The 461,373-nt window shown below is 40.6% G+C and carries 309 protein-coding genes, 6 tRNA genes, 3 pseudogenes and 2 riboswitches (2 of these 320 running past the window's edge); of the genes and pseudogenes, 232 read left to right on the forward strand and 86 right to left on the reverse strand.

Annotated elements, in window-relative coordinates; genetic code table 11:
* On the reverse strand, positions 1–437 hold the 5' portion of the coding sequence (gene rnhA, locus G7074_RS19795; protein WP_166210786.1) for a ribonuclease HI. 31 nt of this gene lie to the left of the window's left edge; only the first 437 of its 468 coding nucleotides appear in the window; the start codon lies at positions 435–437; the stop codon falls past the left edge of the window.
* A 174-nt stretch (positions 438–611) separates the two neighbouring features.
* Between rnhA and G7074_RS19800 the strand changes: the two genes are divergently transcribed.
* Positions 612–685: transfer RNA gene (locus tag G7074_RS19800), tRNA-His, on the forward strand.
* A 106-nt stretch (positions 686–791) separates the two neighbouring features.
* Here the strand turns inward: G7074_RS19800 and G7074_RS19805 are convergent.
* Positions 792–959 (reverse strand): annotated as a pseudogene (locus G7074_RS19805) (transposase); the annotation flags it as partial.
* 239 nt (positions 960–1,198) lie between these two features.
* On the opposite strand from G7074_RS19805, the gene G7074_RS19810 reads away from it, so the two are divergent.
* Positions 1,199–1,453 carry a hypothetical protein gene (locus tag G7074_RS19810; RefSeq protein ID WP_166210788.1) on the forward strand — a complete coding sequence of 85 codons (255 nt, stop codon included), beginning with the start codon at positions 1,199–1,201 and terminating at the stop codon, positions 1,451–1,453.
* Positions 1,454–1,751: 298 nt separating this feature from the next.
* Here the strand turns inward: G7074_RS19810 and G7074_RS19815 are convergent, their stop codons facing one another.
* From G7074_RS19815 to G7074_RS19830, 4 genes are all read right to left on the reverse strand, one after another.
* Positions 1,752–3,047, reverse strand: a complete 1,296-nt coding sequence (locus tag G7074_RS19815) for a metallophosphoesterase family protein (protein WP_166210791.1) — start codon at positions 3,045–3,047, stop codon at positions 1,752–1,754.
* A gap of 7 nt (positions 3,048–3,054) precedes the next feature.
* Positions 3,055–6,114, reverse strand: a complete 3,060-nt coding sequence (locus G7074_RS19820; RefSeq protein WP_166210794.1) for a TonB-dependent receptor — start codon at positions 6,112–6,114, stop codon at positions 3,055–3,057.
* Between the two features lie 110 nt (positions 6,115–6,224).
* Positions 6,225–7,220, reverse strand: a complete 996-nt coding sequence (locus tag G7074_RS19825) for a FecR family protein (RefSeq protein ID WP_166210797.1) — start codon at positions 7,218–7,220, stop codon at positions 6,225–6,227.
* A 60-nt stretch (positions 7,221–7,280) separates the two neighbouring features.
* Positions 7,281–7,841, reverse strand: coding sequence for a sigma-70 family RNA polymerase sigma factor (locus tag G7074_RS19830; RefSeq protein ID WP_166210800.1), 561 nt, complete (start codon positions 7,839–7,841; stop codon positions 7,281–7,283).
* Positions 7,842–8,034: 193 nt separating this feature from the next.
* On the opposite strand from G7074_RS19830, the gene G7074_RS19835 reads away from it, so the two are divergent.
* The 18 genes from G7074_RS19835 (at position 8,035) to G7074_RS19920 (ending at position 33,280) form a co-directional block, all read left to right on the forward strand.
* On the forward strand, positions 8,035–8,646 hold the full coding sequence (locus G7074_RS19835) for an RNA polymerase sigma-70 factor (RefSeq protein WP_166210803.1): 612 nt from the start codon (positions 8,035–8,037) through the stop codon (positions 8,644–8,646).
* A gap of 76 nt (positions 8,647–8,722) precedes the next feature.
* Positions 8,723–9,748, forward strand: a complete 1,026-nt coding sequence (locus tag G7074_RS19840; protein ID WP_166210806.1) for a FecR family protein — start codon at positions 8,723–8,725, stop codon at positions 9,746–9,748.
* A 298-nt stretch (positions 9,749–10,046) separates the two neighbouring features.
* The gene (locus G7074_RS19845; protein WP_166210809.1) at positions 10,047–13,478 is read left to right on the forward strand and encodes a TonB-dependent receptor; all 3,432 of its coding nucleotides are present in this window, start codon (positions 10,047–10,049) and stop codon (positions 13,476–13,478) included.
* Positions 13,478–14,722: a DUF4397 domain-containing protein gene (locus tag G7074_RS19850; RefSeq protein ID WP_166210812.1), complete on the forward strand. Its 1,245-nt coding sequence runs from the start codon at positions 13,478–13,480 to the stop codon at positions 14,720–14,722. The genes G7074_RS19845 and G7074_RS19850 overlap by 1 nt, the downstream gene beginning before the upstream one ends.
* Complete coding sequence (locus G7074_RS19855) at positions 14,677–15,210, forward strand: hypothetical protein (RefSeq protein WP_166210815.1); 534 nt, start codon at positions 14,677–14,679, stop codon at positions 15,208–15,210. The genes G7074_RS19850 and G7074_RS19855 overlap by 46 nt, the downstream gene beginning before the upstream one ends.
* Entirely contained in the window at positions 15,210–16,445 is a 1,236-nt protein-coding gene (locus tag G7074_RS19860) for a hypothetical protein (RefSeq protein WP_166210818.1), read from the forward strand. Before G7074_RS19855 ends, G7074_RS19860 begins: the two co-directional genes overlap by 1 nt.
* Positions 16,446–16,458: 13 nt before the next feature.
* On the forward strand, positions 16,459–17,562 hold the full coding sequence (locus G7074_RS19865) for a fasciclin domain-containing protein (RefSeq protein WP_166210821.1): 1,104 nt from the start codon (positions 16,459–16,461) through the stop codon (positions 17,560–17,562).
* A gap of 15 nt (positions 17,563–17,577) precedes the next feature.
* Positions 17,578–18,912 (forward strand): fasciclin domain-containing protein, encoded by a 1,335-nt coding sequence (locus tag G7074_RS19870; protein WP_166210824.1) that lies wholly within the window; start codon positions 17,578–17,580, stop codon positions 18,910–18,912.
* A 3-nt stretch (positions 18,913–18,915) separates the two neighbouring features.
* Positions 18,916–19,920, forward strand: coding sequence for a fasciclin domain-containing protein (locus G7074_RS19875; protein ID WP_166210827.1), 1,005 nt, complete (start codon positions 18,916–18,918; stop codon positions 19,918–19,920).
* 28 nt (positions 19,921–19,948) lie between these two features.
* Positions 19,949–23,260 carry a carboxypeptidase regulatory-like domain-containing protein gene (locus tag G7074_RS19880; RefSeq protein ID WP_240916362.1) on the forward strand — a complete coding sequence of 1,104 codons (3,312 nt, stop codon included), beginning with the start codon at positions 19,949–19,951 and terminating at the stop codon, positions 23,258–23,260.
* Positions 23,261–23,275: 15 nt separating this feature from the next.
* Positions 23,276–25,450 (forward strand): IPT/TIG domain-containing protein, encoded by a 2,175-nt coding sequence (locus G7074_RS19885; RefSeq protein WP_166210830.1) that lies wholly within the window; start codon positions 23,276–23,278, stop codon positions 25,448–25,450.
* 50 nt (positions 25,451–25,500) lie between these two features.
* Positions 25,501–25,854 (forward strand): hypothetical protein, encoded by a 354-nt coding sequence (locus tag G7074_RS19890; protein ID WP_166210833.1) that lies wholly within the window; start codon positions 25,501–25,503, stop codon positions 25,852–25,854.
* A 259-nt stretch (positions 25,855–26,113) separates the two neighbouring features.
* Positions 26,114–26,644, forward strand: a complete 531-nt coding sequence (locus tag G7074_RS19895; RefSeq protein ID WP_166210836.1) for an RNA polymerase sigma factor — start codon at positions 26,114–26,116, stop codon at positions 26,642–26,644.
* A gap of 59 nt (positions 26,645–26,703) precedes the next feature.
* Positions 26,704–27,714, forward strand: coding sequence for a FecR family protein (locus tag G7074_RS19900; protein WP_166210839.1), 1,011 nt, complete (start codon positions 26,704–26,706; stop codon positions 27,712–27,714).
* Between the two features lie 51 nt (positions 27,715–27,765).
* Positions 27,766–30,735 carry a SusC/RagA family TonB-linked outer membrane protein gene (locus G7074_RS19905; RefSeq protein ID WP_240916363.1) on the forward strand — a complete coding sequence of 990 codons (2,970 nt, stop codon included), beginning with the start codon at positions 27,766–27,768 and terminating at the stop codon, positions 30,733–30,735.
* 19 nt (positions 30,736–30,754) lie between these two features.
* The gene (locus G7074_RS19910) at positions 30,755–31,090 is read left to right on the forward strand and encodes a hypothetical protein (protein ID WP_166210841.1); all 336 of its coding nucleotides are present in this window, start codon (positions 30,755–30,757) and stop codon (positions 31,088–31,090) included.
* Positions 31,091–31,115: 25 nt separating this feature from the next.
* Positions 31,116–32,273, forward strand: a complete 1,158-nt coding sequence (locus tag G7074_RS19915; RefSeq protein ID WP_240916364.1) for a RagB/SusD family nutrient uptake outer membrane protein — start codon at positions 31,116–31,118, stop codon at positions 32,271–32,273.
* 2 nt (positions 32,274–32,275) lie between these two features.
* The gene (locus G7074_RS19920) at positions 32,276–33,280 is read left to right on the forward strand and encodes a metallophosphoesterase (RefSeq protein ID WP_166210847.1); all 1,005 of its coding nucleotides are present in this window, start codon (positions 32,276–32,278) and stop codon (positions 33,278–33,280) included.
* Between the two features lie 143 nt (positions 33,281–33,423).
* Here the strand turns inward: G7074_RS19920 and G7074_RS19925 are convergent, their stop codons facing one another.
* The 3 genes from G7074_RS19925 to G7074_RS19935 all read right to left on the reverse strand — a co-directional run bounded on the left by G7074_RS19925 (position 33,424) and on the right by G7074_RS19935 (position 37,405).
* Positions 33,424–34,962 (reverse strand): glycosyltransferase family 39 protein, encoded by a 1,539-nt coding sequence (locus G7074_RS19925; protein WP_166210850.1) that lies wholly within the window; start codon positions 34,960–34,962, stop codon positions 33,424–33,426.
* The gene (locus G7074_RS19930; protein ID WP_166210853.1) at positions 34,959–35,633 is read right to left on the reverse strand and encodes a phosphatase PAP2 family protein; all 675 of its coding nucleotides are present in this window, start codon (positions 35,631–35,633) and stop codon (positions 34,959–34,961) included. Before G7074_RS19930 ends, G7074_RS19925 begins: the two co-directional genes overlap by 4 nt.
* A 230-nt stretch (positions 35,634–35,863) precedes the next feature.
* On the reverse strand, positions 35,864–37,405 hold the full coding sequence (locus G7074_RS19935; RefSeq protein WP_166210856.1) for a sulfatase: 1,542 nt from the start codon (positions 37,403–37,405) through the stop codon (positions 35,864–35,866).
* Positions 37,406–37,676: 271 nt separating this feature from the next.
* Here G7074_RS19935 and G7074_RS19940 point away from each other — a divergent pair, with 271 nt between their 5' ends.
* From G7074_RS19940 to G7074_RS20005, 15 genes are all read left to right on the forward strand, one after another.
* Entirely contained in the window at positions 37,677–38,717 is a 1,041-nt protein-coding gene (locus tag G7074_RS19940) for a glycoside hydrolase family 105 protein (RefSeq protein ID WP_240916365.1), read from the forward strand.
* Between the two features lie 462 nt (positions 38,718–39,179).
* Positions 39,180–40,331 carry a kynureninase gene (gene kynU / locus G7074_RS19945; RefSeq protein WP_240916366.1) on the forward strand — a complete coding sequence of 384 codons (1,152 nt, stop codon included), beginning with the start codon at positions 39,180–39,182 and terminating at the stop codon, positions 40,329–40,331.
* The gene (locus G7074_RS27680) at positions 40,331–40,465 is read left to right on the forward strand and encodes a hypothetical protein (protein WP_255456747.1); all 135 of its coding nucleotides are present in this window, start codon (positions 40,331–40,333) and stop codon (positions 40,463–40,465) included. The genes kynU and G7074_RS27680 overlap by 1 nt, the downstream gene beginning before the upstream one ends.
* A gap of 36 nt (positions 40,466–40,501) precedes the next feature.
* Positions 40,502–41,470 carry a tryptophan 2,3-dioxygenase family protein gene (locus G7074_RS19950; protein WP_124559430.1) on the forward strand — a complete coding sequence of 323 codons (969 nt, stop codon included), beginning with the start codon at positions 40,502–40,504 and terminating at the stop codon, positions 41,468–41,470.
* A gap of 294 nt (positions 41,471–41,764) precedes the next feature.
* Entirely contained in the window at positions 41,765–44,035 is a 2,271-nt protein-coding gene (locus G7074_RS19955) for a hypothetical protein (protein ID WP_166210859.1), read from the forward strand.
* A gap of 129 nt (positions 44,036–44,164) precedes the next feature.
* Positions 44,165–44,680 carry a hypothetical protein gene (locus G7074_RS19960; protein WP_124559428.1) on the forward strand — a complete coding sequence of 172 codons (516 nt, stop codon included), beginning with the start codon at positions 44,165–44,167 and terminating at the stop codon, positions 44,678–44,680.
* 3 nt (positions 44,681–44,683) lie between these two features.
* Positions 44,684–45,406 (forward strand): hypothetical protein, encoded by a 723-nt coding sequence (locus G7074_RS19965; protein WP_166210862.1) that lies wholly within the window; start codon positions 44,684–44,686, stop codon positions 45,404–45,406.
* Positions 45,370–47,412, forward strand: a complete 2,043-nt coding sequence (locus G7074_RS19970; RefSeq protein ID WP_166210865.1) for a hypothetical protein — start codon at positions 45,370–45,372, stop codon at positions 47,410–47,412. The genes G7074_RS19965 and G7074_RS19970 overlap by 37 nt, the downstream gene beginning before the upstream one ends.
* Positions 47,413–47,854: 442 nt before the next feature.
* Entirely contained in the window at positions 47,855–50,977 is a 3,123-nt protein-coding gene (locus G7074_RS19975; protein WP_124559426.1) for a SusC/RagA family TonB-linked outer membrane protein, read from the forward strand.
* Between the two features lie 15 nt (positions 50,978–50,992).
* Positions 50,993–52,795 carry a RagB/SusD family nutrient uptake outer membrane protein gene (locus G7074_RS19980; protein WP_166210868.1) on the forward strand — a complete coding sequence of 601 codons (1,803 nt, stop codon included), beginning with the start codon at positions 50,993–50,995 and terminating at the stop codon, positions 52,793–52,795.
* Positions 52,796–52,960: 165 nt separating this feature from the next.
* On the forward strand, positions 52,961–55,309 hold the full coding sequence (locus G7074_RS19985) for a hypothetical protein (protein WP_166210871.1): 2,349 nt from the start codon (positions 52,961–52,963) through the stop codon (positions 55,307–55,309).
* A 153-nt stretch (positions 55,310–55,462) separates the two neighbouring features.
* Positions 55,463–56,341, forward strand: a complete 879-nt coding sequence (locus tag G7074_RS19990) for an aldo/keto reductase (RefSeq protein ID WP_158674020.1) — start codon at positions 55,463–55,465, stop codon at positions 56,339–56,341.
* 10 nt (positions 56,342–56,351) lie between these two features.
* The gene (locus tag G7074_RS19995; RefSeq protein ID WP_124559422.1) at positions 56,352–57,524 is read left to right on the forward strand and encodes an enolase C-terminal domain-like protein; all 1,173 of its coding nucleotides are present in this window, start codon (positions 56,352–56,354) and stop codon (positions 57,522–57,524) included.
* Positions 57,525–57,535: 11 nt separating this feature from the next.
* Complete coding sequence (locus G7074_RS20000; protein ID WP_166210874.1) at positions 57,536–59,095, forward strand: sodium/solute symporter; 1,560 nt, start codon at positions 57,536–57,538, stop codon at positions 59,093–59,095.
* 10 nt (positions 59,096–59,105) lie between these two features.
* Positions 59,106–59,585 (forward strand): L-rhamnose mutarotase, encoded by a 480-nt coding sequence (locus G7074_RS20005; RefSeq protein ID WP_124559420.1) that lies wholly within the window; start codon positions 59,106–59,108, stop codon positions 59,583–59,585.
* Positions 59,586–59,606: 21 nt separating this feature from the next.
* Here G7074_RS20005 and G7074_RS20010 read toward each other — a convergent pair whose 3' ends face one another.
* A complete protein-coding gene (locus G7074_RS20010; RefSeq protein ID WP_124559419.1) occupies positions 59,607–60,467 on the reverse strand; it encodes an AraC family transcriptional regulator in 861 nt (286 codons plus the stop codon).
* Between the two features lie 214 nt (positions 60,468–60,681).
* Here G7074_RS20010 and G7074_RS20015 point away from each other — a divergent pair, with 214 nt between their 5' ends.
* From G7074_RS20015 to G7074_RS20025, 3 genes are all read left to right on the forward strand, one after another.
* The gene (locus tag G7074_RS20015) at positions 60,682–62,595 is read left to right on the forward strand and encodes a glycoside hydrolase family 97 protein (RefSeq protein ID WP_124559418.1); all 1,914 of its coding nucleotides are present in this window, start codon (positions 60,682–60,684) and stop codon (positions 62,593–62,595) included.
* Positions 62,596–62,993: 398 nt separating this feature from the next.
* Positions 62,994–65,351 (forward strand): hypothetical protein, encoded by a 2,358-nt coding sequence (locus G7074_RS20020; RefSeq protein WP_166210877.1) that lies wholly within the window; start codon positions 62,994–62,996, stop codon positions 65,349–65,351.
* Positions 65,352–65,630: 279 nt separating this feature from the next.
* Positions 65,631–66,674, forward strand: a complete 1,044-nt coding sequence (locus tag G7074_RS20025; protein ID WP_199748305.1) for an alpha/beta fold hydrolase — start codon at positions 65,631–65,633, stop codon at positions 66,672–66,674.
* 18 nt (positions 66,675–66,692) lie between these two features.
* Here the strand turns inward: G7074_RS20025 and G7074_RS20030 are convergent, their stop codons facing one another.
* The gene (locus tag G7074_RS20030) at positions 66,693–67,289 is read right to left on the reverse strand and encodes a TetR/AcrR family transcriptional regulator (protein WP_124559416.1); all 597 of its coding nucleotides are present in this window, start codon (positions 67,287–67,289) and stop codon (positions 66,693–66,695) included.
* An 18-nt stretch (positions 67,290–67,307) separates the two neighbouring features.
* Entirely contained in the window at positions 67,308–68,897 is a 1,590-nt protein-coding gene (locus G7074_RS20035) for an ABC-F family ATP-binding cassette domain-containing protein (RefSeq protein WP_166210880.1), read from the reverse strand.
* 577 nt (positions 68,898–69,474) lie between these two features.
* Positions 69,475–69,580: riboswitch (SAM riboswitch) on the forward strand.
* A gap of 32 nt (positions 69,581–69,612) precedes the next feature.
* Positions 69,613–69,723: riboswitch (SAM riboswitch) on the forward strand.
* 173 nt (positions 69,724–69,896) lie between these two features.
* Here G7074_RS20035 and G7074_RS20040 point away from each other — a divergent pair.
* The 7 genes from G7074_RS20040 (at position 69,897) to G7074_RS20070 (ending at position 78,911) form a co-directional block, all read left to right on the forward strand.
* Complete coding sequence (locus G7074_RS20040; RefSeq protein WP_166210883.1) at positions 69,897–71,213, forward strand: peroxiredoxin; 1,317 nt, start codon at positions 69,897–69,899, stop codon at positions 71,211–71,213.
* A 21-nt stretch (positions 71,214–71,234) separates the two neighbouring features.
* Positions 71,235–72,557 (forward strand): peroxiredoxin, encoded by a 1,323-nt coding sequence (locus G7074_RS20045; protein ID WP_166210886.1) that lies wholly within the window; start codon positions 71,235–71,237, stop codon positions 72,555–72,557.
* A 64-nt stretch (positions 72,558–72,621) separates the two neighbouring features.
* A complete protein-coding gene (locus G7074_RS20050; protein ID WP_124559369.1) occupies positions 72,622–73,287 on the forward strand; it encodes a YceI family protein in 666 nt (221 codons plus the stop codon).
* Positions 73,288–73,457: 170 nt separating this feature from the next.
* The gene (locus G7074_RS20055) at positions 73,458–74,432 is read left to right on the forward strand and encodes a cytochrome-c peroxidase (protein ID WP_124559368.1); all 975 of its coding nucleotides are present in this window, start codon (positions 73,458–73,460) and stop codon (positions 74,430–74,432) included.
* 212 nt (positions 74,433–74,644) lie between these two features.
* Positions 74,645–77,278, forward strand: a complete 2,634-nt coding sequence (locus tag G7074_RS20060; RefSeq protein WP_166210889.1) for a TonB-dependent receptor domain-containing protein — start codon at positions 74,645–74,647, stop codon at positions 77,276–77,278.
* Between the two features lie 16 nt (positions 77,279–77,294).
* Complete coding sequence (locus G7074_RS20065) at positions 77,295–78,200, forward strand: DUF4397 domain-containing protein (RefSeq protein ID WP_124559366.1); 906 nt, start codon at positions 77,295–77,297, stop codon at positions 78,198–78,200.
* Positions 78,201–78,209: 9 nt separating this feature from the next.
* Positions 78,210–78,911, forward strand: coding sequence for a superoxide dismutase (locus tag G7074_RS20070; protein ID WP_166210892.1), 702 nt, complete (start codon positions 78,210–78,212; stop codon positions 78,909–78,911).
* 109 nt (positions 78,912–79,020) lie between these two features.
* Here the strand turns inward: G7074_RS20070 and G7074_RS20075 are convergent, their stop codons facing one another.
* Positions 79,021–79,611, reverse strand: coding sequence for a hypothetical protein (locus G7074_RS20075; RefSeq protein ID WP_124559364.1), 591 nt, complete (start codon positions 79,609–79,611; stop codon positions 79,021–79,023).
* Positions 79,612–79,755: 144 nt separating this feature from the next.
* Between G7074_RS20075 and G7074_RS20080 the strand changes: the two genes are divergently transcribed.
* The 15 genes from G7074_RS20080 to G7074_RS20150 all read left to right on the forward strand — a co-directional run bounded on the left by G7074_RS20080 (position 79,756) and on the right by G7074_RS20150 (position 99,982).
* Entirely contained in the window at positions 79,756–80,628 is an 873-nt protein-coding gene (locus G7074_RS20080; RefSeq protein ID WP_166210895.1) for a sugar phosphate isomerase/epimerase, read from the forward strand.
* Between the two features lie 230 nt (positions 80,629–80,858).
* A complete protein-coding gene (locus G7074_RS20085) occupies positions 80,859–81,458 on the forward strand; it encodes an RNA polymerase sigma-70 factor (protein WP_240916367.1) in 600 nt (199 codons plus the stop codon).
* Positions 81,459–81,644: 186 nt separating this feature from the next.
* Complete coding sequence (locus G7074_RS20090) at positions 81,645–82,781, forward strand: FecR family protein (RefSeq protein ID WP_166210898.1); 1,137 nt, start codon at positions 81,645–81,647, stop codon at positions 82,779–82,781.
* Positions 82,782–83,054: 273 nt separating this feature from the next.
* Positions 83,055–86,387 carry a SusC/RagA family TonB-linked outer membrane protein gene (locus tag G7074_RS20095; protein WP_166210901.1) on the forward strand — a complete coding sequence of 1,111 codons (3,333 nt, stop codon included), beginning with the start codon at positions 83,055–83,057 and terminating at the stop codon, positions 86,385–86,387.
* 31 nt (positions 86,388–86,418) lie between these two features.
* Positions 86,419–87,909: a RagB/SusD family nutrient uptake outer membrane protein gene (locus G7074_RS20100; protein ID WP_124559359.1), complete on the forward strand. Its 1,491-nt coding sequence runs from the start codon at positions 86,419–86,421 to the stop codon at positions 87,907–87,909.
* Between the two features lie 28 nt (positions 87,910–87,937).
* Positions 87,938–88,747 (forward strand): DUF4843 domain-containing protein, encoded by an 810-nt coding sequence (locus G7074_RS20105; protein ID WP_124559358.1) that lies wholly within the window; start codon positions 87,938–87,940, stop codon positions 88,745–88,747.
* Between the two features lie 10 nt (positions 88,748–88,757).
* Positions 88,758–90,179 carry a PKD-like family lipoprotein gene (locus G7074_RS20110; RefSeq protein ID WP_166210904.1) on the forward strand — a complete coding sequence of 474 codons (1,422 nt, stop codon included), beginning with the start codon at positions 88,758–88,760 and terminating at the stop codon, positions 90,177–90,179.
* Positions 90,180–90,244: 65 nt separating this feature from the next.
* Positions 90,245–91,381 carry a TlpA disulfide reductase family protein gene (locus G7074_RS20115; protein WP_166210907.1) on the forward strand — a complete coding sequence of 379 codons (1,137 nt, stop codon included), beginning with the start codon at positions 90,245–90,247 and terminating at the stop codon, positions 91,379–91,381.
* Positions 91,382–91,468: 87 nt separating this feature from the next.
* Positions 91,469–93,136 carry a S1C family serine protease gene (locus tag G7074_RS20120; RefSeq protein WP_166210910.1) on the forward strand — a complete coding sequence of 556 codons (1,668 nt, stop codon included), beginning with the start codon at positions 91,469–91,471 and terminating at the stop codon, positions 93,134–93,136.
* Positions 93,137–93,224: 88 nt separating this feature from the next.
* Entirely contained in the window at positions 93,225–94,520 is a 1,296-nt protein-coding gene (locus tag G7074_RS20125) for an esterase-like activity of phytase family protein (RefSeq protein WP_124559354.1), read from the forward strand.
* 208 nt (positions 94,521–94,728) lie between these two features.
* A complete protein-coding gene (locus tag G7074_RS20130; RefSeq protein ID WP_124559353.1) occupies positions 94,729–95,109 on the forward strand; it encodes a LytTR family DNA-binding domain-containing protein in 381 nt (126 codons plus the stop codon).
* Between the two features lie 10 nt (positions 95,110–95,119).
* The gene (locus tag G7074_RS20135) at positions 95,120–95,590 is read left to right on the forward strand and encodes a hypothetical protein (RefSeq protein ID WP_124559352.1); all 471 of its coding nucleotides are present in this window, start codon (positions 95,120–95,122) and stop codon (positions 95,588–95,590) included.
* Between the two features lie 180 nt (positions 95,591–95,770).
* Positions 95,771–97,279 carry an ankyrin repeat domain-containing protein gene (locus tag G7074_RS20140; protein WP_124559351.1) on the forward strand — a complete coding sequence of 503 codons (1,509 nt, stop codon included), beginning with the start codon at positions 95,771–95,773 and terminating at the stop codon, positions 97,277–97,279.
* A 3-nt stretch (positions 97,280–97,282) separates the two neighbouring features.
* Entirely contained in the window at positions 97,283–97,771 is a 489-nt protein-coding gene (locus G7074_RS20145) for a DUF2271 domain-containing protein (protein ID WP_124559350.1), read from the forward strand.
* Between the two features lie 15 nt (positions 97,772–97,786).
* On the forward strand, positions 97,787–99,982 hold the full coding sequence (locus G7074_RS20150) for a PepSY domain-containing protein (protein WP_166210913.1): 2,196 nt from the start codon (positions 97,787–97,789) through the stop codon (positions 99,980–99,982).
* A gap of 139 nt (positions 99,983–100,121) precedes the next feature.
* Here the strand turns inward: G7074_RS20150 and G7074_RS20155 are convergent, their stop codons facing one another.
* Entirely contained in the window at positions 100,122–101,114 is a 993-nt protein-coding gene (locus tag G7074_RS20155; protein ID WP_124559348.1) for an FAD:protein FMN transferase, read from the reverse strand.
* A gap of 54 nt (positions 101,115–101,168) precedes the next feature.
* Positions 101,169–103,355, reverse strand: coding sequence for an alpha-galactosidase (locus G7074_RS20160; protein ID WP_166210916.1), 2,187 nt, complete (start codon positions 103,353–103,355; stop codon positions 101,169–101,171).
* Between the two features lie 690 nt (positions 103,356–104,045).
* On the opposite strand from G7074_RS20160, the gene G7074_RS27330 reads away from it, so the two are divergent.
* From G7074_RS27330 to G7074_RS20225, 14 genes are all read left to right on the forward strand, one after another.
* Complete coding sequence (locus tag G7074_RS27330; RefSeq protein WP_240916368.1) at positions 104,046–104,345, forward strand: aminopeptidase P family N-terminal domain-containing protein; 300 nt, start codon at positions 104,046–104,048, stop codon at positions 104,343–104,345.
* Between the two features lie 8 nt (positions 104,346–104,353).
* Positions 104,354–105,820, forward strand: coding sequence for an aminopeptidase family protein P (locus G7074_RS20165; protein ID WP_240916369.1), 1,467 nt, complete (start codon positions 104,354–104,356; stop codon positions 105,818–105,820).
* 233 nt (positions 105,821–106,053) lie between these two features.
* Entirely contained in the window at positions 106,054–108,816 is a 2,763-nt protein-coding gene (locus G7074_RS20170) for a DUF5695 domain-containing protein (protein ID WP_205944095.1), read from the forward strand.
* 517 nt (positions 108,817–109,333) lie between these two features.
* Entirely contained in the window at positions 109,334–110,731 is a 1,398-nt protein-coding gene (locus tag G7074_RS20175; protein WP_166210919.1) for an aminopeptidase P family protein, read from the forward strand.
* Between the two features lie 87 nt (positions 110,732–110,818).
* A complete protein-coding gene (locus G7074_RS20180; protein WP_166210922.1) occupies positions 110,819–112,495 on the forward strand; it encodes a M1 family metallopeptidase in 1,677 nt (558 codons plus the stop codon).
* Positions 112,496–112,798: 303 nt separating this feature from the next.
* Positions 112,799–113,716, forward strand: a complete 918-nt coding sequence (locus G7074_RS20185; RefSeq protein WP_124559344.1) for a dihydrodipicolinate synthase family protein — start codon at positions 112,799–112,801, stop codon at positions 113,714–113,716.
* A gap of 15 nt (positions 113,717–113,731) precedes the next feature.
* Positions 113,732–115,318 (forward strand): aldehyde dehydrogenase (NADP(+)), encoded by a 1,587-nt coding sequence (locus G7074_RS20190; RefSeq protein WP_166210925.1) that lies wholly within the window; start codon positions 113,732–113,734, stop codon positions 115,316–115,318.
* Positions 115,311–116,312 (forward strand): 4-hydroxyproline epimerase, encoded by a 1,002-nt coding sequence (locus G7074_RS20195; RefSeq protein ID WP_124559342.1) that lies wholly within the window; start codon positions 115,311–115,313, stop codon positions 116,310–116,312. Before G7074_RS20190 ends, G7074_RS20195 begins: the two co-directional genes overlap by 8 nt.
* Positions 116,313–116,330: 18 nt before the next feature.
* Positions 116,331–117,572 carry an FAD-binding oxidoreductase gene (locus tag G7074_RS20200; protein ID WP_166210928.1) on the forward strand — a complete coding sequence of 414 codons (1,242 nt, stop codon included), beginning with the start codon at positions 116,331–116,333 and terminating at the stop codon, positions 117,570–117,572.
* 452 nt (positions 117,573–118,024) lie between these two features.
* Entirely contained in the window at positions 118,025–118,927 is a 903-nt protein-coding gene (locus G7074_RS20205; protein WP_166210931.1) for an AraC family transcriptional regulator, read from the forward strand.
* Between the two features lie 87 nt (positions 118,928–119,014).
* The gene (locus G7074_RS20210; RefSeq protein ID WP_166210934.1) at positions 119,015–120,790 is read left to right on the forward strand and encodes a DUF885 family protein; all 1,776 of its coding nucleotides are present in this window, start codon (positions 119,015–119,017) and stop codon (positions 120,788–120,790) included.
* Between the two features lie 39 nt (positions 120,791–120,829).
* Complete coding sequence (locus G7074_RS20215; RefSeq protein WP_124559338.1) at positions 120,830–122,269, forward strand: APC family permease; 1,440 nt, start codon at positions 120,830–120,832, stop codon at positions 122,267–122,269.
* 82 nt (positions 122,270–122,351) lie between these two features.
* Entirely contained in the window at positions 122,352–124,646 is a 2,295-nt protein-coding gene (locus G7074_RS20220) for a S9 family peptidase (RefSeq protein WP_166210937.1), read from the forward strand.
* A gap of 59 nt (positions 124,647–124,705) precedes the next feature.
* The gene (locus G7074_RS20225; protein ID WP_124559336.1) at positions 124,706–125,494 is read left to right on the forward strand and encodes an NIPSNAP family protein; all 789 of its coding nucleotides are present in this window, start codon (positions 124,706–124,708) and stop codon (positions 125,492–125,494) included.
* A gap of 1 nt (position 125,495) precedes the next feature.
* On the opposite strand, the gene G7074_RS20230 is transcribed toward G7074_RS20225, so the two are convergent.
* A complete protein-coding gene (locus tag G7074_RS20230; protein WP_166210940.1) occupies positions 125,496–125,894 on the reverse strand; it encodes a LytTR family DNA-binding domain-containing protein in 399 nt (132 codons plus the stop codon).
* A gap of 445 nt (positions 125,895–126,339) precedes the next feature.
* On the opposite strand from G7074_RS20230, the gene G7074_RS20235 reads away from it, so the two are divergent.
* Both G7074_RS20235 and G7074_RS20240 read left to right on the forward strand, forming a co-directional pair.
* Positions 126,340–130,248 carry a TIM-barrel domain-containing protein gene (locus G7074_RS20235; RefSeq protein ID WP_205944096.1) on the forward strand — a complete coding sequence of 1,303 codons (3,909 nt, stop codon included), beginning with the start codon at positions 126,340–126,342 and terminating at the stop codon, positions 130,246–130,248.
* 117 nt (positions 130,249–130,365) lie between these two features.
* Positions 130,366–131,886, forward strand: a complete 1,521-nt coding sequence (locus G7074_RS20240; protein ID WP_166210943.1) for a glycoside hydrolase — start codon at positions 130,366–130,368, stop codon at positions 131,884–131,886.
* Between the two features lie 69 nt (positions 131,887–131,955).
* Here G7074_RS20240 and G7074_RS20245 read toward each other — a convergent pair whose 3' ends face one another.
* The 5 genes from G7074_RS20245 to G7074_RS20265 are packed head-to-tail and all read right to left on the reverse strand — an operon-like array spanning position 131,956 to position 137,848.
* Positions 131,956–132,651, reverse strand: coding sequence for an ABC transporter ATP-binding protein (locus tag G7074_RS20245; RefSeq protein ID WP_166210946.1), 696 nt, complete (start codon positions 132,649–132,651; stop codon positions 131,956–131,958).
* Positions 132,652–132,705: 54 nt separating this feature from the next.
* On the reverse strand, positions 132,706–134,961 hold the full coding sequence (locus tag G7074_RS20250) for a TonB-dependent siderophore receptor (RefSeq protein ID WP_166210949.1): 2,256 nt from the start codon (positions 134,959–134,961) through the stop codon (positions 132,706–132,708).
* A gap of 31 nt (positions 134,962–134,992) precedes the next feature.
* Entirely contained in the window at positions 134,993–136,417 is a 1,425-nt protein-coding gene (locus G7074_RS20255; protein WP_255456748.1) for an ABC transporter permease subunit, read from the reverse strand.
* Positions 136,404–137,093, reverse strand: coding sequence for a DUF3526 domain-containing protein (locus tag G7074_RS20260; protein ID WP_166210954.1), 690 nt, complete (start codon positions 137,091–137,093; stop codon positions 136,404–136,406). The genes G7074_RS20255 and G7074_RS20260 overlap by 14 nt, the downstream gene beginning before the upstream one ends.
* Positions 137,054–137,848: an ABC transporter permease gene (locus G7074_RS20265; protein WP_166210957.1), complete on the reverse strand. Its 795-nt coding sequence runs from the start codon at positions 137,846–137,848 to the stop codon at positions 137,054–137,056. The genes G7074_RS20260 and G7074_RS20265 overlap by 40 nt, the downstream gene beginning before the upstream one ends.
* A gap of 90 nt (positions 137,849–137,938) precedes the next feature.
* Here G7074_RS20265 and G7074_RS20270 point away from each other — a divergent pair, with 90 nt between their 5' ends.
* From G7074_RS20270 to G7074_RS20290, 5 genes are all read left to right on the forward strand, one after another.
* Positions 137,939–140,140: a peptidase domain-containing ABC transporter gene (locus G7074_RS20270; protein WP_166210960.1), complete on the forward strand. Its 2,202-nt coding sequence runs from the start codon at positions 137,939–137,941 to the stop codon at positions 140,138–140,140.
* Between the two features lie 19 nt (positions 140,141–140,159).
* Entirely contained in the window at positions 140,160–142,814 is a 2,655-nt protein-coding gene (locus G7074_RS20275) for a lantibiotic dehydratase (protein ID WP_166210963.1), read from the forward strand.
* 9 nt (positions 142,815–142,823) lie between these two features.
* Positions 142,824–143,669 (forward strand): thiopeptide-type bacteriocin biosynthesis protein, encoded by an 846-nt coding sequence (locus tag G7074_RS20280; protein WP_166210966.1) that lies wholly within the window; start codon positions 142,824–142,826, stop codon positions 143,667–143,669.
* 2 nt (positions 143,670–143,671) lie between these two features.
* The gene (locus G7074_RS27685) at positions 143,672–144,070 is read left to right on the forward strand and encodes a lanthionine synthetase LanC family protein (RefSeq protein WP_166210969.1); all 399 of its coding nucleotides are present in this window, start codon (positions 143,672–143,674) and stop codon (positions 144,068–144,070) included.
* A gap of 68 nt (positions 144,071–144,138) precedes the next feature.
* On the forward strand, positions 144,139–145,575 hold the full coding sequence (locus tag G7074_RS20290; protein WP_255456817.1) for a lanthionine synthetase LanC family protein: 1,437 nt from the start codon (positions 144,139–144,141) through the stop codon (positions 145,573–145,575).
* A 93-nt stretch (positions 145,576–145,668) separates the two neighbouring features.
* On the opposite strand, the gene G7074_RS20295 is transcribed toward G7074_RS20290, so the two are convergent.
* Positions 145,669–145,860: a pinensin family lanthipeptide gene (locus tag G7074_RS20295; protein ID WP_088302624.1), complete on the reverse strand. Its 192-nt coding sequence runs from the start codon at positions 145,858–145,860 to the stop codon at positions 145,669–145,671.
* A 378-nt stretch (positions 145,861–146,238) separates the two neighbouring features.
* Between G7074_RS20295 and G7074_RS20300 the strand changes: the two genes are divergently transcribed.
* The 6 genes from G7074_RS20300 to G7074_RS20325 all read left to right on the forward strand — a co-directional run bounded on the left by G7074_RS20300 (position 146,239) and on the right by G7074_RS20325 (position 157,890).
* A tRNA-Lys gene (locus G7074_RS20300) sits at positions 146,239–146,311 on the forward strand.
* A gap of 195 nt (positions 146,312–146,506) precedes the next feature.
* Positions 146,507–148,072, forward strand: a complete 1,566-nt coding sequence (locus G7074_RS20305; RefSeq protein WP_166210971.1) for a hypothetical protein — start codon at positions 146,507–146,509, stop codon at positions 148,070–148,072.
* 670 nt (positions 148,073–148,742) lie between these two features.
* Positions 148,743–149,864, forward strand: a complete 1,122-nt coding sequence (locus G7074_RS20310; protein WP_124559323.1) for a hypothetical protein — start codon at positions 148,743–148,745, stop codon at positions 149,862–149,864.
* 426 nt (positions 149,865–150,290) lie between these two features.
* Positions 150,291–151,415 (forward strand): hypothetical protein, encoded by a 1,125-nt coding sequence (locus G7074_RS20315; protein ID WP_166210974.1) that lies wholly within the window; start codon positions 150,291–150,293, stop codon positions 151,413–151,415.
* 44 nt (positions 151,416–151,459) lie between these two features.
* On the forward strand, positions 151,460–157,207 hold the full coding sequence (locus tag G7074_RS20320; protein WP_166210977.1) for an IPT/TIG domain-containing protein: 5,748 nt from the start codon (positions 151,460–151,462) through the stop codon (positions 157,205–157,207).
* Entirely contained in the window at positions 157,204–157,890 is a 687-nt protein-coding gene (locus G7074_RS20325) for a hypothetical protein (protein WP_166210980.1), read from the forward strand. The genes G7074_RS20320 and G7074_RS20325 overlap by 4 nt, the downstream gene beginning before the upstream one ends.
* 247 nt (positions 157,891–158,137) lie before the next feature.
* Here G7074_RS20325 and G7074_RS20330 read toward each other — a convergent pair whose 3' ends face one another.
* Positions 158,138–158,584 carry a VOC family protein gene (locus G7074_RS20330; RefSeq protein WP_124559320.1) on the reverse strand — a complete coding sequence of 149 codons (447 nt, stop codon included), beginning with the start codon at positions 158,582–158,584 and terminating at the stop codon, positions 158,138–158,140.
* A 118-nt stretch (positions 158,585–158,702) separates the two neighbouring features.
* A complete protein-coding gene (locus G7074_RS20335) occupies positions 158,703–160,109 on the reverse strand; it encodes a sulfatase (protein WP_166210983.1) in 1,407 nt (468 codons plus the stop codon).
* 167 nt (positions 160,110–160,276) lie between these two features.
* Here G7074_RS20335 and G7074_RS20340 point away from each other — a divergent pair, with 167 nt between their 5' ends.
* On the forward strand, positions 160,277–161,455 hold the full coding sequence (locus tag G7074_RS20340; RefSeq protein ID WP_233603836.1) for a glycoside hydrolase family 27 protein: 1,179 nt from the start codon (positions 160,277–160,279) through the stop codon (positions 161,453–161,455).
* Here G7074_RS20340 and G7074_RS20345 read toward each other — a convergent pair.
* On the reverse strand, positions 161,452–162,432 hold the full coding sequence (locus tag G7074_RS20345) for a GlxA family transcriptional regulator (RefSeq protein ID WP_166210986.1): 981 nt from the start codon (positions 162,430–162,432) through the stop codon (positions 161,452–161,454). The genes G7074_RS20340 and G7074_RS20345 overlap by 4 nt on opposite strands.
* 160 nt (positions 162,433–162,592) lie before the next feature.
* Here G7074_RS20345 and G7074_RS20350 point away from each other — a divergent pair, with 160 nt between their 5' ends.
* The gene (locus G7074_RS20350) at positions 162,593–163,087 is read left to right on the forward strand and encodes an SRPBCC domain-containing protein (protein ID WP_124559317.1); all 495 of its coding nucleotides are present in this window, start codon (positions 162,593–162,595) and stop codon (positions 163,085–163,087) included.
* A gap of 115 nt (positions 163,088–163,202) precedes the next feature.
* Here G7074_RS20350 and G7074_RS20355 read toward each other — a convergent pair whose 3' ends face one another.
* The 4 genes and pseudogenes from G7074_RS20355 to G7074_RS20370 form a co-directional block, all read right to left on the reverse strand.
* Positions 163,203–163,568 (reverse strand): helix-turn-helix domain-containing protein, encoded by a 366-nt coding sequence (locus G7074_RS20355; RefSeq protein ID WP_166210989.1) that lies wholly within the window; start codon positions 163,566–163,568, stop codon positions 163,203–163,205.
* Positions 163,569–163,602: 34 nt separating this feature from the next.
* Positions 163,603–165,537, reverse strand: coding sequence for an LTA synthase family protein (locus G7074_RS20360; protein WP_166210992.1), 1,935 nt, complete (start codon positions 165,535–165,537; stop codon positions 163,603–163,605).
* Between the two features lie 172 nt (positions 165,538–165,709).
* Positions 165,710–166,420, reverse strand: coding sequence for a hypothetical protein (locus G7074_RS20365; RefSeq protein WP_124559315.1), 711 nt, complete (start codon positions 166,418–166,420; stop codon positions 165,710–165,712).
* Between the two features lie 117 nt (positions 166,421–166,537).
* Positions 166,538–168,960 (reverse strand): annotated as a pseudogene (locus G7074_RS20370) (TonB-dependent receptor domain-containing protein).
* A gap of 125 nt (positions 168,961–169,085) precedes the next feature.
* Between G7074_RS20370 and G7074_RS20375 the strand changes: the two are divergent.
* The 10 genes from G7074_RS20375 to G7074_RS20420 all read left to right on the forward strand — a co-directional run bounded on the left by G7074_RS20375 (position 169,086) and on the right by G7074_RS20420 (position 181,965).
* Positions 169,086–171,485 carry a TonB-dependent receptor domain-containing protein gene (locus tag G7074_RS20375; RefSeq protein WP_166210995.1) on the forward strand — a complete coding sequence of 800 codons (2,400 nt, stop codon included), beginning with the start codon at positions 169,086–169,088 and terminating at the stop codon, positions 171,483–171,485.
* A 66-nt stretch (positions 171,486–171,551) separates the two neighbouring features.
* Positions 171,552–172,151: an HD domain-containing protein gene (locus G7074_RS20380; protein ID WP_124559312.1), complete on the forward strand. Its 600-nt coding sequence runs from the start codon at positions 171,552–171,554 to the stop codon at positions 172,149–172,151.
* A gap of 74 nt (positions 172,152–172,225) precedes the next feature.
* Entirely contained in the window at positions 172,226–172,903 is a 678-nt protein-coding gene (locus G7074_RS20385; RefSeq protein WP_124559311.1) for a response regulator transcription factor, read from the forward strand.
* Complete coding sequence (locus G7074_RS20390) at positions 172,900–174,150, forward strand: HAMP domain-containing sensor histidine kinase (protein WP_124559310.1); 1,251 nt, start codon at positions 172,900–172,902, stop codon at positions 174,148–174,150. Before G7074_RS20385 ends, G7074_RS20390 begins: the two co-directional genes overlap by 4 nt.
* A 184-nt stretch (positions 174,151–174,334) precedes the next feature.
* Entirely contained in the window at positions 174,335–174,739 is a 405-nt protein-coding gene (locus G7074_RS20395) for a hypothetical protein (protein ID WP_124559309.1), read from the forward strand.
* A 5-nt stretch (positions 174,740–174,744) separates the two neighbouring features.
* Positions 174,745–175,536, forward strand: a complete 792-nt coding sequence (locus G7074_RS20400; protein ID WP_166210998.1) for a phosphatase PAP2 family protein — start codon at positions 174,745–174,747, stop codon at positions 175,534–175,536.
* A gap of 143 nt (positions 175,537–175,679) precedes the next feature.
* Positions 175,680–176,927: a TolC family protein gene (locus G7074_RS20405; RefSeq protein WP_124559307.1), complete on the forward strand. Its 1,248-nt coding sequence runs from the start codon at positions 175,680–175,682 to the stop codon at positions 176,925–176,927.
* Positions 176,928–176,929: 2 nt separating this feature from the next.
* Positions 176,930–177,856 carry an efflux RND transporter periplasmic adaptor subunit gene (locus tag G7074_RS20410; protein WP_124559306.1) on the forward strand — a complete coding sequence of 309 codons (927 nt, stop codon included), beginning with the start codon at positions 176,930–176,932 and terminating at the stop codon, positions 177,854–177,856.
* A gap of 2 nt (positions 177,857–177,858) precedes the next feature.
* Complete coding sequence (locus G7074_RS20415) at positions 177,859–180,915, forward strand: efflux RND transporter permease subunit (RefSeq protein ID WP_166211001.1); 3,057 nt, start codon at positions 177,859–177,861, stop codon at positions 180,913–180,915.
* A 42-nt stretch (positions 180,916–180,957) separates the two neighbouring features.
* On the forward strand, positions 180,958–181,965 hold the full coding sequence (locus G7074_RS20420; RefSeq protein ID WP_166211004.1) for a YncE family protein: 1,008 nt from the start codon (positions 180,958–180,960) through the stop codon (positions 181,963–181,965).
* 772 nt (positions 181,966–182,737) lie between these two features.
* Here the strand turns inward: G7074_RS20420 and G7074_RS20425 are convergent.
* A complete protein-coding gene (locus tag G7074_RS20425) occupies positions 182,738–183,484 on the reverse strand; it encodes a hypothetical protein (protein WP_166211007.1) in 747 nt (248 codons plus the stop codon).
* Between the two features lie 619 nt (positions 183,485–184,103).
* Here G7074_RS20425 and G7074_RS20430 point away from each other — a divergent pair.
* The 3 genes from G7074_RS20430 (at position 184,104) to G7074_RS20440 (ending at position 189,117) form a co-directional block, all read left to right on the forward strand.
* On the forward strand, positions 184,104–186,431 hold the full coding sequence (locus tag G7074_RS20430; protein WP_166211010.1) for a beta-galactosidase: 2,328 nt from the start codon (positions 184,104–184,106) through the stop codon (positions 186,429–186,431).
* Between the two features lie 134 nt (positions 186,432–186,565).
* Complete coding sequence (locus tag G7074_RS20435) at positions 186,566–187,915, forward strand: Gfo/Idh/MocA family protein (protein ID WP_124559299.1); 1,350 nt, start codon at positions 186,566–186,568, stop codon at positions 187,913–187,915.
* A 113-nt stretch (positions 187,916–188,028) separates the two neighbouring features.
* Positions 188,029–189,117 (forward strand): phosphotransferase enzyme family protein, encoded by a 1,089-nt coding sequence (locus G7074_RS20440; RefSeq protein WP_124559298.1) that lies wholly within the window; start codon positions 188,029–188,031, stop codon positions 189,115–189,117.
* A gap of 167 nt (positions 189,118–189,284) precedes the next feature.
* Here the strand turns inward: G7074_RS20440 and G7074_RS20445 are convergent, their stop codons facing one another.
* The 4 genes from G7074_RS20445 to G7074_RS20460 all read right to left on the reverse strand — a co-directional run bounded on the left by G7074_RS20445 (position 189,285) and on the right by G7074_RS20460 (position 192,602).
* Positions 189,285–189,728, reverse strand: a complete 444-nt coding sequence (locus G7074_RS20445) for a GtrA family protein (RefSeq protein ID WP_166211012.1) — start codon at positions 189,726–189,728, stop codon at positions 189,285–189,287.
* Positions 189,725–190,420 carry a CDP-alcohol phosphatidyltransferase family protein gene (locus G7074_RS20450; RefSeq protein WP_166211015.1) on the reverse strand — a complete coding sequence of 232 codons (696 nt, stop codon included), beginning with the start codon at positions 190,418–190,420 and terminating at the stop codon, positions 189,725–189,727. The genes G7074_RS20445 and G7074_RS20450 overlap by 4 nt, the downstream gene beginning before the upstream one ends.
* Positions 190,421–190,576: 156 nt before the next feature.
* A complete protein-coding gene (locus tag G7074_RS20455) occupies positions 190,577–191,383 on the reverse strand; it encodes a phytanoyl-CoA dioxygenase family protein (protein ID WP_124559295.1) in 807 nt (268 codons plus the stop codon).
* Positions 191,384–191,813: 430 nt separating this feature from the next.
* On the reverse strand, positions 191,814–192,602 hold the full coding sequence (locus G7074_RS20460; protein ID WP_166211018.1) for an SDR family oxidoreductase: 789 nt from the start codon (positions 192,600–192,602) through the stop codon (positions 191,814–191,816).
* Positions 192,603–192,731: 129 nt separating this feature from the next.
* Between G7074_RS20460 and G7074_RS20465 the strand changes: the two genes are divergently transcribed.
* The 22 genes from G7074_RS20465 to G7074_RS20565 all read left to right on the forward strand — a co-directional run bounded on the left by G7074_RS20465 (position 192,732) and on the right by G7074_RS20565 (position 232,507).
* Complete coding sequence (locus tag G7074_RS20465) at positions 192,732–195,083, forward strand: TonB-dependent receptor (RefSeq protein WP_166211021.1); 2,352 nt, start codon at positions 192,732–192,734, stop codon at positions 195,081–195,083.
* Between the two features lie 3 nt (positions 195,084–195,086).
* A complete protein-coding gene (locus G7074_RS20470) occupies positions 195,087–196,190 on the forward strand; it encodes a PepSY domain-containing protein (protein WP_166211024.1) in 1,104 nt (367 codons plus the stop codon).
* An 814-nt stretch (positions 196,191–197,004) separates the two neighbouring features.
* A complete protein-coding gene (locus G7074_RS20475) occupies positions 197,005–197,286 on the forward strand; it encodes a SelT/SelW/SelH family protein (RefSeq protein ID WP_124559291.1) in 282 nt (93 codons plus the stop codon).
* 184 nt (positions 197,287–197,470) lie between these two features.
* A tRNA-Cys gene (locus G7074_RS20480) sits at positions 197,471–197,541 on the forward strand.
* A gap of 167 nt (positions 197,542–197,708) precedes the next feature.
* Positions 197,709–199,361, forward strand: a complete 1,653-nt coding sequence (locus G7074_RS20485) for an arylsulfatase (protein WP_166211027.1) — start codon at positions 197,709–197,711, stop codon at positions 199,359–199,361.
* Between the two features lie 229 nt (positions 199,362–199,590).
* Positions 199,591–203,538, forward strand: a complete 3,948-nt coding sequence (locus G7074_RS20490; protein ID WP_158674012.1) for a two-component regulator propeller domain-containing protein — start codon at positions 199,591–199,593, stop codon at positions 203,536–203,538.
* A 222-nt stretch (positions 203,539–203,760) separates the two neighbouring features.
* Positions 203,761–205,002 carry a BNR repeat-containing protein gene (locus tag G7074_RS20495; protein ID WP_240916371.1) on the forward strand — a complete coding sequence of 414 codons (1,242 nt, stop codon included), beginning with the start codon at positions 203,761–203,763 and terminating at the stop codon, positions 205,000–205,002.
* Between the two features lie 16 nt (positions 205,003–205,018).
* A complete protein-coding gene (locus G7074_RS20500; RefSeq protein ID WP_166211033.1) occupies positions 205,019–207,187 on the forward strand; it encodes a family 43 glycosylhydrolase in 2,169 nt (722 codons plus the stop codon).
* Positions 207,187–208,320, forward strand: a complete 1,134-nt coding sequence (locus tag G7074_RS20505) for a glycoside hydrolase family 88 protein (protein WP_166211036.1) — start codon at positions 207,187–207,189, stop codon at positions 208,318–208,320. The genes G7074_RS20500 and G7074_RS20505 overlap by 1 nt, the downstream gene beginning before the upstream one ends.
* 12 nt (positions 208,321–208,332) lie before the next feature.
* Entirely contained in the window at positions 208,333–209,580 is a 1,248-nt protein-coding gene (locus G7074_RS20510) for a DUF2264 domain-containing protein (RefSeq protein ID WP_166211039.1), read from the forward strand.
* 93 nt (positions 209,581–209,673) lie between these two features.
* Positions 209,674–210,792, forward strand: a complete 1,119-nt coding sequence (locus tag G7074_RS20515; protein ID WP_166211042.1) for a glycoside hydrolase family 43 protein — start codon at positions 209,674–209,676, stop codon at positions 210,790–210,792.
* A gap of 289 nt (positions 210,793–211,081) precedes the next feature.
* Complete coding sequence (locus G7074_RS20520; protein WP_240916372.1) at positions 211,082–212,743, forward strand: beta-galactosidase; 1,662 nt, start codon at positions 211,082–211,084, stop codon at positions 212,741–212,743.
* Between the two features lie 269 nt (positions 212,744–213,012).
* On the forward strand, positions 213,013–216,081 hold the full coding sequence (locus G7074_RS20525) for a SusC/RagA family TonB-linked outer membrane protein (RefSeq protein WP_166211045.1): 3,069 nt from the start codon (positions 213,013–213,015) through the stop codon (positions 216,079–216,081).
* Between the two features lie 4 nt (positions 216,082–216,085).
* The gene (locus tag G7074_RS20530; protein WP_124559281.1) at positions 216,086–217,789 is read left to right on the forward strand and encodes a RagB/SusD family nutrient uptake outer membrane protein; all 1,704 of its coding nucleotides are present in this window, start codon (positions 216,086–216,088) and stop codon (positions 217,787–217,789) included.
* A 26-nt stretch (positions 217,790–217,815) separates the two neighbouring features.
* On the forward strand, positions 217,816–220,905 hold the full coding sequence (locus G7074_RS20535; protein ID WP_166211048.1) for a TonB-dependent receptor: 3,090 nt from the start codon (positions 217,816–217,818) through the stop codon (positions 220,903–220,905).
* Between the two features lie 11 nt (positions 220,906–220,916).
* A complete protein-coding gene (locus G7074_RS20540) occupies positions 220,917–222,662 on the forward strand; it encodes a RagB/SusD family nutrient uptake outer membrane protein (protein WP_166211051.1) in 1,746 nt (581 codons plus the stop codon).
* A 1,163-nt stretch (positions 222,663–223,825) separates the two neighbouring features.
* The gene (locus G7074_RS27690) at positions 223,826–225,211 is read left to right on the forward strand and encodes a SusC/RagA family TonB-linked outer membrane protein (protein WP_205944097.1); all 1,386 of its coding nucleotides are present in this window, start codon (positions 223,826–223,828) and stop codon (positions 225,209–225,211) included.
* Positions 225,208–227,058, forward strand: coding sequence for a SusC/RagA family TonB-linked outer membrane protein (locus tag G7074_RS27695; RefSeq protein WP_370526545.1), 1,851 nt, complete (start codon positions 225,208–225,210; stop codon positions 227,056–227,058). The genes G7074_RS27690 and G7074_RS27695 overlap by 4 nt, the downstream gene beginning before the upstream one ends.
* 23 nt (positions 227,059–227,081) lie before the next feature.
* Positions 227,082–229,085, forward strand: coding sequence for a RagB/SusD family nutrient uptake outer membrane protein (locus G7074_RS20550; protein WP_233603834.1), 2,004 nt, complete (start codon positions 227,082–227,084; stop codon positions 229,083–229,085).
* A gap of 28 nt (positions 229,086–229,113) precedes the next feature.
* A complete protein-coding gene (locus G7074_RS20555) occupies positions 229,114–230,313 on the forward strand; it encodes a DUF5000 domain-containing lipoprotein (protein ID WP_124559277.1) in 1,200 nt (399 codons plus the stop codon).
* A gap of 21 nt (positions 230,314–230,334) precedes the next feature.
* Complete coding sequence (locus G7074_RS20560) at positions 230,335–231,528, forward strand: DUF4998 domain-containing protein (RefSeq protein WP_124559276.1); 1,194 nt, start codon at positions 230,335–230,337, stop codon at positions 231,526–231,528.
* A 121-nt stretch (positions 231,529–231,649) separates the two neighbouring features.
* On the forward strand, positions 231,650–232,507 hold the full coding sequence (locus tag G7074_RS20565; RefSeq protein WP_166211054.1) for a family 16 glycosylhydrolase: 858 nt from the start codon (positions 231,650–231,652) through the stop codon (positions 232,505–232,507).
* 108 nt (positions 232,508–232,615) lie between these two features.
* Here G7074_RS20565 and G7074_RS20570 read toward each other — a convergent pair whose 3' ends face one another.
* On the reverse strand, positions 232,616–233,146 hold the full coding sequence (locus G7074_RS20570) for an OmpA family protein (RefSeq protein WP_166211057.1): 531 nt from the start codon (positions 233,144–233,146) through the stop codon (positions 232,616–232,618).
* 127 nt (positions 233,147–233,273) lie between these two features.
* Positions 233,274–233,972, reverse strand: coding sequence for an NUDIX domain-containing protein (locus G7074_RS20575; RefSeq protein ID WP_124559273.1), 699 nt, complete (start codon positions 233,970–233,972; stop codon positions 233,274–233,276).
* A 161-nt stretch (positions 233,973–234,133) separates the two neighbouring features.
* Here G7074_RS20575 and G7074_RS20580 point away from each other — a divergent pair, with 161 nt between their 5' ends.
* Together G7074_RS20580 and G7074_RS20585 are read left to right on the forward strand one after the other, a co-directional pair.
* On the forward strand, positions 234,134–235,192 hold the full coding sequence (locus G7074_RS20580; protein WP_124559272.1) for a UDP-glucose--hexose-1-phosphate uridylyltransferase: 1,059 nt from the start codon (positions 234,134–234,136) through the stop codon (positions 235,190–235,192).
* Between the two features lie 11 nt (positions 235,193–235,203).
* A complete protein-coding gene (locus G7074_RS20585) occupies positions 235,204–236,355 on the forward strand; it encodes a galactokinase (protein ID WP_124559271.1) in 1,152 nt (383 codons plus the stop codon).
* 78 nt (positions 236,356–236,433) lie between these two features.
* Here the strand turns inward: G7074_RS20585 and G7074_RS20590 are convergent, their stop codons facing one another.
* Positions 236,434–237,687: a Na+/H+ antiporter gene (locus G7074_RS20590; protein ID WP_124559270.1), complete on the reverse strand. Its 1,254-nt coding sequence runs from the start codon at positions 237,685–237,687 to the stop codon at positions 236,434–236,436.
* Positions 237,688–237,926: 239 nt separating this feature from the next.
* Positions 237,927–238,241, reverse strand: a complete 315-nt coding sequence (locus G7074_RS20595; protein ID WP_233603833.1) for an RNA-binding protein — start codon at positions 238,239–238,241, stop codon at positions 237,927–237,929.
* Positions 238,242–238,457: 216 nt separating this feature from the next.
* Here G7074_RS20595 and G7074_RS20600 point away from each other — a divergent pair, with 216 nt between their 5' ends.
* The 5 genes from G7074_RS20600 to G7074_RS20620 all read left to right on the forward strand — a co-directional run bounded on the left by G7074_RS20600 (position 238,458) and on the right by G7074_RS20620 (position 245,464).
* Complete coding sequence (locus tag G7074_RS20600) at positions 238,458–240,443, forward strand: sialate O-acetylesterase (RefSeq protein WP_166211060.1); 1,986 nt, start codon at positions 238,458–238,460, stop codon at positions 240,441–240,443.
* A gap of 121 nt (positions 240,444–240,564) precedes the next feature.
* A complete protein-coding gene (locus G7074_RS20605; protein WP_124559267.1) occupies positions 240,565–240,957 on the forward strand; it encodes a nuclear transport factor 2 family protein in 393 nt (130 codons plus the stop codon).
* Positions 240,958–241,316: 359 nt separating this feature from the next.
* Positions 241,317–243,830, forward strand: coding sequence for a beta-L-arabinofuranosidase domain-containing protein (locus G7074_RS20610; RefSeq protein WP_166211063.1), 2,514 nt, complete (start codon positions 241,317–241,319; stop codon positions 243,828–243,830).
* Positions 243,831–243,902: 72 nt separating this feature from the next.
* On the forward strand, positions 243,903–244,766 hold the full coding sequence (locus tag G7074_RS20615) for an OmpA family protein (RefSeq protein ID WP_124559265.1): 864 nt from the start codon (positions 243,903–243,905) through the stop codon (positions 244,764–244,766).
* Positions 244,767–244,882: 116 nt separating this feature from the next.
* On the forward strand, positions 244,883–245,464 hold the full coding sequence (locus G7074_RS20620) for an HPP family protein (RefSeq protein WP_124559264.1): 582 nt from the start codon (positions 244,883–244,885) through the stop codon (positions 245,462–245,464).
* Positions 245,465–245,509: 45 nt separating this feature from the next.
* Here G7074_RS20620 and G7074_RS20625 read toward each other — a convergent pair whose 3' ends face one another.
* The gene (locus tag G7074_RS20625) at positions 245,510–245,716 is read right to left on the reverse strand and encodes a DUF3606 domain-containing protein (protein WP_124559263.1); all 207 of its coding nucleotides are present in this window, start codon (positions 245,714–245,716) and stop codon (positions 245,510–245,512) included.
* Positions 245,717–246,147: 431 nt separating this feature from the next.
* On the opposite strand from G7074_RS20625, the gene G7074_RS20630 reads away from it, so the two are divergent.
* On the forward strand, positions 246,148–246,417 hold the full coding sequence (locus G7074_RS20630; protein ID WP_124559262.1) for a hypothetical protein: 270 nt from the start codon (positions 246,148–246,150) through the stop codon (positions 246,415–246,417).
* Positions 246,418–246,421: 4 nt separating this feature from the next.
* On the opposite strand, the gene G7074_RS20635 is transcribed toward G7074_RS20630, so the two are convergent.
* Positions 246,422–248,293, reverse strand: a complete 1,872-nt coding sequence (locus G7074_RS20635) for an ATP-binding protein (RefSeq protein ID WP_124559261.1) — start codon at positions 248,291–248,293, stop codon at positions 246,422–246,424.
* 269 nt (positions 248,294–248,562) lie between these two features.
* Here G7074_RS20635 and G7074_RS20640 point away from each other — a divergent pair, with 269 nt between their 5' ends.
* The 6 genes from G7074_RS20640 (at position 248,563) to G7074_RS20665 (ending at position 254,613) form a co-directional block, all read left to right on the forward strand.
* Positions 248,563–249,204, forward strand: a complete 642-nt coding sequence (locus G7074_RS20640) for a Crp/Fnr family transcriptional regulator (protein ID WP_124559260.1) — start codon at positions 248,563–248,565, stop codon at positions 249,202–249,204.
* A gap of 422 nt (positions 249,205–249,626) precedes the next feature.
* On the forward strand, positions 249,627–250,196 hold the full coding sequence (locus G7074_RS20645) for a UbiX family flavin prenyltransferase (RefSeq protein ID WP_124559259.1): 570 nt from the start codon (positions 249,627–249,629) through the stop codon (positions 250,194–250,196).
* Between the two features lie 94 nt (positions 250,197–250,290).
* A complete protein-coding gene (locus G7074_RS20650) occupies positions 250,291–250,791 on the forward strand; it encodes a hypothetical protein (RefSeq protein WP_166211066.1) in 501 nt (166 codons plus the stop codon).
* A 236-nt stretch (positions 250,792–251,027) separates the two neighbouring features.
* Complete coding sequence (mtaB, locus tag G7074_RS20655) at positions 251,028–252,350, forward strand: tRNA (N(6)-L-threonylcarbamoyladenosine(37)-C(2))-methylthiotransferase MtaB (protein WP_124559257.1); 1,323 nt, start codon at positions 251,028–251,030, stop codon at positions 252,348–252,350.
* A 261-nt stretch (positions 252,351–252,611) separates the two neighbouring features.
* Positions 252,612–253,763: a prolipoprotein diacylglyceryl transferase gene (locus tag G7074_RS20660; protein ID WP_124559256.1), complete on the forward strand. Its 1,152-nt coding sequence runs from the start codon at positions 252,612–252,614 to the stop codon at positions 253,761–253,763.
* 61 nt (positions 253,764–253,824) lie between these two features.
* On the forward strand, positions 253,825–254,613 hold the full coding sequence (locus G7074_RS20665; RefSeq protein ID WP_124559255.1) for an inositol monophosphatase family protein: 789 nt from the start codon (positions 253,825–253,827) through the stop codon (positions 254,611–254,613).
* 232 nt (positions 254,614–254,845) lie between these two features.
* On the opposite strand, the gene G7074_RS20670 is transcribed toward G7074_RS20665, so the two are convergent.
* From G7074_RS20670 to G7074_RS20700, 7 genes are all read right to left on the reverse strand, one after another.
* Positions 254,846–255,397 (reverse strand): NifU family protein, encoded by a 552-nt coding sequence (locus tag G7074_RS20670; protein ID WP_124559254.1) that lies wholly within the window; start codon positions 255,395–255,397, stop codon positions 254,846–254,848.
* A gap of 87 nt (positions 255,398–255,484) precedes the next feature.
* Positions 255,485–256,831, reverse strand: a complete 1,347-nt coding sequence (gene purB / locus G7074_RS20675) for an adenylosuccinate lyase (protein WP_124559253.1) — start codon at positions 256,829–256,831, stop codon at positions 255,485–255,487.
* Positions 256,832–256,966: 135 nt separating this feature from the next.
* Complete coding sequence (locus G7074_RS20680) at positions 256,967–257,164, reverse strand: hypothetical protein (RefSeq protein ID WP_124559252.1); 198 nt, start codon at positions 257,162–257,164, stop codon at positions 256,967–256,969.
* A 139-nt stretch (positions 257,165–257,303) separates the two neighbouring features.
* Entirely contained in the window at positions 257,304–257,528 is a 225-nt protein-coding gene (locus G7074_RS20685; protein WP_124559251.1) for a hypothetical protein, read from the reverse strand.
* A 124-nt stretch (positions 257,529–257,652) separates the two neighbouring features.
* Positions 257,653–257,871, reverse strand: coding sequence for a hypothetical protein (locus G7074_RS20690; RefSeq protein ID WP_090770975.1), 219 nt, complete (start codon positions 257,869–257,871; stop codon positions 257,653–257,655).
* Positions 257,872–258,020: 149 nt separating this feature from the next.
* A complete protein-coding gene (locus tag G7074_RS20695) occupies positions 258,021–258,239 on the reverse strand; it encodes a hypothetical protein (protein WP_090770975.1) in 219 nt (72 codons plus the stop codon).
* 148 nt (positions 258,240–258,387) lie between these two features.
* Positions 258,388–258,606, reverse strand: coding sequence for a hypothetical protein (locus G7074_RS20700; RefSeq protein ID WP_039482470.1), 219 nt, complete (start codon positions 258,604–258,606; stop codon positions 258,388–258,390).
* Positions 258,607–258,810: 204 nt separating this feature from the next.
* Between G7074_RS20700 and G7074_RS20705 the strand changes: the two genes are divergently transcribed.
* The 4 genes from G7074_RS20705 (at position 258,811) to G7074_RS20720 (ending at position 261,688) form a co-directional block, all read left to right on the forward strand.
* A complete protein-coding gene (locus G7074_RS20705; protein WP_124559250.1) occupies positions 258,811–259,377 on the forward strand; it encodes an RNA polymerase sigma factor in 567 nt (188 codons plus the stop codon).
* A gap of 8 nt (positions 259,378–259,385) precedes the next feature.
* On the forward strand, positions 259,386–260,480 hold the full coding sequence (locus G7074_RS20710) for a S1C family serine protease (RefSeq protein ID WP_124559249.1): 1,095 nt from the start codon (positions 259,386–259,388) through the stop codon (positions 260,478–260,480).
* Between the two features lie 165 nt (positions 260,481–260,645).
* Entirely contained in the window at positions 260,646–261,281 is a 636-nt protein-coding gene (locus G7074_RS20715) for a peroxiredoxin (RefSeq protein ID WP_124559248.1), read from the forward strand.
* A gap of 209 nt (positions 261,282–261,490) precedes the next feature.
* Positions 261,491–261,688, forward strand: a complete 198-nt coding sequence (locus G7074_RS20720) for a cold-shock protein (protein ID WP_115401531.1) — start codon at positions 261,491–261,493, stop codon at positions 261,686–261,688.
* 271 nt (positions 261,689–261,959) lie between these two features.
* Here the strand turns inward: G7074_RS20720 and G7074_RS20725 are convergent, their stop codons facing one another.
* The 4 genes and pseudogenes from G7074_RS20725 to G7074_RS20740 all read right to left on the reverse strand — a co-directional run bounded on the left by G7074_RS20725 (position 261,960) and on the right by G7074_RS20740 (position 265,653).
* Positions 261,960–263,144, reverse strand: a complete 1,185-nt coding sequence (locus G7074_RS20725) for a class I SAM-dependent methyltransferase (RefSeq protein ID WP_124559247.1) — start codon at positions 263,142–263,144, stop codon at positions 261,960–261,962.
* Positions 263,145–263,219: 75 nt separating this feature from the next.
* Positions 263,220–264,482 carry an aspartate kinase gene (locus tag G7074_RS20730; protein WP_166211069.1) on the reverse strand — a complete coding sequence of 421 codons (1,263 nt, stop codon included), beginning with the start codon at positions 264,480–264,482 and terminating at the stop codon, positions 263,220–263,222.
* 1 nt (position 264,483) lies between these two features.
* A pseudogene (locus G7074_RS20735) lies at positions 264,484–264,950 on the reverse strand (N-acetyltransferase family protein).
* A gap of 1 nt (position 264,951) precedes the next feature.
* Positions 264,952–265,653, reverse strand: a complete 702-nt coding sequence (locus tag G7074_RS20740; RefSeq protein WP_166211072.1) for a YggS family pyridoxal phosphate-dependent enzyme — start codon at positions 265,651–265,653, stop codon at positions 264,952–264,954.
* A 69-nt stretch (positions 265,654–265,722) separates the two neighbouring features.
* On the opposite strand from G7074_RS20740, the gene G7074_RS20745 reads away from it, so the two are divergent.
* The 5 genes from G7074_RS20745 to G7074_RS20765 all read left to right on the forward strand — a co-directional run bounded on the left by G7074_RS20745 (position 265,723) and on the right by G7074_RS20765 (position 271,717).
* Positions 265,723–266,271: a DUF4296 domain-containing protein gene (locus G7074_RS20745; RefSeq protein WP_124559243.1), complete on the forward strand. Its 549-nt coding sequence runs from the start codon at positions 265,723–265,725 to the stop codon at positions 266,269–266,271.
* Between the two features lie 3 nt (positions 266,272–266,274).
* Positions 266,275–268,653, forward strand: coding sequence for an endonuclease MutS2 (locus G7074_RS20750; protein WP_124559242.1), 2,379 nt, complete (start codon positions 266,275–266,277; stop codon positions 268,651–268,653).
* Between the two features lie 220 nt (positions 268,654–268,873).
* The gene (locus G7074_RS20755) at positions 268,874–269,965 is read left to right on the forward strand and encodes a sorbosone dehydrogenase family protein (RefSeq protein WP_124559241.1); all 1,092 of its coding nucleotides are present in this window, start codon (positions 268,874–268,876) and stop codon (positions 269,963–269,965) included.
* A gap of 295 nt (positions 269,966–270,260) precedes the next feature.
* Positions 270,261–270,965 (forward strand): CoA transferase subunit A, encoded by a 705-nt coding sequence (locus G7074_RS20760; RefSeq protein WP_124559240.1) that lies wholly within the window; start codon positions 270,261–270,263, stop codon positions 270,963–270,965.
* Positions 270,966–271,057: 92 nt separating this feature from the next.
* Complete coding sequence (locus tag G7074_RS20765; protein ID WP_124559239.1) at positions 271,058–271,717, forward strand: CoA transferase subunit B; 660 nt, start codon at positions 271,058–271,060, stop codon at positions 271,715–271,717.
* 140 nt (positions 271,718–271,857) lie between these two features.
* On the opposite strand, the gene G7074_RS20770 is transcribed toward G7074_RS20765, so the two are convergent.
* Both G7074_RS20770 and G7074_RS20775 read right to left on the reverse strand, forming a co-directional pair.
* A complete protein-coding gene (locus G7074_RS20770) occupies positions 271,858–272,505 on the reverse strand; it encodes a uridine kinase (RefSeq protein WP_124559238.1) in 648 nt (215 codons plus the stop codon).
* Positions 272,502–274,022, reverse strand: a complete 1,521-nt coding sequence (locus tag G7074_RS20775; protein ID WP_124559237.1) for a LysM peptidoglycan-binding domain-containing protein — start codon at positions 274,020–274,022, stop codon at positions 272,502–272,504. Before G7074_RS20775 ends, G7074_RS20770 begins: the two co-directional genes overlap by 4 nt.
* Positions 274,023–274,307: 285 nt before the next feature.
* On the opposite strand from G7074_RS20775, the gene G7074_RS20780 reads away from it, so the two are divergent.
* The 7 genes from G7074_RS20780 (at position 274,308) to G7074_RS20810 (ending at position 284,530) form a co-directional block, all read left to right on the forward strand.
* Positions 274,308–274,787, forward strand: coding sequence for a Dps family protein (locus tag G7074_RS20780; protein ID WP_166211074.1), 480 nt, complete (start codon positions 274,308–274,310; stop codon positions 274,785–274,787).
* A gap of 125 nt (positions 274,788–274,912) precedes the next feature.
* Complete coding sequence (locus G7074_RS20785; RefSeq protein ID WP_166211077.1) at positions 274,913–276,754, forward strand: UbiD family decarboxylase; 1,842 nt, start codon at positions 274,913–274,915, stop codon at positions 276,752–276,754.
* 176 nt (positions 276,755–276,930) lie between these two features.
* A complete protein-coding gene (locus G7074_RS20790; RefSeq protein ID WP_199748301.1) occupies positions 276,931–277,326 on the forward strand; it encodes a response regulator transcription factor in 396 nt (131 codons plus the stop codon).
* Positions 277,327–277,422: 96 nt separating this feature from the next.
* Positions 277,423–279,855, forward strand: coding sequence for a hypothetical protein (locus G7074_RS20795; protein WP_166211080.1), 2,433 nt, complete (start codon positions 277,423–277,425; stop codon positions 279,853–279,855).
* A gap of 245 nt (positions 279,856–280,100) precedes the next feature.
* Entirely contained in the window at positions 280,101–280,994 is an 894-nt protein-coding gene (locus G7074_RS20800) for a TonB-dependent receptor plug domain-containing protein (protein ID WP_166211083.1), read from the forward strand.
* Positions 280,970–283,108, forward strand: coding sequence for a TonB-dependent receptor domain-containing protein (locus G7074_RS20805; RefSeq protein ID WP_166211086.1), 2,139 nt, complete (start codon positions 280,970–280,972; stop codon positions 283,106–283,108). The genes G7074_RS20800 and G7074_RS20805 overlap by 25 nt, the downstream gene beginning before the upstream one ends.
* A 24-nt stretch (positions 283,109–283,132) precedes the next feature.
* Positions 283,133–284,530 carry a SusD/RagB family nutrient-binding outer membrane lipoprotein gene (locus G7074_RS20810; RefSeq protein WP_166211089.1) on the forward strand — a complete coding sequence of 466 codons (1,398 nt, stop codon included), beginning with the start codon at positions 283,133–283,135 and terminating at the stop codon, positions 284,528–284,530.
* Positions 284,531–284,657: 127 nt separating this feature from the next.
* Here G7074_RS20810 and G7074_RS20815 read toward each other — a convergent pair whose 3' ends face one another.
* Positions 284,658–286,187 carry an OmpP1/FadL family transporter gene (locus tag G7074_RS20815; RefSeq protein ID WP_124559230.1) on the reverse strand — a complete coding sequence of 510 codons (1,530 nt, stop codon included), beginning with the start codon at positions 286,185–286,187 and terminating at the stop codon, positions 284,658–284,660.
* A 19-nt stretch (positions 286,188–286,206) separates the two neighbouring features.
* Positions 286,207–287,229: a hypothetical protein gene (locus G7074_RS20820; protein ID WP_166211092.1), complete on the reverse strand. Its 1,023-nt coding sequence runs from the start codon at positions 287,227–287,229 to the stop codon at positions 286,207–286,209.
* Between the two features lie 191 nt (positions 287,230–287,420).
* Here G7074_RS20820 and proS point away from each other — a divergent pair, with 191 nt between their 5' ends.
* The 7 genes from proS (at position 287,421) to G7074_RS20855 (ending at position 311,791) form a co-directional block, all read left to right on the forward strand.
* A complete protein-coding gene (proS, locus tag G7074_RS20825) occupies positions 287,421–288,893 on the forward strand; it encodes a proline--tRNA ligase (protein WP_124559228.1) in 1,473 nt (490 codons plus the stop codon).
* Positions 288,894–289,109: 216 nt separating this feature from the next.
* Positions 289,110–290,249 (forward strand): cystathionine gamma-synthase, encoded by a 1,140-nt coding sequence (locus G7074_RS20830; protein WP_124559227.1) that lies wholly within the window; start codon positions 289,110–289,112, stop codon positions 290,247–290,249.
* A gap of 180 nt (positions 290,250–290,429) precedes the next feature.
* Positions 290,430–291,281 carry a TIGR02757 family protein gene (locus G7074_RS20835; RefSeq protein ID WP_166211095.1) on the forward strand — a complete coding sequence of 284 codons (852 nt, stop codon included), beginning with the start codon at positions 290,430–290,432 and terminating at the stop codon, positions 291,279–291,281.
* A 113-nt stretch (positions 291,282–291,394) separates the two neighbouring features.
* The gene (locus G7074_RS20840; RefSeq protein ID WP_124559225.1) at positions 291,395–292,009 is read left to right on the forward strand and encodes a Crp/Fnr family transcriptional regulator; all 615 of its coding nucleotides are present in this window, start codon (positions 291,395–291,397) and stop codon (positions 292,007–292,009) included.
* Positions 292,010–292,478: 469 nt separating this feature from the next.
* Positions 292,479–310,046 carry a PKD-like domain-containing protein gene (locus tag G7074_RS20845; protein ID WP_166211098.1) on the forward strand — a complete coding sequence of 5,856 codons (17,568 nt, stop codon included), beginning with the start codon at positions 292,479–292,481 and terminating at the stop codon, positions 310,044–310,046.
* A gap of 11 nt (positions 310,047–310,057) precedes the next feature.
* Positions 310,058–311,032: a type IX secretion system membrane protein PorP/SprF gene (locus G7074_RS20850; protein WP_240916373.1), complete on the forward strand. Its 975-nt coding sequence runs from the start codon at positions 310,058–310,060 to the stop codon at positions 311,030–311,032.
* 111 nt (positions 311,033–311,143) lie between these two features.
* The gene (locus tag G7074_RS20855; RefSeq protein ID WP_039479279.1) at positions 311,144–311,791 is read left to right on the forward strand and encodes a response regulator transcription factor; all 648 of its coding nucleotides are present in this window, start codon (positions 311,144–311,146) and stop codon (positions 311,789–311,791) included.
* 19 nt (positions 311,792–311,810) lie between these two features.
* On the opposite strand, the gene G7074_RS20860 is transcribed toward G7074_RS20855, so the two are convergent.
* Both G7074_RS20860 and G7074_RS28005 read right to left on the reverse strand, forming a co-directional pair.
* The gene (locus tag G7074_RS20860) at positions 311,811–311,984 is read right to left on the reverse strand and encodes a hypothetical protein (RefSeq protein WP_158674009.1); all 174 of its coding nucleotides are present in this window, start codon (positions 311,982–311,984) and stop codon (positions 311,811–311,813) included.
* A gap of 331 nt (positions 311,985–312,315) precedes the next feature.
* Complete coding sequence (locus G7074_RS28005; protein ID WP_370526547.1) at positions 312,316–312,411, reverse strand: hypothetical protein; 96 nt, start codon at positions 312,409–312,411, stop codon at positions 312,316–312,318.
* A 221-nt stretch (positions 312,412–312,632) separates the two neighbouring features.
* On the opposite strand from G7074_RS28005, the gene G7074_RS20865 reads away from it, so the two are divergent.
* The 8 genes from G7074_RS20865 (at position 312,633) to G7074_RS20890 (ending at position 346,072) form a co-directional block, all read left to right on the forward strand.
* Positions 312,633–337,685, forward strand: coding sequence for a Calx-beta domain-containing protein (locus G7074_RS20865; protein ID WP_166211101.1), 25,053 nt, complete (start codon positions 312,633–312,635; stop codon positions 337,683–337,685).
* Positions 337,686–337,743: 58 nt separating this feature from the next.
* Complete coding sequence (locus G7074_RS20870; RefSeq protein WP_166211103.1) at positions 337,744–338,715, forward strand: type IX secretion system membrane protein PorP/SprF; 972 nt, start codon at positions 337,744–337,746, stop codon at positions 338,713–338,715.
* A gap of 45 nt (positions 338,716–338,760) precedes the next feature.
* Positions 338,761–340,722 (forward strand): OmpA family protein, encoded by a 1,962-nt coding sequence (locus tag G7074_RS20875; protein WP_124559221.1) that lies wholly within the window; start codon positions 338,761–338,763, stop codon positions 340,720–340,722.
* 372 nt (positions 340,723–341,094) lie between these two features.
* Positions 341,095–342,405 (forward strand): DNA polymerase IV, encoded by a 1,311-nt coding sequence (gene dinB / locus G7074_RS20880; RefSeq protein ID WP_124559220.1) that lies wholly within the window; start codon positions 341,095–341,097, stop codon positions 342,403–342,405.
* 2 nt (positions 342,406–342,407) lie between these two features.
* The gene (locus tag G7074_RS27345) at positions 342,408–343,808 is read left to right on the forward strand and encodes a PHP domain-containing protein (protein ID WP_240916374.1); all 1,401 of its coding nucleotides are present in this window, start codon (positions 342,408–342,410) and stop codon (positions 343,806–343,808) included.
* A gap of 38 nt (positions 343,809–343,846) precedes the next feature.
* Positions 343,847–344,176, forward strand: coding sequence for a hypothetical protein (locus G7074_RS27700; protein WP_255456749.1), 330 nt, complete (start codon positions 343,847–343,849; stop codon positions 344,174–344,176).
* Between the two features lie 11 nt (positions 344,177–344,187).
* The gene (locus G7074_RS27355; protein ID WP_255456750.1) at positions 344,188–345,423 is read left to right on the forward strand and encodes a hypothetical protein; all 1,236 of its coding nucleotides are present in this window, start codon (positions 344,188–344,190) and stop codon (positions 345,421–345,423) included.
* 145 nt (positions 345,424–345,568) lie between these two features.
* Positions 345,569–346,072 carry a YdeI/OmpD-associated family protein gene (locus G7074_RS20890; protein WP_124559218.1) on the forward strand — a complete coding sequence of 168 codons (504 nt, stop codon included), beginning with the start codon at positions 345,569–345,571 and terminating at the stop codon, positions 346,070–346,072.
* 78 nt (positions 346,073–346,150) lie between these two features.
* Here the strand turns inward: G7074_RS20890 and G7074_RS20895 are convergent, their stop codons facing one another.
* The 8 genes from G7074_RS20895 to G7074_RS20930 form a co-directional block, all read right to left on the reverse strand.
* The gene (locus tag G7074_RS20895; RefSeq protein ID WP_124559217.1) at positions 346,151–346,879 is read right to left on the reverse strand and encodes a polyprenol monophosphomannose synthase; all 729 of its coding nucleotides are present in this window, start codon (positions 346,877–346,879) and stop codon (positions 346,151–346,153) included.
* 249 nt (positions 346,880–347,128) lie between these two features.
* Positions 347,129–348,610 (reverse strand): peptide MFS transporter, encoded by a 1,482-nt coding sequence (locus G7074_RS20900; RefSeq protein ID WP_124559216.1) that lies wholly within the window; start codon positions 348,608–348,610, stop codon positions 347,129–347,131.
* 66 nt (positions 348,611–348,676) lie between these two features.
* Positions 348,677–350,266 carry a peptide MFS transporter gene (locus tag G7074_RS20905; RefSeq protein WP_124559215.1) on the reverse strand — a complete coding sequence of 530 codons (1,590 nt, stop codon included), beginning with the start codon at positions 350,264–350,266 and terminating at the stop codon, positions 348,677–348,679.
* 147 nt (positions 350,267–350,413) lie between these two features.
* Positions 350,414–351,313, reverse strand: coding sequence for a hypothetical protein (locus G7074_RS20910; protein WP_166211106.1), 900 nt, complete (start codon positions 351,311–351,313; stop codon positions 350,414–350,416).
* Positions 351,314–351,347: 34 nt separating this feature from the next.
* Positions 351,348–352,526: an acetyl-CoA C-acyltransferase gene (locus G7074_RS20915; RefSeq protein ID WP_124559214.1), complete on the reverse strand. Its 1,179-nt coding sequence runs from the start codon at positions 352,524–352,526 to the stop codon at positions 351,348–351,350.
* 500 nt (positions 352,527–353,026) lie between these two features.
* Positions 353,027–353,194: an Arc family DNA binding domain-containing protein gene (locus tag G7074_RS20920; protein ID WP_086545783.1), complete on the reverse strand. Its 168-nt coding sequence runs from the start codon at positions 353,192–353,194 to the stop codon at positions 353,027–353,029.
* A 2-nt stretch (positions 353,195–353,196) separates the two neighbouring features.
* Positions 353,197–353,718 carry a hypothetical protein gene (locus G7074_RS20925; protein ID WP_166211109.1) on the reverse strand — a complete coding sequence of 174 codons (522 nt, stop codon included), beginning with the start codon at positions 353,716–353,718 and terminating at the stop codon, positions 353,197–353,199.
* 5 nt (positions 353,719–353,723) lie between these two features.
* Positions 353,724–354,581, reverse strand: a complete 858-nt coding sequence (locus tag G7074_RS20930; RefSeq protein ID WP_124559212.1) for an SPFH domain-containing protein — start codon at positions 354,579–354,581, stop codon at positions 353,724–353,726.
* A gap of 191 nt (positions 354,582–354,772) precedes the next feature.
* On the opposite strand from G7074_RS20930, the gene G7074_RS20935 reads away from it, so the two are divergent.
* Both G7074_RS20935 and G7074_RS20940 read left to right on the forward strand, forming a co-directional pair.
* Positions 354,773–356,779 carry an HD family phosphohydrolase gene (locus G7074_RS20935; protein ID WP_124559451.1) on the forward strand — a complete coding sequence of 669 codons (2,007 nt, stop codon included), beginning with the start codon at positions 354,773–354,775 and terminating at the stop codon, positions 356,777–356,779.
* A gap of 81 nt (positions 356,780–356,860) precedes the next feature.
* Positions 356,861–356,947 (forward strand) — tRNA-Ser (locus G7074_RS20940).
* A gap of 384 nt (positions 356,948–357,331) precedes the next feature.
* Here the strand turns inward: G7074_RS20940 and G7074_RS20945 are convergent.
* Positions 357,332–358,228, reverse strand: coding sequence for an AraC family transcriptional regulator (locus tag G7074_RS20945; RefSeq protein ID WP_124559211.1), 897 nt, complete (start codon positions 358,226–358,228; stop codon positions 357,332–357,334).
* A 184-nt stretch (positions 358,229–358,412) separates the two neighbouring features.
* Between G7074_RS20945 and G7074_RS20950 the strand changes: the two genes are divergently transcribed.
* The 22 genes from G7074_RS20950 to G7074_RS21055 all read left to right on the forward strand — a co-directional run bounded on the left by G7074_RS20950 (position 358,413) and on the right by G7074_RS21055 (position 381,100).
* Positions 358,413–359,264, forward strand: coding sequence for an aldo/keto reductase (locus G7074_RS20950; RefSeq protein WP_166211112.1), 852 nt, complete (start codon positions 358,413–358,415; stop codon positions 359,262–359,264).
* 10 nt (positions 359,265–359,274) lie between these two features.
* Positions 359,275–360,258, forward strand: a complete 984-nt coding sequence (locus G7074_RS20955) for an aldo/keto reductase (RefSeq protein ID WP_166211115.1) — start codon at positions 359,275–359,277, stop codon at positions 360,256–360,258.
* Between the two features lie 44 nt (positions 360,259–360,302).
* Positions 360,303–360,776 carry a nuclear transport factor 2 family protein gene (locus G7074_RS20960; protein WP_166211118.1) on the forward strand — a complete coding sequence of 158 codons (474 nt, stop codon included), beginning with the start codon at positions 360,303–360,305 and terminating at the stop codon, positions 360,774–360,776.
* Between the two features lie 66 nt (positions 360,777–360,842).
* On the forward strand, positions 360,843–361,934 hold the full coding sequence (locus G7074_RS20965) for an alpha/beta fold hydrolase (RefSeq protein WP_233603831.1): 1,092 nt from the start codon (positions 360,843–360,845) through the stop codon (positions 361,932–361,934).
* A gap of 79 nt (positions 361,935–362,013) precedes the next feature.
* On the forward strand, positions 362,014–362,640 hold the full coding sequence (locus tag G7074_RS20970) for a flavodoxin (RefSeq protein WP_166211121.1): 627 nt from the start codon (positions 362,014–362,016) through the stop codon (positions 362,638–362,640).
* A 17-nt stretch (positions 362,641–362,657) separates the two neighbouring features.
* Positions 362,658–363,383 (forward strand): carboxymuconolactone decarboxylase family protein, encoded by a 726-nt coding sequence (locus G7074_RS20975; RefSeq protein WP_166211124.1) that lies wholly within the window; start codon positions 362,658–362,660, stop codon positions 363,381–363,383.
* Between the two features lie 16 nt (positions 363,384–363,399).
* Positions 363,400–364,461: an alpha/beta hydrolase gene (locus G7074_RS20980; RefSeq protein WP_166211127.1), complete on the forward strand. Its 1,062-nt coding sequence runs from the start codon at positions 363,400–363,402 to the stop codon at positions 364,459–364,461.
* 2 nt (positions 364,462–364,463) lie between these two features.
* Positions 364,464–364,955, forward strand: coding sequence for a cupin domain-containing protein (locus G7074_RS20985; RefSeq protein ID WP_166211130.1), 492 nt, complete (start codon positions 364,464–364,466; stop codon positions 364,953–364,955).
* Positions 364,956–365,466: 511 nt separating this feature from the next.
* Positions 365,467–365,540, forward strand: a tRNA-Pro gene (locus tag G7074_RS20990).
* A gap of 53 nt (positions 365,541–365,593) precedes the next feature.
* Positions 365,594–365,667, forward strand: a tRNA-Pro gene (locus G7074_RS20995).
* Between the two features lie 398 nt (positions 365,668–366,065).
* Positions 366,066–367,394, forward strand: a complete 1,329-nt coding sequence (locus G7074_RS21000) for a serine hydrolase (protein ID WP_166211133.1) — start codon at positions 366,066–366,068, stop codon at positions 367,392–367,394.
* 669 nt (positions 367,395–368,063) lie between these two features.
* On the forward strand, positions 368,064–368,891 hold the full coding sequence (locus G7074_RS21005) for a hypothetical protein (RefSeq protein WP_124559203.1): 828 nt from the start codon (positions 368,064–368,066) through the stop codon (positions 368,889–368,891).
* A gap of 3 nt (positions 368,892–368,894) precedes the next feature.
* Positions 368,895–370,136 (forward strand): hypothetical protein, encoded by a 1,242-nt coding sequence (locus tag G7074_RS21010; protein WP_166211136.1) that lies wholly within the window; start codon positions 368,895–368,897, stop codon positions 370,134–370,136.
* 2 nt (positions 370,137–370,138) lie between these two features.
* Positions 370,139–371,056 (forward strand): glycosyltransferase family 2 protein, encoded by a 918-nt coding sequence (locus tag G7074_RS21015; RefSeq protein ID WP_124559201.1) that lies wholly within the window; start codon positions 370,139–370,141, stop codon positions 371,054–371,056.
* 9 nt (positions 371,057–371,065) lie between these two features.
* Positions 371,066–372,235: an AMP-binding protein gene (locus tag G7074_RS21020; RefSeq protein ID WP_124559200.1), complete on the forward strand. Its 1,170-nt coding sequence runs from the start codon at positions 371,066–371,068 to the stop codon at positions 372,233–372,235.
* Between the two features lie 264 nt (positions 372,236–372,499).
* Entirely contained in the window at positions 372,500–372,943 is a 444-nt protein-coding gene (locus G7074_RS21025) for a pyridoxamine 5'-phosphate oxidase family protein (RefSeq protein ID WP_124559199.1), read from the forward strand.
* Positions 372,944–373,320: 377 nt separating this feature from the next.
* Positions 373,321–373,998 (forward strand): TolC family protein, encoded by a 678-nt coding sequence (locus G7074_RS21030; RefSeq protein WP_166211139.1) that lies wholly within the window; start codon positions 373,321–373,323, stop codon positions 373,996–373,998.
* A 6-nt stretch (positions 373,999–374,004) separates the two neighbouring features.
* Positions 374,005–376,158 carry a hypothetical protein gene (locus tag G7074_RS21035; protein ID WP_166211142.1) on the forward strand — a complete coding sequence of 718 codons (2,154 nt, stop codon included), beginning with the start codon at positions 374,005–374,007 and terminating at the stop codon, positions 376,156–376,158.
* Between the two features lie 9 nt (positions 376,159–376,167).
* A complete protein-coding gene (locus G7074_RS21040; RefSeq protein WP_166211145.1) occupies positions 376,168–377,625 on the forward strand; it encodes an O-antigen ligase family protein in 1,458 nt (485 codons plus the stop codon).
* On the forward strand, positions 377,609–378,829 hold the full coding sequence (locus G7074_RS21045) for a glycosyltransferase family 2 protein (protein ID WP_166211148.1): 1,221 nt from the start codon (positions 377,609–377,611) through the stop codon (positions 378,827–378,829). The genes G7074_RS21040 and G7074_RS21045 overlap by 17 nt, the downstream gene beginning before the upstream one ends.
* A 69-nt stretch (positions 378,830–378,898) precedes the next feature.
* Positions 378,899–380,122 carry a glycosyltransferase gene (locus G7074_RS21050; RefSeq protein ID WP_124559194.1) on the forward strand — a complete coding sequence of 408 codons (1,224 nt, stop codon included), beginning with the start codon at positions 378,899–378,901 and terminating at the stop codon, positions 380,120–380,122.
* 90 nt (positions 380,123–380,212) lie between these two features.
* The gene (locus G7074_RS21055; protein ID WP_240916375.1) at positions 380,213–381,100 is read left to right on the forward strand and encodes a glycosyltransferase family 2 protein; all 888 of its coding nucleotides are present in this window, start codon (positions 380,213–380,215) and stop codon (positions 381,098–381,100) included.
* On the opposite strand, the gene G7074_RS21060 is transcribed toward G7074_RS21055, so the two are convergent.
* Positions 381,092–381,841, reverse strand: a complete 750-nt coding sequence (locus G7074_RS21060) for a glycosyltransferase family 2 protein (protein ID WP_124559192.1) — start codon at positions 381,839–381,841, stop codon at positions 381,092–381,094. The genes G7074_RS21055 and G7074_RS21060 overlap by 9 nt on opposite strands.
* 110 nt (positions 381,842–381,951) lie before the next feature.
* Between G7074_RS21060 and G7074_RS21065 the strand changes: the two genes are divergently transcribed.
* The gene (locus G7074_RS21065; protein ID WP_124559191.1) at positions 381,952–383,478 is read left to right on the forward strand and encodes a lipopolysaccharide biosynthesis protein; all 1,527 of its coding nucleotides are present in this window, start codon (positions 381,952–381,954) and stop codon (positions 383,476–383,478) included.
* Complete coding sequence (locus G7074_RS21070; protein WP_166211154.1) at positions 383,475–384,209, forward strand: glycosyltransferase family 32 protein; 735 nt, start codon at positions 383,475–383,477, stop codon at positions 384,207–384,209. The genes G7074_RS21065 and G7074_RS21070 overlap by 4 nt, the downstream gene beginning before the upstream one ends.
* Before the next feature lie 51 nt (positions 384,210–384,260).
* Here G7074_RS21070 and G7074_RS21075 read toward each other — a convergent pair whose 3' ends face one another.
* A complete protein-coding gene (locus G7074_RS21075) occupies positions 384,261–386,525 on the reverse strand; it encodes an ATP-binding protein (RefSeq protein ID WP_166211159.1) in 2,265 nt (754 codons plus the stop codon).
* A gap of 446 nt (positions 386,526–386,971) precedes the next feature.
* Between G7074_RS21075 and G7074_RS21080 the strand changes: the two genes are divergently transcribed.
* The 8 genes from G7074_RS21080 (at position 386,972) to G7074_RS21115 (ending at position 400,802) form a co-directional block, all read left to right on the forward strand.
* Positions 386,972–387,376, forward strand: coding sequence for a response regulator transcription factor (locus G7074_RS21080; RefSeq protein WP_175634355.1), 405 nt, complete (start codon positions 386,972–386,974; stop codon positions 387,374–387,376).
* Positions 387,376–388,578, forward strand: a complete 1,203-nt coding sequence (locus G7074_RS21085) for a sugar transferase (protein ID WP_205944098.1) — start codon at positions 387,376–387,378, stop codon at positions 388,576–388,578. The genes G7074_RS21080 and G7074_RS21085 overlap by 1 nt, the downstream gene beginning before the upstream one ends.
* Before the next feature lie 249 nt (positions 388,579–388,827).
* Complete coding sequence (locus G7074_RS21090) at positions 388,828–389,904, forward strand: PAS domain S-box protein (RefSeq protein ID WP_166211162.1); 1,077 nt, start codon at positions 388,828–388,830, stop codon at positions 389,902–389,904.
* A complete protein-coding gene (locus G7074_RS21095; RefSeq protein WP_166211165.1) occupies positions 389,901–393,161 on the forward strand; it encodes a response regulator in 3,261 nt (1,086 codons plus the stop codon). The genes G7074_RS21090 and G7074_RS21095 overlap by 4 nt, the downstream gene beginning before the upstream one ends.
* An 84-nt stretch (positions 393,162–393,245) precedes the next feature.
* Positions 393,246–393,563, forward strand: coding sequence for a hypothetical protein (locus G7074_RS21100; RefSeq protein WP_166211168.1), 318 nt, complete (start codon positions 393,246–393,248; stop codon positions 393,561–393,563).
* A 38-nt stretch (positions 393,564–393,601) separates the two neighbouring features.
* On the forward strand, positions 393,602–395,560 hold the full coding sequence (locus G7074_RS21105) for a hypothetical protein (RefSeq protein ID WP_166211170.1): 1,959 nt from the start codon (positions 393,602–393,604) through the stop codon (positions 395,558–395,560).
* Between the two features lie 675 nt (positions 395,561–396,235).
* A complete protein-coding gene (locus tag G7074_RS21110; RefSeq protein WP_205944099.1) occupies positions 396,236–398,440 on the forward strand; it encodes an alpha-galactosidase in 2,205 nt (734 codons plus the stop codon).
* 7 nt (positions 398,441–398,447) lie between these two features.
* Positions 398,448–400,802, forward strand: a complete 2,355-nt coding sequence (locus G7074_RS21115; RefSeq protein ID WP_166211173.1) for a family 20 glycosylhydrolase — start codon at positions 398,448–398,450, stop codon at positions 400,800–400,802.
* Positions 400,803–400,895: 93 nt separating this feature from the next.
* On the opposite strand, the gene G7074_RS21120 is transcribed toward G7074_RS21115, so the two are convergent.
* Together G7074_RS21120 and G7074_RS21125 are read right to left on the reverse strand one after the other, a co-directional pair.
* Complete coding sequence (locus tag G7074_RS21120; protein WP_124559181.1) at positions 400,896–402,323, reverse strand: Gfo/Idh/MocA family protein; 1,428 nt, start codon at positions 402,321–402,323, stop codon at positions 400,896–400,898.
* A 332-nt stretch (positions 402,324–402,655) separates the two neighbouring features.
* Complete coding sequence (locus G7074_RS21125; protein WP_124559180.1) at positions 402,656–405,721, reverse strand: beta-L-arabinofuranosidase domain-containing protein; 3,066 nt, start codon at positions 405,719–405,721, stop codon at positions 402,656–402,658.
* A 310-nt stretch (positions 405,722–406,031) separates the two neighbouring features.
* Here G7074_RS21125 and G7074_RS21130 point away from each other — a divergent pair, with 310 nt between their 5' ends.
* The 3 genes from G7074_RS21130 (at position 406,032) to G7074_RS21140 (ending at position 410,537) form a co-directional block, all read left to right on the forward strand.
* Positions 406,032–407,609 carry a phage tail sheath family protein gene (locus G7074_RS21130; RefSeq protein WP_166211176.1) on the forward strand — a complete coding sequence of 526 codons (1,578 nt, stop codon included), beginning with the start codon at positions 406,032–406,034 and terminating at the stop codon, positions 407,607–407,609.
* Between the two features lie 29 nt (positions 407,610–407,638).
* Positions 407,639–408,103: a phage tail protein gene (locus G7074_RS21135; protein ID WP_124559179.1), complete on the forward strand. Its 465-nt coding sequence runs from the start codon at positions 407,639–407,641 to the stop codon at positions 408,101–408,103.
* A 265-nt stretch (positions 408,104–408,368) separates the two neighbouring features.
* Positions 408,369–410,537, forward strand: coding sequence for a family 43 glycosylhydrolase (locus G7074_RS21140; protein WP_166211179.1), 2,169 nt, complete (start codon positions 408,369–408,371; stop codon positions 410,535–410,537).
* Between the two features lie 35 nt (positions 410,538–410,572).
* On the opposite strand, the gene G7074_RS21145 is transcribed toward G7074_RS21140, so the two are convergent.
* A complete protein-coding gene (locus G7074_RS21145; protein ID WP_158674008.1) occupies positions 410,573–410,788 on the reverse strand; it encodes a cold-shock protein in 216 nt (71 codons plus the stop codon).
* Between the two features lie 429 nt (positions 410,789–411,217).
* Between G7074_RS21145 and G7074_RS21150 the strand changes: the two genes are divergently transcribed.
* The 3 genes from G7074_RS21150 to G7074_RS21160 all read left to right on the forward strand — a co-directional run bounded on the left by G7074_RS21150 (position 411,218) and on the right by G7074_RS21160 (position 414,329).
* Positions 411,218–412,069, forward strand: coding sequence for a DUF5694 domain-containing protein (locus G7074_RS21150; RefSeq protein ID WP_124559176.1), 852 nt, complete (start codon positions 411,218–411,220; stop codon positions 412,067–412,069).
* A gap of 154 nt (positions 412,070–412,223) precedes the next feature.
* Entirely contained in the window at positions 412,224–414,011 is a 1,788-nt protein-coding gene (gene vgrG / locus G7074_RS21155; protein WP_124559175.1) for a type VI secretion system tip protein VgrG, read from the forward strand.
* Positions 414,012–414,029: 18 nt separating this feature from the next.
* A complete protein-coding gene (locus tag G7074_RS21160; RefSeq protein ID WP_124559174.1) occupies positions 414,030–414,329 on the forward strand; it encodes a PAAR domain-containing protein in 300 nt (99 codons plus the stop codon).
* Positions 414,330–414,363: 34 nt separating this feature from the next.
* Here G7074_RS21160 and G7074_RS21165 read toward each other — a convergent pair whose 3' ends face one another.
* Together G7074_RS21165 and G7074_RS21170 are read right to left on the reverse strand one after the other, a co-directional pair.
* Complete coding sequence (locus G7074_RS21165; protein ID WP_124559173.1) at positions 414,364–415,896, reverse strand: FAD-dependent monooxygenase; 1,533 nt, start codon at positions 415,894–415,896, stop codon at positions 414,364–414,366.
* A gap of 41 nt (positions 415,897–415,937) precedes the next feature.
* Positions 415,938–416,753 (reverse strand): helix-turn-helix domain-containing protein, encoded by an 816-nt coding sequence (locus tag G7074_RS21170; RefSeq protein WP_166211182.1) that lies wholly within the window; start codon positions 416,751–416,753, stop codon positions 415,938–415,940.
* Positions 416,754–416,960: 207 nt separating this feature from the next.
* On the opposite strand from G7074_RS21170, the gene G7074_RS21175 reads away from it, so the two are divergent.
* From G7074_RS21175 to G7074_RS21225, 11 genes are all read left to right on the forward strand, one after another.
* On the forward strand, positions 416,961–417,524 hold the full coding sequence (locus tag G7074_RS21175; protein WP_124559171.1) for an RNA polymerase sigma-70 factor: 564 nt from the start codon (positions 416,961–416,963) through the stop codon (positions 417,522–417,524).
* A 75-nt stretch (positions 417,525–417,599) separates the two neighbouring features.
* The gene (locus G7074_RS21180) at positions 417,600–418,766 is read left to right on the forward strand and encodes a FecR family protein (protein ID WP_124559170.1); all 1,167 of its coding nucleotides are present in this window, start codon (positions 417,600–417,602) and stop codon (positions 418,764–418,766) included.
* Positions 418,767–419,064: 298 nt separating this feature from the next.
* Positions 419,065–422,475: a TonB-dependent receptor gene (locus G7074_RS21185; protein WP_166211185.1), complete on the forward strand. Its 3,411-nt coding sequence runs from the start codon at positions 419,065–419,067 to the stop codon at positions 422,473–422,475.
* 28 nt (positions 422,476–422,503) lie between these two features.
* A complete protein-coding gene (locus G7074_RS21190; RefSeq protein ID WP_166211188.1) occupies positions 422,504–424,261 on the forward strand; it encodes a RagB/SusD family nutrient uptake outer membrane protein in 1,758 nt (585 codons plus the stop codon).
* Between the two features lie 194 nt (positions 424,262–424,455).
* Positions 424,456–424,638 (forward strand): hypothetical protein, encoded by a 183-nt coding sequence (locus tag G7074_RS21195; RefSeq protein ID WP_124559167.1) that lies wholly within the window; start codon positions 424,456–424,458, stop codon positions 424,636–424,638.
* 31 nt (positions 424,639–424,669) lie between these two features.
* Complete coding sequence (locus G7074_RS21200; RefSeq protein WP_124559166.1) at positions 424,670–425,062, forward strand: VOC family protein; 393 nt, start codon at positions 424,670–424,672, stop codon at positions 425,060–425,062.
* Between the two features lie 732 nt (positions 425,063–425,794).
* Positions 425,795–426,877: an efflux RND transporter periplasmic adaptor subunit gene (locus G7074_RS21205; protein ID WP_124559165.1), complete on the forward strand. Its 1,083-nt coding sequence runs from the start codon at positions 425,795–425,797 to the stop codon at positions 426,875–426,877.
* Positions 426,878–426,900: 23 nt separating this feature from the next.
* Positions 426,901–430,071, forward strand: a complete 3,171-nt coding sequence (locus G7074_RS21210; protein ID WP_124559164.1) for an efflux RND transporter permease subunit — start codon at positions 426,901–426,903, stop codon at positions 430,069–430,071.
* Positions 430,064–431,500 carry a TolC family protein gene (locus G7074_RS21215; RefSeq protein ID WP_124559163.1) on the forward strand — a complete coding sequence of 479 codons (1,437 nt, stop codon included), beginning with the start codon at positions 430,064–430,066 and terminating at the stop codon, positions 431,498–431,500. The genes G7074_RS21210 and G7074_RS21215 overlap by 8 nt, the downstream gene beginning before the upstream one ends.
* Positions 431,501–431,834: 334 nt before the next feature.
* Complete coding sequence (locus tag G7074_RS21220) at positions 431,835–432,287, forward strand: VOC family protein (protein WP_233603829.1); 453 nt, start codon at positions 431,835–431,837, stop codon at positions 432,285–432,287.
* Between the two features lie 49 nt (positions 432,288–432,336).
* Positions 432,337–433,482: a serine hydrolase gene (locus G7074_RS21225; protein ID WP_166211191.1), complete on the forward strand. Its 1,146-nt coding sequence runs from the start codon at positions 432,337–432,339 to the stop codon at positions 433,480–433,482.
* Between the two features lie 28 nt (positions 433,483–433,510).
* Here G7074_RS21225 and G7074_RS21230 read toward each other — a convergent pair whose 3' ends face one another.
* Positions 433,511–434,131 (reverse strand): AraC family transcriptional regulator, encoded by a 621-nt coding sequence (locus G7074_RS21230; protein WP_240916376.1) that lies wholly within the window; start codon positions 434,129–434,131, stop codon positions 433,511–433,513.
* A gap of 65 nt (positions 434,132–434,196) precedes the next feature.
* Positions 434,197–434,397, reverse strand: a complete 201-nt coding sequence (locus tag G7074_RS28010; protein WP_370526550.1) for an AraC family ligand binding domain-containing protein — start codon at positions 434,395–434,397, stop codon at positions 434,197–434,199.
* A gap of 88 nt (positions 434,398–434,485) precedes the next feature.
* On the opposite strand from G7074_RS28010, the gene G7074_RS21235 reads away from it, so the two are divergent.
* On the forward strand, positions 434,486–435,427 hold the full coding sequence (locus tag G7074_RS21235; RefSeq protein ID WP_124559160.1) for an NADP-dependent oxidoreductase: 942 nt from the start codon (positions 434,486–434,488) through the stop codon (positions 435,425–435,427).
* Between the two features lie 249 nt (positions 435,428–435,676).
* Here the strand turns inward: G7074_RS21235 and G7074_RS21240 are convergent, their stop codons facing one another.
* Positions 435,677–435,889, reverse strand: coding sequence for a DUF3606 domain-containing protein (locus G7074_RS21240; RefSeq protein WP_039472099.1), 213 nt, complete (start codon positions 435,887–435,889; stop codon positions 435,677–435,679).
* Between the two features lie 230 nt (positions 435,890–436,119).
* Here G7074_RS21240 and G7074_RS21245 point away from each other — a divergent pair, with 230 nt between their 5' ends.
* The 5 genes from G7074_RS21245 (at position 436,120) to G7074_RS21265 (ending at position 438,990) form a co-directional block, all read left to right on the forward strand.
* On the forward strand, positions 436,120–437,331 hold the full coding sequence (locus G7074_RS21245; protein WP_166211194.1) for a glycosyltransferase family 87 protein: 1,212 nt from the start codon (positions 436,120–436,122) through the stop codon (positions 437,329–437,331).
* A gap of 73 nt (positions 437,332–437,404) precedes the next feature.
* Positions 437,405–437,701 carry a Dabb family protein gene (locus tag G7074_RS21250; RefSeq protein WP_124559158.1) on the forward strand — a complete coding sequence of 99 codons (297 nt, stop codon included), beginning with the start codon at positions 437,405–437,407 and terminating at the stop codon, positions 437,699–437,701.
* 130 nt (positions 437,702–437,831) lie between these two features.
* Positions 437,832–438,152 (forward strand): hypothetical protein, encoded by a 321-nt coding sequence (locus G7074_RS21255; protein WP_124559157.1) that lies wholly within the window; start codon positions 437,832–437,834, stop codon positions 438,150–438,152.
* Positions 438,153–438,257: 105 nt separating this feature from the next.
* The gene (locus G7074_RS21260; RefSeq protein ID WP_124559156.1) at positions 438,258–438,455 is read left to right on the forward strand and encodes a hypothetical protein; all 198 of its coding nucleotides are present in this window, start codon (positions 438,258–438,260) and stop codon (positions 438,453–438,455) included.
* 28 nt (positions 438,456–438,483) lie between these two features.
* The gene (locus G7074_RS21265; RefSeq protein WP_124559155.1) at positions 438,484–438,990 is read left to right on the forward strand and encodes an RICIN domain-containing protein; all 507 of its coding nucleotides are present in this window, start codon (positions 438,484–438,486) and stop codon (positions 438,988–438,990) included.
* Positions 438,991–439,050: 60 nt separating this feature from the next.
* Here G7074_RS21265 and G7074_RS21270 read toward each other — a convergent pair whose 3' ends face one another.
* The gene (locus tag G7074_RS21270; protein WP_124559154.1) at positions 439,051–441,453 is read right to left on the reverse strand and encodes a TonB-dependent receptor; all 2,403 of its coding nucleotides are present in this window, start codon (positions 441,451–441,453) and stop codon (positions 439,051–439,053) included.
* Between the two features lie 158 nt (positions 441,454–441,611).
* Here G7074_RS21270 and G7074_RS21275 point away from each other — a divergent pair, with 158 nt between their 5' ends.
* Both G7074_RS21275 and G7074_RS21280 read left to right on the forward strand, forming a co-directional pair.
* The gene (locus G7074_RS21275) at positions 441,612–442,787 is read left to right on the forward strand and encodes a DUF3095 domain-containing protein (protein WP_166211197.1); all 1,176 of its coding nucleotides are present in this window, start codon (positions 441,612–441,614) and stop codon (positions 442,785–442,787) included.
* Positions 442,788–442,866: 79 nt separating this feature from the next.
* Entirely contained in the window at positions 442,867–444,015 is a 1,149-nt protein-coding gene (locus tag G7074_RS21280; protein WP_166211200.1) for a cell wall metabolism sensor histidine kinase WalK, read from the forward strand.
* A 60-nt stretch (positions 444,016–444,075) separates the two neighbouring features.
* On the opposite strand, the gene mgrA is transcribed toward G7074_RS21280, so the two are convergent.
* The 3 genes from mgrA to G7074_RS27360 all read right to left on the reverse strand — a co-directional run bounded on the left by mgrA (position 444,076) and on the right by G7074_RS27360 (position 447,154).
* On the reverse strand, positions 444,076–445,065 hold the full coding sequence (mgrA, locus tag G7074_RS21285; RefSeq protein WP_166211203.1) for an L-glyceraldehyde 3-phosphate reductase: 990 nt from the start codon (positions 445,063–445,065) through the stop codon (positions 444,076–444,078).
* A 65-nt stretch (positions 445,066–445,130) separates the two neighbouring features.
* On the reverse strand, positions 445,131–446,984 hold the full coding sequence (locus G7074_RS21290; protein WP_240916377.1) for a beta-L-arabinofuranosidase domain-containing protein: 1,854 nt from the start codon (positions 446,982–446,984) through the stop codon (positions 445,131–445,133).
* Positions 446,985–446,989: 5 nt separating this feature from the next.
* The gene (locus G7074_RS27360) at positions 446,990–447,154 is read right to left on the reverse strand and encodes a hypothetical protein (RefSeq protein WP_240916378.1); all 165 of its coding nucleotides are present in this window, start codon (positions 447,152–447,154) and stop codon (positions 446,990–446,992) included.
* Between the two features lie 256 nt (positions 447,155–447,410).
* Between G7074_RS27360 and G7074_RS21295 the strand changes: the two genes are divergently transcribed.
* Positions 447,411–448,583 carry an aldose epimerase family protein gene (locus G7074_RS21295; protein WP_166211206.1) on the forward strand — a complete coding sequence of 391 codons (1,173 nt, stop codon included), beginning with the start codon at positions 447,411–447,413 and terminating at the stop codon, positions 448,581–448,583.
* Positions 448,584–448,712: 129 nt separating this feature from the next.
* On the opposite strand, the gene G7074_RS21300 is transcribed toward G7074_RS21295, so the two are convergent.
* The gene (locus G7074_RS21300; protein WP_124559149.1) at positions 448,713–449,378 is read right to left on the reverse strand and encodes an HAD family phosphatase; all 666 of its coding nucleotides are present in this window, start codon (positions 449,376–449,378) and stop codon (positions 448,713–448,715) included.
* Positions 449,379–449,704: 326 nt separating this feature from the next.
* Between G7074_RS21300 and G7074_RS21305 the strand changes: the two genes are divergently transcribed.
* Positions 449,705–450,211: a Crp/Fnr family transcriptional regulator gene (locus G7074_RS21305; RefSeq protein WP_166211209.1), complete on the forward strand. Its 507-nt coding sequence runs from the start codon at positions 449,705–449,707 to the stop codon at positions 450,209–450,211.
* Here G7074_RS21305 and G7074_RS21310 read toward each other — a convergent pair.
* On the reverse strand, positions 450,208–450,846 hold the full coding sequence (locus G7074_RS21310; RefSeq protein ID WP_124559147.1) for a phosphatase PAP2 family protein: 639 nt from the start codon (positions 450,844–450,846) through the stop codon (positions 450,208–450,210). The two genes, G7074_RS21305 and G7074_RS21310, sit on opposite strands and share 4 nt — an antisense overlap.
* Positions 450,847–451,393: 547 nt before the next feature.
* Positions 451,394–451,744, reverse strand: a complete 351-nt coding sequence (locus G7074_RS21315; RefSeq protein WP_124559146.1) for a hypothetical protein — start codon at positions 451,742–451,744, stop codon at positions 451,394–451,396.
* Between the two features lie 199 nt (positions 451,745–451,943).
* Between G7074_RS21315 and G7074_RS21320 the strand changes: the two genes are divergently transcribed.
* Both G7074_RS21320 and G7074_RS21325 read left to right on the forward strand, forming a co-directional pair.
* Positions 451,944–453,161, forward strand: a complete 1,218-nt coding sequence (locus tag G7074_RS21320; RefSeq protein ID WP_124559145.1) for a sterol desaturase family protein — start codon at positions 451,944–451,946, stop codon at positions 453,159–453,161.
* On the forward strand, positions 453,151–453,843 hold the full coding sequence (locus tag G7074_RS21325; protein ID WP_124559144.1) for a lysoplasmalogenase: 693 nt from the start codon (positions 453,151–453,153) through the stop codon (positions 453,841–453,843). Before G7074_RS21320 ends, G7074_RS21325 begins: the two co-directional genes overlap by 11 nt.
* A gap of 8 nt (positions 453,844–453,851) precedes the next feature.
* Here the strand turns inward: G7074_RS21325 and pbpC are convergent, their stop codons facing one another.
* From pbpC to G7074_RS21340, 3 genes are all read right to left on the reverse strand, one after another.
* Entirely contained in the window at positions 453,852–456,224 is a 2,373-nt protein-coding gene (gene pbpC, locus G7074_RS21330; RefSeq protein ID WP_166211212.1) for a penicillin-binding protein 1C, read from the reverse strand.
* Between the two features lie 156 nt (positions 456,225–456,380).
* A complete protein-coding gene (locus G7074_RS21335) occupies positions 456,381–457,016 on the reverse strand; it encodes a hypothetical protein (protein ID WP_124559142.1) in 636 nt (211 codons plus the stop codon).
* 171 nt (positions 457,017–457,187) lie between these two features.
* Positions 457,188–461,373 carry the 3' portion of an alpha-2-macroglobulin gene (locus tag G7074_RS21340; RefSeq protein ID WP_166211215.1) on the reverse strand. Its footprint extends 1,406 nt past the window's final position, so only the last 4,186 of its 5,592 coding nucleotides appear in the window; its start codon lies off the right edge, out of view; the stop codon is at positions 457,188–457,190.

Below are 461,373 nucleotides of genomic sequence, written 5' to 3' on the forward strand. Positions count from 1 at the left end.
ACGGTGTCGATAGCAAGATTTTGCTTGTCTTGTGAAGCAAAAACCGCTAAACGGTCGCAACGCTCATTCTCTGGGTGGTCGTTGTGACCTTTAATCCACACGAATTTCACTTTATGAAGTTTATAAAGTTCGAGAAAGCGAATCCAGAGGTCTTTGTTTTTCTTGTCTTTGAAATTTTTGGTTACCCAGCCAAATACCCATTTTTTTTCTACCGCATCTACCACATATTTAGAATCGGAGAAAACCGTAATCTGCTGGTTTAAGCTTTTAAGCGCTTCCAGACCCTTGATTACGGCAAGGAGTTCCATTCGGTTATTGGTGGTCATCCTGAAACCGCCGCTTAACTCTTTATAATGTTGCCCAGCCCTTAAAATAGTACCCCAGCCACCGGGTCCGGGGTTTCCGCTTGCTGCTCCGTCTGTGTAAATTTCGATCATAAACGCTGTAAAGTTATGTTTTTAGCATCAAAATAGCTTGTCTTATCTGTTGCTGAAATTTTTTTTTAAATTCAAATAATTGAATGTTAAGGAATTAAAAATTTGTTGTGAAAACTTTAGAAAAAATATTTGCAGGGAATGTTAAAAGTCGTACTTTTGTGACATCAAAAAACGGTGGCTGTAGCTCAGTTGGTTAGAGTATTGGTTTGTGGTGCCGAGGGTCGTGGGTTCGAGCCCCATCAGCCACCCCGATTTTTAAAAGCAGTTCTGAAAAGAGCTGCTTTTTTTGTTTAAAATGGTTTTCAATCTTTCAGGCAATTAATGGATCAAGCGGAAAAGTTGGGGGGATATCTTTTAGGCATATATTTTCGATAATCTGAATAAGAAGAATTTAACATCCCTTACACCTCTCGATGTTGCTCTAAAGGCTTTGACCTTGGCATTGAAAGATTCTGCAGCAGCATTCGTAGCCCTGTTAATAAAGAAATTAAGGATATGTAGGTAATGCGATTGAATTGATCTGGGATCAAGCGGTTTTAGGTAAATTATATTTCGGGCTTCCATTTTAACATTCTTCATATATAAATACATCAACTTAAGTGTTACGAAGTACATATAGTTGTTTTTTGTGCACTACAATCCCACTTTAAATAAATATAGAAAACCAGAGATCCTTTAAAGTTAAATACATGTTAAGATGACGTTTTATCTTGATGTAATGATAATTTAATATTAAATTTATCATATCTTAACTTTGCGCCATGAAATTCCCGCTATACCTTTATTACGAGTTAATCGTGCGGTTATCAGAGTACAGGCCAGATATCGGCGAATATCATTCCATATTTGCTGCAGAATCGACTGTTCTGCTTAAAACAGACCAAGGCACGCTGGAGGTCCCATGCGAGTTATTGTTCAGGCAATTCAATGATCCTGATAAGATATCAAAAGAAGAGATCCGTCAGCTGGCAAAACAATTTCAGATAGAAAATAAAATAAGAAATCTTGCCGGATAAGGCTTAAAATAATTACAAAGATCCGGAAACCACCCCGGATCTTTGCCACTAAACTAAGCTGTAACCAAATATATGATGTGCTAAAGTTAGTAAGGGCATGTTATGGTATTGTTATTTCGAGGTGATTTCTTTTATGCAACCGGTTTATGGCTATTAGAGTCTAAAGTCAGGTACAACCAGCAAATTACCTTGTTAAGCTTAGCGGAACTTTAGTTTCGCCAATAAGCCATTGACCTAAACGAAAATAGTCCTGTTGCATAAGGGCAACAAGACTATAATTTTCTAAAACAGCTTTTAGCTATTTTGTTTTTTTTAAGCTATTTTTTGCTCTGGTATCTGTGAAAACTGCAGCCTTGTTTTTCAATTTCTTTACTAATTTAAAACTGTCGAAAACTTCACCTGATGCTTTGTAAGCCGTATAATTCAGTTCATCACCATTTACAGAGATAATCTGGAATAGTTGAGTATCTTCTGCAAATACGTCCATCCATTTTGGTTCCACATCTATTTTATACATTTTTGGCCCAGCTACCGATACTACATACATTGGGCCACCTACCTTCCCGGATGTACCTGTTGGTAGATTTTGACCGCGACTGTAAGTGTGGTCGTGTCCCTGCATCAGTAAATCAACGTGGTATTTGTCAAAAAGTGGTTTAAATGCTGCTCTGAATTCCTTATTGTCGCGACCTTTTGCGGTAGAGTAAATAGGGTGGTGGTAGGTAATCATTGTCCATTTTTTCGGGTTGTTTTTAAGCACATCTTCTAGCCATTTCGCCTGAATTTTAAGGGAATTTGAGTCTAAGACAATCATTTGAGAGTTTAGTGAAATGATTCTTACGTTAGCATAATCTACATAATAAACGGATTCCTTTAATCCATCCGGGCCATTTTCAGGTAAAGTATACTGTGCGCGCCAGTGAGGATCGAGGGTTAATGTTTTCTCCTCATCCCGAAAATATTCGTGGTTACCTGAAGATGGAATACTTGGAATCATGCCATTGATAAAACCGCCACCAAAATGCCATTCTCCCCATTCGTTGTCGTTATTAGAACGATTAATCAGATCCCCGGCGTGCACAATAAAGCTGGCATCACCATGCGTAGCAAAGGCTCTTCTGATTACCCTCGACCATTTCGATCTGATGTCATTTTGCGCATCACCCAGGTAAATGAAAGAAAAAGGTTTATCCTGAGCAGGAGCAGTTTTGAATTGAAACCATTCGCTCCAGTTTTTGCCATCGCCAACCCGGTAAGTGTAAACTTTATCGGGCTGCAGGCCTGTAAATGTTATGCTGTGGTAGTGGGCAGATGCATATTCTTTGCCCTTTAATACCGAGGTCGTTGCTGTAAACTCGCTCGATTCTGGTTTTTCCAGTTTCGGTGAGCTACTTTCTACCAGAACTTGTCCATAAGCCTGGTTTACTGTAGAGTCTGTTCTCCAGGTAACCGATTGTGTAGTGGCTGGATCTGCTGACCAGGTTAAAATAATCCGATCGGGGATTGAAGTAGGCTGGAATGGTTGTGCAGAGCTGCTTTTATAGCCAATACAAAACAGCGCTACAAGACTTATCTTCAAGATAATTTTATTCATGATAATTTTAGTGAAAAGGGGTGTATTTGAAACCTAGATTAGCCCATGATGAGTAATATTTATGGTCATTTGGCCTTCCGTCGCCATAATCTAAAATAATTTGAGCATTGTTGATGTTACTGATCCCCATGAAAATAGAGAAACTTTTGCTGATTTTTTGCGAGGCAGAAAAATCCAGCTGAATACGGCCTTTTTCCATTAAATCATTAGCTTCTACATCTGCAAGTTCAGAAATGAAAGTGTCGTAAAAATTTAAGGAAATACGACCAGAGAATCCGTATTTTTCGTAGGAAAGTGAAGCATTACCGACTTTTGGACGCATAGAAGGCAATCTTACTGTACGTTCGCTAACTAAGCCCGGAACTCTAAATTTAGATTGGATTTGGGTGAAATTACCATAAATACCGAATCCGTTTAAGAAACCCGGTAAAAAGGTAAGCTGCTGTTGCCAGGCAATTTCGTAGCCGTAAACATGTGCATTTGCACCATTTACGGTTTGTGTAACCTGGTAGCCATTAAAATCGCCGCCAACTTGAGTGTAAATACTTTCGTAAATATAATTTTCGATGTTTTTGTAGAATACGCCACCAGAAATTAATCCTAAAGATTTTAAATAATGCTCAAATAACAAATCAACATTTGTGGACGTAGCCTGATCTAAATATGGATTTCCGATTTTCATGCGCTTACGTCTTGGCTCAACTTCCTGCCAGGGCACTAAACCGTAATAACCCGGACGAGAGAGTGATCTGGTAACTGCAGCCCTGAAATTGGTGCGCGTATTTAAGGCATATTTTAGGTTTAAACTGGGGAAGAAACCTTCAAATGCAGATTTTGTATTTACCTTATTGGTGCTTACGTAATTACCTGTATTATCAAAGTTTACAATATTTCCATCATAGCTAAAACCAGTACGCTCGTACCTTAAACCGGTAATAATATCCAGTTTGTTTAAAGTAAGCTTACCCATTCCATAAGCGGTCGTTAATGATTCGTTTCCACTGTAAGAATCCGGATCGGTATTCTGGCGGATGTAAGTCGTGTTATCAACAAAAAGAGATTTGTTATTTTGGTAATAAGCTTCCATTAAATATCCATCAGAAATAGCGCCTGATAAATTATAGTTTCCATCAAAATATTCTTTACGTTCGTAATTGCCTAAAAAGTTTGATAGGGATAACCGGCCGGTTTTCAAAGTGTATTGATAATAACTTCGGGTGTGATCATCTTCTTTATACTTATAGCGACCACCAAATTTAATCAGCAACTTATTTTTCTCACTCAAATCAAAACTACGTTCAATATTGGCTGATGCCTGTCCATCTTTATCGTGTGCAATCTGATGGCGGTTGGTATAGTAATTTGTAGTATAGTTTGCTGCATTATCAGGATCTATGTTCCCAAAGTTGAATTGTGGCGCGCGAGGATTAGAAACATCCAGTGTTGCAGCTAAGCCTGTGTTAGTGAAATAACCATCAAAGTAGAGTGGTTGATCGTATAATCCGGTTGAATAGGTGAAATCTACATTTGCTTTCCAGTTATTGAACTCTGTTTTGTAGCCCAATGAAACGGTTGTCAGATCGCGATTGTAGTTTCTTGGTGTTCCACTAGAACCAATACTTACGCCGGATACGGTGTTAATATCTGCGTAGTTTCCAATGCTGTAACTTTTTGTTCCTCTGGTTTGAAGTTCATAAAACTTATTGAATGAACCTCTTAAATAAATCTGGCTTTTCTCTGTAGGGAAGAAATCAAGTTCGCCCTGCAAGCCTAAATTTTCGCGTCTCAAATCAGTTCCTTCCAGTTCCAGGTTAGAAAGCAATATCCTGTCTGTACCATTAACTTTATAAGTGCCATAGTCTTTTTGAACCCGGTCTTCGCCCCTGAAACTTTTGCTGTAGTTTACGCCGAACAAATAGGCCCATTTGTTCTGGCGTTTTCCATAAGTAACAGATCCATCAATATTTTGCTTACCAACTAAAAAGTTATGTCCGAATGAGCCTTTAAGCTGCAATTGCTGTTGCCCCGGTTTTGGCGTCTTAGAAATGATATTAACTGAGCCTGAGGTACCATCGGCATCCATATCCGGTGTTAGCGTTTTATTTACCTCAATGGCCTCTACAGTCGAAGATAAAATTCCGTTCAAATCAATTTCACGCGAACTGGTGGAGGTAGAAGGAAGTCTGTTCCCGTTTAAAGTTACCGATCCCATTGATTGGTCTAAACCTCTGATAATGATATTTCTTGGAAGTCCATAGCTGTAATCCATCGCAATACCGGGTACACGTTGCATGGCTTCGCCAACTGTAGCATCAGGGAAACGCTCAATCTGCTCTTCAGAAAGTACATATTTGATATTATCGGCGTTGCGCATGTTGCTTAATGCTACGGCCTCACCGCGTCTTATACCATTAACGGTAATGCCTTTCATGTCGTTATTTAAACCCGAAATCTTAAAATCGACATTGGTAATTTTGCCATCTTCGACATCAACCATGTACTCGCTTGTGTTGTAACCAATATAGTTTACTAGAAGTATTACTTTACCAACCGGAACATTTTCTATAATGAAATAGCCATTAACATCAGTAATGAATTTACGATTGGCTCCCTTTAAAATTATCGTTGCATAGGGAAGGGTTTTGTTGTTTTCCTTGTCTTTAACATAACCAATAATGGAGCCTGGTTTAGCTTGTTTAATAGATGCAGGTTTATTTTTGATGATAATCAATCCGCTTTCTTCGATCATCATCAATTGATTTTGTTGTAGAAGTGGTGTTAAAATCATCCTCGCTGTTTTAGCGAAATCGTTAACAGAAACTTTTTTGTTCGTATTTTCTAGGTTGGTGTAAACGAAACCAACTCCGGTTTTTTGTTCAATTTGTTTCAATACTTCTTTTAGCGGAACGTTTTTAAGGTTCAAACTAATTTTAGTGTCTAAGCCTGTTTGTCCGTTTGCAACTGTTGCATGCAAAAGGTTGATAAACAAGATAGAAGTAATGGCATAAATCAGGCTTATTCGCATAATTATTTTCATAAGGCGGTTAGCCCCATTAAAATTTTTCATAAATTTGGGTGTGTTTAAATGTTCGTATTTATTCATATTTCCAGATCAATCGAAAGTTCGCAGCTAACGATTAATCCTATTAAGGCCGTTTCCGGATTGGGATCGGCTTTTTAGTTTTCCTTACATGTGTTTCCTCCTTTTAGATAAATAGTTTGATCAATTTGGTTTATCTTAATGTTCATCACGGTTTGTATTGTTTTTAATATTGCAGGTAAATCTTTATGCTCAAATCTGGCAGTTAGTTTACACGATGTATGCGGATAAGCAGAGGTGTCAAATTTGATAGCAAACCTTCTTGATAAGGTAGCCAGAACTTCTTGAATTGGGGTTTGTTCAAAAATGAGCGAACCGTTTTTCCAGCTATCGGCCGGATTTATAATGATGCGTGCTTTCGAAAAAGTACTGGCAAGAGTATCAAAAGTTAAACTGTTGTTAGGCAATAAGAAAATGGGTTTAGCTTTATGCTCATTTGTTAAAACACCTACTTTACCCGATTTCACTGCAACCTGAATATGACCTTCATTCTTATAAGCCCTTACATTAAAGCTGGTACCATAAACTACCGTTTTTATTTTGCCACTCTCTACTACAAAAGGCCATTTATTGTGATGCCTGATATCAAAGAAAGCTTCACCAGAGAGTTGAACCAATCGGGTATCCGTTTTTGCAAAACCTTTTTGATAGCTGATGCTACTTCCGTAATTTAACATCACTGTTGAACTATCAGGTAGCGTTACCGATAACATTTTTCCGTAACCGGCAGTTTGGGTTGTCCATTCGGTTGGTGTGTTGGTGTTCTTGCTGTTTATGAAATTGATTCCAAAAACCAGTAATGCAGCTACACAGGCAGCCGCAATCCCATATCGCCAGTAAACATTTAATTTTGGACGTGTGTGGTTTAATTTCAAACCAGCTTTCAGATCAGGAATTTCAACTGTTTCTTCTGGTTTTAACTTTCCTGTAAGTTTCCAAAGCATTTCGCTCTGATGATATTTTTTTACATTTTCGGTATTTTCTGCAAGCCATAAGTCCAGTTCTTCTTTCGAAGACCTGGTTTCTGTACCGCTAAGCCGCTTAATAATATTGTTCCAAATTTCTTCTTTCATGTAGCTGTAGTCTTCAAGGTTAAAGACAGATCTGAAAGCAAAAAATACGGGCTGTTGAAGTTAAGCTTCTGTTAAGGATTGATTAAAGAAATGTTGGCAGTTTTCGTGAATAAACTTCATGCTTTTTGCAAGATGATCTTCTACCGTTCGGGGCGATATTTGAAGTAATTCTGCTATCTCGCTATAATTGAAGCCTTCAATCCGGTGCATGCGGAAAACGAGCTGCCTTTTTTCCGGAAGTCTTAATATTAATTTCTGCAGATAAATTAATTGATCTGATTCTTCCGCTATAAATTCATTTTGTTGAAATAAATCGGAAAGTATAGTGAGTTCATTTGTGTCAAAATAGCTTACCGCTTTTTTACTCAGACTCGTTAGATAATTTAGAGAGGCATTTTTAACAGACCTAAAAAGGTAAGCTTTAATGTTTTCGATTTCATTATCATTATTCCAGAGTTTCATGAATATATCATTCACTATACTGGATGAAATATCATCATCGTTTAAGAAATAATTAGCATAGTTTTTTAGTATAGATGCCCATCTTTTATAAAGCAATTCTACGTTGCTGTAGCCTTGCGCTAAAACTTTCTCCTGTTCAATTTTGGTAAACCTTTTCAACTGATGATAATCTGCCCAAAGTATGGAAGAAAATGTTAATGCCGTATTAATACAATGTTATGCTATTTAAAGGCTGAATGGATTTCATGACATAAAGCCCCGGTTCGAGAATGTTTAATAACTTAATATTGCCTTAATACAGCGCGCGGGTATAGGTTTTATTTTTGCCGTACAGAGATTCTCTTCGCAAGGCATGTTTAATAAAATAAATGATTTATCGGATGCATTACTATTGGAAAAGTATAAAAACGGAAGTTCTGCTGCCTTTGACATTCTTTTTAAAAGGTATTATTCAATGCTTTACCGCTACGCCTTAAAAAATATAAAGGATGCTTTTGTTGCCGAAGAACTGGTGATGGATGTAATGCTTGGCCTGTGGAAAAAGCAAGGTAATATTTTAATCGAAACGAATCTTAGCCCGTACCTTTACCGTGCTGTTAAAAATGCACTGTATAACCATTACAGAAAAAAAATACTGGTCACTGTTGAACTCGATGAGCAATTTGATGCTGAGATTGTAACCTCAAGGCCGGCAGATGATGCCTTGGTATATGCGCAGCTCGAAGAAATTTACCGCGAAAAACTGGCCGAATTAAGCCCTGCCCGCAGAAAGGTATTTCAGATGAGCCGCGAAGAAAATAAAACCTATGCCGAAATTGCCAGCGACATGAATCTTTCGGTAAATACAGTCGAGAATTATATGGTTGCGGCACTCAGCTTTTTCCGTAAGCAAATAAAAGAACATGCCGATTTTACCCTTATCCTGTTTTTAGCGCCATATATAGCCTTGTTTTTTCCTTCCTAAAGAAAAAAACTATTTTTTCTTTTTGATAGGTGGTGTCGTTAGAAAACGGTGTTATATCTATTGAAGAACACCATCAATGGATTATATAACAGAAAAAAAGAACCTCATCAGAAAGTACATCAATGGCGAATGTACGGCGGAAGAAACCGCTGAGATAAAATTGCTGCTATCAAGAGATGATCTTTCTATACTTTTTGATGAAGTGATGGATGAAATCGCTACACCAACTGTTGGTGTGCAACATGAACCCGATGTGGAACAGGCACTGGCAAAATTCCACAAAAAACAATCAGCCGGAAATACTGAAGATAGCGAGGTCAATATGGTAACCTTTCCATCAAAAAATATAAAACTTCGCAGGTATTTATCCTATGCAGCTGCGGTGTTACTTGTTATAGGTTCCGTTTCACTTTTGATACCAAGGTTAAAAAAGCCAAAGCAAAGTGCTGAGCTCGTGTACCAGCATTTCGAAAACCCGAACGGTAAACGTTCAAAGATTCTTTTGCCGGATAGCTCTGTCGTGTATCTGGGCTCAGGAAGTACACTTTCTTTTCCCTCAAAATTTGCAGCAAATGTGCGCGCCATCACTTTAAATGGTGAGGCCTTTTTTGAAGTTACCAAAAATCCGAAAAGGCCATTTATCATTCACACGGATAATGTAGTAACCAGGGTTTTGGGCACTTCTTTTAAAGTTGACGCCTTTTCAAACCAGCCGGTAAGTGTTCTGGTGAGTACAGGAAAGGTGAGGGTAGATCGCGAAGTAAACAAGATACTACAACCCATCGCGGTGCTATTGCCCGGGCAAAGTGTAGTGTGGAATGGAAAAACCGCACAAGCAGAGCTGGGTACTATACCTGTTAGCGATATTCTGGCCTGGAAAACCGGAAAACTGATTTTTAGAAAAACGAAACTGGCCGATATAGCAGCCATTTTACAAAGAACATACAATGTTGCTATCCAGATTAACAGTCCGGCAATTGCAGAAAGGCAGATCAGGGTGAATTTAACTACAGATATCCCGTTGAGCAAGCTGATCAGGATACTCAGCGTTGCAGGCAATTTTAACTATAAAATCAATCAAAATCATGTTAATATTTTTTAGGAGAGAAAGGATGGGGATGTAATAAACAGACTAAAAATAAAAACGTCCCCCTTTGAGGGAGGACGCGTAAATCATCAATGGACTGGCTGTTTTCGAAGACCCGTCAGCCCACGATAAAGTATTCATAATATCCGCCCTAAGGCGAAAAATCATAATGATCAAAAATATGCAAAAAGTATTACATCTGCATGTTTCTTTTCAATATGTAAGGCAATGCTGTAGTATTGTGTACCATGTTAAAAAGAGACTGAGGCAGGTGGCTGATAACAATCTGTGCGCAGATAAAATTTATTTCTTTATGAAATGCTCTTTTCTCGTGATCCTTGCAAATCTTACCGGCTTAGGGGTGCTCTTCGCCAGTAATGTATCGGGTCAGGATCTTAACCGGAAAATCAAACTTAAACTCCAGGCTGCTACCATAGAGAATAGTTTGGCTGTTGTAGAAAAGCAGAGCAATATCCAGATTAATGTGGCCATAAACCTGCTGGAAAAAGTAAGCAAAAAGGTAAACCTCAGTACCGAAAACATTACCGTTGCCGATGCGCTGAACAATATTTTGGCCAATACCAATCTTAAATATAGTGTGGTTGAAGGTTACGTAGTCATTACCCGTAAACCGGTGCCCATACTAATCACCGGAACAGTTTTCGATGAAAAGAATAAAGAAACACTGATTGGTGTAAGCATAAAGGTTAAGGGAAGTACAGCTGCAGCCTCAACCGATGTGGATGGGAAATTCCGCTTGACTGTACCGGAAGGGGGCGCTGTACTTGTGGTTTCATACATGGGGTATATTACCCGTGAGATTAGGGTAGATGCCAGTACAAAAGTACTCAATATTGCTTTAAAGGCCTCTTCAACTCAGTTAAATGAGGTCATGGTGCAAGCCCGGAGAAAAGGTAATACGGATGTTGCCGTATTGGATGAGCGTAAAAACTCAGCCATTGTGCAGGATGCCATTTCGGCGCAGTTAATTGAACGTACAGGCAGTATTACCACTACGCAGGCTTTACAACGTGTTTCGGGCGTAACCGTAACCGATGATAAATATGTGGCCATCCGCGGTTTGGGCGATAGGAGTGTGATCGGTCAGTTAAACGGGGTGCGTTTGGCTTCTTCTGATCCGGATAGAAGTACCATTCCTTTAGATTTGGTACCGGCATCATTGCTCGATAACATTACCATTTATAAAACCGTAACACCCGATAAACCTGCCGATGCCGCCGCAGGTATTGTAGAGTTGAAAACCAAATCAGTTCCCGAAAAGGAAACTTTCGAGATCATTGCCCAATCGGGTGTAAATTCAAATGTGGGCGTTGGTGGAGCTTACAATAGCTTTTGGAATAGCGATATGGGGGCTTTCGGAAATAAAATCAGTCAGAAAAATTTAAGTGAAGATTTTAAAAACCTTGCCAAGCAATATCCAAACGGACTGGGGGCTATTCAAAGTATGATTGCCAATAGCAATTATAGTCCAACTGCTTATCAGGAAGTAAATCGCATCAACAACATCATGCAGTCTTTCGATCCGGTAATGACCACGCAATACAAAAGGGCATCTTTAAACCAATTGTATTCTGCCACTTACGGTAATAGCTTCAATATTTTTAAAAAGCACAAGCTGGGTTTAATATTGGGTGGCAACTATTACCGCCGTATTACCGATATCAGTGGTGGCGATTTAACCCAGTATAGTATTTATCAGGGGGTGGTTACCGGTAATCCCGATGTTTACAGCCCGCGGAATATACCCAACTACATTACCCCGAACAGTTTATTTATGGGTAAATACCAAACCTATAAAGAAAACACGGGGGTAGAAACCCTAAATTATGGTACTTTGGTTGGCGTTACCTATCAGTTTAACCGCCGTAACGAAATCAGCATGCAGTACCTGGGCAGTTGGGGGGGCGAAACCAAGGCGACTAATTTATCTGGCAGGTACGAGTATACCGGTTTGCCAGGAGAAGTAAAAACCACTACATATTCGTTAAAACAGACTTTCCGAAACCTCAATACCTTTAATTTACAGGGCGAGCATAAGTTTTTTGATAGAGAATTGTCTCCACGTTTAAGTTATAATGTAGCCAGTTCGAGGTCGAAACAGAACGACCCTGATTTCAGGTTCGCCAGTTTAGCCGATTATACCCCAAGGGGAGGTGGTTATTACACCGTAGGATCCGGGAGCAGTGCACCGGCAACGGTTTACAGCAAACATCTTTATGCCCTAACCTCGGGTTATGTAAACGGTTTTGGTCCTTACGGCATTATACAAGCTGAACCTAACGGAAGAAGATGGAGAAACCTCGACGAGAAAAACTACAATTACAAAGGCGATTTAAGCATCCCTTTTAAACTTTTAGGACAAAAACAAGAGTTAAAAACGGGTATCAATTACCTGTTCAGGGACCGTAGTTTTAATGAGAACCAGCTTTTCTTGCCCGGATCTAATTTTACCAGTAACAGGGCCTTGCCACTTTATGGTGCTGAAGGTAATTTGAATAGGTTGGTGAGCAGCGAATTTATCGGTGTAAAACTTCCTACCGGTAATCAGGGGGAAGGCATGATGCCCATTGGTGGGTTTTTATACAACAGCCAGAAATCGCCTAACAACTACACCGGCTATTTCGAAACCAATGCCTTTTATGGTATGCTCGATTTAAAACTGACCGAAAAACTGCGTATTGCAGGTGGTGTGCGCTTTGAGATGACCAATATAGGTTCGTCGGTTGATACTTCGGGTGTATTTTTAGATCCTTCGCTTACTGCAGGTGGCGCGAATGGAAGCAAAATCCCGTTAAACCCCATCAACCCAAATTCGGTGTATAAAACGGGTTATAAACCATTTTATTCGGTTAATGCCACGTATACACTCAATCAAAACATGAATTTCCGTGGTGCTTATAATACCACGCTGGCACGACCCGAATTAAGAGAAATTACCAACGTGTTCGAGTTTGATGCCTTTCAGATGGGTTTGGTAGTCGGTAATCCAAACCTGAAAAACCAGTTTACCCAAAACCTCGATTTCAGGTGGGAATGGTTTCCCGCAAAAGGAGAAGTGCTTGCTATTTCGGCATTTGGTAAACGCATCGAAAACCAGTTGGTAAAGGTTTTTAGTTTACAAACTGCTGGTTTAGCCGCAACCTACCCGGAGTTTCCAACCATCCAGTTTCAGAACGACCCGAACGTGGGTAGAGTATGGGGACTTGAACTGGAAGTGGTAAAAAGCCTCGGCAACGTGTGGGATCCTTTAAAGAATTTCTATTTCGGTTCTAACTTATTGCTGGCGCAGAGTGATATCAAAAAAACGCCACAGCGTTACGAGGCTATCCGGTCACTCGATCGTTATACGCCAAAAAATAGTCCGCTTTTTGAGCAGGCTCCATACTCCATCAATGCCTGGTTAAATTACGAAAATCCAAAATCTGGATCTGATTTTACCTTAACCTTCAACGTAGTAGGCGAGCGTTTGGTGCAGATTAACCTCACTGGCGAACCAGATTTATATACCCGTCCGGTGCCGGTGCTTGATTTTGTATTCAGTCAGCGGCTGAGTAAAAGTGTCAAATTCAAAGGCTACGCCAAAAACATCCTCAACCCTGACATTAAAACGGTCTATGCCAACCCACAAACGGGCGGCAAATGGTACGGCAACGAATACATTAACCGAAGTTATACCCGTGGTGCCGAAATTATGTTGGGCTTTACCTATAATCTATTTAAATAATGAATAAGATAAATTATACCTGCTTTGGCCTGCTTTTATTCAGCATGATGCTGCTATTCCAGGCCTGTAAGAAGGAGAAAGTTGATTTTGAAACCGATAACCGGATCATCACCCAAAACCGGATTAATTCAACCGTGCGAATTATCAATGCAGCTGGTTTTAATCAGGTAATTGCCAATGGCGACAGTCTTACCAATTTTGTGGTTCGGGTGCCCAATTCGCCCAATAGTCAGCAATATCCTGGTACCTCCTATTTTCCATCCAATGGGCAGTTGGGTAAAATCTGGTCGGTTCCGCAGGATCTGTTTAATGCACAGGAAACGGCAAAACTCGATTTTATGACGAAAAGTTATGTGCCTACCCTTGCCGGTAATGTAAAAATCGACGTAAAAAACGATTATAATAACCCAATCGATTACATTTTGTTGCCAGCTTTCGCAATGGAAGGGCAACCTGAAGTTGTTCCTGTTAAAAGAGGGATTACCGCACCAGCTAAGCCCGATCATTTTAAGATTAGGGTGATAAATCTTTCCGGAAGCATTAAAAACCCTGGTTTTAACAGCAGTGGCCGCCTGGAAGACCTAACCGGAAGCGTATCGCTGGCCTATGCCGATGGCACCCTGGTTGATAACAGAACCAGTAATATCAGTGTTGCAACCAGAACTTCAGATTATATCGAAATCCCTTACGGAACCTATCAGTTCAAAATACTGATGCAGGATGGCAGGCAGATGCCAGCATTAGGAAGCGGTCTGGATGCCATTACATTGATCGATCCGCCTACTTCGACCATTCCAATCGATCTGATGAATTCTACCAAACAAACTTACGCGCCCATTCAAGCCTATCAGCCCGGTGGCATTTATACCATTTTAATTGCGCCACAGCGCTTTGATTATAATATTAATGAACTTGCCGAAACATCAACCACTTATCAGAACTCTTTTCAGGTGATTACTGATAATAGCCCGGCAGCTAATAATACTTATTTCAGGGTACAGGGTGTGAACGGATTTGCAGGTCAAAATGTAAGCTTTAAGGTAGATGGAAAGACCATCGCCAGCAATTTAGCTTTTGGAACAGCGGGTACTTACGAAAATTTTATCCAGGGCAACCATACGGTTGAAGCCATTGATGCCTCGGGCAAAACCATTGCAAGCGCCAGTCAGGTGCTGCGCCCGGCACAAAATTACACGGCATGGTTGTATGCCGATCAGTCGGGGCAGCTAAAGTGCTTATTGTAGCCAACGATTTAAGCGGCAGCGTTTACCTTGGTGCTGAAGACGATGCCACTTATAGCCGGAACCAATATAGCTATTTTTTCTTTAAGCGGTTTTTAAACCTTTCTGCAGGCAATCCTTACATCACTTTTACCCAAAGTAACGGACAATCATCAGCAGGAGGCAATGACAATGCAAATGCAGGTGTTAACCTTCAGCCCGGATTTCCGCTGTTCGAACGTCCTTACGTAAGCAGTACCTATACGCAAAAAGCATTCGAAATTATGGCCTACCGCTCTAAACCAAACGTAGTGCCGGGCATATGGGCCAGCGATATCGAGGTGTTAAAAAGCGAAGCATTTATTGCGGATAAAACACTTTACCAGAAAGTTGGCCGGGCATTGCCTGTACAGGAGCCTGGCATTTATACGATTGGTTTAATCGGGCAGTCGGGTACAGGGAGCACGCCTGCAAATAAAGCAAGAATGATCATTATCAAACATAACAAATAATGAAAACAGAGAAATTTAATAACCTGATTACGGCAGGCGGATTTAAACAGTTAGCCTGGCTTTTTGCCAGCTTCCTGCTACTCCTTAGCTCGGGCTGTGTTAAAGTAGAATATTCTAAAATTGACGATCCGGCTTATTTAAGAGTATTTAATAACCTTAATTATGTGCAAACACTTGGCAGTAAGGATAATAAGGTGCCATTTTTTTGCATGCTCATTAACCCGGTTGTGGATGGAAGCGGAATGCCTACAAGCGCCGAAATTGTGGGCGATTTTTTAGATCAGCGCGATGCTTATGCGCCGCCTTATCCATCGCATATCGGTACCAGCACTTCTGTTAATAACCCTGAATATCCAGGCAAAGAAAATGTATTGGTAGGGCCTGTTTTAAACGGCTTCGATTTAAGCAGCTGGGCACAGGTGCCATCCGGCAGGATCCGCATTATGTTTGCCTATAGGCCCAAAAATACTGTGCCCTTTTTTCAGTTGGAAAACCAGCTCAAAAAGGATATCCTGATCGATACCACCCTTAACCTCACCAATAAGGAAGTATATACCCTGCATCTTTTACAAAAAGATTTTGAAACCAAAAGAGCCGGGATTTTATTGCGTGAAGAGATTTTTCAGAAACTACCATTATCCGATTCGCTCAGCTATGTAAACTTTTACAACATGAGTGCTAAAGGTTACTGGCAGGCCGACAAATCGCTTAAAGCAGAGGATTATTTAATGGCCAGTTTTCAGAGTGGAATGAAGGATGACATGAATGTTTTCCTGTCGCTTTACGAAAACCAGAATATTTTGAGTCAAACTGAGGCTACTGTACCCGGATTTAAAGGTAAATATATAGCCAACGTTAAACTGAATACGGCAACCGGAATGGTAAATCCTTATGTAAGTTTCCCAATCTGGGCTGGTAAAACAGCCAATGGCATTACCACCAACATGTGGCAGCGCTTCGATTTTTTTGTGCCGGGAATGGATATTACCAATAATCCATTTTATCCAAACTCTATCGATAATGGGGGAAACTGGGTTTCGGTTAACTGTTTGCAAAACGGAAAGGTAAAGATGGCGAGTAATGATAATGCGGCCATATTGCCCAATCTGCTGGTCAACATCCACTCCGGTGTAAACAACCCCAAAACCTTTGCCACAGTAAATACCATAGAAGTGGTTAACGGCAGGGTTTATCTAACCACCATCCAACGGAAATATGCACCGCCCATTTATTAAAAAGATGATTCTGATGAAAAAAATAAATAATCATAACAGACCGGTTATTTTGATAGGGAAAATGCTTTTTACCCTCATCATGGGATTACAGCTGCTGTTTTTTACTGGCTGCAAACACGATGACCTTTCGGTAGCACTACCCAACGAAAACATTCGCCAGGCCGGCGATTTTGTAAAGAACAATTACGAAATGACCCTTTTTTACGCGGCACTTAAAAAAACAGGATATGCCGAGCAGTTAAACGGGACTGGGCCTTTTACCGTATTGGCACCAACCGACGATGCTTTTAACCGCCTGGGTATTTATAGTACAGCCGATTTCGATAAAATGAATGCCGATACTTTAAAAAAGCTAATCGGTTACCACATTCTGCCACGCCGGCTCCTGCTTAACGATATCCCGAGTAATGGCGTAGATATCCGTTACGCTACCCTAACAGGACCCGAACTTTATGTTTCGCGTGCTGCGCTAAATCCCAATGGAGGTGCGGTAAATGAACTGTATATCGATGGGGTAGAGGTGATCAGGAAAGATGTGGTGGTAGCTAATGGCGTACTGCATCTACTCGATAACGTAATGAAACCGAATTTCAACAAAACGGTGCAACAGTGGCTTGCCGGGCATGCCGATTACAGCGTATTTGTTAAGGGCTTAAAAAAGTTCAAACTTTGGGATCAACTGGCTACTCCGGCAATCTTTACCATTTTTGCCCCAAATAATAAAGCGCTTGAAAATGTAGGGATCACCGAAGCTTCGCTAAATATCCTTGAAACAGAAAAATACTTGGGCGACCGGCTTTTTGGTGCCTATATTTTGTACGACCGGCACTTTTTTATCTCCGATTCGCAGGTGTTTTCATTAATTAATTCAAACGGCGCTTATAACTATTTCCTTAAAAACGACAGCCATTATATGAATTTTGGCGGCGGAAAATTATACCCCGAATTTAAACTCGGCTACAGTCTGACACTCCGCAGTGGAAATGTTTTTTCGGATGTGATCCTGAATTCGGTAACCAGCAACTTAACAGCAAAAAACGATAACCTGTGCAGCAACGGCATCATCCACCATTTGGTTGATGGATTGGTAAAGCCCGATCAGGCAATCAGAAAATAAGATATCATTATGAACATGAGAAATTTAAGAAACTTTTGGGTATTCTTTCTGCCTGCATGTATCCTTTTTTTGGGTGCCTGTTCCAAAACAGAATTCCTGCCTGATCCCGAAGGCGTGCAGGTTCCCTTTCAGAGCGATGCCACACAAACGGTAGATCAGTTGCTCAGTGCTTCAGCAGCAAAAATATTTTACACTGCTTGGCAAAAAAGCAATATCAAAAACATCCTTAAGCAACAGAGCAGTAAACTGGTATTTACCGTTTTCGCACCGAACGATGCCGCCATGCAGGCTGCAGGTTTAACCGCCGGCACCATTGGTCAGATGCCTGTAGAAGAACTGGATAGTTTGATGATGTTTTACACCAGCATCGGGCCGGTAACCAAAGATGAGCTAAAACTACGCACTGATAACTTTATGGTGAAAAGCCTGTTGCAACGCCCTGGGCTTTATGTAAAATATTACGAAAACACCCAAAGCAATAACCAGTACGATTTATACTACTACAGGCATTATGTAGGCGTAAAAGGTGATGATTTATTGATGAACGGCAAAAACGTAGGCAAAATCAATTACCTGCCTGCAACTAACGGATGCCTGTATATTATGGAGAAAGCCATAGAAAAACCTGCAAAAACCATACTGGAGGCTTTAAAAGCTGATGGACGGTTTAACATGTTTATCGAGTCGCAGCGTCTGGCTGATGAGTCCTACCTCAATAAAATTGGTTCGGATATAGAAATACTTTTTGGTTATCGTCCCGAAGACGAAGAAATTATGAGCAGTTATGCCTACAACCGCCTTTATTATCAGAAAGATTGGAGCATAAATGCACCTCCTTACCCAGGCTATGTGGGGCCAAACATCACGGTATCTACCTTATTTGCCCCTACTGATGAAGCTTTTCACCAGGCTGGTTTTCAGACCGTGGCGGATGTAGTTAAGTTTAACGAACGCAGCCAGGATGCTGTCCGCTTTGATGATAATACGTTCACCGCAGTGGGTGGTTTTCCAATGGATACCGTATACAATTTTCACCGCAACTGGGGTCGGATGTTTCAACCTTCAACCGCAGGAGGCGATAAAACAGCCGATAATGCCACTGTGTTCTACAGCAATGTGCTCAGCCCTTTATTGAACAGTTATCCGGTTAATGTCGGGGGAAACCCGTCGGTAGAATTTACTTACACTATGCCAATTGAATTTTCGCTTAATAACAACAGTGTGCAGCTTAAAGTAAAAGGTTCAGAATATCCGGCAGCAACTATTGTCGATGGTGATATCAACACCCTTAACGGACCAATACATGTGGTAAACCGTCTACTTTTCCCTAAAGGATTTAAACTCAGATAAAACATGGCGCAGCAATTTCATAGATACTATAGTAGCATATTTTCTTTATTGCTGATGGGCCTTGTGCTTTCATCATGTAAAAAAGACGAAAATAAGCTAAGCGACTACGACAGTAATAAAATCAACCTCGTTATCGCAGATAATTTTAACCTTTCTGCCTTTAGTGCAGCCTTAAAACGCAGCGGACTGGATAAAACCCTGCAGGAAGGAGCAGGTCCATACACTACTTTGGTGCCATCAGATGCCGCATTCTCAGTAGCCGGTTACAACAGCCCGGTAAGTGTACTCACCGCAAACCCTACCACCATTTCGCGTATTGCGCAATACCATACATTGGATGGAAGGTACGAGCTGAACAAACTGCCATACCTGTTTAACCAGGAGCTACGTTCGCGTGGTGGTAAATTGTATGCCACGCATTGGATAAAAGGAACTGATACAGTACTTACTTTAAATGGTTCGCGTGTGATATCACAGAACATCCCGGCTTCGAACGGTTTAATCCAGGTACTTAATCGTGTGCTCAGTCCCTACCTGCACGATCTGCTTGGCGATGCAGTTTCGGCCGAATCGAGCATAACTCTTTTTACACAGGCTTTAAAAAGTTCAGGTTTGCTTGAAACGATTAACGGGGCAGGACCTTACACCATTTTCGCACCCAATAACCAGGCCATGCAAGACCTTGGCTACGCCAGTGTAGAGCAGGTAAGTAGTACCGATTTAGAGGTGCTGAAACGCCTGGTAAATTACCACATCGTAAAAGACAGAAGATTTATTTACGATTATATACTCAGCACAGGTTCGTCTAACAGCAGCAGGCAAGCCATGTTGGATGGTAATTCGGTAACCATGACTTTAACGCCTGATCCTAACACACCTGGAAGTTTTAATGGCATTACCTTAAGCGGGATTGGAAATACCAGCCCTGTAAAATTGGTTAAACAGGATATCCTGGCAGGGAATGGTGTATTACATATTATAGATGGTGCTTTACGGATTACACAATAGGTAACCTGAAGCAATTAAAATTAAACTGATGAAGAAAATTATATATCCAACACCCGTCTTTTTGCAGGGGATTATTTCGCTGCAGCAGGTTGGGGTTAAAATAATCATGCTCTGCGCTTTCCTGTTTATATCATTAAATGGTATGGCGCAAGAAACAAGCGGTTCGTTAACTGGCCAGGTTAAAGATGCAAATGGCATGGCTATACCCGGCGCAACCATTGTGGCGGTGCATACGCCATCGGGAACACGTTATGCTATTTCTGCCGATGCAGATGGGCGTTACTTCTTAAATAATTTACGTATTGGCTCTCCATATACCCTTACGGTTTCTACCACGGGAATGAAAACAGAAGTACTTGATCATGTTGCTGTGCGCCTGGGTGCCAGTCAGCAAATTAATGTGGTGTTGCAGGAAAATGCACAGGAACTGAGTACTGTAATGGTTTCTGGAAGGGCGAAACCCAAACAAAAGGCCGATAATTACGGAACAGGTAAGAATATCAGTGCCGAACAGGTAAAAAATATGCCCACTATTAACAGAAGCATCACCGATATTACCCGTTTAACCCCACAGGGGAGCCGCGACAACAGTTTCGGTGGAACCAATTTCCGCTATAATAACGTAACCATTGATGGTGCGGTGAATAACGATGCCATTGGTTTTAGCCCTTCGTTAGGTGGACAAACCGGTACTTCAGGTATGAACGGAAGCAGTACCCGTACCAATCCGGTTTCTTTAGATGCCATCGAGGATATGCAGGTATACCTCGCTCCATTTGATGTGAAGATCGGGAACTTTACCGGAGGATCGGTAAATGCCGTAACCCGTAGCGGTACCAATAAAGTAAGTGGTTCGGTTTATGGTTTTGGCCGCAATGCAGCCATTACCGGTAACGATCGCGTTGGAAGTTTGGGTAAGATGAACAGCGATTTTCAGGATTATCAGGCAGGTGTACGCATCGGTTTCCCGATTATTAAAAACAAATTGTTCTTTTTTAGCAACGAGGAGATCACCCGCCGTAAAGATCCTACCCAGTTGTACGTGGGCACGGCAGAAACCAATCATATTTTAAGCGTGGCCGATGCCGACCTGATTAGTAATGCAGTGAAAAGCCGTTATGGAAATGTTTTCGATGCCGGTACCGCAGGCGTGTACACCAATTCGAACCAGTCGCAGAAATTTTTTAACCGTTTAGATTGGAACATTAACGACAAACACCAGTTGGCGATTCGTAACAATACCATTTTCAGTAAAGCCACGCATATGGACCGCGATCAACAGGATTTCCGTTTCAGCAGTATGGCCTTTGAGCAAAAAAATAACCAGACCAGTACTGTTGCCGAACTAAAAAGCCGTTTCAATAACGAGCTTTCGGGTAATTTATTGGTTGGTTTTACCCATGTAATCGATAGGCGCAATCCGTTGAGCGATCCTACCTTGCCACAGGTACAGATTATGGGCCGTACACCAGGTACCACCATTTATTTAGGCACCGATCGCGAGGCGAGCATCTTCGATATGAAACAGAAAACCTGGGAGTTTACCGCTAACTTAAACTGGACAAAAGGTCGCCACAAAATTTTATTGGGTACACATAACGAGCTTTACAACATCCAATACGGTTTTGTAAATGCCTGGAATGGTCGTGTAGATTACCAGCGTATCGAAGATTTTATCAGCAACAACCCTTACCGGGTTCGGGGCAGTTACAATTATACCAATAACAGCAGGGATTATCTGTTGGATAATCCGGCTGCTGATTTTAATGTTAACATGTACAGTTTATATGTACAGGATGAAATCAGGATCAGCGACAAATTGAGTATTACGCCCGGCTTACGTGCCGATCTGGTGAATTTACCAACTATGCCACAGCTGAGCGATAAAGTGCGTGATATCATGGCCGATCCGAATTTTGGCAATACTTACACTTATACGCCGCTTAACCGTATCGATAACAAGTTTTTAAACAAGGTGCAGTTATCGCCTCGTTTAGGTTTCAGATACGATGCGTTGGGTAATCAAAAACTGATTGTAAGAGGAGGTGCGGGCTTATTTACCGGCCGTATTCCTTTTGCCTGGTTGGCTTATGCCTATTACAATACAGGCAACAACTTTGGCGCTTTCGATCAAAGGGCCGATCAGCAGCCATTTGTACCCGGCAGTGATGCGATTAAACCAAGTCCCAACGGAATAGGCAATTTTATTGAGCAGAACGGTGCAGTAATCAATAACCCAAACAGTGGCCGTACACAGATCGATCTGGTCGACAATAATTTTGTAATGCCACAGGTATTCCGTTCAAGTTTAGGAATCGATTATGAAACCGATAACGACTGGCGTTTTACGGTTGAAGGAATGTACACCAAAAGTTTAAAAGATGTATTGTTCCAGCAATTAAACACCAAAGATAACCCGCTTTATTACGGTTATGATAAACAGAGACAACAACCTGTTTACAGCGGAACGGTTGATCCACGTTTTTCTAACATCTATCTGTTAAGTAATACCAGTCAGGGTTACCGCTACAGTTTAACCGGAACCATAACCAAAACATTTATAAAAGTACTCAATGTTACTACTTCTTATACCTATGGCGAATCGAAAGATTTAAGCAATGGTGTGCGTAACTCGATGGAGAGTAACTGGCAGTTAAACCAGGCGCTGGTCCCCAATAACCCGGCATTGAGCTATAGTAATTTTGATACCCGCCACCGGATTGTATCCAGCATTGGCTATAGCCATGTGTGGGAAAAAGCAGGAAAAACCAGTGTAAGTTTATTCTTTAGTGCACAATCGGGCAGTCCATTCAGTTATGGTATTGTAAACAGTAGTATTCAGGGTTTATCGCAACAGGTAAGTTTGGCCTATGTTCCGCAACGCGACGAGGCCATACGTTTTTTTAAAGATCTACCTAATCAAACTGCTGCACAACAGGCCGCTGCTTTTAATCAATTTATTGATGGTAACACTTACCTGAGCAGTCGCAGGGGCGATTTTACCGAGCGCAACAAAGGCCGTACCCCATGGAATGTACAGGCTGATTTGCATCTGGCGCACGAGTTGTTTGTAAATAGTGATAAATCACAGTCGTTGAGCTTAAATGTTGATATCATCAACCTGACCAACCTTATCAATAAAACATGGGGTGTACAGTATTTCTCGCCAAACACTTTTAACTCTACCAGCAGTGTAGGTTTAACGCCAACTTTGTTTCCGCCTCAGCAAAATGCGGGGAACTATCCGGTATTTACCTTCAATAATCCCGGACAGCCTTTTAGTATTGACTATTTCGGATCGCGGGTGCAAATGCAAATTGGTTTAAGGTATAGCTTTTAACAAGACCATCATCAAATGAAAATGACTATTTTAAATAAACAAAAATTAGGCCTTGGCCTGATGCTTATGCTGCTGTTTTTGGCTGGCAGCTGTAAAAAAGATGAACAACAGGAAATTGTAATTCCTTTTAAAATTGCAGGTTATTATCCCAATAGTGGAAACGCAGGTACCCTGGTGAATATTGAAGGAGAAGGGTTTGGTACAGATATTGGTCAATACAGCGCCACTGTATCTGGTAAAACTGTAACCGTAGTTAGTGCAACAGCTACCAGATTGGTACTTAGAATGCCCGAAGCCGGAATCAGTGGTGTATTATCGCTTAAATATAATGATCAGCAATATGACGTTGGTCAATATCTATATCAGGATTTAAGTGTTAAAACTGTTTTTCCGGCCAATGGGCCGGCAGGTTCACAGATCAGGATTACAGGAGAAGGTTTTAGTAGTACGCAGGGTCCGGTTCAGGTTTTAATTAATGGTAAAGTGGCTCAGGTGGTAAGTGTAAGTGAAACCATTATTGTTGCCGAAGTCCCTTCAGAAGCTGGTTTTGGGCCTGTAACAATAAAAGTTAATGGAAAAGAGGCACAAGGACAGAATTTTACCTACCAGGCAATTAGTAGCATTAAACCATTAACCGGGGGTAAGAACACCAGGGTTACTATTAGTGGGGTTGGTTTTGAAGAAACTATTGTGGGTAATACCGTAAATTTTAATGGGGTAGCAGCTACAGTAATTGAGGCCGGTAAAGAACGATTGGTGGTGGTTGCTCCTGACGGCGTAAGTACCGGACCTTTAACTGTTGATATCAATGGCCAAAAAACAATCGGACCTGTATTTAAAGTAGTTTCATCTCCGATTCTTCAATTTGTATCGCCTCTTAGTGGTCCAAAAGGTGTTGAAATGGTAATTACAGGTAGTGTATTCAGTACGATATTGGATGAAAACAAGGTGTTCATCAATAATGTTGAAGTACCACTGAAATCGGCATCAGCTACCGAATTGATACTGAATATCCCTGGTGGAACAGGAAGCGGTGTAGTACGTGTGGTGGTAAACGATCAAAGTACAAATGGACCACAGTTTAAAGATCAGACCCTTGGGATCAGCTCTATTAGTCCTGATAATGGATTGACTGGTACAGAAGTTACAATAAAAGGTTCGGGCTTTAGTGCTGTTGCGGAACAAAATAAGGTGTATTTTAACGGCGTTTTAGCTGGAGTAAGATCCGCTACAGAAAATACCATCACGATAAATGCACCTGCAAATGTAACAACAGGAGAGGTGAAAATTGCAGTGAATGGCCAGGAAGCAACCGCGCCAACAGAGTTTAGAAGAGCCGGAATGAGTACTTTAGCTGGTGGACCAAATAGTAATGTTTTTGGGTCATTTATGACCGCCATAGCCGTTGATGGCATCGGAAATGTATACGTTGTAGATCCGCAGAATAAGGCTGTGAAAAAAATTACCCCTGCAGGCATAGTTAGTACGTTGCAGGCTAATGGGACTAATGTGGAATTTGATAATCCGTATGGGCTGGTTATTGATAAAGACAATACAATTTATATCAGTGAACGAAATAGAAATCAGATTAAGAAAATCACCTCTTCCGGTCAAATTACAACCATAGCGTTAACGTTTTCTCCGGCGTTAATAAGTATTGATAATACCGGGAATCTATATGTGAACAACAACGCGCTTTTCGGAGGTGTTTATAAGGTTAACACAGCTGGTGCTATAACAAAAATGAATGGACCAAGCTGGGCAAATAGCCGTTCGGCCATTGATGTAGTAGGTAATTTTTATTATTCAGATCAAGGTACAAATAGTAATCACAGCGTAATCAAAGTACCTGCGGGCGGGCAAATGGAAATTAATTTTGCCGGAACATCCGATCCAGGTTATATGGATGCGGTTGGGCAGGTAGCAAGATTCAATACGATCTCTGGAGGTGTAATTTTCAAAGATAACAACACTTTATATGTTGGTGATGGCTCTAACTATGGTATCAGAGAGCTTAACATCAATACCAGAAGTGTTTCTACAGTCTTTAAAGCTTCTTCTGGTTTCGCTGATGGAACATTGAGTGCAGCCAGACTCGGCCGAATGGTAGATATTGCTGCTGATAAAGATGGTAATATTTATATCCTCGATGCAGGAAACAAGGCCGTCAGAAAAGTTTTTCTAAAATAGGTATATATTTTATCCCGGGGACTTAAAGCCCCGGGATATTTTGTTGGTAAATGAAAGGAATTAGCAAAAGCAGGCATAAGCAGCTCCTGGCACTCGCCATCGATCTTGAGGATGCATTGGAGTTGGAAATTAGCATTTACGCCAAAAATTGTAATCATTTGGTGGTACCCCTAAGTAAAGAACTTAATTACATCAGAGGGAAAAGAATAGGCATGCACGAACAGTTTAGGACTTATCTAAATCTCCTAAATGAATTAGATAAACAAATAGCTGCTTATGAAAACGGGATGTGCCAGATTAGGTTTGAGCTTAAAAAACATAAAAGATCTATAATGAAAAGACAGCAAAATATAGCTATTCAATCCCCTCAGGCTATCGTTTCCAGACCACAGCCAGAAAAATAATTATTCATAGATGCTAAATTTACAGATCCGGAAGATCTGAAAAAGTTAGGTGGTTACTGCCAGAGATGGATATCTCTGGCGTTTCCATTTTTAACCCCATAGTAGAAAATAGAAAAACTGAATAAAAAAATAAGCGAAGTTTTCAAACGCCCTGCTGATTTTACTGAAATATACACTACATCAGTATCATGAAAGTTTACATAACCATAATATTAAATTAAACTATTGGGGTTGCAAAGTGGATAATTTTGCCGCATTCATGGATAAAAACATCATTTTAGAAATAAAATCAGAAAATCTTGCTGCATTTAACGAGGCCTATGCCTGCTACCACAAGCAGATTTACGGTTTTGTGCTTAAGAAAACACAATCTGATTATATTGCTACCGAAGTAGTTCAACTCTGTTTTATCCGTTTGTGGGAGAAAAAAAGTAATCTGAACGAAACAATAAATTTAGATATTCAGCTTTTTGGGATGGCCAGGCAGGTGATGATTGATGAGCTGCGGAAAGAATCGACAAGGCTAAAATACAACAATAGATCTGCGCAATATCCATTTACCGATAACCTGATGAAGATGATTGAGAGTAAGGATCTGCTCAAAAGATTCGAGCAGGAAATTGAGACGATGCCCCCTATGCGCAAAATGGTTTTTAATTTAAGCCGGGAAAACGGGATGTCTTATGCCGAAATAGCCGAAATGCTTGGCATCTCTACCAGAACTGTTGAAAGTCATATCGGAAAAGTGCTCTCCCGGCTAAAACACTACATGTTTACCGTATTACTTTAGCGCATATTAAGTTATTGTTAAGTCGTAAGGGTAAAGCCTGCGGCGTACGTAATAACTATATGAAACCACAAAAGGGAGATAGGCGTAAGCTAAAAGCCAAAACATTCATTCGTGAAAAATTTAGTGATCAGGAATGGAAATCATTTAAAAGTAATGAAGAAGAACTGTCTGCAGCTAAATCTGAAGAGATGCGGAGCTTCATTCTTGGTCATATTGCCGAAAAACAGGAAAGAAAGCAGACGTTAAAAATTAAGATTGTTCAATTTACAAAGTATTTATCTGCAGCTTGTGTTATAGTATTGTTAGGTATTGCCTTGTTTATTGGTCTAAATACCAAACATGTTCAACCAGAACAGGTTTATGTTAATCGCAAGGTGAACACGCAGCTGATTGGCAACGCATGGAAAATAGTTAGTAATTCCGGCAGAACGATCATTGCATATAAAATGCCCGATTCTTCACTAATCAGTATCTATCCACATTCGACCATCAAATTTGAAAAGCTATTTAATCAAAAGTTTCGTGATGTTTATTTAAAAGGCAAAGCAAAGTTTAAGGTTAAAAGAAATACAGAAAGGCCTTTTAGTGTTTATTCGGGGGCTTTGAAAACTACAGCTTTGGGTACCTCATTTACCATTAGCACCATTGGGCATAATATCTCGGTTAAACTCCATACCGGTAAAATTGTGGTAGCCAATACCAGAACCAAAAAGCCACTTGCCTATATATCTGATGTGGGTACCACTTTACTTTACAATCCATCTGAAGCTTTAACCCGGTTAATCAAAGCACCTGCAACAGTTGCTCCTCCAACAGAAATATTGAAAAGAACGGGCAATTTCATTACCATGAAAAATATTCCACTTAGCAGGGTTTTTAACCTTTTGAATGAAGCATATGGAATTAAAATTAGCGCTAACCAAAAAGAAATTGGCAAAATTACTTTTACCGGAAGTGTTGATACAGAGAAAGAAGAGCCTGAGGCTATACTCAAAACGATCTGTCTGATCAATAATATGACCTTGAATAAGGTATCGCAACAAGAATTTATTATTCAAAAATCCAATTAATAAAACCAAACAGTATCAACACAATTTATGATGTACAGCAGAAGGTTAAAAATGCTCAAAACTATTTTATGCTCTGGCATAATCGGTTGGGCAAGTCAAAGTTTTGCACAGGAACAGCCTGTGAAAGGAATGGTATTGGATATCTCCGGACAGGGCATTCCGGGGGTTACCATAAAGGCCGAGCATGAAAAAACACTTAAATCAATGGTTACCACATCATCTGGTAGCGGACTATTCGGTTTTACAAAGCTTGCACAAGGCGGTCCGTACCGGTTTATTTTTAGTGCTGTTGGGTATAAAACAGATACGCTTTCGGGCTATACTGTTGCTGCAGGCCAGCAAATAGCGCTGAGTATAAAATTAAAAGAAGTAACTAACGATTTGCAGGAAGTGGTTATTGGCTACGGAAGAAGTAAGCGTAATCAGATTACAGGAGCCGTTACCTCGGTTAAACCTGAAGAATTTAATCGAGGTGTAGTTAGCTCTCCAGGACAGCTACTACAAGGGAAAGTTGCGGGTTTAAACATTACCAGAAGTGGCAATCCTACCGATAAACCAGCAGTAATTTTACGTGGTCCATCGAGTTTTAGGGAGGGTGCGCAAGAACCGTTCTATGTAATAGATGGTGTACCGGGTGCATCAATCGATTTGGTGGCACCAGATGATATCATGAGTATGGAAGTATTAAAAGATGCATCATCAACCGCTATTTATGGTTCGAGGGCTGCAAACGGCGTAATTATGGTAAACACTAAAAATGCAGGGAAAGGACTTGGAAAGCTATCGTACAGCGCTTATGCCGCAACAGAAACCATTTCTAACAGTATTAAAATGGCTAGCGGAGATGAGCTAAGGACCTACCTTAAAGATAATGGCAAAGTACTTGATAAAATTAGTGATGATGGAAGTAGTACAGATTGGTTAAAGGAAGTAACCAGAACAGGTATTTCACACAATCACAACTTAAATTTTAATGGTGGTGGCGAAAATTCATCTTACGGTGCAAGCCTTAATTATTTCGATAACCAGGGGATTATTAAAACCTCGGGCATGGAACGTTTTATTGCCAGGGCAAATATGGAACAAAGGTTGTTAAATAACCGGTTGAAATTAAATTTAAACCTAACCAATAGCAATACTACCAATGATAGGATTGCGAGCCAGGTTTACAACAATATGTTTACTTACCTGCCTACAGTGGGTGTAAGAAAAGCAGATGGCAGTTTTTACGAAGACCCATCAAGAACTACAGGTACAGGTGGGTATTATAACCCGGTTGCCTTGTTGGAAAACAATACCTTTCAAGGCAAAACGAATCTCTATCTGGTTAATGGCGCCGTTAAGGCCAATATTTTGGACGGATTGGATTTTAATGCTATGGTTTCGATGCAGAGCGAGCAGATTAATGAGAATCTTTACAATAATCGGTCGTCGATGCTAAAACAGGGTTTTAATGGTTATGCAGAACGCTCATCGATAAAAAACACACAAAAGGTTTTTGAAGGGTATTTTAACTACGATAAAAATTTTGGCGATCATGGCCTGAAGTTATTGGCTGGTTATTCCTGGCAGGAAAACCGTAATGGCGATGGATTTCAAACTTCAGGACAGAATTTCGTTTCCGACGATCTGCTTTGGAACAACATTGGCTTAAGTAATGGTAACGGCTCAACTGTTGTAAATTATGGTAGCATTTACATTTCTACTTTGCGCTTAATCTCCTTTTATGGAAGGGCCATTTACGATTATAAAGGAAAGTACCTGCTACAGGCCACCATTCGTAAAGATGGATCTTCGGCATTCGGTATAAACAATAGATGGGGAATGTTCCCGTCTGTATCGGCAGGTTGGAATATCGATCGCGAAACGTTCATGGAGAATGTATCTTTTGTTGATAACCTTAAACTACGTGCAGGTTATGGTGTTTCCGGAAACTCTGTAGGTTTTGATGCTTACACTGCAAGATTGGTTTATGGAGCACAAAGCGGATCTTACTTTTATTCAAATGGAAAATGGTTAACCGCAATCGGACCAACTCAAAATGATAATCCAAACCTAAAATGGGAGCGCACCGCCACTTTAAATATCGGTTTAGATTTTAGTCTCTTTAAAAATAAAGTATCGGGTTCAATAGATGTTTATAACAAAAAAACAACTGATCTAATTGCACCATATTCGGTATCTACTACGCAGTATCCATTTAATGTGTTAACTGCAAATGTGGGCGCCATGACCAACAAGGGGATCGAGTTTACATTGAACACCACCCCGGTAAAAACAAAAAACTTTAGCTGGAATACAGCCATTAACCTGTCGCACAACAAGAACGAGATTACTTCGATCTCTAATGATTTATTTCAGGCGAACGAGTTTTACACCGCCAACGTAGGTGGTAGAGGACAGTCGGGTGCATTGGGCTATCAGATTATTAGAGAGGGATTACCGCTGGGCTCGTTTTACACTTTGAGGTATGCAGGCAAAGATGCCAACGGAAAATCGATGTTTTATGATAAAGCCGGAAATGCCTCTACAGCAAACACAGGTTTTGAAAATTTTGAGGTTACAGGATCGGCACAGCCAAAACTGTTGTATGGATGGAACAATACTTTCAGGTATAAACAGTTTGATTTCAATTTCTTTATCCGCGGCGTTTATGGCAACAAAATACTAAATGCGACGCTAGCCGATATGACTGCACCGATTTATGCCTTTCAAACCAATATAGCGAAAGAAGCTTTAACCGAATCTATTAATGATGACAAGGCACAGTTTGTATCAGACCGTTATCTGGAAAGTGGTTCTTACCTGCGTTTAGATAATGCTACCCTTGGCTATACCTTTAAACTGACAGGTACCAAAAGCCTGCGTTTATATGCATCGGGTAATAACCTTTTCATTATTACCAAATATAAGGGGGTAGACCCAGAGATTAGTATGGCTGGTCAAACTCCAGGTATCGATTACCGAAATTTCTATCCAAAAACACGCTCTGCAATTTTTGGGCTAAACTTTAACCTATAAATTAATTCAAAAACGGATCATGAAAAAATATATAAAAGTAGCAGCCTTAGTGGCCTTAACCCTTGGTGGCTGCACTAAACTGGATGTGAATGTAGAATCGCAGCTTACCAGCGAAAACTTTCCGGTAACGCCAGATGCTTTCGTAGCGGCTACTGGTACGGTATATCAGAAATTTAATGCAGGCTTCGGTGTAGATATCTGGAGGATGTACGAATTAACCAGCGAGGAGGCCATTATTACCGCACGTAATGGAGGTTATTACGATCAGGGCAGGTACCAACTTTGCATAAACACAACTGGTTACCCGATCACCCTATCATTCAAGGGGCCTGGCAATGGGCTATGCAGGTATTAGCGATTGTAACAGGGTGCTTAACCTGTTGGAAAAGTCGGTAAACAGCCCAACCAAAACCCAATTCTTAAATGAGATCCGTACCATGCGTGCCTTGTATTATTTCTATGTGATGGATATGTTTGGTAATGTTCCAATTACCAGCTTTGGCACCTCAGAAAGTCCAAAACAAGCTAGCAGGGCAGAAGTGTTTAGCTATATTGAAAAAGAACTTTTAGCCGTTTCGGAAGGTTTATCGGCGCCTACAACGGTAACTGCAGAATATTACGGGCGCCCAACCAAATGGATGGCTTACGCTCTATTGCAGAAACTTTATATCAATGCCGAGCAATATATAGGTAAACCTATGTATGCCGAATCTATAACCTATGGCGATAAAATTATCAATGGTACAGCAATGGCCTTAGTGGGTGATTACAATACACTTTTTTCTCCAACCAATGGTGCCAATACCGAAACTATTTTTGCTGCCATTTACGATTCGAACTATTCTGCCGGAAATGCAATTACCCGTTACACTTTACACGCTACTTTGAGGGCAAAATATAATCTTCCATTCAGTCCGAGTAATGCACAATGTACTTTAAAAGAGTTTTATGATACTTTTAACTTACCCGGAGATATCCGCAATGCAACATGGCTGGCCGGCAAACAATTTCTTGCCGATGGTACTACACCAATTCTTAACGGTTCTACCCAATTGAACTTTACACCCGAAATTGTACTTACCAATACCGAAACAATGGATGTTGGTGCAGAGGTAAACGGGATTTCGAGGGGTGTGCGTTCCATTAAATTTTATCCTGATCCAAATACGAACAGCAGTACGCGTTTTCAAAACAACGATATGCCCATATTTAGGCTCGCCGATGTTTACCTTTTAAAAGCAGAGGCCCTGTTAAGAACAAGCGGTTCTACAACTGAGGCGCTTAAACTGGTAAATAAAGTGCGTGTACGTGCTAAAGCAGCTGAGGTTACCGCCATTACGCTGGATGGTATTTTGGAAGAAAGGGGACGTGAGCTGGCCTGGGAAGGGTGGAGACGTAATGATTTGATTCGCTTTGGGAAATACCAGGGTAAATGGGGCTTTAAAGCAGGCAATGAAGGTGCTTATCGCGATATTTTTCCTATACCCGCTACCGAAATTGTATTGAACAAGAACCTTAAACAAAACGCTGGTTACTAAAAATGAAAAGAAGAGATTTTGTAAAAGGGACTGCGCTGAGTGCAATTGGCGCAAGTGTACTTTCACCACTACAATCGCTTGCCGAAATGCAACAAACCCATTTGGAAAGTGATGATGTTGCACCTAGAAATGAGCTTAAAGATGATTATCCTCTTCATTTTATGGCGGTTGGAGATTGGGGTAGAAACGGTGCCGATCATCAAAAGCATGTGGCAGTACAGATGGGGAAATGGGCTACAGAAAATCCTAATGATTTTATTATCTCGCTTGGGGATAATTTTTATCCGAAGGGTGTAACAAGCGAACACGACCCACTTTGGCATTATTCTTTCGAAAATATATACACTGATTTTGCTTTGCAATGGGATTGGTATCCTATTTTGGGAAACCACGATTATATCTCAGATCCCGATGCACAGGTGAGGTATAGTAAAATTAGCAGACGGTGGAAAATGCCTGCGCGTTATTATTCAAAAGAAGTACCAATTAAAGGCGGAGGAAAAGTTTTGATGGTTTATATTGATACCTGCCCACTTATTCCGGAGTTCCATGAAAGTGAACAATACAAGCCCTGGGTTCAGGATCAACAGCCTGAAAAGCAACTTGCCTGGCTGGATGAAACTTTGAAGAATGCCGGCCCGGATGTGAAATGGAAAATGGTTATGGGGCATCACCCCATATATACAGTTGGCCCAAGAATTAAAAATTATGATACCCTGGCAGTAAGAAAAGTGCTTGCCGGTATTTTCGAACGCAATGAGGTAGATGTTTACCTATCGGGTCATGATCACTCTTTACAGCATCTAACAACTGGTGGTTACACCCATCAGTTTATTTCTGGCGCTGGATCTGAAGTCACCCCTGTAAGTTCGGGAATACATTACAGTAAATTTGAAGCCTCAACTTATGGTTTTATGTACTTTTCAATTGATCAGAACCGATTGAATGCAAAGATCATCGATCACACAGGCAAAAATATTTATGAAACAACATTACGGAAAACTTAATATTTAAGCATTGTAAAGGCCTTGGATGAAAATTCAGGGCCTTTGGTAATTCTTTTTTTTAGTGATTTTTTCAAAATTTCCAGGCCAAATAGAAAGGGATTAATCTTGTTTTTATGAAATCAATGCTTTCCTCGTTTTAACACTCAAAGTTTTCCTTGATAATTTTCGAGCCTAAAGATTAAAATATACTTACAAATAGCTCCGTTTCGGTAAATTGGAACAGCTATCGGTGGGTAGCAGTGTGCATAACCCTTTTTAATTTTTTCCAGTACAGCTTCATCAAAGAGATTGGATGGGAGGATATAGGCAGCATCTTCTCCATAACGGGGTTTGTGTTTATCCTGATTGGAAAAAACATATTGGTGTAGATCGCGCGTGTCCCCCATACCATAGGTTTCAAGCGCAGTCCCATGACATACATAGAAATCAAGGTGCGCTGCGGGGAACCATTTAGTAATGATAATGGTTTTTATCCTTTTCTTACCCGCCTGATTCTCATTTTGATAAACAGAATCGATGATTTTACCGGTTTCCTTCCAACCATAAAGATCCAGCGTGGGGTCGCCTTTTCCAAAACTTAGGTTATCCTTGTTTGCAGAAAAGATTCCCGGATAGTAATTGATCACTAGCAGCCCCGTGGTTATTACAATAAAGAAACAGCCGGCTGATATCCCGATCCAAAGGCGTATTCGTGCCTTAGACCATTGCTCTAGTTTTAGTGCTGCAAGTGGGATAAGACTGGCGTAAGCAGGGCCAGACCAGTGTGGCAGGGTATCTCTGAAAAGTGAAAGCACTATTAGCGTTAGCATGAGTGGTATTGCGCAAAATAGCAGTATCTGTTTCTCCTGTTGCTGAAGGCGATTCTGATTATAACCCGGACTTAAGACTGCAACCCAAACCAGGGCGAAGTTGATGGGATTGTTGTAAAAAATCTCTCCGCTAATCTCCCTTAAAAAGGATAAAACATTAATCCCGGTATGAAAGATATTTACCCTTTCGCTGTGATAGCTATAGGTGATAAACCCATGATGAAAGTTCCAGAGTAGTACGGGAAGGAAAAAGATACAGGCGATGGAAACGGCGATATAAATGCCAATGTAGCCGATTAACCTCGGGTGTTTAAATAGGATTAATAAAGCCATTGCCAGTAAAAGGAACACACTGTGTACCTTACAAAGCAGCGCTAAACCTACCATCATACCGAACCAGCACCAATCTCGAAGGTTTTTTTCTCCTGCAGCAATACTTCTGTTGATTTTTAGTAAGAGGTACACGGCCCATAACCAGAATACCATTTGAGGACTATCGGGAAGGATAAAGGTGCCTGCAATAATGCTGCAGTAAAACGAGCTAGAATATAACAGCGTTGCATACCAGCCTACGCGCTGGTTGTTGAGGAGTGTGCCTATACGGAAGATAATGAGTGTACAGATTGATGAGGAAATAATTGCACCCAGTCTAACTGTTAGTTCATAATGCTGACTGAGGTTTAGCGTTGAAGCCCTGATAAGCCAGGCTACAAGGGGAGGATGATCAAAATAATTCCATTGCAATTTTAGCGCATAGGTCCAATAGTAAACTTCATCATTACCCAGGTTGATTGATGTGGCCACTGCGATTTTTATGATGGCCATAAAAATAAGGAGCAGCCAAACCTTTAACGGGAATTTTGCCAGCTTCATTGCAGCCTGGGTTCAGCTGTTCTTAACCTCTTTAGTCGCCTGATGGCTTTGGCCGGCCGGAAAAGCTTTTGTATATAAACCTGGTTGTAGGCCAATAGTGCGCCAAACAAGCCTATCATGGCTCCACAGAGCACATCGAGCAGGAAGTGTTGCGCCAGGTAAATACGCGAATAACCAATTGCTGTGGCCAGCAGAAGGCAGGGGACAGAAATCTTACTTTTTTTATGCACGAGCACCAGCACGGTAGCCATTGCAAAGGCCGAAGTAGTATGGCCTGATGGAAAGGAGTGGTGATCGTGAAGGTTGATACCCGTTACGAAATTTGTATAATCCAGTTTCAATTGTTCCAGGTACAATCTGGGCCTGGGTTGGTCGAATATTTTTTTGAGAATTTGTGCCAACAGGCTCGAATAGGCGTAGGCCAGCAGTAATGTTATTGCTTTTTTACGCTTTTTAGTAATCAGGAGTACAATACCCAGCAAAATGCTCAATAATCCATCTCCAAAATTGGTTAACAAGCTAAAAAATAGGTCTAAAAAAGGACTGTGATAGCTGTTTAGGGCAAAAAAGCATTCGGCTTTTGTTAAGCTGCAGCAAATTATGGCAGCCAATAATAAGATTAGGGCGAGGCCGGTAAAATATAAAGGGAGCCGCTTAATCCGCTTGATCATCTGTTGAAAGGTTTTAGGCAAAATTACCTTGCGTAGTTAATCATAAAGTTAAGAAACCGTCATATTATTGTCATCGGAATGATTAGTGGATTCGATGTTTTTGCGGCATATTTATCCCGGCTTTGTTAATTAGTATAACAAAAGCTCCCATAAAGTATCTAACTTTTTGGGAGCACTGCATAACCAAAGGATGACTTTTTAATAAAAATAATACTAATGTTTGGTTAATATTAATGCGGTGCTAAAGGTGTAGCAAGGATCTTTCCGGCTTCTGTATCTTCGTATTTATCAATTTGTTTTTTTAATTGAACCATCAAATCAGCACTAATTTTTTCATATCCTTTCTTTCCGAAAATATTAGTGTTCTCGCCCGGATCTGATTGCAGATCGTACAGTTCCCAGTTGTTTACCCGTGTATAGAAACGGATAAGTTTATAGCGTTTGGTTTTGATACCAAAGTGAGGCGATACCGAATGTTCGCCATTTTCGTAATAGTGATAATAAATGGCATCGCGTCCTTTTGCTTTTTTTCCATTGAGCAATGGTAAAAAAGATTCGCCCTGAATATCTTTAGGAATGGTAACCCCTGCAGCTTCGAGTACGGTTGGGGCAATGTCCATATTCAATACATAATTGTTTGATTTGGTGCCAGGTTTAACCACGCCGGGGTAGCGCATAACCATAGGCGTTCTAAACGATTCTTCATAAATCCAGCGTTTATCAAACCAGCCATGTTCGCCGAGGTAGAAACCTTGATCTGAGAGGTAAATTACAATGGTGTTCTTAGTAAGGTTATGCTTATCGAGGTAATCAAGCGCGCGGCCAATGTTTCTGTCGAGGGAGGCTGCAGTGCTCAGGTAATCGCGCATGTAATGCTGGTACTTCCACTCGGTTAAGGCTTTGCCTGATAAGTTTCGGGATTGTAAATCGGCATCGATAGGTTTGTAGTAAGCATCAAATTTAGCCCTTTGATTGGCATTCATCCGGTCAACCGAGGGCTCTCGACCGTTTTTACTGTACGATAACATTTTCAGGTCGTAACTCATTTGCATGGTTTTACTGATGCTCATGTCTTGTATTTTGGCTGCTTCGCGATTGGTGTAGTCATCGTAAAAGTTGGCCGGCAAAGGGAAATCAACCTTATCGTACATGCCCATGTCACATGTATCGGGTATCCAGGTACGATGTGTAGCTTTATGGCCCACTACCAAACAAAAGGGTTTGCTTTGATCTCTGCCATCTAAATATTTTTCTACCTGATCTTCAATCACATTGCTGGCATAACCTTCTATATGTTCTGTTTTTCCATCCATGCCAATAAAATCAGGATTGTAATATTGTCCTTGTCCGGGTAAAATTTTATAGTAATCAAAGCCTTGTGGCGTACTTTCGAGGTGCCATTTTCCAATCCACCCGGTTTGATAACCTGCTTGTCGAAGGTCCTTTACAAATTCATTCTGACTTCCATCAAATTTGTAGTTTACATTATCCCTGAAACCATTTTTATGACTGTATTTTCCGGTTAATATCACCGCCCTGCTGGGGCCACAAATAGAATTGGTTACATAAGCTTTATTAAAAATTGCACCTTCTTTGGCTATTCTGTCAATATTGGGCGTTTTGGCTATTTTGGCTCCATATGCACCTATGGCCTGGTAGGCATGATCATCGGATATAATAATTAGAATATTTGGCTTTTGCTGGGCTACACTAATATTTAGCTGCAAAACCATAAAGCATAATATATAAAATATGCGGGTAAGTTTTTTCATTTTTGGTTAGTATGGATTTTGGTTTGATGGCTAAAGTTAATACTTGTTTAAAGGGATTCAAACCGGCTATCTAAATTAATACACGATTAAACTGGCAGAATAGCTTAGTTGGGAATGGTTATTTTAGAGTTAATATCTTTCATGTGCTTAAACAAACGTTTGTGCAGGTTTTGTTTATCGGGGTAAATAAATTACTTCATATTTTAGAAGAAACATAGCCTATAATTATTTCACGTAATAACAAAACCCAATATATTCAACAAACCAATTTATGCGTAAAATTTTATTCCTGTTCCTTTGTAGCTACGTAGTTTCGGTTCAGGCACAATCGTTAAAACCTGACAGCATTTTTGCCCAGATGAAAAATGTAGCCGACTGGCAATGGAAGACTTTGGAAACAAATGGCTGGAAAAACCCAAAAAAAGACTGGACTTCGGGAGCCATGTACACCGGTATGATGGCATTTGCAAAGTTAGCTAATACGGATACCTATTACCAGAAACTGATTCAAGTTGGCGAAGATAATAAATGGAAAATCGGCCACTACCGCCATTTTGCCGATGATTACTGCGTTGGCCAGCTCTATTCAGAACTCTATAGCATTTACAAGCGACCAGAATATATTGCCGATTTTAAAAGTCTGGCCGACTCGGTGGTTATTTTACCGCACACCGAATCGTTGGAATGGAAAAAGAGCATTCAATTAAGGGAATGGGCCTGGTGCGATGCCTTATTTATGGGACCTCCGGCACTAGCTTATTTAACTCAGGCTACTGGCGACGCGAAATACCTGGATAAAGCATCCGAATTGTGGTGGAAATCAACCGCTTATTTATATGATAAGGATGAGCGTTTGTTCTATCGCGATAGCCGCTATTTCGATAAAAAAGAAAAGAATGGAGCGAAAGTGTTCTGGGGGCGGGGAAACGGTTGGGTAATTGCCGGATTGGTGAGGTTACTCTCTACCATGCCGCAAAGTCACCGGGATTATAAGCGTTTTGTAAAGTTGTATAAAGCAATGTCGGGCCGATTGGCAAAACTGCAACAAGCCGATGGCACCTGGCACGCCAGCTTATTAGACCCAGAGAGCTACCCGAGTAAAGAAACCAGCGGAACAGGTTTTATTACCTACGCTATGGCCTGGGGGGTAAATAATAAACTGTTGCCTTACAGAAAATATAAAACCACACTGGATAAAGCCTGGGCGGCATTAAGTACTTCGGTACACCCTGATGGAAAGCTGGGTTATGTACAGGCGCAGGGGCAGCCCCTGATAAAGTGGGGTATGATGATACCGATGTGTACGGTGTAGGCGCTTTTCTGTTGGCAGGAACAGAGTTTTTTAAACTGAACCTAAACCAGGGAAGCAAAGTTTTGATTAAATAAGTGTTAACACCAAAGAGAAGTTAACCATTTTAGAACTTGTTATTACAGCCCCTTATACACAATTTTTCATCATCAAATAGTTAAATGTGGTTAGATTTTTTAATCGCTACTTGTAACATCATTAAGCCAGGATAAGAATAGCGCAAGCTTATCCTGGCTATTTTTTTTTGCTCCAATTCTAAATATTTGCTACAGTAATTTTTTTGCGGTACATTAGCTCCCGTATTTATGGTAAATATTCTAAAAAATATCATCAATAGACCTTCTTAATCAGGACCTCCCCTGAAAGACTGCCGTATGTGCAGTTTATTTTAATTATTTTTATTTCAACGTGCTGCCGGTAGTTTTCGAGCTATCGTTTAGTTTCATTATACGTAATTTTAAAAACATGATTTTTGAAAATAGTTTGGCATTTGCCCAAAGTACGGATCAGCAAGATCCGTTAAACCACTTGCGTGACGAGTTTTTCTTTCCTCAGCAAAATGGAAAGCCGTTTATTTATTTATGCGGAAATTCTCTAGGGCTTCAGCCTAAAACAGCAAAAAAATATATCGATCAGCAATTGGTTAACTGGCAAAACCTTGCCGTAGAGGGATGGTTTGAAGGCGATACGCCCTGGATGTTTTTCCACAAGGCCCTGAAAGAACTCATGGCGCCTATTGTGGGGGCGAGTAGTCAGGAGGTTTCGCCAATGAATACCTTAACTGTTAACCTGCACCTGCTGATGGTGAGTTTTTATAAGCCAAAGGGCAAAAGGTTTAAAATTATTATGGAGGCAGGTGCCTTTCCGTCAGACCAGTATGCCATTGAAAGCCAGGTTCGGTTTCATGGTTACGACCCTAAGGATGCTATTATCGAAGTGAGCCCAAGAGCTGGCGAATATACCCTAAGAACAGCAGATATTTTAGCCGAAATAGCTAAACATGGTGATGAAATTGCCCTAGTAATGTTTGGTGGAATTAATTACTTTACAGGTCAATGGTACAATATGCCTGCCATTACCAAAGCGGGCCACGAGGCAGGCGCTGTAGTTGGTTTTGATCTGGCCCATGCAGCGGGCAATGTGCCTCTGCAATTACACGATTGGGATGTAGATTTTGCCTGCTGGTGCTCGTACAAGTATCAAAACTCGGGTCCTGGAGGAATAAGCGGCATCTTTGTTCATGAAAAGCATTTTACCGATACCAGTCTGGATCGTTTTGCCGGTTGGTGGGGCTATCAGGAGCAGGAACGATTTAAAATGACCAAAGGTTTTGTGCCCGAGGTAGGAGCAGATGGCTGGCAGGTAAGCTGCACACAGGTAATACCCATGGCCTTATATTATGCATCATTACAGATTTTTGAAAAAGCAGGGTTTATCCAGCCATTAAGGGAAAAGAGCAAGCAGCTAACGGCTTACCTGAGTTATATCATTAAAGAGATAAATGGATTATTGGGCGAAGAACAATATCAGATTATTACCCCGAAACAGAGGACGACCGTGGCGCCCAGCTATCGATTATTGCCAAACACAATCCCAAAGCAATATTCAAGGCATTAATGGATCACAATATCCTTGGCGACTGGCGCGAACCGAATGTAATCAGGTTAAGCCCGGTTCCGCTTTACAATAGTTTTGAAGATATCTTTAAAACAGGCTCGGTGTTATTAAAGATAAGTAAAGAGCTGATCTGATTTTACCAACAAACTATTTATTAAAAAAACGAAATTATGGAACTGACTCCTGAAATTACCGACCGCCTGCTAAAGCTGGAAGAAAAATATACCGCAATGGGCCAGGATATGTGCTCGTACCTGGATGGATTGCTTTATGCCGATTTTTTAACTTACTGGGATTACATCCATCTGGATACACTTTTAAGCCTGCAAAATCCCAAAACACCATTTCCTGATGAAGAAATTTTCATCATGTACCACCAGATTACGGAGTTATATTTTAAATTAACACTCCACGAATGCAGGCAAATTGCCGAAAACGCCGAACTTACTGCTGCATTTTTTACCACGAGGGTGAAAAGGATTAATGCTTATTTTAATGCCTTAACCACTTCTTTTGAGGTAATGGTAGATGGAATGGATAAAGAACAATTTCTGAAATTCAGGATGTCGTTACTACCGGCCAGCGGTTTCCAGTCTGGTCAATACCGGATGATCGAAATTTGTGCAACTGATTTTAACCGCCTGGTTGATAAGAGCAAGCGCACAGAATTGGCAAATGCCAGTATTGAAGCACAATTTGAACACATTTACTGGAAATTCGGCGCGACAGAACTGGCCTCAGGAAAACAAACATTAACCTTAAAACAATTTATTAAGAAATACGCTGGTCAGTTTTTACAACTGGCCAATGAAAGGGTACAGACCAATTTTTCGGCATTGTATTTACAATTGCAAGCCAAAGGTGAAGATGTATCTGCACTGGCCGAAGAACTCAGGAAACTTGATCTATATGTAAATGTAGAGTGGCCGCTTTCGCATTACAAATCGGCGGTACGCTATCTGGAGAAAGATCCGGTTGATGTGGCCGCTACCGGCGGTACCAACTGGCAGAAGTATTTGCCTCCGCGTTTCCAAAAAAGAATTTTTTACCCCTTTTTGTGGACGGAAGATCAAATGGAAGAATGGGGGAAAGGCTGGGTGTTGGAGGTATTAAAAAGTCATCGCAAAGAAAAACCTTAATGTCGAATTAAGAGGCTGTCTCATAAACCTTAGTTTGTTACTTGAGCGGAGCTTCCGCACAGGATAATCTTCTAGTTTTTGAGACAGCCTCTTTTTTATAATCAGGTAAAGCTGAAAAACCAATAGCAAAAAAAACATCAGTTTTAATTAAAATAATGGTGGTTTAATTTTAGTTGAATTAAGAACTTTATTTATTCGCTATTTTGTTTAATAATCTAAAGCAAGATTGCGATAAACACACAAATGAAACCTTAATTAACCAAACTAATGTCATTACAGCATTGTCAAAAACTAATGAAGCCCATTTTTCTACTGCTGGCCATCGCAGGCTTGTGGGGAAATAAACTTTATGCCCAAACAGAATTTTCTACCGACTATCTTAAAATCAGGATTGACCAGAAAGGCTACATTACCAGCTTTAAAAATACCACCAAAAAGCCGACCAGCGAATTTAGTCCTGCCGATAAACCTTCTCCCTTGTTGAGTTTATACAGCAGTAGCCGTAAAAAGTATTACTTGCCAACAAAAGCAATTTACACCAAAGCCAAAACAACTCTCGCATTATTTTATCCTAATGGTTCTGTAGCTACCGTTAAATTTGAACCTCAGAAAATGTACTTCAGGTTAAGCCTGTTATCGCTTACCAACCGTAGTGAGATCGACGATATCCAGTGGGGGCCTTATCACACCACCATCGATAACCTGTTTGGCGATGTTATTGGTGTAGCCAGAGATACCAGTTTTGCTGTAAATTATGCCATTGGTGCCTTAGCGCTCAATGATGCCACAACAGGGGGCAAATCGACCAATATTGGCGATTGTGCACCTTTTCAATACATGATTCACAGTCCCGATAAAAAACGCTTCCCTTTACCTTCAGATTTAAAAGAAGGACAGTTGTTTGCCATTGGTGGCGACGGTAAAAACGATGTTGCTTTTTACTCACACCCGGAACCTTATTACAGGATTTTATATGGAAATTCGGCCGATATTGATGAAAAAGGCATGGTTTCTATAGTTTATCACGCATCAGACAGGCGCAAAGGCAAAACCATTTTATTCTCTCTTATTCCTTTTTTACCAACCAACAAACCTAACCATATTGAAGTAGAACCATTGGCAGATGTTGATTACATTGGTTCAAAAATAGCGCTTTGGGGAAGTCCGGATAGCATTGCTTTAATGACTGTAATTAAAAACATTGTTAAGGCCGAAGGCTTGCCGTACCCAACGGTAAATGGTAAGTGGATTAAAGATCCTGCCGCATATTTAAACGATGTAGCCACTGCAGGTAGCAATTGCGACAGCGTTATTGCCTATACCCAAAAGCTTGGTTTTAAAGCTGTGCAATGGGAGCATGAGCCTATGTTTGGTATTGATAGGGGCAATAAAGGATATATTAACGGATTTTCTTTTGAGAAAAAGCCACTGAAATACACCGAGGGTAACAAATCATATAAAGATTTTACAGATATTTCTAACCCGCTGGGCATATGGGCCGGATTTCATACCATTACTACAGCATTAAGACAGGGTACCAAAGATGTAAGCCCTATACCAAGCAAAGACCTGGCCTATCAGGTAAAAAGAATACTGGCAAAAGATATCAACCCTACAGATACCACTATTGAAGTTACAGACCCCACTTATTTAGATGAAATTGCCAGCTGGGAAGGCCATACTGAGCATTTGAATATGATTAAGATTGATAATGAAATTATTTACTACCAGGGCGTATCGAAAACGGCACCATACAGGTTGCACAAAGTGAAAAGGGGCTACTGGAAAACCATTCCGGGCAATCATACCAAGGGAGATACCATTTATAAACTACAGGTTTCAATTGGTTCGGGTTACGATGGCATTATTCCCAATATGAAACTTCAGGATTCGGTAGCCATGTATTATGCCGATATGAGTAAGATTAATGGGATTTATTACCACGATTGGGACGGGCAGGAATTCCTTTTTAATCAGGGGCACGGTTATTATGCCGTAAAACGCTTTCATCGTCAGTTATTTGATCGGGCAGCTCAACATAAACTACCCGATCTTCGAATTATGGGCGCCACACTTTCTGAAGGTTCGTGGCATTATCAATCTGTTTGGAATGTGGGTGGTGGCACCAACATGTACGATGTTAAACAACGTAAATGGGGAAGTTCAACCTCCGAAGGAAAAGATTTGCGAGATGTAGCTTATGCCAATTATTTTCCGGCAACCTTTGGAATGAATTTTCAGCTTACACCTACGTCGAAAGTGGTCGATTACGAGCATATTCAAGCTGTTTCTGTAGGTGCAGGGGCAACTTATCAGCTTCACATATCCAAAGCATCAATTGAAGGCTGTCCGCAGAAAGACGAAATTTTTGCGGCCATTCGTACCTGGGAAAATGCAAAGGCTGCCAATGCATTTCCGAATCACATTAAAACAACATTAGCCGATCCATTAAAAGACTGGCACCTGGAAGCAGTAGATCAAAATCATTGGAACCTGTACCCGATGCAAAATGGCGAAAAAGGCAAAGCCATTGTTTTAAGCAGGGATGTTAAAGGTGGTTATTAAACACTACTGCTGGCATAACAAAACGAATTTTTAACCAAATAGTATATTTTGCTGCGTGGAGTGTGTTCAGATCTGACTGGATACGCTCTGCAAAAGCAGTTTAGTGAGGCATTATTTTAGCTGGTTCCGATGAGATTGGCACCATTCCTTTATAAATGTTGCATTTTCGTTAATTCGGGCAATGCCAGCCAATACGCTAAGTCGCTGCTGCCGGCAACTTTTGAAGGTAATGTTTATACCAAAGGAACGATAAGGGCTGTTAATCTCAATAAGCCAATGCGTTTTGGCGAAATGGGAAAAGACGCACAAGACCAGTTAAAAAAATATAAAGAGCAGGCCGCTACTGAAAAAACAGCACTTGTTAAAGATGAATTTGATGCAGCTGCCATTTTAACTACTCAGAACGATAATTTTTACCTGGAAATTAACCTGGATAGAAATTGGAAGACTGTTCAGCCCAGGAAACTGGTAAGTACAAGCTCGTTGCGTATGGCTATTGTGCCTAACCTGCCATTCGAAAATACTGATGGTTCTGCTTTAAAAATCGATACCGATTATTTTGGAAAGAAACGCGATATTACAAATCCATTTCCCGGGCCATTTGAAATAACAGCAAGTAGCAAACAGAAAATAAAATTGTGGTAAAATATGAAACTTAGAAAGTTAAATATTAAGGATTCAGCAAAACAACTATTTGCAAGATGCATTTTAGCAGCCTTGCTTTTATTTGGGTTTATACATGCTTCGGCCCAAAATGCGACAGCGACTCAAAGTAAGGTACAGCAAAAAAACAGCTTAAAAGTAACCGATATATGGGTAGTATTTAAAACCCACTTCGATTTAGGTTTTACCGATTTGCCCGAAAACGTGTTTAAGCGCTATCGCGAAGAAATGATGGACAATGCCTTAAGCGTAATCGAAAAAAGTGAAAATGCACCCAAAGAAAAACGTTTTGCCTGGACGGTTTCTGGCTGGCCTTTACAGGCTCAGATATTAGGCCCATTACAAACACCGGAAAGAAAAGCGAGGATCGAAAAAGCCATTAAATCGGGTACTTTGGTGGTGCACGGATTGCCTTTTACCACCCATACCGAATCGCTAGATTACGAAGACCTGGTGCGGGGACTGGGCTTTTCTTCAGCCGTTGCCCGGAAATATGGTTTGCCATTGCCCATCAGCGCTAAAATGACCGATGTACCCAGTCACTCATGGATTATGCCTACTTTACTGAAACAGGCAGGTATTCAATTCTTACAATTAGGGTGTAACCCTGCAAGTCAGTATCCGCGTTTCCCGAGCTATTTTGGTGGGAAGGGGCCGATGGCTCTAAAGTATTGTGCAACTATACCGCCGATTACGGTTCAAGTATAAAACCTACTCCAAACTGGCCTTGTAAAAACTACCTGGCCATGCAAATGACAGGCGATAACCATGGACCGCCTTCGGCAGAGGAAATTGATAAACTGCTGGCCTACGCCGCAAAAGAATTGCCCGGGGTTAAAATACACTTTGGTACGCTGGATGATTTTGCCAAAGCTGTTTTAGCAGAAAAACCGCAGTTGCCTACCGTTAAAGGTGATTGCCCCGACACCTGGATTCACGGTTTACAATCTAATCCGGTAGAGACCAAAATGGCGCGCAATATTCGTCCGCTCGAATCGGCACTTGATGGCCTGAATACACAATTGAAAAGCTGGGGTATTCCGGTTGGTTCTGTTTCAGCCAAACTCCAAAAAGCTTATGAGCAAAGTTTGTTATATGCTGAGCATACCTGGGGAATGAATGCCGAGTACGGGCCCCGCTATAGTTATGGCGATGCCTGGAAAAAATGGATGGCGGAAGCAGAAGCTGAGCCACTTCCAGAAAATGGAAATTACGCGGCCTTAAAAAACAGCAATGCGCACAACACCGCCATAGGAAGTAAACGGAAATGGCTGCGTTCTTACGATGATAAACGTCAGTATATTCGCAATACAAATGATTTGGTTGGTAACGAGTTAAATATAGAACTCAATCTGCTGGCTCAATCTGTAAATAAAAATGGCAAAAGGGTAGTGGTATATAATCCGCTCCCCTGGAAACGATCGGGAATGATAGAAAACCCATGGGAAAAGGGTAAATACTTTTATGCAAAAGATGTAGCCGCATCTGGTTACAGTACTTATACATTTGATGAGCTGAAAGCACGTGTAGAGGGTAATGATGAGCAGACTACATTTAATACACCTTATTTTAAAGTGGTATTCGATTTAACCAAGGGTGGAATCAGTTCTTTAATTGAGCAATCAACCGGCCGCGAACTGGTCGATCAAACATCGAAATATGCCTTAGGGCAGTTTTTACACGAGCGCTTTAGTGCCAGTGAAGTTAACCAGTGGTTTAATGCCTATAGCCGCGTAAAGGATGGCTGGGGCTTAAACGATTTGGGTAAACCTGGTGTGCCAGATGCTACTCAGGTACCTTATCTGGCTTTTACACCACATGCCTGGAACATTCAGGTTGCGCATGGTGCTGTAGCCGATATTGCCACTTTAACAGCTGTAACTACCGATGGTTATGCAAAAGGCTACACCCTTAAATTTACTTTTCCGCGCCAGGCCGCCTATGTAGATGTAGCCTGGAGCGTGGATGCAAAAACTCCCGAAAAGCAGGCCGAAGGCGGCTGGCTATGTTTTCCGTTTAAAGTTAAGCAACCTAATTTTACCATTGGGCGTTTGGGCGGACCTGTTAATCCTGCCAAAGGTATTATTAAAGGTACCAACAGGTATTTAATGGCGGTAAATACCGGTGTAGCCCTTACGGAAAGCGATCAGTCGGGTGTTGCATTATCTTCGGTTGATGCGCCCCTGGTAAGTTTGGGCATGCCTGGCTTATGGAAATATGACCTGGATTACGTACCTACGCAGCCTGCAGTATTTGTGAATTTATACAACAACATGTGGAATACCAATTTTGCTTTGTGGCAGGCTGGCAGCTGGACGGAAAGTGTGCGCGTTTGGCCCATTAACAAAGGCTCGGAAACTACCCGTAACCTGGTTAAAAACGGTTGGGAAACCCGCTTACCTTTATTAACAGGGCTGGCGGATGGAACTCCAGGTAAATTACCATTAAATAAAAGTGGTATAGCGATTTCGAGGGCAGGTGTTTTAATTACTGCCTTTGGCGAAAATCCTGATGGCAAAGGAACTGTTTTGCGCCTTTGGGAGCAAGCCGGAAGTTCAGGTGTTTTAACCATTACCTTACCTCATAAACAATTTTTAAAAGCGCTCCCCGTAAACCTACGCGGTGAGGCGACAGGTAAGCCTATCCGTATAGCCAATGGGACCTTTAACTACAATGTTAAAGCATTCGGCCCGGCCAGTTTTATCTTACAATAAAGTTTTATATCCCTTTTACTTTTGCCACAGGTGCACAGATAAATAAAGTCTGTAATCTGTGGCTTTTTTGTGTGCGCTAATCACGATAAAGTTTCATACGGAGTTAGCGGTTACCGGCTGACTTTGGAGATTAACTCAAAGAAAATCACCTGTCAATATCTATTGGGTGAAATTAGAATCCAATCATTTCTTGTTAATTATTTTATGTGTTTAACTAGTTGTAATTGAGTGTGTAATGTAGTTGGTGTTGGTCTGTATGCTGAATGCTACAGCGGCAGTTTAACAGCAAAAAAAGCATCAGTAATTATCAAATCAATAGTGGTTTAGCGCTATAGATATCATCAATTTTACTAAGTCAAATAAATATTACCTAACCAAATTTTCTAACAAACCTTTATGAACAAAAACTAACCTAAATCTTTAAACCAAACCAAATGAATTTATGTATACACAACTAAAATTATTATTAGTAACCTTAAGTATCAGCTGTTTAATGCTGGTCTCGGTTAGCACACAGGCACAGGAAATAATCGCTGTGAAAGGAAAAGTGCAAGACTCAAAAGATGGCATACCATTGCCTGGTGTTACCGTTAAACCCGAAAAAGGTACCGGTGGAACGACCACCAATGAAGAGGGCTATTTTACCATTAATGTACCCAGGGGCAGCAAGCTCGTTTTTTCGCTGGTTGGCTATACTGCTAAAACTGTTAGCACTACCGGAGCGAGTTTAAACATTCAGCTCGATAATGCTCAGAACGATCTGGACGATGTAGTGGTACTGGGATATGGTACCCAAAAGAAAGAGTTATTGTCTGGTTCAGTAGTTACACTAAAAATGGACGATACACGCCGCAATACACCAACCACATCTTTGGGTAATCTCCTTGCTGGCCAAATGGCTGGCGTAACTGTAGGTACTCCGAATGGTATTCCGGGTACACAGCCCAGTATATCTGTACGTGTAGGAACCTCTTTTAATGCGCAGAACGTACTTTATGTAATTGACGGTAAAATCAGTGGTTCAGGCGATTTTAATAATTTGAGTCCCAATGATATTGATAACGTAACCGTATTAAAAGATGCTGCCTCGAAAGCAGTTTATGGTAGCCGGGCTGCTGGAGGGGTAATTTTGGTAACTACCCGTACCGGAAGAAAAAATTCAGCTGCAAAAATTGATTATTCGTTCAGTACAGGTTTTGACAGGCGTGGCAAAAATGCCCCGTTAACAAGCGCAGTTGAAACGGGCGAATTGTACAACCGCATTAACCCCACAAGCGACCCCGCAGGTTGGAAATGGACCGATAGCGACCTCGCATATTTTAAAAACATCAATGATGGCTGGGGTTATAATCAATTGGATGCAGTTTGGGAAAATCCTTATACCCGTACACATAATTTAAATGCATCGGGCGGTAGCGATAAGATTAGTTATTTCATTGGTGGTTCATACACTAAGCAAGGTGGATTTATGAAAAACCTAACCTTTGATAAGTACAACCTACGCGCCAATATTACCGCTGATATTACTAAAAACCTGAATTTGTTTACTGGTATTACCATTAATAATAACTTAATGTATTCTCCAACCAACACATCGGTAGGTGATGTATCAGGAATTTACAGAAAGCTGTTACTTTGGCAACCAGATCAGCCGGTATGGACCAACGGCGGCAATCCTATTGATTATGGTTGGATTGGAAACGTAGGGGCCGAAGTAAGGGGCGATGGTGGTTATATCAAAGGCAATAATATTAAACCGGTTTTAAATTTAAAGGCCACCTACAAAATTGCAGCAGTTGAAGGGCTAAGCGCTTCGGCACAGTTTAACAAATCGTACACCAATAACCGTAATAAAACCTTTGAAAAGCAGTATGATATGTGGGTAATGAAAAAAACAGGTTTTCATATCATTAGTACCGACGATAACGATTTGGTAACGCTAAAAAAATCATCGCAGATTGGAAAGAGTTTTATTCAGGAAAATTATAACTGGGGCAACGATTATCAATTAAACTTCCAGTTAAATTACGATCATTCATTTAAAAAGCACAATTTAAAAGGATGGCTGGTTTACGAAAAAGCCGAATCGAATAGTGGAGGGATATTTGCCGGACGTGAGACATTCCCGGTTTATCTTACCGACCAGTGGTGGGCTGCCAGTAACCAAAGAGCCGACGATTACGGAGGTGGAGATACAGAACTTTCTGATGGGAGGATTTCGTATGTAGGACAGGCATTTTATGATTACGATGGTAAATACCTGGCCAGTTTCTCTAGCCGTTACGATGGGTCTATGCGGTTTCCTGCCGACAAACGCTGGGGCTTTTTTCCGGCCGGATCAATTGGCTGGGTTGTTTCTAAAGAGAAGTTCATGAGCCAGGCAAAAGGTATTAATATGTTAAAAATCCGTGCCTCAGCTGGTTTAACCGGTAACGATGCCATTGGTGGCTGGCAGTGGCAGCAATCTTACCAAAACGGTAACGCTATATTTTTAGGTACAACACCGGTAAGTAACGTAGGAATAACTTATGGAGCTTTAACCAATCCAAATCTTACCTGGGAGAAAACATTAAATTATAACGTAGGGGTAGATGTAGAGTTTTTAAAACATTTTAGTGGTAGTGCCGAATATTATTACATCAAAACCTATGATATTTTAGGGTCACGAATTGCTTCTGTTCCTCCAACATTTAGCCGCACGTTACCGGCTTCTAATTACGGACAGATTAATGCGCAAGGAGTAGAAATCAATCTTGGCTATAAAAATAATACCGGTAAATTTAATTACTATGCCAATTTAAACGCTTCTTATGGTGCTGCCAAATATGTTATCCAGGATCAGAACGTAACTTATCCATGGCAAGCTAACCCGGATAAGTCTATGAGTCGTATTGTAACCTATCAGGCTACCGGAATGATCCGTACACAGGCTGACCTGGATGCATTTAAGACAGCTAATCCAAATTACAAGTTTAAAAGTGTTGCACCAGCTCTGGGACAACTTACCTATGCCGATTTAAGTGGACCAAATGGTACACCTGATGGAATTGTTGACGATTGGGATCAGGTTCAGGTTAAAAATAATAACAATCCCATTGTTTTAGGGCTTAATCTAGGATTTGAATGGAAAGGGTTTAGCGTAGATGCTACTTTTAACGGCAATTTGCATCAATCGCGTTTCGTAAACAGTTTGGCTGGCGGTGTTGAATGGAACCGTATGTGGAAACCATGGTACAACGATTCGTGGACACCTCAAAATCCAAACGCAACATTCCCTAACAGGCTTAGTGCAAACGACGGAACACAATCTGTTGTGACCAATAATAGTACTTTCTGGTTAAAAAATGCCAACTTTTTACGAATGAAGCTATTGAATGTGGGGTATAGTATCCCGGCCCGCTATATAAATAAAGTAGGAGTATCTGGTATGAAATTCTATTTCAGTGGTAGCAATCTGTTCGTAATAAGCAAATTTAATAAAGACTATTTCGATCCTGAAATTGGCGACGGATTCTCGGTTCCGATTATGAAGACCTTCAATTTTGGTGTAAATGTTTCACTTTAGTAATGGATAAATAGTATGAAATTATATCTCAAAAATATACGATATTTCGTGTGTAGCCTGGCAGTATTGCTAGTCGTAACATCCTGTAAAAAGGGATTAGATTATAAAAATAATGGGGCCATTAATCCCGAAAATGTATGGTCAGACCCAACCATGATCAAAGCATTCTTAAACGATATTTACGGTGCTTCTATGCCTGGCTGGTCGTTTGATGGAAACAGTACCGACGAAGGTTATAATGGCGCCAAAACATTGGGTAATTATCAGCGCGGTATAATTGCGGTCGATCAGACTACCAGTGCACTTAATTATTCGGTGATCGATAAGGCAAACTTTTTCTTAGATCAGCTAGATGCAGTTGCTGTCTTATCTGCAGATATTAAAGCGCAGTATACAGCAGAAGCCAAATTCTGGCGTGCCTGGAGCTATTGGAACATGGTAAACAACCTGGGTGGTGTGCCTTTAATTTTACATACACAAAATGCCGACGATGTTAATGCTTTGTTCAAAACACGTAATAAAACTTCAGAATGCATAACTCAAATTATTAAAGACCTTGATGATGCAATCGCCGTTTTACCAGGCAAGTATGCCAGCAATGCAGATTACGGACGCATTACTAAAGTAGCTGCAATGGCTGTAAAAGGGAAAGTATTAATGACTTATGCCAGCCCTTTATTTAACCCAACCAATGATGCGAGCCGTTGGCAGGCTGCTTACGATGCCAATAAAGCGGCTAAAGATTATGCTCTTACCCAGGGACATGATTTATTTCCGAATTATAAAAATATTTGGTACACCGAAAGAAATCAGGAAGTGATAATGGTTCGCCAATATACTTTTCCGGGTGCAGGTATAGCTTTTAATTCGATTAGGCCTACACCATTAACTAAAGATGCAACAGGAGTAAACCAGCCAACTCTTAACCTTTTACTGGCTTATCCTAAAAGAGATGGCAGCCCAATGCAGTTCGATAAAAATCAAATGTCAGATCCGGCCTATAACACGCAGTTTATGACCGATTTTTATACCAACCGCGATTCCAGGTTTTACGCTACAATCTTTTTCGGTGGAACACCATATCCAACTCCTGATGAAGTTTCGCCAGTTTATGTAAAGGGAAACAGTTTCTGGGAAGTTTGGAAATACGATGCCGCAACAGATAAGTACTCAAGCGCCATGAACGTTGTACATACTGGCATGACAGGTGGCGGACAAACTGGTTTCTGGGAAAGAAAAGGTTTAGATACCACTTTAGTTGCAGCATTATATGCCCAAGGTCAAACCGATTGGCCGGTAATCAGATATGCTGAGGTATTGATGAACTATGGTGAGTGTGCCAATGAGCTGGGCAAAAGTGGTGAGGCTTTACAAGTGTTAAAAGATATCCGCCGTCGTGCAGGCATTACTGCAGGAGCCGGAAGTAACTATGGCATTACTGCTTCGGCAACAAGCGATATCCGCGATGCCTATATGAACGAACGCCAGGTAGAATTTGCTTTTGAGAATAAGCGTTTTGGAGATTTAAGACGCTGGAAACGCTACGATTTGCTTAATGCCCAAACGTTTAAACATGGTTTATATGCCACTTTAAAAGATGGAGTTGTAATTAGCCCTTCAGAGACCATCATGAATGCTACAACACGGGCTAAACTAAGGGGCGTTTATATCGATAACCTCGATGGCGATCCGAATTTTAAATTCAATCTGGATTTAAACCACTGGTTTTATGCTATACCACCAGCGCAGATTTCTCAATCTAAAAACGTGATATTACAAAATAAAGAATGGGGCGGAACCTTCGATCCGCTACAATAAGGACTCAATTAGTTAGAAATAATTAGTTATGATTAGTTTGTTTTAAAAAAGAGGGGGCGAGCCCCCTCTTTTTGAGTATAAATGCAAAACAATTAGCCCTTACAAAAACAATAGAAAAATGTCGGAAATTAACAGCCGGCAATAAGTTTGAAAAGTGAAAAAGTGATGAGAAGTATAAAAAAAAATAAACAGATCAGTTGTTTATTATTGATCTTGGCATTTGCACAATTGCCGGCATATGCGCAGCTAAGCGATGAAGCGGAAGCACAGCAGCTGCTTAAAACTGTTAGTGGCCGTATGCGCTTAAGCATTCAGCAATATTCGGGTACCAACCTGGTTAACGAAGAACAGTTTAAGCAAAAACAACTTCAACGTAATGGTGCAAACTGGCAATTGAAAGTACAAACCGCAAAAGTAGCTGGTGAACCCGAAGCCATTGATGTAACTACAAGTTTTATTTTAGAAAAAGGAGTGGCAGCGTCAACGGCAGTATCAGCCTCATTTGATTTTAGCAATTGGAGCCGCGACAACTATGTATTGGTGCCGGCCAGTATTTATAACGGCAATCGTTACCATGCTATCGGCAATGGGTACAATCCACCTTACCCTGCAGAAATGTATTACAATCCCAATGTGCCTTTAACCATTTCCAATAATCCCAGATTGGCTATCGAAACTGGTAAGGCATCGCGCATTGAATTGCAAAGCACAAGCACGGCAACGCCGGCCATGTGTTTTTATTCGCCCAAGGTAAAAAAAGGATTTATTGTCCTTACCAGCCAGCAATCGACTTTCGGTAACAATGGGTTAAGCATTGCCGAAAATACAGCTCAGGATAGCTGTAACTTTAGCATTACGGCTCCTGCAATGCGTAAACTGGCAGCGGGTTTTGGCGATTACCATGCCAGTGGTGATAAAGCACCTGATTGGAAAAGTGGTGATGCACTTGCCCTTAGTTTCAGGGTTTATGTTTTTGCCGCCAATGGCATTCCCGATTTGCTTACTAAGTTTATGAAGGTGCGCAAGGCATTTACAGGTACTAACCACTCTCGCAATCAACTACCCATGAGCAAGGGACTTGAGTTAGCCAGAACCATTTGCGGCAATAATTTTATTACCGTACCGGCAGGAAGTTATTATACACCAGAGAACGGAAACGATTTTCAATTGGGATGGGTGAGTGGTATGATCAATACCTACCCCATGCTGGCCATGAATAACGAAAAGGAACGTAACCGTGTTGCAGCTGAACTCGATTTTGTGATGAACAAATTGCAAGGCAAAAGCGGGTATTTTTATGGAGGGATAACCGCAAAAGGGGAGATTCGTCCCGAAGAAATGAATGCCGCCTACCCTGAAATACAAGCCATGGTACGTAAAAATGGCGATGTACTGCTGTGGTTAATGAAACATTTAATGTTGTTTAAAGCACAGGGGTATGGCAATATGATTAAACCTGAGTGGGAAGATGGAGCCCGTAAACTTGCAGCAGCATTTACCAATACCTGGAAAAAAGATGGCGAATTTGGACAGTTTATTGCCCCAGCAACAGGAAAAATAGCCATATACAACTCAACTGCGGGTGCCATTGTTCCGGCCGGGCTGGCTGTGGCTTCGGCTTATTTTAAACAACCAGAGTGGTTGGCGGTGGCTAAGGCTTCGGCCAGTTTTTATTATAATCGCGATGTGGTAAGCCAGGGCCTTACCGGTGGTGCCTGTGGCGATATTTCGATGGATGCAGACAGTGAAACCGCTTTTGGCTTTATGGAATCGTTAATGGCACTCTACTATTACACGGGCGATAAAAGCTGGTTAAACAAGGCAGAAGTTCAGGCTGCACTTTGCGCTACATGGGCAATTTCTTACGATCAGGTTTTTCCGGTTAAAAGCCAGATCGGGCAATTAAAGTGCAACATGGCTGGGGCGGTTTGGGCCAGTATCCAGAACAAGCATGCCGCACCAGGCGTTTGCACCTCATCAGCCGATTATCTGTTTAAACTTTTCAGGGCAACAGGAAACAAACTGTATGCCGATTTAATAAGAGATATGCAGCACGCCTACGCAGAGGCAGTTAATGTACCACCTTACCACATCACCACCAATAACTTGCCTGGTTCGAGTATGGAACGCATACAGCCAAGCGATGCTGAAGGAAAGGGGAGTATTGGCAATTTTATTAATACCCGCAATTCCTGGACTGAAACCAACGGTATGCTTATGGCTTTGGAATTACCCGGTATTTATCTGCAAACCGATAAAAAGAAGCTCTACGTTTTCGATCATGTTTCAGCCCAGATAATAAAGCAAGATGCAAACGGAACAGTGCTTGAACTTAAAAATGAAACTATCCACGATGCCGAGGTTACCCTTTTTGCCGAAACCAGCGCTGCCGCAATAAAGCCACTGGGTTATAGCAATTTTATAAAATGGCCTAAAGCAAGCGTAAAAGCCGGAGAAACCATAAAAGTACAAATTGCAAAAAATGGAATGTTAAGTCCTTTGCGTTCCAGTTAAAATGGAGACTATACAAAAAGCATGGTTGAAGGGATTTAAAAATCAAGAAAGCATTGGTAATAGTCAAAATTGTAATAGTTATTTGCTGCCAGAAAAAATATTTTTGTTCATAGAGGTAAAGTGTAAATTAGATAGATGCAATCATCAAAATATTTGTCAAAGTGTGTTTTAGGTACCGCTGCCTTAGGTGGTATCTGGGGGGCAATCGATAAAGAAGAATCGGTTAGTGCCATACTATTGGCACTTGAATATGGCATAGAAGCCCTTGATACTGCACCAGCATATGCCGATGCTGAAGAAATTGTAGGAACTGCCCTGAAAAAATGGAGAGGAAGAATGCCGCAAATCAACACTAAAGTTGGGCGCTTAAAATGTTATGCTACCGATGAGGGGATTTATGATTATACCCCGTTGGGAATGGAGAGAAGTGTACAGGAAAGTTTAACAACCTTGGGAGTAGAAGCCATTGATGTTTTGTTTTTGCACGATCCGGATGCCATTGCACAGGATACAGATATAGAGTTGGTTTTTAAGCAAATGCAAAAATTTAAACAAGCAGGTTATGCCAAAAAAATAGGCATTGGGGGTAATCTGCCCGATTGGTTTAAGCAATACGATTTTGCATCAATATTTGATGTGGTGATGGAATTTAATCGTTTGGATGCCTGTTGTAAGGATGCACTGATTACCAGTATACCCTATTATAAGGCCAATAATATTCAGTTCTATTCAGCCAGCCCATTGCACATGGGGTTGTTAGGCAATAAGTATCAGGAATTTGTTGATACTCTACCCGTTTGGATGGATAAAAAAAGTATTGAAAAAGCCAAACAGATAAAAAAGATTGCCGATAAATATAAACTATCGTTGCCTAGCATGGCACACCGGTTTATCCTCTCCATACCAGAAGACTTTAAAATGGTAATCGGCCCTGGTAATTCCGAACAATTGTTAAAAACCTTATTTGATATCCAGGGAGGAGCTTTACCAGAGCAGGTTTTTAAAGAAATAATGAATTCAGATACAATTTAAACGAAATAAGATGAACGCTATCGATAATGAAATATTCCATATTCACTCAGTTCAAGTTAGGCGGTTAGCACCTGTACAGGCTGTTACCCCGTTTCAGGATGCAACGATGGGGCCATTCGGTACATTTAGTTTATCGGTAATTACGCTTACAGATGAAGACGGAAATATAGGCGAAGCACCGGTTTTTAGTGCGTATACCCATCTGCTAGAGGTGTGTATGTTGCCAATCTTATTTCACAGTCGCAATATTACATATAAAGAACTGTACCAAAAGCTCTATTGGTCTATTCGAAACGAGGGTTTTAGAGGCACAGCTGCGTCTATACTTGGAGAGATCGATTTAGCCTTGCATGATTTGGCTGCGCGGCGGAAAAGAAAGCCACTGCACCGTTATTTAAATGCCGATAGAGACGATGTATTGATGTATTGCAGCGGTGGGGGTACCAATTATTCGTATAAGGAACTCGAAAAAGAGATTGAATATTTCCTGCATTGCGGTACCGATTGCATCAAAATGAAAGTAGGGAAGAATTTCGGGACTGCCATGCAAGAGGATATTGCGCGGGTTAAGCATGTGCGTAAAATAATTGGCGATGATATTAAACTGGCAGTAGATGCCAATCAGATCTGGAATGTTGATCAGGCTTTGCAGTTTATTAATGGGGTAGAATCAGAAAATATCGAATGGTTTGAAGAGCCTGTACATTCGGCTTCAATAACAGATATTGCCTTGTTATGCGAAAAATCGGCCATTCCTATTTCTTTTGGCGAATCGGAACGGAGCGCAAAAGTATTTCCTGCATTAAAGAATGCTGGTGTGCAACATTTGCAACCCACTCCATATTACCTGAGCAGTATTGGAGAGTGGATGGAGGTACGCGATTTAGCCATAGAAGCAAATCTCGATTTTTCATCAGGAAGTTATTCTTTATTTACTGCTGCTATTTTAGCTGCTGCCCCCGATCATTTCAGGGTTGAATACCTATACACGTTAATGCAAGGGCTTGAAACATATTTTTCAGTGTGCCCTCAGTTAGTAAAAGGAAGATTTGTTTTGCCTAACATTGAAGGATTGCCAGTTAGAATTGACTGGGATTACTGGAACCGCAAAGGTAAAATAGATTTTGATAAAACCTGGACGGCAGAAAAATCAAATTCCTACAGTCCCATCGTTCTACTTTAAATCGCAGGTATATGGATGTTTCATTAGCCCTTATCGATTATGTTGTGCTGCTTGGATACCTCATTATACTCCTTTTTGTGGCCTTTTATCTAGGGCAGAAAAAGAAGAATGCCGCCGATATTTTTTTAGGCGGAAGAAGTCTTACCTGGTGGCAAATCGGCTTTTCTTTATTCAGTGCCAATGCAGGCCCAATGATGTTAATCGGCTTTGCCAGTATCGGCTTTACCAAAGGGGTTGTGGGTAGTAATTTCGAGTGGCTAGCCTGGATTTTCCTTTTGCTCCTGGCTATGGTTTTTGTACCCCACTATCTCACTACCAAAGTAAGCACCATGCCACAGTTCCTGATGGTGAGATATGGAAAACGGTCTTATAACTTTCTAACCATTTACAGCCTCGTATCCATTATGGTGGTTTGGTTAGGAAGTGGTTTGTATGCAGGCGGCTTGTTAATTTCGCAGATATTTAACTGGCCCCTATTTAAAGCAATGGTATTGGTAGCCATTATTGCCACTAGTTTTACCACTTTGGGCGGACTTAAGGCAGTGGTGCGAACTGGCGTTTTTCAGTCAATCATTATCATCCTGTCTTCCATCGTACTTACTGTATTGGCACTCAATAAAATTGGCGGAATATCAAAACTGTTAAGTGGAGCCCCATCCTCATACTGGCATTTATTTCAACCTGCTAAAGATCCCGAATATTCGTGGGTGGCCATTATTTTGGGCTATCCTGTTGTGGCTATTTATTATTGGTGTACTGATCAAACTATTGTTCAGAAAGTTCTGGCTGCAAAAGATATCAAAGAAGGCCAGTACGGTGCTGTTTTTATTTCGGCGCTTAAAATCATTATGCCCTTCATCTTTATATTTCCCGGCATAATGTGTTTTGTTTTATATAAAGATATCGCCAAACCCGATAACGCTTATATTACCCTGGTTAAGCAGCTCATGCCACCGGGTTTAATGGGTTTATGTATTGCAGCGTTAATTGCGGCTTTAATTGATACCATTTCTTCGGGTTTAAATTCGTTCAGTACTGTTTTTACTTTGGATGTGGTTAACCAGTATAAAAAGCTTAATGAAAAACAAAACCGGTTGGTTGGTCGCGTGGTAACGGTTCTGGCAGCGGTTTTGGCTTTGCTTATTGCCACATTATATTCCTATTCGGGTAAAGGCTTTTTTGATTTAAGTCAGGGTTTGGTATCTATTCTGGCACCACCGCTTTCAGTTGTTTTCTTAATGGGCGTTCTATGGAAAAAAGCCAACAATAAAGCAGCCGAAACTGTATTGTACGGAGGTGGTTTCCTTTGTGTTGTATTGGGGCTTTGTCATATCCTCAATTATCCATACAAAGGTTATTGGCCGCATTTTTTACTATTGTCTTTCTATATCTTTTTAGCCTTATCGGTTATCATGGTACTGGTTTCGGTTTTTACCAAAAACACCCATGAGCACCCGCTATTATCTATTGCCGAAACCAACAAACAGTTTAAATATAAATCAACGAGGGTTTGGCTCTTATGGGCTATACTTGCGGTTGTAATGGCAGGTATTTATATTATCTTTAATTAAAAACTATTTTATGGCCGAACAATTTCCAAACCAACTAATTTCGAGTAATACAAGTGTTTTAACTGCTAACTTTCGCCGCATTTTATTTGCAGCCTTTTTGCTTTGTTTTTCTATGTTGGGATGCCAAAAAACGCCCGATAAAACAAAAGACAAAGAACTGGTTTTTGTAGTAAACCTGGTTGATGATGAAAAAAAGGTTAAGGAATACCTGGATTACCATAAAAAAATCTGGCCAGAAGTTGAAGCCGGTTTTAAAAAGGCGGGATATAAGAAAATTACGCTTTACCGCTTTAATAAAACGATAGTGATGATGATTACCGTACCCGAAAATGCCGATTTAAACCATATGGGGCAGGTGGCAGAATCGTACAGCGAAAAATGTAAAGCCTGGAACCAGCTGATGAGTAAGTACCAGGTAGGAGTTGCGGGGGTAGCCCCTGGACAAAAATGGGCCCAAACTGAAGAGATCTATTCTTTTATTAATCCGTAATACAGTTTACGGATTAATCATTTAATCTGCATACTCTTTTACAAACGACCTTGGCGACTGACCTTTAATTTCTTTGAAGTGTTTATTAAAGTTCGATAGGTTATTGTGCCCGCTGCTATAACAGGCTTCGCTCACATTACAGGTGCCTTCAATTAGCAGTTTGGCGGCAAACCCAATCCGTACCTCTTTAATAAAATCAAGCAGGGTCCGGTTGGTTTTAGCTTTAAAGAACCGGCAAAAGGCAGCAGGGTTCATATTTACTAAGCCCGCTACATGCGAAAGTGAAATCGTTTCTTTGAAATTTTTGAAAATGTAATCGTAAATCAGGTTGATTTTATCGGCATCGGCAGAGTTATCAACGATATTAAAACCGGGTGTAGCCAAAATAGAATACTCGCCCGATTGCGCCAGTACATCGAGTAAGTGCAACATTAACGAAGCCCTGTGCAGGCCTTTGCTTACCAGCATTTCCTGTAATAAGCTTTTCGCCGTTTCTAAAGTATTGCCAGTAAAACGAATTCCTTTAGAAGCATTGTGGAATAACTCCTTTAAATGACGGGCTTCGGGTTTATCAAGTAAATCTTTACCCAAAAAATCAGGGAAAAAATGAACTACAGTAACACGGGGTTGCTGGTAGCTGTTTACGCTTCCATAATATTGCCAGCAATGTGGCAAATAACCGCCCATTAATATCAAATCAGATCCTTTAAAATCTCCGGTATGGTCACCAATAAATCGTTTGCCTTCGCAGTTCTCAATCAATGCAATTTCAAAGTTGAGGTGACACTTCATATGCGTGTACTTGATCAACTCAAGTGGCTCAGTGCGGATGGTAAATGATTGGTTAGGTGGAAAGTTAAAGTTCTCGTATCTGTATTCCATAAAATTGTATTTCTACTGTATAAATATCCTGTTTTTAGCTGAAATGTGCAAGTATATTTGGAATTAAGTTGCTGATTTTTGAAAATTTTATTTGATATTTTGTATGTTTTCAACTTTATGTACGTATTATTTTAAAATTATTTGAAATAATATTTTGTTTGATATCTATTTTTTTAGTGTATATAAATTGTTGTTTTATTAGTGAAAATAATCCATGAAAAAAATAATCCCCATAACTTTCTTCATGCTCCTGGTGCTTATTGTGGGTGCCAAAGACATGAAAATTTTAAGCCCTGATAAAAAAATTCAGTTAACCATAAGTACGGGCTCAGCCAATAGGCCAGGTTTAAACTATAGTGTAATGTTTAAAGGGCGGGTAGTGCTTGCAGCTTCGCCTATGGGGTTCGAATTTGAGCACGAAATTCCTTTATCTAATCACCTTGAGGTGGTTTCGGTTAACGAAAAATTAAATAATACTATGTGGAAACCTGTTTATGGCGAGCGGAGTAGTTATCCTGATTTTTACCGGGCTGTTACCATTCAGTTGAAAGAAACAACTAAACCTTTCCGCTCGTTTTCTATCGATTGCCGGGTGTACAATGAAGGACTTGCTTTCAGGTATAATATCAATACCAACAAACCGCTAACCATTACCCGCGAGCTTACCGGTTTTCAGTTTACTGACGATCACCCATCGTGGATTGCACAGCACTCACAGGCTAGCTATGTAGAAGGGAAGGTTAGTAAAACAATGAATGAATTGGAAAGGCCTTACGTAATTAAAACCCAACCCGATTGTTTTGTGGCTTTGGGCGAGGCCGCTTTAACCGATTATACACAGATGAGGTTTAGCCGTTCTGCTATCGACAGCTTATTATTGCTGGCCGCACTTAAAGGAAAAGTGCTTTTCGATCACAGTTTTTCTACTCCCTGGCGTTATGTGATGATCGCTGAGTCGGAAGCTAAGTTGTTGGAAAATAATTATCTGGTATTAAATTTAAATAAGCCTAATGCGCTGAAAGATGTGCCGTGGATAAAACCTGGCAAAGTCATTCGCGAGGTTACTTTAACCACTACCGGCGGGAAAGCATGTATCGATTTTGCCGCTAAACATAAACTCAGCTATGTAGAATTTGATGCGGGCTGGTATGGGCACGAATATGATAATGCCGCCAGTGCCCTGGCCGTAAATGTCGATACTTCCAGGTCTCCAGGACCTTTAAATCTGCACGAAATCATTGATTATGGTAAGCAAAAGGGGGTTGGTATTATTTTATATGTTAACCAAAGAGCCCTGTCAAAACAACTCGATACCATTCTTCCATTGTACAAATCGTGGGGAGTAAAAGGCATCAAATATGGTTTTGTGAATGTAAGCTCGCAAGCGCATATTACCTGGTTGCACGAAGCCATCCGGAAAGCCGCTGCCCATCAGCTGATGCTCGATATTCACGACGATTACCGCCCAACCGGTTACTCGCGTACTTACCCTAATTTAATCACCCAGGAAGGTGTAAGGGGAGATGAAGAAAGCCCTGATAACAGACAGGCCTTAATTACTATATTTACCCGTATGCTGGCTGGTGCTGCCGATGCTACCAATTGCTATTTTGCTCCGAGGGTTAATCAAATGGGCTCGCATGCCTCGCAGATGGCAAAGGCAATTTGTATTTACAGCCCATGGCAGTTCGTGTATTGGTACGATAGGCCCGTAGGTTCGCCCTTGGGTAAAGGCGGAGCGGGGACTAACACTTCGGCGGCAAAAACAGCAGTGCCGGTAATTGAAGAAATTCCCGATCTGGGTTTTTACGATGCCTTACCAACCGTATGGGACGATACTCGGGTACTGGAAGGCAAAATTGGCGCTTATGCAACCATCGCCCGAAGAAATGGCGATAACTGGTATGTAGGATCTTTAACCGATCAGGCCAGAAAGTTTAGTTTAGCTTTCAGTTTTTTAAAAAAGAATGTAAAATATGAAGCAACGCTTTATGCCGATGATGACAGCCTGCAAACTGATACTAAAATCTACATCAGGCGGATAAAAGTAGATTCGGCAACTGTTTTAGATCTAGATTTAAAAAACAAAAATGGAGTAGCGATAATTATAAAAGCCTTAAATCGATAAAAACGATTTCTAACTCAACGCTAATATGGTTTTACAATCATCAAAAAAGCATCAGTAAAAGTCAAAATCTGAGGAGTTTTTAAGGAGCGCTGTTCCTAATTTAGGCCAAACAAATCATCCCCTCTTTGCTCTTGGATTAAGTATACAAGCTCTTCCCTGCCATTTGGTTGGGAAGAGTTTTGGTAAATACTGCAGGGATTTTAAAATCTATTGGTAAAAAATAGAACGGCGAAATCAAAGCAAACACTATACAGTTTTAATACTTTTCAAGTATGCTGGTGCAAATAAAACATCAATATTGGTCAATTTGTCATCAGTTTTGAAGACTTTAAATTGGCTAATTTAGCAGTGATATGATCATCGATCATCTTTTTGATAAACAACACACAAACAAATTTATGAAGAAAACATTATTGATTAATTTTGTGTTGCTGCTATATTTTGTGAGCAGCCAGGCACAGTCTATTCAGCTAAAAACCGACGATCTGGGACTGAATATTTCCTCATCAGGGCAAATTACCGCCATGTTAAACCCTAAAACGGGCAAGAACTACCTGGCTGCCGGAGTAAAAGCACCTTTGTTAAAAATCCAAACCGGTGAGCAGTGGGAAGAACCTGAACAGGCTGCATTCAATCCTAAATCGGGTACCATTACACTGACTTTTGCAGCTTCAAAAGTTTCTGCCGATGTTAAAATTAGCCAAAAGAAAACCCACCTGGTTTTTGAATTGATACGTTTAAGTGCAAAAGATAAAGTAAACGCGGTGATTTGGGGGCCATATCCAACCGTTATTGCTAAAACCATTGGCGAAGTGGTTGGTGTAGTACGCGATGGTAGTTACGCGATTGGACTTCAAGCTTTAAATGTGAAAACACTGGGCGGTGTGCTAAATAATGCAGAAGGAGCCGATTATTCAAGAGGTTCGGTAGCAGTAAGTCAGCCTTATGGCAGTAGTTTGCAGGCTTTTAGTCTCGATCGGTCAAAAGATAGGAAGCATACTGTTTGGAACCAATATCCCAATATGCCCGTTAAGGCAATTGCAAACGAAACCACTGTAGGTTCGAAAATTGCACTTTTTGGATCTCCTGAAAATGAGGTGCTAACGCGTATTGGTGCAATCGAACTTGCCGAAGGCCTGCCACATCCCTTAATTAATGGCGTTTGGCACAAACAGTCGCCCGAAACCGGACGAGCCTACATGATTTCTGATTTTGATGAAAGCAATATCGATTCTATGTTGAACTATACGCAGCAGGCAGGACTAATGTCGCTCTATCAGGAAGGACCGTTTCAATCGTGGGGACATTTTATTTTAAACCCTACAGCCTTTCCTCATGGGAATGCAGGCATGAAAGCTTGTGTAGATAAGGCATCGAAAAAAGGTATCCGTATCGGTGTGCATACTCTTAGTAATTTTGTGAATACCAACGATCCTTATGTTACGCCAATGCCCGATAAGCGGCTTGCTTTAACTGGTAGCTCCATCTTAACCGAAGAAATAGCGCCCACAGCTACAGAAATTACAGTCGAATCCAACGAATATTTTAAAAATATAAAGCCAAGTACTTTACACGCAGTAGTTATTGGCGATGAAATTATCCGTTTTCGTGAAGTAACGGCTACAGCTCCTTACAAATTGCTCGATTGCCAGCGTGGAGCTTATGGTACAAAAGCTACTGCACATGTTAGAGGAACAGCGATCGGGATGATGATGGATTATCCTTACAATACACTCTTTACCAGTTTTAACCTTCAGCAAGAAATTGCCGGGAATTTAGGTCGTTTCTTTAACGAAACAGGCATTTCGCAAATGGATTTTGACGGACATGAAGGTTGTTTGTCGGCCGGAGAAGGTGATTATGGTATGCAGGCTTTTGCCGAAAAGGTTTTTAAAGATACTAAACACACTTTGGTTAATGGCACCAGCAGATCTAGCCATTACTACTGGCACATTTGTCATTACTGGAACTGGGGCGAGCCATGGTATGGTGGGTTCCGCGAATCACAGGGTGATTACAGATTAGAAAATCAGCCCTTTCTCGAAAGAAATTACATGCCTAATATGTTAGGCTGGTTTTTACTTTCCTCAACTACCACTGCTGAAGATATTGAATGGATGATGGCCAGGGCTGCCGGTTATCATGCCGGTTTTGCTTTGGTTGCGCGGTATAAAAGCCTGCAAAAAAATCCAAATACAAGCCAGTTACTCGCGCTCATTAAACTTTGGCAGGAGGCTTACAGAAAGAACATTTTTAGCGCAGACCAGCTTAGCCGGTTAAAAAATCCTGAAAACGACTTCCATCTCGAACAAAATAACCAGGGCTGGAAGTTGTATCCTTTTAAAAAAATCAAATTTGAACACACCAAACAACTACTACAGCCCGGGCAACCAACCTTTTCAGAATGGCAATTTACCAATAGCAATGCCGAGCAGCCTTTAAATTTTACGCTTACATTTACTGGTAAGGAAGGAGTAATTCGCAATCCCTGGCTCGAGCTGGACGGTTATTTTAAACTCGAACTACCAGGCGAATTTGAAGCCGGCACTTCAATTGTATGCAATGGTACAACAGTTAAAGTTTATAATAGTAAAGGTGGTTTTAAAAAGGAAATTACCTTAAAGCAACCTGTTCCAGCTTTAAAAACCGGTAAACATACCATCAAATTTGATTGCGGATTTACTGATGAGAGCGAAATAATCAACCGGTTTATCATTAAAACCATCAGTAATGCAGAGGTGATTCCGAACAAGTAATTATCAGATTTATGCCCGTTACACCTGTTATTGCCAGGCTGCGACAAATAAAATCAAAACCTCATTTTTCAGTGGTTTGTGTTAGCACAAACCACTGTTAAGCATAAAATCTTTTCCCAAGGGCAAGCTCCATTGCCAGTTTACCTCGCTAACTGTCCAAGTCAGCCGGCAATATGCCTGTTTCAATATTTTATTGCTGTTTTTTGCCCGTTAATGCAACTAGTTTTGGCTATACATTTAATAGGAAAGACTAAATAGACCATTAAAAGCAATAAAATCATGAACGAATTATCAATTAAAAAACAAATAGGCCTTTGGGGTAAAATAACAATGTATTTTGTTGTATTTCTGCTAAGCGGTTTGGGTGCTGCACAGGCTACTGAAATTAATTTAACCGATAGCAATACTTTAGTTAGCAAGCCATTGGTGGCGCTAAAGCATATAAAGGCAGGCGTACTGGATGTGGGTTACGCCGAGGCCGGCCTGGCTGATGGGGAAACAGTTATCCTGCTTCATGGCTGGCCTTACGATATAGACAGTTATAGTGAAGTAACAGGCATTCTTGTTGCAAAAGGCTATCATGTATTGGTGCCCTACCTAAGAGGTTACGGTACAACGAAGTTTCTTTCTGCAACTACTCCCCGCAACGGACAACAAGCAGCAGTTGCGGTAGATATTGTGGCCTTTATGGATGCTTTGAAAATTAAAAAAGCCATTTTGGGTGGTTACGACTGGGGAGCTCGTACAGCCGATATCATTGCAGCCATCTGGCCTGAACGTGTTAAAGGATTGGTTTCGGTAAGTGGTTATTTAATTGGTAGCCAGGCTGGAAATTTGGCTCCTTTGCCACCAAAAGCTGAGCTGGCCTGGTGGTATCAATTCTATTTTGCAACGGCACGAGGTGCGGCGGGTTATGCAGCCAATACCAAAGCCTTTAATAAACAAATCTGGCAGCTGGCCTCACCAAAATGGAGCTTTAGCGATGCAACCTATGCGGAATCGGCCAAAGGGTTCGATAATCCTGACCACGTACAGGTGGTGATCGATAACTACCGTTGGAGATTGGGCTTAAGTAAAGGAGAAACTAAATACGGTGTACTTGAAAAGAAACTGGCTACCTCACCTACTATTTCGGTCCCCACAGTAACCCTTGAGGGAGATGCCAACGGGGCGCCGCATCCAGATCCGGCACAATACGCTAGTAAATTTACAGGCAAATATGTGCACCATACCATTAGCGGTGGCATTGGGCATGTGCTTCCTCAGGAGGCGCCACAGGCTTTTGTCGATGCCATTATTGAGGTTGCAAATCTGGCCCGCTAAGCATCCCTTCATCCTTAATTATCCGCGATGGATAAAAATCAGATCCACAATCATTGCTTTTCGGGCAGTAATAAGTTCATCAAAAGCATTATCTGTGAGTTGAAATAACTGCTTGTACAAAGGAGCCATAATGAGGGGATAAGATAATAGCGAAAAAAGGTTCATCAGGAATTGGTAGGGAGGCATCGTTTTAACATTGCCCGAGTCCATTTCTTGTTGCACTTCGTTTAAAAAGCTTTCAACAGGACCTGAATCGATATTTCCAACCAGTTGCTTTCCGAGTGTGTTGATTTCGGTTACGAGAAAAGTTTCCTGATAGGGGAAAGCCATCATATCCTTTAAAAATACTTCAATCAGAAATTCAACCTTTTGCCTGAATGGTTTAGCAGAAGCCATACATGCGTTAAGGCGTTCGCTCAGCCCTTGCATCGCTTCCTGAAAAACAGCTGCAATGAGTAAATCCCTCGAGCGGAAATAGTAGTGCAGTGCGGTACGGTTTACTCCAGCCGCATCGGCAATTTCCTGAGTGGTGGCATGCAATTTACCTTCGGCAAAAATGAGCCTTTTGGCGGTGTCTTTAATTAATTGTTCGGTTCCGGTATTTTTAAGTGGCATGTTATTGTTTAATCGCTGTTAATTTAAATTAATGTAACTGTTTATACCAATCTCTTTGATAAAATATTCATCATGAGAGATCACCAACAGTGTGCCTGCATAATCTTTTATGGCCGCAGTAAGTACATCCAGGCTCTTCAGATCCAGATTATTAGTCGGCTCGTCCAAAATAAGCATGTCGGGTTTGAGGTTACTTACAGAAAGACAGCACAGCGCGAGCTTCATTTTTTCGCCTCCACTCAATCCCACACATTTGCGGTCAAAAGAGGCTGCATCAAATTGCGAATGCACTAAAAATGCTCTGATTTCGTGTTCCTGCAATCCAATCGAATTATATTCTTGTATCTGGTCGTAAATGCTTAGCTCTGGCTTAATCATCGCATAATCCTGATCGAGGTAAAGATAGGAAAAATCGGTAGCGCTGTAATTTCCCTGGATGGGTTGCAGCTCTCCAGTTACGATTTTTAGTAAGGTGCTTTTGCCCGAGCCATTTGCTCCTTTAATCTGCATCCTTTCGCCCGATCGAAGCTGGAAACTGATTCCTTCTTGCAGCAAAGGAATGGTATATCCGAAGTTAATTGCTTCGGCATCGATCAGTAATTTTCCATGGTGTATTTCGGATGCCATGATGTTGATTTTTAACACCTGATATTGTTGAATTTGCGACCGCGTTTCCTGCATGTTTTCCTGTAAGCCCGTTATTTTTTCATGCTGGGCATCAAGTACTTTAGCCGTACTCCGTTCCGATTTACTTTTCAATCCGCCGGCAATAATGCGGGGAAGCGAGTTGCTTTGTCCGGCGCTTTTACCACGCTGCTCTTGTTTTTGGCGCTGGTAGGCTACATCGCGTGCTTTCTTCTCTGTTTGTTTAAGTGTTTTGGCCTGTTCGTTAAGCTGTGCATGCAGGGCATTAACCTTTTCCAGCTTTTGCTGCTGATAAAATTCAAAATTGCCACCATAAACCTCAATGCCTTTTTTACTCAGCTCGAGGGTTTTATTCATCAGATTAAGCAAGCTTCTGTCATGACTCACCACCAAAATGGTTGCCTTGCTCTGCGCTATAAATTGATATAATTTTTTTCGGGTTTGGATATCCAAATGGTTGGAAGGTTCATCTAGCAAAATCAGCTCTGGTTGGTGCAGGTTTATGCTGGCCAGGAAAATTTTTGTTTTCTGTCCTCCACTCAGGCTGCCAAGTAACTGATCGGTTGATAAATGTTCTAGTCTCCATTTTTTTAATGCCTGACTTACTTTCTGCTCAATTTCCCAGTCATCATTCAGATCGGTAAAATGCTGCGGATCGGCATCACCAGCCAGAATAGCTTGCAGGGCTTTTAGCTTTTGATCGATGCCAAGTGTGCGGGCAACGGTATACTGGTCGTATTCTCCTAAATGCTGCGGAATGTACCACGGCTTTTCAGGGGTGATGATTTCGCCTGAACCGGGTTGCATAGCACCTGCAAGCATTTTGAGCAAGGTTGATTTGCCTACGCCATTAATGCCCACTAATGCCGCTTTATCGCCGCTGGCAATGTTTAGCGAGAGGTTATTGAAGAGTTGCTCGTTATCGGGATGGGTATAAGAAAGGGATCGGATGATTAAACTCATAGCTAAACATTAGGCAATTGAAAAATATTTACGGGTGTAAAGGTATTATTCTTTTTTGTTTAACAAAAATGTTTAATAAGAATAATTTAGAATCGTATTTACTAATAAGCAGAATATGAGTTGATTAAATCTTAATATACTTCATAACATAAGGTGCAACACTTCGTTGCTTTGTTTATTAAAATGAAAGAAGGTAGGTGGGGAGATATGCTTTTATAAGGCAAATTAAGCGTAAGCCTGATTATTTTTAATAAAGTATACTAAATTGGTAGACTTTTTATATATTTGGCCAATCACCAAATTCTCTTGCCGAATAGCCTGGTGATTTCAGCAATTCATAAAAATAACATCCTGGTTGTGCAATGTGTGGCGCTTTATGTAATGGTGGAAAATTCATTCAGCACAGATGGCGTACAATCCAGGATGTTATTTAAGCTTTTCACAAGATACGATTAAGCCCTCATTACTATCCGATTATCACAGAAAAAATAAATACTATAAAATCTATAGGTTTAATTGGTTTTTAATATTTTTTGTTTTACCTTTACAGCATCTAGTAATTCCACCAATAGTAGATAATTTATACAGAAGAAGGGAGAGGGAGCCTCATCGATCTTCTAGCAACTTTTCAGTAATGAAATAAGTGCTTTACTCATTCCGGAGGTATTCCGGAAAAATAAATTTACTGCATCTAATAATTCCACCACTAGTAGATGATTTATACAGAAGAAGGGAGAGGGAGCCTCGTCGATCTTCTAGCAACTTTTCAGCAATGAAATAAGTGCTTTACTCATTCGTCCGAAATTTTTCGGGGGAAAAATAAATTAACTAAGATATGAAAACACTTAAACTACAAAACTCCTGCTGTTGTAAATAGCATTTACAGTTTCAAACATGCTTTTCTTTTTTGATTAAGCGGCTGGTAATTTACCAGTCATGGAAATGGTATGTCTGCTCCACAGGGTTTTAAAACAGAATTACTAAACTAAAACCATAAACATGAACTTTAAAAACTATCTACCCACACTAAAAGGCCTCTCTTTGGGACTATTGATCAGTAGTTCGGCCTTTTCGGCAACAGTTAAACCACCCGCAGCCTTTATTAAAGAAGGAATATGGCGCGGTGTATTTACGGTGAGCGAATCGGCTGTTCCATTTAATTTCGAATTTAAGGGCAAAGATCCTGAACACGCTGTTTTTACTTTGATAAATGGCACCCGTCGCGATGATTTCCATGTGCAGCGTCTTGGAAAGGATTCGATTTTCGTTAAAATGAATACTTACGATGCAGCCCTGGTGGCCAAAATAGAACCCAATGGTACATTAAGTGGTGAGTATCGGAGTTTGGTACCAGGTTTCAGGGGGAACTCTCTGCCATTTACGGCCGAGCCTGGTAAAACCTACCGCTTTGTAGAGCCCGGTAAAGATGTAAAACCTACTGCCGACCTATCGGGCAAATGGGAACTTAAATTATACAGTAAAGAAGCTGTTCCTGCATCAATTGCGGTGCTGAAACAAAACGGGAATAAGCTTACGGGCGTAATTATGACGGTTGTAGGCGATAGCCGTGAAATTGAAGGCACCATACAAGGAAATGAGTTCGCTTTATCGGGCTTTACCGGTCCAAGTCCTTTTATTATTAAAGGAAAAGTAAATGAAGATGGCACGCTATCAGGAGATCAGGGTTTTGGTATCTATAAAAACATCAAGTTCGATGCCACTAAAAACAACGATGCCAACCTGCCTGATCCCTATAAATTAACCTTTTTAAAAGAAGGCTATAAAAAACTCGATTTCACTTTTCCTGATCTTAAGGGTAAAGCCGTTTCGCTGAGCGACGATAAATACAAAGGCAAAGTGGTAATTGTAGAAATTGTGGGTACCTGGTGTCCGAACTGTACCGACCAGACTGTTTTTCTTTCGCCCTGGTTTAACAAAAACCAAAAACGCGGAGTAGAAGCCATTGCCATTGGTTTTGAACAAAAAGACAGTCTGGCCTATGCCCAGTACACGCTCGGAAAGCTGAGAGATAAATACGATATCAAATACGATATCCTATTCGGTGGGCTGGCCGATAAGAAACTGGTAGCACAGAAACTGCCCGCACTCAACAAATTTATTGCTTTCCCAACTACCATTATCATCGATAGAAAAGGAGAGGTACGCGAAATTTACACCGGTTACACCGGCACGGTAACAGGTAAATATTACGACGATTACGAGAAGAAATTTAATCGCGTACTAGACGAACTGATTGCCGAACCAGCACCAGAAACTGCTGCAGTAAACAAGAATGAATCGATAAAAGGAAAATAATCATTAAAAAACCAAAATAAAATGAGCGTACATAAAATTTTTAAAGGAGCAGTTTTGCTCAGTTCACTGTTTATTGGTGGACAGGTTTTGGCCGATGGTGTAAAACCGGTAGCTGTAGAAAAAACAATAAAAGAAGGGGTTTGGCGCGGTGTATTTAATGTAAGCGAAACCCAGGTGCCTTTTAACTTCGAATTTAAAGGCAAGGATTTCGAACATGCTACTTTTACCCTGTTAAATGGCACCCGTCGCGATGATTTCCACGTAAAACGCATTGCACCCGATTCGGTATTTATTAAAATGAATACTTACGATGCAGCCCTGGTAGCCAAAATAAATGATGATGGTACATTATCAGGCGAGTATCGCAGTTTGGTGCCGGGTTTCAGGGGCAATTCGCTTCCTTTTACTGCCGAGCATGGCAAAAAGTACCGCTTTGTTGAGCCGGGTAAAGATGTGGCACCGGCGGCCAATATATCGGGCAAATGGGAGCTTAAGTTCTATTCAAAAGAACAGGTGCCTAACAAGGTGGCGATACTAAAACAAAACGGAAACAAGCTAACCGGGGTAATTATGCAGGTAACCGGCGATAGCCGCGAACTGGAAGGTACTGTACAAGGTGATGAGTTTGTGCTTTCGGGCTTTACGGGCCCAAGTCCTAAAATTTACAAAGGTAAAATCAATCCTGATGGTACCATCAGCGGCGTAATTTCGGCCGGAATTTACGATAATACCAAATTTGATGGTGCAAAAGACGATAAAGCCGAATTGCCCGATCCCTACAAAATTACATTCTTAAAAGAAGGTTATAAAAAGCTCGATTTTACCTTCCCTGATCTTGCCGGGAAATCGGTTTCGCTAAGCGACGATAAGTACAAAGGTAAAGTGGTAATTGTAGAAATTGTGGGTACCTGGTGCCCGAACTGTACCGATCAAACGGTATTTCTTTCGCCATGGTTTAACAAAAACCAGAAAAGAGGAGTAGAGGCCATTGCCATTGGCTTTGAACAAAAAGACGACCTGGAGTACGCCAAATACACACTGGGCAAACTGCGCGATAAATACGATGTAAAATACGATATCCTTTTTGGTGGCCTGGCCGATAAAAAACTGGTATCGCAGAAATTGCCGGCACTCAATAAATTTATTGCTTTTCCAACTACCATTATCATCGACAGAAAAGGCGAAGTACGCGAAATTTATACGGGTTATACCGGCACCGTTACCGGAAAATACTATAAAGAATACGAGAAAAAATTTAACGCTTTGTTAGATGAACTGATTGCAGAAGATGCTACGGCTACTGCCTCGGCAACAGGCGATAAAAACACGCAAAAAAGCAAATAATCATATCCTTACGCCGGTTAAGCTGATGGGTTAACCGGTATTATCTAAAAAATATAAATCCAAAATGAAACTAACATTAACCATTTCGCTATTAACCCTGGCCTCTTTAGGCGCTTTATCACAGTCGAACCGCTTTGCTGCGGCAAACCACAACGGATCTGCATCAAAGAAAATAATTGTTACACCTAATCATGCTTCAAAGGCGCAATCGTTCAAAGTAGATAATGCCAGCAGCAAACTAACCTGGTTGGCCAAAAAAGCTACTGGCGAACACAGTGGCAACGTAAAAGTGAGCGAAGGAACATTTGTAATTGATGGTACAACACTTAAATCAGGCAGTTTTACCATCGATACCAAATCGATTACCGTAACCGATGTTACCGACGCCACCACAAACGGAAAGTTGCTTGGGCACTTAAAAAGCGAAGATTTTTTCAGTACTGAGAAATTTCCGACTTCAACTTTTGTAATTACATCTGCCAAAAAAGGAAGTGGCAACCAGTATAGCTTAACCGGTAAACTAACAATTAAAGGCATTACCAACGAGGTAAGTTTTCCGGCGGCAATTGATGTTGCTGGTAAAAAGTTAACCGCCAAAGCTAAAATTACCATCGATCGTACGAAATATGATATCAAGTTCAGATCAAAAAACTTTTTCGAAAACCTTGGTGATAAAGTAATATACGATGATTTTGATATCGATGTAGCCTTAGTGGCGAATGCCGGATAATAAACCAACCTAAACTAAAACGCTTAATAAGAAAGGCTGTATTGTTGCCGGATCGTTATGGCGAAGCCGATGGCTCAAAGCAAGTTCACAATACAGCCTTTCCAATTTAAAACAAACTGCCAAACGATTTTATAAGCTTAATCAGGGCTAAAAGAAACAGAATTGAACCGATGAAAAAAAGAAGTGCTATCATCATACTGAGCTTTATTGCGCTGTTGCTTACCCAGGCAGCTTTTGTTGGAGGCGGCGTAAGCGAAATCCAAACCAAAGAAGAACTTGGGAGCAGTTTATTTTTCGATAACATCCTTTCGAAAGACAGAACCATTAACTGCTCATCGTGCCACAGGCCCGAATTTGCCTTTGCTGATACGGCCACTTTTAGCATTGGTATTGGCGGTAAACTAACCGCACGCAATTCGCCCGGTTTAACCAATTTATCTGGTCGCACACATTTTTTCTGGGATGGAAGGGCAGCTTCGCTCGAAGAGCAGGCTTTAGGCCCCATTACTTCACCCGATGAAATGGGATTGAGCATTGAAGAAGCTGTAGAAAGGCTGAACAAGGATAAGGCATACGTCGAGGCTTTTGCAAAAGTATTTAAATCGCCGGCTACCAAAGATAACCTGTTAAAAGCACTTGCTGCTTTTGAGCGGACCTTAGAAACCAATAACAGTGCTTACGATCGTTACATCAATGGCGATGATAATGCCCTTTCGGCTGCGGCAGCCCGCGGGCGGCTGTTGTTTATTGGTAAGGCCAACTGCAATAACTGCCACTCGGGAGAAGATTTTACCGCCGATCGTTTTAAAAATATTGGCCTTTATAATGGTAAAACCCTCAAAGATGCCGGACGTTTTACCATCACGAAAGACAGCACGGCCATTGGCGAATTTAAAATACCTGGCCTGCGCAATGTGGCCTTAACCGCTCCCTACATGCATAACGGACAGTTTAAAACGCTTAAAGAGGTGGTTACCTACTACAATAATCCATCAGCAGTGGTACACGATGGCCTTAACCGCGACTTATCACTCGATAAACCACTCAATCTATCCGACGGCGATATCAATGACCTGGTAGAATTTCTGAAAGCGCTTACTGATGAAAGATTTTTAACCGCCAAAAACAACCCGGCCAAAAACTAGATAATTAAAGGAACGGCACATCGTTTTTGCGCAGAAAAAAAGCGCAACAGCCCTTGTTATGCCCAAATTTTAACACATAAAATGAAAAAAAACATACTATTAATAACCACAATACTCTTTTTTGCAATCAATACCTTTGCGCAAAAAAGGCTCATAACCGGTGTGGTCACTTCGGCCGACGATCAAACACCCATCCCCGGGTATCGGTAAAAGTGAAAGGTCTTAATGAAGGTGCCTCTACTACCAAAAACGGTAGTTACCAGGTACCCATTCGCAATGGTAAAATTCTGCAGTTTTCTTTTGTGGGCTACATAACACAAGAGGTAGAAATTGGCCAGCAATCGGTCATCAATGTTAGTTTAGTACCCCTGGCCAGCAGTTTGGATGAAGTGAGTATTGTAGGTTCGCACAATGCCAACCGTACCAAATTAAACTCGGCCAACCCGGTTGATATTATTGACCTGAAGGCGCTGCAGGAGTCGGCACCACAGGTAAGCGTAACCCAGTTGCTGCAATATGTATCGCCCTCGTTCCATTCGTCGGTTTCGGGTGGAGGCGATGCAGCCTCGGCTACTTCAACCGCACAGTTGCGTGGTTTGGGTGTCGATCAGTTATTGGTGCTGATTAACGGAAAAAGACGTCATAAAAGTTCCAACATTAGCTGGGGAGGTCTGGGCAATGGTGCTACCGGTTACGATTTGAATGCCATTCCTACCGGAGCTATCGAACGCATCGAAATCCTGCGCGATGGCGCCGCTGCACAATATGGTTCTGATGCCATTGCAGGTGTAATTAACATTGTACTGAAGAAAAGTACAGAGGAACTTTCGCTTACTTCAACCGCGAGTGCGCGCAAACGTGGCGATGGCTTAACTACCCGCACCAGCAGTAATTACGGACTTAAACTGGGTAATAAGGGCGGTTATTTAAACATAACCGGCGAGTTTGCCACTCAGGCAGTTTCCTTACCTGTTGGTAATTCTGAGTCGGGATTGTACATTGGCCCTGCTTATGGTGGTGGTGCCAATACCAGAGGGTTCGACCAGATTTATACCAAAGAAATAGACGATGCCATTTTAGCCAGCAGGGGTATAGACCGCCATTATTTCGATCAGCGTGGAAGTACCAACAAATCCATTGACGGTTTATTATTTTTTAATGCTTCTGTTCCGTTAAAAGATGATGTAGAACTTTATTCATTCGGAGGCATCAGTCACCGCACCTCACAATTTACTGCAGTTTACCGTCTGCCAGGCTGGACTGAGCGTAACAATACGTTTATTTATCCCGATGGTTTTTTACCAGCTATGGATAACATTCTTTCCGATAAATCGTTGGCGATTGGTGTAAAAGCCAAAGTGAAAAACTGGAAGGTGGATATTTCCAACGTGTATGGCATCAACGATTTTTCGAATGTAGTCAGCAATTCGCTCAATGCCAGCCTGGGCCAGCGCAGTCCGCGTAAGTTCGATGCAGGAAGTTACAATGCCAGCCAGAATACTACCGGTTTAGATTTTAGCCGTTATTTCGACAAGGTATTGAGCGGCTTGAATGTTGCTTTTGGTGGCCAGTACCGGGTAGAAACCTATCAGATTATCGCTGGTGAGGACGGTTCGTATTCAAAAGCCGATCTTCGTACCATTTATGGCATCGATACTACTGCAACCGGTATTCCTTACACTACTTCGCTGGGTTTAACGCCTTTAAACGGGCTTTCTCCGGGTTCACAAATCCATGCCGGTTTTCGTCCTTCAAACGAAGTTAATGTAAGCCGGTCTATTTCTGCGGCTTATTTAGATGCCGAATTGAATATTACGCCTAAATGGCTGGTATCTGGTGCATTAAGGGTCGAAAATTATTCGGATTTTGGTAGTGTATTTACCTATAAAGCTGCTTCGCGCTTTGGCATTACCGATTGGTTAGGCGTAAGGGCTTCCATCAATTCGGGCTTCCGCGCGCCCGATCTGGCCCAGTTTTACTATACCGAAACCTCTACCACTTTTCAGAATGGGGTAGCTATCGATCAGGTTACCGCCAATAACGTAAATCCGGCCACTACAGCCTTGGGTATTCCTGCCTTAAAGGCCGAGAAATCGAAGGGTTACACCGCAGGTTTTACCGCTTCGCCATTGCCTAATGTAGAACTTACGGTCGATGCCTACCAGATTGATATTAATGACAGAGTGGGAAACACCGGGCGTTTTTCGGCAACTGATACCAATTTGCCGGCCGATGTACGGGCACTTTTTGTACAAACCGGAACCGTGCAGGCTAAGTTTTTCTATAATTCTTTCAGTACCCGAACCAGAGGGATAGAAGTAGCCGGCAGCTATAAATTTCTTTTCGAGAACGGTGGCAATGCCTCTTTTCTGGCCAGCGCCAACTTTTTAGATACCAAACTCACCAATGTAAATACCCCCAAAGGACTGGAAGCCTACCGTTACATCATATTCGACGAGTCGGAACAGGCACGTGTAACCAATAATATTCCTTCAACAAAAGTAAGTTTACAGGGCACCTACAGTTATAAAAAATTAAATATCTTACTGCGTACAGTATATTTTGGCTCGGTGGTGTCGGTTTCGCAACTCAACGCCAATTTCCCTAAACCCGATTACTACTATCAAACATTTAGCCCGATTTGGGTAACCGATATTTCGGTTGGTTATAAATTAACCAATAATTTGCTGGCCACTGTGGGCGCTAATAATTTATTTAACGTACTGGGCGATTATAGCGTTCCGGCACCGGGCAGCAACATTACCCGTAATCCTGGCCCTGGTGGCGCGCAGGCAGGTACCAATGCCGGCATTCAGCCATTTGTGAGATTATCGGCCAAATTTTAATTCTTAAAACAAACACATGAAATTTTTAAAGAACATAAATCAGTTAAAATATTTAACGTTTACGAATAAACTGGTACTGGCAGCCTCGATTTTAATTGCGGTTTTACCTTCGTGCAAGAAAACTGAATACCTCGATACCGATAATGCCGATCGCGAGCCGTTGAGCGCAAAAGTTAAGTTGGTAAATGCGCTAAGCATTACTGCGCCTGTTAATTTTCTGGATTTTACCCGGCAAATTAATACCACACTGGTTGCCCATAATGTGGCTACTACTTACCTCGATACCCAGTTTGGTAAAGTACAGTACAATACTACCGAAGGCAGCAATACCAGTTATAAATCTTCCTATATTTTTGGCGGCGCGGCTTCTTTTGCACAGGAAACAGATAAAGCATCCTTCGCAGGGCCAAATGGACCAATTGCCAGTTACTACCATACTTTGTTTACCGTTGCCAAGCGTAAACCAAGCAAGTTAAATCCGGGTAACCGCGATAGTTTGGTGCTGGTGTACGACGATTTAACTGCACCGGCTGCCGGCAAAGCCAAAATCAGGTTTGCCAATTTCTCACCCGATGCACCTAACCTTGATTTAAAAACTACCGGAGGCACTTCCTGGTTTGCCAATGTGGCCTACGGTAACTTTGGCGATCAGGTGCAGCTAAGCTACGATGCCAATGGAAAAGCACCAGCCACCATTTCGGGGCTGAGCTGGAAAACACTGGGACCATTTAAGGAAATTGCTGCAGGTGCTGCACAAAACCTCGAGCTTAGAAACAACAGCACAGGTACGCTAGTACCGGTAAAAACTGCGGCTTTGAGCAACCTTAATTTTGAAGAAGGTAAAATCTATACACTGTTTATCAATGGCAATCTCGCTACCGATGCAGCCTTGCAAGCTACACTGATTGTACACACTAAATAATGGATACTAATGAGAACAAATAACAGGAGGCATTTCATTAAAACATCCCTTACTCTTGCTGCAGGAGCAGCTTTAAGTCCGGCTTTATCGCATGCTTTTGCTAAACCAGCAGTTTTGCAATTTGTGCAGGAACCATTAAAATATCCCTTTAATGCGTTCGAGCCTTATATCGATGCGCTTACCACCGAGATCCATTATACCAGGCACCATACGGCTTACATTAAAAATGTAAACGAAGCCATTGTGGCCGAAAAAATACCTTACACTACTGTCGAAACTTTTTTCGAAAATGCAGCCAGTCTTTCGGCTAAAGCGCGCAACAACGGTGGCGGAGCATGGAACCATAATTTCTTTTTCGCTACGCTAAAGCCCGGTAGTGCATCAGTACCCGAAGGGAAATTAAAAACGGCCATTGATAAAGCTTTTGGCTCGGTTGATCGTTTTAAAGAACAATTTGCACAAGCAGCAGCCACCCGTTTTGGCTCCGGCTGGGCCTGGCTGGTTAATGATAAAGGGCAGCTTAAAATCACCTCTACGGCCAATCAGGATAATCCCTTGTTTAGTTCGGCAGAAGTGAAAGGCATTCCTTTACTCGCGCTCGACGTTTGGGAACATGCCTATTACCTCAAATACGAGAACAAAAGGGCCGATTATATTGCTAATTTCTGGAATGTGGTAGATTGGGATGTAGTAGCAGGCAGATTAACTTGATTACAAGGCCATTTGAATGGCTTAAAGAAGCCCTGCTTTCTGCAGGTTATATTTGGTTAGAAGAGCGGAACTCGCCTGGATAGGGAGTTCCGCTAATTTATAAAGGCAATTATCCTTTTTTGAAATGTTTGTTCAATGCATTTTGCACTTTAGCCACATCAGTTTCGATGGCTTTTTTTACGCCGGCATCAAGTGCTTTGGTAAAATTGGGTGCAACATGAATGGCTGTAGTATCGTTTACAATAATCAATTCGAGCGGATTAGCCCCAAATTTTAACGCTACTTTTAATTTAGAAACCTCTTTTTCAACGTTTTTGCTAAATTCATAGCTATCGCTCAATTCGTCAAAACAATCGCGTGCAGCCTGAAATACAAGTTCAGTTTCAATATCCAAGCCGTTTATAACGATTGTAGCAGCCTGCAATTCTTTTTTCAGGTCCTCGTTTCCTTTTACTGTTGTGTGGATGGTTTGCAAAGGTTCAAGTAAATCTTCGCTGATCACGATTAACTTTTTATCTGTGATTACAATTTTTGCATGGTTGCCGGTTTCATCAAACAATTGTTCTACGTGGATGATATCGTTACCATCTTTAACTACAGATACATTTTGTGATTGTTTTTCAACTTTCGAATCGGCGATGGCATTTTTCAATACGTTTACCAGATAATCGAGAACCGGATATTGATTAATTTCAGACATGTATTTAATTTTTTTTGCAAAGATAGGTTTGCAAACGGATCAAAGAAGTTTTAACAGATTTTTTTTTGGAAGCAGGACAATACAGGATGAAACTGAATAATTTAATCTTTAATTTTATCATTAACCATCCCTAACCAAATTGATATGAGAATTAGCTATTTAACTTTTCTTGCTTTTTTAACACTGCTAACCGTTTCCAGTTTTGCACCTGATAAACAGTATGCCCAACGTTTAGGTATTATGTCGGGCTTAGGGCAAGACAGCATTGCCCATGCCGGCGGTTTTACCATGATTGGCGAATCGGTAAGGAAAATGCTTGCCCCGGGCTTAACCGACGATGCTTTTAATGCCAACCTGAAACAGATAAAGGCTGCCAGATGTAAAGTAACTGTGTGTAACCTGTTTTTTCCGGGGAACATTAAAATAGCAGGTCCCGATGTGGTAGAAGCCAGGGTTTTATCGTATGCCGATTCGGTATTTTCGAGGGCAGGGCAGGCAGGTGTAAAGCTGATTGTTTTAGGCAGTGGAGGTTCGCGTAACATTCCGGTAGGTTACGATCTGGCTAAAGCTAAAACAGATTTTGTGGCACTCTGTAAAAAAATAGGGCAGCTTGGGGCAAAATATAAAGTAGTAATAGCGCTCGAAAATCTCGAAACTACTGAAACTACTTTTATTACTTCACTTAAATCGGCTGCCGAGATTGTAAAAAGGGTAAATCATCCCAATTTTAGGCTCAATGTAGATATTTTTCACATGATGCGCGAAGGAGAATCGCCTGATGAAATACGGGCTGCAAAAGGCTTGGTAGGGTACTGCGAAGTAGCCGAAAAAGAAAAACGTACACTACCTGGGGTAATGCGCGATGATTTTAAGCCGTATTTTCGTGCCTTGCGCGACATTAATTACAAAGGCCTTATTTTTATTGAAGGAAGCATTGGCAATGCTGCGGTAGAAATACCGGGTGCCTACAGATATTTATCGGCACAACTGGCCGAAGTTGATGCAGAAAAACGATAACATATTTGTAAATGGCAAGGTTTTGCTTCTTTTTAAGGGGTTTTTGTTGTTGAAAGATATTAAAGGTTTAAAAATACAACCAGTAAGGATTAATATTTAGAGATAATTGATTGTTGAAACTGATTTATTAAAGTTTTTAACCTTTTTTGTTTTAATTACTTGCCTATCAATATAAAACTACATTCGGTTTACTGTTAATTTCAGTACAAACTGGCCTAATAGTATTATCTTTGCAACCGATTGCGATGGACACTTACAGCTCATTTTCAGATAATGAACTAGCTTTCTTACTGACTAAGGATGATGAGCTGGCTTTTACCGAAATTTACAACCGTTTTTACGGCTTGTTGTTTATCCACGCCAGTAAACGCTTAAACAGCGAGGAAGAAGCCAAAGACCTGGTACAGCAGTTATTCGAAACTTTATGGATCAAAAGGGCAAAGGTAGCTCCCGATGGTAATTTGTCGGCCTATTTGTATGCGGCCACCCGAAATAGGGTGATTGATGTTTTTGCACATCAGAAAGTGGAGGATAAATATATTGGTTCCTTACAGGGCTATTTGGATCAGGAACATGTATTAACCGATTACCTGGTGCGTGAAAAAGAAATGGCTGCTTTAATAGAACGCGAAATAGATGCTTTACCCCCTAAAATGCGCGAAATCTTCTTAATGAGCCGCATGGAGAATAAAACCCATAAAGAAATTGCCGAATTACTCGAAATTTCCGAGTTAACGGTAAAAACGCAGGTGAAAAGAGCACTTAAAATTTTACGTTCGCGTTTGGGACTGGTTACCTATCTTATTTTTATGCTTAAAACCTATCATTAAAGCAAAAAACTGCTTTTAGGTCGGGTGAAGGTAGTAATTCGTAGATTTTGGGTGTAAGATTTGTGAAATGGGGCAATCAATTTTTGTGTCTGCTGAAAAAAATGTAAAAAAAAATATATTTCCGCGTACCCCCAGGCTATACCCTTCGCCGTATATACATTAATCAACCCTAAAAGATTGTTGTTAATGGAGAAAAATGCGAAAAGATTGTTGGATAAGTACTTGTCAGGTAATTGTACCGCCAATGAAAAAGCCATTGTAGAACAATGGTATCAGCAACTTCCTTTTGAGGGCGATACGCCAAAGCAACAACGCATTACCGCTACCCAGGCTGAGGTTTGGCAACAGCTGCAACAGGGCAGAAAAAAGGCAAAGCAGCTGGTGCTGTATAAACGCATTGCAGTGGCGGCCAGTATCTTGTTGTGCCTGAGTGTTGGTCTTTACCTGGTAACACGCATCAATGTGCAACAACAGCTTATAGTAAGTACTTTAAACGATGTTAAGCCAGGTCGCAATAAAGCCATTTTAACCCTGGCCGATGGTTCTGTTATTGATCTGGATAATGCCAAAACCGGTCAAATAGCCATGCAGAATGGTATTGTTGTACGTAAAACAGCCAATGGTAAACTCGAATATATCATTAAAGATGCTGCCGGTAACGCCAATCAAACTATTAGTAACAATTTAATTTCGACCCCAAGAGGAGGCGAATATCAGGTAACCTTACCCGATGGCACAAAAGTTTGGCTAAACGCAGCTTCCACTTTAAAATATCCTTCAACGTTTGCTAAGAACGAACGGAGGGTAACGCTTCAGGGCGAGGCTTATTTCGAAGTTTCAAAAGATAAAAACAGACCATTCAGGGTTGCTACGAATCAGCAAACAGTAGAAGTATTGGGTACACATTTTAACATCAATGCCTATAGTGATGAAGAATTGGTTAAAACCACGCTTTTAGAAGGAGCCGTGAATGTTTCGAATGGAACAAACAGCTTAAAACTAAAACCTGGCCAGCAGGCACTATTTAACCTTGCCGATGCAAAACTCCGCATAAACCCGGATGTGGATGTGGATAAAGAGCTGGCCTGGAAAAACGATCTTTTTGCTTTCGATAACGACGATTTGAAAACCATTATGCGGCAAATATCGCGCTGGTACGATCTTGATGTGGTATATCAGGGCAAAATAACCGACGAAAAATATGTGGGTGAAATCCCAAGAAACAGCAATTTATCCGAAGTATTCAAAATATTGGAACTTAACCACGTTCATATTGATGCCAAAGGTAAAGTGCTCACTGTATCTGGCAGTAAAAACAGATAGACTTTGCCCGTCGCTAAAAAGGCAGTAAACCAAACAATTAATCAACTAATTCAACTAAACTGTATGATGAAAAAATTACCTGAAATCTAATTTCGTACCGCAAAAAAAACCGAAAGCGCAGTAACGCTTCCGGTAGAAATTTTGGACACAGCAGCTTGCTTCGAAACCCAGCTGCTATTTATTAACCTCATTCAAAACAAAGGTATGAAATTAACAACCCTTTACAACCCCGTATGCGCTATACGGAGGGTAAGGATTAAATTTTTATTGGTCATGAAATTGACTGCTATATTACTATTGGTCGGCGCTTTGCATATTTCTGCCGCCACATTCTCGCAAACTGTAACCTTATCCCTTAGAACAGCTCCGTTAAAAACGATATTTAAGGAGATTAAAAAACAAACCGGTTACTTTTTCTTTTACAAAGGTCAGCTTTTAGAAGGCAAGCCCGAGGTTACTGTAGAGTTAAAAAATGCCAGTCTAACCGAGGCCTTAAATTTGTCGTTAAAAGGGCTAAATCTCAATTTTAATATTGTAAACAAAACCATTGTAATCAGCAATAAAGAGAACCAACCCCTGGAATCGCTTGCTGTAGCCAGCCAGATCGAAGTTAAAGGTAAAGTGGTAGATAAAGACAATGACGAAAGCTTGCCAGGTGTTAATATTTCCGTAAAAAACGGCGCTAGTATTGGCGTAACCAACGAGAAAGGCGAGTTTAAAGTAACGGTTGCCGAAGGCGCTACACTTGTTTTTAGCTATGTGGGCTACGAAATACAGGAAGCTAAAGCAAGCGCGGGCAAAACACTGAATATTAGGCTCACGGCTAAACAGACGCAGATGACCGATGTGGTGATTACCGGTTATCAGGCCATCAAGAAAGATAACTATACCGGTAATGCCATTACGATATCCGGAGATCAGCTGAAAAGGGTAAATCCGCAAAATTTGCTTCAAAGTATAGGCACATTCGACCCATCGTTTAAACTAATTGATAATAACCTTGCCGGCTCCAATCCAAATAGAATTCCGTCTATTAATGTCAGAGGCGCTTCAGCATTACCTAGTGGTGATGGTCAGGTACTTAGAAGAGATGAAATTCTTGGAACAGCCAATATGCCGGTTTTCATGCTTGACGGATATGAAGTAAGTGTGCAGAAAGTGTTTGACCTTGATGTTAACAGAATTGCCTCTGTTACCTCATTGAAAGACGCTGCTGCTACCGCTATCTATGGTTCGCGCGCAGCCAATGGCGTAATTGTGATCACTACTAAAACACCTTTGGAAGGCAAACTAAGGGTTGAATACAATTACGAATTGAATCTAACTGCGGCAGATCTAAGCGATTATCAGGTTTTAGATGCAGCTCAAAAACTGGATTATGAAGTTCTGGCAGGATTATATAATTCTGCTAAGCAACAGGTATCTCAGGATCAGCTGGATGAAATTTATTACCACAAAAAAGCCAATGTTGTGGGTGGTGTTAACAGTTACTGGCTTTCTCAACCCTTACGTAATACGATCGGGAATAAGCATGCTGTAAATCTTGATGGAGGTTCATCAGCCTTTCGGTACAATGTTAACCTACGCTACCAAACAAGACCTGGAGCAATGAAAGGATCTCAAAGAGACCAGTATTCAGGTGGAATGAGTTTCCAGTACAACGTTAAGAAAATTCAGTTTAGAAATGAATTATCTGTAACCCAGGTAGGGGCTACCGAATCGCCATACGGTGATTTTTCAAGTTATGTAAGGATGAATCCCTATTACCCTTTGCAAGATGCGAATGGCATGGTTATGCGAATTTCGGATGTCTACGAAAAACAGGACCGATCAAAAGAATATGTGTTTAATCCACTGTATGATGCCAGTTTAAGTAGTTTTAATAAATCAAAGTATACCGAAATCATTGATAACCTTTCTGCCGATCTGGAAGTTGCAAAGGATCTGAGGTTAAGGGCTCAGATGAGCGTAACCACGCGATCAAATGCCGATGATGTATTTACATCTCCCATGGCTAATAAATATTATCTGTACACTTCAGATAAAATTGACGAAAAGGGAGAGTACATGAATAGGGAGATGAAAGAAACCTATTGGGACAGTAATATCAGGCTAACCTGGTTAAAGCAGATAGGCGGCCATTATTTTAATGCACTGATCGGTGTAAACGCCAGGACAGAACTTCGTGATCAAAAAGAATTTACTGCAATCGGATTTGCGAACGATCGTTTTACCAGTATAGGATTTGCCAAAGGATATGCCGAAGATGGAAAACCATTGAGCAGGCTCGAAAAAGCACGGCTTTTCGGTTCTTTCGTCACCATGAACTACTCCTACAAAAACCGTTACCTGATGGATGGAACTGTTCGTGTGGATGGTTCTTCGAAGTTTGGTGTGAACAACAGATTGGCTCCGTTTTGGTCGTTCGGATTAGGCTGGAATGTACATCAGGAGGAATTCTTTAAGGATAATAAAGTAATCAGTCAATTGAGAATAAAGGCCTCTACAGGTCTCACTGGTTCTGTGGAATTTGATCCTTATTTATCCCGGACCATTTATAAATATAATACCGGAAACTGGTATTCATCAGGCATTGGTGCGAGTGTAAACAGTTATGGTAATGAAAACCTGGGTTGGCAAAAAACACGGATGACGGATATTGGTATAGATATCGGGCTGTTTAAAGACCGTATCATGATTACGCCAAGGGTATACAAGAAGTTTACCAAAGATATTCTGGCCGATATCACCTTACCTCCATCAACAGGCTTCTTATCTTATAAAGAAAACCTTGGAGATATGGAGAACAAAGGGGCGGAATTAGGGCTTACAATAGATGCGGTGAGGAGCAAAGATTGGTCGGTAAACCTGAATGCCAGTATGGTTTCTAACAGAAATAAGGTGGTAAGGATCTCGAATGCCTTAAAGAAATATAACGATAGGGCCGATGAACTGCAGTCGGTAAAACCTGGAGAAGGCGGCTACAGGGGTATTCCATTACTTCGTTTTAGCGAGGGACAACCTTTCAATGCTATTTATGGCGTACGTTCATTGGGTATCGATCCGGAAAACGGACGTGAGTTATACCTCAAAAAAGACGGCAGCATAACCTACGATTATGATAAGCGCGATTACGTTGTAATTGGCGATCCTAACCCTAAAGTGAGCGGTTACTTTGGCGGAACGGTTAACTACAAAAGATTTAGCCTTTATGTGCAGTTTCAAACCTTTTTCGGAGGCGACAAATATAATTTAACCCTGGTAGAGCGTGTTGAGAATGCAGATCCACGTTATAATGTAGACAGCCGCGTGTTTGAAGAAAAATGGAAGAAGTCTGGTGACCTCTCTTTTTACAAAAATATAGCTGATATCGGCGAGACCGATGTAAGTTCAAGATTTATACAGCCTGATAATCTGATCAACCTTCAATCAGTTAACCTTTCTTACGACATGAGTAAAAAAATAGCATCCAAACTATCAATGTCAAGTTTGATGTTTCAGGTAACTGCAAACGACCTTGTACGTTGGTCGTCGGTGAAAGAAGAAAGAGGTATTAATTACCCATTTACCAGGAGTTTAACCTTTTCTGTTAGAGCAGCTTTTTAAACTTTTTAATCACAGATTTAAAATAAAAAACATGAATATTAGATTATTAATCTGCCTTATTTTAGTAACAGGGTTATTCAGTTCCTGTAAGAAATGGCTGGAAATTGAGCCGGAATCAGAAATCGCCGCCCCAATTTTATTCAGTACCGAAAACGGTTTCATGGAAGCAATAAATGGCGTGTACAACCGCAGTACCGAATCAGATCTTTATGGTAAAGAACTTACCTTCGGTACAACCGAGGTATTGGCGCAAAATTTTTCGATGCGTGATGACGGACAGGATTACAGGCAGACCTCCTTGTACAATTATAAACATGGCGAGTTTATCAAAAGGAAGGATAAAATATGGGCTGGTTTATATAATTCCATTGTAAACTGTAATTTGATCCTTGAAAATGTTGATGCGAAAAGGAATGTTTTTACCGGTTCAAATTATGCCATTGTAAAAGGAGAAGCACTTGCATTAAGGGCCTACCTACATTTTGACCTGCTTCGTCTTTTTGCTCCATCGTATTTGCGAAACCCTGCTGCAAAAGGAATTCCGTATGCCAGCAAGTATACAAAGGAAATTACTCCTATGTCTACAGTGTCGCAAGCCATCGAGTTAATCATCAAAGATCTGGAAGAGTCAAAACAGCTTTTAACAGCAGATCCCATCCGGAGCGCCGGTTATATTGTAAACTACCCCTTGGTTAGCGATACACTGAAAAATACAGAGGAGAAAAACGCTAGTCTTTTTTTACAGAACAGAAGGCACCGTATGAATTATTACGCAGTATGCGGAACATTGGCCAGGGTTTACCTTTATAAAAATGATAAAGTGAAAGCCTTGTCAAATGCTAAGGAGGTAATCGATTCTAAAAAATTCCCATGGACAGCAAAAAGTGATTTTGAGGCTTTTGAAGATTCAAAAAAAGACCGTATCCTTTACAAGGAACTTGTTTTCGGATGGTATATACCTGGTGCTGCAAAAGAAATAAAAGACAATTGGTTTCAAAGTGGTACCAGAGGTTTTTATTTAATTGAGGATGCTGCTGATTATATCTATGAAAAGGCAACAGCTGGCGCGAGTGATTCGCGCTACAAATACTGGCTATCTGCTACTTCAAATCAATCGTCGAGATCTTATGATATTGTTAAATACCGCAGAAACCCCTTAAGTGCTGAGGTGAACGCAAATCTTCATTACCTGATGGCACCTGCAATCAGGCTGAGTGAGATGTATTACATTGCTGCTGAGTGTTCGTACTCCACCAATCCTGCAATCGCAGTCAATTACCTTACGCAGGTTCGTGAAGCCAGACAAATTGGCGATCCTTTATCCATAAACAGTGAAGAAGATTTATTAAAAGAGCTACTTAAAGATGCACGTAAAGAATGGCTGGCAGAAGGGCAGTTGTTTTATATGTACAAAAGGCTAAACAGGGGTATTGTAGGGCAAACCGGCATAATTATTCCTCCTTCCGATAATATTTTCGTACTTCCACTGCCTAACGATGAAATCGTTTATGGTGGCAGATAAAACATGTGAAATTTTTGAATAGCAAATTATGAAAAAATATATATTAATATTCGCGGTATTCTGCCTTGCTTCCTGCAAAAAAGCAGAAGAGATGCGTTTTGATCACAACGCCAATGTTTATTTCGATATTTATAATGGTGATAAAGACAGCATCGTAAGAACTTTTGCCTACAACCCTACATTAGCTCAGGATACTGTTTGGCTACCAGTGCGTTTATCAGGAATCAGGACCGTTGAAGAAAGGAAGTTTAGTGCACGGGTAGACGCTGATTCTTCTACAGCCACTGTTGGCGTTCATTATGAAACACTAAAACCCCAATATTCCATTCTTCCTAACAGGGGAATAGGATACATTCCATTGGTAATTTATAATAAGGATAAGGAGCTCGAAAACAGATCGGTTTCGATACTGATCAAATTAACTGGTACACCCGATCTGGGCATAGAAAATCCTTACCTGATTAGGGCAAAAGTCGTATTCTCGGCCAAACTCGAAAAACCAGGTTGGTGGGATACCTGGCCGCTTCCACCTTATTCGAGAACCAAACATGAATTGTTCATTCTGGTGACCGGACAAACCTCACTCTCAACCGACGGTTTGGACGCACCAAAAAACCTCTATTATATAGGCTTGTTAACCACGATGTTAAACAATCCTTTTAATTGGGTTACCAAAAATGAAGCAAAAGGATATGTGATTGAAGCAGTAACTATCGGTAATACAGATAGATACTATTTCTACAATAAAAAGAATCCGGCCAAAAAAACACTTTTGCGGAAAAATATGCAAAATGGTAAATACTATTTTATAGATGAAAACGGCAATGAGGTTATTTAAATATAGGAACATGGATATTAAAAAAATAATATTGCTAATTGTAGCAGTGGTTTCTATTGCCGCATGTCATAAAGACCTGGGTAATTACGAAATCAATATGCCTGTCGAGCCTAAGGTGATTAATCTCGATTCTGTTTATACAGCCAGTGTGGGCGATAGTCTGATCATCAAACCAAAAATAGAAGGCACCGATGCTGCCAATGTAGACCTTGAATGGCGAATCAGTGTAATTGAAGGAAACGATGTGCTTTATAAAGGACCCGCATTAAAAATCATATTTGGTTTGCAGGCTAAAAGATATGCTGCCCGCTTAACCGTATTCAACAAAGCCAACGGAATGAAATATTTCCATAAGTTTTACATAGATGGCGGGACAGAATTTGCCAGTGGTACAACAGTGTTGAGTATAGAAAACGGAACAACGCAGTTTTCATTTGTAAAACCTGACGGTAGTGTGCAGGCACGTTTATACAGGGCCATGCAAGGCAAGGATCTGCCTCCAAACCCTACAAATTTATTTCTGCTTAGAAATATATTTACCGGAGGTACCTTATTGGGCTATTGGATTATTACAAAAAATGGAGGTATCAGGCTGGAGCCAAATACCATGCAGGAGGATCCGAAATACCCCAATACACTAAAGAATAACTTTTTTACCACACCTGATAATCTTGAAGTCGGCTCCCTGATATCACACCCTCAGGGGGTAATGATGGGAGTGGTAAACGGCAAATTCTACGGAGGCACCACCAGTACCTGGGACCAGGCTGCTACATATGGCATGTTTGGTTTACCTGCTGATGGCGATTATGAATTGGCTTCTTCCTTTGTAATGAGCTTTACGCAATCAGCCACTTATTTTATTGGTTTCGACCGGAACAGGAAACAATTTGTCAGGATCAATCTATATGGAGCGCCTGTTTATTTTGGTACTCAATACTCGGTTAGCACAACAACTGCTTTCGATCCTACCAATGTAGGTATGGATCTTGTCCATTTAGAGCAGCTCAATAACGCAGATTGTTTTGCCTTTTGCAAGGGAACCGACGGAAAGATTTACGAACTTAAGTTTAATGTTCAGTTTAATGGTCCGTTTACTTTTACCCCTCAGCATAAACGCCTTTTTGTGCGCCAGGAGCTGATCAACGAAAATACAAAATGGAGCGGTGCTAAAAATGGAGTAATCTATATTGCCAATGGCAGTAAAGTTTATCGGTATAATCCTGTAAATGAAGAACTCAGAGAACTCGCCACAAGCTTTACCGGGAAAACGATTTCCATGCTAAAACTTAGCGATGACGAAGAAACGTTGATGGTAGGAACAGAGCAGACCGTTTCTTTTCTAAACATAGCTACCGGAATGAACGGCGTATTCATTAAAAAGATCGAAGGCATTCCAGGTGCTCCTGTAGACATCGCAATCAGAAAATAACCTCATTCCATGAGTGGCTTTTAAAAAGGTCGGGCATGGAAATTTTAACCATAAAGAACGTACAAATGAAAATCATAAAATTAGCCGTACTGGCCTTATTATTCCCGGTTTTAACCTGGGCACAAACACCAAACTTTAGCCTTTCCGGCAAAATAGGCACCCTGAATGCCCCGGCAAAAGCTTACATCGATTATATGGACAATGGTGTGAGCCACGAAGATTCGACTGTAGTGGTAAACGGAACTTTCCGCTTTACTGGCCATGTTTCAGGTATTTCTTATGCCCGTATGGCACTCGATCATACCGGTGGAGGCAAACAACGCGCGGTATATACTGGCGATGTAATCTATTTCTACTTTGGCAAAGAGCAGGTTTTAATCAGCTCAAAAGATTCGTTAGATAATGCAAGCTTTACCGGTTCGAAAGTATATAACGAATATGCTGCTTACAACAAAACCATTGGCGGCACCATTATGGCTTTAACCAAAGCAGTAAATGCAGATTTCAATAGCGGAACACCCGAGCAGCAAAAAGATCCTGCCTATATGAAAGCGGTTGATACCCGTTACCGCAACAACATCAAAGCCCGCGAGGAGAAACAGTTCCAATTTGCAAAAGATCATCCCAATTCATTTTTTGGTTTAGTGGCTTTATCCGAGTCGGCAGGGGCAAAAGTAGATGTAAAGAAAGTAGAACCCGTATTCAACGCCTTAAGTAAAGAATTACGTGCTACCGATCTGGGAAAAGAACTTGCGCAACGCATAGCAGCCAATGGCATAACGGCTATTGGAGCCAAAGCACCTTTGTTTACACAGAACGATGTGCTGGGAAAACCAGTTTCTTTAGAAAGTTTAAAAGGTAAAGTAGTATTGGTAGAGTTTTGGGCAAGCTGGTGCAGTCCATGCCGTGCCGAGAACCCCAATCTGGTTAAAGAGTACAACCTGTACAAAGATAAGGGCTTCCAGATTTTATCTGTTTCGTTGGATAATGTGAAAGAAAACTGGTTAAAAGCCATTGAAACTGATGGTTTGCCCTGGTTGCATGTTTCCGATTTAAAAGGTTGGAACAACGAAGTAGGCCGTTTATATGGTGTAAGGGCTGTGCCTGCCAGTTTCCTGGTTGATCGTGACGGAACAATTATTGGCAATGGCTTAAGGGGCGAACCTTTAAATAAAAAACTGGCCGAAATTTTCAATAACTAATTATTCATCCATTAATAACGCTCAGAGGCTGTCCGCAAGTTGGATGGCCTCTTTTTTTGAGGAACAATAAAAACTAACATACTATTTATGACGAGACATTTTAGGCTACTGGCCTTATGCGTGTTGCTGTTTTCTACAAACGTTTTTGCACAGCAAAAGGTAGAAAGCATCATTTCTGCTGCAGTTAAAAAGGCTTACCCCGCAAGCGTCAGGATGTGGGGCTTTGATACTACGCGTAACGAACGTACCTCTGCACAATTTAGTGGCGTAGTGGTAAGTGCCGATGGTTATATTTTAACGGCTGCACATACCGTACAGCCCGGCCGTAATTACAAAGTTTTTTTTACCGATGGCCGCGAAGCCATTGCCGAAGCTTTGGGCAAAATTGAAGTGAAAGAAACTCCGGGTGCACCCGATGTGGCCATGATGAAGATTTTAACCAAAGGCAACTGGCCTTACGCCGAAATGGGCTATTCGCAAAGCCTTGTTAAAAATGAAATGTGTCTCAGCATTGCCTATCCGGAAAGTTTAAACCAGAAATTGCCCACCTTAAGACTGGGGAAGATTGCCGAGGTGAAAAATACTTATGGTTTCATCCAGTCAACCTGTAAAATGGAGCCTGGCGATTCAGGCGGACCTTTGTTCGATTATTTAGGGCGGGTAATTGGTTTACACAGTGCCATTGATGTAGCTGAAGACATGAATTTCGAAATTCCTGTTGATTTGTACCGTAAATATTGGTCGGCTTTGCAACAGGAGAAAATTTATACCGCCTTTCCCGATCAAACCGATCTGGTTAAAGTTGATAACCTCGCCGAGCAGATTAAAAAAGATACCGAGAGCGGTAAGATTGATTTTGCTAAAGTAAAGTTTAGTCCAAAATTCAAAAATGCCAGTTTCGAGGTAAGCAGCAGGTTTAATGGTGAGGTGAAAACGATTGGTGCTACACTTTTTAACCTAACTGATGCTACAGGGACGCACAAACAAGTATTGGTTACCAAAAACAGCATGATTGGTGAAGCCATTAGCCTTAAATTTAACGATAAAACACTTAATCTGTCGGTAATTGCACGCGATAAAGAGAACGATTTGATATTGCTGGGCTTGAATGAGGCCGTTGAAGGTGGAATTGATTTGAAAGGGATAAAACCTGCAATTGGCGAAAACCCTGTCGGACAATTGCTCTTTACAGCGAAATACGATGCAACTTATTTACAGAGTGTATGGAGTAGTACAACTTTAAGCCTGCCCAAGGTGTCGGCCATGCCTTATTTTGGGGCAATGGTGGCTTACAATACCAGTCCGGCGGTATTTTCGCTTATTAAAGCCGAAAGCCCCGCCGAACTGGCTGGATTAAAAATGGGCGATGAATTGGTAAGCATAGATGGACAGGCGATTGCTAAATCAACAGATTTCGTACCTTTTATGGTAAAATACTGGCCTGATGATGAAATTACCCTGAAATGGACGAGAGAAGGAAAGCCTTTTGTTAAAACCGTAAAACTAGCCGGAATTGGGCAGGGAAGTTCAAACCATCCGGCCGAAAAATTTGCTGGAGGTAAATCGGCGCGGCGCGATGGCTTTAACGCAGTGCATGCAAACGATCTGGCACTCACACCCGATTTAAATGGTAGCCCGGTGTTTGATACCAAAGGCAATTTCTGTGGACTAAATATTGCCCGCTTTAGCAGAACGGCAGCTTTGTTTTTGCCAGCCATTGTGATTTATAATTTTGTAACTGAACATGTTAAATAAGACGTTTTGGCCAAAATTAGATTCTTGTTGCAGGCTTAACAGTAGTTTCATATTCACTTGGTTCATTTGTTTTTAAACAAACGATTAAATGAAAAAAGAATTACTTACTCTATTTACAGCAGCAGCCATTGGCATGGTATCCTGCAAAAAGAACCACGAAGAACCTGCCACTGACATTAGCTATCCCGATATGGCTGAAGCTTCAGATCCTTCGGTTTTGTTTACCACGGCTGCTGGTGTAAAAGTATACAATGGAGGTTTTGGCTCGGCTGTTGCCACCGACCCAAATGCACCCGATGTTTTTTACATGCTTACCGATAGGGGATCGAACGTTGCCGGACAACTGGCCAATTCCATCATTATCGGTAAACCCGATTTTGATCCACAGATTGGTAAATTCAGGCTTAAAGACGGTAAACTGGTATTGGAACAGGTAATCGAGTTGAAAAATGCTACGGGTGGTAAGTTAAACGGTCTTCCTAACCCTGCCGGTATGGGCGCTTCGGGTGAGGTTGCCTACGATTTAAACGGACAGGTAATTGCACCAAGCGCTGATGGAATTGATTCAGAAGGTTTGGTAAGGGCTGCTGATGGTTCATTTTGGATTAGCGATGAATACGGGCCACATATTGCCCACTTCGATGCTTCAGGTAAAACCATCGAGCGTATTAATCCTTTTGGAACAGGTACCGGCGGTCGTAAAATTCCGGCTGTGTTCACTAATAGGAGAGCCAATCGTGGCATGGAAGGACTAGCCATTACCCCTGATGGCAAAACTTTGGTAGGCATGATGCAGTCGCCAATGTACAATCCTACAAAAGCCGCCACTGCAAATTCGGTAGTGCTAAGGATTTTAACCTTCGATATTGCAACCGGAGCAACCAAACAATACGTTTACTTAATGGATAATGTATCCTTAACCGGGGTAAGCGATATTGTAGCAGTAAACAGCACCACATTCTTAACTATCGAACGTGATGGGCTTTTTGGCGGTGCTGCAACTAATCCGGCAGCCTTTAAAAAAGTGTTTAAAATTGATATCAGTAACGCAACCGATATTTCAGATGCCGCTGATGGTGCTACAGGTAAACTTTACGACGGAAAAACTGTCGAGGAACTTAACAATGCGGCTGGTTTAAGTGCTGCAGGTGTTGTACCTGTAACCAAAACACTGGTTTTAGATTTGTTGAAAGATTTGCCAGCAGTATATCCGCACGATAAAGCTGAAGGTTTGGCGTTACTTCCCGGCAATATTTTGGTGATTTCTAACGATGATGATTTTGGTGTGGTTGATAATGGTGCAAGCGGATTTGCACAGAAAATTTTGCCATTAACCAATGCCGTAGATCGAAACCGCCTGTATTTTGTGAAAATTAAACTTTAAAATATCTAGCCATATGCCCCTGGTATGTGGCTAAAACCTTCTTTTTTAAGGAGGTAATTACTTTTGAATAAGTGTTTACAACTATTAGGTGTAGGTTATTGGCGCTAAAAAGACGTTTAGCTACCGTACTTTTACCCTTTTTTGCTACAACTGTTGTAAATTAGACAGACATTGACAAGATTTGTATTGTCTATCTTAACTTATTCATATGTATTACACTTGTGCGATTGTTGATGACGAGCAACATGCTATTGATGTGTTGACGGATTACATTAACGACACCCGCTTTTTAAGAGTAACCAAAAATTTTAATAACCCGATTGATGCCCTCGAAAGTATCGGTACAGGCGATAAAGTTGATTTTCTTTTTCTGGATATTGATATGGACGGGATGCCAGGCACAGAACTCTCGGTACATCTCCGATCAAAAGCCAGGTTTATTATTTATGCTTCTTCAAATCTGGAGCATGACGTAAAGGAAACCAATTCGGATTTTGAATGTTATCTGGGGAAACCCATATCCATGAAACGCTTTTCGGGTACCATAGAAACATTGATGCGGCTGAATAATCTGCCCATAAAAAACTGAAATAAAAATTATGATTGAGCTCTCTTACTCCTTTGAACATGAATTTTTAGCCAATACTACCTATCAATTAATGCGTGTAAGCATGAATGATCCCTGGCTGGTACTTTCGGGCAGTGATGTGGTTGGTATAATAAATCAGGATGATAGCGAAAGCTGGAGGCAGATTGAAGGCGAGGAGATGCCTGCCGATGCTGTTAAAGGAATGGGAGAGCTGATTGACATGCAACAGTTTAGCTGGTTACCAAAGCTCATTAAAAAACAATGGCCCGAGTATGTACAGGAAGTTATTGTAGAGAGCGAAAAAAATTACGAAGTACTTTGCCATAAAGATGTATGTCCCGATCGCTTTAAACAACGTTTCACACCAGGTATTCATGCTTTGGCCAAACGTGAAACAGAACTTGTATTTAAGGTACGTCATTTCAAGGCTTCAACCCATTATCAGGTAGTTAAATCGCGTACCGCAGATAGGTATGCCTAAAGGTAATTATTGATTGAATGTTGGAATTTAGGATGAGTGAATTTAAAGCCATTCTATCATTCACTAATTTATTAATTCTCTCATTCTTTAATTTCCTACAAATAATTTATTGTTTGAGTTTTTATTTAGACTAATTCTTGTTAGTTTTGAGGCGTTAAATCTTATCAGTAGATCCCCAAAATGAAAAAACTCTTACTAGGCCTAACTTTATTATGGTCTGTTTCTGCACAGGCACAAAAAAACAGCTTGCTCGATCAGGCTTTCTGGCAAGGCAAACCAGATGTAAACAGTGTTAAAGCCGAAATCGAAAAAGGAGCAAAGCCTGCCCAGTTAAACGGTTCGAGCTTTGATCCGGTGGTGATGGCTATTAATGCCGATGCACCTAACGAAACCATTAAATTTTTATTGGTTCAGCCGGGAAACGAGGTAACCAAACTTACACACGATGGCCGTACTTACTTACACTGGGCTGCAAACAAAGGGAACGACGAAATATTAAGTTATTTATTATCAAAAGGCATTAACGTAGGCTTAAAAGATAGCCACGGTGTTACCGCATTAACTTTTGCCGCCGGTTCTGGTCAGCAAAATACCAAAATTTACGATTTACTTTTAGCCAATGGAGCTAATTTAAAAACCGATGTAAACGGTAGTGGTGCAAATGCTTTGTTACTTGCAATTGGCAGTGATAAAGATTTTAAACTGACCGATTATTTTGTTGGCAAAGGACTTGATTTAAAAAGTACCGATGCAGATGGTTTAAATGCTTTCGGTTATGTAGCCAGAAGTGGTAATATCGAAGTGCTTAAAGCTTTACTTGCAAAAGGCATCCCGGTTGATCAGTTTGCGTTGATTACTGCAAGCGAAGGCAGCCGCAGGGGCAGCAACGGCATTGAAGTTTACCAATATTTAGAAAGCCTGAAAATTAAGCCAGGCAATACGAATAAAGAAGGTCGTAATGTATTGCATGCATTGGTTCGTAAACCCAAACAAAACGATATTATTGCCCACTTCATTGCAGCGGGAGTTGATGTAAACAAAGCTGATAACGATGGCAACACACCTTTAATGTATGCTGCAGCCACTAATCGCGATACCGCAGTGCTGGCTTTATTATTGCCAAAAGTGAAAAACATTAACCAGATAAATACCAAAGGACTAAGTGCCCTGGCTATGGCGGTTAACAGTAACTCACCGGCAGTAGTAGCTTATTTGCTGGCTAAAGGTGCCGATTTAAAAACAACTGATAAGGATGGCAACAATCTGGCTTATTATTTAATTCAATCATATAGCAGTGCAGAGGCAGGCCGTGGTTTTAATCCTGGCGGACCTTCTAAAGCTGAAGAATTTGAAGGTAAACTTAAATTATTGCAAGCTAAAGGTTTCGATCTGGCTGCAGCGCAGAAAAACGGCAATACGCTATATCATTTAGCCGTTGCCAAAGGCGATTTAACTTTGGTTAAACGTTTGCAGGATTTCAAAATTGACGTAAACAGCCCAAATAAAGAAGGCATAACCCCTTTACATAAAGCTGCAATGATCTCTAAAGACGATGTGATGCTAAAATACCTTTTAACCATTGGTGCTAAAAAAGAAGCTAAAACCAGTTTCGATGAGAGTGCTTTTGACCTGGCCAGCGAAAATGAATCGCTAACCAAAGGAAATGTATCACTAAGCTTTTTAAAATAGAATATGAACAACTTAATTAAAATAACACTACTTTTTTGCGTACTTGCATTTTTTAAACCGACACAGGCCAGTGCACAAAATACCGCGAAATACAAATGTATGATCCAGATGAAGAGCTATATGGGCGAAGGTGCTTATATCGTTATTTCGCTGGTTGATGCCAAAGGACAATATAACAAAACGCTTTATGTGCTGGGTTCTGATAAGAAATGGTACAACAGCTTAAAAGAGTGGCATAAATTTTACGCTCAAAAACCAACCAATATCAGCGCTGTTACCGGTGCTTCATTAACAGGTGGCGACCGTGGTGTTTCTGTTATCGAAATCGAAAAAGCTAAAATCAATGCCGGTTACAAACTGCGTTTCGAAACTGCGGTTGAAGACAAAGAATATTTCGTTAAAGATCTCGAAATTCCATTAACTGCCGAGGCACTTTCTGCCAAAACAGATGGTACAGGATTTATCAGATACGTACGTTTTAGCGCGAATTAAAATTCAGTTAAAACTATGACTACTAAAGTTTGGAGATACAGTCACTTAACCCTGGCTGTATCTTCTTTTATTTTTCTATTACTTGCTTCTGTTACCGGCATTATCCTTTCAGCTGAGCCTATCAGCCAAAAAATGAAACCTTACGGGGTAGGTAACCTCCAAAGTACCGATGTAGCCACGGTTATCCCCATTCTTAAAACCAAATACAGCGAAATTACCAGCATCACGGTAGAGAACGGTCAATTTGTATTATTGCAGGCTATTGATAACAACGGAGATGATGTAAAAGCTTATATCGACCCTAAAACGGGCAATGTTTTAGGAACACCAGGAAAAAAGAATGAGTTTTTTCAATGGGTAACCACTTTGCACCGTTCGCTTTTTCTGCACGAAACCGGTCGTTTTTTTATTGGTTTAACTGCATTTTTACTTTCGCTCATTGCCATTTCGGGTATTTTGCTTACCATCCAAAGGCAAAGGGGTATCAGGCGCTTTTTCGCTAAAATACAAAAGGATGGTTTTTCGCAGTATTACCACGTAATTTTAGGGCGCATTTTACTCATTCCAATTCTGATTATTGCCATCAGTGGCACTTATCTTTCATTAAATACGCTGGGGATTTTAAAAACGGTTAAAACCAGTGTTGATGTTAATCTTGATAATCTTAAAGCTACTCCGGTAAAAAGCCTGAAAGATTTTACAGTTTTTAAAAGTATCAGCCTGGCCGAAGTACAATCCATTGAATTCCCTTTTTCAGAAGATGTGGAGGATTATTTTATCCTAACGCTTAAAGACCGCGAAATTGCCGTAAACCAGCTCACCGGCGAGGTGCTGGCCGAAAATAAGTATCCTTTTACTTTATTGCTTAGTAATTTAAGTCTCGATATCCACACCGGCAGAACCAATGTGCTTTGGGTGGTGGTATTGGGCATATCGTCGATCGGGATTTTGTTTTTTATCTATTCGGGTTTTGCCATTACTTTAAAAAGGATATCTAAACGCAGTAAGAATAAGTACAAGGTTGCTGATGCTACCTATATTATTTTAACCGGATCTGAAAACGGCAGCACCCAGGGTTATGCCGATGCCCTCCATAAACTGTTGTTTAAGCAGGGCAAAAAGTCGTACATCACTACTTTAAACAATTATACCGTTTTTCCGAAAGCAGAGCAGCTGATTATTTTTACCTCTACGTACGGATTGGGCGATGCACCTGCTAATGGTGGCAGGTTTTTGAAAAAGTTAGCTCAAACACCACAAATCCAAGCCGTGAATTATTCGGTTTTGGGATTTGGATCAAAAGCCTATCCCGATTTTTGTAAGTTCGCTTTTGATGTGCACAACAGTCTTGCTAAGGAGTCTTGGGCCACTCCGCTGATCGACATCCATACCGTGAACGATAAATCGCCTCAGGATTTACAATTATGGGAAGAAGCCTGGTCGCAAATGAGTGGTATCGAGGTGAATGTACTTTCAACTCAAAAAGCAGCGAAGCCTAAAAAGTTAAAAAAATTCACCGTTCAATCGAACACAGGTCAGGCCAAAAAGGAAGGTGTTTTTCAGGTTAAACTGAATGCTGTAGGTAAGCTGCAAGCAAAATCAGGCGATTTGCTGGCTATTTATCCTGCAAACGATCATCGTGAAAGACTGTATTCCATTGGCGTGATTGATAATGCAATACAACTAAGTGTGCGTTTGCATCCCGATGGTTTGGGATCTGGTTTTTTACATGATCTTAAACCTGAAGCTGTTTTGAAAGCCAAAGTGGTTAAAAACCCACATTTTCATTTCCCTACAAAGGCTGGTAAAGTAATTATGATCTCGAATGGTACAGGTATTGCCCCGTTTTTAGGGATGATTAACCAGAATGCTGCTAAAGTACGATGTCACTTGTTTTGTGGTTTCAGGGAGAATTCATCATTCGAACCCTTTAAGCAGTTTTTAGTAGAAATGAAGTCTGATACAAAGGTGAGCGATTTTAATATTGCTTTCTCGCGCGAAGGTGAAAAGCAGTATGTGAGCGATCTGATCCGTGCCGAAGCCGACTTTGTAGCCGAAAGCCTCATGCAATCAGCTGTGGTAATGATCTGCGGGTCGCTGGCCATGCAAAAAGATATTGTGCAGATACTGGAAGAAATTTGCCACGAAAAAACAGGGCATCCATTATCATTTTATCAATCGCGTAACCAGGTGTTAACCGATTGTTATTAGATGATTCGTCATTTCGAGGGAAACTCGACGTAATTGAGAACCACGCAGTGCTCAGCGAAGCTAAATCTGATTAAAGATCTCTCCGTTCCGCTACGCTTCAGTCGAGATGACGATCTTCTTTTGAGGATTTAATTTATTACTACCTGCCAATCGCATGGCCTGGCAATTTAATATCCTTCGAAGTCAGAATTTCGCCTTTGTCGGTAATGATAATGTAGCTGTACTGCTGGTATTTTTTGATCAGTTGGGAGCCGGCAATTTTACCTAAAACCATTGTTGAGGTACTTAAACCATTAGCCATTTCAGCACTAGGCCCAAATACCGTTACGCTGATTAAACCTGTAGCTGGGTAACCTGTAGCCGGATTAATGATATGAGCGTATCTTTTGCCGTTAAATACTACAAATTTGCGGTAACTGCCCGAGGTTACAACCGCATTTTTTTTAAGCGGAATTACAGCCAGTAAAGTATCTTCTTTCATAGGGTTGGTAATGCCAATGCTCCAGTCGTCGCCGTTGGGCTGTTTGCCCCAGGTGCTCATATCGCCCGATGCATTTACAATACCTGCTTTTATGCCTCTGGCCAGCATCATTTTACGGCACCTATCGGCAGCATAACCTTCGCCTAAAGCACCAAAACCTATCTTCATTCCTTTTAACCTTAAAAAGATGGTGGAGTTTTGTTTATTTAAGATGATGTTGCGGTAGCCTACTTTTTCTACCGATCGCTTAATTGCTTCGGGATCTGGCATTTTGGTCATAGAGCCATCAAACTTCCATATGCGGTCCATAGCTGCAAAACTAATGTCGAAAGCACCTTTGGTTACTTTAGAAAGGGCAATGGCACGCTCGGTTAAGGCAAATAGTTCTGCATCTACCTTTACCGGTGCAATGCCTGCATTTCGGTTTACTGCCGATACCTGAGAAGTACTTTTCCAGTCGGAAATGAGGTTTTCTATCCGGCTAATTTCAGCAATAACAGTATCAATGTTGTTTTCGGCCGAAAGAGCATCTCCGGCCGAAATGGTAATATCGAAGCGGCCACCCATTAAAAGTGTGGTCCTTTTTCTAATGATCTGTGCACTGGCATTTAAACACAACAGGATTAGGGCAGCTAGCAGTATTCTTTTCATTTACATCAACAATTCGCTGTAAATATAGCGCTAAATGCCGGTTTCTGGCTATTGTTATTGTGCCTGTACCTTTAAAACCACGCTGGTTCTGTTGCTGTTAACTTCCGGATTAAAACCAACTTTCATTAAAAAATCGCCAGAATATACTTTATCCTTATCAATAGGCGATTTGGTATTGGGATAAAGGTTAATTTCTTCGATTTTATATTTTTTGGCAGGGTCTAAACCCTTTAATTTAATGGGTAAAATAACACCATTGGTAAACAGGGTAGCCACATAATAGTTAAAAATTACCGCCTGGTTTTTTGCATCATCAACATAGGCAATTGAGGCGATTTTATTTTCGTACGGATCCTGCAGGCGGTATTGCTGTCCATGCCAAACAATGTCTTTAAAACCGTTGTAGGTTTGCACTGCGTTTTGACTGAAAAGCAGATCGTTTTTACTCAGTTCATTTACACGCACATCGTAACCCAGTTTACCCATCATGGCTACGTCGGTTTTAAATTTAATTGGCTGTTTACCCATATCGGTGATGTGATTATCAACTGCGATTGAAGGGAAATAATAAGAATATTCCCATTGGATAAAAATACGGTCGTAAGGGTTGGTGTTATCGCTAGGCCAAAATTCGGTAAAGTATTTCAGTGCAGCATAATCTACCCGCGAACCACCTCCGGCACAAAGCATCATTGGGGTTTTAGGATATTTTTTTCTGATCCGCTCTAATACACTGTTCAGCCCGCGGATATACTCCAGGTAAAAATGATCCTGGTTTTTTAAAGTTGGCGAATGGGCATTGTAGATGAGCGAATTGCAATCCCATTTAATAAAGGCCAGCTCGGGTACTTCTTTAAATAGATCTTCGACCGTTTGGTACACAAAATCCTGAACTTTTGGATTGCTTAAATCTAACACCAGCTGATTGCGCATGTAATATTCTTTGCGTTCGGGCTGCCTGATAACCCAGTCGGGATGTTTTTCGTAAAGCTCGCTTTTGGGGTTCACCATTTCGGGCTCAATCCAGATGCCGAATTTTACACCGTTTGCGGTAGCTTCTTTACCCAAAGTACTGATGCCATTTTTTAATTTTTGCTTGTTGTACTGCCAGTCGCCCAGGCCAGATGTTGAGCCGTTACGCGGATATTTGTTGCCAAACCAGCCATCATCAAGCAAGAAAACATCAACCCCAAGTTTTTTGGTGTCTTTGGTCAGGTCGTTTAATTTCTCGTCGTTAAAATCGAAGTAAGTGGTTTCCCAGTTGTTTAAGATGGTCGATCGTTCGCCTTTACCATCGGCCAGCTGGTAAGTGCGTGCCCAGTTTTGCAGGTTACGGCTGGCTTCGCCTTTCCCATTGTTAGCGTAGGTATAAACAAAACGTGGAGTAACGAAATTTTCGCCCGATTTAAGTGTGTAATTAGCAGAAAAGTTGTTGATCCCCGCTGTAACGCGAACATAATATTCGTCGAAAGTTTCATACTCGAGTTTAAAATTACCGGTCCATTCCAGCGATCCGGCTATTACCTCGCCCAGGTCTTCGGTAGCAGGCTGATCGATTGACAACATAAACGAAGAGGAGTGAAGTAAATTGGTGCGGGTTCCCAGCTTCGAATCGATGGTTTTAATACCATGTAAAAGCTGCTGCTCTTCCGATCGCATTTCGCGTGTGGCACCACTGTAGTGGCTTTTTAAGAAGAATTTTTTGCCGCTTAAGGTTAGGTTTGCCGAAGCATATTTATTTAACACCACACTGCCTTTCTCCTGATGGGTAATTTCGGTCCATTGCTCAATTACATTTTCGTTGTAGTAGGCCAGGTATTTTAAGGTAACCCTGAAATTGTATTTCGCATCTTTCAGTACCACACTCGTTAACTTTCGGTTTTGATCAAGCTGTTCTGTTTTTACCTCGCTAAAGGTTAATACAGTTGATTTATTGCCATCGGCATGGGTTACACTCAAAGCAGGTTCGAGTAAGTTAACTGAGCCCGATGCAATGTAGGCTTCGCGTTTATTGAAGAGGTCGTCAGATCCGGGTTTATACTTATCTAACTTTTGTATGCCGGGATATTCGTCGCTGTTGGCCAGTTTTTTGCCCAGGTAAGTCGATAATAATGATTGATCCTGATCTGTTTCTAAAATGAGTACGTTGTGCTTTGTAGCAATTTCGATTGTTTTTTGGGCATAAGTACTTGCGCAGAGTGTCATCGATAGTAAAAATAGGTGGAGTTGTTTTTTGCTCATAATTCTTTTAAATGAACCTGTTTTTTGGTAGGGTTCTGTAGCAGATATAAGCATTTGGGCAGGTTAAGCATCTACATACCTCAATGCGCCCGAAAAACTTAAATATCAGCTGGTAAAAATGTAAACAATGTACTTTTGTTTAGTAACCGAAATTAACCATTACTAAACATAATTTAACCCGATTATACAAAAGATCTTTGTTGCTTCGCTAAAATTTGGTACAGCATCATCAAAGTAGGACAATACCATCTGATAATCCCTTTATAACCTGATTAGCGCAACGTAGTGGCCCTATAGATTATTAGAGGAAAGAGGAGGATAGAGATCGATCTTTTGATTTAACAAAGGCACATTCAGGTCAGGGCTTGGGTTGGAGTGATAAAACTTGCGACAGGGTGAGAGAATATGTAATCAGGGAAACTCCGTTATTCCATCACCCTGAATTTATTTCAGGGACTCTTATTAGGGATGCTGAAACAAGTTCAGCATGACGATATGGGAAAGTGTGGACTCATTCAGGCCAGGGCTATGGCCTGATTCGAACTGCACCTTAAATTATAAATGATGCACCTTAATTTATAAAAGCTGTACCTCAATTTATCAGAACTGATTTAATAATCTGGAGCAGCTGTTTAAATAAACGGTGTCAAAAAGAATATTTAAATTTGGCCGATAAAATTCTTTCCCCTCATGACCTTCGTAGAAAAACTGCAGGCCTTACGTACCTTAATGGCCGAACAAAAAATAGATGCTTATATCATTACCGCTGCCGATCCGCACATCAGTGAATACCTGCCAGCACATTATAAGGCGATCCCTTTCGTGAGCGGTTTTACAGGCTCGGCCGGAACTTTGGTAATTACACAAGATTTTGCCGGTCTTTGGACTGATTCGAGGTATTTTACACAAGCCGAAACACAGTTATTGGGTTCTGGTTACGAATTGGTAAAGCTAAAAGTACCACATACCCCGAATACATTGAGTGGTTAACCGAAGTTATGCCCAAAAATTCAACAGTTGCTTTCAATTACCAGCTCATTTCAATATCGCTGGCCTTAGAAATACAGACTAACTTCGGGAAGCATCAAATCAACACCGTAAATGCCGATTTATTAAGCGCCATTTGGTTAAACAGGCCTGCTTTGCCAACCGAAAAAGCCTTTCTAATCGAAGAAAAAGACGCTGGTTTATCCATCTCAGCAAAACTTACAGAGGTAAAGGCACAGTTAGAAACAAATGGAGCCGATAGCCATTTGATTTCTTCGCTCGATGATATCGCCTGGCTTTTTAATATCAGGGGCAAAGATGTTGATTATAATCCTGTAGCCTTAAGCTTTGCTTTAATTACACCCAATGAAGTGAAACTCTTTATTGATGTTGAAAAGCTATCAGAAAGCGATATAAACACCTTAAAGCAGCAAAGTGTAGCACTTTATCCATACGCTGCTATCACTGAGGAACTAAAAGAGCTGTTGCCCAATACAGCTGTTTTTATCGATTTTAAACGCAACTGTTTTGGAATGTATCAACTGCTACCTGCTACCGTTAAAGTAATTTCGGGGACCAATCCAAGTACGCACCTAAAAAGTTTAAAGAACGAAACTGAGGTTAATCACATCCGCAAGGCTATGGTACAAGATGGGGTGGCCATGACCAGGTTTTTTAAATGGATGGAAGAACGGTTAGGGGAGGAGCAGATTACAGAATGGTCGGCAGCAGAGAAACTGGCGACTTTCAGGGCCGAGCAGCCTGGTTTCGCTGGCTTAAGTTTTAATACCATTGCCGGCTTTAATGCCAATGGTGCTTTGCCGCATTATAGTGTAAGTTTGGCAAGTAGTCTAGAAATACAGCCAGATGGTTTGTTCCTGGTCGATTCAGGAGGGCAATACTTATATGGTACAACCGATATTACCCGGGTAATGCCTATGGCAAATTATTCAGCACAGCAAGCCGATGATTATACCCTGGTACTAAAAGGATTGATTGAAGGATCGAAACTGATTTTTCCGGAGGGTACAAAAGGCTACCAAATCGATTCAATTTGCCGGAAACCTTTGTGGGAACATACCATTAACTTTGGTCATGGAACAGGCCACGGTATTGGCTTTTTTCTTAACGTACACGAAGGACCTCAGAATATTAGCCCCGCCAATGTTGATGTAGCCTTTAAACCGGGTATGGTAACCTCCATTGAGCCGGGGATTTATAGACCAGGCGAACATGGTGTAAGGATCGAAAATCTGGTGTTGTGTACTAACCACAGCAGTAGTGCGTTTGGCAATTTTCTAAGTTTTGAAACCCTTACTTTATGTTATATCGATACCCGGATTATAAATAAAGCACTTTTAGAGGCCGATCAGCTTCGCTGGTTAAATACTTATAATAGCAAGGTGTTTAATCAGCTTCAACCGCACCTTACAGCCGGAGAAGCAAATTGGCTAAAAGAGAAATGCCAGCCGATATAGTTATTCATAATCTTTTATATTCGAAAAGCAGCGCCCTATTTACCTTAGGGCGCTGCTTTTTTGCATTAGATGGTGTGCAGTTTGCTAGCTGACTTTAATAAAACACAGGCTTAGCCTAACTTGCCATAAATGCACCAATTCTTTACCGATTTTGCGCTATTTCTAAAGATGGTATGCGCTTTACTTTTTTAAATATATTTTTGAATAAAACGTCATAAATACGTTTTTTCATCATGATGAATATAAAACCAACAAAAACATCTGCTGTAATAGCTTTTAAAGCAATATTTTGCTTAGCCTTATCTCTACTACACATTCAGGTAACTTTAGCCCAATCTCCATGGATTGCATTAGGTAAAAAGCCATCCACACTGGGTTTAACAAAAGGTTTCTCGCAGTTTGATGCAGGGCCGTTTAAACTCAAACTGGTTAAAGCATCGCAAACGGTAGCGGGTTTACAGCCCAAAATGGTTGATGGTTTCGATTTTGTGCCCAGCGACAGTTTAAAAGTGCGCAGTTCGGATGGTTTGTACCATTTGGGCGATATTAACCTGAAATTGCGAAGCGCTGGTAATGAAGCCTGGACAAGCTATAGCACTGCAGCCAAAAGAGTTGAGGTTAAAAGTATCGCTGCAGGTAAAAATGTACTCTCAGCTGCCGATCTTGCCGCAACATTCCCTGCCGATATTCCCCTGCAAATTATCCGTAGCTGGGAAATGCAGCAGGGTAAATTAGTGCTTCGTTTCGAACTGAAAAACAAAAGCAGTAAAACCGTAGAAATTGGGGCATTGGGTATCCCGATGATTTTTGATAACATTTTAGAAGGCAGAACCCTGGAGCAAACCCATGCCAAAAATGTGTTTTACGATCCTTACATCGGCCAGGATGCCGGTTATTTACAGGTAACCCGCTTAAGTGGTCAGGCACCTTCGCTAATTGTGGCTCCGGTGGGGCATACCCCTTTCGAAGCATACAACCCACTAAACGATGACCGTACTCCCCGTGGAATTGCTTTTGAGGGCTTTTACGAGTGGATGGTACACAGTAAAGCCTATGCCGAAAACGAATGGAAAAATGCCGAACAATGGAATAAACCAAGCAGTGCGTTTTTAAAACCTGGTGAAAGTAAAAGTTATGCGCTTCAGTTTATTTTATCGGGTACCGCAAAAAATACAGAAAGCAAACTGATTGAAAATAAAAGGCCAGTGGCCATATCGGTACCGGGTTATGTACTACCGAAAGATGTAGACGCCAAATTATTTATCAATTACGCTAAAAAAATTAAATCGCTTAACGTACAACCAGAAAATGCTTTAACTGTAAAAGCTGTTGGCGTAACCAAAAATGGCTGGAAAAGCTATTCGGTAAAAGCGAATACCTGGGGAAGAGCGCGCTTATCGGTTGTTTACGAAGATGGCCTGGAGCAAACTATAAACTATAAAGTAATTGAACCCGAAAATGAGGTGATTGCCAGTTATGGTCATTTTTTAACCACCAAACAATGGTTCAATCAGCCCGATCCTATTTTTAAAAGAAGCCCTTCGGCCATTACCTACGATTATGAAAAACAAGAACAGGTAACGCAGGATAACCGTGCCTGGATTGCAGGTTTAAGTGATGAGGGTGGCGCAGGTTCGTGGCTGGGCGCCATGATGAAACAACTGGTGCATCCCGAAAAAGAAGAAGTAGCCAAACTGAAACAGTTTGTAGATACGGTAATGTTTGGCCATATACAGCTTAAAGATGGGCCTCAGAAATATGGGGTGAAAAAGAGTTTGTTTTATTACGCTCCCGATTCACTGCCCAAAGGCACCTATGCTGAAAATATAAACTTTAAAACCTGGTCGGCATGGCCTAAAAAAGAAGCCGATAACCTTGGCCGCTCTTACAACTATCCACATGTGGCTGCTGCGCATTGGGTAATGTACCGTTTGGCACGCAATTACACCGGACTGGTAGAAGAGGGGAGTTGGAAACAGCACCTCATTGATGCCGCCGAAACGGGCATGGCCATGGTTAATATTGCACCTTACTATGCACAGTTTGGACAAATGGAAGGTACTATCTTTTACCTCATCTTAACCGACCTTAAAAATGAGGGCTTAACAGAGGAGGCAAGCAAACTGGAAAACGAAATGAAAAAGCGTGCCAATCACTGGCGCTCGTTGCAATATCCCTTTGGTAGTGAAATGCCCTGGGACTCTACAGGTCAAGAAGAAGTTTACGTATGGTCTAACTATTTTGGCTATGCCGATAAGGCCAATGTAACGCTAAATGCCATACTGGCTTACATGCCTGTGTTGCCACATTGGGCCTACAATGGTAATGCCCGCCGTTACTGGGATTTCTTGTATGGCGGTAAACTTACGCGTGTAGAACGCATGATTCACCATTACGGATCGGGCCTGAATGCCATACCGGTACTGATGGATTACCGTAAAAATCCAGATGATTTTTACCTGCTCCGTGCTGGATACGGTGGTTTAATGGGTACCATTTCGAACATTACACAGGATGGTTTTGCACCAGCTGCCTTTCATGCTTATCCCTCTACCTTAAAGAACGATGGTATTACAGGCGATTATGGATCAGGATTTTTTGGTTATGCAGTTAATACTTCGGCTTATGTAATCAAACACCCCGAATTTGGCTGGCTGGCTTTCGGTGGAAACTTAAAGGAAACAGGTACAACGGTTAGCATTAAATTAACCATTGCTGCAAAATCGGCGGTGTACATTGCTGCTGCAGGCCTTTACATTACACTCGATGCGGGTACAATAGATGAAGTTACCTACAATAACCAGAATGGAGAGATTAAACTCAAACTGAATGCAGCCAATACCTATACACCTGCTGCATTGCTTAGGTTAGCGCAACAGGCCAAGTCTAAAGATAATACCGTTTATACCGTAAAAGATTATAAGGTTAATGAAAGAGGAGCTTATCAAATTCAGCTCAATAAAGATAAACCTACGGAAGTAACCATTAAAAAATAATACCAATTTCTCAACGCTTGGAGCCCTATAAATAATTGTTTACGGGGCTTTATTTTTTCATTTTGTTTTTATAATCAATATCTTGTTATGATTAATTGTAGTTTTAATTGACCTATCTTATTATATTCTTTTATTAAACAATATTATAAGAATTTAATTTTCAGCCATATTGTTGATATATCTGACCACGATCTGGGTAAAATATGCTTTTTATATGCTCAAATTACTTATATCAATACTTTAATTTTATGTGTTTAAATTTTTGATTATAACATAAATATTTATTCTTAGGATAATATTGTACAATAACTGCAGCCGCCCCCTTAATTAACAACCCAATAGTTTGTCATTGCTGTGCAGATTTTGCCGCAATTTTTCGCTTAAAAGAAATTAATTGTGATTTTTACATCCAAAATCTAGCTTATAATTTGCAGATACCGCCCATATTTTAGCCATTCAATTGTTAAGTTGTTTGAATGAAAATTGCATTTGGGATATTTGCCTAACAACAAAAAATATGTTTCAAAAGGAAGTTTACCTCCAACGGAGAGCAGCGCTAAAATCAAAAGTAAATTCGGGTATTTTACTCTTTATGGGTAACGAAGATAGCCCGATGAATTATAAAGACAATGCCTACCACTTTAGGCAAGACAGTACTTTTTTATATTATTTCGGTATAAACGAACCTTTACTGGCTGCGTTTATCGACCTCGATACCGATAAAACCATTTTGTTTGGCAACGAAATGGGTATTGATGATATTGTTTGGATGGGCAGGCAGAAAACCCTGAAAGAAAAAAGCATCGATTCGGGTTTAACAGAAGTGAAGCCACTCGATAAGCTAGATGATTATCTTCAAAAAGCAGTAGAAAAAAAACAGGAGGTACATTTCTTACCGCCTTACCGTGCCGAAAATAAAATTAAACTCAGCCATTGGTTAAATATTCCAATCGGTCAGTTAAAAGAAAAGGCATCATTAACTTTTATTAAAGCGGTTGTAGCCCAACGATCAATTAAAGGTCCTGAAGAAATAGCAGAGTTAAACCATGCGGCAGCTTTATCGGCCGATATTCATTTAATGGTGATGCAGCAAGCCAGACCTGGCATGTACGAACGCGAGCTTGCCGCAAAAATTGAAGGTGCTGCGTTAGCTACGGGTGGAAATATTGCCTATCCGGTTATTTTAACCGTACGTGGCGAAATTTTACACAATCATTTTCACGGTAACCAGTTGCAGGATGGCCAAATGGTTTTAAACGATTCGGGTGTGGAAACTGCTTTGGGTTATGCCGGCGATCTTACCCGTACCTTTCCAGTAGGTAAGAAATTTACCGCCGAGCAAAAAGATGTATATGATGTGGTATTAAAGGCCTACACCGATGCGAAAAACATGCTGGCTCCCGGTGTAAGGTACTTGGATGTGCATTTAACCTCGTGCAGAACACTGGCACAAGGCCTTAAAGATATAGGTTTGATGAAAGGAAATGTTGAAGATGCTGTAGCCGCTGGTGCACATGCGATGTTTTTTCAGTGCGGAACAGGTCACATGATGGGACTCGATGTACACGATATGGAAGACCTGGGCGAACAATATGTGGGATACACCGACGATTTGCTTAAAAACACCACACAATTTGGCTTAAAATCGCTAAGGTTAGGTAAAGCACTCGAAACCGGTTATGTATTAACGGTAGAGCCTGGTGTGTACATTATTCCAGAGTTGATAGATCGCTGGAAAGCCGAAAATCAGTTTAGTGAATACATTAATTACAATAAGTTGGAGCAGTTCAGACATTTTAGCGGGATTAGGGTTGAAGATGATTTCCTGATTACCGATAACGGGAGTAACATGCTGGGCAAACATCTGGCCATTACCACTGATGAAGTAGAAGCACTGAGAAGTGAAGCTTACTAACAAAGCAGGAGAGATAGCAGGGCCGGACTAACCGATGAAACACTGCAATCGCTTCTCAAAATAAATTGGCTGATGCCGGTAAATGATATGAAAAAAACAACATTTTGTTATTTGACAGTGCTTTTTGCCTGTTTTACTACCCTGCTTTTTGCACAAACGCCTAAAAAGGTTTACACACTGGCCGATACTTTACGGGGCAGTTTAAATGCAGAACGTACCTGGTGGGATGTGCAACGCTATGAGCTTTCGGTTACGCCCGATTATAACGACAAAAGCATTACCGGTTCGAATAAAATTGTGTACAAGGTAGTAGAGCCTAACAATGGTAAAACGCGTATGCAGATCGATTTGCAGGAGCCTTTAATTATTGACAGTGTTTTGTATAACGGAAAAGCACAGCTAAAATTTGAGCATACCGGAAGCGTTTGGTATGTACATGTTCCTGCGCAAAAATTATCGGTGCTCAACAATGTGGAGTTATTTTATCATGGCAAGGTACATCAGGCTAAACGGGCACCCTGGGATGGCGGTTTTATTTTTACAACCGATTCGCTTTCGCGGCCATGGATGACAGTCGCCTGCCAGGGCCTGGGCGCTTCGGTTTGGTACCCCAATAAAGACCACCAGAGCGATGAACCCGATCGCGGTGCTTCTTTAGCCATGACAGTGCCAGATACGCTTGTGGCAGTAGGGAATGGCCGTTTGGTATTTAAAAAGAATAATGGCAATGGTACTGCAACTTACAAGTATAACGTGCAGAATCCAATCAGCAATTATTGCATTATCCCCTACATTGGCAAGTATGTTAATTTTAAAGAAAAATATGCCGGCGAAAAAGGTGCGCTTGATGTAAATTACTGGGTGCTCGATTACAATTATCCCAAAGCCAAAACTTACATGCCCGATCAGGTACATAAAATGATGAAGAGTATGGAGCACTGGTTTGGCCCTTATCCCTTTTACGAAGATGGCTACCAGTTAATCGATGCTTCGCATACCGGAATGGAGCATCAATCGGCCGTTTCTTATGGCAACCGCTATAAATTTGGTTACATGGGACGCGATATGTCTGGCAATGGTTGGGGACTGAAATGGGACTTTATCATCATCCACGAAAGTGGTCACGAGTGGTTTGGCAACAACATTACCACCAACGATTTGGCTGATATGTGGGTACACGAAGGCTTTACGAACTACAGCGAAACCCTGTTTGTTGATTATATTTTTGGCAACAAAGCCGGTAACGAATACAATTTCGGAATTAGAAAAGGCATTCGCAACGATAGCCCAATCATTCCGGCTTATGGTGTAAACGCTCAGGGTAGTGGCGATATGTACCCTAAAGGAGGCAATATGCTGCACGCCATCAGACACAGTTTAAATAACGATGCCCTTTTCAGGTCGGTTTTGCGTGGACTTAACCAAACCTTTTACCATAAAACTGTTACTACTGCTCAAATAGAAAACTATATTTCCAAAAAAACAGGCTTTAACTATGCCAAGGTTTTTGATCAATACCTGCGCACTACACAAATACCAACCTTTGAGTATTATGTAGAAAATGGTAAGGCTTTTTACCGTTATAGTAATTGTGTAAAGGGCTTCAACCTGCCTTTATCGTTAAGCAAAGCAGGTGTGAAAACCTTAAAAATTATCCCTTCGCAAAGCTGGCAGCAGGTTGTGCTGGCTAAAAGCCAGGAGGAGTTGTTTACCAAAACCGGCATCGAATTTATGTATTACCTCGATGTAAAAAACACGAAGTAAAATTTAAAAACATCCGCAGTTAAGATTTAATGGTATCCTTAAAAAAGGATACCATTTTTTGTATCATCCGGTTTTGATGATACGCTTCCATTTGTTCCTGCTCCCTCGACTGATCCAAATTGCATATTTATAGCCAATATTGGTTAATATCCAATAATACGGGGGCAGCACGATCCAGTACCTTTGAATGTTGTTTAATGGGTTAATTATTAACGTTAACCAATGTTTAGCGATTTTAACCTATGAAGTTTACAGACAACCGCTAATTTTTTAAATCTTAATTATTAAAAACATAATAGTACAATGAGTATCAAATGGACAGGGGTTTTCCCAGCTGTAACTACAAAATTCACAGCAAACGACGAATTAGATTTTCCTGCCTTCGATTTAAATATTGAAGCACAATTAGAAGCAGGTGCTGAAGGAATTATTTTAGGCGGATCGCTTGGCGAAGCCAGTGTATTGAGCGATGAAGAGAAATTCGGATTGTTATCGCATACCTTAACATTGGTAAACGGTCGTGTGCCTGTTTTATTGAACATTGCCGAGGCTACCACTAAAAAAGCAATTGAAGTGGCTAAAAAAGCCGAATCGCTGGGTGCACAAGGTTTAATGTTGTTGCCGCCAATGCGCTACAATGCTGCTCCCGATGAAACTTTAGCTTTTTTTGGCGCCATAGCCGAAAGCACCAGCCTTCCAATTATGATTTATAACAACCCGGTTGATTATAAAATTGAAGTAACCCTGGATATGTTTGAGGTGTTAACCAAATACGATAATATCCAGGCGATTAAAGAATCGACCAGAGATGTATCTAACGTAACCCGTTTAATTAACCGTTTTGGTGATCGCTTTAAAATTTTTACCGGAGTAGATCCACTTGCAATGGAGAGTATTGTAATGGGGGCACACGGTTGGGTTGCTGGTTTGGTTGATGCTTTTCCGAGAGAAACAGTTGCAATTTTCAGGTTAATTAAAGAAAACCGCATTGCCGAAGCCTTAACCATTTACCGTTGGTTTTTACCTGTACTTGAGCTGGATATTCACGCTAAACTGGTACAATATATTAAACTGGCCGAAGTGGCTACCGGATTGGGAACTGAAGCCGTTAGGGCGCCACGTTTACCAATCAGCGGTGCAGAAAGAGAAAAAGTACTTAAAATTATTAACGACGCATTAGCTGTTCGTCCGGTATTACCTACAGGTAGCTGGGGCAAATAGTTTTAATAACCAGATATGAACGGAAAAAATATTGTAGCCGGTACTTATTCAGAAATTAATGAAAAAAGCCTTAAAGCCGTTAATCCTGCAACAGGATTAACGCTTGAAGGCGATTTTTTTAAAGCCAGCCAAAGCCTTGTTGATGATGCACTAACATCAGCAACCAGTGCTTTTCAGGGGTATAGAAACTTAAATAAAGACCTTAAAGCCGCTTTTCTAAATGCCATAGCCGATGAAATTACAGCTATTGGCGAAGAACTGGTAAACCGGGCTTCGGCCGAAAGTGGTTTACCTTTGGCGCGTTTACAGGGCGAATTGGGGCGTACTACAGGTCAGTTAAGGTTATTTGCCAATGTGGTAGCCGAAGGCTCATGGGTAGATGCCATTATTGATACAGCATTGCCCGAGCGCCAACCCTTACCACGACCAGATATCAGAAGAATGTTGATTCCAATTGGTCCGGTAGTGGTCTTTGGGGCGAGTAATTTTCCACTAGCCTTTTCTGTGGCCGGGGGCGATACAGCATCTGCATTGGCTGCCGGTTGTCCGGTAGTGGTAAAAGCACACCCTGCGCATTTGGGTACAAGCGCGTTGGTAGGTGGTGCAATTGTTAAAGCTGCCGAAAAAACGGGTATGCCTAAAGGTATTTTCTCTTTGCTGTACGATGATGCTTATACTGTTGGCGCAGCTTTAGTGCAGCATCCTTTAACCAAAGCGGTTACTTTTACCGGTTCGTTTAAAGGTGGTATGGCTTTGATTAACCTTGCGCAGCAGCGCGTGCAGCCTATTCCGGTTTTTGCCGAAATGGGCAGTATTAATCCGGTAATCTTTTTGCCAAAGGCGATCGAAAACCAGGCCGAAGAACTGGCTAAAAAATATGCTGCATCCATTACTTTGGGCGCTGGTCAGTTTTGTACCAACCCTGGTTTGCTGCTTGCTGTACAATCGCCCGAATTGGAAAATTTTAAAACCGTTTTAAAAGAAGCCATTACTGTTATTCCATCAGCTACCATGCTTACCGAAGGTATTGCCCAAAACTATAGTAAACTCTCGGCAGGTATTGTAAATGAAGGTGGTGTTGCACTTTTGTCGGCATCGACGGTGAAAAACAATGAACTTCAAAATCAATCGGAAGCTAAAATTGCGCAGGTAAGTGCCAGCGATTTTATCAGTAACCCGAAACTACGTGAGGAAATTTTTGGCCCGTATTCTTTACTGGTAGTGGCAGAAAATGTAGCAGAGCTTGAAAACGCTGTTGAGGTATTGGAAGGGCAACTTACCGCTACTTTGATGGCCGATAAGGAAGAACTTCAAAATTATCAGGCTTTGATTAATAAATTAACCGATAAAACCGGAAGGATCATCCTGAATGGAGTGCCAACAGGGGTAGAAGTTTGTGCAGCCATGCAACATGGTGGACCATTTCCGGCCACGAACGATAGCCGCTTTACTTCGGTAGGCTCGACCGCTATTAACCGTTTTGCCCGTCCGTTGGCTTACCAGGATTGGGAACAAGGTTTATTACCAGATGAACTGAAAAACGAGAATCCTTTAGGTATTTTCAGAACGGTGAACCAGAAATTAACGAAATCTTATGAGTAAAACATTTTTTTGTGTAGATGCACATACTTGCGGAAATCCGGTTAGGTTGGTTGCCGGTGGCGGCCCACAGCTTATTGGTGCCAACATGAGTGAGAAACGGCAACATTTTTTAAAAGAGTTTGATTGGATCAGGACAGGTTTAATGTTCGAGCCAAGAGGGCATGATATGATGTCGGGTAGTATTCTTTACCCGCCTCACGATCCGAAAAATGATGTTGCTGTGCTGTTTATAGAAACCAGCGGTTGTTTGCCCATGTGTGGCCATGGTACAATAGGCACCATTACCATTGCTGTTGAAGAAGGCTTGATTAAGCCCAAAGTACCGGGCGTAATCAGAATGGAGGCACCTGCAGGATTGGTTTTAATTGAATACAAACAAGAAGGCAAAAAAGTAAAATCGGTGAAGCTTAAAAATGTGGCTTCTTACCTTGCTGCAGAAAACCTGGAGGTAGAATGCCCCGATTTAGGATTGCTTACTTTTGACGTAGCTTACGGTGGAAATTTCTATGCCATTGTTGATCCGCAAAAGAACTTTCCCGGGCTCGAAAATTATACCGCTTCGCAACTGATTACCTGGAGCCAGACCATCAGAAAACGCATTAACGAAAAATATACTTTTGTACATCCTTTAGATCCGACCATTAACGGCTGTAGCCATGTATTGTGGACCGGAAAAACAATCGACCCTACATCAACTGCCAGAAATGCCGTTTTTTACGGCGATAAAGCGATAGACCGCTCGCCATGCGGAACAGGCACCTCGGCCCGTTTGGCACAATGGTTTGCAAAAGGAAAACTTAAACAGGGTGAAGATTTTATCCACGAAAGTTTTATTGGCAGCAAGTTTATTGGCCGTGTAGAAGAGGTAGTAGATTTAAACGGAATTAAAGCCATTATTCCGAGCGTAGAAGGCTGGGCAAAAGTGTATGGTTACAATACCATTAAAATCGATGCCGAGGATGATCCCTATGCACACGGATTTCAGGTGATTTAGTGTTTTAAAATTAAAAGAATGTCGAAAGTATTAATAATAGGTGGCGGAATTGTGGGTTTAACTTCTGCATACTATTTGCAGAAAAAGGGCTACGAAGTAACCGTTTTAGATAAGGGTGATATTACCGACAATTGCTCTTTTGGTAATGCGGGTATGATTGTGCCCAGTCATTTTGTGCCGCTGGCTGCGCCAGGCATGATAAAACAGGGGATCAGGTGGATGTTTGATAGCAAGAGCCCGTTTTATGTGCGGCCATCGTTAAATGGCAGCCTCATTAACTGGGGGCTGAAATTTATGAAACATGCCACGGCAAAACATGTTGAAGCCGCTGCAGTTCCGCTACGCGATTTATCTTTGCTTAGCAAAAAACTATACCAGGATTTAGCCAAAGAACCCGATTTTAATTTCGAGCTCGCCAACAACGGTATCCTCGCATTTTATAAAACCGAAAAAGCAGGCGAAGAAGAAGCCCATTTGGCCGCAAAAGCCATTGATCTGGGTTTAGATATGGCCGTTTTAAGCGCCGATGAATGCCGTGCATTGCAACCCGGCTTAGCACTCGATGTTTTAGGAGCTGTACACTACCGTGATGATGCGCATTTGTACCCAACTAAACTGATGAATGCCTTGCTGACTTATTTAACCAATAACGGGGTTAAAATTGAAAGAAACAAAGCGGTTGATAAAATTGAAGTTGCTGGTAATCGCATCATGAAGGTTTTTACAGGCAATCAGGCCTGGGAAGCCGATCAGTATGTGTTGGCTACAGGTTCGTGGTCGCCAGCGGTAGCTAAAATGGCCGATTTAAAAATTTCGCTAATGCCAGGTAAAGGCTATTCGTTTATGGAGCCAGAGCCCGAACATCGCTTAACTATCCCTGCGCTTTTATGCGAGGCAAGGGTAGCCATTACTCCAATGAACGGCCAGATCAGGTATGGCGGTACCATGGAGCTCGATAAAATTAATACCCGCGTAAATATGCAAAGGGTGAAGGGTATTGTAGAATCAGTTCCCAATTATTTCCCCGATTTAAAACCGGCATTACCTGCCGAAAAAGATATCTGGTACGGTTTCAGGCCTTCATCTCCAGATGGTTTGCCTTATATTGGCAGAAGTACCAAAAGAGAAAATTTAATTATTGCTACCGGTCATGGTATGATGGGCTTAAGTTTAGGGCCTGCAACTGGTTTACTGGTAAGCCAGATTGTGGCAGAAGAAGCCAAAGTGCTGAAATTGGAACCTTTCTCAGTTGAGCGTTAAGCATTTTAATCTCTCGTCTTGTGGTGTCAGATGTTTCCATCTGGCACTACTTCATTCATCCCCAACCCCCTTCGAAGGGGACGAGATTCCCTCGAAAGTAAACCACATTTGAGATTACTTCCCTCATCATACTTTTAAAGCAAATCATTTCCCCTTTGAAGGGGGCAGGGGGATGAAATTATACTACTTTTAATTTATAATTATTTCCGTGCAAATCTGAGCCTCCGTGCCAAACTATTAACTATCCTTTAAGTTTCTACTGCTATTATCCCTATTTACAATCTAACTAATTTTTAAGTAGCCTGTTACGCTGAGGGATTACCTTTATTTTGGTGTTATTTTATCAACTTGTAGCAGGATTTTAACCTTGTTATGCTTTTTATTGGTTTTTAAGAGTTAATATCCTTACATTCATTTCAGAATCAATAACCTAAACCAACCGGACTATCCTTATGAAAGTATTACCATTTACCATGCTTGTGCCCGACGACAAGAGTGTGATATCGGAGCATATTGAATCGCCTTATTTTTATCAATATTTGCATCGCCATGATGAATGGCAGATTACTTACGTAGAAAGGGGAGAAGGAACGCTAATTGCTGGGAACGACATGCATGCTTTCCGTTCGGGCGATATTTTTGTCATTGGAGCCAAACTTCCACACCTGTTCAAAAGTAATCCGGAATATTTTTTACCCAATTCAACCCGCACAATTAAGGCCTGTTCAATTTATTTCAATCCAAACGGAATTTTAGGAGCATTGTTCAACTTACCTGAAATGAAGATGGCCAGTTCTTTTTTGGCTAAAAACAAACACGGCTTTAAAATTCCAGAGCGTTACAATAAAGCCATTGTAAACAAACTTTTTGATGTGCACCATGCCACAGGCGTAGATGTATTGTTTAAGTTTTTGCAATTGGTTAACGGACTTCAGGATTTAAACGATGATGTAGAATCGTTGTGTTCAGATCTATACTCATCCAATGTAACCGAAAATGAAGGAATGCGTTTGAGTAAGATCATCAATTTTATTACCGAAAACTACAACAACCAGATTTCGCTGGAAGATGTAGCCAATGCGGCTTTTATGACCCCGCAGGCTTTCTGCAGGTATTTTAAAAAACATACCGGTCATACCTTTGTGTCATTTTTAAACGAAGTGCGCATTAACGATGCCTGCAAAAGCCTTATTTCCGGCGAAAAAGCAGATTGTATTTCAGGCGTAGCCTACAAAGCAGGTTTCAATAGCATTACCAACTTTAACCGCGTATTTAAAAGTATTATCGGTCAATCGCCACGCGCTTATATCGATACCTATAATAATGTAAGCAGGGTAAGCTACGTAGGCGCCTAAGCATTGTCAGAATTCATTTTACTATAAAAAGCTAGCCATTTTTCGGAATGGAGGCTAAAGCTATTGCTCATTTTTAAATCAATTGAAATGCTAAAAAGATTACTTTTTATTGCTTTTTTATTTGCTTGTAGCCTGTTATCCAGTAGCGCTACCTGGGCTCAGACCACAAACGAAAGTCTTTACGAACAAACCAGCGAAATGGGTACCTGGGTTGTGGGCTACCAGCGCGATGTAGATGCCATTAACGATTTTTATTATCCTTATTCGGCAGGGGGATATTATTCCAGTCCGCTAAATACGTTTAAAAGCCCCGAACAGCGCAAACGCCTGCAGGATATCAATAACGATTACCTTGCTAGACTCAAATCGGCTAAGTTCGAAACCTTTAGTGTTTACGGAAAAGTAGATTATATTTTGCTCAAAAAACAGATCGAATCGTCGAAATACCTGTTAAATAAAGAAGAAACCGAATATAAAGCCCTGGCGAGCTATTTTCCTTTTGCTGATGCCATTTATGCCCTCGAAAAGTTGAGAAGAAGGGGAAGCTATCAGGAAGGTTCGTTACTGGCCACGCAAATAGATGCTACAGCTAAACAAATTGAAACTTTAATTGGTAATACCCAGCCAAAAGACCTTAAAACCGATCAGCTTAAAATGGGGACGGCGATAACAACAAGCTTAAAGCAGCGCTTAAAAGGTTTTTACCAGTTTTACATGAATTACGAACCTGGTTTTACCTGGTGGGTTCCAAAACCTTACGAACGCCTGGATGCTGCGCTTACCGCTTATGCTAAATTGTTTGCGGAAAAAACAGATGCACCCGAACCCAAAAACAATAAACCACCTATTAAAGGTAATCCAATTGGCCGCGACGAACTCATCAGGCAATTAAATACTGAATTTATACCTTACACACCCGAGCAGTTGATTCAGCTGGCCGAAAAAGAATTTAAATACTGCGATGCCGAACTGTTAAAAGCATCGAACGAAATGGGTTTCGGAAACGATTGGAAAAAAGCCCAGGAAAAAGTAAAAAACAGTTATGTGCCTTTAGGTAAACAACCCGAACTCATTGTAAAACTGCAGGACGATGCTTTGGCTTTCATTAAAGCGAACGATCTGATCGAGATTCCGGCACTTGCCGAAGAAACCTGGGGCATGGTGATGATGTCTGCAGAGCGCCAGTTGGTAAATCCGTTTTTTACCGGTGGTCGCGAAATTAGTATTTCTTATCCTACAAACACCATGGAAGAAGACGATAAGCTAATGAGCATGCGGGGTAACAACCCTTATTTTTCGCGCGGAACGGTACAACACGAGCTTTTACCGGGCCACCATTACCAGTATTTTATGAACAGTCGTTACAAGGGTTACCGCGATCCTTTTCAAACCCCTTTTAGTGTAGAAGGCTGGCCGCTGTATTGGGAACTTTTATTGTATGATAAAGGCTTTGCCAAAACACCCGAAGAAAAAATAGGCATGCTTTTTTGGCGGATGCACCGCTGTGCCCGGATCCTGTTTTCGCTCAACTACCACCTGGGCAAATGGACACCACAACAATGTATCGATTTTCTGGTCGACCGTGTAGGGCATGAGCGCGCCAATGCCGAAGGCGAAGTACGCAGGTCGTTTCAGGGAGGTTACAGCCCTTTGTACCAGGTGGCTTACCTTACCGGCGGCTTACAGCTTTTTGCCTTGAAAAAGGAACTGGTAGATAGTGGTAAAATGAGCTTTAAGGCTTTTCACGATGCTGTAATTAAACAAAACCTGATTCCGGTAGAACTGATTCGCGCTACCTTGACCAATCAAAACCTTAACCGCGATTTTACCACCTCGTGGCATTTTTACGATCAATCACGCTAGCACAACCCTAAACCTTTTTTCGAACCACAAAACAAAACTATGAAAGCAGAAACCACCCAGTTTAAACCTTCGCTTAAATTGATGGATGCCACCATGCTCGTTGCAGGAAGCATGATTGGCTCAGGTATTTTTATTGTAAGTGCCGATATTACCCGCAATGTAGGCAGCTCGGGCTGGCTCCTTGTGGTTTGGCTCATCACGGGTTTTATGACCTTAACCGCGGCTTTAAGCTATGGTGAATTGAGTGCCATGTTTCCAAAAGCCGGCGGCCAGTATATTTATTTAAAGGAAGCCTATAATCCGCTCATCAGTTTCTTATACGGCTGGAGTTTTTTTACGGTAATCCAAACCGCTACCATTGCTGCAGTAGGGGTAGCTTTTGCCAAGTTTACGGCTTATCTTATTCCAGCTTTAAGCGAAGATTTGGTTGCAATAGATCTGGGCTTTTTAACCATTTCGCCTGCACAGCTACTGGCTATCGGCGTTATCGTTTTGCTTACCTATATCAATAACCGGGGCGTAAATGGAGGTAAGGTTATTCAAACCACATTTACGGTGGCTAAACTTTTAAGTTTATTTGGCTTAATTATGTTTGGATTATTCTTTTTAGATAAAGGAATCTGGAAAAGCAACTGGGAAAACATGTGGCAACTGGGTGCCTTGCCCACCAGCGGATCGGTTTCCTCGTACACCACTCTGGCAGCTTTTGGAGCCATTGCAGCGGCTATGGTGGGTTCAATATTCAGTAGCGACTCCTGGCACAATGTAACTTTTATTGCCGGCGAAATTAAAAATCCGGCACGTAACATTGGTTTGAGTTTAGCGCTGGGAACCATTATTGTTACTGTACTTTATATACTTACCAACGTAATGTACACCGGCGTACTTTCACTACACGATATTGCCTATGCCGATAAAGACAGGGTTGCCGTTTCGGCCGCCAACCATATTTTTGGTACTGCAGGGACTATTACCATTGCTGTGATGATTATGGTTTCGACTTTTGGTTGTAACAACGGCTTAATTATGGCTGGTGCCCGGGTGTATTATTCGATGGCAAAAGATGGTCTGTTCTTTAAAAAAGTTGGCACCCTGAACAAAAACGCCGTACCCGGTTTCGGTTTGTGGATTCAGTGTATTTTTGCTTCATTGTGGTGTATTAGCGGTAAATACGGCGATTTGCTCGATATGATTTCTTTTGTAGTGGTGATGTTTTACATGCTCACCATTTTCGGAATCTTTATTCTGCGCAAAAAGCGGCCCGATGCCGACAGGCCTTATAAAGCATTTGGCTATCCGGTACTTCCTGTTATTTATATTGTAATGGGGCTGGCTTTTTGTATTCTACTAATCATATTTAAACCCAAATTTACCTGGCCTGGCCTAATTATTACGCTAATTGGTATTCCGGTTTATTATTTAATTAAAGGGAGCATTAACCGTCAAAATGTAGTGGCAAAAGAAGCAGTTGAAGCATAAAGTTAAAATGTTCATATTATCGATTAATATCTTAGCTTAATCTTCCCCTTACTACAATTACATTTACAAAAAATCCCAAGTCATGATGTATTCTTCGGTCAGAAAACCGCTGGTTTCGGCGCTGTTCAGTTTTGCTTTTTTTCAGTCGCAGGCACAGCAAATGCCTTTACAACCTTATGCGCCAAGTCCGGCGGAGGTTGCCAATAGTTATCAGTTATCCAATAAGCTGGATACAGCCCTGCGCAATATTCCTACCAATAACGATATCATTCCGTTTTGGAAAAAAGATGGAACAGCATTCTGGTACCGGAAAAACCTGTCAAACAGAACCTGGGAATATTATTATGTAGAAACAGCCTCAGGAAAGCGTAAACTGGCTTTCGATTCGGAGAAACTGGCCAAAAGCCTCGAGCAAACAACCGGAAAGAAACAAAATGCAGCAAAATTACAGTTTGCCGATTTGTACTTCGCCGATGCCAATGCCGCTAAAATTAAAGTGGATGGTAAATGGTATGCCGTTAACTTAAATAATTATAATGTAACTGATTTAAAAGATACAACCATTTATAGGTACAATGCCAAAAGGCCTTTGCAACAAAAAAGATCGCGCTGGCAATGGAATCGCGTTGTACGCAAATCGCCGGATGGTAAATATGAAGCGGTGATTCGTGGCGGAAATATTTTTATAACAGATAATACTACCAATAAAGAAATACAGCTCAGTACTGATGGTACCGAAACAAAACCTTATGGCGATTATGTATGGGCTCCCGATGGGAAAAATATAATTGCCTATAAAACCGATCCCAAAGAAATTAAAAAAGTGCATTACGTGCTCAGCTCTGTTCCCGGTACTACCCGTGGCGAGTTAAAATCGAGAGAATATGCCCAGCCCGGCGATGATTTTACGTCTTACCAGCCTTACATTTTTAATATAGCTGCTAAAAGGGCTTTCAAAGTAGATGCCGACCCAATCGATTTTTTCGGACCGCCCGAATTGCATTGGCGCAACAACGACAACCGGTATTATACCTACGAAAAAGTTGACCGCGGCCACCAGCGCTTTAGGGTAATTGAAGTAGATGTGCAAACTGGTAAAACCAGAAACATCATCGACGAAAAAACAAATACCTTTATTTATGAAAGCCGCATTTATACACGTTACCTGCCCAAAACAAATGAAATGTTATGGACCAGCGAGCAGGATGGCTGGCAGCACCTTTACCTGATAAATACACTAACGGGAAAACAAGCCAAAATAACCAATGGTAATTGGGTAGTGCGCGATATTGATAGCGTTGATGTGGTTAAGCGGCAGGTATGGTTTAGGGCCAGTGGCATGCACGAAGGCGAAGATCCTTATTTTATCCATTACTACCGCATTGGTTTTGATGGTAAAGGACTGGTAAACCTTACACCCGAAAAAGGCAACCACAGTCTCAGCTTTTCGCCCGATCGTAAATATTATATCGATACCTATAGCCAGGTTAATGTACCGCCGGTTAGCGAATTAAGGTTAACAGCCAATGCCGGTAAGGTGACGGAGTTAGAGCATGGCACTGCCGAGGCCTATTTGGCCACCGGTGTTAAGCTGCCCGAAGTTTTTGTTGCCAAAGCGCGTGATGGGATAACTGATATTTGGGGAGTGGTATGTTTGCCTTCTAAAATGGACCCGAGCAAAAGCTACCCGGTTATCGAAAACATTTATGCCGGTCCGCAAGATAGTTTTGTACCTAAAAATTTCCTTCCTGCAAGCGAAATGCAAAGCATAGCCGAACTTGGTTTTATTGTGGTGCAGATTGATGGTATGGGAACGGCAAACCGTTCGAAAGCATTTCATGATGTATGCTGGAAAAACCTGGCCGATGCAGGTCTGCCTGATAGGATTTTGTGGATGAAAGCAATGGCCGTAAAATATCCCAATGCTAACATTAGCCGGGTAGGGGTTTATGGCACTTCGGCAGGCGGGCAGAATTCAACTGGCGCCTTATTGTTCCATCCCGAATTTTATAAAGCTGCGGTTTCGGCCTGTGGCTGCCACGATAACCGGATAGACAAACAATGGTGGAACGAACAATGGATGGGCTACCCTGTCGGGCCGCATTATGGCGAACAATCGAACATTACCAATGCTGCTAAATTGCAGGGTAATTTGTTTTTAATTGTAGGCGAAGCTGATGAAAACGTACCACCCGAATCTACTTACCGCCTGGCCGACGCTTTAATTAAGGCCAATAAAGATTTTGATATTTTAAGCATTCCGGGAATGGGGCATAGTGATGGAGGTACCTATGGCCGCAGGCGTAAACGCGACTTTTTTGTAAAGCATTTGCTTAATGCCGAACCACCCAATCCAAATATTCTTGTTACGAAATAAAAGCAGATTTCTTTTTGCATAGATTTACCGCTACATTAATTAGTCAGGGGCAAAATAAGATGTTAAAAAGAATCAGCTTTCCGTTTATAATATTATTGGTTTTAATAGCGAGTGTTGTGCAGGTTAATGCTGCACAAACAGAGTTTTATCAGCTTAAAATATACCATCTAAAAACAGAGGCTCAGGAAAAAACGGTTGATGCTTATTTGGAAAAAGCCTACTTACCTGCATTGCATCGCTGTGGAATAGCAAAAATAGGCGTTTTTAAGCCCATTGTTAACGAAATTACTGTGCTTGCCGAAAAACTGATTTATGTTTTTATTCCTTATAAATCGTTCAACAGTGTTTTGGCGCTCGAACAAAAACTGGCTAAAGATGAGCAGTATGCTACAGATGGAAAGGATTATTTAACTGCTTTGTACAATAACGCTGCTTACGAGCGCTTAGAGTCTGTTTTATTAAAAGCTTTTGATGATGCACCTCATTTTGTTTTGCCTAAGTTAAAGTCGCCAATGGCTCAACGGGTTTACGAATTGAGAAGCTACGAATCGCCAAGCGAACAATATTTTCAGAATAAAGTGGAGATGTTTAACAAAGGTGATGAGATTGGTTTATTTAAGCGCTTAAATTTTAATGCCGTTTTTTATGCTTCGGTAATTGCCGGTAGCCGCATGCCCAACCTCATGTATTTAACAACATTCGAAGACCGGGCAGACCGCGAAGCGCATTGGAAAGCTTTTTCTGCAGACGATTACTGGAAGAAACTCTCTACCATGCCACAGTATCAGCACAATGTATCTAAAAACGATACTAAATTTATATACCCAACCGATTATTCTGATATTTAAGTTACGAAAGCCATTCTTTTTGCAACCTTGTGCGGCCAATCAACTGTTCAATGGTAGCTGAAAAAGTAGGATAGCAAATTGGTTTTAGCAGGAAACTATCGCCATCACTTACGGCATGAATGGCGTGACGGCTATGTGCAGTAACAAAAACAATAAATTTAACCCTGTTCCTCAGCATTCTGGCCACATCAATTCCAGATATTTCCATTTGGATATCCAGCAAAAGAAAATCTATTTTACCGTATTGCCAAAAGGCAGCCATAGCTGCAATAGGATCGGTAAAGCTCCCATTTAACTTAAGTTTTGGGTTTTTGGATACATATTGTTCCAGGATTTTTATGCTCAGCGGATTATCGTCTACAATTACGCAGCTATGAGGTTGTGGTGCGGATGGATTCATATTTGGCTCATTTTAATTTAACCATGCAAAATGCCTGCCACTTAGAATTTTTTGCTCCCTGGTTAGTAAACTGATCAATTAAAACGCATTAAATGGGCAGGTGAACGTAAAACGTGTAGAATAAATTCCCCAATTTGGTGTTTAAACTGTAGAAAAATTTCCACAGTTTGTCTGCTAAAACTCATTCGTTACCGAAAGACTTAAACTTATAAATAAAAAGAAGATGGGATATTGGCGGCTTAGACATCGCGGGTTACAGCTGCCTGATTGTTTTTATTTGTGTTTTCTGTAAAAAAGCTGTTTGATCAAACGATTGCGCGGTTTTTGTCACCTTAACAACAAGGCTTCTGTTGAAGGGATTACTAACTTTATCCCACAGTGGTTTTTCAGGTATCATTTTGTTAAAGCCGCTTAACACATAAGTTTTAACCAAATCAAATTCTTAATGACCCCAAATTCCTTTTACAAGAAAAATAAAAAGAATACAAACCGAAACCGGCATAAGAAGGCTGCTTTTGCATCTGCACTTCTTTTGGCTGCAGCTCCGATGTTTATCTCAGCTGCATTGCCCACAAGTGTCAAAGCGATTGGTATTACTACAAAGCAGATCAAAACTGATGCGATAAAAGTAATTGCCGCCAAAAAAATTAACCCAACCACAATCGAATTGTCATTATCGGATGGGCAGCGTTTAACCTTCGATTTTTATGGCGAAAATATTTTCAGGCTTTTCGAAGATCATAATGGTGGCTTCATCAGAGATCCAGAGGCTAAGCCCGAAGCAAAAATTTTGGTTGAAAATCCCCGCCGGCCTGTAGCCAAATTAAATATTACTGATGAAAATAATCAGATCAGTATCTCAACCGATAAGATTACTGTTCAGGTAGATAAAAACACATCGCTGATTAAAATTATTAACCTGGCCACAAAAGCTGTTGTAATGGAAGAAACAGCACCGGTTCAGTTCGAAAAAGGCAAAGTAACTTTAACATTAAAAGAAAATACAGCCGAATATTTTTACGGTGGCGGTGTTCAAAACGGCCGTTTCTCACATAAAGGAAAAAGCATTGCTATCGAAAACCAAAACAGCTGGACAGATGGAGGTGTAGCTTCGCCAACGCCTTATTATTGGTCTACCAGTGGTTACGCTGTGCTTTGGCACACTTTTGCAAAAGGTCGTTACGATTTTGGTTCGAAAGTAAAAGGTACAGTAAAACTGGCGCACGAAACCGATTATTTAGATGCCTTTTTTATGGTGGGCGATGGTGCAGTGCCTTTGTTAAACAATTTTTACCAGTTAACCGGAAACCCTGTACTGTTACCAAAGTTTGGTTTTTACCAGGGCCACCTTAATGCTTATAACCGCGATTTTTGGAAAGAAGACGAAAAAGGGATCTTGTTTGAAGATGGTAAACGTTACAAAGAGAGCCAGAAAAACGATGGTGGTACAAAAGAATCGCTTAATGGAGAAAAAAATAATTATCAGTTTTCGGCCCGTGCGGTGATTGATCGTTATAAAAAGAACGATATGCCTTTAGGCTGGCTGCTACCAAACGATGGTTACGGTGCAGGTTATGGCCAAACCGAAACTTTAGATGGCAATATCCAGAACCTGAAAAGCTTTGGCGATTACGCCCGTAAAAACGGTGTGGAAATCGGCTTGTGGACGCAATCCGACCTTCACCCTAAATCCGAAATAAGCGCGCTGTTGCAACGTGATATTATTAAAGAAGCACGTGATGCTGGTGTTCGTGTATTAAAAACCGATGTAGCTTGGGTAGGGGCCGGTTATTCGTTCGGGCTTAATGGTGTGGCTGATGTAGCGCAGATTATGCCTTACTATGGCAACAACAGCAGGCCTTTTATCATCTCGTTAGATGGCTGGGCAGGTACACAACGTTATGCCGGTATTTGGTCAGGCGATCAAACCGGTGGTGTTTGGGAGTATATCCGTTTCCATATTCCAACTTATATTGGTTCGGGTTTATCAGGTCAGCCAAACATTTCTTCAGATATGGACGGTATTTTTGGAGGTAAAAACCAAACCATCAATACTCGCGATTTTCAATGGAAAACCTTTACCCCAATGCAGTTGAATATGGATGGCTGGGGTGCCAACGAGAAATATCCACATGCACTGGGCGAACCTGTAGCTTCTATTAACCGTAATTATCTGAAATTAAAATCGCAACTAATCCCTTATACCTACAGCATTGCTAAAGAAGCTTTAACAGGCTTACCGATTATCAGGGCTATGTTTTTAAATGCGCCTAACACTTACACTTTAGGCAGCGCTACGCAATACCAGTTTTTGTACGGGCCAAGCTTTTTGGTGGCTCCAATTTATCAGGAAACTAAAGCCGATGATAAGGGAAATGATATCCGTAACGGTATTTACCTGCCCGAGGGAACCTGGTTCGACTATTTTACAGGAGATAAATACACCGGAAACAGCATTGTAAACAGCTTCGATGCACCAATCTGGAAACTGCCGGTTTTTGTTAAAACGGGTGCTATTATTCCGATGGCAAATGCAAATAACAATGTTTCGGAAATTAATAAAGCCAGACGCATGTACGAGCTTTATCCTGCAGGCAAAACTACTTTTACCGAATATGATGATGATGGTACATCAGAAGCTTACAAATTAGGTAAAGGTGTTTCAGGTTTAATTGAATCTGAAGTTGATCAAAAAAGCAATGCGATTATTAGCATTCAACCTGTAAAAGGCGATTTTGATGGTTTTATTAAAGAGAAATCAACAGAATTGATCATTAATGTTACCGAAAAACCAAAACGCCTGACAGCAAAGATTGGAAACAATAAAACCAAACTGACAGAAGTTACTTCGATGGAAGAATTTTTGAAACAGGAGAATGTTTATTTCTATAATGCAACACCAAATTTAAACCAGTTTGCTACCAAAGGCAGCGAGTTTGAAAAAGTTGTGATGACTAAAAATCCTCAACTACTGGTTAAACTTGCATCGACTGATATCTCCGTAAATCCGGTAACAGTTAACGTAGAAGGATTTAAATTCGAGCCCGCAGATAAGCAGCGTACGTCAACCGGTAAACTAAATGCGCCGGTAAATGCACGCATTACCGATAAAAACACCGAAGCTTATACGCTTAAACCAACATGGAGCAAGGTAGATCATGCCGATTATTACGAAATCGATTTTAACGGGATGCATTACACCACCATTAAAGATACCACGCTGCTTTTTGACGGTTTACTGGCTGAAACGTCGTATGCTTTTAAACTGCGTGCTGTAAATAAAGATGGTGTTTCTGACTGGGCTGAAATTAAAGCTACTACTAAATCAAATCCACTCGAATTTGCCATTCAGGGCATAACGGCCGAAACTACAGCCGAGAACCAGGGTGGATCGGGTATTGCCGATTTGTTTGATTTTGATGAAGGCAATATGTGGCATACCAAATGGGGTGCTAAAGCAATTCCATTTGATATGCTTATCGACCTGAAAACCATTAATCAGCTCGATAAATTCCATTACCTGCCACGCAATGGAAGAGGAAACGGTAACTTACTTAAAGGAACCATATTTTACAGCAACAACAAAGAAAGCTGGACAACCGCCGGAACCTTTGAATGGGCTAACAATGGCGATGTGAAAATATTCAACTTCAATGGCCATCCAAGCGCCCGTTACATTAAAATTTCGGTTGCTGATGGTGTTGGCGGTTTCGGATCGGGTAGAGAGCTGTACGTGTTTAAAGTGCCAGGTACCGAAAGTTACCTTCCGGGCGATATTAACAACGACCGCTTAATTGATAAAAACGATTTGACTTCGTACATTAATTATACCGGATTGAAAAAAGGTGATGCCGATTTTGAAGGTTACATCAGCAATGGCGATATCAATAAGAACAACCTGATTGATGCTTACGACATTTCGGTAGTAGCAACGCAGCTTGAAGGTGGAGTAGGTAATGCCAAAATAGAAAAACTTGCAGGTAAACTACAAATTAGCACAACCAAGCAGGCTTACAATAAAGGCGATATTATCGAAGTTAAAGTAAAAGGAACAGACCTTAAATCGGTAAATGCTTTAAGTTTTGCTTTACCTTACCTGGCTCAGGATTACGATTTTGTTGGTGTAGAAGGCTTAAATGTAAAACAAATGGATAATTTAACTTACGATCGTTTACATACCAATGGCGATAAGGTGCTTTATCCAACATTTGTAAATCTGGGTAACAAAGAAGCCATAAACGGCAGCAGCGAATTGTTTACCATAAAATTAAAGGCCAAACGCAAAGTACAGTTTAACCTTAAACTAACTGACGGATTGTTGGTAGATAAACAATTGAATAGTGTTAAGTTCTAAACATAAATAAACACCGTATAAAAGCTCCATGTTAATTCATGGAGCTTTTGTTTTTTTGGGCTAAAATGGCTGGTAATAATTTAGTAAGTTGTAGGCGCAAATCATTCCGCCACACTAATGAAAAAATCTGCTATACTAAAGCCCTTATTCGTTAATATGATGCTATTTTTCGGCTATAATACTGCTTTTTCGCAACAAATGGTTGTAAAAGTAGAGATCGATCCAGCTATCACCTTTCAAACCATAGAAGGTTTTGGCGCATCAGATGCCTGGTCGTGCCAGTTTGCAGGCCTTTGGCCCGATGCTAAAAAGAATAAAATGGCCGATTTACTGTTTAGCACCGCTACTGATGATAACGATCAGCCCTTGGGGATCGGATTAAACATGTGGCGTTTTAGTATTGGGGCAGGAAGTGCAGCACAAGGTAAACTAAGCGATATTGGTGATGAGTGGCGCCGGCAGTATGCTTTTTTGCAACCCAATGGTACTTACGATTGGAATGCCATGCCCGGGCAAAGCTGGTTTTTGAAAGCGGCTAAGACGCGAGGTGTAAATCAGTTTATTGGTTTTGTAAATAGCCCTAATGTTTTGTTTACCAAAAATGGCAAGGCTTACTCTACGGATGGGAAATGTAACCTAGATTTTGAAAAATTACCGGCTTTTGCTGCCGATATGGTTGCTACAGTTAAAGGTTTACAGCAAACAGCGGGGATAACGTTGAATTATCTAAGTCCGGCAAATGAGCCGCAATGGAAGTGGAACGAGCACAACCAGGAAGGTTGCCCTTACAACAATACCGAACTGGCCAGGTTATACAAAGGCATTAATCAGGCATTTGAACAAAACAAAATTGCTACCAAAATACAGGTTGGCGAAGCTGGTCAACTCGATTACCTTTACCAGAATGGCGATACTTTAAAAGGGAATCAGGTTTATCAGTTTTTTAATGCCGCATCTCCAAACTATGTGGGCAATTTATCGCATATCGATCAATCGATATCGGCGCATAGCTATTTTACCACAAGTCCGTTAAATAAATTTATCAATACGCGTAAAAAAACAGCAGAAGGAGTAGCTAAGGTGCCGGGTTTAAGATATTGGATGTCTGAGTACTGCGTGCTGGGCGACGCTATACTTAAAGGCGAAAAACGCGATCTGGGCATGGTTACTGCTTTGTTTATTGCCCGCTTAATTCACCACGATCTGGTTATATCAAACGCTGCATCATGGCAATGGTGGCTGGCCATATCATCCGGCGATTATAAAGACGGGCTGGTGTATATCGATAAAAATAAAACCGATGGAGCAGTGTACGATAGTAAAATGCTGTGGGCATTGGGCAATTACAGCCGTTTCATTAAATCGGGTAGCCAGCGTGTTCAGGTAAATAACATTTCAACAGGCAATACCGAAGTTTATGTATCATCGTATAAGCAAAATCAGAAACTGGTAACAGTAGCAGTTAATCCTACTAAACAGGAAATTATGCTGGATATAGACATAAAAGGAAAGGGGCAAAATAGGGCACAAACCTATGTTACTTCCGATAATTATAATTTGTCTCCTTTTAAACAATACAACAGCACTAAGCAAATCTTGCTCCCTGCCGAATCTGTGACTACCATATTGAGCAAATAATTTGGAGAAGCCCATTAGAGCTGCATACCTGTAAATGAAGCAATATGTTTAAACAGTATAAAGTTAACTTTATATGGTTTCGAGGTATAACCTCTGCAGGTCAACCGCCGAAATATCTTTTGCATCGAGGGTATGGATAAGCGAACCCTGGCGCATAATTCCAATTCTTGTGCCCACATTTACAGCATTGAAAATATCGTGTGTAGCCATGAAAATGCTACGACCATCTTTTGAAAGTTGTTTTACAATTTCGCTAAACTCATCAGTAGCTTTAGGGTCCAGGCCGCTTGTGGGCTCATCCATTAAAATCACACTGGCATTTTTTGCAACAGCAATAGCAATTCCCACTTTTTGTCGCATTCCCTTACTGTAATGGCCTACTCTTTTATGAAAGGCATCTGGTTGTAAACCTGCCTGGAGCAGAAACTCTTCAAGTTCATTTATTTTATAGGTATACCCAGCAATGCGACTGAAAAAATCGAGGTTTTCTATACTGCTAAGATGGGCGTAAAGCATTACCACTTCAGGGATGTAGGCTAAAAATTGTTTGGTTTCCCCATTTTGATGATTTACAACCAAGCCATTTACCCTGGCTTGCCCACTGCTTGCCGTAGTAAACCCCAAAAATAAGTTTATTGTGGTTGTTTTTCCTGCACCATTTTGTCCGAGCAGGCAGAATACTTCTCCTGAACCTACTTTTAAATTCAGGTTGTTTAAGGCTGTATGGTTCCGGTATTTTTTGGTTAATCCGATTGCTTCAAGCATATTAAATAATAAAAAAGTTATTGCGGTTTGATTGCTAATCAAACCGCTTGAAAATTAAAATTTTACACCTAAGGAAAGCCTGATGGTAAATGGTTCGCCTTCTACAAAGAAATAATTGTTGCCTGTATAAGGAAAATCAGTAGTAATATCTCCCGAAGCCATATAGCGCTTATTGGTTAAATTATCAGCAATTAGCCTGAACATGTATTTAGGGTTGCTAAAACTCAGTCCCGCATCGAATTTGGTGTAATTTGGAAGATAGGTATCCTTTTGGCTTATAGCAGAAAGCCTGGTAATGGTGCTTTGCCCGGCACTGATCGAAATTTTATGATATCCTTTTAACGGAATACTATACTGTAACCAGGTGTTAAATACCTGTTGTGGTATATCGGGCATCTTTTGTCCCACAATTGAAGGGTTATCTGCTGTTGGATTAAGGTTATTATCTTTAGTTATTTTGGCATCTACGTAGGTATAGTTGGTAATGAGCGAGAAACGGTCGGTGATATTACCGATTACATCTACTTCAAATCCATTGCTCACAACCTCGCCAAGCTGGAGGTAATAAATAACTCCGCCTACAGCGGCCGCATAACTTCCGAAGTCTCTTGCAGCAACATTTCGCTTTACGGAATGAAAGCCATTTATTGTGGTTAACAACCTGCCTTTAAACCAGTTCTTCTTAAAACCGAGTTCAAAATTATTTCCCAGTTCGGGCGCTACAGCTTTCGATGCGGTTACGGTTTTTTGTCCCGCCTGTGGCCCATCTATTGTTTCAGTTACCACCTGTCCTGTTTTAGGCACAAAAGATTGATCGAACAGGAAATAAACAGAAGAGGTAGAATCGGGCATAAAAGTTAAAGCTGCCCTTGGCGAAAAAGCATTTTGTCTGTAATATTCGGGAGTGCGTGGGCCTCTGGTGGTGGTTAAAATATTCCGGTTGCGATAATCGGTATAGCGCGCACCAAGGGTTAGTAAAAATTTATCTAAAGTAATATTGTCGTAAACATAAGCTGCCGAATAATGGATCTTATTTTCCTGCCTGATCGATCTTTTGGTAATGGTTACCACATTGGGGTCTACATAAAAATCGGGACGATTGCGGTCAAAAGGAGTCGGATTGCTTCCGTAATAAGTAGCCAGTGAGTCTTTACCCGTGGTATAATCACTTCCAATTAATAAATTGTGTTTAAGAGCACCTGTTTTAAATTTACCCGATAAAAAGAGGTTAGTATTATAAGTTTCGCCAAATAGGTTCGAGTTGCTGGCTATGCGGTTGGTTTTCCCCTGATCATTAAAACTGATCGAAGTTCTATTGTTTGCCGATACCATATACCATTGATGGGCTGGCGCTCTAACAAAGTTAGATTGTGAAGTAAGTTGCCAGTTCTCATTAAATTTATGAACTCCACTAAACCTGAAAGTATGGGTTTGCGAAACACTTAAAGGTAAACCAATTCCGGCACTGTAATTTAAACTGATAGGGTCTTGTAATACATCCTTATCCTGACGCAGTTTATTAATGGATGAGCCATTTTTTACTTCGCCGCGAATGTAATTGTATTCGGCAATTAAATAAGTTTTTGGGCTAAAGTTGTATTGCAGTACCGGGGCAATTACATATTTAGTGGTTTTCATGTAGTTGAGGTACGAATTCTGGTTTTGAAAAGCAGTATTAAAGCGGTAAGAAAAGCCTTTGCTTTTTAAACTGCTCCCAATATCGGCTGTAGCGCGAAAGAGATTATAGTTACCGCCAGTGATTTGTGCATTCAACAGTTTTTCTTTTGGCGATTTGGTTACAATGTTAAGCGTTCCGCCTGGTTCGCCCAATGCGCTTATAAACCCTGCCGGACCTTTAATAAACTCAAGATTTTCAATTAAGGCTTCATCATCAAGTGTTGCACCCAACACCAGTCGGCTGGGCATGCCGTTAATTGTGGTTGAAGCGTTAAATCCCCGAACTTTTATCGAGGCAGAATTGTCAAAAGGCGAGCTGTTGTAACCGAAATATACACCACTCGCATTCCGGGCCATGTCTTTTAACTGTAGTGCACCCTGTTGTTGTATTAACGCAGCAGAAATACTGATGATATTTTGAGGCATTTGCAATAACGGGACCTGCATCCGCAAACCGTTAGATAAGGTGTCTTTTTTAAGTTTGGTGGCTTTTTGCCCATCAATCCTAACTTCATTTAGCTGGCGTACCCTGGCGGTTGAGTCTGGTTTGGGTTTGCTGCGCTTTTCGTGCTGTGCAAAAATTTTAGGACTGTAAATCAGTAAAAATAAAATAAGGTAAAGTATTTTCTTCATTTTTTAAGTAATTGGTATGTGAACGTTTGTGTTAAATTTTATTCCGGATTTTTATGGCAAGAAGAATGATGCATAAGCCAATGCCACCCAGGTATAAAATGCCACAAATAATACCTGTGTTTTTATGTATTAATGGCTTAAACTTAAATTCTGGCAGGTGGTGTAAGTCTTTCAAACTTAGTTTTTTATCCTTTACAATGTAATTGTTCATAAAGTCAACCCATGTTTTCTGAAAGGCATTTACCTGGTTCTGATAGGCGAGGTAATCTTTAAGTCCGGTTTGGGCAATTCCATTCAGCATATATTGCGCTTTTGTGGTGGGATTAAGCCAGCTTAAACTTGTTGTGGCGGCATTTTGTCTTGCAGGATACTGATTGTAATTTTTAACGGTTTGTGTCATCCGCCTACCCAAAAGATCGTAATAAGCTGCAAATCGCTTGTTGCTGTTTTCACTTGTATCGGCAGGCTCTCTTAAGCTGTTGTATTTTGAATTATTCAGGTAAAAAGTATCGATTAATAATTTACGGGGCATTGCCCATATTGCCTCACTGTTTTCTCTTAGTGCAACTGCTGCATTGGTTTTTAAAGGGATTGGATAATATAACCGAACAATGGCATTGCTAACAGCAGGTACCAGGATAAGGAAGAAGCACCACATACCCAATAAGTAAAGTGCATTTTGCGCAGAACTTTTACCTAATCGGATAAAGAACCAGACAACTGAAAACCAAAAAAAAAGATAAGCACTTATGCTGAGTAACCATAAAATTGCAGCTGTCAGATCAAAAGCAATCAAGCTTGCTGAACTGATAAAGCCAATGAGGCTGAGCAAAAAAGCTATTATGTTCACAAGCGAAAACCTGAAAGCGAGTTTGTAACTGATAATTTGCCCAAAATAAAACCCTTGTAAAGCCAGTAGTTTATCGGTTTGTTGCTCTTTTTCTTTTGATAAGGTATTGTAAGTTAAAGCGATGGCCAGAATGGGCAAAAGATAAATAATAACATAAGCGAGATCGAAATTACCAGAAGCGAGCATTTCAGGGTTTGCAATTTCAGCATTAGGTGCCTGCATAAAATTGCGCCGGCGTGTAATTACATCGTAATATGGTTGTAAATCGCGCTGCCCTATGGATAATACGCTGATTGGATGAGGATAATAAATGGCATGTAATGGATTTTTATACTCGATTACTGCAGGAATACCCGCCTGGTTATATAAGGTTTTGCCTGCAGCAGTAGTGGTATCAGCTAAAAAGCTCGTCACAGCTTCCTTATGTTTTTTTTGATATCCACTTTCAAGGCTATCAATGGCTACCAATTGTTTTTGTATAAATTGGTGACCATAATAAATACTATAAAGCCCGGTTAAAAAGAAAAAACCAAATAACAAAAGCATAAATCTTTGTCTGAGAAGCAGCTTGATTTCAAATAATAAAATGGTTTTAAGCAGATGCATAGTTAAAAGCTAAAGAACGTGAAGCGATAAACTGGAGTAACAGGACAAGTATTAAAACCCAGCCAGCTAAAGAGAGAAGCGCTACCTGCTTTATTTGTAATACTTGTTTAAGTGTAGGTAACTGATATTTAAAATCTTTAAGTTGGCTAAAATATGCAGGGCCAACTTTATAGTCGCCTTTAATGTTTTTACCGTGCATAGCCAGCTGCATATTCAACTGTCTGATTAATTGATTGCGGTAAGCCTGCGCATGCTTAAAGAAATGGGCATGGTGATAGAAATCAGATCCTGCCAAAGCCATCGAAAGGCGCTTTGTAGATAAAAAAGGATTGAATACACCCGAGAGATTTAGAAAATGCTGCTGCTTATCAAAACTGCTTTCAACCTCCTTAAAGTAATGATTAAAAGCCTTGGTTCGGTAATCTTCGTTAAACTGCAAGGTTAAACCATCAATATTAAAAGGTAGGGCGGCAACACTGTCTACCTGGTATTTTTTTAGGAGTCTTTTAATGTAACGTTCTCCGCGTGCGGCGTAGGGATCTTTTCCGTTAAGTCCTTTTCTGTAACCTTGCTCAACCAGATCACTAAATGCAGCACGAGACATTAGTGGATATTTGCTGTCGGCCACGCCGGTAATTACCTTCGGGAAATGGTGCTCATGAAAATCCAGAAGCAAAGCGCACTTAATAATGCCTTTCCTGAGTGATTACTGAGGGTAGAAATGATAGTGCCCAGTAAAGCAATTAACAAAAAGTAAAGCAGGAAAGTAATGAGAATCCAACATAACCTGGGTAAAAGGTAAGCCGAACCGGGTACATACAAAACTGCTGTTACCAGCAATATAAACACCGGTAGTACAATGGAAACAATAAGTAAATAGTTGGCAAATACTTTGGTCCAGATAATTTTACCATTGCTTAACCCCTGGGCCTGGAGCATTTTAAGCGTTCCGCTTTCACGCTCGCTGGTTATGCTGGTAGAGGTGTTGAATAAGAGAAATAAAGGAACGAGCAATTGTAAAATAAGTGCAAGGGTTAAGGTACCAAAACGCATGGCTCCATCATTGTTTTCAGCTTCGCTGCTGCTCATTTCGTGCTGTATGTGGGCTTCTACACGGTAGGTGTTCCCGGTATAATCATCAATCCCTGCATCAAAAACATTTAAAAGATTAACCGATTTAAATAAGTAAGTGCCGAAATGCCCTGCATCGTGCGGATTACGCTGTTGGTGTTCCCATTGCTGCCTGAATAAGGTATTGGCCGCTAAGCGTTGTTTGTATCTGGCCTGATAGTTCAAATAAGAACATGCCATTGCAGATATAAAAAGCACCCATATTATGCCAGCAGAAATCTGAACAGTTTTATTTCTGTAAGCCAATAGCAATTCTTTTTTGATCAGTACCTGCCAACTGGCAAACCCCTTCGTTTTCATTGATAATATTAAGTTTATTTAATGCATCAAAGTTGCATTATATTTTACATATTTGCAACTATATTGCATTTACTAGTTTTTCTTTGCCTTATGTTTAAAGATTTTATCCGCAGAAAAAAGTATCCGTTTTATAAGCAGCCTGATGCAATGGATTGTGGTCCGGTTTGTCTTAAAATGATTGCTGCTTACCACGGCAAGCACCTTTCAATGCAATATTTAAGGAAATTGTGCCAAATCGGAAAACAGGGAACAACGATGCTCGGTTTGATTGAAGCTGCGGATAACCTGGGTTTTAAAACACTTGCAGCCGAGTTGCCTTTAAACAAGCTAAACAACCTGCCATTGCCTTGTGTACTGCACTGGCAAAAGGAACACTATGTGGTACTTTACGAAGTAAACAACCAGTATGTTTATCTGGCCGACCCAGCCTTGAACGGTAAAATTAAACTGAGCATGGATGATTTTTTAGCTGGCTGGGTAATAAATACAGAAAAGGAATCGGGGAGGGTACTATTGCTTCAGCTCGAACAGGCTTTTAAAAATTTAAATGCAATACCCGATTACAAAACCTCTTTATGGTCGTTATTGCCTTATTTAAAAACGCAGCGTAAAGGTTGGTCGCCCATTTTGGTGAGCCTGCTTTTAGCTGGCAGCTTTTCATTGGTTATTCCGCTGCTTACCCAAATGGTAGTAGATAAAGGAATTAATGCAAAAAATACCAGTTTACTCCTACTCATTTGTCTGGGACAATTAATGCTCTTTTCGGGGCGGATGCTGATGGATTTTATGCGGGCAAGGATATTATTCAGGATAGGTGCCAAAACCAGCATCATTCTGCTTAAAGATTTTCTGGCTAAACTAATGAAGCTACCCTTTTCATTTTTTGATAACCGGCAAGCTGGCGATAACATGCAAAGGGTAAACGATAACCAGCGTATTGAAGAGTTTTTAACTAGTTTTTTAATCAATTTTATTCTGTCGGCCATTACTTTATTGGTTTTGGGTGGTGTATTGCTGTATTACAACTGGCAAATATTTCTGCTTTTTATTACCGGCGCTGTAATCAGCATTATTTGGTCGAATTCCTTTCAGCAAAAACGTAAAATCATCGATCAGAAGAAATTTAAAGTACTTTCTGCCAACCAGCAATTGCTTTTAGAAATTTTTTACGCTATGCAGGAGATTAAACTAACGGGCAGCGAAGAAGATAAAAAAGAACTATGGGAAAGCCTGCAAGACCAATCTTTCGACCTCAAACTGGAAGCGCTTCAGCTCGATCAGCGCATGCAGGGCGTTGGGTCTTTTATCAACGAGGTGAAAAACATATTAATTACCTATACCGCCGCAATGTTAGTCATCAATGATCAGATTACTTTGGGTGGCATGTTGGCCGTTACCTACGTTTGCGGTCAGCTTAATGCACCCGTAAATCAATTGGTAGAGTTTTCGCGAGTTTCGCAGAATACCAAATTTAGTTTAATGCGCATGGATGAGGTACAGCAGGAAGAAGAAGAAGATGTGGACGTGAAAGCGGAATTAAACAATGCGGGCCCGGTTGATATTACGCTAAGCAAAGTATCTTTCCAGTATGGAAACAAACATACGCCTCTTGTTTTAAAAGATATTAATCTGCTCATTCCTGCCGGTAAAATCACTGCTATCGTTGGCATGAGCGGCAGTGGGAAAACAACTCTCATTAAACTCTTATTGAAATTTTATGCCCTAACTGGCGGAAATATTACCCTTGGCGAACAAAATATAACCGAGGTAAATGCTAAATCGTGGCGAAAACGCTGTGGTGTGGTAATGCAGGATGGTTATGTGTTTATGGATTCGATAGCCAATAACATTTTCGCGGGTGCAGGCCTAAAAGATTTTAACCGGCTGTACGAAGCTGCGAAAATGGCCAATATGCACGATTTTTTTTCTTCCATGCCCTTTGGTTACGATACTGTAGTTGGGAGGGATGGTTACGGCTTAAGCGAAGGCCAGAAGCAAAGGCTTTTAATTGCCCGGATGATTTATCGCGATCCGGATTACGTCTTTTTAGATGAAGCAACGAATTCGCTCGACGCACAAAATGAGCGGTCGATTGTAAACAACTTGAATACTTTTTTTAAAGGCAAAACGGTACTCATTGTTGCCCACCGCCTGAGTACAGTTAAACATGCCGATCAGATTGTGGTGCTTAACCAGGGGCAGATTCAGGAATGCGGTACACACGAAACACTGCTTTTAAATAAAGGAAGTTATTATAACCTGATCAAAAATCAACTCGAACTGGGTAAATAAAAACATTATATCTATTACTATGAGTTTACACATCTTTCCTCATTCATTGGTTCGCTATGCCGGTTTGCATCACCAACTTTTTGATCAGTTTAAGTATACAGGTACCGAAAGTATTTTGGCAGCTTATAAAAAGCTTAACGATGAAAAAGAACAGCTTAAAAATCATTTTTGCGAAGCGCTATATCCCATAATTGCCGAACAGCAAGACGACAAGCTAAGGCAACAACTCATTAATGTTAAACGTCAGGTATTCAATGATAAAGAGCTAAGTGATGAGCATTTTTTAGCAATCAATAGGATTTTGCCCGATACGTTGAGCCTAGTTTTGAAAGGTTATTTGGATAAGGTAAAAGAACTTGCTCTTTTTCAAACTCAAAATGCCATGAAATTTGAAGAACAACAAAACCTTCAACGGCAATACCTACAGGAAGTGTGCTTAAAACCAGCACTTCAAAACGGACTTTTGCTTTCCAGTCCGCTATTGTACAGTCAGCTCAATCATTTCATTAAAAAAGATACAACAAGTTTTAAGCAAAAAGAACATCGGGTTATGTTTAGCCTGCTACGCTATCTTACCCGTATTGCTTACAAAACATCGCCTTTTAGCAGCTTTACCTATACGGGTTTAATGGAATTAGGCGCGCCACTTCCAACTGAAACATCGAAACAGGCGCATAAAATTGGCAGCCGGCTAAAATTAAATAATGCCTTGTTCGAATACCTTAAAGCAGTAAGTAAAAAGCACAGCCTGTTAAATGAACATTTGTTGATTAAACTGAATATCACTGCAGAAATTAAAACAGATAAAATTTGCTTTCTGATCAATTTTAATAACATAGAGTCATTTCAGCAATTAAATGCCAATGGTTTACAGTTAATGGTTTATCAATACTTGAATAATCACAAGGGGGCTGTTTCGCTTAAAAACCTGATCTGTTATTTGGCTGGTCAACTTCAAAATCAGGAAGACGAAAGCATAAAAAATTATCTGCTCAGGTTGGTCGAAGCTGGATTACTTGAAATGGACTTAGGTTTTTCGGGAATGGATCAGCATTGGGACCAAAAACTGCTGTTTTTTCTGAGTTCATTAAAAGAAGACGAACCTTCAGTTTTGCCCGTTATCAAACTATTTGAAAAACTACAAGCCTACAGAGACTATTATGAATTGGCCGGATCCACTGAACGCTACCAGCTGCTTCAGGATGCAGAACAAGAGCTGAACAGTGTATTTGCCGGACTGCAACAAGAAGCCGGATTACCTTTTTATATCACGATGGCTTCTGAAAAGGAAAAGCAGCAAGAAATTATACCGGCCGATGTATTTTCGAATAATAAATTTGTGCCCTATTATTTTTCTGCCAGGCACATTTTTTATGAAGATTGCTATACCACCGAAAAAACAAGGTTTTCTGAGCAAAAGGTTAAAGACTTTGTGGCCAAAACCGATGAGCTGACCGGGCATTTACTTCCGCTTGATGTGATGCAAAAAGAACGGATTAAAATGCGCGAATTCTTTTTACAGCATTACCAGAATGGTGATGCCATTGCTTTAACCACTTTTTACAGGGACTATTTTTTTTATTGTAAAAAACCGGAGAAAGAAGCTGGGGCATCAGAAGAAACAGATCTATTACTGCTAAAACACTGGAAAGAGGCTGTGCAGGCCAAATTAGCGTTAATGGATCATACCGATCACCTCATTGCTCTTGATTGTTTATTTTTTAACGACCTCCCGCAAGGTAATGATCTGGCAAAGAAATCATCCTCAGGTATGTTTGTGCAGTTTACAGAAAATGATGGTGAACTTTTAGGTGTTATAAATGCCTTGCTTCCAGGTATGGGAAAGGTGAGTGGCCGTTTCTTATCACTTTTTGATGAAGAAATAACCCGGCAGTTTGTACAATACAATGAAAGGCTCCATCCTGACCAGATTAAAGTAGAACTGAATGACGCCTCAACCTTTAATGCCAATATCCACCCGCCGTTACTGGCACACGAGCTTGAACTTCCGGGAGGAAATAATATTTATCAGGAAGACAAACAATTTAATATAAGCCGTCTGAAAGTTAAATACAATCAGCGGCTCGGAATCCTCACACTTCATAACCAGGATTCAGAACTGTACAGTTATGATTTAAGTTTAGAATCTTTTTATAACCGGAGTAACCTGTATCAACTGCTGGCACATTTCAATCCCGATGCACGCTTATCTTTACAGCCTTTTATTCAACTGGTAGATCTTTATTGCCAGGGAAAACTATCAGCCCCCGTACCTGATATTTTTACTTTACCCAGGATCGTTTATGCCAGAAATGTGGTTATCAGACGAAAAACCTGGCGCATAAAAACCGGAATTATTCCGGTTCATGAACAGCTTGAAAGTGATTTCGAATATTTTATCAAATTAAATAGCTGGTTGAAAGCGCATGAAATTCCTCAGCAAATTTTTCTATTTCTAAGGAAACGCGCCTATCTGAGTAGTAAAGATGAAAAAAGGGCGGGTTTGTACGATGATTATAAGCCACAATACCTATGTTTTGATAGTCCGCTATTGGTCGGCATGTTTAAAAAGCTATTGTTGCGTGCTGGCGATTACCTAACATTTGAAGAAGTTTTTCCAAAGCCAGATCAACATGCGGTTCGCGAATATCTCATTCAATGGTACAACACTTAAATAACGGATATGCAAAAACAAAATGATAAGTGGCTTGCTGTGTACATCTTTTATAAGGGAGATGCAGATGTGCTTTTAAAACAGTTGGTATATCCGCTTATTCAAAAATGGCCGTGCTCCTGGTTTTTTATCCGCTACTGGGATGGAGGCGATCATATCCGCCTGAGGTTAAAGGCCGCGCTAAGCGCACACCATTTAATTGTAGAGGAGCTTAATCAGCTATCGGCACAGGCTGAAATAAATGTTACTAAGCTTCAGGTTGCAGTATATGAGCCAGAAACAGATCGATACGGTAATATTCAAAGCATGGTGTGGGCAGAACGTTATTTTGAGTGCTCTTCTGTTTATGTATTAAACTGGATTGTAAAAAAAGAACCCAAACATTCAGTATCTATACAGGCTATAAAATTACATTTGGTATTGTTGTTCGCTTTAAAATGCGATAACGCAACATTGATAAACATTTGTAATTTCTTCATAGCAGGTTGGTTACCTAAACTTTTTAATCAGCAAGATCCTGTAACTACACAAAAAATATTCTGGTTAAATCAGTTTGAATCAACTTTTAAACCTGCTAAAAACCAAATCTTACAAGCAGCTAATCAGTTTTGGCAGTGTTTAGATAGGGGAGAAATAAACAATGACACAACTGTTTTTTTATCAGAAAGTATCGCAATTATGCATTTGTACCAAAAAGCTGAATTTAAACAGGAAAAGCTTTTTCAGGTAATTACCAGTTTTATGCACATGAACAATAACCGGCTGGGGATATCCAACAACGAGGAAGCCTATATAATTTACATTGTGATAGAATGTTTGAAGTTTATTAAAGAGAAGCACACTCACCAAACTTAAATATGTTTACAGAAAAACAGACAGAAAATCTGAGCAAACAGCTTTATAAAATCCACGAGGCTTTGTGTGCAGCACTCAATGAAAACGATACTGAAATCTGGTGGTCTACACCATTTTATATTGGTACTGATGAGTACGAACTGAGGGAAAGTTATGATCTCTTTAACGGGAACTGTGGTATTATCCTGTTCTTCTTAGCACTGTATCAATTTGATGGGAATAAGGCTCATTTAACGGTGGTAAACAAAGGCATGCAGCGTATATTTAATAACGATGAAGTAATTAACCCCAAATTTTTTGCGCTTTATACAGGTTTAGGAGGAGTGATATATACCTGTTTAAAAATTTTCGAAGTTACAGGCGATATTTTTTATCGTGAAAAGGCCTGGAATTCGCTTTAACCAATCGGAAACAGCTGACTGAAGATCTGCTAAAAGCCGATATTTTAAGTGGTTATACCGGTAATTTACTGCTTTTTACCTTACTTTATCACCATACCGGCCATGTAGGGATATTAAGTATGGTAAGCTCATTAATTGATCGGGCAGTTACAGAAGCGCGTATATCAGCACAAGGACTGAAATGGGATTACTCCAGGGCAAAGAAAGCCTATGATAGCATGACTGGCTTCTCTCATGGCGCTTCGGGAATTGCATGGGTATTAATGCAGGTGGGTAAATATTTTGATGCCGCCGGACTTGTTTATCTGGCAGAGGAAGCTTTGAAGTATGAAATGCAATATTACCATCAACCAGATAATAACTGGCTTGATTTGCGACTTGGCCCACACCGGCTAAACAAACCCAATGCACATGAATGGAATCTGCAAACCTTTTTACCCGAAATGACCGATGTAAACGCCTGGGCACATGGTGCAGCAGGAATAGGCTTAACCAGGAGAATGGCTTTTGAATTTACAGATAAGCAAAATTATCAGGTCGACTGCAAAAACATCCTTAAGCGGTGCTTAAACGATATCAGAAAGCTTGATCGGGATGATTTTACATTGGTGAGCGGTTATACTGGCATGATTCCATTTTTATTGACTGGTAAAATAGGTTGCGGAGTTTCTATCGAAACTGAGGTTATTTTTATTTTAGAACAGGCTGCTAAGCTCCATAAAAGAACAAATAGTTACAATGCTTATGTTTCTTGTGGCGCCGAAGATTATGGTTTATTATCGGGGAAGACGGGTATTGGTTACATCATTATAAGGCTGTTAAAATATAATAAGCAGATTGATATTTTAAATCCCGAATTACCTGTAAGATGCAGTAATAAAAATTTTAGACAAGCATACTCGGTCTACAACATTAAAAAAACGATTTTCTCACGATATTATAAGCGAACATTGGGCGAGTTAAAAGAAGTGAGTCCGTCCGTTTTTGAAGCTAACAATATCGATGAATTTCAAATCAATTTAAAAGCCGAAATCTTAAATAATAATAGTACAGGAGCTAAGACACAATATGAGTTAGAATGTGCAGTGGCTAATTTATGGAAGTTGCACAAAGGTTATTTTAGTTTTGATCAAAAGCACAAGCATTTACGAAAGATGGCTGACGAAAGCCTTTCCATAACTGATAAGGATCTGGTAGAACATTGCTTTCAACTTAGTAGCCATGTTAAAATCTATAACCTTGATCAAAAGGAGGGCAATGAATTATTGTTATTGGTAAGCGATGAAAACGGTGTTAGCGAAACCAATATAGGGGTATTTCCAGCGATGATTTTAAGCGCAGTTGATGAGCGGGGGATGCGCGGGTTGGAATTAATCAATCAGATTCAGTCCGTTTTTTTTAAAGACATTGCTACCGAAACACTTTTGGCTGAATTGCAGGTTAAAGTTGTACAACAGCTGCGTTTGTTAATTAAAGCAGGTTTTATAGTGTTAAGGAGAGATTAGTAGATGGAATGTAGTTGCGCAACGGGTTTGCTTTCGCAATGGAACTATAAGCAGCAAGGTACCTTGCTGGCACCTTGCAAATACTTAAACTAATTAACAAATAACGGTAGTGCACCTCACTGGTGGCGTATGGTGATCGTCTGTTTGTTCGGTGTGTGTTGGTTCAGACACATTACCTAAACCCCCAGATAAACGCATAGCTACTTCGCTATCAATACTGGTTACAAAACTTTCTAATTGAAGGTCTTCAAGACTTAACGTGATTTTTTCTGATTGATTTTTCATAAAATAATTGATTAAAGTAAACGCCTACTGGTGGTTACGGGGTTTCGGCTTATCCCCGGTTGCAACAGTACTAAGATATGTAATTGCAACAATGTTGCAAAATAAAAATGTAATTTTATTTATTTACATGGGTAGTGCCTGCTGATCGATGTTTTTTGATATAATTTAGTATGCGGGCGATTTTTTTTGCATAAGCAGAAAAGCCATTTGCCTTTTAACCAAAAAACTGAAAAAAAAATAAAATAGTTAACCGAATGACTATGATTGGTTTAGCAGATTTTGTGTTTGAATTGAGCAAAATAAATGCAAATAATTTCAATTCTGTTTTGGATCAATACATTTAATTTCTATCTTTGCAGCCCCGCAAGGGGGATAAATGATTCCGTAGCTCAGCTGGTAGAGCATTACACTTTTAATGTAGTGGTCCTGGGTTCGAATCCCAGCGGGATCACAGAAACCTTCAAGTTCTAAACTTGGAGGTTTTTTTGTTTTGTGGCCATTTGTATTAGGCTAGTTGTGCTGGCAGGTGTTGGATCAAGCGGAAAAGTTGGGGAAGTTAAACTCTACAGTTTATCATCTGCTAATAAATTAAATCGGTTTGTATATTTAAGACATAATTTGAAATTCAAACAAAACGCTAAGAACTATGTCACTGATTAACGATCTCTCCAATGCAGGAATTATTGAACAGCAGGAAGCTGCCGGACTGAATAAGAAAATCGGTTCAGATTCAAACGATATTTTAGGAATTCTATATTACTTTTTTCTACAAAAAATAACCGGGAGTTCTGAAGCTGGAAGTATCTATGTATTGGTGGAGCCAGCAGAAGAGCCAGGGATTCAAAACAATAAAGAAAACCATTCAAAATTTCTTGAATTACTATATAAAGAAGGTCTGGTCTCAGAGATTGTATACCAAAAGATAAAAACGTTTCCACATAAAGCTGATCAGTCTGGCTATTTAGCTATGCTTCATTTAGCTAGAGAGTTAATGTGTTTTTATAAGGCTTTCACAATTGAGAATCAACTGGCATTTGCCACCTTACTTGAAGGGAAAAGTCGTTATGGCTCAGATCGCCTACTTGATGTTCAAAAGAAAAATAAACTTATTCAGGACATAAAGAATGAAAAACTTGAGACATACCTCGATTTTTTTAGATATTGCTATGGGGCCAGATTTGTTAATGTTGCAAACTATCGTGGCAATGAAAAATCTTTTTTAAAAGAAACGGTTAAAATCTTTAATCAATTAAACTATAATGCATTTACGATCACTGAAATTACTAGTTACAATGAAGATTTTACCGGAGAGCCTTCTTACCACAATAAACAAACAACAATTATTATCTGCACAGGTGCCAGGGAACATCGGTATACTTATACATTTTGGCAAAACGAAAGTAAAAACCATCGCGAAAATAAGCTCCATTCATTATTAGAAAATCTTTTGCTTCTGCTAAATCAGCTCTTAGCCGATTTTAACGCCAGTTATAGATTGACTGGGATTACCAATCATATAAGTGAAGCTTTATTCCAAGGAAATAGGGCAGAATATGCCATTTGCCGTTTTCATCAAGAAAATATAGGTATCCTGGATTTCTATGATATGCAGAAAAGGTTTTTGAGTAATTCGCCTTCTACTTTGTTTATTAGACTTCCACTTTCCTATCTGTACATAGAATATGCTATTTACCACATTAAAAAGTGCGGATTATTAGCGCACATCAATAATAAGCAGTATGATCATATTCTAACTGACATTTACAAAACTACTTATGCTGTGGTAGCAGATTTGCTTGCGATCTTTCCAGACACAATCGTAATTGTTAACAGAACAATGAGTTCGGGACAGCAACCATATCGTGACTTTCTTTTGGCATTAAATGAGGTTTCCCGCGGAGTCCTTAATTTTACTGAAATTAACAATGGGTTTCCAGAAAGTTTTACCTTGGGAAGTGAATTAACCTTTAAGGTTTCCTTCAAGTGCAATGGCGAATACCATGAGGTAGAATGTAACATGACAAACCAGGAATTTAGTGATAACCTGGTTTACTATGTCATTATTGAAATCATCAAGAAAAAATATCCTGGACACCTACTCAAACAGTTAATTAATAGCAAACACACACAGGATGTATACATGTTTGTAACAAATCAGCAATATGATTATTTGAAAAAAATGAAGCTTATGGAAACGATAGATCGTTTTTAGTTTTTTTTGCCCTAATTCATCAAGTCTTATTAGTTTTCCTGAATACTTTTAAAATGGCAATGAATACAATTTTCTACTAGCAAGATTAGGAAAAAAAGATATGCACGATTAAGTATTTTAGAAACTTTGGTAAGACTGCCCATCCCTGCGCAAAAAAAAAACAAAAGCTGTACTCGGAAAAATAGTATTTGCCTTACGGATTTTCTATTTATTTCTTAATTTGCTTCAAATTAATTAACTCAATCAAAATGAAATTTCCTGTCCCAAAAAGTATCTTCCTTCAGAAACTCCCTGTGTTTCTTCTTGCCGGTAAAATTTTACCCAGTCGGTTTTAAAGATTGTATTTAAACTACTTATATCGCCTTACCCTTTTATTTCAAAATTGAAGCAATCATTTGAGTGCGCTTATCAGGAGCAATTTTATAGATTTCTGAGCAATTAGCGCGCAAGTGAAAATCCTCGATAAAGCCAACTGGTATATAGGTAAGCTATGTGCAGTCTGATGCGTTTACATTAAAAAAATACGAAATAGTAAAAAGGGAAGACGGCCTGCGAATAGCAGTTTTTTGTTTTTTAAAAATCAACAATATAAATGGAGACCAGAGACCATTTCAAAAACGGGGCAACACCGAAAAGCCATATGAGTAGGAGAAAATAAAGTAATAGAAATATGCCAAAAACTGATATTAACGTTATCAAAAATCAATCAAAAAGTATTTTAAACAGTAAATTAATTGCCACGGTCAATGTTGGAGTGAACCCAACTGCAATGGCAATAACATCCGATTCCACTAAATTATATGTGGCAAACGGGAATAATTACGGTATCGCTGGAAGTGATACTGTGACCTTGATTGACCTAAAGACCTTTATGCCTATCTTAACCATTTCAAGCGGAACATTTAATCAACCCTACACCGTAACGTTATCTAAAGATGAAACCAAGGCTTACGTTACCAATTCAAATGCGGCAACAATTAGCATTATCGATACCGCAACAAATCAGGTTACCGGAACAATTGACGGATTTAACGGGCCATCGGGTATGGTAATTACGCCAGACGGGACTAAGGCCTATGTTAACAATTATGGCGCGAGTACAGCAATTCCATCCGGATCCGGTAATACTGTTAGCGTGGTAGATTTGGTTGGCGAAAAAATTATTGAAGAAATTACTTTAAGTGAATATACACAAGCTGCTGCACCAGCTGCAATTGCCATTAGTCCGAAGGGTGATTTTGTTTATACTGCAAATTATACAAACGGAGAGCCATGGCAAGGTACACTTTCAAAGATTTCGACCGTTACGAATACTGTAGTTGATACCATTGGTGGAGCTCCTTTTTTAGCAAGTAGCCCTTTTCTATTTGGTATGTTTGCGATAAAGTTTGATGCTTCTGGTAAGTTCGCCTACCTTACTAATTTTGGAAGTAATAATTTTGCCCCTTATGGTACAACAGTTTGCGTAATAGATCTTGAGCAAAAAACACAGTCTGCTTTGATTGAACTCGGGATACAGCCATCAGGATTTGATATTACCCCAGATGGACTTTATGGATTTGTTTCGAATTACAATACCTTGTACAGTTCAGGAGCACCGAATTATACTGGTTTAACTGCCGGTCAAGGAACTGTAAATATTATTGATTTAGCTACAAATTTGTTGGTTCCGATCACTATTAATGTCGGACAGTCTCCGGGAGCGATACTGATGAGTCCTGATGGTAAATATGCTTTTGTATCAAACTATACCGCCAATACAGTTAGTGTTATTAGCGTATATGGAGAGTAATCATTTTGGTATTTAAGATTTAAGTATATCTAATCAAAAATGCAGAAGCCCCGCAGCAATGTGGGGCTTTTGTAATTCTGCTTTTTATAGCTCTATACTATTTCTAAAGTGGCTTTTCTGATGCAGATTATATTCGCCTAGGTTCGGAACAATATTTTTCTCCGGCTGAGTGTATTCGCCGGAGCTTTTAGTACCTTGGAATTTGTTTTTTGACTATGAATATTTATGCTAAATTTGTGATGTATAAACCTGTCTTAATCTATTAATTATCTCTCAATAATGTTTTTTCAACAGTGACCCCATCTCGCACTTATTCGGTCTTCTACCTTACGGTGCTATTCGATTTATATCTTATTGGCTGATTATTCATGTTCGTTGTAACAGATGAATATAATGATTACAGCTTAACCAAATAAAACGCCCTTTATGTGTCTAAACAAACGCTTACAAATTAATTTGAAACTGGTGTGGACAGGAATCAAAAGCCAATTATTTTTAGTCTGGACTAACCTTACGCTATTTAGATTTTTTCTGCCTGTTTTTTTCTCGGTACTATCTTTAGTATCATCCGCGCAAAAACCAAATATTAGCTACACGAGCCCACAAACTGTTTATCTTGAAAAAGAAATAACGCCCATTAGCGTTACAAATACCGGTGGAGCTGTTCCTGGCAGAATATATCCTCAAGTCGATCAACTCTTTGCGGGAAACCCATCGTTCATTCAACATTTTATAAAAACTTCTTCAGGGGATCTTTACGGCACTCAATATGCTTCTATAATCCGTGTAAAACCAGATGGGAGTTCTTCAGTATTTGCCGGAACATCAACCTACGGTTATGCTGATGGATTAGGTACAGCTGCACTGTTTGGTACGTTGAATGATATCATAAATGACAATGCAGGGAATCTGTATGTAGCTGAAAGAAATAGCCGTGATGAAACAAATGGTAGGATAAGAAAAATAACGCCATCCGGTGTCGTATCAACTTATGCACAAGGATTGTTTAGTCCTGGTGCGCTTGCCATGGACGCTAACGGTGTAATTTATGTTGCAGAAGGCCCGGGAAGGATAATGAAAGTTGCTACGGATGGCACAGTTTCATTTGTAGCTGGCCAATCAAGAGTTACTGGAAAGGCTAATGGTACTGGGGCTGCTGCGTCATTTTATAACGTAGTTGCTATAGTAATAGGTAAAGATGGCAACCTCTATGCATTAGAATCGGGAAATAGTCTGATTAGAAAAATAACACCGGCTGGTGTTGTAACCACGTTTGCGGGCTCAAATTTTGGCAGTGCAGATGGTAGCGGCCTATCTGCTTCTTTTTGGTCTCCACAGATGATGCGGATAGATTCGAAAGGTAATTTGATTGTTGCCGATGGAAATTCCTTATTCCGCCGGATAAGTCCTTCAGCTGATGTTGTTACTATCGGAGGACCGGTGTACTATGATTCGAATGGAAAAACGAAATATGAAACCTATTATAGCAACTTCATTATTGATGAGGATGATAATATTGAATATCTTTCAGGGGGCTTTACAGGATATTAACAACGGGGTTTACCATTACTCCAACGCTACCTGCCGGGCTCTCCTTGAGTACAGATGGTACTATTGTTGGTACACCAAAGGCAGTTTCTGCCGCCACCAATTATAAAATTGCTGCATCAAATGAATCCGGAATAAGCACTTATAATTTAAATCTTACAGTTGCTGTTTCTACAGAGCCACCTGTAATTACATCGTTTTCGCCAACATCAGCATACACAGGGCAAGGTGTTACTATTACCGGAAGTTATTTTACAGGTACTACTGCTGTAACCATCGGCGGAAAACCTGCAGCTAGTTTTAGTTTGGGATCACCAACCAGCCTTTATGCAAATGTTGCTGCTGGTAGTTCCTTATCAGGAGATGTTACGGTAACAAATCCTTATGGTACAGCCACCTTATCGGGGTTTACCTTTATACCTCCGCCTACCATTACAGCTATTTCTTCGCTTAGCGGAGCAGCCGGTAACGTTATAAAGATTACAGGTACTAACTTTAATGGCGTAACTCAGGTTAATTTTGGAGGCTATTATGCTTCCTTTACCATCATTTCACCAACAGAAATAAATGCAGTAGTGGGCAATTATGGTGGTAGTGGAGCGGTGTCTGTTTATGCCCCTAGTGGAACGGCAAATTTTCCTGGCTTTACCTATATCCCTGCTCCAAATATTAGTACTATATCTCCTTATAGTGGCGGAACAGGTGATGTTATTACCATAACCGGAAATGATCTTAGTAATGCAACCAATGTAAGTTTTGGAAACACCGCAGCAAGTTCGTTTACAGTGGTTTCGCCAACAACTATTAAGGCTGTAGTTGCAGCTGGATCAGGCAATGGCATTACCGTAACTACGCCTGGAGGAAAAGCCACATATAGTAGTTTTAACTATATTTTACCTCCGGCTATTACTCAGGTATACCCGCTTAAAGGCGGGTTAAATAGTGGAATTACAATCATTGGATCCAATTTAAGTAATTCGCAGGTAAGCATAGGGGGCGTACCTGCTCAGATTGGTTATAATAGCAATAATCAGATATTGGCTTATGTTGGCAATGGCGCGTCATCGGGTAATGTAACCGTAACAAATACTTATGGAACGGCATTGCTGGCAGGATTTATCTGGGTGCCTGCTCCAACTATTACCTCTTTTAGCCCAACAACTGCTGCTAGTGGAGATATTGTTACGATTACTGGTACAGATTTAACAGACGTAGGAACTGTGACAATTGGAGGCATTAGTTCGATTTTTACCATTCTATCACCTACTGCAATCCAGGCTACTGTTGGGGCAGGGGCAAGTGGTTCAATTGGTGTTATCTCACCTGGAGGGAATGCCAGTTTGCCCGGTTTTAGTTATTCTGGGCCAGTTATTACTTCATTTACACCAACAAGTGCAGGTGCTGGCCAAACGGTAGTCATTACCGGCAATAACTTTACAAATGCTTCCGACGTTTATTTTGGGGGTGTTTCTGCCACATCATTCATTGTGAATTCGCCTACTCAAATTACGGCTGTTGTTGGTTTAGGAAAATCAGGAAGTGTAACGGTAGTAACACCTTTAGGGCGAACTTCTACATTTGGATTTACCCACCCAGGGCCATCCATCTCTTTTTTTAATCCAGTGTATGCTGGTACACTATCGACATCACCGGTAACTATCGCAGGTAATAACTTTACAAATGCTACCGCTGTGAGCTTTGGAGGAGTACCAGCCACATCCTTTACAGTATTGTCACCAACCTCGATAAGTGCTATTCCCGCTGCATCAGCATCAGGAGATGTAGTGGTGGTAACCCCATTTGGTAAGGATAGTAAACCAGGCTTTGTTTGGGCTCAACCACCTACAGTTACTGCATTCTCTCCTGCAGCACAGCAAAGTGGTGGGCAGGTAACCATTACCGGAACAAATTTTATTGGTGTTACCGGAGTTAAAATTGGAGGTGTTTCAGTTTCGTATTCTACATTTTCATCTACCTCAATTATTGTTTACATAAATAATGCCGTTGTTAGTGGCAGTATTAGTGTGATTACAATCAGTGGTACCGCTTCCATAGACGGGTTCATTTATTCTTCGCCGGTTATCCAGAGCATAAGCCCTGTAGTAGCTGCCGCCGGACAGACCGTTACCATTACCGGTAACAATTTTATAGGCATACAATCAGTAAACTTTGGCGGTGTTAACGCAACATCTTTTTCAGTTGTTTCTCCAACTATTATAACGGCTACAGTTGGTACCGGTAACAGTGGAAGTGTAAATATTTCTGGTCCCAGTGGAATGGCAAATATAGCTGGTTTTACATTCTTGCCTCCGCCGGTAATATATTCATTTACACCTTCATCAGGAGGTTCAGGTACATCAGTTTCTATAAATGGTTCCAATCTGCTCACAACATCGGCAGTAACGATAGGAGGTATTGCTGCTACAGTTACCAGCGTAACCAATAATGTAGTAATAGTAACGGTAAATGCCGGAGCCAGTGGCAAAATCTCTCTAACAACAAACGCAGGCAATACAGAAATTGATGGTTTTACCTGGTATCCTCAGCCAAACATTACCAGTGTAAGCCCGTTAACTGCGAACGGACAAACCCCTGTTACGATAACGGGGAATAATTTTACGGGGACAACACAAGTTAAATTTGGATCATCTGTTGTTGCGTTTACTGTGTTATCTCCAACTCAAATTAAAGTATCACCAGTAAATGCTTCAAGTGGAACCATTACGGTAACAAATCCCGGCGGAACGGCTTCTTTTCAGGGTTTCGTCTTTTTACCTGCCCCGGTAATCACATCGTTTACAACCACTGGGGAAGGATCTTCAGCGGTTGTTAGTATTATGGGAACTAATTTTACAAATGTTACCAGTGTGAAATTTGGGAGTGTGGAGGCAAGTTCATTTACGGTAAATTCGCCAACGAGTATTCAAGCAGTACCAGGTTTAGGCGAAACCGGATCGATTAGTGTTACCGGGGATGGTGGATCTGGAACAATAGCCGGATTTTTATATAACAAGCCACCGCTGGTACTCTCATTTTCGCGAGCATCTGGTCCGATTGGAACGGCATTAAGTATAATTGGAGATAACTTTAATCCCATACCTGAAAAAAATGTAGTTTATTTTGGCCCCGTTCGAGCGCAGGTTACGAATGCAACCAAAACGAAGTTAGAGATAGTCGTACCAGCAGGCGCAAATAACCTAGTTACAGTAACCAATATAGATAAGGGGCTAACCGGCTATTCCAATTTACCGTTTATGGTAACTACAACAGCAACTTTTTCAGGCTATTCGAACAAGCATGATATAAATTTCGACTCAGCAGTTTCTTCAATAGCCATCAAAGATTTTGATGGAGATGGAACCCCTGATTTTTTGGTTGCCAAAAGCGACTCTTTATACATCCTTTTACATGGAAGAGATAAAGTATTGTCAAAATCATCATTCACGCAAAAGATTAATTTGGTGATTGGTAAACAAGTTATAAATATGGTAGTGGATGATATAGATGGAGATGGAAGCCCCGATATTTTATTCGGTACGGGGCTCAGTATTGTTTTTTTACGTAATACATCAACATTGGGTAATGTGTCTTTTAGCACAACTGCATTTGAGTCGTTAAATAGCTCATATTCGGGTATGTTTCTTAGAGACATAGACATGGATGGCAGACCGGATTTAATTTCGGGTACAGGTGGAGCTTATTATCTTAATACTTCAAATGCATCTAAAGTCTCATTTGGAACAGCAGGATACTTTCAAAACACCTCCTCCAGCAGCAATATTTCATTTACCTTAACAGATATTGATGGTGACAATATGCCCGATCCAATTTATGGAAGTTCTTATAATGGATTTACAATATTTAATAATCGTGCGGTGCCTGGTAGTTTAAACCCTCAACTATTTCCAACTACGTATATCACACATTCGAGTTATTATTCATCAACTTTACTATCTGCCGATTTTGACGGGGATAACAAAGCAGATGTACTAGAAAATGATTATGGATATAATGCGAGCAATTTATTTCTGGTATCAAGGAATATAGCAACGAAGGGAACGATCACTACCGCATCGCTCCAGGCACCACAGGCATTTTCAAATAAGGGATTAATATATCGAAATGGTTTGGCTGACGTTGATGGAGACGGCAAGATAGATTTAATGGGAGGTGTAAACTCTACTATTTCCTATTCCCGCAATTTATCTGGTGTTGGTACTATTCAGTTTGAAGCACCTGTTTTACTGCTTTCGGGTGCTAATGATAATTTTAATAATTATCAAGTAAGTGATATTGATGGCGATGGGAGGAATGATATTATAGTTTTGGATCCTGTAAACAGCAAAATAGCGATCTATAATAATGGTATTATACCAGCGCCACAAATTACCTCGGTATCACCGCTTATTGCAGCAAAAGACTCAACTGTTTATATTACAGGTAAATATTTTGACCAAACATCGGTTGTGAATTTTGGTGCCAAGGTGGCAAAATCATTTAGGGTAGTTTCTCCTCAAACTATTATTGCAATTGTTGGAGATGGCGAGAGCGGTAGTATAACAGTCCAAACTCCGAGTGGCCAAAATTCGTTTCCTGGTTTCATTTTTTTAAGCCCTCCGATTATTACATCTGTAGTAACTGCAACAGATGGTACGGGCCAATTATTAATATCTGGTAAAAACTTTACTAAAACTACAAATGTCGCTATCACAGGGGTATCTGCAGTGTCGTTTATTATTAAGTCTGATACACAGATAGAAGCAAACTTTTTGGCATCAAGTGGAACTTTATCGGTAACTAATATAGCTGGTACTTCAACTTTTACCGATGTTATTACCGTTTTACCCACACCCACAATTACTGCTTCAGGGCCGCTTACATTTTATCCCGGAGGCAGTGTATTATTAACGGCAAATTCGGAAGTGGGGTATACCTATCAATGGTTAAAAGATGGAGTTAACATTGCCGGGGCAACATCTGGTACTTATACAGCCAGCCAAAGCGGAGCATATACTGTTATTGTAACACTTAATGGAGTAAGTAGAACATCAGCAGCTACTGTAATTACTACAATGTTTGCACTGCCAGCTTCTAACTTTACAGTAACAGCCAATAGCACCACTTGTTATGGATTGGCAAATGGTACTATTACCATTAGCGCCGCACAGCCATTAAATTATACGGCGACAATAACTGGTGGTAATTTAAATGGAACCTATCCGTTTACCAATACAACCAGTATTAACAATCTGGGAGCAGGTACTTACAATGTTTGCTTTACCATTGCCGGTCAGAATAGCTACCAGCAATGTTTTACTGTAGTAATAACAGAACCTAAAAGTCTGGCGGTATATGCGGCCATTAATAATGCCGCGCAAAGCTTAAACCTTACATTGGATGGTGCTAGCAAATATTACGTTACGCTGAATGGGGTAACCACCACAACTACAGCAGGTAATATGACATTAAACCTGAAAAATGGCGTAAACGATTTAACTGTTGCCACAGATAAATCGTGCCAGGGCATTTATCAAAAACGTTTCGATCTGTCAACAGGTATTCTTGCTTTTCCAAATCCGTTTACATCAACACTAAATGTAAATCTGGGCAATGAGGAGGTTTCTGTGGCAACCGTAGGATTGTTTAAAATTACGGGTGAAAAGGTATACAGCAAACAATTTGCCAATACTTCTGGTACGGTGCAGATAGAGCCCCAGGATCTTACTCCAGGAGTTTATATTCTTAAATTAAAAACTGGTCAGACTGAAAAAATACTTAAAGTTGTGAAATTATGAGAAAGTACATCACCATTCTATTAATAACTACTGCCTTATTTACGAGTTGTGGTAAAAATGACAGTACAGATATTACCGCTGATCCGCAACCTGCTTTGCTTACTTTTCCTGCTCAAAATTCAGTATGTACAGCAGGGACTGTTATCTCAACAACTAAAAGTACTGTAACCTTTACCTGGAATAGTGGAGGCAATACTAACAATTATGAGTTAAACATTAAAAACCTGCTTACTAATGCTGTCACAACATTAACCAGCTCTACTAATCAGTTGTCGGTAAACCTTGATCGGGATACACCTTATTCGTGGTATGTCTTGTCAAAATCTAATTCATTATCAACAACAGCTAAGAGTGAGGTATGGAAGTTTTATAACGCAGGCATAGGCTCGGTCTCTCATCCTCCGTTTCCGGCCGACAATCTTTCTTGCGTTTTTGGGCAAGGTGCTGCATCCGGTACGGTTAATCTAGCCTGGACAGCAAACGATCCGGATAATGACATTTTGGGCTACGACGTTTATTTTGGTACAAGCAGTACACCGGCATCTTATAAAGCCGGTATTACGGATAAATTTCTGAATGGTATTGCAGTAACATCGGGTACAACTTATTATTGGAAAGTGATTACGAAAGATGCAGCAGGCAATACCTCAGATTCTGGAATATTTCAATTTAAGACAAATTAGGATACGGTACTGATACAATCTGCTGAAAATGTCTAATTTGGTTCATCGAAGGTGAAATCGAAAACATTAACTGAAGCGAAGTATGAATAGTTATAATTATTCTCACTTCGCTTTTATTCTAGCAGAAGTTTGGATAAATGTTTGTCGATAAATCTATTGCCGAGCGCATTCAACGTCTCAAGATAACAGTAAATCTGCCTGATTTCAAGTCTTTTGTCTGGGAATATTTTCATTAACTACTGATTTATTACCCTTTAATCTCGTTTGCTTGCTGACTATTATCAGCCGGTTCCCAAAGTTCAATTTTATTGCCTTCGGCATCCATAATGTGTACAAACTTTCCGAAATCGTAGGTTGCAATATCATCCAGCACTGTTACACCGTTTTCTTTCAGTTGGGTTACCAGCCCCTCAATGTTCTGAACCAGGTAATTGATCATGAAATCTTTTTTGGAAGGGGCAAAGTATTCATCACCATTTTTGAACGGACTCCATTGTAACGAGTTAATTTCTTCAGGCCTATGCACATTTCTCGAATCAAAACTTACCGAGCCCCATTCGTTAACATCGAAGCCCAGGTTTTTAGCATACCAGGCTTTGGTATCTTTGGGGTTATGTGAAAAAAAGAATATGCCGCCAATGCCCGTTACTTTAGGTATGATTGAGTTTTCTGCTTGTTTTTGTTGCTCTTCCATGTGATTTGTTTTTTTACTAAATATAGCAATTGAAGTGAAATATCAGAAAACAGATGGCATCTGTTTAAGATGGTTTACACTGCATTAAATCTTGTTTGAAGTATGAAGGTTTTGGCTTTTATTTATTTTGTTTTGCGTTCAATGGAATATAATCTTTGTTTAAGGTTGTTACAGCTGGTGCATGCACCTTTTGTACCCAGTTTTTTAACAGGGCAAGTAATGCTTCCACTATTTTGGGGTTTTGTTTGGCTACATTGTGTTTTTCGCCGATATCGTTTTTCAGGTTATAAAGCTGCACTGTATCATCTTCAAAATAATGGTGCAGTTTCCAATCGCCTTTACGTATCGTTTCGCCAGGGCGCGTTCTGAATATATTATCGTTCGTTTCAGCATTTCCACCTTCTAAATAAATAGGGAAATACCAGTATAACGGGCGCTCAGTAATTACTTTTTCAGGTTTTTGCGTTAGCAGGTAATTGTAAATGCTATTGCCATCCACTTTAGGGTACGCTTTTATATTGGCTACCTGCATCAGTGTTGGATAAAGATCAAGGTTGGTTACCGGAATATCGCTGGTAGTACCAGCTTTAATTTTACCCTTCCACACAAATACCAGCGGAACACGTGTACCACCTTCAAAATAACTGCCTTTACCGGCCCTTAAAGGATGCTGCCAGGTAACCTGGTTAAAACCGCCATTATCTGAGGTGAAAATTATAAGGGTGTTTTGCATCATTCCCTGCGCTTCGAGCGTTTGGATTAACCGGCCAATATTACGGTCTTCGTTATTCAGCATAGTGGCATAGGCCTGGTTACGTTGGCCATCGTCGGCTGGTTTGTCTTTAAATTTATGCATTAAACTATCTACCTTTTGGATGGGGCTATGCACGCCATATGATGCATAATATAAAAAGAAAGGCTTGCTGGCTTTTTGGTTTTTAATATAATCGATGGCTTTATCGGTAATTAAATCGGTTAGGTATTGGTTATTTGGTCCATCAATTTTTACATTGCCGTAAGGCGGGTAATAGCTTTTCGGACTTCCGGCATGCGATCCGCCAATGTTTACATCGAAACCGTAGGTTAGGGGATTGTCGCTCATGTGCCATTTGCCGGCTATACAGGTATTATATCCATTTTCTTTTAACAGCTGCGGAAAAATTTTGAAACCGGCATTAAGCACCTCTATATTTTTTACAGGCACCAGCTTACGGTTTTTGCTATCGCCACGCTCAGAACTACCTACGGTATAAATGCCATGGCGGGTTTGCCATAAACCGCTAAGCATACTCGCTCTACTGGGCGCGCAATTAGATGCCGACGCGTAGCCATTGGTAAAAACCATACCTTGTGTTGCCAATTTATCCATTACAGGAGTTTCGTAAAATTTCGACCCCATAAAGCCTGCATCACGCCATCCCATATCATCCATATTAATGAATATAATGTTGGGTTTTTGTTGGGCTATGGTTAAGCAGGGAACAAACACAAAAAAATAGAGTATTGCATTTAAGCGCTTTTTCATTTAGGATGTTTATAGCTGGTTAAAGTTTCCATTGGCATTTTTTTGCCCTGGGCTGTTGGTTAATTGCAAATAAAGTAAATAAAACAATATAATGGAGGCTTGATAGACAGTACGGTATTTATATCTTTGATTGTTATCTAAAATGTGACATCCTAACCTGTATTTTAATGATGAATTTTAATCCTGCACTTAAAAAGATTAGTTTTTTAATAACGGCTTGTTTATTGGGTTTTTACCCAGCTTTGCATGCCCAGGAGGCTAAAGCACCGATAATGGGCTGGAGCAGCTGGAACAATTTCAGGGTTAAAATTGATGAAAAGATGATCAGGGAGCAAGCTGATGCCATGATATCGTCGGGATTGTACGATGCGGGTTACCGCTTTATTAATATCGACGATGGCTTTTTTGGCGGGAGAGATGCCTCGGGCAAGCTCTTTGTAGACCAGCAAAAATTCCCTTCCGGAATGAGATTGCTAACCGATTATATTCACAGTAAAAAGCTCAAAGCCGGTATTTATACAGATGCTGGTTTAAATACCTGCGGGTCTATCTGGGATAACGATCAAAAAGGAATTGGAGTGGGAATTTATTCGCACCTGGATGAAGATTGTAACCTGTTTTTTAAAGAATGGAACTTTAATTTTTTAAAGGTAGACTGGTGTGGGGGCGAGAAAATGAAACTGGATGAGCAAACCGAGTACTCCAAAATTATCCGTGCAGTTAAAGCCATCGATAAAAATATTGTTTTTAATGTTTGCCGCTGGCAGTTTCCTGGAAAGTGGGCCATAACCGAGGCCGATTCGTGGCGGATATCGGGCGATATTAGTGCAAGCTTCGCTTCAATCCTTAAAATTATCGACCTCAATGCCGATTTACATCCATACGCTTCAGCTGGCCATTATAACGATATGGATATGCTGCAGGTAGGCAGGGGTATGAGTTACGAAGAAGATAAAACGCATTTTTCGATGTGGTGCATGCTTAATTCACCTTTACTGGCCGGAAATGATTTGCGCTCAATGTCAAAACAAACCATCGAAATACTAACCAACAAGGAAATCATAGCCTTAAACCAGGATAAAGGTTTTAAGCAGGCCAGCAGGGTTTTGAAAACTGGTGATATGGAGGTTTGGCTAAAACCATTGGGAACGGGCGATAAAGTCATTGCCATCATGAACCGTGGTAATCAAACAACCGAATTTAATCTTGATGCCAAAAGTTTGGGTATAAATAGTCGCAGCCGGTTAAGAGACCTTTGGCAGCATACGGATTTGGGAAGCCTGAAAAAACAAAAAACATTTTCTATTCCCGCGCATGGGGTAGTGGTGCTTAAAGTAAAGTCTTAACTCTGTAAATCTTTATTGTACCTGTTTCTGTATTCCAGAGGCGATATTCCGGTTATTTTTCTAAATACCTCACGGAAAGCTTTTGCATCAGCATAGCCTACTTCGTACATCACCTCGTTAATGCTTTTTCGGCTGGTTTCGAAAGCCCTTTTGGCCGATTCTATTTTGGCCCGTTGTAAATATTCAATAGGCGTGTTACCTGTGGCTTTGATAAACCTCCTGTCGAAATTTCTTCTGCCTACTGCAAAACGGGCAGATAAATCTTCCACAGCGATTTTTTGGTTCAGGTTGTTCTCCAGGTAGCATTGTGCTTCTTTTACCATTTCATCGCTGTGCAGCTTTTGCCCCTTAAAAATAATAAACGACGATTGGCTATGTCTATCCATTTCGATTTGGAAAACTTTGGCGCAGTAAATAGCGGTTTGCCGGTCGAAATTCTTTTCAATCAGGTACAGCAGCAGGTTTAGAAAAGAATAAGCACCACCGTTGGTATATATCCCGTTTTCATCCGTAATCAACTGGTCTGTTTTTAAATGTACTTTCGGAAATTTGTTCCTGAAATTATCGGCAACTACCCAATGAGTAGAACAGCTCTTACCATCTAATAAACCGGTAGCAGCCAAAAGGAACGCGCCGGTACACATGCTGGCAATTTCGGCGCCCTGCTGGTATTGTTTTAAAATCCAGTTGGTTAACACCTGGTTTCCTTCAATTGCTTTTTCGTAATTGTGGTTTAATGATGGGATAATTACCAGATTGGTACGACTAATTGATGATATATGCCGGTGTGGTTTAACGCTAAATAAACCATCGTAATAGTTTACTTCATCCGAAATGCCTGCCAGTTCAATTTTAAACAATGCTTCATGACCGTTTTCCTGCCAATATGCGTTTGCCCTGCTAAGTATTTTATAAGAGCCGATAATGCTGCTCAGGTTGTTCGGTCCATCGGGAACCAGTATGGTAATGTGTTTCATTTGAGGTAGGTAAGATATTTGATGTTGATATAAAGATAAGGATTAAGCTTGTCCAAATCAACCCGTTACAATGTCTGTTTTACACCGTACATAAAAGCATTAATCGGGTTAACTTTGGTATATACTAATTCATATTTAAAATTTAAACCATATCAATACCATGGAAAAACAAAATTTTACAGCTGCCATTGAGGTAGATCAAAGCCCAAAAGAAGTAATTAACGCCATTACCAATGTACGTGGTTGGTGGTCGGAAGATATAGAAGGTAACACAGCAGCGCTAAATGCCGAATTTATTTACCACTACCGCGATGTGCACTATTGTAAGGCGAAACTGATAGAACTGGTTGCGGATCAAAAAGTAGTATGGCAGGTGCTCGATAACTACTTTAATTTTATTGATGATAAAAGTGAATGGATCGGTACTAAACTTGTTTTCGATATTTCGACAGCAGACAACAAAACTGTTGTAACTTTTACCCATGAGGGACTGGTGCCGCAATACGAATGTTTCGAAATTTGCCGAGAAGCCTGGACCAATTACATTAAAGGAAGTTTATACCAGCTCATTACAACAGGCAAGGGACAGCCAAACCCGAAAGAAGGTGATGGTTACAATACCGAACTGGCTAAAAAATGGCAACTGGAGGCCTGATTAAAAAGGCCGCGATTGAGCGGTAACGCTATAAATATAGAATTGCCATCCTGAGTTTGTCGAAGGGGCTGCCTTAACACTGTTTGAGGCTAGCCCTTGGACAAATTCTTTACCGTTAAGTTTTAGTTAGATTTTCTAACGAAGCAATAATCTTTTTCTGGCTTTTAATGGTTTCCTCGTAAAGCTCCAGGAGCTTGTTTTTATCGCCGTTTAGGCATTTTAAATCAATGATTTCCTGATTATGCTTTGTCCCAGAGTCTATTTCTATCTTAGCCAGGTCTTCATCTCTGCGGAAATACTCGAAAAAGTTAACGTCAAGAGCTATAGAAATTCGGGTAAGGAGGTCTGTGTCTATTGAAGTCGATTTCAGTATTGTACCCACACGGTGCTTACTAATCTGTACCTCATCAGCAAGCTGTTCCCTGCTCATTCCTTTAACTTTCATCTCTTTCCAGATCAGTAATCCAATATTTATACCCATGGGTTGTTTTTTTTGTTGTTAACTACTAAGCCACCTACTTCCGTTTAACATCAAAACCGTATAATCCATTTTGATACAGATAGGAGGCCATTTGATAATTGGCAATGGCTTCATTAATCAGTTTTTGATCTGCTGGGCGTTTTTCTGCGTTTCCTGTTTTGAAATCGGGCTGATAGGTATTTGCTTTTTTATTAGGATCGAGCACAACCAGTTGCTTGTTTTTAATGTAACCTAAACTTTGGTAGGTACTAATAAATGCCCTTTCATCCGAATCTTTCATTTTAAATACATCCTGGCCGAAAAATTTGCTGTCGTAGCTGAAATTTAAATAGCCTAAAATGGTTGGGCCAATATCAATCTGTGCAGTAAGTTTTTCGAATTTACCCGGTGCAATGTGTCCCGGACTATAAAAAATCATCGGGATGTGGTATTTATCAACTGGTAATTCTACTTTACCAGCACTTGATGCACAATGATCGGCTACAATAATAAATAAGGTATTTGCAAACCAGGGCTTTTGTTTGGCTTCGCGTATAAATTTGCCAATGGCATAGTCGGTATATTTTACAGCACCTTCTCTTCCTGTGTGCGATGGGATATCTATTCTGCCTTCAGGATAAGTGTAGGGGCGGTGGTTAGAAACCGTCATAATTTGAGCGAAAAACGGTTTATTGTTTTTATAATCTTTATCCAACTCGCGCAATGAAAGCGTAAACAGATCTTCGTCTGCCACTCCCCATATATTAGAATAATGGATTTCCGAATCCTGCAAGGCACTTCTGTCAGTTACCTCATAACCATTGTTCGAAAAGAATTCGTTCATGTTATCGAAATAACCATAACCACCATATATAAAGCGGCTGTTGTAGCCTTTAGAGCGGAATACATTGCCTAAAGTAAAAAGGTTTTTATTATCAGGACGTTTCACTATGGATTGGCCTGGAGTAGGAGGGATACAAAGTGAAAGTGCTTCCAATCCACGCACGGTTCTCGTACCCGATGCATATAAATTGCTAAACAGTAAACCCTCTTTAGCCAGCGAATCTAACTGAGGTGTAATGTTTTGTGTATTACCGAAGGTGCCTAAAAATTCCGCACTTAAACTCTCTACACTAATCAGCACCACATTCATTCTGTTTTCAGTTCCGCCGTTGTTTATCGTTCTGGAGGTACCAATGTCGGTTCTGCTAGCCGAGTCTGCTTGGAGTAAATGCTGTAAAATATTTGCGGCACTTTTAATCGGCAGCGTTTTGTAAAAGGTATCGTAATCGAGCTGATTATGCCAAAAAGCATAACCGAATTCGTACATACCATTGCCCGAGAGTTCGTTTACATATTGGTTGCTGCTGTTGTTTTTCCATTTGTGGCTTACACAGAAATAAGTGAAAATGGGCACACAAAGCAAAATGACTGCAGTTTTGGTTCTTTTGCTAAAGCGTGTTTGTTGGTAGGTAGATACTGTAATCAGCTTTCTTAACAGGTAAACTATGCCTGCGGTTAAAATAATCAGTGCTGTTAAAATGGTATTAATGGGGTACGATTGGCGTATATTCCCAATCACCTCTGTGGTATACACCAGATAATCTACAGCAATAAAGTTATAACGTACAGAAAATTCTTCCCAAAAAAAACATTCGGAAACGGCATTGAAAATGAGTGTTAAAACAACAACGAAAAAATATATAAACAGTAATACCCTGCTGGTTTTGCTGGTATAGGCTTTTGCCGGGAAAAGCCACAAATAAATAACCAGCGGTATAATGGCAAAAGATGCTGCGGCCAGATCGTAAAACAAACCGATTAGCAAAACCTTTATAAGGTTTAAAACAGACCAGTCGAAAGAAGCCGCGCTATAAATTAATAGCGTAATGCGGGTTAATAACGAAATGCTACACAATAACAGGGTAGCCAGAAAAACAGGACCAAACCTGTTTTCTAATAGTTTACTTGTTTTTTCTTTAATACTCATAATTGGGGACAATTCCAACAGTTAAAACTTACCTGCCTGGCATTATTTTTTGCAAAGGGCGAAGGTAAGTTTCAATTCTGAAGGAATTCTGAATGTTTGGTTAGCAAGGCGAAAATAGGATTAATGATTTAGTTTAACAATTCATTAATATTTAATTAACGCCAATGCCTGACTATTGCTTCGAAAAATTAACACTCAGTGTTGATGTAAAACGTGCAGTTAATTTTTCATATAAGGCTTTATTTATAGTGGTTGATATAATTATCATGTTGTTGGTGCCTGTGCGTGTGGTTTGACCAAAATCGCTTGCAGTTAATCCGGTTACTAATGCATTTAGCTGTACAGTAACCCTGGCCAGGTAGGTTCCGGCAGTAACTTCTACCCGCTGTGCTTCGAGTTTAATCAATTGCGACTGGTTCATTTCGAACCTTACCGGAATTTTTGTTCCCGAAGCTTCTATATATGTTCCGGTTAGCAACAGGGGTGGGTTAGTTACCGAACTGGTTAAGGTTAGGCTAAATTGATTTTTTTCATAAACACCCGATGCTATGGCAACAGTGCCGGATAAAGAATCGGGTTTTAAAGCATTTACCAGATACAGGTTTTTAGTTTCGAGATTTATTGCCCCGCTACCTGATTTAGTTGCACTGAATTCGATTTTGGCTACATTAATACTTGCTGTTGCCCAGTTTATACTCCCATTTGTGCCGGCAGCTACCACAGCACCACTGGCACTTGCATTGCTACTTAATGATGCATTTAAATTGGTCGCACTAAAACTATAGCTCAATTTAGTGTCAGCTGCTACCTCTTTTTTGGTACAGCCCATAAAAAGCACTACAACCAGTAGTGCACTTGTAAGGTGGTAAAGTTTAGTCATCATGATTGATTTTAAGGATATCAGGTTTAATTTATCATCAATCTTAAATGTAAGTTCCAATTCTGTAGCAATTCTGAAGTTGTGTTGAAAGTGTCGTTTTTTATGCTTTAAACCCGGTATTTAGAACTTGTAGCTGTACCCCACTCTAAAAATCTGCGTTTCATAAAAATCAGTACTGTTAAACCTGAAACCGTTACCAGTAATGTTTTTCTTAATTTTTAAGGCGTTAAAAATGTCGTTTCCGTTTAAAAAGAGTTCGCCTTTGCCATTTTGAATCTGTTTTTTAATTCCCAGATCAGTTGAAAAACGGCTTCCGATTTTTCCCTGGGGAATAATATCGGGGCTAAATAAGCCATAGACAATTGAATGTCTGTTTTGGCGGGTAATTTAAACTGTCCGTTAAACTTAGCATTGCCTGATACGATAGATTGGCCGGGCATGCTATATATTGTGGGTACCGGATATTGATTGGCTACCGTGAAGGCATTAATTTTATTTTGATACACGGTAGTGCTGACGTTAAATGAAAACCATGGAGCGAGTTCCTGCTGTAAAAGTAACTCGGCACCCGAATTAAAACTTTTGCCTGCATTTTGGAAGATATTGTAAATAATGGCATTGCCCGGAACAATGGTAGCAATGCGGGTTATGGTTCCATTAACAATTTTATGGAAGGCTGAAGCATAAAAATAGCCCTTATCCCAACTGTTTTTATAGCCCAGCTCTATGGCATGCGTAAATTGTGGCCTAAGGGTAGGGTTACCTACTTTTAACAGTTCTGGCTCATCATATTTCGGGAATATCCTAATGTCAACTTCATTAGGCCGGTCTACCCGTTGGTTATAAAAAGCACTTAATTTGTTTGTCTCGTTTATTTTGTAAGCAAAGCGAACATTTGGGAAAGGCCTGAAATACTCATAGCTATCGCTCTTGTAGGTATTGTGGTTTGGATTTACCTTATAATCAACACGTACATATTCCATCCTAATACCAGCTTCCAGTTCAATTTTGTTGTTCTCGTAAACATAGTTGCCATATATTGCCGGTATGTTTTCGCTATAATCAGCCCAGCCACCTGCATTTACATCTATTGGAGAGTTTAAACCCGGATAAAACTGCATACTGGTTGGGATAAAGCGGTTACGGTATTTAATTCCCGCTTCTATTCGCCCATGTTTTAACGGGCGGACATAGTCGAGATTAAAATCGGCAACATGCTCATCAGAGAGCAGCTTAAAAGCATCCATGCCAGTAAAGGTGGGCATGATATTGGTGAAGAAATATTTTTCATCCTCCCTGTGCCAGGTATAGTTAAAGCCTGCACTTAAAGTATGGCCAGGTTGCGCAAATTTATGCTGATACAAGGCAGTGCCGGTAGCGGTATATTTTACTTCGTCTTCTACAAACTGCCAAAGCCGGTTTCTTACTGTAAAATCACTGTTGAAGTAGGGGATATCACCCAGATCACCAATTTTTTCGCGGTTAAAAAAGCCAGATAAGGTAAAACTATTACGTTCATTAGGATTATAATCGAAACCGCTTTTTACCGTAGTAAATGTTGTAGTACGGTTGCGTTTAACCTGTTGGTTAATTATCGTTCCATCATCATAAATTCGCTCCGAAAATTCGTTTTTATTTAGGGTTTGGGTATACAGATAATCGGCCTGCAAAAAGGTGTTTAATTTGTTTTTGCGGTAATTTAATGATAGCGAGGGGTTAAACTTTGGTGTAGCCTGGTATTGTGCGCTTATTCCAGGCAGGTTTTCTTTACGCAACCATAATGCCCCCAAGCCAGTACTCATACCCAGTTTACCGTTAAAACCTTCCTGCTTATTCTTCTTGTAAATAATATTGATAATACCTGCATTGCCATTGGCATCGTACTTTGAAGAAGGATTGTTGATGATTTCGATACGTTCAATGGCCGAAGCCGGGATATTATCCAGGCCGGTTTGGCTACCAAACCCAGTAATTGCATTTTGTTTACCATCAATCAGTACTGCAATTTTATCATTTCCCCGTAATTGTACTTTTCCGTCCTGAATGGTAATGCCTGGAAGGTTTTGCATGGCCTGCAGTACCGATCCGCCCAGCTGACTTGTATTTTTGGAAAGGTCGTAGGTTTTTTTATCCAGTTTATTACCCAAACCTTCGTTTGAAGAGCCTTGAATATTAACGGTTTGAAGGGTTTGTGCATCTTCAGCCAGTTCAAAAATACCCAAATCGAGAAAGGGGCTAAGCGTACCAATACTGATTTCTTTTTTAATGGTTTGATAACCCATCATGCTAATTAACAGGTGATAATTACCCGATGGGATATCTTTAATTGAAAATCTCCCCTCATTATCACTAATCGTACCCAAAAGAAATTTTTCATCATTTGGTTTTTTAAAAACGATGTTGGTATAGGGAAGCGTGTTTTTATTTTTAGCCTCTTTTACCTGTCCCGAAACAGTTATAGATTTTTCCTGAGCGCAAATATCATCGGCCAGCAAGAATATAGAAAAGCAAAATAGCTTTAATATTCGTTTATAGTTTTTCATAATTGATTAAGTTTTCCGCCGGCAAATTAGAAAGCAATTCTGTAGAGAATCTGAACCACCGTTTTTTTATTCATCTTCAAATTTCCGACAGATTTGAAGTGTATCTATGCTGCAAAATTGATATAATGATTAAAATTTATACCCTATTTGTTGCTGCTCTATTCTTTATTCCCCAGTTACTTTATGCACAAGGCACCGGAACAATTTCAGGGAAAATTACAGCGCTATCTGCCAGTCAACCAGTAGAATTTGTAAACGTTGTTTTAATGAAACCGGGTAATACTGCTATTGTAAAAAGAGAAGTAACAGATGCAAAAGGGAATTATAAGTTAAGCAATGTGCCAGATGGTACCTATTTTATTATAGCCAGTTTTATTGGTTACCAAAACCTGAAAACAGCAACATTTGTAATTGGCCCTGCCAACAGAAGAATAATACAGGATATAAAGCTGGATGGCGGAGCAAAAAATCTTGACGAGGTTTCAGTAGTTTCTAAAAAGCCGCTTTACAATAATACAATCGATAGAAAAGTTTATGATGTATCCCAGGATATTTTGGCCAAATCAGGATCGGCAAGCGAAGTATTGGCTAATGTACCTTTAGTTCAGGTAGACGTGGATGGAAACATCAGTTTGCGAAATTCTACCGCAACCATACTTATTAACGGAAAAGTTTCACCGCTAATGGGGGCAAATGCAGCAGCAGCTTTACAGCAATTGCCCGCAAATAGTATCGAGAGGATAGAAGTAATTACCAATCCATCAGCTAAATATAAACCCGATGGAATGGGTGGTATAATTAATATTGTGTTAAAGAAAAATGTTAAAAGAGGCCTTAACGGAACTGTGATAGCCAATATTGGGAATGGCGAACGCTATAATGCCAGCGCAAATGTGAATTATAATCCGGGAAAGATTAATATTTATGGCAGTTATAGCCTAAAACAAGATTACCGTCAAAGAACAAATGCCAATAACCGCATACAAACCGACCCGCTTACCGGGGGCATTCGTTATTATAATGATTTTGCCGTTCAAAATGCCAGACCGTTTTCAAATGTTGCAGGTTTAGGGATCGATTATAATATTTCGAACAAAACCACTATTGGTTTATCGGGTAACTTTTATCTCCGTAACATGCATAAACATGATGTAACAAGTAAAAGGGTTAGCGCGGCGACTGTACTGGAACAGGATTATGACAGACGAAGAGAAAACTTTGAGCAGGAAAAGAACCTGGATGCCACAGTATATGCCGAACATAATTTTAAGAAGAGTGATCATAAATTGAGGCTTGAGTTTAATCTTTCGCATTCGCCAGAGGTAGAGGATAATCATTACACCAACTCATTCCGTTACCCCAATATGGCCGATCAGCTTGATAATACTTTAATTAAGCAAACTGCCGATCAGAAACATGCAGCTATTACTTATGAAAACCCGGTTACAGCACACAGTAAAATAGAAGCAGGTTATGACGGGCAGTACAATAAAGAAGATCTCGATTTTTATGGCGAAGCATTTAATAACCAGCAGCAAAAATTTTTAACAGATTTGAATAAAACCAACCGTTTTATTTATCACGAAAATGTACATGCACTGTATGGAACTTATGCTTTAGAAGTAAAAAAACTTGGTGCAATGTTGGGCTTAAGAGGCGAATATTCTGATATCACTTCTAAATTAATAACTACAGGCGAGGTAATACCAAATCATTATTTTAAGCTTTATCCCACCATCCATTTTACCTATAAACTTACCGATAACAAAGAGTTACAGTTAAATTATAGCCGCAGGGTAAGAAGACCTGAAGCTGATGAGTTAAATCCGTTTGCCGAATATGCAGATCCAACAAATGTAAGAGTGGGAAACCCGTTTTTACTTCCAGAAATTATTCACTCCGTGGAGCTGGGCTACCAATGGAGTAGCAATCATTTTAGCATATTACCAGGTGTTTATTACCGATATACCTATAACCGTTTTACCGCTATTACAACACCATTAAATGATTCTGTTTTGGTTACCCGCCAGCAAAACCTAAGTAGCGATAAAGCTTTCGGAGCCGATGTTGTTTTAACTGTTCATCCAAATGATAAGTTAAGCTTTAATGTAATTCCAAATGTGTTTTACAATCAGATTGATGCTTCAAACCTCGGTTATTCAGGTAAAAAATCAACAGTTACCTGGTCGGCAAACTTTAATGGGAGTTATACGCTTCCTTGGGGAATGGCTATGCAGCTTAATTCTATTTATAAATCAGCAAGATTAACACCTCAGGGCAAATTCCTGCCCAGTTTTGTGTTAAATATTGGTTTAAGGGAAGAAGTGTTAAAGAAAAAAGGTTCGGTTTATCTTACCGTTTCCGATTTGTTTAAATCGCAGAGGCAGGTGGCTGAGTTGCAATCGCAATTTTTAATACAGCAGGTTAATCAGCGGAGTAATTCGAGGATTTTTTATCTGGGGTTCAATTATAATTTTGGCATAATCAAGAAAAAGAAAGACCTGCAGTTCGATAACAGCCAATAAGTATCGTGCTTCAGTTTTTCTTCAGAATTGACCAATACTATTGTAGTGTTTATTTCAGATTGATCAATGGAAAAGGAACAGGGAATGTTGCTTGGAAAAGTAGAGACTTTCGTTAAAGGACTTTTAGAACAGGAGCTGCACAATAATATGTACTTTCATAATTTTGAACATACTTTGCTGGTAGTAGAGGCCGTTAAAATTATCGGAAAGCAAAGCAACCTGAGCGAAAACGAATTACTGTTGCTTACCCTGTCAGCTTTTTTACACGATGTGGGTTACACTAAACAATACATTGGGCATGAGTTGGCCAGTGCCGAAATTGCCCGTAGTTTTTTACTAGAAAATGGTTTTGAACACCACCAGATAGAAGTGGTAATCAATTGCATTATGGCCACAAAATACCCCCAATTACCCAATACCGATTTAGAAAAAATAATCTGCGATGCGGATTTTTATCATTTTTCCTTTCAAAATTATATCGCCTTTGCAGCCCGCCTTAAAAAAGAGTGGGAGCAAAACCTCAATTTGGTATACTCAGATAGAGAGTGGGATGCCATAAATATAAAGATGCTTGCCGGACATGAGTATTTTACAGATTATGGCAAAAAGACCCTGCAGAAGAAAAAAAATCTGAATATAGAAAAATTAATACAGCGGTTTACGTAAGCTAAAAAGGATTGAACTTTTAATTTCCGGTTTTAATGGCTACTTTATGTCCGGTTAAATAATAAATTATACCAATGAAAATTTTAGTTATAGAAGATGAGCAGGCTTTATTGGAGAGTATTCTGGCCTATTTTACAGGTGAGGGTAATATTTGTGAACACGCTTCAGATTTTGCTGCTGCAAATGAAAAAATATCGCTCTATAACTACGATTGCATTCTTCTGGATTTAGGATTGCCGGATGGCGAAGGCCTGGAGTTATTAACCCGGCTTAAACAACTGAAGAAAAGAGATGGCGTACTGATTATTTCAGCAAGGCATTCTCTGGATGATAAACTCGCCGGACTTGATCTTGGTGCCGATGATTATCTGGTTAAGCCATTTCATTTATCTGAGCTGAAAGCCAGGGTAAGTGCCATTATCCGTAGAAAAAATTTCGATGGTAACAATGTGATTGTCTTTAATGAAATAACTGTCGATGTATCGGCCATGAAAATAACGGTTAAGGGAAACCCGGCAATATTAACCAAGAAGGAGTTCGATCTTTTGGTTTATTTTCTGTCTAACCGCAACAAAGTAGTCACTAAAAATGCAATGGCCGAGCACCTTTGGGGCGACGAAATGGACCTGTCGGATGATTTCGACTTTATTTACACACACGTTAAAAATCTCCGTAAAAAACTACTCGAAGCCGGAGCGGCCGATTATCTGCGTTCGGTTTATGGAATTGGCTATAAATTTGGCGATATATGAAACTGGCTAACCGCTACAACCAGGTAAATATTTTAACCTCCATTGTGGTGTTAATCATTACCGGAATTATTTATTATGTAGTCATCCACTTTATCTTAACCGAAAAACTGGACCGTGATTTAGCGGTAGAAGAGAACGAAATTAACCAATACGTAGATACTTTTCATAAACTTCCTTTACCAGCAAATTATATCGATCAGCAGATTTCCTATAAAACCCTTAACGGACCTTTGCCAGAACGGGAATTTCTGTATACCAATTACTTTAATGCCAAAGAGCGGGAAAATGAGCCAGGAAGGAGTTTAATTACAGTTGTTCAGCTCGATGGTAAAGCCATTGAGGTAAGAATAACGAAATCGCGGGTTGAATCGGAAGATCTGGTAAGGATTATATTACTAATCACCGTAGGTATTACTGTTGTTTTGCTCCTTTCGCTCCTGCTAATCAATAGATTTTTGCTCAATAGGCTTTGGCGGCCCTTTTATTCTATTTTGAGCCGGATGAAAGCATTCGAAGTTACCCGGATGGATAATATAGAACACGAACCAACTAAAATTGATGAGTTTAATGAACTCAATAAATCTGTAAATACAATGGCCGAAAGGGTACGGCAGGATTATAAAGAACTTAAAAGTTTTACCGATAATGCTTCGCACGAAATGATGACCCCTCTGGCAGTAATTAATTCTAAATTAGATTCTTTACTTCAAACCGAATCATTTACCGCACAGCAGGGTGCATTGTTGGAAGATATTTACCACGCAACAGGCAGATTGTCCAGGTTGCATCAATCATTATTACTGCTGGCCAAAATTGAAAATAACCTGATTCCCGATTATCAAAATATCGATCTTAAAGAAATGGTAGAGGCAAAGGGTCGCCAGTTTCAGGAGTTATTAGAAAAGGATGGGCTAACGCTGACTGAAAAACTGATGCCTGTAGAAATCAAAATGAGTCGCTATCTGGCCGATATTCTGTTAAACAATCTTTTTAGCAATGCGGTAAGGCATAATGTTACTGGTGGATACATCAATATTCAGCTGAATCAGCAAGCTTTAACCATCTCCAATTCAGGGAAACCCCGTCAACTGCAAACCAAAATTTTCGATCGTTTTTCCAAATCAGTAGACTCTGAAGGTATGGGTTTAGGTTTAGCCATAACTAAGCAAATCTGTAATCTTTATGGCTTTCGAATCGATTATGAGGAAGAAAAAGGCGAACATGTTTTTGTTGTTTATTTTGTTTAATCCGTGTTTAAGCATGCCGTCCTGTTTCTTCTGCGTAAATCTGCGCTATCAGCGGGAGATTTTAAAAGTGCTTTTTCTTATTAAATCAGGGGTATTAGGCCAAAAACTTTTTGAATATGCTGCAAGCAGCTAACTACAGAATTTCTACATAATTGAAATATAGTTTTGATTAAAATTTAAAACTATGAAGACATTTTTTGGAATTTTATTGCTAGCTACCGGTATGGTTAATCTGGCTCAGGCACAAAAACTTAATGCAGCTAAAGTACCTGCTGAAGTTAAAACTGCATTTACAAAACTTCATGCCAGAACGAAAGTTTCATGGGAAATGGAAAAACAGCATTATGAAGCCGGTTTTACCTTGAATGGTAAAGAAACCTCAGAGGTTTATTCGGCCAAGGGATTGCTATTAGAGACAGAAGTAGAAATTAAATCTACCGAATTGCCTGCTGCTGTTCTGGCTAAATTAAAAGGCGCAAAAATTGCCGAAGCTGCTAAAATTACCAAGGCAGACGGAACGATATATTATGAAGCCGAAGTAAAAGGAAAAGACCTTTTATTCGATTCGAACGGAAATCCTGTAAAATAGTAGTCATGCGTAATTTCTTCCATTGCACAATCCTTTTCGTTTCCGTTAGTTTTTCGTGCGCTGCCCAAAGTATAGATTCAGCTAAAAATATTGCTGCCGATTCGTTAGGAAGGTGGTATACGGGAAATCCGGTTCCAAAAAGAAAATTTAAGGCTGCCGCTTTTATTGCACCTGTGGTATTAGCAGGTTACGGCTTTGCTGCGGTTTACGATCATGGCGCTTTAAAGCAACTCGATTTGAGTACCAAAGCAGAATTACAGGAAGACCATCCTTTATTTGCTGCACATGTTGATGATTACCTCCAATTTGCGCCTGCCGCTGCGGTGTATGCACTTAACCTATCTGGAGTAAAAGGTAAACACAATCTGTTCGATGCCTCGATGTTGTATGTTACTTCAGCAGCTATTATGGGCGTTTCTACCCATTTTGTAAAGCAGGGTGTAGGTAGGGAACGGCCAAATGGCAACAGCGAAAACTCTTTCCCATCCGGACATACGGCTTCGGCATTTATGGCAGCAGAGTTTTTACACCAGGAGTATAAAGATGTTAATCCGTGGATTGGCTATGCAGGTTATTTTGTAGCCACAGCCACCGGAACATTGCGCATGTATAACAATAAACATTGGTTTAGTGATGTGGTGGCTGGTGCAGGATTCGGAATAGCTTCTACAAAAATATCTTATCTGGTGTATCCATACATTAAAAGCCTTTTTACCAAAAAGAAAGATGGAAATTTTACCCTAATGCCTTTTTACCAACAAGGAAGTACAGGCTTAATGCTTTCGGGTAGGTTATAATCTTAAAATGAGTGTGCAATTAATTTTGTCTAGCGTTCAAAAAAACAGCTACAGACTTTCTTCATAATTCATTTGTAATTTGGACTTGCTTAGCTGTTGGATGGTGCGAAAAAACGAAATAATTGAGGTGAATAATTTATAAAATGAAGCTAAAATTAACCTGCATGGTGCTTTGTCTGTTTACCTTTTCAGTAATAAAGGTAATTGCACAAGTGCCGGCAAAGAATCTTGATTACTATTTAAAACAGGCCGAATTAACCAGTCCGGTACTAAAAGATTTTAAGAACCAGCAACGGGCTGCCGGGGTAGATAGCTTAATTATTCGTGCTACCGGAGGGCCACAGGTTACGGCAAGTGCCGCAGGGATGGATGCGCCCATTATTCGGGGTTATGGTTACGATGAAGTACTCACCAACGGGCAGGCTTTAGAAGCCTTGCTTAATGTAAACTACGATTTGCTAAACAAAAAGAGGATCAATAATCAGCTTGAGGGGATAAAGATACAAAGCGATTCTATTAAATATGCAGGCCAGCTATCGCTATTTGATTTGCAAAGATCCATTGCCGATCAATACATTGTGGCTTATGCCAGTCAGCAACAGGTAGATTTTAACCGTGAGGTAATTACATTACTGGAGCAGGAAGAAACATTGTTAAAGAAATTAACCAGAAGTAATATTTACAAACAATCTGAATATTTAACCTTCCTGGTTACCCTGCAACAACAACAATTGGTAGTAAAACAGGCAGAGTTGCAATTTAAAAACGATTATGCCACCTTAAATTATTTGGCAGGCATAACCGATACTACGCAGGTTGTGCTGGCCGATCCAAAGTTACAAAGTGGTGTAACTACTATTGCTCATGGTTTTTTTGGTAAACGTTTTGACATTGATAGCTTAAAAAACAACAATCAAAAAAACGCAATTGACCTTAGCTATAAACCCAAATTAGGCGTGTATGCCAATGGAGGATATAATTCATCGTTTATTTTGCAGCCTTATAAAAATTTGGGTACAAGTGTTGGTTTTACCTTTTCGGTGCCAATTTATGATGGTCATCAAAAGAAGATGCAGTACCAAAAGCTTAACCTATCCGCTAAAACAATAGCCGATTACCGCGATTTTTTTAAGCGTCAGCAAGAACAACAGTTAAACCTGATCAGGCAACAGCTTAATCAAACAGACGCCCTTTTTCCTAAAATAAACGAACAGATCCGTTTCAGCAAAGGTTTAATTGATGTAGACCGTAAACTGATGCATACCGGCGATTTAAAAGTAGCCGATTTTGTAATTGCCATTAACAATTACCTGGCGGCCCAAAACCTGTTGCGCCAAACCAATATTAACCGTTTAAAACTGATTAATCAATTTAATTACTGGAACCGATAACCATGAATAGCGATCTAAAATTTATATGCGGTTGCATTGCCGTACTGCTTATCTTTTCGGGCTGTAGTCATTCAGAATCGGCAGATGCGGTTGATGAACCTTCGCCGGTTACACCTGTTCAGGTTACTACGATTCAGGATAGTTCGCTGGCCGAATTTGTTGAGCTTTCGGCGGTTTCGGCCTATCTCGAAAAGAGCTTTGTAAAGGCCAATATCAATGGTTATATAGAAAGCACACAAGCCATAACAGGTAAGCAGGTAGGCAGTCATCAACTGTTATTTAGTTTAATCACCAAAGAAGCAAAATCAATAGGCAATAGTGTAAATAAGCTCGATGCTGGTTTTAAATTTTCGGGCATTTCCAACATCAGGGCCGATCAGGCAGGTACCATTGTTCAGGTAAACCACCAGAAAGGAGACTATGTGCAGGATGGAGAAGCTTTGGCAACCATTAGTAACAGAAATAGCCTTGTTTTTTTGCTCGATTTGCCTTACGAGTATAACCAGTTGATTAACCAGAACAAAACATTAGCTGTGCTGTTGCCCGATGGAACAAAAATGACAGGAACAGTTTCGGGCACTATGCCTTCGGTTGATTCGGCAGCACAAACCCAGCGTTATATCCTTAAAGTTGGAGCAGGCAATAATATTCCCGAAGGTTTAATTGCCAAAGTGAGGTTAACCAAAGTAAGTCATACGCAGGCACAGGTATTACCAAAATCGGCAGTGTTGGCTAACGAAACAGAAGATGAGTTTTGGGTAATGAAACTCATCAACGATTCTACCGCAGTAAAGGTAAAAGTGAAAAGGGGAATCGAAAATCAGCATACCATCGAAGTGCTTGAGCCTAAGTTTTCGAAAAAAGACCGGATCATTACTTCCGGCAACTATGGGATAGCCGATACGGCCAAAGTTAAAATTCAGCAATAGCCATGAACAAGTTTTTCGTTTCGCATAAAAACCCAATTCTGGCAGTACTGCTAATCATTATAGTGGGAGGGGTTTATTCTTTTAGTCAGCTAAAAACCGGTCTTTTCCCTGAAATTACCTTTCCAAAGATTAAGATTATTGCCGATGCAGAATTGCAGCCGGTTGATAAAATGGTGGTTACTGTAACGCGGCCTTTAGAAAATGCGGTAAAACAGGTGCCCGATCTTCAATTGGTTAGGAGTACTACCAGTCGGGGTAGCTGCGAGCTTTCTGCATTTATGAATCCTGGCGCCGATATCGATTTGAGCCAGCAACGCATAGAATCGCAGATTGCCAAAATAAGTGCTTCATTGCCTGCTGGTGTTAACATATCTGTCGAGAAAATGAATCCGTCTATCCTTCCGGTAAGCGGATACAGCCTTGAAAGTCATAATTATTCTCCCGCCGAACTGAAAAGAATTGCCACCTATACAGTAAAACCATTTCTTTCACAGGTTGACGGGGTTTCGGAGATTCGTGTTATTGGCGGTAAAAGCAAAGAATATTGGCTGGAACTCGATGCACAAAAAATGCAAACGCTGGGCATTGCTCCCGATCAGATTAGTAACGCACTCAGTCAAACCAATTTTATAAAATCTAACGGCTACCTGGCCGATCACAATTATTTATATCTATCCGTAACCGATGCTACGGTTAAAAATAAAAGCGACTTAGAAAACCTGGTACTGAGCAGAAAAGGCAACCGGATTATTAAGGTAATGGATGTTGCGAAGGTAAACATTCAGCAAAGTGTAGAGTATACGAGGATTAATGCAAACGGGAAAGACGGAATCCTGATCGCCGTAATTAAACAGCCCAACGCCAACCTGGTCGATCTTTCTAACGAGATGCATAGCAAGGTAGCGCAATTGAAACATATTTTACCAGCAGGGGTAAGCATTAAACCCTATTACGTACAGGCCGATTTTGTAAACGAATCAGTAAAAAGTGTTCGCGATAGTTTATTAATTGGTTTGGTGCTGGCTATTGTTGTGGCGATTATTTTTTTAAGATCGTTCAAGGCGAGTGCAACGATATTGATTACCATTCCGGTTACGCTTTGTTTAACGGTAATTGTGCTTTATTTTATCGGTTATTCGCTCAATATTATGACACTTGGTGCCATTGCTGCGGCCATAGGTTTAATTATAGATGATGCCATTGTAGTGGTAGAACAAATTCACCGCACACACGAAGAACACCCCGAAGAGCTTACCATGCGGCTGCTGAGCAAAGCCGTTGGCTATCTTTTTCCGGCTATGCTGGGTTCTTCCATTAGTACCATCGTAATTTTTGTTCCTTTTGTATTGATGACGGGCGTTGCAGGCTCTTATTTTCAGGTAATGACCAATACCATGATTATTACGCTGGTTTGTTCTTTCTTTGTTACCTGGATTGGCTTACCCGTAATTTATCTTTTGCTTACCCGCAAAGGAGGCAGCCATGCTGCTTCAGGCAAAAAGGTGGTAGTACATGAGGTTAAATCGCAAAACTGGGTGCGTTATTTTATTACGCGGCCTGCTATTTCAATTCTATTTTTGCTCGTACTGGTTGCATCGATAGCACTTGTTTTTCCTCGTTTGGAAACTGGTTTTCTCCCGGAAATGGATGAAGGCAGTATTGTTTTAGATTATGCTTCTCCACCAGGTACATCGCTCGAAGAAACCGACCGGATGCTTAAGGAAGTGGAAAAGGAAATTGTAAAAATACCCGACGTACAGGCCTATTCGAGAAGAACAGGAACACAGATGGGTTTTTTTATTACTGAACCTAATACCGGTGATTACCTGATACAGCTGAAACCAAACAGAACAAAAAACACTGATGAGGTGATTTCTGAGATCCGCACACATATAGAAAATACCCAGCCTGCACTGGTTATTGATTTTGGGCAGGTAATAGGGGATATGCTGGGCGATTTAATGAGCTCTACCCAGCCAATAGAAGTCAAGATTTTTGGTAACGATCAAGAGAAACTGCAAGGCTTATCTAAAAAGGTTGCAGGTATAGTTTCGCATGTAGGTGGTACAGCCGATGTTTTTGATGGTATTGTACTTTCGGGGCCGACTGCAAACATTGAGCCTAACTTTGCTATGCTGGCACAATATGGAGTAAGTCCGGCTTCTTTTCAGTCGCAGCTTCAAACAGCAATGCAGGGCACTTTAATAGGCGATTTATACGATAAACAACAACTTTCGCCTATCCGCATGGTGTACCCCGGAAGCAGGACTTTTAGCGTGGCCGATATTAATAAACTCAAAATTTTCCTGGCTGATGGAACTGCTGTTCCTATTCAGCAAATGGCCAATGTGGCGCTAAAATCCGGAAATGCTGAGGTAGAAAGAGAAAATCTGCAAAGCATTGGAGTGGTTACAGCAAGGCTGGATAACCGCGATCTGGGTAGCGTAATGAAAGATATTCAGAAAGCTGTAAATAACAATATAAACCTGCCTTCTGGTTATCACATCGAATACGGTGGTGCCTATAAAGAACAGCAACAATCCTTCTCCGAATTGTTAACCATTCTTATTGCTTCCAGTTTGCTGGTGTTTAGCGTAATTCTGTTCTTGTTTAAAGATTTTAAAATTGCCTTTCTTATTCTGGTTATCTCGGTACTGGGCATTTCGGGCAGTTATCTGGCTTTGTTTTTAACACATACCCCTTTAAATGTGGGCAGTTATACGGGCTTGATTATGATTGTGGGTATTATTGGCGAGAATGCCATATTCACCTTTCTACAGTTTAAAGAATCGCTGGAAAAACTAAGTGTTGATGATGCCATTACCTTTGCTATTTCTACCCGTTTACGACCAAAATTAATGACTGCCCTGGGGGCAATTATCGCATTAATGCCTTTGGCTTTAGGTATCGGGGCAGGAGCACAACTTCATCAGCCGCTGGCCATTGCTGTAATTGGTGGCTTTATTGTAGCCTTACCTTTGCTGCTCGTGGCTTTGCCAAGCCTGATTAGAAAATGCTATAAGCCAAGCCAACTTTTAGCTGATGCTGCTAAAGTATAACAGTTTTTAAGCCAAACCATAAATCAATATTAAACTAAAAAAATGAAAAAGAAATTATTAAGTATTTTGATCCTTTTTGCAGTTTCACTTACTGCAATTGCACAGCAAAAAAGCAGTTTACGTGTGCTGGCTGTCCATAAAATTCAAAGCGATGGCGGCTGGGATTACCTAAGTATCGATCAGCAGCATAACAATCTTTTTATTGCTCATGGCAACCAGGTAAATATATTAAACAAGAATAATGGCGATTCGGTTGGCGTAATTTACAATACACCTGGTGTGCACGGCATTACAATTGCCAATCCATTTGGTAAGGGCTATACCACCAATGGTAAGGCAGGAACCTGCACGATTTTCGACTTGAACAATTTTAAAGTTTTGGGACAGGTTAAGGTAGGGCAGAACCCCGATGCCACCTTTTTTGATGATTACAGCAAGAAAGTAATTGTATTTAATGGCAAAAGTAACGATGCCAGCATTATCGATCCCCAAATGGATAAAGTTATTGCTACGATTGCTTTAGGTGGTAAACCAGAGGCAGGCGTATCAGACGGGAAAGGAAAAGTATATGTAAATATCGAAGATACCGGAGAAATTGTTTGTTTTGATATCACCAGCTATAAAGTTTTATCAAGATATAAATTAAAAGGAGGAGAAGAACCATCTGGCCTGGCTATCGATCGTTTAACATCGCGGCTGTTTACTGTTTGTGCCAACAAGCTGATGTTTATTCTGGATGCCAAAACAGGTAAACAGATTGCTTCGTTACCGATTGGCGATAACTGTGATGGTGTAGTTTTCGATCCGGCTACTAAATTGGCTTATAGTGCGAATGGGGCAGGCAGCATTACTGTGGTGAAAGAAATCTCGGCAAATAAATTTGTGGTGCAGGAAACTGTGAGTACAGCAGTAGGTGCCAGAACTATTGCCATTGATTTGACAAATCACCATCTTTTTTTACCTACGGCAAATTTTGAAAAAAGTACAGATGCAAGTCAACGTCCGCATCGCATTGCCGGCAGTTTTAAAATCCTGGAAGTAGGTAAATAAAACTATTGTTTCTAAAATCTGAAGGTGCCGGGAAGCATATTGTGTTTCACCTGGCACCTTTTTTTATTGAACCTGGTCGAGGTTTTTAATGCAATGAGTGTTCTGTAACCACCTCATTATCTTAATGAAATTATGATAAATTACGGTGCAGTTCGGATCATTTAAGGTACGCATATGATAAATTACGTGCGGTTCTGATTATTTAAGGCACAGCTTTGCAAATCTTGGCGGTACTTATAAATCTCTTATAAAAATATCTAAAAGTAGCGTTGGTAATTATAATTTATTTTACTAATTTTTTTAGTAATTTTGTGCTATTGATTTAGAATTACAAGTGAAAATACTTACTACAGGTACAAAATAAATTAGCATAACTAAAGGGTAAATAATATGAAAGAGTTAATTGCGCTTTTAAAGCGTTATCTGTTAAAAGAGGCCGAGTCTTTAAATCAAATTAGCGACAAGAACAAAGCAAGCAAGAAGAAATAAGCTGTTGTATGGGATTTTCAGGAGACAAGCTACAATAGCTCGGAGATACCGGTAATTATGGGTGAAAATATAGCTGCCTTAGCTTTGCCAGTAATACCTATGGTAATTTGATGTTCAATTATTCGGATACCAGCAATTAATTTAAAATTACCTGATAGGTTTTACAACATGCAAACACATTACAGGTTTTGGGGAGGACAAGTATAAGCGCCAAACAATCAGGCTATCCCATTTTTAGGATAGCCTGATTGTATAAATTGACCAAAGTATCTAAATTATACACTTACAAATTCATTCTGCTAAAGGATAATGTTAAAATGTGTTTACGTTGCGGATGATCGTTTTTTAACGATGCTTTAATGTAGTTCTTAACGCCTAATACAATATCAATTAAGCCTGTTTGCTCAGTATAAAAAATGTTGAATCGTTTTTTACGTGCATCATCAAGAGGTGTTTTAGCCAGTGCAACCGCTGTAATGTTGGCTTCCATACCGCTAAGCAGGCTTTGGAAAGATGCGATATTGATATCAGCTTCTGTAGGCTCGTAAACTTTACTTGTTATCAATACATCAATATACTGCTTAAAATTTTCTATCCTGCCATCGTAAGATACCCTGGGCTTGATACGGGTATTCGTATCGCTGGTGGCTTTACTTTTTTTGCCTATTCCCCTTAATTTATCGGCCAGTGTTTTAGCTGTTTGTAGTTCGGCCGGGTTATCAATAGCCGCCTTAAGATAATTGTAGCTGCGGGTAATTAAATGGTTAAAAGGTTTAAAAATAAGCTCCTGTTCATCCACAGCTTTGCTGTAAACAGGTAAAACCTGGCTAACAATACGTATGGCCTCATCAGCATTTGTAGATAACTGTTCTAAGTTTTCGATCGAAAATTTAAGTTTGGGTGGCTGTAGTCTGCACCAAGGGTTTTTAAACGGATAATTAAATCTTTTAAGTTGGCCGCATTTTTTGCGAAGCCGCTTTCGGTTGTTGACATTGGTTTGTTTCTTTAGGTAAATAAAAAAATAGCGCAAAATAGACTGATCATTTTAGCTGCTTATCAAAATAGCTAAGGCAAATGCCAAACCAGTTTGTTTTTAGCCAAGTAGTTTTAGCTTTTAAGGTGCGGGAGTAGATATAAAATAATGCTTTATGGTTTGTTAAAGCCTTGTTTATCGCCTATAATATCATATGGAAAAATAGATGTTTTTTTCAAACCGGCTATAAATGGGGAGTATGGAATGGGGTTAGATTTTCCCATTTTGTAGAAAGTGGGGAAATATTTCTACAACTATCTGGAATATGTGGAGTAAGCATATTGTCATTGTTTGTAAGCCCGGAAGATTAATAATTCTCTGTGTAAATCGGCTATAAGCTATAAGAATTAGTGAATATACCTTATCGTTAGTAATGACTGCACTACTGTAATGTAATCTGATTCGAAACCTTTTAATCAAAAGACTTTCATTAATCACTCTATTTCTTTAAAAACTGATCAACCCAACATTGTAAAGCAGGCAGCTGGTTTATGCTGGAATAAAAAGGCAATGTAAAATTAGACAATCGTTTGCGCTGACATTTATGTTGTTTTGCTCATTTGCTTGTTCTATTTTTAAAAATACAAATCAACAAAACCAAACAGAAGCTTAACCAATGCACATCCCACTGTTTAAAAAAATATTTGCGTTATTGCTGTTAATCAGCCTGTCAGCGGGTAGTTGGGCTCAAAAAGCAACCACCTTTGCTATAGGTGCCGAATCTTTTGAGCTAAATGGCAAGCCTTATATTATCCGTTGCGGCGAAATGCATTTTGCGCGGATTCCTAAAGCCGAGTGGAAAAAACGTTTGCAAATGGCAAAAGCCATGGGGTTAAATACCGTTTGTGCTTACCTTTTTTGGAACATGCACGAAAAACAACCCGATCAGTTTACCTGGACCGGGCAAAGTGATGCTGCCGAATTTTGTAAACTGGCAAAAGAGGTAGGTTTGTACGTAATATTAAGGCCTGGGCCATATTCTTGTGCCGAATGGGAGTTCGGTGGTTTCCCCTGGTGGCTGCTTAAAGATAAAAACATCCGTTTGCGCACACAAAATCCATATTTTTTAGCCCGATCGAAAAAATATCTGCTTGAAGTAGGTAAGCAGCTCGCGCCTTTGCAAGTTAGTAAGGGCGGCAACATTATTATGGTACAGGTAGAGAATGAGTATGGTAGCTATGGTAACGATAAGGATTATATGAACATTATTAAAGCCAATTTACAAGAAGCTGGCTTTACAGTTCCTTTGTTCCACTGCGACGGACCTACACAATTAAAGAACGATCACCCCGAAGGATTATTTGCCGTGGTAAACTTTGGCAGTGATCCGGAGGCCAATTTTAAAGCTTTAAGGGCTATACAACCAACTGGCCCATTAATGTGTGGCGAATATTATCCAGGCTGGTTTGATAGCTGGGGCAGGCCGCACCACAAGGGTAATACGCAGCGAATTGTTGATGAGCTTAAATATATGCTCGATCATAAGGCATCTTTCAGCATTTACATGGCTCACGGCGGAACCAGCTTTGGTACTTACAGTGGTGCTAATGCACCTCCATACCTGCCGCAAACCAGTAGTTACGATTACGATGCACCTATTGATGAAGCCGGCAATACAACCGAGAAATTTTATGCCATCCGTAAGTTATTTGCAAATTACCTGCAGGAGGGCGAGGTTTTACCTGATGTTCCGCCGGTAAACAAAATCCAGAAATTACAGCCCGTTCATTTCACATCGGTAGCAGTGCTTTCTAAAAACCTGCCAAAAGCTGTTTTAACCGATACAGCATTATTAATGGAAGATTTAAACCAGGATTTTGGTTGTGTATTATACGAAACTACTTTAAAAGCGGGTAAAAAAGCTAACCTGATTTTTAAAGATATACACGATTATGCCTTGGTTTACATAGATGGAAAAAAGATTGGTGAACTGGATAGAAGAAAGGGTCGTTTTAACATTGAAATACCTGCAAGGCTAAGTAAAAGCGTATTGAGAATATTGGTGGAGGCAACCGGTAGGGTAAACTACGGTTACCAGATGCACGATTGGAAAGGCATACATAGTGCAGTTTACCTTAGCGAAAACGGAAAACAAACTGAATTAAAAGGCTGGAAAAATTATCCCGTGAGATTGGGTGAGGTAAATATCCCGCTTCGGTACGAAAAACTTAATCGCCAGCAAGCAGCTACCGCATTTTACAAAGGCAGTTTTACGGCCGATAAATTAGAAGATACTTACCTGGACATGGGTAAATGGAATAAAGGATTAGTTTGGTTAAATGGAATGTGCCTGGGCAGATACTGGAATATCGGCCCAACGCAAACCATGCTTGTACTAGGCAGCTGGTTAAAAAAGGGTAATAACGAAGTTGTTGTTTTCGACCTGTTCGGTACCTCAACACCGAATTTAAGCTTTTTAGATAAACCTATTTTAGATGTTGTAAACGAAAAGCAACCTCAGTTGCACCGTAAGGCCGGCCAAAAATGGCTTGCAGATGCACAGCAACCATATGCAGAAGGTACTTTTGCAAACGATAACAAATGGCAGACGGTAAATTTTAAACCCGTTACCGCCCGTTATTTCTGTTTGGAAGCACTTACCGAACAAAAAGGACAAGCTTATACATCGGTAGCAGAAATTGTGCTGGTTGATGATAAGGGCAATGAAATACCACGTAGCGACTGGAAAGTTGTTTATGCTGATAGTGAAGAGCTAGGTGGCGATGATGGAAATGCAGCAAATGTTTTCGATTTGCAGTTTACCAGTATCTGGCATACCCAATGGGAAAACCAGTCGCCAAAACCACCGCACCAGATTGTAATAGACCTGGGCAAAATTTACAGTATTAAGGCATTGAAACTTTTACCAAGGCAGGATAATGCCAATGGCAGAATTAAAGATTACAGATTATATTTTAACCAGAAACCATTTAAAAATTTATAAGCAGGTGCAAGCGAATGAGCTACCGGAAGTTAAGCCAATGTAAATTTAAAAACGGCTAAATAACAGCAAGTAAAACGTTTGTTCAATAACAATTACTATCAATTAAACTTAAATAATAAACATAAAAAACACAAATGGAACGTAGAGATTTTATCAAAAGTGGTGCAGTCACAGCGGCGGGTTTAACCATCCTGCCAACAGGAAGCTTATTTGCATCATCAGACAGTGCCAAAGTAAGAGTAGGCTATATTGGTGTAGGTGCACGTGGTATGAGCCATATTTCTGAGGGTGCATTGAGAGACGATGTAGAAATTGTAGCTATTTGCGATACTCAGGAAAGCTCACTTAAAATTTGCCGCAATTTCATTGCTAAAAAAGGAAGACCTGCAGCTACTGAATATACAGGTGGGGTAGATGCTTATAAAAAACTTTTAGATCGTAAAGATATCGATGCCGTAATTATTTCTACACCATGGCAGTTTCACCGCGATCAGGCAGTTGATGCCATGAAAGCTGGTAAATATGTAGGTTGCGAAGTTATTGCAGGTTTAACCGTTCAAGATCACTGGGATATTGTAAATACTTCTGAGAAAACCGGAATGCCTTACATGACTTTAGAGAATGTTTGTTACCGTAGAGATGTAATGGCAGCTTTAAACATGGTACGTCAGGGTTTATTTGGTGAGTTAGTTCACTTAGAAGGCGGTTACCAGCACAACTTAAGAAACGTATTATTTAATAACGGTAAAGATTATTATGGAGGCGGTGTAGAATACGGACCAAAAGCTTTAAGTGAGGCTCAATGGCGTACGCAATTCAACATCGATCAGGATGGTGATTTGTACCCAACCCATGGTGTAGGTCCAATTATGCAATATGCCAATATCAACAGAGGTAACAGCTTTACCAATCTGGTATCGTTCAGCTCGAAAGCAAGAGGATTGGCCGCATACGTAGAGGAGCTTTCTCCAGGTCACCCAAATGCAAAAATCAATTATAAAAATGGTGATGTTACCACTACCTTAATTAATTGTGCAAACGGTGAAACTGTAATGTTAAGCCACGATACGCATTTGCCTCGTCCTTACTCTATCGGTTTCAGGGTTCAGGGTACAAACGGACTTTGGATGGATGTAAACAAATCGGTACACATCGAACATAAATCGAAAGATCATGCATGGGATAAAGCTGACGAATGGTTCGAAAAATATGATCACCCGCTTTGGAAAAAATATGAAGCAGAAGCTGTAGGCGCAGGTCACGGTGGTATGGATTGGTTCGTATTTAATGGTTTTATTCAGGCGGTAAAACAGAAAAAACAAACGCCAATTGATGTTTATGACTCGGTAACCATGAGTGTAATTACTCCACTTTCTACCAAATCGTTAAAAGAAGGAAATATGCCACAAAAATTCCCTGATTTTACCAAAGGTAAATGGAAAGACCGTAAAAATACTTTCGCTTTAGACGATAGCGGATTTTAGTCCTTTTTGTGGGTAGTACTGCAAGGTATTACCCACATACTTTTAACTAGAACTTTATTCAGGATGGGATTTAATAACCTGCCTGACACACTTATATATATTATTACCATCTTATGTTTCAAGAAGTCTTAGGTGCTTATGGACTTAACGTAGAAAAATTAAAAACAGAACCTTTTGGCTCTGGCCTGATTAACCATACCTGGAAAGTGTATGGCGAAGGTGTTGCCTATATTTTGCAAGAGGTGAATACCGAAGTTTTTAGAGAGCCCCTAAACATAGCCCGGAATATTGAGGCAATAAAAAAATATCTGGATCAAACCGCTCCTAAATATTTATTTGTTGCACCCATCACCGCAAAAAGCGGCGATGATTTTGTAGTGATCGACGATCATTTTTACCGTATTTTTCCTTTTGTAGAAAACTCTTGTTCTGTTGATTTTGTACAAGAACCGGAGCAGGCTTACCACGCCGCAAAGCAGTTTGGTAAATTTACAAGGATGCTTGGCGCCTTTAATGTAAATCAATTAAAAGCTACCATTGAGGATTTTCATAACCTACCCCTGCGTGTTGAGCAGTTTAAAGTGGCTTTAGAAAACGCAAGCGACGCCAGGATTGCAGAAGCGAAATTTCCGATTGAAGAAATTATCAGGCTTTATGAAATAGAAGAACAATATGTACACATGGTTGATAGTGGAGCGCTTAACCTCCGTGTAATACACCACGATACTAAAATAAGTAATGTATTGTTGCAGGTAGAAACAGGTGTGGGCCTTTGCGTAATCGATTTAGATACCGTAATGCCCGGCTATTTCATTAGTGATGTGGGCGATATGATGCGTACCTATCTTTCAGAAGCGAATGAAGAAGAACGCGATTTTAATAAAATAGCGATCAGGGAAGATGTTTTTGCCGCTATACACAAAGGCTATATGGAAGAAATGGATTCGGTTTTAGGCTTTGCCGAAAAACAGTTCTTTATTTACGCGGGTAAGTTTATGATTTATATGCAAGCCGTTAGGTTTATTACCGACTTTTTAAATGGCGATGTTTATTATAAAACGAGTTATGCGGAACATAATCTTGTTAGGGGCTTAAACCAACTCGATTTGTTAAATAAATACATGGCTAAAGAAGCCAAATTTGAAGAAATTGTTAAGCAGATTAATGCTGATAGGGTAAACGAACCCAAGATATTAAACTAATAAGGTAAAGGTAAGATGTTCAGTTTTTTATGCTTCATCGTTTGAGCTGGACATCACTTTTTACCTTTGTTGCCTAAATTTTAGCGCAAACGTTTGTTATTTAAGGTGAACGAGTGGTTTGGGCTGCTATTTATTTGTTTTTAAGCCTGTTATTGACGTTTTTTCTGTTAAGTAAGCGTTTCGCCTTCTTCAGCGTATTGGCAACTGATGTTATTTGCCTTAAATACCCAGTATTTCATTAATGGATAGTTAAAACCATAAGATACTATACTGTCTATCAATAAGCGGCCAATTTTATAATCTATATTTAAACTGCTGTGGAGCAAATAGGTTCCGGCTGATTTGAGGGAAATGCTGCCTAATACCACCATAAAAAAACGAATAAACTGACTAGTGGCCGAACCATGATAGCCACCGGTACTTTTAAAGGCCCAAAAACGGTTAATACAAAAATTTACTATTCCACCTATCGTACCCGAAATGATGATGGATATGGTGAAATGAATATGCAGTAATTCAGTTAACGGAATCATCAGGCCATAATCGGTAAGCCCGCCAGAGAATGCAGATACCTGCGCTTTTAAGAAAAGTTTAATCGATTCCCAGGTCATCGGCTTCCTTTATCTGCTTTATCTCTGGCATCGCCATCTTTAAGCAGTTTTAGCGTATCGGTAATATTAATAATCGAAAGCAATACACAAATGGCAATGGCAAAGTAGCCGATTGTTCCGGTAATAATAGTTTCGGCCAGTAGAATTAACGCTATAATTACCCGCAGTTCGGTTGGTCCGAGGCGCCCGGTATCAATCTGGTAAGCACCTGTAATTTTATACCTCAGCAAAGCAATAATCATCGACCAGCCATACAACACCACAAATAAAAAGGCCAGTATTTGTTGCACGTTATTGGCATAAAAATAATAACCCAGGCCAATTAAAACGATACTTAACCAGTCCATAACGATATCGAGGGTAAAACCATACCACTTTCGTGGAATGTTGCGGTAATAGGCTAATCTACCATCCAGCGAATCGCCCAGCCAGTTAATCAACAAGCCCGAAATTCCAGTCAGTAACCAACTAGTGCCGTAAAAGTGAGCCAATATAAATGCTGCGAAAACGAGTACCGAACCAAACATGCCAATACCAGTCATAAAATTAGGCGACACCCATGTTGGGAGTTTTTTAAGCAGAAAAAGGATCAGTTGTTGCTCGCCACCACGTAAAATATTAGTTCTCTCTCTATCGGCAAAAAGTTTGGGGTTGGCAACAACCACTTTTTCTCTTTTAATATTACACTCCATTTAGGCTCCAGCTACAATAAACCCGAATATGATGGCCGTTTCGGGACGATAAAATTTTAAACCAATTTTTTTGGGCGCAGCCTTAACAAAAGTACTGGCGCGCTTTAGCTTCCCTGATCTGACCAGGTAGCTGAAAAGTAAAACAAACAGCATAATTTATTTTACAATTCCGGCAAAGCGTTGATAAAATACAGTAGGGCTGTTTTCGTGCTTTGGTGCATATTTACCGGCAATAATAGGCACATAAATAACACGGCGCCTGCTTTCCTCACCTCTAATAGCCGATTCAGCTACCCGGTGCCAAAGTCTGCCATCGTGTATCGTTAAATCGCCAGCTTGCGGTAGTATCGATACCTCTTGCGCATCGGGCTTGTTATCCAAAAAGTATTTTTTGCGAAAAAGCATCTGGTATATACTTTGCTTGTGTGTACCTGGTATAATCTTTAAACCACCATTTTCAGGTTTTAAACTACTTAAGTGTATCCCTACATTTAGCATTGGATTTAGTTTGGTGCCGTAAAATATATCCCTCAAACCATCCGTATGCCAGCCCATTTTGCTAAACTTACTTTCAGGTCCGTTGATGTAATGGTTAAATACCATGCCATCTTTTTCTTCTGTTCCCAAACGTGCACCTTCGCCTGCCAGCTGAAGCAAGGCATTAAAGCGCGGATCGAGCAGCAAACCGCTTAATGTTTGGTGGTGCTGGTTAATAAAGGCAAAGCGCTGCACAATGGCCGAGCCATCAAGGTCTTTGCCGTATTTAATGGGCACCCCGTTAATTTTCTTAATATCTTGTTGCAGCCATTTTTGTTCCACCTGTTTAGAAGCTTCAACAATGGCAGAAACCGTTTCGGGTTCAATAAAATTTTTGAAATGGATAAATCCATGAGTATTAAAAAAATCGAGCTGTTGTGCTGTTAATTGTTCGGATAGGGTAAAGGTTGGATACGATGTTGCCATGTGTCAAAAAAAATTAAAGGTTTAAGAAAAAGATAAATTGGATTTAGTATTATGCGCAACAACAGCACATTCGCATGGGCGAGTGGTTCGGTACTGGAAGAAAATAAAACAAAAATGTTTTATTCGACATAATCTATAGATTTAGTAGTATTTAATACAAACGTAATATATTTTTAACATTCCAAAGAATTTTATTTCATTTTTTTATTTTTTTTGTGCTGATTCAGAATCTAATACCGTTTGGTTGGCAGAAAAAACCTGTTACAGTTGATGATAAAAGGCTCATCATAGGGACGATACTTACCGCTTTGAAAATGGGTTGTGGGCAATTGGCACCCGGAAATTAGGAATTGCTAACTGGTTATTGGTTCATTAATACTGCAAACCGCTAATTGAAAATTGCAAACTGTTAACTGAAAAAACTTAAATACTAGGTTTTATAAATCCCGGCGGCCATTTTCTCAATAAAAGCTTTGGGCAAAATCCTGTTGGCATAAACGCTGATGATATTGGTAAAGCCAGGAATGATTTCTGATTTTTTGGCAAACATGCCTTTGAGCGCAATTTCTGCAACTTCATCGGGTTTCATGTTAAATTTTTCGGCCATTTTGCTAAAGGCATCTAATCCGGCACGTTCGGCAAAGCCCGTATCAACAGGTCCCGGGCTTAAACAAGTAACCGAAACTGGACCAGATTTAAGTTCGAACCTTAAGGCCCTTGTAAACGATAACACAAAAGCTTTTGTTGCCGAATAAATAGCAAGGGTAGGCACAGCCTGGTATGCGGCAGTGCTGCAAACATTCAGGATATAAGCCTGTTTTTGTTTTTGCAGCATTGGAAGAAAATAATGGCAAAGTGAAGTAACCATGTTCATGTTCAACTGGCACATTTCCAATTGTTCGGTCAGGTTAAGTTCTCCGAATTTACCCCACAGGCCGTAGCCTGCATTGTTAATGAGTATCGAAATATTTATCTGTTTATTTACAACCCAATGATAGAGGTCAGGAGCAGCGTTTGGTTCGGTTAAATCGATTGCTAAACTATGCACCTTTATCTCATATTTAGCTTGAATTTCCAGTTGCAAATCATCAAGTGCAGTAACAGAACGGGCAACAAGAAGGAGGTTAATTTTTCTCTTTGCCAGGGCAATGGCCATTGCTTTTCCTATTCCTTTACTTGCGCCGGTAATGAGCGCAAAAGTTGGATTTGTTTCAGACATATTGTATAACAGGTAGTTTTTTGGCTAATATCCATAATTAGTGATGAACAAAGGAAATTAAAGTATCTTTTTTATTTTATTATTTTTAACAAGTCTAAATAATATTAGCTTTGCCGAAATTTAATTTTAATGAAACACACATACCTCAGATTACTCGCGCTAACCCTCTCTATTTTATCAGCATTACCGCTTTTTGCACAAACCGATAAGGGTGCAATCAGAGGCAAAGTAGTAGATTCGTTGGGCAACAGTATTCCATTTGCCAATATTCAGGTTAAAAAACAGAACGTTAAAACTACTTCCGATAAGCTTGGGGCATTTAAATTACTGGCGGTACCTGCAGGGAATCAGCAAATCAGGGTTTCGATTACGGGTTATAACCAAACTGAACAAAGTGTATTGGTAAAAGCAAATGATACCACTACAGTTACTATTACTTTAAAGGAGCAACAATCAGATTTAAATGATGTGATTGTTTCGGCCAGCAGAAGACCTGAATCTTTATCACAAACGCCATCATCGGTAACCGTGCTTACCGCTAAAGAACTGGCTACACAATCAACCATTAGCCCTAATTTAGCCAATATACTTTCTTACAGTGTACCAGGATTAGGCTTTTCTACTAATCAAACAGGCAATTCGGGCCAAACTTTACGCGGTCGTAACGTGCTGGTTTTGATTGATGGAATTCCACAATCTACGCCACTAAGAGCAGGTGGAAGGGATATCCGCAGTATCGATCCTTCTGTTGTAGAACGTGTAGAAGTAATTAAAGGGGCAACAGCCATTTATGGTAATGGTGCCGAAGGTGGTTTAATCAATTACATTACTAAAAATGGTGATAAAGGAAAAGCTTTTGGTGGTTATACACAAGCCGGCTTAACCGGAAACCTGAAAGGCGACAGTACCATAGGTTACCGTTTTTCACAACAGTTTTATGGTAAGGTAGCTAAATTCGATTATCTGGTAAGCGGGATGTACGAAAAAACAGGTGTTTACCGCGATGCGGAAGGCTTGGTTATCTCGCCCGAATATGGTCTTGGTGAAACCAAATCTTACAATGGTTTTGTGAAATTGGGTTATAATTTCACCGCAAAGCAACGCCTGCAATTGATGTATAATTATTTCAGCTCGCGCCAGCATTCACTTTACACTACAAAAGAAGGTGTGTTTGGGCAATCTCCTGCCATTGGTGTTTACGGTACGCGTTTAGGCGTTGATGAAGGTACACGCTTTAACCACAATGCCAATTTACAATATACCAGTCAGCAGATTTTTGGTAAAACCGATTTAACAGCCAATGTATATTATCAGGATTTCTATACCATTTATTCTAACTCTGCTTCATTTTTCGGCGGAGGACAGTCGGCCATTACTTCTACTAAAAAGGGAGCAAGGGTAAATTTAAATACACCTTTCAGCATTACAGCAAATGTGCCGGTAACCTTAAACTATGGTTTAGATTTAATGAACGATAAAACGGCCCAGAGCTTAACCGACGGACGTTTATGGGTACCTAATATGAACATGGTTAACTTTGCCCCATACTTACAGGCATCAACCACACTCTTTAACGATTTAACCATCAAAGGAGGTTTAAGGGCCGAGAACATCAATATCGATGTTGATGATTTTAACACCCTGGCCACAGGTGCAAACGGAGCAGGCAGTATTGCTGTACAGGGCGGGAAGTTAAACTATAACGCATTTGTATTTAATGCAGGAGCAAGGTATTCTAAATTCAAATTTTTTAACCCTTTTATCAGCTATGCACAATCGTTTTCGGTTTTCGAACTGGGCAGGGTATTAAGAGCGGCTAAAAGCAATACTTTATCGCAGTTAGAAACAAAACCCATCATTGTAAATAATTATGAAGCTGGTTTTAGCAGTACTGTAGGTAAATTAAACTTCAGTGCAGCTTACTATTACGGCACTTCTAAACTTGGTGCCAACCTGTTAGAAGTAAACGGAACTTATATTTCGCAACGCATTCCGGAACGTGTTTACGGTTTCGAGCTACAGGCTGATTACCAGATACTACGCGATTTGAGCATTGGCGGTAACTATGCACAGGTAGAAGGAAAAGGCGATGTAGATAACGACGGTAATTTTAATGGTGATAAAGATGTGTATTTAAATACTACCCGCATCCCGCCTTCTAAAACAACGGTTTACTTAAAGTATTCGGGTGTTAAAAACCTGACTTTAGATGTAAACTGGATGCGTGTGGGAAACAGGGATCGCTTTAAAACCAATGCAGCAGGTAAATATTTAATCGGCGAGGGACCGGTAAAAGCGTTTAACTTATTTAATTTAGCAGCGGCTTATCAGGTTACCCAGCCATTAAGGTTATCGCTGGGTGTAGAAAATCTGTTAAACAAAGTATATTATCCCGCTATATCTCAGTTTTATGGCAGTAACATAAATTATGTGAGGGGAAATGGACGCCGTTTTAACCTATCGGCTGGTTATGCATTTTAATTGATGAGAAAAAAGAATTTTAAAAATACCATCAGGAACATTCACTTATGGCTTGGCCTGGCAACTGGCCTGGTGGTATTTATAATTAGTATTACCGGATCGATTTATGTATTTGAGGAAGAGATAAGAGAATTTACACAAAAAGATTTCCGCTATGTAGGGCTTCAACAGAAGCCATTTGTGGGTTTAGACCGGGTAATTACTGCTTTTGAAAAGCTCTCTCCCAAAGATCCCATTAGGCTCATCCGTATGGAAGAGGCTTTCCCGAATGCGACCGTTGAAATTACAACTAAAAAAGGAGCCGCTTATTACTTTAATCCTTACAATGCTGCGTTGGTAAAGAAAGGAAAAGAAGATTGGTTGGCTGTGGTAGAGCATATTCATACTTCACTTTTACTGGGTAAAACAGGCGAATTTATCATGCAATGGTCGGTAGTGATCTTTGTAATTATGCTCATTAGCGGTCTTGTACTTTGGTTTCCGGGGCAAATGCGTTTATTAAAGCAATCGCTTACCATTAAACGGAAAGCTTCTTTTAAGCGGTTAAATTACGATTTACATAATGTTTTGGGTTTTTATGCATCAATTGTTCTGCTGGTAACGGCGTTAAGCGGTTTGTACTTTGCTTTTAAAGGTGTTAAAAATGCTGCCAGTTTCTTTACAGGAAGCAAACTAAGCCAGGGCAAAGCGGTGGTGGGACCAAAGATTATTCCTGTCGCTCCATTAGCTATCCGTTACAATAAAATTTATACTGAAGCGAAATCGCAATACCCTGGAGTTGTATCGAGTAGTTTATCGGTACGTGGTAAAGGCGAACTGCGCCTGCGGATGATTTACCCTTATCGCTGGGCACGCAATCAGAATACCTTTTTCTATGATGAGGCTACGGGGGCGATGCTCAGGTCGAAACTTTATGCCGATTTTAATGGTGCCGATTTGATTGAAGCCACCAATTACGACTTGCATACAGGAAGACTGTTTGGTTTACCGCATAAAATTGTATCGTTTTTGGCCAGTTTAATTGCAGCAAGTTTACCGGTTACGGGTTTTATTATCTGGTGGAAGAAAAGGAAGAAAAAACCTAAACAAGTAATGCGTGCTGCTTAGGCTTGAATCTGTATAGGGTATCGTCATCCTGAACTTGTTTCAAGATCTATCAATTTTTTTAACCGCAGAGTACACAGAGAAAAAGCGCAAAGGGCACAGAGCAGGGTGCATGTTGTTTCTCGCAGAAACGATTTGCTCGAATTATCTTCGGACTTTGAACACCGGACCTCCGACTATTTTAACCGCAGAGCAGGGGGCAGGTTGTTTCCCGCAGATTACGCAGATTACCGCTGAAAGGATTTGTTGGAATTATCTTCGGACCCCGGACTTCCGACTTTTAACCGCAGAGCACACAGAGGAATGTGCAAAGGGCACAGAGCGGGGCGCAGGGTTTTTCCTGCAGAAAGGATTTGTTCGTATTATCTTCGGACCTCGACCCCGGACTTCTGATTTTTAAATCATCTTCAGACTTCTGACTAACCAGTCTTATTTTTTTGTATGATAATCAAGACTTGGCAAACAAAAAGCGTTTCAATATTGTAATAATAATTCCTCTAACACGGGAGTAATTGGAAAGGGATAGCTATGGATGTAGTTATCCTTTTCTTGTTTAATGAACGTAATGGGGGTAATTTGTTTAGTTCATTTTGTTCAGTATTAGCTTTTCATAGTTGTGCAGGTTGTGTGTTTTTACACAACTATTTGGTGTGCATGCTGTTGTTTAGGTATGGATGATCGGTTGAATTTTATTTTAGGTGTTGTATTTTTATTGGCAGGAGTGATTGTTTTCTATTTCGTTTTTAAACCAGACAGGGAAAAAAAGCGTTAGTATTATTGTTCCATTTTATTTTTTATTACCCTTGTAAAAAATAAAATGGACAAACCACTCATACATATCACCTATTGCCCTAAATGTGGCTGGATGTTACGTTCAGCTTATATGGCACAAGAAATTTTAACCACTTTTGTCAATGAAGTAAAAGGAGTAGCGCTTTTACCTAGCGAAACATCTGGTGTTTTCACTGTATACGTTGGCGAAAAGCTAATTTTTGACAGGAAGCAGATGCAACGTTTCCCTGAAATTAAGGAGTTGAAACAACTTATCCGCGATGAGGTAAATCCTGCAATGAGTTTGGGGCATTCGGATGTTAAGTAGTTATCTGTCTGCCAAAACACAGCTAAGCTTATTCAGTTTTTCTGCTCAAATCACTAAAATAATTGTGGAAATAATTATCCCTAAAAGCTAGAATAAAATATTTTTATCATTAAAGTATAGTAATTCTATAGATTTTATATATATTTGAATTATCAATGTTATTTTAATACATCAGGCAATAGAAAGTCATGTGGCCGAGTGGTTAGGCAGAGGTCTGCAAAACCTTTTACAGCGGTTCGAACCCGTTCATGACGTCAGGTTTTAAACTTATAAAAGCTCAATGCGTAATTGGGCTTTTTGTTTTTTAGCGTTTCAGTAACAAGAGTTTTATGATTTGCTAAAAAATAAATCCTCAAATTTAAGTTTAAAACAATTGCCTAAGCCAGAAAATATGCTTTTGTTGCGACACCTAACCTTTGATTATGAATAAGTTGATCTCCGTTTTTAGCTGCCTGGCCTTCTTGCTCTTTTTTAGTGGAACAAACCCACAGTTTCCTGCACCAGTAAAGGCACCGAATATTTTGCTAATTATGGCCGATGATATGGGCTTTGCAGATATTGGATGTTATGGCAGTGAGGTGGCTACACCCAATTTAGACCGGCTGGCGGCAAATGGTATCCGTTTCAGACAATTTTACAACAATGCCCGGTGTTGTCCTACGCGGGCATCTTTGCTTACGGGGCTGTACCCGCATCAGGCAGGCATCGGACACATGTCTAACGATCCGGAAGATAGTACCAGCTTCAATTATAACCTGCCGGGCTATCAGGGCAGTTTAAATAATAAATGCGTAACCATTGCAGAGGTGCTAAAAACAAAAGGTTATCAAACTTTAATGAGTGGTAAATGGCATGTTGGTTATCATGGTGAACAGAAATGGCCCATGCAAAGAGGATTTGATAAATATTATGGCTTATTAGCTGGCGCAACCAATTATTTTAATCCTTCTGGCGGGCGCGGATTAATGTTGATGAACGAAAAAATACAACCCGAAGGGGAGCATTTTTACCTTACCGATGCCATTACCGATTATGCAGTTAAATTTTTGGATGAAAATAAAAAAGAAAATAAAGCGTCTTTCTTTATGTACCTGGCTTACACCAGTCCGCACTGGCCTTTAAATGCTTTGGCTGCCGATGTTAAAAAATACCGTGGCCAATATAAAAAAGGCTGGAAGGTACTTCGCCAGGCCCGTTATGAAAGGATGAAAGCTTTGGGGGTAATTGATCAGAACGCGCTGCTTAGCGCGGCCGACGGTGCAGATTGGGATAAGCTTTCGCCAGCCAAACAAGATGAAATGGATTACCGTATGGCACTTTATGCTGCTCAAATCGATCGCATGGACCAAAACATTGGCCGTGTAATTAAACAGTTAAAAGCCTCGGGCGAACTGGATAATACGCTCATCTTTTTCCTGTCTGATAATGGGGCATGCGCAGAAGGAGGCTTGCTTGGTGGCGGTTTGCCCCAAAACCTGGGCACAAAATTGGGTTATTTGCTCAGTTATGGTCAATCGTGGGCTAATGTTTCAAATACACCCTTTAAAAAATTTAAGCACTGGGTTAACGAAGGTGGAATAAGCACGCCGCTGATTATACATTGGCCTAAGGCCATACCTCAGGCGCGTTTGGGAAAATTTACCAATCAGTACGGTTTTTTGCCTGATATTATGGCCACCATCGTTGACGTAAGCAAAGCAAAGTATCCTGCCAACTATAAAGGTAATACTATTATCCCCTTACAGGGAAAGAGTTTGTTGCCATTGATTTATGGAAAAGAAGCTCCCATTCATACAGAACCTATTTTTTGGGAACACGAAGGTAATGCAGCTGTTAGGCTGGGTAACCTAAAGCTGGTAAGTGAGTACCGCACGGGGCTGCCAACCCAATGGGAGTTGTACGATATCAGTAAAGATCGTTCTGAGTTGAACAATCTGGCAGCTACCATGCCTCAAAAAGTTACCGAATTAACCACGGCTTATCAAAACTGGGCCCGGTATGCCGGGGTTGTACCTTACACCGAAATCATTAAAATAAGGGAGGGAAATAAGAACACTCCGAAGGCTGGAATTTAGCCCTAAAACCTATTTGTAAGTAGTGCTTGTATGGATTAACATACAGCCTAAAACAAGGGCAGACAGTGGGCTTTTTAGGAAAATATGTATATTCGTTTCCTGCCAAGTATATCCAGGTACTGATTTTTCTATGTTCCCTATCCATAAAACTACTATATGCTCCATATTTTACTTATGGCTAAGTATCAGTGTTTGCTTTTCACAAACGCCTGCCTTTACCATAAAATATTTGGGGGTAGAAAACGGATTGTCGAACAACGTAGTAAACTCCTTATATCTTGATGGTTTTGGTTTTATGTGGATGGGCACCTATGATGGCCTGAACCGTTATGATGGTTACCATTTTAAGGTATTCAGAAATGGCTGGGGCGATGAAAACTCGTTAGTTAATAATCACATTACCGTACTTAACGGCGACCAGAAAAACCGCGTTTGGGTAGGCACGCAAAAAGGTATTTCGTATTACGATTACGCCGATTCAAAATTTCATCAGCTATTTTATCAGGAGCGGGGCAAAAGAAATGAAGTAGGCTACTCTATTAATGCCATTGCGGTAAGTAAGGCCACCTCTGTTTATGTGGCTACTGATGAAAAAGGACTTTTTTTACTTAAAAAGGATAGCCCGCTGGCCGAACAAATCCCCTTTGGTAAGAGCTTGAACTATACCGTAAAAGCTTTATATGTTGATGATAAAGAAACCCTGTGGCTTTTTATTAAAGATGTTGGTTTATGCCGGTACAATGCCGGGAGAAATACCATCCGCTTAGTTACCCCTGTATTACGCTCAGTAACCAGCATTACCGCGGGCACTAACCAAACTTTGTGGGTTGGAACAGAACGAGGACTTTTTCAATTTAATCCTATCAGCAATAGTTTAACACGGTTTAGCCAGCATTTGCCCAACGAGAATATTATGGGATTGGTGTTAGATAAACAGCAGAAGCTCTGGATATCGACAGATGGGGGAGGAATAGCGATTTACGATACACGGAGCCAGAAAATAAGCTACCTGGCAGCCGGAAAAGAAAAAGATGTATTGAGCAGTAATTCGGTTGCACAGGTTTACGAAGACCACGAATCGAGAAAATGGATAGCTACACTGCGTGGCGGGGTGAATATTATCGACCAGGAAAACGAACAGTTTAAAACCATAAAACACGATCCCTTAAAAAGCAATTCGCTCATTAACAATTTTGTACTTTCTTTCAGTGAAGATGAAAATAAGAACATTTGGATTGGTACCGATGGGGGCGGTTTAAGCGTTTGGAACCAAAAACAGAATACCTTTACCAATTATGCTAAAACAGCCGATCCGGGATCGTTAACCAGTAATTTTGTAACCAGTGTTTTAAACGATGCCAGTCACAATACCTGGGTAGCCACTTTTAGCGGCGGAATTGATCGCTATGACCGAGCAAAAGGGAAATTTATTCATTACAACTGTTACAACACCGTTAAGGGTGTAGATGAGGTTAACCTTTGGAAATTGTACCAGGATAAACAGCAAAATCTGTGGGCTGGTACTACCAAGGGCGGGGCATTGTATCGTTACAATAAAGCGCTCGATAAATTTGACCTTTTCGATAACCGTCTTAAGGACATTCATACGCTTTTTCAGGATTCGAAGGGAAGGCTCTGGGGTGGCAACTATGCCGAGCTGATTAAGATCGATCCGGTAAATAAAAAACACGAGTACTTTAAGGTTAATTTCGCTATAAGGGCCATTCACGAAGATGTCAGTCACCGGTTATGGGTTGGTACCGAGGGAGGTGGATTACTGCTTTTCGATCCTGAGAGCAAAAAAATAAAGCGCTATATCCAAAGCGATGGTCTTCCCGGTAATTCGGTCTTAAATATCCTGGAAGATAAGCAAGGCAATTTATGGTGCAGCACCTACAATGGTTTATCCAAATTTGATGTTAAAAACAACAGCTTTAAAAACTATTATGCCACCGATGGGCTGCAAAGCAATCAATTTAATTATAATGCAGCCCTAAAATTATCTAATGGAAACCTTTTGTTTGGTGGTATTGGCGGTTTTAACCTGTTTTCGCCCGATAGCATTAAAAAGAACAAGCGGATTCCGAAAATTGTGCTTACCGATTTCAGAATCAATAATGTGCCGCTCGATCAGGATTCCAATTACAGGGATGTTTCGGTCGTTAATCTCGAACGTATTTCCATTCCTTTCAATTCTGCAGTAATTTCGGTTGATTATGCTGCCGTGGAGTTTTCTTTTCAGGATCAAATTTCGTACGCCTATTATCTGGAGGGCTGGGATAGAGACTGGAATTATGTAAATAAATTAAGTACGGCCTATTATTCGAGGTTAAACGAAGGCAAATACAAGTTGCACATTAAAAGTACCGATACCGAAGGCGCCTGGAGCAACAACGAAAAAATTGTAATCATTACCATTTTGCCGCCATGGTACCGTACCTGGTGGGCTTATACCATTTATTTAATTATTGGTTCGTCCTTATTTTATCTGTTCCAAACTTACCGTAACCGCCAAAGAAGGCTAAAACATGAGGTCGAAATTACCAATCTGAAAATGGAACGTGAAAAAGACCTGAACGAAAAGAAGCTTAACTTCTTTACCAATATTTCGCACGAGCTAAGAACACCTTTAACCTTGATTGTTAACCCAATTAAAGATATTCTGTACAAAAAAGAAGCCGGTCAGGAAAAGAACGACCTCAATGTAGTTTACCGTAATTCGAGGCGTTTGTTGAGTTTGGTAGACCAGTTATTGCTTTTCAGGAAAACAGAGAGTGAAAATGATATCCTTAAAATCGTCAGGATTAACCTGTTTAAGTTTACTAACGAAATTTTTCTTTGCTTTAATTACCTGGCCAAGAACAACCACATCAATTATATTTTTGAGTGCGAAGAAGAAGAGCAGGATATTTACGCAGATAAGGATAAACTCGAAATCGTTTTGTTTAACCTGCTTTCTAATGCGCTAAAATTTACACCTAAAGGCGGTTATGTGAAATTTAGCGTTAAAACTGACGGTACACGCGTGCAAATCGAGGTGCGCGATAGTGGTCCGGGTATTCCTGCTGATGTGGGCGAAAAGCTTTTTGATAAGTTTTATAAGGTAATGAACAACGAATCATTAAAAATGGGCTTTGGTATCGGACTTTATTTGGCTAAAAACTTTGTAGAGCTGCACAAAGGTAAAATCTCTTTCAGTGCAAATCCGGGCATGGGTACTACCTTCTTGGTCGATATTCCGGTAGGCGAACCACATTTGCCGCAACACAGTGGTACTTTACAAAATGAGCTTACCTACGTTAACGAACTGATTGCACAGGAGGAAGAAATAGAAAATAACGAAGCCGAAAATGTGGGTAACCTCGAATTATTGATTTCCGACCTACATTCTATCCTCATAATAGACGATAACCCTGAGATTATAGATTATATCAAACATATTTTTCAGGATAGCTTTAAAGTGTATAAGGCCGAAAATGGCACCGATGGATTGCGTTTATGTAAAGAATACCTGCCTGATATTGTGATTTCGGACGTAAACATGGATGGACTTAATGGTATTGAGCTTTGCAGGGCCATAAAAGATGATTCGGCATTGAGCCACATCCCGGTAATCTTGTTAACTGGCGATCCAAGCCCTGAAATTAAGCTAAAGGGTATAGAAGTTGGAGCTTACGATTTTATCAGTAAACCTTTCGATAAGGAGCTGTTTACGGCAAAAATTAACGGTATTATTAAGAACCACACCAATTTGCAATCCTATTTTTATAATGAGATCACCCTGAAATCTGATACCCACAAAGTATCGCAGGAGGATAAAGGCTTTTTACAGAAATGCATTACCATTATAGAAGAAAATTTAATGGAAGATAGTTTCAATGTAAAAACGCTGGCTTCTGATTTGGGGATGAGCCATTCTAACCTCTACAAAAAGATTAAAACTACTTCGGGGCAAAGTATTAACGGTTTTATCCGCTTTATCCGTTTACGCAAGGCAGCCGAGTTGCTTATTAATACCAATTTGAATATAAACGAAGCCGCATTCAGAGTGGGTATAAACGATAGCAAATACTTTAGAGAACAGTTTCAAAAGCTCTTTAAATTAACCCCTTCGGAGTTTATTAAAAAGCACCGCAAAAGTTTTCACAAATATTATAATATCAATGCTACCACATAAAAGTTACGCTAAATTGGGGTTTAAAGGGTGTTTTTCTTAAAACGCCCCCTTCAAAGTATGATTTAGCCCCCTGTTTATGGCGTAAAAAAAGCGGTACTTCGGCATTACCAAATAAAACTGAGCAGCCTAAATCTTTATATGTACCAAGCGCCTTTTAAAAGTATATTTTTTACCTGTTTATGCTTCATTGCAAGTTTTACGTGTTTTGCACAAGAAACGCAGTTGAGTACCATTGCCGCTAATGGCTGGGCCAATAATTCAGTGAATACGGTTATTTTTCGCAAAAACGCACTTGTTACTTTTAAAAATACGCAGTATGCAGCCTATTACGATCAGGAACAATATGTAGTACTTGCCAGCCGCAAATCAGGTACCCAAAAATGGGAAGTACAGAGAACTGCTTATAAAGGAGATGCTACCGATGCCCATAAATCCATTAGTATTATGGTTGATGGTGATGGTTTCCTGCACCTGGCCTGGGGGCAGCACAACAACAATTTAAACTATGCCAAATCTGTAGCAGCAGGTTCGTTAACCATGGGTGATAAAACGCCTATGGTTTCGGCAAAAGAGAATAAGGTGAGTTATCCTGAATTTTATAAACTTGCCAATGGCGATCTGTTGTTTTTTTACCGCGATGGGGGCTCGGGCAATGGAAACCTTATGATTAACCGTTATAGTTTAAAAACTCAAAAATGGACACGTGTACAAGATGGGATGATTGATGGTGAAGGGCAGCGTAATGCTTACTGGCAGGTTGCGGTAGATCAGGCTGGTACCATTCATTTATCGTGGGTATGGCGCGAAAGTTCGGATGTGGCCAGTAACCACGATTTAGCTTACGCCAAATCCACGGATGGCGGCCTTACCTGGTTCAAATCTACCCATGAAAAATATACCCTCCCCATTACAGCCGCCAATGCAGAATATGCACTTAAAATTCCGCAGAAAAGCGAGCTGATCAACCAGACCTCGATGTTTGCCGATGCACAGGGAAAAGTATTTATTGCCGGTTACTGGCGCGAAGCTAATGAAAGTATCCCACAATATCACCTCGTTTTTAAAACGGTAGGAAACTGGAAAGTAAGTAACCTTAATTTTAGGAAAACGCCCTTTAGTTTAAGTGGGGGCGGAACCAAAAAGATTCCCATTTCGCGGCCACAAATTATAGTTTGGCCCAACGGTAAAAATTATGCAGCAGGTTTACTGTTTAGAGATGCCGAACGCGGAAATAAAGCTTCAATTGCTTTAAGCAACAATTTAGGTGAAGCCAACTGGACAATTAAAGACCTCACCGAAACCAGTGTGGGCGATTGGGAACCCACTTACGATACGGAACTTTGGAAAAGCAAAGGCACTTTGAGCTTGTTTTTACAAAATGTAACACAGGTTGATGGCGAGGGTAGGGCCAATCAGGCACCAACCGCCGTCCAGGTATTAGATTGGAAACCCAAAAACAAATAGCGAAGTCAACACATATATGATACATCCCCTTTTAAAATATCTTTCCCTGGCCGGTATAGCGCTGTTGGTTTCGGCCAATAGTGTACAGGCACAAACTAAAAAAAGTGCTGCCAATGCAGCCGGAAACAGCGCCTATCTGTTTACTTATTTCACAGGCAATTCGAAAGCAGAAGAAGCCATTCGTTTTGCCATTAGCAGTGATGGCTATCACTACAGGGCTTTGAACCATAACAATCCTGTAATTTCTTCCGAGAAAATCAGCAGCACAGGTGGCGTGCGCGATCCGCATATTTTGCGCGGGGCCGATAACAAAACCTTTTATATGGTGGCTACCGATATGGTTTCGGCGAAAGGATGGAATTCCAACCGGGCGATGGTGCTGTTAAAATCAGCTGATCTCATCCACTGGACCTCCAGTATTGTGAATATTCAGCAACGTTTTCCGAACAACGAAAACCTGTTGCGCGTATGGGCACCACAAACCATTTACGACACCAAAGCGAAGAAATACATGGTGTACTGGTCGATGAAGCACGGCAACGATCCGGACAAGATTTATTACGCCTATGCCAATGCCGCTTTTACAGATTTTGAAACCGAGCCTAAACAGCTTTTTTTCAGTCCAACAAATGGCTCTTGCATTGATGGAGACATTATTTACGATAAAGGCAAGTACAATCTTTTCTTTAAAACCGAAGGGAACGGTAATGGTATTAAAAAAGCAGTTTCCGATCAGTTGACTAAAGGTTATATGCTTCAGGATAACTATTTACAACAAACTACCGAAGCGGTTGAGGGAGCAGGAGTGTTTAAACTCAATCAGGGTGATGCCTATATTTTGATGTACGATGTTTACATGAAAGGCCGTTATCAATTCACCAAAAGTACCGATTTGGAACATTTTACCGTGGTTGATCAGGATATCAGCATGGACTTTCATCCCCGCCATGGTACGGTTTTGCCCATTACGCAATCAGAAGCCAATCGCCTGTTAACCAAATGGTACAACGCTTCGGCGGTATTACAGCATGTCGGAAACAAAGCTGTAAAACAAAATAACATCGTGGTTGATTCGGTTGCCAGAACAGTTTATTTACCGGTTCAGCCGGGTACCAGTTTAAAGGCTTTCAATCCACAGTTTTCAAATGCTTTTGGGGTTGTAGTTTCGCCTGCGGGTAGCGCCGATTTTAGCAAAGGTGCTGTGAAGTACACGGTTAAAGTAGGGGATAAGGCTCCTGAAACCTATTCGGTTAGTGTATCAGCAGATCACAACCCGGTTTTGAACGGATATTACGCCGACCCGGAAATCATCTATTCCAATAAAAACAAAAAATACTATTTATACCCTACCAGTGATGGTTTTACCGGCTGGAGCGGCACTTATTTTAAAACTTTTTCATCAGCCGATTTAGTCAACTGGAAAGATGAAGGTGTGATACTCGATCTGGAAAAAGATGTTTCGTGGGCCAAAAAGAATGCCTGGGCACCCACCATTACCGAGAAAAAGATAAACGGAAGCTATAAATACTTCTATTACTTTACGGCAGCACAAAAAATAGGGGTTGCGGTAGCCGATGATCCCGCCGGACCATTTAAAGACAGCGGGAAGGCTTTAATTTCGAAAAGACCTGCAGGTACACGTGGCGGGCAAGAGATTGATCCTGATGTTTTTACCGATCCAAAGACCGGAAAAAGTTATTTGTTTTGGGGTAACGGCCACATGGCTGTAGCGCCACTAAACGAAGATATGGTTTCTGTAGATACCACTTCCATCAGGGTTATTACGCCTAACAGCAGCTTCCGCGAAGGAACCGAGGTTTTTTACCGCAAGGGGAAATATTATTTTCTATGGTCGGAAGATGATACCCGAAGCGAAAATTACCGCGTGCGCTATGGCTATTCCGATTCTTTAGCGGGCAAAATGATTATCCCAACCGATAACCTGATTCTATCCAAAAGGCCCGAAAAGGGGATTTATGGCACCGGGCACAACAGCGTAATCCAGGTGCCGGGTAAAGATGAGTGGTACATGGTTTACCACCGTTTTAACAGGCCAAAAGGAATTACCATGGGCGATGCCGCGGGTTACAACCGCGAGGTTTGCATCGATAAAATTGAATTCAATACCGACGGAACAATTAAAGCCGTAGAACCAACTTTAAAAGGAATAAAACCAGTAAAATAATGAACCTGTTTAAATTATATAGATCAATTTTTGTAGCCCTTTGCCTCGCCTTACTTTCGATAACTGGTTACGCACAAAGCAAAGACGATGTGCTTGCTAAAATTAACCTCGCCAACCAATACTGGCAAGCCAATAATAAGCCACAGGTACGTGCCTTTTGGGATCACGCAGCCTATCATACCGGCAATATGGAACTTTATGCGCTTACTCAGGATAATATTTATCTGAAATATTCGGAAGATTGGGCAGAATACAACCAATGGATGGGCGCAAAATCGACTGATAAAACCAAATGGAAATATAAATACGGCGAAACAGATGAATATGTGCTTTTTGGCGATTGGCAGATTTGTTTCCAAACCTACATTGATTTGTACCACATTAAACCCGAAGCCCATAAAGTAGCCCGTGCCAAGGAAGTAATGGAATACGAAATGAGCACGCCCAGTAACGATTACTGGTGGTGGGCCGATGGACTTTACATGGTAATGCCCGTAATGACCAAGTTATACAAGCTTACGGGCAACAAACAATATTCGGATAAGCTTTACGAGTACTTCACTTACGCCAACAGCATTATGTACGATAAAGAGGAGAAACTCTATTACCGCGATGCCAAATATGTTTACCCGCAACACAAAAGTGTAAACGGTAAAAAAGATTTCTGGGCCAGGGGCGATGGCTGGGTGTTTGCCGGTTTGGCCAAGGTATTGAAAGACCTGCCTGCAAACGATCCGCACCGTGCCGAATATGTTACCAAATATAAAAACATGGCCAAAGCCATTATTAAAAGTCAGCAGGCTGAAGGTTACTGGACGCGCAGTATCCTCGATGCAATGCATGCACCCGGCCCTGAAACCAGTGGGACTGCATTTTTTACCTATGGTTTGCTTTGGGGAGTTAACAATGGCTATTTAAAAGAGAGAACCTATTTACCGACTGCCCAAAAAGGCTGGAATTACCTTACCCAAACAGCTTTACAACAAGACGGTAAGCTGGGCTATGTACAACCCATTGGCGAAAAAGCTATTCCGGGGCAGGTAGTTGATGCCAATTCTACTGCCAATTTCGGTGTAGGGGCATTTTTATTGGCCGGTTGCGAAATGTACCGTTATTTATCAAACAACAAATAAGTTTTATTAGAAATGAAATTCAAAAATATAGCATTAACCTTTACACTCCTTATCGTACTTGGCGCACCTTTAATGGCGCAAAAGAAAGCCAAAAGTGCAAAAGCCGAAGTATTAACCGACAGGCAGTTCTGGTTGCAGCAAATGGATAAAATGGTACGTCCGGTGTTGTACAACCTGGCCAAAGATAGTCTGCGCATTGCCATGCCTAAAGTTACTTCGGTGCACATTGATAACAAGGAACACCGCATTAAAGTACAATACGTAGAAGTTTTAGGTCGCGTTTTGAGTGGGATTGCCCCCTGGTTACAATTGGAAGGAGGTTCGGCTGCAGAAGTAGCCCTCCGTACACAATACCGCGAATGGGCTATTCAGGGTTTAAAAAACGCTTTAGATTCGAACGCCAAAGATTTTATGAATTTCGATATTGGCGGCCAACAACTTGTAGATGCTTCTTATGTAGCTTTTGCACTGGTACGCGCGCACTGGCTATGGGAAAACCTGGATAAGAAAAACCAGGAGCTGATGATGAAATCCATCGTGACTACCAGACGTTTTAAACCCGTTTTCTCTAACTGGTTGCTGTTTTCGGCCATGAACGAAGCCTTTTTAGCCAAATTTGGTTACAGCTGGGATCCTATGCGGGTAGATTATGCCTTGCAACAAATGGAGCAATGGTACACCGGCGATGGCATGTACACAGATGGTACCTCTTTCGCCTTCGATTATTACAACAGTTACGTAATTCACCCGTATTTAGCCACCCTTGTTGATATTATCGGCGCGAAAACGAATGCTTACAAAGAAATGTTCGAGAAAATTAAAAAGCGCAACGAACGTTACGCCATTATTCAGGAGCGTTTAATTAATGCAGATGGTACTTATCCTGCCACCGGGCGCTCTATCGTTTACCGTGGTGCAGCATTTCACCATTTGGCCGATATGGCCTGGAGGAAGGTATTGCCAAAACAATTAAGTCCGGCTCAGGTACGTTGTGCTTTAACGGCGGTAATCAAAAAAACTTTAGAAAGCCCTTCAACCTATAAAAATGGCTGGTTAACTATTGGCCTTTACGGCGATCAGCCCAATCTTGGCGATTTTTACAATAATCAGGGCAGCCCTTACATTGCCTCTAATATCTTTTTGCCATTGGGTTTACCCGAAACTGACGTGTTTTGGTCGGCGCCTGCTGCCAAATGGAGTGCGCAAAAAATATGGAGTGGCGAGAACTTTGAGAACGACCACAGCGCAAGCTTAAAATAAGTGGATAAATTAATTGGTGTATTCCTATTGAAGTCAAATAGATGTTAAGTAAATTACCGTCTTAATAACGTTAAAAAAATATTGGTGAAAATTATGAGTAAGAAAATCAATTTTATAGCCGGATTTATGATCTTCAGCTTAATGCTGAACAGTTATGTTTGGGCACAGCAAACCAACACTTCCTTTACTCCGGGTAAAATCTGGAAAGACGATAAAGGCGTGCACATTAACGCGCACGGAGGCGGCATTGTAGAACATAAAGGCGTTTATTACTGGTTTGGAGAACATAAAATTGAAGGAGAAAATGGGAACACCGCGCAGGTAGGTGTGCATTGTTACTCTTCAAAAGATTTATACAACTGGAAAGATGAAGGTATTGCGTTACCTGTTTCTGAGGATTTAACCAGCGATATTGCAAAAGGTTGTATTTTGGAGAGACCAAAAGTGGTGTACAATAAGAAAACCAAAAAGTTTGTGATGTGGTTTCACCTCGAGCTTTTGGGTAAAGGTTATGCAGCAGCCAGATCAGGAGTAGCTGTAGCCGATCGTCCTACAGGTCCATATACTTTTATCAAAAGCTATCGCCCAAATCCGGGCAAGATGCCTTTCTATGCCGAAGGAACTGCCGATAAAGACAAGGTAAACTGCGAAACACCTGCCAATAAAAGCGATGGTTTTTTCTACAGGGACTTACCAGGTGGACAAATGGCACGCGATATGACTGTTTTTGTTGATGATGATGGAAAAGCTTATCACATCTTTTCATCAGAAGAAAACTTTACCCTGCATTTGGCAGAATTAACCCCTGATTATTTAGGCCATACCGGAAGGTTTATCCGTATTTATGTAGGTCAGCAAACCGAAGCGCCTGCTTTGTTTAAGAAAAATGGTGTGTACTACATGGTTGGTTCTGGTTGTACTGGTTGGGCACCAAACCCGGCAAGGTGGTTTAAGGCCAGTTCAATCTGGGGACCGTGGACCTACATGGGCAATCCATGCCAGGGCGAGGGTGCTAAACTTACTTATGGCGGCCAAAGTACTCATGTGTTGCCTGTACCGGGTAAAAAAGGCGAGTTTATATTTATGGCCGATAAGTGGGAACCTAAAAATGCGATTGATGGCCGTTATTTATGGTTACCAATTCGATTTGAAAACGATAAAATCACAATAAACTGGCTCGATCAGTGGGATTTGAGTGTGTTTAAAAAGTAGCAAAAAACCGATTTTTTTAATATAGAACCAAGATGATGAATTGCGCGAAATGCGCAAAAGGGGATTTTTTTGCCCAAAAAATCCGATTACTTAAAAACAAAATGTACAAGATGAAAAAGAAATTACTATGGCTGGTGGCGATATGTTTTTCCCTATCTGCTTCGGCGCAGCAGGCAAAACATACCTTTAAACTAGGCGAATCAGACTTTTTGCTAGATGGAAAGCCCTTTCAGATTATATCAGGCGAACTCCATTATCCCGCGTACCCAAAGAAGCCTGGCGCGAACGGATGAAAATGGCTAAAGCCATGGGCTTGAATACCATCGGAACCTACGTGTTCTGGAACCTGCACGAGCCACAGAAAGATAAATTCGATTTTAGCGGTAATAACAACATTGCAGAGTTCGTAAAAATTGCGCAGCAGGAGGGACTTTGGGTAATTTTAAGACCAAGCCCTTACATATGTGCCGAATGGGAATTTGGCGGCTATCCATACTGGTTACAGAACGAAAAAGGCCTGGTGGTAAGAAGTACCGAAATGCAGTACCTCGAAGAGTACCGGAAATACATCCAGCAGGTGGGTAAACAGCTTGCTCCATTGCAGATTAACCATGGTGGTAATATCATTATGGTACAGGTTGAAAACGAATACGGTTCGTACGCAGCCGATAAAAATTACTTGGATATCAACCGTAAAATGTTTATAGATGCAGGTTTTGATGGGCTGCTCTATACCTGCGATCCTGCACCAGATGTAAAAGACGGACATTTAGCTGGTTTATTGCCTGCAGTAAACGGTATAGATAATCCCGAAAAAATTAGAAAACTGGTAAATGAAAACCACGATGGCAAAGGACCTTATTTTATTGCAGAATGGTATCCGGCCTGGTTCGATTGGTGGGGAACAGCACACCACACGGTACCGGCAGCACAGTACACCAAAAAGCTCGATTCGGTTTTAGCGGCGGGCATATCCATTAACATGTACATGTTTCATGGTGGCACCACACGTGATTTCATGAATGGAGCAAATTATAAAGACATTTCGCCTTACGAACCTCAAACCAGCAGCTATGATTACGATGCTCCTTTAAACGAAGCAGGAAACGCTACGGAGAAGTTTATGCAGTTTAGAAGCGTAATTGAGAAACATTTGCCAAAAGGCCAGACTTTACCCGCAGTACCGGCAGCAAAACCCGCCATGGCCATTGCACCATTTAAATTAAACAGTGTGGTAGCTTTATTTGATGCCTTACCAGCTGCGGTTAAAAATGTTAATCCTTTAACTTTCGAAGACCTGAAACAAGATTATGGTTATGTGCTTTATCGTACTACCATCCAGGGTGGGCGCAAAGGAGCACTGGAGCTGAAACAGCTGCGCGATTATGCCATTGTGTTTGTTAACCAGAAAAGGGCAGGGTTTTTAGATCGCCGGTTAAATCAGAATACGTTGGAAATCAGCCTTCCTGCAGGAGAAGTACAGCTCGATATTTTTGTAGAAAACATGGGGCGTGTAAACTTTGGCAAGTACCTGTTAGAAAACAAAAAAGGAATTACCGAACAGGTAAACTTTGCAGGAGCCGAAGTTAAAAGCTGGTCGATGTATAGTTTCCCCTTCAGTAACGTCAATAATTTCAAGGCTAGTACTACTGCTACCAAAAAAAGCAGTAATGGACCAACAGTACAAAAAGGATCGTTTACAATTAATGCAGTTGCTGATACTTATCTGGATATGACCGATTGGGGAAAAGGTGTAGTTTGGATAAACGGACATAACCTGGGCAAGTACTGGGCAATTGGTCCGCAACAAACTTTGTACGTACCTAGAGAATGGTTAAAGAAAGGCAAGAATGAGGTAGCCGTTTTAGAATTGCTCAAAACCGATCAGCAAATTTTAAAAGCGATAGACCAGCCGATCTTAAACACGCTTAAAAAATTAAACGTTGATTAAACGTTTAAAAAATCAAAAAATAGGGGTTAAAGGCCAAAATTTAACAAAAAGTAACGATTTAGCCCCTATTTATTACCGTATTACCCCCATTCAGAGCACTGTCTAAGTGCTTACTTTGTTTTTACCAAATAATAAATATATGAGCCAAAGCAGATGAAACGTTTTTACATCCTACCCGAAAATCTTTTGAATTAACTTTTACGCAAAAATCAAAGTAAACTAAACTGTTCCCCTGAACGGCTAACTATTAATCTAACCATTCCATTAGTATGCAAAAAAAATTACTACTGAAACTTTCGGTTGTATTTTTATTGCTGCTTAAACTTATCCCTGTTCGGGCTTCTGTAGTAGATGCCAAACATGCGCTGGGTTTTAAACAGCATATAGATACACTGCAAACAGGCTCATCCCTTTACCTGGTTGATGAAAATCAATTCCCCATCGCAGGTTTAAAACTTTTAAATACCAAAACCAAAAAAACGGCCATTACCGATAACAATGGTATTGCCGAGCTGAGTTACGACGCCGGCGACGTGATAGCGGTTTATGTACAGCAAAGTCTGGTACTTAAAACCGAAATGAGTAAAGACAGAAATGTGATTATGGTGAGTAGCAAAAATCCTGGAGTGGCTGCACTTAGACCAGTAAGAACACTTTTCGATCAAACAGTTAAGTCTACCTTATCAACCATGGCAACAGATGTGGTGTATGGTTCAGACCTCACCAAATCACCGGTAACCTCTGTTAAAGCCGCTATTACAGGCCGTTTATCGGGGATGTTTACCAATCAAAACTCAGGCAGGTTAGGTTCTGAAGGCCGTACCGATGGAACAGCAGCGCTGATTTCTTTAGGCTCACTCGGTTCTGATGCTGTAACTATGTCGTTAAGGGGGCAAAACCCGGTTGTAATTGTTGATGGAATACCAAGGCCGTTAACCATTTTCAATATGGAAGAAATCGAATCGGTAACGGTATTAAAAGATGCGGTTTCTACAGCCATGCTTGGTGTAAAAGGAGCTAGCGGGGCTATTCTGATTACCACCAGAAGAGGCACCAAGGCCAAACAAACCATTTCGTTTACTGCGCAAACAGCCTTTCTGAAATCGCTAAAAGTACCACGGGGTTTAAATGCCTTTCAGTACGCTACACTTAATAACGAAGCCAGAGTTAACGACGGACTGGCCCCGGCTTACACTGCAGCCGATTTGCAGGCTTACCAAAACGGTAGCGATCCCCAGGGACATCCGGATGTAAACTGGAATGATCTGGTTACGAAGCCAACATCGCGATTCAACCATTACACTTTAAACGTGGCTGGGGGTAACGATTTCGGGAAATATTTTGTAGCAGTAGAACATATTAATCAAAATGGCCTTTTCCGCACATCGGATATCAACACTTATGATACAGACAATACCTTTAAAAGTTATGTTATCCGTTCTAATGTCGATTTGCAGATCAATAAAAAGCTTTCGGGCGGTATTAACCTGATGGGCCGGTTAATCAATTCGAACGATCCTGGCTATGGTTCGCAGGCAATATTAAATTCAATTTATGCTACTCCTGCCAATGCTTATCCGATTTTTAATCCAAATGGCAGTTATGCTACCACCTTGTCTTATCAGAACAACATCTATGCACAATCAGTAGGTTCGGGTTACATTGGTACTTATAAACGCGATGTATCGGCAGATTTGTTTTTGAAACGCACTTTCGATGAAATAACCAAAGGTTTGTGGTTAAAAGCAAAGGCTTCTATTTACGCAACCTTATCCGAAAATACCTACCGGAATAAAAGTTTTGCTTCATTTTTCTATAACCCAACAACTAAAGTTTATACCCAGTACGGTACTATTGGTACCCAGAACAATTATACTGGCATCAACTATCAGGGACATTCAGATTATGAGGAGCTAAGCCTTGGCTATGACCGCAATTTTGATAAACATGGTGTAAGCGCAGTTGTACTGGCTAACCACGACAATTCTTTTACAGGCTCAGATTTGCCTTATACTGTACAGGGGATTTCAGGAAAAGCGTCGTATAATTATGATGAAAAATATGTGGCTGAGTTAGCTTTTGGCTATAATGGTTCAAATTATTATCCACCTGCCGGCGATTACAAATATGGTTTCTTCCCTGCGGTTGCTCTGGCCTGGAATATCAATAAAGAAAACTTTTTAAAAGACAGCAAGTGGCTCAATACCTTAAAATTGTATGGTTCTTATGGTAAAACCGGTAACGATAACCCCGGGTATTTTGTTTACATCCAGCGGTATTTTGATGGAACATCTACTTATTTTGGTTCTACACCGGGTTCGAATACCAGTATTTTCGAGCAGGTTTTAGCTAACCCGAATATTACCTGGGAAAAAGCCAATAAATTTAATTTAGGCCTGCAGGGAACTATTTTGGATAACAAATTAGGTTTTACCGTAGAGTACTATCGCGATAAATACTACGATTTGCTGATGCAAAGAGGTAAAAATTCGGCGCTTATCGGTCAGAGTTACCCTTTAGAAAACATTGGTCAGAGCAGGTATGCCGGTTGGGATTTTAAACTGAATTTTCAACAAAGCCTAAACGATTTTAGCTATTACATTGCCGCAACAGGTGGTTTACAACAATCGAAAGTGCTTTACCAGAACGAAGTGAACCAGCCTTACCCATGGATGGCCAGAACCGGGCAAGCTGTTGGACAGCGTTTTGGCTACATTGCTGAAGGTTTGTTCCAAAATACATCAGAAATAGCTGGTAGTGCTAAACTGGAAGGTTATACTGCACAACCGGGCGATATTAAATACCGCGATTTAAATGGTGACGGCATTATTAATCAGTTAGACCAAACTGTAATTGGTAATACCAAACCACTTTTTTATTATGGATTAAACCTTGGCTTCCAATTTAAAGGGTTTGATTTTAGTGCATTGCTGCAAGGTGCTTTAAACCGTACCATTTACCTGTCGAATAATACCGAATGGGCGTTCCAGAACAATGGTTTTGGCCAGGCCTGGGAGCACAATTTAGACCGCTGGACACCACAAACTGCGGCAACGGCAACCATGCCACGCTTATCTATTGGTACCAATATCAATAACGAGGCTACTTCTACTTTTTGGCAGCACTCGGGTAATTACCTGCGCTTAAAGAATATTGAAGTGGGTTATACGATCCCTAACAGCCTCACCAAAAGGATCGGCTTGCAAAGTATCAGGGTATTTGGAAATGCTACCAACCTGCTAACATTTGCTGCTTACGATAGGGTAGACCCAGAGGTTTACAACGGAAACTATCCTATCCAGAGATCGATCAATATGGGTATCAACATTAAATTTTAAGGATATGAAAAATTTTAAACAACATATATTCATCGCTTTAATGGGGTTGCAGGTGGCTTTGGCCATTACAGCCTGTAAAAAGGTAGAAACTGAGCCTCGCGACTGGATTCAGGCCGACCTGGTATGGGATACGCAGGATAAAAACGGAACTGTGGCTGGCTTTTTCCTAAACAGTGTATATACTTTTATTCCAGGCGGCTTTAACCGGATAGATGGCGACTTTTTAGATGCTGCATCAGGCGATGCCATTCCATCCAGAAACAATACGCAGGTAGAATATTTTACCAATGGCCGCATCAGTACCTTAAATAATCCAGATCCTTATTGGGGAAACAGTTACAACGGCATTAGGGGAGCCAATATTTTTCTGGCCAATATTAATGTAGTACCGGTTGCTGCATTAACCAAACAATACTGGCGTGCAGAGGCCCGTTACATCAGGGCCTTATTGTATTTCGAATTGGTTAAAAGATACGGAGGTGTTCCGCTGATTGGTGATAAAATTTTTACCCTCGATGATAACCTTGAGTTGCCAAGAAATAGCTTTGCAGACTGCATTAACTACATTGTAAGCGAATGCGATGCGATAAAAGACAGTTTAAGACTGGAAACTGGGGCAAATTATACCACTTCCGATTGGGGACGCATTCCGAAAGGGGCTGCAATTGCCTTAAAATGCAGGGCTTACTTGTACGCTGCCAGTCCGCTATATAATGGTGGCGGGGTAGAAACAAGCGCAAGCTTAAGAGCATTAACCGGTTACCCAGCAGCGGATGCAAGTCGCTGGCAAAAGGTGGTTGATGCTGCGGTTGAATTAAATAGCTTGGGCTATTATCAGTTACAGGGTACTTTTAACAACATTTTTTTAACCAATAAAAACACCGAGGTTATTTTAAGTAAACAGGGCGCTACAAATACGAACATCGAAACTACCAATGCGCCTTCAGGTTATGGTGCGCCAGCCTTAAGTAATGGCAGAACAAGCCCTACCGTTGATTTAGTGAATGCTTTTACCATGCGTAATGGTTTGCCAATTACCGATCCCGCTTCGGGTTACAATGCAGCTGCACCTTATACGGGCAGAGATTTGCGCCTCGATTATACTATTTTTTATAATGGTGTAAACTGGTTAAACAGGCCGGTACAAACTTACGAAGGCGGTTTAGATAAACCAGGCGGAACTACGGTACAAACCCGCACCGGATATTACCTGCGCAAGTTTATGGGCAATTTTGCTACCAACAGCACCTATACCAACCAATCTCACAATTTCATCATTTTCAGGTATGGAGAAATTATTCTGAATTATGCCGAGGCGCTAAATGAGCTTGGCCGTACCGAAGATGCAGTGACACAGATTAAACTGTTACGCACCCGTGCAGGTATAACACCTGGTACCAACTCTCGTTATGGTATTGCCGCTGGCATCAGTCAGACCGATATGCGTACACTGATCATGAACGAAAGAAGAGTAGAACTGGCTTTCGAAGAACACCGCTTCTGGGATATCCGCAGGTGGAAAATTGCACCGGCTGTACTTAACGGACAACTTAACGGCACAAGGATTATCAAAAATGCTGATAACAGTTTGAGCTATACCAATATTCCGGTAGTTACATCCATTTTCACCAATAAGCTTTACCACATGCCTGTACCTTATTCAGAAACAACAAAGAACAGTCAGTTGCTTCAAAATGAAGGTTGGTAGATCGTGTAATTCAAAAAAATAAACAGATGAAACATTTATATAAATACTTACTGGCTTTACTGGTGCTCTTAACCTGCAATTTAGCAATGGCCCAGAACCAGGTTATATCAGGAGTGGTAACCGATGCTACCGGACCAATTTCCGGAGCTTCAGTAAAAGAAAAAGGAATGCCTACCAATGGCGTGGTAACCGATGCAAAAGGAAATTATAGCATCCGCTTAAAAGGTACAAGCGGGGTTATTGTAATTTCGTTTGTGGGTGCCCTGCCCAAAGAGGTTACAGTAGGTACTCGTAAAACCGTTAACGTGCAGTTAGAAGACGATGTGCAAGGTTTGGAGCAGGTAGTGGTAATTGGTTATGGTAAACAGAAAAAAATAACCCTTACCGGTTCCATGAGTACCATTTCGGGTGCAGATATTCGCCAAAATCCATCGGCCAGTTTGCAAAATACTTTGGTAGGACGCTTGCCTGGTTTCTTTTCTCAACAACGTTCGGGTGCTCCCGGATCGGATGGTGCAACATTTTTCATCAGGGGGGTAAGCTCTTACAACGGAGGTTCTACCACGCCTTTAATCATTGTTGATGATATCGAATACAGTCCCGATCAGTTTGCAGCTATTGATGCAAATGAGGTAGAGAACATTAGTATTTTAAAAGATGCCGCAACCACTGCCATTTATGGTATTAAAGGTGCAAATGGGGTAATTGTAGTAACTACCCGGAGGGGAAAATTGGGGGTTCCACAGATTACTTTCAGGAGCGAGTACAGCGTAATGAAGCCAACTGTAATGCCCGAATTTCTGGATGCATACGAATCAGCAAAGCTATATAACCAGGCGCGTGCTAACGATGGTCTTGCACCAAGGTTTACTGCCGATGATTTACAGAAATACCAGGACGGATCTGATCCTTATGGTCACCCGAATAACGACTGGAAAAAAATCCTGTTCAAGGATTTTAGCAACCAGGTTAAGGGTAATTTCGATATTAGCGGCGGTACGGAGAAGGTAAAATACTTTGTTTCTGCAGGTTTCCTTTATCAGGACGGGATGTTGCGCAACTATGGTAAAGAGGAGGGAGTGAACTCTAATTTTTACTACAACAGGTACAATTATCGCTCTAACTTAGATATTAAAGCTACCAAAACGCTCGATCTGCGTATCGATTTATATGGTAACCTTGGCGTAACCAATACCAACAACATTGGTAGTGCTTTCGGCTATAACGATATCTTTTACGATTATGTGAGTTTCCTTTCTCTGGCTCCATTCAACTATCCGGTATATAATCCTGATGGAAGTTTCGGTTACAGCAAATGGCAGCGCGATGAGAATCCGAATTATAACCAGAATAACATTGTTGGACGTATTACCCACTACGGCTACAACCGTAAATATGGCAACAACATGAACCTGGTAGCCAATGCCAATCAGAAATTGGATTTTATTACCAAAGGTTTATCTGTTAAAGGTGTACTTTCTTATGCCAGTACCTACGATTATACACGTAGCATGACAAGGGATCAGTTTCCCTCATTTATTTACGACCCTGTTAACAACTCGTACGAGCCGCGAGATCCGAATATTTACAGGGTAAGAAGATATTTTATCGGTTATGGTCCGGGTAGTACCATCCGCAATTTAACCACACAGGTGGTGTTAAATTACGATAGGAGTTTTAATAGTCACCACGTGTACGGAACCGCTTTAACCAATATCAACACCGTTATAAAAAACAATTCCAATTCGATTTACAACTTTGTGCCGAATAACTTTAAAGGTTACACTGGTCGTGTAGGTTACGATTATAAAGATAAATACCTGTTCCAGTTTAATGCTGCCTACAATGGTTCCGACCGCTTTGTGAGCACCAAAAAATATGGTTTCTTTCCGGCAGCTTCGGCAGGTTGGGTAGTATCGAACGAGAAATTTTTCAAGGATCATGTGTCTTTTATGGATTTCCTGAAATTCAGAGGGTCTTATGGGGTTGTGGGTAACGATCGTATTGGTGATAACTTCAACTATTACTATCAGCAAAACTACAACAACGGTAGCAATGCCTCTTTCGGTTACTCAGATAATACCCAAACTGGTATTTTAGAAGGTACATTAGGCAATAATGAAGTAACCTGGGAGAAAGAAAAGAAAACCGATATAGCCATGGAGTTTGGTCTTTTTGGTAGTAAAATAACCGGGTCAATCGATTTATTCCACAACGTAAGGAGCGATATTTTAACCAGTAGGGGAACTGTTTCGTCTATTTTTGGCGTAGGTTTGCCACCAGTAAACTTAGGCCGTGTACAAAATCAGGGTGGTGAGATCGAAATCAGCTACCGTGATAAAATTGGTAGTGTAGATTTCTCTGTACGCGCGAACTACTCGCTGGCCAAAAACAAAATCCTTTACCAGGATGAGCCACTTGCTGCCTATCCGTATCAGCAGTTTACCGGCAACAGCATTGGTCAGATTTTAACCTACCAGTGGATTGGCTTTTATACTTCGGCTGCCGATATTGCTGCTAGTCCGAAACCGCAAACTACCCCAAGGGTGGGCGATTTGAAATATGCTGATTTAAACAACGACGGCAAAATTGATGGTTACGACATGTCAATTAACGGTTATCCCAACCTGCCCAATACCAATTATGGTTTAGAGTTGCGTGCCAATTACAAAAACTTCGGTTTTAGCTTGTTATTCCAGGCGGCAACCAACTTTAATGTTCGCGGTGTGGCAGAGGCCATTCAGGCTTTTTCTTCAAACCTGACTTCTGTACACCAAAATTCGTGGACACCAGAAATTGGCGATGCAGCCCAATATCCTTTACTTTCACTTTCGCCAGGGCTAAGCAGTCCATCTGCCTATCCGTCTACCTTCTGGTTTATCTCTGGTAATTACCTGCGATTAAAGAATGCGGAGATCAGCTACGCGCTTCCGAAAAAATTGATCGAAAGGTTAAAAGTGCAGAGCATCCGTACCTATATCAATGGTTATAACCTGCTTACCTGGTCTAACCTCAATACCCGGTACCAGTTCGATCCGGAATCTAATTCAGGACAGGACCGGATTAAATATCCACCACAAAAAATGATCAATTTAGGTTTAAGTGTTACGTTTTGATAAATCTTGATATGAAAAGAATAATATTAATGATATGCTTATGTGCAGCAATCGCTGGATGTAAGAAAGGGAGCGATTTTCTGGATAGCAAAGCCGATACGGGTGAAACTGAGGCTACAGTTTTTTCTGACAGCTTAAAATCGATCAGGTTTTTAACCCAGATATACAGCGCTACGAGTTATAGTTTTACCAAGGGACGTTTTAGTAGTCATGGCAATACCGAAATGGCTACCGATGATGCAGAATATGCTTACTCGGGGCCAACTCAAAATGCCGTAATTATGTATAACGGTACACTTTCGCCTACCAATTTCTGGAGTGGCGGCGGTTTACCCGATTTTTGGACCACCCCCTACACCAATATCCGAAGAGTAAACCTCATGTTATCTAAACTGCCGGTTATTCCACTTTCTGATGCTAAAAAGAAACGCATTCAGGGCGAATTGAAATTTTTAAGGGCCTGGTATTACCACTTTTTATTGATCAATTTTGGAGGTGTACCTATAAATGGCGACAGTGTGTATGGCATTAGCGATGTAATTGATTTGCCAAGATCATCGTTCGAAGAAACCATTAACTACATTACCTCTGAGCTGGATGCTGCAGCGAGTATTTTACCTGTAACAGCCGATTATGCCGAGCAGGATTATGGTCGTGCAACGAAAGGAGCCTGTATGGCACTAAAATCTCGTGTTTTATTGTATGCAGCTAGTCCATTGTTTAATGGAGGAGCAATCGATCAGGCTTCTGGAGCTGTAAAACCTATTGTAAGTTACCCGGCTTATAGCGTTGCCCGCTGGCAAAAAGCCGCCGATGCTGCTGAAGCTTTGATTAATACCGGTACTTACAGTCTTTTTGAAGATAATACTACGGCACCAGGCTATGGTTTTTACAATGTTTTCTTAAAAAGGGTAAATTCCGAATACATTTTTGCCTTTAATCGCCCTGTTAACCGCGATTTTGAAGGTTATTACAATCCTCCTTCAAGGGGTGGCGCTAAAAACTCTACACCAACGCAACAGCTGGCAGAGGCATTCCCGATGAAAAATGGAAAAGCGATCACTGATGCAACCTCTGGTTTTGATCCCGCAAATCCCTATGCCAATCGTGACCCTCGTTTTGGTTACTCAATTATTTATAACCAATCGCTTTATTACAGCACCACTACCAGTTCTAAGATTGTTGTAAATACCTATAACGGAGCACCTACAGATGGTTATACCTCAAACGGGACCGGACCAACCACTACTGGTTATTATGCCCGTAAAATGTGTGATGAGAATATCTCGAGCAACAGCTCATTCAACACTGAAAGAGGATGGCCTTTAATCCGCTACGCCGAAATACTTTTAAATTATGCTGAGGCGATTAATGAAACCGGCCAAACAGCTTTAGCCTACCCAAAACTAGTGGCCATCCGGAAAAGGGCTGGTATAACCGCTGGTGCAGATAATCTTTATGGTTTGAAAGCCAATATGACTGTAGACGAGATGCGTGCGGTAATCCAGAACGAACGTCGAATTGAGCTGATGAACGAAGATCACCGCTGGAACGATATCCGTCGCTGGAAAATTGGTGTTGCTGTAAATAACGGCTACAATAAAGCTATCAACATCACTAAAACTGGTAGCGTTTATACTTATCAAACGGTTAACACCATTCGTTTGCATGTTTTCAACCCACAACATTATTTAATGCCGATTCCGCAATCAGAGGTTGCTAAAATGCCATCAATGCTTCAAAATCCTGGATATTAACCCCGTCCTTTTATATTTATTCTGGCTCCTCAACTGTTTTGTGCGGTTGGGGAGCTTTTTTGTTTTTTAACCGCAAAGCACGCGAAGGTTGTTAACGCTAAAATTTATAAACCACCAAACCGCAAGGAGCCTATTTTTCATGTAGTTAGAAATGTTGCGTCCAGCATTGCTTAGCGTGCGCTGTGCCTTTTCTCTGTTTGCTCTGTGGTTAAATAGAGTATTCCCTGCCTTCTCTTTGCATACTTTGCGGTTAAATAATTGCCTGCACTGTTGTTAAAAATACCAAATTTAAAGGAAAGCTTCCTGCCATCAGCAGCACCAAATCATAATTTTTTTCACAAAGGTTTAAAAAAGCATTTCAGAAATAGTTTATACCAGCTGATTCCGGAGTCTGAGAAAGACCATTGATACCAGATTAAAACACATCAAACATTAGATCGTTTAGAGCAGTAGATTTTAGTTTTTGAGCACAATCAAACGCTCAAAATCCCAGTTTATGTAGCAGGAAAATTACCGTCATAAGTTTTTGATTATAAACGTATAATTGACGTTTATAAAAATGAATTTTTATTCGAAAAGCGCTAAAAAGCCCAAAAAAGGATAAAAAATAACAATTTGCCCCCTTTTTATTACCGGATTACCCCTCACTAGCAGCCTCTTTTTTATGGTTAATTTGTTAAAACCAAGTATAAGATATAAGCCGATCCAAATTATTCGAAGATTAACTACCTGGGATAATTGATGGTTGTAGCAATTTTAAAAATGAATGTTGCACCCAGTTTTTTCCGAATTCAAACCAAACCTAAAAACTGATCATGAAAAGACAAAGAGCAAATAAACCAGAACATCCTCTTTAAAACAAAATCGCTTGATGATGCTATCCGGTACTCCAGATCTCTCTCTAAAACACCTAAAACAAAATATATGAAGAAAGTTAAACCTACTCCAAAAAACATTTTACAGCTCAGGCAAAAATAACACCGCGCTGATGCTGCTGTAAGAGCAAATCAATTAACTAAGAAAGACCTGGAATTTAGAGCGCAGGCTCTGATTCCAAATATAGCTGACGAAAATATTTTCGATCGGATGAGCAACTTATTGCCTTTACATTTCAGAGAGGGGTAGGAATCCGGTCAAGAATAACTAACCAATTAAACCATTTTATGAAGAAAAAATTACCGAAGAAAATCCCGCTCAGTCAGTGGACGAAGGCTTTAAAGCCGATTTTTCAATTTTTGGTCTACCTCGTAATCACCACCTCATGCCTAACAGCAGCTGCACAAAGCGATATAACTGTTAGAGGGGTGGTAAAAGATACGCTTGGTGGCCTGCCAGGTGTAAACGTTAAGGTATCGGGTACCAACCGCGGTATTTCTACCGACGAGTTCGGACGTTATACCATCAAATTACCCAGAACAGGTAAACTGTTGTTCACATTGGTTGGGTATAAGCCTAAAAATGTGGCTGTTGCCAATTACGATAAAAATGCCGAAGGGATTTATGTAGTCAACATAACCCTATCTTCAGATGAGAGTTCATTAGAAGAGGTAGCCGTTGTAGGTTTTGGTACACAAAAGAAAACAAGTGTAATCAGTTCTATTACGGCAATTAATCCCAAAGAGCTGAAGGGGCCAACCAGTAATTTAACCACCATGATGGCGGGTAGAGTAGCGGGTATGATTGCTTATCAGCGTAGCGGTGAACCTGGGGCTGATAATGCACAGTTTTTCATCCGTGGTTTGGGTACTTTCGGTGCAGGTAAGCAAGATCCTTTGATTTTGATCGATGGTATCGAATCGACCCAAAATGACATGGCACGTTTGCAGCCCGATGATATTTCTTCTTTTAACGTATTAAAAGATGCAACGGCATCGGCTGTATATGGTGCAAGGGGTGCAAATGGAGTAGTACTTATTTTAACCAAGTCGGGTGTTGCTGGTCAAACCAAATTTGGTTTCAGGGCCGAATCTTCTCTGTCATCAAATACCAAAAATTTCCAGTTTGCGGATAACGTTACCTATATGAAACTGGCTAATGAAGCCGCGCTTACGCGTAACAGATTAGCCATATTGCCTTATTTGCAAACCAAAATAGATGCTACTGCTGCAGGTGAAAATGAATTGCTTTATCCAAACAATAATTGGATTGAGCAATTGATTAAAGATTATACCATCAACCAAAGGTATAACCTCAACATTTCGGGCGGTGGTACCAAAGCCAGTTATTACATAGCCGGTACCTATAATATTGATAACGGGGTGTTAAAAGTTGCTGATTTAAATAACTTCAACAGCAATATCAAGTTGAAAAACTACTCGGTTCGTTCTAACGTAAACATTAACTTAACCAATACCACCGAGGCGATTATCAGGGTTTATGGCCAGTTCGATGATTACACTGGCCCGGTAGGTGGAGGTGGCGCAACCTTTAACAGGGCGATATGGTCTAACCCGGTAATGTTCCCGCAGTTTATCCGGGCAGTTTATCGCCTTTTAGCAATCACCCTTTATTTGGTAACGCCATTTCGCCAAGAGGCGGATTATACATGAACCCTTATGCCGAGATGGTTAAAGGTTACCAGGATAAAAATGCTTCGACGCTGCAAACTCAGATTGAAATTAAGCAGGATTTAAAATTCATTACACCTGGTTTAACCGCGAGGATGATGAGCTATGCCCGCAGGTATTCGTATTTTGATATTTCACGTGCCTATAACCCTTTCTATTATTCGGCTACCGAGCAACCCGATAAATCAATTGGGCTGAGTTTAATTAATGGTGGTGGTGCCTTATCAATTGGTAACGTAGGTACTGAGTATTTGGGTTATTCTGAAGGAACAAAAGATTTAAACTCTACTTTTTATGCAGAGTTTTCTGCCAACTACAACCGTACTTTTAAAGAGAAACATGCTGTAGGTGCAATGCTCATTACCACTATGCGTAATTATTTAGCGGCAAATCCCGGTAGTTTGCAACTTTCACTTCCTTCTCGTAACCAGGGCGTATCCGGTAGGGCCACTTATGGTTACGATAACCGTTATTTAGCTGAATTTAACTTTGGTTACAATGGGTCTGAACGTTTTGCAGAAAATAACCGTTTTGGTTTCTTCCCTTCGTTTGGTTTAGGCTATATCATTTCGAATGAAAATTACTTTAAACCCTTAACCTCAGTAATTAACAGCTTAAAACTAAGGGCAACTTATGGTTTGGTAGGTAACGATCAGATTGGAAACGCTGCCGACCGCTTCTTTTATCTTTCGGAAGTAAACATGAACAACGGCACATTTGGTGCAAGCTTTGGAGAAGATGGTTTATACTACCGAAACGGTATTTCGATATCGCGCTATTCGAACCCTTTAATTACCTGGGAGCGCTCTAAACAAACCAATATTGGTTTAGATATGACCTTGTTCAATAGCTTAAATCTAACCTTCGATATTTATAAAAATGAACGGTCGAACATTTTAACCGACAGGACATTTATACCGAGCTCCATGGGCTTGCAAGCTTCTGTAAGGGCAAATACCAACAAAGCAGAAAGTAAAGGTGTCGATTTTTCGGCCAGCTATAACAAGTCTTTCAGTAGCAACATGTTTTTGCAGTTACGAGGTAACTTTACCTACGCTACCAATAAAATCTTAATTTACGATGAACCTTCTTTTAATGCCAATGAAACTTACCGTTACCACATTGGCTTACCAACTACCCAGGCATTCGGTTACATTGCAGAGCGTTTATTTGTTGATGATGCTGAAGCTAAAAACTCACCGGTTCAGTTTTCGGGCGTACCAGGCTTAGATTATGGTGGTGGCGATATTAAGTACAGGGATGTAAATGGCGATGGTATTATCAGTGATGTAGATCAGGTGCCAATCGGTTTACCTACCAGTCCTGAGATTGTTTATGGTTTTGGTGGTACGTTTGGTTTTAAAGGTTTCGATATATCGGCGTTTTTTCAAGGCTCTGCGAGGTCTTCATTTTTCATCAATCCGGGTAATATTTCTCCTTTTGTACTTAATAACGAATCTGGCAATCCTAATGTTACACAGAACGGATTACTGAAAGTTATTGCCGATAGTCACTGGTCTGAGCAGAATCGCGATAGTTATGCGTTCTGGCCACGTTTAAGCCCTAATTTTGTAAACAACAATACCCGTACCTCAACCTGGTGGATGCGCAATGGTGCCTTCTTAAGGTTGAAAAGTGTGGAGTTGGGCTACAACCTGCAAACCAAACTACAGAAAAGACTGGGTTTAAGCAGTGCCCGTATTTACGCTAACGCCACCAACCTTGGGGCCATAAGTGCCTTCAAACTGTGGGATCCTGAAATGGGCGGAAACGGCTTGGGCTATCCTGTTCAAACCGTATACAATTTAGGTTTAAATGTTTCATTCTAACCATTGAGCTTAAAAATAACAATATGAAAATCAATAATATTTTATTTCGAAAATACATGGCAAAGGCAGGTATGGCCAAACTAACACTGGCTGTACTGGTCATCGTTTTATCGGTGAGCTCTTGCAAAAAATACCTCGATATCGTTCCCGATAATGTGGCTACGATCGATAATGCCTTCACTTTAAGGAACGAAGCCGAAAAATATCTGTTTACCTGTTATTCTTTCTTACCCAAAGATGGAGATCCCTTATTAAATGCTGGTTTTATGGCTGGTGATGAAATCTGGACTTCGCTGGATGAGAGGGAATTTATTTCTTATGGCTGGAGAGCGGCCAGGGGCGGGCAGGGAGCCGAAAATCCATATTTAGATGCATGGAATGGCCGCTATCAGGGCGGTGGTAACGTTTACAACTACAATGATAACCCTGGTGGAGATTATGGTTTGTTCAAAGCCATCAGAAACTGTAATATCTTTTTGGAAAATGTACAGGATCAGAGTAAAATTCCGGATCTGAGTTTAAACGAACGCCAACGTTGGATTGCTGAGGTGAAATTTTTAAAAGCGTATTATAATTTCTACCTGTTACGGATGTACGGCCCGATTCCGATTATCGATACAAACTTAGGCATTAGCGCCAGCGAAGAAGAAGTACGGGTTAAACGTATGCCTTTTGATGAGTGTGTAAATTACGTATCGGGCTTACTGGATGAGGCTATTCCGGGCTTGCCGCAGATTATTACCGATAAAAGCACCGAACTGGGGCGTATTACCAAACCCATTGCATTGGCCATTAAAGCCAAACTTTTATTAACAGCAGCAAGTCCTTTGTTTAACGGAAATACCGACTATAGTAACTTCAGAGATAAAGACGGAGTAATGCTGTTCAATACCGCATACGATGCCAATAAATGGAAAAAGGCTGCTGATGCTGCCAAAGCGGCTATTGATGGTGCTGAAGCTGCTGGCTTTAAGCTATACCAGTTTCCAGGTACTACTTTCAAATTATCTGATACTACACTTAGACAACTTACCATTAAAGGTGCGGTAACAGAGCGTTTCAATGCCAACCTGGAGCATGTTTGGGCAAACCCAAACAGCAGAACTTTTAATATGCAACGGGCAGCAATGCCGCGTTTGGCTTTAACGGTTGTGGTAGGTAGCGCAAGGCAGCAACTGGCCCCGCCGTTAAAAATTGCTGAAATGTTTTACAGCAAAAACGGAGTGCCCATTAACGAAGATAAGACCCTCGATTTTACCAATAAATACACGCTGCGTACAGCAGTTAAAAGCGAACGTTTTTATGTAAAAGAAGGTTATACCACTGCAAGGATCAATTTCGACAGAGAGCCAAGGTTTTATGCCGATTTAGGTTTTGATGGCGGAATCTGGTATAAATACGATAGCCCGACCAATTCCGATGAAGGCACCTTCGTACTGGAAGGTAAATCGAACCAGGTAGCCGGCGCAAACAACTTCGGCTGGTACAACGAAACAGGTTATTTTATCAAAAAACTGGTCGATTGGAATATGATTAACGGTACAAATGGTGCCAGTTACCGCGATTATCCATGGCCGCAGGTAAGAATGGCCGATCTTTATTTAATGTATGCCGAGGCTTTAAACGAAACCCTTGCTGCGCCATCGGTTGATGTTTACGAATACATTAACCGCATCAGAACAAGGGCAGGTTTACCGACCGTACAAAACGCATGGACCAATTTTTCAAACAATCCAGGTAAGTACACCACCAAAGATGGTATGCGCGAAATTATCCAGCAGGAAAGACTGATTGAAATGGCATTTGAAGGAAGTCGCTACTGGGATATTAAACGCTGGAAACGTGCAGCAGAAATGTTTAATCAATCCATTACAGGCTGGAGTGTTTATCAACCAACCGCTTCAGAATATTACCGTGTGAGAACCATTTTTAACCAGAATTTTGTGGCCCCGCGCGATTACTTATGGCCATTAAGAACTTATGATTTAACTGTAAACCCTAAGCTGGTTCAAAACCCAGGTTGGTAGTATTAACTGATGATTAAAAATATTCGATATGAAAAGAATAAATAGAAACCTGTTGTTATTCCTGTTGAGTTTAACAGTAGCCTTTTCGAGCTGTAAGCAGGATGTATTAGGACCGTTAGAAAATAACACCACCCCTCCGGGTAAGGTAGCCAATGTTTCGGTTACCAATGGTCCGGGTAATGCCAGTATTACTTTCAGCTTACCTGCCGATAAAGATTTGTTGTATGTTAAAGCGGTTTATTACCTGGCAAACGGGCAAGAAATGGAAGTAAAAACTTCTTATTATGGCAACACTTTATTAGTAGAAGGCTTTGGCGACACTAATGAACATGAAGTGAAAATTTACGCGGTAAACAGAAGTGAAACGGCTTCTGAACCGACTATTGTTAAGGTTAAACCCCTCGAAAATCCTATTTGGGGTGTTTACCGAAGCCTTAAGGCAGTAGCCGATTTTGGTGGTTTAAACTTTAAAGGAAGTAATCCATCCAAGGCTGATCTGGCAATTGAGGTTTTGGTTTTATCGAAGGGCAAATATGTGCCAACATCGAAAAATATTTATACCGCGGCTATAGATATCGATCAATCGGTAAGAGGACTAGATACCCTGAGCCAGAAATTTGCCATTACCATACGCGATAGATGGTTAAATTATAGCGATACCCTTTTTACTACCTTGAAACCGCTTTACGAAACAGCGCTTCCCAAATCAGGTTACAAAGAAGTTATTCTGCCAACCGATACCCCTCAGGAATATGGTGGTACTGGTGTAGCTAAAATGTGGGATGGTAACATTATCGACTGGCCAAGTGTATGCTTAACCAAGCCATCGGTACTTACCCCGCAATGGGTAACTTTCGATTTAGGTAAAGTGGCAACAATGAGCCGTATTGTGGTTTGGAATTATCCCGAATACTTAAATGCTGGTCGTACCTATTATTATGGCGGTAATTTAAAAGACTTCGAAATCTGGGGAACCGATAATCCACCGGCAGATGGCAGCTTTAACAACTGGGTAATGTTAGGTAAATACAGCTCTACAAAACCTTCTAAAAGTGCTTATGGCGTGCAAACCAGCGAAGATTATGCTTTTGCAAATGCTGGTATCAGCTACAATTTTGCTGTGGGCCTGAAAAAGGTGAGGTACATCCGCATTAAATCCATCAACAATTGGCAGGGTAATACATTCATGAGCGTATCAGAAGTACAGCTTTATGGCGATCCGAGATAATTACTAAACAGAATTTTAGAGATGAATAATCAAAAAACATATATCAGAACCCTAAAACTAGCTTTTATGTTCGCATGGGCAGGTACTTTTATGGCCTGTACCAAATCTGATGATTACAAAAAGTTTACCGAAAAAGGTGAGATTTCTTATACCGGAAAGCTAGATTCGGTAAAAATAATGTCGGGTAGCAACAGGGTGTACATCAGGGGCTTGTTTCTTTCCGACCCGAAAGTAACCCAATGCAAAATATTCTGGAACAACAGGGCCGATTCGGTAGTGATACCTGTAAAGAAAAAATATGCTACCGATACCTTAAAATATTTTGTAGAAAACGTACAGGAAGGCGTGCAGAACTTTCAGATTTATACTTACGATGCAGCCGGAAATAAATCTATTCCGGTATATAAAACCGGAAGATCATATGGCGCAAGGTACCAGTCGTCGTTGTTTAACAGGCCTATTGAATCGGCATTTACCAACGCCAGTGGCGCAACTACCATTACCTGGCAAGGTATGGATAGGTTAACCGGAGTATTTGCCACAGAAGTAGAGTACACCAGTTTAACCAATGTAATTAAAAAAATCAGGACCAAAATCGATGAAACCACAACGGCTATACCGGATATTAAACCTGGTACAGGTTTAAGGTACCGTACCCTGTTCTTGCCCGATACCGTTTCTATCGATACCTTTTCTACAGCTTTTCAAACACAGCGTGTAGGAGCTGATATTACGGCAACCTACTTTAAGAACAAGGGGAACCCTTTCATTGCTGCAGCAAGCGGTGGTAGGTGGCGTAATATTGCCGATTGGACTGTTACCGATAACATCCGTAACCATGGCGGTTTAGGTGGTTGGTGCTCTGATCAGGGCGGATGCCTTGCCATGGAAATGGGTTGGGATGGTACTGCACAAATTACCAATGGCAAAATATACCAAACTTTTACGCTTCCGGCAGGTAGCTATAGTTTCGAAATTACCATGGCCAAAAATGAAGCAAAAGATCCGGTTTACATTGTAGCAGCAGCTGGTAATACCCTGCCCGATGTTGCCAATGTGTCCACATCATTAGGCTATACCAACTTCGCCAACAACAAGTTTCAGTTTACCTTAACGCAATCAACAACAGTATCAATTGGCTTTCTTGCCACGATGCTGACAGCATCGGGCAATCAGTTTTGGATTGTAAAAGAAGTTACGCTTAAATCTCTCTAATCATTTGTTTTAACATTTAACCATTACAATGGTTAAGTAAATTTATTCCCAGGGCTATCTGAAAAGAAACCCTGGGAATTTTTCTTTAAAAGAATATTAATTTAGTTCCCAAAATCAACTCATGCAAAAACACATTCAAACCTGCCTCATTTTATTATTAACTATTGTTATCCAGTCTTGCGCGGTAAAAAAAGTTAAAGATGTTTCTGCCAAATATGCAACCGAAGGTTATAAATTGGTTTGGAGCGATGAATTTGAAAAAGATGGAGCACCCAATCCAGCCAACTGGACTTACGAAAAAGGTTTTGTACGCAATGAAGAATTACAATGGTACCAGGCCGAAAATGCTTTTTGTAAAGATGGTAAGCTAATTATTGAAGCCCGGAAAGAACAAAAGCCTAATCCTTTATATGTAGCAGGAAGTAAAGACTGGCGCAAAAAGTCTCAAAATATCGAATATACTTCGGCCTGTATCATTACCAAAGATTTGCAAAGCTGGCAATATGGTCGTTTCGAAATGAAAGCTAAAATAGACATTTCAGCAGGCTTGTGGCCAGCATTCTGGACTTTAGGCTTAAAAGGTCGCTGGCCGGCCAATGGCGAAATTGATATAATGGAATATTACAGGGGTAAATTACTCGCAAACATTGCCAGTATGGGTAAAAACGATAAACCCAAATGGTTTAGCAATAGCAAAGCAACCGATTCGCTTGGTGGAAAGAAATGGGCTTCCGAATCTCATACCTGGCGAATGGACTGGGACGAAACAGCTATCAGCCTTTTTGTTGATGATGTTTTAATGAATAAAACCCTACTGAGACAGCTGGAGAATGAAAACGGAACAACGTTCCATCCTTTTAAGCAAAAGCATTATATCCTGTTCGATTTGGCTTTGGGTGGTATGAATGGTGGTGACCTGAATGATACCCGTTTTCCGAACCGGATGGAGGTAGAATATGTAAGGGTTTATCAAAAATAAATATAAAAATGTCGTCATTTCGAGCGAAGTACAACGGAGTCGATAAATCTATTTAAAGATCTCTCCGTTCGCGGTGCTTCAGTCGAGATGACGACTTTTCTATGGAAATTAATTCTGAACCTTAATTTCAGTTCTTCTGTTTATAATTCTGCCTTCTTCGCTGTTGTTGTTGCTAACCGGATTTTTCTCCCCATGGCCAACAACCGTAAAATTAGTTCCGTTTAAACCAGCGTTTACAAAGTAAGATTTTACTGCATTTGCACGGTCAACAGATAATTGCATATTATGTTCCGGCGTTCCTTCTGCCGATGAATAACCGTTAAGTATAAACTTTGTCTCAGGCGATTTTTTCATTTCTGAAACAGCTTTATCTAAGATAGAAAAAGACGATGTTTTTAATACGAACGAATTAAATTCAAACTGAATATTGTCGAGGTTAAAGTTAGGTTTTTCAACTGGAGCAGGTTTTTCTGGCTCTTTTTCAGGTGCCGGAGCTGGTTTTTTCTCTTCAACCGGAGCCGGTTTCTCAACAGGTGCCGGAGCAGGTTTAGCTACCAGTTTTTTTGTTTTGCACGAGTAAAGGCTTAGGGTAAATGATGCAACGAGCGCTGTAAATAAAAGTTTCTTGGTAATGTTCATGTTCTTAGATTAATTTAAGTTTATTGTGTGTTTTGTTGCCAAACATACTAATAAATGATTATAGCTATAACGATGATTTTTAAAAGAACTTATACTACAGCGCCGAAATGCTCAAAAACAAACTGGTTTATACTTTTAAATTGGGCATTAAGTTTAAGAAGGCCTGCGAGTTGGCAGTATATTTCTTTTTATCCAGTTTAAAATAAAATGCCCCTTTTTTCGATCCTGTTTTGTCTTTTTCGGCCAGTTTAATCAGCAAACCTGTTGAAGTAATTTTACGGCTAAAGTTCCGGGTATCGATTTTAGTATCGTTAACTTCTTCAAAAAGAATATGCAGTTGTGGGATGGTAAACTTTTTGGGCAGCATTTCAAACAAAATAGGGTGGAGCGATGCTTTATAGCGCAGCTTTTTCCGTGCATCAGCCACCATTTGGTTATGGTCGAAAATCAGCCTAGGACGTTCGTTAATCAAAAACCACTCTGCTTCATAGTCGTCATTTAACTGCGTTTCATATTTATGGATATCAATCAGTGCAAAATAACCTACCGATAAGGTGCGTTCTATCGGATCGCGCTTCGGCTCACCGTAAATTTGCATCTGTTCCAGGTAAACTCCTTCCAAACCAGTCATTTTTTTCAATACCCGGTTGGCCGCATCATCCGGACTTTCATCTGGCCCAACAAAGCCACCCATTAAACTCCATTTATTTATTTCAGGCTCCAGGCCCCTTTTAACCAATAAAATTTTAAGGTGTTCGCCATCAAAGCCAAATACAATACAATCAACAGCAACAAGGTAATGCTGCTGTCCTGAATATTCAATCATTTCTTAATTCATGTTTTGAACCGTTAATATGTTCAAATTTTCACGAATATAAAAATTATTATTAATTGTCGTTTTGACAATTAATAATAATTTTATAATTTGGCGGCGTAGATAAGTTGTGCTAATCAGGCTGACTGTTCTAACCAATTATATCAAACAAGATGAACCAGACATTCGAACTCGACAGTAATCCGCATACCCGCTTAAATATATTAACGGGCGAATGGATTTTAGTTTCGCCTCACCGTACCAAAAGACCCTGGCAAGGTAAGGTTGAAGATATTACACCTGATAACCGCCCCGAATACGATCCAAAATGCTATTTATGCCCGGGCAATGGCAGGGCAGATGGCGATAGCAATCCCGAGTATACCGAAAGCTTTGTTTTTAATAACGATTTTGCGGCATTGCTTGAAGATACACCTCAAAACGAGATGAACGAGAACGATTTACTCGTAGCCAATAACCAGAGAGGGCTTTGCAGGGTAATCAGTTTCAGCCCAAAACATAACCTTACCTTACCCGAAATGAGTGTTGAGGGCATAACGGCTGTAGTAAATGTTTGGCAAAATGAATTTAATAGCCTGGCCGAAAATGAATGGATCAAATACATCCAGATTTTCGAAAATAAAGGGGAAATAATGGGTTGCAGTAATCCACATCCACACGGACAGATTTGGTCGCAAAGCGATATTCCGCTCGAAATTGCCAAAGAGACCGAACGCCAGAAAACACATTATGCTATCCACAGGAGAAGTTTACTGGGCGATTATTTAAAACTGGAGCTGAAAAAGAATGAGCGTATCATTTTTGAAAATGATCATTTCGTTGTGCTGGTTCCGTTTTGGGCAGTTTGGCCTTACGAAACCATGATTATCAGTAAGCGTCATGTTAACAGCATCAAGTTATTTACGGAGTCAGAAAAGAAATCTCTGGCCGAAGGCATTAAAGTATTAACCACCAAATACGATAACCTGTTCGAAACCTCTTTTCCTTATTCAGCAGGGATGCACCAGGCACCTGTAAATAACGGGTATTATCCCGAATGGCACTGGCACATGCACTTTTATCCGCCATTGTTGCGCTCGGCAACAGTTAAGAAGTTTATGGTTGGTTACGAAATGCTGGCCAATCCGCAACGCGATATTACTGCCGAGTTTGCAGCAAGCAGGTTAAGAGGAATGTCGACCGAACACTATAAAAATATTAAGAAAGATTAAGGAGTGAATTCATGAACGCACAACATTTAAAAAGTACCTTTAAAAAGCTTTTCAATACCGAGCCTATTTTGGTTCGTTCGCCCGGAAGGATTAATATTATTGGCGAGCATACCGATTATAACGAAGGTTTTGTGATGCCTGCGGCCATTAATAAGGCTATTTATGTGGCCATATCGAAAAGAGATGATCACGAAATCCACTTGTTTTCAGAAAGCTATCAGGAATTTGATATTTCATCTGTTAACGATTTAAAGCAATCAGAAAATAGCTGGGCCAATTACATACTGGGTGTGGCCGATCAGTTAAAAGAGCGCGGTTACAAACTGGGCGGATTTAACTTTTACATTGATGGCGATGTGCCTTTGGGTGCCGGTTTATCTTCTTCTGCTGCGGTTGAGTGTGCCACAGGATTTGCCTTAGATCAGCTTTTCTCACTATCAGTACCTAAGATGGATCTTGCCCTGATTGCTCAAAAAGCCGAACAAACTTTTGCTGGCGTTAATTGTGGTATTATGGATCAGTTTGCATCGGTGTTTGGTAAAAAAGACCATGCTATGATGCTCGATTGCCGGTCGATGAAGCACATTTACATTCCTTTAAAACTGGATGGGTATAAACTTTTACTCTTAAATACGAATGTAAAACATGCCCTTTCTGATTCTGCTTACAACAAAAGAAGACAACAGTGCGAGCAGGGTGTAAGTTGGGTAAAGGAACACTATCCTAATGTTAACAGCTTGCGTGATGTAAATTTAGCTATGCTGGAGGAATTTGTGAAGCCAAAAGATGCCGAGGTTTACGCTAAATGCGGCTACGTAGTAGAAGAAATTGGTCGCCTGTTAAATGCAGCTGAGCAATTGGAAAACGGCAATTTAAAAAGTTTGGGTAAACTGATGTTCGAAACGCACGAAGGTTTGAGCGCAGCTTATGAAGTAAGTTGTAAAGAACTCGATTTCCTGGTTGATACGGTTAAACCATTAGATTACGTTTTAGGCGCAAGGATGATGGGCGGTGGTTTTGGTGGTTGCACCATCAATATTGTGAAAGAAGAAAATATCCCTGCCCTGATTGAGGAACTCTCTACTAAATATCAGATGCAGTTTGGACTTAAACTGGATGCTTATACCGTGCAAACTGATAACGGCACCAGCTTGTTTAGCTAAAACAAACCAAATATATAATTACCAATAATTGAATTAAGGGATAAGGCATTTAGTTTTATTCCTTTTTTTATGCCTGGCTTATTGCTCTTTTTCGTTTGCCAGTTTTTTTACCAGCCAGGGTAAACTTAATCCCTGGCCAATTAGCGTAAACAATACCACTGCTACCGAAATAAATATAATGGCATTACGCTGAGGAAAAGCACTTCCATCGGCAAGGGTGGCAGGTAAACCAATGGCAATGGCCAGCGAAACAATTCCCCGCATGCCCGACCAGCTGATGATAAGGCTGTTTTTAAAATCCAGCAATGCAGCTTCCGTAATCCGGTGTTTTCCTTTTTGAAATGCTTTTTGAAGGTTTATTTTTTGCAGAAAAACACGGGCCATCCTCAGCAGCAAAGCAACAATGGTAATCACCAGCGAGTAACCGATGTAAGGTAAAATATAGGCTTGATTGATGCTCTTGTACACATGAGGAAATTGCAGACCAATTAAAATAAAAATCAGTCCGTTTAAAAGGAAAATAATGATATCCCAGATGTTTTTAGATTGGTTTTTTAGCTGCTCGGGGAATACCTGGTTGCTAAACCTCGAAATCCCCAAACCTAAAATTACCACTGCAATAACCCCTGATACGTGAACTTCTTCAGCAATTAAATAAGTTACAAAAGGCATTAACAACATGAAACTTATGGTCGCCAAACGGTTATCATGAATTCTTTTGAGTATAAAAGCTAGAATTCTCGCCATTACCATTCCGGTTATAAAACCACCAGCCATTAAAATAGCGAACGATAACGATGCTTTCCAGAATACAAAAGCAGTTCCGGTTACGGCAGCTACTGCAAAGCGGTAGGCTACCAATGCCGACGCATCATTTACCAGGCTTTCACCCTCTAAAATTGTATTTGTTTTGTGCGATAGGCCAAGGTCTTTGGTAATACTCATGGCTGCAACTGCATCTGTAGCCGATAAAATAGCGCCTAATACAAAAGAAACTGGCCAGCTCATGCCCGGAATCATGTAGTGCGCTACCACTGCAATACCAATTGCGGTAATAAAAACCAAACCAATTGATAGCGTTGCAATGGTGTTAATGTTGGTTTTAAACTCTTTAAAGGAAATGTTAAAAGCAGCATCGTAGAGCAGCGGGGGGAGGAAGATTAAAAAAATAATTTCCGGATTAATATCAATTGGCCGTAAAGCCGGTATAAAACCAACCGCTATTCCTGCAATAATTAATAAAACCGGGTAGGGAATTTTAATATGGTCGGCAACTGATGAAAGGCCAATCATCACAACTAAAATAAATATAACGATGGTGTAATTTTCCATAGCAGGGCTTAACTGGCTTGCAAAATATGGCTTTGAAACTGATTTGCAAAAGTTACAGTCAAAAAACGTTGCGGAGCTTAGGAATATTTAAATGCAACGATTCCTTATTGCAAGGAAAAAGCAGCTATTGCCAGTAAGAAATTCAGTAAGGATATAGAAATGGTGATGCCATACTGTTCAGGTACAATTACAACACGGCTTAATGGTAGGCTAAACAGTTTAGGCTCTGAACAATAAAATTATCGCTGTAAACGTGGTCTTTTGGTTTTAAAAGGTTGGCTTGCTTTTGGCTTAACAGGTTGAGTTTTGTTTTCTTCCTCCGAAATTTTAACCGTTATGATATTGCCTTTAAACGATTCTCCATTTAGGGTAGAAACAATGTTTTTGGCATCTGCAAGACTAAAGATTTCTAAAAAAGCATAGCCTTTGCACTTTCCTGTAGCTCTATCGCGAACAACTTTAATTGTTTCCACTCTGCCATGAAGGCTAACAAAAATTGCCAGATCCATCTCTTGGATGTTGTCAGGGAGGCCACCTATAAAAATCTTAACCATTTGTACTGTTATTTTTCGAACATAGACCAAAACGATTCTCTATCCTGAGCTGTTCTTTTAGGTCTGCAAAATAAGTAAAATGACCCGTTTCCCCAAACTAATTGCTTAAAAACTGCTCGGTTTTAACATTATTTTATAATTGATACTGATAAATATTGGTGTAGAGTATTAGAAAATGTACATTCGTTATCTAATCATAAAAACCCGTCCTGCTATATGAGTCTCAATAAGTTAAAATCCTTATCTTTTATTGCTTTATTGCTGTTTTCTTCGCCTTTAGTACAAGCAAAAATTATTTTGCCTGCGGTATTTAGCGATAATATGGTTTTACAGCAAAAAACAAATGCTGCTATTTGGGGTAAGACCGATGCCGGCAAAGCTGTGAAAATAACCGTATCATGGAATAAAATTAATTACGGTGCCATTGCCGATGCTATTGGAAACTGGAAAATCAAAGTGGCTACACCGGCTTTTGGTGGGCCGTATACCATTACCATTTCTGATGGCGAAACGCTTGTGCTCAACAATGTTTTAATTGGCGATGTTTGGATTTGCTCAGGGCAATCGAATATGGAAATGCCATTAGCCGGCTGGGGTAAAATTTTAAACTATGAAAAAGAAATTGCCGATGCCAAATATCCCAATATCCGCTTATTACAGGCCGATCATATTACCAGCAATGTCCCGTTGAGCGATGCGAAGGTGGCCAATGGGGGCTGGCAGGAGTGCAACCCAAAATATGTTGCAGGATTTTCTTCTACGGCTTATTTCTTTGCCCGCCAGATTTACGAGAAAACTAAAATCCCAATCGGATTAATCCATACCTCATGGGGCGGTACCATTGCCGAAGCGTGGACCAGTGCCGAATCATTAAAAAAGATGCCCGATTTTGCTGCTGCTGTTGATAAAATTCAAAAATCGGTTAAAAATCCGTCGCCGCTTACTTACGAAGAAAAAGTTAAAAACTGGGTTAAAACCATTAATGAAAAAGATACTGGCTACGTAAACGGGGAAGCCAAATGGGCAGTTGCAGATGTAAATGGCTGGAAGAAAATGACCATTCCTACTTTATGGGAAGATGCTTCACTTAAAAATTTCGACGGTATTGTATGGTTTACCAAAAAAATAAACATACCAGAAAACTGGAAAAAAAATGGCACTAAACTTAATTTAGGCACTATTGATGATAACGATATCACTTTTGTAAATGGCGTAAAGGTTGGCGAAACCGAAGGCTACAATGTTGGACGTGTATACACTTTACCTGCCGATTTATTGAAAACAGGCGAAAACACTATTACCGTGCGCGTATTTGACAGCGGCGGTGGTGGTGGCATTTATGGCGAAACCAAAGATTTAAACCTGAACAATTCAAGCGGTGAGCAAATTGCTTTAACCGGCGACTGGAGCTATAAAGTTGGTCTCGATTTAAAAAAAGCAGAAGCCATGCCTTTCGAAGAAAATGGCCCGAACAGGCCTACGGTGCTTTATAATGCCATGATGCATCCTTACATTCAGTTTGCCATTAAAGGTGCTATTTGGTACCAGGGAGAAAGTAATGCCGACAGGGCTTATCAGTACCGTGAGTTGTTTTCAACCATGATTAAAGACTGGCGTCAAAAATGGGGGCAAGGCGATTTCCCTTTTTATTTTGTACAACTGGCTAATTTTATGCAGGCAGACCAGGTTCCTGTCGAGTCTGCCTGGGCCGAACTGCGCGAAGCCCAGCTAAAAACACTTGCGCTGCCCAATACAGGCATGGCTACCATTATCGATATAGGCGAAGCCAAAGATATTCACCCTAAAAACAAACAAGAGGTAGGTAGGAGGCTGGGATTGATTGCTTTAGCAAAAACCTATGGTCAGAAAATTAACTTTTCAGGACCGGTTTATCAATCGCAAAAAGCGGAAGGAAAACAAATTACATTAACTTTTAGTAATATCGGGAACGGACTTAAAGCCGGCGATGGAGCTGAACTTAAAGGTTTTGCTATTGCTGGTGCAGATAAGAAATTTTATTGGGCAAAGGCTGTAATAAAAGGAAACCAGGTGGTGGTAAGCAGCAGCGAAGTGACCAATCCGGTAGCTGTTCGTTATGCCTGGGGAAATAACCCTGTTTGCAATCTGGTTAGCAACGATGGTTTACCCGCTTCACCATTCAGAACCGATACCTGGCAGGGAATAACTTTTGGAAAGAAGTAACTTTTCGGTTTGCTGTAAATTTGTGCAATTTGTGTGTTTAAAAACGTGCAATTGAGGCAATTATTAAAGAGCCACATTTTTTTGTGGCTTACTTTATATTTTTACAGCATAACCGGAAATTATGCCAAATACTTTATCCGATCAGGAAACCATTCTCCTGATTGCTGATCTCGAAGAAAAATTACTTGATGGAGTTAAAAAAACGGATCTTGGAATATTAGATTTGTTATTTGCCGATGGAATGATTTTTCACGATCACTATGGCAATGTATTAGATAAAGAAATGGATATGGATTCCTATCGCAATGGCCTGGTTTCAATCCATAAAATCAACGTATCCAAGCGCGAGATACGTGTTTTCGACTCTATTGTTGTGGTTTCGGCCAGTCTTTTTATAAAAGGTAAATATGCCAATATACTGCTTAACGGTAAATATCAATGGCTAAGGGTATGGGCAAAGGTACAGGAAGACTGGAAAGTGATTTCGGCCAGCTGTACCAGCATTTCCATTTAATTAATGAGCTTAAAAAAAGAACGGGGAATAACCATTAAGGCTATCCCCCGATTCTAAATTAACGCTCTCTGGTACTAATATAGAACTAATCTCAACTTTCTCCAAAAACCTCGCACACTCCGGGCAACCAGGCAAAGCCTGATGCATCTGGACCTGGTTAATATCCGTGTTTAAGTGTAAACCCTACACCTGCAAGTTGTAAATGTTTTTTTCCATTCTGAATGAGTTTTATTGAAGAGGCTATCTGCAAAAGGAAAAGCTTTCGATCGGAATTATTTTTAAACAGCTTACTAAATCGTTTTAATATTCTGTCAAAATAATTATTTTTATAAAAAAATAGCTAACCAATTAACCGCTTTATGAAAAGAATAGTAAAACCACTTTTTTTCCTAGTTTCCTGTCTATCAATCCATACTTCGCAAGCACAAAGTTTAAACGAGTTTAATAAAGCACCTCTTAAGCAAGATGTTTATGTACAATTGCCAATAGGCAGTATTAAGGCTAAAGGGTGGTTGTTAAAGCAACTTGAGGAGCAGCGCGATGGTGCTACCGGAATGGCAGAAGAACTATATGCGGCAAAAGACGATTTGGGTAAGAATACCGATTGGTTGGGAGGCGATGGCAACAGCTGGGAGCGTGTACCATACTATGTTAAAGGTTTGGTGGCCTTAGCTTATACCCTTGATGATGCCGGCTTGAAAGCAAAAGCACAGAAATATATCGATTGGACATTAAATAGCCAGCAAGCCAATGGTTTGTTTGGGCCGGTTAAAATGAAAGACTGGTGGCCGCGTATGCCCATGATGTATGCTTTACAAAACTATTACGAAGCTACAACTGATAGCAGGGTAGTCCCTTTTTTAACTAAATACTTCAAATATCAGCTGGCCAATCTCGATGCCGAACCATTAAAAGAATGGGCAAAATCAAGAGCAGGAGATAATATGGAAATCGCCATCTGGCTTTATAACAAAACTGGCGATCAGGATTTACTAAAACTGGTAGAAAAACTGAAGCAACAGGCTTACCCATGGATTGACATTTACACCAACAATGGATTTTACTTTTATGGCGATGATTTCCAACCCAAACACATGGTTAATGTGGCCCAGGCGCTAAAGTTTCCGGTGGTTTATGCACAGTTTCACGATAGTCCGGCTAATACTGCTGCCTTTTCTAAAGGGATTGCGCATATCATGCACGATCATGGCCAACCAGAAGGTCTGGGCTCAGGAACAGAATTTCTGGCTGGTACAAGCAGCATCGAAGGAGTAGAAACTTGCACGGTAGTAGAGTGGATGCAAAGCCTGGAAACGGCTGCCAAAATTATCCACGAGGCTAACATTGGCGATCAGCTCGAAAAAGTGGCTTTTAATGCATTACCTGCACAGTTTAGCCGCGATTTTAAAAACCACTCTTATTATACTTTGCCCAACCAGGTTCAGAGTGTACATGGCGAACACGGTTTTAACCAGGATTATGGTTCGGGGATTATTTCAAGTCCATATTCGGGCTACGGCTGTTGTCGCTACAATATGCACATGGGCTGGCCTTATTATGTGAAAAACAGTGCTGTAGCAACTCCCGATAAAGGTATCGCCATTATAACCTACGGACCAATGGAAATAGAGACTTTCGTTAACGGGAACCAAAAAATAAAAATTACCGAAACTACTAATTATCCTTTCGAAGAACAGATTAATTTAAATGTGTCACTTTCATCCGCTGAAACTTTTCCACTGGTATTGCGGGTACCCACCTGGGCTTTAAAACCTGTAATTAAGTTAAACGGAAAGGTTTTAACTGGCGTAAAAGCAGGCGAGATGTTTAAAATCCAGCGCCAATGGCAAAATAACGATCAGCTTGAACTTAATTTCCCGATGGAAGTGGGCAGCGAGCAACAGGTAAATAACGCTGTAAGCATCACGCGTGGGCCAATCGTTTATGCCCTCGAAATTAAATCAGCGAATAAAGTAACCAAAACACATGCTGTTGCAGGTTTCACCGATTATGAAATCTGTCCCGAATCGCCCTGGAATTACGGATTATCACTAAACAATGGTAAACTGGCTAGCAACTTCAGGATTGTAAAATCAGCCATGACCGAAAATCCATTTATTGCATCTACTTCGCCGGTTAAATTAAAAGTGCAGGCCAAAAAGATTCCTTCCTGGGGCTTATCTTATCATAAAATGGCGGCCTTCGATGTACCTTTTAGTCCGGTACTTTCAACAGAGCCTGATGAAGAAGTAACTTTAGTGCCTTACGGATCGGAAAATATCCGTTTAAGTTGTTTCCCAGTAATCGGAACACCAAAAAAAACGACCAAAAGCCTGACCGAAAATTTTGATCAGGGTATGCCTGGTAACTGGGTGTTTTATGGTGGAGGCTGGTTTTGGAAAGATGGCCAGGTTAATGCCGCTTCAAATGCTGGCTCAGGTGGTTTTGGTATAAACGGATCTAAATATGTAGCCAATGGTACCGATTTTAAAGATTTTACCTATCAGGCCGATGTTAAGATCAATACTCTCGGCGATGCTGGTTTAATGTTCAGGGTTTCCGACCCGGCAATTGGTCCCGATGCTTACCAGGGTTATTACGTAGGTTTAGATCAGCCCAATGGCAACGTGATTTTTGGTAAAGCCAATGGCCAAAAGTGGGAACTGCTAAAAACCGAAAAATATCCGGTAGAAATGAATAAAATGTATACCTTAAAAGTAATTGCTAAAGCCGATAAATTTGATATTTTTGTTAACGGTGCTGCTAAACCGGTTCTTTCTGTAACCGATAGCCAGTACCAGTCGGGTAGTATTGGGTTGAGGACTTATAAAGCGTTGGCCAGTTTCGATTCGGTAAAGATTAACGCTTTTTAACATCCTTTAAATCCCATATATAACTTTGCGGCAAGAAATTTGTTAATGTAATTGCTATAAAACAATATAATTATGAAATTATACAAATCAATCCCAATAATGCTTTTTACTGTGGCACTTGCCGCAGGTTGTGTAAGTAATAAGAAATATGCAGAACTTCAGGATACTTACGCTAAGTTGAGAGAAAGAAACCAGGAGTTGAGTAATAAATACCAGGATAGCCAGCGCGAATTGAGCGGAAGCACCAGTAGGGTAAAAAGTTTAGAAGAACAGATCGCTTCAGAAAGGTCGAATGTTAAGGCTTTACAAGATGCCTTAAATAAATGTTTAAATTCGAGTAACCAGGGTAATGTAAATATCTCCAAACTGGTTGATGAGATTAACAGTTCGAATAAATACATTAAGCAGCTGGTGAATGCCAAAAATAAAAGCGATTCGCTTAATATGGTGTTAACTAACAATTTAACCCGTTCATTAAGCCGCGAAGAATTAGGGGATGTAGATGTTCAGGTGCTTAAAGGTGTGGTATATATATCGCTGGCTGATAATATGCTTTATAAATCAGGTAGTTATGAGGTTTCTGATAAAGCAGGCGAAACATTAAGTAAAATCGCTAAAATTATTAAAGATTACGATACCTACGATGTGCTGATTGAAGGTAATACCGATAACGTGCCTATTGCACAAACCAATATTCGCAACAACTGGGATTTAAGTGCCCTGCGTGCTTCATCTGTTGTACAGGTACTGCAAACCAAATACGCTGTCGATCCGAAAAGATTAACAGCAGGAGGACGCGGTGAGTTTAATCCGATTGCAGATAACAGTACGGCAGGAGGTAAAGCGAAGAACAGGCGTACCCAGATCATTATTACACCTAAATTAGATCAGTTTATGGATTTAATTGGTAAAGCTCCGGAGCAATCTCAGAAATAAATTCAGTTTTATAAAATCGATAAAGAGGCAGTCCATTTTTGGGCTGCCTCTTTTGTGTTACAAATTCACCGTAAACCTAATATTTTATTAATTTTGCGGCTCCTTATCAAAAGATCATGAGAAAACGAATTAGGAGGCATTATCGTACCGCAAAATATATAGTTTATAAAGAAACCTTAATTGATTTTAAAGAGCACCTCTGGACATTTATAGGCGCTTTTCTGGGGATTGCCATCATGGGGTTGCTCAATTCTAAATACTATACCGCTTACGATAATCTGTTTATAATTGGTTCTTTCGGCGCATCATCAGTGCTTATTTATGGTATTATTAATAGTCCGCTGGCACAACCACGTAATTTAATTGGCGGGCATGTAGTCTGTGCACTCGTAGGAGTAACCATTCACAAATTGATTCCCGGCGAACTCTGGCTGTCATCGGCACTTTCAGTGGCGCTATCTATTGTATTAATGCAGATTACCAAAACCCTGCATCCTCCGGGAGGGGCAACAGCATTGATTGCCAACATTGGCTCGCCAAAAATCCAGTCGTTAGGCTACCTGTATGTGCTTAGTCCGGTATTAACCGGCGCCTTAATTTTATTACTGGTGGCCATTTTCGTTAACAACAGAACTTCGCACAGAAGTTATCCTAATAATAAAAAATGGTATAGAGTGTGGCACAGGTATCGCCGTTAGGTCAATCTGTACGCCTAATTTTAGAAAAGTACACTGTTCAGTAACCTAAGAATTAGGCACTGAAAGGTTTTTCTTTTGCTGGCTTAAGTAAGCCGTTATTTGCTGTAAAGTAATACATCTGGTTGCTCTTACAGCAGATTTGAGTGCCTCCGAGGAAACACCCAGGCGGTTGGCCCAGTAATTTCGATCTGTTTCTTCCGACAATAAGATAATTTCGTCTTGAATACCAGTGGTTGGGTTGAGATTTTCCATGTTCGCGATAATTAATTTATAAAAACAGTAATAATCAGACTTTGATTTGCATTCGTTTTGGCGTCTTGCTTACACAACGTGCTGTATTCACCCTCGATCGGCACTTAATTGTGTAATCACACACCAATAAAATATAATTGAATACTCAACTGGACATGAATATTGAGCTCAGTTTATTAAGCTGCTTTGATGCGATAAAAGTAATTTATTTTATTGATAATAACAAGCTGTAAAGCAGTTAGTTAAAATATTTTTGGTAAAACGTTTTTCTAATCAGGTTAAATAAATTGCTGATTTTCAGGTGGTAATTTTATTTCTGAACAATGTTTTTAAACTAACCGTACATTTTGGTATTATTAATTCGTTTTAGTAAAAATAAAATAATCAGTACAACGTAAAGTTGTGCAATTTTTATGATTTATGTATTTTTAATGATACGTAAATTAACTATAATTGTTAATTATTTATTGAATTATTCTTTTTTAATGGGCGATAAGAGAAGGGGAGAGATTGTAGAGATTGATTTTGAACAGGGGCTGGGTACCATCATAGATGAAAACGGTCAGGATATTCAGTTTCAGTTAGATGAAATCTCCGATCAGGTTAATCTGAATGCTAAGGTGTTTTTCGAAATTGATTTAGGTCAAAGTGGTTTGGTCGCAATTAAAGTCGAATATGAAAAAGTCGGAATATCCGGCTGATTGTTTAATGCGTGTAAGATAATGTAACCTGTTCTTCTACCGGCAGGCTAAAATAAAACGTAGAACCTTTCCCGAATTTACTTTCTACCCATATTTTTCCCTCGTGCCTTTTGATAATTTCAGCGCAAATGTACAATCCAACGCCAAAGCCTGCAATTGTTTTGGTCACCGCGCTATCTACCCTGAAAAAACGATCGAAAAGTTTTGGTATATTATTTTCTTTAATCCCAATGCCCTCATCTTCTACACTAATAACTACCTGGGCGTCTATTGTTTCACATTTTATGGCAATTAAAGAATCTTTTTTAGAGTATTTGGCTGCATTGCCAATCAGATTACTGATTACATTGCCAATTTTTTCCATATCGGCATTTACAAATGTTTGTTCTAAGCCAATTACCTGTATAAAATGACTGGGTAGAACGAGTCTGTTTTCTTCAGCAATAGTTTTAATTAAGGCAATCATATCGAAATCGGTCTTGTTCAATAAAATCTTGCCCGATTCTAATAATGAAACATTAAGGAAGCCATCAATCATTAGCGACATTCTTTTTAATTGGAGATTTACCTTGTCAAGTGTTTCAATAGCGAAATCATGATTGGTTTCCTTTAGTTTATACTGCAAAAGCTGTACGTAGGCACTTAGCGATGTTAATGGAGTTTTAAGTTCGTGACTAACCATTCCGATAAAATCATTCTTTCTGATTTCATCCTGTTTATGTTCGGTAATGTCTAAAACTGCCCCAGCAATATACACGGGTTTTCCTTCCGCATTATAGTATGCTTTACCGGCAGTTCTTAGCCACTTGGTTTTGTTGGCAGAGCCTTTGATCTTAATCTGGTATTCTACATTAAAGGCTGTTCGGTTGTGCAGTGCTTTACGGATACTGCTCGAAAGGAATTCGATATCTTCTTCTGCAATTAACTCTTTGGCTTCTTCCAACCCCATGCGGTTATTTTCCAATTCATAAATTTGCTGTGCCCGCTCAGATAAAAGTACTTTTTTGCTTTCAAGGTCCACGTTCCACGAACCCATCTCCGAAGCATCCATGGCTAGTTTTAAGATGTCTTTTGCTTTTAAAAGCTCTTTCTTGAAATTTACTTCTTCGGTTATATCTTTAATGATAGCTAAAATCCGTGTAACCTCATTTTTGTCATTTTTCAGGGGTTGGTACAAGGCTACAAAGTACCCGTCAAATACCGCAGTCGAAATTTTTAACTCATTGATTGTTAATGGTGATCCGGTTTTGAAAATCTCTTTCACACGGTTTAATATCTGCCTTTGTTGAGCCAGTTCGGGGCGGGCCTGCTCCTGCGGAATCCCGATTACTTCTTTTCTTGTTTTTCCCCAAAGCTTTAAAATGTTATCGTTGGCATATTCAGTAACAAGATCAGTGCCTCTTAGCACGCACATGCCTAAGGGAGCCTGTTCAAAGAACCCCCTAAACCTGGTTTCGCTTTCTGACAGCTCAAACAAAATATGCTCCAGGTCATTTTCGTTAATCGGGACTTCTTTTAATGAGCAGATAATATATTCGACAGGCTGGCTGTTCTGTAGCACAGGAGAGAATTCCAGCTCCCACTTTACGTTCGGTGAATTAGAATAAATGGGGTGTATGACCAGGTTAATTTGTTTTTTTTGTTCACTTACCTGTTGTACCGCATTAATTAACAAATCTCTTTCCTCATCCGATAGAAGTGTTGGTATAATATCTACATCGTAAAATTTTAAATTTCCTCCAATACGTGCAATTAAGGCCCGGTAAGCATCGTTATGTTCTATAACAACCAGTAAAGGCTTAATTTTAAAAATAATTATTGGGTTATGAGCATGTTTTAATAAGGCTTTTAGCAGGGATGAGGTTAAGTCTATCATAATTTGATTCACGCTTATCCAAATATAACCGTTAACCAGCTAATCACCAACCAATTTATATCAATAGCATCATATTATCATTAAATGTGCTTCTAGTAGCAGGGAAAACATGTTTTTCTCATTGACAAATGTTTTTTTAAGGTTCTTTTTTTACTTTTTTTATTGAAATGATCTTTCGAACAAACAATTTTTATCGATATGTGTTTCATGAAGGGTCGGTGATATGTTGTATATCTCTCACGCGGCAACAATAACATTTAGTTAAGCTAATGAATCCCGAAAAAAAATATACTTTAAATAAGTGGGGGATCTTTAATGGATTTTCGCCATTGATTACAGTCTTTAGGTCATACCATGATTTAACTCCCGAAATAGAGTACTTTATTAATCAGCATACTTTTCCCGTTATTTTTAAAAAGAATAAGTTTATCTCTTCACCCTTGCACCGCAACGAATATGCATATCTCATTGTTAAAGGTGTTGTGCGGGGGTATTTGAAAGATGACAAAAAGGAATTTACAACCTGGATTGCTAAAGAGGGCGAGCTGATTGGCAGCTCATACAGTTTCGGCAATTGGAACAAATCTATTGAAGAATATATTCAGGCTTTAGAAGAAGTGGAGGCTGTTGCTATACCTTACGATATTTATGTACAGCTATACGATATTGATCATATTACCAATTATATCGGACGAAAAATTATCCAGCTCCATTACTTTCAGTCATGCGAAAGGGCATTGATTTCAAGATTGCAAACTGCCGAAAAGAAATACATCCGTTTTATGCAATCTTATCCAGGTTTGGTAAGTAGGGTAGGCTTAAAATATATTGCCTCTTTTCTTGGCATTCGCATAGAAACACTAAGCCGGATCAGATCCAGATTAATAATAAGTACTACTGTTACAACTTAGGCTATTTACTGTTAATTAAGGCTTCATTTTGGTGTTATTTTAAAGTAAAAAAAATGTAAAGAAAACAAAGTAAATCCTTGACTCATTTTTTAGTTGTAGCGCTATATTTCTCTAAATCGACTAATTTGTAATACACATTATTTGAATTTTAAGCCCTAAATGAGTGATTTTTAAGGTTGAAAATGATTTTTGTGTATTTTTTTATAAAATTATTGTATTAATAATCAGCTTGTTATGTTTTATTTTTAATTAAAGAACGTCATTTATACGATTTAACATTTCTTGCTTACATTTTTTTAAAAATTTATATATATTTGTTCTTACCCTTTCGAGGGTATGTTTTTCATAGGTAGATGTAGGGTCAGAACATTGTTCTGGCCCTTTTTTATTTTTAATCAATTCAGAAAACCTACTTTTGTTTTATGGTTAAAAAGAAAGTGATAGTGGCGGTTACAGGTGCCAGTGGTTCGGTTTATGCTAAAGTGTTGTTCGGTGAGTTCTTAAAACTGAAAGAGCAGATTAGTGCGGTAGGAGTGGTAATGAGCGATAACGCAAAAAAGGTTTGGGAATACGAGCTTGGAAATCAGGATTACAAACATTTTGCTGATTTTAAATTTTACAGTAAAAATGATTTTAATGCGCCCTTTGCTTCTGGTTCGGCAAAGTACGATACCATGATAATTGTACCCTGCTCAATGGGTACCCTGGGCCGCATTGCGCATGGCATTTCTAACGACTTAATTACGAGGGCTGCTGATGTAATTCTGAAAGAACGCAGGAAACTGATTGCAGTAGTACGCGATACACCTTTTAGTTTAATCCACATCAACAACATGAAAACTGTGACCGAAGCCGGTGGAATTATTTGTCCAGCAAACCCATCGTTCTACAGTTTACCCAAAACAATTGAAGAAGTTGCCGGTACGGTAATTAGCCGGGTTTTGGATTTGGCAGGCTTCGAGCAGGAAAGTTACCGCTGGCAGGAAAAGTAGTTGGCAGTTTGCTAAACTTTAAATATTTTTGACTGATTTAAACCAACATTCATGAAACTATTTTTACGCTCTTGCTTATGCTGCGCATCGTTATGTGCTTTTTTTTTCCAGTGTTAGCGCACAGGATTTTCTGATTACTTCAAAAAATGATACCCTAAGAGGAGAAATTAAGAAGCAATTTATTAGCTTTTACAGATTCAAACCAGAGGGGGCAACTAATTTTAATAAAATTAAGATTAATGAAACTAAAGAATTTTATAAAGCTGAAAAGGAGATTAACTATCTGATTAAACTACGTCCGGAAAAAAGAAGCCCTGATTTTTTACAAAGATTAGTTAGGGGTAAAATTGATTTGTTTGAGTATTACAGGCAGACTGGGAATAATAAGGTTGATATTGTTTGGTATGCTAGTAAAGAAAATGGAGAATTGCTGGAGGTAAAAAGCAATCACGTCTTTGGCGCACGAAGTGAACGCAAAGATAAGTTGTATAGCCTAATCGGTGATAAGCCTGAATTGCTCGAAAAGTTTAAGAAAGATGATAGTTACAGTTTTGATGCTGTAAAAGAATGCATCAAATCATATAATGCAAATTAAATCAATCAATTCCAATGTTTAAGCCTGTTTTTATGCTAGCCATCCTGCTAGCATCTGGTATATTCCTATCAGGATGCGAAAAAAGAGCATGTCCGGAAGGGATGCATGAGCAGCGATTGAAAGATGGTGCTACGATATGTGTTCCAAATAATTTATAGTCTGTATTTTGTCAGTTATTTATTCTCAAATATATTGTCTCGAATCTAATCTCTAAAAATAGTATCTTTGCAGCCTCAATGAAAAAGGTCGCATTTTATACATTAGGTTGTAAACTCAATTTCTCTGAAACCTCTACAATCGGTCGTTTATTTACCGATGCAGGTTATGCTGTTGTAGAATTTCAGGATCAGGCCGATGTTTATGTGATTAATACATGCTCTGTTACCGACCATGCGGATAAAAAATGCCGTAAGGTAGTTAAAGAGGCTTTAAAATATTCGCCAAATGCTTTTGTAACCATTGTGGGTTGCTACGCACAGTTAAAACCACAGGAAATTGCCGAAATAGAAGGTGTTGACATGGTTTTGGGCGCTGCTGAAAAATTCAGGATTGTTGAGTATATCAGCAATTTAACCAAACAGCCTAAAGCGGTGGTGTACCAGCAAAATATCGAAAAGGTAAACCACAATTTTATTGCTTCTTATTCGATTGGCGATAGAACCCGTACCTTTTTAAAAGTGCAGGATGGTTGCGATTACCCGTGTACTTATTGTACCATTCCCCTGGCTCGTGGCGCAAGCCGTAGCGATACCATTGAAAATGTGGTTAACCGTGCCAAAATGATTGCCGAAAGTGGTGTAAAAGAAATTGTGTTAACAGGAGTAAATCTTGGCGATTTTGGTATCCGCAATGGCGAACGTGAAGATAAATTCTTTGATCTGGTAAAGGCCCTTGATAAAGTTGAAGGCATTGAAAGGATTCGGATATCATCTATCGAACCCAATTTGTTAAGCAATGAAATTATTGAGTTTGTGGCTACATCGAAAAGGTTTGTGCCGCATTTTCATATTCCTTTGCAATCGGGCTCTGATAAAATCCTGGGCTTAATGCGCCGTCGTTACCGCAGGGATTTATATGTGGAGCGGGTAGCCAAAATTAAAGAAGTAATGCCACATTGCTGTATCGGTGTTGATGTAATTGTGGGCTTCCCTGGCGAAACCAAAGAAGATTTCTTAGATACTTACCAGTTTTTAAACGGATTGGATATTTCTTACCTGCATGTATTTACCTATTCGGAGCGCGAACTAACCGCTGCCGCCGAAATGAAAGGTGTAGTTGCAGGCAGCGAACGAAACGAACGCAGTAAAATGCTTCATATCCTCTCTGATAAAAAACGCAGAGCTTTCTACGAATCGCAGGTTGGCAGTGATGCCGAAGTACTTTTCGAAGCCGATCAAAAATCGGGCTACATGCATGGTTTTACCAAAAACTATGTAAAAGTACGTGCCAAATACGATCCTGTTATGGTTAATGAATTAAAAGCGGTTAAACTTGTAGCCATTACTGCCGATGGGGAAGTGGAAGTAGCCGAACTGGAAACCACCTACGCGCATCATTAAGAAAGTCAGAAGCCCGGCGTCTGAAGCCTGATTGTATATTCTTTTGTATACCTGCTGGAGTTTGTAATCTGTCTTTTTCCATTACAAGGATCGTCATTTCAAGCGGAGCACAGCGTAATCGAGAACCACGCAGTGTTCAGCGAAGCTAAATCTTTTAACTTTAATCTTTGGTTTTTGAGCTTTCTCTTTTAGTCTATAAGCTTTAGTCTTTATCCTTTCACCTTTAGTCTTTCTTTCCTATCTTCGCAACAAATAATTTGTATGTTTCCTACCGTTTCACATTTCTTAGAGTACTTATTCGGAATTAACCTGCCGCTTCCTTTTAACACTTTTGGTGTTTTTGTAGCACTTGCATTTGTAGCTGGCTATTGGGCATTTACAAAAGAGCTTAAACGCAAAGAAGCCTTAGGCATTCTGCAGCCCATCAAAAAAACAATTGTAGTAGGTAAACCTGCCACTACTACCGAGCTGATTATGAATGGTCTTTTTGGCTTTGTAATTGGCTATAAACTGGTTTACGCATTTTTAAACTATAAGCTTTTTGTAAATGATGCACAGTCGGTCTTAATGTCGGCTAAAGGAAATATTATTGGTGGATTATTTTTTGCCGGCTTATTTGCTTATTGGGATTATACCGAGAAAAACAAGCACAAGTTAGATAAACCCAAAGAAACCCAGGTTACCATTCATCCATACCAAATAATGAGCAACCTGATAGTTTGGGCGGCCATTTGGGGTTTTTTAGGAGCTAAATTCTTTGATAATTTAGAGTATTGGGATGATTTTGTACAACACCCTATCGAAAGGCTTTTATCATTTAGTGGTTTAACCTTTTACGGAGGCTTAATTTGTGGTGGTGCTGCGGTATTAATTATCGCCAGAAGAAACGGCATTAAACCTTTGCATATGCTTGATGTAGGTGGACCAGGAATGATGCTGGCCTATGCTGTAGGTCGTATTGGCTGCCATATGGCTGGCGATGGCGACTGGGGCATTGTTAATGCAAATCCGAAACCCTTTTCGTGGCTGCCAGATTGGTTATGGTCTTACAAATACCCAAACAATGTGGTAGGTGAGGGTATTCCGATTCCAGGTTGCGGACCGGGTAAATTTTGCAACGAGCTGGCCCAAGGAGTATATCCAACTCCAATTTACGAAGTAATTATCTGTTTAATACTCTTTGCTTTTCTATGGAGCATCAGAGATAAAATAAAAGCACCAGGTTTAATGTTTGGTATATACATGATATTAAACGGTCTTGAACGTTTCTGTATTGAATTAATCCGCGTAAACTCAAAATACCATGTATTTGGTTTATCGTTTACACAGGCCGAAATGATTTCTACCTTTCTGGTTGTAGGTGGTATAGCTTTAAGTGCTTATGCCCTAAGAAACAAGAATAAACTGGCTTAAATTACTTTCTTTTAAATTCATTTTATACCCAACAACCCATTGCGGTTTTTGTTCAACAGTTATGAATTACGAATTAATATGCAATAAGGTGATCGCTATTGTAAGGCTTACCGGAAATTTTATCCGTAAAGAAGCCATGCAGTTCGATGCAAAAAAAATTGAATACAAAGGTTTAAATGATATGGTTTCTTATGTAGATAAAACTGCAGAACAGAAACTGGTTCAGAACCTCGAAAAACTGATTCCCGATGCTGGTTTTATCACCGAAGAAAAAACGATTAGCAGGGTAGGTAAAACCTATACCTGGATTATCGATCCGTTGGATGGAACTACTAATTTTATTCACGGCATTCCCGCTTACGGGATTAGTGTAGCGCTGTACGAAGATGGCTTACCTGTTGTAGGGGTTGTTTATGAACTGAACAGAGCCGAAATGTTTTATTCTTTTAAAGGTGGTAATGCTTTTTTAAATAAGAAAGAAATTAACGTGTCGGTTAACCCCGATTTAAAATCTAGTTTATTAGCTACAGGTTTTCCTTATTACCAATTCGATAATCAAGAGAAGTATTTGAAATTATTGGCCGAAATGATGCAGAAAAGCCATGGTGTTCGCCGAATTGGTGCCGCTGCGATAGATTTGGTGTACACGGCCTGTGGGCGCTTTGATGCCTTTTTTGAATACAACCTGCAACAATGGGATTTTGCAGCTGGCTGTTTCATTGTGCAACAGGCAGGTGGCGAAGTTTTCGATTTTTCGGGCGGTGACAATTACTTTGAAAAGAGAGAAATTCTGGCTACCAACGGCAAATTAACAGCAGAAATGCTGGAAGCCATTAAAAGGCATTTTTAGTAATTTACTCACCATCGTCAGCCTGAATTTATTTCAGCGTCTCATACGAATTAAAGAGATGCCAAATAAATCTTATAGCTACCAGATCAGCAAGACCTGAAATTTTAAATCTGCTACTAAATCCTTGCTATCTGCGAGAAATAATAGCTGTCTTTAAAATAGCTTAAAAACAAAAGAGGGTTCACTAATTAGCGAACCCTCTTTGTTTATGTATAATGAAAAATGCACAAATTTAAAGCGCTTCCGAAACCACTTCGGTTACTTCAGGTACCATGCGTTGTAACAGGTTCTGGATACCCGATTTAAGTGTAATAGTAGAAGACGGACAACCACTACACGAGCCACGTAATTCTACAGTAACCACACCTTCATCAAATGATTTATAGGTAATGGCACCGCCATCCTGCTCAACCGCCGGGCGCACGTAGTCATGTAAAATCTGCTGGATTTTAATTTCAGTTTCTGTACCCTCAAAAGTTGGTACTTCATCAGCAGTTGCTTCTTTAATTTTTAATTCAGATTCAACAGCTCCCTTGACAAACTCTTTTAAAATGGCTTCAATATCTGCCCATTCTGCGTCGTCTGTTTTGGTAACCGTAACAAAGTTACTGGCGAAAAAAACACCAGAAACAAAGCTGAATTTAAATAACTCCTTGGCAAATGGCGAGTGTTCTGCACTTTCTTTAGTGGCAAAATCTTCGCTACCATTTATTAATAGCTTATTTACCATGAATTTCATGGTTGCCGGGTTTGGAGTTTGTTCTGTATATACGTTAATCGTCATGTCCTAATCAATTTGAATAAACAAAATTAACAATTCGTGTTTAATAAAGCGTGGCGTAGCTGTCTGCTTAGCGTCAATTTAATTTGACTAGAAAATACCAGTGTAGTTAAACGGCGTAATTGTTCTCAACTGAGCTTTTACTTCTTCCTTTACCGCTAAGCCCTCAATAAATTCGGCAATACTTGCTGCGTTAATTTTTGAGTTCGTACGTGTTAGTTCTTTTAAAGCCTCGTAAGGGTTAGGGAAATTTTCTCTGCGCAATACCGTTTGTATAGCTTCGGCAACTACGGCCCAGTTTTCATCTAAGTCGGCCGCTAATGCAGCTTCGTTAAGTAAAATTTTGTTAAGTCCCCTTAATGTTGCGTTAATGGCTATTAAAGTATGTCCAAACGGAACACCCACATTTCTTAAAACGGTTGAGTCAGTCAAATCCCTTTGTAAACGCGAAATAGGTAGCTTCGCTGCAAAAAACTCGAATAAAGCATTGGCAATACCGGCGTTACCTTCCGCATTTTCAAAATCGATCGGGTTAACCTTGTGTGGCATGGCCGACGAACCGATTTCTCCTGCTTTTATTTTTTGTTTGAAATAATTTTTAGAAATGTAAGTCCAGATGTCGCGGTCTAAATCGATAATGATATTGTTAATGCGTTTTAAAGCATCACATTGCGCTGCAAACTGATCGTAGTGCTCAATTTGTGTGGTGTGTTGCGCGCGGCTTAAGCCCAGGGTTTCGTTTACAAACTGGTTTGAAAAATCAACCCATTTCACCTCAGGGTAAGCAATGTGGTGTGCATTGAAGTTTCCGGTAGCACCACCAAATTTGGCGCTGTTAGGGATAGCTTTTAAATTTTCTACCTGGATGCTTAAACGCTCGGCAAAAACCAAAAACTCTTTACCCAGTTTGGTTGGAGAGGCCGGCTGACCGTGGGTATGCGCCAGCATCGGTACTTCTTTCCATTCCGTAGCTAATGCATTTATTTTGGCAATCAGTTCGGTAATTGCAGGATAATAACTTTCGTTCAAAGCCAGCTTAATCGAATAAGGGATGGCAGTGTTGTTAATGTCTTGTGAGGTTAAGCCAAAATGGATAAACTCTTTATAATTTTGAAGCGATAGGCCATCAAATTTACTTTTGATGAAATATTCAACCGCTTTAACGTCGTGATTGGTAACTTTTTCAGTCTCTTTAATTTCTAAAGCATCAGCTTCCGAGAAATTTTCGTGTATTTTACGTAATTCGGCATAAAGATTTTTATCAAAGTTTTGCAAGCCAGGCAGGTTGATATCGCAAAGCGCGATAAAATATTCGATTTCTACAAAAACACGGTATTTAATCAGTGCTTCTTCTGAAAAGTAAGCAGCTAAATTTTCGGTAGTTTTTCTGTAACGACCATCAACAGGTGAAATAGCTTGTAGTGATGTTAAATTCATTATACGGATTATATTTTTGCCGCAAATTTACTACAATTGATGGATTTTAAGGGATTTAAAAGCTAAAGAATTCAGATTAAAAGCAAAAAAGGCTTCAGTTTTACCTGAAGCCTTTTATTAGGTTAACTGAAGCTACTATTTTTTAGTACTATCTTTTGCTAAAGTATCTTTAACTGTAGAATCTTTTACTGTAGTGTCTTTTACAGTTGTATCAACTACTGTAGAGTCTACTTTAGAAGAATCTGCTGCGCCATCTTTCTTTTCTGATTTACAGGCAACAACTGATAGAGATAAAGCAAGAGCTAGAAAGCCTAATTTGAATGCATTTTTCATGTTTTTTTAATTTGTAGTGGTTTTTGAAATTAATTACTTACTAATTTATACAAATAACCTAAAAAAGTAACCCGCTTTAAATAAAAAAAAAGCTTTGATCGAAAAATCAAAGCTTTTTTTGTGTTATTTTAGAAATATACTAGTGTTTTACCTCTGTTGTGGTAGTTGTGGTTTTAACAGCAGTGTCTTTAACCGTCGAATCTTTTACTGTAGTGTCTTTTGCGGTAGTATCAGTTACAATTGTTGATGAATCTGTAACGGCGGTATCGCTGGTACCTTCTGCTTTTTTTCCTGATTCGCCGCAAGCTGCAATGGTAAGAGATAAAGCCATGGCTAAAAAGCCTAGTTTAAATGCATTTTTCATGTTGATTTTGTTTTTAGGGTTAATGCATACTTTTAATGACCCGAAACCGGAAAAGGTAACCCGTATTAATTAAAAAAGCCCTTGAAAATAAATTCAAGGGCTTTTTGTATAGGTAAAGTTAAAACTAGTGTTTAACTTCAGTTGTAGTAGTTGTAGTTTTTACAGCTGTATCTTTAACTGTAGAATCTTTAACTGTAGTATCTTTTGCAGTAGTGTCAGTAACGATAGTTGAAGAATCAGTTACAGTAGTATCAGCGCCTTCAGCTTTTTTTTCTGAGTTACAAGCAACAACTGATAAAGATAAAGCTAAAGCTAAAAAGCCTAATTTGAATGCATTTTTCATTTTTGAAGTTTTTTTTAAGTAATTAATTAATTCGTACTTAATACGTGAAACCAAAAAAGGTAACCCAATAAATTGAAAAAAAATGAAATAAAATTAAAAATGGCCTTAAAAATTAATTTAAGACCATTTTTTGTATGTTAAAGTTAAGACTAGTGTTTAACTTCAGTTGTAGTTGTAGTAGTTTTTACAGCAGTATCTTTAACTGTTGAATCTTTAACTGTAGTATCTTTTGCAGTAGTATCAGTAACGATAGTAGAAGAATCAGTTACAGTAGTATCAGCGCCTTCAGCTTTTTTTTCTGAGTTACAAGCAACAACTGATAAAGATAAAGCTAAAGCTAAAAAGCCTAATTTGAATGCATTTTTCATTTTTAAAGTTTTTTAAGTAATTAATTAATTTACATATTAATACAGTTAATTAAAAAAGGTAACCTGATAAATTGAAAAAAAAATGAAATAAAATTAAAAAAGGCTTTGAAAGTTAATTCAAAGCCTTTTTTTTTATGTTAAAGTTAGACTAGTGTTTAACTTCAGTTGTAGTAGTTGTAGTTTTTACAGCTGTATCTTTAACTGTAGAATCTTTAACTGTAGTATCTTTTGCAGTAGTATCAGTAACGATAGTAGAAGAATCAGTTAAAGTAGTATCAGCACCTTCAGCTTTTTTTTCTGAGTTACAAGCAACAACTGATAAAGATAAAGCTAAAGCTAAAAAGCCTAATTTGAATGCATTTTTCATTTTTTGAATTTTTTTAAGTAATTAATTTCCTGTTAATGCCGCAAAGGTAAAAAGGTAACCCGATAATATGAAAAAAAGTTAAAATATTTTTTTTCGCAGGGTTTGGGTTACCCCTGGTACCAAGATTGTATTAAGCAGGATAGTAGCTATAAATATTTTTTTGTCTAATATTGGGTTACTATTTATAGAAAAATGTATTAACTAGTGAATAACAGTTTAAAGAGTTCAGTTCCAACAGATAGAGAGGTTATTTTAGGTATTCTAAATAACTCAACAGATACGCTTAACAAGTTATACAAAGGCTATTATGCAATGGTTTTGCAGTTTATCCTCAATAATAACGGGGATGAAGATGATGCAAAAGATGTATACCAGGAGGCCATCATTATTTTGTATAACAAAGTTAAGGAAGGCAATTTTGAATTGAGCAGTAAGCTTAAAACATATATTTATTCGGTATGCCGGCGCATTTGGTTAAAGAAACTTAACCTTAACAGCAAAAAAGCCGGTAACATTACTGATTATGAAGATGTGTTTGCTGTAGAGGAGGATGTAGAACAACATGAAGAGAAAGACCTTCAGTTTGTAAAGATGCAATCTGCACTCGAACACCTGGGCGAACCCTGTAAAACCATTATTCAGGATTTTTATATCCACAATTTATCCATGCAAGATATTTGCGAAAAGTTTGGCTATACCAATACGGATAATGCCAAAACACAGAAATATAAATGCCTGCAGCGGTTAAAGAAATTATTTTTTCAACACTAGTAATTGAAATGAGAAACGATTTGGAGTTAGATGCAATTATTGAAGATTATCTTTTAGGTAAACTTAATCCCCAGGAAACTGAGGCCTTTGAACAGTTACGTCAAAATGATGCCACTGTAGATCATAAGGTGGTTTCGCATAAATTCTTTTTAGAATCTATGGAAGCTTTTGCAGGACAGGTACGTTTAAGAGAACAATTAAATCATATCCATGCCGAAATTGATGTGGAAAGCCTTGCTGATGCACTTAGGCCTCATCCATCGCGTGTGGTGCAGTTATGGCGTAAGCATAAATCTGCGATAGCTGTTGCTGCATCGTTTATCGTACTTTCACTGGTTTCTATTTATTCTATACAGCATAACAGCAAGCAGGTAGAAAGGTACAGGCAATTAAGCAATCAGGTAAATAATGCCATTAAAACCCAAAACAGTTTAATCAGGAAGATTAACCACAATAATACAGCCTCTAATAAAAGCAGTGTACAAAATAGCTTTGGAGGAACGGGTTTTGCGATTTCTACAAATGGTTATATTTTAACCAACCTGCACATTATTAATGGAGCCGATTCTCTTTATGTGCAGAACAATAAAGGAGAATCTTTCAAGGTAAAATCTGTTTATACTGATTCTCAGAACGATATTGCCATATTAAAAATCAGCGATAAGCATTTCAGTAATCTATCAGCGATACCTTATACTATTAAAAGCAATATGAGCAGCATAGGCGAAATTGTTTACACTTGGGGTTATCCTAAAGATGATGCCGTATTGGGAGAAGGTTATGTGAGTTCGAGAAATGGATTTATTGGTGATACTACTCAGTATCAGGTAGCCATTTCGGTTAATCCTGGTAACAGTGGTGGACCTGTTTTAGATAATAACGGAAATTTGGTCGGTATTATCAGTGGTAAGCCCGATCAGACAGAAGGTGCTGCATTCGCCATTAAGTCAAAATACATTTTGGAGGCTATTAGGGCTATCCCACAAGATTCTTTAGGTTCAAATAAACTTACTGCCAATAAAAGAAGCCTGCTTTCGGGATTGAAAAGAACGAAACAAATCGAAAAAATACAGGATTATGTATTTATGATCAAAGCTTATTAGTTAGCCATACCCCAAATAAATTAATATACTCAAACCCTGCTGATTCATTTCTGCAGGGTTTTTTTATTTGAATTGTAATTTAGACGTCTGAAAATAATATTATGTCTATGTATTTACTATAGTATTGTTTAGATTTGTTTTAATCAACTTTTAAATATTATTGTTATGAGTATAAGACTAGGCGATACCGCGCCAAACTTTCAGGCCAATACCTCAATTGGCGAAATAGATTTTTATGATTTTTTAGGTGATAGCTGGGGTGTATTGTTTTCACACCCGGCCGATTATACACCGGTTTGTACTACTGAACTGGGCAGAACGGCTGCTTTAAAGGGCGAGTTCGAAAAAAGAAATGTTAAAGTACTGGCTTTGAGTGTCGATTCTGCAGAATCTCATAAAGGCTGGATCAGCGATATTAATGAAACCCAGAACACATCTGTTGAATTCCCGATTATTGCCGATCCGGATAGGACAGTGGCTAATTTATACGATATGATCCACCCGAATGCTTCTGAAACCTTAACGGTAAGGTCGTTATTTGTGATCAGTCCTGATAAAAAAGTAAAATTAACCATTACTTATCCTGCATCTACAGGCCGGAATTTTAACGAGGTATTGCGTGTAATCGATTCTTTGCAACTTACAGCTAATTACAGTGTGGCTACGCCTGCTGATTGGAAAGATGGCGAAGACGTAATTGTAGTAAACAGTATTAAAACAGAAGATATTCCGGCTAAATTTCCTAAAGGACACCAGGTGATTAAGCCTTATTTGCGTACTACACCACAACCAAATAAGTAATTAAACAAAGTTTTTTGTGCTTACGCAACTTTCTTGTTGAATAGCTGATTTGGGCTTGCATTACATCGGCAAATTATTATATTTGGTAGTTTTGTTTCAATATTAACGCTTTATCTGATTGTTTTATTAATGATAATGATCGATTGGTTAAATTAAATGCGAATCAAAGCATAAGGGTTTATTTATTTTATACAATTTTTTATTTTTTTATGGCAACCGGAAAAGTTAAATGGTTTAATACGCAAAAAGGCTTTGGATTTATTGTGCAAGAAGACAATAAAGACTTATTTGTACATTTTAAAGATGTTTTAGGTGGAATCGAAAGCTTGAAAGAGAACGATGCAGTAGAATTTGAAGTAGCTGAAGGCAGAAAAGGTTTACAGGCAGTAAACGTTAAGAAAGTTTAAGCGATACAATATTTATATCTTCATCCCCTGCAAAAAGCCTTTCCCTAAAGAAAGGCTTTTTGCATTTTAAGTAATCGTTACCCTCATCCGATGACTATCGGATTTATTTCAGGGTCTCTGAATATGTACCCAGATGCTCATTTGATTTAAAGGCTGGCTGTATAGGAGAGGCGAAAAACAAAGTTTTATCTTTAAAAAAACTAAGGTAGAAAAACACTCCCTGGTTTTAAAGAGGTGCTGAATAAGTTCAGCATAACGACAGAAGTCTAGGTTAGTAATACTGTATAATCGAAGCTTTTAAGATCACATTATCTCCGTTTGCTACCTTCGTAAATATTAAAAACTGGTCCTTGTCGGATTTAATTTTGTATTTCTTTATCAGATCTTCGGGTTTTGCAGGATAATTTCTAACAATCACATTTCCGGTTAAATTTCCTGCTTTTTTAAGCGCAGTAGTAGTAAGGATCTCTGTTAGCTGAAATATCCGGCCGGGAAAAGCTTTATTGATCTCAGCAGAAGTGTAGAGCTGCGTTTGGGGATGTAATTTTAACAGTCCATAAGTTGAACCAATTAAATTGAAAGCACCTGATTTCAATAAGGCGGCATCGGGTTCATAGAGATAATGGGAAGAATTGAGCGTACCAGAAAAGCGTACCGGAGATTGGATCGATGATTTTTTAAATGAAAATTCCTTTTCTGCTTCATTTAAAGTTACTGCAATAATCTGCGTATCCTGATTACATACACGGTCTATTACCCACAAAAGCTCCTTACATTCGTTTTTTACGCTCACAATATGGATTTCGTTTACCTGCTTCAACTCCGCTAAACCGGCAGAAATATCAAGCAAGGGGGCCGTTTTGATAATAATTCGCTGTGCTTTTTCTAATAAGGTATTGATTATGCTCACCACATCGGGTGTACAATCTTTAAGCATAAAAACCTTGCCTTTTTCAGCCCTTCTTGCCGGGTCAACATAAATGGTATCGAATTTTTTTTCGCTTGCATTTAAGTAGTTGATGCCATCGGTTGCCTCAAAAGTAATATTACGGGCATTTAAGGCCTCTGCGTTGTAGCTAGCAATTGTAGAAAGTTCGTTGTTGATTTCGCAATGGGTAACATTAGTTACTTGTTTGGAGAAATAATAACTATCCACTCCAAAGCCCCCGGTAATATCGATTAAGCTTTCACCCTTAGCTAATTTTGATTTATATTTGGCCGTAGTTTCTGAAGAGGTTTGCTCGATAGACAGAACAGGGGGATAGTAGATTTCGGCCGTTTTGAACCAGGTTGGCAGTTTCTTTTCCGATTTCTTTTTTGCTGTAATCTGGGTAGCGAGTTCAGCCGATGTAATTCCCTCAAATGGACTTTTAGCCAACGCAATCTGATTCACATCTGCACTTAGGTTTGCATTGATGTATTGTTGTACGGCTGTTGCTAAAAGGTTGTTGTTCATTATCAAGTTCGAGTATCAAGTATTGCGTATCAAGTAGCAAGTATTGACGGGGGCAATCTTGCTACTTAATACTTGCTACTTATTCTTCATCACCATTTGACAGGTATGGCGGCTTTTCACTTCCAATAAAATATCTTTATCAACGGTTACCCGATCGATGGTGTGCTGATTGTAATAACGGATGGTTACCAGTTCCAGTCCCTTGTTGTATTTTACGGTAAACTCTTCTGACAGATCTTTAATTAGTCTTTCAATTTGAGTAGGATGATCATCGACACTTACTGAAAAACTAATGGCAGAGTTGAGCATGGTATTGATTTTGATCTTATGGTTATGGAAAAGTTCGAAAATATTGCTTAGGTTTTCTTCAATAATAAAAGAATAATCTTTAGGGAAGATCGAAATCAACGCCTGGTTAATCTTAAATATGAAAGAAGGTATAGGTAAAGGGTTGTTTTCTTTTGTAATGGCTGTTCCTTCACCTTCTGGTGTAAGAAATGATCTCACAAACAACGGAATTCCTTTATTTTGCAAAGGTTTTATGGTTTTAGGGTGGATTACTGTAGCGCCATAATAGGTTAGCTCAATAGCATCGTGATAAGAAAGCTGTGCAATTTTCTCAGTCTCATCAAACCATTTAGGATCTGCATTTAATACACCTGGAACATCTTTCCAAATGGTTAGCGCAGTAGAGTTGAGGCAGGAAGCAAATATGGCTGCAGAATAATCAGAGCCTTCGCGACCTAAGGTAGTGGTGTAATTTTCGCTGGTTCCACCAATAAACCCTTGTGTAACGATAATATTTTCGTCTAACAAAGGAACCAGATCTTTTTGTATAATCTGATTGGTTTTTGCCCAGTCTACCTTTCCTTCCCGGTAGGTATTGTCGGTTTGGATATAGTTTCTGGCATCTGCCCAAAGTGCTTTATTGCCCGTTTCGTTAAGCCAGGCTGCTACAATTTTGGTCGAAACTACCTCGCCAATCGATACAATCTGATCGTAAATGTAATCGTGGTCGTTGTCGGGCTCATCTTCAATCAGCCAATCAATTTCCACAAAAGTATTGGCCACATCATCGTAAACCGAATTGGGTTTGCCCTGAAAAAGTTCTTCAATAATGTTAAAGTGAAAATGCTTTACCTCATCAAAAATTGCGTGTGCATCTTCGCTATGTGATAAGTAGGCCTGCGTAAGTGCCTCCAGCTTATCGGTCATTTTGCCCATTGCCGAAACCACAACAAGCAGGTTGCCTTTCTTGTAATCGCGTACAATATTGGCCAGATTTTTTACTCCCTCAGCATTTTTTACCGAAGCACCACCAAATTTAAAAATATCCATACTAAAATGCCTTGATTTGTTCTTTAGCTAAAGCTGCGTTTAGCCAGCCACTCTCTAATTGTGCCTGGTATTTGTTGTAGAAATTAATAGCCGGTTCGTTCCAGTCTAAAACCTGCCAAACCATGCCACTGTAATTGCCGTTTTTAGCTTCTTCTATTACTTTTTCGAATAATATTTTGCCCAGACCTTTGCCCCTGAAAGCTTCGGTTACGATAAAATCTTCTAAGTACAACCGGCATCCTTTCCAGGTAGAGTAGCGGGTATAATATAAAGCAAAGCCTACAACAACATCATCCACCTCTGCTACAAAAGCTTTCCAAACGGGGTTTTTACCAAAACCGGCATCTACAAAATGCTCCAGGGTTACGATAACCTCTTCGGGGCACGTTCGTAAACGGCCAGTTCGTTAATTAATTCTAATAACCGTGAGCAATCTTCAGCTACTGCGAATCTGATATTTAAATTCATACTAATTAGCTGAAATGTCCGATTTAAAATGTTTAATAACCCTTTTTCCGAAAATACTGCTGCCTATGCGCACCATGGTACTTCCTTCTTCAATGGCTATTTTATAATCAGCACTCATGCCTGTGGAGATTTCTTTAAAGGCTTCATCTTTACGGAAGAAGCTCACTTTAATGCCATCAAAAAATACTTTAAGCTCGTGAAATTCTATTGCAATCTGTTTTTCGTTTTTGGTATTGGTAGCAATGCCCATTAAACCAACTATGCGGATGTTTTTTAATTCAGGATAGGTTTCATCGCGTAAAAGTTCTACTACCTCGTCAAAGCCAAGCCCGAATTTGGTGTCTTCATCTGCAATGTAAACCTGTAACAGGCAATCGATTACCCGATTATGTTTGGCGGCCTGTTTGTTAATTTCCTGAAGGAGTTTAATGCTGTCTACACCATGAATCAGCTGAACAAAAGGTGCAATATATTTTACTTTATTGGTTTGTAAATGGCCAATTAGGTGCCATTCAATATCTGCTGGAAGTTGTGCCTGCTTATCAACCATTTCCTGCACATGGTTTTCGCCAAAAACACGCTGTCCGGCGTTGTATGCTTCTAAAATCGACTCAACGGGCTGCGTTTTTGAAACGGCAATCAGTTTCACGCCATCTGATTCGACTTCTTTTTTATATTGTTTAAGATTATCAGCTATGCTCATTTATAACTATTTTTGGTAAAATTAATAACCTTGCCGCAATTTGGGCAAAAAATAATACTTTAATTCAGCATGAAGAGACTAATATGGGTTTTAATGACCTCGGTATTATGGTTTGGTTGTAAGCCAGGCATACCCGACGATATTATAAAACCCGATAAGATGGAAAAGATTTTGTACGATATGCACATTGTAGATGGTTACCTGTCTACCATTTACATTCCCGATTCGGCCCGGAAAGTGGCCGCGGGTTATTATAAGGGAATTTATAAAAAATTTGAAACTGATTCGGCGCAATACAATAAAAGCCTGAAATGGTACAATGTTAACCCCAAAGAGCTGGATGCGATGTACAAAAACATCCAGAAAATGTTGGCTGCGCAGAAGAAAGGAACTGCTTTGGCCGATAAATTAATTAAAGAGAAAATATTTAAAACCGATTCGATAGCCATCAAAAAGAAATTTAAGGCCGATTCGCTTGCCATCAGGAAAAAGATGAAACCCGATTCATTATCGAAGGTTAAAGCGGTAGCCGAAATTGCTAAAAAGAAAAAAGCGGCCGATTCGCTGATTAAAATTAAAAAGACCGGGGCTTTAGAAGTAGCTCCGGCAGTACTATAAAATATGTTATATCCCGAAAACTGTTTAGAACGTTTAGGTTTTGTAGAGATAAGGCAACTGATAAGCAAACATTGTTTAAGCCCAATGGGGCAAACGATGGTGCAGAAGATGCAGGTGATGAACCGTTTTGATCAAATCGATAAATTTTTACGCCAAACCAACGAATTTAAAAGCATTCTGCAAAACCAGGAACCTTTGCAGATCAATACTTTTTTTGATATTAAATCGCTGGTCGAAAAAATCAGGGTAGAAGGAACCTATCTGTTAGAGGATGAATGGTTTCAGGTATATACCTCACTGCAAACGGTTTTTTCGGTACTTCGTTTTTTTGAAGAAAGGGCAGAAGTTTACCCAACCCTCGAAGCTTTATTTGAACATTTGCCTATTGAAAAAAATATCCTCCGTAAAATAGAAACAGTAATCGACCCGAAAGGAAAGATTAAACCGAACGCTTCCAAAGAACTGCAGGAAATTACCACGGCTATTTCGAGAACGGAACAAGATGTGCGCAAGCGCATGGATTCTATTTATAAGCAGGCTATTGCCAATAACTGGGTAGCTGATGGTAGTTTAACCGTGCGTGATGGCCGGATGTGTATTCCGGTTTTGGCAGAGAATAAGCGTAAGCTGAAAGGTTTTGTACACGATGAATCGGCAACCGGGCAAACGGTGTACATTGAGCCAGAAGAGGTATTTACCTTAAATAACAAGCTGCGCGATTTGGAATTCGACAAGCGCAGGGAAATTATTAAGATCCTTATTGCATTAACCGACGATTTGCGCCCTTATTCGCCTTTGTTGCTTTCTTATCATGGCTTTTTAACCAAACTGGATTTTGTGCGCGCGAAGGCCTTATTTGCCATGGATATAGAAGCTGAAATGCCAGGCCTGCTAAAAGAACCGAAAACAAAACTGATTAATGCAAGGCACCCCTTGTTATCGATCTCTTTTGCAGCCGAAAAGAAAACCGTTACGCCTTTAAATATTCATATCGATGCAGAAACGCGTGTGGTATTGGTTTCAGGACCAAATGCAGGCGGTAAATCGGTTTGTATGAAAACAGTTGGCTTACTGCAGATTATGTTACAAACGGGCTTGTTAATTCCGGTTGATGCGAATAGCGAATTAGGTATTTTTGAAAACATTTTTGCCGACATTGGCGATGACCAATCGATTGAGAGTGATTTAAGTACCTACAGCGCACACCTCAAAAAGATGCGCTACTTTGTAGAGCACGCTTCGCCCAAAACAATGGTGCTGATTGATGAGTTTGGTACAGGTACCGATCCGCAATTTGGCGGACCAATGGCTGAAGCTGTTTTAGAGGTGTTGAACAATAAGAAAGTAAGAGGAGTAATTACTACACACTATTCCAACTTAAAGCTGTTTGCCGGCAATACACCGGGACTTGAAAATGCATCGATGCTTTTCGATAATGCTAAAATGAAACCGCTTTACGTTTTGGAGATGGGCAAGCCGGGTAGCTCTTATGCTTTCGAAATTGCACAGAACATTGGCTTACCCAAAGAAGTGATTGCATTGGCAAAAGAGAAAACAGGCTCCAACCAGAACCGGGTTGATACCATGCTGGTAGACCTGGAGCGTGAGAAAAAAAATGTTTACGATGCAAAGGTGAGTTTAGCTAATCAACAGAACAAGGCAAAGAATCTAGTTGCCGAAAACGAGAAATTAAAATCGTTTTTAGAAGAGAACCGTAAGGTATTGATTAAAGAAGCGAAGCAGGAAGCACAAAATATTATTAAAAATGCCAATAAACTGGTAGAAAATACCATTGCCGAGATTAAGGAAAAGCAGGCTGATAAAGAAGTAACGAAAGAGCTGCGTCAGAATCTTCAAAAAGAGTTGATTAAAAATACTGTACCTAAGGAACGTCAGAAACCAGTTCAAGTGGTTTTAGGTGGAGAAATTGAAATAGGCGATCTGGTTAAATTTACAGATAGTGAAACCATTGGTCAGGTTTTAGAAATTAACCGCAATGAACTGGTTTTAGCTATCGGCGATTTACGTTCGACCGTTAAAAAGAACCGCGTGCAGAAAGTAAGTAACCGCGAAGCTAAAAAAGTAATTCAGAGTAGTGCAAATTCTTTTGCCGGCCGGATGAATGATGCCGTTTCTGGCTTCAGGGCCGAGTTAGACCTTCGTGGCAAACGTACCGAAGATGCTTTATTCGAAGTTGAAAAATATTTAGATAAAGCAATTATGTTGGGTTTCCCTTCAATTAAGCTAATCCACGGTAAAGGTGATGGTATTTTGAGAAAGATGATCAGGGAGTATCTCCGTAAATACAGTCAGGTGAACAGGATGGAAGATGAACATGCAGATAGAGGTGGAGATGGAATTACCTATGTTTATTTGAACTAGAGAAGATGGATGATGGAAAATGGATGACGGATGATGGTGGGATTTGAGATGTAAGTTGCCATAGGCACAGTTATCTCGACCAGCGTATGTTTGTAAAGGTAGAAATAATGGAAATTTAAATTATGGATTTCTCGACTACGTTGCACTTCGCTCGAAATGACGTAATGCGATAAACAAAACTTTATCACCGTAACGTTGTTATTTTTAAAACGTTACGGTGATGAAAAGAATCTTGATCTGCCTTTTTGTGGTTCTGCTGTCCACAACATGCAAAAAGAATGGTGACGACAACAATGAAGAACCTGGCGATTTGCCTGATGTAGATTTAAAGGCAAAAGTTGTGGCTTCGGGTTTAAGTTTGCCATGGGAAATGGTTTACGGGCCAGACAATTATATCTGGTTTACCGAAAAGGTAGGTAAAATAAGCCGGTTAAATCCATCGACCGGTCAGGTTAGTTTACTTCTAACCATAAACGAAGTACGTACCAATGGCGAAGGAGGCTTGTTGGGTATGACCTTACATCCCAATTTTGTATCTAATCCCTACGTTTATGTAGTTTATGGTTATGGAAGTTCCTATAAAGCTAAAGTTGTAAGGTACACCTATTCTGGAAGTAGCTTAACCAGTCCGCTTATCCTTATCGATCAGATTCCGGCAGCATCTATACACAATGGTTCGAGGTTGCTGATTAGTGGGGATAAATTGTTCATTAGCACTGGCGATGCCTCAGACCAGTCGACTCCTCAGAACATAAACTCTTTGGCCGGGAAAATTTTGAGAATTAATTTAGATGGTTCTATCCCTGCTGATAACCCTTATCCTAACAATCCGGTATGGTCGATAGGGCATCGCAATGCGCAGGGATTGGTTCAGGTAGGCAATAAAATATTTTCTTCAGAGCATGGACCCGATTCTGATGATGAAATTAATATTATTGAAAAAGGACGGAATTACGGCTGGCCAAACATTAAAGGCTTTTGTAACGAGACTGGCGAACAATCTTTCTGCTCAAGCAATAATGTTGCAGAGCCACTAATTAATTGGACACCAACCATTGCACCAAGTGGTTTAGCTTATTATAATTCGGATTACATTCCGCAGTTTAAAAATTCTTTACTACTGGCTGTGTTAAAAGGAACGAAACTAATGCAGTTACACTTAGATGCAGCACAGACTAAAATTACAGGTACAAAAGATTTTTATGTGAATACTTATGGTAGAGTAAGAGCTGTTTGCCAATCTCCGGAAGGAAAGGTTTACATCTGTACCAGTAACGGAACTGACGATAAAATTGTGGAAATAGCGAAGTAGTAGTTTATTTTTTTCTACCAGGACATTTTTTGCAGCGTTTCCCTTTTTTAAACTTTTCGCAGCATTTTTTGTGCTCGGCAGTACAGCTGAATATAAAGCCCATCCCTTTTTGAAATTCAGGATCGGTGGGCAGTATAAATATATTTTCTTCTCTCTCGTAAATCATTGCAGCACAAAGGTAATGGTTATTTAGATTAATTCCAATCAATAAATTTACTTAGCCGATTTAAAAATTATATTGTCGCTATTTTGATGGCAATTTGTAATTTAGCCGAACTAACCAATAATTCGTAAAATGATAAATAAAGTGGTATCTGGGGCCGAAGAAGCCATCCGTGATATATCTGACGGCGCAACCATTATGCTTGGTGGTTTCGGGCTTTGTGGCATTCCTGAAAATTGTATAAATGCTTTGGTAAAGAAGCAGGTGAAGCAACTAACTTGTATTTCGAACAATGCCGGGGTTGATGATTTTGGTATTGGATTGATGTTGAAACAACGTCAGGTTAAAAAAATGATTTCTTCTTATGTAGGCGAAAACGCAGAATTTGAAAGGCAGTTGTTGAGTGGTGAACTGGAGGTTGATCTTATCCCGCAGGGTACTTTAGCTACCCGTTGCCTGGCGGCGGGCTATGGAATGCCAGCTATTTTTACACCTGCTGGTGTGGGTACCGAAGTTGCAGAGGGTAAGGAAATCCGCAATTTTAACGGCAAAGATTACTTGATGGAATATGCCTTTGATGCCGATTTTGCTATTGTAAAAGCCTGGAAAGGCGATACTGCGGGAAATTTGATGTTCCGTTCTACCAGCAGAAACTTTAATCCGGTAATGGCCATGGCGGGTAAAGTTACCATTGCCGAAGTAGAAGAATTGGTAGAAGCGGGTGAGTTGGATCCCGATTATATCCATACGCCAGGTATTTATGTACATCGCATTTTTCAGGGAAAAGATTACGAGAAGCGAATTGAACAGAGAACGGTTAGAAAATCTGGTGTATGAAGCCAGTAGTCGAATAACAGATTAGAACATTCATTTATTCAATCAATCATTTAATCAATTCTACCATTCAAGATTCATTTATTTACAACTTTATGTTTTCAAAAGAAGAAATAGCACAACGCATTGCTAAAGAAATAAAAGACGGCTACTATGTAAACCTTGGGATTGGTATTCCAACGTTGGTAGCCAATTATATCCCGAAAGGAATAAACGTGGTACTGCAATCGGAAAATGGTTTGCTGGGCATGGGCCCTTTTCCGTTTGAAGGGGAGGAGGATGCCGATTTAATTAATGCGGGTAAACAAACCATTACCACTTTGCCGGGTTCATCTATTTTCGACTCAGCCATGAGCTTTGGAATGATCCGTGCACAAAAGGTTGACCTGACCATTTTAGGAGCAATGGAAGTATCAGAGAATGGTGATATTGCCAACTGGAAAATCCCTGGAAAAATGGTAAAAGGTATGGGAGGCGCAATGGATCTTGTAGCTTCGGCTAAGAACATTATTGTGGCCATGCAGCACATTAACAAAGCCGGCGAAAGTAAATTATTGCCGAAATGTACTTTGCCATTAACAGGCGTTAAATGTATTAAGAAAATTGTAACCGAGCTTGCAGTGCTCGATATTTTGCCCGAAGGTGGTTTTAAACTGTTAGAACGTGCGCCCGGCGTAAGCATTGAATTTATACAGCAAAGTACCGCTGGTAGATTGGTTGTAGAAGGAGAGATCCCAGAGATACGGTTGGATTAGGGAGAAATACAGTTCGTGAAGACACAAACCATGGCTGTTTAGAAATAGGGTTCGACTCCGCTCAGTATAACTAAATTTTTACTTAAAAGAGAAGTCAAGTTTAAACGGCATTGCGCTATAAAACTTGACTTCTCCCGTATTTATTTATCCTCTAAAACAGTATTTCTCAAATCGTTCGAAATGGCCTCGGTTATGGCAATAATTTCATCTGGCTCATTTGTGTTGTTCATTACTATCTTATGGCATTGATTGCGGTAGGGTAGCAGATATTCTTTATAAGCCGGTACCACATGGTTATGCCATTTGTAAAGCACATCGTCTTCCGGATAGCCACGTTCCAGTCCATCGCGTTTTATGCGGCGGTCTAAAGCAATTTCCTCATCGGCATCAACAAAAATAGTATGATCTAACAGTGCTGCAATTTCTTTAAAGTGAAGAATAAATAAGCCTTCAACAATAATAATAGGCGCCGATTTAATTTCAAGGATTTTTACAACAGCCACTGGGTTATTAAAGTTGTATTCCTTTTTATAAACCACTTCGCCGTTAATAAGCTGTTTAATGTCTCTTAAAAACTGTTCACTATCAATGGTTGAGGGCAGATCGAAGTTGTACAACTTATTTTCTTCCTGGGTCATTTCACCTGCCGGAATGTAATAATCATCCTGTGATACAAGTGTTACTTCATCCTGTTTAAAATGGTGAAGAAAACAATTTAAAAAAAATGTTTTGCCAGATCCGCTACCACCGGCAATACCAATTATAAATGGTTTTTTGTTTAAACTCATTGAGCGCTATAGGTTAAATTGCAGAAAAAACGTTTGTCTAAAGCGCCTAAAGAATCGGCTACAGCTTTAGTCATTACAATGATAACATCTTTTGTGGATTCGTTCTCTGTAAATTTACCAACAACTTTTGCAAAGGTGGTACGGTTGGTCATGGGGTTAGTAATCTTAATTACCCTTCCAACAGGTGCTGTACGGTGTAAAACCAGCATTTTTGTGCCATCAAGGTCCTGGTCGGCAATCCAAACGGCAGTACCTTTTTCTTCAATCTGGCTTAAGCCATAAACACTTGGGTCGCGGCGTAGTTTAGGATCTTTTACCATCGTACTGTCTGGCTCATTTTGCTGATCTTCTTTCGACGCATCATTTACTGATTTAGGTTGCGGTGGTTTAGGGATAATCAGTTTCTGATCTACCTTAATGTTATTATCATCCAATTTATTTGCTGTTCTGATCTGATAAGCTGTTAAATTGTATTTTTTTGCAATAGAAAAGATATTTTCGCCTGTAGCTACCGTATGGATAAAACTTTCTTCCTTAGCAGCCTGCACTTCTTTTTCTTTAGTTCTGGTGTTTTCGGCCTGTTTTTCTTTAGGTACCTGTACATCGGCAATAATGCCTCCCGGTACTTTTAAAACCTGCCCAATAGCGATGGCATTATCGGGTAAATCGTTCAGCTTTCTGATCTGGTAAGCAGTTACACCATATTGCTTGGCTATGGTAAAAATGGTCTCGTTTCTTAATACGGTATGAGTGCCGGCAGCATCTGCTGATTTATTTTCCTGAACTGGTTTTTCTTCAGCTGCAGCAACTACTTTATTTTTGTCGATGTTTTTGGTAGCCGGTATTTTAAGTTTCTGTCCAACACGAAGGTTATTGCCGGATAGGTTATTGGCTTTTTTTACTTCTTCTATGGTAGTGCCATATTTTTCGGCAATTTTACCCAAAAATTCTTTAGGTTTTACCTCGTGCTCAATCATCGTTCCACTATCTGCCGGCTGGTTATTTACTACCGGATTTTGGGTGTTGTTTTTTACTGGTTGAGCTGGTTCTACTGTTTGTGATGCATTTTTTGCCGGTATTTTGATCACCTGACCAATGCTTAAATTGCTGCCCGTTAGGTTGTTTAACGCTTTAATTTCGTTAATTGTTGTGCCGTATTTTTCAGCCAGCATATTCAGATTTTCTTTAGGCTTAATGGTATGCTCGATTACATTACCGGTTTGGGTCTCTTGTGCATTGCTTGCAGATCCTGTACCCGTGAAAGGAATGTTAGTAGGCACCTTAATAATTACCCCAACTTGCAGGTATTTATTATCGTTAAAAGCCATAATGTCTTTTGGTGCTACGTTATATCTTCGCCCGATAGAATAATAAGTGTCTTTGGCTACAGTTTGGTGAACGATGAGTTTTTTGCCTTTATTGTTTTCTACACCGATAGAATCTCTTGCTGTACTGGCTTTGGCCTTCGCCACATTTAAAGCCAATAACACTACAGCAGATAAATATATTTTATGCATTTATTTTTATATAAATTTCTAAGTCAAAGGGAGCAATTATACGAATAATATTGTTAACCATCTTCAGTTCTACTGCTCGTTTTTAAGTAAAAATAAGATGACTATACTATTCTAATAAGTATATCCTGTTCATTAACAAATGTTTGTGAAATCGTTAATTTAAAGAATGTCGAATATAAAACGAACTTATAAATCAGGTATTGTTCAAAAGCAATTATTGCCCAAAACTTTTGTCCGATTGGCTTGTTAATTAGGCATTAAAGTATACTATAAAACAAAACAAAAATGGACGCAAAAGAAATAAGCTTAAATGAAAAAGAAGTAAAGCCTGTAGTAGATCTTTTGAACGATTACCTGGCCAATTACCATATTCACTATCAAAAATTAAGGGGCTGCCACTGGAACATTAAGGGGCAAAACTTTTTTACCCTTCACATTAAGTTTGAAGAATTATATACCAATGCGCAGCTTACTATCGATGAAATAGCCGAGCGGGTACTAACCTTGGGAAAACCGCCGCATAGCCGTTTTGCCGATTATATTAAAGAATCTCAGATAAAAGAAGTTAATACTATTGGCATGAAAGATTTAGACATGGTAGAGGCTATTTTAGCCGATATGGCTACACTGATTGAAATTGAGCGCGAAGTAATGGAAGCTTCTGATAAGGCTGGTGATGATGGAACCAATGATATGGTGAACAAATTTATGCAGTTTAAAGAGAAAAATACCTGGATGCTAAGGTCTTTCGCTGGGAAAAAATAAGCTTATTGGTCACTGGTTCATTCAAGGACAGTGATTTTAAGTTCGTAGATAAATAGAAATATGTAAAATCTGTTTATCTACGGGCTTTTTTGTTTTAATAGATGCTTAAATATTTATCTTTGGCCATGGCATATAAAAGTTTAGCAGCGTGTGTATCCGATCTTGAAAAGCATGGTCATTTAATCAGAATTAAAGAAGAAGTAGATCCTTATTTAGAAATGGCAGCCATCCATTTACGGGTTTATGAAAATCAGGGACCGGCTATTCTTTTCGAAAAAGTAAAAGGAAGTCCTTTCCCGGCAGTTTCTAATTTATTCGGGACACTCGAAAGGTCTAAATTTATTTTCAGGGATACTTTACCTAAAGTACAGCAATTGGTTTCGTTACGTAACGACCCAATCAAAGCTTTAAAAAATCCTTTTAAGTATGCAGGTTCTGCCATGTCGGCATTATCGGCACTACCACTTAAAACACCATCTGCTAAAAGTAAATTCTTAAAAACGAGTATCAGCAAGTTACCACAAATTGTAAACTGGCCAATGGATGGTGGTCCTTTTGTTACCATGCCACAGGTGTATACAGAAGATATAGATAAGCCCGGAGTACTAAATGCCAATTTGGGTATGTACCGGATTCAGCTGGCTGGTAATGATTACATACAGGATAAGGAAATTGGTTTGCATTACCAGATCCACAGAGGGATTGGTGTACACCAATCAAAAGCCAATGCTTTAGGACAGCCCTTAAAAGTAAGCATTTTTGTAGGCGGTCCACCATCGCACCCGCTTGCTGCTGTTATGCCATTGCCTGAGGGTTTATCAGAAATGACTTTTGCAGGTGCACTGGGCGACAGGCGCTTCCGTTACTTTTATGATGATGAAGGTTTCTGTATCTCTGCCGACGCTGATTTTGTGATTACCGGCAAAGTTTATCCGAATGAAAATAAGCCGGAAGGACCTTTTGGCGATCATTTGGGCTACTACAGCTTAACGCATCCATTTCCCTTAATGAAAGTACATAACGTGTACCATAAAAAAGATGCCATCTGGTCGTTTACGGTTGTTGGTCGGCCGCCACAGGAAGATACCAGTTTTGGTGCGCTGATACACGAGATAACAGGTTCGGCTATACCTCAGGAAATACATGGTTTAAAAGAAGTACATGCTTTAGATGCTGCAGGTGTGCACCCGCTATTGTTTGCCATTGGCAGCGAGCGTTATACCCCTTATTTAAAAGAACGTCGTCCACAGGAAATTTTAACCATTGCCAACCATATTCTGGGTAAAAACCAGCTGAGTTTGGCTAAATACGTATTTATTGCAGCAAGAGAAGACGATGAACAATTAAGTACACACCATATCGACGGTTTTTTAAGCCATATTTTAGCACGCATAGATTTTACCCGTGATATTCATTTTTATACCAATACCACCATCGATACACTCGATTACAGCGGCGATGGTTTAAACAGTGGTTCGAAAGTGGTGATTGCTGCTGCAGGAAACGTAAAACGCGAACTTTGGGATAGCATTCCGGATGGATTGCAACTAGCCGATGGCTTTTTGAAGCCTCAAATTGCTATGCCTGGAGTAGTTGTAATGCAAGCCAATGCCTATTTAAATGCCGCAAAAACAGCAGCTGAAATTGCACTGCTAAATATGGCTTTAATTGACCAGGATTTAGCAGGTTTGCCCTTAATTGTATTGGCAGATGATGCAGCATTTACGGCGGCAAACATCGATAACCTGGTTTGGGTGGCCTTTACAAGGAGTAACCCTGCTGCTGATATTTATGGCATTAACGATTTTACCGAAAATAAACACTGGGGCTGTAAAGGCTCGCTTATTATCGATGCACGGAAAAAGCCTCACCACGCACCCGAGTTAATTAAGGATGCAGCGGTAGAGGCTAAGATTGATGAAATGGCGAAAGTGGGTGGCGCGCTTTATGGGGCGGTCAGCCAATAAGTTTTTGCCACGGAAGCACGGAATTCACAGAATTTCATCTGTCGGAATACCTTTATTACTTCAATACCTGTGTAAGATTTAGCGAATAGCCCAACTGTATTAGAGAAAAGGCTTGAGTTTTATCCTTTACCAGTGCGATAGTTTTCTTCATGCTTTATGTGCTTGCTCTAAGCACCATGGATGCAGAAACAGCTATCATCAAAATGATTACCAATGGGGCACGGGGTTATGTGTTAAAAGATGCTGAGCCCGAAGAGTTGAAACGTGCTTTTGATGAGGTGATTAGTAAAGGGTATTTTTATAATGATCTGGTTACACGAAAAGTAATGCAGTCGTTAAATTCGTTATCGGCTAATTCCGATATTTCAAGCTTTGTGAAACTCACCGAACGGGAAATGGAATTTCTTAAATATACCTGCACCGAAAAAACATACAATGAAATTGCCGCCGAAATGTTTGTAAGTCCACGTACTATTGATGGTTACAGGAACGCTTTGTGTGAGAAATTACAATTAAAGAGCCGAACGGGTTTGGCCCTTTATGCCATAAAGAATGGAATTGTTAAAATTTAAAAACTATATACCCTAAATAAAGCCGATGCTCATTTCAGGATTTATAATTTTTTGAATAATTAAAATAAAAAGCTGATTTTTAAGCATACATATGTTATGCTTTCAACATCCCGTTTAATTACTTTTTTATTGGTGCTACTTTGTGTAATGGCAAAGGCGCAAGACCATAAACTCGATAGTGTGGCAACAAACCTGAACAATTATGGTTTAAGTACCGCTCGTTCTAACCTCTTTGTACATTTTGATAAGAACGTGTACACCAATAACGATCAGGTTTGGTTTACAGGTTATTTGCTTAAAGCGGTAACTGATATGAAACAATACCATACCCTTTACTTATCACTGGTTAACAACAGAGATAGTAGTGTGGTATATCAGGGAAATTTCTTAATAGATAAGGGCTTTTGCTATGGTGCACTGAATCTTCCTGATTCTTTGCCGGGCGGGGCTTATCGCTTTGTCGTGAACACCAACATCACTTTAAATGGCAAACCCGACGCCGAATTTATTCAGCCCGTTACAATTAAATCTACGACATTAAATTCTTTGGTTGACCAGGTATCTGTTTTTAAAACTTATGATGAACATACGGGCAACGGTACTGTTTTATTGAAAATTTTAACCAGCGAAAACCGCTTTGTAGAAGATGCTCAAATCAAATATCAGATTGGGCGAGGTAAGCAGGTTTTAAAATCGGCAGTAGCCAAAAGCAGTGTAATTGGCGAATTAATGATCGATTATCCTGCCGATAAAATTACAGCGGCAAACAACCTGTTAGCCATTAGCATTAAAAAGGGAAGCCATACCCGCTACGTTAAATTTGAACTTCCGGTAAGGAATAAGCCAAAATACGATGTAAGGTTTTATCCAGAGGGGGGCTACCTGATTACTGATTTATTAACTAAAGTGGGGTTTGAAATAAAAGATGGAACAGGGGCAGGCATAAAGGCCCGTGGCATATTGTATGAGGATGATGCCGCAACTGATACCATTGCGACAAGCTCGATGGGAATAGGTACTTTCTTTATGATGCCTAAACCATTAAAGCGCTATACTGTAAAACTTCTTGCAGATGGCCAACAAGGTACAATTTACGATTTGCCGCTTGCGTTAAATAAAGGTGTGGCTTTAAGCACTGCATCGGCCATTGGCAACAACGAGTTTAAAACACAGCTTGAAACTAATTTCAATACTAAGGTGCATGTGTTGGTGCATAATTTTTCAGATATTTTTCTGCAGACTACTTTAGCTTTAGCAGTAGGTAAAATGCAAAGCATCAAATTTAATTTAGATTCGGTGCCGGTTGGTTTGCACACCATAACTGTTTTAGATAGTAATTACAAACCACTGGCCGAAAGGATCTTCTTTGCGCATTATGATCAGATTAACACGGTATCGGTTGAACCCGATAAAAATGAATACAGTACACGGGAACGAGTAGAATTAAAACTGAACATAACAGATAAAGATAATAAGCCGGTAACCGGACTGATTTCGATAGCCTGCGTGCAGGCAAACAGATTGCTGTTAGGCAATAATACTACCATTGTGGATAGTTTTTATTTAAATGATAATCTTCCAGATTTTCCAAATAATAGCTTTGGGCTAAAATATGGCAATAAAAACTATTTAAATGATGTGCTTTTGGTAAAAGGCTGGCGGAGGTATAAGTGGCCGGAGGCTGAATTGGTTAAATCCGAAACAACTAAACTACTTTCCAGCCTGGAATACGAAGGGAGCATATTGAAGAAAAAAAAGCCCCTGGATGCACCGATGAGCTTAACCACCATTGCAGGCACCAACTTGAACTTTTTAAGCACTGACAGTAGCGGAAAGTTCAGCGTTCCGTTTGCTAACCTGCTTACCAAAGAAGTAAAGCCAAATGTATGGCTAAGCATGGCTACCGCTAAGCACGAAAATTACGAACTTAAGATTAACGAACCACAAAAGACAATTAAAACTTATCTGGGACAGCAGGACTTTGTACAACCAGTAAGTAAAACTGGGGTAGCAGATGAGTATGCACAAAGTATTACCTCAACTGCCGGAATTAAGCTGAAAGAGGTGGTAATTAACAATACTAAAGATAATAGTACCAGTTTTAGTAGGAAAGGACATAACAGGTGTGGCGATTATGTTTGCAGATACAATATTTTAAACTGCCCAAACCATTTTGGAGATTTTGATAGCCATGAGCCTGTTAAAGGCAAATCCTATAAAGTTGGCGGAACAGGTGGTTTGGTTGTTTATCAGGGCTGTACTGATGAAGAATCCAAACCTAATCTGGTTATATTAAAAGGAATTAACCTGCCTAAAGAGTTTTACATTTCGGATGTACTGAACAAGAACGAGCCCATCAATTTCGCTACGGTTTACTGGAACTACCAGGTACTGGTAAATGGCGAAACCCCGCTAAGTTTTAATACTGGCGATATTACCGGCAAGTTTAAAATTATAGTTCAGGGGGTAACAGATAAGGGAGTGGTTTATGGTGAAAAAGAAATTACCGTAACAGTAAATAGTAAATAAGAGAGATTTATACTAGCTGTTGGTGTCTCCCTACGGCAGAAATCTAAATATTCAACAATTACTTCAGCACAGACTCTTCGATTCAAAATTTTAACTGATCGGTTAAGCAAAATCTTAATTTATTAACGTATTTGTGACGATTGTAACATTTGTGTTAATTTATGGTTGATACGAGTTAAAATCATCGTTCAATTTGGTTTTTGAGAAGACTAATTTTGGTCTGACTACTAACTAAATCGAATGCAATGACCAAATTAAAGATTACCTTGTTCACTTTGACCATGCTCTGTTTCATGCAGATTTATGGTCAAACGTCGCTCATTAGCGGCAAAATTACCGACGCTTTGGGGCAACCAATCCCAGGTATTTCGGTAAAAATTAAAGGAACCACAATTGGAGCCTCTTCCGATGCGAAGGGGATATTTTCTATTAAAAGTGCAAACCCTGCCACATTGGTTTTTAGTGGAATTGGCTACGCAACAAAAGAATTTGCCTATAGCGGGCAAAGCAACATAACCATTATGTTAAGCGAAGATCAGCAAAACCTGAACGAAATTGTGGTGACTGCATTGGGTGTGAAACGCGATAAGCGAAATTTAACCTACAGCTCGCAAGAGGTAAAAGGCGATCAGATTACCCAGACGAAAGAGCCTAACCTCGTAAATGCATTGGCAGGTAAAGTTTCAGGCGTTCAGATTACCAGTTCATCGGGTACTCCCGGAAGTTCATCGCGTATCGTAATCAGGGGGGCCAACTCTCTTTATGGTAACAACGAGGCTTTGATGGTAATTGATGGTATTCCGGTTAACAACGATGAAACTGGTAACCTCAACACGGGGCCAGGCACCAATCGTATTGCCGATCTTGACCCTAATATTATCGAAAGCATTAACGTGTTAAAAGGTGGTGCAGCAACAGCTTTATATGGATCAGATGGTGCGAAAGGCGTGATTATTATCACCACTAAAGCCGGCAGTTTGAATAAAAAGCCTTCAATTAGTTTTTCTTCTTCTTTTTCAATGGAGAAACCATTGTTGCCGGAGATCCAGAATAAATATTCACTTGGTTCTAATGGGGTGTATTTTGATGGCGTAAATCAAAAAACAAGTACTTCGTGGGGGCAAGAATGGATACCTTAAAAATTAACGGCCAGCCTGCGCAGGTATATGATCAGTCTGATTTATTCTTTAAAACCGGAAAAACATATACCAACACAGTAGCCATAAATGGGGGCGGGGCTTACAACTCTTATTTTCTATCTTATACCAATTTTGCACAGGACGGAACAGTACCAACTTCTTCTTTCGACAGGAACACTGTTTTCGGGAAATTTACTACACAAATTGTAAAAGACCTGAATGTTACTTTCTCCTTAAATTATGCCAATACCAAAAACCGCAGACTGCCTGAAGGTTATGCTTTGGAAAGTCCGGTGTGGACCATTTTTTCTGCCCCGGTTTCTTACAATCTGCAACCTTCGGTAAACCCAGATGGGAGCCAGCGTTTATACCGTTTTTCGCGTAATAATCCTTATTGGGTGCTAGATAATATCAGTAATACATCAGTTGTTAACCGTTTCCTGCCCACGTTTACAGCCGATTATAAACCCTTAAGCTGGTTAACGATTACCGAACGTTTTGGTGCCGATGTTTATGTAGAACAAGGCAAATACACCGAGTCTTTACTGTCAGTTTCTAATCCTAACGGAAGAATTGTAAATAACAATACCAATTTCAGGCAGTATAATAATGATTTGATATTGAATGCCAATAAAAGTTTTGGCGATTTTAATGTCGAAGCCTTATTGGGTAACAACCTCATTTCTACTTATTCGCAAAACGGCTATGCCAATGGTTTGGGGATTACGATTCCGGGCTTTAATAATATCGGCTCGGCTTCGACGGTTAAGTTTACAGAAACCAGTTACCTTACCCGGAAAATGGGCTTTTATCTGCAATCAAATATCGATTATAAAAAATTCATTATCCTGTCTTTAACCGGCAGATACGATGGTACTTCGGTATTGGCTAAAGATAATAGGTTTTATCCTTATGGCTCGGCGGCAACAAGTTTTATTTTCTCTAATTTCTTCTCAAAAGGCCTTTCTGAGGTGATGAATTTTGGAAAGTTAAGGCTTTCTTACAGTACTGTGGGTAATGCAAGTATTGGTCCATATAGCTTACTTACGCCCTACGAATCGCAAACAATTAGAAATACTACCTTTCCTTATCAGGGGCAATCAGGTTTCTTAATCAGCCAAGTACTTAGCGATCCGAACCTGAAAAATGAGCGTATTAACGAGTTTGAAGTTGGATTAGAAACTGGGTTTTTTAAAAACCGTTTAGGCATTGAGCTTACCTATTTCGATAAGCGGACAAAAAATGGCATCATCCCATCGGTGGCTTTGGCACCATCTACAGGTTTTAACGCAACAAGTGTAAATTCTGCAGCCATGCGCAACCGGGGTATTGAGGTGTTGTTAAATGCTAAACCAATTTCGACCCAGGATTTTAGCTGGGATTTAACAATTAACTATAGCAGAATCAGAAACAAAGTACTTTCTATATATAAAGACCTGAAACAGGTTGGTAATGGTTTCACTTTTATTTTTGTTAACCAGCCTTACGGCGTAATTTATGGTACACGATATGCCAGAAATGCAGCAGGTCAATTGCTTACTGATAACGGAGGCCTTCCTTTTGCAGCCGACGAGCAAGGCATTATCGGGGATATTAATCCAGATTGGATGGGCGGTATTGTTAATAATTTCAGGTATAAACAGTTTACGCTTAGTTTCTCTTTTGATATGAAAAAGGGCGGCGATATTCAGAATAACGTAGATGGTTATGGTTATTTCTATGGTACACCTAAAGTTACCGAAGATCGTGGACCACGTGTAGTTGAGGGCGTTAATGCAACGACTGGCTTGCCCAATACAGTTTCAGTTTTAGGACAAGCTTATTATCAGCGTGCCAACAGCGTTCTTGAATCGGTAATCCAGGATGGAACCTATGTGAAATTGCGAAATGTAAGTCTCGGTTATAATGTTAAACCAACTTGGTTGCAAAAAACACCTTTCAAAACTATCGGATTTCAGGTAACCGGCCGGAACCTTTGGATTTATGCACCACACTTTACCGGTGGCGATCCGGAAGTAAGTTCGTTTGGCTCATCAAATGGTTCGCAAGGGATTTATTCGTTCTCAACGCCTACATCAAGATCTCTTGATTTTAGTTTGAAACTTACCTTATAGCCCTAACAATTAGAAAGAAATAACATGAAAAAGATATATTTTATTTTAGGCTTTGCACTGATGGTAGCATTAGCCGGATGCAAAAAATACCTGGAGGTAAATGAAGATCCAAACAGACCGATTGATGTTAAAGAATCGCTGATGTTACCGCCTATACAAATGCTGATTTCGCAAAATATCAATGCATCGGGCGATGGAAATTTAAGTGTGGTGCTGCAGCAATATTTGCAGGTAATGGCACTTAACCAGGTGGCACCAAATTTTGGTACTTACCTGATGTATAACATCGATATGGATGGCGACTGGAATAATGTGTATGTAAGAACATTGAACAACCTTAATTTATTAAAAATTAAAGCTGCTGCCAATGGCAATTCTAATTATGGGGCTATTGCTAAAATTCTTACAGCCTATACCTTGGGTTACGCAACAGATGCCTGGGGTGATCTTCCTTACAGTCAGGCTTTTTTAGGTGTAGGGCAGCCAACCCCGGCATACGATAGTCAGCAGCAGATTTATGTTCAGATTCAAGCTTTACTGGATGACGGAATAGCCGATATTGCGAAAAATGCCGGCCTTAAGCCCGGAAACGACGATTATGTTTACGCAGGGGATATGGCAAGATGGAGAAAACTAGCTTATACTTTAAAAGCACGTTATTACCTGCACCTGAGTAAAGCGCCCGGAAATACAGCTTCTGCGCAGGCACAGCTGGCTTTAACTGCACTAACTAATGGTATGCAAAGCAATGATGATGATGCCAAAATTGCTTTCAGCGGTGCAGCGGGGTCAGAAAATCCATGGCAGCAGAATTTTTTACCGGGCACTACATTTGTGCTTGCTAATACTTTTGTTGATGCTTTTACAACACGGAACGATCCAAGATTAAGCAAAATGGTTAAACCCGCCAAGCAAACCGGTTTATTTATGGGCCGGCAGATTGGATTAGATGAGATTGGAAGTTTAGAGGCTTACTCAATTCCTGCTGATTTTTATGCAGGTGCCAATGCCAATAACTACCTGGTAAATTATACAGAGGCATTATTCATAAAGGCTGAAGCTACACTTGTATTGTCGGGTTTTGCAGGTGCACAACCTTTTTATCAGGATGGTATCAGGCAGCACATGATTAAAGTAGGCGTGAACACAGCTGATATGAATAGCTACATTGCTTCGCGGGGGACACTTAGCAGTACAAATGCACTCCGTTTAATTATTGAAGAAAAGTCGGTTGCGAATTTTCTTAATGCCGAAAATTATACAGACTGGCGCCGTACCGGATTTCCGGCTTTAACCAAAGTGAAGAATGCACTTTCCGAAATACCAAGAAGGGTACTTTACCCAAATACCGAAATTACAGCAAACCCACAGCCACAACAAAAGGCTAAAATTACCGACAGGTTGTGGTGGGATATGAATTAAATAAATACGGTTAGTAAATAGTGATGAGGGTACCCAGGATTGGGTATCCTTTTTTTGTTGTAAAAAAGAAAGCGTCAGTTCTCAAATTGAAAACCGACGCTTTTTATTATTTAATAATCTGTTTTTATTAAAATCTTACGCCAAATGTTAAGAATACATTGTTTCTGTTACTTTTAACATCCGCTACTGGTTCTGAGTAATCATTCAATTCGTAAGGACTTGAGCTGAAATTGTTTTTATAATTCTGATAAGCTAAATCAAAATAGTAATTGTCTACTCTATAGCCAATTCCCCCTGTATAATACTGACCTTGATAGAATTTGTTGTCTCCGCCTTTAATACCGCTTCCATTTACACCGTAACCACCTCTTAAACTAATTTCATTGGTTACTTTCACTTCAGCGCCAAAACGATAGTTAACAGTTTCCTTGTAAGAATTTTTGATAAAATCGTTCGAGCTGTTAATGGTTGAGATATCTGAATTATTATCAGCAGAAAAACGCATCGATGAATAATCAACATAATCAACATCAGCAGATAGTAATGCAGTACCAGCTATAACATAACTTAAACCAGCAGATGCCTTAAGTGGAGTGCGTAAATTGTAACTGAAGGTGTAATATCTACTTGGGTTGTTTGAGTTTGAAGGTGAATTTGTTGCGTTTCCAGCCAGTTTCGCTTGTAAAGTTTCAGAAGTATTATCTTCCAGGTTCATCCATGTTGGTGTTTGGAAATTTAATCCGATCCTCAGTTCATTAACCGGTCTGAAAATCATTCCCAGTTTTAGGTTAAAACCCCCACCTTTTGTTTCTTGATTTCTGAAATGGGTAAGTGAATAATTTTCATTACCAGTATATTGAGGTGGCGTCAAGCTATCATCAAATGTATTAACGATACCTGATTCAGTAAAGGTAGCATCGCTGGTGTACTTTACATTCACGAAACTAGCCGTGGCTCCAATGTAAACCTTGTTGCCAAAATTAAGTGCTCCTGCAACATTAAATTCTGAGGTAGACCCTAAACGTGCCTCATCCCAGTTTTGCTTAAAATTAGCATTGTTATAAGGCTCTGCAGAGTATTGATTTGGAAAAGTTGGTGTATTTTTATTGATTAAATAGCTACTGTATGCATCACCTGCAACAGTATTATTTATCCCTGAACTGTTAGCCTGGTCAACATATGCATCTCTTATTGAGCTGTTTGTATTGGTTCCGTTATAACTGATGTTATTTAAGAAATCATTATTTCTGGTGTAACTTAAACCAAAAACACTGCTAACTAAGCCTTTGCTTACATCGCTACCTTTCATTCTGGCAGCAGGGCTGTAAAAAACTACTCCCAGATTATTCAGGTTAATCTGGTTTTTATTTGCTTTGATGTTATTGCCTAAGAAAGCACTTTGATTGGAAACGCTATTAAATTCTGGTGTAATGCTAAATTCTGATTTGGTAAACAAGCCTAAGCCCGCAGGGTTGGCATTGATAGAACCAATATCTCCACCTACACCAATTTGTGCACCTCCCATACCTTTAAACCTGGCAGAAGAACCGTAATTGGTTTGAGAGAACCGATAAGCATCTGGCGCATAACTTTGGGCGTAAGCCGTTCCCATAGTAGCTACTGTAGCTACTAGTGAAGCTAAAATATATTTTTTCATCTTGTGTGTTTAAAATTGATTAACCTCTTCCTGCTCTTGATGGGCGTGAACCGCCGCCACCACCGCCGCCGCCAGTTGAACCGCCACCGCCGCCACTTGATGGTGGTGGAGAATAACTAGGTCTGCTTTCTGTTCTTGCAGGAGGACTGTAGCTCTCATTCCTTGTCGGTCTGCTGCTTTGAGTTCCTTGTTGAGGTGAATAGTTGTCGTTTCTTGTTGGTCTGCCACTTTGTGCGCCCTGGTTTTGGGTATATCCTCCATTTGCCTGATTTCTAACCGGTCTGCCAGCATTATTATTAGGTGCGTAAGAAATACCACCATTTTGATTAGCTATGCCCGATCTGCCAGGTCTGCCACTGTTTCCAGCGCTGCCTCCATACCTTGGTACACCGCGGTCATCACTTCCTGGTCTTGCTCTATAATTTCCTCTATTCGAATAAACGCCGCCACCACCATAATAGCCGCCACCCCAGCCACCGCCGTAGTATCCGCCGCCGCCCCAACCGTAACGGTCGTAGTAGGAGTTAGGTCCCCACGAGTTCCAGCCCCATGGGTTGTTCCAGCCATAGCCGAAATTACCATAGTAGAATGGGTTGTTCCAGATGCTGCCGTAACCCCAGCCACCGCCGTAGTATCCGCCGCCCCAGCCACTTAAACCGTAACCATTACTCCAACCTAAGCCAATACCCAGGTAGTTTGATGGGCCATAGCTACTGCCATAGTAGTAATTATCGAAATAGGGGTCATAATAGCCCTGAAAGCTGTAACCATTATGAAAACGGTTTATCCTTGATGAGTAATCCATATCATAATAAGGATTACTGGTGCCATAATATTCGTCATATTCCTGGTTGTCATATTGTCCCTGGTTACGCGCCTGTTGTTGGGGTTGAACCTGAACAATTTCTACCTCTCTGGCCTTCGCCACAGAATTATAAACATCATCATTCGACTTGTTCTGAGCCAATTTTGATGTAGAGCATGATGCCACCAGCCCTGCGGCAGCAATCATTACAATGGGTAATAATTTAATTGGTTTCATTGTGTTTATATTTAGTTGTGTGTGTGCATGGGATGTAATGAATATATTCAAATATAACTATTTAATTAGTCGCATAAAACAACAATTAAATAAATGATAATATTTTGTTAAACTTTTGTAGGCATAAATTTATAAATTTGCCATCTAATTTTACAGTTTTTAACACACAAATTACGTTCCAAATACATAAGATGAGCAAAGAAATTACAAGCCGGGAAGCCGATTATTCTCAATGGTATAATGATATTGTATTGAAAGCAGACCTTGCCGAGCACTCAGCTGTGCGCGGATGCATGGTTATTAAGCCCAATGGCTATGCCATATGGGAAAAAATGCAGGCAATACTGGATAAAATGTTTAAGGATACTGGTCACCAGAATGCTTATTTTCCATTATTCATTCCAAAGTCATTTTTCTCGAAGGAAGCTTCTCATGTTGAAGGATTTGCGACAGAATGTGCGGTTGTAACGCACTACCGTTTAAAAAATGACGGAAATGGAAACATCGTAGTGGATGAAACGGCTAAACTGGAAGAAGAGCTGATTGTACGCCCAACTTCAGAAACCATTATCTGGAATACCTACAAAGGCTGGATCCAGTCGTACCGCGATTTGCCTATTTTAATTAACCAATGGGCTAATGTGGTAAGATGGGAAATGCGTACGCGTTTGTTTTTACGTACTGCAGAGTTTTTATGGCAGGAAGGTCACACGGCACACGCTACAGCTGAAGAAGCGATTGAAGAAACGGAACGTATGTTACACGTTTATGCCGATTTTGCCGAAAACTGGCTGGCTGTTCCGGTAATCAGAGGACGTAAATCGCCAAATGAGCGTTTTGCAGGAGCTTTGGATACTTATTGCATTGAAGCATTAATGCAGGATGGTAAGGCACTTCAGGCAGGTACATCGCACTTTTTAGGACAGAACTTTGCAAAAGCCTTTGATGTTAAATTTACAGGTAAAGATGGTAAATTAGATCACGTATGGGCAACTTCATGGGGTGTATCTACCCGTTTAATGGGCGCTTTAATTATGGCGCATAGTGACGATTCAGGTTTAATTATCCCACCAAAACTTGCACCAATCCAGGTAGTAATTGTTCCGATTTATAAAAGTGATGAAGACCTTGCTAAAATCTCGGCATACGTAAATGAGTTAAGCATGCGTTTAAAAGGTATGGGCATTTCAGTAAAATATGATGATAGGGATACGCAACGTCCGGGCTTTAAATTTGCCGATTACGAATTAAAAGGTGTACCTGTTCGTATTGCTATTGGTGGTCGCGATTTAGAGAATAAAACGGTAGAAATTGCCCGCAGAGATACTAAAGTAAAACAAACCGTACCTCAGGAAGGCCTTGATATTTACATTGCTAAATTATTGGAAGACATACAGCAAAGTATGTTTAACAAAGCTTTGGCTTACCGCGATGAGCACATTACAGAAGCCAATTCTTACGAAGAGTTTCAGCAGTTGTTAGATACCAAAGCAGGTTTTATTTCGGCGCACTGGGATGGAACACCAGAAACGGAGCAAAAAATTAAAGAAGAAACAAAAGCAACTATCCGTTGTATTCCTTTAGATAATAAACTGGAAGATGGTGTTTGTATTTATTCGGGCAAACCATCCATACAAAGAGTGTTGTTTGCAAGAGCATATTAGAATAGTTCTGAGTCGTGAGTTTGGAGCCGTGGGTCTCCCTGCCAATGGCCAGAATTAGTCTTGTTTTGTTTTTTGCAATAGTTTAAATTAATCGTTAGTTGGGAATCTCATTATCCTTGCTAACGATTTTAAATTTTAATGTAAAATAGTATCGCGGAAACAGATGTTTTCAAATCTTATTTCGATACTTGTTAATCATCCTAGTTATTAGAAAAAATGAAATTCGCAACTAAAGCTATACACGCGGGTCAGGAGCCTGATCCAACTACAGGTGCAGTAATGACACCGATTTATCAAACGTCAACCTATTGGCAAAAATCGCCCGGTGATAATAAGGGGTACGAATATTCGAGAGGCACAAATCCTACGCGTAAGGCTTTAGAAGATTGTTTGGCTGCTTTAGAAAATGCTAAATATGGTCTGGCTTTTTCGAGTGGGATGGGTGCTACCGATGCAGTATTAAAATTATTGCAGCCAGGTGATGAGGTGATTACCGGAAACGATTTGTATGGAGGATCTTACCGTATTTTTACTAAAATTTATACGAAGTATGGCATTAAGTTCCATTTTCTGGATCTTTCTAAGCCTGAAAACATATTGCCTTACATTAACGATAAAACTAAGCTGGTTTGGATAGAAACACCTACCAACCCAACCATGCAGATTATCGATATTGAAGGGGTAGCTAAAATTACCAAAGAGAAAAATTTAATTCTTACTGTTGATAATACCTTTGCATCGCCATATTTACAAAACCCGATTGATTTGGGCGCTGATATTGTAATGCACTCGGTAACCAAATACATTGGCGGCCACTCTGATGTGGTAATGGGTGCTTTGGTAACCAATAACGAAGCATTGTACAAAGACCTTTGGTTTATATACAATGCCTGTGGAGCAACCCCCGGACCTCAGGATGCTTTTCTGGTTTTAAGGGGGATTAAAACACTTCATTTAAGGATGAAGGCGCATTGCGAAAATGGCGAGCGTATAGCGCGTTATTTAAAAACGCATCCAAAGGTGGATAAGATCTACTGGCCGGGCTTTGAAGACCATCCGAACCATGATGTGGCCAAAAAGCAAATGCGGGGTTTTGGCGGCATGATTTCAATTACCTTGAAAGGTGCCGATTTACAGGAAACTTTTAGGATTTCATCAAATTTTAAAGTATTTACACTGGCTGAGTCGCTCGGTGGAGTAGAATCGCTGATTAACCATCCGGCTACGATGACGCATGGTTCGATACCGAGAGAAGAGCGTGAGAAAGTAGGGGTAACCGATAATCTGTTGCGTTTAAGCGTTGGGGTAGAAGATATCGACGATCTTTTGGAAGATCTGGAACGTGCGTTGGCTTAAAAAATAGAATTCCGTCATCTCGACTTCGCTGCGCTCCGCTCGAAATGACGGTTTTGAAGAGGACTTATCTAAACGTACATCAACTTGCATAATAACCTGCGGGTTTGAAGGCGGTATAAATAAAGTCTGTCATTCCCAATTATTCTTGAACGCCACGCTCACCTGTACTAATTTAATAACATGCAATTCCTCGAACTAAAAAATTTTCTCGATCATAAAGTAGAACAATACAACCGGCCTAATTTTATTGTGAATGATCCGGTTTGTATTCCACATTTGTTTGAAAAAAAACAGGATATCGAAATTGCGGGTTTCTTTGCTGCAGTACTCGCCTGGGGGCAGCGTAAAACCATTATTAATAAATGTAGGGAGTTGCTTAACCGGATGGATAATGCGCCTTACGATTTTGTGCTACATCATAACGATGGGGATCTAAAACGCTTACTGAACTTTAAACACCGCACTTTTAACGATACTGACCTGCTTTATTTTATTTCGTTTTTTAAAATGCACTACAACCATTTTGATAGTTTGGAGCAAGCCTTTGTGCCAAAGCAAGATGTTTTTCTTGATGCATATCTGGAAGTATCTAGTGCAGGAAGCGAACCATTTAATACATCTGGGGTTTGTTTAACAGGTCAGCTGCAGATTTCTATAGAACAATGCCTTAATTATTTCAGGCAGTACTTCTTTTCGTTGGATGATTTTCCATATCGCACGAAAAAGCATATTTCTTCGCCAAAGCAAAAATCAACCTGTAAGCGTTTAAACATGTTTTTAAGGTGGATGGTAAGGGCTGATGATAAAGGCGTTGATTTTGGGCTCTGGGATACATTAAAACCTAAAGATCTGGTTTGCCCTTGCGATGTGCACGTAGACCGGGTGGGACGCCTTCTTGGACTAATTAACCGCAAGCAAACCGATTGGTTAACGGCGGTAGAATTAACCAATCACTTAAAGGAGTTCGATCCCTTAGATCCGGTTAAATACGACTTTGCTTTGTTTGGCCTTGGCGTAGAAAAGGTATTTTGATGTTAAAGTGAGAAAATTCAAAAAAAACCTTCTTTTTTAGAATCAATCTTCCTATTATTACGTAGTGTTTCTACTTTTTAGTGTAGATACTGTCTATTCCAACAGCAATTTCTATGATCGCAGTTAACTTATCTGATGAGGACAGGTGGAAGAAGTACAACAATTTTTCGCCTTTAATCTCCATTTTTAAAAAGTTTCATCCACTCAACGATGAAATTGAAAAACGCATTAACCAGCATACCTTTCCGATTAGCTATAAGAAGAATAAATACCTGGTTTCGCCGGTTGACCGCAATAAATTTCTCTTTTTGATTGTAAAAGGGGTAGTAAGGGGATTTATTAAGGATGGAAATACAGAAATTACCACCTGGATTGCGAAAGAAAATGAAGTGGTGGGAACCATACGTAATTTATGGGTAGAAGGCGATTCGGAAGAGTATTTGCAGGCATTGGAAGACGTAGACTTAATTGCCATCCCACATGTATTATCAGAATACTTGTATGAAAATTTTACTGAGGCCAATATTGTTGGGCGAAAAATGATGGAGCAATATTACCGCTCCGCGGAAGAGCGCGCCTATCTCTGCAGAATCTCTTCAGCTGAAAAAAGATATAAACGATTTTTGGTTTCATTTCCTGATCTTATAAACCGGGTTTCTTTAAAACACATTGCTTCATTTCTGGCGATCAGGCTGGAAACATTGAGCCGGATACGGGCTAAAATCTAAATCAGTTTTATTATTGCTTCCTGGTTTTTACAACTAACGGAATAGAGGATTATAACAAACCTTTATTCCGTTTTTTATTATTAAAATATTTCTTTTTTGCTCTAAAATTGTATTATAAATAATACATGTTAGAACATAGTTGTTGATTATTGTCAAAAAAACATCTTTTTAAACACCCTCATGACTAGATATACAAAATCATATTATCTTTTTTTGTTTACTTTGTAGTATTCAAAAGACAGTTTTTGATTGATTATGTTTGATTAATTTTTGCTTCTCAATCTCCAAAAACAAGATTTTAAATAGTATCTATCCCTTCAAGATTGTTTTGTTTTCAGTGATGACAAACTGATTCGGCTAACATTAACGCAAAGGATTTATTCTTCAGAAACTGCCTTTTAAAAAGATGTTGTGCTCATCGGATGAGAAATTATTAAGTAATAATTACCCTATTATTTCCAGGTGGAAAATGAATAAATTGATACAGCTCCTCTTCTCAGGTTACCTTAAAGAAAATTATCTTAAACTAATGATTTTGTCGTTGTTTTTGATGTTTTCTGCCTCTTCAGTTACTGCACAAACCTATAAAACGCATTATATTGCCCCGGCGCCGTGGCAGTATTGGAGTAGTGCAAACGAAATCATTGTATCTACAAACGTTGCTGGTACTTCGGCAACTGTGAAGAAGAGTGATGGTACTTTAATTACAACATTAACGCCCACACCTGGAGCCCCCGCAGTTTACAGGTTTTCGGGCGATCCGGTTGGATTGGCTAAAAACAGCCTTAATACTATTTTAAATAGCGCAGGGATTATTGTAACCGGTAATAATCCGATTGCTGTAAATGTTAGAAACATTGCTTCTGATGATATTCCGTCAGGATCATATAGCTCAACAAATGATCAGTATATTAAAGGAAATGCATCGCTGTTTAGCTTTGGCGATGCGGCTATTGGTAATACTTTTAGGGTAGGTTACTACCGCGATGGGGATTTGAATGGTGTGGCTGCTTCGGTTTCGACCATCAGACCGGTTTACAGCGTTTTAGCTATCGAGAATAATACCACTGTTAAACTAAATGGTACTGCAATTACCACCTTAAACGCAGGTCAGAGTTATATTTTGCAGGCTGCCATGGGTAGTTTGGTAGAAACATCTGGTCCGGCGGTAATGAATACGGGTATTAATGTAGATGCGCCAGAGGCTTGTGGCGACGGGGCCTACAACCCTGTTCCGCCGGTTAGCTCGCTGGGTAATGAGTATGTGGTAATTAGGGGAAAGGGAAATAAAACGGCCGAACAAACAACTGTAATTGCAACCGAAGCCAATACAAACGTAACCGTAATGAATTTTGATCACAACGGTGTGCTTCAATCTACCAATACTTATAATCTGATTGCCCAGGGCAGTTTTATTACTTTTCCCAATGGTGTAGAAACAGGAACAGGAACGGGTAACGTGCAAGTAGGGGATCCATTTTCGGGATCGAGGATTGTGGCTACAAAAAATGTGGTGGCTTATTCTGGAACTGCAAATCAATGCGAAGTAGATATTGCTACCCTTGCGCCTTTAAATTCGTGCGGGGGCTCGTTAAAAGCAGAAACGGCTAAGTTCAGAGCCAATAATTTAACCGATTTGCCTTATTTTGCTTATCTGGTTACCAAAAGTCCAACTGATAAAATTTACTTAACCACCACTGGTGGTTCTCCAGCTTTTACGAATACGGATATTGAAACCATTTCGGGTGTTGGTACGCGTAGGCAGCTGGGAAGTACCGGGGCGTATGCGGTTGATTTTGATAACACAAATATAGGTAACCCCAGTTCGTTTTTTATCACCAGTAACAGCAGACTTACTGTTGCTATGGTACAATCGGGAGGCGGTTTTTCGATGTCAAACTTTCTTTCTCCGTTTCCGGAGAAAGCTGGTAAACCAACTTATGTACAGTCTGACTGTGCTTCGGCCTTATTGAGTGCCGATCCAAATAGTACGGCTCCATATCAATGGTATTTTAACGGCGTTGCCATAGCAGGAGCCAATTCATCAACCTATCGTGCTGCGGTATCGGGTTCGTATACCATTACTTCGATGCTGGATTGTGGGGTGAGTTCGCAATCCCTACCGGTAACCATTGCTTTATGTAATATTGATTTGGTACTGAATAAAACGGTTGACAATGCATCACCTGCAAAAGGTGCGACAGTTAATTTTACCATTACCGTAAAAAACTCGGATGTAGCATCGGGAGTAGTTTCGGGTACCGGTAATGCAATTGGTGTTTCAGCAACAGATATCCTTCCTTCAGGTTATACTTATGTTTCGAATACAACAACAGCCGGAACAAGCTACGATCCAACAACCGGTTTATGGTCGATTGGAAGTATGGCCTCCGGCCAAACGGTTACATTAACCATAAAGGCCACTGTAAAAAGTTCGGGTAGCTATACGAATACGGCTACAGTAACCGGTCCGCAAAACGATCCGGTACCATCCAATAATACAGCTTCGGCGAGTGTAACCCCGGTTGATATTGTATTAACATCGGGAGCAGGAACAGATGCACAATCGATTTGTGTTGGTGGTACCACCACGGCCATTACTTATTTAATTACCGGAACACCTGTTGTACTGGTTACTGGCTTAGGTGCTTCGGGTTTAACTTATGGTACTACTACATCGGGCGGGAATACCATTTTAACAATTAATAGCGGTACGGTATCAACAGCAGGAACCTACAATTACACCATAACGGCAACTTATGCTTTACCATCTACCACTATTACTACGGCTAATGGATCGATAACGGTGCGCCCGGCGGTAACAACGCCAGTATTTGCTGCAGGTGCTACTTCTACACGTTGCCAGGGAGCTGCTGTGCAAAGTTATCCGGCCACTGCAAATAATACTACTGGAATTACTTACAGCATTAGTCCGGCTAACTCAGGTGTTATTAATGCTTCAACAGGCGAGGTAACCTGGTCGGCTAATTATAATGGAACTGCAACCATTACTGCTGTGGCGGCCAGTCCTTGCGGAAATAAAACCGCAACACATACGGTAACCATTAACTCTACCGGTACTATTTCGGGGGCTGCAACCGTATGTTCAGGATCGAATGGAACATTAACTTTAACAGGTGCACCGGCAACTGTGGTACGTTGGGAATCATCAACAGATAATATCAACTGGACAACTATTGCCAATACTACTGCGACTTTAAACTATACCAACATTGCGGTTACGACTACTTATCGTGCAATTGTTTCGGGCAATGGTTGTACCAACGCCATTTCGGGAACAGCAACTGTAACGGTAAACCCACGCCCGGTAATTGCTAACCAAGCTTACTATATCTGCAAAACGGGCAGCTTTAATTTTAGCCCGGTTGATGTACCAAACGGAACAACTTATACCTGGTCGGCTCCGATAACTTCTTCGGCCAATATTAGCGGAGGAACTGCTGGTACAAGTCAGTTGGCTGTAAATCAAACCCTGAGTAATTCGGGTACTACACTCGAAACTGCTACCTATGCGGTTACACCAACTTATTCGGGATGTGCGGGCAATGCTTTTACCATTACGGTTTATGTAGTGCCAACAATAACAGCGAGCGCTACAGGAACCACTGCCTGCTCGGGTTCAGCATTTAGTGTAACACCGACGAGTAATGTTAGTGGTACAACTTACACCTGGACAGCAGCTTTATTTAACGGAACCGCTACCGGATTTTCTAATCAGGCTTCAGCTGTTTCGGTACCTATTTCTCAGATTTTATCAAATACCTCTGGTGCCGATGCAACAGTTAGGTATACCGTTACGCCAAACTATAATGGTTGTACCGGTGCAACATTTACTTTTGATGTTTTAGTTAGAACTGCAACACCAGCACCAACAGCGAGCAACCAAACTTTCTGTGAAATTGCCAATGCCACTGTAGCCAGCTTAGTAACTACAACCGGAACCAATATAAAATGGTATACACAAGCTACTGGCGGAACCGCTTTGGCTTCAACCACTGCTCTAACGAATGGAACTTATTATGCAAGTCAGACAGCAAACAGCTGCGAGAGTGCAAGCCGCGCACAGATTACGGTAACAATTACTGCAACGCCTGCACCCACAGCGAGCAACCAAACTTTCTGTGAGATTGCCAATGCAACAGTAGCCAGCTTAGTAACTACAGCCGGAACCAATATAAAATGGTATACACAAGCTACTGGCGGAACCGCTTTAGCTTCAACCACTGCTCTAACGAACGGTACTTATTATGCAAGTCAGACAGCAAACAGCTGCGAGAGTGCAAGCCGCGCACAGATTACGGTAACAATTACTGCAACACCTGCACCCACAGCGAGCAACCAAACTTTCTGTGAGATTGCCAATGCCACTGTAGCTAGCTTAGTAACTACAACCGGAACCAATATAAAATGGTATACACAAGCTACTGGCGGAACTGCTTTAGCTTCAACCACTGCTCTAACGAATGGAACTTATTATGCAAGTCAGACAGCAAACAGCTGCGAGAGTGCAAGCCGCGCACAGATTACGGTAACGATTACTGCAACGCCTGCACCAACAGCCAGCAACCAAACTTTTTGTGAAATCTCCAATGCCACTGTAGCCAGCTTAGTAACTACAGCCGGAACCAATATAAAATGGTATACACAAGCTACTGGCGGAACCGCTTTGGCTTCAACCACTGCTCTAACGAATGGAACTTATTATGCAAGTCAGACAGCAAACAGCTGCGAGAGTGCAAGCCGCGCACAGATTACGGTAACAATTACTGCAACGCCTGCACCCACAGCGAGCAACCAAACTTTCTGTGAAATCTCCAATGCAACAGTAGCCAGCTTAGTAACTACAGCCGGAACCAATATAAAATGGTATACACAAGCTACTGGCGGAACCCCTTTGGCTTCAACCACTGCTCTAACGAACGGTACTTATTATGCAAGTCAGACAGCAAACAGCTGCGAGAGTGCAAGCCGAGCACAGATTACGGTAACAATTACTGCAACGCCTGCACCCACAGCGAGCAACCAAACTTTCTGTGAGATTGCCAATGCCACTGTAGCCAGCTTAGTAACTACAACCGGAACCAATATAAAATGGTATACACAAGCTACTGGCGGAACCGCATTGTCTTCAACCACTGCTCTAACGAATGGAACTTACTATGCAAGTCAGACAGCAAACAGCTGCGAGAGTGCAAGCCGTGCACAGATTACGGTAACGATTACTTCAACGCCTGCACCAACAGCCAGCAACCAAACTTTCTGTGAGATTGCCAATGCCACTGTAGCCAGCCTAGTAACTACAACCGGAACCAATATAAAATGGTATTCACAAGCTACTGGGGGAACTGCTTTAGCTTCAACCACTGCTTTAACAAACGGAACTTACTATGCAAGTCAGACAGCAAACAGCTGCGAGAGTGCAAGCCGCGCACAGATTACGGTAACAATTACAGCAACCCCAGCACCCACAGCCAGCACCCAAACTTTTTGTGAAATCTCCAATGCAACAGTAGCCAGCTTAGTAACTACAGCCGGAACCAATATAAAATGGTATACACAAGCTACTGGCGGAACCGCTTTAGCTTCAACCACTGCTCTAACGAACGGTACTTATTATGCAAGTCAGACAGCAAACAGCTGCGAGAGTGCAAGCCGAGCACAGATTACGGTAACAATTACTGCAACGCCAGCGCCAACAGCCAGCAACCAAACTTTCTGTGAGATTGCCAATGCCACTGTAGCCAGCTTAGTAACTACAGCCGGAACCAATATAAAATGGTATACACAAGCTACTGGCGGAACCGCTTTGGCTTCAACCACTGCTCTAACGAATGGAACTTATTATGCAAGTCAGACAGCAAACAGCTGCGAGAGTGCAAGCCGCGCACAGATTACGGTAACAATTACTGCAACGCCAGCGCCAACAGCGAGCAACCAAACTTTCTGTGAGATTGCCAATGCCACTGTAGCCAGCTTAGTAACTACAGCCGGAACCAATATAAAATGGTATACACAAGCTACTGGCGGAACCGCTTTGGCTTCAACCACTGCTCTAACGAATGGAACTTATTATGCAAGTCAGACAGCAAACAGCTGCGAGAGTGCAAGCCGCGCACAGATTACGGTAACGATTACTGCAACGCCAGCGCCAACAGCGAGCAACCAAACTTTCTGTGAGATTGCCAATGCCACTGTAGCCAGCTTAGTAACTACAGCCGGAACCAATATAAAATGGTATACACAAGCTACTGGCGGAACCGCTTTGGCTTCAACCACTGCTCTAACGAATGGAACTTATTATGCAAGTCAGACAGCAAACAGCTGCGAGAGTGCAAGCCGAGCACAGATTACGGTAACAATTACTGCAACGCCAGCGCCAACAGCGAGCAACCAAACTTTCTGTGAGATTGCCAATGCCACTGTAGCCAGCTTAGTAACTACAGCCGGAACCAATATAAAATGGTATACACAAGCTACTGGCGGAATCGCTTTGGCTTCAACCACTGCTCTAACGAATGGAACTTATTATGCAAGTCAGACAGCAAACAGCTGCGAGAGTGCAAGCCGCGCACAGATTACGGTAACGATTACTGCAACGCCAGCGCCAACAGCGAGCAACCAAACTTTCTGTGAGATTGCCAATGCCACTGTAGCCAGCTTAGTAACTACAGCCGGAACCAATATAAAATGGTATACACAAGCTACTGGCGGAACCGCTTTGGCTTCAACCACTGCTCTAACGAATGGAACTTATTATGCAAGTCAGACAGCAAACAGCTGCGAGAGTGCAAGCCGCGCACAGATTACGGTAACAATTACTGCAACGCCAGCGCCAACAGCGAGCAACCAAGCTTTCTGTGAAATTGCCAATGCCACTGTAGCCAGCTTAGTAACTACAACCGGAACCAATATAAAATGGTATTCACAAGCTACTGGGGGAACTGCTTTAGCTTCAACCACTGCTCTAACGAACGGTACTTATTATGCAAGTCAGACAGCAAACAGCTGCGAGAGTGCAAGCCGCGCACAGATTACGGTAACAATTACTGCAACGCCTGCACCCACAGCGAGCAACCAAACTTTCTGTGAGATTGCCAATGCCACTGTAGCCAGCTTAGTAACTACAGCCGGAACCAATATAAAATGGTATACACAAGCTACTGGCGGAACCGCTTTGGCTTCAACCACTGCTCTAACGAATGGAACTTATTATGCAAGTCAGACAGCAAACAGCTGCGAGAGTGCAAGCCGCGCACAGATTACGGTAACAATTACTGCAACGCCAGCGCCAACAGCGAGCAACCAAGCTTTCTGTGAGATTGCCAATGCCACTGTAGCCAGCTTAGTAACTACAACCGGAACCAATATAAAATGGTATTCACAAGCTACTGGGGGAACTGCTTTAGCTTCAACCACTGCTCTAACGAACGGTACTTATTATGCAAGTCAGACAGCAAACAGCTGCGAGAGTGCAAGCCGCGCACAGATTACGGTAACAATTACTGCAACGCCTGCACCCACAGCGAGCAACCAAACTTTCTGTGAGATTGCCAATGCCACTGTAGCCAGCTTAGTAACTACAACCGGAACCAATATAAAATGGTATTCACAAGCTACAGGGGGAACTGCTTTAGTTTCAACCACTGCTCTAACGAACGGTACTTACTATGCAAGTCAGACAGCAAACAGCTGCGAGAGTGCAAGCCGTGCACAGATTACTGTAACGATCTATCAAACACCAAAAGGATTTAATGATACTAAAACAGTTGATTGTACTGGTAGTTTCAGCTATAATCTTCAAACTGCAAATATTGATAATACAGCCAATGGTGGAAATGCTGTGCCTGCATCATTTACCTGGACTGTCAATTCAAACAGCAATGTAAGTGGAGCTGCAAGTGGAACGGGAAATACGATCAATCAAACTCTAATTAATACCAGCAATGCAGCTCAAACCATAACCTATACCGTAACGCCGAAAGCTACGGTAGCCGGAGCATGCGTTGGAAACCCTTTTACTATTACCGTAAATATTCCGGTTTGTTCATCAATTTCGATCGCAAAAGTAGCGGATGTAGCTACTGTTAATCAAGCTGGAAATACAATTCACTATACAGTAACAGTAGCCAATACCGGAAACGCAAGTCAAACCAATGTGGTTGTTAGCGACCCGTTATTGGGTGGAACTTTAAGCAATCCGGTTAAAACAGGAAATGCTGATAATATTTTAGAAAAAGGGGAGAGCTGGACTTATAGCGGATCTTATAATATAGTTCAGGCTGATTTGGATAACAATGGTAAACCAGTTAATAATTCTGGAAAAATTACCAATACAGCAAGTGTTCAAACCACAGAGTTGCCAACGGCGAAAACAGCTACAGCAGATGTTAGTATTACGCTATCGCCAGCCATTACTTTAGTTAAAACCGGTACCCTTAACCTGAATGGAAATACCATTGGCTATTCTTTTACGGTTAAAAATACAGGTAACGTTACACTTAATAATCTGGTTATAACCGATAGTAAAGTTACCGCGCCGATTACATTAGCTGCCACAACTTTAGCTCCAGGGGCCAGTACAACTGCTAACGCAAGCTACACAATCTCTGCTGCAGAGAAAACATCGGGTTCGGTAAGCAATACAGCAACAGTTACCGGAAAAAATCCTTCGAATGGCAATGTAACTGATGTTTCCGGTACAACAGCAACCAACGATACACCGACAGTAACTGCTACAGGTGTTTATGCGGCTGATGATGAAGGAACCTTAAACGCGGTAAGTGGTGGTGTTGCAGTTGCTAATGTTTTAGTGAACGACAAGCTGAACGGAAATCAGGCTACCTTAACGAATGTAACCATTACTCAGATATCGAGCAGTAATCCGAATGTTTCAATCGATCCGGCAACCGGAGAGGTGAAAGTACTTCCAGGCACACCTGTGGGTGATTATACTTTGGTTTATCAGATTGAGGACAAAGCAAATCCTGGAAATTTAAAACAAGCAACAGTTACAGTTCATTTGGTAAGTGGAGCGATAATAGCAGTAAACGACAATGGAACGGCAAACTCAGTAACTGGCGGAACAGCAGTAGCTAACGTGTTAGCTAACGATACTTATAACGGTACTGCAACTGCTCCAACCCTGGCTGATGTAACCATTACTATCGGCACTAACGACAGCAACGGAAAAGTAACACTTGATCCAGCAACTGGAGAAGTTAAAGTTGCTGCGAACACTCCGGCTGCTGTTTATACCTTAACTTATACCATCACCGATAAACTGGACGCGAGCAAAACTTCTACTGCAACAGTAAAAGTAACGGTAGCTTCGGGTGCAATATTGGCCAAAGACGATGCCGGTTCGGCAAACTCAGTAACCGGTGGAACAGCGGTTGCGAATGTTTTGGCGAACGATACTTACAATGGTACCGCAACTGCCCCAACTTTGGCAGATGTAACCATTACCAACGGCACTAACAATAGCAACGGAAAAGTAACGCTGGATCCTGCAACAGGTGCAGTGAGCGTAGCAGCAAACACTCCGGCTAGTGTTTATACCTTAACTTATACCATCACCGATAAACTGGATGCAAGCAAAACTTCTACTGCAACAGTAAAAGTAACGGTAGCTTCTGGCGCAATCCTTGCTAAAGACGATGCTGGTTCAGCAAACTCAGTAACTGGTGGAACAGCGGTTGCGAACGTACTCTCAAACGATACTTACAACGGTACTGTAACTGCGCCAACTTTAGCAGATGTAACGATCACCAATGGTACTAACGATAGCAACGGCAAAGTAACACTCGATCCTGCAACAGGCGCAGTGAGTGTTGCAGCAAACACTCCGGCGGGTGTTTATACTTTAACGTATACCATCACCGATAAACTGGATGCGACTAAAACTTCGACTGCAACAGTAAAAGTAACAGTGGCTTCAGGTGCGATATTGGCTAAAGATGATACAGGTGCAGTAAACTCGGTAACCGGCGGAACTGCAGTGGCTAATGTATTAGCGAACGATACCTACAATGGTACTGCAACTGCCCCAACTTTAACAGATGTAACCATTACCAATGGTACTAATGATAGCAATGGAAAAGTAACGCTTGATCCAACAACTGGAGAAGTTAAAGTTGCTGCGAATACTCCGGCTGCTGTTTATACCTTAACTTACACCATCACCGATAAACTGGATGCGACTAAAACTTCTACTGCAACAGTAAAAGTAACAGTGGCTTCAGGAACGCTGACAGCAAAAGACGATGCAGGTACAGTAAACTCGGTAACTGGTGGAACAGCGGTTGCGAACGTTCTTTCGAACGATACTTACAATGGTACTGCAACTGCGCCAACTTTAGCAGATGTAACCATCACCAACGGCACTAACGATAGCAACGGAAAAGTAACGCTGGATCCTGCAACAGGTGCAGTGAGCGTAGCAGCAAACACTCCGGCCGGCGTTTATACCTTAACCTATACCATCACCGATAAACTGGATGCAAGCAAAACTTCTACTGCAACAGTAAAAGTAACAGTGGCTTCAGGAACGCTGACTGCTAAAGACGACGCAGGTTCAGCCAACTCGGTAACTGGCGGAACGGCAGTTGCTAATGTTTTGGCAAACGATACATATAATGGTACTGCAACTGCACCAACTTTGGCAGATGTAACCATCACCAATGGTACAAATGACAGCAACGGAAAAGTAACACTGGATCCTGCAACAGGCGCAGTGAGTGTTGCAGCAAACACTCCGGCGGGTGTTTATACTTTAACGTATACCATCACCGATAAACTGGATGCGACTAAAACTTCTACTGCAACAGTAAAAGTAACAGTGGCTTCAGGAACGCTGACAGCCAAAGACGATGCAGGTACAGCAAACTCTGTAACTGGTGGAACGGCTGTAACGAACGTTTTGGCGAATGACAATTATAATGGTACCACAACTGCACCAACTTTAGCAGATGTAACCATCACCAACGGTACAAATGATAGCAACGGAAAAGTAACACTCGATCCTGCAACAGGTGCAGTGAGCGTAGCAGCAAATACTCCGGCTGGCGTTTATACCTTAACTTATACCATCACCGATAAACTGGATGCAAGCAAAACTTCGACTGCAACAGTAAAAGTAACGGTAGCTTCTGGTGCGATATTGGCTAAAGATGATGCAGGATCTGCAAATTCTGTGACTGGTGGAACAGCTGTTACAAACGTATTAGCGAACGACAATTATAATGGCACTACAACTGCACCAACTTTGGCTGATGTAACCATTACCAACGGTACAAATGACAGCAACGGAAAAGTAACACTGGATCCAACAACTGGTGAAGTTAAAGTTGCTGCGAATACTCCAGCTGGCGTTTATACCTTAACTTATACCATTACCGATAAACTGGATGCAAGCAAAACTTCTACTGCAACAGTAAAAGTAACAGTGGCTTCAGGAACACTGACAGCAAAAGACGATGCAGGTACAGCAAACTCGGTAACTGGTGGAACAGCAGTAGCTAATGTTTTGGCAAACGATATATATAATGGTACTGCAACTGCTCCAACTTTGGCAGAAGTAACCATTACTAACGGAACTAATGACAGCAATGGAAAAGTAAAACTGGATCCTGCTACAGGCGCAGTGAGCGTTGCTGCGAATACCCCGGCTGGTGTTTACACTTTAACCTATACAATAACCGATAAACTGGACGCTTCGAAAACTTCTACTGCAACAGTAAAAGTAACGGTAGCTTCGGGAACTTTAACGGCTAAAGATGATTCAGGTTCAGCGAACTCGGTAACGGGTGGAACAGCGGTAACAAACGTACTTTCAAACGATACTTATAATGGCACCACTTCAGCACCAACTTTAGCAGATGTAACCATTACCAATGGTACAAATGATAGCAACGGAAAAGTAACACTTGATCCTGCAACAGGAGCGGTAAGCGTAGCAGCGAATACTCCGGCTGCTGTTTATACCCTGACTTATACCATTACCGATAAACTGGATGCGACTAAAACTTCTACTGCAACAGTAAAAGTAACAGTAGCTTCGGGAACGCTGACGGCTAAAGACGATGCTGGTTCGGCAAACTCGGTAACTGGCGGAACGGCAGTAGCGAACGTACTTTCGAACGATACTTACAATGGTACTATAACTGCACCAACTTTGGCAGATGTAACCATTACCAACGGAACTAACGACAGTAACGGAAAAGTAACACTTGATCCAACAACTGGAGAAGTTAAAGTTGCAGCGAATACTCCGGCTGCTGTTTATACACTGACTTACACCATTACCGATAAACTGGATGCAACTAAAACCTCAACTGCTACGGTTAAAGTAACGGTAGCTTCGGGTGCGATATTGGCTAAAGATGATGCTGGTTCGGCAAACTCGGTAACTGGTGGAACAGCAGTAGCAAATGTTTTGGCGAACGATACTTATAATGGTACTACAGCTGCCCCAACTTTGGCAGATGTAACCATCACCAATGGTACAAATGATAGCAACGGAAAAGTAACACTCGATCCTGCAACAGGCGCAGTGAGTGTTGCAGCGAATACTCCAGCTGGCGTTTACACCTTAACTTACACCATCACCGATAAACTGGATGCGACCAAAACTTCTACTGCAACAGTAAAAGTAACGGTAGCTTCGGGTGCGATATTGGCTAAAGATGATGCTGGTTCGGCAAACTCCGTAACTGGCGGAACAGCAGTAGCGAACGTACTTTCGAACGATACTTACAACGGTACCACAACAGCACCAACTTTAGCAGATGTAACCATTACCAACGGAACTAACGACAGCAACGGAAAAGTAACACTCGATCCTGCAACAGGATCGGTTAGCGTAGCAGCGAATACTCCGGCAGGTGTTTACACCTTAACTTACACCATCACCGATAAACTGGATGCAACTAAAACCTCAACTGCTACGGTTAAAGTAACGGTAGCTTCGGGTGCGATATTGGCTAAAGATGATGCTGGTTCGGCAAACTCGGTAACTGGTGGAACAGCAGTAGCAAATGTTTTGGCGAACGATACTTATAATGGTACTACAACTGCCCCAACTTTGGCAGATGTAACCATCACCAATGGTACAAATGATAGCAACGGAAAAGTAACACTCGATCCTGCAACAGGCGCAGTGAGTATTGCAGCGAACACCCCAGCTGGTGTTTATACCTTAACGTATACCATCACCGATAAACTGGATGCAAGCAAAACTTCTACTGCAACAGTAAAAGTAACGGTAGCTTCTGGTGCGATATTAGCCAAAGATGATGCTGGTACAGCTAACTCAGTAACTGGTGGAACAGCTATTGCGAATGTACTTTCGAACGATACTTACAACGGTACCACAACCGCGCCAACTTTAGCAGATGTAACCATTACCAATGGTACAAATGATAGCAATGGAAAAGTAACACTCGATCCTGCAACAGGTGCAGTGAGTGTTGCAGCGAATTCTGCCGCTGGTGTTTATACCTTAACGTATACCATTACCGATAAACTGGATGCGACTAAAACCTCTACTGCAATAGTAAAAGTAACGGTAGCTTCGGGAACGCTTACAGCAAAAGACGATACGGGAAGTGTTAATGGTTTAGTAGGAGGGACTCCAGTGGCGAACGTATTAGCAAATGATACTTATAATGGAACAACTGCTGCCCCTGGATTAAGTGATGTTACACTTAGTCAGGTTTCAACAACTAATCCGAACGTTACACTTAATACAACAACCGGAGAGGTTAATGTTAAACCTAATACCCCGGCAGGCGTTTACACGATAGTTTACGAAATTGCAGATAAATTAGATACTACTCAAACAAGGCAAGCTACAGTAACCATTACAGTTACTGCACCAGCAATCGTTGCTACAAACGATGCTGGCAATGCAAACGGCTTTACCGGTGGCACAGCAGTAGAAAATGTATTGGTGAACGATACTTATAATGGTAATCCTGCAACTTTGGCTGATGTTAAATTAACCCAGGTTTCGAGCAGCAATACTAATGTAAGTTTAAATGTGACCACTGGAAAAGTGAATGTAGCACCAAACACGCCTGCCGGAACCTATACTTTGGTTTACCAGATCGAAGATAAACTGAACCCTGGTCAAACTAAAACAGCCACAGTAACCATTACCGTTGGTACAGGTGCAATTTTAGCAAAAGATGATGCCGGTACCGTTAATGGATTTACAGGAGGTACTGCAGTCGCCGATATTTTAGTGAACGACCTTTATAATGCAGTTTCGACCGCAACAACCGGAACCGTTTCAATCACCCAAAATTCAACTGATAACCCGAATATCAACATCGATGTTGCCAGCGGAAAAGTAAATGTAGCAGCTAAAACACTTCCTGGAGTGTACAACCTGACCTATACCATTACCGATAAACTGGATGCGACCAAGACTTCTACAGCTAAAGTTGTGGTTACCATTCCGGATTGGAGCAGCGATCTTCAGATCAGCAAAACAGCTAATGTTAGCGGTGTAGAAACCAGCGGAAATATCAGCTATACCATTAAAATCAAAAACAATGGTCCGGCTACCGTTTTAAGCGGCAAATCGATAGGGGTAACAGAAAACCTTCCAGCCGGACTTGAAAATATTACCTACGCAGCTACAGGCGGTGTTTACAGTGCAACTGGAAATACCTTTACCTTATCGGCCGATTTATTGACTGGCGATGAAGTAAGTTTAATAGTGAATGGGAAAGTAGCAGCAGGCTATGCAGGTTCGGCACTGGTTAATCAGGTATCTTTAACCGCACCTTACGGAACAAACGATCCTGAAAATGCCAATAACCAATCTTCGGTAACTACGCCTTTATTAAAAGGTGGTATAGCACTGGTTAAAACTGGTACCTTAAGCGCCGATGGAAACCAGATTACCTATACTTTCACCGTTACCAATACCGGCGATGTAACCATTAATGATATTGTACTGGTAGATAGTAAGCTAGCCCTCACCAAAACCTTACCTGGTACTTTGGCGGCGGGTGCAAGCTTAACCTATAATGAAGTTTATACCCTTACACAGAGTGATAAAGATGCCGGAAAAGTAAGCAATACGGCTTCGGTAACAGCAAAAACACCTGCTGGAAATTCCGTAACTGATATTTCGGGTAGCGGAAGAAGTAACGATACACCAACTGAAACACCAGTAGTGAGTACTCCATCGTTTACCTTTACCAAAGTTGCCACTTCAGTAGGTACAAAGGCTGGCGAATCAATCGATTATACCTTCACCATTACCAATACCGGTAGCACTACATTGAGTAATCTGGTATTGAGCGATGCAGCGGCAAATGTAGGTAGCATACAGCCGGCAAGCATTGCAACGTTGGCACCGGGAGCAAGTATTAATGCTGTGGCTAAACATACCTTAACACAAAGTGAGATCAATTCAGGTAGCTTTACCAACCAGGCTACTGTAAAAGTTACCGATAGTAAAGGCAATACGATTACCCAATTATCAGATGATCCGGCTACTACCACGCCTAACGATCCTACTGTAACGAAGATAGTTCCTTCGCCTGCTTATACTTTAACCAAGGCCGCTGCAAATACAGCAACCAAAGCCGGCGACGTAATTAATTATAACATTACTTTCAAAAATACAGGTAATGTAACATTAACCGATATTGCTTTAACAGATGCAAATGCCGATGCCGGAAGTTTAACACCTGCCAATATCACCCGCGTATTACCGGGCGAAACGGTGAGCATTAGCGCTAAACATTCGGTAAAACAAAGTGATGTAAATGCAGGTGGTTTTAGTAATCAGGTAAATGCAACGGCTAAAGATCCCCAGGGAAATACTTTAACCAAAGTGTCTGATAATCCGGCTACACCTGCTGCCGATGATGCTACTTTCTCGCCAATTATTGCCGATCCATCTGTAAGGTTTACCAAATTGGTAGCCAGCGGTGCCGGTGTAATCAAGGTGATTGAGTACAGCATCCAGGTAACCAATACCGGTAACATTACCTTAACCAATATCGTAGTAACCGATCCTGGTGCTGATGCGGGTAGTATTACGCCTGCGGTTATTGCCAAATTAGAGCCAGCAGAAACAGCTATGATCCTGGCGCGACATACGTTAACCCAGCCTGAAATCGATTACGGAAAATTTGTAAACCAGGCCAGTTTAACGGCTAATTATGGTGTGGGCAACAAGCTGGCCAAAGTTTCTGATAATCCTAAAACTATAGCTCCGGATGATCCTACAGTTTACATTATTCCAGAAGCCCCAGGTTTAACTTTGGTTAAAACAGGTGCCCTAAGTGCTGATGGCAATACGGTTTCTTATACATTCACAGCAAAAAATACCGGTAATGTTACTTTAAGCAACTTTAACCTGGTTGATGCTAAAATCCCTTCAACGGTTACTTTCACACCAGCAAGTATTGCGCCTGGTGAAACTGCTGTAGCAACCGTAGTGTACACCATTACCCAGGCCGAGAAAAATGTAAGTTCGGTTAGCAATACTGCCACACTTACGGCAAGTACTCCGGCAGGGAATAAGGTTACCGATATTTCGGGAACGGCTGAAGATAACGACAGTCCGACAGTTTTAGAACTACCGCGCATTGCCAGTGCCAAAACAGTTACTGATGCTAATAATAATGGCAAAGCCGAGCCTAACGAAGTATTAACCTACAGCATTGTGGTACGCAATAACGGTACTACAAACCGCACCGGTGTTAAAATTACTGATCAGATACCGGCCAATACCACTTATGTAAATGCAAGTGCCGATAAAGGTGCTGTGTTGGCAGGTAATGTATTAACGTGGACCAACCTAAGCATACCAGCTAACGGACAGGTAGTGGTAACTTTCAAGGTGACTGTTGATGCAGCCCTTCCTTCAGGCGTTTTAAATATCAATAACATTGCAACAGTGGTTGATCCGGCCAATATTGCATCTCCATTAAATCCGGCAGTTGCTATTCCAACCGAAGGCAAGTTAGAAGGCAGTAAATCGGTAGCCGATAACAAAGGAAATAAAGATGGTAAGGCACAGGCAAACGAAATATTAACTTATGCCTTGCAGGTGCGCAATACTGGTGGCTCGGCATTAAACGGGGTAACCATTACTGATGAGCTTCCGGCAGGTTTAACCTACGTACCAGGCTCGGTTTCTGGTTATGGAACGGTAACAGGCAACAGCCTGAAATGGACCATCAACATGCAACCTAATTCGAGCACAGTGCTCACCTTCGATGCTAAAGTTACACCAGATGTAAATAGCTATAATACCATTAAAAACGTAGCGACAATGACTGCTCCAAACGGAACAGTGATTAAGCCTGAGGTAATTATGGATGTAGATAAATCGGCCGATCTGGTAATCACCAAAGAACTGATGACCAAAGGCGAAATCAGGACCGGATCTGATGTAACCTATAAAATTACCGTAACCAATAAAGGAGCAAATAAGGCTACCGGTGTTACTGTTACCGATAGGTTAACAACGCTTATCGATGCGCCAAAAGAGATTACCGTAACCGTGGGTACTACGACTTACAGTACCACAACCCGCGATTTTGTATGGTTGGTTGGCAGTCTGGATTTAAACCAGTCGGCAACCTTAACCTTCAAATCACGTACACTGGCTACAGGTATATTGAATAATAGTGCAACGGTAAAAGCCGATCAGCCCGATCCGGTAATGAACAACAATACTGTACTTGCAGACGCAGCAACTATTTCGGGTGATGATTTACTTATCCCGAACCTGTTTACGCCAAACGGAGATGGTAACAACGATACTTTCGAGATCAACGGATTGGCCAATTTTGCCGAAAACGAACTGACTATTGTTAATCGCTGGGGTAATGAAGTTTACCGCGCCAAAGGTTACCAGAATAACTGGACAGGTGAGGGGCTGAATGAGGGTACTTATTACTATTTATTACGCGTACGTAAGTCGGGCAGCAGCGAACTGAAAGTGTTTAAAGGTTACATTACTTTAATCAGGGCATTTAAGAATTAATACGAAAGGGAATGATGAAGAAATTAATAAAATTAATAGCAGGTTCGTTCATGTTGCTTTCGCAGGGTGTATTTGCCCAGCAAGATGCCCAGTACAGCCAATACATGTTTAATGGTATATACATTAATCCGGCTTATGCGGGTTATAAAGAAGTGTTAAATGTGCATAGCTTTTACCGTAGCCAGTGGACGGGTATTACAGGTGCACCCCGAAGCATGTCGCTGGCAGTTGATGCCATTGCCAATAGTGGCAATGTAGGTTTAGCTTTGCAAATAGCAAGCGATAAACTGGGCGCACAGAATAACCTGAGCATTTACGGCAACTATGCTTACCGCATTAGGCTGAACGATGATGGCAGCTCTCGCCTGGCCTTAGGTTTTGGTGTAGGCATGGCGCAGTTGGGTATAGATGGTTCGATGCTTAATCCCAACAATCCGGAACCTAACCAACCGGTAGGCATGCAGAGTACCATTGTACCCGATGCAAGGGCAGGCGTGTATTTTGCCAACGATAAATACTACGCTGGTTTTTCGGCCGATAACCTGATTGCCACTTATATCGATATCGATCGTTATGCTTTTATTCCACAGCCCAAACCACACTATTATTTAACAGCAGGCGCATTGTTTCCGCTTAACGAAAATTTTCAGATCAAGCCTTCTTTTTTATTGAAAGACGATCGAGGTGGGCCAACCAGCTTAGATGTAAACGCCTTTTTAATGATCAAAGATTTTATCTGGATTGGGGGCTCTTACCGTACAGGAGTTAAATTGTATGATAAAAGTTACCTTCAGAAAGATCTTACGCCACGCAACTCTGCGGTTGCAGCTATACAGATCTTTCCTTCAGAAAAATTAAGAATAGGTTATGGTTACGATTTCTCTATTGGCCCTTTACAAGGCTATAGCGGCGGTACTCATGAGGTTTCTATTGCCTATTCTTTTATCAGGCAAAACATCAGATTGGCAACCCCAAGGGTGTTCTAGACAAAATAACTTAATTGTGTATAATAATATTTACACTTTTAGACAAAAAATAACTTACATTAGCGTACAAAAAAATAACTTTTTATTAACTTGCAGAATATTATAAAAACAATGAAAACAAAAAATGCTGTTAGCGGCTTCACTGTGCTTATTGCCGATGATCATGAGATCATTCGTCGCGGCTTAAAAGGTTTAATATCAGACTTTTGGCCGGGTGTCGAAATTATTCATGCATCAACCCTCGAGCAGGCGCTTGTTGAGGCAGAGAAATCGCCAAGTTTAATTATCATTGATGTAAACTTGCCAGGCGGTAACAACCTTAAAGTAATCGATCAACTTAAATTGGTTCAGCCAAATGCAAAAATTCTAGTATTTTCTTCATTAAACGAGAATATTTATGCCGTTCCATATTTAAAATCGGGTGCATCAGGTTATTTAACTAAAAATGCTGAAGAATCAGAAATTGTGATTGCGATTACCACAATTCTGGCTGGTAGCCGTTACTCGAGCAGAAACGTTAAAGAAAATATGTTCAATAGCATATTGGGTAACGATGCCGATAATCCGTTTACTAAACTTTCGGGCAGAGAACTTGAAGTAGCAGAGCTTTTAACCAAAGGCATTGGTGTATTAGAGATCTCTAACCAGTTAAATCTTCAAATGGGTACAGTAAGTACGTATAAATTGAGGCTTTTCCAAAAATTAAAAATAAAGAGCATCATCGAACTTGCCGAAAAAATGAGCATTTACGAAAGATAAAAAGAGTATTTTACTCTTTTTATCTTTCTCTGTTTTTATTTTTGGTGCCCAATCCGCTTTCTCCCGATTCGTTGCGAGTGGAGCCTGCCTGTCCAAACTTATCCGATGAGCCAGCTCCATTTTGATCAAAAGATGCTTTTTCTTTTGAAGTCCCTTTTATTTTTTCTTTATTTTCTTTCCGGTGAGTATTCATGATTCTATGTATTTGTCTGCAATAGAAACATTTTAAAACAAGCGAAGGTTTTGTTTGATGATTATATCTTTTTATTTAGCCACGTCAACTCATTAAGACCTCAAAGCATGCAATTGATAGTCTTGATATTGTGTAATTTATTGTGAATAGAGGAGCACAATTTTAATACAAATTTTAAGTTTATTATACACAAAATGGTGTATGGCTTTACTTTCTCTACATAAGCGTTTAGCCGCAAACTTTCCAAATATTTTAAGATTGTACAGTAGTTTTCTTCCGAAGTAGGTTTAATAACCATCAGTTAGATAGCGGTATAGCTTCAGGTTGTACACTAGTAGTTGATCCAGATCAATAATTTATAAATAATCCGATTTACAGAACTCCGTTTAGGCACAATTAGACCATGATTTTTTTTGATAAAAATCAAAATATAATTTTTTGTAGGATTAATTGTACGATTTTCTCTGTTAAGGTAAAAAACGTGATACTTAATAATATATCTTTGCAGCTGATTGAAGCAATGAGTAAAAATTTATTATATTCTTAAAACCACAGGTTTTAAGAATACGTAAGTATGGGAATGTGGAATAGCACGAAATAAATTTATTGCAACAGTGCTCTTTCAATTATGACGATCATCTCCCGTGTATGAATAAAAATTTACCTTCTCATTCCTTGTGCCTTTCTTTGTCTAAAACTTTTGTTTTTTTTAAACCACTGGCAAGCCGTTTTAGTCGCTTTTTAGTTTTCTTAATGTTGTTTTTGCTTGCCAATATTGGCTTAACGAAAGCACAAACTTATAAAACCCATTATATTGCTCCGGCTCCTTGGCAATACTGGAGCCAGGCCAACGAGCTGGTGGTTACCACCAACACATCGGGAACGTCGGTAACGGTAAAGAAAAGTGATGGAACGCTGGTTACTACGCTTACGCCAACGCCAACAGCACCTGCTGTGTATCGCTTCGTAGGGAATCCAAATACAGTTTCGGCCAATGCCTTAAATACCATATTAAACGATCGTGGAATTATTGTAGAAGGTAATAATCCGATTACGGTAAACATCCGGAATGTGGCTTCTGATGCCTACACTGATGCCAATATTAAAGGAAATTCGGCGCTATTCAGTTTTGGAGATGCGGCTATTGGTACTTCTTTCAGGGTAGGTTATTACAGGGATGGCTTAAGTAATGTGGTGTACAGTGTAATGGCTGTTGAAAATAATACCACTGTGAAATTAAACGGAACGGCTATCACTACTTTAAATGTTGGACAAAGTTATATTTTTCAAACTCCCATTGGTGGATTAGTAGAAAGTTCGGCTCCTGTAGTGATGAATTCGGGCTCTAATTTAGATGCACCTGCAGGCTGCGGCGATGGTGTTTTTAACCCGGTACCACCTGTTACCTCTTTGGGGAGCGAGTACCTGGTAATTAGAAGTGCAGGTAATTCTACTGCAGAGCAGACCACAATTGTGGCTACACAAGCGAACACCACTTTAACCGTAACCAATTATAATGCTAATGGTACTTTAACCTCAACAAATACTTATAATTTAGTTGCGGCGGGTAGTTTTGTAACCATCGTTAACGGTGTTTCAGGAAGTCAATACAGTACATCAAGGATTTTGGCAACTAAGAATGTAGTAGCCTATTCAGGTACAGCAGATGGATGTGAGGTAGATATGCTTACATTGGCTCCGGTAACGTCATGTGGAGGTAGTTTGGTGGCCAAAACCTATAAATTTAGGGGCAGTGGTGGGGGAGATTTGCCATATTTTGGCTATATCACCACTAAGAGTGCAACCGATAAGGTATTTTTAACCACAACTGGTGGTACTACCAATTATACCAATACCGACTTAGAATCGATTGCAGGTGTTGGCGTAAGGCGACAACTGGGAAGTACCGGGAATTATATTATCGATTTTACCAATACGAACATTGGTACACCGGCAGCCTTAACCTTTACAAGTGCTACCAGGATGAACATTGCCATGGTACAAAGTGGTGGTGGTTATTCCATGTCTAATTTTATTACACCTTTGCCCGAGCAGGCGCTGAAACCAACCCTAACCCAACCAACTTGTAGTAGTGCAACCTTAACTGCCGATCCCTCGGGCGTTGCGCCATTCCAATGGTACTTTAATGGGGTTGCAATTGCTGGTGCAACCGGGAATAGTTATACCCCAACCGAATCAGGAACATATACCATTACCTCGCGACTAAGTTGTGGTACAAGTGCACAATCTTTACCTGTAACCGTAGCTTTATGTAATGTTGACAGGGCAATTACCAAAACAGTAGATAATTCAACTCCTGCAGTAAACGGATCAATAAAATTTACCGTAACTGCCAGTAATATTGGTGTGGGGACTGCGCTTGGGGTATCAGTAACCGATTTACTAAAATCGGGCTATACTTACGTAAGCCACACTGCATCTGCCGGAACATCGTATACGAGCGGTACTGGTCTCTGGAACGTGGGTTCGTTAGGCTCAAATGCATCAGCTACGCTGGTAATTACGGCTAAGGTAAATGCCTCTGGCGATTATAGCAACACGGCTACCATAACCGGAACACAAACCGATCCTAACACCGCAAATGATGCTGTTACCATCAGTACAACACCGACTACAGCTATTTCTTTAACTTCTGCTGCTTCTACCGATGCTCAAAGCATTTGTATAGGCTCGGCCATTACCAATATTACCTATTCTATTGGCGGTACAGCAACAAATGTTAATGTAACGGGTTTGCCGGCCGGTGTTACCTCCAGTTATAATACAAGTACCAAGGTGCTTACTATTTCCGGAACACCAAGTGCAACAACTAGCGGTGCCCAGGTTTATACCGTAACCACCACAGGTGGAAACCCTAACGTATCGGCATCGGGAACCATACAGGTAAATGGCTTGGTAGGTACGCCGGTATTTACTGCCGGAAGCAGTTCTACCAGGTGCCAGGGAGCGGGTACGCAAACCTATGCGGCAACTGCAACTAACGCAACTAGTATTACCTACAGTATCAATACTACCAGTTCGCAGGCAGTAATTAACGCTACAACTGGTGAGGTTACTTTTTCGCCTGTGTTTTCGGGTACCGCAACCATTACTGCAACTGCAGCAGGTTGTACGCCTAAAACGGCTACCCATACCATTACCATTACTTCTACCGGAACCATTACAGGTGCTTCGCCGGTTTGTAGCGGCAGTAACGGAACCTTAACATTGGGCAATACCACAGCTACCCCGGTAAGGTGGGAATATTCTACCGATAACGGTACCACCTGGAGTACATATTTGCCTAATACCACCTCAACTACTTTAAATTATACCAACCTTAACGTTACAACTTCTTTCAGGGCAATTGTAACAGGTGGAGGTTGTGCAGAAGCATCATCAACGCCGGTAACCATCAGTGTAACTACCAGGCCAAGTATTGCTAATCAGAGCTATAATTTATGTGTATCGGGCTCTTTCAATTTTGCCCCGGTAGATGCTCCTGCAGGTACCACTTATAGCTGGTCGGCTCCCACCATATCAGGTGGTACGGTTACTGGTGGAACTTCAGGCACTGCTGCCAGCTCTGTTTCACAAACTTTAACCAATACCGGAACTACTACAGCTACCGCGGTTTATACCGTTACGCCAACCAATGCAGGTTGTGCGGGTACTGCTTTTACCATCACAGTAGTTATTGGGCCAAATATTTCTGCTTCGGCTGCAAATCCCCCTACTTTATGTAGCAATGGCACTTTCTCAGTAACGCCTACAAGCAATATTGTCAATTTAAAATATACCTGGACAGCCAGCCTGATTAGTGGAAGCAATGTTACCGGCTTTAGTAATGGTACAACAGCCGTTAGTGCGCCAATTAGCCAAACTCTGGTTAACAGCTCGGCTGCCACTGCAACCGTTCGCTACACCGTAACACCGGTGTTGGATAACTGTAGTGGTAACACATTTACCTTTGATGTAAACGTACAGAGCGCGGTTACCGTCGGAGCAATTGCTGCCAGCCAAACCATCTGTACCAATACTGCTCCAGCCCCGATCAGTTCTACCACAGGTGGAACAGGAGCAGGCACAATAACTTATATATGGGAAAATTCTACCAACGGTACCACCTGGAATATCATTAGTGGTGCAAACGCTGGAACTTATACGCCGGGTGCTTTAACCCAAACTACCCAATACCGCAGAACAACGGTATCAACCTTAAACGGAGTTGCCTGCCAGTCGGCAGCTACAACGCCGGTAATCATTACCGTGGGTACAGCGAGTACCATCACAACTCAGCCAGTTAACCAAAATGTAAGGGCTTTATCTAATGTTACCTTAAATGTAGCCACCACAGGTGGTACTGGTACCAGCCAATATCAGTGGCAGGTAAGCACCAATAATGGTACAAGCTTTAGCAATATTTCCAACAGCAGTTTATATAGCGGGGCAACAACCAATACCTTAACCATTACGGGGGTAAACAGCACCATGGAAGGTTACAAGTACCGGGTTTTGATTACCCAAAGCGATAATGCCTGTGCGAGCGTAATTTCTAATGTAGTCAACCTAACTATCGATTCTGATCGCGATGGGGTGCCAGATAGCGTCGACCTCGACGACGACAATGACGGTATTTTAGATACAGTTGAAGGAACCGCTGATTTTGACCGCGATGGTATTCCAAATTACCTGGATGTAGATTCGGATAACGATGGTATTGTTGATGCCATAGAATCGAATGGAAATCCTAACAATGATCCTGATAAAGATGGTAAATTTGGTACAGGTGCATTTGCAGATGTTAACGGAAACGGATTAATCGATACTTTAGATCCGGCCGCTGGTGGTACAGCACTGGTTATTCAGGATAAAGACAAAGATGGCAAACCAAACTACCTTGATCTTGACTCGGATGGTGATGGAATTCCGGATACTTACGAAGCAGCATTTTACATTATTGACGGTGAAAACGATGGTATTATTGGTACAGGGGCGATAGTTGATGCGGATAAAGATGGACTTTCAGATTTGAATGATCCGGATTTTGTAACCATTAGCACCTTATTTAATCAGGATCGCGATTTCGACGGACTTTCAAATTACCTGGACATTGATAATGATAACGATGGAATTATCGATAATATTGAAGGCTTGCCTACAAGTTTATACGTGGCACCAAAAGGCCTGGATACCGACGGTGATGGTATTGATGATGCTTATGATGTAAACAATGGCGGCGCCGTTTCAGGTTACTCAAACATTGATGGAGGTAGTGCGCCCGATTACGTAGATACAGATGCCGATAATGACGGATTTAGGGATTGGCTTGAAAACGCAGTAAATAGTTCTTTAGAGGTTGACGTAAAAAATAACCAAACCGGCGCTGCTGGTGCCGATGGCATTATGGATTTATTGCCGGATGCAGATGGCGATGGATTGGCTGATATTTATGATAACGATAATGGCAATACCAGTCCTATAGGTTACGCTACAAACGCTGGTCAAACGCCCCTTTCGATGCCCGATACGCAGACACCGGGTGGTGACAGGGATTGGAGATCAACATCAGATTACGATAGGGATGGTGTGCCTGACGGTATTGATTTAGATGATGATAACGACGGAATTTTAGATACGGTAGATGGTTTTACCGATGACGGTGGCCGCGATGGTTTGCCTAACTACCACGATTTGGATTCGGATGGTGACGGCATTCCGGATGTGATTGAAGCCGGTGGTTCTGATCCTGATAACAACGGTTTACCTGGCATTGGTTTAATCGGCCCCTCAGATGTTGATGCCAATGGTGTTCCTTTAGCGGCTAACGGAGGCTATACCCCACCAGATAAAGATGGTGATGGTATTCCGAATTTCAGGGATTTAGATTCTGATGGTGACGGCATTTTTGATGTAACCGAAAACGGAGGCCCTGATCCCGATGGCGATGGAAAAGTAGGTACCGGTTTAACCAACGATTTTGATAATGATGGTATCGTAGATATTGTGGATGACTACAATAACCTTACTGGTTCTTTGGCTGGCGATCCTTCAGGTACACCAATGACCGTAAAAGATGCAGATGGTGATGGTATTCCAAATTACCTTGATCTGGATTCGGATGGCGATGGTATTAAAGATTCTGTAGAAGGTACCACCGATACAGATGGAGATGGCATTCCGAACTACCTGGATCTTGATTCAGATGGTGATGGTATTTCGGATAATATCGAAGCACAAAGTACTGCCGGCTATATTGCACCTTCGGGTACTGATACCAATCAGGATGGTATAGATAATGCTTATGGAACTGGTCTGGTTCCTGTAGATACAGATGGTGATGGTAAGCCCGATTATTTGGATTTAGATTCGGATAATGATGGCGATAGCGATACGATAGAAGCTTATGATACGGATAATAACGGAGTAGCCAATGTAGTAGCTGTGGGTGCAGATGCTGATAAAGATGGTTTAGATGATGCGTTCGATAATAATGATGCGGCCTATAATCCAACTAACGGACAAACACCTGCTTCATTCCCTAATTTAGATACACCGGGTACTGCGGAAAGGGATTGGCGTGAAGATTATAACATTGCTCCGGTAGCTACGGTACCTGCTTCAATTTCATTGGTAGAAGATACGCCAAAAGCATTAACCGGAATCAGTTTTGCCGACGCCGACGGAGGTAGCCTGAATGAAGTGGTCACTTTAAGCGTGCCTGCAGGACAGGGTACTTTAACCGCTACCAGCGAAGCAGGTATTGCAGTTACAGGAACTGGCACCAACAGCATAACCATTACCGGAAGTACAGCAGCTGTTAATGCTTTTATTACAGCCAGCAAAGTAACTTATAACCCTGCAGCCAATGCAAATGGTAATGTTACCCTAACAGTAGGAATAAACGATCAGGGCAATACCGGTGGGCCGGCATTAACCGATAGCAAAACAGTAACCTTAAGCATTCAGCCGGTTAACGATATTCCAACAGTAGCTAATGTGACTAAAAACGGAACTGAAGATACCAATGTTACTTTTACTGCTGCTGATTTTACCAGCCAGTTTACAGATGTTGATGGTACTTTGGCTAAAATACAGGTGTTAAGTTTACCATCGGCAGCGCAAGGTTTGCTTAAACTAAATGGCGTTAATGTAACTGCGGGACAGGAAATTGCAACCGCAGATTTGGCCAACCTGGTTTTTGTACCAGCAGCTAACTTTAATGGAAATGTATCATTCAGCTACAATGGTAGCGATGGTACTGCTTATGCAGCTACACCGGCTAATGTAAACATTAATATTGCCGCGGTTAACGATAACCCGGTAATTACTGCCGTACCGAAAGCAGGTACTGAAGATGTAACTTTAACCTTTACAGCCAGCGATTTTACCAATCAGTTTACCGATGCGGATGGCGATGCACTGGCCAAAATCCAGATCGTAACCTTGCCACCGGCCGCACAGGGGGTATTGAAATTAAATGGAACCAATATTGTTGCTGGTCAGGAAATAACTGCGGCTAATCTAGCAAACATCACCTTTGTTCCGGCACCTAACTTTAATGGCGCAGTTACCTTTAAATGGAATGGTAGCGATGGTACAGCATATGCAACTGCACAAAATGATGTAAATATTGTTATTGCGGCAGTTAACGATATCCCAACCATTAACAACATCAGCTTAACTACTGCTGAAGATGTTAACCTGCCGTTTACGCTGACTAATTTTAGCAGCAACTTTAGCGATTTGGAAGGCGATGCATTGGCCAAAATCCAGTTGTCTAACCTTCCTCCAAATACACAGGGAACACTGCTGCTAAACGGATCGGCCATAACCGCCGGTCAGGAAATTTTAGCATCGGATATTGCCAATCTGGTTTTTGCTCCTGCCTTAAACTTTAACGGAAATGTGAGCTTTAACTGGGCTGGAAGCGACGGCACTTCATACTCGTCAGTTGCTACAGTTAATATTTCGGTTACTCCAGTAAATGATCCACCGGTTGTAGATAACTTTAACAAATCCGGAAATGAAGATACGGTTATACCTTTTGTACCTGCCGATTTTACCGGTCACTATACCGATGCCGAAAATAATGCTTTAACTAAAATTCAGGTGGTAAGCCTGCCAGCTAATGGCCTGCTTAAATTAAACGGTATAAATATTACCGCCGGACAAGAAATTAACAGCGCTGATTTAGATAAAATAACCTTTACGCCTGATGCCAATTTTAATGGCGCGGCAAACTTTAACTGGAATGGATTTGACGGAACAGTTTACGCTACAGCGGCTAAAACGGTTACCATTACCATCAATCCAATAAACGACGCACCATCTTTTGTAAAAGGTGCCGACCAGCTTATTAATGCCAATACCGGTGCACAAACCGTAAACAACTGGGCTTCGGCTATTGCCGCAGGACCAACTGATGAGGTGGCCACGCAAACGGTAAACTTTAGTCTGACCAATAACAATAATGCTGCATTTACAGTACAACCAGCTATCGATGCTTCAGGTAATTTAACTTACACGTCTGCCGCTAATTTTACAGGTAAGGTTACGGTAACAGTTGTATTAAACGATAACGGAGGTACTGCAAATGGCGGAGTAAACCAAAGCGCATCGCAAACTTTCATCATTTCGGTTAAACCGGTAGGGGTAACCGACAACATCAATACTTTGGTAAATACACCGGTAACTACCGATGTTAAAGCCAATGATGGTGCAAGTGCAACTAATGCCACTGTATTGGCTGGTAACGGAGCACATGGTACAACCACTGTTGATGGAACCGGAAAAGTAACTTACACACCAAATACAGGTTATACCGGAACAGATAGCTATACCTATACTTTAACCACTGCCGATGGGGTAGTGAGCGATCCGGTTACGGTTAATGTGAGCATTTACCCGACAGTTGTATTGTCAGGACCTGCTTTAGTTAACGAAAATGCAGGTACGGTTAATTATACCGTTACGCTTACCGGTACGCCTGGTACAACACTGGCTTCACCGGTTACTGTGGTAACAGCGATTACGCCTAATACCAGCAATGCAGCCGATTATAACTTTACAAGTTCGACCATTACTTTCCCTGCAGGGGCAGTTGTAGGCGCAGCAAGTGGTACCATTACTTTCCCGGTTACCATTGTTGATGATAATATCCTGGAAAGCACGGAGAGTTATACCGTATCTGTCGGATCAATAGCCGGCCCGGCATCTTTGGGTAATGCAAGTGTTGCTACATCAATTACCGATAACGACAATGCATCAGTAGCCATTAACAATGTTACAGTGGCCGAAAATGTAAATGGTGGTGTGGCTACTTTTACAGTAACCTTAACCGGTGCGGTACAAAATAGTTTTATCGTTAATTTTGCAACGGCCGATGGTACTGCTGTTCAACCAGGCGATTATACCGCAACAACTGGTACAGTTACTTTCCCGGCAGGATCGGTAAGTGGCGCAACACAAACCTTTACCGTTCCGGTTATTAACGATAACATTACCGAAACAAGCGAAACCTTTACCGCTACACTTTCTGGAATAACCGGACTTACCACCATTGCTACCGCAACTGGTACAGCTACCATTACCGATAACGACCCTGCAACCGTAAGCATTTCGGCAATACCAACCAGTTATGATGAAGCTGCAGGAACAGCCACTTTTACCGTAACTTTAAATAATGCGGTTCAAGATGCATTTACGGTTGATTATGCTACTGCAAATGGTACAGCAACAGCCGGATTAGATTATACCGCTAAAAATGGAACACTAACTTTCCCGGCAGGCTCGGTGGCGGGTGCCATCCAAACTTTCACGGTTTCAATTACCAACGATAATGTGGTTGAGCCAGCCGAAACCTTTACGGCTACCTTAAGTAACCCAACAGGCGGCCTGGTAACCATTGCTACTGCAACAGCTACGGCAACCATTACCGATAACGATACTTCGGTGGCAACTATTACGGCAGGTACCAGCGGAAATGAAAACGGACCTGTAAATGGAACATTTACCGTTAACCTAAGTAATCCATCGGCTACAGATACGCAGGTTACCTATTCGTTAGCTGGTACTGCGGTAGAAGGTACCGATTACGATGCCATTGCGACCAAAATCATTACCATTCCGGCAGGCCAAACGGCGGCAACCATTACCATTCCGGTTAAAACCGATGTCCTGGTTGAAGGAACTGAAACGGTTATTGCCAATCTGCTGTCTACAAACAGTTCTTTGGTTAACGTAACCACAGCGCCAGCCGATAAAACAGCCAGCATTAATATTCTCGACAATAATACTGCAACAGTGAGTATTTCGGCTACACCAACCAGCATTAATGAAGCTGCAGGTATAGCCACCTTTACGGTAACTTTAAACAGTGCAGTTCAAAATGCATTCGATGTTACCTATGCTACCACAAACGGAACGGCAGCGGCAGGTCTCGATTATACCGCAACCAGTGGAACGCTAAACTTCCCGGCAAATGCTGCGGCAGGTACTACCTTAACCTTTAATGTGCCTATCAATAACGATAACCTTGTTGAGCCAAGCGAAACCTTTAACGGAACTTTAACCGGCGTAACCGGTGGTTTGGTTAGCATTGCAACGGCCAGCGCTACGGTTACCATTACCGATAACGATGCGGCTGTGGCCAGCATTGCAGCGGGCATAAACGGAAACGAAACCGGGCCAATAAACGGAACATTTGTAGTTACCTTAAGCAATCCGGTATCAACCGATACACAGCTTAGCTATACTTTAAGCGGTTCGGCTACAGAAGGCAGTGATTATAGTACAATTGCCACTAAAACCATTACCATTCCGGCGGGTCAAACCACAGGTACCATTACCATCAACGTTCAGGCCGATGCGCTTACCGAAAGCACCGAAACTGTAATTGCGGCTTTGGTTAGCTCAAATAGTGCAGCAACGGTAAATACCACTCCGGCAAGCATCAACATTATCGATGCCAATACTGCCAGTGTAAGTATTGCCACAACACCAACCGTTAATGAGTCGGCCGGTACTGCAACCTTTACCGTAACTTTAAATAATGCGGTTCAAAATGCGTTTAGTGTAAATTACAGCACAGCTGATGGAACTGCAACTGCGGGACTAGATTACACGGTAACCAGCGGAACATTAAACTTCCCGGCCAATGCAGCTGCGGGTACAGTATTAAGTTTTACCGTTCCAATCAATAACGATAACATAGCCGAAATTTCTGAAACCTTTACGGCTACATTAAGCGGCATTACAGGTGGGGTAGTGGTAATCAGTAATGCTACCGCTACTGCAACTATTACCGATAACGATGCAGCAACTGTATCAATTATTGCAGGTACTAACGGAAATGAAAACGGACCAGCAAACGGAACATTCACCGTTAAATTAAGTAATCCGTCGTCAACCGATACACAGATTACCTACACCCTGAGCGGAACAGCAACAGAAGGTACCGATTATGATGCCATTGCTACCAAAACCGTTATCATTCCGGCCGGGCAAACCACCGGAACCATTACCATTCCGGTTAAAACCGATGTTATTGTTGAAGGAACAGAGACTGTAGTGGCCACAATTGTAGCTACGAACAGTGCCCTGGTAACGGTAGCGCCGAGTCCGGCTGATAAAACCGCAACGATCAACATAAATGATAATACCACTGCAACGATCACCGTTTCGGCCACTAACGATGGGACCGAACCTGGCACACAGGGCTTGTTTACCTTTACGTTAAGCAATGTTGCTACAACCGATACCCAAATTACTTACGCAGTGAGCGGAACAGCAACCAGCGGAACGGATTACAGCACTTTAGGTACAACGGTAACTATTCCGGCCGGACAAACCAGTGTAACTCGACCGGTTCTAGTACTTGATGATACCTTTGTTGAGCCAACTGAAGCCGTTGTGTTAACGATGGTGGCGGCTACCAGCAATCCGGCTATTACAGCAAGCACAGCGCCTGCAACCGTAAACATTAACGATAACGATAATGCAACGGTAAGTGTTGGTAATGTTTCGGTAACCGAAAATGGTACCAATGCAACTTTTACGGTAACTTTAACCGGTAATGTTCAAAATGCATTTACTGTAAATTACGCAACTGCAAACGGATCGGCCTTGGCTGGTACCGATTATACTGCCACAACAGGCAGTGTAACTTTCCCGGCTGGTTCGCTTAGTGGTGCAACGCAAACCATCAACATTCCGCTAATTAATGATAACATCGCCGAATTGGCTGAAACATTTACCCTAACGCTGAATAGTGTAGGAGCGGGATCAACCGTAACTATTCCTGCCGCCGGTGCTACCGGAACAGCAACCATTACCGATGATGATGCCGCTAGTGTGGCGATTGCCAATACATCGGCCATCGAAAGTGTCGGTAATATGGTTTTCACCATAACTTTAACCGGTAATGTACAGGATGCAGTTTCGATAAACTACAGCACTGCAGATAACACCGCTATTGCTGGTGCCGATTATACGGCTAAAACCGGCGTGGTTACTTTCCCTGCCGGATCTGTATCCGGTGCAACACAAACCATCCTTATTCCGGTAACTGATGATAACGTTACCGAAAGCGCGGAAAGTTTCAAGGCAACATTAAGTGCTGCCACTGCTCCGCTTACCATTACGCAGGCGGAGGGAATCGGAACCATTAACGATAATGATGCTTCGACGGTTAGTATTTCAGCAACTCCAACCAGTGTTGATGAAGCAGCAGGCACCGCAACCTTTACGGTAACTTTAAACCGAGCCGTGCAGGCAAGCTTTAGTGTTGATTATGCAACAGCTAACGGAACTGCTACCGCAGGTAACGATTACACCGCTACCACCGGAACTTTAAACTTCCCTGCCGGATCTTTAGCAGGGGCAACTTTAACCTTTACCGTTCCGGTTACAAACGATAACATTGTTGAGCCAGCCGAAACTTTTGTGGCCACCATCAGCAATGTAACAGGTGGATTGGTAACCATTGCTATCAATACTGCTACGGCAACTATTACCGATAACGATACATCGGTAGCGACCATCACGGCAGGAACAACAGGTAACGAAAATGGCCCTGTTAGTGGTACTTATACGGTTACTTTAAGCAATCCATCGGCAACAGATACGCAGCTTACTTATACTTTAGGCGGAACAGCTACCGAAGGAAGCGATTACGCAAGTATCGTAACCAAAACCATTACCATACCTGCGGGTCAAACCACGGCAACCATTACTATTCCGGTATTAACTGATGCTCTGGTAGAAGGTACTGAAACCGTAATTGCTACATTGGCAAGCACCAATAACTTTGCAGTAACCGTAAGTAATACACCAGCCAGCATTAATATCGGCGACAATACCACTGCTACGGTAACAGTGGCGGCAACTGCCGATGGTGCCGAGCCTGCTGTGCCAGGTACCTTTACTTTTACCTTAAGTAATGCGGCAACCACCGATACACAGATTACTTATGTTGTTAACGGAACTGCTACCAGCGGAACCGATTATACTTCCATTGGTACAACGGTAACTATTCCGGCTGGTCAGAAAACTGCTACAGTTTCTGTTCCTGTATCAGACGATAACATTGCCGAGGGTAATGAAACGGTGATTTTAACCATGACCGCTGTAACCAGTAATCCATCAATTACAGCAAGTATAACACCGGCAACAGTTAATATTGCAGATAACGATGCCGCTGTGGCCACCATCACTGCAGGTACTGCCGGTAACGAAAACGGACCGGTGAATGGTACCTTTACCGTAACGTTAAGTAACCCTTCTTCGCAAGCTACCACTATTACCTATACTTTAGGCGGATCGGCAGCTGAAGGAAGCGATTACACCGCTATTAGCACCAAAACGATTACCATCCCGGCTGGTCAAACCGCTGGCACCATTACCATTCCGGTATTGGCCGATGCCCAGGTAGAAGGAACTGAAGCGGTAATTGCTACTTTAGCAACTTCGGCAAATGCACTGGTAACAGTAAGCAATGCTCCTGCAAGCATCAATATTACCGACAACAATACTGCAACGCTAAGTATCTCGGCAACACCAGCCAGTATAAACGAAGCAGATGGAACGGCAACTTTCACCGTAACCCTAAGTAATGCAGTACAAAATGCATTTACGGTTGATTACGCAACTGTAAACGGAACGGCAACAGCAGGTATCGGATCGGATTATACCGCAGCAAACGGTACCCTTACTTTCCCTGCGGGATCTCCTGCCGGTGCAACCTTAACATTTAGTGTTGCCATTAATAACGATAACCTGGTTGAACCAGCCGAAACTTTCGATGGTATCTTAAGTAACGTTACCGGTGGATTGGTAACCATAGCGAATAGCTCTGCTACCGTAACGGTTAGCGATAACGATGTTTCGGTTGCTACAGTTACACCAGGATCAAACGGCGATGAAACCGGACCTGCTAACGGAACCTTTACCGTAACTTTAAGCAAGCCATCATCAACCGATACGCAGATTACCTATACTTTAGGTGGCACAGCAACTGAAGGAAATGATTACGCAACCATTACAACCAAAACCATTACCATTCCGGCTGGTCAAACTACCGGAACCATTTTGATTCCGGTATTGGCAGATGCTGTAACGGAAAGTATAGAAACTGTAGTAGCGAACCTGGTAAATACCTCGAATCCATCAATAGCCATTAATGCTGCTCCGGCATCTATTAATATCCTCGATGCCAACACTGCAAGTGTAAGTATTACCACAACACCTTCAGTTAATGAGGGCGATGGGACTGTTACTTTTACCGTAACCTTAAATAATGCTGTTCAGGATGCATTCAGTGTGAATTATGCTACTGCTAACGGAACTGCGATCGACGGATTGGATTATACCTCAACAAGTGGTGTATTAAATTTCCCTGCAAATTCTGCCGCAGGCGATAAATTAACATTCACCGTGCCGGTAACCGATGATGGTATTGTAGAAGCGACTGAAAACTTCACCGCAACATTAAGTAATATAACCGGTGGGGTAGTGTTAATCAGTAATGCAACCGCAACCGCTACTATTTTAGATAACGATAGTTCAATTGCAACTATTTCGGCAGGTGTACCGGGCGATGAGAATGGTCCGGTTAACGGAACATTTACCGTAACCTTAAGTAAACCATCATCAACCGATACGCAGATTACCTATACTTTAGGAGGAACTGCAACTGAAGGAAGCGATTACACACCGTTTGTTTCCAAAACATTAATTATCCCGGCTGGTCAAACCACGGGTACCATTACTGTTTCGGTACTGGCCGATGATTTGGTAGAAGGAACGGAAACGGTTATTGCAACCTTAACTACTTCTGGCAATCCGCAAATTACAGTAAACAATACGCCTGCAAGCATCAACATAAACGATGCGACTACTGCAACAGTAACTGTAGCCGCTACGACTGATGGTGCTGAGCCAACAACACCAGGTTTATTTACCTTCACTTTAAACCATCCGGCTACAACTGATACCCAAATTACCTATAGCGTAAGCGGAACAGCTGTAAGTGGTTTAGACTTTACTGCAATTGGTACAACGGTAACCATCCCTGCCGGACAAACCACAGCAACAGTAAGTGTACCTGTATTAAATGATAATGTTGCTGAAGAAACAGAAACAGTAATTTTAACCATGGTAGCCGCAACAAGTAATGCTGCTATTACTGCAGGTACGGCACCTGCAACGGTTAATATTACTGATAACGATACATCGGTAGCGACCATCACAGCAGGAACGCCAGGGAACGAAAACAGGCCTTTAAATGGTACATTCATTGTTACTTTAAGCAACCCGTCGTCGGTGCCAACTACCTTAACCTATACTTTAGGCGGTACGGCTACCGAAGGAAGTGATTATACTACTATTGTAACGAAAACGATTACCATACCGGCTGGTCAAACTACTGGTACCATTACCATTTCGGTATTGGCCGATCAGATTATAGAAGGAACAGAAACGGTAATTGCTACATTAACCAACTCAGGTAATCCGTTGGTAACGGTAAACAATACTGCTGCAAACATTAATATTGCCGATAACAGTACGGCAACAGTAACCGTAGCGGCTACAACAAGCGGAGCAGAGCCTGCTACCCCAGGCTTATTTACCTTTACCTTAAGCAATGTATCTACTACCGATACGCAGATTACCTATTCGGTTAACGGAACCGCTACAAGCGGAACTGATTATACCGCAATTGGTACAACGGTTACCATCCCTGCGGGACAAACCACTGCAACGGTAACGGTGCCAGTGATAGATGATAACATTGCTGAAGGAATTGAAACCGTTGTGTTAACCATGCAGGCTGCAACCAGCAATGCAGCAATTACAGCAAGTGCAACCCCGGCTATTGTAAATATTACTGATGATGATACATCGGTAGCAACAGTTGCTGCAGGCATAAATGGTGCTGAAAATGGCCCGGTTAGCGGAACTTTTGTCGTAACCTTAAGCAAGCCGTCATCGCAACCAACAACCATAACCTATACCATTGGGGGTACAGCGGTTGAAGGAAGTGACTATGCCACAATAGTAACGAAAACCATTACCATCCCCGCCGGACAAACTACCGGAACCATTACCATTCCGGTATTGGCCGATAACCTGGTAGAAGGAATGGAAACCGCTGTGGTTACCTTAACTACTGCTACAAACCCGCTGGTAAGCGTAAGCAACACACCTGCCAGCATTAACATTATCGATAATACTACTGCAACCGTAACTGTAGCAGCAACAACTAATGGGGCAGAGCCTACTACTGCAGGTCAGTTTACTTTTACTTTAAGTAATGTATCTACAACTGATACTCAGGTAACCTATGCAGTTAGCGGAAGCGCAATCAGTGGAACTGACTATACGGCAATAGGTACAACGGTAACCATACCAGCCGGACAAACAACTGCAACAGTAAGTGTGCCTGTATTAAACGATGAAATTGTTGAAGGTACAGAGGCGGTTATTTTAACCATGACTGCCGCAACAAATAATGCGGCAATTACAGCAAGTACAACACCAGCAACCGTTAATATTACCGATAACGATACCGCCATTGCAACTGTAACACCTGGAACAACGGGTAATGAGAACGGCCCGGTTAATGGAACATTTACCATAACCTTAAGTAAAGCATCGGCTACCGATACACAGCTTACTTATACTGTAGGCGGAACAGCTGTTGAAGGAAGCGATTACTCGCCAGTGGTTAAAACCGTTACTATCCCGGCAGGTGCAACTACGGCAACCATTACTATTCCGGTATTAACCGATGCCATTGTAGAAGGAACAGAAACCGTTCAGGTTACTTTGGGTACTTCAAATAATCCATTGATAAGCGTAAATAATACACCGGCAAGCATTAATATTTTAGATAACAACACGGCAACAGTGAGTATTACTGCCACACCTGTTATAAATGAAGCTGCCGGAACAGCAACCTTTACCGTTACTTTAAATACTGCAGTACAAAATTCGTTTAGTGTTGATTATAATACTGCAAACGGAACAGCAACTGCAGGTTTAGATTATACCGCGACCGCCGGAACTTTAGTGTTCCCGGCCAATTCATCAGTAGGTACCAGCTTAACATTCACCGTACCGGTTAATGATGATAACATTGTTGAACCAGCCGAAACCTTTAGTGCTAATTTGAGTAATGTAATTGGCGGATTGGTAACCATTGGAACATCAACAGCAACGGTAAGCATTACCGATAACGATACCGCTGTGGCGACCATTACTCCGGGTATAAACGGAAATGAAAGTGGCCCGGTTAACGGAACATTTACGGTAACGCTGAGCAATCCGTCAGCAACCGATACGCAGCTTACCTATACTTTGGCAGGTACTGCAACTGAAGGTACAGATTACGCCAATATCGTAACCAAAACCATTACCATCCCGGCCGGACAAACAACCGCAACGATTACTATTCCGGTAATTGTTGATGCTGTGGCTGAGAGTATCGAAACAGTTGTGGCTACTTTAGGTACTTCGAATAATGCGGCGATAAGTGTTAACGGAACAGCGGCCAGCATCAATTTATTAGATGCCAATACCGCTAACGTAAGTATCTCGATCAGTGCACCAAGTGTTAATGAAGGAGTGAGTACTGTTACTTTGTCTGTACTGCTCAATATTGCGGTTCAGAATAGCTTTACGGTCGATTACGCAACAGCAAACGGAACAGCGCTGTCAGGATTGGATTATACTGCTACCAGCGGAACTTTAACCTTCCCGGCAAATTCGGCTGCAGGCACTATACTTAATGTGGTAATTCCGATTATCGATGATCATTTAATTGAAAATTCAGAATCGTTTACTGTAGGCTTAAGCAATGTAGTTGGGGCAGATGTAGCGATTGGTACAAGCCCGGCAACAGTAGTTATTGCCGATAACGATAGCGCAGTGGCGAGCATCACCGCGGGCACTAATGTAAATGAGAATGGTTTAATAAACGGCGTATTTAATATCACGTTAATCAATCCATCGGCTACACCAACAACCTTAACCTTTGCTTTAAGTGGAACAGCGACCGAAAGTGCCGATTACAGCGCCGTAACTAAAACAATTATTATCCCGGCGGGTGCAACCACGGCAACAATTACCATTCCGGTATTGGCCGATGCTTTGGCTGAAGGTACTGAGACAATTATTGCTACCTTAACAGCATCTGACAATCCGGCAATTACACTTAATAATACACCTGCTATCGTAAGCATTACCGATGCTGATGCGGCAAGTGTAAGCATTTCTAGCGCACCGGTAATTAACGAAAATGCAGGTACCGCTACATTTACGGTAACTTTAAGTAACGCTACACAAAACAGCTTTACTGTAAATTACGCTACGGTAAATGGTACGGCAACTTCGGGCACTGATTTTACCGCTACCAGCGGGACTTTAACTTTCCCTGCAAATTCGGCGGCAGGTGCAACTTTAACTTTCACCGTTCCAATTAACGATGATAACCTTGTTGAACCAACCGAAACATTCAGTGTGGCATTAAGTAATGTTACAGGTGGAGTGGTTACATTGGGTACTTCTGCTGCAACGGTATCAATTACCGATAACGATGTTTCAGTAGCGACTATTACTGCAGGAACAAACGGTAATGAAAATGGCCCGGTTAGCGGAACATATACGGTAACCTTAAATAATCCTTCATCAACCGATACGCAGATTACTTTTACAGTTGGCGGTACAGCAACAGAAGGTAGCGACTACAGCGCCATTACCAAAACCATTACCATCCCAGCTGGTCAAACTACCGGAACCATTACTATTCCGGTGGTAAGCGATGCTGTTGTAGAAGGAACAGAAACAGTTGTAGTTACTTTGGCCGGTACCAATAATCCAATGATAACGGTAAACAATACTCCGGCAAGCATTAATATTTTAGATAATAATGCTGTTTCTGCAAGTATCTCAGTTTTCCAAACCAATGTAGATGAGGCTGCGGGCACGGCCACCTTTACCGTAACCCTAAGCGGATCGGTACAGGATGCATTCAGTGTTGATTATAACACATCTAACGGAACTGCAATTGCAGGTTTGGATTATGTAGCTACCAGCGGAAAATTAACTTTCCCTGCGGGGTCGGCTGCCGGTGCAAGTTTAACCTTTACCGTTCCGATTATAGATGATAACATTGCCGAACCTGGCGAAACTTTCAATGGTATAATCAGTAATGTAACCGGTGGCCTGGTAACCATTGATGATGGAATAGCTACAGTAACCATTACCGATAACGATGCATCGGTAGCTACCATTACTGCAGGTACAGCCGGGAACGAAAACGGTCCTGTTAATGGAACCTTTACTGTAACTTTAAGCAAACCTGCTGCTACCGATACGCAACTTACCTATACTTTAACCGGAACCGCAACAGAAGGTAGCGATTACAGTAACATTGTAACCAAAACCATCACCATTCCAGCAGGCCAAACTACCGGAACCATTACGATTCCGATATTAACAGACGCTATTGTTGAAGGCGCCGAAACCGTTGTGGCTAGCCTGGTAACTTCCGGAAATCCGTTGGTAAGTATCAGCAATACGCCAGCTACCATAAATATTGCCGATAATACACAGGCGATTGTAACTGTGGCAGCAACTGTTGATGGTGCCGAACCGGCAACAGCTGGTCAGTTTACCTTTACGCTAAGTAATGTATCTGCAACCGATACCAAAATTAATTATAGTGTTAGCGGAACAGCAACTAGTGGAACCGATTACACATCAATTGGTAACACGGTAACCATCCCTGCCGGACAAACTACGGCAACGGTATCAGTACCTGTATTGAACGATAACATTGTTGAAGGAACCGAAACGGTGATTTTAACTATGAATGCAGCTACCAATAATACCGCAATTATTGCAAGTGCTACACCTGTAACAGTAAATATTACGGATAGCGGTTCTTCTATTGCTACGGTAACAGCCGGTACAAACGGTAATGAAAATGGACCAGTTAGCGGCACATTTACCATTACTTTAAATAATCCGTCGGCTACCGATACACAGCTTACTTATACTTTAACAGGAACGGCAACAGAAGGGGCTGATTACAGTATAATTGTAACCAAAACCATTACCATACCTGCAGGTCAAACCACCGGAACAATTACTATTCCGGTACTTACTGATGGCATTGCAGAGGGTAATGAAACTGTTATCGCTACTTTAGTTTCATCGGGTAACCCATTAATTACGGTAAGTAATGTTCCGGCAACCATTAATATTGCCGATAACAACAGTGCAGTCGTAAGTATCTCTACCACGCCAACCATAAATGAGTCGGCAGGTACAGCTACATTTACCGTAACGCTAAACACGGCTGTACAAAATGCATTCACCCTGGCTTATACCACAAATGATGGGACTGCATTAGCTGGTTTAGATTACACAACAACCAGTGGAACTTTAACATTCCCTGCAGGTGCTGTTGCTGGAACAGCTTTAACATTCACTGTTCCTGTTAACAACGATGATATTGTTGAAGCCGACGAAACATTTAGCGCTACAATCAGCAATGTAACCGGCGGACTGGTAACCATTGGTACAGCTACCGCAACAACTACCATTACCGATAACGACACTTCAATAGCTACTATTGCAGCTGGAGTTGATGGTAATGAAAACGGTCCGGCAAACGGAACATTCAGGGTATCATTAAGTAAAGCATCGGCAACCGATACGCAGCTTACCTATACTTTAGGTGGTACCGCCACAGAGGGTAGCGATTTCAGTACTATTGTAACCAAAACCATTGTTATTCCTGCAGGTCAAACTTCCGGAACAATCAGTATTCAGGTTCTGGGCGATGCACTGCTTGAAGGTAATGAAACCGTTACTGCTACATTAACCCTTTCGGGTAACCCTGCAATAACAGTAAGCAATGTGCCGGCAACCATTAATATCACCGATAACAATGCCGCAACGGTAAGTATATCTGGTACGCCAACCGTTAACGAGTCGGCTGGAACGGCTACATTTACGGTTACTTTAAGTAATGCAGTTCAAAATGCATTCACCGTAGCGTATGCAACAAGCAATGGAACCGCAGTTGCGGGCTTAGATTATAACGCAACCAGCGGAATTTTAACCTTCCCTGCAGGTGCTGCTGCCAATAGTACTTTAACGTTTACTGTGCCAATTAACGACGATAATATTGTTGAAACCGGCGAAACGTTTAATGCAAGCATCAGCAATGTAACCGGAGGCTTAGTAACCATCGCCAACAATACGGCAACTACTACCATTGTAGATAACGATGCTTCGGTAGCAACCATCACCGCCGGAACAGATGGTAACGAAAGTGGCCAGACTAACGGAACGTTCAATATTACGTTGAGTAAAGCTTCGGCTACCGATACGCATATTACCTATACTTTGGGTGGTACCGCAACCGAAGGCAGCGACTACAGTACTCTTGTAACGAAAACCATTACCATTCCGGCTGGTCAAACTACCGCAACCATTACCATTCCGGTATTGAGCGACTCCATTGTAGAAGGATCAGAAACCGTAATTGCTACTTTAACACTCTCTGATAACCCTTCGGTAATAGTAAGCAATGCTCCGGCAACCATCAATATTTTAGATGGAACGAATACAACGGTTACTGTAACTGCAACAGCCGATGGCGCTGAACCTGCAACAGCAGGCCAGTTTACATTTACTTTAAGTAATGTATCAACAACAGCTACGCAAATTACTTACACGGTAAGTGGTACAGCAACCAGCGGTGCCGATTATACAGCTATCGGTACTACGGTAACTATCCCTGCCGGACAAACCATGGTAACAGTTGCCGTTCCTGTACTTGATGATAACATTAACGAAGGAAATGAGACGGTAATTTTAACGATGAATGCAGCTACCAACAATGCATTAATCGTAGCCAACACTACACCTGCTACAGTTAACATCAGAGATAACCGTGCACCTGTGGCTACATCACCTGCGCTAAGCACTAATGAGGATAACGCTGTGAATGGAGCAATTACTGCAACCGATGCCGATCCACTTACTTTTACAGTAACTACGCCAGCAGCGCATGGTACTGTGGTAGTTAATCCTGATGGCACATATACTTATACGCCTGCACCAAATTATAATGGTACAGATGTATTTATTGTAACCGTAAGCGATGGCAAGGGAGGCACAACTGCAGTGACTGTTTCGGTAACAGTAGCGCCGGTAAACGATGCGCCGGTTGCAACTGCACCAGCTGTTGTTACCAATAAAAATACACCGGTTAACGGAACCATTACCGCTAGCGATGTAGATGGCGATCCGCTTACCTTCACCGTAACTACGCAACCGGCACACGGAACTGTTGTAGTGAATGCCGATGGTACCTATACTTATACGCCTGCTAATAATTATAGCGGTGCTGATAGCTTTACGGTAACGATTAGCGATGGTAAAGGTGGTACAATTGCGGTAACTATACCAGTAACGGTTAATCCAACAAACGTTGCTCCGGTTGTTACTGCACCAGCTATTGCCACAAACGAGGATAATGCGGTGAACGGAACCATTACCGCTACAGATGCTGATGGCGATCCGATTACTTTTGCGGTAACTACGCCACCTGCACATGGTACAGTAGTGGTTAATGCTGATGGTACCTATACGTATACACCTGCTCCAAACTACAACGGTACAGATACATTTACCGTAACCGTAAGTGATGGTAAAGGCGGTACAACTACAGTAACTATTTCGGTAACAGTAGCGCCGGTGAACGATGCGCCTGTGGCAACAGCACCGTTCCTGGTAACCGCCAAAAATACCCCGGTAAATGGTAAAATTACCGCAACCGATGTTGATGGCGATCCGCTGACTTATACCGCAACCACATTGCCTGCGCACGGTACTGTGGTGGTTAATGCCGATGGTACTTATACCTATACTCCAAATGCAGGTTATAGCGGGGGTGATACTTTCACCGTAACGATTAGTGATGGTAAAGGGGGCACAACCACAGTAACCATTTCGGTAACGGTTAATTTTACCAACGATGCACCTGTGGCTACGGCACCAGCCATTACTACCAATGAAGATAATTCGGCCAACGGAAAAATTACCGCGACCGATGCTGATGGCGATCCGCTTACCTTTGCGGTAACTACGCCACCTGCTCATGGTACAGTTGTAATAAATGCTGATGGTACCTATACTTATACACCTGCTCCAAACTATAATGGTACAGATACCTTTACGGTAACCGTGAGTGATGGTAAAGGGGGCACAACTACGGTAAGTATTTCGGTAACGGTAAATCCGGTTAACGATGTGCCTGTGGCAACTGCGCCAGCCATTACTACGCCACAAAATACTACGGTTAACGGCAGCATTACTGCCAGCGATGTAGACGGTGATCCGCTTACTTTCACCGTAAGTACGCCTCCTGCGCATGGTACGGTAACAGTTAATGCCGATGGTACTTATACCTATAGCCCGGCTGCGGGTTATAGCGGTGCCGATAGCTTTACCGTAATCGTAAGTGATGGTAAAGGAGGGACAACTACCGTAACTATTCCGGTAAATGTAACCCTGGTTGCCGCTCCGGCCATGAGTTTAACCAAAGTAGCTACCAATGCGGTAAGCAAAGCAGGCGATGTGATTAATTACAACATTGTAGTAACCAACACAGGTAATGTAACCTTAACAAATGTTACTGTTTCTGATGCGGGTGCCGATGCAGGATCGATCTTACCAGCTGGAATTGCGAGCTTATTGCCAGGTGCCAGCGTAACAGTTACGGCTAAGCACACGGTTACTTTAACTGAGGTAAATACCGGTTCGTTTAGCAACCAGGCTTCGGCAACTGCCCAAACACCAAATGGTGGTACTTTAAACAAACCAAAATCTGATGATCCGAATACAACGGCTGTTGATGATGCTACAGTAACGGTAATCGCTCCGGCATCAACCCTTACTTTGGTTAAAACAGGTACTTTAAGCAGTGATGGAAATAGCATTACCTACAACTTTACTGTGAAAAATACAGGCAATGTAACCTTGCATATTATTACGTTAACCGATGCTAAACTGGGCTTAAACAGGGTAATTCCTGGAACATTGGCTCCGGGTGAAACTGTAAGCGATAGTTATGTGTATCAGTTAACTCAGGCTGATAAGGATGCGGGTAGCGTTACCAATACGGCTGGCATTGCGGCACAAACACCGGCAAATGTTACGGTAAAAGATGTATCCGGAACGGCCGAAAATAATGATACGCCAACCGTTACGGTAATCCAGAGTTCGGGCGCAATTGCCCTGGTTAAAACGGCATCATTTAGCGGCAACAAAGTTACCTACACCTTTACCATCAAAAACACAGGTGCGGTTACTTTAAATACCGTTACTTTAACCGATGCTAAGCTGGGCTTAAACAATAAGGCTATCATTGTTACCGGCGGACTTGCTCCTGGAGCAACAGTTACCAATGTTGAGGTGTATACTTTAACCCAGGCCGATAAGGATTTAGGTACAGTAACCAACACCGCAAGCGTAAACGCCAAAACTACTGGTGGCGCTAACGTTTCTGATATTTCCGGAACATCTGATGGCAATAATACAGCAACTGTGATCACGGTGCCTAAATCGCCAAAAGCAGTTGATGATGAAGGCGGAACTGTTGCCAATAAACCGGTAACCATTAATGTACTGGCTAACGATGATCCTGGAAATTCTACCCTCGATCAGTTAACGGTAGAAATTATGGTTCAACCTAAACATGGTAAAGTGGTTGTAAATGCAGATGGTAGCATTACCTACAGACCTGATCCTGGCTATACCGGCGATGATACGTTTAGTTACCGCGTAAAAGATGCTTTCGGATATTACACCAACGTAGCTGGGGTAACCTTAACCGCCAACTTCGCCGGACTTACCATTCCGAACCTGTTTACGCCAAACGGCGATGGTATTAACGATACCTTCGAAATTCTGGGCATCAACCAGTACCAGGCCAACGAACTTACCATTGTAAACAGATGGGGTAACGAGGTGTTCCGTGCTAAAGGTTACCAGAACAACTGGACAGGAGAGGGATTAAACGAAGGTACTTATTACTACCTGTTGCGCGTTAAAAAAGCAGGCAGCGATCAGTACGAAGTATTTAAAGGTTACATTACATTAATCCGGGCGTTTAAAAAATAGATAAGAGGCTTAGTAGGTCTGGTTTTTAAACCAGACCCTACTTTAAGATATTAAGACGATGAAGAAATTAATTTGGATAATAGCAGGTTCGTTCATGTTGCTATCGGGGGCAGCATCTGCACAGCAGGATGCCCAGTACAGCCAATACATGTTCAACGGCATTTACATCAATCCGGCCTACGCAGGTTATAAAGAAGTATTAAACGTACACACCTTTTACCGTAGCCAGTGGACGGGAATTACCGGTGCACCCCGAAGCATGTCGCTGGCGGTCGATGCCATTGCCAACAGTGGTAATGTGGGGTTGGCGCTTCAGGTGGCAAGCGATAAACTGGGCGCACAGAATAACCTGAGCATTTACGGTAACTATGCTTACCGCATCAGGCTGAACGATGATGGTAGCTCTCGCCTGGCTTTAGGTTTAGGGGTAGGTATGGCACAATTGGGGATAGATGGTTCTCTTTTAAACCCGAACAACCCTGAACCTAACCAACCGGTAGGCATGCAGAGTACCATTGTACCCGATGCAAGGGCTGGCGTATACTTTGCCAACGATAAATACTATGCTGGTTTTTCGGTCGATAACCTGATTGCTACTTATATTGATATCGATCGTTATGCTTTTATTCCGCAACCCAAACCACATTATTATTTAACAGCAGGTGCACTGTTTCCGCTTAACGAAAATTTTCAGATCAAGCCTTCTTTTCTGTTAAAAGACGACCGTGGCGGACCAACCAGCTTAGATGTAAATGCCTCTTTAATGATCAAAGATTTTATCTGGATAGGTGGTTCTTATCGTACAGGAGTAAAACTGTATGATAAAAGTTATTTGCAAAAAGATCTTACACCACGCAACTCTGCTGTTGCAGCCATACAGATCTTTCCTTCCGAAAAATTAAGGATTGGTTATGGTTACGATTTCTCTATCGGTCCCTTGCAAGGTTACAGCAGCGGTACCCACGAGATTTCGATTGCCTATTCATTTATCAGACAAAATATCAGGTTAAGTACCCCAAGGGTGTTTTAAATAAATCATATTTCATATTTTTGACCAAATTAACTAAACGCTATAATGAAGAAAATTTTACTAGGAACCTGTTTTTCTGCATATTGTTTATTTGCTCTCAGTTTCTCAGCAAAAGCACAATATGTTTTAAAAGATGCCGATAAGCAATACGAGCTGTTTAATTACAGCAAAGCCATTGATTTATACGAACAGGCCTATAAAAAGAAAGCAAGCTTGCATACTGCCGAACGTTTGGCCAGCGCCTATGCCCTGGTTTACAATTATAAGGAGGCCGAAAGCTGGTATGCCATTGCCTCGAAAATGCCCGACAGCAAAGTCGAAAATATTTTAGGTTATGCCAAAGCTTTACAAAGCAACTCTAAATACAGCGAAGCCAAAGTGCAGTACCTGGATTACATCAGTAAAAATAAAAACGTATCAGAAAAGCAGCAGGCTGTTTGGCTTTCTTCCTGCGATTCGGCCTTGAAATGGTTAAAGAACCCTAAAAAGATCGAACTGGTTAATCAAAAGGCATTAAACAGCATACAGTCAGATTGGGGTGCCGTTAATTATCAGGGAGGGGTAGTATTTACTTCCGACAGGTCGGATGCCCGCCTCGAAACGCAGGAAAGCAAACCCTTTTTAAGGTTCGATGGCAGCAAAGAACCCGATAAAAAAGTTTATGGCTGGACCGGTAACGGATATTTAAAACTGTACATCAAAACTTCCCCGGCTGATAGCCTGGCCTTGTTCCCGATAAAAGCCGGAACAAGGTACCATGTAGGTTCGGCAAGTTTTACTGCCGATGGCAAAACCATGTATTTTACCTTAACCCGCATTACCAACGAACTCGAGCGTTTAAAGAAACAGCCTACAACGGTTAATGTTGAGATTTTTAGCTGCAACAAAGCTGCCGATGGTACCTGGAGCAAACCTGTATCTTTTGCCTATAATAACGTAAACCAATATTCGGTTGGCGATCCTTTTATTACCACCGATGGCGATAGCCTTTATTTCGTTTCCAATATGCCTGGTGGATTGGGCGGGACAGATATTTATGTTTGTTTAAAAACCAGTGCCGGCGACTGGGGGAAGCCAATTAACCTGAAAGAAGTAAACACCGAGGGCAATGAACGTAGCCCGGTTTTTGATGCAAAAGATAATTTTTATTTCTCGAGCGATGGCCGTACCGGAATGGGCGGACTGGATGTGTTCAGGGCTTTAAAATCTGGTAGCGAAATCCGTCAGATTGAAAATATGGGTTATCCCTTCAATTCCCCGCAGGATGATTTTGGCTTTAGCCTAAACGAAAAAGGCGGTATTGTTTACCTTTCTTCTAACCGCGAGGGTGGTTTGGGCAGCGATGATATTTACAGCATCGACCAGAAAATGATTTTAGCTTTCAAACTCGAAGGCCGTGTTTTTGATAAGGGAAGTAAACAACCGCTCACAGGTGCCTTAGTTACTTTAGCCAAGGTAAATGGCAGCATCTTAAAAACAGAAACCGACGAGAACGGTTTTTACAAGTTTGATCTCGACAAAGAATCAGAATACAATGTTTCGGCCGAAAAAACAAATTACAGGGCTGATGTAGAAAACCTGGCCACTATTGGCTTAACCACTTCAGCTGTGCTAAAAGAAGATTTGTATTTAGAAGCTGTGGTGATTAACAAAGCCATCCGCATTGAAAATATTTACTACGACTTCGATAAATGGAACATCCGTGCCGATGCCGCTGTAGAGTTGGATAAACTGGTGAAAATCATGACTGATAACCCAACCATCTGGATTGAGTTAGGTTCGCATACCGATAGCAGGGGTAAAGACAATTATAACCTCGATTTATCGCAAAAACGTGCCGAATCTGCTGTGCAGTACATCATATCAAGAGGTATTAATAAAAACCGCATTACGGCTAAAGGTTACGGCGAAACACAACTGCTAAACAAATGTGCCAACGGGGTAAATTGTACAGAAGAGGAACATCAGCTTAACCGAAGAACAGAATTTAAAATTGTAAAACAATAAGCATAGCTAAGGTTAACAATATATTTTATTTTTTAATGCCTCCGGTGTAAACCGGGGGCATTTTTTATGGCATTCCCGGACAGTCGCGATGTTACGTTGCCGCCTTGCTGATCCGATAACTATCGGATTTATTTCAGCCTCGCCATGGTCTGTGTCTTCACAGACTACTCTTCTCAGATTCAAACCTGCAAGGTTTGGTCAGGTCTACATGCCCTGAAATGTCTTGTATGAAAAAAAATGACTATATGTTGCAATAATTACTAAAAAATAAAACTAAAATTGTTAGTATTTTGTTTAAAACAATTCAATTTGCGTTTTTATTAAAACTAAAAATATTAGTATTTTTGATCTATTCATCCCAGTATTATAGCAATGGAAAAAGAAAGGCAGATTATTCATATGGATCAAGATGCATTTTTTGTGTCGGTAGAAATTAGAAAAAACCCAAAACTATTGGGTAAACCCGTTATTATTGGCGGTGGTAGCGATAGGGGCGTGGTAGCTTCATGCAGTTACGAGGCCCGGCAATATGGTATCCATTCGGCAATGCCTGGCCGAACGGCAAAATTGCTTTGTCCGCAAGCTATTTTTTTAAGGGGAGATATGGAAGAATACTCACAAGCCTCGCATGAGATTACCCAAATCATCGCAGATAAAGTGCCCCTTTTTGAAAAGGCCAGTATCGACGAACATTATATCGATATGACGGGTATGGACCGCTTTTTTGGCTGCATGAAATTTGCTTCCGAACTCAGGCAAACCATTATAAGAGAAATGAAATTACCCATTTCCTTTGGTTTATCCGTTAACAAAACGGTGGCTAAAATTGCTACCAATGAGTCAAAACCAGATGGCGAACGGCAGGTTACTTTTCCAGAGTTAAGGCCTTTTCTCGATCCGCTGGCTATTCATAAAATTCCGGGCATTGGCCATGCTACCTATAAAAAGTTAAGCGAAATGGGGGTGCGGCAAATCCTTACCCTTACACAAATTCCGCAGCAGCTTATGTTTAAAATTTTGGGGCAACACGGGCTAAGTTTATGGCAAAAAGCAAATGGTATCGATCTGGCTCCTGTAGTGCCTTACCGCGAAAGGAAATCCATTGGTACACAGGCTACTTTCGAAAGCGATACCATGGATATCGCTAAACTGAAAGCCATTATTACCGGCATGGTAACAGGGTTAACCTTTCAACTGCGCAATCAGAAAAAACTTACTGCCTGTATTACCGTAACGGTGCGCTATACCAATTTCGAAACGGTTACCCAGCAGGAACGGATTCCCTATACCTCGCTCGATTCTTTTCTGATTAGTAAAGCCCATAGTCTTTTCGAAAAAGTTTATGCCAAAAGAATGCTTTTGCGTTTGATTGGCGTTAAACTTTCACATCTGGTAAGTGGTTACGAACAGATGGGCTTATATAACATCGCCGAAGAAGAATACAGTCTGTACCAGGCCATGGATAAGGTGCGTAACAGTTACGGGGCCGAGGCGGTAGTAAAAGCCTGTATTGTTACCCAGCCACCCCGCGATGAAAAAGGGAAAATAATAAAATACAACCCCCGTAAAAAGAAAGTACTGATCGAAAATACTGCTGATGAAGAACAGGAAGTAAAGAAACGTTCAAAAATCAGAAGTTTTATGAGCGAAAAAGGAACTACCGGTACCAACTTGTACGATTAGCCATGTTTTTGAATGTACATTCTTCATATAGCCTTAAATATGGTACACTGAGTATTGAACAGCTGATTGCCACTGCGCGCAGTCTGGGCATCCATCAAATGGTTCTTACGGATATCAACAATTCAACCGGGGCAATTGAGTTTATCCGCCAGTGCTATAAACAGGGCATTGCCAAAGAGTCCGACGAAATACATAAAGGCAATATTCCATACCAGATTAAGCCCGGAGCTGGTATTGAGTTTAGAACTGATAACAGGTTGTTGTACGTGGGTATAGCGAAAAATAAAGAAGGCATGCGCGAGTTGAATGAGTTTTTGAGCTACCACAACATCAACAATATTGCCCTCCCCGAAACCCCGCCCGAAATGAGGAATGTATATCTCATTTATCCTTTTCAGAAATCATTTAATCAGGCACTAAAAGAAAATGAATTTGTAGGGATACAAGGCAGGCAACTTAATTTTTTATACAAGCACCCGCTGCTAAGGCAGAAAGAAAAACTGGTGGTATGGCATCCGGTTACCGTAACCAATAAAATTACATACCGTTTGCACGAATATTTTAGGGCCATTGAACTGAACACACTGTTAAGTAAAGTCCTCGATGAGCAGAAATGCGATCCCGGCGAATTTTTAATGCCCGAAGCCGACCTCACCAGGCAGTTTGAACAGTATCCTTTTATTATTCAAAATACCCATCAGTTACTAAACAGTTGCGATTTGAGTATTTACTTTGAAGATAACCCCACACCTTCTTCTAAAAATAAATTCTATTATACCAATGAAGGCTTTGAGGGCGATAAAAAGCTGTTACGCCAATTAGCAGAAAATGGGCTTAAAGATCGCTATGGCGAAAACAATGCAGAAGCCACTGCACGTTTGGAAAAAGAGCTACGGATTATTGAACTCAAAAATTTTTGTGCCTATTTCCTCATCACCTACGATATTGTTGATTATGCCATGAACACATGTGGCTTTTATCATGTAGGCCGGGGCTCTGGGGCCAATAGCATTGTAGCGTATTGCTTACGCATTACCGATGTAGATCCCATCGATCTCGATTTATACTTTGAACGTTTTCTGCACGAAAAAAGAACCAGTCCGCCTGATTTTGATATCGATTTTTCGTGGGATGAAAGAGAAACGATACAACGTTATATTTTTAAGCGATATCCCGAATGGCATGTAGCTTTTTTGGGTACTATGAATACTTTCAAAGACCGTGCAATTATCCGCGAAATTGGTAAGGTAATGGGCTTGCCCAAAGAAGAGATCGATAGTTTTACCGACCCGACCAAAGAAAGGGAAAACCTGCTGAACGCCACCTATCAAAAATTGCTGGCTGTGCACCAATACATGAAAAATATGCCCAACCAGCGCTCTATACATGCCGGGGGATTCTGATTTCAGAAGAACCCATTACCTATTATACTGCATTGGATATGCCGCCCAAGGGTTTTCCTACAGTACAATGGGATATGTACGAAGCCGAAGCAATCGGGTACGAGAAATTCGATATTCTAAGTCAGCGGGGCATTGGCCATATTCGCGAAGCTGTACAGTTAATTCAAAAGAATAAGGGAAAGCAGATCGATATACACGATTTCCCGACTTTTAAAAATGACGCCAAATTGAACGGAATCTTAAAAGAAGGGCAACCCGTAGGCTGTTTTTATATCGAATCGCCAGCTATGCGGCAGTTGCTCAAAAAATTAAAGTGTGATAATTACCTCACCTTAGTAGCTGCCAGTTCTATTATACGTCCGGGGTAGCCAGTTCGGGCATGATGAAAGCCTATATAGAACGTTATCACGCACCCGATAAAGTAGTTTACCTTTGCGAGGTAATGAAGCAGCAACTGGCCGAAACTTATGGCGTAATGGTTTACCAGGAAGATGTAATTAAAGTATGCCATTACTTTGCTGGCCTCGATCTGGCCGATGCAGATGTGCTGCGCAAGGCCATGAGCGGCAAATACCGGTCGAAATTGGCTTTTGATGAATTGGTAAGCAAATTTTTTGCCTCGGCGCGTAAAGAAGGTCACTCAGAAGAATTGATTACAGAAGTGTGGCGACAGATTTCATCTTTTGCAGGTTACAGCTTTTCGAAGGCGCATTCGGCTTCCTTTGCCGTAGAAAGCTATCAGAGCCTGTACCTTAAAACGTATTACCCCATGGAATTTATGGTTGCCGTGCTTAATAATTATGGTGGTTTCTACAGCCGCTGGGTGTACGTTAACGAGCTGCAAAAAACAGGTGCGCACGTGCATTTACCTTGTGTAAACCACAGCGATGAAGTGGTGAATATACAGGGCGAAGATGCTTATATAGGCTTTATCGGTGTGCAGGGGCTGGAAGAGAAAAATATCAAGATTATTCCTGCCGAGCGTAGGACCAATGGACCTTATCTCGATCTGGAAGATTTTGTAAAGCGGAGCAATATTTCGTTAGAGCAGGCCATTATTCTAATCCGTTTGGGCTGCCTGCGCTTTACCGGCAAAGACCGTAAAACCCTGCTTTGGGATGTACACAATTACCTCGGCTTTAAACAAAAAAAAGTAAATGCGGCCGAGCTTTTTAAGCTGAGTTATAAAACCTATCAGTTGCCTGAGCTGATAGATTCGGAGCTCGAGAATGCTTATACAGAATTAGAATTACTTGGTTATCCGTTGAATTATAAAATGTTCGATTTTCTGAAAACAAGCTACCGTGGCGATGTAATGGCTGCCGATTTGCACAAATATTTAGGTAAAACCATCAGGATGGTGGGCAATTATGTATGCGAGAAAACAGTACATACCATTAAAAACACCAAAATGTGGTTCGGTACATTTTTAGATGCCGACGGCGAATTTTTCGATACTACCCATTTTCCTAATAATACTCCTATGTATCCTTTTAAAGGGAAAGGCTGTTACCTGATTTTGGGTAAGGTTGTCGAAGATTTTGGCTTTCAAAGCATCGAGGTGTTAAAGTTTGCCAAACTGGATATTCAGATGAATCCGGTAGCGATTGATTAAAAAATATTCATTATTCGATAACATTGTTAAAAATATGAGCCGAATAATATTTTGTACGCTTGCGCGCGTTTCTAACGCGTGCATAAATAGCCCAACGATTCCATCGTTTAAGCTTTTTCATCAACATAATTTTTATATTTAATCCATGATTCACTTCAAAGCAGAAATAGAGCGTTTCGAAAGCATGGGCGAAAAAACTGGCTGGAGTTATGTATTTATTCCGGAGGTTTTAGCCAATGAGATTAAAGCCGGTTGTAAAAAGAGCTTTAGGGTAAAAGGCAAAATAGATCAGCTCGAAGTTTCCGGCCTGGCTACCATACCGATGGGAGAGGGCGATTTTATCATTGCCTTAAATGGTCCATTGCGCAAAAAACTCAGAAAAGAAGCCGGAGCAGCTATCGAATTATTCTTAACAGAAGATAAAGACTTTAAAATTGAAATGCCCGAAGATCTCGAGATCTGTTTGTCAGAAGAGGAGCATCTGATCCAAAATTTTTTAAAACAACCTAAATCGCACCAAAACTATTACATCAACTGGATTAATCAGGCTAAAACAGAACCAACCCGTACTAAAAGGCTTGCGATGACGGTTAAAGCGATGGATAAAGGGCAGGATTTTGGAGCAATGATGAGGGAGAGTAAGTTGTGAGTTCGGATTTTTTAGTTTGGAAATAGTAAAGAATAAAAGAATTACGCTGATTCCCAATTCCAATCTCCCAACTTAGGGCTACCGATTATAATTCCTGAACCAGCTGTTCACCTTCATCTGGATTACACCTAAAAAGGCTTCCCTAAAAATACGTGTACTCATTTTAGAAGTGCCTTCAGTACGATCGGTAAAGATAATAGGCACCTCAACCACTTTGAATCCGAATTTAATGGCGGTAAATTTCATTTCAATCTGAAAGGCATAGCCCACAAACTTAATTTTATTTAGTGGAATGGTTTCCAACACTATTTTGCGGTAACATTTAAAACCAGCAGTAGCATCCTGAATGTTAATGCGGGTAATAAAACGAACATACATTGAAGCAAAGTACGACATTAAAACCCTGCCCATCGGCCAGTTTACCACGTTTACCCCCTTAACATACCGCGATCCTATAGCTACATCTGCACCATTTACGCAAGCTTCGCGCAGGCGCGCCAAGTCATCAGGGTTGTGCGAAAAATCAGCATCCATTTCAAAAATGTAATCGTAATTTTTTTGCAGTGCCCAGTTAAAACCATAAATGTATGCAGTGCCTAAACCTTGTTTGCCCGAACGTTCTTCGATAAACAAATGCCCCTGGTATTCATCCTGCAACGATTTTACAATATCAGCAGTTCCGTCTGGAGAGCCATCATCAATAATTAAAACATGAAAAGGTTGGGTTAAAGAAAATACCTTGCGGATAATCTTTTCGATGTTTTCCTTCTCGTTGTACGTTGGTATGATGACTAAACTATCTGGCACGTTCGTTGTGTTTTTTATGAATAAAAGCTTTGTATTTTATGCCCTGCGCTTATTTGCACACTGCCCTTTGCTTTCAAAAGGCGAAAGTAAAGATTTAATATGAATTCATCACGATTTTTCCTTGAATTGTGGATGCTTTACATCAACGACATTAAACAATTATTTTTTTACCATATAAGACATTTAAGGACACTTAAGATTTAAAACTTATATGAAACTCAAATGCCTTATATGGTTAATATTAAGCAATTATCTAACTTCCTGCATTAGCCTTTTAACCAACTGAGAAAAAAGGATTAAAGCTAAACCAGCTATTAAAGAGTACAATGCCAAAGCTTTATAGCCTTCAGTATATGCCATTAACTTGGTGGTTAACGAAGCATTATCGATACTCGACATTTCTGCGCCCAGTTTCCCTGCAGCCAACTGCCCAAAAGCACTCGATAAAAACCAAAGTCCCATCATCATACCAAACATCTTTTTAGGCGAAAGTTTGGTAATAATCGACATACCAATAGGACCTAAGCAAAGTTCGCCCAGCGTTAACAGTAAATATGCCAGTGTAAATACATTTAGCGAGCTAATGCCTTGTGCGTTTGCAAAGAAACGGGTAGCATAAAATATATAAAAACTCAGCGCCAGTAAAAGAAAACCAATACCAAATTTAACCACAGTATTGGGCTCTATTTTGCGTTTGTAAAGGCCTAACCACAAAATACCCACAATCGGACTAAACACAATAACAAAGAAAGAGTTTACACTGTTGTTTACCACATTGGGGTCGATATTAAAAAAGAGAATTTTATGATCGAGGTTATCTTTTGCAAACAACGAAAGCGAACCACCACTTTGCTCGGAAATGGCCATGAAAATGAAATAACAAAAGATAAATACAAAAGCTGCAAGCAATTTATACTGTGTCTTTTTATCTTTTATTTTAAAGGTTTCGTACAAAAAGTAAATCATAGCCACCACACCAATCGTGTACATGAAATAATCGGTAAAAGCTGTGTTTTTTACCATGATGTAAATTAGCGGGATACACAGGATAGAGCCGATGTAAACCGAAATTTCGAATGTTTTCTGTTTTGTTTTTTTAAGGTGCAATAATGGCGAGTTGCCAATAGGACCTAAATGTTTTTTAGTGAAAATAAAGGTGCCTAAGCCAAACATCATTACCACGGCCGCCGATAAAAAGCACAAATGCCAGCTGTAATATTTACCCAAATAAATACACATGGCACCACCTAATAAGCCGCCTACATTAATTCCTGCATAAAAAAGTCCGTATCCGGCATCCCTTCTGTTATCTTTTTCGTGGTAGAGTTCACCCACCATTGAAGATACATTGGGTTTGAAAAAACCTGTACCGATAATGGATAAGGTTATGCCAATATAAAACAGATCGTGGGGCGAAAAAGCCAGGACCAGGTTACCGATAATCATTAACGATCCACCCCAAAAAAGTGATTTCCTAAAGCCCAAAATCTTATCGGCAAAAATACCCCCAATAAAGGTAAACGCATATACAAAAGCTTGAATGGCACCATATTGCAGGTTCGATTTCTGATCGCTCAAACCTAGCTGATCCACCATGAAAAAGGCCAGTACGCCACGCATGCCGTAAAAACAGAAACGTTCCCACATTTCTACCAGCGATAGATGCCAGAGCTGTTTAGGATATTTTCCCTCAAAATTCTGGATATCTTCTATTGAAACTGTTTGTTCCATTGAAATTTGTTTAAAAATTAAAAGCCCGATCGGAACCGGGCTTTATATGAAATTTATTCTATTCTGTTAATGAACACCGTGCATCCACTTGCGTAATAAAGGGCTTAATGCAAACATAATTAACCCTGCAACAATAGGAATGATCGTAAATATTAAGAAGAAAATTGAAATAGAGTATTCTGAGCTTATCTTATCGATTAAACCTCCGGTAGTACCTGCTAACCAGTTACCGATAGCAGTACAGGTAAACCATACACCGAACATTAAACCCACCAGTTTAGCAGGAGCTAACTTACTAACGTACGATAAACCAACAGGCGAAACGCATAACTCTCCAACAGTATGAAAGAAATAAGCGAATATTAACCAGAACATACTTACCTGCGCTGATGTGGCTCCTTTTGCAATGTCCATACCACCATATGCCAATCCAGCAAAGCCTATACCGACGAAAATTAAGCCCAGACCAAATTTTACAGGGCCACTTGGATTAAATTTAGTTTCCCATACTTTAGATACAAATGGAGCAAGAGAAACAATAAAGAATGAGTTCAAAATCCCAAACCATGAAGCAGGAACTTCTGTATTTAAAGAGGTAAATTCCTTTTGTACTTTCCAGATGGCTAATCCCCAGATAATAATAAAGCTTATTGCTGTGAAAATTATTGTAGCAGGATATTTTTTTGCAATTTTTGCCGCCAGGCTTAATAAAACCACCGTTACAGCAATAAGTGGAAAAATAGTAAGTATTGCATCAACCCATTTAAAAGTTGTACCTGCACTTCCTGTTAAATTTCTAAGGGTATAATCTTTTGCGAAAATAGTCATTGAACCGCCTGCCTGCTCAAATACCATCCAAAAGAAGATAGTAAAAATCGAAAACACTGCAATTACAGCTAAGCGTTGATTACTTACATTTTTTGGTAAAACTTCATCAGTTGGATCGACTACTTTTTCCGTCTTATTTACGGCAGCACCTAAAACACCAAATATTTTTTGTCCGAAGTAAAATTGAAGCATTCCAAAAAACATAAATACTCCCGCTAGTCCAAAACCCCAGTGCCAGCCCACTTTTTCGCCTATATAACCGCACATTAACATACCTAAAAAGGCACCAGAGTTAATACCCATATAGAAAATGGTGTAAGCAGCATCTTTCTTATCACTTGTAGATGGATAAAGTTTACCAACTATAGAAGAAATATTTGGTTTGAATAATCCGTTTCCGGCGATTAATAAAAATAATCCTAAATAGAAGAAATTGGTATTTGCACCTTCTAAGGCCATTGATATATGACCGAGAGTCATAATTAAGGCTCCTAAAATAACTGCTTTTCTATATCCTGTCAATCTATCGGCAATTAAGCCGCCAATTATTGGGGTTAAATAAACTAAGCCTGTGTACCATGCATAAAGTTGTAAAGCCTCTGGTCTTGTCCATTGCCAGCCGCCTTTGCTCATTTCACTTACTAAGAATAAAACGAGTAAAGATCTCATTCCATAGTAACTAAATCTCTCCCACATTTCAGTAAAGAATAGTACAAAGAGGCCTACCGGGTGACTAAATAATTTTTCTTTTGATACGCTGTTACTCTCTAAATGGATATCAAGTTCCTTGTTATCGTCAATACTAATGGTTGCATTAGATTTTTGCATAAAACATTTGTTGGTTTTGGTTTATGAATTCAGAATTTGTGTGTTGTTTAAGCTAGTTTAGCAGGGCGCAATATAGTCAGCGGATGCCAAACTCACAAATTTTTAAATGATGTGTCAGATAATGAAGTTGTTAAGTTTTGTTAAAAATTAAAACTTTCTGATGGGCTTAACATTTTTCTTCGGATCTGCATAAAGTTCATCGTTCGAATTGGGGTCGTTGTTTAGCGTAAGTTCTTCCTGTAGCTTTAATTTGCCTCCAATGATTTTGAAGCCATCAAAAGTACCGTCCGATCCATAAAATTCAAACTTTCCTTTTATTTCTGGATCGAAGGAAGCCAGGTGATCGAACACAATCATCCCCGCTTTTACATCGGTTTTAAGCATCATTGCATTCGATTTGGCATACTCAAATATAACCCTGTTCTTTCCTTTCTGTTCTTTTCCATCAAAAACAGGAGCGCCAAAGTTTACGTTGTCTTTATCAAATGAAAGGATTTCTATTACCTTTTTAGTAGTGGTCTGCGTATTGCCTTTCCAGCCTAGCAGTACATAATAAGGTAAACGGTTTCCGCTAGTTACCGGTACAATTTCATAGTATCTTGCTCCAAACCATTTCTGATTATTGGTAACAATATTCGAATCATTCATATTCTCCGTTTGGTCGATGAGCGGATAAAGCTTTAAAGGACCATTTTTGGTATTCATCTGTATTGTACCATAATAGCGATAGCTGCCGTTTTCGAGATGTACATACCAGGTTAAAGTTCTGAAAGCGTGATCAGGAGATATGATTATCGAAACATTTTTTAACGAATCAAAAGAGAAAGTAAAAGAATTGGGCATTTTTAGGGCTTCAACTAAGAGTTTAACAAATTTACCGTTATTTTCGAGTTTCTCATTGTCGCTTAATGCAGTTGCCATAGCTGTTGAAATTTTGATCAGTGAATCCTGAAAAACGTTAAGTTTATTAGGTGCCTGTTGCGCCTTTGCGTTAAAGCCTAGCAGGCCAATAAACAACAGGACAGACAACTTTATGTTCTTCATCATGTTTGATCGTGAGTTTTTTACAGCTGTAAGTTTATTATGATATTTTTTCTATAACCAGTGCACTGGCGCCACCACCACCATTACAAATACCAGCAACACCGATTTTGCCATCGTTTTGTGCCAGTACCGAAAGTAGGGTTACCACAATCCGCGCGCCTGAGGCTCCCAGTGGGTGACCAAGCGACACTGCGCCACCATTAACATTTACCTTACTATCATTTAGCTCGAGGAGTTGATTATTGGCAATAGAAACTACAGAGAAAGCTTCGTTAATCTCAAAAAAATCTACAGCTTTAATATCAATATTGGCTTTGTGTAAAGCCAGTGGAATTGCTTTTGAAGGGGCAGTGGTAAACCATTCTGGTGCCTGTTGGGCATCAGCATAGCTTAGTATTCTGGCCAGGGGCTTTATACCCAGTGCTTTTGCCTTATCGGCACTCATTAAAACCAGGGCTGCAGCTCCATCGTTCAGGGTAGAGGCGTTTGCAGCAGTTACCGTTCCGTCTTTTTTGAAAACAGGTTTAAGTGCCGGTATTTTATCAAATTTAACTGCTATTGGCTCGTCGTCGGTATCTATTAAATTAATATCACCCTTGCGGTCTTTTACTTCAACGGCAACAATTTCGCTGGCAAATTTACCTGCAGTTTGTGCCGCTTGTGCTCTTTTGTACGAGTTGATGGCAAAATCATCCTGTGCCTCGCGGCTAATGTTACATTCCGTAGCGCAAAGCTCGGCTGCTGATCCCATATGGTAATCGTTGTAAACATCCCATAAGCCATCTTTTACCAATCCGTCAGTTATTTGCCCGTGACCTAGTCTATAACCATTCCTGGCTTTATCAAGATAGTAAGGAACATTGCTCATACTTTCCATTCCGCCGGCCACAATAATATCGTTATCGCCATTGGCAATACTTTGTGCCGCTAGCATAATGGCTTTAGTACCTGATGCGCATACTTTATTAATGGTGGTTGCTGGTAAATCTGGTAAGCCGGCAAACTTGGCAGCTTGTGTAGCAGGCGCCTGACCTAAATTGGCCGATAAAACGTTGCCCATGTACACTTCCTGAATCTGTTCGGGTTTTAATGCTGCTTTTTCTATTGCCGCTTTAATAGCAAAACCACCTAACTGAGTGGCCGAAAATTGTGCTAATGAGCCTCCAAAACTACCGATAGGCGTTCTAACAGCCGATACGATTACAACTTCTTTCATGTAAACTAAATTTTTATGAATTTTTGGTTAGGCTGCTAAGTTAGTTAAACGTTAGATGTTTGCAAAACCTATGTGCCTTAAATAATAAAAGAAGTCAAGTTTAAACCAGCGCGGTGCATGTAAAACTAGACTTCTTTTGTATGAGAAATAGCTGTTAGCAAGTAAGCCTATGGGATTTCGAAAACCTCATAGGTTTGTTAAATAGGAAATATTTTTTTGAAAATGGATGCTCCGGTGTTCATGGCTGCTGGTAATCCTGCAAGTCCTTACTCATACTTTGCTCCAGGCTTTCCGTTCTATCAGGTTTAATGGCAGACTGCACGGTTTAAAACCTGTGAGGTTTGTTCTAAAATGGTAGGTTTTGCGTTAAGGATTGTAAGGGTTTAGTGCCGGTTTTTTACCGGTACCGGAGCGCAGCCTTGAAAAGCCTGACCCTTTCCCGATTTTTCATCGGGATCAGGGTAACGCTCAAATTATTTTATAGTTAGTAGTTAACAATTCTATTCCTCTTTCGCTTTGCCTTTCTTCCGCGATTTTATGGCCTGTGTAAGTAAAAACTCGATCTGCCCATTGGTACTCCGAAATTCATCTGCAGCCCAGGTTTCTACTTCTTTTAATAAAGCAGGACTAATCCTTAATACAAAAGCTTTTTTATCTTTCTCCGCCATCTTTATTGTATTGCCTGTATATTGTACCTGGTTTTTAAATTGATGAGGAACATTTCCATTTCATCTATCCTGTTCGAACTGAAGAGGAGTTTTTTACCGTTTTTAAACTCTAGCTGTAAGCCCCTGTTTTTATCGTTTAATAAATAAGCCTTATCTTTAAATTTAAACCAGAGGCGGGTTTTTATTCCATAACCACCATATTCGGCAAGTGCATCATATTTTCTGATATAAGCCTTTTCAATGTTCATCCAGCGGAAATGGCTTGGTTTAAAATGAAATGGGAAATATCGGAAAGAAACGCCTTCAGCATTTATTTTGAGGGTTAGCTTATTCTGCTGGATTAAAAAAATAATTAAAAACGGAAGGAGGATAGCAAAAAGCGGTGCGAAATACATTTTTTTAAATTCCTGTAAGGCTACGCCATCCTTGTAATAAATCAAGATTAGCAATGTTGGTAATAACGTTGCTGCTGTTATCAGGTATAGCCACCAGATTTTTAAACCGTGTTTCTCCTCAAATTCCATTGTTCCTAATTGTATAAAGTGCCTGTATTTACAACGGGTTGCACATGGCGGTCACCACAAAGTACCACCAGTAAATTACTTACCATGGCCGCCTTACGCTCTTCGTCAAGCTCAACAATACCTTTTTGCGATAATTTTTCTAATGCCATTTCTACCATACCTACAGCTCCTTCAACAATTAATTTACGGGCTGCAATAACTGCAGTAGCCTGCTGGCGTTGTAACATGGCACTGGCAATTTCGGGCGCATAGGCCAGGTGCGAAATACGGGCTTCCAGTACTTCGATACCTGCCCTTGACAGGCGTTCGTTAAGCTCATTTTCTAAAAGCTCGCTAACTTTTTCTGCGCCATCTTTTAAGGTAATGGTGCTTTCTTCACCCTCTGCATGATCGTAAGGGAAAATGTTTGCCAAATGCCTTACTGCAGCTTCGCTCTGGATATTTACATATTGCATGTAATTCTCTACTGAAAAAATAGCTTTGGCCGTTTCGTTTACTTTCCAAACTACAACAGCAGCTATTTCAATCGGGTTACCCAATTTATCGTTTACTTTTAACTGTTGTCCGTTGAGGTTGTTGGCGCGCAACGAAACCTTTCTTTTGCTGGTTAATGGGTTTACCCAAAAAAAACCGTCGGTTTTTACCGTGCCTACATATTTACCAAAAAGGGTTAATACTTTCGATTCGTTGGGGTTATTGATAATCAATCCCGGTAAAACCAGAAAGAAATTGAAAGCCAGGATGCCACCTCCCCAAATAAAATTTTCGTTAACAAAACAGAAAATAGCTGCACCTAAAAGTGCTAAAAATAAGGCGAATGTTAAATAGCCTGATGGCGGATTAATGATTTTTTCTTGATACATGATTGATATTAATTTGATATCATAAAGTAAAATATAAAAACTGGTAATTGCAAACAAAATCAGTAAAATGTATATTGAGATAAAAATGTTAATTTTGAACATATAATAATTACATCGTTTTGGCCAAAATCAAGAGAAATTCCCACAAAATCCTTTACCGTAAGTATTCATCCAATCTGAAATATGTGATGATGATATTTACTGTTTTTATCATCACGCTATTCTTGCCCAAACAGCCAAGATTCAGGTATGAGTTTGAAAAAAATGCCGTATGGAAAAATAAAGACCTGATCTCGCCTTTCAGTTTTGCCATTTTAAAAACGAGTCCACAGGTAAGTGCCGATAAGAAGAATGCCCTGAAGGATATTTTGCCGGTTTATCAATTGGATAAAGAGATTACAGCCAATGCACTTGATGAGTTTTCGAACGAGTTTGATATTAAGTGGAAATCGAAACAACTCGATGAAAAAGATAAAGAAACGTATAAAAATTCGGCCTACAAACTGCTTCAAACCATTTACCAAAAGGGGATTATTGGTTTAAATGTGAAACATCAGGCGGGTGGAAAAAATTACGATTTTTCACTTATTGAAAACAATGTGGCTCAGGAACGCAATACGCAAGATGTTTTTACAGCCGAAACAGCCCTGAACTTTTTTAAAAATAATTTTAAAGCGCCTAATCCTGTAATGGGTGATTTGGTAGCCAATCTGGCTATCGATCATATTGCACCTAATATTGTATTTGATGAGCGTTTAACCAAAACGATACAGGACAATACCATCAACAACATTTCGACCACTAAGGGAATGGTGCAGAAAGGGGAGTTGATAGTAGCTAAAAATGACGTAATAGACGAGGAGATTTACCAGAAACTCGAATCGTATAAGGCCACTTACGATGCACAGACTAAAACAATAGGCAGCAGGGCCCTGGTTTATTTGGGGCAGGTAGTGCTGGTAGGTTTTATCCTCACTATATTAATGTCGTTCCTGTTTCTTTTCCGTAAAGATATTTTTGCTGATAACCGCCAGCTGTCGTTAATCCTGATTGTAACCACCGGTATGTTGCTGGCGCTTACCTGGGCCATAAAAATAGAAATCCCCAGCCTTTACTATATACCGTTCTGCGTAGTGCCTATTATTATCCGGATTCTTTTTGATACGCGCTTGGCACTTTACCTGCATATGCTGGTAATTTTAATAGCCGGTTTTTTTGTGGCCAACAGCTTCGAATTTGTGTTTTATCAGGTTACGGCGGGTATGGTAGCTATTTTCAGTATCAAAAACTTTGTTAAGCGCGAACGGTTTCTGGTTTCGGCTTTGTTTATTTTGTTGGCTTACTTTGTGGCTTTTGTAGGTATTGCTTTGTTGCGTGAAGGCTCTTTCCGCGAAATTGAATGGATTAACTTTATTCCTTTTGTATTTAGTGTACTATTGTCGCTGCTGGCTTATCCTTTAATTTACCTGTTCGAGCGTATTTTTGGTATTACTTCTGATGTAGCCCTGATCGAACTCACCAATACCAATAATAAACTGCTTAGGGAGCTTGCTTTTAAAGCGCCTGGTACCTTTCAGCACTCATTACAGGTGGCTAACCTCGCCGAGGCTGCAATATTTAAAATAGGAGGGAACTCGGTATTGGTAAGGGCTGGCGCCTTGTACCACGATATTGGTAAGGTTGATAATCCGCAATATTTTATCGAGAACCAGAATACAGCGGTTAGTCCGCACGATAAGCTGCCTTATGAGCAAAGTGCACAGATTATTATTCAGCATGTACATAAAGGAATTGAGATTTTAAGGAAGAACCAGATTCCAGAAGCGATTATTGATTTTATCAGAACGCATCATGGAAATACCCGGGTCGATTATTTTTATCAGTCGTTTTTAAAAAATTCGCCTGAAAAATTTGTCGACGAAAACATTTTTCGCTACCCCGGACCGATTCCTTTTAGCAAAGAAACTGGTGTGTTAATGTTGGCAGATTCGGTCGAAGCTGCCTCAAGAAGTCTGAAAAATCCCGATGCGCAGAACATAAATGACCTGGTTGAACGGATAATTAACTACAAATTGGAGCAAAATCAGCTTGATGATTGCGATTTAACGTTAAAAGATATTGAAACTATCAAATTGATATTCAAGACGATGCTGATGAGTATCTATCATGTTCGCATAGATTATCAACAATTATCATAATTTTTTTTTGCAGAATAACTTGTTTTACTATATTTGCAGACCTCAAAACAACGCCGGTAGGGCGAAAAACAGAGGTTGAAAGGTGAGGTGCCTGAGAGGCCGAAAGGAACAGTTTGCTAAACTGTCGTACTGGTAACGGTACCGCGGGTTCGAATCCCGCCCTCACCGCTAGAAAAAATAAAAACCCTGCAACGCAGGGTTTTTTTATGGATTTTTATTTTTTTAACTTACTGAAAATCAGATATTTGCTTATTTGTGTTTCTTCTGCATCCTCTGAAAAAACCTTAAAATCAAATCGCCTGAAAAAGGCATTTTTCAACTTGTAAATATTAAGATGTTGTTTTAGAGTTGGTTAAGGTGTGTTTTGGTTTTGTCCGTTCCAATCTGATAAGAAAATATGGGTGTCTTTCCGTGATAGCTCACGGAGACCAGATCACAGAAGTTGCCTGGTTTAAGTGTTACCTCAATAATATTTGGATAGAATTGAAATACACGGTACACTAATGAAGATTCTTGTCAAACTATAGTTCAGACCGAGGTACCAAAACAATATTAATTCAGCGTTCTAAATTCGTTTGGAGTTAATCCTACACGCTGTTTAAACAATCGGTTTAAGTGCTGAGGATATTTAAAGCCTAGTTCGTAGGCAATTTCACTTACTGTTCTTCTAGTGCCGTATATCTTGTTTTTGGCAATTTCAATAATTTTGTTTTGAATGTATTCCTGTGCAGTAGAACCTGTTTCTTTTTTGATAAGATCACCAAAGTATTTTGCAGAAAAATGCAATTGATCAGCGCAATAAGCCACAGAAGGGAATCCCAGGGCATATGGCTTGTCTGACGCAAAATAATTGTTCAACAGGTTTTCGAATTTTTCTATTACTCCTCTATTAACCGTTTCACGGGTAATGAACTGTCTGTCATAGAATCGGTCGCAATGATTAAAAAGCAGTTCTATGTTCGAAGCAATTACTTTCTTGCTGTGTTTGTCTATTGATTGGTGCAGTTCGGTGTCGATTTTTGAAAAAAGGTCCAATACCAGATCCCTTTCTTTTGGAGAAAGGTGAAGCGCCTCACTTGTGTTATAACTGAAAAAACTGTATTCGGTAATGGCCTTTCCTAACGAGGTTCCCAGAAGCATATCCGGATGAAAAACCAAGCCATGACCTGCCGGCTGATAATAATCTACCTTATTCTCTACATCAATCATTTGTCCCGGAGAAATGAACACAAGCGTGCCTTCCTGATAATCATAGTACTGGCGTCCATATTTCAGGTCGCCACATTTCACATCTTTTAAAAAGACACAATACAGATCGAAATACATTTTGGAGCCCGTCCGTTTATTTGCCTTTGAAAAATCAAGGACACTTACCAGCGGATGGCTGGTTTGGTGGTTGTTAAATGCATTGTATTCGGCAATTGACCTGAAGTGAAATTCCTTTTCCATAACCTTTTGTTTTACAGATCAAAAATAAACATTAATAGTTGCTTTCTCTGGTGTGCTTTATTAGAACGGGAATATTGGTAGTAAAAGCAGGAATCTGTCTACACGCTATAGTGCTTTTGGATCGGATATTTGTTGCTGTATTAAAATTGCTTTGATAGACATGGCTGTTTTAAAATGTCAAAAGATGGAAACAGTAAAATTAAATAATGGAATAGAAATGCCCATGCTTGGATTTGGAGTATTTCAGGTAACCGATCTGGCCGAATGTGAAAGAAGTGTGATAGATGCAATAGAGACAGGCTACCGCTTAATTGATACGGCTGCTTCTTATATGAACGAAGAGGCCGTTGGCAGAGCTATCAAACATAGCGGAATTAATAGGGGAGAGTTGTTTGTTACCACAAAACTATGGATTCAGCCAAATGGTTACGAAGGAACGAAAAAGGCTTTTAACAGATCGCTTGAAAAGTTGCAGCTCGATTATCTGGACTTGTATCTGATTCACCAACCTTTCGGCGATGTATATGGAGAGTGGCGTGCTATGGAAGAGCTTTATCAGCAGGGTAAAGTACGTGCAATTGGTGTAAGCAATTTTCAGCCCGACAGGTTGATCGACCTGATTATTCATAACCAGATAGTTCCGGCAGTTAACCAGATCGAAACACATCCTTTTCACCAGCAGTTGAACACGCAGGAATTTCTGTCCAGGCAGCATGTACAGATCGAGTCGTGGGGACCATTTGCAGAAGGAAAAAACAATATCTTTAATGATGAGTTATTGGTTGCTATCTCGAGGGAGCATGGAAAGTCTGTTGCTCAGGTAGTGCTTCGCTGGTTAGTGCAACGCGGTGTTGTGGCTATCCCGAAAACCGTAAACAAAAGCCGCATGGCAGAGAATTTCGATATTTTCGATTTTAAGCTCAGCGCTGATGATATGGTTGCTATTCAGGCTTTAGATACGAAGGCTAGTAGCTTCTTCGATCATCGCGACCCGGCTATGGTAAAATGGTTGGGAGAAAGAAAGTTGAACGATTAACCTAAAAAAAATGGAAAAAAGAATATTAGGAAATGGTGGACTGGAAGTGTCTGCGTTAGGTTTAGGTTGCATGGGCTTAACTTTTGGCTATGGTCCGGCAGCAGATGAAAAAGATGCGATTAGCCTCATCAGACGCGCTTATGAACTGGGAATTACTTTTTTTGATACGGCAGAAGCTTACAGTCAAGGCGGTAACGAAACCCTTTTAGGCAAAGCTGTTGCTCCTTTCAGGGATCAGATTGTAATTGCCACCAAGTTTGGTTTTCTGGATGGCGATGCGTCTAAAGGTGTCTATAGTCGTCCTGAAAGGATTAGGCAGGTTGCTGAAAATTCTTTAAGGTATTTAAATACCGATTATATTGATCTTTTCTATCAGCATAGGGTTGATCCGAATGTACCGATGGAAGATGTAGCAGGAACGATACAGGATTTGATCAAAGAAGGAAAGATCAGGCATTGGGGATTGTCTGAGGCAGGTGTAGAAAGTATCAGCAAGGCACACGCAGTACAGCCTCTGGCGGCGTTGCAGAGCGAGTATTCTTTGTTTTTCAGAGAGCCAGAGAAAGAGATCATTCCGCTATTAGAAGAGCTCGGAATAGGTTTTGTTCCCTTTAGTCCGCTTGGGAAAGGATTTCTGACAGGTGCAATCGATGAAAACACCAGGTTTGATGCCTCAGATTTTAGAAATGTTGTACCTCGTTTCTCACCGGAGAACCGCAAAGCCAATCAGGTGTTGGTGAATGTTGTTCGTCAGATAGCTGAAAAAAATAATGCTACTCCAGCACAAATATCTTTAGCCTGGCTATTGGCACAAAAGCCCTGGATTACCCCAATACCCGGAACAACAAAAATGAATAGGCTGGAAGAAAACGTTGGCGGTGCTGAAGTCAACCTCTCAGAAAATGAACTGGCAATTATTCGCGAAGCAGTTTCGGTAATTGATGTGCAGGGAGAGCGTTATCCCGCTGATCTACAGAAACGTGTTGGGCGTTAACTGATAATATTGAAATCAATTTATACTCACTTAAATTAAACTACATGAGAAAAACGATTATCGAGGCATTATTGCTGGTCCTTACCTCAGCATGCTCCTACGCGCAAACACAGGGTCGTAGACAAACCACACCAACCAAGGCTGAGCAGGAAATTTTAGACCTTTCCAGAAAGAAATGGGATTGGATGGCAGATAAAAATACAGATTCTCTGGCTGTCCTGTTTGATGATAAATCTGTATTTGTCCACATGGGCGGAAGCTGGGGAAAAGCTCAGGAAGTGAACGTTATTAAATCCGGTGGTATTCATTATAAAAAGGCCGATATCCATTCTGCTGGTGCTAATATCATTGGCAATACAGCTATTTTATTGAACAACATTACTTTACTGGCAGTGGTTGGCGGAAATGAGGTTACCAATCCCTTTATTGTGACAGAGGTTTATATTAAAGAAAATAACAGATGGAAGCTAGGATCTCTTTCTTTTACCAAGGTTAACACCCCAGGTGGGCCACGTTAAATCTGAGGAGAACCTATGAAACGATAGTAAAACCGGCTTGCTTGATTAGCCCGATATGAATATAACATGATGAAGATAAGGATAGACATAATTTTAGCAGCAGCTTTGCTATCGCTTAGCTCAATTACCGTAAGAGGCCAGCGGCAGAAGTCCACAAAGCCTTTAGTTATTGCCGGGCAGGGAAGCTTTGCAATTGGCGGAAAAACGAATTTGACTCAAGGCGTCTTCGATGTTAAAAATGCCCTCAAACCAGATGGGCAGACTTTTCATGGCGACCATGCCTATGTATTTTATCAGCGTCCTGTTAAAGCACATAAATATCCACTGGTTTTCTTGCACGGTGCCGGGCAATCAAAAAAGACCTGGGAAACTACTCCAGATGGGCGTGAAGGCTTTCAGACTTTATTCTTAAGACGTGGATTCGGAGTTTATCTCCTGGATCAACCTCGCCGGGGTGAAGCAGGAAAAAGCATGGTTGCAGCCAATGTTGCACCAACTGCTGATGAACAATTCTGGTTTACACAGTTCAGGATTGGTAATTATCCCGAATATTTTCCTGGGGTACAATTTCCCAGAGATTCTGCATCTCTTGAGCAATTCTACAGGCAAATGACCCCGAATACCGGCCCGTTTGATGCTACTGTAGTGAGTGAAGCTGTTTCAGCACTGTTCGATAAAATTGGCAGCAGTATTCTGATAACCCATTCTCAGGGTGGCGGTCCAGGTTGGCTAACAGGAATCAAAAATGATAAGGTAAAAGCTATAGTTGCCTATGAGCCGTACAGCGGTTTTTTGTTCCCTGCCGGAGAACTGCCTGCGCCAATTTCATCTGCGGGGCTTTTTGGAGCGTTGAAAGGGACTGAAATTCCGCTTGCTGATTTTAAAAAGCTGACGAGGATGCCGATTGTGATTTACTATGGAGATAACATTGCCGATTCTCCGACATCTGTATGGAACAAGGATCACTGGCGTTCGGGCCTTGAAATAGCCAGACTTTGGGCAAAGACGATCAATAAACATGGCGGTGATGCTGAGGTAGTTCACCTGCCTGAAATCGGAATCAAGGGCAATACCCACTTTCCTTTTTCTGACCTGAACAACATTGCCGTGGCTGATGTTTTATCAAACTGGCTAAAGAAAAAAGGATTGGATAGGTAATACAGGTAGTTTTTTCGGTAATCTGTCTACTTTATTGCTTTTCATCTTGCCGAAATTTGTAATCAGAAACTAAGTGCAGATGAAAAGAACAGGAAAATACTTTATAATGCTAAGCGTGCTAATCAGTCTGATGACAGCATGTTTAAAGGCACAGAATCATACGGGTAATAAGCCGGTATTTACAGATCAGAAGATTCTGATTGTTTACCTGTCGCGGACCGGAAACACCAAAGCTGTTGCACACATGATTCAAAAGTATACAGGAGGCAGGCTGATGGCAATCGAACTGGAAAAACCTTACCCGGAAAACTACCGGCAAACAGTAGATCAGGTGGCGCGCGAAAATGAATCCGGCTTTTTGCCTCCATTAAGCACAAAAGTTGATAGCATTGAAAGCTATGATGTAATATTTGTAGGTTTCCCCACCTGGGGCATGCAGCTGCCTCCGCCTATGAAAAGTTTTCTCAATAGTTACAAGCTAAAAGGCAAACAGATTATTCCTTTTAATACTAATGGAGGTTATGGTATAGGCAGTAGCTTTGAAAAAATAAAAGCGCTTTGTCCTGATAGCAAAGTGATGGATGGATTTACCGTAACTGGTGGATCTGAACGGAATGGGAAGTTACTGATGATTGTTGGTGCCAAAGCCGTTGAGGTTGAAGCTGAAGTAATCAAATGGTTAAGTCGGATTGGCTTTACAAAATGAGGAAATAAAAAAATATTATGAAAAGATTCGTTTATAAAGTTCCGGTGTTGGTAATGCTGTTCATGAGTACAGTGGTTTATTCAAAAAACAGTGTTAAAGATACAACGCTCAGTATGAAGCAACAAAGCCTGATTAGCATTGCTTCAGTTGCAGCAAAGGGTGATCTTGCCAAACTGGAGTTAGCGTTAAATTCAGGACTGGATAATGGCCTGACTATTAACCAGGCTAGAGAAGTATTGGTTCATTTGTATGCTTATTGCGGTTTCCCAAGAAGTTTGAGAGGTCTTCAAACACTCATTACTGTAGTCGATCGGCGTAAAAACAGGGGAATTGTTGATCAGCAAGGACCAGAGGCATCGAGAATTGAAAGTGCAGAAACCAAATATGAAAGAGGGAGAAAGAATCTGGAGCAGCTTAGAGGAGTGCCGGAAAAGGAAACAAAAACCGGATATGCGGCGTTTGCGCCAGAGATTGAAGTGTTTCTAAAAGAACATCTCTTTGCTGATCTGTTTGAACGTGATGTGTTGACTTTTGCCGAAAGAGAACTGGTTACAGTTTCTGTGCTGGCAAGCATCGGTGGAGTTGAGCCAATGTTAAAGTCACATCTGGGCATCTGTCTGAACCTCGGAATCACGAGTGGCCAATTGCAGCAGTTTGTTGATCTTATTAAACTTAGCGTTGGTAAGAAGGAAGCGAAAGGAGCTGGGGCTGTTCTGCAAGAAGTACTGGAAATAAAAAAGTAAAACTGAAATGAAGATAATGAAAAACAAAACAACGATAGCTGCGCTATTGATATCATCTTTTGCTGCAACGGAGTTGAATGGACAAACAATGGCAAAAGTGCAGGAGAAAAATCCGTTTACTTTGGTGTATGCTGGTGCTATTTCTAAAAATGAAAAAGGAAAGGTGAACATTTATCCGGTAAAATATAAACTTAATGGTATCGAAATTGCCGCTAATGTGTATACTCCAGCTGGGTTTAATACATCAAAACATTACGCAGCGGTAGTGGTAGCGCATCCTAATGGCGGAATAAAAGAGCAAACCGCAGGACTTTATGCACAGCGTTTGGCAGAAGCAGGTTATGTTACGATTGCTGCTGATGCTGCTTACCAGGGAGCGAGTGGTGGACTGCCACGTCATATTGATAAACCAGCAAGCCGTATAGAAGATATACGTGGCATGGCAGATTACATCAGCCAATACGCTGGAGTTGATGCCAACCGTTTAGGAGTATTGGGTATATGTGGAGGAGGAGGATACGCACTAAAAGCATCCCAATCCGACAAACGCTTTAAGGCTGTAGCTACCTTAAGTATGTTCAACTCAGGCGAGGTGAGAAGAAATGGCTTTCAAAATTCGCAAATTGCAACCATTCAAGAGCGCTTAAAGCAAGCATCTGATGCCCGTGCCCAGGAATCAGCAGGAGGTAAGATTATTTATGCGGGCGTTTCCAGCGTCAGCGATCAAGAAATTGCAAAAACCAAAACAGATCTTTACCGGGAGGGATTTGAGTATTATTACCGTACACATGCCCATCCAAACTCAACTTTCCTATATACCATGAGCAGCCTGCTAGATTTGATGACCTGGGATGCTTCTACTGGCATGGATCTCATCAATCAGCCTCTGTTGATGATAGCGGGAAGTAAAGCGGATACAAAATATATGACCGACGAGGTATTTGTAAAAGCAACAAATGCCAAGAATAAAGAGTTGTTTGTTCTTGATGGTGCCACGCATATTCAAACCTACTGGAAACCTGAATATGTATCACTGGCATTGAGTAAACTTGTACAATTTTATCAGACCAATTTATGAGAATGAAAACGATAAAACAGGCCGGATTATGGATTGTTTTTCCGTTATGCTTATTTTCCTGCACTCAGGATAGTAAAATTTCGCAGAACGTGAAAACCGAAGATGCTGTTGTTTTTGCAAAGGGCAAGCGGGTAACAAATGATAATTTTTCAGGAGCAGTGTACCTGCAGCCATTAATAGAAAGCGATAGCTTAAATCAGAACAATGTTGGTAATGTGACCTTTGAGCCGGGTGCCCGATCAAAATGGCATGCTCACCCAGCAGGGCAGATCTTGTTGGTAACCGGTGGGGTGGGGTATTATCAGGAGAAAGGTAATCAGAAGATTATTTTAAGAAAAGGAGATGTGATCAAGTGTCCACCTAATATTCCTCATTGGCATGGAGCGAGTGCCGATATCGCATTTTGCCAGGTTGCAATTACCGGGCGTGAGAAAGGGCCTACCGTTTGGTTGGAGGCTGTTAGTGATAGTGTTTATCTGGCAGGTGCTAAGTAATGGTGTTTTTACACTATAAAAATTCTAGTTAACTATGTAGTAAACTGATTTGTAAAAGTTGCTTTCTTGCTGAAGAAGCCATGGTTCAAATGATAAGGGAAAAGCTATCTGTTTATTGAAAAGATGTACGATGGGGTTAGATAAAGGAAGGTTTTCAATTTCAACTAATGTAATGTCTTATCATAAATAAAATACTTTTTTTGAGCTGAGGGCTTCATATTTGCAACAATAATTCTTTAATATGAAATGTATGTGTGCCAATTGCTGGCTAGTGAAGGTTTTTAATGAAAAATAATCTCGTTGACAATTAGGTGATTATAGGAGAGATTTTAAAAAGTACTGTGCATCCTATTGCAAACATCAGATTTATCTATACCTTTGCCGCTGTTAAAACGGATTAGTTCTTTTAATAAATAGATTGAAAAAAAGAGGTAAAAAAAATGGAAATACCCAATAAAATCCATATCTTTGCCATCCCTTAGGAATAAGGTTAAAAAGAAGATACCAAGTTCGGGATGTAGCGTAGCCCGGTATCGCGCCTGCTTTGGGAGCAGGAGGTCGTAGGTTCGAATCCTGCCATCCCGACAAAAAGTTCAATCCACTTTTAAAACAGGATTAAAAAAGATCGATACCAAGTTCGGGATGTAGCGTAGCCCGGTATCGCGCCTGCTTTGGGAGCAGGAGGTCGTAGGTTCGAATCCTGCCATCCCGACGAAACAAGGATTCAAAATCCTATAAAAAACCTCTAATCAATTGATTTAGAGGTTTTTTTATTTTTATCTCATATCATTTAGGGCTAAAATCATCTTGTTTAAGGAAGTTAAAATCATGATATACTATGGCTTTAGAATCCAAAATTGCAAACCTTATGCTGATGCGTTTTAAATTGTACTGATTTGCTGCAAGTCGAAATCTAAATTACCTTTTTAAGAACTTTGGCCAAGTGTTGATATGTCAAAGACTGCGAGGCTGTTTTAAAAATGAATAGGCTAGATTCAACCAGATTGGATATGTTGGAGTTAATTTTTAATTTATCATCAAGACCCGAATGCAGGCTTATTTAAATCAATAGTTATTGCGTATATTCAGCCCCGATTAACGCGAATATCAATGAGATCAATTGCCACACTATTACTATGCCTGCTAATACTCAATACGCGGGCCCAACAGATTAATACCGCAAAACTTGATAGTTTTTTTAATGCTTTGGGAGTCAATCAAAAGGCTATGGGCAGTTTCGCCGTCTCTAAAAACGGAAAACTGGTCTATCAACGCTCACTGGGATTTCGAACAGTTAAACGGGATACGTTACGTGCCGATTCACTTACCTGCTACCGCATAGGGTCTATCACCAAGGTTTTTACAGCAACTATGATCTTCCAACTTATTGAGGAAGGTAAGTTATCTCCTGATACCAAGTTAGCAGTTTTTTATCCAAAACTGCCCAATGCGCCGGAAATCAATATAGCACAGCTCCTTTCCCATAGCAGCGGCCTGATGGATTATGTTAATGATGTATCTGATAAATCCTGGATCACCAGGGCGCATGCTCAATCGGAATTATTAGATACCATTGTAAAAAGAGCTCCACATTTCATTCCAGGTTCCAAACAACAATATTGTAATTCGGGTTACCTGTTGCTGGCCGGTATTATCGAAAAAATTACAGGTAAATCCTATTCCAAAGCCCTTGAAAGTCGTATTAGCAAAAGAATAGGGCTGAAACAAACCCAATCTGGCATAATCAACAATACAGGAGCTGCAGAGGCAAGTTCTTACGGCATGAGAAATCAATGGACGCAGATTACCGACATCTATTTCCCGAACGTAATTGGTGTAGGCGATATTCTTTCAACGCCAGCAGATATGCTGAAATTCCTTAACGCCCTATCTTCAGGCAAGCTTGTCAGCGAAAAAAGTTTTGCCAAAATGAGTAACTTCAATCAGGGTGATCTATTTGGCATGGGACTCATTAAAGTACCTTTTTACAACCAGATAGGCTTTGGGCACAACGGAGCCACATATGGAACATTTAGTATGCTTTGCAACTTTCCTTCGAGTGGAATCAGCGTCGCCTTATCACTCAATGGCCAGGGTTACAGCCTCAACGAAATTACCATCGCGATGCTTTCTATCTGTAACGATATGTCCTTTGAAATACCAACTTTCAAAGATGTTGAGTTATCTCCTGAACAACTCAAAGCTTGTTTGGGCATATATTCTAACAAAACATTGCCGTTTAAAATCACCATAACCGAAAACGGGGGTAAGCTTCAGGCCCAGGCCACCGGACAATCACACTTTCCCTTACAGCCCACCTCAGCCAATACTTTCAGATTTGATGCAGCTGGCATTAAGATCGTTTTTAGTCCTGAGCTAAGCCAAATGACTTTTAGTCAGGGTGGCAAATCATTTCTTTTTAATAAAGATATTAATTAGTGGATATAATTGTTTAGATGCAAGAACTCTGTTGCTTTGTTTGTCATTAATTAAGTATTTCTTTCCGATAAATTCAGGATGTTGTTAGAGATTTGTTTTTTCAGGATATAGAGAATGGCAATAACAATAACCCTAATGATCTATTTTGTATTTTTTTAGATAAACACAGAAAAATATAAGATACAAAAAGGTTAATACGGTTAAAATGGCTGGCACCTGCAGGAAAAAAAAGACTGTGAGTAAGAGTCGTTTCTTTATCTGCTAATTAAATATTTTATTTTGTATTTTTTAACATACTTAATTTTAAGTATATTTATGTGTTGTGTAAAGATGTTTTTTATAATTGGAGATAAAGTTCGTATCTATGTAATAAAAATATCTGTTTAATTTTTTAGAAATCTAAAAACGCTCATATCCATGCAAACGCTCTTTAATTGTAATAAATCTTATTGTTTTTTATTGTGTTTTAATCTTTAATGCACTGTTTGTAAGTGCTTTGTAAGCTTATTTTAGCTGAGCGTATCTGCCAGCTTAATTGCTATGTTTTATAACTTCTGGTGCTCGTAAAGGACCAGATTTCTTGCAAAACCTTTGATATTTATCAAACAAATTTGGAATATATACGTAATTAGTTATTTACATTTTTAATAAAAACCAAACGTAACAATTGTGAAAAATTTACTATCAATCATTGTCCCCGTGCTTGAAGGAATGGAAGAATCGCCGTTAAAGCACCAACTTTTAACTTATTTCCCACAGCAGGCTGATTACTTTACATCCATAGAGGAAAGTTTTACAAAGCTCACGGCCATTCAACAGGATCGGGATCAGCTTAAACCTTTTTTTCATAGCTGGAGCCAAACCAACAATAGTGCAGTTACAGTAGCAGGATTAAGTAATCGAATGACCATGCTGATCCACAAAAACATGCCTGTAGCCAATGAGTCAGAGTTATTCAAATCTGTAGCTAATCTGAACAGGATCGTTGATGAGGATCTGGCTGTTGTTGGAAAAGTATTGCATTCAGACCTGTTTTATACCATGGCAACAAATACCTGTGGCGATGATGGTTGGTTGTTAAGGCAGTATCTCGATCCAAGTGCCCGTGCCTTTAAATATTGGAAAGATCAAAACTCGCTACGCAATAAAGATCTAATGATCGGACTTTTAACCACATTGGTACACGAAATTTATACGCACGGCGAAGTGGAGTTTATACTGCCTAAGTTTACACGTTGGCTGGAAGATGATTTTGGTTTTGATAAAGACACCTTAAAACACACTTTGGCCTGGATAGCGGTACATTGCGGACCTACAGAAAAAAATCATTTCTTTTATGCTGTAAATTCAATTAATCATTATGTAAAGGCTATGGATGTTAATCTGGCTGATTACGACCTGAAAGAAATCGTTTCTGATTATTTAAGTAAAAAAGCATTGGTAATGGAAAATATCAGTGCCATCCTGGAGCCGGTTATGGCTGAGGAAATGGAATAAATTATGAAGGGAGAACTTGTTGAAACGCATACCATTTGTAGTAAAGATTTCCTGAACGAATCGCTGATGAAATATTTGGGAGAGATCCCCTGTAATGGCGCCGATTCTTTTTCGCCGGTACCCGTTGCCGTGGATCAGCAGGAGATTGTCAGGATGGAGAAATTATGTAAGGTTTTAAATAAAGCCTTAATTGCAGTGGTAAATGCTTATTTTGATGACGAAAGGATACAAGCCATATATAACTTTGATGAAGGCTTGAACAGTATTTTACGCATTGCAAAAGATCTGCCATACAAGGTTGGAATGTATCGGCCTGACTTTTTACAGGCTGAAAATGGTGATATCAAAATTTGTGAAATAGGTGCGCGGTACCCGATTAACGGATGGATGATAAGTTATTACCTTAACCGGATTATTGGAGATACTAAACCTACAACCCCGTCCTTATTAGCGGCAGTTCCGGCACAGCAGGATTTTGTTGAAACCATTTTTAGCCGTTTTAATCCTAGTGAGCCTGTTGTACTTCTACACGAAAAGGAAAAAGGTACAGAGGTGTTTTACCTGTTCAATGAATTTGGTAAACTCGGTTTGGATTATGTTGATGCAAGCCCTGCAGAGCTCACTTGTCAAAACGGTGTGGTTATGTTGCATGGTAAACCCGTTAATCAGTTTATATTGGAAATGGACCGGGAAGAATTACGCAATTTCGATCCTGAAGTACTGAAGCTGATCATCAGCGAGGCAAATTATTTTAATGATGTGCGCACACTGACCCTGGTTCACGATAAACGGATTCTGGCTGTTTTGTTTGATGAAGAGATAATGAGCGATTACCTTGCGACAGACGAATACCAGTTTTTACAGACATTTTTAATCCCCACTTTTGCTTTGCATGCACCCCTAAAACGGGAAGAAATAATGCTTTCGGCAGATAACTGGGTGTTAAAACGAAACAGCGGCGGGCGTGGAATTGATATGTATGTAAAAAATGAATGCGATGCTACGTTCTGGACAACGGTTGTAACCGAACAATGGCCTGATTATATGGTACAAGCGTATGTAAATCAACGCTGGTTTAAGCATGGTAAAGATTCGAACGAAACTTTGATTAACCTTGTTGGCATGTTATTGTGTTATAATAACCGGTCTTTTGGTCTAGGTCTGTTCCGTGGTTCGGCCGAGAGCGTGGTGAACGTTCATCAGGGGCGCGGTGTAATTTTTCCGGCAATGATGTTTCAGTCTTAGGTATGACGCACGCTATTATTATCCCATTATTCAATAAGGCAGATTTTATTGCCAAAACACTTCATTCGCTCATCCGGCAAAGCAAACTGCCGGATGAGTTGATTATTGTTGATGACCTCAGTACCGATAACAGCCTGTCGGTTGTTCGCAGTTTTTTGCAGGAAAATGAAGCTGCTTTTGGTCATTGCAGCATTCAGTTAATTGAGCTAAGCGAAAACAAAGGTCCTGGAAATGCGCGTAATGTTGGCTTTGCGGCATCAAGTGCCGAGCTGATTAGTTTTCTGGATGCTGATGATGAATATCATCCGCGCCTGTTGCAGCTCGCAGCCGATGCATTTAGCAGCCATCAGCTCGATTTTATGGTGCTCAATATTGTTTTTATGCCTGGTGGTGAAATATACCCTGAATTGGAGCTATTAAAAAAATATCTCAAACCTATCGCCAGTGATCTATATCTGATTAATAACCCTTTACTTGCTGTTAGCTCACCTCATTTTATTATGGGAGTTGGCAGTAATGTAATTACTAAGAGAAAATGGATCGCCGCCTACCAATACAGTACTGAAGCGCATTTAAACGAAGGGATTGATTTTTGGTACCGGGTATTAAAAGGGATATTAAGCCATGTACCTGGTAAAATTGCTTTGCAAACAGGTGGCTACCTTTATGTTAACGAAGTGCCAGGTAGCTTATCTCGTAAAAAATATAGCCATTTTCTGCAAATTGAAGTGCCGCCGGTAATATCGCGCTATAGAAGAAGTGAAGATAAGCATGACCGGCTGTTAATGGGTATGATTGGCAGGCGCTGGTATAAACATGCCTTGCAAAATTTACCAACTCATACACAGAAAATACGTTTTGTATGGCATTACCGTAATTTTATTCCACAATACCTTAGTTATCTACTGCTCAAAAGGTAAAAAGTAAATATGATTGATACTGTTCTCAATACCTACTATCAGATTGTACGTGAGTCTGATCTTTTTAAAAACTATTATTCCCCTTATCCGGATTATATTGAAGCTCCACTGGTAGGCAAAAAAGAACTGATAGACCAGTTAAAGCATAATTTTGATTTGCATGCTCAAAAGGAAGGAGTTTATCTGGTGCGCTCAGGTGGCTCTACCCAAAAACCATTGGTATTTCCGGTTGATATTGCAGAAAACCTGGAACAGCGTGCAGTGCTGGCTACTGCCTTAAAGCAGGCAGGTATATTTGTGCCCAAAACAATTGCACTCAATATGTTCGGCTATATGGATATGTATCGTACAGCCGCCATTATGGACGATCTGCTTGAGCGATGCCAAGCCACTACACTGGTGGCGGGCGCAAGTTTGCCTTACCAGGATGCTTACCATATGGCGCAGAATTTTAGCCCTGATTTGTTGTTGGGTACACCATCCAAGTTGTTTCTTTTTGCCCAGTACCTTAAAAAGCACCAGCTCCGTTTATCGATAAATAACCTTTTGTTTGGAGGAGAATTTTTGCCGCCATCACACCTGCAGATTTTTAAAGAAATATTTGGAACCAGGCAGTTGTACTCATTATATGGGGCAGCAGAAACAGGAATATGGGCCTGGTGCGATTATAATCAATCGATACCATTATTTAGGGTAATTGAAGGTTTAATAATAGAAGTAAACCAGCCCGATGCACAAGGATACGGGATTTTGCTTGTGAGCAACCTGTTTCGTAAGCGGTTTCCGATTTTTAGATATAATACTGGCGATATAGGGCGATGGGTTGAAATTGAGGGCCAATCTTATTTGGAGCTTAAGGGGAGAGCGGCTAAATCTTTTATGTTTAACGAGTGTAATTATGAACTCGACGATTTCGCTGTGGTTTTGGCCGGTTTAGAGCGGTATCAGATACAGATTATCCCGGAGGAAGGGCATACCACGATCAAGTTTCTGCTTGTAATAGCGCTAAGCAAGGCGGAAGAAGAAAATTTCATTGATCAGAAAAAACGACAACTTTACGCGGTATTTGGTTATCAGGTAAAAGGCCTGGTCGTTTTAGTAGGTGCAGATCTTCAGCTTTACACCGATGAAACAACAGGTAAAACACCTTTAATTATCGACTATAGAAATCATAGCTAAAAATCGCTAACTTAAATTTGCGAAAATTTACACTTTTAAAGTAAGCGACCTGGAATCGATTTACTGGTGGTTATGAGTTATAATACTAAAATTAGTTTCTGCTAAGCGGATAACACAATAAAAATGACTTCGGTCATTTTATTTCTCAGCTGTTAATATGAAATTTGTTTACAGGCACTCAAGCTAGTTTGCATGTGAATGAGGGGCTGAAGCAAAGCAGTTATTTGTTTCAGGATAAAATGATATCAATTAAAAAGCAATATTATGTTAGGAGATTTAAATAAGGGGGAAATGATTTCTCTGCTCGAAAGCCAGGTAACAGGCAGGTTAGGCTGTCATAGCGACGGGGAAACTTATGTTGTGCCTATCAACTACGTTTACCGCAACAATGCCATTTATGCCCATTCGGGGCCAGGAAAAAAGATAGATATGTTGCGTCGTAATCCACAGGTGTGTTTTCAGGTTGATCAGATCAAAGATATTTTTAGCTGGAAGAGTGTGGTGTTATGGGGGACTTTTGAAGAGCTGAACGGAGAGGAGAGACAACAGGCTATGCAGGGGATTATACACCGCATTATGCCGCTAACTTACCGCCCCTCGCAGGAATCTTCACATGGAATTAGTAGTGACGTGCATCAGGAGATCATTGTATATAAGATCAGTATTAAAGAAGGCACAGGTAGGTTTGAAGAACACGACGAACTGTAGTGAATATTCTTTTCGGTCGGTCATATACTTTTGGTGAAATTACAAGAGATTTCCAAAAGTATAACTACATCTGATTAATAGACCTGTCTTTCGGGTGCTTGTAGGATAGGTATTCGGGCTATTATATTAAACCTTATTTTAAGAATTGATTCGGTAAAACTCCCAAACCAGATTTTGAATTTCAAAACAATGTGTTGAATGCAAATGCATTAACTAACCTGGGGCCTTTTGTAGTGGGATATCCCGGGTTTAATACGATGATAATCGGTAAAAAAAAATGACGGTTTTTAGGAAAACAACATTCTATTTAATTAGATTTGAAATGTATCCTAAAAAATACTACCCTTTTAATAGGGGAATGTTAAATCCCACAATCAATGACCCGGTTTGTCCTATTCTTTGTTATTATTCTTTTTTCTATTAATGTTGCTAAAGCCCAGGAGAGCTTTATTGGCGATATCAACTACCAGTTATTGGAAAAATATGTTGATCTGGCCCTGAAGAATTATCCGAAGCGAAAAATGTATAAAGCCAGCGAACTCAGCGCAAAGGCAAAAATAGGTGTTGCCAAAGCAACCTATCTCGATGCATTTACAGCATCCTATAACTACAGTCCCAATAATGCGGCCAGATACAATACCACTAATCCTTATACCCTAAACGGGATACAGTTCGGGATCTATTTTAATATTGGTATTTTATTCAGAACACCAGCGCTGGTCCGGCAGGCTAAAGAGGAGCACAACGAGAAATTTTATCAGGCTCAGGAATACGATATCCTGCTAAAGTCTGAAGTTAAAAAAACGTATTTTGAATACCTTCGGGAAGGTGCAGATCTGCGGGTTAAAGCACAAACCTATATCGACAACAAAGCGGCTAGCGACGGCCTTCGGTATAAATTCGAAAAGGGAGAGGCGAGTTTAGACGATTATACCAAAGCCAAAACCTTAACCTCCTATGCTAACTCTGAAAGACTACTTGCAGAGCTTAATCTTTTAAAAGCAAAAGAAGAGCTGGAAGCTCTGATTGGCGAAGAATTGAAAAACGTGAAATAAGACAAAATGAATATACAGAAATCCTTAGATACAGTAAACAGATATAGGTGGATTATCATCACTATATTCATTTTGACAATCATTGCAGGTTTTTTCGTGCTAAGAAACCTTCCAAAAGATTATAAATCGGAAGCAAAACTTTCAACCGGTTTGCTTGATCCATCAAGGCAGTTAGCGCCCGACCGCGCCAGTTATACAGGACCTGATATTATAATCAAGCTTAATCAGCAGTTTTCTACCATCATGGACATCATGAGGATGCCCAAAAATATCAGCCTGCTTTCTTACCGGTTGATTTTGCATGATCTTAAAGATCAAAAAGGTACGTTCAAGCCATGGAGTGCTGAGGTGAAGGTTTTAACTGATGCACAAAGGCAGGAAGCTATTGGCCTTTTTGAAGAACGATTAGGCAAAAAACAAGTACTCACTCCGCTGGATAACGGTAAGATTAAACTCTATCAGATCGTTACTTCAATGGGCTATGATGAGAAGAGCCTCAACAAAAAACTGGATATTAACCACGAACAGAACAGCGATTTTATTTCGGTGGCTTTTACTTCCAACAATACCCTGCTTTCGGTTTTTGTTGTAAATACCCTCTCAAACGATTTTATTAATAATTACAGTTTGGAGCAGATCTTGAATAAGAACACAGCTATTGTGGTTTTGGATTCGCTGTTGAAAAAGAAAGAGGCTGTAATGAATAACAGGATAAAGCAGGTTAAGGACTATAAGATCCGCAACGGCGTGCTCAACCTGGATAAACAGTCGCAGATTGTTTATCAGCAGATTACCGATAATGAGAACAAGAGAAACCAGGCCCTGATCGATAAACAGGCTGCGCAGGCTGCATTAAAAAGTGTTAATGAAAAATTGGCAAGCAGAACTAGCGATAAGTACCTTGGAGCCGAAGTGATTGAGGATAACAGGGCCATTATCAGCATAAAAAATAAAATTCTGGCAGCAGAAGATAACTATTTGCGCAATGGGTATAAACCGGCTGATAAAAAAATAGTAGATTCATTACAACTCTTGTTGAGTGCCAGACTGATCCGATCAAACGACCAATACGTAAGCGATCCGCTTATTGCTAAACAAAGTCTGGTTCAGCGTCGTATTTCGCTGGGGGTAGAGATTGAAAAAGCGACAGCGGGGATAGGTGACATTGATAGGGAACTGGCCAAACTGAATGCAAAATTTACCGGAATGGTTCCTTTTGATGCGGGGGTTCAAAATTATGAACAAAAAGCCGATGTAGCGACGAGGGAATACCTGGAAATACTGGCGCGGTATAACCAAACGAGCCTGGATAAGAATATTGGGTTGCGCCTGCAATTGGTACAAGAAGGGATCCCAACACTTCCCGAATCATCAAAAAAACTGATATATATGGCCATGAGCGCTATTGCCAGTTTAGCAATCTGTTTTTGTACGCTGTTTTTGATATCTGTTTTAGATCGTTCGGTTAATAATGGAGCAGAACTAAAATCGGCCTTAATTGCAAAGGTTATCAGTGAGTTGGATTACATCAGACCTGATAACGATAATATAGCTAAAATATGGGGAACTCCGCATGCAGAAAGCGAGTACACGGTATTTAAGAACCAGCTGAGGACGCTACGTTTTGAGCTCGATAATATGCTTTTTAGTAACAGTCAAAAAGTACTGGGGATAACAGGTGTCGGTTCGGCGTCTGCCCAGGCATTTACAGTATTAAATTTAGCATACGCATTTGCGCAGATGAATAAAAAAGTTTTATTGATTGGAAATCAGGAATTTATTCCGGCGCTGCAAAAGCTGAAAATACCTGCAGATCAGCCAATAAGAGCAGTACTGCAGGGAGCTGATATTAATGAAAACAAGCCTTTTGCTTTCATCAATAATGACCTGGATGGACAGTCGCTACTCGAAATAAGAGACAGGGAAGCTCTTTCTGGAATTTTTGGTTCGATCAGCAGTCGTTTCGATTTAACCATTGTTGCACTTGATCCTCTGACCGATGGTGCTGAGAACCGGGAATGGATCTCTTTTATAACACTATACACCGCAATATTTGTAGCCGGATCAGCATTACATGATAAACAGAAAGCGGCACTTGCCCCGTTAAATGCTGATGAAAAGTTTGCTGGCTGGATTGTTAGCGGGGTAAAACAAAAATAAGCAGCTACTATGCTTAAAAAGTTAAATGAGTACATTTTTGACCATAAAAAAAAGATTATATTTTTTATCGTCTCCCTGTGCCTTTCAGTTCTGGTGGCAGCTTCTACCTATTCATTTGGGATTTTGGGACCATTGCTGGTATTGGCTATCGCCGCATTAGGCACTTTCATAGTTGCCCTATTTCGCAATCCCCGCACAGGATTTTGGGTATATTTAACCTATTGCTTTATCCTGGGTTTTTTGGTAAAGTCGTTTTTAAATATTCCGGTTGGTCTTGCCCTCGACGGGATATTGGTACTTACCTGGGCCAGCATGCTGGTTAATATGAAGAAATTCAATTGGGATAAACTGAAAAATGAGCATGTTGTAATTGCGCTTATTTGGTTTGTTATTAGCTTTTTACAGGTCTTAAATCCGAATGGTGGCAGCCTCGCAGCCTGGTTTAACGAATTGAGGTTTGCAGCGTTGAGCTGGCTGCTAATAGCACCCTTTGTATTTTTGTTATTTAACAGAATGGTTGATCTGAACAGGTTTATCATCTCAGTCTTAGGGCTTTCGCTTGTTGCTACGCTATATGGAATGAAACAGCTTTATCTGGGTGTTTCCCCGGGCGAACAGACCTGGTTAAACGCTGGTAATTCAGGTACACATATTATCAACGGCAAACTCCGCGTATTTTCCATGTATTCGGATGCGGGACAGTTTGGTGCCTCTCAGGCAATTATGGCCGTAGTTGCATTAACGTTGGCCGCCGGACCTTTCAGTTTTACAAAAAAAGTAATTTTTGCCCTCTTTGGGGTTGCTTTTCTTTATGGCATGGCTATATCGGGTACCAGAGGTGCTTTATTTGCACTTGCTGCCGGGCTTTTTTCAGCCCTTTTTTTAAGCAGGAGTTTTAAGGTGTTAATTGTTGGGGTAGTTTGTTGTGCTGCGGGTTTTGGCGTGTTAAAGTATACCACTATTGGCGATCATATTTTTCAGGTTAACCGCTTAAGGAGTGCATTGAACCCGAAGGATGCTTCATTGGCCGTTAGGCTGGATAATCAACATAAACTAAAGAGCCTGCTCGAAGATTTGCCCTTTGGCGCAGGTCTTGGTATGAGCGGTATGAACGGAACGACCTACAATGCCGATAAGCCCATAGCCAATATACCACCCGATAGTTATTGGGTAAAAGTGTGGGTAATGTACGGTGTAGTAGGATTGCTTATCTGGTTTGCCCTTACCAGTTATATTATTGGCAAGTGTGGTGGGATTGCCTGGAAAATCCGCGATCCAAAGTTAAGAGTGAAAATGATTGCCCTTACCGCAGGTACTGTGGCCTGTTTTATCTGCAGTTATGGCAATGAGGTAATGAACGGAATGCCCTCATCAGTAATTTTGTTTATGTCGTGGTCATTTATCTTTATAGCGCCAGGGCTTGATGAACAGCAAATGCAACTAAAATCGGATGGAACTGATATATAAAACTATACACCTGCTGTTGTGGATTCTGGCTGCTTATCTGTCATTTAATTGCCTCTACCTGGCATTTTTTGCATTCGCAGGGCTTTTTCCTTTGCCGGGCACACAAAAACATGCTACTGACTATAAAAAAATAGCAGTGCTGTTTCCAACCTATCATGCCGATGAGGTAATAATAGAAAGCGCCAGGGCAGCACTTGCACATGATTATGAAGGGGAATTTGAAATTGTAGCGATAGCCGACGGATTAATGCCCGAAACGATTGAGCAGCTCAAAGCAATGGGAGTTGAGGTAATTGAGGTGTTTTTTGAGAAAAGCACCAAAGGTAAAGCCCTGCTGTATGCCATTGAAAAGCTTAAAAACCGCGGATTTGATATCGCTGTAGTGCTTGATGTTGATAATTTAATGGGGCCAGCATGCTTGCAGGCTATAAATAGTTCGTTTCATCAAGGGGCTAAAGTTGTTCAGTTGCACCGTACAGCGAAAAACCTAAATACCAGTTTTGCTTTTCTGGATGCCTGCAACGAAGAGGTGAATAATCACATATATCGAAAGGGCCAAGCAGTGCTGGGACTTTCACCTGCGCTTATCGGATCGGGAATGGCCTTTGATTACAGCTATTTTTATACGCTTTTAAAAAATGTAGGTGATACCGTTGGTGAAGATAAAAAAATGGACTTCCTTATTGCCAGCGACAAGGTAAAAGTTAGCTATTTGAATGATATTTTTGTTTACGACGAAAAAGTGAGCAGTGCCAGTGTATTTACCACCCAAAGAACCAGGTGGATTGCTTCGCAGATTGAGTTTTTGCGAACATATACCATGGTAGGTATTAGGGAGCTGTTTAAAGGCAATGTAGAATTCTTTAATAAAACGGTACAAACTATGTTAATGCCACGCATATTATTGCTGGGATTATTGTTTATCATGGCGTTTCAATCTTTTTTTAACCCTTTGGGGCCGGGAAAAGGATTATGGCTAACTTTATTCATGAGTATATGCTTAACCCTGCTGATTTCAGTCCCGGGACGTTTTTACAGGGATAAGAGGCTTTATCTTGCCATCTGGCAGATACCAAGGGCAATGATTGGAATGGTTATCGCGCTGATTAGCATCGGTAAGGTTAAAAAATCAAATTTAGCTACGCCTCATCAAAATACAGGTACAGGGGAAATAAAACTTAAGCTATGCCGATATTATTACTGATTATTACCGGTGCAATTGCTGGCATTTTCGGATTTATTAAAGGAATAAAAACACCAAAACCATAATTCAATGGCTATTTTAAATAACAGGGACATTATCATTGTGGGGCAACAACCCTGGGATATTCCCATTGGTAGCAATTGTAAGGATTTGGCGCTCGAGTTTAGTAAAAACAACCGCGTATTATATGTTAATGCACCATTAGATCGAAAAACGAGCTTGTTGCAGCGCAATACAGAAGGCGTAAAAAAAAGACTACGTGTTATTGCCGGCAGGGAAGAAGCTTTAACTGAAGTATCAGCCAATCTGTGGATTTATAATCCCCAGGTTATCATAGAATCAGTAAACTGGATCAGGTTCAAAGGCCTGTTCAGATGGTTAAATAAAATCAACAATGCCCGGTTTGCCAAATCAATCCGCGATGCTGCTGAACACTTGGGCCTTAAAAATTTCGTCCTGTTTAACGATAACGATATTTTTCGAAGCTTTCATTTAAAAGAGCTTTTGAAGCCTGCTGTAAGCGTTTATTATTCAAGAGATAATGTTGTAGCCACACCGTACTGGATGCGGCATGGTACTTACATGGAACCCGAATTGATTGCAAAAAGTGACCTTTGCGTAGCCAATTCGGTTTATCTGGCAAGCTATTGCAGAAAATATAATCCGAATTCTTTTTACGTTGGGCAGGGTTGCGATTTGGCGCTTTTCAGTAATGGCGAGGCACTCGAGATACCCTCAGATCTTTCTGCTATCAAAAAGCCGGTTTTAGGCTATGTTGGGGCATTGTTATCGATAAGGCTAGATGAAAAGATACTACTGCATTTGGCAAAAGAAAGGCCTGACTGGAATATGGTATTGGTAGGGCCACAGGATGAAGATTTTAGTAGGAGCGAGCTCCATAAGCTAAGCAATGTGTTTTTTCTGGGACCTAAAAAGCCCGAAACGCTGGCTGCATATATCAAGGGCTTCGATGTTTGCCTCAACCCTCAGGTAATCAATCCGCTTACCATCGGTAATTACCCACGTAAAATTGATGAGTATCTGGCCATGGGTAAACCTACATTGGCTACCAGAACTGAAGCGATGGATATCTTTGCTGATCATGTTTACCTGGCATCGACGAAGGATGAATACCTGCAGCTAGCCGAAAAAGCGTTAGCGGAGGATAGTCCGGCACTGGAGCGCGAGCGGATTAACTTTGCCGGCACGCATACCTGGGAGGCCAATGCCAGGGATATCTATAAGGCCATAAATGCTGTTGAAGGTGGTTTGCTGAAATCCAGAGATGCATAATATTGAATCTGCTCACATTGTTCATTAAAATTTTAAATATTTACGTCAGATATGCCATTGACCTCAATTATCACCGTTAATTTCCATCAAATGGCAGTAACTATTGCTTTACTGCAGTCTATCAGCAGGTCATACCATGCAGCAAATGTTGAAGTTATACTGGTGGATAATGGTGCAGATCAAGATCAGTCGGATATATTTACACCCTATTTTAAAAATATCCAATACATCCGTTCGGTAGAAAACCTCGGTTTCGCAGGCGGAAATAACCTGGGGATCAGGCAAGCCAAGGGTGATTATATCCTGCTGTTGAACAATGATACCGAAATACCGGCAGGTTGTCTGGAAACGATGCAAACCGAACTGGAGGCCAATGAGAAAATAGGACTGCTATCGCCCTTATTGCTTTATTTCGATCAGCAGGATTTGGTTCAGTACGCTGGTTTTACGCCCTTAAATTATGTCACAGGAAGAAATGCCTATATTGGCCAGTTTGAACGTAACCATGGGCAGTTCGGTCAAAGCTATAGCACGGCGTTTTGCCATGGGGCAGCTGTGATGTGCCGCAGAGAAGATCTGTTGAATGCCGGGTTAATGGATGAAAATTATTTTCTCTATTATGAAGAACTCGACTGGTGCGAGAAATTCAAACGGATAGACAAAGAGATCTGGTTTACCGGAAAAACCCATGTTTACCATAAGGAATCTGTTAGTGTGGGAAAGGAAAGCCCACTTAAGGTATATTTTATGACCAGGAACAGGATGCTGTTTATCAGAAAAAATACGGGCTGGATTACTACTTTGCTGTTCTCAATGTATTTTTGTCTTATCGCCTGTCCAAAAGCAGTGTTGGCTTATCTTGCCAGGGGGAGGTGGGATTTAGCGAAACAGGTGCTCAGTGGGCTTTGGTGGAATTTTACACATAAAAAGCATAGCAAAAACCTGGGACTGGCATTACCCGGTAAAAGCTCATCTTAATCTTTTCAGGCTGGCAGAAACAGCATATCTCCCAAGTAGGATTGCCGATCTGAGAAAACCTATGCCTTCGCTTTCCCTGAATATTTTCCAGGTATAACCAATTGCTTTGAGTTTGTTCGATGAAACCGAATTTTGTCTTACCCGGTAATAGGCGAGAGGTTGGTTAATGCCATAGCCCTGACCACACTGTTTTAGCAGTTTGAGTAAAAAGATCCAGTCTTCGTGGCCTGCCCGGCTAAACTTTAAGTCGCCAATAGCACTTTTTAACATCATAGAAGTCGAAAATATAACCACATTGTGCGCGAGCAACGCGTTATAATCTACCGTATGGGGAACCGGAACCTGACCTGAAATTACTTTACCCTGTTCGTTAATGCGCTTGTAGGCACAGAATGTAAGGGGCAGGAGTTCCTTTTCCATGTAGCTTACCTGACGACTAAGTTTATCTTTAAGCCAGATATCATCACTATCCAAAAACGTAATGTATTTGCCTTTCGCTTCTGCCATACCTATATTTCGTGCATTCGAAACTCCTCCGTTCTCTTTTAGGGCTATCAGCCGGATACCATTGTGCCTGTTGGCAAACGCTTCAACGATCTGGCAGGTATCATCACTTGAGCGGTCATCTACAACAATTAATTCCCAGTTAGTATAGCTCTGCGAAATTACTGCATCGAGTGTTTCCGTTATAAAGGCAGCTGAATTATAGCAGGGGGTAACAATTGATACAAGTGGCTCCAATCTCTTTAGGTTATGTCTTTTCGTTTGACAAAATAGCTAAAATTTTGTGATAATGCGTTTGGGCACCGATGATATTCAAATAAAACCATTACTTTAGGGCTGCTATTGATATGGATAGAAGACGTTTTGTTGTTAACCTGGTCTCCAATTTTTTTAGTGCACTTTCGGGTGTAGGGATTTCCTTCTTTCTTACGCCTTATATCGTGGCACACCTGGGTAAAGAGGCTTATGGTTTCTTCCCGCTCTCCAATAACTTTGTGATGTACGCTGGGATTATCACCACTGCCTTAAACTCCATGTCGAGCCGGTATATCACCATCAGCCTCGAGAAAAAAGATATCAAAGAAGTGAATGTTTATTTCAATTCCATCTTGTTTGGCAACATGCTGATATCGCTCGGTTTCATTATATTGAGCGCGTTATTTTGTCTGTTTATTAACAATATACTCGATATTCCGCCTGGCCTTTTTGATGATGTGCGCTTACTGTTTGTATTTATTTTCTTCAGCCTGGTGATTAATGTCTCTTCAGCTGTTTTTTCGGTTGCGGCATTTGCCGTCAACAGATTCGATAAGCTTGCCTATATCAATATTATATCCAACGTGGTGAAACTTGGCGCAGTTGCATTCCTGTTTTATCTTTTTAAGCCTAAAATTTATTTTCTGGGACTGGTAACGGTGTTAACAGCAATTTACATGTGTTTTGCAAATTACAGGCTTACCAAAAGGCTTCTCCCTGAAGTGGTGATTGACAGATCATTTTTCTCGTGGGGTGCACTTTCGCTGATTGCAGGTTTCGGCATGTGGAATTCTATAATTGCCTTGTCGAACGTAATCAATACCCAATTAGATTTATTAATTGCAAACCACTTTTTTGGTGCTTCAGGTATGGGGTTTCTTTCGTTAACCAAGTTTATACCCAATGCAATTTATATCCTGCTGGGAATTGTTGTGCCCATATTTCTACCCGAAATGCTAAAAGCCTATGCTCAGGAAGATATGGGGAAACTAAAAAGTACACTTAACTTGTCGTTTAAGGCTATTTTTATAGTTGTACTATTGCCCCTGGCTGTGTTTTTTGTTTATGGCGGCGACTTTTTTAGGCTATGGCTGCCTACCCAGGATTCCAGTGCACTTCACCTGCTTTCAGTGATAACTTTGTTACCCTTCATTGTTCATGGCACGGTAGAAACGGTGCATCATGTTTTTATCATCACCAATAAACTGAGGATTGCATCCATCTGGGGCATTTTTATTGCCGTGCTGAATTTTGTACTGGTAATATTACTTTGTCTGTACAGCAACCTTGGTATATATGCCATTCCGGTTGCGGCAGCAATAAGCGGAGTGTTTAGTCACCTTACTTTCACGCCCATTTATGCCGCACATTGCCTGAAAGAGAAAAGGAGTTACTTTTTTTTTAAGATTGTGAGGGGATTAGCGGGCTTTACATTGCTGATTGCAATAACTTATGGTTGGAGAAGTATGGGTTTGATTACGGTTACATCGTGGCTTACCTTTATCCTGAATTGCCTGCTAATCGGGCTCATTTTGCTTGTAATTACCTTGTTTATGCAGTTTGATCGGGCTACACTAGCAGAAGGTTATAAGAAGATCCTAAATAAAGTGAAGTTATGATACCTAAAATAATCCACTACTGCTGGTTTGGTAAAGGAGAGAAGCCCGAGCTTGTGTCCAATTGTTTGGCATCGTGGAAAAAATACCTTCCCGATTATCGCATTGTAGAGTGGAATGAGGAGAATTTTGATGTAAATAGTTACCAGTATAGTGCAGAGGCTTACCGCGAGCGTAAATTTGCTTTTGTTTCAGATATTTGTCGCTTATATGCCCTGAAAAATATGGGGGGCATTTACTTCGATACAGATGTTGAGTTTTTAAAGCCGTTGGATGATAGTATGCTTGGCAATACAGCCTTTACAGGGTTTGAAGATAACCTTTTGCTTTCATCAGCAATTATGGGAAGCACGAAGGATAGCAGCTGGGTAAATGATTTATTGGCTTATTATGACAACAGGAGTTTTTATCTGCCAAATGGAAAGCCAGATACCATGCCGAATACCGAAAGCATAACAGCGTTTATGAAAGCAGAAAAGGGATTGCAGTTAAATAACACTTTTCAGCAGCTTGATGGTTATTGTACTATTTATCCCAGTGAGTTTTTTAGTCCCAAAAGCTGGAAAACCCTGAAGCTAAAAATTACAGCAAATACCTATTGTATTCATCATTTTGCAGCCTCGTGGATTTCCGGTTCGGATTATAGCCTAATCGGTAAACTATCCAACCGTCTGTTTGGGAAAAGGGTATCTGATTCGCTGTCCAAAATATATAGAAAGCTCCGGGGGCGCTGAAATCCCCAAAGGCTTGTTTTATTTCCTCAATCTATCCTTGCCAAAGCTGGTTTATTGGCTGTTTCTGATGGCAATTTCTTCACTGAGTTCTGTCATCACCTGGTTAAGCACATCGTTTACCTCAGCAATCATTTCGGCTAATTTAGGAGCAGAGGTATTACCCTCGTTCACTGCTTCAATTTCCCTTATAGTACGCTGAAGTGGTGAAATGGCCAGATGATCGATGGTAGACTTGAGTTTGTGGGCCAGTTTAGATAACTGTTCATGGTCACCATCGGCGCTGGCCTGATTGAGTTGCTTTAAAGTATCGGGTATCTGCCCGCAAAACATTTCGATCATTTTGGTCACAAAATCCTCGCGTCCCTTACTAATTACACGTAGCCCGTCTAAGCTGTACAATGGTAAGTCAATATCAGGAGCAACAACAGGGTTTGCAGTTTTTTGAATCCAGTTATCGATCACGCCAATCAGCAGCTCTTCATTTATAGGTTTGGTAATGTAGTCGTCCATTCCGGCGGCCAAACATTTCTCCCTTTCACCTTCAATGGCCGAGGCGGTCAGTGCAATGATTATTCCGGTATAGCCACGCGCCCTTAGGGCTTTGGTTGTATCATAGCCATTAAGTACAGGCATCTGTATATCCATTAAAATGATATCATAGGGCTCTTCGTTCAGCATGTCAAGGGCTATTTCGCCATTTTCGGCAATCATTACCTGTGGACCATAGCCCAGTAAAACGGTGCTAGCCACCAGCCTGTTCATTTCGTTGTCATCTACAATCAGGATTTTACGTCCTGCAAATAAATCTTCATTGTGCGTTACCTTTGTTTCTGTAGGTACATCGGTGGTTTTACCCTTTTCGAGTTTGATAACAAAGGAAATTTCTGAGCCCTGACCTTTCTGGCTTTTTACATTGAAATAACCGCCCATTTGTGCAACCAGCTTTTGCGAAATGCTCATGCCCAAACCTGTGCCGCCGTATTTGCGTGTTACAGATTCATATTCCTGACTAAAGTTATCGAACAATCGACTTAAAAATTCAGGATCCATTCCAATCCCGGTATCTTTCACCAAAACTTCAATTTCCTGGTAAGTGTCGCTATCTTCTCTTACAATCGCAGTTAACAGCACTGAACCTTTTTCGGTAAATTTAATGGCATTGGTCATTAAGTTCAATACCACCTGAGTTATCCGGTAAGGGTCGCCAATTAGTACCGACGATATTTCGATATCTATTGGCGCAAGGTAATTGATTTCCAGTCCGCGTTTTATAGCCTTGTGGGTAACCACCTGCATTACCTCACTAAATACCATTGGTAAGCTAAAACCAATGTGCTCCAGGTTGAGTTTTCCTGCATCAATTTTAGAGAGGTCTAAAATATCATCAATAATGACTAAAAGGCTTTTTGAAGCCATTTGTACAGTTTGGATATAGTAATCCTGTTCTTCAGTTAGCGTGGTTTTAGAAAGCAGGTTGGCCATGCTGATAATGGCATTCATCGGGGTTCTGATTTCGTGGCTCATATTGGCCAGAAACATGGCCTTAATAGCGGCTGTGCGTTCTGCATCTTTTTTCGCCGTAATCAGTTCCTGCTCAAAACTTTTGTGCTCACTTACATCAAAACAGATGCTTGCCCAGCCAATATTTTCGTCCCTTTCGTTGTAATTTATAGCACGGCCAGCCAACCATAACTTTTTATTGCCCTCTGCATCAATAAATACAATCTCATGTAATTCAGCATCTGTTTCTTCCAATTCCTCACCGGTATAATCCTTAGAGAAAAAATCGTTGCTAAAAAATACATCAGGCATTTGGTGGTGCATTCCGGCCAGATCATAGCCAGACATGGTACAGAACCGCTTATTGGCATACCTTATCCTGCCTTCAGAGTCCATCTCTATAAAACCAAAACCCATATTTCCGAGAATCCTGTCGAAATGGTGGATATTTGGCAATGATAGCGTATTTGCCGTGGTATTGTTTTTCCCATTTATCTCGCCAGCATCATTTTGGTTATAGCTTTCGCCAGCAAAAAATAACAGTTGCTGGCCTGCAGACTTTTCCCAGCTGCCTTTTATTTTACCTCCTGTGTGTCTGAGGCTGGTGAAGAGGGATTCGCCGATACGAGGTAGCCCCATGTCATTCGATCCCGGAAATTCAAAATAATCAAACAGGTTTCCATTCTGGCAATCTGCGCAAATATCTTTCAGTTTGTCGCCAATATGTAGTATCTTCATATCGCTATCCACCAGGATAAAATAAGGGAAAAGCCTGCTCAATTGAGCGGGATCAAGGGATAAGGAAAAGCTGTTCATCAAGATAGATTTTATAACTGGCTAAATTTATAAAAAAATAATCCGCTAATACAGAACCCGAACGAATTTCGTATCCAAAAGCCCGATTCTTGTGGTTAATAACCCGGCTACGCCATGGTAAGGCTATCCGTACAGGAGTTAACTGCTTTCTGATACAGGAATTTTATTCGCTTTTATAAAATATATTGCTCGTTCACAGCGTGTTATTTATTCTTTCAACGTTAGGGAAAATAATAGGGATTAATGTGATTTTTTTTTATAATTGTACAACGACATTGATATCATCAAATACAGACTACTGTTATTTAAATTTCAGTTTTTAGTTTTGAATGTAAAACTGGCAATAGTGATAGTAGAGAAAACCGTTTTCGTCTAGAATTGTTTAACTACTTGTCTTTTCTAAACCGGTTTTATTGAAAATCAATCCGTTGCAATAAGTCCCTATCATGACCCAAACCAACAACCCCAAAACTCGTTTACTCCTTGTTGAGGATGACGAGTTTATGCAAGCAATACTTGAGGAGATCCTCACAGCCAACTACCAGATAGATATAAGACCCGACGGATTGAGTGCATTAACTTTTTTGCAAAGTGGAAATATTCCCGACCTGATTATATCCGACCTGAATACGCCGAATATGAATGGGCTGGAATTAATTGAACAGCTAAAAGTGAGTGATTTTTTTCATTCGCTACCGATTATGATCCTATCGGGTGAGGAAAGTTCCGATAAACGGATTAAGTGTCTTGATGCAGGGGCAGATGACTTTGTAATTAAGCCTTTTAATCCGGCTGAGCTTGAAGCGAGGATAAAAATGGTATTAAGACGCGCAGGTAAAAATCTTTCGTAATGGAGAATGTTGGAAGGCCCGATCTGACAAATAAACCAATCATTGCCCTGGTGGGGGTTGAAACTGATTTTTCGCACGTTGATTTCGATGCCTGTAATTTTGGCGACATGCAAATCGCCCGTTTTGAAAATGGATTAAGGCTTGTACACGAATGGACAGAAAAGCAGCTCAATATTGCAGCTGTTATTTCCAATAGCGAAATTCTGTCGAACGGGGGGCTTTCTTTGCTCGAAACGCTAAAAAAAAGGCAGATGCCTGCAATCCCTTTTTTTCTAGTTGTAAGGTACTTTAATCCTAATTTGAGGATATTGGCCTTAACGGCTGGCGTTTCTGATGTTTTCAGATTGCCCATTGAAAAAGAACGCCTTGAAAAACGACTTGTATTCCTGGTCAATAACTGGGCTTCACTTAACCGTGAAGTAAAAATAGCCAGCAGGCCGGTTTATCATATTGGATTTGCCAAGCGACTGTTTGATGTGTTTTTTGCCGGATTAGCCCTGGTTTTACTGTTCCCTTTATTGTTACTGGTAGCCATTTCAATATGGATAGAATCTAAAGGACCTGTATTCTATTATTCATTAAGGAGTGGAACAGGGTTTAAAGTATTTCGTTTTTATAAATTCAGGTCAATGTATGTTAATGCTGACCAAAAAGTTAAAGACCTGAAACATTTGAATCAGTACGATGTTGATCAGGAAAAAAAAGAAGTACGCAAAGCAGATGTTGCACTCTGCAGCTCCTGTACAGCATTAGGGAAATGCCAATATCCGGTTTATGGAGATGGAGCCCAGTGGTGTGAGAAAGATGATGTGTATTTGAGCGCTCAAAAAAGCGGATCAGCGTTTTTTAAAATCGCTAACGATCCGAGGGTAACCCGGGTTGGTAATTTTATCCGCAATACGAGTATAGATGAGTTGCCACAACTTTGGAACGTAATAAAGGGCGACATGAGTATAGTGGGCAACAGACCATTGCCTATTTATGAAGCCGAGAAACTAACTACAGACAAGTATGTGCTGAGGTTTGCTGCCCCGGCCGGAATAACGGGCTTATGGCAGGTCGAAAAACGCGGCAGGGGAGAAATGAGCGAGGAAGAAAGGCTAATACTCGATAATACCTATGCATTAAAACAAAGTTTCTGGAACGATATCAGGCTTATTTTAAAAACCATACCGGCACTATTTCAGAAGGAAAATGTATAACCGAAAAGCATTGCATGATGTGAACAGAAATGACGATCAACTATCCGATAGCAAAAAAGTTAAAATTGGCCTGTAAAAAGGAAATCGAATATGGTATACCTGCTATTTTTTTCTCATCTTTAAGCAGTAACCACCATTTATAAACCCTGGGGGCACTAGCACCCGCAAATGCGTTGGTACAGTTTGCCTCTGACTGGAAAAGTAGATTAGCTCAGCTGATTTACAGCCATTGAACAAAACATTATTGGAATGCAAGAAGATCTAACCGCACGTTTAAGGAAATCCTACAGTTATGAAATAATAGGGAAGGACAGGGAAAATGATTTTGATAGGATTACCGAGATGGCTGCTTTGATCTGTAATAGCAAAATTTCGCTGATTTCCTTTTCGGATGGCACTAAGCTATGGTGTAAAGCAGTTAAGGGCCTTAGTGTTAAAGAGCTGTCTGCTGTTTTGCCATTGAGCACCTATTCTTTGGCTTCGGCCGAGATTTTTATCACCGCAGATATGTTCAATGATGAACGTTTTAAGGAGCACCCAGAGATAGGTAGTGGAGAAAAAATAAGGTTTTACGCAGCTTACCCGCTAACAGATAATAATGGTGTCGTTCTGGGATCATTATCTGTGATGGATACGGTGCCCCAAAAAATCACAACAACCCAGCAAAAACTACTTTCGCTACTGGTCGAAGAAATCAGTTCCCTCATTCAGGAAAGGGTAAAAAAGGCTGAAGATAAAAACATAGGCCTACTCTTCGAACATTCCGACGATCTTATCTGTATCCTGGATAAAGATTTAAGATTTAAGCGGATGAACAGCAGCTTCAACACTAAACTGGGCTGGACAGAGCAGGAGTTAAAACAGAAAACCTTGCTTGATATTGTTCCGGCAGATGGAATTGAGCAAGCCGACAGAATCTGGGAAAATTTTAAAAACCATGCTCAGCAGGAAGACCCTACTCATCAGATAGCCATAAAGGATGGAGGATTTAGGATGATTGAGTGGACGGCCACAGCTGAAGAAAGGGATGGAGTTATATTCGCAATTGGTAGGGATGTAACTGCTGAGATGGAAAAGAACCATGCCTTAAGAGTAAGCGAACAGAAATTAAAGGCATTTTTTGAAAGTTCTCAGGGACTAATGTGTACACATGATATAGAAGGAAACCTGATCTCGCTAAATCCTGCCGGAGCCAGGTCGCTAGGCTACCGGAGGTCAGAATTAATTAAAAAAAGTCTTTTCGATATCATTCCAGCCGAAAGGCACCCAAATTTACGCCAGTACCTGCAAGATATAATTGAGCGGGCCATTCAACGGGGTATATGATCATTAAGCGTAAATCGGGTGAGGAGCGCTTATGGCTTTATTCGAATATACTGCAAAAAGACCTTCAGGGCGAACCTTATATTGTTGGGAATGCGGTAGATATTACTGACCAGAAAAAACTGGAAGCCGATCTGATTCATATCAGAGATTTGCTCGAAGAAACCAGCGGTTTGGCAAGAATTGGCGGTTGGGAGCTGAACGTTAAGGATCAACAGCTCCATTGGTCAAAAATAACCCGCGAAATTCATGGCGTACCTGAGGACTTTATCCCCACAGTAGACAATGCTATTGCTTTTTATCAGCCTGGTCCAAACAGAGACAGGATATTGCACGCTATTGATGAATGCCTGCACGGCGGAAAGGAATACGATCAGGAACTTCAGATCACCGATTTTAATGGCTGTGATATCTGGGTAAGGGCTATTGGCAAAGCTGAAATGGTAAACGGTGTTCCCGTAAGGATATATGGTACCATGCAGGATATTGATGAACAGAAACGTGCACAACTTGCCGTTATAGAATCTAAAAAGCTGTTGGATGAAGTACTCTCAGCGGCTACCGGTGTGAGTATTATTGCAACCGATCTGGAGGGGATAATTACCGTATTTAATGAAGGCTCTGAACGGATGCTGGGATATACAGCCGAAGAAATGGTGGGAAAACAAACGCCCGTCATGTTCCACGATGAGCAGGAGGTTTCGGAGATTTGTGCCGATTTTAGCTCCGCTACTAACAATGAAGTAACCGGATTCGGTTTTTACGCACAGTGTGCAGATAGTCCTGAAAGGGAAAGGATTTTTACTTTTATTACAAAAGATGCTAAAAGGGTAAGGGTATCATTATCCATTACTTCTATAAAAGGCAATAACGGCAATACGATAGGGTATTTGGGAATATCTGTCGATATTACGCATAAAGAAGCAATCCAACAGGAGTTAGCACTGGAAAAAGCATTATTACTTGCCTTTATTGAGAATGCGCCAGCATCAGTAGCCATGGTTGATAATAATATGCAGTTTTTGATTGCGAGCCGGACATGGATAAAAGCTTACACCAGCATTGAAGGCAATATTAAAGGCTACTCTTATTACGAGGTATTTCCAGAATTGTCTCAGGAGCGAAAAGACGTACATCAGGAGGTTTTAAAAGGGAGAACGATCAAAAAAGATGAAGACATTTACATTGATCCGGTAAGTAACGACTCACAGCACATTGCCTGGGAGATGACCCCCTGGTACAAAGCCGATAAATCTATTGGCGGAATGATGATTTTTACGCACGATATCTCTGCAGCTGTGCAGCACCGCCAGGAACTGACCGCGGCGCGGTTGCGTGCTGATATTGCCAATTTTGCAAAATCCGAATTCCTGGCGAATATGAGCCATGAGATCCGAACGCCTCTTAATGGTGTAATCGGCTTTACCGATCTGGTATTGAAAACACAGCTAAATGGTACCCAGCAGCAGTACCTTAAAATTGTACATCAGTCGGCCAATGCCTTATTGGGAATTATTAACGACATACTTGATTTTTCAAAAATTGAGGCTGGCAAGTTTGAACTCGATGTAGACAGGTGCGATCTTTATGAACTGGCCTGGCAGGCAAGTGATATCACCAATTATCAGATTCACACTAAAAACCTGGAGATGCTGTTGAATCTTCACCCGGATTTGCCAAGGTTCATTTGGGCAGATGCCATACGCTTGAAACAGGTATTGATCAATTTGCTGGGAAACGCCGCAAAATTTACAAAAGAAGGTGAAATTGAGCTTAAAATAGAATCGCTGAAAAGCGAAGATAATAACCATTGGTTCAGGTTCTCCGTGCGCGATACCGGTATTGGAATTGCAAAGACCAAACAGGCGAAAATCTTCGAGGCTTTTTCACAGGAAGATTCATCAACTACAAAGAAATACGGGGGCACAGGTCTGGGCTTAACCATCTCTAATAAGCTATTAAATATGATGGATAGCCGACTTAATCTGGAGAGCGAGCCGGGTGTGGGAAGTACCTTCTATTTCGATGTAAACCTACGCGCAGAACAAGGTGGCCTGATTGAATGGATGGGTATGGAGAGTATCAGTAAGGTGCTGATTGTTGATGATAACGATAACAACAGGGATATATTAACAGATATGCTCGCCCTGAAAAATATCGACTCCGATCATGCTAAAAATGGTTTTGAGGCACTTCAATTGCTGGCAGCAGGCGAAACTTACGATGCTGTATTGCTCGACTACCACATGCAGTATATGGATGGACTGGAAACTGCAGCCAAAATCAGGGAAAACTTCTCTTCAGATGCTGGAGAGATTCCGCTGATCCTCTTACATAGCTCATCAGATGATGGAAAGATAATCAAGGCCTGTAATGATCTTCATATTGATAACAGGTTGCTTAAACCGATCAAAATGAACGACCTTTATCTGGCCCTGACAAGGATCAGAACAAGGGAAGTGGCTTATCAGAATCGGCAGTATGTTGCATCAACCACTCAAAGGGAAAACCTGATTTACAGATTTTTGATTGTTGAGGATAACGCCGTAAACAGGTTCCTCACACGTTCTCTGTTAGAAGAATTATGTCCAGGAAGCATGGTAATTGAAGCAGAAAACGGAGTTTTGGGTGCGGAGTTCTGTCAACATCAAACATTTGATCTGATTTTTATGGATATTCAAATGCCAGAAATGAATGGATATGAATGTGCACGTAAAATAAGGTCGCAAGAGGTTGATACAAGAGTACCAATTATTGCCTTAACTGCCGCAAATGTGATGGGCGAAAGAGAGAAAAGTATCGCAGCAGGCATGGACGATTTTATAACCAAACCTGTTTTAGAAGAACATATAGCCACTATACTCGATAAATGGCTGGTACGGCCGGCCGATCCCGTTTCCGATGAAGCTGATGAAGAGAACATAAACAGGCCTCATTTTAATATCAGTAAACTTGATTTATATTTTAAGGGCGATAGTGTAAAGCTGCGTAAGATTATTGGGATAACCATTGATCAGCTGCATACGGCCCTCAAAGAGTTAGACCGTGAAATTGGACCCGAAGATTGTGAGATAGTGATTTCTCTGGCACACAGACTTTACGGCATGTCGAGCTCTGCTGGCCTTGAAAACCTGGCCTGGATGAGTGGGAAACTCCAAAATATCCCTTGTTCCGATGTTGCCGCTTTCTCGAAGGTGGTTGGAGAATTAAGATTAGGCATTAAGTCTGTGCTTCCGATTTTAGAGGTCTATGTTCAGTAATTGTAGTTAAATGATGAAAAATTAATTGCTGCTTAACCAAATCCATCTATTTTCAATATGAGAATAATGTGCTAAATTGAGACCATGAAATTAACGCTTTCAACGCTTATATCCTATGATTGGGAGGTTGAGCGCTATGCCAATTTGAATCAGATGTTAGCAAACCGCAAAACGGAAAGTGCGAAACTTGAAAACTACAGCAAAGAGTATCTTAGAATTAGAAAACAACTTATTAAGCAATTTGGTAAGGCTGATGAGCAGCCTAAATTCCTTAATGATGAAGGAACTAAATACCTTAACCAGGATACGCTTTGGGAGAGTGAAGAGGTTCATGCCAACCTGAATATGATCTTTTGCGCATCAACCCAACGCATCAGGCTTACCTTGTACTGGAAAAAATAATACCGGTAATTTTATACTCAATTGTAAAACAACCTGCCATGAATACTTATAGTGATAATTTACATGCCACAGTCCTGGCCACACTGCAAAACCTGAATGCTAAAGAAAAAGAACTTAGCTTGGAGGAAAGCACTGTGCAATTTACTTTTCAGGAAGCTAAATTTGCTGCTATTGCGGCAGAAGAAAGACTCGAAGCAGCAAATAAGTATTTAGCGGCAAAAACTTCTATGCACTTTCAGGTATTGAAAGTGATGGAAATCTGCAATACTCTGGTAAATGTTGTAGGCCAGGCTAACCAATATGTAATACAATCTGTATTCGGTACAGCACAAGCTGCAGCTAATATTCAGGTTTCTACCAATGCTATTGTACGTTTGGCAAGCGATATGGGAAGTGTTTTTAGCCTAGTAAATGCTGCCGACTATGGCACTGATATCTTTTTAGTAGTAAAAGAAGTTTACACATTAATGAACGAGGTAGCGGCTGATGCTGAACATGCTTCGCAAACTGCAATGGAAGCGGCTATGTTAATAGCGGAGGTTTCTTCATCTTCAGTATTAGAAAAGGCAGCTACAGTTAAGCGACTGATAGAGGGTGTTTTAAATAATTCAAATGCGAATTTAGATAGTTCATTTGCCGATATCCTTAAAACAAGCAATTCGCTTACCGATGCAATAGCTGTTGAAAAAGAAAATGAGGGAAGGCTGGAAATTGCAACTACAGCGCATGCTGCTGCCAGGTCTGTCTATAAACTCATCAATAGTAAACTCAATCTTGATCTTAAGGTAAGCAACGGAGAGCACGCACTTAGCTTTAAAGTTAAGTTTAATCCGATTACAAGTCCTTTCGATATTGAAAAGCCCATTGGGATGCCATACTATCCCGTAGAGCGTTACTATGTTATTGTAGTTAAAGACAGTAACAAACAAAATTTTTCTGAATTAAATGCCCAAATGCTTTTAGCAGAGAATGAGCCTTTAATTGAGGTGCCAGCCCTAAAAAAAGAACAATTAACTAAACTGGTTGAAGTTTTGGTTAACGATATCAAAGGTTTAAAAGATGCTGATAACGATCTGATTATTGCGGGAGTAGCCTACGTGGTTTTTGTGATGGCGATTTTTGACTCCGCTTATAAGAAAAAAATCATTTCTTTTAGTGATTATCTGTCGGCACCATCTCAGGCATTTACTTTGAGCAATAAATCGGATGCTTACGCAATTCCTAAAAATGAAAAAGTAGCTAAAAATAGCAATTTTAACATCGACAGGTTCAAGTTTCAGATAGCGCAGACTCAGCAATTAGTAAATATAAGTGAGCACACGGTTAATTCATTGACAAGTAAAAACAATGATTTGCAGCTATCGCTTGATAGCTGGACAAATAAGAATGCCCTTGCTAAAGATGATAATATTGTGCTCGGGCAATTGGAGCAGGTTGTTGCTGAACTAAAAAATAATGCTGAGGTCGCGTTTGATGAAATATCACAGGCCAATACGCAGTTCAATGCTTTATTTCGCAGCATATGTACCGTACAGGATAAACTTATTTTTACTTCTAGTCTGCTTGAAAAACTCATTAATCTGATAGCGCGTAAAAAAGCTGTCAATCCGTTAATATCCGATGATTTGGTAAGCCTGACTGGTACGGCCGGTAAAGATGCAAATAGTGCGGTAGCCTTGGTTTTGATCGCCATTCAGAGCACTATTGCGGCACAAAAAACAGAAATGGAGGCCGAATCCATACTAAAGTTAGTGACGCACCAGGTATCTGTACTAAAAAAATTAATCAACCATGTAGGCGAAAACAATGAGCAAGCTTCACTAAGCGAGCTTTTGCGCCTGGAGTATGACAATACGAATAAGAAAGTTAAGCATTTTTATAAATCAAAAACGGCTGCTGCACTGCAGTTAAGCGAGGCTACAAGAATATTGAATGAAGCGCAAACCAAACTCAGCTCGTTACAGTCAGGTATGCAGGCACTAGCTACTCTGATGTAATAAAAACTGCGAAAGTACGAACAGGTATTTTCTTAAAAAATCAATTTTATCAAATTCGTCCCAGGTTCAAAGTAACTTCATTTTTGAGCAAGGCAACGTTTGTCCAAAAAATGGCTTAGCGGCTATTAAAATCACCTTCTGTGGCAAAAAAAGCATCGGTATTGAGCAATTTATACCAACTTTTATCGCGACGAAAATATTTAATTTGACCTTTTAATAAGCAGGCAATTACATCTCATTTAAATGCTTTTAGCTTAATGCACCATTTGCTGGTAAACGCTGTGTTTTAAAAGAAACTAAAATTCTAGCCATCTATGCTAATATCGCTCAATGATTTGATGAAATAATTAAACATTCAAACAAATAAAAAAACGCTATTTGACCAACCAAATATTTTACAATGATTACGAGCCAAAATGAAATACATGTTGCTGTTTTCTATGAGGTGCTTTTTAAAAATTATGACCGCGCACCGTACAATTTGGCTTACTATGTCTCGGAGAATCAGGATGCTATCAAGTTCTCCCGTCCTGATATATTTGGAATAAACCTTTTATCGAAAATAATAATAAACATTCATCATCTTATTTTAAGCTGTTAAAAACAAGCTTACTAAATAGTTATTTATCTTTTATATTTTAGACATACTAAACAAATAGTAAACAACCAAACACAATGAAACTTAGAAAATTACAGGTTCTATTACTTACGCCCCTGATTTTTTGCGTTACGCCCAGGGCATTTACGCAAACTATCCCCGTTCAGGATTGGCTAATTAAGCCAGTTATGGCAAAAGCCCAGGTTACCAAAAGTGCCGATGGGAAAGATATTGTTTTACAAAACGGACTTTTAAAACGCGTATTCAGGCTTTCGCCCAATCTGGCATGTATTGATTATACCAATTTAAGCACCGGGCAGCAATTGTTGCGATCGGTAAGAGAAGAAGCCCGCTTAACCATTAACGGTAAAACCTATAACATAGGCGGACTTACCGGCCAAACAGAAAAAGCCTATTTACTACCTGAGTGGGTTGATGGATTTAAAGCCGGTACAACCGATTTTAAATACGTAGCTTACGATGTTAAGCCCATTACACCCCACATAAAATGGAGCAGTAACCGCTTTTGGGCGCTGGCTGGTAAACCGGCAACAGGCAAAACCGTTTCGTTTTTATACAGGCCACAGGCTGAAGAGCTTAACGGCTTGGAAGTGAATGTGGTTTACGAAATTTACGATGGCATTCCTTTAATGGTGAAATCGTTAAAAGTAGAGAATAAAGGAAGCAAGCAGTTTAAAATCGATCAGGTGGTGAACGAGGTTTTAGGCATGGTAGAAGAAGAGAGTTCGGTAGAAGGGAGTTTCGAAATCATGAAGAAACCCAGCGGAATTTATTTTGAAACCAATTACGCATTTAATAACTCCATGAACTATGCCAACAGTGATCAAACCACGCACTGGAAACCTGATTCAACCTATACCTCTCAGGTGCATTACCGTTACCAAACCCCTGTGCTTTTAGAAATTTATCCCGAAAAAGCCAAAGGACTTGAATTAAAGGCAGGAGCAACCCTTAACTCGGTTCGCACACACGAACTGCTGATGAACAAAGACGACAGGGAAAGTCGCGGCCTGGCTGTTCGAAAAATGTACCGTACCATAGCACCATGGACCTCGGCCAATCCGATATTTATGCATTTGGTGGCCAGGAATGAAAACCAGGTGCGTACCGCCATCGATCAATGTGCAGCCACAGGTTACGAAGCGCTGATTATTAGTTTTGGCAGTAATTTAAATATGGAAGATACCTCGCAGGTAAACCTTAAAAGATGGAAAACACTTGCCGATTATGCCCATAGTAAAAATATTAAGATTGGTGGTTATTCTTTATTCAGCTCACGTAGTATTAGTCCCGATAACGATGTAGTTGACCCTAAAACAGGTAAGCCTGGTGGTGCATTTTTTGGTCATGCGCCCTGTTTTGGTAGCAAATGGGGGCTTTGGTACCGCGATAACATCAAGAATTTCTATACCCAAACCGGTTTCGATATCTGGGAAAATGACGGGCCTTATCCAGGCGATGTTTGTGCCTCAACCACTCACCCGGGGCATACTGGTTTAGATGATTCGCAATGGAAACAAATGGAAATTCAGAAAGAATTATATACCTGGCTTAACGAAAAGGGTGTTTACATTAATGCACCCGACTGGTACTTTTTAGATGGTACCCATAAAATTGCCCTGGGCTACAGAGAGGTGAATTTTTCGTTGCCAAGAGACCATCAGAAAGTGCTTAACCGCCAGAATATTTACGATGCAACCTGGATAAAAACGCCTTCAATGGGTTGGGGCTTTGTACCGCTAACCCAATACCAAGGTGGTGGTAGTGCTGCAACATTAGAACCATTGGCCGATCATTTAAAAGATTACGAGCAATTAATGATGCAATATTATGGCGCCGGCGTGCAGGCTTGTTACCGTGGTCCACGTTTGTACGATACAGAAGAAACCAAACAAACGGTTGTAAACGTAATTAACTGGTACAAAAAATACCGGAATGTCCTCAATTCGGATGTGATCCATTTACGCCGCGCAGATGGCCGAGATTGGGATGGCATTTTACATGTTAACCCCGATCAGAAAGAAAAAGGTTTGATGATGCTGTACAATCCAACAAAAGAAAAAATAGTTAGAACCATTAAGGTGCCCCTGTATTATACGGGCTTAACCGATATTGCCAGGGTTAAAGAAAAAGAAGGTAGCTTTAAAAACTATAAATTAAACAGAGATTATACCGTCGACCTCACATTCACCATCGCACCCGAAAGCTATACCTGGTTTGTAATTGAAGGGGTAACCAATAGCAAACTTTCTGCCTTATAACATATTTATGGAATTAAAAACAAATCAAAACAAGTACAGCGTAGTAAAAATAACGGGAGCGCTGCTTTGCGCACTATTTATTGGTACAGGGGTACATGCACAGGAAGAAGCAAAACTAACCGCTGCCGATACTACAGCATTTAAAGCTGTAATTTCAGGTTTATCGGTTACCGATGAAGTGGCACCGGGTACCCGCCAGTTGGTGCTGCCGAAACCGGCTTCAGGCTATGCACTTTCGCTCTATGGTTCGAGCAGAAAACCTGTAATAGATTTAAAAGGAAAAATTTATCAGCCCTTAACTGATTGCGAAGTTCAGTTGGTATTGAGATTAAGGAATACCCAAAATAACCGTGCTTACGAATTTCCCCAAACTGTTAAAGTAACCGGGAAATACCGCCCACAAACCGGTGTAAATCCACAACCTTTCGTTATTCCTACATTACAGGAGTGGAAAGGTGGTAGCGGACATTTTAAATTACAGGCAAACAGCAGGATAATCATTAGTTCAAAGGCTAAAAAGCTGTTAACACCAGCTGCAGAAATTTTGCTGAAAGATCTGAAGCAATTAACAGGCTTTAGCGCCTTAAGTATTGCCAGTGGTAAGGCAAAAACTGGAGATATTGTCCTCAATATCAATTCAACACAGCAAAATTTAGGAGAAGAGGGTTATGCGCTTAATATCGATCAAACCCTTCAAATTAATGCCCCATACTATAAAGGCGCATTTTGGGCTACCCGAACCATTTTACAATTGTTGGAACAAGATCCTGCGCATAGCCAGATTGTTAAAGGAGTAACGCACGACTACCCTAAATACGAAGTAAGGGGTTTTGTACTCGATGTAGGACGTAAATTTTTTACGCTCGATTTCCTGAAACATTACGTGAAAATGATGGCCTATTATAAAATGGGCGATTTTCATATTCATTTGAATGACAATGGCTTTAAGCAGTTTTTTGGAGGCGATTGGAGTAAAACCTATTCGGCATTTCGATTGGAAAGCAGCACTTATCCTGCATTAACGGCTAAGGATGGCTATTATACCAAAGCCGATTTCAGGGAGTTGCAGAAAACGGCACAATTGTACGGGATCCGCATTATACCCGAAATTGATGTGCCTGCCCACTCGCTGGCTTTTACCAAAGTATTTCCTGAAATAGGCAGTAAAGCCTACGGTATGGACCATTTGGATATCAATAACCCTAAAACTTACGAAGTTATCGACAATGTCTTTAAAGAATACATCAGCGGAAAAGAGCCTGTTTTTGTAGGTGCTGAAGTGCATATTGGTACCGATGAATATGCTAAAAAGGAATCTGAGCGCTTCAGGGAGTTTACAGATCATTACATCCGCTATGTAAAAGGTTTTGGCAAGAGAGTACGGTTATGGGGCGCTTTAACCCATGCCCAGGGTACAACACCTGTAACTGCCGATGATGTTACTATGAATGCCTGGTACAATGGTTATGCAGAACCTAAAGAAATGGTTCGCCTGGGTTACGATCAGATCAGTACACCAGATGGATGGCTTTATATTGTACCGGCTGCTGGGTATTATTACGATTTTTTGAATGTTAAACGGCTTTATGATAGCTGGGAGCCTAATCAGATTGGAAATGTAGTCTTTCCAATGGGGCATCCGAAAATCAGAGGTGGTATGTTTGCCGTATGGAACGACCATGTAGGAAACGGAATTACCATGAAAGATGTACACCAAAGGGTTTTTCCTGCCATGCAGGTCCTGGCAGAGAAAATGTGGACGGGTAAAACCGATCAATCCAACTGGGCTAACTTTACTAAAAATGCAACAAGTATAAGCGAAGGGCCAGGCCTAAATATGCGTGGTATTGTTCGTGCTAATGGGGCAGATTCACTGGTTTATCAGAATTCATTGGCCACAAAACAGGCTAAACCCTTTCAGTTGCCTTTACAAGAAATTGGCTACCCCTATAGTGTTGCCTTCACTTTGCACACGCCAGCGGCAAGTCCGGATAGTGTTTCCTTGTTTAAATCTGAAAATGCAAATGTTTACCTACTTAATCAGGATGGTTTAAAATTGGGTTTTAGCCGCGAGAATTATACCGATGTTTTCGATTTCACTTTTGCTGCTGATAAAACTTATAAGCTTGTCATTACAGGAAATGAAAAAGGTACATGGATTTATGTAGACGGAAAGCTGATTCAAAAAATGGAAGGTAAAAAAATCAGCTTTACCAATACCGAAGGTAAAATAAGCCGCATGCAAACCCTGGTATTTCCTTTAAATTATATTGGCGATGCAAATAAAGGCAGCTATGGTCTGGTTTCAGGGCTCAAAGTTTACAATAAGCGATTGAATGAAATGACCATTGCAGGTTTATAACAGTGAAGTACATGGTTTCTGATTAGATAAACCAAATAGAAAAGCCTTTAAATCGCAAGATTTAAAGGCTTTTCTATTTTTAATGCATAGCAATTATACTTTGTAATACTGTTCCCATCCCTGGCGTGGCGGTGGGCCAATTAGCAATTCGTTTGCATTTTTACTACTGGTAATTATTTTCTTTTTTCTATCGAACACAATTTTCTCACCTGTCCATTGGGCAAGTACGCCCAGGCAAAATACCTGACTTAACGGACCAGCAATATCAAAAGACGAGCGTGTTTTCTCTTCACCTTTGCAGGCCTTTAGGAAATTGGCAAAGTGGTTTGACGGACTTGGTGGTACAACCGGTAAGCTGGAAGCCATTGCTTTAGCCTTTTCTTCAGGTATAATAGACAAGGTGCTACCATGCGAACCTCCTTTAAAAGTTAAATCTTTGCCATAAATAATCTTGCCTGGGTTTAGTTTAGCTGTGGTAGCTGCGCCGTTGCTCGGTGGCGGGATATTCGGGTCGAGCCCTTGTACACCGTAACCTGCTGGTATTGGCGGAAGATTATCGATACCATCATACCATTTAATTTCGACAGGTGGCATACTGCCGCGTTTAGGAAACTTGAATGATAGGGTAGAAGACATCGGGTAAAAGAAGTTATTGTGCCCTTCTAATTTAACCGGGTCTACTTCGTAAGGCAAGCCCAGATCGAGGAACTGGTGCGAAGTATCGAGGATATGTGCACCCCAATCGCCCAAAGCGCCCATACCAAAATCAAACCAGCAGCGCCATTGGCCATTTACAAAATCTTTGTTATACTCATGTCCCTGGGTTTGCATTTGCCAGATATTCCAGTCGAGTGTTGACGGTGGAGTTTCTGCCGGCGGGAATGAGGTGATTTTGGGATTCCAGCCATGCCAGCGCCGCGGAGAATTCATGTGGGCGGTAATGGCGGTAACATCTTTAATAATCCCGGCATCTACCCAGGCTTTATATTGGAAATAATTAGCTTCAGAATGCCCCTGGTTACCCATTTGAGTTACCACTTTCCGGTTTTTCTTTGCAGCCTTCATCATTAATTCAACTTCGTTGAAAGTGCGGGCCATTGGTTTTTCAACATATACGTGCTTACCCAAACCTATGGCCATCATGGTAATCGGGAAATGTGAAAAATCGGGCGTACCTATAGAAACAGCTTCAATCTGGTTGCCCATTTTATCGAACATCTGTCTGAAATCTTTAAAACGGGGCACATTTGGGAACATTTTTAAGATAGGCAGCGTGTGTGGCGCTTCCATATCTACATCGCATAAAGCAACAATATTGGCTAATCCGGTGTTGTAAAGTTCACGAATAATTTCGCCACCGCGGTTTCCAATGCCGATACAAGCCAGGTTTACTTTTTCACCTGCTGCAAAACGCGGTATAGGTTGACCCTTGGCAAATAGAAAACCTGGCGCAGCCACCGCGGCCGAAGCCAGTAAGGCTTGTGTTAAAAACTTTCTTCTGGAATAATTACTATCGCTCATATTATATGTTGGTTATGGCGTTGAATATAGTAAAAACACTACTGAAATTGATGATAGAAGACTAAACGAGTCACATTCTAATAGTTTGTAAGTAAGTTTTATTTTATTTCAATCGATGGAAATTATGTTTTTGCGCATTCCTGGTCTATGTAACAATTTTAAAGGTAATGGTAGGTGAAGTAATAACCAATAATCAATGTCCAATAATCAAACGGGATTTAAGATAAATTGAGGGAAACCAACTGGCTAATAACCAATATTCAATAACCAATTATCAAACAAGATGTATGTTAAGAGGGATTGGCACCAATGAACCAATAACCCTCCTGTTTTTACTTTAAAGTAACATCCAAATAAACCGAATGTCTGCCATAGGTATTATAAAACGGTTTAAAGTTTACTCCGTCAATGTTGAATTGCAATTGAGCAGGATCACCTTTTATTGATTTACTGATATCATTGGCATCTAGGGTTACTTTGCGCCAGTCTTTTCTTGCCTCAGGCTCCTGGGCAGCAAGCAATACCGGTCCGTAAAATAAACTGGCTATATTTTGTTGATCCATTACAGGATCAAGGTGAAAGGTAAAAGGCATTTTCAGTTCAATAATATCGCCATCCTTCCAGTTGCGGCTTAAGCTAAGGTAAGTGCCTGGTTTAGCCTCAAGTTTTTGTGCCACACCATTTATCTTCACTAAAAAACCTTTGGTAGCCCAACCCGGTACCCGTACATTCACATCAAACTTTCCATTCCCCTGAATGCTGAGACGCGTATGGTCTGCTCTCGGGAAATCGGTGGTTTGCGTTATTTTTACTTTACGTGTAGTCCAATCTAATACAGAAGGGATAAACAGGTTTACATACAGTGCTTTATCATCTTTAGCTTTAAAGTAAATCGAGTTCTGTAGCTTGGTGCTGCTTTCGAGCGCAGTACCATTGCAGCACGTAAAGCCCGTCATATCTGCGTTGCTGAATTGTTTTACCGATCCGGGTCTTAGCGGAATATGGTAAGTGTTTGCCGGACTGTTTTCGGCTACCGATGCCAGTATATCATTGTATAAGGCACGTTCGTAATAATCCATTAATTCGGCCCTCTGATCGAAAAGGAAAAGATCGCCGGTTAATTTAAGCATGTTGTAGGTGGCACAGGTTTCGTTTTGGCCACCTTCCGAGAACCCGTTTTCGTACAAAGTACCCGGTTGGGCAACAAAACATTCAGCATTTGCAGGGTTACGTGCACCCGCAACACCACCAATGCTGTACATGTAATCGCTAATCATTTTATGCCAAAAGTTATCTGCAATTTGGTAATATTCAGGATTATTAGATGCACGATACATTTCGATGCTGCCCACAATTTGGGGAATGTGCTGGTTGGCGTGCAAGCCGCGGAAAATATCAACGTTTTTGGCTAATCCATGAATGTGTGCGGTATCACCAAAAAAGACCTTAACATTATCGAACAGCTGCGCTGTTTTAAGGTATTCAGGCTTTCCGGTAATCTGGTACAAATGGGCCATCGATTCGTTCATGCCACCGTACTCGCCGGCAATGTAGGTATTCCACATTTTAATCAGCGTTTCTTGTGGCAGTTTGCTCAAACGCGCATTTACCCAATCGCCCATGTTGGTGGCAATTTCGAGTGCTTTTTTATTGCCGGTTACTTCGTACACATCTATTAAACCTGCCAGAATTTTGTGCAGGGTGTAATAGGGAGCCCAAATCTGGTTTTTCTGACCACCGTATTTTGCGCCCTGCTCCAGCATTATAAATTGATCGGGTGGGTAAGCACTGATAAATCCTTTGCCCCAGTTCCAGTAATCCGTTCTGATCCCCGCTCCACTCAGGTCAGAATCAAAGCTTGCCTTTCCGGGGCCTGCCGGTACAGCTGCCGGGTCAGCAACAAACTGGCCGCCTGTTTTTTGTGGTGCTCCCGATAGTTGCGATAAATCGTAAAGGGTATTTACCATATAATCGATTTTTTTCGCGAAGTTGTCATGAAGCGCAGCATCATATCCGGTGCCGGCGTAAGCCTGGGCAATAGCTGTAAGGTAATGCCCAGTGGCATGCCCTCTTAATTTGGTGTCTTCACTATCCCAAACGCCCAGTGGCTTTGCACGTTCGGGTTGTTTTTGCCCAAAAGCATGCCTGAACATGTACAGAAAGGAATTCGGATCAGTTTTCGCCAGTGTTTCAATAAACTTATCGCGGTTTTTGGTAAAACTTGTACCATGTCCTTCCACATCCGTTTTTAAGGTAACCTGATCTAAATGGAAAGATTCGAGCTTTAAAGCAGGCAAAACAGCTTTGCCAGCTTCCTTAACCGTAACAACTACATTTGCTTTTAAGTTTGTGCCGGGTACCTTACCAGTTAGGGCATATTGTCCGGCTTTTAAAACAGCTGTATTATCTGTAGGAGCAGGCCATATTACCCGTACTTTTGGTCCGCTTTTTCCACTGCGATAAGTTCCCTCAATGTAGACTGGCAAACGGGGTAAATTGCCAACAGTTGTAGCCACTGCCACATCCGCCACACTGGTTAAATAGGTATTGTAGAGTTGGGGTGTAGCTGGCGAAAATTTCTGGAGATTGTCTTCCTTTTTCGCTGTTGTATTTACGGTGCTTTCACTGCCACCTTTAAGGGCATTACGGTAAATGTAACCCACCTGTCTGTAACTCAGCGGCACACGGTAAATTCTGAAATCGTGTATTAAAGCATTTAAATAAGGATCAGTTGGCAAAAGCGATTTTCCGATGTAAAGCAGGTTTTTATCTTTTGATGTTTGCCCGAATACTGTGGTTAAATCGAGCGGAATATCTTTTGTTTCGTTAGCGATTTTGCCATTAATGTAAGTTGTAATCGATTTAGAAGGAATATCCACAACAATGGCCAGGTTTACCCACTGGTTAAGCGCTACAGCGGTTGGTGAGCTAGCGCCTTTAACACCCTTATTAGTGGTAATAAAGGCCTGAAAGCCATCCTTTGCGTTGGCACCTGTTGGGGCGGCAGAAAAATGTTTGGCTGCATCTTGTCCAAAATCAAAAAAACGTTGCCCATGCTGGTTAGACCGTAAATAAATCCAACCGGTGATACTAATCGATTCCATATCGGTTAATACGGCTGCCGGTAGGGTAATAAAAGTATTGGATTCGCCCGAAAGCGATAAAACCGGCCCAAACTGGTTATCATTTACAAATTTGGCTCCGTTACCAAAGAGTTTGCCATGCAGGTTATTGCGCGACCAGTCTTTAGCATCGCCGTTAAATTTGTAGCGTGCACTCATGGCTGTTTCACCAACCCCATCTAAAATCTGATCGCCATTCTGTGCCTTAACACCGGTGTTATGGGTTAAAAAGGCAATAAATAGCGCCGACTGAAGGAATAACTTGTATAATTTCATTCTAATGAGTTGAGGGATGGCAAATAAACAATCTTTTTATGAGCATTTCTGCAGCATACGATTGCTTTTAAATTTCTGCTAAAATTAAAGACAAGCCCCGTGTTTTTATACTTCTTTTTTAGCTAATGGCTACAGGATATTAACAAATGTATCAGGCTAAGGCTTTATTGTAGGTATGGGAGCCTGTATATGGTTAAGCCGGAGGTAAAAAAGGGTGAAAATACGCTCTTTGTTGCTGCAGGCTTTCTGTTTCTTTTTGTTGATATTCGTGCTTAATCAACCTTTGTAAAACCAGCATAGCTAAATTATCATGATCGAATCTAATATTAAAACTCCGGGTGTTTACATCAATGAGCTAAATGCCTTTCCAAACAGTGTAGTTCAGGTAGCTACGGCAGTTCCGGCATTTATAGGTTATACGCCGCAAGCCTTCTACGAGGGTAAATCGTACACTAATGTAGCGACTAAAATTAGCAGTTTTGCCGATTTTATGGCGATTTATGGTTACCCTGATCCGGCTCCTCCAGCCAGCCCGGCGGTACAATATCACCCGCAATATTATCCGGTAAAGCAAAATAGTATACCGGCAAACCAGGATTACGTATTAATTAACAATACCTGTTATGCCATTTTGCCCGATCCCAATACCATTTATTATCTGTACAATAGTATCAGGCTATTTTATCAGAACGGGGGTGGCGATGCTTACATCGTCTCGGTAGGCACTTATGGCAAGGAATCCGGGAAGCCCATTGATGTTGGCCAGCAGATTGTAAATCCAAATGTATCGTTGGCCGATTTGGAAAGCGGTCTTGCACTTTTACTTCATGAGCAGGAGCCTACCATGTATATATGTCCCGAAGCTACTTTGTTATCGGTACCTGAAAATGCCCAATTAATGCAAAGCATGCTGGCACAATGCGAAATTATGCAAACCGCCATTAGTATTTTTGATATAATTGGAGGACGCAATCCCGACCCTGTAGCCTATACAAGCGATATTGAAACATTCAGGGGAAATACAGGGCAGCAAGGCTTAAACTATGGTGTAGCTTATTATCCTTTTATTGGTACTACGATAATGGGTAATTCAGATGTTAACTATACCAATCTTTTTGGTGGCCATGTTAAACAACTCGCACCATTACTCAATTCGCCCCAAAACCCTAACCCGACTGTGGCAACAATCCTGCAAAACATCGAAAATCCTGGTGGAACACCTTTAACGATAGCGCAATATCATAACGCCTTAAGCAACGCCAGTAAGGATTATGTGCAAATCCTTACGCATCTGCTGGCTCAGGCCAATACGCTCCCTACCAGCGGAGCCATGGCTGGGGTAATAACCACTACCGATAATCAGGTTGGGGTGTGGCAGGCTCCGGCCAATACTTCAATTGTAGGAGCAGTGTCTTTACCAATCCGTTTATCAGAAAGCCAACAAGGCCCGCTTAACGTAGATGCTGTTTCTGGTAAATCGATCAATGCCATTCGATTTTTAAACGGCATAGGCATTTTGGTTTGGGGTGCGCGTACCTTAGATGGCAACAGTATGGATTGGCGGTACATCCCCGTTAGAAGAACCTTAACCATGATCGAACAGTCGTGTAAACTGGCCTTACAGGCCTATGTTTTCTCGTCAAACGATAAAAATACCTGGGAAGCGGTGAAAGCAATGCTTGGCAGCTTTTTAACCTCATTATGGAAAGATGGAGCGCTGCAGGGGGCGAGTGCTACCGATGCGTTTTCGGTAGACTGCGGATTGGGAACTACCATGACAGTCGATGATATTTTGAACGGATATATGAATGTTGTTATAAAAGTAGCAGTAGTGCGGCCAGCAGAATTTATAGTGCTTACTTTTCGGCAGCAAATGCAAAAGGGTTAATTTAATTTATAAAAGAAAAATATACAATTATGGCAAATGATGGAAAAGCCGGTGGCGAAGCATGGCCGCTGCCAAAATTCAGGTTTGAGGTAGATTTGGGTAGCACATTAAAAGGCATAGCCTTTCAGGAAGTATCGGGACTGGAGGCCGAAAATCAAATTATCGAGTACCGTAAAAGCAATAGCCCGTTATTTTCAACCGAAAAAATGCCGGGACTGGTAAAAAATGGTAATGTAACTTTGAAAAAAGGGATTTTCGTTAACGATAATTCTTTCTGGGATTGGCATTCGGCAATCAGCATGAATATAATTAAAAGAAGAACGGTATTGATTAAGCTGCTTGATGAGGCAGGTAAAACTACCATGCAATGGCAACTGAATAATGCATGGCCAACAAAAATTACCAGTACCGACCTCAAATCAGAAGGCAATGAAATAGCAGTTGAATCGCTCGAAATTGCATTCGAACAGCTTACGATTACCAATGCTAGCTAGTTCGTCATTAAAGTCGATCAAATCAGTGTTCTTACCTCGGCTAATTTGATCGACTGCCTGGTGTAGCCCGAAGATCATCTTTCTTCTTTTCAGTTCTGTTAAAATCAAGGTACATCAGGTTAATATCCATCAACGCTATGCAGGCATTTCAAATCTATCTTTGAGAATAATCAAATCGCAGGGCTGCTATACGCTATTTTTAACTTATAGAGATATAAAATAATGGTTGCTCCATGCAAATTTTTATTGTTTAACAAGGTGTAAAATGAAGAAAAAATACCTGTTGTTTTTAAGGCTCTTCCTATTATTGGCCCTGGCAGCCTGCCTGCTAAAAGGCCTTGAAAAAACACATGCTCAGGAAATAATCCCTCATGCTGCTAGTGCCAAATTAAATCCTTTATTGCCTGGTTATTTTGCCGATCCAACGATAAAGAAATTTGGCGATATCTATTATATCTATTCCACTACAGATAATGTTATGCTGGCCTCTGGAGCACCTACAGTGTGGTACAGTAAAGATTTTGAGAACTGGTACAATTACACCATGGATGTGCCATCATTTACCACAATACCCCTTGTTAATTTTTGGGCACCCGATATTATCGAGAAAGACGGTCGCTATTATCTCTATTTCGGTAACTGCGAAATGGGCTGCAACATTTATGGTTACGTATCTGATACACCGGTTGGCCCCTGGAAAAAACTGAATGAAAACGATAAACCCGTTATTGCCCACAACTATCCGAGGCAAGGTTTCCCGTCATTGGATGCACAGTTTTTTACCGATACCGACGGTAAAATTTATGGCTATTGGGGCACCTGGGTACATTATAATGGTGGTTATGCAGTAGGTGAGCTTAATCCTCAAACCATGAAGGATATGCAGCAATCGAATAACATTCCTTTGGTACAAACGCCGGCGTCTTTCGAAGCCGCATACATGATGAAAAAGGGAAATAAATATATCCTGATGTATTCCGGTGCTTCTTGTCACGATGAAACCTATAATGTGCGTTATGCTTATGCAAATACACCATACGGACCATTTACGCCTGGTGCCAATAATCCAATTCTGAGTACCAATCCAGATAAAACAGTGCATGGTCCAGGGCACCATTCGGTACTGCAGGAGGGCGATGATTACTATATTGTTTACCATAAACACGATTACCCGATGACCCGTGGCGGACTTTCGAGGCAGGTATGTATCGATAAAATGATTTTTGAAAATGATTCTACCATCAAAGCTGTTGATCCCAAAAACACAGGTTATATCAATCCTGCAAAACAAAAAATACCTGTTAACCTTGCGCTAAATAAACCAGCTACGGCATCATCAGCTTATCACTTGCTGGGGCAAAATGTTAATTATACTTACCAGCCAACCCTGGCAACCGATAATAACAATGCCACGCTCTGGAAAGCGGCAAGTAACCGGTTCCCGCAGGATTTAACCATAGATCTCGGAGCAGAAAAACAAGTAAAACGCATATTTACGCAATTCGAATTCCCTACATTTTATTATCAATACATTTTGCAGTACTCCAGCGATGGTAAAAACTGGAAAGTATTTTCAGATCAATCTGCCAATCGTACTCCTGGGAGCCCCATGATTGATGATAATGATGTAAAGGCACGGTACATTAAATTAACCGTAACAGGCACCGAAAAGCAGGGTTTATATGCCGCAGTTTGGAATTTAAAAATTTACGATTCGCTTTTCGAAATTCCGCTTTCCATAAAAAATAAAAACTCTGTAAACGGCCCTGCAGTAAGTAGTAAAAAAGAAATGCTCCTCAATCTGGATGTGGCCAAAGCTTCTGTAACCAAATCAGTTACCACTCTGCAAAACGGGGGTACTTTAGGTGGTTTTTTTAAAAGCATAGGGGAGGTTCCTGTTCAACAAGATGAACTGGGGGTAAAAGCCCTGAAATTTGGTAATGGGTATTTAACCTCCAATCAACCGGTTCCGCAACAATTAGCCTGGAACGGTTCGTATACGGTAGCTACCTGGGTGAAAAACCCCGAGGTAAACAAAGACGGCGAATGTTTAATGTCGTGGTGCAACAGAAATGCCATGCGCCTGGCAAACTCCTATAATGCCATGTACTACAACAGCGCAGGCTATGGTGCTGCGGGGCATCTCGATTATCATTTTGATATGCGTTTTAATAAGCTGCCCAAAGCTAACGAATGGCACCATTTAGTACTCACCTTCGATGGTATGGTAGAGAAGATTTATGTTGATGGTGTGTTGGATAACGAACAAAGTATGACCTTAAGTTCAGCAATTAAGCAGGCGGAATTTATAGTAGGCGCATCAGATGAAGGGGAGAATTATAGCGGATTTATGGCTTCATTAAGGATGTATGATTACGCGTTAATTAAAGCTGATATTCAAAAACTACAGCAGCAAACAAAGCCTGGTAAATAAAAGGTGATTCAAAGAATAAATGTAATAGTAAAGTATTATCCGGCCAAAAGAGGTTCTTGCAACACCAGCGACTGAACATTTGTGGCAAACAAGCCGTTATCGTCAAGTGCGATTTCAAATTCTATCAAAATTCCGGTCCGTAGGTTGCTCTGAGCATCGATAAGGTAAAAGGAAATATCCTGTTGATTTTCGTCTTCGATAAAACCTTTTCCCGATAGTAAATCGATGTGTGTAATAATGCCTTTTCTCATATCTGGTTGCATTGGTGTATTCTAAATTAATTTTTTATTTGGAAATCAATTCTGATTCCGAATTTGTGAATATAACAAGTTTGTTACATAAAAACAATAATTAACTGGTATTTTGAACTTTATTCATTAATAGTTCATCTTACTGCTTGAACCATTGCGTTGTACTTACGTGGGGATTGGCTATGATTGTTCCTTTTTGTTATTTAATACACAGCTAATAAGACGACATAAGCACATAAATAATATCTCTATGTTGTGAGTTATTGTTTATTTGTCTTATTTTCGCACTTTCTGGCTTCTACTTACACTTTATTGTAGAATGGTACGCACAAGCAGGTTAAAAAAATCTGATATAGAATCTGTTGTATCTCGTATTATCTTCAGCTAAAGAAATCGCCAGATTTTTAATTACAAAACCAGCTCCTTTAAATGCCTGCTCTAAAAAATATATCCCTGATTAACCTTTTGGTGTACTTTTTCTTTTCATCAACCGGCTTTTCACAACATAAAACCAACGTGGTGCTTATCGGTATCTACCATTTTAACAACCCGGGGTTTGATGAAGGGAAAATGAAAGACCGCAATATTTTGAGCGATGAAAATCAACAGGGACTGGATCGGATTACAGGTAAACTGATCAGGAAATATCGTCCAGATAAGGTTTTTGTAGAATACGATGCATCAAAAAACAATAAGCTTAATGCTATGTACTCTCTTTATAAAAATGCAAAACCATTTTATAACGCCGATACCTTAAATGCATTTAACAGAAGGTTTTACAGCGAAAATGAAACTTTTCAGCTGGGATTTAGGCTAGCAAAAAAAGCCAGAAACGATAGTATTTATGCCATGGATTATGATGATGTTCCCATCCGGTTTGATTTGATAAAATCAAAGCTGCAGGCAAACCGCTCTTTTACCTACGCCGATTATCAGGAACAGATTACAGAGCTGGAAGTATTTATGAATGCTTGCCTGAGCAAGCCTAGGCTTGAAGATGTATTGCTTGGTCTCAACTCGCAGGAACAATATCAGTTGAACAAAGGACTTTACATTTCTTTTCTAAACAGGGTAAATCAGCCTGACGATTTTTTCGGATCGGATTTGGTAGCAGCATGGTATAAACGCAATCTCATTATGTATTCCAATATCCAGAATCAGGTTTCGGCTGGTGATAATAATATAGTAATTATTATAGGGGCAGGCCACGCAGCAATTATGGAAGATTTTATTAAGGCCGATAAAAGATTTAACTTGGTAAAACTTAATGGTGTTTTGTAAACTTCTTTGTTTGTAAAGGCGTAGCTCATTTTTCAGCTACTATTTATTCCCCTTAAAAAAGGGTGAAAATACCTTCGGTAGTGTTCATTCCTTTCTGTTTCTTTTGTTGATATTTGGTTTAATCATTTCATTAAAACGATCAATCTCTCAATAAATGACAACACCCGTAAGTATCTCAGGTGATTTAGTTACCTACAGCATTAAGGTTGCAGGCAGCCCTATTCCCGACAGCATAGCTATAAAATCTATCCAGATAGAGAAAAAGGTAAACCGCATTTCGTTAGCAAAAATTACCATCTTAGATGGTGAGCCCGACAAGGGAACATTCGAAGTCAGTTCATCATCTCTTTTTGTACCAGGCAATCTGATTAGCATTGAAGCTGGTTACGACGGTACTAATGCTGTAATTTTTACAGGAATTATTACCGGTCAATCTATCCGTATTGATGAACTTATTGGTTCGGCAATGGAGGTTGAATGCAGGGATGAAGCCATAAAAATGACGGTTGGCCAAAAGAATGCTACATTCTCAGAGCTGAAAGACAGCGATATTATAACTTCTCTCATTGTCAAATATGGGACATTAACTGCTGATGTAAGCAAAACCGCTAAGGTTTGGCCAAGCCAGGTACAATATAGTTTAACGGATTGGGATTTTATGGTATCACTTGCCGGAATGAACGGATTAATTGTTACTGCAATAAATGGTATCGTATCGGTTAAAGCTCCCGGATTTGATTCCAATCCGGTGATGACGGTTAGTTATGGCACGGGGTTACTCCAGTTTAATGCAAATATGGATGCCCTTACGCAGTTAGAAAGCGTAAAAACCAGCAGCTGGGATTACACCACACAAAGCGTTAACAGTGCAACAGCGGCAGGTCATTATACCGGCCCGGGTAATATTTCACCGGCTGCATTGGCACAGGTAATTGGTTTAAACGAATATGAATTGCAAACCACAGCCCGGATGGAAAATGAATCGCTTAACAATTGGGCAAAAGCAAAGATGTTACAGGCTGACTATGCTAAAATCAGGGGAGAAGCTAAATTTCAAGGCACTTCACTGGTCGATCCTGGTAAATTTATTACCATAACTGGTCTCGGCGACAGGTTTAATGGCGATTACATTATTTCGGGCGTAACCCACAACATTATGGAAGGGAACTGGATTACAGAAGTTTCTGTAGGGCTTTCTCCCGAATGGTTGATCGAAAAATCTGATCGCACTGATTCAGGTGTTTTAAGTGCAGGGCGCGGCTTGTTTAATGGCACCGTAAAGCAAATTTACAATGATCCTGAAATGCAATACCGCATTTTGGTTGATGTGCCGATGTTTAATCAGAACGGACAGGGTATATGGGCAAGGTTGGCCAGCTTTTATGCTACCAGTGGTGCAGGTACATTTTTTATGCCCGAAGTAGGAGACGAAGTGGTACTGGGTTTCTTAAATGAAGATTCACGCAGCCCGGTAATTTTAGGCAGCATGTACAGCAATTCAAGACAAACCCCTAGTAATGGCCTTAACCCGAACGAAACAAATGCAATTAAGGCATTTGTTACCAAATCAAATATCAGTATCAGATTTGACGATGAAAATAAAGTCTTAACCATTGCTACTCCGGCACAGAATACGATCATTTTTAACGATAAAGACAAAGAAGTTTCCATTCGCGATGAAAACAGTAACAGCATTACCATGTCGGCAAGCGGGATTAGCATCAAAAGCCCTAAAAACATCAGCATTGAAGCTGGTCTGGGGATAAAAATAGCAGGTGAACAAGGAGCAGCTGTTCAGGCCAACGGGGGAGATGTGAACATTAGCGGCCTCAACATTAAACAACATGCCGATATGGAGTTTTCTGCAATGGGATCGATGACTGCCCAAATTAAAAGTGGAATGGAGTTGACGCTTAACAGCGCAATGATTATGATTAACTAAATAAAAAAGAACTGAAACATGCCACCAGCAGCAAGATTAACCGATTTTCACGAATGTCCGATGACGACCCCGGGCGTAGTACCTATACCACATGTTGGCGGGCCTATTGTTGGGCCGGGCGAGCCTACCGTATTAATAGGGAAGTTACCCGCCGCCAGGGTAGGCGATATGCTGGTTTGCGTAGGGCCACCCGATAGCATTGTTAAAGGATCTGCCACTGTAATGATTGGCGGAATGCCAGCAGCCAGAATAGGCGATCCAACCGCGCATGGAGGAAGAATCGTGATCGGTGCGTTTAGCGTAATGATAGGGGGATAAACCTGTTTTAAACCTGAAGTTAAATCTGGGTAGATCAGAGAAACCATTTTGCTGCTGCCTGCCTGATTGACTTTTCATCAGGTTCGCTATCTGTAGCCCAGGCAACAAAACCATCTGGGCGGATTAGTACAGCGCTTAAACCCAATTGTACTTTTGCCTGGCCCGAAATGTATTTCATTTGGTTGCCATAGGTTTTGGCTAAAGCCTGCAATGAAGTCTGCTGACCAAAATCGAGTAAAATACCCTTGCCATCGTACATCAGTTCGCCAAACCTCGTCCCGTCTGTAAATTCGAAATTGGGTACACTGCAACCCACCAGCGGGTGATTGCCTTCAAGCTCGTATTGCAGGTTAACACCCCAAATGCGCGAAGCCATGTAAGTCGCGCCGTCATGGGTATTCATCAGGTCGCGCATAATGGCGTTCAAGGCCTGCGATTGCGGTTCTGGTTTCATAATGGCCACCTGTGCGCGCGACCATTCCAAAACCTTTATGCCAATCGGGTATCTTTCTGCGTAATAACTGTCTAATAAACCTTCAGGAGCTGATTCTTTAATGGTAGCAGCTAGTTTCCAGCCCAGGTTCATGGCATCGCCCAAGCCCAGGTTTAAACCCTGGCCACCCAAAGGTGCGTGGATATGGGCCGCATCGCCGGCTAAAAACACCCTGCTATTGCGGTAATTGGTGGCTTGGCGGGCACGGTCGGTCCAGGTAGTAGCAATGTGCAGGGTACTAATGGTTACATCGGTATCAGAAATGTGGCGCAGCACCTCTTGCAGGTGTTGAGCGGTTATTGGCGCACCTGACTGATGAAATGCACCTTGGTCAAAATCTTGTATAATGAGGTAACCTGGCTGCGATTGCAGGTACATGCCCCTTGCAGTTACATTTCGGCCCGGTTTAAGCTTTTCGGGATCTAAAATATCAACCTGTGCACTGTAGCCGGTAAAATCTGGCTCGGTGCCGGCAAACTCAAAGCCACCAGCCTTTCGTACCTGACTACGACTCCCATCACAACCAACCAGCCATTTAGCCATAAAAGATTGAGCATTTGCCAATACGGTTACGCCTTCATCAGTTTGCTGAAAGCCGCAAAGGGTTTGACCGCGCCTGATGGTTACGCCTAACGCAAGTGCGCGATGGGTTAGTACCGTTTCAATTTCTTCCATTTCAGAAAGCATAATGGGATCAGTGGCACTTGGCAAACGGTATTTCCATTGCGCGGTATCAATGTGGTCAGCATAAAAAGGAATCCCGGCAAAATGCCCCGCCTGACGGTTTTCTTGTCCCGCATGTGGGTTTTTATAACGTTTATGGATTTCCAGTCCTGATAATAATCCGCGGCGGTAAAGTGCTTCAATACTTGGTGCCGAAAGCCCGCGCATGCCAAAGGGTAGGCGTTTTAGCGGCGTTTCCGGAGTTTCGACTTTTTCTAATATCAGTACAGTACATTGTGCCAGGGCAAGTTCGCAGGCAAGGAAAAGGCCTACCGGTCCTCCGCCGGCAATAATTACATCGTAAATAAGAGGTATGGGTGAGGGTATTTCGTTTTGAATTGTCGTGTTCATATTTGTATCATTTGAACACAAAGTTCTGTAACTGCGGTCGATCAGGCTTGTACAAATGCGACAAAATCGCCCTTAATTACCGTTTTTCCATGCTTGGCTTTTCGTGCAAATGCTGCTGGCGTAGTACCACTGTAATGTTTAAATTCACGGCTTAGGTGAGATTGATCGGTATAACCCAGTTGATAAGCGAGACCTGAAAGGTTTGCATCCGGATGAATCCATAAATGATTGCGAACCTGTTCAAAACGCATCAGGCCCAATACATCCTTAACGGTATAGCCCGATGATTGTTTAAATTTCCGCTCCAGCGTCCGTACAGTGGTGTGGGCAGCGGCAGCAACCTGGCTTACAGGCAAAGTACCTTTTGCCTCGCGCATGGCAATACCCGCTTTAAATAATAAACTGTTTGCCGCAATTTGCGATTTTGCTTTAATAAAGTATTGTTCTACCTCATTAATCGCTTCTTCTATTCTGCTGTTGCGGATATGGGTATCCAATATCGGATGCAAATGTGCTATCGGATGCTCGAGTACATGCAGATGTTGTTTAGCTGAAGGTAGCCCGAGCAAATCAAACACGGTCCAGGGATAGCACCTGATGGCAATAATCTCCAAACAATTTTGGGCATGAAAAGTAATGGGCTGGTTGAGTAGCCCCATCATAAAGGGCGATGGAAGTGGCTGTAAAACTCCATCCTGAAAAGTACTGCAGGAATTTCCAAAATGAAAGATAATTTCGGCATAGCCATCAGGCAAAACCTCAAAAGTTTCAGCTGCTACCGATTCCCTTTTGTTGTACCAAAAACACCTGATGGTATCGCGCAAAGTTTCAGGAGCTTCAAATTCGTGGTGTTGCATGCAGTTGTGGTCTTTTTTGCTTTGATTCTGGTGGAAAATATGGTGTTTTGCCCTAATTGCGAAATTATTTTTTAAAAACAAACGTTTGCGTGAAATTATTGTTTGAAGTTGATTGTTAAAATTATTTATTATTGTAATAAAGTCATTACATCCGGATGCCTCAATTGGATTCATACGGTTAATCGTCCCCTTAATAAGATTGTTGCCATGCGCGATTATAGAAAATTTAACGACGAACAATTGTTATCTTTCTTAAGGGAAGGAAATCATGCTGCATTTACAGAAATTTACAACCGTTACTGGAAAAAGATGTTTGAAATTGCTGCACGTAAGATCAATGATTTAGACGAAGCAGAAGAAATTGTACAGAGCATCTTTGTTTCGCTTTGGCAGAGAAAAACCGAGCTCAGAATTAAAGGCTCATTAAATGCTTATCTGGCTGTTTGTATCAAATATCGCGTAATCAAATTGTTGGATAAAAAAAGACATGAACAAAAATACAGGGATAGCCTGGATAGCCGGATACTTACTGATGCCTCAACTGAAGACTGGTTAAGTTTTTTGGAACTGAAAGACAAACTTGCCGAATTGGTGGCTGTTTTACCTGATAAATGCCAGCTCGTATATAAAATGAGTCGCGAACGCGGAATGCCCCAAAAAGAAATTGCCACAACACTCAATATTGCAGAAAAAACTGTAGAGGCACATCTTGGAAAAGCGCTTAAAACACTAAAAGCAGGCCTCAATCATTTCTTAACAACCTTGTTGTAAAAAAAACAAATATTTTAATAATCGACTAAGGGATTTATCTCCTATAGGGTACATGTAAGTATAAACCTATTGAAGATGAACGATCTCGAATACAATGAAGATTATTATAAAGAACTTGCTTCCAAATGGATAAAGGGAACCATTACTAATGAAGAAGAAGTAAGGTTTTCGTCCTGGTATAATCAGGAAGTTAATCGAGAAATAACAATACCCGAAGAATTTGTCGTAAATGAGGCCGAACATCGTAACCGGATGCTGGCCGAAATTAATAAGAGAATAGGCGTATCTAAAAAAGTGCAGCTATGGCCGCGTTTGGTTGCCGCCGCTTTAATTGGTGTCTTATTTATTTCCGGATTCTATTTAATGATTCGCTCCTTCACAAAAGATGAAGCTGCGATTGCAGTACTGAAGAAGCACGATATACCTGCCGGAAAAAATAAAGCAGTACTTACACTGGCTAATGGCGAGGTGCTTTCACTTTCAGATTTAGCAGTTGGCGAACATAGCCAGCATGATGGAGCCATTATTACTAAAAACAGAGACGGACAGCTTCAATACCAGGTTGTAGATACCGAAAATAACAGTAACGAAATTGCTTATAATACCATCAGTACACCAAAAGGAGGACAATATCAGGTTAACCTGCCCGATGGAACAAAAATATGGCTCAATTCGGCCTCCTCATTAAAATTTCCGACAAGTTTTAAAAAACTCTTTGAACGCAAAGTAGAGCTTGCCGGAGAAGGCTATTTTGAAGTGGCTAAAGATAAAAGCCGTCCGTTCCGTGTAGTTTCCAATCAGCAAACCGTAACTGTTTATGGTACTCATTTTAACATAAACGCCTATAGCGATGAAGCTGAAATGGTAACAACCTTAATTGAGGGGAGTGTAGATGTAAACCATGTGCTCCTCCGTCCAAATGAACAATCGGTAATTAAAGATAATCAGATTAAAGTACAACCAGCCGATATTGAATCGGTAATTGCCTGGAAAAATGGCTATTTCAGGTTTGAAGAAGAGCGTTTGGATGTGATTATGAAAAAGGTATCGAGATGGTATGATGTAGATATAGAATTTGCTGACCCAGCTTTAAAGGAACTGGAATTTGGGGTGGTAACCAGTCGTTCAGGAAATCTTTCGGGCATACTTAAAATGCTCGAAATGACCCATGAGATTTATTTTACACTTAACGGCAGGAAAATTACAGTGCTGAATTATACAAAGGAAAACAATGCCCGTTAACCATGAGGGCAACCTAAATAAACCAATTTTAAATTTTAAACAAACTAACCAAATTAAGATGGAAAAAAATCAAACTTAACCCTGGATCTATTAGAAATCCGGGAGCATCTCACTGCTCCCGAAAAAGTTCTAATGCCAAAAAAACAATCGAATCAATTTATTTCTTAAACATTTCGCAAAGTGATCTAAGCATGCGACCGCTGGCACTTTGTCGAATTAACAGAACAATCAAATGTATAAAAATTATACTAAAAATTTTTGTATGCCCCCGGGCTACGCCTTTAAATTAAGTTTAGCTATGAAATTAGCAGCGGTGTTGCTCGTCGTAACGATTATGCAGGTTGGTGCAACCGGATTTGCACAGAATATCAATTACCAAAAGAAAAGTGCCTCTCTTAAACAGGTGCTCAACGAAATCAATAAGCAAACAGGATATAGTATTGTGTGGTCGGCAAAAAAGGCCAAGAATTTACTGTTAACTGATCTCTTTTTTAAAAATGCGACTTTGGAAACCGTACTTGAAAAGTGCCTTGAAGGGCAGCCACTGTCTTATGCTATCGAAAACGGTATCGTTGTAATCCGCACAAAATTGCCACCGGTAACACGTACTACAGAATCAGCAAATGCCTTTATTGATTTGAAAGGGCAGGTAGTTGATGAAAATGGTGTTCCGCTACCTGGCGCGAGTATCAAGCTTAAAAATGGAACTAAACAAACCATGTCTGGCCAGGATGGTAGATTTGCCATGGTTGGGGTTGACCGCGGAGATGTACTTTTGGTTAGTTATATTGGTTATCAGGAGAAAGAGGTAAGCGTAACCACGTCAGATATGATAATCCGCTTAACCGCCAAATCTGCCGAACTCAACGATGTGGTGGTAGTAGCCTATGGCAGTCAATCGAAAACAAGGCTTACAGGCGCAGTTGCACAGGTAAGTGGCAAAGATTTGCAAAACAGGCCAATTACCAGGATCAGTCAGGCACTTCAGGGGCAGGTAGCTAACCTGAATATTGGTGCGACTACGGCTGGTGGGGCACCCAATTCTACCCAAAGCTTAAATATCCGTGGTTATACCGGACTTGGAACTTCTGGTGGACCGCTTATTGTAGTAGATGGTATTCAGGGGGTAGATATCAATAGTATTAACCCTGATGATATAGAGAATATTAGTGTGCTAAAAGATGCAGCTTCAGCAGCCATTTATGGATCGAGTGCACCATATGGTGTTATACTGATCAGTACTAAAAAAGGCAACAAAGCCGCTGCGCCAACCATTTCCTATAACAACAACCTTTCTGTTTCAGAAGTAATTAACCTGCCAAAAATGGTCAATTCACTTGAGTTTGCAACCATTTACAATGAAGCTTTTGCAAATGCACAACGGGCAGCTTTTTTTGATGCACCAACCATCCAACGCATTAAAGATTACCAGGCCGGCATACTTACTACCGAAACCATTAAAAATCCGGCGCCAAATACCAACGAATATTTTTCATGGAATGCCTCAAATGCCAATAACGATTGGTTCAAGATTTATTATAAGGATCATGCTTTTAGCCAGCAGCACAATATGAGTGTAAATGGTGGCTCTAATTCATCAAACTACTTTGTTGGGGCTGGATATAATGACAGGAACGGAATGTATAATTATGGTAACGATAGCTATAAACGTTATAACCTGAGGGCTAACCTGAGCGCTGATGTAACCAGCTGGCTTACCTTCAATTTACGAAGTAGTTTCTCCCGTCAGCTGTTTAATTCTCCAAACTTATATCCTGGCCAAACCGGTGGTGGCGACCAGGCCTACATGCACCAGATTGCCCGTAAATTTCCTACCGTTGCCGTATTTAACCCTGACGGACGGTATTCCGATTCAAGCAATATCTTACTGCATGAAGAAGGAGGACGCAACAACCAGACTACCGACCAGGGCTTGCTAAGTGGCGAACTTAATTTTAAGCTGGCCAAAGGGTGGACAGCTACCGCTAACTATACCTTTGATGCCCAGTATTACGATGAAACCTCACACCTGAAAACACTATTCTCTTTTCTCCCAGATGGGTCTCAGAGCACGGTAGGTGGTACTACGCCAAATTCATTTAGCCGTTACAACGAACGCAACCAGCATGAGGTAGTAAATGTATTCTCTAAATATGAGAAGCAGTTTCAGGATCATTATTTTAGCATACTAGGTGGTTATGTAAGCGATTATGTAGGTTTTCAGTCCTATTCAGCCAGCAATAGTAATCTCTATTCAGATAATATTCCATCGCTTTCTACAGCATACGGCACAACACCATCTATCTCTGATTTGATTCGTAAACTGAGTTCGCAGGGAGCTTTCGGGAGGATTAATTACAATTACAAAGAAAAGTACCTCTTAGAGCTTAATGCCCGATACGATGGAACTTCGCGCTTTTTAGAAGATGTTCGCTGGAAACTTTATCCAGGTGTTTCTGCAGGCTGGAATATTGACAAAGAGTCGTTCTTCGAGCCAGTAAAAAAATATGTAAACACCTTTAAATTCAGGGGATCTTATGGGCAGCTTGGCGATCAGGTATTTTTAGGAAACAGCTATTATCCTTTTTATCCAAGCTTAGGTACCTCAAGACCAACATCTACCAGTTGGTTGTTTGGTGGTACACAACAGGCTTCAGTAACATTACCAGCTCTGGTTAATGATCAGTTAACCTGGATTACCAGCTCTACATTAGATTTTGGAGCCGATGCAACATTTTTCAATAACAGGTTAAGCGCTTCATTCGATTGGTATATCAGAAAAGCGACTGATTTTGCCGGCCCTTCGGCGGCATTACCAGCCATTTTGGGTACAACCCCACCTAGTGTAAACAACTCTGCAATTAAAACTAAGGGATGGGAACTTTCATTGGCATGGAGAGATAAAATTGGTTCGGTTAGTTACGGTTTGAAAGGAGTATTGAGCGATTATACCGCCAAAGTAACCAAATATCCAAACCCAACCGGACTATTAAATACCTGGTACGAAGGATTGGATATGGGTGAGATATGGGGTTATGAAACCGTAGGCCTATTTCAAAGCGCAGCCGAAATTGCCGGTGCCCCATCACAAAATCTGATCTATAACGGTCCGTTAACACCTGGCGATGTTCGCTATGCAGACCTTAATGGTGATGGTATAATTAGTCCGGGAGCTTCTACTGTATCTAACCCCGGCGACCGCAAGGTAATTGGTAATTTAACGCCAAGGTACAGTTACGGTGTTACAGCCGATGCCAGCTGGAATGGTTTCGATGCCATGATTTTTGTACAGGGCGTAGGAAAACGTGATGTAGCGATAGGCGGTAACTATTTCTGGGGAATTGTAGGCGATGAGTGGCAGAGCTCGTTGTTTACCACCCATTTAGACAGATGGACGCCACAAACACCTGATGGTTATTACCCGAAATATTACATGAGTGGTGAAAACAGTAAAAATCAGCAAACCCAAACCAGATACCTGCAAAATGGCGCCTATTTAAGGTTAAAGAATGTGCAGTTAGGTTATTCGCTGAACAAAAGCTTAGTCGAAAAACTGAAACTGGGGCGTGTGAGATTTTATCTGAGTGTAGAAAACCTGGCCACCATTACCAAATTTACCAAAGCGCTTGATCCTGAACTTTTCCTGTCATCAGGAAAGGTGTACCCGATGCAGAGAACTTATTCTGCAGGATTGAATGTTACTTTTTAAACCAATAAAAATATTAAAGGATACAATCATGCAAAACAGATTATATATCATTATCCTCACCTTAACCATGTTTCTTGGTGCCTGTAAAAAGGATTTCCTAGACAGAACACCCGAAACAAGTATCAGCGAGGCCGAGTTCTGGAAAACACAGAACGACTTACAGCTATATGTCAATAATTTTTACACCGCATTCCCTTCAACAATAGGAGCCTTTGGTACAATTGGGCCATACGGCCTGGATGCTGATGATGGTAGCGACAACATGATTACCATGTCGGTAAATAGCAATATGAATGGGGTACGTACCATACCGAGTTCGGGTGGCGGATGGGCTTATGGTGATTGGAATACGCTCAGAAACATCAACTATTTCATGGTAAACTACAATAAGGTAAATGCCAGCTGGGAAAATCAAAAAACGTATGTGGGCGAAGCCCTGTTTTTTAGGGCCTGGTTCTATTTTAGCAAACTGCGCCAGTTTGGCGATTTACCGTGGGTAAATCGTCCACTGGATATTACTTCTGGTGAGCTTAAAACACCGAGATTATCAAGGTCGGTTATTGTCGATTCTATCATGAACGACCTGGATCGTGCAGTACAATACCTGCCCTCAAAAACATCAGCACAGGCTTCGAGGGTAAATAAACAGATTGCCCAGTTGTTTCAGGCACGAATTGCACTTTTTGAAGGTACCTGGGAGAAATACCATACCGGTACACCTTTTGGTGTTAATGGTGCCGATGGGACTAAATTCTTGCAAAAGGCGGCAACAGTTTCAGCCGATCTTATTGCCAATCCAGGTGGCTATGCTTTAGTAGCTACACCTGGTACAGATGGATACTGGAGAATATTTAATCAGATCAACTACAGCTCAAATTCTGAGGTAATGTTATGGCGACAGTTTGATCTGAATATTAATGGCGGACATTACTGGCACAGGTACACCAATACCGGCGCAGGAAGGGGAATAACCAAAAACCTGGTTGATTATTACCTCTGTACTGATGGTAAGCCCATTACCGGAAATGCTTTATACCAGGGCGATGCAAGCTTGTTAAATGTGATTAAAAACCGCGACCCACGGATGGTACAAACCATATACATTAACGATGGCAATCATATTGTAACCAATAACAGACCTAACGGTGCAGTGCCAAATATTTTTGATGCGCCAACTTTTTCGGCAGCAAACGAACAGAAACCAGCTACGGGTTATCAGGTTTATAAAGGTCATGACCCCGATTACAACCAGCAACAAGATCGCGGAACATCAGGTTATATTATTTTCCGATTTGCCGAGGCATTGCTTATTTATGCTGAAGCAAAGGCCGAGCTGGCTACCATTACCCAAAACGATTTGGATATAAGTGTGAATAAACTAAGGGCAAGGATTGGAATGCCAAATATGCAACTGGCTTCCATTACAGCCGATCCAAAATGGGAATTCCCTGCTTTGAGCCCTGTAATTAACGAAGTACGCCGGGAAAGAAGGGTAGAGCTGGCTTGTGAGGGCTACCGCAAAGATGATATATTCAGATGGGCTGCTGCCGATGAACTGATAGTAGGCTGGAAACCAAAAGGAGCAAAACTGGCCCAATGGATTGGAGTGGTGGATTCAAAGTACCTCACCAGCTATCCCGTTGATGAAAATGGTTATATCGAGCTATTTAAAACTAACCTGGCTACAGGATATAAATTCAACTTGCTGCGCGATTATCTCTCACCAATTCCGACAGATCAGATGGTGCTTAATCCGGATATTAAGCAAAATCCGGGTTGGCAGTAAGGGCAGGGGCATCCGGTTAGTTCGTAACCGGAATGCCAGAAACGAAAAAACCTTAATGGGATAAGGTTGATTAGTTAGTGTCTCCGGTTTTTCGGAGGCACTTTTTTTATGTAAATTGCTACGAAGGTTAAAACATTTCTTTCCAAATTTCCACATAGCTTGCGATTACAAGCAGCATTTCATAGTTTTGAAACATGCAGGAGCTTTCGATGTCGTTACAGATAGATTTGATGGAACTTAAAGCCAGGTATAGCTTTATTATGGAAGAACTCGATGCACTTTTTGCCGATGCTTACCTATCTAAAATCGGGGCCAAGCAAAAACTGGCCGATCAGATGCTGAGGGAAATTGAACGCATATTGAGCCAGGCTGAATAATTGCCAATCCCTATACTCAAATCTATTTGCCATGATAAAATATAGCTACACCATTTTATATGTTGCCGATGTAGAAAAATCTATCCGGTTTTACGAAGAAGCATTCGGTTTCCAAAGAAAATTTATTACACCAGAAGCTGATTATGGCGAATTGTTAACAGGCGATACCACACTCTCTTTTATTACAAAAACACTCGGAAATGCCAACCTGAAGAACGGTTTTTTAGAAAGCCGTTTAAGTGAAAAACCATTCGGCATTGAACTGGGCTTTGCCACACCAGATGTTGATTCTGTAATAAAGCAGGTAATACTATCAGGTGGTACGCTTTTAGAAGAAGCAAGGCAAAAGCCATGGGGCCAAACCATTGCCTATGTGCGCGATTTGGATGGCTTTTTAATCGAAATTTGTACCCCTATGTCCTAAAATAATTCCTTTTACAGCTTAGGTAACTTTATAATAAAGCCCCAAAAAAGTGTTCAGCTTTTTTGGGTTTTTAGTTAAGATTTGAAATGATTTTTCATAAGAAACACCAGATGACAGTACTATTGACGTTCAGCAGTTGGTTTTGATCGTTTGAGGTGCAGTTCTGATAAAACAAAGTGCAGTTCTGATAAAGTAAAGTGCAGTTCTGATCATTTAAGGTGCCCATATGATAAATTACGGTGCGGTTCTGATCATTTAAGGTGGGGCAGTTCAATAAACTGTGTCAAAAAAAATATCCTTAGAAAAGCTGTTCTAAAATTAAAATTGAGTTAATCTTTTGTCAATTTACAGTTAATTAAAATATTTTATACTCAGATTAAAATGAACTTAAAAACTAAAAAATAACCTGTTTGCCGTTCGTTTTCTGGTAAATAGAACACTAATCCATTTATTTTGATCGTGTTTTAGCTAAAATCATGATCAAATTTCCAATATATAGCCCTAATCTTTCCTTTTTAGTATAAAAGACAATTCTGGTAAGTCCAAATCTGAATTTCAACTTCATTTAAACTTCATAAATCTGTATTTATTTCGCTATCGAATTAAATCATTGCGTAACCCTGAATTATTGATCCACCATTGTGCTGTTTAGCAGCATATTAATGATGAACCGGTTGGCAAAGGAAAACTAATGAAAAAAAATAAATCAGATAACTAGTCAAAAAAACAAAGATGAAGAGAAATGTAATGTGCCTCGCTTTGAGTGCTTTGCTTTACCTAACAGCGTGTACATCCAAAAAAGAAGAAAAAGAAGAAGTAGCCACTTATGCGGTAACCAGTCCGATAAGAATGGATACATCGTTTACCAAAGAATACGTTTCGCAAATTAAATCTGTGCGGAATATTGAAGTAAGAGCTCAGGAAAAGGGTTATCTTCAGAATATTTATGTGGATGAAGGCCAGCATGTTAAAGCTGGTCAGCTTTTGTTTAAGATTATGCCTAAAGCAGCACAGTCAGAGCTGGCAAAAGCACAGGCAGAAACAAAATCGGCACAAATTGAGCTGGAAAACACCAAATTGCTGTCTGATAAAAATATTGTTTCCAAAAATGAACTGGCCATGGCCAAAGCTAAACTGCAATCTGCCAATGCCGAAACCTCACTGGCAAAATTTCATTTATCCAACACCGAAATCCGTGCACCTTTTGATGGTACCATCGATCGCATTCCTTTAAAATTAGGTAGTTTGGTTGATGAGGGCGCTTTGTTAACCAGCCTTTCTGATAACAGCCAGGTGTTTGCCTATTTCAATGTATCGGAGCCTGAATATCTTAATTACCAGAGTGCTGCCAAAGTAAAGGGCCAGCAAGAGGTTAGCCTGTTATTGGCCAATAACGAACTGCTAAAAGCCAAAGGTAAGGTAGAACTGATCGAAAGTGAATTTGATAACGAAACCGGAAACATTGCCTTCAGGGCCAGGTTCAACAATGCCGATAATCTGCTTAGAAACGGCGAAACCGGTAAAATACAAATGGTGGTACCTTTAAAAAATGCTTTGGTCATTCCACAAAAAGCTACCTACGATATTCAGGATAAAACCTACGTTTTTGTGATCGATAAAAACAATAAAGTACACTCAAAAGCCATTACCATAGCAGGCGATTTGCCCGATTTATACATTGTAGGCGATGGCATTACGGTAGGCGATAAGATCTTACTGGAAGGTGTGCAGAAGGTTAAAGATGATGATAAGATCGCTTTTAAATTCCAGCAGCCTCAGGATGTGATGAAACAATTGAGACTGAAAACAGAATAATCTAAATCCTCCATACTTATTTTATGTTTAGTAAATTCATACAAAGGCCCGTCCTTTCTATCGTAATATCGCTTGTTATTGTGTTTTTGGGTGTGTTGGCCATTAGCTACCTGCCTGTTACGCAATTCCCTTCTATTTCGCCGCCTAAAGTAAATATTACGGCCGAGTATCCGGGGGCTAACAACGAGCTCTTAATTAAATCGGTGGTTATTCCCTTAGAGCGTGCGCTTAACGGCGTACCCGGAATGAAATATATTGCATCCGATGCCGGTAATGATGGCGAGGCCTCTATTCAGGTTGTATTTAACCTGGGTACCGATCCCAATCAGGCTTCGCTTAACGTGCAAAACAGGGTAGCAGCCGTAACCAATAAACTTCCTCCTTTGGTGGTTCGCGAAGGGGTAAAAATTACCCGTGAGGAGTCTAACATGTTAATGTACATCAACCTGTACAGTAAAGATCCTAAAATGAACCAGAATTTCCTGTATAACTATGCCGATATCAACCTGCTTTCAGAGTTGAAAAGGGTAGATGGGGTAGGTTTTGCCGATATTTTGGGCGACAGGGATTATGCAATGCGCATCTGGTTAAAACCAGATCGCATGCAGGCATATAAAATCTCGGTTGATGAGGTAATGAAAGCGCTTGATGAGCAAAGTTTAGAAGCCTCGCCGGGTAAAACAGGTGAGAGCTCGGGTAAACGCTCCCAAGCGTTCGAATATGTGTTAAAATATTCGGGCCGTTTTAATACCAAAGAAGGTTATGAGAATATTGTACTAAGGGCAAGTGCCAACGGCGAGTTACTTCGTTTAAAAGATGTAGCCGATGTTGATTTTAGTGCAGCGGCTTATAATTTGTACTCTACCTTAAACGGAAAGGCATCTGCCGCAATCGTTTTAAAGCAATCGTATGGTAGTAATGCCACTCAGGTAATTAAAGATGTAAAAGCCAAAATGGCTGAAATTAAAGCCAGTTCATTTCCGAAAGGACTGGATTATGAGATCAGTTATGATGTGTCTAAATTCCTCGATGCCTCAATTGAAAAGGTAATCCATACGCTGGTAGAAGCTTTTATTTTGGTAGGCTTAGTGGTATTCCTGTTCTTGGGCGACTGGCGTTCAACACTGATTCCGGCTATTGCGGTTCCGGTATCGTTGATTGGTACTTTCGTTTTCATGCAGTTCTTTGGTATTACGCTCAACTTAATCACTTTGTTTGCTTTGGTACTGGCCATTGGGGTAGTAGTAGATGATGCCATTGTGGTAATTGAGGCGGTGCATGCCAAGATGGAGCACAACAGAAGGCTTTCAGTACTAAAAGCTACGCAACAGGCCATGAAAGAAATTGGTGGGGCAATTATTGCCATCACCTTTTTAATGGCATCGGTATTTATTCCGGTAGCATTTATGTCGGGTCCGGTAGGTATTTTTTACCGTCAGTTCTCTATTACCATGGCAACGGCCATTATCCTTTCGGGTATTGTGGCTTTAACACTTACCCCCGCATTGTGTGCCATCATGCTAAAAAACAACCATGGTAAAAAAGGTAAGAGAACCATGATCGATCGCTTTTTAGATGGCTTTAACAATGGTTTCGCTAAGCTTTCGGGCAAATATGAGCTTGTGCTTAGCAAAGTGGTAAGCCGCAGAATATTAACGTTTGGTGTTTTAATTGCCTTCTGTTTGGGTGTTTGGGGCTTAAGTGGTACAGTACCATCAGGCTTTATTCCGAATGAGGATCAGGGTATGGTTTACGCCATTATCCAAACACCTCCGGGATCTACTTTAGAACGTACCGATCAGATTGCAGAAAAACTACAGAAAATGTGCGAGGAGATTGACGGTGTTAAATCTGTTTCATCGTTAGCCGGATATGAGATTCTTACTGAAGGTACAGGTTCTAACTCAGGTACCTGTTTAATTAACCTGAAAGACTGGAACGAACGTAAACATTCTGCTGTAGAGATTATCGAAGAACTGGAAGAAAAATCTAAATCTATCCCGGGAGCAACTATCGAGTTTTTCCAGCCACCAGCGGTGCCGGGTTATGGTGCAGCAGGCGGTTTCGAACTTCGTTTACTGGATAAAGCAGGTAGCGGCGACTATAAAAAAATGGAAACTGTTGCTAACGATTTCGTAAAAGAGCTCAATAAACGCAAAGAACTGTCGTCGGTATTTACTTTCTACAGTGCCAGTTTCCCGCAGTATATGCTCAACGTAGATAATGATATTGCCCAACAAAAAGGCGTGAGCATTGATAATGCTATGAATACGCTTTCTACTTTTGTGGGTAGTAATTATGAAACCAGTTTTATTAAATACGACAGGCAGTATAAAGTAATTGTGCAGGCCTTGCCACAATACAGGGCCCTTCCGGAAGATATCCTTAAACTATCGGTAAAGAACGATCGCGATGAAATGGTACCTTTTTCTGCCTTTATCAAGATGCAAAGGGTTTATGGTCTTTCGGAGATTACCCGACACAACATGTACAACGCTTCGGAGATTAGTGGTCAGTCGGCTCCGGGCTATAGCTCGGGTGAAGCCATTAAAGCCATTACCGAAGTAGCCAAGAAAACATTGCCAAGGGGATTTGGTATCGATTGGGCTGGTATTTCTAAAGATGAGGTATCGAGAGGTAATGAAGCTATATACATCTTCCTGATTTGTTTGGGTTTCGTTTATCTGGTGCTTGCGGCACAATACGAAAGTTTCATTTTACCACTTTCGGTAATCCTTTCATTACCTGCAGGTATTTTCGGAGCCTTTGTATTCCTTAAGTTATTGGGACTAGAAAACAACATTTATGCTCAGGTGGCAATGGTTATGCTCATCGGTTTGCTGGGTAAAAATGCGGTACTGATTGTGGAGTTCGCTACGCAGCGGCATGCCCAGGGTGCATCCGTATTTAAGGCTGCCATGGAAGGTGCTACAGTGCGTTTCCGTCCGATTTTAATGACCTCTTTCGCTTTTATTGCAGGTTTAATTCCTTTAATGATCGCCAGCGGACCGGGTAAAATCGGTAACCGTACCATTGGTTCGGCTGCAGCAGGAGGTATGCTTTTCGGAACCATATTTGGGGTAATCGTAATACCGGGCTTATACTACGTATTCGGAACAATTGCAGCTAGACACAAGCTGATTAAAATTGAAGAAGAACATCCGTTAACAGAAGAAATAGAAAACAATGTTTAGGAAAAATATATATAAAAGCGTTGGATTGGTGTTGATATGCGCTGCATATACCGCCTGTAAGTTACCAGAAGTAGCCCAACGTGCCGAAAATAAAAACGTACCTGCCGCCTTTAACAATGGCGGGCAGGATACGGTAAGCACTGCAAGTATACAGTGGCGTAAGTTTTTTACCGACCCAAATCTGATAAACCTGATTGATACAGCCCTTAAAAATAACCAGGAGCTAAACATTACCCTTCAGGATATTGAGATTGCCAAAAACGAAATCAAAGCCAAAAAAGGAGAACTTTTACCAAGTGTAAGCTATGGTGTGGGCGCCGGTTTTGATAAAGTGGGTCGTTACACCAGTTCGGGAGCAGGCGATGCCTCTACCGAAATTACACCCGGTAAAGAAGTGCCAGAAATATTACCCGATTATAAATTTGGTTTACAAGCCAACTGGGAAGCCGATATCTGGCATAAACTGCGTAATTCGAAAAAAGCTGCCATTAGTCATTATTTGTCTACAGTTGAAGGTAAGAATTTCGTAATCACCAATTTAATTGCCGAAGTGGCTAATTCTTATTACGAATTGCTGGCTGCCGATAACCAGCTGGAGATAGTGAAAAAGAACATTGAGCTGCAAAGCAACGCACTGGAGCTGATGAAAATACAGAAACAGGCTACACGGGTTACCGAGCTGGCTGTACGCAAGTTCGAGGCTGAGGTGTTAAGCTCTAAGAGCCTTGAATTTGATATTCAGCAGAACATTACCGAAACTGAAAATAAGATCAATTTCTTGTTGGGCCGTTTTCCGCAAACCATTATCAGGGATAAATCTAATTTTACGGATTTAGTGCCGCCAACTGTTCAAACTGGCTTGCCAGCGCAGTTATTGGCTAACCGCCCGGATATTAAACAGGCAGAATACGAATTGGCAGCTGCCAAACTGGATGTTAAAGTTGCCAAGGCACAGTTTTACCCATCGCTGGGCATCTCGGCAAGTATTGGTTACCAGGCTTTCAATCCATCATATCTGTTAAGAACTCCCGAATCGTTGATTTACTCTTTAGCAGGAGATTTAGCAGGACCGTTAATTAACCGTAACGCCATAAAAGCCGAGTATTTAACTGCAAATGCCAAACAGTTGCAAGCCGTTTACGATTACGAAAAAACCATTTTAAACGGATACATTGAGGTAGCCAATCAAATGTCGAAAATCAGTAACCTGCAAAAAAGCTACGATTTGAAATCGAAACAGGTAACAGCCTTAACACAATCCATTGATATTTCTAATGATTTATTTAAAGCAGCAAGAGCCGATTATTTTGAGGTTTTAATGACCCAGCGCGATGCCTTACAATCGAAACTGGAATTGATTGAAACCAAAAAGCAACAGTTAAATGCAGTGGTAGATATTTATCACGCCCTGGGTGGAGGGTGGAACTAGGTTTAACCTTTTCCATTTAAGATAACATTCAAGTCAAATCCTTATAAGTACAGGCTGCTCCGGTTTTGGAGCAGCCTTTTTGATTTTGTCATTCTGAACGCAGTGAAGAATTTCTCTGCGCTAATTTCTAGCCACGGATGTACGGAACCCACGGATTCCATGGTTTGTCACGCTGAGCGGAGTCGAAGCGCCTTAAGCTAATTCGTCATTTCTAGCGTAGCCGAGAAATCTGTTTTAACCATCTATTTCCCGCTAACCAACGCATCATTTGTAAATAAGCCATGACGGGATCACTTTTATTAAAAATAATCAGTTATAAGTCCCATATTTAAACATGAAACAAATCTTCCTGGGCACTGCTATTCTATTTTCTATTATTTTTCAAAAAGCCATGGCGCAAAACAATCCTCCTGCTGTTTTAAATCACATTGCGGTTTATGTAAGCGATTTAAAACAATCGACTGATTTTTACGAAAGTGTTTTTAACCTGAAAATCATTCCCGAGCCTTTTCACGATAACCGCCATACCTGGTTTACGCTAGGGGCAGCCGGACAGTTACATTTAATTCAGGGTGCGAAAGGCACTCAAAACTTTGATAAGAATGAACATTTATGTTTCAGCGTGCCTTCGGTTGATGAATTTGTAAAAAAGCTGAACACCAAAAAGATCAATTTCGAAGACTGGGCAGGGAAGGAGAAAGGCATAACCTTGCGTGTTGATGGCGTAAAACAAATTTACTTTAAAGATCCCGACGGGCATTGGCTCGAAGTAAACGACGCGAAATAATTTTTAGCTCCGGCGTATTATCCATTTTTTTTGTCCTTATCCTGAACTGATGAAACTGACTTTGCCAAAGCATTTACTGAAGCTGCTTTTACTCACGCTGATACCTGTACTATCAAAAGCACAAAATAACGGGGTAGAAGCCGATTTGAAGCAAATTATGGAGAAATATAGTGCCGTAGGTACTGCTGTTGCTGTGGTTAAAAATGGTAAGGTTGTTTACACGAAGGCTTTTGGTTTAAAAGATCTGGAGAATAAAGTACCACTTACCAATAACGATATTTTCAGGATTGCCTCTATTTCCAAATCCTTTTCTGCCACGGCAATCATGCAATTGGTTGAGGCAGGAAAGATTAGCCTCGATGATGATTTTGGAGACTTAGTGGGTTTTAAAATCAGAAATCCCAAATTTCCTGAGCAGAAAATTACCCTGAAAATGGCTTTATCTCATACCTCAGGTTTAAACGATTCGCAAGGATATTTAAACCTCGATGTGATTAATCCTGACAAAAATCCAGATTGGGCCAAATGTTATAATGATTATTTGCCGGGCACAAAGTTCGATTATTGTAATCTCAATTTTAATCTCATTGGCATAATTCTCGAAAAGCAATCGGGAGAGCGCTTCGATCGTTATATCAAGAAGCAGATATTAAAACCACTGGGGCTTTATGCAAATTACTGTGTCGATTCGTTAGATAGTACACGTTTTGTAAAATTGTATGAGTACCATGCCGATAGCAGAACCTACACACCATCGCCAGCTGCTTATGCACCACGAAGAACCGAAATTGCCAATTATGTAATGGGTTACAGTACACCTGTTTTTTCGCCAACTGGCGGAATGAAAATTTCGGCAGGTGATTTGGCTACCTACATGATCATGCACATGAATTACGGGAAAGCTAAGGGTATTCGTATCATCTCGAAAAAAAGTGCAGGGCTAATGCAAACAGCTTTGAGTGCCGACGAAGGCTATGGTTTGGCATTGCGCAGCGCCGATAATTTAATTCCCGGCGTTAAGTTAAAGGGACATACCGGCTCTGCATATGGATTGTATAGTACCATGTTTTTTAACCCGAAAGATAAGTTCGGATTTGTAATTATCACCAATGGCATTAATGCAACCTACACAGATGGTTTTCCCGATTTTAGCCGTGCAGCTATTAATTGTTTGTACACGCATTTTGTGAAATAGAATTCCGGCATGCTGTAGTTTACGCCATTTAAGCTAGTAAATCTGCTTTTTCGAGACTTTGTGTATCAACAGCTGTTTTTTGTTGTACAAGCTTTCTAAATGCCTTAGGGCTATTGCCTTTTTGTTTCCTGAAAAATTTATTGAAATGGCTTTCATCGGTAAAACCAAATTCACTGGCAATTTCATTTAAGCGTTTGTCGCTAAACTGCAAACGATGCTCAATAAGTTTCGTTTTGTAATTGGCAATATACTGTTGCAATGTTTCATCAACATGTTTTTTAAAGTAACGGCCCAAATAAGCTTCAGAAATGCTAAAGTTACTGCTGATGATATCGGCCCTTAGTTTTTCGGGGTAATAAATATTGCGTTGTACATATTGTAGCATATCCATCGCCTTTTCTTCGGTACCTACATTGGCCTGTTCGGGAAGGTATTTGGCAATATTGCGGGCAACAATAATAATAAGTGTGTTAACCAGTTGTTGCACCAGTTCTTTATTGTACAGGTCTTTTTCAGCCTGCTCTTCAATAATATTCCAGATAAGCGATCGTACAATCTTCTTGTCGCGGGTGTTTTTTAAAATACAGCCTGGCTGGTGGTTGGCATTTTGGAGGATGTACTCCAGTCGCTTAATATTTTCAGTCTGCAAACCTCCGTTTTTTAAATAAATATCATTAAAGCGGAGGAAAAACAATTCTGATGTTTCTTCAATAATCAGCTCATGGCAATCTTCGGGGTAATTAAGAACATATGCTCCGCATGGTAATTAAACCTGCTGTTATTTATGCATTGCTTTCCTGTGCCATTTAACACAAAAACCAGTTCAAAAAAGTTATGTTTATGTGCCTGTTTGGAGCACTCGTTTAAGGTAAGGTGCGCAGTTGAAAAAGGCTCGTACAGATTTTCTTTTAGCATGAGGCAAAAACACCAAATTATAGAAACAATATACCAATATATTTAATTTTATTGGTATAATTTTGAATCGTTAATTAAAGATAAAAAAATGAAAGCGATAATATTAAAAGATTTTGGCGGGGTAGAAAACCTCGAATTGACTGAAAAACAAATTCCTTCACCTGGAGCTAATGAGGTGTTAATTAAATTAAGTGCCATCAGCATTAACCCTGTTGATGTGAAAACCAGATCAGGCAAAGGTATTGCGGGCTTAATTAAAGACCAGTTGCCAGTAATTTTAGGTTGGGATATTTCGGGTACCATTACTGAAATTGGCGAAGGTGTAACCCGGTTTAAAACTGGTGATGAGGTATTTGCTATGCTGGCCTTTCCGGGTTTGGGTAATACCTATGCCGGGTATGTGGTAGCAAAAGCAGATGAACTTGCCATTAAGCCCGAAAACGTAAATCATAACGATGCGGCTGCGGCAAGTCTGGCTGCATTAACCGCCTGGCAGGCACTTACCTCACATGCCAATGTACAAGCCGGGCAACGTGTTTTAATACATGCTGCTGCTGGTGGGGTCGGGCATTACGCCGTACAAATGGCTAAACACCTTGGGGCTTATGTTATTGGCACAGCCTCCGCTGCAAACCGCGATTTTGTACTTCAATTGGGTGCCGATGAGCATGTTGATTATCGGGTACAGCCATTTGAAGAAGTAATTAAGGATATTGATTTTGTGCTCGATTCGATGGGGGGCGACTATATCGACCGTTCGTTAAAAGTAACGAAGAAAGGTGGTACTATTATCAGTATCCCTTCAGGTTTAAATGAAACCGTAACCGAAAAAGCAAAAGCGCTGGGCATAAATGGCTATACCATCAGGGTTAAACCAAATGGAAATGATATGGGACAAATAGCGGGCTTGTTGGCTGATGGAACAGTTCGTTCTCATGTATCTGCAGTTTTTCCGTTTGAAGAAATGGCTGTTGCGCACCAGCAAATAGAAACAGGCCGAACAGTTGGGAAAGTAGTCTTAACGTTTTAACCAACAGACACAAAATTATACAGGCCCGGCAAATATGCTGGGCTTTTTTTGTTGAACAATGCCATCAAAGCAGATTAATAAGGCCGTTTTTAGGAAAAAAAACACTCAGGATCCTGATACAGGCTTTAGGATTCGTAACAGCATTTCCTGTAACCTTATCATTAAAAACAGCCTTTGTTGCTGGCAAATCGATCAGATGTGCACAATCGGTAATGGGCTTTTCGTACTTAATTTTCACAAGAATATCAATTATTGCGGATTGACGAAACGTTGATAAGTACTAGCTTCCTTAATTTTTTCAAGCATTAAATAATCCTTCAGTTTCGAAAATTCCATACTCTGGATTGCTTTAACAACTGATTTCAGCTTTTCGCTGCTCACACCCAAACGGGTAGCCCAGTACTGGCGGTCTTGTTCGTCAGCAATGTCGATAAATTCTTTCCTGGCATTTATCGAGTTCATTTGATATTCCATTGATTTATAAATTGGTTAAGGAATAAACACCTCAGAAAAGGATTTGGTTTTTGTGTTTTGTCAACTAATTTTCATTTAAGCCAACACACTCCATTAACCAGTATGGGATATTTTTTGATATTCGTCAAATATTTCCAAAAGGAGTATTATTTTCTCTACAAAATAGTTGGAAATGTGATTTTTGCTTAATATTATTGTATTGTAATGTATTTTTTACAATGACTAATTATTCTAACCCCATTGCACCCGGTGGCTCAGCCAGCAAAAGATTTTATCAGGAAAATCGTTTCGTATTGCTTTTATGGGTGTTTGTAACACTCATTTTTGTAATCGATTCGTGGGTTACACACCGGTTTAATAATTACCTCATTTTCGAAAATACTTTCAGGAACCTGATTCACGAACGTTCCTTGTATGCACCTTATCCTGAATTCCACGACGACGCAAATCATTACGGGCCGGTATTTAGCGTTTTAATTGCGCCATTTTCATTAATGCCAAATAGTATTGGTTTATTGTTCTGGAATTTATTTAACTGTTTCCTGCTGTTTAAAGCCATTCAAACCTTGCCGGTAAGCGACGATAAAAAGGTAATTATCGGTTACATTGCCATTCCCTGCCTTATCGAATCGATGCTGAACCAGCAATTTAATGCCGGAGCAGCAGCATTAATTATTCTGAGTTTTACGCAATTGAATAAGAGCAATAATATTTGGTCGGCTTTTTTTATTGTGCTGGGCACTTTTATTAAACTTTATGGCATTGTAGGCCTGGTTTTCTTCTTCTTTGTTAAAAAGAAACCCCAGTTTATCCTTTGGCTAATTATCTGGTCGTTCATTATCCTCGCTGCTCCCATGTTGTTTGCATCGCCCGGTTTTGTGTTGCATGCTTATCTGGATTGGAAAAGTTCGCTGATCGGAAAAAATGAAATCAACGTTCTGGGTGGGGGCATCGATATTTCGATTATGGGATTCTTCAGGCGTATTTTAAACCAGCCAGAAATTCCTAACCTGCTTTTTCTTTCACTTGGTGCATTGATTTTTATGCTCCCCTTTATTCGCATTTCCCGTTTTTCGAAACCCAAATTCCAGCTGATGATATTGGCTTCCGTACTGCTTTTTCCGGTGTTATTTAGTACCGGTGCAGAAGATTGTACCTTTATCATTTCAATTGTAGGTGTGGGAATCTGGTATATCTTCGAAAACAATCGCGCAATGAAAAAAGTATTGCTACCTGTTTTGCTTGTAATTGCCTGTAATTTTCCTTTACTGCTGTTTCCGGTATATGCCAAAGCGCACCCTTTATCGCTTGCCGTTATTAGTTTGCCTTATTTTCTGGTGTGGTTAAGAATCATTTACAATGCCACCAAAAGCAATATGGCATATGCAGAAGACACCAGGCCTGAACTGGCTGGTGCGTTAACCAAATGATGAATTGAAACAGGATTTCGGATAAAAATGTTGAACTGTTAGGGCTTTCCTTATATTTGGGAAAATTTATATCATGATTGCACACCACGTTTTATTCTGGCTTAAGGCCGATACCACTGAAGAGCAAAAACAGGCTTTTCGTAACAGTTTACAAAATTTAGAAAACATCGAAGTAGTTAAAACCTTCCATATCGGCGTACCTGCACCTATTGAGCGTGCAGTTGTAGATACTACTTATACTTTCAGCTTACTTTTGTTATTTGAAGATTTAGCTGCACATGATGTTTATCAGGTTCACCCTTTGCATAAAGCATTTTTAGATGAGTTTAGGGTTTATTTTGATAAGGTTGTGATATACGACGCAGAATAGTAAAATGCCAGATGTAAATCTGGCATTTTTTTTACACGCTTATTAAGTAAAATTGAGTTTTGTTATTTGGAATTGTTCTAAATAATATGATATTTGTTAATTCCTATTGATAAATATTAAAGGCTACTTTATGTGTAAAACTACAATACTGGCTCAAAATGAAAACATTACCATTGCGCAATGCAAAAATTGCAGGGTTTTAAATATATGGCGTGCCGGCGTTTTAATGAATTTCTCTTTCGATCAGTTCGATGCTTTTTATATCGCTACCAAAAAACTGGCTTTTGATGATTTTCTCGAGTATGCTCCTGATGGGAGAGAGGTTGTAATCCTGTCTACGCCATTTCCAGATATTAGTTTGGTATTTACACGCATGGAGTGGCACGAATTTTTTATTAAGGTAGAGGAAGCGTTGTACATGAAGCGCGTGTATGAGCTCGTTCATTACTAATTAAGTTTACGTATATGTAGTGTGGTTTACTTAATTATAAGTATTTTTATCAGCTACGAATCCAAAGCTTTTTGGATTACGTAAATACGGTAAAAAGACAATCTCATGGAAAAAACCGCTACATTAATTAAAAGAGCAGCAACCAATATACATCAGTTAGATAGTATTAAAATAGGTGACTTTTTAGCTGATGAATACGGTAAATCTGGTAAAGTGTGCGATATCGAAATCATCAACCGAAAAGGTGAGTGTCACTACTACTTTAAACTGCTCAAATCAGGTACAATTTTGATTATTGTATAATTCTTTTTTACTGATTAAATTAGGGGTAATGAGACGATATCTGATTACAACTAGTTTGTTGCTCCTGATTCATTGCTGTGTTTCAGGCCAAACCATAAAAGGCAACTACGCAATTAAAAATGTAGAAACCGGTATGCTTTTACGTATTAAAGATGCCAGTAATAAAAACGGAACACCATTGGTAGCTTACCCAGCCCAAAACTGGAAATGCATGACCTGGAATTTTATTTCGGCGGAGGGCAATACTTATCAGTTAAAGAATTTGCTTACCGGTAAAACATTTCAGCCAAAAGCAGGTGATGATGCTACAGAAACTGTTTTAGAAGAACAAGCCCTTAGCCCGGGAAACACCACTCAGCAATTTGATTTTGAACCAGCCGGTAAAAATATTTATTGGATTAAACTTAAAGGAACGGAACTCTATTTAACTTCTGGCGATAAGAAAGGAACAATAAATTTGCCGGTTATCCTTAACAGAAAAAATGGCACCAAGGAGCAGCAGTGGAGCATATACGAGCAGGCACCAACCATGTAAAAATAAAACGGGCGGGATTTGATTAAATCCCGCCCGTTCTGTTATAATTAATGTAACTAATTAAAATTTATAAGATAAGGTAGTTACGAACTGACGTGGCGCTATTGGATTAACACTGTAGTTTTCGTGAACAAAATAGTTCAGCTCGTTGGTAATGTTCGAAACTTTTGCCAGAAGCGAGAATCTTTTCCAGCTATATCCTGCAGAGAAATCTATTGTAGTAAATGCGCTTAAAGGAATTAATCTTAAAGTTGGTGCATTTTTAGCATCGTTCCAACCGCCATTACGTTTACCAGTATAGAATGCTGATGCACCCAGTTTAAGTCCTTTTACCGCTCCATCCTGGAAAGTATAAAACAAAGTTGCATTGGCTGTATTTTTGGTTGAACCTACTACACGAACATTTTCAATCATGCCGGTTACATCTGCAGTATTGGTGTAACGTCTATAGTTGTATGCATAGCCTAATAAGAAATTAAGTCCTTTCGCAAGTGTTCCGTTTATATCCAACTCCACACCATCGCTTGTTTCTTCACCATTTAATTGCTTAAATACAGTACTAGACGTCCCATCTGGAAGTATAGCTGCCTGAGCCACATTATTGTTTATTGTTTTGTAATAGGTTAGGTTGGCAGATAATTTTCCACCAAAGAAATCGTTTTTAACGCCGGCCTCATATTGATCAAGTATTGATGGCTGAAGTGCATTATTGTTAATATCTACACCTGTATTCGGACTGAAGTTATTGGCATAACTTATATATACTGAAGTGCTTTTAAGAGGCTGATAAATTAATCCCAATTTAGGTGAAAATGCATCATCAAATTTGGTTGCACCAGTTGTCGTAATGCCTGTTTCTAAATTCAAAGCTCTGGAGCTTGCATTTTTCTGATCGGTGTAACGCAATCCGGCTAATACTTTAAATTGTTCGGTAACTTCGATTAAATCTTGCACAAAAGCACCGTATCTGTAGATAGGGGCAAGTGTTCTTGTTGTACTGAATGCCTCAGGCATTATTCCAGAACCGTAATAGGTAGATTCGTCGAATACGTTCACATTGCCATAGTTGAAAGTTGTAATGTATCCTCCTTGGGCATTTTTACCGTAAGCAAAGGCATTACTGGTTACTCTCGATTGATCTGCATCTACACCGAATAATACCGTGTGTTTAATGCTTCCTGTATTAAAACTACCGTTAATATTAATTTGTTGGTTGTAGGTATATTCTTTACTCAATGCTCTCGAAAGGTTTCGGGCCGAAATACCTGCTGTATTTGCCTGGATACGGTCTGATCCATAATAATTACGATTATAGGCCTGGAACGATCCAATGGCACTTAATTTCCAGTTCGCATTAAAATTATGTGTTAAATTAGCCTGTGCTGTTGTGGTGTTTGTTTTGTTGTAAGCCCATGGTGCATTAATAAATTTATCGCGTCCAAAATCTACAATCTGGCTGTTAACTGATCCCACACCAAAATCTGGGGTATAGTCGCTTTTTAAGTAATCTCCCTGAACTAAAACCTCGGTTTGATCACTAATTTTATATAGTAATGAAGGATTAATGTAGAAACGTTTTGATTTTACATAATCTCTAAAACTTCCGGCATTTTCGTAGGTTCCAATCGCTCTAAAAGCAAGTTTCTTAGAAATTGGTCCGTAAAGGTCGATAGTTGGTTTATATTGATCATAACTACCGGTTCTCATGCTCACTTCGCCGCCATTTACAAATTTAGGCTTTTTAGTTACCATATTTACCACAGCACCACCGGTTACACCTCCATAAAGTAGGGCGGCACTTCCCTTTAAAACTTCTACAGATTCTAAAGTGCTAGCCTCAGGACTACCACCAATGGTAGTTCTTGCACCGTTTTTGAAAATGTTATTGCTACCTAAGCTGTATCCTCTGGCAAAGAAGTTTTCGCCAACACCACCGCGATTAGCACCCAGGGCAACACCATTAATGTTTTTCATTACATCGCCAAGACTATTAATCTGTTGATCGGTAATTACCTGATTGCCGATAACTTGTACCGCTTGTGGCAAATCCATTGGGGCAATGGCTATTTTACCAAGGTTTACCGGTTTACGGTTCGGGGTTTTATAACCGTTAACAGCAATTTCATCTAATTGTGAAGAAGACTGAGCCAAAGAAAAATCGGCGCTGGTACTTTGGCCAGCAGTAATTGTTACCTGTTTTTCTTGTGCTGATATGCCAACGGCAGATGTTTTTAAGGTATAAGTACCCGGAGCTACATTTTTAATGGTGTAGTTTCCTTTATCATCTGTTTGGGTAGTTTTTGTTGTGTTTTTTAAACCAACACTTACATAAGCAGCGGGGTTACCATCGCTGGTTTTTATTGAACCTGATATCGATCCGTTTTTAGATTGGGCCATGGCATTGCCAGCAAAAAGCAGCACTACAACCACACAAGTTAATAGTTGGGTAATTTTTTTACTCATCTTTATTTAGATTAATTCTTAGTTGCCGCAAAGGAACTAAATCTACATTAGATTACCAAAATTATTTTTATTTATTCTAAATAAGGTTTGTATTGAGTTGCTTTTTGGAGATACGCATCGCTTTCAAATCCGTATATTTAGCTTGTTAAGCCAATTCTATGTCAGATAATACCAATCATTTTTACGCTAACCTGCCGGTTAATAAAATAGCTTTGGCGCAACTGCTGCTGCACAATGATTTGTTTAAACCAGTACCAGGGGATTGGCAGGTAATCATTACCGACATTAAAAATTCTACGGCAGCGGTAAAGGCGGGACAACATGAAAATGTAAACCTTATAGCCACCGGGAGTATTGTTGCTGTGCTTAATATTGCCTTTAAAGCCAATATCCTTGTCCCGTTTTTCTTTGGTGGCGATGGGGCAACGTTTATCGTGCCTCCTGGGATGGTATCGGAGGTTATGAAATCTTTATTAAAATACCGCGAAAATACGTTGAAAGCTTTCAATATCGATTTGAGGGCGGGTGTAATGGCCGTTGATGAAATTTACAAAGCAGGTCATCAGTTTCAAATTAGCCGGTACAGTAGCAGCGAAACATTTTCAATTCCCATTGTTTTAGGTGATGGGTTGGCTCATGCCGAACAGTTAATTAAAGGCGAAAACTACCTGCTATCAACACGGGATACATTGGCTAATGAAATCGATTTAAGTGGCATGCAATGTCGCTGGGATAAGATTGAACCACCCGAGAACAGCGAAGAGGTGGTAACTTTAATTGTAGTGGCACAGCAATGCGAACAACAAGCTCTGGTGTTTAGCAAGGTAATACAGCACATCGACCAGATTTACGGTGCACCTGAAAAAAGACAGCCCATTTCGGTACCTAAACTCATCTTTAAAACAAGTTTTAACAGCTTGAGCAAAGAGGTGAAACATCGCTTTGGCAAAATCAGGTTATTTGAATTCATTAAATCGTGGATCATTAATATGTATGGCTATATCTATTTACGTACATCAAGCGGCAAAAAATACCTTAAACAACTGGTAGAAATGTCGGATACACTTGTAATTGATGGCCGGATAAATACTGTAATTACCGGAACAGCAAAACAACGCTTAACCCTGCAGACAGAGTTAGATAAGCTGGAACAAAATAATGCGATTTTATATGGTTTGTATGTAAGCGGCGAGTCGATTATGTCGTGTTATGTACGCGATTTAGAAGACGACCATATTCATTTTGTGGATGGGGCTGAAGGAGGCTATACAAACGCTGCGGGTGTATTAAAGCAGAAAATACGAGAAAGACTTACTCCATCTGGTAGTATTTAACCACTTGCTCAAACATTTAAATGTATTAGTTGTATGATTAATTGAAATACTAATCAACAATGCAATAATCTTCTTATACATGAGCGCACATTCAAGAGTTTTAGATAGTACCCAGCTTTTAGAGATTCTTTCCTTATCTAAAGATGCAACGGCTATTTACACCTCTGAAGATATTGTAATAGAAATGGCCAACGACGCCATGATTGCTTTTTGGGGCAAAGACCGCTCTATTATTGGCAAACCTTTGCAAGAGGCAGTTCCCGAATTGATAGGGCAACCCTTTATCAATATGCTAAAGAATGTTTTGCTAACAGGGATAACCGATAGTGGAGACGCCATCCCTGCAGAAACCATGCGCGATGGAAAATTGCAAACGGCTTACTACACTTATGAGTACAGGGCAATTAAAGATGAATCGGGCCTGCCATATTGCATCATCCACACCGCTAGTGATGTTACAGATATGGTGAAGGCCAGACAAGCCATTAAAGAAACACAGCTGCAACGCGATGCCCTGGACCAGGAACAGGTTTTAATCAACATCAAAGAGGAACAGCAGAAACATGATTTCATCAGTATGGTAAGCCATGAGCTGAAAACGCCTTTAACCTCAATTAATGCCTACATTCAGCTGATGCAGTCGAAAAGCTCATCTGACCATTTTATGGTAAACACTTTAGATAAGGTGCAGAAACAGGTGAGGAAAATGAGTACCATGATTAACTCTTTTTTAAACGTTTCCCGGCTCGAATCGGGTGAAATCCATTTGCACAAAACAGAATTCGAGCTGGATCAGGTAATAGCAGATGCTGTAGAGGATGCCAAATTCATTTATTCATCTAATTTTATCGATTTTACAACTAATGGTGCCAAAGTAACGTACGCTGATAAAGAGAAGCTAACCTCGGTGGTTGCAAACCTGATCAGCAATGCCATAAAGTATTCGGATTATGGGAGCGCTATTGTGGTGCGATCGGAAATTGTTGGCGACAAGGTACAAGTGAGTGTGACCGATAATGGAATTGGGATTAAAGAGCATGAATTGGAAAAGCTCTTTGATCGGTTTTACCGGGTAGAAAGCACTCAGACTAAAACTATATCGGGCTTTGGGATTGGATTGTACTTAAGTGCAGAAATTATACACTTCCATAACGGAAAAATATGGGCAGAAAGCACTTATGGATCAGGATCTACCTTTTATTTTACACTCCCGTTAGTTGCTAATTAAATCCTCTCAGGAGAATAGAATAGCCCCTTGCCTTTATGTTCGGTAAGGGGCTGTTATAGCTTATTTTAATATTTCGTCAATCAGTTTTATTTCTGTTTCGCTAAATTCAATATTATCCAAAGCTTTAATTGAATCAGTTATTTGTTCTGATTTACTGGCCCCTATAAGCACTGTAGTAATTCTTTTATCTTTCAAGATCCATGATAGGGCCATGTGTGCCAGTTTCTGGCCGCGCGATTGAGCCACTTCGTTTAGTTTACTAATCACTTCCACTTTCTCGGGCGTAATATTGCTCTCTTTTAAGAAAATACCACTGGTTGCCACGCGTGAATCTAACGGGATACCATGCAGGTATTTATCGGTAAGGAGGCCTTGCGCCAATGGCGAAAAAGGAATACAACCTACACCGTTGTTTTCTAAAACATCGAGCAAGCCACCTTCTACCCAGCGTTCAAACATCGAATATTTAGGTTGGTGGATTAGGCAAGGTGTACCGTTTTTGCTTAAAATTTTTATCGCTTCTGCTGCTTCCTCTGCCTGGTAGTTCGAAATACCTACATACAAAGCTTTTCCCTGTTGCACCAAAAGGCTTAGGGCAGCCATCGTTTCTTCAAGCGGTGTTTCCGGATCGGGGCGGTGGTGATAAAAAATATCAACATAATCCAGCTTCATTCTTTTTAAACTCTGATCTAAACTAGAAACCAGGTACTTTTTCGAACCCCAGTCGCCATAAGGACCATCCCACATGGTGTAACCGGCTTTGCTCGAAATAATCATCTCGTCGCGATAACCTTTAAAATCCTCGTGCAGTATTTTGCCAAAAACTTCTTCGGCCGAACCTGGGGGCGGACCATAGTTGTTGGCCAGGTCGAAATGTGTAATGCCGTTGTTAAAGGCTGTATATATTAAGTTTTTGCTGTTTTCAAAAACGTTTACATGTCCGAAATTATGCCATAAACCTAACGAAATTGCAGGTAATTTAATGCCACTGTTTCCGCAACGGCGGTATAACATTTTATCGTAACGATCGGTTGAAATGTGTTGATTCATAACGGGGGGTTGATTGGTCGCAATATTAATCAGTTTTAACGGATTTTACTTCATCATACGAAAGATTATCTGCCCACCAATGGAAATTGCGAAATGCGCAACCTGGTTGATCCATAAGGAACCAGTGTAATTTCTTCAGTTTCTTTGGCTGTTTCCAACTGATAGGTAATGCTATACGGAATCGGACCGGCCATTTCATTGTATAATTTCCATGAAGGGATGCGTTTGGCCTTTGTTTTAATCTGTATGGGCGCATTTTCGAGGTTCCAGGGATAATTACTTATTGGTGCAGCTTTTTCTACAGTGAATTTTTCTTCCAGTTTATTGTTTGGAAAATCAAAAAGTCCATAACTCCAAGGCGTAGTGGGGTGAATTTCGTCGAAAGCATCACCGTTATCAATTGGATCAATCGTGTTTTTAACCGGTTTTACGGCTTCGCCTATTTTTAAGGCATAGGTAATTGGACCTCTTTCTACCGAAACAGAATTTTCGAACCAGGTATTTTTAAAGATGTGCATAGGCAATTGTAATTCAACCACATCACCCGATTGCCAGTTGCGGTTAATTTTAACTATCGCATTTCCTTTTGATGTTTCTACAGCAGTGCCATTTACTTTAACTGTAGCTTCTTTACACCAGGCTGGTATTCTTAAATGAAATGGGAAGTTAATCGCTGTTGACTTTTTAGTAAAGCTTAAAGTAAATTTGATCGCTTCCTCGAAAGGATAATTGGTTTCCTCTTTGATCATTATCTCTTTACTATCTGCCACTTGTAGTTTTACTTCACTAGGCGAATATACTAAAGCTGCCACACCCTTATCAGCCGTAGCGTACCAGAGATTCTGCGTAAATTTTGGCCAGCCCTGGTGCATATTCGAAGTACAGCAAGGGTAGCCCGAAAGTAAGCCATAACATAAATCGGCACCGTGGTGGTTAACATCGAAATTGTGCATCTGCCTGCTAATCATTACCTGGTTAGCCTGCTGAAAATACTGTCTTGCCATATAATCGTCTGATGCCTGGGCAGGTAGGGCATTAAAGGCAATTTTTTCTAAGCGGTCGGCGTAATCTACGTCACCGGTAATTTCTAAAGCAGTTTCTAAGGTAAACATCATTTCAACTGCAGTGCACAGTTCAGAACCCTGGGTAGGGTTATTGCCGTGCAGCGATTCGTCGCCACCAAACATGCCATTGGCAAAGCCATTGTATTTATCCAGGTCTTTAAAGCCCTTTTTCAAGGCGTCTAAGTATTTTTGCTCGGGGTGCTGCTGGTAATAAACTAAAGGTTCTTTCATACCCTGAGCCAAATTTACAGCGTGTACACTGCCAAATCGGGTAAGCATTTCACCTTCGGCAAAAGCATTGGTGAAATCGAAAGTCTGGCGATGAATCAGGTCGGCCAGTTCAAGTAAAAACTGGTCGTTGGTTTTATTATACAGCCAATAAACCACTGCTAAATTATCGCCGGCGCGGTATCTGGCCCAAAACGACCAATGGTCTAGTGGTTTTGAGGGCAACTCTTTCAGCTGATACTTAAAATAATTGGTCATGAGCGTAATCACCCGTTTATCGTTGGTTGCGGTATAGTATTGTTTTAAAATTTTAAGCATCACCATTTTTGGCCACCAATCACGGCTATTGTCGCGTTGAAGGCCTGGCTCGTTGCTGTAATCTTTAATGGGGCCAAAATAACCGTCAGGCTGTTGGCTTTTTATGGCCCATTCTACCCATGGTTTGGTTTTGGCGATCAACTCCTTGTCTTGCAAAATATAAGCCAATGGCAATAAACCATCAACCCAGTAGGGGCCGCGTTCCCATTGATCGCCATCGCCGCCTAACCAGCCATTGCGGCCACCCATAACTGAAGGGTAAAGTTTATCCAGGTTTCCGGTTGAACCAGTCTTTTGCCTTACCAGCATTTCTTTTAGCCAGCCCCGGCTTTAATGGCGCCAAGTGGCAATTCGAGGTAAGGATTTTTACGCAATGCAGCCTTCTGTAAGGGTACGGCAGACTGTCCGTTTTGGTTTTGTGCAAAGCTTGCTGTAGTTAGGCAAAGCAAGGCAATGTTTAGTAAATTTTTAATCATCATTTGTGCTTTTGGTTAGAAAATTAACTTTCTTTTTTGCGTTATACTTTTCAATATTTCCGCATTGGTTCAAAAAAAGGTAACGGATTTATACATTTTGTTATCATCATTTCTACATATCGTCTCATTGATGGTAATTGACCTAAAATATGCTGCAATATATTGTTTTGAATTGTTCTAAATCGTTTTATTTGTAAAATTAAGTGATATGCCTATATTTAAAAACTTAATTAAAACGCTAAACCAAATATTCATTTCTATGAAATTAAAAACATTAACGGGCCTGGCAGTTGTCGCTGCAATGGGAATTGTTTCCTGCCAATCTGGAACCAAAAATGCTTCATCGGCCGATAGTTCAAAAAAGGATTCGGCTGGAGTTGTTAAACTAGTTGCCGATTCGTTTAAAAAAGAAATTGATGGTAAACAAACAGCTTTGTATACCTTAAAAAACAAAAACAATGCGGAAGCCGTTTTTACCAATTACGGCGGGAGATTAGTTAGTTTACTGGTACCTGGTAAAGATGGTAAACTGGTTGATGTAGTAGTAGGATTTAAAAGTGTAAGCGATTACGAAAAATCAACCGAACCCTATTTTGGGGCAACTATCGGCAGGTACGGAAACCGCATTGCTAAGGGTAAATTTACTTTAGAAGGTAAAACCTATACGCTATTTACCAATAATGGCCAAAACACGCTTCACGGAGGTAAAAAAGGTTACCAATATGTGGTTTGGGATGCAGAACAACCCAATGCAAACACATTGGTATTACATTATTTATCAAAAGATGGCGACGAAAATTTTCCAGGCAATTTAGATGTTAAAGTAACCTATACTTTAACTGACGATAATGAGCTTAAAATGGATTACGAGGCTAAAACAGATAAAACTACAGTGGTGAACTTAACCAATCATGCCTTTTTTAACCTAAATGGCGATGGAAGTGGCGAAATTTTAAACCATGAAGTACAAATTTATGCTGATGAATACACGCCGGTAGATTCGACACTGATCCCGACCGGAAAGCTGGAAAAAGTAGCTGGAACACCTTTTGATTTTACCAAAGCAACTGCAATAGGTGCACGTATTAATGATAAAAACGAGCAGCTAACTTTTGGTAAAGGTTACGACCATAATTATGTGCTAAATAAAACCAAAGGCTTAGGTATGTACCATGCTGCTACCGTTAAGGGCGAAAAATCTGGTGTGGTAATGGATATTTATACACAGGAACCAGGCCTGCAGTTTTATAGCGGTAATTTTATGCAAAGCAAAAATACTTTTAAAACGGGTGCAAAAGACGATTTTAGAACGGCAATTGCTTTAGAAACACAACATTTTCCCGATTCTCCAAATCAACCGGCATTCCCCTCAACGGTATTAAAACCAGGGCAGCTTTACAAAACAGGTTCTATTTACAAATTCAGTAAATAGTTCAGGCAACATGCAATTGTGCTCGTCATTCCCGCGTTCGTGGGAATGACGAGCATTTTTTTATTGGATTATCTCATTGGTGACAACACCCGAGCAATTATTTATAGTAATGTTTAAATGCAGACTGATTTAAAAAAGCTGCTGCAAGGCGGGGTCGGTATAATCTTTTATAAAAGCAATAATGTTCGGGTTATCGTTAAATTCTGCTTTGGTATGCATGGTGGTTAGCACCACACAAGGCATGCCAGCGTTAAGCGCCGCTTCAACACCCTTTGGAGCATCTTCAAATACCACACATTCGTTTGCGGCAACACCTAAAATTTCGGCACCTTTGGTAAAGGTTTCGGGATCGGGTTTGCTGTTAGTCACATCTTCGGCGCTTACAATGGCTTTAAAAAACGAGCGGATTTTTAAATTATCCAGTACAAAATTAATGTTGAAAGGAATAGCGGCCGAACCAATGGCCATTTTAATACCTGATGTCTGCGCCTGATTGAGGAAATCGCCCAGTCCGGCAATTAGTGTTAAATGCTTTTTATAGGCAGCCTGATAACGATATTCTTTTTCTATCGATATCTGATCAATCTGTTCCTGAGAAAAATGACCTACACCAAAAACTCGCTCCAGTAAATCCTGGTTTTTACCATACATCTGCTTTTTTACAGCATCAAAGCTAATTTTAGCGCCTAAATCCTGCGTTAATATATTGTGCCAGGCATGATTATGAAAAGCCATATCGTCAATCATCGTTCCGTTAAGATCGAAGAGAAAAGCTTTAGGTTTGTGATTCGTCATGGTAGCAAAAATATCAGATTTTTTTTATCCTAATGTTAAAATACAATCATTAAACAGAAAATTAACAAATCGCGCACAGTTAATAAAACAAGGTTTTAATGGTTAAAAAATAAAAATGAGCTCTACTGTAATTTTTTTGCTATTTGATACGTTTTGGTATTTGGAAATCACGGACACCATGCATACATTGCAGATTAAAAACCGGATTAAATGATTATGGTTGCGGCTAGTCACGAAAGCGATCCCCTTATTCAGTTCTTAAACTCATTACAGCCACTAAGTGAAGAATTGATTGAGGGGCGAGGAAAGAAACTTTTAAAATTTCTGTGCGTAAGAATAACATGCTGCCACCCTTTGCAGAGTTGGTTACAGAAGGTTGTTTGTTTTTTGTTGTTAAAGGGCTTGTCAGGGCTTTTGTAGTGGATGAAGGAAAAGATATTACTACCTGGTTAACCGATGAAAATGATTTTATCGGTAATATCAGAAATCCAGGAGCCTTTAAGCCAACTTTTGAAGAGCAATACCAGGCGCTGGAAGATTCGGAATTGCTTGTGCTACCTTATCGTATTGTTGATGATATGTATGCTCAGTTTCCTGAAGCTAATGTATTAGCCCGAAAATTACTGGCTATTCAGTACCATATGTCGCAGGAGCGCTCCATTCTATCGCGCATTCCATCGGCCGAAGCCCGTTATAAACAATTTAAGATCGGGCATCCTACTATTAAATCGCGGGTACCTTTAAAGTTTTTGGCAAGTTACCTGGGGATGCGGATCGAAACGCTTAGCCGGATCAGAAAAAAAACTAAAATTGAAGGATTACCCCAAAATTAGACTGTCTTATTCCTGAAATAATAATAGCATAGCGGAAACAGGCAGATTAAGCCAAGTAAGAAACCACCCACAGTATCTGTAAACCAATGTGCGCCCAAATAAATCCGTGATGGGGCAATGGTGATGATTAGAAATGCCGACAGGCAGGTGAAGGCTATACGTATTGCTTTTGGTATACCTTTTAAAGTGTTCATTAAAATAATCAGAAAACCGAAAAACAGTGTGTAAGAAAGCACATGTCCGCTCGGGTAGCTCTGAAATCTGTTTACTTCTACCAAACGAACATAAAAAGCGGTAGGCCGCGGACGGTTAATGATGTTTTTGATACCCAGAATAATCAGGCCCGAAAGCAAAACTGTTGCCATGTATATTCCTTCGCGTTTGTATTTTTTCCAATAAAATATGGCGGCTACAATAACTACAGATAATAGTGAATAGGGGAGTTCTCCAAAAAAACTAATGGCAAGCATTACTTTATCCAGCCAGGTTGCCTGATAGCTTTGAAGGAGCAGGGAGGTTTTAATATCGAAATCCCAGATAGGATGTTGGGCTACAAAAAAACTTAAGTAGCTAAAAACCGCGATGAGAAAAATGAGTATAAAAAATAAAGTACTTCGTTTTAATGGCGTAGACATAGGCGGATCAGAAAATCAAAACTAGAAATTTTATGCGAATTGCAGTAGAAATATTGCACTTTTCATGTTTAGGCAGTTGCCAGAGATGAAAAATTCTTTTAGTTTTATCACTATTCTGAGATAAAAATAATATAGGCTGAATCCTGTTTAAATCAGGTTTTTTACGACTAAGCATTAAGTTCATCACGGAAACAAAACGATTCATCACGGAAATGTACCTTTATGTGTAATGGGTTTTGAAAAGTTAAAATGAATTCCAACCTTCGTCGTAGATAATAAGGATATCTATGCTTATGAGGTTGGCAGGATTAATTCCTGCCGACTGAAAAGGCACCCTCACTGACAATTTATTTTACAAATTATACTTTTTGTATTAACGCTCCGACCGAAGCTATCCTCCTTTAATTGGGGAGGCAGCTTGGTTGATTTCGAAATAACTCTTCTTTCCTGTTTTACAGGTAATTGCCCTTCTAAGTTTATTGAATAAGTTTTCTTTGTAAAGAATAGCTGAAACTTAAAGCCTTGATTAGCTAAGGGTTATGCTGTTTTATTTAACCACAATTTGTTTTGGGTCGGTAACTACAATTTGTTTTTTGCCTTTAAAATCGGTTATCGTTCCGGTAACACATATCTTATTCCCCATAAACATACTGGATGGTTCGGACGGGAATTTAGCCTGGTCGTCTTTATTAATCACTACGGTAAGCAGCTCTTTAGGGTATGCACCACCTAAGTTGATTAATGTTAATTTATCTAATGCTTTTGCGCTGTAAACTGAATCGCAGATGGTTACGTTTTTTCCGACATATTGTGCCACATCTTTTGCCAGAACCAAAGTTTGACTTTTTGCGTAAAATGCCGGAGCAATAAGCAATAAAAGCAGTGATAGTTTTTTCATGATGCGGGGATGATTGGTGAACTTAAAGTACAGGGCTTCAAAATCGGCGCTGGTATATCAAAGGTAGGACGAATTTTGGTCTGCGCAACACATATAGCCAAAAAAGCATAAATATTACACAAACTAGATTTTATCTTAACACTAATATTCGCTAAATTGTAGTGTAAAAATACTAACCAAATAATATTTTTTGCCTCCTATGAAAGTAGACTACATTGCTTTGTCTGTACCTGTTTTTTTTATCCTTATTGGGATAGAACTTGCCTATAATTTCTACAAAAAATTAAATTATTACAGGCTAAACGATAGTATTGCCAATTTGAGTCAGGGAATAGGACAGCAGCTTACCGGAATATTTATGAAAACTGCGCTGTTTTTTGGTTATAAGTACATTTTTGAACACTGGCGTTTGTTCGAATTACCAAAAACCATTTGGGTGTGGATCTTTTTGTTTATTGGTGTCGATTTTTTCTATTATTGGTTTCACAGGATGAGCCATGAGGTTAATGCACTTTGGGCTGCTCACATTGTGCACCATCAGTCTGAAGAGTATAATTTAACTGTAGCTTTACGTCAGAGCTGGTTTCAGGGATGGTTTAGCTGGGTGTTTTACCTGCCTTTGGCATTTGTCGGTTTCGATCCCATAATGTTTTTAACATTAAGTTCTTTTAATACCCTATATCAGTTCTGGATCCATACCAGGGCCATTAAGAATATGGGCCTTTTAGAATATATTTTCAACACACCATCGCATCATCGGGTGCACCATGGCTCTAACCCTAAATACATCGATAAAAACCATGCCGGTACGCTAATTATCTGGGATCGGTTATTTGGTACCTTTCAAAAGGAAGAAGAAGAGGTTTATTATGGCATTACAAAGCCGCTGGCCAGCTGGAATCCTGTTTGGGCAAACCTACATTATTGGGATGATCTGGTTAAGACTGCCAGGCAATCCCCAAAAATAACAGATAAGATTAAGGTCTTTTTAAAGCCACCAGGTTGGTTTCCAGAGCATCTTGGTGGTTTTCAGCAAGCGCCGGAAATAGATGTTGACCGGTATCAGAAATATAATCCAACTTATCAATCGAAACTTAATGGTTATGTACTGGTTCAGTTTATTGTGGCTTTAACTGCCGGATCTGCCATTTTGTTTTCCTATCATAAGATGGAAACAGCAGCCTTAATATCCGGAACGGTATTTACGTTGTTTACGCTAATTACCTGCGGTGCACTACTTGAGCAGAAACAATGGCTGGTAAAATTCGAATATTTCAGGCTGCTGTTGGGGATTCTGTTGGTGTTGTTTTTAAAATTCCCTGTCGGATATCAGGTGATTTTTGTGGGCATTCAGTTAATATCCGTAATTTGGTTCTTTAATTTGCAAAAGGCAAATCCCATCACTAATGAAAACTAAACTATTCTCTTTCGTTTTTGCACTCGTGTATATTGTTCAGTTATATGCCGAAACATCTGGCAATGTATCATTGCTTAATTTTTCTAAACCTTTAATTGCCATTAGCTTAATGCTTTGGCTTTACAGCAGTACTAACTTAAAGGGAAGGTTTCATAAACGAATTTTTGTCGGGTTGGTTTTCGCTTTAGCAGGCGATGTGTTGTTGATGCTTCAAAACGGCAGACCGGGCTTCTTTATTTACGGATTAATTGCCTTTTTTATTTGCCACATATTTTACATCAGGGCTTTTACTTTAGATCATAAATCGAACCCAAAGCACAGAACACCCAATTTTTTATGGTTTGTTGGTGTGTTCGCAATATTCTGTTCCGGTTTGTTCTTCTATTTACAACCTAAACTGGGAGCTATGCAGTTTCCGGTTTTAATGTATGCTATTATCATTACGGTAATGGCAATAATGGCCGTAAACCGTTACGGAAAAGTTAATATTTTTAGTTTTAAGCTGATTTTGTACGGGGCCTTGTTCTTTCTCCTGTCGGATAGTGTGCTGGCTGTTAACAAATTTGCACAACCCATTCCACAAGCCGGTGTACTGATTATGGCCACTTACATGATTGCGCAGTATTTAATTGTTTACGGAACAATTTCGCGGCAATTGGTGGTAACCAGAACAGAAGTATAAATTAACACTTATTTCTTTTCCTTATCTAAAACAGTAAAAACCTGAACTAATCTTTCTCCATTTTCATCTACAAGGGTTAGCGTATGTTTTCCGGGTGGTGGACTAATGGCGAGCTGGTGGAAATTAGTAGTAGTCGCTATGTACTCATTATCAATGTGCCAGTATATCCTGGAGTGCTGGTTTCTGTGTGCCGCGTTAACAACGATTTTCCCCCTTGTTCCATCCAGTTCTAATGGAATGTAAACAGTAGCATTGTTCTTTGGATAAATGAGTTCCATTACAATGTTGCCACCCGAAATATCGCAGCCGTTTTTAAAGGGAGGTAAGATTTTGTAATCACTGTTTTTAATTTTGTAATAATACTCCATTGCCGGTGGTAATATGAACCAGCTTTTGTGCTGCATGTTGGCTACACTTTCGCACAAATCGGTAACTCTGTAAGCCCCGGTTTTATCTAAATGCATCAATTTATGATATGGACATATTGCTGTCTTTTCTCCGGCAACGGGTACCATTTCTTCTGTTACGTTTTCGCAATACTCGCCAGCTTTGTAGCCGCTTTGTTTGCAGATTTTTAGCTTTTTTAATTTGGTTGCTGGGGTTTCGAACCATTTTCCATTGGGTAACAGTCTGAAAATATCAAACATCACTGGTGCAGCCGCCTCAATGCCCACCAAACCAGGCCTGCCTTCGCCATCGGCATTACCAACCCAAACGCAAACTACATAGTCGGGGGTTAAGCCTACAGCCCAGGCATCGCGGAAGCCAAAACTGGTACCTGTTTTCCAGGCAATCCGCTGCGAAGATGAAAACTGCTCCCACAAACCTTCATCACCAGGACGCATTACTTCTTCCATGGCATTAAATGTGGCCCATATCGAACCGTGATCTAAAAATGAGTTTCGCTGATGATCGGTTTCATCTTTTCTGTTATTCCGGATATAGCTAGCCTGCAGGTAATCGTTAGGATTGTATAAGCCTTTGTAGGTATTAAAATGGTTTAAGGTGCGCACCATGCCCATGTAGGTGTTAGCCAGATCCCACATCGTTACTTCGCTACCACCCAAAATGAGCGATAAACCATAATGATCGGCCGGTTGGTTGAGGGTGCTAATGCCTATTTTTTTGAGTTTATCGTAAAACCTTTCATACTTGTATTGTTGCAACATCTTAACCGCCGGAATGTTAAGCGATCTACTCAGCGCTCTGTCTGCGGCAATGGCACCATCGTAACCTAAATCGTAGTTTTGTGGCGAATAACCTGCAATTTGTGTGGGGATATCGGCAATTAGTGTATGGGGCAATATAAAACCATCATTCATCATACTGGCATAAAGCAATGGTTTTAGTGTACTACCTGGGCTGCGTAAAGCTTTAATCATGTCTACATGACTTTGCAGGTCAGTATTTTCGGGTTGATAAATATTGCCGGCATAACTTACCACCTCGCGGGTTTTGACATTCAAAATTAAGGCTGCAATATTGTTAATGTCGTTTGCCCTGTATCGGTTGTTATAGCGCTTTATTATGGCATTTACTTTTAGCTGGATGTTTTCATCAAGGGTTGAAGCAATCCGGGTCGATTTAACCTCCAGCTTTTTCCTTTCTGCCTTAAAGCGATTTAATAAATGTGGTGCATTTTGTGGTAGGGGTAAAGGTTTACCTGGAACAGGTTCGAGTTTGGATAAATTAGCGGTAGTCTGGTCGATATATTTCAACTTAGTCAGTTTATCTAACAAATCGTTTCTTTTTTTGATCAGTTTGCCCGAGTTTTTACCGGGATGCACCAGCGAGGGGCTATTGGGTAATACTGCAAGTGTGGCCATTTCGCCCCAGGAAAGGGTTTTGGCGTCGCGACCATAATAACGCCAGCTGGCAGCTTCCAAGCCTACTACGTTACTACCAAAGGGAGCATTGGCCGCATATAAGCCGATAATTTCTTCTTTGTTATATTTAATTTCCAGTCGTATGGCCAAAATTACCTCCAGCAGCTTTTGCCAGAGGGTTCGATCTTGTTTACGCGAAAGGCGAATCACCTGCATGCTGAGCGTACTACCACCACTAACCACACTTTTAGCTTTCAGATTCTGTTTCATGGCCCTGCCCATCGCAAAAAAGTCTACACCAATGTGATGATAAAAGCGTTTATCTTCAAAAGCAATAATGCAATCTTTAAATTTTACAGGAACTGAATCGGCAACCGGAAAACGCCATTGTCCGTCACTGGCTATAGCTGCACTTAGTAAATTGCCGTTGCTGGCTTCGATCACAAAAGAGGTTGGAGATTTAAAAAGCTTGGACGGTAAAGCAAGGAGAAATACCAAAAGCAGCACTACACATACGAAATCGGAAATCAGTAATGCTTTTGGTATTTTGTTCATTGGGGTTAGTTTATCTACTGGTTGGTGTCTTCACCAACCAGTTTAGTCTTGGTGTCGGCCGGTGCAGACACTAACCGATAGTTTAATATTATTATCAAATAAGCTAAGGCTTATGTGTGGTTCAGAGTCACAAAGGGGCCTCATTCGCTTTTAAATTTATTTATCAAGGCTTTTATTTAATATCGTTTCAAAAACTGGTTGGAAATACATTAAAACGCTATCGTTTATTAGTCTGTAATTTTCTTTATCAAGAACCACATCATCGAATTTGTGATTTTTGTAGCTTGGCGACAGGAGTATTTTAAAATCATTGCTTCCTTTTAAATACTTGATCAGTGAAAAATTATAGAACAAAATTGGTCGTTTATCATACATACTCAATGTTGCGATGCCAAAATCGTGATCGAAACCATAAAACATCTGCATAGGATCTGTTAGGGTGTAAGTATTCTTTTTTCTGATGATTATAATTTGATCCAGGTTATTTTTAACGCAGAAATCTTCAGCATAAGCAACCATTTTTTTGTATTTATACCGTTCAGAAAAATATTCAAGCTCTTTAAAATCAAAGCTTTCAAATTCCTTATTCTCAATGTTTTTTTTATTTAAGTAAGTAGTTAAATAAGTTAACAGATTAAAATTTAGGTCGTTTTCGGCAAGTACTTTTGCTTTGAAGGCTCCTTTAAGATAAACGTAACCCATTTGGTAGTTAACGTCTGATACAATTCCGGTTTTTTGTGCAATAGAGCACAAGGGAATAAGAAAAACTAGAATTGTGAATATAATTTTCATTTGGTGTTATCTTTTTATCTACTGGTTGATGTTTTACCCGCCAGTTTTCGTATTATTTTCGGTCGGTGCGGACACGAACCGATAACATGGCCTTAATTTACTGGTTGGTGTCCTCACCAACCAGCATTTACCATCTTTTTCGGCCGCTGATACACCGGCCGATAGTGTACGCTACTTCACCACCTGAACCCATTTACCCGGCTGTGTTGCCGAAATATCATTGTTGTACATGGCTTCGCACTGTACTGCCGATAGGTAATATTTACCCAGATACGAGGCGTTTAGCAATACTTTATAAACCAAACTTTCACCTTCTCTTACATTAAAATAAGTAAAAACGCGATCATCGCGCATATCCTGATAAGTAAAAGGAGAGGAGGCCAGCATACTTTGGTTATCATTTACGCGGGTATTGATAATTTCCCAACCCGAAGGGAAAATCTGTGTTAAGGCCATTTGCTCGTATAATCCCATTCTACCCGGGTTTTTAACGGTAACTTCTGCATAAAAATCAGTTCCCTGTTTTATCGTGCTTGGGTCTATCACCGTTCCGTTTAAGCGTTTGTAGATTACATTCATATCCAAAACATCAGGGCGGTTAGGCAGGAAGTTATTCTGTCCGGCAATAGGCTGTCCCGCTAAAACTAAACGAACAAACAGCACATTATTGCCATTATTGGCAACTGAGGCGGTGCTGCCTTTAAAGTTTACAGGCGTACTACTCATGTACTGGTTACTGTTAACCGGAGCCGATTTTCCATCCAAAACATATTGATATTGCAACTTGGCCGACGACTGGTTCGTTCCACAGAATTTGGCAATGGCCAATAAGCTGTATGCAGTGGTTTGGGTGCTGTACCAGGTGTTTTCGCCCAGTTTAGCCGCTAAAGGTTGCAATAGGCTTGCTGCTTTAGCTTTCTGTCCAAGTAGGGTAAGGGTTTCTAAAATCATGGCTTCATCGCGGATATCTGAACCATAGGTGCCGCCCAGTTGTTTATAGGCCTGCACGGAAGTATCTAATCCACGGATCATGTTTTGTGCCACCTCGTTTTGCCCGGCCAGTTTATAAGCTGCAGCCAAACGCCATTTGGCTGCTACCGATAAATATTCGAAAGCTTTTAAGCGGTTCATGGCTGCCATTTCAGGTTTTTTAGCCAGGGCAAGCATGTATAAACGATAAGCCTGCAATAAATCGCCACCGTAAAAATTATTGCTGTTAGGTGCCCAGTTTGCTGCTTTTGATTTTTGGTAGCGTAAAAGATCCTCGAGCAGGCCAACCGGAAGCGTGTAACCTGCGTTTTGTGCTTCAATAAGGAAGTGACCAGCATAGTTGCTTCCCCATTCGTCGGCACTACCTTCGCCAGGCCAGTATGAGAGTCCACCTTCGGTAGTCTGAAAACCTTTAAGCCTGTTAATACCTGCTTTAATGTTTTTTTCTGTAGTGGCTTTTTGCTGCTCATTAAGTGCGCTCAATCTGTCGAGGTATAATTGCGGGAAAATGCCTGAAGTAGTTTGCTCAATACAGCCGTGAGGATATTGAATGAGGTAACTTAACCGTTTGCTGAGACTAATGGCAGGGATCGATGACACTTCGAGCGCGCCGGAATTGGTTCCTGTCATGCCGATTGGCAGGTAGTTTACTGCCCATTTGGTGTGCGGCTGAACCGTTGCTGATACCACATTGGTTACATAAGGATTTGGATTTCTGATATCCATTTCCACATCGTAATCAGTACGTTCGCCACCACTTGTTGCAATAACCTTTACTTTAGCAATACCCACAGTATTCGGTGCTTTAACTTCAAAATAAGCCATTTGTTCGCCCGTTTGCTTGTAATACAGCTGCTGTTTATTGGTTCCCTGCACAATTAAGTTGCTGGCCTGCAACTGTACCGAAATATTTTTGAGGTTAGCTTCGGTAGCAAAAACAGTTACCGGAAGTGTAAAAGTTTCACCAGGACCAATTACCCGAGGTAAAGTGGCCAACACCATTAAAGGTTTTTTTACCTGAACAGCTTTCTCAGCAAAACCATAAGCGGCATCCTGTCCAGCTACTACCATCGCCCTTACCGAACCGATATATTGTGGCAATTTAAATTTATGGGCTTTGCTTTCGCCTTTGCCAATGGTAAATGGTCCCATAAACTTAACCACGGCTTTAAAGCGGTTTGCTTTGGCCGGATTGAGGTTTTTATTGATGCTTCCATCGCCGCCAATACTTAAAATCCGTTCTAAATTTCCTCCCCATGCCCCCAGTACATAATCAAATAAATCCCAGGTTTTAACGCCTAAACCTTCGCGGGCATAAAAGGCGCTGTGTGGATCGGGTGTTTTGAAACGGGTAAGATCGAGTAAACCTTCATCTACCAGAGCAATAGTATAAGTCATGGCTTTGCCGTTTTGCTCGCCTACGGTAATGGTATTTTCAGTCTCCGGCTTAATTTTATCGGCCATTTTGATGGTTGGCTTTAAAATGGTTTGCGGATCTTCAACCGAAAGCGGAATGGCCCCATACATGCGAATTGGTAAGTCGTTCACCGTTTGGGCATGCGGCTGCAGGAGTGTAATGTTAGCGAAAACATTTGGTGCCATTTCTTTCTCTGCTTTAAATTTGAACTGGGTTTGTCCGGCTTTGGTATCTACCCAGAAGGTTTTAAGCACGCGGCTACCATTTTCAATAGAAATTAATGCCCTTCCATCTTTTCCTGTAGGGATGGTGAGCGTAATATCTTCGCCCACTGTAAATTTCTCTTTGTTGGCGGTGAAAGAAAGCATAGAAGCTTCGGTTGGATTGCTTCCCTGTTCGCGTTGTGCCCAGCCCGGCCAATCTATATAAACAGATTTACCGGTAACATGGCCACCATTGATATCGCGTACCAAAATAAGGTAGCGGCCCCATTCAGGTTCATTAACGCGTAAATTCCAGCTTCCTTTACCGTTGGTAAGGTTAACCTGATGACTTTCTACCAGCTTATTGTATTGGTTTTGCGTAAAGTTGGCATATGTGTACTGATCATCTTGTTCCCACCACCAGCGCCACTGTGTTTTATACAGTTCTACCTGAACAGTTTTACTGCCGTTTAGCAGCCTGCCATCGGTATTTACATTTACAATTTCTATTTTATGATCCTGCCCGGTAACCAGCATGCCGCTTAAGCGGTCGCCTTTTGGCGGACGAACACCCAGATAGCTGCTATACACATGGTAGGGAATACTGAAATTATCGATACTGAAATTGCCTCCGGGTTCGAAAACCTTAGTGGTAAAGTTAGCCCTGAGTACGCCTGGCGCAGTGTTGTTTTCGTTTAGGTTGGTGTTAACCTGCGCTGAACCATTTTGATTTAAGGTGCCTTCGAATATCGTTTTAACCTGCGATTCGAAATTAACTGTAGGGTTATCGAAGCTAAAGCCCTCAAAGCCTTTAAATTTAGTTTCGGTAGTGTTTAAGTTAACGTCGACTTTGGCCTTCAGGTTTTGGGCAACAGCACCGAAAAGCCACTTGGCCGAGAGGGTAGCAGCGGAGGTACCGGCTGTTAAATAGGGGCGGTTACCTACGTTGAAATCAATTTTAAGCCGGTTAGGCATTACCGTCTCAATTTTGAGCGTTTTGGTAAAGGTAGCGCCACCAGCTTTTATTTTCGCCATCCAGTTACCGGTAGGTGCTGTATTATCGGTCGCCGTATTAAAAGTGTAGAAGCCGTTGAGCGGTTTGCCATTAATCAGCCGTTTATACAATTGACCTTTCGGGTTGTAAAATTCCATGGTTACGGGGTAGTTGGCCGGAAGTTTCTTTAGCTTATCTTCTAAAACAAAGGAAACAAACAGACTATCGCCGGGTCGCCAAACGCCACGTTCGCCATAAATAAAGCCTTTTAACCCACTTTGCACTACATCGCCACCAACATCAAAACGGCTTAGCGGTAGGGAACTACCATCATCAAGTTTTAAATAACCACGTTCTGAACCATTTTTGGCAATCAGTAAAAACGGCTGACGTTTTAAATCAAACTTCGCAAAGCCATCGCCATCAGTTTTTGTGGTGAAAATAATCTGTTTCTGGTAATCCATCAATTCCAGATTTACGCCGCTTAATGGTTTTGCCGTTAATAAATCGGTAGCCACCACTAACATCGAATTGTCGTTGCCACGTTTGGCCACCAAACCAATATTTGAAGCAATTAAGTTTCTGCTTGCCCAGCGTTGGTTGGTATAAAACGATGGGGTACATGGATTGTCCTTATCGTTCCATCTGTAGTTTGATGGATAATAGTTGTTGTAGCGTTGCCAGAAATCGTCGTCTTCATCAATTTTTTCGCCATAGCCTTCATAATCCCCATATTCGGCTCCGTCTTCACCT

This window comes from Pedobacter sp. HDW13, assembly GCF_011303555.1.
Classification (GTDB): Bacteria; Bacteroidota; Bacteroidia; order Sphingobacteriales; family Sphingobacteriaceae; genus Pedobacter.

Coding starts and splice junctions, on each gene's coding strand:
- G7074_RS19810 (WP_166210788.1), top strand. CDS start 1,199: ATGAAATTCCCGCTATACCTTTATTACGAGTTAATCGTGCGGTTATCA.
- G7074_RS19815 (WP_166210791.1), bottom strand. CDS start 3,047: ATGAATAAAATTATCTTGAAGATAAGTCTTGTAGCGCTGTTTTGTATT.
- G7074_RS19820 (WP_166210794.1), bottom strand. CDS start 6,114: ATGAAAAATTTTAATGGGGCTAACCGCCTTATGAAAATAATTATGCGA.
- G7074_RS19825 (WP_166210797.1), bottom strand. CDS start 7,220: ATGAAAGAAGAAATTTGGAACAATATTATTAAGCGGCTTAGCGGTACA.
- G7074_RS19835 (WP_166210803.1), top strand. CDS start 8,035: ATGTTTAATAAAATAAATGATTTATCGGATGCATTACTATTGGAAAAG.
- G7074_RS19840 (WP_166210806.1), top strand. CDS start 8,723: ATGGATTATATAACAGAAAAAAAGAACCTCATCAGAAAGTACATCAAT.
- G7074_RS19845 (WP_166210809.1), top strand. CDS start 10,047: ATGAAATGCTCTTTTCTCGTGATCCTTGCAAATCTTACCGGCTTAGGG.
- G7074_RS19850 (WP_166210812.1), top strand. CDS start 13,478: ATGAATAAGATAAATTATACCTGCTTTGGCCTGCTTTTATTCAGCATG.
- G7074_RS19855 (WP_166210815.1), top strand. CDS start 14,677: ATGGTTGTATGCCGATCAGTCGGGGCAGCTAAAGTGCTTATTGTAGCC.
- G7074_RS19860 (WP_166210818.1), top strand. CDS start 15,210: ATGAAAACAGAGAAATTTAATAACCTGATTACGGCAGGCGGATTTAAA.
- G7074_RS19865 (WP_166210821.1), top strand. CDS start 16,459: ATGAAAAAAATAAATAATCATAACAGACCGGTTATTTTGATAGGGAAA.
- G7074_RS19870 (WP_166210824.1), top strand. CDS start 17,578: ATGAGAAATTTAAGAAACTTTTGGGTATTCTTTCTGCCTGCATGTATC.
- G7074_RS19875 (WP_166210827.1), top strand. CDS start 18,916: ATGGCGCAGCAATTTCATAGATACTATAGTAGCATATTTTCTTTATTG.
- G7074_RS19880 (WP_240916362.1), top strand. CDS start 19,949: ATGAAGAAAATTATATATCCAACACCCGTCTTTTTGCAGGGGATTATT.
- G7074_RS19885 (WP_166210830.1), top strand. CDS start 23,276: ATGAAAATGACTATTTTAAATAAACAAAAATTAGGCCTTGGCCTGATG.
- G7074_RS19890 (WP_166210833.1), top strand. CDS start 25,501: ATGAAAGGAATTAGCAAAAGCAGGCATAAGCAGCTCCTGGCACTCGCC.
- G7074_RS19895 (WP_166210836.1), top strand. CDS start 26,114: ATGGATAAAAACATCATTTTAGAAATAAAATCAGAAAATCTTGCTGCA.
- G7074_RS19900 (WP_166210839.1), top strand. CDS start 26,704: ATGAAACCACAAAAGGGAGATAGGCGTAAGCTAAAAGCCAAAACATTC.
- G7074_RS19905 (WP_240916363.1), top strand. CDS start 27,766: ATGCTCAAAACTATTTTATGCTCTGGCATAATCGGTTGGGCAAGTCAA.
- G7074_RS19910 (WP_166210841.1), top strand. CDS start 30,755: ATGAAAAAATATATAAAAGTAGCAGCCTTAGTGGCCTTAACCCTTGGT.
- G7074_RS19920 (WP_166210847.1), top strand. CDS start 32,276: ATGAAAAGAAGAGATTTTGTAAAAGGGACTGCGCTGAGTGCAATTGGC.
- G7074_RS19925 (WP_166210850.1), bottom strand. CDS start 34,962: ATGAAGCTGGCAAAATTCCCGTTAAAGGTTTGGCTGCTCCTTATTTTT.
- G7074_RS19930 (WP_166210853.1), bottom strand. CDS start 35,633: ATGATCAAGCGGATTAAGCGGCTCCCTTTATATTTTACCGGCCTCGCC.
- G7074_RS19935 (WP_166210856.1), bottom strand. CDS start 37,405: ATGAAAAAACTTACCCGCATATTTTATATATTATGCTTTATGGTTTTG.
- G7074_RS19940 (WP_240916365.1), top strand. CDS start 37,677: ATGCGTAAAATTTTATTCCTGTTCCTTTGTAGCTACGTAGTTTCGGTT.
- kynU (WP_240916366.1), top strand. CDS start 39,180: ATGATTTTTGAAAATAGTTTGGCATTTGCCCAAAGTACGGATCAGCAA.
- G7074_RS27680 (WP_255456747.1), top strand. CDS start 40,331: ATGGATCACAATATCCTTGGCGACTGGCGCGAACCGAATGTAATCAGG.
- G7074_RS19950 (WP_124559430.1), top strand. CDS start 40,502: ATGGAACTGACTCCTGAAATTACCGACCGCCTGCTAAAGCTGGAAGAA.
- G7074_RS19955 (WP_166210859.1), top strand. CDS start 41,765: ATGAAGCCCATTTTTCTACTGCTGGCCATCGCAGGCTTGTGGGGAAAT.
- G7074_RS19960 (WP_124559428.1), top strand. CDS start 44,165: ATGAGATTGGCACCATTCCTTTATAAATGTTGCATTTTCGTTAATTCG.
- G7074_RS19965 (WP_166210862.1), top strand. CDS start 44,684: ATGAAACTTAGAAAGTTAAATATTAAGGATTCAGCAAAACAACTATTT.
- G7074_RS19975 (WP_124559426.1), top strand. CDS start 47,855: ATGTATACACAACTAAAATTATTATTAGTAACCTTAAGTATCAGCTGT.
- G7074_RS19980 (WP_166210868.1), top strand. CDS start 50,993: ATGAAATTATATCTCAAAAATATACGATATTTCGTGTGTAGCCTGGCA.
- G7074_RS19985 (WP_166210871.1), top strand. CDS start 52,961: ATGAGAAGTATAAAAAAAAATAAACAGATCAGTTGTTTATTATTGATC.
- G7074_RS19995 (WP_124559422.1), top strand. CDS start 56,352: ATGAACGCTATCGATAATGAAATATTCCATATTCACTCAGTTCAAGTT.
- G7074_RS20000 (WP_166210874.1), top strand. CDS start 57,536: ATGGATGTTTCATTAGCCCTTATCGATTATGTTGTGCTGCTTGGATAC.
- G7074_RS20005 (WP_124559420.1), top strand. CDS start 59,106: ATGGCCGAACAATTTCCAAACCAACTAATTTCGAGTAATACAAGTGTT.
- G7074_RS20010 (WP_124559419.1), bottom strand. CDS start 60,467: ATGGAATACAGATACGAGAACTTTAACTTTCCACCTAACCAATCATTT.
- G7074_RS20015 (WP_124559418.1), top strand. CDS start 60,682: ATGAAAAAAATAATCCCCATAACTTTCTTCATGCTCCTGGTGCTTATT.
- G7074_RS20020 (WP_166210877.1), top strand. CDS start 62,994: ATGAAGAAAACATTATTGATTAATTTTGTGTTGCTGCTATATTTTGTG.
- G7074_RS20025 (WP_199748305.1), top strand. CDS start 65,631: ATGAACGAATTATCAATTAAAAAACAAATAGGCCTTTGGGGTAAAATA.
- G7074_RS20030 (WP_124559416.1), bottom strand. CDS start 67,289: ATGCCACTTAAAAATACCGGAACCGAACAATTAATTAAAGACACCGCC.
- G7074_RS20035 (WP_166210880.1), bottom strand. CDS start 68,897: ATGAGTTTAATCATCCGATCCCTTTCTTATACCCATCCCGATAACGAG.
- G7074_RS20040 (WP_166210883.1), top strand. CDS start 69,897: ATGAACTTTAAAAACTATCTACCCACACTAAAAGGCCTCTCTTTGGGA.
- G7074_RS20045 (WP_166210886.1), top strand. CDS start 71,235: ATGAGCGTACATAAAATTTTTAAAGGAGCAGTTTTGCTCAGTTCACTG.
- G7074_RS20050 (WP_124559369.1), top strand. CDS start 72,622: ATGAAACTAACATTAACCATTTCGCTATTAACCCTGGCCTCTTTAGGC.
- G7074_RS20055 (WP_124559368.1), top strand. CDS start 73,458: ATGAAAAAAAGAAGTGCTATCATCATACTGAGCTTTATTGCGCTGTTG.
- G7074_RS20065 (WP_124559366.1), top strand. CDS start 77,295: ATGAAATTTTTAAAGAACATAAATCAGTTAAAATATTTAACGTTTACG.
- G7074_RS20070 (WP_166210892.1), top strand. CDS start 78,210: ATGAGAACAAATAACAGGAGGCATTTCATTAAAACATCCCTTACTCTT.
- G7074_RS20075 (WP_124559364.1), bottom strand. CDS start 79,611: ATGTCTGAAATTAATCAATATCCGGTTCTCGATTATCTGGTAAACGTA.
- G7074_RS20080 (WP_166210895.1), top strand. CDS start 79,756: ATGAGAATTAGCTATTTAACTTTTCTTGCTTTTTTAACACTGCTAACC.
- G7074_RS20090 (WP_166210898.1), top strand. CDS start 81,645: ATGGAGAAAAATGCGAAAAGATTGTTGGATAAGTACTTGTCAGGTAAT.
- G7074_RS20095 (WP_166210901.1), top strand. CDS start 83,055: ATGAAATTGACTGCTATATTACTATTGGTCGGCGCTTTGCATATTTCT.
- G7074_RS20100 (WP_124559359.1), top strand. CDS start 86,419: ATGAATATTAGATTATTAATCTGCCTTATTTTAGTAACAGGGTTATTC.
- G7074_RS20105 (WP_124559358.1), top strand. CDS start 87,938: ATGAAAAAATATATATTAATATTCGCGGTATTCTGCCTTGCTTCCTGC.
- G7074_RS20110 (WP_166210904.1), top strand. CDS start 88,758: ATGGATATTAAAAAAATAATATTGCTAATTGTAGCAGTGGTTTCTATT.
- G7074_RS20115 (WP_166210907.1), top strand. CDS start 90,245: ATGAAAATCATAAAATTAGCCGTACTGGCCTTATTATTCCCGGTTTTA.
- G7074_RS20120 (WP_166210910.1), top strand. CDS start 91,469: ATGACGAGACATTTTAGGCTACTGGCCTTATGCGTGTTGCTGTTTTCT.
- G7074_RS20125 (WP_124559354.1), top strand. CDS start 93,225: ATGAAAAAAGAATTACTTACTCTATTTACAGCAGCAGCCATTGGCATG.
- G7074_RS20130 (WP_124559353.1), top strand. CDS start 94,729: ATGTATTACACTTGTGCGATTGTTGATGACGAGCAACATGCTATTGAT.
- G7074_RS20135 (WP_124559352.1), top strand. CDS start 95,120: ATGATTGAGCTCTCTTACTCCTTTGAACATGAATTTTTAGCCAATACT.
- G7074_RS20140 (WP_124559351.1), top strand. CDS start 95,771: ATGAAAAAACTCTTACTAGGCCTAACTTTATTATGGTCTGTTTCTGCA.
- G7074_RS20145 (WP_124559350.1), top strand. CDS start 97,283: ATGAACAACTTAATTAAAATAACACTACTTTTTTGCGTACTTGCATTT.
- G7074_RS20150 (WP_166210913.1), top strand. CDS start 97,787: ATGACTACTAAAGTTTGGAGATACAGTCACTTAACCCTGGCTGTATCT.
- G7074_RS20155 (WP_124559348.1), bottom strand. CDS start 101,114: ATGAAAAGAATACTGCTAGCTGCCCTAATCCTGTTGTGTTTAAATGCC.
- G7074_RS20160 (WP_166210916.1), bottom strand. CDS start 103,355: ATGAGCAAAAAACAACTCCACCTATTTTTACTATCGATGACACTCTGC.
- G7074_RS27330 (WP_240916368.1), top strand. CDS start 104,046: ATGACCTTCGTAGAAAAACTGCAGGCCTTACGTACCTTAATGGCCGAA.
- G7074_RS20165 (WP_240916369.1), top strand. CDS start 104,354: ATGCCCAAAAATTCAACAGTTGCTTTCAATTACCAGCTCATTTCAATA.
- G7074_RS20170 (WP_205944095.1), top strand. CDS start 106,054: ATGATGAATATAAAACCAACAAAAACATCTGCTGTAATAGCTTTTAAA.
- G7074_RS20175 (WP_166210919.1), top strand. CDS start 109,334: ATGTTTCAAAAGGAAGTTTACCTCCAACGGAGAGCAGCGCTAAAATCA.
- G7074_RS20180 (WP_166210922.1), top strand. CDS start 110,819: ATGAAAAAAACAACATTTTGTTATTTGACAGTGCTTTTTGCCTGTTTT.
- G7074_RS20185 (WP_124559344.1), top strand. CDS start 112,799: ATGAGTATCAAATGGACAGGGGTTTTCCCAGCTGTAACTACAAAATTC.
- G7074_RS20190 (WP_166210925.1), top strand. CDS start 113,732: ATGAACGGAAAAAATATTGTAGCCGGTACTTATTCAGAAATTAATGAA.
- G7074_RS20195 (WP_124559342.1), top strand. CDS start 115,311: ATGAGTAAAACATTTTTTTGTGTAGATGCACATACTTGCGGAAATCCG.
- G7074_RS20200 (WP_166210928.1), top strand. CDS start 116,331: ATGTCGAAAGTATTAATAATAGGTGGCGGAATTGTGGGTTTAACTTCT.
- G7074_RS20205 (WP_166210931.1), top strand. CDS start 118,025: ATGAAAGTATTACCATTTACCATGCTTGTGCCCGACGACAAGAGTGTG.
- G7074_RS20210 (WP_166210934.1), top strand. CDS start 119,015: ATGCTAAAAAGATTACTTTTTATTGCTTTTTTATTTGCTTGTAGCCTG.
- G7074_RS20215 (WP_124559338.1), top strand. CDS start 120,830: ATGAAAGCAGAAACCACCCAGTTTAAACCTTCGCTTAAATTGATGGAT.
- G7074_RS20220 (WP_166210937.1), top strand. CDS start 122,352: ATGATGTATTCTTCGGTCAGAAAACCGCTGGTTTCGGCGCTGTTCAGT.
- G7074_RS20225 (WP_124559336.1), top strand. CDS start 124,706: ATGTTAAAAAGAATCAGCTTTCCGTTTATAATATTATTGGTTTTAATA.
- G7074_RS20230 (WP_166210940.1), bottom strand. CDS start 125,894: ATGAATCCATCCGCACCACAACCTCATAGCTGCGTAATTGTAGACGAT.
- G7074_RS20235 (WP_205944096.1), top strand. CDS start 126,340: ATGACCCCAAATTCCTTTTACAAGAAAAATAAAAAGAATACAAACCGA.
- G7074_RS20240 (WP_166210943.1), top strand. CDS start 130,366: ATGAAAAAATCTGCTATACTAAAGCCCTTATTCGTTAATATGATGCTA.
- G7074_RS20245 (WP_166210946.1), bottom strand. CDS start 132,651: ATGCTTGAAGCAATCGGATTAACCAAAAAATACCGGAACCATACAGCC.
- G7074_RS20250 (WP_166210949.1), bottom strand. CDS start 134,961: ATGAAGAAAATACTTTACCTTATTTTATTTTTACTGATTTACAGTCCT.
- G7074_RS20255 (WP_255456748.1), bottom strand. CDS start 136,417: ATGCATCTGCTTAAAACCATTTTATTATTTGAAATCAAGCTGCTTCTC.
- G7074_RS20265 (WP_166210957.1), bottom strand. CDS start 137,848: ATGAAAACGAAGGGGTTTGCCAGTTGGCAGGTACTGATCAAAAAAGAA.
- G7074_RS20270 (WP_166210960.1), top strand. CDS start 137,939: ATGTTTAAAGATTTTATCCGCAGAAAAAAGTATCCGTTTTATAAGCAG.
- G7074_RS20275 (WP_166210963.1), top strand. CDS start 140,160: ATGAGTTTACACATCTTTCCTCATTCATTGGTTCGCTATGCCGGTTTG.
- G7074_RS20280 (WP_166210966.1), top strand. CDS start 142,824: ATGCAAAAACAAAATGATAAGTGGCTTGCTGTGTACATCTTTTATAAG.
- G7074_RS27685 (WP_166210969.1), top strand. CDS start 143,672: ATGTTTACAGAAAAACAGACAGAAAATCTGAGCAAACAGCTTTATAAA.
- G7074_RS20295 (WP_088302624.1), bottom strand. CDS start 145,860: ATGAAAAATCAATCAGAAAAAATCACGTTAAGTCTTGAAGACCTTCAA.
- G7074_RS20305 (WP_166210971.1), top strand. CDS start 146,507: ATGTCACTGATTAACGATCTCTCCAATGCAGGAATTATTGAACAGCAG.
- G7074_RS20310 (WP_124559323.1), top strand. CDS start 148,743: ATGCCAAAAACTGATATTAACGTTATCAAAAATCAATCAAAAAGTATT.
- G7074_RS20315 (WP_166210974.1), top strand. CDS start 150,291: ATGTGTCTAAACAAACGCTTACAAATTAATTTGAAACTGGTGTGGACA.
- G7074_RS20325 (WP_166210980.1), top strand. CDS start 157,204: ATGAGAAAGTACATCACCATTCTATTAATAACTACTGCCTTATTTACG.
- G7074_RS20330 (WP_124559320.1), bottom strand. CDS start 158,584: ATGGAAGAGCAACAAAAACAAGCAGAAAACTCAATCATACCTAAAGTA.
- G7074_RS20335 (WP_166210983.1), bottom strand. CDS start 160,109: ATGAAAAAGCGCTTAAATGCAATACTCTATTTTTTTGTGTTTGTTCCC.
- G7074_RS20340 (WP_233603836.1), top strand. CDS start 160,277: ATGATGAATTTTAATCCTGCACTTAAAAAGATTAGTTTTTTAATAACG.
- G7074_RS20345 (WP_166210986.1), bottom strand. CDS start 162,432: ATGAAACACATTACCATACTGGTTCCCGATGGACCGAACAACCTGAGC.
- G7074_RS20350 (WP_124559317.1), top strand. CDS start 162,593: ATGGAAAAACAAAATTTTACAGCTGCCATTGAGGTAGATCAAAGCCCA.
- G7074_RS20355 (WP_166210989.1), bottom strand. CDS start 163,568: ATGGGTATAAATATTGGATTACTGATCTGGAAAGAGATGAAAGTTAAA.
- G7074_RS20360 (WP_166210992.1), bottom strand. CDS start 165,537: ATGAGTATTAAAGAAAAAACAAGTAAACTATTAGAAAACAGGTTTGGT.
- G7074_RS20365 (WP_124559315.1), bottom strand. CDS start 166,420: ATGATGACTAAACTTTACCACCTTACAAGTGCACTACTGGTTGTAGTG.
- G7074_RS20375 (WP_166210995.1), top strand. CDS start 169,086: ATGATTAAAATTTATACCCTATTTGTTGCTGCTCTATTCTTTATTCCC.
- G7074_RS20380 (WP_124559312.1), top strand. CDS start 171,552: ATGGAAAAGGAACAGGGAATGTTGCTTGGAAAAGTAGAGACTTTCGTT.
- G7074_RS20385 (WP_124559311.1), top strand. CDS start 172,226: ATGAAAATTTTAGTTATAGAAGATGAGCAGGCTTTATTGGAGAGTATT.
- G7074_RS20390 (WP_124559310.1), top strand. CDS start 172,900: ATGAAACTGGCTAACCGCTACAACCAGGTAAATATTTTAACCTCCATT.
- G7074_RS20395 (WP_124559309.1), top strand. CDS start 174,335: ATGAAGACATTTTTTGGAATTTTATTGCTAGCTACCGGTATGGTTAAT.
- G7074_RS20400 (WP_166210998.1), top strand. CDS start 174,745: ATGCGTAATTTCTTCCATTGCACAATCCTTTTCGTTTCCGTTAGTTTT.
- G7074_RS20405 (WP_124559307.1), top strand. CDS start 175,680: ATGAAGCTAAAATTAACCTGCATGGTGCTTTGTCTGTTTACCTTTTCA.
- G7074_RS20410 (WP_124559306.1), top strand. CDS start 176,930: ATGAATAGCGATCTAAAATTTATATGCGGTTGCATTGCCGTACTGCTT.
- G7074_RS20415 (WP_166211001.1), top strand. CDS start 177,859: ATGAACAAGTTTTTCGTTTCGCATAAAAACCCAATTCTGGCAGTACTG.
- G7074_RS20420 (WP_166211004.1), top strand. CDS start 180,958: ATGAAAAAGAAATTATTAAGTATTTTGATCCTTTTTGCAGTTTCACTT.
- G7074_RS20430 (WP_166211010.1), top strand. CDS start 184,104: ATGCACATCCCACTGTTTAAAAAAATATTTGCGTTATTGCTGTTAATC.
- G7074_RS20435 (WP_124559299.1), top strand. CDS start 186,566: ATGGAACGTAGAGATTTTATCAAAAGTGGTGCAGTCACAGCGGCGGGT.
- G7074_RS20440 (WP_124559298.1), top strand. CDS start 188,029: ATGTTTCAAGAAGTCTTAGGTGCTTATGGACTTAACGTAGAAAAATTA.
- G7074_RS20445 (WP_166211012.1), bottom strand. CDS start 189,728: ATGACCTGGGAATCGATTAAACTTTTCTTAAAAGCGCAGGTATCTGCA.
- G7074_RS20450 (WP_166211015.1), bottom strand. CDS start 190,420: ATGGAGTGTAATATTAAAAGAGAAAAAGTGGTTGTTGCCAACCCCAAA.
- G7074_RS20455 (WP_124559295.1), bottom strand. CDS start 191,383: ATGGCAACATCGTATCCAACCTTTACCCTATCCGAACAATTAACAGCA.
- G7074_RS20460 (WP_166211018.1), bottom strand. CDS start 192,602: ATGTCTGAAACAAATCCAACTTTTGCGCTCATTACCGGCGCAAGTAAA.
- G7074_RS20465 (WP_166211021.1), top strand. CDS start 192,732: ATGAAACACACATACCTCAGATTACTCGCGCTAACCCTCTCTATTTTA.
- G7074_RS20470 (WP_166211024.1), top strand. CDS start 195,087: ATGAGAAAAAAGAATTTTAAAAATACCATCAGGAACATTCACTTATGG.
- G7074_RS20475 (WP_124559291.1), top strand. CDS start 197,005: ATGGACAAACCACTCATACATATCACCTATTGCCCTAAATGTGGCTGG.
- G7074_RS20485 (WP_166211027.1), top strand. CDS start 197,709: ATGAATAAGTTGATCTCCGTTTTTAGCTGCCTGGCCTTCTTGCTCTTT.
- G7074_RS20500 (WP_166211033.1), top strand. CDS start 205,019: ATGATACATCCCCTTTTAAAATATCTTTCCCTGGCCGGTATAGCGCTG.
- G7074_RS20505 (WP_166211036.1), top strand. CDS start 207,187: ATGAACCTGTTTAAATTATATAGATCAATTTTTGTAGCCCTTTGCCTC.
- G7074_RS20510 (WP_166211039.1), top strand. CDS start 208,333: ATGAAATTCAAAAATATAGCATTAACCTTTACACTCCTTATCGTACTT.
- G7074_RS20515 (WP_166211042.1), top strand. CDS start 209,674: ATGAGTAAGAAAATCAATTTTATAGCCGGATTTATGATCTTCAGCTTA.
- G7074_RS20520 (WP_240916372.1), top strand. CDS start 211,082: ATGAAAATGGCTAAAGCCATGGGCTTGAATACCATCGGAACCTACGTG.
- G7074_RS20525 (WP_166211045.1), top strand. CDS start 213,013: ATGCAAAAAAAATTACTACTGAAACTTTCGGTTGTATTTTTATTGCTG.
- G7074_RS20530 (WP_124559281.1), top strand. CDS start 216,086: ATGAAAAATTTTAAACAACATATATTCATCGCTTTAATGGGGTTGCAG.
- G7074_RS20535 (WP_166211048.1), top strand. CDS start 217,816: ATGAAACATTTATATAAATACTTACTGGCTTTACTGGTGCTCTTAACC.
- G7074_RS20540 (WP_166211051.1), top strand. CDS start 220,917: ATGAAAAGAATAATATTAATGATATGCTTATGTGCAGCAATCGCTGGA.
- G7074_RS27690 (WP_205944097.1), top strand. CDS start 223,826: ATGAAGAAAAAATTACCGAAGAAAATCCCGCTCAGTCAGTGGACGAAG.
- G7074_RS27695 (WP_370526545.1), top strand. CDS start 225,208: ATGAACCCTTATGCCGAGATGGTTAAAGGTTACCAGGATAAAAATGCT.
- G7074_RS20550 (WP_233603834.1), top strand. CDS start 227,082: ATGAAAATCAATAATATTTTATTTCGAAAATACATGGCAAAGGCAGGT.
- G7074_RS20555 (WP_124559277.1), top strand. CDS start 229,114: ATGAAAAGAATAAATAGAAACCTGTTGTTATTCCTGTTGAGTTTAACA.
- G7074_RS20560 (WP_124559276.1), top strand. CDS start 230,335: ATGAATAATCAAAAAACATATATCAGAACCCTAAAACTAGCTTTTATG.
- G7074_RS20565 (WP_166211054.1), top strand. CDS start 231,650: ATGCAAAAACACATTCAAACCTGCCTCATTTTATTATTAACTATTGTT.
- G7074_RS20570 (WP_166211057.1), bottom strand. CDS start 233,146: ATGAACATTACCAAGAAACTTTTATTTACAGCGCTCGTTGCATCATTT.
- G7074_RS20575 (WP_124559273.1), bottom strand. CDS start 233,972: ATGATTGAATATTCAGGACAGCAGCATTACCTTGTTGCTGTTGATTGT.
- G7074_RS20580 (WP_124559272.1), top strand. CDS start 234,134: ATGAACCAGACATTCGAACTCGACAGTAATCCGCATACCCGCTTAAAT.
- G7074_RS20585 (WP_124559271.1), top strand. CDS start 235,204: ATGAACGCACAACATTTAAAAAGTACCTTTAAAAAGCTTTTCAATACC.
- G7074_RS20590 (WP_124559270.1), bottom strand. CDS start 237,687: ATGGAAAATTACACCATCGTTATATTTATTTTAGTTGTGATGATTGGC.
- G7074_RS20595 (WP_233603833.1), bottom strand. CDS start 238,241: ATGGTTAAGATTTTTATAGGTGGCCTCCCTGACAACATCCAAGAGATG.
- G7074_RS20600 (WP_166211060.1), top strand. CDS start 238,458: ATGAGTCTCAATAAGTTAAAATCCTTATCTTTTATTGCTTTATTGCTG.
- G7074_RS20605 (WP_124559267.1), top strand. CDS start 240,565: ATGCCAAATACTTTATCCGATCAGGAAACCATTCTCCTGATTGCTGAT.
- G7074_RS20610 (WP_166211063.1), top strand. CDS start 241,317: ATGAAAAGAATAGTAAAACCACTTTTTTTCCTAGTTTCCTGTCTATCA.
- G7074_RS20615 (WP_124559265.1), top strand. CDS start 243,903: ATGAAATTATACAAATCAATCCCAATAATGCTTTTTACTGTGGCACTT.
- G7074_RS20620 (WP_124559264.1), top strand. CDS start 244,883: ATGAGAAAACGAATTAGGAGGCATTATCGTACCGCAAAATATATAGTT.
- G7074_RS20625 (WP_124559263.1), bottom strand. CDS start 245,716: ATGGAAAATCTCAACCCAACCACTGGTATTCAAGACGAAATTATCTTA.
- G7074_RS20630 (WP_124559262.1), top strand. CDS start 246,148: ATGATACGTAAATTAACTATAATTGTTAATTATTTATTGAATTATTCT.
- G7074_RS20635 (WP_124559261.1), bottom strand. CDS start 248,293: ATGATAGACTTAACCTCATCCCTGCTAAAAGCCTTATTAAAACATGCT.
- G7074_RS20640 (WP_124559260.1), top strand. CDS start 248,563: ATGAATCCCGAAAAAAAATATACTTTAAATAAGTGGGGGATCTTTAAT.
- G7074_RS20645 (WP_124559259.1), top strand. CDS start 249,627: ATGGTTAAAAAGAAAGTGATAGTGGCGGTTACAGGTGCCAGTGGTTCG.
- mtaB (WP_124559257.1), top strand. CDS start 251,028: ATGAAAAAGGTCGCATTTTATACATTAGGTTGTAAACTCAATTTCTCT.
- G7074_RS20660 (WP_124559256.1), top strand. CDS start 252,612: ATGTTTCCTACCGTTTCACATTTCTTAGAGTACTTATTCGGAATTAAC.
- G7074_RS20665 (WP_124559255.1), top strand. CDS start 253,825: ATGAATTACGAATTAATATGCAATAAGGTGATCGCTATTGTAAGGCTT.
- G7074_RS20670 (WP_124559254.1), bottom strand. CDS start 255,397: ATGACGATTAACGTATATACAGAACAAACTCCAAACCCGGCAACCATG.
- purB (WP_124559253.1), bottom strand. CDS start 256,831: ATGAATTTAACATCACTACAAGCTATTTCACCTGTTGATGGTCGTTAC.
- G7074_RS20680 (WP_124559252.1), bottom strand. CDS start 257,164: ATGAAAAATGCATTCAAATTAGGCTTTCTAGCTCTTGCTTTATCTCTA.
- G7074_RS20685 (WP_124559251.1), bottom strand. CDS start 257,528: ATGAAAAATGCATTTAAACTAGGCTTTTTAGCCATGGCTTTATCTCTT.
- G7074_RS20690 (WP_090770975.1), bottom strand. CDS start 257,871: ATGAAAAATGCATTCAAATTAGGCTTTTTAGCTTTAGCTTTATCTTTA.
- G7074_RS20695 (WP_090770975.1), bottom strand. CDS start 258,239: ATGAAAAATGCATTCAAATTAGGCTTTTTAGCTTTAGCTTTATCTTTA.
- G7074_RS20700 (WP_039482470.1), bottom strand. CDS start 258,606: ATGAAAAATGCATTCAAATTAGGCTTTTTAGCTTTAGCTTTATCTTTA.
- G7074_RS20710 (WP_124559249.1), top strand. CDS start 259,386: ATGAGAAACGATTTGGAGTTAGATGCAATTATTGAAGATTATCTTTTA.
- G7074_RS20715 (WP_124559248.1), top strand. CDS start 260,646: ATGAGTATAAGACTAGGCGATACCGCGCCAAACTTTCAGGCCAATACC.
- G7074_RS20720 (WP_115401531.1), top strand. CDS start 261,491: ATGGCAACCGGAAAAGTTAAATGGTTTAATACGCAAAAAGGCTTTGGA.
- G7074_RS20725 (WP_124559247.1), bottom strand. CDS start 263,144: ATGAACAACAACCTTTTAGCAACAGCCGTACAACAATACATCAATGCA.
- G7074_RS20730 (WP_166211069.1), bottom strand. CDS start 264,482: ATGGATATTTTTAAATTTGGTGGTGCTTCGGTAAAAAATGCTGAGGGA.
- G7074_RS20740 (WP_166211072.1), bottom strand. CDS start 265,653: ATGAGCATAGCTGATAATCTTAAACAATATAAAAAAGAAGTCGAATCA.
- G7074_RS20745 (WP_124559243.1), top strand. CDS start 265,723: ATGAAGAGACTAATATGGGTTTTAATGACCTCGGTATTATGGTTTGGT.
- G7074_RS20750 (WP_124559242.1), top strand. CDS start 266,275: ATGTTATATCCCGAAAACTGTTTAGAACGTTTAGGTTTTGTAGAGATA.
- G7074_RS20755 (WP_124559241.1), top strand. CDS start 268,874: ATGAAAAGAATCTTGATCTGCCTTTTTGTGGTTCTGCTGTCCACAACA.
- G7074_RS20760 (WP_124559240.1), top strand. CDS start 270,261: ATGATAAATAAAGTGGTATCTGGGGCCGAAGAAGCCATCCGTGATATA.
- G7074_RS20765 (WP_124559239.1), top strand. CDS start 271,058: ATGTTTTCAAAAGAAGAAATAGCACAACGCATTGCTAAAGAAATAAAA.
- G7074_RS20770 (WP_124559238.1), bottom strand. CDS start 272,505: ATGAGTTTAAACAAAAAACCATTTATAATTGGTATTGCCGGTGGTAGC.
- G7074_RS20775 (WP_124559237.1), bottom strand. CDS start 274,022: ATGCATAAAATATATTTATCTGCTGTAGTGTTATTGGCTTTAAATGTG.
- G7074_RS20780 (WP_166211074.1), top strand. CDS start 274,308: ATGGACGCAAAAGAAATAAGCTTAAATGAAAAAGAAGTAAAGCCTGTA.
- G7074_RS20785 (WP_166211077.1), top strand. CDS start 274,913: ATGGCATATAAAAGTTTAGCAGCGTGTGTATCCGATCTTGAAAAGCAT.
- G7074_RS20790 (WP_199748301.1), top strand. CDS start 276,931: ATGGATGCAGAAACAGCTATCATCAAAATGATTACCAATGGGGCACGG.
- G7074_RS20795 (WP_166211080.1), top strand. CDS start 277,423: ATGCTTTCAACATCCCGTTTAATTACTTTTTTATTGGTGCTACTTTGT.
- G7074_RS20800 (WP_166211083.1), top strand. CDS start 280,101: ATGACCAAATTAAAGATTACCTTGTTCACTTTGACCATGCTCTGTTTC.
- G7074_RS20810 (WP_166211089.1), top strand. CDS start 283,133: ATGAAAAAGATATATTTTATTTTAGGCTTTGCACTGATGGTAGCATTA.
- G7074_RS20815 (WP_124559230.1), bottom strand. CDS start 286,187: ATGAAAAAATATATTTTAGCTTCACTAGTAGCTACAGTAGCTACTATG.
- G7074_RS20820 (WP_166211092.1), bottom strand. CDS start 287,229: ATGAAACCAATTAAATTATTACCCATTGTAATGATTGCTGCCGCAGGG.
- proS (WP_124559228.1), top strand. CDS start 287,421: ATGAGCAAAGAAATTACAAGCCGGGAAGCCGATTATTCTCAATGGTAT.
- G7074_RS20830 (WP_124559227.1), top strand. CDS start 289,110: ATGAAATTCGCAACTAAAGCTATACACGCGGGTCAGGAGCCTGATCCA.
- G7074_RS20835 (WP_166211095.1), top strand. CDS start 290,430: ATGCAATTCCTCGAACTAAAAAATTTTCTCGATCATAAAGTAGAACAA.
- G7074_RS20840 (WP_124559225.1), top strand. CDS start 291,395: ATGATCGCAGTTAACTTATCTGATGAGGACAGGTGGAAGAAGTACAAC.
- G7074_RS20845 (WP_166211098.1), top strand. CDS start 292,479: ATGAATAAATTGATACAGCTCCTCTTCTCAGGTTACCTTAAAGAAAAT.
- G7074_RS20850 (WP_240916373.1), top strand. CDS start 310,058: ATGATGAAGAAATTAATAAAATTAATAGCAGGTTCGTTCATGTTGCTT.
- G7074_RS20855 (WP_039479279.1), top strand. CDS start 311,144: ATGAAAACAAAAAATGCTGTTAGCGGCTTCACTGTGCTTATTGCCGAT.
- G7074_RS20860 (WP_158674009.1), bottom strand. CDS start 311,984: ATGAATACTCACCGGAAAGAAAATAAAGAAAAAATAAAAGGGACTTCA.
- G7074_RS20865 (WP_166211101.1), top strand. CDS start 312,633: ATGAATAAAAATTTACCTTCTCATTCCTTGTGCCTTTCTTTGTCTAAA.
- G7074_RS20870 (WP_166211103.1), top strand. CDS start 337,744: ATGAAGAAATTAATTTGGATAATAGCAGGTTCGTTCATGTTGCTATCG.
- G7074_RS20875 (WP_124559221.1), top strand. CDS start 338,761: ATGAAGAAAATTTTACTAGGAACCTGTTTTTCTGCATATTGTTTATTT.
- dinB (WP_124559220.1), top strand. CDS start 341,095: ATGGAAAAAGAAAGGCAGATTATTCATATGGATCAAGATGCATTTTTT.
- G7074_RS27345 (WP_240916374.1), top strand. CDS start 342,408: ATGTTTTTGAATGTACATTCTTCATATAGCCTTAAATATGGTACACTG.
- G7074_RS27700 (WP_255456749.1), top strand. CDS start 343,847: ATGCCGCCCAAGGGTTTTCCTACAGTACAATGGGATATGTACGAAGCC.
- G7074_RS27355 (WP_255456750.1), top strand. CDS start 344,188: ATGATGAAAGCCTATATAGAACGTTATCACGCACCCGATAAAGTAGTT.
- G7074_RS20890 (WP_124559218.1), top strand. CDS start 345,569: ATGATTCACTTCAAAGCAGAAATAGAGCGTTTCGAAAGCATGGGCGAA.
- G7074_RS20900 (WP_124559216.1), bottom strand. CDS start 348,610: ATGGAACAAACAGTTTCAATAGAAGATATCCAGAATTTTGAGGGAAAA.
- G7074_RS20905 (WP_124559215.1), bottom strand. CDS start 350,266: ATGCAAAAATCTAATGCAACCATTAGTATTGACGATAACAAGGAACTT.
- G7074_RS20910 (WP_166211106.1), bottom strand. CDS start 351,313: ATGATGAAGAACATAAAGTTGTCTGTCCTGTTGTTTATTGGCCTGCTA.
- G7074_RS20915 (WP_124559214.1), bottom strand. CDS start 352,526: ATGAAAGAAGTTGTAATCGTATCGGCTGTTAGAACGCCTATCGGTAGT.
- G7074_RS20920 (WP_086545783.1), bottom strand. CDS start 353,194: ATGGCGGAGAAAGATAAAAAAGCTTTTGTATTAAGGATTAGTCCTGCT.
- G7074_RS20925 (WP_166211109.1), bottom strand. CDS start 353,718: ATGGAATTTGAGGAGAAACACGGTTTAAAAATCTGGTGGCTATACCTG.
- G7074_RS20930 (WP_124559212.1), bottom strand. CDS start 354,581: ATGTATCAAGAAAAAATCATTAATCCGCCATCAGGCTATTTAACATTC.
- G7074_RS20935 (WP_124559451.1), top strand. CDS start 354,773: ATGATATTTACTGTTTTTATCATCACGCTATTCTTGCCCAAACAGCCA.
- G7074_RS20945 (WP_124559211.1), bottom strand. CDS start 358,228: ATGGAAAAGGAATTTCACTTCAGGTCAATTGCCGAATACAATGCATTT.
- G7074_RS20950 (WP_166211112.1), top strand. CDS start 358,413: ATGGAAACAGTAAAATTAAATAATGGAATAGAAATGCCCATGCTTGGA.
- G7074_RS20955 (WP_166211115.1), top strand. CDS start 359,275: ATGGAAAAAAGAATATTAGGAAATGGTGGACTGGAAGTGTCTGCGTTA.
- G7074_RS20960 (WP_166211118.1), top strand. CDS start 360,303: ATGAGAAAAACGATTATCGAGGCATTATTGCTGGTCCTTACCTCAGCA.
- G7074_RS20965 (WP_233603831.1), top strand. CDS start 360,843: ATGATGAAGATAAGGATAGACATAATTTTAGCAGCAGCTTTGCTATCG.
- G7074_RS20970 (WP_166211121.1), top strand. CDS start 362,014: ATGAAAAGAACAGGAAAATACTTTATAATGCTAAGCGTGCTAATCAGT.
- G7074_RS20975 (WP_166211124.1), top strand. CDS start 362,658: ATGAAAAGATTCGTTTATAAAGTTCCGGTGTTGGTAATGCTGTTCATG.
- G7074_RS20980 (WP_166211127.1), top strand. CDS start 363,400: ATGAAAAACAAAACAACGATAGCTGCGCTATTGATATCATCTTTTGCT.
- G7074_RS20985 (WP_166211130.1), top strand. CDS start 364,464: ATGAAAACGATAAAACAGGCCGGATTATGGATTGTTTTTCCGTTATGC.
- G7074_RS21000 (WP_166211133.1), top strand. CDS start 366,066: ATGAGATCAATTGCCACACTATTACTATGCCTGCTAATACTCAATACG.
- G7074_RS21010 (WP_166211136.1), top strand. CDS start 368,895: ATGAAGGGAGAACTTGTTGAAACGCATACCATTTGTAGTAAAGATTTC.
- G7074_RS21015 (WP_124559201.1), top strand. CDS start 370,139: ATGACGCACGCTATTATTATCCCATTATTCAATAAGGCAGATTTTATT.
- G7074_RS21020 (WP_124559200.1), top strand. CDS start 371,066: ATGATTGATACTGTTCTCAATACCTACTATCAGATTGTACGTGAGTCT.
- G7074_RS21025 (WP_124559199.1), top strand. CDS start 372,500: ATGTTAGGAGATTTAAATAAGGGGGAAATGATTTCTCTGCTCGAAAGC.
- G7074_RS21030 (WP_166211139.1), top strand. CDS start 373,321: ATGACCCGGTTTGTCCTATTCTTTGTTATTATTCTTTTTTCTATTAAT.
- G7074_RS21035 (WP_166211142.1), top strand. CDS start 374,005: ATGAATATACAGAAATCCTTAGATACAGTAAACAGATATAGGTGGATT.
- G7074_RS21040 (WP_166211145.1), top strand. CDS start 376,168: ATGCTTAAAAAGTTAAATGAGTACATTTTTGACCATAAAAAAAAGATT.
- G7074_RS21045 (WP_166211148.1), top strand. CDS start 377,609: ATGGAACTGATATATAAAACTATACACCTGCTGTTGTGGATTCTGGCT.
- G7074_RS21050 (WP_124559194.1), top strand. CDS start 378,899: ATGGCTATTTTAAATAACAGGGACATTATCATTGTGGGGCAACAACCC.
- G7074_RS21055 (WP_240916375.1), top strand. CDS start 380,213: ATGGCAGTAACTATTGCTTTACTGCAGTCTATCAGCAGGTCATACCAT.
- G7074_RS21065 (WP_124559191.1), top strand. CDS start 381,952: ATGGATAGAAGACGTTTTGTTGTTAACCTGGTCTCCAATTTTTTTAGT.
- G7074_RS21070 (WP_166211154.1), top strand. CDS start 383,475: ATGATACCTAAAATAATCCACTACTGCTGGTTTGGTAAAGGAGAGAAG.
- G7074_RS21075 (WP_166211159.1), bottom strand. CDS start 386,525: ATGAACAGCTTTTCCTTATCCCTTGATCCCGCTCAATTGAGCAGGCTT.
- G7074_RS21080 (WP_175634355.1), top strand. CDS start 386,972: ATGACCCAAACCAACAACCCCAAAACTCGTTTACTCCTTGTTGAGGAT.
- G7074_RS21085 (WP_205944098.1), top strand. CDS start 387,376: ATGGAGAATGTTGGAAGGCCCGATCTGACAAATAAACCAATCATTGCC.
- G7074_RS21090 (WP_166211162.1), top strand. CDS start 388,828: ATGCAAGAAGATCTAACCGCACGTTTAAGGAAATCCTACAGTTATGAA.
- G7074_RS21095 (WP_166211165.1), top strand. CDS start 389,901: ATGATCATTAAGCGTAAATCGGGTGAGGAGCGCTTATGGCTTTATTCG.
- G7074_RS21100 (WP_166211168.1), top strand. CDS start 393,246: ATGAAATTAACGCTTTCAACGCTTATATCCTATGATTGGGAGGTTGAG.
- G7074_RS21105 (WP_166211170.1), top strand. CDS start 393,602: ATGAATACTTATAGTGATAATTTACATGCCACAGTCCTGGCCACACTG.
- G7074_RS21110 (WP_205944099.1), top strand. CDS start 396,236: ATGAAACTTAGAAAATTACAGGTTCTATTACTTACGCCCCTGATTTTT.
- G7074_RS21115 (WP_166211173.1), top strand. CDS start 398,448: ATGGAATTAAAAACAAATCAAAACAAGTACAGCGTAGTAAAAATAACG.
- G7074_RS21120 (WP_124559181.1), bottom strand. CDS start 402,323: ATGAGCGATAGTAATTATTCCAGAAGAAAGTTTTTAACACAAGCCTTA.
- G7074_RS21125 (WP_124559180.1), bottom strand. CDS start 405,721: ATGAAATTATACAAGTTATTCCTTCAGTCGGCGCTATTTATTGCCTTT.
- G7074_RS21130 (WP_166211176.1), top strand. CDS start 406,032: ATGATCGAATCTAATATTAAAACTCCGGGTGTTTACATCAATGAGCTA.
- G7074_RS21135 (WP_124559179.1), top strand. CDS start 407,639: ATGGCAAATGATGGAAAAGCCGGTGGCGAAGCATGGCCGCTGCCAAAA.
- G7074_RS21140 (WP_166211179.1), top strand. CDS start 408,369: ATGAAGAAAAAATACCTGTTGTTTTTAAGGCTCTTCCTATTATTGGCC.
- G7074_RS21145 (WP_158674008.1), bottom strand. CDS start 410,788: ATGAGAAAAGGCATTATTACACACATCGATTTACTATCGGGAAAAGGT.
- G7074_RS21150 (WP_124559176.1), top strand. CDS start 411,218: ATGCCTGCTCTAAAAAATATATCCCTGATTAACCTTTTGGTGTACTTT.
- vgrG (WP_124559175.1), top strand. CDS start 412,224: ATGACAACACCCGTAAGTATCTCAGGTGATTTAGTTACCTACAGCATT.
- G7074_RS21160 (WP_124559174.1), top strand. CDS start 414,030: ATGCCACCAGCAGCAAGATTAACCGATTTTCACGAATGTCCGATGACG.
- G7074_RS21165 (WP_124559173.1), bottom strand. CDS start 415,896: ATGAACACGACAATTCAAAACGAAATACCCTCACCCATACCTCTTATT.
- G7074_RS21170 (WP_166211182.1), bottom strand. CDS start 416,753: ATGCAACACCACGAATTTGAAGCTCCTGAAACTTTGCGCGATACCATC.
- G7074_RS21175 (WP_124559171.1), top strand. CDS start 416,961: ATGCGCGATTATAGAAAATTTAACGACGAACAATTGTTATCTTTCTTA.
- G7074_RS21180 (WP_124559170.1), top strand. CDS start 417,600: ATGAACGATCTCGAATACAATGAAGATTATTATAAAGAACTTGCTTCC.
- G7074_RS21185 (WP_166211185.1), top strand. CDS start 419,065: ATGAAATTAGCAGCGGTGTTGCTCGTCGTAACGATTATGCAGGTTGGT.
- G7074_RS21190 (WP_166211188.1), top strand. CDS start 422,504: ATGCAAAACAGATTATATATCATTATCCTCACCTTAACCATGTTTCTT.
- G7074_RS21195 (WP_124559167.1), top strand. CDS start 424,456: ATGCAGGAGCTTTCGATGTCGTTACAGATAGATTTGATGGAACTTAAA.
- G7074_RS21200 (WP_124559166.1), top strand. CDS start 424,670: ATGATAAAATATAGCTACACCATTTTATATGTTGCCGATGTAGAAAAA.
- G7074_RS21205 (WP_124559165.1), top strand. CDS start 425,795: ATGAAGAGAAATGTAATGTGCCTCGCTTTGAGTGCTTTGCTTTACCTA.
- G7074_RS21210 (WP_124559164.1), top strand. CDS start 426,901: ATGTTTAGTAAATTCATACAAAGGCCCGTCCTTTCTATCGTAATATCG.
- G7074_RS21215 (WP_124559163.1), top strand. CDS start 430,064: ATGTTTAGGAAAAATATATATAAAAGCGTTGGATTGGTGTTGATATGC.
- G7074_RS21220 (WP_233603829.1), top strand. CDS start 431,835: ATGAAACAAATCTTCCTGGGCACTGCTATTCTATTTTCTATTATTTTT.
- G7074_RS21225 (WP_166211191.1), top strand. CDS start 432,337: ATGAAACTGACTTTGCCAAAGCATTTACTGAAGCTGCTTTTACTCACG.
- G7074_RS28010 (WP_370526550.1), bottom strand. CDS start 434,397: ATGCTAAAAGAAAATCTGTACGAGCCTTTTTCAACTGCGCACCTTACC.
- G7074_RS21235 (WP_124559160.1), top strand. CDS start 434,486: ATGAAAGCGATAATATTAAAAGATTTTGGCGGGGTAGAAAACCTCGAA.
- G7074_RS21240 (WP_039472099.1), bottom strand. CDS start 435,889: ATGAACTCGATAAATGCCAGGAAAGAATTTATCGACATTGCTGACGAA.
- G7074_RS21245 (WP_166211194.1), top strand. CDS start 436,120: ATGACTAATTATTCTAACCCCATTGCACCCGGTGGCTCAGCCAGCAAA.
- G7074_RS21250 (WP_124559158.1), top strand. CDS start 437,405: ATGATTGCACACCACGTTTTATTCTGGCTTAAGGCCGATACCACTGAA.
- G7074_RS21255 (WP_124559157.1), top strand. CDS start 437,832: ATGTGTAAAACTACAATACTGGCTCAAAATGAAAACATTACCATTGCG.
- G7074_RS21260 (WP_124559156.1), top strand. CDS start 438,258: ATGGAAAAAACCGCTACATTAATTAAAAGAGCAGCAACCAATATACAT.
- G7074_RS21265 (WP_124559155.1), top strand. CDS start 438,484: ATGAGACGATATCTGATTACAACTAGTTTGTTGCTCCTGATTCATTGC.
- G7074_RS21270 (WP_124559154.1), bottom strand. CDS start 441,453: ATGAGTAAAAAAATTACCCAACTATTAACTTGTGTGGTTGTAGTGCTG.
- G7074_RS21275 (WP_166211197.1), top strand. CDS start 441,612: ATGTCAGATAATACCAATCATTTTTACGCTAACCTGCCGGTTAATAAA.
- G7074_RS21280 (WP_166211200.1), top strand. CDS start 442,867: ATGAGCGCACATTCAAGAGTTTTAGATAGTACCCAGCTTTTAGAGATT.
- mgrA (WP_166211203.1), bottom strand. CDS start 445,065: ATGAATCAACACATTTCAACCGATCGTTACGATAAAATGTTATACCGC.
- G7074_RS21290 (WP_240916377.1), bottom strand. CDS start 446,984: ATGCTGGTAAGGCAAAAGACTGGTTCAACCGGAAACCTGGATAAACTT.
- G7074_RS27360 (WP_240916378.1), bottom strand. CDS start 447,154: ATGATGATTAAAAATTTACTAAACATTGCCTTGCTTTGCCTAACTACA.
- G7074_RS21295 (WP_166211206.1), top strand. CDS start 447,411: ATGAAATTAAAAACATTAACGGGCCTGGCAGTTGTCGCTGCAATGGGA.
- G7074_RS21300 (WP_124559149.1), bottom strand. CDS start 449,378: ATGACGAATCACAAACCTAAAGCTTTTCTCTTCGATCTTAACGGAACG.
- G7074_RS21310 (WP_124559147.1), bottom strand. CDS start 450,846: ATGTCTACGCCATTAAAACGAAGTACTTTATTTTTTATACTCATTTTT.
- G7074_RS21315 (WP_124559146.1), bottom strand. CDS start 451,744: ATGAAAAAACTATCACTGCTTTTATTGCTTATTGCTCCGGCATTTTAC.
- G7074_RS21320 (WP_124559145.1), top strand. CDS start 451,944: ATGAAAGTAGACTACATTGCTTTGTCTGTACCTGTTTTTTTTATCCTT.
- G7074_RS21325 (WP_124559144.1), top strand. CDS start 453,151: ATGAAAACTAAACTATTCTCTTTCGTTTTTGCACTCGTGTATATTGTT.
- pbpC (WP_166211212.1), bottom strand. CDS start 456,224: ATGAACAAAATACCAAAAGCATTACTGATTTCCGATTTCGTATGTGTA.
- G7074_RS21335 (WP_124559142.1), bottom strand. CDS start 457,016: ATGAAAATTATATTCACAATTCTAGTTTTTCTTATTCCCTTGTGCTCT.